We start from the raw sequence: 457,248 nt of genomic DNA, 5'->3' as shown, positions 1-457,248 counted from the left end.
TAGCCGGCGCGCAGGGCATCGCAAAGAGCGACGCCAAGAAGATTGTCGATGGCGTACTGTCGGCAATCAGCGACGCGGCGGTCAAGGGAGAGGAAATCTCTCTGGCCGGATTTGGCAAGTTCAAGGTCAAGGACAGCCCGGCCCGTGAAGGCCGCAATCCTTCGACCGGCGCGACCATTGCGATCGCGGCGTCCAAGAAGCTGGCCTTCACGCCCGCCAAGGCGCTCAAGGACAAGCTGAACGGCTAAACAAATCGCGGCGGCCCGAACCGGTCGAACCGGCATCAGGCGTCGAACACACTTTAAAGGCCGTCCCCAAGGGGGCGGCCTTTTTTGCAGCAGGCGACGCCAGACATGATGCACGCCGGCGCAGCCGCGCAGGAAGGCGCCGCATCCATCCGCCCGCAGGCGAGTATTAAAGCGAGATGGAAATGGTAGCGGAGGAGGGACTTGAACCCCCGACACGCGGATTATGATTCCGCTGCTCTAACCAGCTGAGCTACTCCGCCCCAAGAGGCCACCGGGGACTTCCGCAGAGAAGCAATCTCGGTGAGGCGCGCCCTATACGAAGGCTTTTTGGACTGGTCAACCAGTGGTTTGAACCCAGATCAGCCGACCGCCTCTTGCCATGTCGGGCAAAGCAGGCCAAGGCGCGAAAAAGCGGGAATATATGGAGGGTGTACGGGCAATGAGCTATTATGACGTCCTGATCGTCGGCGCGGGTCATGCGGGCGCACAGGCGGCAATCCAGTTACGCCAGATGGGCTTCGAAGGCAGCGTCGCCATGCTCGGCGACGAGCGCGAAGTCCCGTATGAGCGGCCTCCCCTCTCCAAGGAATATCTTTCGGGCGACAAGACGTTCGAGCGCATATTGATCCGTCCCGTCGCCTTCTGGACCGAGCGCAATATTGAAATGCTGCTCGGCAAGCGCGTGAAGGCCGTCGATCCCGTCGGCAAATTCGTCACGCTGACCGACGATAGCGAAGTAAGCTATGGCAAGATGATCTGGTGCACGGGCGGCACGCCGCGCATGCTGTCCTGCCCCGGAGCGGAAGCCAAGGGCATTCACGGCGTGCGCCGACGCGATGACGTGGACGCCATCATGGCGCGGCTCGATGAGATCAATCAGGTTGTGGTGATCGGCGGCGGCTATATCGGCCTTGAGGCGGCGGCTGTCCTGCGCAAGTTCGACAAGAAGGTGGTGCTGCTGGAGGCGCTCGACCGGGTGCTGGCGCGCGTCGCCGGGGAAGAATTGTCCCGCTTCTACGAGGCGGACCACCGGGCGCATGGCGTCGATCTGCGCCTGCGCGCGATGGTCGAGAAGATCGAGGCGACCGATGGCCATGTCAGCGCCGTCATCCTGGCGGACGGAGAGCGCATTCCCGCCGATCTGGTCATTGTCGGCATCGGCATCATTCCGGAGACCGCCCCGCTGATCGCAGCAGGCGCAACCGGCGGCAATGGCGTCGATGTCGACGCCTATTGCCGCACCAGCCTGCCGGACATTTATGCGGTCGGCGACTGCGCTGCGCACGCCAATGGCTATGCGCGAGGGGCGCAGATTCGCCTTGAATCCGTCCAGAACGCCAATGATCAGGCAAAGGTCGCGGTCCAGCATATCATGGGCCAGGAAACCGAATATGATGCGGTGCCCTGGTTCTGGTCCAACCAATATGATCTGAAGCTGCAGACCGTTGGCCTGTCGACCGGCTTCGATCAGACCATTTTGCGCGGCGACCCGGCCACGCGCAGTTTCTCCGTCCTGTATATGAAGGCCGGGAAGCTGATCGCGCTCGACTGCGTCAATATGGTCAAGGACTATGTTCAGGGCCGCGCCCATGTGATTTCCGGCGCCGTGCTGGATCAGGCGCAACTGGCGGACGCATCACGGCCGCTCAAGGAAGTGGACCTGGCCTAACCCCTGAACGGCATGGCGCGGATCGGCTCCCAGGGGCCGCCCATATAGCGCCATGCCGCCAGTCCGGAAATCACAAGCGGTCGCGGCCGGAAGCTGGCGTTCAGTTCATTGAACACTAGTCTGGCGCGGTCGCTGCTGACCTTATTCTGCACCGTGATGTGGAAGCGCGGCTTCGCCTGATCCTGCGGTGTCAGCAAACCCTGAAACATGTCGGCCAGTTCGGCGCGTATGGCGTCCAGACCCGCGCTCTCGATCCGGAAAGCCACGCCATTTCCCAGGTTGAGCAATCTCGCCAGCCGCGCTTCCGGCGCTTTCCCCCTGCAAATCACGGCCATACGATCCATCAACTCCCTTTGCAGGCCAGGCGGCAGGTGATGGAAAAGGGTGATATGCGCGGGCACCTTGTTGCGCTCGGCAGGAAAATGGGCGCGGCGCAGCGTGTCCGCCCAGGCAAAGTCCGCCGCCCCCATCGTTGCCGTCAGGATGATAGGCGCGGCGTTCCCGATCATGCCCTGGGATGCGCCTTCACCCAGTCCAGAGCGGGTTCCGGCCGCGTTTCCTCATAGGGGTCCTCGTCCGACCCGACATCATTGATGCCCGGCTCCTCGAACCAGGCGACGATCCTGCCGTCATCAACAACCATTGCATAGCGCCAGCTACGGTCGCCAAAGCCAAGATGATTCTTCTTGATCAGCATGCCCATGCGGCGCGTGAAATCGCCCGATCCATCCGGCAACAGCTTTACCTTGGATATACCGAGATGCTTGCCCCACTGATACATGACGAACGCGTCGTTGACCGAGATGCAATAGACCTCATCCACGCCTGCGGCTTTGAAATCCTCGTGAAAGCGCTCAAATGCCGGGCATTGCTCGGTTGAGCAGGTCGGCGTGAACGCGCCAGGCAGCGAGAACACGACATTGCGCTTGCCCCGGAAAAGGTCGCCGGTCTGCACATCCTGCCAGCGGAAGGGATTGGGGCCGCCGACGCTTTCGTCTCGTACGCGGGTCTTCAATGTTACGTCAGGTATCGGACGTCCGATCATACAGGCTCCTTTTTTGGTGGCCGTCACGCAGCGCGAACAGCTTTCATAGCGCCCTATGGCGGGGATGCGGATGTTGGAGTAGGATATGCCTTAATAGGGAGAGGTGGCAACGTACCGGAGAGGTCGATCGTGAAAGTAGCGGGATCCTTCATCGTCATCGGCATCATATTCCTGGCATGGAATCTGATGGGCTGCGCAGCCTATCTGATGCAGGTCACCATGGACCTGTCGGAACTGGCCAAGACCGACCCCTATATGGCCCGCACATTCGCCCAAATGCCGCAATGGGCCTGGTCGGCTTATGCCGTCGCCGTGTGGGGCGCGACCATAGCCACGATCCTGCTGCTGATGAAACGGAGGCTTGCCGTGCCTCTGTACGCGATCTCGCTCGCCGCTGTCGTCATCCAGTTTGGCTATAGCTTTCTGGGCACGGACCTGCTGGCGGTGAAAGGCGTCATGGCGGCCGCTTTTCCGCTTTTCATCTTCATTATGGGTGTGGTCCAGTTGCTCTACGCCCGGTCGCTCGCCAACAAGGGCATCATCAGATAGCGGCTAAAGTTCACCGCGCTGACGCCTGATCTCAAACCATTTGCGTACATTCTCATTATGCTGCTGCAGCGTGTCAGCGAAGATGTGGCCGCCTTTCCCGTCAGCAACGAAATAGAGCGCACGGGTCTGCGCAGGCTGCAGGACCGCCAATATGGACAGCCGCCCGGGATTGGCGATCGGCCCCTTGGGCAGACCGGTCATGGCATAGGTATTATAGTCATTGACCGCCGCGATTTCTGATTTGCGGATGCGCCGCCCAAGCGGCTTGCCCTTGGTGATCGGGTAGATGATCGTCGGATCGGCCTGCAGCATCATGCCGGTGCGCAAGCGGTTTGAATAGACGCCCGCGACCGTCGGCCGTTCGGTAGGAACGCCCGTTTCCTTTTCCACGATGCTGGCGAGGATGATCGCCTGTTCCGGCGTCTTGACGACTGTCGTGGGGCTGCGCTGCGCCCAAAGCTCCGCCAGCGCCTTGGTCATGGCGGCCTGCATGCGCTTGACAAGTGCGGCGCGAGTCTCGCCTTTGTCGAAAGCATAGCTGTCGGGCAGGATGCTGCCCTCTGCCGGTATGGGGATTGATCCGGTGAGTTCCTTCTGCGCCATCAGCCGCTCATGAACCAGGATCGACGGCATGCCCTCCGGTATCGTCACCATCCGGGCGACGGCTTTACCGCCCTGCAATATAGCGAGAATATCGGCGTTGCTCGCCCCTTTAGGGATCAGATATTCACCGGCCTTGATGGGATCGGACGATCCGAACAGCTTGGCGCGCGCCAGAAAGGCATCGGCCGAACGGATGACGCCCGCTTCTTTCAGCGCGACTGCTGCGCTGGTGAGCGTTGCGCCCTCCGCAACAACAAAGGTGCGGTTAGCGGTTGTTGGCCCCTCGCCCGTCCAGCCATGAACGAAGCGGAAAGCAAAAAACGCCGCGATCGCCAGTCCGATGATGAGGATCAGGCAACCGGCGCGCCGCATAGCGTCAGCCTCAGACCGCTTTCATGACGAGGCTGGCGTTCGTGCCGCCAAAGCCGAAGCTGTTGTTCAGAACGGCCTTCACGCTCCGCTGTTTCGCGACATGAGGGACCAGGTCCACCCCGGCGCAATTTTCCGAAGGATTGTCGAGATTGAGGGTCGGCGGAACGATCTGGTCGCGCAGGGCGAGAATGCAGAAGATGCTCTCCACGGCGCCCGCGCCGCCCAGAAGGTGGCCGATGGCCGATTTGGTCGACGACATGGAAAGCCCGCCAATCGCATCGCCGAACAGACGGCGCACAGCGCCCAGCTCCAGTTCGTCACCCAGCGGCGTCGACGTGCCATGCGCGTTGATATAGTCGATGTCCGACAGCGAAAGCCCCGATTTCCGCATCGCCATTTCCATCGAGCGGAACGCGCCGGAGCCTTCAGGATGCGGGGCGGTCACATGATAGGCGTCGCCAGACAGGCCATAGCCGATCACCTCGGCATAGATTTTCGCACCGCGCGCTTTCGCATGCTCATATTCCTCAAGGCATACGACGCCTGCGCCCTCGCCCATGACGAAGCCGTCACGGTCGATGTCATAGGGGCGGCTGCCCTTTTCCGGCGCATCCTTGAACGCGGTGGAAAGCGCGCGCGCCTGAGCGAAGCCAGCGATGCCAATGGGGCAGATCGCGCTTTCCGCGCCGCCCGCAAGCATCACATCGGCGTCATCCATCGCAATCATCCGCGCGGCGTCGCCTATGCTGTGCGCACCGGTCGAGCAGGCTGTGACGACTGCGTGATTGGGGCCCATGAGGCCATATTTGATCGAAACCTGTCCGGAGATGAGATTGATCAGGCGGCCATGGACGAAATGCGGCGATACGCGGCGCGGCCCCTTATGCTCCAGCACCAGCGATTCGCTCTCGATGCCGGGAAGGCCGCCAATGCCCGAACCGATCGAACAGCCCGCGCGATAGCGTTCGGCTTCGCTCATATCGGTAAGGCCGGCGTCTTCCAGCGCCTGTCCGGCGGCGTCGATGCCGTAGATGATGAAGGGATCGACCTGCCGCTGGACCTTATGATCCACGCGCTTGTTGGGGTCGAAACCATATTCGTGGTCGGCGGGCTTTACCTCGCACGCATAGGTGCAGGCATAGTCGGTCGCGTCGAAACGGGTGATAGTTGCAGCACCCGATTTGCTGGCGATGATGTTTTTCCAGGCAGTTTCCACGTCCGCGCCCAGCGGCGTAACCATGCCCAGGCCCGTCACGACCACACGACGCATATTCCCAGCTCCGTCCAACTTTTCCGATAATCTTCAAATGGAAGCGGCTCTCCTTCCGCCGGACGTACCGGGGCCGGAGAGCCGTTTCCCTTATTCCTGGTCCATTCCCACCGGCCGGGCCGGCGGGCGGATCGGCTCCTTACTGCTTGGAGTCGATGTAATCGATGGCGTCCTTGACCGTGCCGATCTTCTCGGCGGCGTCATCAGGAATCTCAACGCCGAATTCCTCTTCGAACGCCATAACCAGCTCAACGATGTCGAGGCTGTCAGCGCCCAGATCGTCGATGAAGCTGGCATCTTCCGTGACCTTTTCGGCCTCGACGCCCAGATGCTCCACGACAATTTTTTTTACGCGATCCGCGGTCTCACTCATGGGTGGTCCTTCTGCTTGGGTAGATGCGGGTATGAATATCCGTTCAGGCACTTGCCCTAGTGCGAAGCTGCGAGGGAGGCAAGAGGCAAGGCATATTGCGGCGCAGCGATCGGCCTGCCGCGAAAACCTGCATCAATCCCCCCCACAAACTGGGTCAGATCATGGCCATTCCGCCATTCACATGCAAGGTCTGACCGGTCACATATCCGGCTTCCTTGCTGGCGAGATAGACGACGGCGGCGCCGATATCCTCTCCCTCACCCAGCGTTCCGGCGGGAATCCGGCCAGTGATCGCGCCCTTCTGCGCGTCGTTCAGCGTATCAGTCATTGCGGACCGGATGAAGCCGGGCGCAACGCAATTGACGGTGATATTGCGGCTGGCCAATTCCTGTCCCAGCGCCTTCGACATGCCGATAATTCCGGCCTTCGACGCGGCGTAGTTCGCCTGTCCGGGATTGCCGGTCACTCCCACGACCGATGTGATCGAGATGATGCGGCCGAAACGCGCCTTCATCATTGGCTTGGCGGCGGCGCGGGCAAGGCGGAAGGCGGCCTCCAGATTGACCGAAATGACATCGGCCCATTCCTCGTCCTTCATGCGCATGATGAGGTTATCGCGCGTGATCCCGGCATTATTGACCAGGATATCGAGCTTCCCGCCCAGCGCCTCGACGGCCTGCGGAACAAGCGCGTCGACGGCCGCCGCGTCCGAAAGGTTGCATGGCAGGATAACGTGATCACCGGAAAACTGCGCCGCAAAATCCCTGAGCTTCGCTTCATTGCTGCCGGAAAAGGCAAGGCGCGCGCCTTGCCCCGCCAGCGCCTTCGCAATGGCCGAGCCGATACCGCCCGAAGCGCCGGTCACCAGTGCAGTCATCCCGCTGAGATCGAACATGGTCATGTCTTTTCCTTTCAGAGCGCGCCGAGCGCCGCTTCGATATCGTCCATCGTGACAATACTGGTCACTGTTGCGTCCGGGGCGATGCGCTTGACCATCGGTCCAAGCACCTTGCCACCCACTTCCACGAAATCGGTGACGCCCGCGGCGAACATCGCGGCGACGGACTCGCGCCAGCGCACGCGGCCAGTGACCTGCTCCACAAGGCGTTGCCGGATGTCATCCGGCGCGGCGATCGGCGCGGCCAGCACATTGGCATAGACCGGGACCAGCGGCGCACGGATATCCGCCTCGCCAAGCGCGTCAGCCATCGCGTCGGCCGCAGGCTGCATCAGCGGGCAGTGGAAGGGCGCGGACACCGGCAGCAGCACGCCGCGCTTGATGCTATGATCCTTCACCATCGCTACCGCGCGCTCAACGGCGCCGCGATGGCCGGAGATCACGACCTGGGTCGGATCATTGTCGTTGGCGACAGCGCACACCTCGCCCTCCGCCGCTGCATCGGCCAGAGCCTGCGCCTTATCGATATCTGCGCCGAGCAGTGCGGCCATGGCCCCCTCGCCCACCGGCACGGCGGCCTGCATCGCCCTGCCGCGTAGCTTCAACAGACGCGCCGTAGTCGACAGGTCGATCGCACCGGCGGCGCACAGCGCGGTATATTCGCCAAGCGAGTGGCCAGCGACAAAATCCGCCTTCTCGGAAAGCCGCAGCCCGCCTTCTTTCTCCATCACCTTCAGCGTGGCCAACGCATTGGCCATGATCGCAGGCTGGGCATTTTCGGTCAGGGTCAGATCGGCGTCCGGTCCCTCGACCATGATGCGGAACAGATTCTGCGACAGCGCGTCATCGACTTCCTGAAACAGCTCTTTTGCAGCCGGGCTGGCTTCGGCCAGCGCCTTGCCCATACCGACCGATTGGCTCCCCTGACCGGGAAACAGGAATGCCCTCATGGCGAAACCCTCTCGAAAAGCGCGATTTCCAGCGCATTACATGGTTGATACACTTTGAGACAGAAAAGCCGTTGAGCCTCCGCCCCAATTTCGGCAGGACCTAGACAGGCATTCAGCCGCGCGCAAGTTCCCCCTGCGCATGTTGATGCAAGTCCTGATCAAGACAGGAGCCTCGATCCAAAGTGCGTTATCCCGCTACATTGATATTGGGAGCGGCCACCGTCCTTTCCGCCTGCGCGGCGGGGCCGGACTATCGCGCACCGCAAACGGCTTCGCTTGGGGTGCCTGCTACTTATTATGGCGAGGCGGCGGGAGCCAAGCCCGCGCCGAGCCCCGCGCCGAGCGATGCCGATCTGGCGCAATGGTGGACCCGGCTGAACGATCCTACGCTCGATGGCCTCATACAGAAGGCCGTCGCCAATAATCTGGACATTGCACAGGCGCAGGCCAGACTCCGGCAAGCGCGCGAGGCGCTGGTGCAGGCCAATGCCGCCTTCTTCCCACAGATCAACGCCTCTGGCAGCGCGGGCAAGAATTACCGCAGCGGCACAAGCGGCTTCCAGCTCGACAGCAATGGCAATGTGATCGGTTCTTCCGCCAACCGGTGGAGCAGCGCCTATTCGGCGGGCGCCGACGCAAGCTGGGAAGTCGATCTGTTCGGCGGCATCCGGCGCTCCTCCGAAGCGGCGCGTGCCGACTATACAGCCAGCGGCTTCGACCTCGCCAGTACGAGAACAGCCATTATTTCCGAGCTGGTGTCCAACTATGTGCAAGCGCGACTGGGCCAGGAGCAGTTGCGCATCGCAAAGGAAACCCTCGCCAACCAACAGGATAATTATGACATCGCCCGCTGGCGGCTGCAGGCTGGCCTTGTCTCCTCGCTGGATCAGGAACAGGCCCGCGCACAACTGGCGCAGACGACCGCGACCGTCCCTCAGATTGAAAACAGCGTGAGGGCAGCCCTTAATCGCATTGCCGTGCTGACCGGTGAAGCGCCGGGCGAAGCGACGCGCGCGCTGGAACAGGCAAAGCCCATCCCCGCCGCGCAGAATGATATCGCCATAGGCATTCCTGCCGATACGTTGCGCCAGCGGCCGGACGTAAGGGCCGCCGAACGCACTCTGGCCGCCGCCACCGCGCGGATCGGCGTGGCGCAGGCGGCGCTCTACCCCTCGCTCAGCATCAGCGGGAATATCGGCACCAGCGCCACGGCTTTCCGCGACCTGACCGATATCGTGACGGGCGGCGTATTCGGCCGGATCGCGCAAACGATCTTCGACGGCGGCCGCCTGCGCGCGCAGGTGCGTTCACAAAGGGCGGCCACCGACGCCGCCTTCGCCGCCTATAAGAGCACGGTGCTGACTTCGCTGGAAGATGTGGAAAATGGCATGGCGGCGCTCAGCGCTGCGCAACAACGCGCGGAGCAGTTCGCCATCGCCTATGAAGCGTCGAACAACAGCGCCATTCTGGCCCGCAGCCAATATCAGGCGGGGCTTACCGATTTCCAGACGCTGCTCACCGCAGAGCAGACGCTCCTTTCCGCGCGCAACAGCCTGGCTGGCGCACAATCAGATCAGGTTCTGGCCGTCTCGCAGCTTTACAGCGCGCTTGGCGGCGGATGGCAGACTATGGATGGACGGCCGCAATGACCGACGAGACGACCCCCGGCAACAGCGACAATCTGGACGACTTCCTTGGCGTTCAGCCAGCAAAGCCCTGGCGCAAATGGGTCATCCGTGGCGCAATCGGTCTTGCCCTGTTGATCCTGATCCTGCTGCTTGGCCGCTGCTTCTCCGGCAGCGACGAGCCGAATTACTCAACACGCACCGTCCGCACGGGCGACCTGACCGTCACCGTATCCGCCACCGGCAACCTGAAGCCGGTCAATCAGGTCGATGTGGGATCGGAACAATCGGGCAAGATCACGCAGGTCTTTGTCGATGTGAACGACCGCGTGACCAAAGGACAGAAGCTGGCCGAACTGGACACAAGGCGCCTGGTGGACTCAATCGCCCAGAACCGGTCTCAGGTGGCGGCGGCCAGAGCCGGCGTCGCCCAGGCCCAGGCCCAGGCCGCCCTCGCCAAGGCGACGCTGGACCGGCAGGAGTCGGTCTACAAGCTTTCCGGCGGCCGCGTGCCCGCCAAGACGGAACTCGACAGCGCCCGCGCGACCTATGAGCAGGCGATTGCGTCCGTGCAATCCGCCCGCGCGCAGGTGGAGGTCGCCAACGCCCAGCTTTCCACCGCCCAGACCAACCTGTCGATCGCGCAGATCGTCTCGCCCGTGAATGGCGTGGTCCTGTCCCGCGATATCGAGCCGGGTCAGACCGTTGCCGCCTCCCTCAACGCGCCTGTGCTGTTCACGCTCGCCGAGGACCTGACGCGCATGGAGGTGGAGGTCTCGGTTGATGAGGCCGATGTCGGGCAGGTGAAGGACGGCCAGTCGGCCACCTTCACAGTCGACGCATTTCCAGGGCAGAATTTCCCGGCGCATATCACGCGGGTCAATGTCGGCTCCAATAGCGCCTCGACGTCCTCCTCATCATCCTCAACCGCAACCAGCACCAGCACAGGCACCGTGGTCGCCTATACCGCAGTGCTGGCCGTGGATAATCCTGACGAGATTCTGCGGCCGGGCATGACGGCGACTGCCTCCATCGTCACAAAACGGCTTCAAAATGCGCTGCTCGTCCCCAACGCGGCCCTGCGGTTCAACCCTTCGGCCGGTTCGGGCAAGGGCGGCGGCATCACCAGCCAGATCGTGCCTGGCCCCCGCCGCTTCGGCAATCGCGCGACCCGGTCAGTCACTTTCGGCGCCGGCAGCAGCCAGACGGTCTATGTCGTGGATGAGGATGGAAAGCCGAAAGCGATCCAGGTGGTCATTGGCGACAGCGACGGCGCCCGCACCGCGATTGTCAGCGGCGGCCTGAAAGAAGGCATGAAGGTCATCACCGGTCAACTCGCCGCGGGTCAGGAACAACCGGAGGAGCGCGATGACGGCGGATCCGGTAAGGGTGGCCAAGGCAAGGGTAGCGATCGCCAGGACGACCGGCAACAGGGACCGGCCCCTGCGGCGGCCAGCGACAGGCGCGACGCCCACCAGCAAGCGCCGGCAGCGGCCAGCAATGCCCACTGATCCGATCATCAGCCTGCGCGGCGTGACCAAGGTCTATGGCAGCGGACCGACAGCGTTTCAGGCGTTGAAGGGCGTCGACCTCGACATTGCGCGGGGGGATTTTGTCGCGGTCATGGGGCCTTCGGGATCGGGCAAGTCGACGACGATGAACATATTAGGCTGCCTGGACGTACCCAGCGCCGGAAGCTTCCTGTTCAAGGGGCATCATGTCGAAACGCTCGACCGCGACCAGCGGGCGTTACTGCGGCGCAAATATCTCGGCTTCGTATTTCAGGGGTTCAATCTCCTCTCCCGCACCACGGCATTGGAAAATGTCGAGCTGCCGCTGCTGTATCGGGGTGAGGACAGGAAAACCCGGCAGGAACAGGGTATGGCGGCGCTGGATAAAGTCGGCCTGAAGCCCTGGTGGGACCATACGCCTGCGGAATTGTCGGGCGGCCAGCAACAGCGCGTGGCGATCGCGCGCGCCATCGTCACCCAACCTGACGTGCTTCTGGCCGACGAACCCACAGGCAATCTCGATTCCGAACGCTCGGTCGAGATCATGGAGCTGTTGACCGACCTCAACAAGAATAGCGGCATCACCGTGCTGATGGTGACGCATGAGCCGGAAATGGCGGCGTTCGCCAGGACCATCGTCACGTTCAAGGATGGACTGGTCGAGGGCATCAGGAAGGGTGAGGGCAACTGATGCTGGGCACCACCATCACCCTCGCCTTCCGGGCGATCATGCGCCACAAGCTGCGTTCCTTCCTTACGACGCTGGGCATCATCATCGGCGTGGCCGCCGTGGTGACAATGGTCACGCTGGGCAATGGCGCGACGGCCGCCGTGCGCGAGCAGATATCCTCGCTGGGCGCGAATATCCTCCAGCTCCGGCCGGGCCAGGGGTTCGGCAGGGGTGGCGGCGGCCCGCGCCCGCCCAACTTCAAGCCGCAGGATGTGACCGCCATAGAGAATCAGTTGACCGGCGTCCGCGCCGTCGCCCCGCAGGCGCAGACTAGCGCCACGGCGATCTACGAAGGCAGCAACTGGTCAACAACCGTTAACGGCACAACCGCCGCCTTTTTCGAGGCGCAGCAGTGGAAGCTCGACTCCGGCCGCCTGTTTATGCCGGAGGAGGAGGAAGCAGGCAAAGCCGTGTGCATCATCGGCAATACAGTGCGGCAGAACCTGTTCCGGAACATGAACCCGGTGGGTAAGCAGTTCCGGATCAAGGGCGTTTCCTGCCAGGTTATCGGCGTGCTCACAACGCGCGGCCAGGGCGGCTTTCAGGATCAGGACGATACCGTCGTCATGCCGATCAAGTTCGTGCAGCGCCGTTTCACCGGCGACCGCGACATCAGCATGATCCTGGTGGCGGTCGACGACGCCTATGAGACATCGGCGGTGCAGGCCAGCCTGGAACAATTGATGCGGGAGCGCCGGAAGATAAAGGAAGGCGATCAGGATAATTTCAACGTGTTCGACACCAAGCAGATATCCGACACGCTGACGGGCACGACGACCATCCTGACGCAGATCGTGGCGGCGGTGGCGGCGATTTCCCTGCTGGTCGGCGGCATCGGCATCATGAACATCATGCTGGTGTCGGTAACGGAGCGCACGCGGGAGATAGGCATACGCCTCGCCATTGGCGCAGTGGCCAGCGAGGTGCTGATGCAGTTTCTGGTCGAGGCGATTGTCCTGTCCTGCCTTGGTGGGCTGATTGGCCTGTTCCTCGCCCTTATCGCGTCGATCGCCATCGCGCCGCTGATGCAGGTGCCCTTCATCTTCGACGTCAGGGTCAATTTGATCGCCTTCCTGTTTTCGGCGGCGATCGGCGTCGTGTTCGGCTATTTCCCGGCGCGCCGGGCGGCGGCGCTCAACCCCATCGATGCGCTGCGCCACGAATAACGATGTAACATTGGCGTAGCGGAAAAGTCATGAGGACGTAGCCAAGCTGCATCATTGGGCCGGTTCATGATCCAGCCGATGATGATGCGCCGATGACCATCAGCCGCCGACAATTCGCCATGGGCGGCGCGAGTCTGGCCGCCTTTGCCGGCCTATCCCGCTTCGCCAGCGTAGCCGCCGCGACCAGCTATCATAATCAGGTGCCGGGCTACGGACCGCTGCGTGACGACCCGGCCGGGCTGATCGACCTGCCCCACGGCTTTTCCTATCGCGTCATTTCCAGCGCCGGGGATATGATGGACGACGGGCTGACGGTGCCCTGCTGCCACGACGGGATGGGCTGCTTTGCCCTTGATGCCGACCGGGTCGTGCTGGTGCGCAATCACGAGTTATTGCCCGACCAGCGCGCACGCGGCGCGAAGGGCCTGATTTCCCTTGCTTATGACCGGTATGCGGACGGCGGCGCCCTGCCGGGCGGAACAAGCAATATCGTCTATAATCTGCGCAGCGGGCGGGTCGAGCGGCAGCATCTGAGCCTCGCGGGCACCATCCGCAACTGCTCCGGCGGCGTCATGCCCTGGGGTAGCTGGCTGTCCTGCGAGGAGATACTGACCCGCGCAGGCGAGGATGGGATCGCCAGGGACCATGGTCTGGCGTTCGAGGTGCCCGCAAACGCAAGGGGCCTGGTCGAACCAGCGCCAATCCACGCGCTCGGCCGCTTCAACCATGAAGGCGCGGTCATCGATCCGCGTACCGGCATTCTCTATCTGACGGAGGACGAGAAGGACTCGCTCTTTTATCGCTTCCTGCCCGACCGGCCGGGCGCTCTACATCAGGGTGGGCGGCTGCAGGCGCTGGGCTTTATCGAACAGCCCGAGGGCGGCGACAGCCGGAACTGGAAACGGCGCGACATGGCGGTCGGCGATATGCGCCTTACCCGCTGGATTGACCTGCACGGTGTCGATAATCCCCATAACGACCTCAAGAACCGCGGCCACGCCGATGGCGCGGCGATCTTTGCACGCGGCGAAGGCATATATTTCGGCGACGGGCAGGTGCATTTCATGTGCACCTCCGGCGGCGCAGCCGGACTGGGCCAGATATTCCGCTACATCCCCTCCCCGTTCGAAGGACAGGCGCGCGAGAAGGACGAACCCGGCCGCCTGAGCCTGTTCGTCGAGTCCGACGACCGGCAGGTGCTGAACTATGGCGACAATATCACCGTCGCGCCCTGGGGCCATCTGATCATCTGCGAGGACAACAAGACGCCGTTTGCGGACAATATGTTGCGAGGCGTGACGCAGGGCGGCAGGGTCTACACGCTCGGCAGGATAAGGGGCGGCACGGAGCCGACCGGCGCATGCTTCTCCCCCGATGGCCGGGTGCTTTTCCTCAATATCTACGCTCCGGGCAAAACGCTGGCGGTATCTGGCCCCTGGGAGAGGGTCGTGCAGGCGGGTTCGCCAGATTTCGCGGCCTGAACACCGTTACACTTTTCGACAATTCCCCAGCCTCTTTGGCACAGTCCCGCGACAGTTGCCGCCTATCTCCATGATCAGACGCCGACCGAAAGGCGCCTTTGAACAAGGAGCAAAGCCATGAAGTCCTTTTTGATCAAGCTGGCCACTGGCGCCATGATCACTGCCACCGTGTTGAGCCCGCTGGCCGAAGCGCAAGCGGCCCAACCCCGCCGCGTTGTGCACGAGACAGTACGCGAAGGGCCGCGCGGCAATGTCAGCGTTCACCGCACGACCGTCGTCCGCAAGGATTACCGCAACGATTATCGTAGCTGGCGCAAGGGCGAGCGGTTCGACCGCCGCTATGCCAGCGGTTACACGGTGATCAACAATCCGCGCGCCTATCGCCTCTATAATGCGCCGCGCGGCTATCATTGGGTGCGGTCGGGGAATGACGCGGTGCTGGTGGCGATCGCCAGCGGCATCATCGGCGCGGTTATCGGAAACGCCCTGCGCTGATTGGTCCACCGGCAATGCCATGCGCCTCCGGGATTATCCCCGGAGGCGCTTGCATTTGGAGGCAAGATCAGCCATAGGCGCGCCTTCGCGCACGGCGGGGAGACTTGCCGGACGTGAAAATATGAGACGATAGCCGGAGGGGCGTTCGCATCGGGCGGCGTCAGCGATCGGCCAAGATGAAGGAAAGCAGCATGGCTCTGTACGAGCACGTGTTCCTTGCGCGCCAGGATCTGGCACAGGCGCAGGTGGACGCGCTGGCGGAAACCGCCACCAAGATCATCGAAGATAACAACGGCAAGGTCACCAAGACCGAGACCTGGGGCCTGCGCAGCCTAGCGTACAAGATCGCCAAGAATCGCAAGGCGCACTATGTGATGCTCAACATCGACGCGCCCGCAGGCGTCGTCGCTGAGCTGGAACGCCAGACCCAGATCAACGAAGACATCATCCGCTACATGACCGTAAAGGTCGACGAGCTGGAAACCGGCCCGTCCGCCATGATGCGCAAGCAGGAACGCAGCGAGCGTGGCGACCGCGGAGATCGTGGCGACCGCGGCCCGCGCGGCCCGCGCGAAGATCGTGGCGATCGCCCCCGCCGCGACCGTGACGAAATCGGCGAATAAGGAGTAGAGAGACAATGGCACGCCCCTTTTTCCGCCGCCGCAAGAGCTGCCCCTTCGCCGCGAAGGATGCGCCCAAGATCGACTATAAGGACGTTCGTCTGCTCCAGGGCTTCGTGTCCGAGCGTGGCAAGATCGTTCCCAGCCGCATCACCGCCGTCAGCACCAAGAAGCAACGCGAACTCGCTCAGGCGATCAAGCGCGCCCGGCATCTCGGCCTGCTGCCCTACATCGTGAAGTGAGGGAGTAGACCCCATGGAAATCATTCTGCTCGAAAGGATCGAGAAGCTCGGCGCCATTGGCGACATCGTGACCGTCAAGGACGGTTACGCCCGCAACTTCCTGCTCCCCAACAAGAAGGCCCTCCGGTCGAACAACGCCAACAAGAAGGTGTTCGAGGCCAACCGGGCGAAGATCGAAGCCGACAATGCTGCCCGCCGTTCCGACGCCGAAGCAGCGGCCAAGGGCGTCGATGGCAAGCAGGTCGTACTGATCCGCCAGTCGTCCAACGCCGGCGCGCTTTACGGCTCCGTTTCGGTTCGCGACATCATCGAAGCGCTTGACGCCGAAGGCATCAAGATCGTGACCAAGGCGATGATCGTGCTGGAGCGCCCGATCAAGACTCTCGGCCTGTTCGACGTCAAGGTCGCGCTGCACCCGGAAGTCGCCGTCACCATCCAGGTGAACGTCGCGCGGTCGCCGGAAGAAGCCGAGTTGCAGAAGGACGGCGTGGACGTGATGGCCAGCCTGTTCGAAAAGGACGAGTCGGGCTTCACCGAGGATTATGATCCCAACGCCGAGCCAGGCGAGATCGCCTCTGCCCGCGCCGACGAGGAAGAAGGTTCGGAAGAGGAAGCCTGAGCGCTTCATCGACCATAAAAGAATTGAGGCCGTCCGGGAAACCGGGCGGCCTTTTTCTTTGCCATATCCCTCTATCGCCGCTTCGTGCCGAACCAGATGACGTGACGCGGACCTTTGCCATTGCTGCGCGCGCGGACGCCGACTTTCTCGACGGCCAGACCCGCATTTGCGAGACGCCGCGCAAAGGCGTTGTCGGGCGCGGCCGACCAGATCGCCAGCACGCCGCCCGGCCTTAGCGCCGCTATGGCAGCCGAAAGCCCCTGCGCCGAATAAAGCCGGTCATTGCCCTGCCGCGTCAGGCCATCCGGGCCATTGTCGACATCCAGCAGAATCGCGTCATAGATCGCACGCCCGGCCGCGATCACTTCCGCCACGTCATCCTGAACGATGCGGACGCGGGGATCATCGAGGCAGCCTGCGGCCAGTTCCGCCATCGGTCCCCGCGCCCATTGGAGGATTTCGGGGACCAGCTCCGCTACCGTGACTTGCGCTCCGCCGTCCAATCTGGCGAGCGCGGCGCGCAGGGTGAAGCCCATGCCATATCCGCCGATCAGCCAATGGGTCGCCTTGCGCCCCGCCAGCCGGTCAAAGGTCATGTCGGCCAGCGCCTCCTCCGACCCGCTCATCCGGCTGCTCATCAACTCGTTGCGGTCGAGCACGATCATGAAGTCCCTGCCCCGCCGGTAGAGTCTCAATTCCTCTCCGCCGGGGACCTGGGCCGATCCAATCAATTCACGGGGTTGCATGACGGCGGGACTTTCATTGAAGGAATGGGACGCAAGGCTGCTAGCGCCTCGAAGGACATCGCCAAAGCAATTTAGGCGCGTCGATCCCGGCACCGGGCGATGAAGGGTTTACGGTCGCGGCGGGCGTCTCCATAGCGGCGGGCATGCGATATTTCCTTGATACAGAGTTTAACGGTTTTGGCGGCGAACTGATCAGCCTGGCTCTGGTGCCCGAATATGGCGACCAGGAATTCTACACCTCGCTTCCCCTGCCCAACAAAATCCATAGCTGGGTCGAGCGGAACGTCATCCCCTATCTGCGGTTCGTGCCCCCCGGCGTCGACCACCAGCTAAGCCGGGTGGAAGCAGCGCAATATATCGAGACCTATCTGGCCAATGATCCCGACCCGGTGATCGTCGCGGACTGGCCGGACGATCTGGGCTATTTCTGTCACCTTCTGGTCATGAGCCCGGCCAATATGATCACGATCAACGGCCTGCGGCTGGAGTTGATCAATGCGGCCGGGTTCAGCGCATCTGTGAACAGCAAGACGCCGCATAACGCCCTGCATGATGCGCGGGCGCTCAAGGATTTCTGCCTGAGCTGACCTCAATCCGGGGAAAGCCGGGATCGTGAAGGCGACTCCGAGCCGGTGCAAAGGCATGCAATCCCCCAACAGGCCAGTGGACACCCAAGACGCCCCCGGAGCAGCATGATCCTCCTAAGTTGCGGAAGTTGCGGGTTGCCCTCGTATCCGGGCCGGCTGCCGCAAAGCTCCCTGCCCGGCCGCCCCTCTCTCATTTCCAAATTTCAGTAAAATCATGCCATTAGAGGCAGTTTCAAGACTATTTATGGTGGATATTTTCACCATATTCACCCCAATATCGCTTTAATCGACGCACCGTAACATATGCGGGCCATGGTAGGACATGCATGCCTTTCCATGCATTTAGCGTCATGCAAAATCCGGTCAGCAATTCGATAATGCATGCAATCCCGATATTCCCGCTGGACTTGTTGGATCATTTTGTTTAGTCATGACTGAACAATATTGCCGGTTCGCGGTGGAGAGAGGATCAGGATGTTGAACCAAGTCGCCGTCAGCGCCGCAATTCCCGATCATGTCCCGGACAGGCTAGTGATCGATTTCGACATGGCGCGATGCGACCGGCCGGATGGCGACATTCACCGTTACTGGAAGGAAAACGCGCAGGACGGCCGCCCTGCGATTTTCTGGACGCCGCGGCATGGCGGTCATTGGGTCGTCACCCGCCTGGAGGACCTGATCGCCATCCAGGCGGACAGCGCGCATTTTTCCAATGCGGAGTTCGTCATCCCGCGCGGCGTTGTTCCGCGCCTGATCCCGCTGCAGCTCGATCCGCCCGAACATACGCCATACCGCCGCCTGATGATGCCGTTCTTCATACCCCGCGCGCTGGCCGAGATCGAGGCGAAGGCGCGGGCGGTGGCGATCGACCTTATCGAAGGGGTGAAGCCGCAGGGCGGCTGCGAGTTTGTGAAGGATTTCGCAGGAACCATGCCGATCATCGCATTCCTGACGATGATGCGGTTGCCGGAAGATGATCTGGAAATGCTGCGCAGTCACGCCGTACTGGCGTCAAAACCCCATTATCCGGGCAGCGCGGAAGCGTGGGAGGCGCTGTCCAGCTATATCCGCCACTGGATCGCCGAGCGACGGGTCCGGCCGGGCGACGACCCACTGAGCGCGACGATCCACGGCCGGGTTGGGGATGCCCCCCTTTCGGATGAGGATGTGTTCAGCATGTGCCTGCTGCTGCTGACCGGCGGCCTTGATACGGTGGCGTCCATGATGGCGTTCATCGCGCATTTTCTGGCCACCCATCCCGACCACCGCCGCCAGTTGCGCGATCAGCCGGACTTGATCCCCAACGCCGTCCAGGAACTGGCAAGGCGGTTTGGGATCAGCAATATCGCCCGGATCGTGAAACAGGATGTCGCCTATGGCGGCGTCACTTTCCGCAAGGATGACATGGTGTTGCTGCCCATGGCGCTTGGCGGGTTGGACGACTATGCGACGGAACGTCCGCTCGATGTCGATTTCGCCCGCGCCTCGCCGCGCCATACCGCCTGGGGTACGGGCATTCATGCCTGTCCGGGCCGCGTGCTGTCTCAGCGAGAGATTGCGATATTCCTGCAGGAATGGCTGACCCGCATTCCTGAATTCACGCTCGATCCAGACAATCCGCCCGTCTTTACGACCAGCCTCATCAACTCCTGCGAGTCCCTGCCCCTGCGCTGGGCGGTGTGATGGGATCGCCGGCGGCCATCTCATCGCGAAATGCCCGGAGATGCTTCACCCATTTTTCGTAGAAAATCTCGATGGCCTGCATTTTCCCCAGGATTTCGGGCGACAGGTCCTGGCCTCCGGTCCTCATTTCAGCGCTGGCGGCCCGGATCATATCCAAAGCCGTCTCGGTTCTCTGAAGATGATATTCCGCCGTCCGCGCGCCCGCATTCGGCGCGGCGCGGAAATAATGGCCGCGAGCGCCCTCCACCTCGACCCGTTCGATCGTGCCCAGTTCCTCCAACAGTCGCGTGTTCGTGCTGATTGAGCCGCGGCTTACGCCCAGTTCCCGCTCCAGCGCGCCGAAGCTGATGGGACCGTCACTGACATAAAGGAGGGCCGCGATGCGTCCGGCAATGGCGGGAAGATAGTCACGGGCCGCAACGTCCCCGAAGGTCTGGATATAGCGGTCGCGCGCCTGACCCGATGTTTCGTTCGCATTCATCCATCTTTATTGTCGCCATGGCTCCACACACGCAACCGCCATATGCGTTATGCCCCTTTCGGTAGGGGATCTGCCCGTGTGAGCGGGAGCCTTGGTGGATATGGCCTAGACCAGCGCCTTGACCGGCAGATGCTCCATGCCGGGCGCTTCATCGGGCACAGCGACCTCTATCCAGCCATCCTCCGTTTCCCGCCAGGGGAAGATTTTCAACGGCTTGTAATTGACGCCACCAAGGCATTCCCCGCTATCCAGCTTGAACCGCGCGCCGTGCAGCGGGCACATGACTGATCCCCGGCGGACGCGGCCGGCCGGCGCCAGTTCGGCGGCGGCATGGGTGCAGCGATTGATGATCGCGTGGATCGTCCCTTCCTCGCGGCACAGAAATACCGGCCAGCGATTGACGATGAAGGGCAGCATCGCCTTCTCCTCGACAGCCGAAGCTTCGATAACCCTGTGATATGTCTCGCTCATAGCCTGCTACGCAATCCGCCTTCCATTCTTGTCATCGCTGTGGCCGCCAGCGCCGCTGTCCACAATTGATGCTTCTCATAGCTGTCTTGGCGCGCCGGACCAACCATGGTGGAATCAAGACAACCCATGACGACCACAAGAGGATGAACCTTTGGGCATGAACCGTTTCTGGCAGCTTACTGCCTATCCGCAGGGGACCGATTTCGCTTCCGGCATCACTTTGCAGGAGGAGGCGATGCCGGAGATTGGCGAGAACCAGCTTCTCGTCGAGAATCTGTGGCTTTCCCTCGATGCGGGTACGCGGATGTGGCTGACCCCGCGCACGGACAGTTACATGGACCCCACGCCGCTGGGCAGCAAGATCATCGGTTTCGTCCTCAGCCGGGTCGTTCAGTCGCGCCATGCGGGGTTCAAGGAGGGCGACATCGTGCGCGCCTATGGCCAATGGGCGGACTATTCCGTGCTCTATCCCGACATGGGCGACATCTGGGTGGTCGAGGACATAGGCGACATGCGGCAGCATTTCGCCGTGCTCGGCCCGAACGGATGGACCGCCTATGTCGGCCTGACCGAATATGGGAAGGTGCGGCCGGGCGAAACCGTGCTGGTATCCGCCGCCGCCGGCGCGACCGGCCTGCTGGCGGCGCAGTTCGCCAAGGCGATGGGATGCCGGGTCATCGGCATTGCGGGCGGACCGGACAAGGCGGCGCTGCTCACCGGAACATGGGGGCTGGACGCGGCGATTGATTATAAGGCGCAGGATGTGGGGGGCGCGCTGGCGCAGATCGCGCCGGGCGGGATCGACTGCTATTTCGATTGCGTGGGCGGGCCGATCCTGGACGCTGTGCTGCCGAACATGGCGATGAACGGGCGGGTGGCGGTCTGCGGCCTCATTTCCACCTATGACAAGGAGGAGCGCGAAGGACCGCGCAATTTCGACCTGATCCTGATGAAGCGGTTGACCATTGCGGGCTTCTTCTCACCCGATTTCTATTTCCGGGGCGGAGAGATCAACCGGCTGACCCGGCCCTGGCTGGAGGCTGGAAAGGTCGGCATGGCGTTCGACACGACCCAGGGGCTGGAAAATACGCTGACCGCCTATGGCAAGCTGTTTTCCGGCGGCAATGTCGGCAAGGTGATGGTGAAGCTGACGGATTGAGAGGCTATGGCCGGACCGGGCGTTATGCCCGGCCGGTCAGCGCGAGATAGCGGCGCTGTTCCCAATCGCTGTCGCCGAACAGGGAGGTCAGCATCAGCACACGCTTGAATGCTTGCCCGACCATCAATTCCTCGGTGGTGCCGATGCCGCCATGCAATTGCACCGCATCCTCGCCCAGCGACAGGGCGTTGGCGCTGATATAGGATTTGGCCCCAGCTATGGCCGCTTCGCGGGCGGGATCGGATGCGTCGAGCGCGGCGGCGCGATAAAGCTGCGACCGGGCAAGCTCCAGCCGGGCGTAATTGTCGGCCATGCGGTGCTGGATCGCCTGGAAATGGCCGATCGGTTGCCCGAATTGCTGGCGCGTCTTCACATAGTCCAGGGTGGCGTCGAACATCATCCCCATCAGGCCGACAAGTTCGGCGCAAACGGCAAGACGCCCGTCGCCCAGCGTCGCCGCAATAGCCGCCATGTCCCCGGCCATCGGCTCGGCCCTCACATGTACGAAGCTGATGTCGCTGGCGACGGACCCATCGGAAAGGCGATAGTCCCGGCGGCGCAGGCCCTCCGCATCGCCGCGCACGAGATAAAGCGCGACATTGCCCGATGCATCGACTGCGGAGACCAGCAATATCTGGGCGAAAGCGCCGCCCAGAACGACATGTTTCGCGCCATTCAGGATCACCCCGCCGCCGCCATTGGTCATGACGCGCACCGTCACCCGGTCCTGATTGAAACGCGCGCTGTGCTCGCCATGCGCGAATGCCGCCGAAATCTCGCCAGAGATCAGGCGCGGGAGCCATTCGGCTTTCTGTTCCTCTGTGCCCGCCCGTTCCAGCAGTCCGCCGCCAAGGATGACGACCGGCAACAGCGGCTCGACCGCGACCGCCCGGCCCATCGCCTCCATGATGGTGATCAGTTCGACGCCGCCGCCGCCAAATCCGCCCAGCTCCTCGCCAAAGGGAAAGGCGAGAACGCCCATGTCGGCGAGGGTGGCCCATCCTGCCGGATCGAAGCCCGAAGGTTCGCGGACATAGGCCAGGCGGCGGACCGGATCATAACGATCGCCGGCGAACTTCTCGATCAGATCGCGCAGCAGCCCCTGCTCTTCGCTGAGATCGAAATTCAACTTCCTGTTCCCCTCACAGCATTGCGGCGGTCGCCAATGGGCGCTGCCGCATCGTTCCTGTGAATGGATAAGCATGCTCGCCGGCGTCGGCGTCCTGCATTTTCCGATAGTTTGCGCATCGGTCAGCCGAAAAACCTAGCACTAGTCCGAGGTTTTGGATGACTTGATACGTTAACCGGTCAGGCGTATCTTAATCCACATGGAGAGTTCAGGCGATACACTCACCGCCTGCATGGACGGAAGTGCGACACAGGCCAAAGCCGGCGCCGATATCCCTTCCAGCAGGCATGTCCCCACCGCTATTGCGACGCCGGCCGATATACGGCCCGCCGCGGAGGCCCTGCGCGACATAGCGCGCGACATAGGGAACTTCCAGGTCGCGGCCTGCGCCAATATCGCCTCCAAGATGCCGATGTGCGACGCGGACGGCAATGTGCTGGCGCACAGCATATTCGGATGGCCGACATCCAAGGAGCAATGGTGGAAGAAGCCGCTGCTGGCGCTCAGTTCTCCCCTGCCCTTCGCATGCCGTTATGAAAGCGATCCCTTCTGGGTGAATGCCGCAGGTATCTACACCCGCGCGCCCAATCCGCTGCTCGACCAGATCGACCTGTCGCATTTCGACGAACTGGTGAATGCGCAGTCGGTTATCGTGGTGCCGATCCACCTGCCCTTCGGCCAGATTGGCGTGGTCAGCTTCTCCCCGCTCGACAATGGCCGTAAGGACCTGTCCCGCGAGTTTGAGCTTTATGCCGACCAGTTGGAATATCACAGTCGGCGTTTCATAGGCGGATATTCGCGGGTGACGAGCCATCGTCCCTGGATTCCCAAAAATTGCCGCCTTTCCAAGCGCGAGGTCGAATGCCTGCGCTGGGCGGCGGTCGGCAAGACCGATGTCGAGATCGCGATGATCCTCGGCCGGAGCTGCGCCACGGTGCGGTTCCACATCCACAACGCCGCGACCAAGCTGGAAGCGGTGAACCGCAGCCAGACCGTGTTCAAGGCGACGCAGCTTGGCTATCTGGGCAGTGTGGCGGCGGTCATGACCGGCGGCCATGGCGAACATCATGACGGGGCCATGATCGACTGATCCGTTTCGTCAGAATGAAAAGATAAGGATCGCGCATGGGGCAACCCGTGCGCGTTCTTTTTTGGCGCGCTTCCATGCCGCGCCTTGCAATCCCGCCCTCCCCAGGGCCAGCCGGTTCCTGAACCTGCGAGTATCGATAACCTATGCTTTCTTACAGAAGCATTTGCCGCTGCGCATTTTCATAACTGCAAGGGACAGAGAAACGCAGGAGCAGGTTCCATTTCCGACATGATCGCCATAGCCGAAGGTCTTTTCACCGAGGGCGCGCAGCCGCGCCTGATCGGCGGCCGTCACGGCGAGACCGGGCGGCTCGTCTTTCCCTGCCCCGCCGGCGACCCGCGCTATACACCGGAGCCGCTGCCGCCCAGGGGAACCGTCTGGTCCTGGACGATCCAGCGTTTCCGGCCGAAATCACCGCCCTATACCGGGCCGGAAGCGTTTCAGCCCTTCGCCATCGCCTATGTCGAACTGCCCGGAGCGGTGATCGTCGAGGGACCGATGGTCAATGTCGCATTCGACGCCATCGCGATCGGCATGGAGGTGGAAACGGTCATCGTCCCCCACGCCACCGATGCGCAGGGCCGCACCGTGACAAGCTATGCCTTCACTCCGGTAACAGGAGGCTCCGGTCATGACTGATGTCTATATTGTCGGGGTAGGCATCCATCCGTTCGGACGGACGGACGGGCTTTCCGGCCTGCAGCAAGGGGCCTATGCCGTGCGCCAGGCGCTGTCGGACGCCGGGCTTGACTGGAAAGACATGCAGTTCGGCTTTGGCGGGTCGGACGCTTCGGGCAACGCCGATGCCATCGTCAATGAGCTTGGCCTGACGGGGCTTCCCATCATTAACGTCAAGAATGGCTGCGCCACTGGCGGATCGGCGATGATCGGCACATGGCAGGGCATTGCGTCGGGACAATATGATGTCGGCGTCGCCCTGGGCTTCGACAAGCATCCGCGTGGCGCGTTCAACGCCATGCCCGCCGAATACAGCCTGCCCGACTGGTATGGCGAGGTCGGCATGATGGTGACGACGCAGTTTTTCGCCATGAAGCTGCAGCGCTACATGGCTGCGCACGGCATCAGCAGCACGACATTGGGCCGGGTCGCCGAAAAGGCGTTCCAGAACGCCGTCCATGCCGATCATGCCTGGCGGCGGGCGCCGGTCGACATCGACACGATCCTGAACAGCCAGATGATCAACGATCCGCTGACCAAATATATGTTCTGCTCCCCCGGAGAAGGCGGCGTCGCCCTGATCCTGGCCAATGAGAAGAAGGCGCGCGAATTGGGCCGGACGGCGGTGCGCATAAAGGCGGCCGCAGTTCGCACCCGGCCGCCGGGATCTTTCGAGGTATTCGCCCCCTGCATCGACATCGCGCGCGGTGGCGCACCGACATTGCTTGCGTCCAAGGCGGCATTCGAGATGGCCGGGCTTGGCCCCAGCGATATCGACGTTGCGCAATTGCAGGATACCGAATCCGGCGCCGAGATCATGCATATGGCCGAGAACGGCTTCTGCGCCGATGGCGAGCAGGAAAAATGGCTGGCCGAGGGCTGGACGCGGATCGGCGGCAAGCTGCCGGTCAATACCGATGGCGGCTGCCTCGCCTGCGGTGAGCCGATCGGCGCATCCGGACTGCGCCAGGTCTATGAGAATGTCATCCAGCTTCGCGGGCTTGGCGGCGGACGGCAAGTCCCCGGCGACCCCAAGACCGCCTACTCCCACGTCTATGGCGCGCCCGGCATTTCCGGCGTCACTATCCTCCAACGCTAAAGCACCGCTCATGCATCTGCATTTTTCCCCCGAAGACGAAGCTTTCCGCCAGGAAGTGCGCGCTTTCCTGGAGGCCAATCTTCCCGAACATCTGCGCGCCGGCATGCGAGCGACGCCATCGGTGTTCGTCGAGCCGGATATCGGCCGCGAATGGCAGGCGATCCTGCATGCGAAGGGCTGGCTGGCCTATAACTGGCCGGTCGATTGCGGCGGCACCGGCTGGACCACGGTGCAGCGCTATATCTTCGAGAAGGAATGCGCGCTGGCCGATGCGCCGAGCCTGCCCGTGCTGAGCCTCAAGCTGCTTGGCCCGGTCATCTGCAAGTTCGGCACGCCCGAACAGAAGGCGACGATCCTGCCCCGCATCCTCGACGGCACGGATTACTGGTGTCAGGGCTTTTCCGAACCCGGCTCCGGCTCCGACCTCGCCAGCCTGAAAAGCCGGGCGGAACGCAAGGACGATCACTGGCTGATCAATGGGCGCAAGCTGTGGACGACGCATGCGCATCATGCGACGCACATCTTCTGCCTGCTGCGCACCGACCCCAAGGTGAAGCCGCAGAAAGGCATCAGCTTCATTCTGGTCGACATGAACCAGCCAGGTGTCGAAGTCCGTCCGATCATGGGTCTGGCCGGCGACCATGAAGTGAACGAGGTCTATCTGGACGATGTGACCGCGCCCCTGGACAATCTGGTCGGCGAGGAAGGCGGCGGGTGGACCATCGCGAAATTCCTGCTGGAAAATGAGCGCGGCGGGGCATGCCATGCGCCCAAATTGCTGTCCGATCTGAATAAGATCCGCGCGGCGGCGAAGGATGAGCCGGATGGCCTGGGTGGATCGATGGCCGGGGATCAGGCGTTCATGGCGGCGCTGGCCAAGGTCGAACTGGAGGCGCAGGCGCTGGAGATGACGGAGCTGCGCATCCTCGCAGAAATGGCCAAGGGCCTGCCGCCGGGGCCGCAAACTTCGCTCTGCAAGATGGTCGCATCCACACTGCGTCAGGAGGTCGATCATCTAGCCGTGCGGCTTTACGGCTATGCGGGTCTGGCGCTGGAGGAACAGCGGCCGCTCTATGGCAATGGCGCGCCCGAACCGCTGCACAACAAGGCGGCGCAGGTCGCAGCCCCCCGTTACCTGAACAGTCGGGCGTGGACCATCTTCGGCGGGACGAACGAGGTCCAGAAGACTATCATTGCGAAAACGGTGCTGGGCCTCTGACCCCCGCGCGAGACGAATTTTGAACGGAGACGGACGACATGCAGCATAGCCGCGAAGCGCTGATACAGGCCTATCGCCAGATGAAAACGATCCGGGCGTTCGAGGAGCGTCTGCATGACGACATCGCGCTTGGCGAGATCGCGGGATTCACGCATCTCTATGCTGGCCAGGAAGCCTGCGCCGTGGGCGTTTGCGAGCATCTCGGCCCGGCCGACTATATCATCTCCACCCATCGCGGCCACGGCCACTGCATCGCCAAAGGGTGCGATGTGGTGGGCATGATAAAGGAGATTTACGGCTCCAGCGACGGCCTGTGCAAGGGCAAGGGCGGCTCCATGCACATTGCCGACATCAACAAGGGCATGCTGGGCGCGAACGGGATCGTCGGCGCGGGCGCGCCGATCGCGGTGGGCGCTGGCATCACGGCCAAGAGCACCGGCAACGTCTCAATCGCTTTCTCCGGCGATGGGGCATGCAACCAGGGCACGACGTTCGAGGCGATGAACATGGCCGTGGTGTTGAAGCTGCCGGTCATCTTCGTGTTCGAGAACAATCATTATTCGGAACATACCGGCGAGGCCTATGCCGTCGGCGCGGAGAGCATGACCGTCCGGGCCGCAGCCTTCGGCATGAAGGCGATCAAGGCCAACGGCATCGACTTCTTCTCCGTATACGACGCAATGCGGGAGCTGATCGATTACTGCAAGGCGGGCAACGGCCCGGCGTCGATCGAACTGGATACCGAGCGCTTCTACGGCCATTTCGAGGGCGATCCGCAGCGCTATCGCGGCAAGGGCGAACTGGACCGGTTGCGCGAGGAGCGCGACTGCCTGAAGGTGTTCCGGACCAAGGTCACCGAGGCCAAACTACTGGAAGGCAAGGACATCGATGCGATCGACGAAGAGGTCGAAGCGCTGATCGAACGTGCTGTCGCGGAATCCAAGTCCGCGCCGCGCCCCACCGCCGCACACGTCCTTGAAGACGTCTACATCAGCTACTGATCGCAGGGATCGAGAACATCATGGCAAGAAAAATGATCCGCGACGTCATTCGCGACACGATCGACGAGGAAATGGCGCGTGACGAGAGCGTCATCATGCTGGGCGAGGATATTGTCGGCGGCATGGGTTCCGCCGGTGGGCCTGAGGCGATCGGCGGCATCTGGGGCACGTCCGGCGGCCTTTGGGCCAAATATGGATCGGACCGGGTGATCGACACGCCGATTTCCGAAAGCGCGATCATCGGCGCGGCCGCAGGCGCATCGCTGACCGGTAAGCGCGCCATTGCCGAAATCATGTTCGCCGACTTCATCGGCGTGTGCATGGACCAGATCTGGAACCAGGTGGCCAAGTTCCGCTACATGTTCGGCGGCAAGTCCAAATGCCCGATCGTGATCCGCATGCCCTATGGCGCAGGATATAACGCAGCGCCGCAGCACAGCCAATCGATCCACGCGATGGTCACGGCGATGCCGGGCCTGAAGGTCGTGATGCCCACCACGGCGGCGGACACCAAGGGCCTGCTGACCAGCGCGATCCGCGATGATGACCCCGTCATCTTCCTGGAGCACAAGGCGCTGTACGGCGTGAAGGGCGAAGTGCCGGACGGCGAATATCTGATCCCCTTCGGCCATGCGCGGCAGGTCACCCAGGGCGACGACGTCACGATCCTGGCCACCGGCATGATGGTCGGTTTTGCCGAGAAGGCAGCGGCGCAATTGGCGCAGGACGGCATCGGATGCGACCTGCTCGACCTGCGCACGACCAGCCCGCTGGACGAGGAAGCGATCATGGACAGCGTGGAGCGCACCGGCCGCCTGCTGATCGTGGACGAGGCGCCGCCCCGGTGCAGCTTCGCGACCGATCTGTCGGCGCTGGTCGCCAATAAGGCTTTCGCGTCGCTGAAGGCGCCGATCGAGATGGTGACGGGACCGCACAGCCCGGTGCCGTTCGCCCGCGAACTTGAGTCCGCCTATGTCCCCTCCCCCGACAAGATCGTGGCGGCGGCGGTCAAGGCCATGTCCTACAGGCGGGGTTGAGCGAATGGCTAATCTGCGCGCATTCGCCATGCCCAAATGGGGCATAGAGATGACCGAGGGCGTCGTCGCCGAATGGATGGTCAAGGAAGGCGTCCCCTTCAAGAAGGGCGACATCATCGCCCTGATCGAAACCGACAAGATCACCAATGAGGTCGAGGCGGAAGCCGACGGCATGTTCCCGAAGCTGGTCGCGGAGACCGGCGGCACCTATCAGGTGGGCGAGCTGATCGCCGTGCTGGCGGGCGCGGAGGAGACGCCCTCGGCTGACGAGGTTTCGGCCTTCATAAGCGGGTTCAAGCCCGCCGATACTGCCGTTGCGTCCAAGGCTGGCGGATCGCCTCCTCCGCCTCCAGCCGCACCGAAGGCAGAGCCTGCGCCGGAGCTGGTTAAGACGGTCACCATCGCAGCCGATGCGAACATCAGCCCGGCGGCCCGCGCGTTGGCCGAGGAAAAAGGCATCGACATTGCGGGTATCGCAGGGTCCGGCGAAGGCGGGCGCATCACGTTCCAGGACGTGCTGCAAGCCAGCCTGCCGCCGGTGAGCGTTGGCGGATCGCCCGTCGACATCGCGCCGGTTGGAGAGACGCTGGGCGAAGTATTCGCCAGTCCGCTCGCCAAGCGGCTGGCGGTACAGCATGGCGTCGCCTTGGCTTCGCTGTCGGGAACTGGCCCCAAGGGCCGCATCTGCAAGGCGGACGTGCTGGCGAAGGTCAAGCCTGAGCCGGTTGCGGAAGCCGCGCCTGTCGCCCCGGCGGCGGCTGCGCCCATGGCCTTTGCCCGGCCCGCGCCCGGCACGGCCGAGATCGTCAAGATGTCGTCAATGCGCAAGGCCATTGCCAAGGCGCTGAGCCATAGCAAGTCGACCATCCCGCATTTCTACCTGCGCTCAAAGGTGCGGATCGACGCGATCCTGGGCCTGCGCGCGCAAGCGAAGGCGGCGACGGGCGAAGCGCCCAGCATCAACGATTATATCGTGCGGGCCTGCGGCCTGGCGCTGGCGCGGCATCCCGACGTCAATGTTCAGGTGCATGGCGACGAGATTCATCGGTTCGGCAGCGCCGACATCTCGGTAGCGGTCGCGACCGACAAGGGCCTGATCACGCCGATTGTGAAGGGTGCGGATACGCTGTCCGTCGCCGCCATCTCCCGCGAGGTAAAGGCGCTAGCGGAGAAGGCGCGCAACGGCAAGCTGCAGCCCGACGAGTTTCAGGGCGGCAGCTTCTCGATCAGCAATCTCGGCATGTTCGGCATTGATCAGTTCGACGCGATCATCAATCCGCCGCAGGGCGCGATCCTGGCGGTCGGAGCTGGCGTGCGGCAACCGATCGAGATCGGCAATGCGCTGGCCTTCGCGACCATCGTGGAAATGTCTTTGTCCTGCGATCACCGCGCAATCGACGGCGCAGTGGGCGCTGAGTTCATACGGACGCTGAAAGGGTTGATCGAGGAACCGAAGCTGCTGGTGGGATAAGGCGCTACCCCAAATTCCGTTCGTGCTGAGCTTGTCGAAGCACTGTCCTTACTCACTTAGAGAAGTGCAGTCCCCTTCGGCTGCCTGCAAGGCAGACGCTCAGGACAGGCTCAGGGCGAACGGCGATTCAGTGTGCGCATGTCATAATCCCCCTCCGTTCGCTTCGAGCGTAGTCGAGAGGCCGATGCGCGAGGCTTCTCAACTACGCTCGAAGCGAACGGAGATTTAGATACTTATAAAAAATGGACGGCCTGATCAGGCCGCTCCTTTATTGCGCCAACCACGCGCGGGAGGTTCGGGCCAGTTCGGCGGCGCGGGCTTTCAGGTCGGGGAAATCCTCCCGGAGACGCAGGGATCGTTCCTCGACAGCCACGGGGATGCCCTCCGGCATCAGGCTCATGATCCCATGCAGATCAAGGCCGCCATGGCCCATCGGCATGCGGCCATCGAGCGCCTCAACCAATATCGCATCCGGATCGGCCGGGTCAGCACCGACAGCGGGCGCGTCGCAGAGCTGGATATAGCTCAGCCACTTTTCCGGCACGGCGGCGACCTCCTCCAATGTGCCGCCATGGCGGGTCCAGTGCAGCGCATCGATAAGCAGGCCAGCGGAGGGCGAGTCGATCTCGCCCAGCATCCGGCAAGCCTCGCCAATCGTCCTGATCTCGCTGAACAGGCCGAATTCCAGATTGACGCGGATGCCGCCAGCCGCGCCATGTTCCATGAGCAGGGCGAGCTTGTCGCGCGTAGCCCCCATGTCCGGGTCGCTGCTGACGCAGAGCACATTGAGCGCGCCAAGCTCCATGCCGATGTCGATCAGGCGCAGATGGTCGGGATTGGGCGGTCCCGGCTGTATCCAGACAACCTCGATATCGAGCAATGGCACGCCGGTCGCGGCGATGGCCGCCTTTACCTCGCGGGTGGTCGCGGCGGTCCACTGGTCCGGTTCGAACCACATGCCGCTATAATCGAAGCCCCCATAAGCAGCAGACTCGACGAGCTGGACAGGCGTCGCCTCCGGCATGATGCCGGCGCACATCGACAGGGGATTGGCGCGCGCCATGTCAGACGGCCGCCATGGCGGCGACTACCGATGCCTCTATATCCGCCTTCGACGGATTGGCGCGCAGGGTGAGGCCGCCATTCACCTGAAGGTTCTGACCGGTCATGAAACATTCGTCGCTGGCCAGCCAGACGCAGCCCGCGGCGATATCCTCCGATGTGCCGTAACGGCCGAGCGGATAACCCTTCACGAAGGCGTTCATGACGCCGGGAACCGCCGCCGCGTCCGCCGTCATCGGCGTTTCGGTGACGCCAGGCGAGATGCTGTTCACGCGGATGCCCTTTTCGCCGAACTGATTGGCGACGCTGCGCACCAGATGATCCGTGCCCGCCTTGGTGGCCATATAGGCGTCATGATCGTGGAACAGGATCGTCGCGGTGGCCGAACTGATCTGGATGATAGAGCCGCCCGTGTCCTCCATCGCCGGGATCAGCGCCTGCAGGAACTGAAACGGACCACGCAACTGGAGGGCGTAGATCTTGTCAATCTCCTCCTCGGTCGTTTCGAGGAAAGGCTTGAGCAGGCCCCAGCCCGTCGCATTGACGGCAATGTCCAGGCCATCCAGCGACGCCCTGGCGGCGTCCACCATCGCGAAGATGCTGGCCCGCTTCGAAAAGTCGCATTCGATCGCGACACCGCCAATCTCATCCGCCAGCGCATCGAGAATAGCGCGGTTGCGACCAGCCACGGCCACTCTCGCGCCCTCCGCTGTAAAACGGCGGGCGATGACCTGCCCCATATTGCCCGCGCCCGCAGCGCCAACGACCAGCGCCTTGCGCCCCTCCAGCCGCCCGGCCATCAGGCGAACTCGTCCATGCGCGGCGTGCGGCGCAGCGCCTGGCCTGCCGTCACGTCGATCCGCTGACCGGTGACGAACGCCTCGTCGCTGGCCAGCCAAAGCGCGCAGTCGGCAATGTCGTCCACAGTCGGGAAGCGGCCGAGCGGCATTTCCTTCAGGAAAGCGCGGGTCACGGCCTCCATCGCGAAATAGGCGTCGGTCATGGCGCTCTTCGTGAAGCCCGGCGCGATGCTGTTGACGCGAATGCCCCTTGCGCCAAGCTCATTGGCGGCAACCTTGACCAGCACGTCCGCGCCGCCCTTCGACCCGGCATAGGCCCCCTGCCCCGGCGCCTGCACCAGGACGGTGAGCGAGGAAGCAGTGATGATCGAACCGCCATCCTTCATGGCCAGCGCCATCTGCTTGATGAACAGACCGGTCCCAACGAAGTGGACATCCGCCTGTTGCCGGAACATATCCGCCGTCGTCTCGATGATGGGCGCTCCGCCCTCAATGCCGGCATAGTTGATCGCAATGTCCAGCTTGCCATAGGTATCGACCGCCATCTTCGCGAGGGCGGCCAAGTCGTTCTCGTCAGTGATGTCGCAGGCGACGGCGGTCGCCCCCAGCGGACCGGCGACATCGGCCACGGCGTCCTTGCGGCGGGCGGCCAGCACCAGATCAGCCCCCTCAGCCACGAACCGCCGGGCGGTTGCCGCGCCCATGCTGCGGGGATCGGACGCGCCCAATATGATCGCGACCTTGCCGTCCAGACGTCCCATCATCTTCTCCTGACTTGTCTTAATATTCTTCGCTGTGGAGGATGGAAAAGCGGCGGTAGGAAAACCCCCACGCGCCATCCCGCTTGCGATAGCGATCCTCGTAACAGCCATAGACGCGCAGCTTCTTGCCATCGGCGGTACGGGCGACCTCGCTGCTGTAGGAGCGGCCCGACGCGGTATCCCCATCAATCGCGACCGCGCCCTGCGACACATACATCACAACGAAGGGAAAACCGGCCATTGCTTCGCTCCAGGCGGCTACGATCGCCTCGCGCCCCTTGACCGGATCAGGTCCAAAGAGGAACCACTCGCCCTCCTCGTCCCAGGTCGCCCCCCAGGTGGCGGCATCGCGTTGGTTCACCGCATCGGCATAGCGCGCGAGCACATCATTGATCGCGACGCGATCCTCGAACATGCTCATCAGTCAGCGTCCGCCGGCAAAGCTCCATGAATGCCGCATGCGTCGTTCAGCAGTTCGTGGAACCGCTGGATGCGCTTTTCCTGGCCGGAGATGATCCCGCCCCTATAGCCCATGGAATGCAGGCCCTGCTGCTGGCCGACCGCGACCGACATGTCCTGATCCGCCACATAACCCAGCGTCGCCTCGCCATAGATCACGACTTCGCGCTCCGCATGTTCGAAAGGCACGACGCCGACCGGCGTCACCACCTCGTTACGGCCATCGACCGGCGGCATAAGATACCAGTGATCGAAAATGCATTTTTCCGGATCAGTCGGATGCGGCTCCGACCGCAGGATCTGGAAGCCGTCCGGACTCATGGTGATCGTCGTGTTCGGCCAGAGCGTATAGTGATAATAGTCGGTAAGCTGGCTATCCGTCATCGTATCGAAATGGCGGAAGCCGCGCTCCGGCCCCAGCCTGCGCTTGGCGAGTTGGATCGCGCGGCGGGCCTCCGTCGCCTTGTCGACAAAATCGGCGGGGTCGAGACCCCATTCGCGCAGATTATCCTCGATCAGCGGCTGCATCGCATCGGGATAGTCGAGCCGCTTGGAGGGGTGACACCCCTTCTGCACCATGCGGTTATGGCCGCTGGGATACATTTCGAAGCTGGTGTCGGTATATTCGTCGTCGATGAAGCTCGCCAGCTCCGGATGGAGCGTCGGCAGATGATAGCTCTCGTTGAAATTGTCGCGGATGATCTTCCAGTTACAAGGGATTTCGCAGCGCACGTCGAGCACGCGCGTCATCGTCTCCATCTGATATCCGGCAAGCTGCTCGGTCAGGGGCGCCAGCCATTCGTGGAGCGGCGTCGCGTCCTTGTCCATGTTGAACCAGACGAACGGTCCCCATGTGGCGCAGGCGATCTCGGTCAGATGCGCCTTGCCACATGGGTTCCCCCCGGGGAAATCCTCCGCATCCTGCGCGAACAGCAGCGTGCCATCCTTGCCGAACTGCCAGCCATGATAGGAGCAGGTGATGCGCTCATTGCTGCCCATGTCGGACCAGAGCAGCCGGTTGCCGCGATGGATGCAGGCGTTGAAGAAGGCGCGGACCGAGCCATCCTCCTGCCGGATCATCATCACGCTGTCGCGCATCAGATTATGGGTGATCCAGTCGCCCGGCTCCTCCAGGTCGGCCAGCATGCCGCCGATATGCCAGACCTTCGAAAAGACATGGCGCCATTCGGCGCGCGCCCAGCTCTTCGCATAATAGCGTTCGCCTGTGATGGCGTCCCCGCGCACGGGCGGGTCGAAAGCCTCAAGCGTCCGGCCGAGAAAATGCTCTTTCGTCAATGGTCCATCCTCGCTCGCTGCGTCCTGCCCCGGCTGTCGCCGGGTGCGCTCTTGGCCGACTTTATGCCCCTGCCATGCAGGGCCAACTCGGCTTTCTGCTAGGGTCCGCTGCTTCACCCTCCCCTAAGTGCTAGTCGGGATCGGCGGCATCATGCTCTAGCGGTTTATCAAGACACTATAGTCGTTTGGAGAGCATGACGCCATGAACAGGGTAGCCGGAAAGGTGGCATTGATCACGGGCGGCGCATCCGGGCTGGGCGCGGCCGACGCGAGGCTGCTGGCGGCCGAGGGCGCGAAGGTCGTCATCACCGATGTGCAGGAGACGCTGGGCCAAGAAACGGCAGCCTCCATTCCCGGCGCATTGTTCCTGAAGCATGATGTGCGCGACGAGGCGCAATGGCGGGACGTGGTTGAACAGACGATCGCGCATTTCGGCAAGCTGGACGTGCTGGTGAACAATGCCGGGCTTGTCCGTTTCGGCACGGTCGAGGACGCCTCGCTCGCCGATTTCCGCCTGCAGATGGAGGTGATGGTCGACGGCTGCTTCCTTGGCTGCAAGGCGGCGATCCCATTCATGACCAAGGGCGGCGGCGGATCGATCATCAACGTGGCTTCCGTCGCGGCGTTGAAGGGCCTCAGCAGCATTCCGGCCTATTCCGCGGCCAAGGCGGGCATCATCGCCATGTCGCGCAGCATCGCCGTCCATTGCCAGGAGCAGGGCTATAAAATCCGGGTGAACGCGATCGCGCCGGGCGCGCACGACACGCCGATGACGCAGCAGGCGATAGCGCAGCTTCCCGCCGACACTGCGGGGCTGGACCAAGCCAATGCGCATGGACAGGGCCGACCGGAGGACGTCGCCAACCTCGTCCTGTTCCTGGCGTCGGAGGAATCCCGTCAGATCACTGGCACGCACATCGTCATCGACAATGGAGAAACGATGGCGTGAGCGGCGCAGGCGATCTTTCCGGCGTCGCCGACCTGCAGGCGATCAGGCAGCGGATCGCGCAGCACAGCCGCGGCGTGGACCGGGCGGACGAAGCGCTGCTGGCCGACTGCTATCATAAGGACGCAACAGTCGACTACCGCTTCTTCGCCGGCCCGGCGAAGGAACTCGCGGCGATGTTGACAGCGGCCAATAAGGGGCAGCCCGTGATGCTGCACCGGACCAGCCAGATGTGGGTCCTGCTGGACGGGGAAAGGGCGAAATCAGAAAGCTATATCATCGCCTATGCGCAATCCGCCGATCCCGATGGCGCAATGATGCAGCGGCTGGTGTGCGGCCGGTATCTGGATCGCCATGAGAAACGCGCCGGGGTCTGGCGCCTGTCCCACCGCCAATATGTCATGGACGTCAACGCCAACTGGCCTGGCGCCTATGCGCCGCCCGCCCTCGGTCCGCTTGCCAACCATGTTCCCGCAGGCGCGCAAGGCGCGGCCGATCCGGGCATCGCGCTGCTGGCGTCGGCCGCCGCAAAAAACAGACTGATACAAGAAGGAGACCAGGGCATGAGCAACCCGCCCCCGGACGAAGCGGCCATTGATGCCGTGATTTCGCGGCAAAAGATCGCCGACCTGACCATGGCCTATTGCCGCGGCGTGGACCGGGCGGACGAGGATCTGCTCAAAACCATCTTCCATGACGACAGCATCGTCATCAGCGGCGCGTTCAACGGCGGCGGGCAACAGTTCGCGACGGAAATCTGCCGGATCGTGAAGGCCGTGTTCAACCAGACATTCCATTCGATCGCCAACCAGTGGATCGAGGTCACCGGCAACACGGCCGTTGGCGAAACCTATGTGATCGCCGTGTCGACGATGACCAATGAAGATGGCAGCCAGTCGGAAATGCTCACCGGCGGCCGCTATCTGGACCGGTTCGAACGGCGCGCGGGAATATGGAAGATCTCCGAGCGCAGCTTCGTGTGCGACTGGAACCGGGTGGACGCCACCACGCACAGCAATGACGGCATGTATGCGCCGCTCGACCTGCTGGGCCGGCGGGGGCCGGAAGACCCCGTTTATGCCCTGTGGAACTGAAGCGGCCAGAAAGAAGGACTGACCGGTGAACCTGGAAGCGGAAATACGCGATCTCGCCGCGCGGCGGGACATTCAGCAAGCGATATTCAACTATATGCGCGGGCAGGACCGGCTGGATCATGCGTTGCAGATGACGGCGTTCCACGATGATTCCGATGTCGATTGCGGGCTGCTGCGTGGCGATCCCAAGGCCTATACCGACTTTGCGCAGGGCTTCCTTGCCGGAATGGGCGGCAGCCAGCATCTGATCGGGCAGATGGACCTGACCGTCGATGCCGAAGCGGGCACGGGCAGCGGCGAAGTCTATTTCTTCGCCTGGCACCGCCTGACCGAAGAAGGCGAGGAGGTCGACCTGTTCATGGCCGGGCGCTACATCGACGATTATACTTACAAGAACGGCAAATGGGCGATCCAGCGCCGCCGCGAGCTGATCGACTGGGCGCGCAAGGACAAGGCGAGCGACGGCTTCATGGCCGACATGCCGCTGGTCCACCTGTCCGGCCGCAACGGCGCGGATTTCAGCCAGACGCTCGACTGGGCGTCAGGGACATCGGGACGATAAAATGACCATCAATCGCCGCTTCCTCCTCACCGCCCGGCCGGACGGCACGCCGCAGGCCAGCGACTTCACGCTGGCCGATGCGCCGGTGCCCGCCATCGGCCCGGACGAGATATTGATCCGCAACCATTATGCATCGCTCGATCCCGCCATTCGGGGCTGGCTGGACGATGTGCCGAGCTATCTGCCGCCGGTGGAACTGGGCGACGCCGTGCGCGCGACGACGGTCGGCGTGGTCGAGGCGAGCAATGCCGAGGGCTTCGCGCCGGGCGACTGGGTGATGGGCCTCAACAAGATCGAGCATTATTCGGTGGCGAAATTGGGCGGCTTCACCAGCCGGATCGACGCCGATATCGTCCCCTCCGTCACCAACTATCTGTCGGTTATGGGCGCGGTCGGGCTGACGGCCTGGTTCGGCGTCACGGAGATATTGAAGCCGAAGGCGGGCGAGACCTTCCTGATCAGCGGCGCCGCCGGCGCTGTCGGATCGATGGCCGGGCAGTTGGGCAAGCTGGCGGGCGCACGGGTCGTGGGCATTGCCGGAGGACCCGCCAAGTGCAAGCGGCTGATCGACGATTATGGCTTCGACGCGGCGATCGATTATCGTGGCAAGGATGTGGAGGCGCTGACCCAGGCGATTGGCGAGGCATGCCCGGACGGCATCGACCTGGTATTCGAAAATGTCGGAGGCATCGGGCTGGACGCGACGCTGACGCATATCAATCCCTATGCCCGGATCGGGCTGTGCGGGCTGATCTCCGAATATAATGGCGAGGCCTATGGCACGCGCAATCTGTGGCAGCTAATCGCGCGCATGGCGACGATCCGGGGTTTCCTGATCAGCGAGTTCCTGGACCGTTTCGCTGAGGGCGGCATGGCGATGGCGAAGCTGGTGGCCGAGGGCAAGCTGCGCTTCGATGAGCATATCGATGAGGGGATAGACAATGCCTATCCGGCCTTCCTGCGCCTGTTCGAAGGCAGCAATCAGGGAAAGATGATCCTGAAGCTGGTTTGAGCGGAGAAACCTATCCGCTTTTCCGTTCGCTTCGAGCGTAGTCGAGAAGCCGGCGCACCCACTTCTCGACTACGCTCGAAGCGAACGGAGGTAAGGAGTTCGGCCGAATGGCCAAAGCGTGCGCTAACAGGCAAACAAACACAACGTGCTCCTGCGAAAGCAGGAGCCCAGACCCACGCTCGGAACTGGGCTCCTGCTTTCGCAGGAGCACGCTACACTTCAAACAGAACTAAAGCCGCAGCACCTGTTTGCCCCGGTTCGATCCGTCGAACAGGCGGGCGAGACCGGCGGGAGCGTTTTCCAGACCCTCCAGCACATCGGCCTGCCATTTCAGTTTTCCGGCAAGCACCAGAGCGGCCAGCCGCTCGCGGATAGCGGACCATTCGCTTTCATGGTCAAGCACGATGAAGCCCTCCATCCGGGCGCGGCGGAGGACGAGATTGAAATAATTGGCGGGTCCAGCGATCTTCCCGCCCTGCTCGTAGCGGCTGATGCCGCCGCAGAGCACCACCCGCGCGCCAATCGCGATGCGGGCCAGCATGGCGTCCAATATCTCGCCGCCGACATTGTCATAGATGACGTCTATGCCTTTGGGCGCAAGCGCCTTGAGCTGCTTGGAGACGTCCCCGGCCTTATAGTCGATGGCGGCGTCGAAGCCCGCCTCCTCCACGAGCCAGCGGCATTTTTCCGGACCGCCAGCAATGCCGATCACATAAGCGCCCGCGATCCTGGCAAGCTGGCCAGCCACGGAACCGGTCGCGCCCGCCGCGCCTGAAACAACGACAATATCCCCGGCGACCGGCTTGCCGATCCCATGCATGCCGACCCAGGCGGTAAGGCCCGGAATGCCAAGCACGCCCAGCATCGCCTCTGGCGGCAAGCCCGGATGGCACACGTCGAATCCCGTCCCGTCGCTGACCAGATATTCGGTCCAGCCCGTCATGCCCGTGACCATCGTACCTTCGGGCCATTTGCCGTCGCGGCTTTCGACGACCTCCGCAACGCCCATGCCGCGCATGACGTCGCCAATCTCCATTGGCGCGACATAACCGCCGAAATTCTCCATCCAGCCCTTCTGCGCCGGTTCGAACCCCAGCCAGCGCACGGCCAGCAGCATGTCGCCCGGCCCTACCTCTGGCGTAGGTCCATCGACCATCGCAAAGTCGCTGTGCGCGACGGGCCGCCCAAGGGGGCGGTCCGCCAATGTCATCTGGCGCATGCGGCTTCTCAGGCTTCGATATATTTCATGAGCGTATTCTGGAACTGGCGGATCTGGATTTCCTGATAATTGGCCAGTTGCACCTCGCCATTCGCAGAGCTTTTCAGCCCCTGCTGCACGAAGGGCAGATTTTCCATATCCTGCTCGAACACGTCGCCCAGAATGCCGATCTCGGTCGCGGCCGTCCATTTCTCGTCATCGGTCAGGAAATGCATGGCGGGCGCTTTCGGCGCTTCCTGCCCCGGAGGGACGCGGGTGAGGATGCGGACCTCCATCAAGCAATGGTCGACATCATGCCATGGCCGCCAGCGATAGACGATGTTCGGCTGGAACCCCGCCCAGGGGCTCCAGTTAGGGAAAGCGTTATACAGTAGCGCATCCATCATCTCACTGTCCGACGCGAAGCTGACGTCATGGCCGAACATGCGGGTGGTGGTTTCGCGCAGGCTTTCGCCCAGCGCCGCGCGGGCGGTGACGCCTTCGGGCACCGTGACGGCAAAGCCGCCTGCCGCCGCTTCCTTATCTTCGTAATTGTCAGACGAGCGGCCATTATATTTGACGAACTCGTCGACGATCCATTGCTGCTCCTTGCCCTCCGGGTCGATATGGGGGGACATGGTGCCGAAGGGCGTGACCGTCAGGTTCACATGGTCGCCATAGATATTATACATCGAGTTGGCGTCGCCGGTGAACGGCAGCAGTTGCGGATGGGTGACGACGGTGTGCCAGCTTTCCATGAAAGCCTCCATCACCACCTTCCAGTTGGCCGGGATCACCTTGCCCACCCAGAGGGCAGTGGCGCACTCCTCATGCTTCCACCGCTTGAAATGTTCCGGCATGGGCGCGAGGAATTCCTCGATCGTCGGCCCCTCCTTCGCCTCGCGGATAAAAATATAGCCGCCCCAGCGGCCGACCGAGACCTCCGGCAACTGCATTTTCTGATCCGACAGGTGCGAGAAATCCCAGCGGCACGGAATATTCTTGAGCGACCCGTCATTGTTCCAGGTGAAGCCATGGAAGGGGCATTGCAGCTCCGCCGTCCAGCCGTCCTCCAGCTTCAGCTTGCGGCCGCGATGCAGACAGACATTGTAGAAGGCCTTGATGGAGCCATCCTCCTGCCGCATCAGGATGAAGGACTTGCCGACATTCTCATAAACGACATAGTCGCCCGGTTCCGGCAGTTCCTCCTCACGCGCGGCAAACTGCCACACTTTCGGCCACATCTTCTCCTTCTCAAGTTCAAAGAAAGTGGGATCGGTATAGCGCGTGGCGGGAATGGGCTCAGACCCCAGATTCTCATAGACGTCCTGGTAGAGAAACTCCGGCACCTCATTGGTGTCCGCGAGCGCCAGGTCGCGATAGGAAGTGCCGGGGCAACGCGGCAGCGGTTCGCCAGTGATCTGCGGGGGTGCTTTGATCTTGGGATCGCTCTCGGCCATCTATCGAGTCTCCTATGCCTTTTCGCCATCCTAGCGGAAAGATGATGCCGCCATGACCTATGGATTGCGTCAGGCATTCCAATGGCCCGCGAACCTCACCTAGCGGTAATGACAGGGCGGGCGGATAGGCTCCGTCCCTATCATCCGCGACGGCAAGGGCGGCCAGGTTGGCGCTGTCCGGCGGCATATATACTATCGGAAGCGTCATGGAGAGCATCAACCGCAGGATCATATTGGCGAGAAGGCCATCGGGGTTGCCCGCGCAGGCCGATTTCGCGGAGGATCGCGCGCCCATGCCGACGGTTGGCGAAGGGGAGATGCTCGTGCGCAACCGGGTGTTCGCCATCGATGCGGCAATCCGCGGCTTCCTGGACGACAGGCCAAGCTATCTGCCGCCTGTAGCGCTGGGCGAGGTTGTGCGCGGCATGGCGCTGGGCGAGGTCGTGGAAAGCCGGATAAAGGGCTATGCACCGGGCGACGTGGTGCGGGCGCTTGCCGGATGGGAGGAATATAGCCTGCTCGGCGCGGACGCGCTGGGTCTGGAGAAGTGCGACATCAGCGATCGGTCGCAATTGTCGCTGCATATGGGGACGCTAGGGCCGTCGGGCCTGACCGCTTATGTCGGATTGTTCGCGATCGGCATGATCAAGCCTGGCGAAACGGTAGCGATAAGCGCAGCGGCCGGCGCGGTGGGCAATGTCGCCGGACAGATCGCGCGCCTGATGGGCTGCCGGACGATTGCCATTACCGGGTCGGAGGAGAAGGCGGCGCTGTGCCGCGATCTCGGTTTCGATGCGGTTGTCGATTACAAGGCCCCCGGCAGCCTGGACGAGAAACTGGCGGCCGCCGCGCCCCAAGGCATCGACGTCTATTTCGACAATGTTGGCGGCGAGATACTGGACGCGGTGCTGCCCCATCTGGCCCAGCATGGCCGGGTCGTGGTGTGTGGCATGATCGCCAATTACAATAATGCCGACGAGCAATATCCCATCCGCAACCTGTGGCAGTTGCTGGTCAAGCGGGCAACGATGCGCGGTTTCCTGACCTATGACCATCCGGAGTTTCTGGGCGAGGCGCAGCGGCGTATTGGTGCGTGGGTAGCGGCGGGAGAGCTGCGCCCGCTGGAGAATATCAGCCAGGGCCTGCACTCCGCGCCGGATGCGCTGATCAGGCTGATGAGCGGCAGGACGACAGGCAAGACGGTAGTCTGCCTCTAAGGAAGAGAGCGAGCGAGAGATGGGCTATCACGACACGATCGGCGACGAAGCCGCCAAGATGCTGGAATTCGTCGAGAATGGCACAACCGATTGCGCCGATGGCACGATGGACGTTCCGGCCAGCGCCTATACCGACACCGCCTATTTCGCGCGGGAAATGTCGGAGATATTCCTGAAGCTTCCGTTGCTTGCCGCCCTCACCGCCGAAATGCCCAATCCGGGCGATTACAAGGCGATGGACCTGATGGGCAAACCCATCCTGATCACACGCCGGACCGACGGCAGCGTCACGGCGATGTATAATGTCTGCTCCCATCGCGGCATGATCCTGAAGCCCGAAGGGCATGGCAACGCCAAGCGCTTCTCCTGCCCCTATCATGCCTGGACCTTCGCCAATGATGGCAAGCTGATCGGCGTCGCCGAACCGCGCAAGTTCGGCGAGATCTGCAAGGAGAATTATAATCTCACCCCGCTTCCCTGTGTCGAGGCCGGCGGCATCATCTGGGTGAGCCTGGACCCCGATGCGGACATGGACATCGGCAAGCATCTGGGCGGCATGCTCGACGATCTGGAAGCCTATGAGCTGGACAAATGGCATTATTGCGGGTCGCGGCGCATCTACGGCGCGAACTGGAAGATCGCCTATGACGGCTATTTGGAAGGCTATCACTTCGCGGCCGCGCATCCGGAGACGATCCATCCGCGCACCTTCAGCAATATCATGAGCTTCACGGCCTTTGGCCCGCATCTGCGCGTCGGCTATCCGCAGGTGCGGATCAAGGAAGCGCTGGGCGCCCTCCCGCGCGAGACATGGGGCGAGCATGAGAATGAAGGTTATGATTTCGTCCGCACCATATTTCCCAATGTCAGCATCTTCTTCGCGCCGGAAATCACGCAGGTCGCCCAGCTCATTCCGGGGCCTACGCCCGACAAGAACATGACCAACCTGATCTTCATCCGCCGCAATGGCCCCAAGGACGCGGAGGATGCCCAGGCGATCGAGGGCATGATGGACTGGCTGCGCGATGTCGTGGATGTCGAGGATTATGGCGTCGGGCTGCAGGTGCAGAAAGGCATGGAATCCGGCGCGCGCAATTTCGTCACCTTCGGCCGGAATGAACGGGGAAACCAGTTTTTCCACAAATATGTGGATTATTTCGTGTCCGACGACCCCGGTAAGGCGCCGCCCATTCTGTAGCGGCGGCCCTTCGGCCAGCCAGTCCAAACCGTTCACCGTCCGGCGCATTCGACAGAACGCAGAATCGCACATTTATCGACGCGCCCTATTGTCTATTTCAAAACTAGACATATTATTGCATTCCATCTTTTGAAGAAGGAGTGCCGCCATGACGACTCGCCGTTTCGACACCCGACCTTCCCATCCCACCATCCTGACGCTGGCCGATGCCGATCATGGCAAGCCCGGCGACTGGCTTGCACGCTGGAGCGCGGAACGCGATCATTGCGTTCCCGCCGATCTCGGCCGCACCGATCCGCCAAACCGCAACGCTTGGGCGACATCGCTGGGCGCAGCGATCCGTCAGGCCGATGGGCCGGTCATTCTGGTGGCGCGGGGCCTGTCATGCCTTGCTGTTGCCTGGTGGGCAGCGCTGGAGCGCCCGCTCTATGGCGATCCCGTCGCCGGCGCTTTGCTGGTTGCGCCGCCCAGCGTGGATACAGCCAGTTCAGATTTGCGCATGGTCGGGTTCGGTCCCGCGCCCAAACTGCTGCTGCCCTTCCCGTCCGTAGTCGTCGCAAGCCGCAACGACCCGCTGATGACCTATGCCGGCGCAAAGAGCCTGGCGAGCTTCTGGGGCAGCCATTGCATCGATGGCGGCGAGATTGGCTCGGCCGGAGCGGACGCTGATCTTGGCGAATGGGATCATGGCCAGCATGCCCTTAACTGGCTGCTCAGCACGGCTGATGATCTGCGGCGGCCTGCCGGATCGGCCAGCACAGCCAGCAATGTCGTGGCGCACCCCGCCCTATCCCCCCGCGGATACGACCTTTCGCTCTGATCCCCTCCAGAGCGAACGAGAAGGGCGCCGGAAACAGCTCCCGGCGCCCTTTTTCGTGCTTCTAGCCTTTGAGGCTGAAACTTAGTCCTCGCTGCGGGTGTCGCGGCGCTCGGCGATACGTGCGCGCTTGCCGGTGCGGCCGCGCAGATAATAGAGCTTGGCGCGGCGCACGACGCCCTTGCGGACGACAGTGATGCTGTCGATGTTCGGCGAATAGAGAGGGAACACGCGCTCCACGCCCTCGCCGAAGCTGATCTTGCGCACGGTGAAATTGCTGCCCATGCCCTTGTTGGAGCGCGCGATGCATACGCCCTCATAATTCTGGACACGGCTGCGCTCGCCTTCGACGACCTTCACGCCGACGCGAAGCGTGTCACCGGGGCGAAAGTCCGGGATTTCCTTGGCGAGAGCCGCGATATTCTCGGCCTCGATCTGCTGGATGAGGTTCATTCCCTCTTTTCCTTCTTCTGCCGTTGCGCACCAGAGGGCGACTGTCCCCGAACGTCCCCGTGACGCTCCCAAAGGTCCGGCCGCCTTAGCCGAGTATCGTCTTCCGCCTGACGTTGCCGCCATGCCGCGATTTTCGCATGATCCCCCGATCGCAACACTTCAGGGATCGTGCGCCCTTCCCAAAGATTGGGCCGGGTATAGTGCGGATATTCCAGGAGGCCGCTTTCGAAGCTCTCCACATCCCCACTTGAAGGCGCGCCCATTACACCGGGAAGCAGCCTTATGCAAGCGTCCAGCAGCACGATCGCCGCGGTCTCTCCGCCGGACAGAATATAGTCGCCTATCGACAGCGGAACGACAGGCCGCGCATCGAACAGACGCTCGTCCATGCCTTCAAACCGGCCGCACAGGATCGTGACGCCCGGCCCGGCCACAATGTCGCGGACAAGGGCCTGGGTGAGCGGCCGCCCTCTTGGCGTCATGGCGAACACCGGTGCGCCCGGCTGGGCCGCCATCGCGTGATCCACGGCGGCGGCGAGGATGTCCGCCCGCATCACCATGCCAGCCCCGCCGCCCGCCGGCGTGTCGTCGACGGACTTATGCTTGTCCGTGGCGAAATCGCGGATCTGGATCGGGCTGCAGGACCATTTCCCCTCGGCCAGAGCGCGTCCAGCGAGCGATACGCCCAGAGGCCCCGGAAACATCTCCGGGTAAAGCGTCAGGATTTGTGCGGCGAAAGTCATGCCCGGCGTTGTCGGTTACGCAGATGCGCTGCAACGGCTCCGCCTAGCAGGCACAGGGTGCCCATGACGAGCATGCCTATGCCCGTGGCCATCAGCAGATCGGCGAAATTGCCCGCCGGGTTGCGTAGCGCGGGAAGCACAAACAGCAGCGGTGGCGCGAGGACCATGGCGGCGCCCGACACGATCTTCAGTCCGCGATGCCATTTAATGACGTAAAGCCGCCAGCCAATGATGATGTAGGCCGCCATATAGAGCCAAGGGATAACGCCGGAAAGGCTCATCATCGGGTCCAGTTTTCTGTTCGGAGGCCGGGGATATCGGCGAAATCGGCTTCGTTGTTCGTGACCAGGGTCAGGTCGAGCGACAGGGCGTGGGCGGCGATTAGCCGGTCGAAATTGCCTCGCCGGAAGGGAAGCATAGCATAGTGGCGCGCAGCTTGTTCATCGAATGGGACGACGGCCACCTCCTCCAGAAAACCGGCCATAACATCCGGAGAAGGTGGCTTGCCACGCGCGATGCCCAAGGAAACCTCTGCGAAAGCAATTGCCGACAGGGCAAGATCGCCCTCATTGCAATCCGCGAAACGCGCTAGCACGCGCGGATGACCCGTCAACGCAAAGATGACGGCATTGGCGTCGAGCAGATAGCGCACTTAGGCCTTATCCGCCCATCCTTGCCAATCCGGATCATCCCAGACGCGCGGAGAGTCATCGTCCAGTTCACGCTCCTTGCGCGTCAGCGGCTTAAGCCAAGGCGCCTTCCCCGCGAATTTGCTGACGTCGATCTTGCGCTTAGGCGCGTCGATAGGCTCGAAGATAAATTTGCCGTGATCCTCGCGCACCATCATTTCGGCCCCTTCGTTAAGACCGAGCGCCTTGGGCAAGCGCAAGGCAAGGCTGTTGCCCGACTTGAACACCTTGGCCCGATATTCCTCGCTCATGCGCGCCTCCGTATATACGAGATGTATATACTATGCGATGAACAGAGCGTCAATCACCGCCTGCGCTTCGCCGATTTCCGCCGCCTTGATAGGCGCCATGAAACGCTTGCCGGTGGGCCGTTCGATTTCGATGATGTCGCCCGCGCCGAAATTCTCGACCGCGACGATGGAGCCAAGCGCCTCGCCCTCGCTGGAAACGCAGGGCAGCCCGATCAGGTCGACATGGTAATATTCGCCCTCGGCAAGGGGCGGCAGGGCGCTGCGGAGGACAGTAAGCGTCACGCCGCGCAGCCCCTCGGCAGCCGTGCGATCCTTGATCTCGGCAAAACGCGCCACAGCGCCGTTCGGACCGGGACGGATCGATTTGAGCGTCAACGTACCGCCCGGAATGTCAAGGCTCTTGTAGAGCTTCAGACTTTCCGGGCCATCACCGAACAGTTTGAGCCGGACATCCCCCGCCACGCCGTGCGCGCCGATAATAGCGGCAAGCGTGACAGGAGCGTCGCGCAAGGCTTAGCCCTCGGCCTTCTCGTCAGCCGGCGCTTCTTCAGCCGCGGCTTCTTCGGCGGGCGCTTCGGCAGCGGCCTCAGGCGCAGCTTCCTCAGCTACAGGCTCGGCTTCTTCAACGGCCGGAGCAGCGGCAGCTTCCGCCTCAGCCGCGGCAGCGGCCTTTGCAGCCTCCTCGGCCTCGGCCAGCTTCGTCGCGCGATCTTCGGCGCGATCCTTGGCCTTCTGACCCGGCTCAGCCTTGTTCGGGTTGTTGCGGGCGGCGCGCTCCTTGATTCCGGCGGCGTCCAGAAAGCGGGCGACGCGATCGGTCGGCTGCGCGCCAACGGCGATCCAGTGCTTCGCGCGCTCGACGTCCAGAATGATGCGCTTCTCGTCACCCTTGGCGAGCAGCGGGTTGTAGCTGCCGATACGCTCGATGAACTTGCCGTCGCGGGGCGAGCGGCTGTCGGTCACGACGATCTTGTAATAAGGGCGCTTCTTGGAGCCGCCGCGCGACAGACGAATGGAAGTTGCCATATAACCTAACCTTACCTTTCTTGAACCAATACAATATGTTGAAATCTATTTCTTCATGAATTTCTCAAAACCCGGAGGCAGGTTGGGCATGCCGCCGCCACCGGGAAGTCCCGGAAGGCCGCCGCCCATTCCACCAGCGCCCATGTCGCTGCCTCCGCCCAGAAGGCCGCCCATGCCGCCGCCTCCGAAAAGCTTGCCCAGCCCCTTCAATCCGCCCATCTTGCGAATCTTCTTCATCGCCGTTTCCATTTCCTGGTGCATCTTGAGGAGGCGGTTGACCTCCTGGACCGTGGTGCCGGACCCTTTGGCGATGCGGATTTTCCGCTTGGCGTTAATGAGCGCGGGCCGTTCCCGCTCCTTGGGCGTCATCGACCCGATCATCGCGTCGAGATGGATCAGCGTCTTGTCGTTGGCGCCGCTGGACGCCATCGCCGCCTGCGCTTTCTTGAGGCCAGGGATCATGCCCGCCAGCGCGCCAAGGCCGCCCATCCGGCGCATCTGGGCCAGTTGAGAGCGCAGGTCGTTGAGATCGAACTGCCCCTTCGCCATTTTCTTGGCGAGCTTGTCGGCTTCCTCGGCGTCGATGCTCTCCGCCGCCTTCTCGACCAGGCTGACGACGTCGCCCATGCCAAGGATGCGGTTGGCGACGCGGCCGGGGTGAAACGGCTCGATCGCGTCAAGCTTTTCGCCGACGCCCGCAAATTTAATGGGCTGGCCAGTGACAGCGCGCATCGACAGCGCCGCACCGCCGCGGGCATCGCCGTCCATACGGGTAAGCACAACGCCGGTCAGCGGCACCTGCTCTGTGAAGCTTTTGGCGACATTGACGGCATCCTGGCCGGTCAGCGAGTCGACGACGAGCAGGATTTCATGCGGATTGGCGATCTCCGCCACCGCCTTCATCTCATCCATCAGCGCCTGATCGACATGCAGGCGGCCTGCGGTGTCGAGCATGACGACGTCGAAACCCTGCAGCTTCGCGGACTGAAGCGCGCGGCGGGCGATATCGACCGGCTGCTGGCCCGGCACGATCGGCAGGGTCGCGACATCGGTCTGCGTACCAAGGACGGCAAGCTGTTCCTGCGCAGCCGGGCGCTGGACGTCGAGCGACGCCATCAGCACCTTCTTGCGGCTCTTGTCCTTAAGCCGCTTGGCGATCTTGGCCGTGCTGGTGGTCTTGCCCGAACCCTGCAGGCCGACCATCATGATGACGGCAGGCGGCGCGACATCGATCAGAAGCTCGGACGTTTCCGACCCCAGCACCTCGGTAAGCGTATCGCTGACGATCTTGACGACCTGCTGACCCGGCGTGACCGAGCGCAGGACATTGTGACCCACCGCCTGCTCGGTAGCCTTATCGACAAAGTCCCGAACGACCGGCAGGGCGACGTCCGCCTCCAGCAAGGCGATGCGCACCTCGCGCATCGCGGCGCGGACATCATCCTCCGTGAGCGCGCCGCGCCCCCGGAGTTTTTCGAATACGCCGCCCAGACGATCGCTGAGAGAGTCGAACATCAGCACCTCAAAACGCCGGAAACCCGGCAGAAATCCAAACTTTCCCCTGAACGACAAACGCGCCGGTGGGCGAAACCTCGCCAACCAGCGCCTATCCGAGGACCATATTGCGGCCCGAAGGATGATTCAGGACATCAGCGAACAGGCCGCCAATGATCCCGCGCCCATAGAGCAGACTCCTTTCCAGCGCAAGCACATCGGAAGGAAACGGGGTTTACCGCTTTTCAACCCTTCTTCGCGATAAGGAGGCTCGACAGGGCAGCGAAGAAAGACAGTGCCGGAAAATGGCTGAAAAGCGCCCCTACCTGACTGCGCATAATGATGTGCTGACCGGCGGCATTGTGCTGGCCGCCACGATCCTGTTCGTGTCGACAGGCGGCAGCGCCATTTCCGACGTGATCAAGAGCCTGGCCGGCATGGGCGCCGGGGTTGAGCAGCTTCTGACCACGGCCCTGCTGCTGAACGTAGCGCTGATCCTGTTCGGTTATCGCCGCTATCGCGACCTGAAGATCGAGGTCCGGCACCGCGCGGCAGCCGAAGAACGGGCGCAGCAACTGGCCGGCACCGATCCGCTCACCGGATTCTATAATCGCCGCAAGTTCGAGGAAGAAGGCGCGGCGCTGATCGCCCGCATGCAGATAAAGGGCAAGGCCGTCGCCCTGATGATGCTCGACCTCGACCATTTCAAGACCGTCAACGACATTCATGGCCATGCCGCAGGCGACACCATGCTGAAGGCGGTTGCAGAACGGATCACCGCGCATGTGCCGCCAGAAACCATCTCCGCCCGACTTGGGGGTGACGAGTTCGCCTGCGCCTGCGCCTTCGAACCGGGCGAACCCGGCGAGATGGAGAGTGTGGCCGACGCGCTGGTCAACGCGATCAAGGAGCCGGTCACGCACCAGAATGGCGAATTGAGCGTCAGCACTTCGCTTGGCATCGCCCGGTCGGATCGCGACGGCGATACGATGGACACATTGCTGCGCCGGGCGGACATTGCGATGTATGCGGCCAAGAATGCAGGGCGTAACCGGCATTTCTGGTTTTCCGGCACAATGGAGGATGAGCTTTTCCGCCGGAACGCTGTTGAGGCGGGAATGCGGCAGGGCATCGCAGCGGGCGAGTTCGTTCCCTATTATGAGCAGCAGGTGGACCTGAACACCGGTAAGCTGCTCGGCTTTGAAATGCTCGCCCGGTGGGAAAGCCCCGCGCTGGGCCTTGTCGCCCCAGACGATTTCATTCCGATAGCCGAGGAAACCGGCATGATCGGATCGCTGTCCTTCGCGGTGATGCGCCGCGCCTTTACGGATGCGCGAGACTGGGACCCGTCACTCACATTATCGGTCAATATCTCTCCTTCGCAGCTCCGCGATCCCTGGCTGAGCCAGAAATTGCTGAAATTGCTGACCGAGACCGGTTTCCCGCCGAGCAGGCTGGAGATCGAGATTACCGAAACCTCGCTTTACGACAATCTGGGCCTGGCCCAGACGATCATTGCGAGCCTGAAAAATCAGGGTATTCGCGTGGCGCTCGACGATTTCGGTACGGGGTACAGTTCGCTCGCCCATCTGCGCGCCCTGCCCTTCGACCGGATCAAGATCGACCGCAGCTTCGTCACATCGATGATGGGTAATGCCGAGAGCGCCGCTATCGTGCAGGCGATCACCCGGCTGGGGGACAGCCTTGGCCTGCCGGTCACCGCCGAGGGCATAGAGAGCAAGGATATCGAGCAGCGGCTGCTTTCGCTTGGCCTTGCAAAGGGACAGGGCTGGCATTTCGGCAAGCCGATGACCGTGGAGGCGGCGCGATCGCTACTGGCCGCGCATAAGATGCTGGCGGCGGAAGAAGAAGCCCTGCCGCTGCCTGATGAGGCGGACACGGCGAAAACCGCAGCGCCCGGCCGCTGAAAACAGTGCGGCCGCTGTGGACAGCAAGGCGGCGCACCACTACATCGCGCGGCATGAACGGCCGCTTTTCCAAGATGCATGGGTTGGGCAACGACTTTGTCGTCATCGACGCGCGTGAAGCCCCCCTGCCCATGTCCGCCGGCCGCGCGCAGGCGATTGCCGACCGGCATGCCGGGATCGGGTGCGACCAGCTCATCCTGATCGAGCCATCGGACGCCGCCGACGTGCGGATGCGGATATTCAATGCGGACGGCAGCGAGGTAGAGGCGTGCGGCAACGCCACGCGGTGCATCCCGCTGTTCCTTGGGCAGGATGTCCTGATCGAAACAAAGGCGGGATTGCTCAACGCTCGTCTGGCCGAAGGTGGCGCGGTGGTCGATATGGGCCAGCCGCATTTCGAATGGGACCGGATACCGCTGGCCTATGCGATGGACACGCTGACCATGCCGGTCGGGTGGGAGCATCTGGACGCGCCCTCCGCCGTCAATATCGGCAATCCGCATGTCGTCTTTTTCGGCGGCGCGATAGAAATGGACGAAGCGGCGCGGCTGGGCGCGATGATCGAGACCGACCCGATTTTCCCGGAGCGGGTCAATGTCAATTTCGCGCAAATCCTCTCCCCCTCGCATATCCGCCTGATCGTGTGGGAGCGCGGCGCCGGGTTGACGCGGGCCTGCGGCACCGGCGCATGCGCGACGGCGGTCGCGGCGATCCGCCGGGGGCTGGCCAAGGGGCCGGTGACGGTATCGCTGCCGGGCGGCGACCTGATGATCGACTGGACGCCGGGCGGATCGATCCTGATGACCGGTCCCGCCACCCATGTCTTTGACGGCGAGGCCGACTGGGAGCGGTTCTAGGCGTGGCCGGGCCGGACCTCATCACGCTGGGCTGCCGCCTCAACATCGCCGAAAGCGAGGCGATACGCACGCTTGCCAAGGATCAGGACGATCTGGTCATCATCAATAGCTGCGCTGTGACGGCCGAGGCGGTGCGGCGCACGCGGCAGGCCATCCGGCGGACGCACCGGGCAAGGCCGGACGCGCGGATCGTGGTGACGGGGTGCGCGGCGCAGACCGACCCCGCCATGTTCGCGGCGATGCCGGAGGTCGCGCAGGTGCTGGGCAACCGGGAGAAGATGGAGGCCGAACATTATTTATCATCCCAGCGGAAGCTGGGATCTCCTGCCTCCGGCAGCACCCTGGCTCCTGAGATCCCAACCTTCGCTGGGATGACGGAAAAGGTAAAAGTCTCCGATATCATGGCGGTGCGAGAGACGGCGCCGCAGCTTGCCAGCGCCTTTGCCGAACATGCGCGGGCCTTTGTGGAGGTGCAGAATGGCTGCGATCACCGCTGCACTTTCTGCATCATTCCCTACGGCCGGGGGAACAGCCGCTCTGCGCCTGCGGGGGCCGTGAATGCGACGGTGAATGCGATGGTGTCGCAGGGTTTTCGCGAGATCGTGCTGACCGGCGTGGACGTCACATCCTACGGACCAGATTTGCCCGGAAATCAAAAACTTGGAACCCTTATCCAACGGATTTTCCAACAGGTTCCCAACCTGCCCCGGCTGCGCCTTTCCTCGATCGACAGCGTTGAGATTGACGACACGCTTTTCGACCTGATCTGCAACGAGCCGCGGCTGATGCCGCACCTGCACCTTTCACTGCAGTCGGGCGACGACATGATCCTGAAACGGATGAAGCGCCGCCACAGCCGCGCCGACGCCATCCGCATCGTCGAGACGATCAAGGCGAAGCGGCCGGAGGTGACGATCGGCGCGGACATCATCGCCGGTTTCCCTACCGAAACGGAGGCGATGTTCGAGAACAGCCTGAAGCTAGTCGAGGAATGCGATATCGTCCACGGCCATATCTTCCCCTATTCGCCACGGGAAGGGACGCCCGCCGCGCGCATGCCGCAGGTGGAGCACGCCGCCATCAAGGACCGCGCGAAAAGACTGCGCCTTGCCTGCGAGGCGCGGCGCGAGACGTGGCTGAAAAGCCTGATCGGATCGACGCAGAGCGTGCTGGTGGAGCGCGACGGGCTGAACGGCCATGCGGAGAATTTCGCGCCGGTGCGCTTCCGGTCCCCCATGCGCCCTGCCGAAATCCACAAAGCGGCCATCGTGGCGCTTGAGAATGGCGTGCTGATCGCGCAAGAGGCGGCATGAGTTCCACACCATCCTGGCGCGAACGGCTGTTCGGCGGCCTGAAACGCACGTCGGACCGGCTCGGCGACAATCTGACCGGCCTTTTCACCAAGGCGGCGCTCGACGACCAGACGCTCGACGAGATCGAGGAGGCGCTGATCGTCAGCGACCTTGGACCCGCCATGGCCGTGCGCATCCGCGAGCGGCTGGCCGAGGGCAGGTTCAACAAGGAACTGACCGAGGAATATCTGCGCGAGATCATCGCGGAGGAGATTGAGAAGGTCCTGGCCCCGGTTGCGCGGGAGTTGGAGATCGAGGCATTCCCGCGGCCCCAGGTCATCCTGGTGATCGGCGTCAACGGATCGGGCAAGACGACCACCATCGCCAAGCTCGCCAACCTGTTCCTGGAGCAGGATTATGGCGTGATGCTGGCGGCGGGCGACACGTTCCGCGCCGCCGCCATCGGGCAGCTCAAGATATGGGCCGAGCGGCTGGGCGTGCCGATCGTATCGGGCAAGGAAGGCGGCGACGCGGCGGGCGTGGTGTTCGAGGCCGTGAAGCAGGCGACCGAGACCGGCATCGACGTGCTGATCGTCGACACGGCCGGGCGGCTGCAGAACAAACGCGAGCTGATGGACGAGCTGGACAAGATCCGGCGCGTGCTGGGCCGCCTCAACCCGGCAGCGCCACATGACGTGGTGCTGGTGCTGGACGCCACCACCGGCCAGAATGCGCTGAGCCAGATCGAAGTGTTTCAGGATGTGGCGAAGGTCACCGGCCTGGTCATGACCAAGCTGGACGGCACGGCGCGCGGCGGCATATTGGTGGCGGCGGCGGAGAAATACCGCCTGCCCATCCATGCCATCGGCGTCGGCGAGAAGATCGAGGACCTGCGGCCTTTCGATCCCGGCGACATGGCGAAGGCGATAGCGGGGACGGCCTATGCGCGGTGAATATGGTTATTCCCGCCAGCCTTTAGGGAGGGTGATCATTCAACCTCCGTTCGGGCTGAGCTTATCGAAGCCTTCGCCTGAGCGCAGCGAAGGCTTCACTTCGTTCAGCCGCCCCTTCGACTTCGCTCAGGGCGAACGGAGATAATATGATCGATCCTACGCCACAGTCATCAGCGTCCGCTTCCACAAAACCCGCCCATTCCGGCACGCTGAGCCTGGCGCTCGATTTCGGGCCTTTGCTGGTGTTCTTCGTCGCCTACAAGATGCTGGGCGTCATCATGGGCACGGCCGCATTCATGGCGGCCATCGCGCTGGCCGTGATCGTGTCGATCTGGAAGCTTGGCCGGGTCTCGCCGATGCTTTGGCTGTCTGCGGTCCTCGTCCTGTTCTTCGGGTCGCTCACCATTTATTTCCATGACGAGCGGTTCATCCAGATCAAGCCGACGATCATCTACAGCTTCTTCGCGCTGATGCTGTTTGCGGGGCTGCTGCGCGGCAAGCCGCTGCTGAAATATCTCCTGCAGGCAGCCTATGATGGATTGTCCGAGGAGGGATGGAAAAAGCTGTCGCGCAACTGGGCCTACTTCTTCGTCTTTATGGCGGCACTGAATGAAGCGATGCGGGCGACGCTAAGCTTCGATACATGGCTGTCGCTGAAAGTATGGGGTGTGACGGCGATATCCTTCATATTCGCGGCGTCCAACATCCCGATGCTGATGCGGCACGGCATGAATATTGGCGAGAAGGTGGACACCGATGAGGTCGGGGGCACCGCGCCGCCGCAGGGGTGACGAGAGCCGATCCCAGATAGCGGAAACATTTCCTATCCATATCAATACCCTATCATTTACCCACAGGCAGGCGCGCGAAAGCGGGAACTTTTCGCTGTCAGAACGATTGATCCGCCCAAGGCGCGTGGGGTCCCTGCTTCACAGGCGACGGGTGCTGGGTGGATGATTTCCCGCCTGCCAAGTCCCCTTCTCCATCCGTCTTACGGCCGCCACGGCTGGGCAAAATTGGATTGTTACGGTCGCGTTGCTGGGATTGAGACTGCCGGTCACACACAGGTTCATCACACAAAAGGAGAGTTCAATGTTCCTATCGCTCAAAAAAGTCGCACCGGTCGCTGTGATCCTCATCGGGTCCGTTGGACTGAGTGGCTGCGCAACCAAGGGATATGTGAACGAGCAGATCGCCACGGTTAACCAGCGCATCGACGCGCTCGACACCCGTCTGCAGGGCACGGACGCCACGGCGAAGCAGGCTCTGGCCGAAGCGCAGTCCGCATCCGGCCAGGCCCAGCAGAATTCGGCCCGTCTGGACCAGCTCAATTCCCGCGTAGACGGCGTTGAGCAGCAGCTTCAGCAGAAGCGGAAACCGCGCAACTGATGCCATCGGCCAATAATCCGATACACATCAACAGTCCTTTCCACCGGTCAGGGGATCATTCGGACTCGTGAATCGATGATCTCTGCCCGGTGGGCGCTTGTTGGACTTACCCTGTTCACGCCTGTTTCGATGCAGGCGGCGAACGCCGTTCGTGCGCCGTCAGCCGCCGCAGCCAAACCGGCTGCGAAAAAGGCTGCGGCCACGAATAAGGCTCCGGCGAAAAAACCTCCCGCGAAAAAGGCCGCTCCGAAAAGGCAGGCTGCTGCGGCGCCGGCTGCCGTGAAGGCCGAGCCGTTCGTACCCGATGTCGCGCCATCGGATGCGGTGCTTCGCGTGTCCGACTGGGTTGCCCAGTCCAAGGACAACGGCCCCCTTCCCTACGCCATCATCGACAAGAATGCGGCCCGGCTCTACCTGTTCAACTCGAAGGGCGAGATGCGGGGCGACGCCGCCATATTGCTGGGCATCGCTGCCGGCGACGATGCGTCGCCCGGCGTTGGCGGCAAGACGCTCGCGGCGTTGGGACCAGCGGAGAAAACAACGCCAGCGGGCCGCTTCATTGCCAAATATGGCGTCGCCGCCGGGGGCGTGAAGGTGCTCTGGGTCGATTACAGCACCTCGGTCGCCATCCATCCGCTGGTGAAGGGCACCAAGGCGGAACGGCGGGCGGAGCGGCTCTATTCGCCCGAAACCGACGACAACCGGATCAGCTTCGGATGCATCAACGTGCCGCCGACATTCTATGCCCAGAAGGTCCGGCCGTTTTTCCGGCGAAAGGGCGGCGTCGTCTATATCCTGCCCGACACCAAGACGATGGAGGATGTGTTTCCCCGCCTGCACGTCTTTCCCTTTGTAAGCCGGGCCAATCCCGCCGCGCCCGCGGCGCAGGAGGCTTCCGCTCCATCGGTTCAGCCCTAGGCCACCGCCTGACCCTAAGTTGCGCCTGGCCCTGAGCTACGCCTGAGGCGTGTAGCCGAAAGCCTCCCGCGCGAGCTTCACCACCTCCGGGTCGGCATCCGGCATATCCGTCGGCACAAGCTTTTCCAGCGTTTCGGCGACATAGGTCAGCGCCTCTATCCGCGCGGCCTTGCGATGGTTGCCGTCAATCACCTTCCACGGCGCCCAGCGGGTGTCGGTATGCTTGAACATGGATTTCAGCGCATCGAGATAGTCCGCGCGACGCGACCGGTTGCGGTAATCGTCCTTGCCAGTCTTCCACCGCTTCCACGGAGTGTCGAGGCGTTCGGCAAGCTGCTTGTCCTGCACTTCCTGCGTCACATGGACAAACAGCTTTACGAGGTTGGTGCCCGCATCGATCTGCTGCGCCTCGAACGCGTTGATCTCGTCATAGGCGCGCTTCCATTCCTTCTCGGAACAGAAGCCTTCGACGCGCTCGACCAGAACGCGGCCGTACCAGCTCCGGTCGAACACGGCGATGTCCTGCCCGGCGGGCAGCTTCGTCCAGAAGCGCCAGAGGAAATGGTGATCCAGTTCCTCCTTGGTCGGGGCGGAGATCGGCCACACGTCATAATAGCGCGGGTCCCAGTCAGCGGTCATCCGCTTGATGATGCCGCCCTTGCCCGCCGCGTCCCAGCCTTCGAACAGGATGACGCTGCGCTTGTTGTGGACGATGTGCGCCACCTGGAGCTTGGCGAGGCGCTCCTGAAGCGCGGCAAGATCGGCGTCGTAATCACCGTGATATTTCCTGCCGTCTTCATAATCTTCAAGCTTGATGGTCATCCGGTTCCAGTTCCCCGTTCGGGCTGAGCGAAGTCGAAGCCCTCTACTGAGCGACAGCGAAGTGCCTCACTATGTTCGGCTGAGCCCTTCGACAAGCTCAGGGCGAACGGAGGTAGGTTAACCTTTCGATGGCTCCACGACGCGCATGTGCAGTTCGCGGAGCTGCTTGTGTTCGGCCGGAGACGGCGCGCCCATCAGCAGGTCTTCGGCGCGCTGGTTCATCGGGAACAGCGTCACTTCACGCAGGTTCTGCGCGCCGCAGAGCAGCATGACGATGCGATCGACGCCAGCGGCCATGCCGCCATGCGGCGGGGCGCCATATTGGAATGCGCGGTAAAGGCCGCCGAAGCGCTCCTCCACATCCGCCTTGCTGAGACCGACAAGTTCGAACGCCTTGACCATCAGTTCGGGCGACTGGTTGCGGATGGAGCCTGACGCGATCTCAAAGCCGTTGCAGACCATGTCATATTGGAACGCCTTGATCGCAACGGGATCGGTCCCGTTCAGCGCATCCATGCCCCCCTGCGGCATCGAGAAGGGGTTGTGGGCGAAGTCCAGCTTCTTCTCATCCTCATCCCATTCATAGAAGGGGAAATCGACGATCCAGCACAGGTCGAACCGGTCCTTGTCGATCAGGTCGAGCTGCTCGCCGACGCGGATGCGGGCAAGACCAGCAAGCTTGGCCGCCTGCCCTTCCTTGCCGGCGGCGAAGAACACGCCGTCATTGGGGCCAAGGCCAAGCGCCGCGATCAGCTTCGCCGTGGCCTCCTCGCCATGATTCTTGGCGATGGGGCCGCCGGGGACGCCATCCTTGATGTTGATATAGCCAAGGCCGGAATAGCCCTCACCCCGCGCCCAGTTGTTCATGTCGTCGAAGAATTTGCGGCTGCCCGCGCCCGCGCCGGGTGCCGGGATCGCGCGGATGACACTGCCGCTTTCCACGAGGCTCGCGAAGATGCCGAAGCCGGAGCCGTGGAAATGGTCGGTCACGTCGACAATCTCTATGGGGTTGCGCAGATCGGGCTTGTCGCTGCCATATTTCAGCAGCGCCTCGGCATAGGGGATGCGCGGGAAGCTGCCAGCCGGGGTCACGGGCTTGCCATCGGCGAACGCTTCGAACACCTGGGCGATCACCGGCTCCATCGTGTTCCAGACGTCTTCCTGCGTGACGAAGCTCATTTCCAGGTCAAGCTGGTAGAATTCGCCCGGCAGGCGGTCTGCGCGCGGGTCCTCGTCGCGGAAGCAGGGGGCGATCTGGAAATAGCGGTCGAAACCCGCGACCATCAGCAATTGCTTATATTGCTGCGGCGCCTGCGGCAGAGCGTAGAATTTGCCCGGATGGATGCGGCTGGGCACCAGGAAATCGCGCGCGCCCTCCGGCGAGGAGGCGGTGAGGATCGGCGTCGAATATTCGGTAAAGCCCTGCCCTTCCATGCGACGGCGCATGTCGGAGATGATCTGCGTGCGCTTGACGATATTGGCGTGGAGGGTTTCCCGGCGCAGATCGAGGAAGCGATAGCGCAAGCGGATATCCTCCGGATATTCCTGCTCGCCCGCAACCGGCAGCGGCAGGTCGGCGGCGGCGGAAAGGACCACGGCGTCGTCGGCGCGGATTTCGATCTCGCCGGTGGGAAGGTTGGGGTTCACCGCCTCCTTCGCGCGGGCGACGACGCGGCCGGTGATCGTCACGACGCTTTCGGCGCGGAGGGATTCGATGACCTTGAATACGGGGCCGTCCACCTCCGTCACGATCTGCACCATGCCATAATGATCGCGCAGGTCGATGAATACGAGATCGCCATGATCGCGCTTGCGATGCACCCAGCCGGAGACGCGGACGGTCTCACCGACATTGGCGGTCCGCAGTTCAGCGCATTTATGGGTGCGATAGGCGTGCATGGCGTTCTGTTCTTCCAAACTGCATTTTACGGATAGGACAATCCCCGCTGGCGGGTTATGGGCATCAGGGTCTGCAACGACCAGCCCGCCGGGGAGCGGGCCAGCCCATAATAAGATCGAAGTCCATATGCAAATTCATCCGCTGATTACCGACAGCAAGACACTCGCCGAATTCTGCGCCCGCATCGCCAAGAGCCCCTATATCGCCGTGGACACGGAGTTCATGCGCGAAAACAGCTACTGGCCGGAGCTTTGCCTGGTGCAGGTCGCCGACGCCAATGAGGCCGCCGCGATCGACCCAAAGGCGCCGGGGCTGGACATGGGGCCGCTGCTCGACCTGCTGGTCGATAATGAGGATGTGCTCAAGGTCTTTCATGCCGGCGGGCAGGACATAGAGATTGTCCACAACCTGACCGGCAAGACGCCGCACCCGATGTTCGACACGCAGATCGCGGCGATGGCGCTCGGCCTTGGCGAGCAGATCGGTTACGGCAATCTGGTCGAGGCGTGGCTGGGCATCACGCTGGACAAGGGCGCGCGCTTCACCGACTGGGCGCGGCGGCCGCTGGACAAGCGACAGATCGACTATGCGATCGGCGACGTCACCTATTTGATCCAGATGTTCCCGGTGATGCTGGAAAAGCTGCGCAGTACGGGGCGCGGCGACTGGCTGGACCAGGAGATGGAGCGGATCAGCGATCCGGAAAATTACATCAACCGGCCGGGCGACGCATGGAAGCGGGTCCGCATATCCAGCCGCAAGCCCGATGTGCTGGGCCGGTTGAAGGCGCTGGCCGCGTGGCGCGAGCAGGAGGCGCAGGACAAGAACTTGCCGCGCGGGCGAATCGTCAAGGATGAGACGCTGGCGGACATCGCGTCCCACCCGCCCCGGTCGCAGGACGATCTAGGCAAGGTCCGGGGGCTGTCCGCCGCGTGGCGGGGCAATGATATCGGCGCGCGGATGATGGCGGCTCTGGCCGGTCATGCGCCGCTGTCCAAGGATGAGTTGCCTGAACGCGACCCCAAAAAGCCCGCGCTGGGCAAGGATGGGGCGCTGGTGGCGGATTTGCTCAAGCTGCTGCTGAAAATCCGGTCGCGGGACATCAATGTCGCAGCGCGGCTGCTGGCGCGATCCGACGATCTGGATGCGCTGGCGGCGGGCGTGCGGGACAATCTGCCGATCCTGGAGGGCTGGCGTTACGAACAATTTGGGCGGGACGCGGTTGATCTGGTAGAAGGCCGCATGGCGTTCGCGGTGCGCAACGGGCGGTTGCGGATGACCAGAACGGCAGTGGATGGAACGGAGGCCAAGGCATGAGAGCGATTGCATTGATCGGCATGGCGCTGGCGATGCTGCCCCTGGCGGCTTGTGCAACCACGGGCGAGGGCGGCGCGCCCGGCGCCCCTCCCCCCGCGGCGAGCGGCGAATGCAAGAATGACGGGCTGGAAGCCTTTACCGGCAAAACGGCGACGGCGGAGCTGGGCGCGGAAATGCTGAAGGTTTCCGGCGCAAAGACCTTGCGCTGGGGCGGCCCCGGAACCGCAATGACGATGGACTTCCGGCCGGACCGGCTGACCGTGAGTTATGACGAGAAGATGGCGATCACTTCGGCGCGTTGCGGGTGACGTCAATCGTTGGAGATATGCAGCCGCATTGACCCATCGGCATCGACGCTGACACGCAACCCGTCATAGTCATCAATCCCCGGATGCGCCGTTTCCAGCGGGTGCATATGGGTCGCGCGGATCACCAGGACGGATGCGCCGGCCTGCTCACCTGCGCTTATGCCCGCGGGCGCGTCCTCAAAGACCAGGCAGTCCGACGCATCAAAGCCCAAAGTCTGCGCCGCAAGGCGATAACAGTCCGGATGGGGCTTTCCGTTTGTGACATCATCGGCGGTGATCAGCACGGCGGGCGCTGGCAGGCCGACAGCTTCCAGCCGCCTGCGCGCCAGTGCGCGCGGCGCGGAAGTGACGATTCCCCACCGATTTTCCGGAAGCGAGGACAGGAACGCCTCTGCTCCAGCGATTTGCGCGATGCCGTCGATATCCTCAATCTCGGCGAGGGTCACTTTCGACGCCTCCGCCTCGGCATCGAAGCCTGGCGGGACCCAGCGGCGAACCGTATCGATGGCGCGCACGCCATGAATCGTCGGCAGGAAAGCGTCGATATCCAGACCATGGCCGCTGGCCCACCGCGCCCATACCCTTTCGGCTGCGATGACGGAACTCAGCAGCGTTCCATCCATGTCAAAGAGAAACGCAGAAAAAGCGCGCCCGCCGGACAATATTGCACGATCCATGTGCTGGCGGCCCTTAATCGACGAGCATCTGATATCTGAGACCCATCCCCTGACCAAGCTGGCGCAGGCGGCGTTCCACAGCCTCTCCGTAGAGGTCGGCATGGCGTTCGGGCAGGACGAGGGACAGCATGTCTCCTTCCGCCTCCAGCCGTCCGGCAAGCAATGGCCCTTCGACACCGCCGGAGAGGCGTTGTCCAACGCGGATCGCCAAGCCCCACAGGGCGGCGCGGCGCAGTGCCTCCGCATTGGCGAGGCCCTCCACCTCGGCAGGGACGGTCGTGCCGCCGCCGAAATTGCTGTGCAGAGCCTGGGCGAGCATCGCCCGCCCCTCGACATCAATGCCGACCCAGTTGCCGTGCAGGGCGATCTCGACGCCGCGTTCGGAGCGGAAATCCGGGTTCGCGCGCCAGCCGACATCAGCGAGCAGGCAGGCGGTCTTGCGGATGCGCCGCCAGCGCGCACCATCTTCCAGGAACAGCGGCGCGATCCAGTCCTCGATCAGTTCGCCATGGCCGGGAAAGCGCCCCTGCGCCTCCCCCTCCGCCTGCGCGGCGACTAGCAGCGGATCAAGCGCGCGGATTTCCGGCGGCAATTCCTCGAACAACAGCCCTTCGCGCAGGCCGTAGGCGGAGACGACAAGGCTGGACGAGGCAAGCTGACGGACCATGACCGAGAGCAGCCCGGCTGCCCCCGGCAGGGTCGGGATGCGCGACCCGGTCAGCGCGGGAATGGCCTTCAGCGAGTCCCGGCCCATATGCGAGACGACGCGGGCGAGATGCTGAGCGCGCTCCGGCGGCATTTCATAATGGTGGATCACCGGCAGCGGAAAATGGGTGAGCGTCATGTCCAGCCGCGCGAGCGACCGCCACGAGCCGCCGACCATGTAGAAGGGCAGCCCCTTATGCTGGTCCGACTTCCAGCCGGCCTTGGCCAGCAGCTTCTTCACATAGCGTTCGAAGACATTATTGCCCTTCGCCCGCAATCCGGGCAGGCGCAGCACGCCAAGCGGCAGGGAAATGCGGTCATGCACCTCCCCATCCGCAATCCGCACCAGTTCCAGACTGCCGCCGCCAAGGTCGCCCACAATGCCGTTCGCGCCGGGGATGGCGGACAGCACGCCATAGCCGGAGGCGGTCCCCTCCTGCACGCCGGACAGAAGCTCAATCTCCAGCCCTAGTTCGGCGGCGCGGGACATGAATTCCGGGCCGTTCGACGCCTCCCGCACGGCAGCCGTCGCCACGCAACGGATATGGTCTATCCCCATTTCCACGCAGAGGTGGCGGAAGCGCGCAAGAGCGGTCAGGCCGCGCTCCATGGCCTGCGGTTCGATCATGCCCGTGGTGCCCAGCGACGCGCCAAGCCCGGCCATCACCTTCTCGTTAAACAGGATAAAAGGGATGCGGCGCGGGCCATCATAGACGACCAGGCGGACGCTATTCGATCCAATGTCGATGATAGCGGAACGCGCAGTCTCCAGCGCCGGGTTGGCCTTCCCGCGCTCTGCCACCGACCGGATAAGGGTCATCATGTCCATCCCCCTAGCGCCGCCGGCGCAGGGAAAGCTTTGGCACGGCATCGCTTTTCTGCAGGGCCGCGCCGCGCCCCGACAGGGACGGGTTGGTCATGAAATAGCGATGAAGATTGAAGGGCTTGTCGCCCGGCTCCAGCCGACGATAGCGGCCATCGCAATCCAGTTCCCAGCTTTGTTCATTATCGATGAGGTTGGCGACCATCACCTGATCCAGCACCTGATCATGCACGGTCGCATTCTCGATAGGCAGCATATATTCGACCCGGCGGTCGAAATTGCGCGGCATCCAGTCGGCGGAGCTGATCAGGACCTTCGCGCCATTGTTCGGCAGTTCCTTGCCATTGCCGAAGCAGGCGATGCGACTATGCTCCAGGAAGCGGCCGATGACGGACTTCACCCGGATATTTTCCGACATGCCCTGAACGCCGGGACGCAGGCAGCATATGCCGCGGATGATCAGATCAACCTGAACCCCCGCATTGCTGGCGGCGTAGAGCTTTTCGATGATGGCGGGATCGACGAGCGAGTTCATCTTGGCCCAGATGCTGCCCGGACGCCCGGCGCGCACATGGTCGATCTCCGCATCGATCAGCGCGCTCAACTGGTCACGCAGGTCGCGGGGCGACATGGTGAGCAGTTCCAGATGCTGCGGCTCGACATAGCCGGTGATATAGTTGAACAGCGCGGCGGCATCCCGCCCGATGCGCGGGTCGGCGGTGAAGAAGCTGAGGTCCGTGTAAATGCGCGCAGTGACCGGGTGATAATTGCCGGTGCCGAAATGGCAGTAAGTGCGGAACTGGTCGCTTTCACGCCGGACGACCATCGAAATCTTGGCGTGCGTCTTCCAGTCGATGAAGCCGTAGACCACCTGAACCCCGGCGCGTTCCAGGGCGCTGGCCCAGAGCAGGTTCTGCTCCTCGTCAAACCGGGCCTTCAATTCCACAACTGCGGTGACTGACTTGCCCGCCTCCGCCGCGTCGATAAGCGCGCGGATGACGGCGGATTGCTTGCCCGCGCGATAAAGCGTCTGCTTGATGGCGACGACATCCGGGTCGGCGGCCGCCTGTTTCAGAAAGGCGACGACGACGTCGAAGCTTTCATAGGGGTGATGGACGACGATATCCTTGGCGCGGATCGCCGCAAAGCAATCGCCGCCATATTCGCGGATACGCTCCGGGAAACGGGGGGCGTAGGGTTCGAACTTCAGGTCCGGCCGGTCCTCGTCGACGATTACGGACAGGTCGCCGATGCCGATGAAGCCGTCCACCTCCGCGATGACGGATTCATGCCCCTGCAGCATGTCCTGAAGCATTTCCTCGACCGCTTCGGGAATACCCTGTTCTATTTCCAGCCGGATCACCCGGCCGCGGCGGCGCCGCTTGATGGCGCTGCGGAAATAGCGGACGAGATCCTCCGCCTCCTCCTCGATTTCGATATCGCTGTCGCGGATGACCCGGAATACGCCGCTGTCCTTGACCTTGTAGCCGGGGAACAGCCGGTCGCTGAACCGGCGGATCACCGCCTCCAGCGCCATATAGCGCGCCGGGCTGCCCGGAATCCGCACGAAGCGATTGAGGGTCGCTGGGATCATCACCAGTTCACGGACCGGCTGTTTGTCCGACAGCCGCTCCAGATCGAAAACGATCGAAAGGCCCTGATTGGGGATGAAGGGAAAGGGGTGCGCAGGATCAAGCGCCTGCGGCGTCAGGATTGGGAACACCTGATTGAGAAAGTGATTTTCGAGCCAGTCGTCCGCCTTCGCGCCCATGCTGCCTGAACCGACCACGTCAATGCCCGCTGCGCCGAGGGCGGCGTGGAGCGCGTGCCAGACGAGCTGCTGCGCGCTCATCAACCGGTCGGCCTCGGCCTCTATCGCGGCAAGCTGCTGCCCCGGAGTCATGCCGTCGGCGGAGCGCAGGTCGACATCCTGAAGCTGCTGCCCCTTCAACCCGGCGACGCGGACCATGAAAAATTCATCGAGGTTCGCGCCGGAAATCGAAAGGAAACGCAGCCGTTCCAGCAAGGGATGGGCGGGATTCATCGCTTCTTCCAGCACCCGCTGGTTGAACCCCAACCAGGACAGTTCCCGATTGAAATAGCGTTCGCCGGGCAGGGTCATGCTGGCAGAGGGGTCGGCTTCGGCCACGAAAGCTCCTTATTCGGACGCCGGATCGGAATAGAGTATAGGCAGAAATCCGGCGTTTTGCAGCGTTTCCCGTGCAAATTGCACCGAAATCTTGCGGGACGATGACAGTGAAGCCGCATTGAGGCAATCGATCACCGCCGCAATCGCAGCATAGCTGCGTTCGATCCGCTTGTGCAGCCATTCCGGCAAATCGGAAGCCCATGCCGAACCGGCGCGGGTCAGGCCGCGTTCGATAAGCGCCAGGGCGAGCGCCTCATCCGGCTCCTCTATCCGCACATGCGCGGCGGCGGACAGGCGGGAGCGCAGGTCAGGCAAAGCCACGGTCCAGTGTTGCGGCGCGTGGTCGGCGATGAGGAGCAGCGGGCGCTGATCGAGCTGGGCGCGGTTCCAGGCATGGAAAAGCGGCTCGTCGCCCGCCCCCTCGGCATTGTCGATCACCTCGCCGCCGGAAATGCGGGCAAACAGACGGCCAAGCGTGGATTTGCCCGAACGTGGCGGGCCAGACAGGACACTGGTCTGCACCGGCCAGTCGCGCCACCCCTCCAGATGACGCACGGCAATCGCATTGGCGTCGCTCACCAGGAAGTCCCCGCCTCCCCCCTGGCCCGTCCAGTCGAACGGGAGGCTGATCTGGCTCATTGCCCGGCGGGCGGCGTGGCTGCGCGCCGGGTAACGCGAAGCGTGTTGCCGGAGGACTGGACCGCAAAGCCGCGCTGCTGGAGCGCTGCGCTGAGCGTATCGACCGTACCGGCAAAACTGACCTGCATTACGGAAGTGCCGCCCAGCGCCAGGCTGCTGGTCGAGGCCGAGCGCACGCCGGGGATTCCCCGGATCAGGGACTCACCCTGGCTGACGGAGGCCACATTGGGCGTGTCATATTGCAGCGTGAAGGTGGCGACTCCAGGGATAACCGTGGGCATATCGACCGTTTCGACCATTCCCTCCGTGGCATTCTCCAGCTCCAGCGAATCGGGATCGACTGGTTCCTCTATGACCAACGAGGGGTCAGGACGCAGTACGCCACTAAGCAGAGCTTGCGTGTAAAGCTGATCCACGCGCCTTGCCGCCTGATCCATCATCTCCGGCACGGCATTTTCAGAAGGCGCGCGCAGCGCGAAGGACCCGATCAGCGCATTGTCCGGGCCATAGCGCGCGGCGAATCGTCCGATGACCGGGCCGCCGGGATATTGCCGCTCCAGCCGGGCGATCGGGATCACCACATCAGCCGCGCCATATTGATCGAGCAGCACCCGCCACCAGAGGCGGCCGCGGCGGCCGGTCTGCGCGGCGTTGAGCAGCAAGGGGTCCGCCGCGACGCCGCTGACGCGCACATAGTCAATGGCGCTTTCCCCGGTGCGGAAACGCGCCCAGGCCTTCTGCCACTCATTGATGCTCTCATAGCTGACGGCCGCCCCGCCCTGCCACAAGACAGGGATGACCAGCAGCGGCGGGGACCGGATGGCCGAGCCGCTGACGCCCAGAAGCTGGCCCGTACGGGCGCGATCGAACATGACGCCAAGCGTTGCGATATAACGGGTTGGGCCAGATTGCTCATATTGAATCTCAATCCCGGACACCATCGCCTCAAGCTGCGAATCGGAGAGCACGGGAATGGACGTGCCGCCATTGGTGCGGGTCCAGAGCATGCGCCAGGCCGTGCGTTGCGCCTGCCGCCAGCCGGCATAGCGGGCGGCGTCCGCATTGGGCGCCGCGACATCGACCTTGACCCCGCTCACCTCAAAATCACCGCCGCTGGCGATGGGCGGAACGCCGCGCTCGCCCTCAATCTGGGCGACCAGAGTCGCAGCGGCGGCGAGGCCGAGCAGCAGCAGGATCGCGAGATAGAAAGGACGGATGTCTGGGCGGGTCATGAACACGGGCGCCCTTTTGACGGCATTACTATGGAAATCCAAGTCCGATTTGGCTAGGCGCCATTCATGGACCCCAAGCACAACCAGACCGAACCCTATACCTACGCCAAGGCCGGCGTTTCCATCGACGCCGGAAACGCGCTGGTCAAGGCCATCGCTCCGCTCGCCAAGGCCACCCGCCGCCCCGGCGCGGACGCAGAACTTGGTGGATTCGGCGGATTTTTCGACCTGAAGGCGGCGGGCTATGACGACCCCCTGCTGGTCGCGGCCAATGACGGGGTCGGCACCAAGCTGAAGCTGGCCATCGAGCATGACCGGCATGACGGAGTCGGCATCGACCTGGTGGCGATGTGCGCCAATGACTTGATCGTGCAGGGCGCGGAGCCGCTATTCTTCCTGGACTATTACGCCACGGGGAAGCTGGAGAGCGGTGTCGCCGAGCGGGTGATCGCGGGGATCGCGGACGGATGCCGTCAGGCGGGCTGCGCGCTGATCGGCGGCGAGACAGCGGAGATGCCGGGCATGTATGGCCCCGGAGACTATGATCTGGCCGGTTTCTGCGTCGGCGCGGTGGAGCGCGCGCAGGCGTTGACCGGATCGCGGGTGAAGGCGGGCGATGTGCTGCTGGGCTTGGGATCGTCGGGCGTGCACAGCAATGGCTTCTCGCTGGTCCGGCGGCTGGCGGCGGACAAGGGATGGAAGCTCGACCGCCCCGCCTTGTTCGACAATGAAGTGCTGCTGATCGACGCGCTGATGGCGCCGACGCGCATCTATGTGCGGTCGTTGCTGCCGCTGGTGCGGGCGGGCAAGATCAACGCATTGGCCCATATCACCGGCGGCGGACTGCTGGAGAATATCCCGCGCGTGCTGCCGGATGGGCTGCACGCCGTGGTCGACGCGGATAGCTGGGATCAGCCGCGCCTGATGGCGTTCCTGCAGGCGCAGGGGCATATCGAGCCGGAGGAAATGGCTCGCACCTTCAACTGCGGCGTCGGCATGGTGCTGGCAGTGGACGCCGCAGAGGCGGAGGATGTGCGCGCGGCGCTGATAGCGGCGGGTGAAACCGTGCACGCCATCGGCCATATCGAGGCCGGCGAAAAAGGCTGCACGGTCAAGGGATCGGTCGAGACGTGGAGCGCGATGGCGGACTGGTCAGCAACGCATCTGGGGTGAGAAAACCGTAAAGCCCCGTACCCCCCGTTCGTTTCGAGCGAAGTCGAGAAACGGGGCACGACCTGCGCAGGGTTTCTCGACTTCGCTCGAAACGAACGGATTTTGAGCCATGGCCGTCACGAAGGCAAAAGTCGCAGTCCTGATTTCCGGCCGTGGGTCCAATATGGCGGCGCTGCTCTATGCGGCCAAGGCCGCGGATTGCCCGTTCGAGATCGTGCTTGTGGCGGCGAACGACCCCGGCGCAGCGGGGCTTGTGCTGGCGGCTGCGGAGGGCGTTGCGACCTTCGCGATGAGCCACAAGGGCCTGAAACGCGCCGAGTTCGACAGGATCATCGACGCCGAGATTCGCAAGGCGGGTGCGGAATATGTCGCGCTGGCGGGCTATATGCGCCTCCTCTCCCCCGAATTTGTGGGCAAATGGGAAGGCAGGATGCTGAATATCCACCCCTCCCTCCTGCCCAAATATAAGGGGTTGGACACGCATAAGCGGGCGCTGGAGGCTGGCGACAGCCATGCGGGATGTTCAGTCCATATCGTCACCGCCGAGCTGGATGACGGCCCGGTCTTGGGGCAGACGCCCGTCGCGATCCTGCCTGGCGACACGGAGGATGCGCTGGCCGCGCGCATCCTGATCGCCGAGCATCAGCTTTATTCCCGCGTGCTGGCGGAATATGTCCAGCGGGATTCCCAGCCCGAAGCGATATTGGCGCAGGTGCGCGAGCGGGCGATGGCCCTGCCCCGCGCCGAGGAAACCCTCTCGCACGGCATGCCCTGCTTCGGGATCGAGAAGGGCAAGAAGTTCGCCTATTTCACGAAGGATCATCATGGCGACGGCATCACGGCGCTGATCGTCAAGACCACCGGCGAGGAGGAACAGGCGATGTTGATAGAGGAGGATCCCGACCTTTATTACCGCCCCGCCTATTTCGGTCCCTCGGGCTGGGTCGGCATCCGGCTTGACGGTGGAGCGACCGACTGGGATCATGTGCGCGACCGGCTGGAAACGAGCTGGCGCCTCATTGCTCCCCGGAAGCTGGCCGATGTCTTCTGATTCAACACCTCCCGACCTACCACCCACCAAACAGGCGCAGGAGCGGGCGGAAAAGGCCGAAGCGGCAGCCATACGCCGCCGCTGGATAACGCTGGGCGAAGTTCTGGCGGTGGCGGCTGTCGTAATTTCCGGCCTGACGCTGTGGAACAGTTGGTCGGAACGCGCCGACAGCCGGGCGGAAAAGGCCGCCGATGCAAAACAATCATCCGCCAAGGCGCAGATCCTTGTTTTCAGCACCAAGACATCCGTCGACGGGCGGACGCTGATCCTGACGCCCACGTCCGAGGACCAACTGATCCAGAGCCAGACCGTGCGATTCCCTTCCTCTTTCGGCGCCGATCCGGCGGAAACGACGGGCCAGTCCCGCGTCGAGGTCAGGTGGTTCGAGGTGCCGTTGAAAAAGGCGCGGGAAAATGGGGGCATGCCCGACGATAGCCGGGGTGATGAGCGCGTTCCCGTGGCCATCTCCACCCGGTTCATGGTCGACGGCGTAATCCACGACGATGTGGCGATCTATGATGTCGGCTATACCGTCCGAGGCCGCCTGCTCGGTGGGCATAATGTGACGCTGCGCGGACTATCGCTCGTGTCACGGACCAAGGAGAGCGGCTTGCAGGCCAGGCTGGATGCGCGGTGGAAGGCGATATTCCCGCAACCAGACAAGTGATCCGAGGCTTGAGCCACAGCATGCTGACTGTCCCTTGAGGCATGAGACGCCAGCCTGCGTCGGCATGACCGATGAAAAGGGCATGAAAAAAGCCGCCGGATCGCTCCGGCGGCTTTTTCGTGTCTCGCTGCGATCAAGGATCAGCCGACAATTTCTTCCGGCTTGAAGAAATAGGCGATTTCCGTCGCGGCATTCTCATCGCTGTCCGAACCGTGGACCGAGTTCGCCTCGATCGATTCGGCGTGGACCTTGCGGATCGTGCCCTCATCGGCATTCTCCGGGTTGGTCGCGCCCATGATGTCGCGGTTGCGCTTCACGGCATTCTCGCCTTCCAGAACCTGCACGACGACCGGACCGGAGATCATGAAGGCGACGAGGTCGGCGAAGAAGGGACGCTCCTTGTGCACGGCGTAGAAGCCCTCGGCCTGCTCGCGGCTCATGCGGATGCGCTTGGAGGCGACGACGCGCAGGCCCGCTTCCTCCAGCATCGCGGTGATCGCGCCGGTCAGGTTGCGGCGCGTCGCGTCGGGCTTGATGATGGAAAAGGTGCGATTGGCGGCCATTTTATTGGGAAGCTCCGGTTTCGGGAAATAAGTCGGGCCGCCCTTTAGCTGCGGGAAGGACAGGCCGCAAGACTGTTAAGCATCACCATCAGGCCGCCCTGATCCACCGCCCGCCCTCCTGACGGTGGAAACGGGCTTCAACCCCCTCCAGCTTCGAGACAATGCGCCAGTTCGCACGCGCGGCCTCAATCGTCATCGCGTCAAAGAAATAGAATGCGCGATCGAACGTCAGCGCCTCATCCCGCCACAGGCCGTCGGCCAGGGCGATATACCGCGCGCCATTGGACGGCTCCACCTTGCCGGACAGCAGGATCGGCTGGATTGAGGGATTATCGCCTTGCGCATGGCCGTGCGCAAGGAAGCTGGCGGGCTGATGCGACCAAAGCGACTGGCCGATCTCATCCAGGCGCTCCGGCTCAGCCGCGACCACGAGCAGCCGTCCCCCGCCGGCAAGGATGCGCTGCGCTATGGCGGGCAACACCTTGTCCACGGGATCACGGCTGAGCTGGTAGAAATCGGCCTGCATCGATATCTTTCCGCCGTTTGGGTTGAGCCTGTCGAAGCCCAGCCCTTCTTGAAGAAAAGTGCAGCCCTTCGACAAGCTCAGGGCGAACGGGAAGCGGTTCAATCCGAACGGAGGTTTGATTACCCCTCAAACTTGTCGGAGACGAGCTGGTCCAGCAGGCGCACGCCGAAGCCGGTTGCGCCCTTGTCCCAGGTCGATCCGGGCTTGTCCGCCCACACCATGCCGGCAATGTCGAGATGCGCCCATTTGACGCCCTCATCGACGAACCGCTTGATGAACTGGGCGGCGGTGATCGATCCGGCGCCGCGCGGCCCGACATTCTTGATGTCGGCGATGGGGCTGTCGATCAGCTTGTTGTAGGCGTCGCTCATCGGGAAACGCCACAGCGGATCGCCGGATGTCTTGCCCGCGGAAAGCAGATCATCGGCCAGACCGTCATCATTGGAGAAAAGGCCGCCATTCTGGTCGCCCAGCGAGATAATCATCGCGCCGGTCAGGGTGGCGAGATCGATCAGCACGTCCGGCGCATAGGTTTTTTGCGCCCAGGTGATCGCGTCGCAAAGGACCAGGCGGCCTTCGGCGTCGGTGTTGATCACCTCGATCGTCTGGCCGGACATGGACGTCACCACATCACCGGGCCGCTGGGCGTTGCCGTCCGGCATATTCTCGACAAGGCCGCAAATACCGACGACATGGGCCTTCGCCTTGCGCCCGGCCAGCGCCTTCAGCGTGCCCGCGACCGCGCCCGCGCCGCCCATGTCCCACTTCATATCCTCCATGCCGGCCGCAGGCTTGATGGAGATGCCGCCCGTGTCGAAGGTGACGCCCTTGCCAACGAAAACGACCGGCGTCTTTACCGCGCCGCCCGTGCCGTCCCAGCGCATCGCGAGAATGCGAGGTTTGCGCACCGATCCCTGCGCGACGCCAAGCAGCGCGCCCATGCCGAGGTCCGCCATCTGCTGTTCGTCCAGCACCGTGATTTCGATGCCGAGATCGGCCAGATGACGGCAGCGTTCAACAAAGCTTTCGGGATAGATGATGTTGGCCGGTTCAGCGACGAGTTCGCGGGTGAGCGCAACGCCGTCGGCCAGCGCAGACCGGCGCGCCCATGCGTCGGAGGCTCCGGCATCGACAGTGACCAATGTCACAGTCTCCAGCGTCGGCTTCGACTTTTCGGGGAGGCGCGTGCGGTAGGTATCCATCCGCCAACTGCGCAGCTTTGCGCCAAGCGCCAGTCGCGCGGCGCCCTCCGCCGAAACGCTGACCGGAAACTCCACGGCGGCGTGCTTGGCGCCGGACGTCAGCAATTTCGCCGAGAGCGCGCCACCCGCCTTTTCCAGATCGGCGTCGCTGCCCGAACCGGTGCCGAGCAGGACGATACGCAGCAACGCGCCGCCTTCCTCCGCGAATGTCTCAAAAGTCGATCCTGCGTCGCCCGCGAACCGCGCCGCCTTCGCTCCGGCGAGCACGGTCTGCCCCGCCGCAATGGCCAAGGATCCTGGAAGTTCCTTGGGCAGGGCGATGACCAGAGTGTCGGCGGTGGAAGGGCGTGACGGGCTGATCGTGATTTGCATGAAAGACCTCTGTTTTGCTCTTTTGAATCTGGAAGCGTGAGATAGTGCGCCTTTCCCCTTCTGGCAAAGCGCTTCAACCAATTTCGCACCCTCTTTGGGCCGCAAGGCGATTGCGGCCAGAGCCAAGCGGTGCAATAGGCGGGAAAAGCGCTCCTGGATGCCGTCACTATCGCATGATCCGCCACCACTATTCCTTTCCTCACGGCCTGGCGGCGACCGGCACGGCGATCCTGATGATGTGCGCCAGCGCGCCGCTGATCGCGCAAACCCTGAACAGCCCCGACGCGGCGCTGAGCACGCCGGACGCTCCGGTTCCGGCCAATGATGAGGAAATCGGCTTCGCCGCCGATCAACTGGAATATGACAACAACACCGATGTCGTGACGGCGACGGGCAATGTCCAGATGCTGCGCGAGGGCAACCGGCTGCGCGCCGACAAGGTGGTATGGCATCGCCAGACCGGCCAGGTCGAGGCGTCCGGAAACGTCTCCGTCATCGATGCCGAAGGCAACATCGCCTATGGCGACCAGTTGGAAGTCACAGACACGCTGAAAGACGGGATCGTCCAGAATATGCTGATCGTCCTGCAGCAGGGCGGACGGCTGGCGGCGGAGAAGGGCAACCGCACGAACGGCGTCTATTATCTGGACCATGCCGTCTATTCCGCCTGCAAGGTCGAGGATAGCGAGGGCTGTCCCAAAGAACCGACCTGGCAGATCAAGGCGGTGAAGGTCATCTACAACCCGGATCGGCAGCGCGTGACGTATCGCGGCGCGCGGATCGAGATATTCGGGCTGCCCCTGATTCCCCTGCCCGGCCTGTCCCATCCGGTCGGCGACCAGGGCGGAACGGGTCTGCTGGTTCCCTCCCTGCGCTACGACCGCGTGAACGGGGCGGAGATGTCCCTGCCCTATTATGTGAAGCTGGCGCCGAACAGCGACCTGACCATCACGCCGCATGTCTATTCCGACGCGCTGCCGATGCTGCAGGGCAATTATCGCGCCCTGCACGGCAAGGGCGCCTATCAGATCACCGGATATGCGACCTATGGATCGCGCATTCCGGCGAACGCGGCGGTAGCGCCCGATTCGCAGCGGGACTTCCGCGGATATTTCGACGCCAGCGGCAAATTTCAGCTCGACCCGGAATGGAGCATCAGCTCCTCCATCCGCGTGGCGTCCGACCGCACGTTCATGCGGCGCTACGACATCAGCCGCGAGGATCGGCTGCGCTCCACCATCCAGGCCGAGCGTATTGGCGAGGACAGCTATTTCTCCATCGCCGGATGGGCCGCGCAGACGCTGCGCACCAACGATATTCAGGGGCAGGTGCCGGTCGCCCTGCCCGTCATCGACTATCGCCTGCGGCTGGCCGATCCGGTGCTGGGCGGCCGCATCCAGTTGCAGGCGAACAGCCTGGCGATCACCCGGACCGAAGGACAGGATACACAGCGCGCCTTCGCCGGATTCCAGTGGGACCTGCGCAAGCTGACGGGCATGGGTCAGGAGATCACCTTCACCACCTATCTGCGGGGCGACGTCTATCACACCGACGAGACCGACCTGACCCGCACGGTCATCTATCGCGGCGATGAAGGCTGGCATGCGCGCGGGATCGCCGCCGCCGCAGTGGATGTGCGCTGGCCCTTCATCGGCGAGGCGTTTGGCGGCACCCAGCGGATCACGCCGCGCGTTCAGATCGTCGCTTCGCCCCATCTGGCCAATATGAAGGTGCCGAACGAGGATTCGCGCTCCGTCGATCTGGATGACAGCAATCTTTTCGCGCTCAACCGCTTCTCCGGTTACGACCGGTTCGAGGATTCGACGCGCATCACCTATGGCTTCGAATATCAGGTGGATCGCAAGGACCTGTCCCTCGATGCCGTGGTGGGGCAGAGCTATCGCCTGAACAGCCGGTCGACCATCCTGCCGGAAGGCACGGGCCTCGCATCGCGCACGTCGGACATCGTTGGCCGGACCACGGTCCGCTACAAGGATTTCATCGCGCTGACCCACCGTTACCGGGTGGACAAGGACAATCTGGCCGTCCGCCGCAACGAGATTGACGCCACTGTCGGCACCAAGAAAACCTATGTGATGGCCGGCTATTTGCGGCTCAACCGCAATGCCTCGTCCGACATAGAGGATTTGCGGGATCGCGAGGAAATCCGCCTTGGCGGCCGTCTGCAGGTCACGCGCTTCATATCGGTATTCGGCTCCACGGTCATCAACCTGACCGGGCAGAAGGAGGACCCGCTGACCAGCGCGGACGGATATGAACCGGTCCGTCACCGGCTGGGCGTCGCCTATCAGGACGACTGTCTGGAACTGGGCGTCACCTGGCGCCGCGACTATCAGGCGACGGGCGATGCAAGGCGCGGAAACAGCTTCCTGCTGCGACTCGCTTTTCGCAATCTTGGCATATAAGAGAGTAACCCTGTTCCGCGCCCACGCCTTAACGCCCGCTCAGCGCTGGTTAAGGCGATTGGCGGCAAGAGGGGCGCAGGATCTGTTGGAGAGCATTTGTTGCCGATGAAATCCGTTGTTCGTTCCACCCGGCTCATGAAGTTTCGTGCGCCGGCCGTTGCCGTGATGATGGCATGCCTTGCCTCCTCCACGATCGCCCAGACGGTCGGGGATGATGGCGACATGCCGTCCGCCGCGCTGGACCTGCCGAAGGACATGACCTTCTTCGGCAAGTCGGACCCCAATGTCCGCAAGGCCACGGCCGTCATCAATGGCACGATCATCACCGGCACGGACATCGACCAGCGCCTGGCTCTGATCGTGGCGGCCAATGGCGGCAAGGTCGCCGATGAGGAAAGAGAGCGCCTGCGCCTGCAGGTGCTGCGCAACCTGATCGACGAGACCTTGCAAATCCAGGAAGCCGCCGCCAACGACATCAAGATCGACAAGGCGGAGATCGACGACAGCTACAACCGTGTCGCCGCCAATTTCCGCCAGTCGCCGGAGCAATTCTCCGTCTATCTGCGCCAGCAGGGCAGCTCCCCGGCCAGCATCAAGCGCCAGATCGAGGGTGAGCTTGCCTGGAGCCGCCTGCTCCGCCGCAATGTGCAGCCCTTCGTCAATGTCGGCGAGGAGGAAGTGAAGTCGGTGGTTGACCGGCTGAACGCCGCCAAGGGCACCGACGAGTTCCGCATCGGCGAAATCTACCTCTCAGCCAGCCCGGAGAACGCCCAGCAAATCTCCGCCAATGCGCATAATATCATCGAGCAGATCCAGAAGGGCGGATCGTTCCAGGCCTATGCCCGCCAGTTTTCGGAAGCATCCACGGCGGCCGTTGGCGGCGATCTTGGTTGGGTGCGCCCGGCGCAGTTGCCGGACGAACTGGCGCAGGCGGCAGGCGGCATGCAGGTCGGCCAGATCGCGGGTCCTGTCCCCGTTCCCGGCGGCTTTTCGATCATCTATCTGATGGACAAGCGGCAGGTCCTGACCGCCGATCCGCGCGACGCGCTGATGAGCCTGAAACAGCTTTCGATCAATTTCGCGCCCGGCACGAGCCGAGAGCAGGCGACGACCAAAGCCAGCGCCTTTGCCAACGCGACCCAGCAGATCAAGGGTTGCGGCGCGGCGAACGACGTCGGCAGATCGCTTGGCGCGGATGTCGTCGACAATGACAATGTGAAGGTGCGCGACCTGCCGCCCCAGTTGCAGGAAATGCTCCTGAAGCTGCAGATCGGCGAAGCGACGCCGCCGTTCGGGTCCGTGGCCGAAGGCGTGCGCGTGCTGGTGCTGTGCGGCCGCGACGATCCGCAAAGCGCGGGCACGCCGTCCTTCGAACAAATTCAGGCGCAGATGGAAGACGACCGGGTGAACAAGCGCGCGCGCATCTATCTGCGCGACCTGCGCCGTGACGCGGTTATCGACTATAATTGATGGCCGCTTCGCAACCCGCGAACCCCCTTCCTCCCTTCGCGGTTTCCCTGGGCGATCCAGCCGGCGTCGGGCCGGAAATCGTCGCCAAATCCTGGATGATGCGGGACGCGCGCAGCCTGCCGCCCTTCTTTGCGGTCGGTGACGCGGCATCGATCCGTGCGGTCTGGACCGGGCCGCTGACGATCATATCCGCGCCGGAAGAAGCGGGCGCAGCCTTCAAGGACGCCCTGCCCTGCCTGCAGGTCGCGGAGGCAGGCGACATCATCCCCGGAAAACCGTCTATCGAGGGCGCGCGCACGGCGCTGCATGCGCTGGAGGCGGCCGTGGGCCTCGCGCGGTCCGGCGCGGCCGCCGGGCTGGTCACGGCCCCGGTCGGCAAGGCGCAGCTTTATGAGGTCGGCTTCACCCATCCGGGTCAGACGGAATTTGTGGCCGAGCGGTGCGGGATCGCGCGGGAAAACGCCGTGATGATGCTGGCGGGGCCATCGCTGCGGGTGGTGCCGATCACCATACATGTGGCGCTGGCCGATGTGCCGAAGGTGCTGACCACCGACCTGATCCGCAGCCGCGCCATTACGACCGCAAAGGGACTGCAGCGCAATTTCGGCATCGCCGCGCCGCGCCTTACGGTTGCGGGCCTCAATCCCCATTCCGGCGAGAATGGGACGATCGGGCGGGAGGAGATCGACATCATCATCCCCGCCATCGAGGCGCTGAAGGCGGAGGGGCTGGACATAAGCGGGCCATTCGCCGCCGATGGCCTGTTCCATGCGCGCGCGCGGGAGGGTTATGACGCGGCGCTGTGCATGTATCATGACCAGGCGCTGATCCCCATCAAGACGCTCTATTTCGACGATGGCGTGAATATCACCCTGGGCCTGCCGATCGTCCGCACCTCTCCGGACCACGGCACCGCGTTCGGCATTGCGGGGCAGAATGCCGCAAATCCCGGCGCAATGATCGCGGCGATCCGCATGGCCGCCGAGGCTGCGCGCCACCGGCTCGCCTATAACGGCTGAAGCCGTGGCCAAGCTACCGCCCCTGAGAGAAGTGATCGCCGCCCATGGCCTGCGCGCCAGCAAGGCGCTGGGGCAGAATTTCCTGCTGGACGAGCAATTGCTGGACCGGATCGCAGCCATCCCCGGCGATCTGAGCGGCAAGACAGTGTTCGAGGTCGGTCCCGGCCCCGGCGGCCTGACGCGCGCCCTGCTCCGCGCCGGGGCGAGGGTAGTGGCCGTGGAACGGGACGAGCGATGCCTGCCCGCGCTGGCGGAACTGTCCGCGGCGTTTCCCGGTATGCTGGAGGTGGTATCCGACGACGCCATGGCGGTGGACGCGCACGCGCTGGCGGGTGATGGCGCGCATATCGTGGCGAATCTACCCTATAATGTGGGAACAGCGCTGACCGTCGGCTGGCTTTCGGCCGACTGGATGCCCTGGTGGGCGTCGCTGACGCTGATGTTCCAGCAGGAGGTCGCCGAGCGCATCGTCGCGCCATCCGGCGATGGGCATTATGGCAGGCTGGCGGTGCTGGCCCAATGGCGGGCCAAGGCACGGATCGCCATGAAGGTGCACCGCAGCGCCTTCACACCCCCGCCCAAGGTCATGTCCGCCGTGGTGCATATAGAACCGGTGGAAGCGCCGGAAGATGTGGCATTCAGAACGCTGGAGAAACTAACCGCCGCGGCGTTCGGCCAGCGGCGCAAGATGTTGCGGCAAAGCCTGAAAGGACTTCCCGGCGCGCTGGAGGCGCTGGAGGTGGCAGGAATTGACCCGCAGCGGCGGGCGGAGACGGTGAGCGTGGCCGAGTTTGTCGCGGTGGCGCGGATTATGGGGACGCCTGCAACGGATCGCCCCAAAAGCTGAATGCCCTACCCCCGTTCGCTTCGGGCGCAGTCGAGAAACCAGCGCGAGGCTTCCCGGCTACGGTTGAAGCGAACGGCTATGGGTTCGATCCAACCGGAATAGATGGCAGATAATTTACGGCCGTTCGGTCGGCTGCACCGTCGGCGTCGGGGTCACATCCTTCGCGGTCAGCACGGTCGGTGGCACGCCCCGGTCGATCGCAGCGGAAAGCTGGCTCAGCGGAGCGCAACTATCCTTGCAGATGCGCTGTACGGCGGCGAGATTCTCCTTGGCCTTGGCGATCGCGCCTTTCTCTACCATCGCCTGGCCCTGCCCGGAGAGCGCCTGCACATCATTGGGGTCGAGCAGCAATGCCTCGCCATAAAGGCGGATAGCCTTGCCCTGCAGGCCCTGCGCGCGGGCAACCTGCCCAAGCGCGACATAGACGGCGCGGTTGCGTGGATCGGCGGCCAGCGCGCTTTCATAGGCGTCGTTGGCGGCATGGAGATCGCCAGCCTTCTGCGCCGCTTCGCCAGCCCGCTGCCATTCAATCGAGAGAGGGTCGATCTGCGTATCCGGCCTCTGGCTCAGGCCGACGCTCGACACGGTCGCGAGCACTGCGGCGAGGGCAAGGGAAGCAGGGGTAAAACGCATGAGCAACTCCAGAAGCGATTCTCGCGGATTCTCGTCATTTTTCGACATGATGTCTATCATGCTTTTTTCAATACCACGAAGAAGAAGCCGTCCGTGCCGTCATGGGCGGGTGTCAACAACACGCCATGGCCGCAAGACCTACCGGGCGGAATATGCTGCAAAACCGGGGTCCAGCCGGGGTGCCGGGCAATGAAGGCGTCAATCTGGCCGCTTCCTTCCTGCGTGGTCAACGCACATACGGCATAGACGAGCCGCCCGCCCGGCGCCACCAGCGGTGCGGCGAAATCCAGGATCCGGGCCTGTTCCGAGACGAGCCGTTCCAGCCTTTGCGGGGTGAGCCGCCAGCGCGCCTCCGGGTTGCGCCGCCATGTGCCGGTGCCGGAACAGGGCGCGTCCACCAGCACAATGTCCGCCGATCCCGCCAACGGAGCCAGCTTCTCGATCTCCTTGCCCTGATCGAGCAGCAGCGTTTCGATGAAGTGCGCACCCGCCCGCCCGGCGCGCTCTGGAAGGCGGGAGAGCCGGGAGCGGATGGCGTCGCAGGCGACAAGACGGCCACGCCCCTCCATCGCGGCGGCGAGGGCGAGCGTCTTGCCCCCCGCCCCGGCGCACAGGTCAATGACCGTCATGCCCGGCTGCGCCTCGCAGGCCATGGAAATGATCTGGCTTCCGGCATCCTGCACCTCGACCTGACCGGACTTCCAGGCGTCGGTCTGCTCAACCGGGAAACCTTCCGGCAGACGAAGAGCGTCCGGCAAATGGTCAAGCGGCGTCCCTTCAGGAAATTCGCCAAGGCAGTCGCCAGCCCCAGACTTCAGCGTATTGACGCGCAGGTCCAGCGGCGCACGCTCAAGCAATGCCTGTTGTTCAGCTTCAGTCAGAAGATTGGCCAATAAGGGCTTGATCCACGCTGGAACAATGGATGCTTCCGAGGCTGGATCATCCGGTTTCAAGGGGGCCGGGCCATGGGACGAGCCATCGAACAGGCGTGCGAGTTCGGGCCGTTCCCGCGCAAGCCCCGCCATCGCCGCGCGGCCATCGGCCGGACGGTCGGCCGTGCGGCGTACGGCATCATAGAGAAGATCGCGCACGGCGCGGCGATCCTTCGATCCGGCATAGCGGCGCGCCTTGAAATAGCGGGCGATCAGCGTGTCGGCCGCAGGGCCGCCGTCCCGCGCGGCGGCGATGATCTCATCCAATATATCAATGGCGGCCTGAACGCGGGCGGCGGGCGTCATCGTCTATTGCACCCGAACGGCGGTAAGGTGGCAAGCCGTCCTCTAACCCTTCCCGCGCGCGGGAAGGGAATGTGATCAGCGCGTCGGGTAATTGGGCGCTTCCCGCGTGATGGTGACGTCGTGCACATGGCTTTCGGAAAGACCGGCATTGGTGATCTGAACGAAGCGGGCGCGCTCCTGCAGGTCCTTGATCGTGCGGCTGCCGGTATAGCCCATCGCCGCCTTCACACCGCCGACAAGCTGGTGAATGACATCTGCGGCGGGGCCTTTGAACGGCACCTGCCCCTCAATTCCTTCGGGCACCAGCTTCATCTGGTCCTTGATGTCCTGCTGGAAATAACGGTCCGCAGATCCGCGCGCCATCGCGCCAACGGAACCCATGCCCCGGTAGCTCTTATAGGCGCGACCCTGATAGAGGAAGGTTTCCCCCGGAGCTTCAGCGGTTCCCGCAAGCAGCGATCCCACCATGACGCAGCCCGCGCCGGCCGCCAGCGCCTTGGCCACGTCGCCGCTGGTGCGCAGACCGCCGTCAGCGATAACGGGCACGCCGGACTTCGCGGCTTCCTCGGCCGAATCCATGATCGCGGTGAGTTGCGGGACGCCAATGCCCGCGACAACGCGCGTGGTGCAGATGGAGCCGGGGCCGATGCCGACCTTCACACAGTCCGCACCCGCATCGATCAGCGCGCGGGTCGCCTCGGCCGTGGCGACGTTTCCGGCGACGACCTGCACATGGTTGGACATCTTCTTTACGGCGCTGACGGCCGCCGAAACCATCTTCGAATGGCCATGGGCGGTGTCGATAACGATCAGGTCGCATTCCGCGTCGATCAACGCCTCGGTCCGCTCCAGCCCCTTGTCGCCGACGGTCGTAGCGGCGGCTACGCGCAGGCGGCCAGCGGCGTCCTTGGTTGCCTGCGGGTAATTGACCGCCTTTTCCATATCCTTGACCGTGATCAGGCCAATGCAGCGATAGGCTTCATCGACCACCAGAAGCTTCTCGATACGGCGCTGGTGAAGCATCCGCTTGGCTTCCTCCTGGCTGACGCCCGCGGGCACCACGGCCAGATTTTCCTTCGTCATCAACTCGCTGACAGGCTGCGCGGGATTTTCCGCAAAGCGGGTGTCACGATGGGTGAGGATGCCAACCAGCTTGCCCGAATTTTCGACCACGGGAATGCCGGAGATGCGGTTGCGGGACATCAGCATCTGGGCGTCGGCGAGGGTCGCGTCCGGGGTAATGGTGATGGGATTGACCACCATGCCGCTTTCGTAGCGCTTCACCGCCCGCACCGCTGCTGCCTGCTCCTCGACCGACAGGTTGCGGTGAAGGACGCCGAGGCCGCCGAGTTGCGCCATGACGATCGCCATGTCCGCCTCTGTCACCGTATCCATTGCAGAGGAGAGAATGGGGATGTTGAGGCGGATCGCCTTCGTCACCTGTGTCCCGGTATCGGCCTGGCTGGGCAGCACATCGGATTCGGCCGGCTGGAGCAGGACGTCATCGAATGTGAGGCCGAGGCGGATATCCATAGGGTGTGCCACTTTCTGATGCGCGATGGGGGAATCGTGGCGGCCCATGTAACCATTTGCCCGCCCCACGGCTAGGGTGGATCGACATTCAATCCACGCAGACCGGCCAAGTCCCTGCGCCGGTCCCGCCGACTAGGGGTTTGGAGGCTCGGATTCGCCGGAAATGGCGGGCGCGGCCGGTTCGGCGGGCGGCAGGACCGGCTGCACAAGCGGCCCTGTGCCGGAGGTGACGCCATCCGGCGCGGACATGGCCGGGCGAATGCCGCGCAGTTCATCAATCTCCGCCTGACGGCTCCGCAGATAATTGTCGCGGGACGCCGCATAAGGATCGTCGGACTCCTCGCGAATCCGGCGCAGTTCCGCGTCAAACTCGACGCGATAGTCGATCGTGCCGACCAGCGCGGAGGGGATGGAATAATAGGGCTGATTAAAGGGTTTGCCGATCGCCACCGGCAGCACCAGCTTGTCCAGCGTCAGGCCGATCAGGTCGCGGACCGTGGTTGGCCCGATCAGCGGCAGATACAGGAAAGCCCCTGTCTTGATGCCGTAATAGCCCATGCTGTTCGCAAATCCGTTCCGGCGCAGGGGCAGGTTGAACGGTCGCCGTTTCGCCATGTCGAACAGGCCAGCCCCGCCGATGGTCGTATTGATCGCAAAACGGCCAAGGGTTTCCACCGCCTTGCCCGGCTTGATCTGCAAAAGGAAGTTCAGGAAAACGATCGGCTCTGCAAGATTGTTGAAGAAATTGCGAATGCCGCTGCGGACGGGAGCAGGCAGCGCATCCCGGTACGCCATCGCTGCGGGAGCCACGATGGCCTTGTCGACATCCTGCGTGATCTCATAGGATTGGGCGTTGAAAGACTCCAGTGGATCGCCAGGCGTCGGTTCATGACGCCTGCCTTGCACGACAATCTCATTCTGTTCCATGTCGCTATCGGACGCCAGCGCCATGCTTTCGGCTGGAACAGCCATCTCGCTGACAGCCAAGGCCCCCGCCCCCGGCGCAAAACCGGACAGCGCTTCATCTTCATACAGGCTTTCGACCGAGACCATCGGCAGCACAGGCGCGAGCAGCGGACTATCGGCCGAATTGAGCTGCGCCCCAGCCAGCAGCATAGCCGTCGTAAATACCAGAATGCTCAATCGCGTCTCATTTCACCAATTGGGTCTTTTCAGTCTTTCGGAAGGAAACGGGCGATCCACGGGCTACCGCCCGGCCAAGCGACGCCGGGAACGACAGCGGTCAGTGGATTCAGGCCCCCATTCTCCCCTCGCACCGTGCTGGACGGCGCATCCCATTCTCTTCGTCACCCCCACGCCGTCGGGAGCCATCTCAAAGCCTTACCCGACTCCGCACGTCCCCAGTTCCGGCGGTCCGAGCTTAGACGAAGGACTCCATCAGCCATATGGCGGCGTAAGCGCGGCGACGGCGATTTTGTGCTGAATCGGCACGCCATCCTATGGCTCCGCAACCAGCGCCGTGCCATATGCGGCAATTCCGCGTCACCGGAGAGGAAGTCCATGTCCCTGTCACTTTATGACGTCAGCGTGCCCGTATTTGTCCGGTCCCTGGGGAATCTAGCCGCCATATTGGAAAAGAGCCGCGCCTTCGCCGATGCGCAGGGCATCAGCCATACCGAATTGCTCGACGCCCGGCTGTTCGACGACATGGCCCCGCTGACCGCCCAGATCCAGCGCGCCAGCGACACAGCCCGTTTTACCGCCGCAAGGGTTGGGCAAGTGGAAATGGCCCCGATCGCTGATGATGAGACAAGTTTCGATGACCTGCAGGCCCGGATCGCCGCGACCATCGCCGCGTTAAAGGCCGTACCGGCGACATGCATGGATGGAAGGGAAGATGCCGAGGTCATCCTGAAGACTCCCAAGAAGGACGTCAGCTTCACCGGCAAGACCTATGTCCTGAACTTCGCGGTGCCGAATTTCTTCTTCCACGTCACCACGGCCTACGACATCCTGCGTTACAGGGGCGTTCCGGTCGGAAAGCTTGATTTCCTGGGCGGCATCTGACGGCAAGAAGAAAGGGCGGAGGAGCACCCCCGCCCTTTCGTGAAAATCGGCCGTCATGCCGATCAGGGTACAGCATTCTTTCAAGCCCAAGGGGGGGGCTTCAAAGAATCCCGGTTTTCACCGGGATGACGGCCACGCGCGCGCTCTATCCCACAAAAGCGCGCTCGATCACATAATGTCCCGGGGCCGCGTTCGACCCCTCCACGAAGCCGAGGCCATCGAGATAATGGCCAAGGTCCTTGATCATCGCCATGCTGCCGCACATCATGACCCGGTCGGTCGCCGGATCGAAATGCTGCGGCCCGGTGGTGCGGCCGCCGAACAGGCGTCCATCATCGATCAGCGCATCGATGCGGCCATTGGTGTGGAACGGCTGGCGCGTGACGGTCGGCAGATATTCAAACTGCAGCAGCGCCTGATCCTGACAGAGAGGATCGCCGGCAAGCTGGCTTTCGAGCAGTTCGCGGAACGCCAGGTCGCTGACCTGACGCACGCAATGGACCAGGATGATCTGGCCGAACTGTTCGTAGATATCCGGGTCGCGCGCAAGGCTGAGGAACGGCGCAAGCCCGGTGCCGGTTGACAACATGAACAGCCGGTTGCCCGGCAGCAGTGCGTCCGTAACCAGCGTTCCGGTCGGCTTACGGCCAAGGAAAAGCTGATCGCCGGGCTGGATTTTCTGCAGGCGGGAGGTCAGCGGGCCATCAGGCACCTTGATCGACAGAAATTCCAGCTCCTCGGCGTAAGCGGGGCTGGCGATCGAATAGGCGCGCAGCAGCGGCCGGCCATCTCCCGGAAGGCCGATCATCACAAATTCGCCGGACCGGAAGCGGAAGCTTGCCGGACGGGTGATGGTGAAGCTGAACAGATGCTCGTTCCAGTGCGTGACGGAACGGACCTCCTCAACGGTCAGAGTTGCAGATGGCGCCAGCATCGCGACTTCCTGCGCCCGGTCGCTCATGGTTTTCCTCCAGTGGGCAATGTCAATGGCGCGGGGGCATGGGGGAGAAATGCGACTTCTGCAAGATCGATTGCGAGGGCGGACATCGCGGCGGACAGCGGGTTGACCCATTGTGGTTCAACGGTCAGGGCCAGAGTATTGCGCAGATCGGTCTCGTCATTCTGCCGCATGCGCGACAATATGCCGAGCAGCAGCGCCTCCGCCTCGTGCACGCGGGGGCAGGTCAGCGGCCCAAAACCCATATTGTTCAGCGCATGCCGGTTGAGGATCAGCATCGTCATGTTGAAATGCGGCAGCGCCTCCGCCAGCCCATGGCGCTCAAAAGCCGACGCTATATCCGTGGAGGGACAGCGGCGCTGACCGATCGCGCGCACCCAGAATCGCACCGACCACAACAGGAAGCGCCCGCCCTCATCAAGCTCGCTGACCTGCCTGTCGATGAAATCATACATGCCGCGCGCCCTTTCACCCGCATTGGTAGCCGCCCAATATTGCGACTGACTTGCAATAGCGGATAAATGCTCCACGGACGCGCGTCAATCCGAAAGGAGTTTCGACATGCGATAATCCCGTCAAGCGCCGATATGCGGGCCTTTTCCACAAGCTTCGGTTGGACGGCGATGGCGCATCATGGCCTGGAAACGCGCCATTTTGGTCCCGAACGCGGGCAAGCCAATTGTAAGGCCCAGCCGGATTCGCTAAAATTGCCCATAACGTCGTTTTTCTTCGGGCGATTTTCAGCCTTATGGCCACTGAACGCTTTCGAGGGCTGATCACTATCCAGCATGCCATCGGTGAGGCGCGCGGCGACCTCAAAACCGTCATGCAGGCAATCGTCCAGGAAAGCTCCGTCATGCCGCAATCCAACGGCATCGTCGTGGAGCTGCGCGATGGAGATCAGCTTTATTATGCAGCCGCAAGCGGCAGTTCCGCCGGTCTGATCGGCCTTCGCCTGCCACTCAACGCCAGTCTTTCGGGCCTTTGCATCCTGACCGGGGAGCCGCTGTATTGCGAGGATTCCCATCAGGACCCGCGCGTCAACCGCGCCGCCTGCGACAGAGTGGGCCTGAGGTCGATGATCGTCGTCCCTATCCCCCATCAGGGACAAACGGTCGGCGTCCTGAAATATCATTCCGACATGCCCTCCGCCTTTGACGAGCAGGACATGCTGATTGCCCATCTGCTGGTGGGACCCATCGCGGTGGGTTTCAGCAGCGTGGCGGAGGCCGACGCGATCCGCGCCAAGGTGGACCTTCAGACCGTGGTGACCATGAAGGAGCAGTTCGTTTCCATGGTGAGCCATGAATTGCGAACGCCGGTAACCTCGATCGCGGGGTCGCTCGCCCTTCTTAGCGGGGGCGCTGGAGGGGAATTGTCCGACCGGTCGCTTTCCCTGATCGCGATAGCGTCCCGCAATGCCGACCGGCTTAAGAAGCTTGTCAACGACCTGCTCGACGTCAACAGACTGGAGTCGGGCGGCATGGCCCTGTCATTGGCCGACGTGGATGCGCGCGCCATTCTGGGGGCGGTGGTTGAGGAGAATGGGCCGTTCGTCAGCGAAGCCGGGGTTGTGCTGAAACTGCATGAACCGGCCGCTCCGGTCTATCTGGAAACGGACAAGGATCTGCTGTTTCAGGCTGTCACCAACCTGGTTTCCAACGCCGCGAAATTTTCCGGCGCGGGATCGACGGTGACGATATCGCTGACCACTGCGGGCGACAGCGCCCTTATCCGGGTAAGCGATGAGGGGCCGGGCGTACCGGAAGCATTCCGTTCGCGGCTGTTCGACCGCTTTTCCCAGTCCGAGCATACGCGCGACGCCACGCACTTGCCCGGCAGCGGCCTTGGCCTGGCCATAACGCAGGGCATCGTCCAGCAATTGGGCGGCGCCATCCGTCTGGACGAGGCCGTGAAAACGGGGGCCACCTTCGAAATCGCCCTGCCCCTCTCGACATCGCATTGATCGACGCAAGACGCCGGTCTTCGCCATTGCCGTATCGCCAGTTACTAAAAGGGGCTGGCGCACCCGAAGGCGGCCAGCCCCTTTTCATGATTTTTCCGGCGTAGTTCCGTTCAACTCAGCCGAAAAGGCCCTTCGCCATCGCGCCCAGCTCATTCAGCGGATTGCCGTCGCCGTCCCGGTCCAGGAGGCCGCTGACCTTGGCCATGATGGCGTCCGGTCCGCCGATTCCGGCCAGCATCTCCTGCAGCTTTTCCACAGGCAGGCCATGCTCCTGCGCCAGTTCGGTCAGCGCCGTGACCTGATCCCCGCCTGCGCCGAGCTTACTGCCCAGCGAGTCCGTCAGGCTTTGCACCTGCTCCGCCGGAAGACCGACCTTGGCCGCCAACTCGTCGAGATTGCCCAATATTCCGTCGAACATGCCCATATCTTCATCCTTCCGCTCAGGTGAAATGCGGGCCTATTCTATCATCGATCAAGCATCGGGCAGCATGAAAAAGAAACGGCCGGGCTGCTTGCGCGGCCCGGCCATCCTCCCCTTTTATCTCTTTCGTCGCGAATCTAGCGCCAATCAGGCTGCCGTCAGAGCCGCTCCGCGCACAGATGCATCGACATGCTCCTCAAACTGGGCGAAATTGTCGACGAACTGCTTGACCAGCTTGATCGCGGTCTCGTCATATTCCTCGGCATTGGCCCAGGTCTGGCGCGGATCGAGGATCTTCGAGTCGACGCCCGATACCGCCACCGGCACTTCGAACCCGAAATTGGGGTCGGTGCGGAAAGCGACATTGTTGAGGCTGCCATCCAGCGCCGCGTTCAGCAGGGCGCGTGTGACCTTGATCGGCATGCGGCTGCCCACGCCATGCTTGCCGCCCGTCCAGCCGGTGTTGACCAGCCAGCAGGTGACGCCGCCCTTGGCGATCCGCTCCTTGAGCAGGTTGCCATAGACCGACGGATGGCGCGGCATGAACGGTGCGCCAAAGCAGGTCGAGAAGGTTGCGGTCGGCTCGGTCACGCCAATCTCGGTGCCCGCGACGCGCGCGGTGTAGCCGGACAGGAAGTGATACATCGCCTGATCAGGCGTCAGCCGGGAGATCGGCGGCAGAACGCCATAAGCGTCGGCGGTGAGGAAGATGATATTCTTCGGCACCGGCCCCAGATTGTCCTTCGACGCATTGGGGATGAAGTCGATCGGGTAGGAACCGCGGCTGTTTTCAGCGAGCGAATTGTCGTTGAAATCCAGTTCGCGAGTGACTGGATCGATGACGACATTTTCCAGCACCGTGCCGAAACGCTTCGACGTGGCGAAGATTTCCGGCTCGGCTTCCGGCGAGAGGTTGATCATCTTGGCGTAGCAGCCGCCTTCGAAATTGAAGACCGCCGTGTCCGACCAGCCATGCTCGTCATCGCCGATCAGCGTGCGGCTGGCGTCGGCGCTGAGCGTCGTCTTGCCGGTGCCGGACAGGCCGAAGAATACCGCGGTATCGCCGTTCGGGCCGATATTGGCCGAACAGTGCATGGGCATGACGCCCTTTACCGGCAGCAGATAGTTGAGGATGCCGAATACCGACTTCTTCATCTCACCCGCATAGCGCGTGCCGCCGATCAGGATCAGCTTCTCTGTAAAGTTCACCGCAACGACCGTTTCCGTACGGCATCCGTGACGGGCCGGATCGGCCTGGAATGTCGGCAGGTCGATGATCGTATATTCCGGCGCGAAGTCTGCCAGCTCCTCAGCTTTCGGCCGCACCAGCAGGGTGCGGATGAACTGGTTGTGCCACGCAAATTCGTTGATGACGCGCACGCGGACGCGATATTCGGGCTGCGAACCGCCGAACAGATCGGCGATGTAGAGCTTGTCCTTGTCGCCCAGCGCCTTGAAGAAATCTTCCTTCAGCGCGGCGAAATGCTCCGGCGTCATGGGAACATTGGTGCTGCCCCACCAGACGGTGTTCTCCGTCTCGGCATCCTTGACGATGAACTTGTCCTTGGCCGAGCGGCCGGTATGTTTCCCGGTTGCGACGACCAGAGGGCCGTCCTTGGCGAGAATGCCTTCGCCGTTCGCCAGCGCCGCCTCTACGAGCGGTGCGGTGCCGAGATTCCAATGCTGCTCGGCACGGGTAGTAATGCCCTGATCGGCCAGGGTGTGAGAGGATTTCGCCTGCACGCGGTAGCTCCTAATTTAATACTCTGTAAGACCCTGCACGGTCCCCGCGGTCGCACGCCGGTCATCGGACGCCGTCATGTCGCCGCGGAACGCCTCCGGCATAAGCCCTTGGGGAAGTGGCGTCAAATAAGGAGAGGCATTCGCAGGTTAGCAAGCATGACTAACGGCGCGCATGTCCCAATTTGTGCCATGCCTTGCCGCATGCGCCGGGTTCGTCTACCCCTCTGCCCCAGGTCGCCCCAAGGCCCCGTCAGAAAAGCCGGAACGGACATAATGAGCGCAACAATCGCCCTGGTGGACGATGACAGGAACATATTGACGTCGGTGTCGATCGCCCTGCAGGCGGAGGGCTATATCACGCGGGTCTATTCCGACCCGGAGGCGGCGTTGAAGGCGCTGTTGGAAAATCCCGCCGATCTTGGCGTTTTCGACATCAAGATGCCCAAGATGGACGGGATCGAACTGCTCCGCCGGCTCCGGGAAAAGAGCCAGATGCCGACCATTTTCCTGACCAGCAAGACGGACGAGCTGGACGAGGCGCTTGGCCTGGCGATGGGCGCGGACGATTATATCGCCAAACCCTTTTCCCAACGGCTGCTGATTGCGCGCATCCGCGCGATCCTGCGCCGCGCCGAATATGCGCGCGCGCCGGACTCGGAGCCATCCGAACCTGCCGTGGAGCCGATCGTGAGGGGGCGGCTTGAGATGGACCCGGCGCGGCATCGGGTGAAATGGGCCGGCAATGACGTGACCTTGACGGTGACGGAGTTCCTGATCCTGGAAACGCTGGCGCAGCGCCCCGGAGTCGTGAAGAACCGCAACCAGTTGATGGATGCCGCCTATCAGGATGACGTCTATGTCGATGACAGGACGATAGACAGCCACATCAAACGCCTTCGCCGCAAATTCCGCGAGGTGGATACCGATTTCAACGCAATCGATACGCTTTATGGCGCCGGATACAGATTCTCCGAAGAATGAGCATAGCGACATGGCGCTCCGCTGGTCGGGGCGCGTGTCGCTGACGTGGCGGATTCTCGCCATCAATATCTTTGCGCTCGCGCTGCTTGCGGGCGGATTCTTCTATCTCGACAGTTACCGCACGCGGATCGTCGACGCGCGGCTGGACCAATCGCAGCGCGAGTTGCGGCTGCTGGCCATCGCGCTGGAAAGCACGCCGCCCGCCCAGCACAATGCGTTGATCAGCGCCTTCGCAAAGCAGGGGGACGATCGCATCCGCCGATATGCGCCGGATGGGCGGCTGGTGACCGACAGCTTCCGGCTTGGCGCGTTCCGTTATGAACTGCGCGACCCCGCCGAAGAAGCGTGGAAGCGGCATATAGCGCGCTTTCTGGACAAGGTGGTGGACGGCATTGTGTCGGCCGACCGGCCGCCCAACTTTATCGAGCCGAAGATCGACCGGGCGGAGGCCTGGCCGGAAATTGTCGCGGCCCGCCGCACCGGCCAGGACCAGACCGCAAATCGCTACGCGCCGGATCGAACATCCGTCATATCCGCCGCCGCAGTGATGCAGGACGGCAGCACCCTGCTGGCCACCGAAAATGCGCGCGACATCACCAAGACCGTGCGCGCCGAACGGCTGCGGCTGGGCCTGGTGCTGGCGGCGGCGATACTGGCTTCTGTGCTGCTTTCGCTGTTCCTTGCGCGCACGATCGTATTGCCGTTGCGCCGGCTGGCTATGGCTGCGGTGCGGGTGCGGCTGGGCCGGGCGCGGGAAGTGACGGTGCCCCGCCTGCCGGACCGGCGGGATGAGATCGGCATGCTGGCCCGCGCCCTGTCGGACATGAGCCATGGCCTGCGCAACCGGATCGACGCGACGGACGCCTTTGCCGCAGATGTCAGCCATGAGTTGAAGAACCCGATCGCGTCCCTGCGTTCGGCGCTGGACGGACTGGAATCGGTGGAAAAGCCGGAGTTGCGGGCGCAGCTTCTGGGAATCGCCAAGGACGATGTAAGGCGGTTGGACCGGTTGGTTACCGACATTGCCGAGGCGTCGCGCGTCGACGCGCAGCTTTCGCGAACCCGCTTCGAGCAGGTGGACCTTGGCCCGCTGATCGAGAATCTGGTTGTGGCGCGGGAGGCGCGCGGGGTCGAGCGCAAGGTCCGCCTGGCGTTCGCGCGGCCGCGCAAGGATGTGGCGGTGGTGATGGGCGAACCCCAGCGCCTGTCCCGCGTCATCGAAAACCTGCTCGACAATGCGATCTCCTTCTCACCCGACGGCGGGCTTGTGCAGATCGTCGCCACGGTCGCTGATCAGGAGGTGCTGGTCAGCATGGAGGATGAAGGCCCCGGCGTCCCGCCACAGGAGCGCGAGACCGTATTCCGCCGTTTCCACAGCGTCCGGCCAGAGGGGCAATTCGGCAAGCATAGCGGCCTTGGCCTCGCCATTGCCCGATCCATTGTCGAGGGGCATCAGGGCCGGGTCAGCATCGGCGACCGCGACGACGAGCAGAGCGGCGCGCGCTTCATCGTCCGGCTGCCCATGGCGCAAATCCGCGATCCGGGCATCACGCCCGATTGAGTTGGCGCGCAAAAGCGGCGGCGATAATCAACGGCTTCCATGCGCATGAAAGCCGCCTTCCCTTAACGCACGGGAACCTGATCACGATAACGCCGTCAAAATAGCCCTGTCGGCGCGGACTGACGCACTTGCGTCAGTTCACCACCATTTGTCGGGGCGCGCGGAGAACCCGGCGCGTTCCTCGATCGCCAGACCCGCATTGAGAACGCCCTGCTCGTCCAGCGCCTTGCCGATGATCTGCAGACCGAGCGGCAAACCCTGCGCGTCAAGGCCGCCAGGCACCGACATCGCGGGAAGGCCAGCCAGAGATGCGGGCACGGTGAACACGTCGTTGAGGTACATGGCCAAGGGATCGGCCTGCTTCTCACCCAGCGCGAAAGCAGCGGACGGTGCGGTCGGAGTCAGGAGGAGATCGCAGCTTTCGAAAGCCTTCGCGAAATCACGGGCAATCAGTGTGCGGACCTTCTGCGCCTGCGTGTAATAGGCGTCGTAGAAACCGGCGGAAAGCACATAGGTCCCGATCATGATGCGGCGCTTCACTTCTGGCCCGAAGCCAGCGGCGCGGGTCGCGGCGTACATGTCCTGCAGGTTTGCGCCATCGGGCAGGTCGCGCAGGCCATAACGCACGCCATCATAACGGGCGAGGTTGGATGAAGCCTCCGCAGGCGCGATGATATAGTAAGTGGGCAGCGCATATTTGGTGTGGGGCAGCGACACCTCCACAACCTCCGCTCCTGCATCCTTCAGCAGGGCGATGCCCTTTTCCCAGAGCGCCTCGATCTCGGCGGGCATGCCGTCGACTCGATATTCCTTTGGAATGCCGACCTTCTTGCCGCGTAGATCGCTGGACAAACCCGCTTCCCACTGGGGCACGGGCAGATCGAGCGATGTCGAATCCTTCGGGTCGAACCCGGCCATCGATTCCAGCAGGATGGCATTGTCGCGGATCGTGCGGGCCATCGGGCCTGCCTGATCAAGCGAGGAGGCGAAGGCCACCACGCCCCAGCGCGAGCAGCGGCCATAGGTCGGCTTGATCCCGCTGATGCCCACAAAAGCCGCTGGCTGACGGATCGAACCGCCCGTGTCTGTGCCGGTCGCCGCCGGGCAAAGCCGCGCGGAAATGGCCGACGCGCTGCCGCCGGAGGAACCGCCGGGCGCAAGCGCGGCATTGTCTCCGCCGCCCCGCTTCCATGGTGAGATCACATTGCCGAAATAGCTCGTCTCATTCGACGATCCCATGGCGAACTGGTCAAGGTTGAGCTTGCCCAGCATGCCCGCTCCTGCAGCCCAGAGCTTGCCGGAAACGGTCGATTCATAGGTCGGCTTGAACCCCTCCAACATGTGGCTGGCGGCGGTGGTCTGGACGCCTGCCGTGCAAAACAGGTCCTTCATGCCGATCGGGACGCCGGACAGGGGCAGCAGAGCGCCCTCGCCTCGCGCCTTGTCGGCGGCGTCGGCAGCGGCCAGCGCATGATCGGGCGTTTCGACGATGAAGGCGTTCAGCGCCTTGGCCGCCGCGACATTGGCGTTGAAGCCTTCGGCCACTTCGCGCGCAGTGAAATCGCCTGCGCGGAAGCCGTCGCGAATCTCCGCGACGGTAAGATCGGTCAGGTTCGTCATTATTCGATCACCTTCGGCACCGCGAAGAAGCCATGTTCGGCCTGCGGCGCATTCGCCAGCACCTTGTCGCGCACATCGCCGTCAGTGACGACATCGTCGCGCAGGCGCAGCGTGTTGGGGATGACAGCGGTCATCGGCTCCACGCCGGTCACATCCACCTCGCCAAGCTGTTCCACCCAGCCGATGATGTTGTTGAGTTCCGGCACCAGCGCATCGGCTTCCGCATCCGTGACGGAAATACGGGCAAGGCTGGCGATCTTCTTGACGGTTTGCAGGTCTATGGCCATGCCGCGCCGCTAGCATCGCGCACGGGTTGCATCAAGCGCGATTGCCCCGGACGCGCCAAGACGCTAGGCGCGGATGCAGAAAACGCATCCGCAGGAGCGGCGATTGCGGTTGTCGCAATCGCCAAGCCATGCTGCACTGCAATATGAGAGTGGTCCACTGGCCAGGAAATTTCTCTATGTCATCGCTGGGCTGATCGTGCTGGCACTCGCATCATCCATCGCCTACCGGCTTTGGGGCCAGCAGTTGCTGACTGCGGCGATGGTGCCGTCCGCGCCCTTTATCGAGCCTGCGCCGCTGACGGCGGACGACTATGCGCGAAGGGATTTGTGGCTCGCCCGGCCGGACATCAGCCGGGACAATCCCGGCCTGTGGCTGCCGCCCGGTTACAAGGCCGAAACGGCGGAGAAGAAGGCGGCGGTCTTTTTCGTGCATCCCACATCCTATCTCGCCAGCTTCCGGCCGCGATGGAACATGCCGCTCAACGACCGCGAGTCCCTGACTACGGCCGCGCAATTCCTGCGGGGCCAAGCCAGCGCCTTCAACGCGGCGGGAACCATCTGGGCGCCGAAATACCGGCAGGCGCATTTTGGCGCTTTCCTGACCGAAAGACCGCAGGCCAACAACGCCCTTGCCGCCGCCTATCGCGATGTCGCGGCGGCATTCGAGGCGTTTCTGAAGGCCAATCCGGCGGGTCCGGTCATATTGGCCGGGCACAGCCAGGGCTCGCTGCATCTGATGCGGCTGATGCAGGAGCGGATTGCCGGGAAACCGGTTCAGGACCGTATCGCCGCCGTATATCTGGCGGGCTGGCCGGTGTCGGTGGAAGCCGACCTCCCTGCCCTTGGTCTCCCGGCCTGTTCAAAGCGCGGAGAGGCGGCGTGCATATTGAGCTGGCAGAGCTTTGCCGAACCGGCGGATATGCACGCAGTCACCGACACCTATGACCGAAGCACGGGCCTGACCGGCGCGCCGCGCAAGGACAGCCGGATGCTCTGCATCAATCCGCTGACCGGAGCGCCGGACAGCGCGGCGGCGGAAAGCCGGAATATGGGGACGCTGGTGCTGACCGACCCGCCCGGCGGATCGAAGATCGTGCCGCACGCCGTCCCCGCCCGATGCGATGCGCGCGGTTTCCTGCTGATCGGCAATCCGCCGGCCATGGGGCCATTCGCCCTGCCGGGGAATAATTATCACGTCTACGACTATCAGTTGTTCTGGGCCGATATCCGCCGCGATGCCGGGGAAAGGCTTGCGACATATCTGGCGCGATGATCACGGCCGACAGGACGGCGTTTCGCGACTGGCTGCCCCAGGGAGGGCGGCTGATCGGGCTGGACGTGGGCACCAAGACCATCGGTCTTGCGCTGTGCGACGCGGGATGGAGCATCGCCAGCCCCGCGCACACCATAAATCGGGGCAAATTCACCAGGGACAAGGCCGCGCTGGCCGAGTTTATGGGCCAGCAGCAGGTGAAGGGCATCGTCATCGGCCTGCCGCTCAATTTGGACGGCAGCGAGTCGCCGCGCAGCCAGTCCTCCCGCGCCTTTGCCCGCAACCTCGCCGACATGGGCGCGCCCATATTCCTCTGGGACGAACGCTGGTCGACGCAGGCCGTCACCCGCACGCTGATAGAGGCCGACGCCAGCCGGGCGCGGCGGGGCGAACTGGTCGACAAGCTGGCGGCGAGCTATATCCTGCAAGGGGCTATCGATGCATTGGCGAGTGCAGCCGAAACGGACGCAAATCCGCCAATTTTAGACTAAAGTCTTACGATCATTCGCTCTTTTCGAAAGGTCCTTCCATAACCCATTAACGGCGATCGTAGAGGATGACCGGCATAGATTGTAGAGGATCATATGCTCAGCCGGATCGCCGAGGACAAACGGGACGAAGAACTGGACCTGTTGGAAAGCCTCCGGGAAAAGACCCCGGACGGCCAGATCAGCATTTTGACCGAAGTCCATTCCAATCTGATCCTGATCGTCGGGCGCGGCGTTTGGACGAGCGCGGTCATCGCCGCCCATTTCAGCCAGTTGGAGCATGCTTTACAATCGAAGCGCAGGCAATTCGGCGCCGCCCGGCTGCTTTGCGATGTGCGCGACCGGGGTGAGCAGCCGCCTGACATTGTGGAGGAGATAAGGCTGGGCGCTACGCTCCAGCTCAAGGGTGATGACAGAATGGCGGTGGTGACGAATTCCAGCCTGATGAAAATGCATCTCCGTCAGGAACTCGGACGCGACCGCATGCAGTTTTTCATGTCGATCGAAACGGCAAAAATCTGGCTCGACGCCTATCGTTGAGGCGCTACGCGCATTTGCCGCCTATCCACCGCTTGAGGTTCGCGCGGCGCTGCCCTAAAGCGTCCCCTCATGCCAGAACCGCACCCAGCGCACTCCCTGACCGGTCTCACCGGACGGGATAATTTTCCGCACCGCGACCTTCTTTCCATTTCCGTGCTGAAGCCGTGGGAAATCCGTTTCCTGCTGGATGAGGCCGAACATTGGGTAGCCGTCAACCGGGCGGCCTCGCGCAAGCATGACGACCGGCTGGCAGGGCTGACGCAGATCAACGCCTTTTTCGAGAACAGCACGCGCACGCTGCTGTCCTTCGAGATTGCGGGCAAGCGCCTGGGCGCGGACGTAGTGAACATGCACGCCGCCACATCCAGCGTTAAGAAGGGCGAGACGCTGATCGACACGGCGGTCACGCTGAACGCGATGCGCGCCGACGTGATCGTGATCCGGCATGGCAGTTCGGGCGCGGTGCGCCTGATTGCCGACAAGGTGGACTGCCCGGTGCTTAACGCTGGCGACGGGTGGCATGAACATCCGACGCAAGCTCTGCTGGACGCCCTGACCATCCGGCGGCGCAAGGGCGGCTTCGAGGGGCTGGTGGTCGCGATCTGCGGCGATGTGCTGCATAGCCGCGTCGCGCGGTCGAACATGCTCTGCCTTGCCGCCCTCGGCGCGCAGGTGCGGGCGGTGGCTCCCCCGACCTTGATGCCCGAATGCGTCGAGGCGATGGGGGCCACGCCTTTCACGGATTTCAACGCAGGACTGGATGGCGCGGATGTCGTGATGATGCTGCGCCTGCAGAATGAGCGGATGGACGGGGCATTCATCCCCTCGCCCCGCGAATATCATATGCTCTACGGACTGACGCCGGAGCGGCTGGCGCGGGCGAAGCCGGATGCGCTGGTCATGCACCCCGGCCCGATGAACCGGGGCGTGGAGATCACCAGCGGCATCGCCGACCATCCTGAGCGCTCCGCCATCACCGAACAGGTGGAGATGGGGGTCGCCGTGCGCATGGCGTGCCTGGACGTGCTGACCCGATCAGCGCGCAAGGTGGAGGGATGGGCATGAACCGCCTAGCCATCATCAATGGCCGCCTCGCCGATCCCGCCGGGGGAGCGGTTGCAGAGGGCGTCATCCTGATCGAGGGAGACAGCATTGTCGCGTCGGGCCCGGCCGATGTCCCGGCGGACGCCGACCGGATCGACGCGGCGGGTCTTGTCGTCGCGCCGGGCCTGATCGATCTGGGCGTGTTCAGGACGGACAAGCCTGCCTTCCATTTCGGCGGGATCACGCGCGCGGCGCTGATGCCCGACCAGTCCGCACCGCTCGACGACCCCGGCCTGATCCGGGAAGCGACGCGCGGCGGCAAGCCGGATTTCTGGGTGCATCCGATCGCAGCGGCGACGCGCGGCCTGGAGGGGCGCGAAATGGCCGAGATCGGCATGATGCAGATCGCAGGCGCGAAGGCCGTGGGCACCGGGCGTCAGTGGATTGCCGATTCAGGCGTGATGATGCGGGTGCTTTCCTATGCGGCCGGGCTGGGCCTGACGGTCATCGCGCATGCCGAGGATGGCGGGATCGCAGGCAAGGCGGTGGCGACCACTGGCGAGACGGCGACACGGCTGGGCCTTGCCGCCGCGCCCGCCTGCGCCGAAGCCATGGCCATCGCGCGGGACCTTGCGCTGGTGCGGCATACGGGCGCGTCGATCCATTTCCGGCTGGTGAGCACGAAGGCCGGTTTCGACCTGATCCGCGCCGCCAAGGCGGAAGGATTGAAGGTAAGCTGCGGCATCAGCCCGGCCTATCTGTTCCTGTCCGACCTTGCCGTCACCGATTTCCGCACCTTCGCCCGCCTCTCTCCGCCGCTGCGGTCGGAGGATGACCGGCAGGCCTGCCTGCAGGCGGTGGCCGACGGGACGGTCGACGTCATCACGTCCAGCCACGATCCGCGCGGGCCGGAGGACAAGCGCCTGCCCTTCGCCGACGCCAGCCCCGGCATGGCGGGCGCGGAGACGCTGCTGGCGCTCTCGCTCAACCTGGTGCGCGATGGGCATGTGACAATGAACCGCCTGATGGCGCTGCTCTGCGCCAATCCCGCGCGGATTCTGGGCGTACCGGCGGGCGCCTTCACGCCGGGATCGGCCGCCGACATCATCTTCATCGACCCCGATGCGCCGTGGCAGGTCGATTCAGGCAAGATGGCCGCGGCGGCGGGTAATACGCCGTTCGACCGCCTGCCCGTCCAGGGACGGGTGCGCAAAATCATGAAGGGCGGCCAGTTCCTTTAGGAACGGCCGCCCTTCGGTTTCCCTCTCCGGAACAGAGAATTCAGCGCGAAGCGAACTGCTTGCCGCGAAGGTTTGCGGGGAGCGCAGCCACCTGCTTGGGCTTGCCCTTGGCCGCGGCCCAGCGGTCCGGCTTGGGCGCGACGCCCTCACCCGCCCGCACGAAGCAATTGCCGCCGCGCGCGCGCACGGTCTGGCAGAGACGATCTGCGGCGGCGCGATCGCCAAAGCCGCCCACGGCAAGCCGGTAGAACAGGCGGCCATCGACCGTCGCGGTGCTGTTGACCACCGGGAACGCGCCAAGGGCGGCATTGAATTTCGACATATGCTGCCATTTGTCGGCAGCCACCGCAGCGCTGTCGAACGCGCCGAGCTGCACCACCCAGGGGCTGGCCGAATTGCCGGTAACCGGCTTGATATAGGCGGCCTTGCGGAAGCTGGGCTTCGCTGCCGGCGGAATGGCGACCGTCAGGCGCGGAGCGGCGATCGGCTGGCTGAACGGGGTCATAGACGGCGCAACGGGGATCTGCTGGATCATCGCAGGCTTGGCGTTCGCCACCTTTACCGGCGCGGCTTCCTCCACGGCTGCTACAGCCGGAATATCCTGCACCATGGCCGGGAGCGGCGCGGGCGCGGCTTCGGCCGTCTGGATGACCGGAGCGGCGGGAGCCACTGGCGCGAGCGCAAGACGCACCGGCATTCCGGCATCGGCCTGCGGCACGACGCCCATCAGCGCTGCGACCCGCTGGGCCTCCAGCCCAGGCTGCGCCATTTCGGCCCAGGCCAGGACGCGCTTGGCGGCGACGAGCGGATCGACATCCTGCTCCGCGATCAGGCGCGCTTCGCGCCAGCGTCCGGCCAGCGCATAGGCATAGGCCAGATTCTGCCGGGTCTTGGCGTCGGCGGACGGATCGTGGATCGCCTCGCCAAGGACGCGGACGCCCTCCTCAGGATCGCCGGCCATCGCCATGGCGAGGCCATAATCCGCAGCCGGCACCCGATCCATCTGATCAATCAGCAATTTCCGCGCGCCCTCAGCATCGCCCTGCGCGACATCGATGAGCGCCAGGCTGATCACCGTGCGCGAGTCGACATTGCCGAGCGTCATGGCGTCCCGGAAGGCCGTCTGCGCCGAGGCGAAGCGGCCATTGGCGAGGTAAGCGCGGCCGAGCAGCGTGCGATAGGCGCCGCTATCGGGCTGAGCCTCAACGGCCGCCTCCGCATGCGTCAGCGCCATCGAATATTCCTTCTTCGCCAGCGCGCTTTCGGCCAGCGCCGCGAAATCGGCCTTCTGCTTCGCCTTCGCCCCGGCGAGCGAAGGAGAGGTGCGATAGGCGGCGCCAGTGCAGCCCACCATGGAAACGGCCAGGATCAGCGACGTCGCGCCGACTTTCAGCAAGGCATTGCGGTTCATGAGCGTGGTCCCTCGTTCAATTCTTCTTCGCGCCGCGCGTTACGCGATCGGCAAGCGCATCGATTTCCGGCCGGCTGTCCAGGAACGCATCCAGAGCATCGGTGACGATCTGCTGCGCGGAGCGATTGCCCACCGCGCAGGCAAGACGCAGGCGCAGATGGCGTTCGGGGTCCAGCCGGAGCGTGAAAGCGGCCTTGGCCGCGCGCGCCTTCGCGGGCGAAACCTTTGCGGCCCGGACCGGCTTTGCGGCGGGCGTCGCGATCTTTTCGGCCAGTTCACGGCGCTGTTCGACAACCGGTGGGATCGGCGCGGGCGCATCGGCCTCCGCCGTCTTGAATACGGGTGCGGCGACCTGCGGCATCGGCGTCAGGCCGGTCGCGGCGAGCGACGGGCTTTCATAGCTGTGCCCGTCCCCCATGTCGTTCCAGCCCAGATCGTCATGATTGCCGCTGTCGCCCAGCGCCACCTGACGCCGCATTGCGGGCCGTGCGCCGCCCTTGCGGGCCAGCAGGCTGGAAGTGAGGGAGGCGAAAGCCTTCGGCTCGTTCATCACGCCCATATCCTTATTGCCCTATGACGCGGCGGCCGAAGCCGCCGAGTGGACGGGGCGCGCCGGAATAGCCGGTGCCGTTATTGGGCACGGCGAACACCGTGCGGCGGAAATTCTTCTCCAACCGGTCGGAGATATAGCTCCACAACTGCACCACCTCATTGGCGGAGCGGCCATTGGGATCGACTTCCATCACTGTCCGGCCGTCGATCATCGAGGCGGCGAAGTCGGTGCGGTGATGGAGCGTGATCGGGGCGACCGTGCCGTGCTGCGAAAGCGCCACGGCGGCCTCCGAGGTGATCTTGGCCTTGGGCGTGGCGCCGTTGACGACGAAGATCAGCGGCTTGCCGGAACGCTCGCACAGATCGACGGTCGCGCCAACGGCGCGCAGGTCGTGCGGGCTGGGCCGGGTCGGCACGATGATGAGTTCGGCCACGGAAATGACGCTCTGGATCGCGACGGTGATCGCGGGCGGCGTGTCGATGACCGCCAGCTTGAAGCCTTGCTGACGCAGCGTTTCCAGGTCGGAGGCGAGACGGGAAACGGTTGTCTGGGCGAAAGCGGGATATTCCGCCTCACGCTCATTCCACCAGTCGGCGAGGGAACCCTGCGGATCGATATCGATCAGCACCACGGGACCGGCCCCGGCGCGCTGCGCCTCCACGGCCAGATGCCCCGACAATGTGGTCTTTCCAGAGCCACCCTTTTGCGATGCCAGTGCCAAAACCCGCACGCCATACCCCCCAAGAAATCCGAATTCCGGGGGACGGTGCCACGGCCGCGCCTAAGATTTGGTTAACTTCGCGCATGCCTTTCCTGCCAAAATGGTGGAGACGCGGGCGGCAAGCGCATAAAGTGCGGTTATTGCTAACGCGCTGTTAACCACATCCTGCGTTTATCGCGCGTAAATGCGGGATTCGTTTGGGAGCATATGCGCATGAAAGCTTTTGTCACCGGAGCAGCCCTTGTCGCGGCGCTCGGCCTGGCGGCACCGGGCCTGGCCGACGTGAAGGCGGGATATGACGCCTGGGGCCAGGGCGACTACGCCAAGGCGGTGAAGGAGTGGCAGCCTCTGGCGGAGGCAGGCGACCCCGATGCGCAATATAATATGGGCCAGGCCTATCGCGCCGGTCAGGGCGTCGACAAGGACGAGGCAACAGCGGTCGAATGGTTCCGCAAGGCGGCGGAACAGGGACTGCCCAAGGCCGAGGATACCTATGGCCGGTCGCTGTTCCAGGCGGGCAAGCGCGCCGAAGCAATGCCATGGATTCAGAAGTCGGCCGCGCGCGGCGAACCGCGGGCGCAATATATTCTGGGCACGGCGCTGTTCAATGGCGAGTTCGTGTCCAAGGACTGGGTGCGCGCCTATGCGTTGATGACCCGCGCGTCGGCGGCAGGTTTACAGCCTGCATCGAACAGCCTTTCGCAGATGAACAGCTATATCCCCGTCGAGCAGCGCCAGAAGGGTCTGGCGATGGCGGCGGAGCTGGAAAAATCGGACAAGGCGGCTGCTTTGGCCGCCGCAGAGGTCGACAATAAGGCGACAAAGGCGACGGGGAAAGCGACGGTGGTGAAGCCTACCGCCAAGCCCAAGCCCGTGGAAGTGGCGCAGGCGGAGGCGCCGGCCAAAGTTGCCGCGCCTTCGCCTGAACCCAAGGCCGCGCCGAAGCCGGCCCCGGCCAAGCCCGCGCCCAAGGCTGGGGTCCCCGCGCCACAGCCGGGCGGCGCCTGGCGCGTGCAGATGGGCGCGTTCAGCGAGGACGGCCGCGCGCAGGCCCTGTGGAAATCCCTGTCGGCGAAAGTCGGCGGCCTTTCGGGCTATCAGAGCTTCTATGTGAAGGGCGGACCGGTCACCCGGCTGCAGGCGGGACCGCTCGCCAGTTCGGCGGATGCGGAAAAACTGTGCCGCGCGATCAAGGCTGCGGGCACGGACTGCATTCCCAAGAAGATGTAATGCGCGACCTCCGTTCGGGATGAAACCGAACGGGGAGAGTTTTACGCTTCAACCCAATCCCGGCGCGCAATGCCCTGCGCATAGAGAAGCGCTGACAGGTCGCCATAGCGGATTTCCGCATCGGCCGCCGCACGCGCCTTTTCCTTCGCATGATAGGCGACGCCCAGCGACGCCGCCTCGATCATCGGAATGTCGTTCGCCCCGTCGCCCACCGCCAGCGTCAGCGCCGGGTCGATGCCATGTTCGGCAATGGCGGCGCGCAGTTCCTCCCGTTTGCGGGCGGCATCGACGATCGGCTGGGCGACGGTGCCCGAAAGATGGCCGTCCGCCAACTCCAGCACATTCGCCACAGCCTTCTCGAAACCTATCTCCTCCGCCACCGGGCCGGTGAAGCGCGTAAATCCGCCGGAAACGAGGACGGTGCGCGCGCCACGCGAACGCATGGTGCGCACCAGCGCCTTTGCGCCCGGCATCAGGCGGACACGCTCCGTCCGGCACTGGTCGATCACGGCGTCGGGAAGCCCCTTGAGCAACGCCACGCGGGCGTGGAGCGCCTCGGCAAAGTCCAGCTTGCCCTGCATCGCCTGCTCGGTCACTTCGGCGATCTGCGCCTTGATCCCGGCATAGTCGGCCAGTTCGTCAATGCATTCGACCGTGATCATGGTGGAATCCATGTCGGCGACGAGCAATTTCTTCTCACGGGTCGCGGCGGGCTGCACAAGGATGTCGATGCCCTCGCCCAGATCAGTCAACGCAGCGCGGGCGGCCTTCGGGTCATTCGCAAAAAATATGTCCGCCGCCTTTTCCGGCTCCAGCCAATTGCTGTAGCCGGCCGCACAGCCTGCATCAGAGAGGCGGTCGCTGGCGGCGGAAATATCCCCCTGCCCCAACCTGTCGCTTGCCACTAAAGTTACCAGGAACATGACTGAACCAAATTCTCCAAAAAGCGGCGAATCCGGCAAGCCGCCGGTCGCGCTTATTGCCGGGCCGACCGCCAGCGGCAAGAGCGCCATCGCGATCGCCCTGGCGCGGGCGGCGAACGGCGTGGTGATCAACGCCGACGCCAGCCAGGTCTATGCCGATCTGTCGATCCTTTCCGCCCGGCCGACGGCGGAGGAAATGGGCGACGTCCCCCATATGCTGTTCGGCCATATCGACGGCGCGGACGCCTGTTCCGCCGCGCGCTGGGCCAGTGACGCGCGGGCGGCGATCGCGGCGGCGCATGCCGGGGGCCGCCTTCCCATCGTGGTCGGCGGCACCGGCCTTTATATCCGCACCCTGCTGGACGGCATCGCCCCCGTGCCGGAAATCGACGCCGACGTCCGCGCCAGCGTGCGGGCGATGCCGGTCGAGCAGGCGCATGAGGCGCTGCGGGAGAGGGATGCCGAAGCAGCGGCCCGGCTGGCCCCCGCCGATACGACCCGCGTCGCGCGGGCGCTGGAAGTCATATTGTCGACCGGGCGCTCATTGTCCCACTGGCAGGCGCAAAAGGAGGGCGGGATCGGCGAAGATATCGCCTTGCGTCCCCTGATCCTGTTGCCGCCCCGCCAATGGCTGATCGCGCGCTGCGACCAGCGGTTCGAAACGATGGTGGATCGGGGCGCGGCGGCGGAGGTCGAACGGCTGCTGGCGCGGCGGCTTTCCCCCGAACTGCCCGTGATGCGCGCCATCGGTGTGCGAGAAGTCACCGACTGGATCGTTGGAGATAGTGACCGCGAAACAATGCTGGAAAGGGGAAGGATCGCCACCCGCCAATATGCAAAACGCCAATATACCTGGTTTTCCAACCAGCCTCCGGCGGATTGGCGGCGGGAGGGGAATATCATCGATAACAATTTTATCGCTGATATGGTAATAAAATTACAATCTTAGATATTGACATGCCATTTTATGACAAATAAAGGCGGGCACCTTGCCATGCCGGGCCACCTGGCCCAATGGCGCTGCTTGCATTCGAGGAAGGAATCGACGTGGCCGAAATGAGCGGCGCGGACATATTGTGCCAATGCCTTGTCGATCAGGGCGTCGAAGTCGTGTTCGGCTATCCCGGCGGCGCTGTGCTGCCGATCTATGACATCCTCTACAACCATCCGAAGATCAAACATGTGCTCGTCCGCCATGAACAGGGCGCGACCCATATGGCGGAGGGCTATGCCCGCTCGACCGGCAAGCCCGGCGTCGTTCTGGTCACGTCCGGCCCCGGCGCGACCAATGCGATCACCGGCATCACCGATGCGTTGATGGACTCCATCCCGATGATCGTCATCACCGGGCAGGTCGCCACGCATCTGATTGGTTCCGACGCATTTCAGGAGGCCGACACGGTTGGCCTGACGCGCCACTGCACCAAGCATAATTATCTGGTGAAGTCGCCGGCGAAGTTGGCCCATGTCGTCCATGAGGCATTCCACATCGCCACGTCCGGCCGCCCCGGCCCGGTCGTCATCGACATTCCCAAGGACGTGCAGGTCGCGACCGCGCCCTATTCCAAGCCGGAGATGAACGCGCATCCCAGCTATCGCCCGCAGGTGAAGGCTGATGCGGCGGCGATCTCCACGGCGGTCGAGATGCTGGCTGCGGCCGAACGGCCGATCCTCTACACGGGCGGCGGCGTCATCAATTCCGGGCCGGAAGCCAGCGCGCTGCTGCGCGAACTGGCGGAGCTGACCGGCGCGCCGGTCACGTCGACGCTGATGGGCCTGGGCGCATTCCCGGCATCTTCGCCGCAATGGCTGGGCATGCTGGGCATGCACGGCACCTATGAAGCCAATATGGCGATGAACAAGGCGGACCTGATCGTGTGCCTGGGCGCGCGCTTCGACGACCGGGTTACCGGACGGCTGGATGCGTTCAGCCCGAACAGCCGGAAGATCCATGTCGATATCGACCGCAGCTCGGTCAACAAGACGGTCGAGGTCGAATTGCCGATCATCGCCGATGTCGGCAGCGCCATGGCCGACATGATTGCGGTGTGGAAACAGCGCGGCCATGAGGCCAACGACATGACGGAGTGGACCGCGCGGATCGATGGATGGCGCGCCCGCAAATGCCTGGATTATGTCGAGGACGGCGCGGAGATCATGCCGCAACGGGCGATCGCCGACCTGTTTTCCGCGACCAGGGCGTCAGGCAAGGACGTCATCATCACCACGGAGGTCGGCCAGCACCAGATGTGGGCCGCCCAGCATTATCATTTCGACGAGCCGAACAAATGGCTGACGTCGGGTGGCCTAGGGACGATGGGCTATGGCTTCCCGGCCGCCATCGGCGCGCAGATCGGCAATCCGGACTCGCTGGTCATCTGCGTCGCGGGCGATGCGTCGATCCAGATGAACATCCAGGAGCTTGGCACGGCGATCCAGTACCGCCTGCCGGTCAAGATCTTCATTCTGAACAATGAATATATGGGCATGGTCCGCCAGTGGCAGGAGCTGACCTATGAAAGCCGCTATTCCAACAGCTATTCCGACGCGCTTCCCGATTTCGTGAAGCTGGCGGAGGCCTATGGCTGGACGGGCATACGGATCGAAGGGCCGCAGGAGCTGGAGGCCGGGATCAGGCAGATGATCGAGACGCCGGGACCGGTGATGGTCGATTGCCGGGTCGCGAAGCTAAGCAACTGCTTCCCGATGATCCCGTCGGGCGCGGCGCATACCGACATGCTGCTGGACCCCAGCCAGGTTTCGGGCACAATGAATGATGAGGCCAAGGCATTGGTCTAGAGCATAATCGGGGGGGGCCGCCATGACCGCACATCTCAAGCTTCGTCTGCACATCAGCGAACCCTGGGACTTTGCGCGGCTGACCGGCCTGGAGGAAGTGTTCGGCTGGACCGTGGATCATATCCATGAGGAGGAGCAGGAGCCGAACGAGGAATGGGAAGTGACGCTGGATGAGAGTTTCGAATATCACGACCGCCGCATCCGGCGCCTGCTGGTCAGCCCGCGCTATGTCGGCGAGCACCTGACCCGCATCTTCGACGCGGTGGTGGGCTTTCCGGTGCGGGTCGCCCATCGTCAGGATGGCGGATGGCATTATGCGCTGACCGGCATGCTCTCCATCCGCCCCGAACCAGAAGACGACGAGACAGAAGAAAAGACGGATTGATGCATATCCAGGAAGAAACCAACCAGCGGCACGTCCTGTCGCTGACGGTCGCCAACGAGGCGGGCATTCTCGCGCGGATCGCGGGCATGTTCACCGCGCGCGGCTATAATATCGACAGCCTGACCGTGGCCGACATCACGCCGGATCATGCGATCAGCCGCATCACCATCGTCACCAACGGCCCGCCCAAGGTGATCGACCAGATCATCGCGCAGCTCGACCGCCTGGTGCCTGTGCACAAGGTCACCGACCTTTCCGAAAACGGTCCCTATGTGGAGCGCGAGCTGGCGCTGGTGAAGGTCGCGGGCACCGGCGAGGACCGGATAGAGGCGCTGCGCCTGGCCGATGTGTTCCGGGCCAAGGTGGTGGACACCACCATCGAAAGCTTCATCTTCGAGATTACCGGCCCGTCCGACAAGATCGACACCTTTGTCGGCCTGATGCGGCAGATCGGCCTTGTCGAAGTGGGCCGTACGGGCGTGGTCGGCCTCATTCGAGGCAAGGAGCCAATTTGAGAATAGCCCCTCTCCCGCCGGGAGAGGGAGGGGCCTGTCGCGCAGCGACGGGAGGGTGAGGGCCTGCGAAGCGCCCTGCCCAGAGGTGGTTCCCCCTCACCGACTTCGCCTAGGAGCCTTCGGCCCCAAGGCTTCCTATCCTCTCCCGCAGGGAGGGGGGCAGATTAGAAAAGGGTTTTGAACAATGCGCGTTTATTATGATTCTGATGCGGACATAGGCCTGGTCAAGGGCAAGAAGATCGCCATCGTCGGTTATGGCAGCCAGGGCCACGCCCATGCCCAGAACCTGCGCGATAGCGGCGTCGCCGAAGTCGCCATTGCGCTCCGCCCCGGCAGCGCCACCGCCAAGAAGGCCGAAGGCGCCGGCTTCAAGGTGCTGAGCAATGCAGAAGCCGCAAAATGGGCCGACATCGTAATGATCCTGGCGCCCGACGAGCATCAGGCCGCCATCTACGCCGATGACCTGCACGCAAACATGAAGCAGGGCGCGGCGCTTGCCTTCGCCCATGGCCTGAACGTGCATTTCGGCCTGATCGAGCCGCGCGCCGACCTCGACGTGTTCATGATCGCGCCCAAGGGCCCCGGCCACACCGTACGCAGCGAATATGTGCGCGGCGGCGGCGTTCCCTGCCTGATCGCGATCGCGCAGGATTCGACCGGCAACGCCCATGACGTCGCCCTCTCCTACGCCTCCGCGGTTGGCGGCGGCCGTTCGGGCGTCATCGAAACGACATTCAAGGAAGAATGCGAGACCGACCTGTTCGGCGAGCAGGCGGTTCTGTGCGGCGGCCTGACCCACCTGATCACCGCCGGTTTCGAAACGCTGACCGAGGCGGGCTATGCGCCGGAAATGGCCTATTTCGAGTGCCTGCACGAAGTGAAGCTGATCGTCGATCTGATGTATGAGGGCGGCATCGCCAACATGCGCTATTCGATCAGCAACACCGCCGAATATGGCGACATCCACACCGGTCCGCGCATCATCACCAGCGAGACCAAGGCGGAAATGAAGCGCGTGCTTGAGGATATTCAGGCCGGCCGTTTCGTCAGCCGCTTCGTCCTCGACAACCGCGCCGGCCAACCGGAGCTGAAGGCCGCCCGCAAGCAGGCCGCCGCCCACCCGATCGAGCAGACCGGCGCCAAGCTGCGCGCCATGATGCCGTGGATCGGCGCGAACAAGCTGGTGGACAAGGACAAGAACTGATCCGCCGGCCCCGCCCAACGGACGGGGTTTGCAGAACATAGAGTTTCCGGTTTCGCATCTGGAACAATCGGGGGACGTGGTCTATTTGAGGCCGCGTCCCCTTTTCTTTCCCCCTGGACCTTCAAAAACGGAGACCGATGTCTATGCGCAAGTTCCTCCTCCCCGCCGCCCTCGCCTTCACGCTGCTTGGCGGCGCAGCCGTTGTCGCTCAAGGCATGGGCAAGCCCGGCTCGCCTGACCCGGCGCTGGTGACCGGCGGCAATTATGTCGTCGAGCCGACCCACACGCAGATCTTCTTCGCCTATGACCATATGGGCTTTTCCAACAATATGGGCCTGATCTCGATGCCGACCGGTACGCTGAGCCTGGACCCCAAGAACCCGGCCGCCGCCAAGGTGTCGATCACCGTTCCCATCGACAACCTCAAGACCGGCATTCCCAAGCTGGACGAGCATCTGCTGAAGCCGGACTTTTTCGACAGCGCGAAATTCCCCACCGCGACCTTCGTGTCGACGGGCGTGAAGGTTGACGGCAAGACCGCCGACATCAGCGGCAACCTGACCATCAAGGGCGTGACCAAGCCTGTGGTGCTTGAGGCGACCTTCTACGGCGCGGGCAAGGCTCCGGCGCAAATGGGCGGCAAGGAAAATGTCGGCTTCAACGCTACGACCCTTATCAAGCGCAGCGATTTCGGCATGGGCTATGGCGTGCCGGTCGTCGGTGACGAGATCGAACTGAAGATCACCGCCGCCTTCATGAAGGAATAAGCGGCAACTCGCTATCTCACGCCGTCATTCCCGCGAAGGCGGGAATCCCGCCAAACCTTCCTTGCCGGAAGAAGCGGGCCCCCCGCCTTCGCGGGGGTGACGGGGGTGGGAAACCCTCCAACGTGCGCAAGAGCGCAGTCCGCATGTCATTTGGCATAGCGCGCCGCGCAAAAACGGCTGGACCTTCTTAACCCTTTGCCGTTATAGGCTGGGGCATCATGCAGCGTGCGCTTCTATCCCTGCTACGACTTACACGCCCTTAGGCGTGGTTTTCTCGTGCGCGCCTTGCATGGCGGCACACATCGCCTAAGGGCTTATCCGAACATCTTCAGTCACCGGGCAGAGTGCGCAGCGCGCCCGCCCGAAGCAGGAATGCCGTTACCATGATGCTGAGCGACCCTTCACAGAAATACCGACCGTTCCCGCAGGTGAACCTGCCCGACCGGCAGTGGCCATCACAGACCATCACCAAGGCGCCCCGTTGGCTGTCCACTGACATGCGCGACGGCAACCAGTCGTTGATCGACCCGATGAATGCGGAAAAGAAGCAGCGCTTCTTCGACCTGCTGATCAAGGTCGGCATCAAGGAAATCGAGGTCGGCTTCCCGTCAGCGGGCGCGACCGAGTTCGACTTCATCAGCGGCCTCGTCAAGAATGGCAGCATCCCCGACGATGTGATCGTGCAGGTGCTGACCCAGGCGCGCCCCGAACTGATCGCCACGACCTTCGAAAGCCTGCGCGGCGCGAAGCAGGCCATCGTCCATGTCTATAACGCCGTGTCGCCCGCCTGGCGGCGCATCGTGTTCGGCATGGAGCGGTCGGAAGTCAGGCAGATCGCCATCGACGCCGCCAAGCTGCTGCGCGACCATGCGGCGGCGCAGCCGGACACCGACTGGTTTTTCGAATATAGCCCGGAGACCTTCTCGACCGCAGAGCTGGATTTCAGCCTGGAATGCTGCGAGGCGGTGATGGACATCCTGCTGCCCACGCCGGAAAAGCCGCTGATCCTGAACCTGCCCGCGACGGTCGAGGCGGCCAGCCCCAATATCTATGCCGACCAGATCGAATGGATGTGCCGCAACATCTCGCGCCGCGACAGCGTGGTCATCTCGCTCCACCCGCATAATGACCGGGGCACCGGCGTCGCCGCGGCGGAGCTGGGCCTGATGGCCGGCGCGGACCGGGTCGAGGGCTGCCTGTTCGGCAATGGCGAGCGGACGGGTAACTGCGATCTCGTGACCGTCGCGCTCAACATGTATACGCAGGGCGTGAAGCCGGGCCTGGACTTCTCGGACATTGATGAGGTCATCCAGACCGTCGAATATTGCAACCAGTTGCCCGTCCATCCGCGCCACCCCTATGCGGGGGAACTGGTGTTCACCGCCTTCTCCGGCAGCCATCAGGATGCGATCAAGAAGGGTTTCGCCGCGCAGGAGGCGCGCAACGACCTGATCTGGGATGTCCCCTATCTGCCGATCGATCCCAAGGATCTGGGCCGCGACTATGAAGCCGTGATCCGCGTCAATTCGCAGTCCGGCAAGGGCGGCGTCGCCTGGGTGCTGCAACAGGATAAGGGCCTGAAGCTGCCCAAGCGCATGCAGGCCGATTTCAGCCGCGTCGTGCAGGAACTGGCCGACAGCACCAGCCGGGAACTGGGCGCCGCCGACATCTGGGATGCGTTCGGCAAGCATTATCGCGTGTCGGGCGAGCAGCCCTACACGCTGGTCGATTATCATGAGACCGGCCCTGCGGGCGACCGCGTGTTCGTGGGCAAGATCGGTTTCGAGGGCGGCGAGCGGAGCATTTCCGGGCGTGGCAATGGCCTCATTTCCGGCGTGCTGGCGGCGCTGCGCGACGAGCTGGGAATCGACCTGGAGGTCGCCGATTACAGCGAGCACGCCATCGGCGTGGGCACGGATGTCAACGCGGCGGCCTATGTCGAGTGCCGCACGCCCGACGGCGTGACGATTTTTGGCGTGGGCATGGACTGCGATGTCGCTACGGCATCCGTGCAAGCGGTGCTTTCGGCGGCGAACGGGCTGGCGGCGCGGCGAAAATAGGGGTTGCGGGGCCGGGTCAGGCTGCCCTAGCCCCTCCTCTCCTACCGGAGAGGATATAGAAATGCCCCTGCCCTCGCCCCTGTTCGACCGCCTGCGCCTGCCGGTCATGGGATCGCCCATGTTCCTGGTGTCGGGACCGGAGCTTGTCATCGCGCAGTGCAAGGCGGGGATCGTCGGCAGCTTTCCCGCCCTCAATGCCCGGCCGCAAAGCCAGCTCGACGAATGGCTGCACCAGATCAGCGAGGAGCTGGCGGCGTGGGACCGGGACAATCCCGCCACGCCCGCAGCGCCCTTCGCCGTCAATCAGATCGTCCACAAGTCGAACGGGCGGCTGGATGAGGACATGGCCACCTGCGCCGCGCGCAAGGTGCCGATCCTCATCACCTCTCTGGGCGCGCGCGAGGATGTGAACGATGCGGCGCATGGCTGGGGTGGCATCACATTTCACGACGTCATCAACGACCGTTTCGCCCGCAAGGCGGTTGAGAAGGGCGCGGACGGCCTGATCCCGGTGGCCACCGGCGCGGGCGGCCATGCCGGAACCCTCTCCCCCTTCGCCTTCATGCAGGAGATACGCGCCTGGTTCGATGGACCGGTGGCGCTGTCCGGCGCGATCGCGCATGGCCGGTCGGTCCTGGCGGCGCGCGCGCTGGGCGCGGACCTCGCCTATATCGGCAGCGCCTTCATCGCCACGCAGGAGGCCCGGGCGCAGGAGCAATATAAGCAGGCCATCGTCGAAGGTCAGGCCGCCGACATCGTCTACACCAACCTGTTCACCGGCATTCACGGCAATTATCTTCGCGCCTCGATCGCCGCGTCGGGCCTCGATCCCGACAATCTGCCGGAAAGCGACCCCAGCAAAATGGATTTCGGCTCCGGCGGCAATCAGGCGGCCAAGGCGTGGAAGGATATCTGGGGGTCTGGCCAGGGCATTGGCGCAGTCACCCAAAGCCTGACGGTCGCCCAGTTTGTGGAGCGGCTGGCGACGGAATATGCGGCGGCGAAGGTCGGCATTTGCGGCTGACGCGCGGAGACTAGCCCGCCTTCTCGCCCGGCGCGCGCAGGCCGGCGATCAATATGTCGACCAGCCGCAAGGCGCCTTCCTTCCACTCCGGCCCCGCGCCGACATGCGCAACGCCCGCAAGCGCGCGGAGCAAATCCAGCGGATCGACATTCAGATGGATCTCGCCATTTTCCACGGCCCTGTTCACCAGCATGGCGATCGCTTCCTTCACCTGCACGCCGGACCGCGCGTAAAGATCGGACGTGCCGCCGACGATTGAATTGAGCGCCTCCGCCATCATCTGCTTGGTCGCGAGATGTTCGACGAACAGCCGCAGCCAGGCGCGCAAAGCCTCAACCGGCGCATGGTCCGCCATCAGACGGGGCACCGCCTCCGACAATTGTTCGGCGTCATTCTGGTAAACTGCGGAAACCAGCGCATCGCGCGTGGGAAAGTGCCGGTAGAGCGTGCCGATGCCAACGGCGGCGGCCCGCGCGATTTCATCTAGGCTGGCCTCCGACCCTTTTTGGGAAAAGATGGATTTGGCGGCTGTTATCAATAGCTGCCGGTTGCGCGCCGCGTCAGCGCGCAATTTGCGCTCGCCAGCCGGTTCGCTTTTTTCAACCACGCAAAGACACGCCCCTTGATAAACGGAGGAACCCTCCGTATTTATGAAACGGAGACACCCTCCTCTTATACTTTTACCAGTCAGGCCGCAACGGACTACCCGGAAGCGGCCAGAAATCCGCCCAACCCCAGTAAGGAAATTAGGATGACAACAGCTTTCGGCAACACATCCACGACCGACGATGTTCTTGGCGACATAGACCTCAGCGGCAAGCGGGTCCTCGTCACCGGCGTTTCGGCGGGGCTTGGCGTTGAAACGGCCCGCAGCCTGGCGGCGCGCGGCGCAAAGGTGGTGGGCGCGGCCCGCGACCTGAAAAAAGCCGAACGCGCAACCGCCCAGGTTCTCGCCGACGCCGCGAACGGCGGCGAGCTGGACCTGATAGAGCTGGACCTCGCCTCCCTGGCGAGCGTCCACGCCTGCGCCGACGCCCTGGTCGCGGAGGGCAAGCCTTTCGACCTGGTGATCGCCAATGCCGGCGTGATGGCGTCGCCCTTCGGCCACACAACGGACGGCTTTGAAACCCAGTTCGGCACCAACCATCTCGGCCATTTCGTGCTGGTCAACAGCATCGCCTCGCTGATGGCGCCGGGATCGCGCCTGGTGAATGTCGCGTCTTCAGGCCACAGGTTCGCCGATGTCGACCTGAAGGACCCGAATTTCGAACATACGCCCTATGACCCCTTCGTCGCCTATGGCCGGTCAAAGACCGCCAACATTCTGTTCGCCGTTGAATTTGACCGGCGGCACAAGGATCGCGGCATCCGGGCGACCGCGCTGCATCCGGGCGGCATCCTGACCGAGCTTGGCCGTCATGTCGGCGACAATCAGCTTGAGCAGATGATTCAGCAGATCAATGCGGACCTCGCGGCGGAGGGCAAGCCGCCCTATCGCTGGAAAACCATTCCGCAGGGCGCGGCGACATCGGTCTGGGCCGGCGTGATTGCGCCCGCCGAGGCGGTGGGCGGTCATTATTGCGAGGATTGTCAGGTCTCCGAAGTGACGGACGGGCATATCAGCCCTGTCAGCCCCGGCGTGCGCCCCTATGCGGTCGACCCGGAAAACGCCAAGGCGCTCTGGGCCAAGAGCGAGGAAATGGTCGGCGAGCGCTTCTGATCCCTCCCTCCAACGGTAAAGGGCCGGTAACCGCATAGGGCCGGTAACGAAAAGGGTCCTGTGATGATAAGGGGGTTGCGCCGGACATACCGGCGCCACCCTTTTGTCATGACCAGTCCGGAAGAAGGAGTCGATGCATGCCGCATCGCCGGGACGTCCGGTCCCGCAAGCTGTCGTGGGAGCAGGCGCTTTACCGGTCGGGCCTGATGGACATGCTGGCCGCGTTCGATCCGCATGTCGTTGGCACCCTCCCCCTCGGCGTCTCCGTTCCAGGCAGCGACATCGACATTGTGTGCCATGCGGCCGACCCTGCCGAATTTTCGGCGCTGTTATGGCGAAATCTCCGTCACAGGGCGGCGTTCGGCATGCGCCAGTGGATCGCCGTGCCCAATCCAGTGATCGTCAGCTTCACCTATCTGGGCTGGCCATTCGAAATATATGGCGCGGACCAGCCGGTGCGCGACCAGCCCGGCTGGCGGCACTTCATGGTCGAGAAACGATTGCTGACCCTGGCGGCGGCGTCTTTCAGGGATGCCGTCATGCGCGAACGGCGGAAAGGCGCAAAAACCGAGGCGGCCTTTGCCACCGTCCTGGGCCTGACCGGCGATCCTTATGAAGCGCTATACGGCCTGTCCGCCGCGCCGGACCCGGTACTGATCGATATGCTGATCTCAGCAGGTTACGCCACCGGACATCGCGACATGGCAAATGAGACTGCTACTGATAACGACTTGCAATAGTTTCGGCGATGTTTTAGCCGCTGCCCCAGAAAAACGGGGAGTATCTATATTATGCGCCGGCAGCTTGGCTTTGTTCCTTCCATAATCGCGATGATGGCCGCAGAGTCGGCATTTGCGCAGTCCGCCGATACTGACGCGCCGGGCGATGCGGACGGATCCATCGTCGTCACCGCAGCGCGCACGACCCTGCCCGTCAACGCCCTGCCGCTGACCATCGACATCATCACCAAGGATGCGCTGGACCAGCAGATCGCGATATCCGGTTCGGTCACTGACGCAGTGGCGACCCTCACCCCGTCCTTCTCCCCGACCCGGCAGAAGCTGTCCGGCGCAGGCGAGACCCTGCGCGGCCGATCGCCCCTTTATGCGATCAACGGCATTCCACAATCGACGCCGATGCGCGACGGCAGCCGCGACGGCTTCACCATCGACGGCTTCTTCGTCGACCGGGTGGAGCTGATCTACGGCTCCAACGCGCTGCAGGGCATTGGCGGCACTGGCGGCATCGTCAATCAGGTGACTGTCGGCGCACCGAAGCAGGACGGCATTTCCGGCCGCGTGCTGCTTCAGGGCACGGCGGACAATGATTTCAGCAGCGACGGCATCGGCGGCAAGGCCGCTGGCCTGATCCAGTATAAGGCTGGCCGTTTCGATGCGACCGTGGGCGCCGCTTATGAAAAGCGCGGCGTATTCTATGATGGTGACGGACGGCGCGTCGGCCTCAACCTGACGCAGGGCGAAACGCAGGATTCAAAGACGACCAACCTGTTCGCGCGGCTTGGCTATGCCCTGTCGGATACCGGCAGATTGGACCTGATCGCCAGCCGGTATGAAATGAAGGGCGAAGGCGACTATGTCGCGGTCGCGGGCAGCCGCCTGACCGGCCGGCCTACGAGCGCGATCAAGGGCGATGCGCCGGGCCTATCGGCGGCGAGCCGCACGGAAAGCGTTGCGCTGTCGCTGACCGACACCAACCTTGGCGGCGGCAATTTCGTCAGCCAGATCTTCTTCAACCGCAGCCGCGACACCTTCGGCGGAGAGATTGCGCCGATCGCCACCTTCCAGGATGCGCGGATCGCCCCGGTCGGCACCCTATTCGACCAGTCGCAGAACCGCTCGCGCAAGCTGGGCGCGAAGATCAGCTATGAGCGCGCCATGCCGGGCCTGGAAGCGCTGACCCTGACGGCCGGTTTCGACGCCCTGCTGGACAAGACGGCGCAGTTGCTGATCGCCACCAACCGCGTCTGGGTGCCGCCATCTGACTTCCAGAGCCTCGCGCCGTTCGGTCAGGCCAACCTCAAGCTGTTCGACGGCGTGCTGCGGCTGGCGGGCGGCGTCCGCTGGGAAAATGTGCAGATCAAGATCGATGACTTCACGACACTGGCGTCGTCAAATTCGACCTTCGTTTCGGGCGGCAAGCCGAAATTCTCCGACGTGCTGTTCAATGGCGGCGTGATCATTGAGCCGATGCCGGGCATCCGCGCCTATGCCAGCTATGCCGAGGGCTTCACCGTTCCCGACATCGGCCGCATCACCCGCGCGATCAACCGGCCGGGGCAGGATATCGACACCTTCCTGGACATAAGCCCGATCATCTCCAACAATCGCGAGATTGGCGTGGAGGTGAAGCAGGGTCCGCTGGACGCAAGCGCCACCTATTTCTGGTCATCGAGCGACAAGGGCCAGTTGCTGATCGCCCGTGCGGGCGGCATTTTCGACGTGCAGCGCCAGCGCGTCGAGATTCAGGGCTTGGAAATCAACCTGGGCGTTCAGACGCCGATCAAGGGCCTCAAACTGTCGGCCGGCTATGCCCATATCCTTGGCCGTTACGACGCGAGCACCGTGCCCGATGGCATTGTCGACACTGATCTGGACGGCACCAACATCTCGCCGGACCGCCTGAACCTCGCCGCCAGCTATATCAACGGGCCGCTGTCCGCGCGCATCCAGACCCAATTCTATCTGAGCCGGACCTTCACCGGGCTGGTGCGCGACCCGCGCAACGATTTCGGCGGCTACACGCTGACCGACGCCAGCGTCCGATATAATTTCGGCGGGCTGGGCGCGATCAGCCTGAGCGCGCAGAATATCTTCAACAAGCAGTATATCGACTATAACAGCGATACGCGCCTGCCGACCGACAATCTGGCCTTCTTCGCCGGTCGCGGCCGTACCTTCACTCTGGGTTGGGATTACCACTTCTGAAGCTGCTCGACACGCTCCATCGCTGGACGGGCGGACTCATCGGGCTGATCCTTGCCCTGCTGGGTCTTTCCGGTGCGATCCTGGTGCATCGCGACGCCTGGATCATGCTGCCGCACGCCAGCGATGCGCGAGTCACCGACCCTGCCGCCATCGGCGCTGCGGTGGAGCGGATGATGGCCGACCCAGACCATCTTCCGCGCAGCATCCTGTTCGCTACCGACAGTTTCGGCCTCAATCGCCTGACATTCGGCAAGGGCGCGGGCGCCTATGCCGATCAGGCGGGGGCGATCGTGACGCGCTGGGACAGCCAGTGGCAGCGGCCGGAACTGTGGCTGTTCGATTTCCATCATCACCTGTTCGCGGGGGACACGGGAGAAACGGTGATCGGCGTGGCCGCGCTGTGCGGCCTGTTTTTCGTCATTTCCGGCGTCATCCTGTGGTGGCGCACCCGGCGCACTTTCGAAGTCCGGCTATGGCCCCGGCGGATGAGCCGCCCCGCAATCGTGCGTCATCACCGGGACCTGGGCGTCATCATGACCCCTCTGCTGGCGATGGCGCTGTTCACTGGCGCGGTGTTCGTGTTCCGGCCCGTGGCGTCCCTCCTGCTGGGGCCTGGCACATCGGCCGAGTTGAAGGCCGCATCGAAATCACCCAAGCCCCTTGAGGCGAAGTTGGCGGCGAAGCCCGACTGGCCCGACATGGTCCGGGCGGCCCATGCGCGCTTTCCGGAGGCGGAGCTACGCTCCATTGGCCTGCCGCGGGGGGATAGCGGCCTCATCGCCTTCCGCATGCGCCAGCCGGAGGAATGGCTGCCGAACGGCCGCACCATGGTCTGGTTCGCCGCCGACACGGGTGCTGTCGCCGGCTCGCGGGACTTCCGCGCCATGACGCCCAGGGTCAAGGCGTATAACATGTTCTATCCGCTGCACGCGGCCAAGGTGGGCGGGCTGCCGTACCGCATCGTGATGACGCTGACCGGCCTCGCCCTGGCGATGCTGGGCAGCCTCGCGGTGTGGAGCTTCTGGTTCAGGGGCGGACGGCGATCCACCATGCCCAAACGGGCCGTGTGGCGGTGATGGCGCCAGCCCGGCCTTAAATTCGGCCCTTAGAACAGGCCCGGCACCTCGCGCTGGGCCGTGCCCGGCCGGGCTGGCGTCAGAAGCTCCCTGCGCTGCTGATTGACCGACTGGCTTGAGACTGTGCCGGAGATCGGCGTGCAGGTGGCCCCGGCAAGGAAATCCAGCGCCTGGCGCGTTGACGCCTCCCGCGGGTCTCCAAGTTGATAGCCGATATCGTCCGGCGCCTGGCAGCTCGACCCGACCGAGCTGGCGAGGCCGGTGAAATAGTTGGCGTTGCCCGCGCTGTTCTGCGTGGCGAACGCGACCACCCGCAAACGGTCGTCACAGGCTGACCGGTCAAGCGCCACCTGCCCCACCGGCTTGCCATAGGTATTGGTGCCGATCAGCCCGGCGCGCGCATTCAGATAGGGGATGAAGCTGTTGATCACCAGCTCGCTGGCGGAGGCGGTGCCGCGCGTGCCGATGAAGGCGATGCGCGTCGGCGCGATGGATTGCGGCTGAACCTCGAAATAGCGGGTTTCGTTCTGCGCCGCCTTTTCGGGACGGAAGGTCGTGCGCGTCAATATGTCGGACGAGGACCGTCCGCCGCCAAGCAGGTCGCCGAACAGCTCCGCAATGGAAACCAGCCCGCCGCCATTATAGCGCAGGTCGACGATCACCTCCGTCACGCCCTGGGCCCGGAACTGCGCAAACGCATCGCGCAGGGCGGGTCCGGCGGTCGTGATGAAGGTGCGCAGATTGACGTAACCGACGCGGCGGCCGCTATCGTTCAATATTTGCGCGCCATAGCGGCTTGAGACCGGCGTGATGTCAAACTCCCGCTTCGTGACGCTGACATCGCGCGTGCCGGCCGCATCGTAGACGCGCAGGATGCGCGTGGTGCCAACGGTATCGGGGCCAAGCGCATTTGATACGCCGTCCAGCCCTTCGCTCGCGGTGATGGCGCTGACGGAACGGATATTGGACGAAGTCGTCCCGATCCCGATGATTTCCGCGCCGCGATCGATCCCTGCCGTCAGGCCGGGTCCGCCCTCGAACGCCTCCGTCACGAAAATGCGCCGCTGGGTGGAATCCGTCGCCAGGCGCAGGCCAAGTCCAGCGCTGGAGCCGGAACTATAATAGGCGTTTTCCTCGGCGATCGAGGTTAGATAGGTGAAATAGCGGTCCCTGCCCTGCCCGCGCGCAGTGGCGGTCAGGGCATCGATATAATCGTCCACCGTCGCATAGGGCGACGGGTCCAGGCTGGCGGGCAATGTTTCGGGAAACAGATACCATTCGCGCAGTTGCGCGGCGGCCCAGTTCTGCCGTTCGCGCACCGAACAGGCCGATGACGGGGTGGGCGTGGGGGTGGGCGATGGCGTGGGCGTTGGTCCGCCCACGATGCTGCCGCCAGGCGAATCGCCTCCGCACGCGGAAAGCAGCAAGGCCAGTCCGGTTGTTGCCGACAATAGCCGCGAATGTTTCTTCATTACCCGTTCCCCGAAATGTACGCCGGAACGCTAGAGGAGAAGCGTGAAGAATTTGCATCGGGAAATGCCGCCAAAATGGCCCAAAACCGATGTAAAATGGCGCGCCGCTATATCTCGACCTGGCTACCCAGCTCGACCACCCGGTTGGTGGGCAGGCGGAAGAATTCCATGGCGCTTTCCGCGTTGCGCAGCATCCAGGCGAACAGCTTTTCGCGCCACACGGGCATGCCGGGCCGGGCCGAGGGCAGCAGGGTCTGCCGCGCCAGGAAGAAGCTGGTCTCCATCATCTTGAACGTCTGGCCGCAGCCGGTGACGGTCTTGAGCGCGGCGGGCACGTCCGGCTCCTGCATGAAGCCATAATAGAGGACGAGGCGGAAGAAGCCCCGGCCCAGATCCTCCAGCTTGCAGCGTCCGTCATTCTCCACCACCGGCACGTCCATGATCTTCACGGTCAGCAGGATGACCCGCTCGTGCAGCACCTTGTTATGCTTGAGGTTGTGGAGCAGCGCATGCGGCACGCCGTCCGGCGTCGACGTCATGAACACCGCCGTACCGGGGACACGCACGGCGCTGTTCGCGGCGGAGGCGACGAACACGGGGATCGGCATGGCGGACTCGCGCATCCGCTCGATCATCAGCTTGCGCCCGCGCGACCAGGTGGTGAGCAACGTAAAGACGATGAAGCCGATGAACAGCGGGAACCAGCCGCCATCCGGTATCTTGGTCAGGTTCGCCGCCAGATACAGGCCATCGACGATGTAGAACACGCTGAGCAGCGCCACAGCGCCGGCCCAGTGCCATCTCCACAGCTTGAAGATCAGCACCGTCAGCAGGACATTGTCGATGAACATCGCGCCGGTAACGGCAATGCCATAGGCCGCCGTCAGGTTGGACGAGGTGCGGAAGCTCAGCACCAGCAGGATGACCATCACCATCAGCCCCCAGTTGATCAGGGGGATGTAGATCTGGCCTGCGGTCGATGCGCTGGTATGGGAAATCCGCAGGCGCGGCATGAAGCCGAGCTGGATCGCCTGCTGCGTGACGGAGAAAGCGCCGGATATGACGGCCTGCGACGCAATGATGGCGGCCAGCGTGGCAAGGCCGATCAGGGGAAGCTGAAGCGCCTGTGGGGCAAGGTTGTAGAATGGGCTGTGGAGGGCAGACATGCCCTCGCGGAACAGCAGCGCGCCCTGCCCCAGATAGTTGCACATCAATGCGGGCAGCACGAAGAACAGCCATGACACGCGGATCGGATTACGGCCGAAATGCCCCATATCGGCATAAAGCGCCTCCGCCCCCGTCACCGCCAGCACCACGGAACCAAGCGCCAGGAAAGCGGGCAGCGGGTCAGTAACGAAGAACATCAGTGCCCAATAGGGATTGAACGCCTGCAGGATGCCCGGCGTATGCCATACGCTGATCAGGCCCAGCGCGGCGATGGTGCAGAAATAGAGCAGCATGATCGGGCCGAACATCGTCGCGACCCGGTTAGTCCCCGCGCTCTGAATCCAGAACAGGCCGAAAAGGATCAGTACGGCGGCCGGAAGGATCATCGGCTCCAGCGCAGGATTGTAGACCGCCAGACCTTCGACAGCGGAAAGCACCGACACCGCCGGCGTGATCATGGAGTCGCCGTAGAACAGCGCCGTCGCGAACACGCCGAGCAGGATGATGCCCGATGACCAGCGTTTCGTGCGCGTCTGGCCGCTGATCAGCGCCAGCAGGGCCAGGCTGCCGCCCTCCCCCTTATTGTCCGCGCGCATGATGATGGTGACATATTTCAGCGTGACCACCAGCATCATCGACCAGAACATCAGGCTGATGACGCCAAGGATATGGTCGGGATCGAGCGTCAGTTTGTGATGGCCCGCAAATGTCTCGCGAAAGGCGTAGAGCGGGCTGGTGCCGATATCGCCAAAGACGATGCCGATCGCACCGACCGCCAGCTTCAACGTCGCCTTGCCCTGAGTATGGCCATGCGCATGGCCATGGGCATGCTCATGGTCGCCATCGCCCGACTCCGCCGCCGGGGCGGCCTTATCCGAGTCGGTCATATGCGGACAGAAATGCTGTCATGCTGGTGCTTTACCTGCCTTCACGCCGCGACCGGACCTACCGGCGGACATGCAACCGGTGCGCCCTATCATGGCTAATAGTGCGGTGCAATAAAGCTGAACAACGCATTAAAGACTGTCCGGTTTCGGGAGCCTTTTTGGCGGAGGCTACTGCCCGCCCTGCTGCTGCGCGGCGAGCAGGCGGTCCATGACGATCAGCTTTTCCTCCAGCTCCGTCCGCAGTCCGCTTCCAATGGGCAATTGGGCCGCCAGCGCCGCCCAGACCGGGCGGGCCTCCGCCATCTGGCCCGAACGGATCAGCGCAATCCCGTAGAAATAGGGCGCTGCGGGCTTGGCGGGGTCCAGGGTCATGGCCCGGCGATAGGCGAAATCGGCGGATGGAGAGAGCACGCCATTGCCATGCGCCACGAGCGCATTGCCGAGCGCCGCCCAAAGATTGGGGTCGTTGGGGCTTTGGCGCAGGCCGGAAACCAGGACATTGGCCGCCTCCCGCGTCTTGCCCTGCCGCGCGAGACCGTCGGACAGGATCAGCCACTGCGCCGCATCGCCGAAACGATCCTCCATCGACCGGCGGCGCTCCACCAGCTTTTCGTCGAAGTTCGCCGCCTTCGCCTGCACGGATCGCGGGCTTCCCGCCAGTTTGGGACGGCCCTGCCAGGCATAGCCCGCCAGGCCGAGGATGAGCGCAGCCGCCACCAGCTCCCATGTCGCGCGCGGCAGGCGGCCGATGCCGATGATCCCGGCAAGCGAGACGCCGAGCAGCCCAAGGACGATAGCCCAGCCCATCAGCGCTTCCTGCGCCGGATGCGGCTGCGCACCAGCAGGCCGCCAAGCGCCAGCAGCACCAGCGGCGCGGTCCAGAGCGGCCAGAGGATCGGCGCTGCGGTCGGCGCATAGCTCACCCAGTCGCCATAGCGTTCGATCAACCAGGCGCGGATATGTTCGGGCCGCTCCCCCGCCGCAATGCGCTGGCGGATTTCCGAACGCATGTCGCCGGCCATGCTGGCGTTGCTGTCCGCGATCGACTGGCTCTGGCAGGTGAGGCAGCGGATCGTCACCATCAGGTCGCGCGCCTTCGCCTCCAGCGCCGGATCGTCAAGCTGGCGGTCGGCATAGGGCGCGGGCGGCAGCGCGGTTTGCGCGGCAAGCGGGGCGGAGAAGCAAAGGAGTAGTGCGCCGACCCCCACCCACACGTCATTCCCGCGAAGGCGGGAATCCCGCTTTCTTCTACACCGTATAAAAGAAACGGAATCCCGTCCTTCGCCGGGATGACAGAGGGACTGGCTGATCACTGCGCGTCCCTCACGATCTTCAGGATGCCCGCCACATCGTCCTCGCGAATGTCGCCGACATGCTGATGCAGTATCTTGCCCTTGCCATCGATCACAAAGGTTTCCGGCACGCCGGAGGAGCCGAGCGCCATCTGCACGGCGCTGCGCGCGTCGAGGCCGATGCGGGTATAGGGATTGCCGTACCGCGCGAGGAACCGGTCCACATCCGGCCGCGCGTCGCGGATGGCGATGGCGTCGATCTCCACGCCCGCCTGCTTCAGCGCCATGAGTTGCGGCGCTTCCGCCGCGCAGGGAATGCACCAGCTCGCGAAGATGTTGAGGAGGCGCGGCTTGCCGGTTGCGAACTGCGTGCTTGCCAATGCCGAGCGATCGCTCGCCGCTGCGGGCAGGGAGAAGGCGGGAAGCGGCTGGCCGACGAGGCGGGAGGCGATGATGCGATTGTCAGGCTTCAGCAGTCCACTCGCGAACAGCCCGAAAAAGGCGAGGAACAGGAGCAGCGGGAGCCAGATGAGCGCGCGTTTCATGCCCAGGCGCTCCGTTTGCGTATCTTCATCATCCACCCACGCCTTTCGCGTCCCAGCAGGGCAAGCGCGCCGCCCAGCGCGATCATGATGCCGCCCAGCCAGATCAGCGTCACGAACGGCTTCCACCATATCCGCAACTGCCAGCGGCCCCGCTCCGCCTCCTGTCCCAGCACGACATAAAGCTGGCCGTTCCAGCGCGTCAGCAGCGCAGCCTCCGTCGTGGTGGTTGGGGGATTGGTGAAGAAGCGCGACTGCGGGTGGATGGCGATGGGGGCGCCATTGCCGCGCCATACCGTCATGTCGCCCTGCAACGCGGTCCAATTGTCGCCCGCGACCGGCACGATCCGGTCGAAACGCAGCGTCCACCCGGCGGTGCTGATCGTTTCGCCCGGCTTCGCCGCCACCAGCTTCTCCACCGTGAAGGCTGAATCCGACGCCATGCCCGCCAGGCTGACCGCGCAGCCGAGATGGGCGATCACCATGCCCCAGGTGAACAGCGGCGTGCGGCGCAGGTTGCGTTTCCACAATGGCGCGACGCTGCCGACCGCCACGGCGGCCGCGATGACGAGGCCAAGGAAGGGCAAGACGCCGATCCGTCCCCATGCCAGCGCCGAAACGGCGATCGCCGCCGCCAGCAGGATAATGGCGGGAGCCAGCATCCGCCCGCCGACCGCCTTCGCCCTGTCCTTGCGCCAGCGGGTTAGCGGCCCCGCGGCCATGGCGATGACAAGGACCAGCGTGATCGGCCCGACGATCCGGTCGAAATAGGGCGGCCCGACCGACACCTTATGCCCGAACGCTTCGGTCATCAGCGGATAGAGCGTGCCGATCAGGACCAGCCCCAGGATCACCGTCAGCAGCAGGTTGTTGACGACCAGCATCGTCTCGCGGCTCACCAGTTCGAACTGCGCGCCCTCCCGCACCGTGCCGATGCGGAAACCGAACAGGGCGAGCGCGCCGCCGATATAGAGGGCGAGCAGGCCAAGGATGAAGGTGCCGCGCTGCGGATCGACGGCGAAGGCATGGACGCTGGTCAATATGCCCGACCGGACCAGAAAGGTGCCGACCATCGACATGGAGAAAGCCACTACCGCCAGCATGATCGTCCAGGCGCGGAGCGCATCGCGCGTCGCCAGCACCGTGGCGCTGTGCAGCAGCGCCGTCGCCGCCAGCCAGGGCATCAGCGAGGCATTCTCCACCGGGTCCCAGAACCACCAGCCGCCCCAGCCCAGCTCATAATAGGCCCAGTAGCTGCCCGCCGTAATGCCCAGCGTCAGCATGATCCACGCCGCCAGCACCCAGGGCCGCATCGCCTTGGCGAAGGCCGCGTCCACCCGCCGGGTCAAAAGCGCCCCGACCGCGAAGGAAAAGGCGACCGACAGGCCGACATAGCCAATGTAAAGCGTGGGCGGATGGAAGGCGAGGCCGGGGTCCTGCAGCAGCGGGTTCAGCCCCTGCCCATCCGGCGGCGCGGGATCGAGCCGGGCGAACGGATTGGAGGCGAACAGCAGGAACGCGTAGAAACCCAGGCTGATCGCCGCCTGCGCGCCCAGCGTCGCCATATGCGTGTCCCGCCGCAACGCCCGCTCGAACAAGGCGACGGCGGCGCCCGCGACGCCCATGACCGTGACCCACAGGAGCATCGACCCTTCATGATTGCCCCATGTGCCCGCGACCTTGTAGAGCCAGGGCTTCATCGAATGGCTGTTCGCGGCGACCAGCGCGACCGACATGTCCGACTGCACGAACAGGGTGATGAGCAGCAGGAAGGCGGCGGCGGTCAGCACCCCCTGCGCCACCGCGACCGGGCGCATCGCGGACAACAGATCATCCTTGCCGCCCACCAGCCCGAACCAGGCCAGGGCAAGCTGCAGAAAGGCAAGCGCGGCGGCAAGCCACAGCGCGGCAAGGCCAGCCTCGGCGATCATGCGAAGATCACCGCACCATCATGCGTCATCCCCGCGAAGGCGGGGATCCCGCTGCCCTTTACTTTCGTCCCGAAGAACAAGCGGGATCCCCGCCTTCGCGGGGATGACGAGGGAGAAAAAGATAAAGCGCCGGAAACCCTCACTTCTCCTTCCCCATCTCAGGCCCCATCTCATGCGTGGTCTCATTATACGTCATGCCCTCAAGCTCCCTGGGCATGTACCGCTCATCATGTTTGGCGAGCAGGTTGGTGGCGACGAAGGTGCCGCTGCGATCGAATGCGCCCTCCGCCACAACGCCCGATCCCTCCCGGAACAGGTCCGGGGCGATGCCGGTGAAGGTGGCGGGCACCGTCGCCTTATTGTCCGTCACGTCGAACCGCACCGTCACGCCATCCGCGGCGCGATGCAGGCTGCCCTTCACCACCATGCCGCCCAGACGGATCGCCTTGCCCGGCTCGACGCCCTTGGTCTTGGCGTCGCTGGGCGTGTAGAAATAGGCGGCCTCATCCTTCAGCGCGGACGCCGCCAGCAGGGCCGCGCCGATCAGCGCGGCAAGCGCCACCAGCGCAAGGATCAGGCGTTGATGCTTCGCTTTCATGAAAGGTCAGCCCCGGTCGCGCTTCATCTCGCCGGCGCGGCGTTCGGCCGACCGCATGGCGCGCCAGCTTCCAATGCACAGCGCCGCCGTCCCCAGCAGGGTCAGCGCATAGGCGGCGACGACGAAGGGCCAGGGGTTCATGTCCGTCAGTCCCGCGCCATCCGGCGCAGCCGCGCCTCTATCCGCGTCTCGGCAAGGATCGTCCGCATCCGCATCAGCACGATCGCCCCGAACAGCAGGCTGAAACCCAGCACGGTAAGCCCCAGCGGCCAGAGCATCGACGACGCGATGCTGGATCCGCCCAGGGTGATGCTCGGCCCCTGATGCAGGCTGTTCCACCACACGACGGATCGGTTGATGATCGGAATGTTGATGGCGCCGACCAGCCCGAAGATCGCCGTCACCCGGCTGACCCCGCCCTGCTCACCCGAAGCGGCGCTGGCGTTCGCGAGCGCCATATAGCCCAGATAGAGGAAGAAAAGCACGAGCATGGAGGTCATCCGCCCGTCCCATTCCCACCAGGTTCCCCATGTCGGCCTGCCCCAGATGGATCCGGTGATCAGGCAGATCGCCGTGAACAGCGCGCCCGGCGCGGCGATGGCCCGGCCCGCAATCGCCGCCAGCGGATGCCGCCAGACAAGCTGAACCAGTCCGGCCACCGCTATGCCCGTCCACCCGCTCATCCCCAGCCAGGCGGCGGGAACATGGATGTAGAGGATACGGACGGTTTCCCCCTGCAGATAATCGGCCGGGGTCAGGAACAGCCCGCTCAGGCATCCCGCGACCAGCAGCGCCAGGCCCGGCCAGAACAGCCAGGGCGTCAACGGACGGGCGATGGACAGAAACCGCGCGGGATTGGCGAAAGCATGCATTGATGGCGTCTTTAGCCGGGCCGGAAACCCAAGGCCAGTCATGCTTTATGATGATGGCGTCAAAGGCCGGAAACGCCGCCTGCCGCTTTTTTGTGACAAGAGGGCGACAAATCGGAACGACACGCCTATATGCGCAGCCATCGGCGGCCCCTGCGGCCCCACAGATTGGCAGCGGACCTTTCGACACATGCTCACAACTCATCCGTTCATGTCCTCTGATGATGGGGACAAGTTGCGTGAAGAATGCGGGATTTTCGGGATTTCCAACGTCGAGACCGCTTCGGCGGTCGTCGCGCTGGGGCTTCACGCGCTCCAGCATCGCGGCCAGGAAGCGGCGGGAATCACCAGTTGGGACGGCCATGATTTCCACACCCACCGGGCGATGGGTCATGTGGCGGGCAATTTCGACCGGGACGATGTGATTCGCGCCTTGCCCGGCGAATCGGCCTGCGGCCATGTCCGCTATTCGACGACCGGCGAAACCTCGCTGCGTAATGTCCAGCCGCTCTATGCCGATCTTGCTTCGGGCGGATTCGCCGTCGCGCATAACGGCAATATCTCCAATGCGATGAAGCTGCGCCGGGAACTGGTGCGCCGCGGATCGATCTTTCAGTCGACTTCGGACACGGAAGTCATCATCCATCTGGTCGCGACGTCCAATTACCGGACCTTGCTCGACAAGTTCATCGACGCGCTGAAGCAGGTGGAGGGCGCCTACTCCCTGATCTGCATGACGCCGGAAGGCATGATCGCCTGCCGCGATCCGCTGGGCATTCGTCCGCTGGTGATGGGCAAGCTGGGCGATTCGATGATCTTCGCGTCCGAAACCGTGGCGCTGGACGTGGTCGGCGCGGACTATGTGCGCTCCATCGAACCGGGCGAACTGGTGATCGTCACCAATGGCGGCGAGATGCGCAGCCACCGGCCGTTCGGCGAAACCCACGCCCGCCCCTGCATCTTCGAGCAGGTCTATTTCTCCCGCCCCGATTCGATCATTGAGGGCACCAGCGTCTATTCCGCCCGCAAGGCGATCGGCGCGCAGCTCGCCATCGAAAATCCGGTCGATGCCGATTATGTGATCCCCGTGCCCGACAGCGGCGTCCCCGCCGCCATCGGCTATGCCCAGCAATCGGGCATTCCGTTCGAACTGGGCATCATCCGGTCGCACTATGTCGGCCGCACCTTCATCCAGCCGAGCGACAAGGTCCGCCATCTGGGCGTGAAGCTGAAGCATAACGCCAACCGCGCGCTCATTGAGGGCAAGCGGATCGTGCTGATCGACGACAGCATCGTGCGCGGCACCACCAGCCTCAAGATCGTGCAGATGATGCGCGAGGCGGGCGCGTCGGAGGTCCATATGCGGATCGCCAGCCCGCCGACCAAGCATAGCTGCTTCTACGGCGTCGACACGCCCGAACGCACCAAGCTGCTGGCGCATAAGCTGGACGTGGGCGGCATGCAGGACTTCATCCACGCCGACAGCCTGTCCTTCATCTCGATCGATGGCTTGTATAAGGCGCTGGGCGAGGCGAAGCGCGCCGACATCCGTCCGCAATATTGCGACGCCTGCTTCACCGGCGACTATCCCACCACCCTGACCGATCAGGATGAGGCGGCGGTGCCGAATCAGTTCGAGCTTCTGGCCGAGCGGGTGGTATAGCGTAAGCGCCCACTCCCGTTCGGGCTGAGCTTGTCGAAGTCCTGTCCTTACCCCTCTTGAAATGCAGCCCTTCGACACTGACGCGAGTCACGCGCCTCGTGTCAGCAGGGCGAACGGAAAAAGAATGTCTGACAGCCTCCCCCTCTCCGGCAAACTCGCGCTCGTAACCGGCGCCAGCCGCGGCATCGGCGCCGCCACCGCCCTCGCGCTTGGCAAGGCGGGCGCGCATGTCGTGCTGACGGCGCGGACCAGCGGCGCGCTGGAGGAGATTGAGGAACAGATTCACCAGGCGGGCGGCAGTGCGACGATCGCGCCGCTCGACCTGACCGATGGCGAAAGCATCGGACGGCTGGCCGGCGCGGTGGCGGGCCGGTGGCAGGCGCTCGACTATCTGGTGCTGAACGCCGCGATGCTCGGCACGCTGTCGTCGGTGCCGGCGATCGACGCCAAGGAATTCGCCCGCCTGATGACCCTCAACGTGACCGCGCAACAGGCGCTGATTGCGGCTTTCGATCCTATGCTGCGGTCAAGCCAGGACGCCCGGATTGTGGCGCTCACCTCCACGGTCGGACAGACGCCCCGCGCCTACTGGGCCGCCTATGGCGCATCGAAGGCGGCGCTGGAGATTTTGGTGCAATGCTATGGTGAGGAGATGAAGAATATCTCCAATATCCGCACCCATATCGTGAACCCCGGCGCGACCCGCACGGCCATGCGCGCGAAGGCGTTTCCGGGCGAGGACCCCGCGACGCTGAAAGGCCCGGAGGTGGTTGCCCAGGCGATCCTCGACCTGATCGTGGCGGACACGCCGACCGGCTATAGCGGCGCGCGGATCGAGGGATAAGATCAAGGTTTGCCTATCGACAATTACCCTCCCCGCCGTTCGGGCTGAGCTTGTCGAAGGCTCTCCTGAGCGACTGCTGCAAGCAGTCAGCCGAAGGGCCCCGTCCTTTCTTGAAGTGAAGTACAGCCCTTCGACAAGCTCAGGGCGAACGGAACGGGGCAAGCTCTCAAGAAAGCGAATGAGCCTCGGATCAGGCCATCAAACCCCCTTCACCAGCGTCACCTGCATCACATTGATGCCGCCGCCCCGGAAGCCGCCCTCGCAATACATCAGATAATAGCGCCAGAGCTTTACGAAGGATTCGTCAAAACTGGCGGGAAGTTTGCCCGCGAGCACCACTTCGTCGAACCGCTCGCGCCAGCGGCGCAGGGTCTCCGCATAATGCAGGCCGAAATGATGGGGATCGGTCCATTGCAGCCCCTCCGCCGCAGCCAGCTTGCGGAACCGGCTTTCCGACATCAGCAGGCCGCCGGGAAATATATAGGCCTGAATGAAGTCGGTATTGGCGGCGTAGCGGTCGAAGATCGCATCATCGATGGTGATGAACTGCAGCGCCGCCCGTCCGCCGGGCTTCAGCAGGCCACGTATGGCCGCCAGATAGCTGCGCCAATAGCCCTGCCCCACAGCTTCCACCATCTCCACGCTGGCGATGGCGTCATATTGGCCGCTAATGTCGCGATAGTCGGTCAGGAGTATCTGCGCATCCCCGCGCGGCGACAGCGGCGCAAGGCGCTTCTGCGCATAATTGCGCTGTTCGGCGGACAGGGTCAGGCCGTCATAGCGCAGGTTCATCCGCGACAGCGCGACCTCCGCCAGCGCGCCCCAGCCGCAGCCAATCTCCAACAGGGAGTCGCCATCCTTCAGGTCCAACCGCGCGAGAACGGCGTTGGCCTTGCGCTGCTGCGCCACTTCCAATGGTTCAGACCGGTCCTCAGGATCGACATATAATGCGCTGGAATAATGCATCTTCTCATCCAGCCATAGCTGGTAGAAATCATTGCCCAGATCATAGTGGAAGGCGATGTTCCGGCGGGACCCCTTGCGGCTGTTGCGGCGGAAGGCGTGGACAGCCCATCCTACCCAGCGCGCCGGGCCGCTGGCGCGGGCGACGCCGCCCAGGCTCTTGGCGTTGGCCATGAACAGTTCGAAAACCGCCACCGGATCGGGACTGCCCCACTCGCCGACCGACCAGGCGCGATACCAGCCCGCCGACCCCGACGTCGCCAGCCGGACGAGCGCCCGCCAGCTCCGCAACCGCACTTCGCAGGCCGGTCCGGGCGCGCGGCCGCCCAGCATGCGGAAGCCGCCATCGGGCAGCCACGCCTCCAGCATGCCCTGCTCCAGCCCGGCGTCGATCCGGTCGAGAATCCGGTGGAAACTGCCCGCCCAAAGATGCGCGAAAGTGCCGCCCCCGGTCGCAAACCGGCTCCCGGCCTTCACCAGATGGCGGCCGCGTTTGGGGGGCAATGCATTCATGGCGGCATAGTGCCCCAGAGGGGCGGATTCTACAATCAGCCTTTCATCTTTCGATGGGCCAAAAGCGCTCTTTCCCGCGCCTCGCGATGACCGATGATCGGGGCGGGATATCCGTCCGGGCGGCGGCCCGCCGTTTCGGGATCGTGGATGGCCGCATCGGGCAGCCCGGCAAGCTCCGGGACCCATTCGCGGATATAATCCGCCGCCTCGAATTTCGGCGACTGGGTGAGCGGCGCCATGATGCGCACGAACATGTTCGCATCCACGCCGCTGCCCGCCGTCCATTGCCAGTTGACGCTGTTATTGCCGTAATCGGCATCGACCAGCGTGTCCCAGAACCATTGTTCGCCATGCCGCCAGTCGATCAGCAGATGCTTGATGAGGAAGCTGGCGGCGATCATGCGGACGCGGTTATGCATCCAGCCCGTCGCCCAGAGCTGACGCATGCCCGCATCGACGATCGGATAGCCGGTCCGTCCCTCCTTCCATGCCGCGAAATCGCCCCGCGCCTCGCGCAGATCGCGCCAGGCCATGGTGTCGAACGCCGCTCGGCCATTCTCCCGCCCATAGGCCGGGAACTGGCAAATGATATTCTGGGCATAATCGCGCCAGGCAATTTCTTTCAGGAACACCGTCGCGTTCCCCTTCGCCTTTGCAAGCCGATTCCAGACATAAGCGGGTGATATTTCACCGAAATGCAGGTGCGGCGACAGGCGCGACGTACCCTCGCGTGACGGCAGGTTGCGGGCATGGTCATAGTCGGCGGCTTCGTCGAGAAAATCCGCTACCCGCTCGCGCGCGGCGGCCTCCCCCGGCGTCCAGTCGGCGGAGAAACCCTTTGCCCAGTCCGGCTTCGACGGAAGGAGGTTCCAGCCGCTGAGGTCATCCGATTCCGGCCATTTCCCCGGCGCGGCGATATGGGCCGGCGCGGGCTGCGGCGGCGCGGGCGGCATATGCTCGGACAGCGCCCGCCAGAAGGGCGTGTAGATTTTGTAGAGGCCGCCGCTCCCCGTGCGCAGCGTGCCGGGTGGCAGCAGGTAATTGCCGTCATGCAGGCAAAGGTCGAGGGCATCGGCCACGGCGCGTTCAGCATTGCGCCACCAGGGTTCATAATGATGCAGCGCATGGACCCGGACCGCCCCGGTCTCCTTCGCCAATTCGGTCAGGACCTGCGCACTGTTGCCGCTGCGCAGGATCAGCCGGGACCCCTTCGCCCGCAGGCTGGCGTCCAGGCTGGCGAGGCTGTGATTCAGCCACCAGCGGGAGGCGCCGCCCATTTTGCGATGCTTGGGCGTCTCATCGTCCAGGACATAGACCGGGATCACCGGCCCCTCGCCCGCCGCCGCGATCAGCGCAGCCTGATCGGACAGGCGCAGGTCGCGGCGAAACCAGAGGATCGTGGGAGGAGGCATGGTTCGGGTAATGCCCGTTTTGGGCGATCAGTTCCAACCCAACTTCGTCATCCCGGACTTGATCCGGGACCCATCTCGCCTTCGGCACAGGATAGCCAGAGTGAAACATGGGTTCCGGCTTCCGCCGGAATGACGACAGAGGTGAAAATTACAATTCCGGCCCGCTTTTCCCGACCGTCCAGGTCTGCCCTTGGGAAACCAGCTTCTGCAGGTCCGGCATCTTACCCTTCGCGGCCAGTTCGTTCTGCTGAACGACTGCGCTCTCGAAGGTCGGGACCGGATCGTCGTACAGCACGCCCAGCGCCATCGGGAATGCGCCGAACGGCATTTCGACCAGCATATGCGCGACCGACCGGTTGGTGACATCATGGACGATCACGCCCGCCGCTTCCCAGTCGCCATCGACGACCTCGACGACCTTCAGCGTCAGCTTCTCCTTGTCGAGCGCTATGCCCTTGGTGCCGCCCAGTTTCATATTGCCGAACAGCATCGGCTTGCCATGCTCCAGCCAGAGCTGACCGTCGTCCGCATTCTTCTTCTCGGTGAAGTCGGCGAACACATCCTTGTTATAGACGATGCAGTTCTGGAAAATCTCGACAAAGGCCGCGCCCTTATGCGCATGGGCCGCTTTAAGCACATCCGGCAGGTTCTTCGACACGTCGAAGCCCCGGCCGACAAAGCGCGCGCCCGAACCCAGCGCGAAGGCGGCGGGCTTGGCCGGGTGGTCGACCGATCCAAACGGCGTCGACGGGCTTTTCGTGCCCTCGCGGCTGGTCGGCGAATATTGGCCCTTGGTGAGGCCGTAAATCTCGTTGTTGAACAGCAGGATCTGGCAATCGAGATTACGGCGCAGGATGTGCATCGTGTGGTTGCCGCCGATCGACAGGCCATCGCCGTCGCCGGTCACGATCCACACATCCAGCGCCGGATTGGCGAGCTTGACGCCCGTCGCCACCGCCGGCGCGCGGCCGTGGATCGTGTGGAAGCCATAGCTTTCCACATAATAAGGGAAACGCGAGGAACAGCCGATGCCGCTGACGAATACGGTGTTTTCCGGGGTCGCGCCGATATCGGGCAAGGTGCGCTGGACCGCCTTCAGGATCGCGTAGTCGCCGCAACCGGGGCACCAGCGCACCTCCTGATCCGTCTCCCAGTCCTTGGGCGTCAGCTTCACGGGGGTCATGTCGTTCATCGTCTTCTTCCTTATTCGTCATGCCAGCAAAGGCTGGCATCTCCTGCGGCGCGAGACCCCAGCCTTCGCTGGGGTGACGGGAATTAGGTAAGCTGTTCTTCGATCGCCGCCTCGATCTCCGCAATGCGGAAGGGCTGGCCGGAGACCTTGTTCAGCGGCTTTGCATCGACAAGATATTGGTCGCGCAGCACCGTCTTGAGCTGGCCGGTGTTCATCTCAGGCACCAGAACCTTCTCATAGGATTTCAGGAGATCGCCCAGATTCTTCGGCATCGGCCAGATGTGGCGCAGGTGGATATGGCTGACGTCCAGCCCCTTCGCCCGCGCGCGGCGCACCGCCTGATATATGGGTCCGAAGGTCGATCCCCAGCCGACAATCGCCAGCTTGCCGCCCTTCTGGCCCAGCTCGACATCCTGGTCAGGAATGTCGTTGGCGATGCCCAGCACCTTATCGCGGCGCAGCTCCGTCATCGCCTGGTGGTTGGCGGGCGAATATTCGATATGGCCGGTGTTCAGCGCCTTCTCAATGCCGCCGATGCGATGCATCAGGCCGGGCGTGCCGGGCTTCACCCAGGGGCGCTTCAGCTTCTCGTCGCGGCCATAGGGCAGGAAGCCGCCCTCCTGCGCCTTGTCGAGAAACGTCACGGGGAACGGCGTATAGCCGCTCATGTCCGGCACCTTCCACGGCTCGGCCGCATTGGCGATGTAACCGTCCGTCAGCAGCATGACCGGCGTCATATATTCGACCGCGATCCGCACCGCCTCTATCGCGCAATCGAAGGCGTCGGCGGGCGAACGGGCGGCGATCACCGGCATCGGCGCGTCGCCATTGCGGCCATAGACCGCCTGATAGAGGTCCGACTGCTCGGTCTTGGTGGGAAGGCCGGTTGACGGCCCGCCACGCTGGGAATTGACGATGACCAGCGGCAGTTCGGTCATGATGGCCAGGCCGATCGCCTCGCCCTTCAGCGCGATGCCCGGCCCGGAGGAGGAGGTGATGCCAAGCGACCCGGCATAGCTCGCGCCGATGGCCGACGCGATCGCTGCGATCTCATCCTCCGCCTGGAATGTGGTGACACCATATTCCTTTAGGCGCGAGAGGTGATGCAGGATCGCGGAGGCGGGCGTGATCGGATAGCCGCCGAAGAACATCGGCAGGGAGGCGAGTTGCGCACCCGCGACAAGGCCGAGCGAGATGGACTCAGCGCCGGTGACGGTGCGGTACAGCCCCTCCGGCGCGGGCGCAGCGGCGATGTTGAGCTGCTTGAGGCCCAGCCCAGCCCCGCCAATCTCCGCCGTCTCGCCATAGGCGTGCCCGGCGTTCAGCGCGGCGATATTGGCGTCGGCCAGCACCGGAGCCTTCGCGAACTTGTCCTTCAGCCAGTCGACGATCGGCTGACGGTCACGGTCGAACATCCAGAGCGCCAGACCCAGCGTCCACATATTCTTGCAGCGCAGGGCCTCCTTGTTGCCCAGGCCGAACTCCTTGACGCTTTCCATGGTGAGCTTCGAAATGTCGAAGGACAGGAGCTGCCACTTCGCCAGACTGTCATCCTCCAGCGGGTTGGCGTCATATTTCGCCTTGGCGAGATTGCGGTCGTTAAACTCGCCGCTGTCCGCGATGATCAGGCCGCCGGGCTTCAGGTCCTTGACGTTGGTCTTGAGCGCGGCCGGGTTCATCGCCACCAGCACGTCCGGCGCATCGCCCGCCGTGGTGATGTCGGTCGAACCGAAATTGATCTGGAACGCTGACACGCCGAACAGCGTGCCCTGCGGCGCGCGGATTTCGGCGGGAAAATCGGGGAAGGTCGCCAGATCATTGCCCGCAAGCGCGGTTGAAAGCGTGAACTGCCCGCCGGTAAGCTGCATGCCATCGCCGGAATCGCCTGCGAAACGGACGACAACCGCTTCGGGCGATGCGTCTGTGGTTGCTGATGTTATGGGGTCGAGGGCGGCAGTCGCCATAGGGGGCAATCCTCTGATATTCTCCGGTGAACCGGTTTCAGCCTACTACCCTTCGCGGTCAATCGCTTCAAAGTAGTTTTGTTGCAGTAAGGGCATAGCGAAGTTTTTCCGCCATGTCTTGCATGCACGCCAATCCATGGGGTCATTTCAGGACGCTGGCGCTTCGTCAGACGCTGCGGTCAGCGATAATAGCTCATCGCCATGATGCGGATGGCGTCGGCGTGCCGCCGCGCCACCGCCGCCTGATCCGCGCCATAGCCGCCGCCCAGCACAGAGGCGAGCGGAATGCCCCTGGCCCGCGCGACCGAGGCGACCAGGCTGTCGCGGATATGCAGCCCCTCGTCGCTGAGCGACAGGCGGCCAAGCTTGTCGTCCCGGTGCGGGTCCACACCGGCCTGGTAAAGGATGAGGCCGGGATTGCCGTCATCGATCATCCGCGGAAGATGCTGGTCGAGAATTTCGAGATATTCCTCATCCTCCGTCCCGTCGGGGAGCGCGATATCCAGCGTCGACACCGCCTTGCGCGCCGGGAAATTCCGCTCCGCATGCATGGAAAAGGTCTGCACGCTTTCCCGTCCCGCCAGAAGCGCCGCCGTGCCGTCGCCCTGATGCACGTCCAGATCGACGATCAGGATGCGCCGGACATCGCCTTCCTCGATCAGCCGGTTGGCCGCGACCGCCAGATCGTTGAAAATGCAATAGCCCGCACCCGTGTCGTACAGCGCATGATGGCTGCCCCCGGCTGTATTGGCGGCATAGCCATAGCGCAGCGCCAGCCGCGCCGCTTCCCATGTGCCGCCGGTCGTCCTTTGCGCCCGGCGGCAGAGCGCGCCCGTCACCGGAAAGCCGATGCGCCGCGCCTTGTCCTGCGGCACATCGGCGGCCAGAACCTGCGCGACATAGGCGGGATCATGCACCGCCTCCAGCCACTTGCGCGGCATCAGCGGCGCCTCATGCTCGTCGGGCGCAGGAAGCGCGCCGCGAAGCATGTCCATCACCAGACCATATTTGTCCCACGGGAAGGCAGCGACGCCATCCTGCCGCAGAGTGTAATCCAGATGATGGACGAGGGGGAACATGCGGCCTATCTACAGCCTTGTTGGGGGGCGCGGCAAACCCGATTCCCTCTCGCATGATGATCCGAACCGGACGAGACGAATGCCTAAGCTGGATGACGAACTGCCCTATCGCCCATGTGTCGGCATCATGCTGGTCAACATGGACGGCAAGGTATTCGTTGGGCAGCGGATCGATAACAAGGTCGAGGCATGGCAAATGCCGCAGGGCGGAATTGACGTGGGCGAGGACCCCAAAAAGGCCGCCTTTCGCGAACTTGGCGAGGAAACCGGCATCGACAGGGGGCTGGTGAAGATCATCGCCCAGTCGAAGGAAGAACATTATTACGACCTGCCCCCTGAACTGATGGGACAGATCTGGGGCGGAAAATATCGCGGCCAGCGGCAAATCTGGTATCTGGCGCGCTTCCTGGGCACTGACGACGATATCGATATCCAGACCGCCGAACCGGAATTTCGCGCCTGGAAATGGACGGAGCCCAAGACGCTCCCCAACCTGATCGTGCCGTTCAAGAAGAAGCTTTATCGCGATATATTGAAGGAATTCCGCGATCTTATCTGACAATCCGGCGCGTTTATGCGCCGGACTGCCTTCAAAAATATGGTAAAGACTGTAGGGTGGCGCAGATGCGCAAACGCCTCCTGCTTCTTTCGCCTCTCCTTTTCCTGCCCGCCAACGCCCTCGCGGCCGAACCTGCGCCCCTGCCGCCCGCCGTCCGCGCGATGATCGAGCAGGCGATTGCGGGCGGCAATCAGGGGGACATCGACACTGTGGCGCGCATCGCCCAGAAAACCTACCCCGCTGCGCAGGCCGAGATCGCCGCGATGGTGAACGCCTATGACACCCAGCAGGCGGAGGCGAAGAAAGAGAAGATCGAGCAAGCCGGCATTTTCCAGCTATGGGAAGGCCGCGGCGAAGTCGGCGGTTTCCGCTCCACAGGCTCCACCAGCGAAATCGGGATCAGCGTCGGCCTCAACATCTCGCGCACTGGCCTGCACTGGAGCCACACGCTTTCGGGCAGCGCTGACTATCGCCGGGCGAACGGAGAAACCTCCCGCCAGCGCTTCGTCGCCTCCTACCAGCCGCGATACCAGTTCGACCCCAGCGGTTTCGCCTACGGCCTCGTCCAGTTCGAACGCGATCCGATCATCGGCTTCGACAGCCGCTACACCGGATCGGCGGGTATCGGTTACAAGCTGATCCAGGGGAAGAAGGTGAACTTGTCGGTCGATGCCGGTCCTTCGGTCCGTCATGTCGAATATATCGACGGCACCGGCGAGACCAAGCTTGGCGCGCGTTCGTCACTCGATTTCGGGTGGAAGCTGTCCGACACGCTGACATTCCGGCAGACGGCTTCGGGCTATGCCGAAAATGACGTGCGAAGCCTGATCGCCCAGACGTCGCTCACCACGCGGCTGGTGTCGCGGCTCTCGGCCAATTTTTCCTATAACGTCCAGTATGAAACGCAGACCCGGCTGACCGATGAGCGGCTGGACACGCTGAGCAAGGCGACGCTGGTCTACGATTTCTGAGCCAACCGCCGGGGGTGGAGGAAGCGGTGGCGCTCTGTTATAGTGTTACCGATGAGCGCAATATCCTTATCGGAGAGGGCAGTGCTGGAGGCAGCGGCGGATGCGCCGATGCTGGGACAGGTCGAGCGATGGGCGGCGGTCAACAGCGGCTCCCGCAACCTGCCGGGCCTCGCCGACATGGCCGGGTTGCTGGCCGACGCCTTCGCTGCATTGCCCGGCGACGTCGCCCTGTCCAGTCCCGATGAAGTCGATGCCGTGGACGCGGATGGCACGATCCGCATCATCAATCATGGCCGCCACCTGCATGTAACCGTGCGGCCGGATGCGCCCACCCGGATTTTGCTGACCGGGCACATGGACACCGTATTCGCCGCCAGCGATCCTTTTCAGGACCTGCGCTGGCTGGAGAATGGCGTGCTGAACGGGCCGGGCGTCGCCGACATGAAGGGCGGCGTCGCCCTGATGCTCGCCGCGCTGAAGGCTGTGGAGGCAAGCCCTGTGGCTAGCCGGATCGGCTATGAAGTCGTGATCAACAGCGATGAGGAAGTCGGCAGCGCCTCCTCCGCCGCGCTGATCCGGCAGGCGGCGAAAGGGAAGATCGCTGCGCTGACCTATGAACCCGCCCTGCCCGACGGCACGCTGGCGGGCGCGCGCGCCGGGAGCGGCAATTTCTCGATCATCGTCGCCGGGCGCAGCGCCCATGCCGGGCGAAACCCGGAGGAAGGGCGCAACGCGCTTGTCGCCGCCGCCGACATCGCCCTGCGCCTGAAAAACGCTAGCGGCGCGGGCTTTTCCTGCAATCCGGCGCGGATCGACGGCGGCGGCCCCAATAATGTCGTGCCCGCCCATGCCGTATTGCGGGTCAATTTCCGGCCTAGAACGCCGGAAGATGAAACCGCCGCCGGCGCGCTGCTGGACAAGGTGATCGCCGATGTCGCGCGGGAGCATGATGTGCATATCCACCGGCATGGCGGCTTTGGCCGCCCGCCCAAGCCGATCGACGCAGGCGCCGCCCGCCTGTTCGGCCTGGTCAAGCAGTGCGGCGCTGACCTCGGCCTGCCGATTTCCTGGCGCGACACCGGCGGCGTGTGCGACGGGAACAATATCGCGGCGTGCGGCGTCCCCGTGGTCGACACGATGGGCGCGCGGGGCGGCAGCATCCACAGCGCCGAAGAATTTCTGATCGCTGACAGCCTGCCCGAAAAGGCGCAACTGTCGGCATTGACGATCATGCGGATTGCCGAAAGGGGAATGGTTTGACTTTCTTCATGCGCCCGGCCCGGCCGGACGACCTGCAGACCCTGTACGAAATGGCGAAGCTGACCGGCGGCGGGTTCACCAACCTGCCGCCCGACCGGACGTCGCTGTCCGCCAAGCTGGAGCGGACGGCCGAAGCGTTGTCCCGTACCGACGACAGCATGGAGGATGAACTGATCGTCCTGGTGCTGGAAAATAGCGAAACCGGCCAGGTGCGCGGCACCTGCCAGATATTCAGCAAGGTGGGGCAGAAATGGCCCTTCTATTCCTATCGCCTGGGCGTGCTGACCCAGCATAGCCGCGAACTGGCGCGGACATTCCGTGCGGAAATGCTCTCGCTGACCACCGATCTGGAAGGGTCGACGGAGGTTGGCGGCCTGTTCCTGCATCCGCGCGAACGGGCCGAGGGGCTTGGGCTTCTGCTGGCCCGTAGTCGCTATCTCTATATCCGCCAGCATCGCGCCCGTTTCGGCGAGAAGGTGATCGCCGAGTTGCGGGGTGTGATCGACGAGGCGGGCGGCTCCCCTTTCTGGGATGGCCTTGCGGGTCGCTTCTTCGGCATGAGTTTCCAGGAGGCGGACGAGTTCAATGCCATCAACGGCAATCAGTTCATCGCCGACCTGATGCCCAAGACGCCGATCTACACGGCGATGCTGACCGATCACGCCCGGTCGGTGATCGGCCTCCCCCATCCCAATGGCCGCGCCGCCATGCGGATGCTGGAGGCGGAGGGTTTCGCCAATGCAGGCTATATCGACATATTCGATGGCGGACCGACGATGGTGGGTCAGGTCGATGGGCTGCGCACCGTGTCGGAAGCCCGGGACGTGACCTTCTCCGGCACGCATGACAGCAGCGGCAAGAAGATGCTGGCCGCGCGCGGACGGCTGGCCAATTATCGCTGCGCCTATGCCTTCGTCGCAGAGCAGCCGGACGGAACGGTGAAGCTGGATGCTTCCGGCGCGAAACTGCTTGGCCTTGCCGAAGGCGACACGCTGACCCTGGCGGACCGGTGATGAGCGTCCGCGAAATCAATTTCGACGGTATCATCGGGCCAAGCCATAATTATGCGGGCCTCAGTCCCGGCAATCTGGCGTCCTCCCATAATGCTGGCGCTATCGCCTATCCCCGCGCCGCAGCGCTGCAGGGCATTGGCAAGATGCGGGCGAACATCGCGCTCGGTCTGACCCAGGGCATCTTCCTGCCCCAGCCGCGTCCCGATATTGCATGGCTGGAAAAGCTGGGCACGGACATAGAGCATGCCGAACCGCATATGCGGGCGGCGGCGATGTCCGCTTCCTCCATGTGGGCGGCGAATGCAGCGACAGTGTCGCCCGCCGCGGACACGGCCGATAGCCGATGCCACCTGACCGCCGCCAATCTGGTGACCATGCCCCACCGCAGCCATGAATGGCCGCACACCATCCGCCAGTTGCGCATCGCCTTTGCCGATGCCGGTCATTTTGCCGTTCACGACGCCGTGCCAGCCCCCTTTGGCGACGAGGGCGCGGCCAATCATATGCGGCTGTGCGATCATCATGGCGCGTCGGGGATCGAGGTGTTCGTCTATGGTAAGTCGGGCGGCCCCTTCCCAGCCCGTCAGCATATCGAGGCAAGCAAGGCCATCGCCCGCATCCACGGACTCAACCCGGAACGCACGCTTTTCGTCCAGCAATCGGAGGAAGCGATCGCGGCGGGCGCATTCCACAATGATGTCGTGGCGGTCGCCAACGAACGCATATTGTTCGCCCATGAGCAGGCTTTCGCGGACAAGGCGGCTTTCTTCGATGCGCTGCGGGCAAAGCTGCCCTCGGTCGAGATCGTCGAGGTTCCGGCGAGCGCGGTCAGCCTGGGCGACGCCATAGCCAGCTATCTGTTCAATGCGCAGCTCGTCACTTTGCCGGAGGGCGGGACCGCGCTGATCCTGCCTACGGAAGCGCAGGCCATCCCCTCCGTCTGGAACTGGCTAGAGGCGCATGTCGCGGGCAACGGGCCGATCCGCAGGCTGATCCCGGTCGATGTGCGGCAGTCGATGGCCAATGGCGGCGGTCCCGCCTGCCTGCGCCTGCGAGTCGTGGCCGATCCTGCGACAATCGATCCAAGATTCCTCGTAAATGACGGAAAACTCGATGCAATCGCTGCGGTGATAGAGGCGCACTGGCCGGAAGAAATCGCGGCGAAGGACCTGCAAAGCCCCGCTTTGATACGGCAGATTCAACAATCATGGTTAAGCCTTGTTGACCATTTGGGGCTTTCGCGCGACCTGTCGTGACGCGGCGCGAATGCCGTTCCCCGCGCTGGATGCGATACCCCTCTGGGTCCGCCGCCGGCACGGATGTCCTTCAGGATGACGATGCAACGGATCAAGCGCCTTTTCACGATCAAGACCAAGTTCGAGGCGTTTCTGATTATTTACGCCCTCGGTCTCGGCGCGGTCGAGCGCGGCATCGTCTATATGCAGCAATATCCCGGCTTTGGCGGGCAGCTCCTCGCATTGGCCTGCACCGGCGCCGTATTCATGGCCGGCGGCAAGGTGCTGGACGCCGTGACGTTGCAACGCGACGCTGAATATTGAGGCGTCAGCCCGTCGCGCGTTTGCGGATCAGATAGCGGTATACGCCGAACAGGTTGATCGCGAACAACACGAAATTCTGGGCCGTCAGCGCGCCTTCGCTATCCAGCATGCCGGATATGATCCACGCAATGCTGGAGAAAACGAACAGCACGAAGCCCCCGCCCGTTATCTTCCTGCCGCTGTCGAGCGACACCATGAAGGCCGCGACCATGCCACTAAGGGACGCGGACCATTTGAGGATTTCCAGCATGGGTGTCTCCGGGAGGATGCGCAGGCCCCGTCTAAACCGGCGCCCGCGCGTTTCGCTCCCGGAAATTCGTCACTCGGCCTTGGCGGTAACGACCGATGCGGTCTGCCCGAACAGGATTTTGCGCTCCTCCTCGCTGCGGATCGTGCTCTGGTTGGGGTTGATGCTTTCCACCAGGCCATAGGCGCGCACCGTTGCCGGACGGGCGGCAATGGCCTCGAACCAGCGTTTCAGATGCGGGAAGTCGTTCAGGTCCTGACCCTGATTGGCGTAGGGCACGATCCAGGGATAGCTTGCCATGTCGGCAATGCTATATTCATCCCCGGCAACGAAAGCGCGATCGGCGAGCCGCTTGTTGAGAACGCCGTACAGCCGGTTCGTCTCCTTCACATAGCGCTCAATGGCGTAGGGAATTTTCTCTGGCGCATATTGGCTGAAGTGATGATTCTGCCCCGCCATCGGGCCAAGGCCGCCCATCTGCCAGAACAGCCATTGCAGCACTTCCGCCCGGCCCTGCACGTCAGCAGGAATGAATTTCCCTGTTTTCTCTGCGAGATAAAGGAGGATTGCGCCGGACTCAAAGAGGGAAACCGGCGCACCGCCGCCCGCAGGATCATTGTCGACGATGGCGGGAATGCGGTTATTGGGCGCGATACTCAGAAATTCCGGGGTGAACTGCTCACCCTTCCCGATATTGACGCCATGCACCCGGTAAGGAAGGCCGGTTTCTTCCAGAAAGAGCGTAACCTTATGCCCGTTCGGCGTGGTCCAGTAGTAGAGATCGATCACGTCATGCCTCCTTTGCCGATATTCCCGTTGCGATTGAGAACGGGAATTGGGAGCAAGGCGCAGGATGTTCAACCAAATAAAATCGACCGGCGGCCTATTTTGTTTTGCGCGAGGCCATCCGTCAGCGGCTGCCCTGCACCGCGCTGGTCATGGCGGGCGCCATTTTCGGGCAGACGCTCTTGCGGACAGCATCGGCCATCGATGCGGCCGCGATCGGCTGCGGGTCCGGGTGCGCGGATTCCGCATCCCACAATATCGCGCCCTTGGGCGAAAAGCCCACGGTCGCCCGCACATCCGTTGTGCCCGCCATGCAATCAAACTGCTGCAGGCTGCGCGTGATGCGGGCTTTGGTGGATTTGTCTGAACTATGGTCTTTCGTCACCCAGACCACCGGCCGGAAATTATCCTTGTTCGCCATGTCTCCGGCGCGCACGAACCACACAACGCCGTTGGCGTCCTTGCCCACCAGGATCAGGGCCTTTTCCCATTCGGCATCGGCATGGGGCTGAACGGAGGGCGCTGGCGGTGCTGCCTGCGCGGACGGGGCGGCAGCGGCAAGGAGCAACAATGCGGACGAACCCACCATAACGTCCCCCAGAGAATGCCTGTCCCAGCCGGTCGGCCGGTGTCATGTGATGTCGCAAAATCCCGCGGCAACATTATGAAAAAGGCCGCCCCAGCGACTCGGATGATAGCATATTTCATTAACCTTAAAAACACGGGCGGCGGCAGTCCGCGACGCGGATGTGGCGGTCCGTTGCGCATGCGTCTAACTGCTTGAACAATACCGGAAAGGGGGCGTGGTCATGAGTTTGATCAAACTGGAGAAGCAGGATGGCATAGCCATCATGACGCTGAATGATCCTGAGCGGCGGAACATCCTGACCGTCCCTCTTTGCGAAGCCATTCTGGAAAAGCTCGCAGAAGCCGAGGCCGATGAGGGCATCCATGCCCTGATCGTCACCGGGGAAGGGTCCGCCTTTTGCGCGGGCGCGGATTTCGGCGACCTCCAGGCCGCATCGGAAGGCGACGATGCGGCGGTGACGATGGTCTACCGGTCCTTCATGGCAGTCGCCAACAGCATGTTGCCGACCATAGCGGCCGTGAACGGGCCAGCCGTCGGCGCGGGCTTCAACCTCGCCCTTGCCTGCGACATGCGGGTGGCCTGCCCGGAGGCGCGGTTCGACACACGCTTCCTGAAAATCGGACTGCATCCGGGCGGCGGCCATAGCTGGCTGCTGTTGCGCGCCGTAGGATGGTCGCAGGCATCGCGACTGCTTCTGGCGGGAAAAGCTGTGGACGGCGAAACCGCGCTGTCCATCGGTCTGGCGGACGTACTGAGCGAAGCGTCCGGCCTGCTGGAGACGGCCAAAACCCTTGCCGCGCCGATGGCGAAAACACCGCGCGAACTGCTGCTTCGCACCAAGGCGAGCCTGCGGCTGGCCGGCAGGAGCACGCATGACGAGACGTTCGCGCATGAAACTGCCGAGCAGGCGTGGTCGCTATCGCAACCTGCATTCCGGTCATTGCTGAAACGGTAACGCGTCACCTCCGGCGGAACGCAGGACCGGCTCCATCGGTTGAGAGGCTGTTCAACCATGGAGAAGGACAATGATCCGCCCGAATATCACCACAGCCGCCGGACTGACCCTGGTCGTCATCGGCCTGTGCACCACCAGCCCGGCCCTGGCCGACCGGGGACCCAGCAAGGAGGAAATGCAGGCGATCGCCGCGAAACTCACGGCCGAAGGCTTCAAAAGCTGGAACCGGGTCGAATTTGATGAGGATGGCCCGATCTGGAAAGTCGATGACGCTCGCGCCCTCAATGGCAAGACATATGATCTGCAACTCAGCCCCAATGGCTATGGCATTGTGAAGAAGGACGGCGATTGACCGCTGCAAGCGGGGATGTTCGGCGTTAAGAAGCGGCATGATGATGCAGAGACTCCTTGCCGCCGCCTTCCTCGCCCTTCTGCTTGCCAGCCCCCTGCCCGTCTTGGCGCAAAACGCGCAGCCTGATGCGGCACGTCCCGAAGCGGCCCTCATTCGGGTCGTCCTCCAGACAAGCGAAGGCGCGATTACGCTTGCGCTCGATCCCGTTCGGGCGCCAATCACCACCGCCAATTTCCTGAAATATGTGGACAGCAAGAAGCTGGACGGGATCACTTTCTACCGCGCGATGAAATTCAGTGCCGGAGAAGGTCTCATACAGGGCGGCGCGCGGGGAGACCCCGCCCGGCTGTTCCCTCCCATCGCGCATGAGCCGACCAGCCAAACGGGCATCAGTCATACCGCCGGCGTGATATCGATGGCGCGCTATGCGCCTGGGTCGGCGACATCGGATTTCTTCATCACCGCCAGTCCCATGCCCTCGCTCGACGCCAACCCGTCCGGCGAAGGGGATAATGCCGGTTTCGCCGCCTTCGGCCATGTCGTTGAAGGCATGGACGTCGTGCAGCGGATATTGGACGCGCCGACCTCTCCAACCGAAGGCGAAGGCGTCATGAAGGGCCAAATGCTGGAACCCAAGATCGCCATAGTGGCGGCGCGGCGGGCGAATTGACGCCTCCAACCAGCATTTGTGCGGCGCAACCGAAATGATTGACGGGTCTGCGCCTATCGCCTAATGGCCCCGCTGCGACAGGTTCCCCGGAGACGGGGATGAAAATGGGAACGGGGTTGAAGGCCCCGGCTGCCCCTGCAACTGTAAGCGGCGAGCCACCGGTTCACATGCCATTGGAACATTCGTTCCGAGAAGGCGAACCGGAACGGCGCTGACCCGTGAGCCAGGAGACCTGCCCGTCGCGGTCGTTCTTCGTGCGGACAGGGTGTGCCGGGCGGACGGGGGTCAACCCGCGTAACGACATGATCGGACCGCGCTTTCGCGGGGATGATGCCGTGCGCCCTTATGGTTCCTGCATCGCCCTGCTTTGGCGCGCGGACCATAGTCGGGGCACTATCATGTTGAAAACTCTTTCTCTTTTCTCCGTTCTTCTTTCGACCACCGCCTTCGCGCAGGATGCGCCATTGCCGGATGCCGCGTCGGATGCAGACGCAGGCTCGATCGTCGTTACCGCAACGCGGCTTGCGACGCCGCTGGATCAGGTTCCCGCGTCGATCACTGTGCTCGACAAGGCGGATATCGACCGCGCCCAGGACATGGGCGTGACGGAAATCCTGCTGCGGACGCCAGGCATCAGCATCTCCCGCAACGGCGGATATGGCACGGCGACATCGCTGCGCATCCGCGGCGCGGAAACTGACCAGACGGTGGTGGTGATCGACGGCGTGAAGCTCAACGATCCCTCCTCCACTGGCGGCGGCTATAACTTCGCCAATCTTCTGACCGGCGATATTTCGCGCATAGAGGTGCTGCGCGGCCCCCAGTCGACCCTGTGGGGCAGCCAGGCGATCGGCGGCGTGGTCAACATCGTGACGCCGCTTCCCGAAAAGGATCTCGAAGGCAGCTTTGACGTCGAGGCCGGTTCGCGTCAGACGGTCAGCGGCCGCGCGGCGCTCGGCGGCAAGACCGGTCCTGTGACATGGCGGATCGGCGGTCAGACCTTCACGACCGATGGCATATCCGCCATTGCGCCGGCGGCCGGCGGACAGGAAAAGGACGGCTACACCAACCGCAGCCTGACCGGCCGCGCGGAAATCGCGCTTGCCGAGGGCGTGTCGGTTGACCTGCGCTCCTATTATTCGCGCGGTCGCGTCAACATTGACGGCTTTGCCGGCGACACGCAGGAATATAGCCTCAGCCGCGATTTCGTCGGATATGCGGGGCTGAACGTGGCGCTGTTCGACGGACGGTTCAACAACCGTTTCGGCTTCGGCTATACCGACACCAACCGCGATAATTATGACCCCACCCGCGCACGCGCCAAGACGTTCGACGCGGCGGGCCGGAACCAGCGGCTGGAATATCAGGGCAGTTTCGCGATCAACGAGGGCTGGACCATCCTGTTCGGCGCGGAAAATGAGCGTTCGCGCTTCCGCAGCGTTTCGCCTCCCGCATCCCTGTCGGCGCCGATCCCCGAACCCGGCCGCGGCAAGGCGGAGATCACCAGCTTCTACGGAGAGGTGAAGGCTCAGCCCATTACCGGCCTGACGCTGACCGGCGGCGTGCGGCATGACGATCACAGCCGTTACGGCGGCCGGACGCTGTTCTCCGGCGGCGGCATCTGGGTTCTGCCGACCGGCACGGTGCTGCGCGCCAGCTATGGCGAGGGCTTCAAGGCGCCTTCGCTCTACCAACTGTTCTCGGAATATGGAAACACAGCTCTCAACCCGGAAAAGGCGCGTGGCTGGGAAGCTGGCGTCGAGCAGCGTTTGATGGATGGCGCCCTGAGCTTCGGCGCGGCCTATTTCGAGCGGACCTCGACTGACCAGATCATCTTCGCCAGTTGCGACTTCCCGTCCACCCTGCCGATCTGCTTCATTCCCGGCACGACGATCAGCCGCTTTGGCTATTATGACAATGTCGCCCGGGCAAAGGCGCACGGCATAGAGGCGCACGCGGCGCTGCGCCCGGTCGAGGGACTGACGATCGACGCCAATTATAGCTGGACCGTGGCGGAGGATCGCTCCACCGGAGCAAGCACGTTCGGCAACTGGCTGCCGCGCCGTCCGCGCGACACGGCGAACGGCTCGATCAGCTACGCCTGGCCGTTCGGCCTCACCACGGGTGCGGCGATCCGCTGGTCGGGCAAGAGCTATGACAATGCGTCGAACACCACCCGTCTGGACGACTACACGCTGGTCGATCTGCGGGCTGAATTTGCCGTGTCATCCACTTTCTCGCTGTTTGCGCGGGCCGAAAACCTGTTCGACGAGAAATATATGACCGCCAATCGCTATGGCACGCTGGGCCGCAGCATCTATGCCGGCATCAGGGGCCGCTTCTGATGTCCGCGAAGGAGATGACGGGAGTCCCGCAGCGCGGGGCTTCCACGCTCTGGATCATGCTGCTGACGGCGGCGAGCGCGGTGACGACGCTGGCGCTCGCCTGCGCAACGCCGTTCCCGGCTCTCGCGGCGCTGGCGGCGGTCCACATGCGCAGGCGTGACGGCGTGGCGCTGGTCCTCGCCGCCTGGCTGGCCAGTCAGGTGGTCGGCTTCTGCATCCATGACTATCCGCGCGATCTGGAGACGGCGGGCTGGGCCGTGGGCCTGGCCACCGCCGCTGTCGCTTCAGTGCTTGGGGCCTATGGCGCCATAGCGCGCACGGCACGGCTTCCGGCGTGGCTGAAGCTGGCTGCCGCCTATGTCAGCGCATTCATCGCGTTCAAACTGGCTGTGCTGGTCTGGGCGATATGGCTCGGCGGCGTGGAGATGGCGTTCGCGCCGGGTGTCGTCATGCGCCAGTTTGTGCGGGATGCCGCGATACTGGCGGGCCTGATGATGCTCTATCGCGCGATGACGGCGATAGGCGTGCCCGCCGTGACGTCGAGGACGCGGACGCGGGCAGCCTGAACAATAATCCCCCCGCGCGCTGGCGCGGGGGGACATTATCCGGCAGGAGGCGAAGCGATGCTGACGCAAGTGGATAATGTCCCGGCGGTGGTCGTGTGCAACACCTGCCGCCATAGCCGGGAAGCCCGCGAGGATTCCGAAGGGATTCGCGGCGGAGCCAGGCTGGCGGAGGCGTTGCGTTCGGCGCAGGCTTCCGACCCCGCCTATGCCGCGGTCGCCGTGCAGGAAATGCCCTGTCTTTTCGCCTGCTCGGAATTTTGCGCCGTCCATCTGCGCGCGCCTGGAAAGCTGGGCTATGTGCTTGGGCGCTTCACGCCGGACGCGGACTCGGCGCGGGCCATTCTCGACTATGCGGCGCATTATGCGGAAAGCCCGCACGGCCGCGTCCCCTTCGCCAAATGGCCCGAAGGCGTGAAGGGACATTTCATCGTCCGCACTCCACCCGAAGCGTTTGTGGCGACAGAATGAAACAGTTTCGATCCATTGCCGAATTTAACGCCGCCCTCCGCGATCTTCCCGGTCCGGACAGGCACGCCATTGCCTCGGCGCGCGCGCGGCAGGCGCAACTGACCAAGCCGGCCGGGTCGCTTGGCCGGTTGGAGGAGATCGCCATTTTCCTGGCGGGCTGGCAGGGGCGCGAACGCCCGGAAATCGCCAGGGCGCGTGCTGCGATATTCGCAGGCAATCACGGCGTCACCGTTCACGGCATCAGCGCCTTCCCATCCGAAGTGACTGTTCAGATGGTCCGCAATTTCCAGGCTGGGGGCGCAGCGATCAATGCTCTGGCGACCGCAGCCGGTCTGGAATTGCATGTCGAGGCGCTCGATCTCGATCAGCCGACAAGCGACTTCACTGCTGCGCCCGCGATGAGCGAAGCGGAATGCCTGTCCGCCCTGTCTCGGGGAGCCGCCGCCGTCGATCCCGGCCTTGACCTGCTGGCCGTGGGCGAGATGGGGATCGGCAATTCCACCGTGGCGGCCGCCCTCTGCGCGCGAAGCCTTGGCGGGTCGGCAGCGCACTGGACGGGTCCCGGCACCGGCGTCGACGATGCGGGGATCGCGCGAAAGATTGCGGTGATCGAAAAGGCGCTGGCTTTCCACGCCAACGCGCCGATGACGCCTTTTGAAACCCTGCGCCGGGTCGGCGGGCGCGAAATCGTGGCGATTGCGGGCGCGATCATCGCCGCGCGCCACGCGGGCATTCCCGTGGTGCTGGACGGTTTCATCAGTTGCTCCGCCATCGCACCGGTCGCCGCCGCCTTCCCCGCCATCACCGAACATTGCATCGCAGGGCACCGCTCCGCCGAACCGGGGCATATCCGCCTGCTTGACCGTCTGTGCCTCAGGCCATTGCTCGACCTCGACATGCGCCTTGGCGAAGGCAGCGGAGCGGCCGTCGCCGTTACGGTGATCCGCAGCGCTCTTGCCGCCCATAACGGGATGGCGACCTTCGCGGAAGCAGGCGTTTCGGGCGCCTGATGACGGGTTTCCGCCTGCATCTTCTGCGTCACGGAACGCCCATCGATGCAGGAAAGATGACAGGCTGGACAGACTGCGCCTCTACGCAGGAGGGAATAGCCGCATGCGTGGAGCGCGCCGCGCGGCTGGATGTCGCCGCGATCATTTCGTCCGATCTGCTGCGGGCCAGGGCCGCGGCAGAGGTTATCGCCCTCCGCGCCGCCATGCCTCTGACCACTGATCCGCGCTGGCGGGAACTGGATTTCGGGGCATGGGATGGGCGCGCTGCGACGGATATCGGGACGGACGCCCTCGCCCCGTTCTGGAGCGACCCGGAAGCCAATCCGCCACTGGGCGGCGAACGCTGGTCCAGCATCGTCGCGCGCGTGGGCAAAGCGATTGGCGACATGCGCGCGGCCGACACGCTGGTCGTGACCCACGCCGGCGCAATGCGCGCGGCGCTGGCCCTGCTGTGCGGCCTTGATCATCGTCAGGTGTGGATGTTCGACCTCCCCTATGCGAGCATGCTGTCCCTGCATATCTGGCCGGGCGAAAAGCCCTCCGCCCAGATCATCGGACTGTATCAATGAAGGGATTGATCCTCGCCATCCAGTTTCTGACGCGCCTGCCCATGCCGCGGGTGACGGCGAACGACACCGATTTTGCCGCATCGATGCGCTGGTTTCCGGCGGCGGGGCTGGCCGTCGGCCTGTTCGTTTCCGGCGCGGCGTGGTTGGGCGCGCATATCGATCCCTGGACCGGAGCCTTGGCGGGCCTGGCGATGTGGACGCTCATCACGGGGGGACTTCATCTCGACGGCCTTGCCGATCTCGCCGATGCGGGCGGCGCAGCGCATAAGGACAGGGAAAGACTTCTCGCCGTGCTTGCCGACCCGCATGTCGGCAGCTTTGGCGTCGTGGCGATCGCGTTGCAAATTGTGGCGAAACTGATCCTGCTTCACGGCATGGTTATGGCTGGCCTGTTCCCCGCCCTCATCCTTATCCCCTTCGCCGCCCGGATCGGGCCGTTGGTGTGGACGCTATGGCTGCCGCCGCTGCATGCCGGGCTTGCCGCCCGCTTCAGGGATGCAATCCGCCCCGTGCATATTGCCCTGTGGGGCGCCATCCTGATCGCCGGCGCCTGGGTGTCTCCGGCGCTTCTGCTGGCCTTTCTGATGATCCCTATATGGGCCTGGCATGTCCGGCGCAGGCTTGGCGGCATATCCGGCGATGGGCATGGCGCGGGCATCGAACTGATGGAAACCGGCCTTCTCGCCGCGATCCTTGCAGCCAATGCTTACTGATCAAATGCGCTCTACAGGACGGGTTGTCGTTCCCGTGCCGACTCACTATCGCTATTTTTAAGTCAGTTGTGGGGAAACGGGGTGATGGCGACCGCGATCAGGGATGAAGGCAGGAAAAGGCGATCCATCGTGACCGCCGCGACGCGGATCAAGATCATGGAAGCCGCCGAACGCCTGTTCGCCGATCGCGGCATAGACGGCGTTGCCTTGCGCGAAATCGCCGCCGCCGCAGGCCAAGGCAATAACACCGCCGTCCAATATCATTTCGGGACCAAGGAACGGCTGGTCTACGACATTTTCGACTATCGCACGAACCTGTTCGAACCGCTGCGGCAGAAGATGCTGGATCAGGCGGAGGAAGCCGGACAGCTCAAAAATGCGCGCGTCCTGCTGGAGGTGATGTGCCTCCCTCATCTCAGCATCGCGGATGAAAAGGGCGCCCACCCCTATTCCGCATTTCTTGCGCAATATCTCACCCGCTCGCGCGCGGAGGGTATCAAGCACCCCTATGACGATCCCGAAGTGCCGGTTCCCGCGCTTCGCCGCGTTCGAAGGCTGATCATCGAACGGGTCAGCTATGTTCCGCCCGATGTCCTCCGTCTGCGCGTCGGTCTGTGCAAGTTGATGTTCCTAAACATGCTGATGCGCCGGGACAGTGGTTTCCCCCTGCCCGATCAGGATATTTCGCTGCAGTCGCTGGTCGATGACACGCTGGAGCAGATGTCGGCGGCGCTCACTGCCCCCTATCGCCATGACGGGCTGAAACTGTTCGAGGGGCTGACCCTGCCCGAACTCAGCGGTGCGCCAGAAGCAGCCGATAGGATCTAAGCGCCCGCCACAGGAAAAAGGCGGATAGCAACGCGGCCGCCGCGCAGGTGATCGACAGCGAGTCCCCCACCCGCTTCTCATCGCCGAACACATGATCGGTCAGCAGCGCCACGATTGTCGGAGCAGCGCCAAGGCCCGTCACGCTAACGACAAAGACATAGACGGCCGATGCGATGCCGCGCATCCGGTTCGGCGTCGCCAGTTGCAGCGCTGACGAGGCCAGTGCCTGCGGCATGCTGTAGATGAAGCTGGCCGCCGTCGCCACCGCAAGCGCCGAAGCATAGCTGGTCGTGAAACCGAGCGCGATTGAGATCAGGATCAGGCCCACCGCCGCGCAGAAGGGGAGCAGCATCAGCGACTCCACCCGTCCCCGCTTCTCCAGCATGCGCGCCAGCCATGGTCCGGTCAGCACGCCCAGCGATCCCGTCACCAGAACCAGCGCGCCATATTGGACGCCGACCGTGGAGGCGGCCGCGTCGAACCGCCGGATCAGCACCGTCGGCATCCACGCCGGAAACGCATAGAGACAGACCACCAGCGACGACATGCCCGCATAGAAATTGCCATAGAAACCGCGATGTTGGACAAAGACGCGCCAGACGTCGGCCATCGCCATCTGCCCCTTGTCTTCGGCGATGCGGCTGGCGTGGCGGACTGGTTCGCGCACGAAAAACATCATTGCGACGATCAGCAATCCGGGAAGGCCGGCCGCCAGAAAGACGATCTGCCACGGCTTCATCGCGCCGATCAGGGGCACGGCGGACAGGTCCCAATGCTCCGCGCTTTCCAGCAACAGTCCGCCGAAGATCAACGCCAGACCGCCGCCCAGATACGGCCCCATCATGAAGATGCTGAAGGCGCGCGGGATCATCCGTTCGGGGAAGCTGTCGGCGATGATCGACCAGGCGGCTGGCGTCAGGCACGCCTCCGACCCGCCGACCCCGAACCGCGCCATGAACAACTGCCAATAGGTGCGCGAAAGGCCGCACAGGCTGGTGCCGATGCTCCAGAGCGCAATGCCGAAGATCAGGATTCCGCGCCTGCTCCCGGTATCGGCCAGACGGCCGAACAAGGGGCTGAACAGGATATAGGCGCTGGTGAAGGCGACGCCCTGCAACAGGCTGAGCTTCGTGTCATCCAGTCCGAATTCGGCCTTGAGCGGGCCGACGAGAAGATTGAGCACCTGCCGGTCGATGAAGCTCGCCGTATAGGCCAGCGTCAATACCGCGATCAGATACCATGCGGCGAAACCGGGTTTCGGCTCGGTATCCGCCGGGGCCTTCATGCCCCCTTCCTGGTATAGGCGGCGACGTCGATCTTGCCGGCTGGCTCGAACGTCTGGCGCAGCTCGAACTTCTGCACTTTCGTCGCGCTCATCGGCCAGCTTTCGACAAAGCGGACGTAACGCGGAATCTTGTAGCTGGCGATCGCGCCGACGCAGTGGCGGACGACCTCATCCTCCGTCATCTCCGTATCCGGATTCAGCTCGATATAGGCGGCGGCGACTTCCATCAGCCGGTCGTCGGGCACGCCGATCACCTGCGCCATGCGGATCGCCGGATGGGTCATCAGGAAACTTTCCAGCTCCACCGCAGCGACATTCTCGCCGCCAATCTTCAGCATGTCCTTCAACCGGCCGTCATAAATCAACCGCCCGCCCGGTCCGATACGGCCGAGATCGCCCGTATGCAGCCAGCCCTCCGGCGTCACGGCTGCGGCGGTCGCGTCTGGATCGTCATAATAGCCCGCGAAGATGCCGAAGCCGCGCAGGCATATCTCGCCTGGCGTGCCATGGGGCACCTCCTTGCCATCTTCATCCAGGATACGCGCCTCCATCCCGTCGAACAGCGCTCCGCTGGTTTCATAGAGCAGGTCTTCAGGATCATCGAGCGCGCTGTAGCATGGCACACCTGTCGCTTCCGTCAGGCCGTAACTGTTGACCGCCACCGCGCCGGGAAACAGCGCGCCATAGCGGCGCAGCAGGTCGGTCGGCCCGACCACATGATTGATGCGCAGCCGCGACTGGTCATATTTTGCGAAGTCGGGATGCGTCACCAGCGCGGAGATGATCGTCGGGAATCCAGCATAATGCACCGTGGGCCGCTCAGTGATCAGCAGCGCCATCGCTGTGTCCCCGTCGAAATGGTCCATGCCGATGAAGCATGCCCCGGCCGACCGGCACGCGGCCATCGGCAGCATGGTCGACATGTGGAACAGCGGCAGCGGGTCCCACAGCCGGTCCTGCGGCGTCAGCGCAAAACGCTCGGCCACCGCCGCGCCCATCTGGCTGAGCGATAGGTGGGTCAGCATGCACGCCTTGGGCCGGGATGTGGTGCCGGAACTGAAGATCATCATGCCGATGTCGTCAGGAGATACGGCGCGTGCAGCGGCCAGCACCGCATCGCGCGTCACATTGGCTGCCGCCTGTTCGACGGCGGCGTCTTTGGGCCAGGCGCCTTCGCGCGGATCACCAAGCTCGATCACCTGATGAAGCGCCGGCGCGGCGTCCAGTTGCAGCGGCCCGCCCGTCCAATCCGACAGACCGGGAAACACCCCGGTCAGCATCGGCCGGTAATCGCAATGACGATAGGCCTGCCCGCCGATGAAAAGATGCCGGATATGCGCCTTGGGGATCACATAGGCCAGGTCGTCCGGGCGGTATCGGGCATTGAGCAGCACCGCCCGCGCCCCGATCAGGTTGATCGCGTAATAAAGGATCACATAGTCCCAGCAATTGGGCATCAACACGCCAACATGGTCGCCCGGCTTTACGCCAAGGCCGATCAGCCCGCGCGCCCGGTCAATCGCATGCTCCAGAAGCCCGACATAGCTTGCCTTCCTGCCGCTGTAGATCAGCGCGTCATGATCTGGAAAACGCTTCGCCGCATGAAACAGGGTGCCGCCCACGGTGAAGGGATCGATCTGCTCTGACATGGTCGCATCACTGGGCACGGGCAGTTTCAACTGTCTCTCCGACTATACGGCGTGAAAAATGGGAAATGCATCGGGTCTGATGCGGGTGAGCCATGAATGGCAACCGCCGGCCAGAGGCCAGTGCCTCCGGCCGGCGATGCTCTGTCCCGATCATGCCCAGACAAAGCGGCATCTCAGGGGATGCGCCAGGTAAGCTGCAGCGCAACCGTACGCGGCATCGACACGAAGCCGACCTGATCCGCCGTGCGTCCGGCGGCCGTGCCGGTGCCAGCGCCGGAACCGCTGGCGTCGGTCACGCCGGTCACGACGAACTGGTTGGTCAGGTTCTTGCCCAGCAGGGCGATTTCCCAGCGGTCATCCTCTGCGCGTAAGCGAACCGACGCGTCGAGATTCACATATTTGTTCTGGCGGGAAAGCGGCGTGCCGAAGGAGGAGGTGATATAGCTGGAGCTGTACCGGCTGTCGATCGACAGCCCCATGATCATGCCTTCGCTGACCGGCGTTTCATAGCGGGTGCCGAGCGACAGGGTCCACAGCGGCGCGTCCGAAGTCGGTATGCCGTTCAGATCCTGACCCGGCGTTCCCGCACGGGCCGGGGTCGTGCCGGTCGCCGGAACTGCGGGCACCAGCAGGCCGGGGAAGCAGCCGTTCGCCGGGGTCTGACCGCCATAGCAGGGCGCGATGGACGATCCGTAACGCGCCTTGTTGTAGTTCGCGCTGCCGTTCAGCTCGAAGCCTTCGATGGCGCGAGGCGCATAGGTGAAGTCCATCTCCACGCCCTTGGTCCGCACGCTGCCCGCATTGACCGAATTGTAGGAGAGCGCCGCGGAGTCGAGATAGGTCACCTGCAGATCGGTGAACTTGTAGGAATAGACGCCGACGTTCAGGCGGAGCTGACGGTCGAACAGCGTCGTCTTGACGCCGCCCTCGAAACCCTTGGCGCGCTCCGGATCGAAGGTGAAGAAGTCGGTCGGGGTGGTGGTGGTCAGGATCGAGCTGTTGGAAAAGCCGCCCGACTTATACGCCGTCTTGTACGCGCCATAGACAGTGATGTCGCGGCTCGGCTTCCAGGTCAGCGACGCTTCCGGCGACCAGTTGTTGAAGGTCTGATCGGCGGTGATCGTCTGGTTCACGGCATAGTTGGTGCCTGCAAAACGCGGATTGGCGTAGGGCTGGACGAAATAGCTGTCCTTCGTCTCATGGATGTAGCGAACGCCGCCCGCGGCCTCGATGGTCGGCACGATCTTCCAGATCACCTGGCCGTAGACCGACATGGTTTCGCCATCCGTGCCAGAATCCTTGGCGTAGGTGACATAGCGATAGCCGTCCGGTGCGGCGCTGTTCTCCGACGCATTGTTCAGGACGACCTGCTCGAAGCCGCGCTTGGTCTTTTGGTAATAGCCGCCAAGCAGGAAGTTGACGGGGGAGTCGAACTTGCTGAGCAGGCGCAGTTCGGTCGAGTAAGCATGATATTTGCTGACTTCCGCGCCCCAGATATTGACCGTCGGCGACGACTGATAATCGATGTCGTTCGACCAGTGGTTCTTGTTCCAGTTGTAGTTGCTGACCGACGAAATGGCGAGATTGTCGAGGTCATAGTCCAGCGACAGGGTGGTGCCCCAGGACTTGTAGGTGTTGAAGTTGAGGCCATCCGGACGGGCAAAGCGCGTCTCCGCCGCGATGTCGGCAGGCAGATTATTGACGCGGCCAGCAAAGTCGCGAACGCAGGGCGTGCCGGGCGACGTGGTGCTGGTGCCGCCCTGGCATGCGAACACCGCATAGTTCCAGGTGCCGGGCTGGGTCTTGTTCAGGCCGTAATTCGCCTTCCAGGTCGCCGAGAAATTGTCGGTCGGCTGCCAGTGCAGCGTAGCGCGGGTCAGGATTTCGCGCTCGTTCGGGCCATCGTCCGGGCTGGCGCCAGCGATGTGCGGCGTGTTGGGCGCAACCGTGGCCGCCGTCGGCGTGTCGCGGGTATTGTAGGTGATGGGGCCAGCCAGATTATCGAACAGGCTGCCATAATCCTTCGACGCGCGCACGGCGAGGCGGAAGCCCAGCGTTTCGCTGATCGGGCCAGACACCACGCCTTCAAGCGAAACCTTCTGCGCGTTGAATTCATAACCGCCGCGCAGGCTGGCCGTGAAATGGTCGGTCGGGTTTGCGGTGGTGATCGAGATCACGCCGGCGGTGGCGTTCTTGCCGTAGAATAGCGACTGCGGACCTTTCAGGATTTCAATCCCGCCCAGGTCGAAGAACCCTTCGTTGATGGTGCGGCCCTGGCCATAATAAACGCCATCCACAATGACCGCGATCGACTGCTCCGTGCCGATCGACAATGAGTTGGAGCCGACGCCGCGCAGGGTGAGCTGCGCGCCGGACCCGGTGGCGTTGCGGCCGATCGCGAGCTGCGGCGTCGCGGCGGCCAGGCGCTCCAGCGTGCTGAGATCGCGGTTCTGAATTTCAACGGCCGAAATGGCGGTGACGGATACCGGAACGTCCTGCACCGATTCCTGACGCTTGCGGGCGGTGACAACGATATCCTGCAGGCCGCCTTCTTCGCCCGATGCGGCCGCCGGCTGTGCGGCATCGGCCTGTTCGGCGGGAGCGGTCTGGGCGTGCGCGGTTACGGCCATTCCGGCAAGAATGATCGCGCTGCTGCCCAGCAGCATGCGGGTAAGGACGGTCGAACGGCTTGCGCCGGATTCTCGGAAACTCTGCATCGATAATCCCCTCAACTCTGATCTTTTCTGTCACGCCTGCCGACGCGCACCTTCAGCGGGAGCAACCACCCCAGCCTTCGATAGGCGCAATCTATCCACGTCAATTATTTAAGGCAAGTGACTTTATAATTTTCAGTGGAGCACTCGCAGAATGGCCGAAACGCGGCGAAATCTGACAGTTTTTCACCAAATTCGATGAATCTTGCTGCGTTGCAATAATCGAATCGATTATTTTTTATTCGAGAGTCGCCCATCGCCCTTGCGGACAGACCCATCAATATATTAAGTCATCTGCACCAACAACTGCCCCCATTGGCATCGGCGCCTGTCATCCGCAGCGCCAGCGTCGACAGGCAAGGCCGGGAGAGAAGCATGGACGCCAACAAGAAGCGGCTTGAGGATTTCAGCCTGCTGGACCCGCAGGTTCAGGATGATCCCTTCGGCATGTATGAGGCGATCCAGGCATATCCGGGCATCTACCAGATGCCGGAAACCGGCTTCTTCATTGTCTCCCGCTATGCCGATCTCCGCGCCGTGCTGACCGATCCCGTCACCTTCTCGAACGATGTCGACCGCGCGTCGCTGCAGGGGCCGGAGCTTTCCGACAAGCATCAACATTATCTGAGCGAGCATGGCTGGCCGCATATCCAGACGCTTCAGCGCACCGACGCGCCCGCGCACAGCCGCTATCGCAAACTGGTCGACCGGGTGTTCACTCTGGGCCGGGTCCGCGAGATGACGCACCATATCGAGGAGGTGGCGAACCGGCTGATCGACAGTTTCGCCGGTCGTGGCGAATGCGAGTTCATCTCTGAATTCGCCATGCTGCTGCCCGGCATCATCCTGGCTGAGCAGATGGGCCTCGCCCCGACGGAAGTCGCGACGTTCAAGCGCTGGGCTGACGCCATGCTCGCCCCCGCCTCGCGCCAGATGAATGAGGAGGAGTTGCGCACCGTCGCTGACATAGAGCTTGAGGCCCAGCATCATCTGGCGCGCATGTTCGATGACCGGCGCGCCAATCCGCAGCCCGATCTCATTTCCGGCCTGGTCCACGCCCATGCGGAGGGTGAGGAGCCGTTGTCGATGGCGGAACTGCAAAGCGTGATGAGCCAGCTTATCGGCGGCGGCTTCGAATCGACGATGACGGCGATTGGTCACGCCATGCTGCAACTGATCCGCCATCCGGAGCAGATGCAGGAGCTTCGCGACAATCCCGCGCTCATCAAGGGCTTCGTCGAGGAGGTCATTCGCATCGAAAGCCCGACCCAGGGCCTGCGCCGCCGCGCGACCCGCGATGTGGAATTGAGCGGCACGCTGATCCCCGAAGGATCAGTGGTGGTGGTCCGCTATGGCGCGGCGAACCGCGATCCGGCGAAATTCGTCTGCCCGCACCAGTTCGACATGAAGCGGTCCAATGCAGGGACTCACCTCGCCTTCGGGACGGGCGCGCATTTCTGCGTCGGTGCGGTGCTGGCGCGGCAGGAGATCGCCACCGGCGTCCTGACGATGCTTGCGCGCCTTGACGATATCCAGTTGGCGCGGCCGCTGACCGAGCCGATCCACCGCCCCAACTTCCTGACTCTCCCGCTCCGCGAACTGCCGATACGCTTTAAAGCCAAGGCCTGACGCGAAGCCACTGGCGCGGATTTCTCTCCCCCAGGGGAAATCCGCGCCATTTTTATGCGTCCGGTTTGCCGGGCACCCACCTCCATTCGTTTCAAGCGAAGTGGAGAAGCGGATAACCTCATCTGATCGCAAGCGTGCTCCTGCAAAGGCAGGAGCCCAGTTCAACGCCGGGACTGGGCTCCTGCGTTGGCTTCGCCGCCCTTCGGGTCGCAGGAGCACATTGTATTTTCGGGTAAACGGCACTGCATCGGCCGGACGCGTCCCACCTCCGTTGGGGCTGAGCCTGTCGAAGCCCTGCCTCTTCTGAAAGTTCAGGGCACCCCTCAACGCTAACACGCGACGTACGCGCGTGGCAGCAGGGCGCAACCTCCCCCCGCCCCTAATCCAGACTCGCCAGCAATTCCCGGCTGAACGGCCGCAAATCCGCCTGCCGTCCTGCACGCACCAGGTTCGCCCAGTCGGGGTTGGCGATCATCGCCCGGCCAACGGCGATCATGTCAAACTCGCCATCGGCGATCAGCCGCGCGACGGTGTCGACATCCTTTGATCGGGGCGCGCTATTGGCGATGCCGCCCGCATCCTCGGTCATGCCCTCCTTGAAATCCATCTCCAGCGTCACCGATCCCACCGCAATCACCGGCACGCCGGTCAGCTTTCGCGCCCATCCGGCCAGCGTCATCGGATCGCCGGCGAACCCAGGCTCCCAGAAGCGCCGGGTGGAACAATGAAAGGCGTCGACTCCGGCATGCGCCAGCGGCTTGAGAATGGCCCCCAGTTCATCCGGCGTCTCCGCCAGCCGCGCCGCATAGTCGAAGCTTTTCCATTGCGAGAAGCGCAGGATGAAGGGGAAGTCGCTTCCTCCCGCCGCCTTGCACGCCTTGATCAGTTCGACGACAAAGCGGGTGCGGTCCGCGGCAATGCCATACCCATCCGTCCGCCGGTTAGTGCGCGGCCATAGAAACTGGTCGGGCAGATAGCCATGCGCGCCGTGGACCTCAACACCATCAAAGCCCGCATCCCGCGCCGCGCGTGTGGCGCGCGCGAAATCGGCGATGGTGTCGGCAATGCCTTTCTCGTCAAGCGCGTCGCCGCCCATTTCTCCAGTGCCCAGCAGGCCGGACGGACCGACGCGGCGGGGCTTCTGCTTGACGGTCGAGGGGTTCACCTCGGTCGGCGAGTCCTGCACTCCCACATGCCAGAGCTGCGGCACGATCTTCCCGCCCGCACCATGCACGGCGTCCGCGATCGCGGCCGACGCCTTGATCGTCTCATCCCGGAAGAATAGCGGGATCGGCCCATCATGCGCGCCCGCTGCATTTATGGCCATGCCCTCGGTGATAATGAGTCCGGTGCCGCCTTCCGCGCGCCTGCAGTAATAATCGACCACATCGCCGCCGGGCACTCCTTCGGGCGAGAATTCGCGGGTCATGGGCGCCATGGCGATGCGGTTTGGCACCTCCATCGATCCGATACGTACAGGCTGAAACAATATATCGGACATCAGGCAATCCTTTCTGAAACTTTGGCTCGCGCCCATTGCGCGCCCTCCGGTGACGCCACCCAGCGCAGCGCATTGCCAAGCAGCAGGCGGTAATTGGCGTCCCCATAGGTCGCCGCGCTGTCGCCGGGTTGCAGGTAGACGAGCGGACTGTTGCCTGCCGCCTTCGCCCAGCCGAGCAGCGGATTAAGCGCAGGCCGCACCCAGGGCGCCTCCGCCTCTCCAACCCCACGCACTGCATGCAGGGCGGAATTGAACCGCGCCGGATCAATGGGCGTGTCCAGATAGAGCAGCGGCTCAACACCCGGCTGGTCATGGATTTCGCCCAGATACAGCTCATCCGTCAGGTCGAACCGCTCCAGCACTCCGGCCAGTACGGGGTGATCGCTTTCCGCCCTGCGCGCCGTGTAGCTGACATCGCCCAGATAGCCGGACTCAGGCCGGTCGCGCCCCATGATCTGCGTCGGTTTGTAGAGGAATATGCCGCCCAGCATCTCGTTATAGAGCGGCCAAGCAGGCCAACCCGCAATCGCATGATGCATCATCACCATGCCCTTGCCCTGCTCCAGCAGCGCCTGGAATCCCGCCTTGAACGCCGGTTCCGGCTCCATGAAATGCGGCCGCTCGGCGGCCGGCGCGCGAAAGTCCAGTCCCGGCATGTCATAGAAAAGGATGGCATCGTATCGCGCCATCGCATCGGGGTTCAGCAACGCGGCGGCGGCGGGCTGGTCGACCATCGTCGGCTCCATGCCCATGCCAACGACCATTGCCTCAAATGCGTTGCGGTCGAAGGGGTGCCCCTTCACCACGACGAAAATCTCCAGGCGTTTCTTCTTCGCTTCGGCCATCGGCTGGGTCCTTATCTGCTGCCTGATTTCGCGCTTGGCCCGGCCTCATCGACATAGTCGGAGGCCTTCGCATAATAGCTGGCGTCGAGGCGGCATGCGCTGAGGCCCGCATCCAGCGTCAGCACCTGTCCCGTGATGTTGCGCCCGTCGGCGCTGGCCAGATAGGCGAAGGCGCCCGCCACATCGTCCGCCTCCATCACACGGCGCAGCGGATTGCGGGCAGCGCTCGCCTTGCGCATCTCCTCCTCGCCGCCATAGGCCAGCGCGGTCATCCTGCTCGGCGCATTGCCCGGCGCGACGGCGTTTACGCGAATGCCAGACCCCGCCAGTTCGGACGCCACCGATGTCGTCAGGCCGATCACGCCATGCTTTGCCGCAGTATAGGCATGCGGCCCCAGCGGTGCGATCCCGGCGACGCTTGATGTGGACAGGATGCACCCATCGCCCTGCCCCTTCATCACCCGCCCGGCATGCTTCATGCCGTAGAAGACGCTGCTCATCAGGATGGCGATGGTGCGGTTCCAAGCATCATCGGAAATCTCCGTGATGCTGCCGATCGCCCCCAATTGTCCGGCATTGTTGATCATGCAGTCCAGACGGCCATGCCGGTCGACGGCCAGATCGACCAGAGCGGCAACGTCAGCTTCATCGGTGACGTCGCAGCGCCGGAAATCCGCGCCCAGTTCGGCGGCCAGCGCTTGCCCCTGCTCCTCCTGAATGTCCCCCAGGATCAGCTTCGCTCCACCGGCCGAGAAACGCCGCGCCGTCGCTTCGCCGATTCCGCTGGCGGCTCCAGTGATGACTGTCACCAATCCCTCAACCCCCGCCATCAGCGCGCCTCCACCGGCGCAGGCAACCGCGTCGATCCGCCGTCCGCCAGCCATCCGCCGTCGGCCACCAGTTCCGCGCCAGTCACAAAGCTCGCATCATCGCTGGCCAGAAACACCACGCACGCGGCGATTTCCTGCGCGGTGCCCATCCGTCCGACCGGCTGCAGCAGGTCCATGGACGCCCGCGCCGCGTCCCTGTCCTCCGCGCCCGACAGGCGCGGCTCATGGATCGGCGTATCGATCGCGCCGGGATGCAGGGAGTTGCAGCGGATGCCCCGATATTCCGTCGCGCACCGGACAGCGACCGATTTGGTGAGCAGCCTGACGCCACCCTTCGTCGCATTATAGCCCGGCGCCTGCGCCATGCCGATCATGCCCGCCATCGACGACATGTTGATGATCGACCCGGATGGGCCGCCCGGATTGTCGCGCATGGCGCGCACCCCATGCTTGCACCCCAGCATCGTGCCGGTCAGGTTGATGCCGATCATCCGGTTCCAATCCTCAAGCGAGGCGTCCTCGATAGGCTGGCGAAAGGTGATCCCGGCATTATTGACCAGCACGTCCAGCCGCCCATAGCGCTCCAGCGTGGCGGCGATTGCCGCTATCCACTGATCCTCGTCGGCGACATCATGCTGCAGGCAGAGGGCCGCGTCGGATTGCTCCTCATCCTGGGGCGCGATGTCCGTCGACACCACGAACGCGCCTTCATCCGCCATGCGCGTGACACAGGCCGCGCCGATGCCGGATGCGCCTCCGGTCACCAGAACGACCTTTCCGTTCAGCCGCCCGCCGTCCAACAATCCGCTCACGATCCACTCCTGCCACGCCGACTCTCACGGCCGGCGGGGAGGAGCCTAGCGGATCATTTTTTTAAGGCAAGTGCCTGATTAAAATTCCCGCCGGAGGACATGGCCTCATGCAGCGTCGTTGCGGTCCAGTTCCTCGATCAATTCACGTTGCAGGCGGAATTTCTGAATCTTCGACGTCGACATCGGCCATTGGGTGACCGGCCGCACATGACGGGGGATCTTGAAGCTGGCGAGCTTGCCCTTGCAATGCTGGATCAATTCATGCTCGGTCGCGCTCTGCCCGTCGACAAACTCGACGAATGCGGCCGGCACCTCGACATAGCGATTGTCGGGTATGCCGACGACCTGCGCCAGCTTCACCGCCGGGTGGCTTTGCAGCATCGCCTCGATCTCGGCCGCCGCGACATTCTCGCCACCGACCTTCAACATATCCTTGGTGCGGCCGTGGAACATCACCTGCCCGTCGGCGTCGATCGACCCGATGTCGCCTGTGTGGAACCAGCCGTCGCGAATGACCTCCGCGGTCTTTTCCGGCGCATTATAATAACCGCGCAGCATGTTGGGGCCGCGAATGACGATCTCGCCCCGCGCGTCGACGCCGACATCCTCGCCCGTTTCCGTGTCGACGATCCGGATTTCCCATTCGTCGAGCGCGACGCCGCAACGGCCGGTGCGCTGTTCGAACGTATTGGTCAGCCGGCTGGTCGACACCGTGCCCGCGCCTTCGGTCAGGCCATAGGTGCCGACCTGGGTGGTGTGTGGCATGGCCGCTGTCACCGCCTCCTTGATCCAGGGCGGCTGCACGGCGAAGTTGGAATTCATCACGCGCAGGCTGGACAGGTCCGTATCCTTGAAGGTCGGATGCGTGATCAGGTCCTGCATGATCGTCACGAAACTGGGATAGGCGATCGTCGCCTTTTCCCGGCCCAGCATCTCCAGCGCCACGCCCGCGTCAAAATGCGGCACGGTCATATAGGCGCCGCCCTTGTCCAGGATCATGGTCATCGGCAGGATGCCCGCAATGTGGAAGATCGGTAGCGGAGACCAGACCCGGTCCTGCGCGGTCACTTCATAACGGATGCCCAGATTGCGGCTGTTGCCCACCTGCCCACGGTGGCTGATCAGCGCACCCTTGGGATTGGCGGTGGTGCCGGACGTGTAGAGGATCATCGCGATATCCTCCTTGTCCACGGCGTCGATCCGGGCGTCGACGGCCTCATCGGCCACGTCCCGGCCCAAAGCCAGCGCCTGCGCCGCTTCCATCAGATAGGCGGGCGCTGGCGGATCGAGGCAGATGATCGACCGCAGCATCGGCGCTTCGTCCAGGCTGAGCGCGGACGCATCCTTCTGATCCTTCAGCGACGGCAGGGCAGCGACAAGGCGCTCGCCGAAATCCAGGCTGTCCGCCACCCGGCCCGTGGTGACGAGCAGGACGAGATCGGCGTCCCGCACCAGGAAATTCAGTTCGCTCGCCTGATATCGCGCATTGACCGGCACGGCGATGCCGCCAGCCATTTCGATGCCGTAGAATATCTCGATGAAATCCGGGCGAGTGGTCAGCAATATGCCCACATTCTGTCCCGGCTGAATGCCCATGGCGATGAAGGTCTTGGCCCAGGCGCGGGCCGATTCGTTGAGGTCGCGATAGCTGAGCTGACGGTCGGGGAAGATCAGCGCCGGCGACTGCGCATATAGCGCGGCGGACCTCCGCAACATCGCGCCCATCGTATAAATCGGTTCCGTCACCGCCATTACTCTCTCCCGGTATGCACTGCCAAAGCCGCGCCCGATGCCGCTATTGGCCTATTATCCTCCGGCCACCGGCGCACTTCGAGGGCGAAGCTTATCACCGGCGCTATAAAAAACAATCTTTCATGTCTTTTTTATCTCGCATCATGCGCCGCCTGCGCTATCAGGCGAGCAACAGCGCCAGCGGGCGCAGCATGAGGAGAGTCGGCATGGGCAAGCTAAATGGCAAGGTCGCCGTCGTCATTGGGGCGGCGGGTAAGGATAATATGGGCCAGACCATCGCCCGCCGGCTGGCGTCGGAAGGCGCGAAACTGGTCATCGCCGGGCGGGACACGGACTCGGTCGCCGGCTTCGCGCAGGAACTGGACGGGATCGGCGTCGCTTGCGACATCACCAATGAAGCGGACCTCGCGGCGCTCGCGCAGGCGGCGGTGGATCATTTCGGTGGTCTGGACATCGCTCTCAACGCCACTGGCTGGGGCCTGCTCAAGCCCTTCCTGGAGACGACCAAGGAAGATATTGAGAAGATCACCGCCCTGCAATTCACCGGCGCGATCCTCTTTTATCAGGCGATGCTGCGCGCCATGCGCGACGGCGGATCGCTGATCCAGATTTCGTCGGCGACCGCCTCCATCATGCTGGAGGATCATGCCGCCTATATGGGCACCAAGGCCGGGGCGGATCATGTCATCCGCTGCGTCGCCAATGAATTCGGCCATCGCGGCATCCGCGCCAACTCGATCGCGCCGGGCTTCACCGTCACGCCGATGACGGCAAAGGCCGCGAAGAATCAGGCGATCATTGACGCTTTCTCACGCGAATATCCCCTTGGCCGCGTGGGCACGAGCGACGATATTGCCGAGGCGGCTGTATGGCTGGCGTCCGACGAATGCTTCATGAGCGGCCAGGTATTGCAGGTGAATGGCGGCCTCACCCTGCGCCGCAACCCGACCAATGCGGAAATCGGCGCCGCGGTAAAGGCCGCCCGCGCCGCGCAGGCGGGCTGACAGACTGACGGGGCGCACATCACCCCGATCCGCCACGCCTCCGACCCAATCCGTCACCCCGGGCTTGACCCGGGGTCCCGCTGCCTTTGGCTTCGGCCAACCACAAGAGTAAAGCGGGACCCCGGCTCAAGGCCGGGGTGACGAAGGTTTGTTATGCCCCACTGGCATCCGGCAACGGCGCTTAAGCCAAATTCCTGTCCTACGCTCCGCCATCCATGCTTTGCTGCTCGCATGGAACAGCTCGCGATGCGCAACACCGACAACCCGGCGAACACCCGGCAACGGCCTGGTGCGGGCGCAGCAGCGACTTGCGGGAACTTCAACTGCGACCTGATCGAGACTTAGATGAGACTCGACCGCGACCTACATGCGACGCAAGTGAGACGCACATGCGACGCAGATGGGACTCAAGTGAGACGTAGGTGCGACGTAAGTGAGACGCATGTGAGACGTAAGTGCGACGCACATGAGACCAACATGAGACGCAGGTGCGACGCAGGTGAGACCAACATGAGACGCAGGTACGACGCAGGTGAGACCAACATGCGACTTTTGTGCGACCTACATGCGACTTCCGGGCCAAAATGCGTCACAACCCGCAACTTCCGCAACTTCGTAGGATTTTCCCTTCCTACGCCCCGCCCATATGCCGGGCTGTCACCGCCCGCGTCGCGTCCATCGACCGGCGCGCGCGTTCGAATGCGCTTACCCCCTCCTTCTTCGCCCGATATTGGGGAATCTCCGCCTCGATGATGATCTCGCCGGACAGCGGCGACAGGATGGCGTCCAGCGGGAAAGCCCCCTGCCCCGGCAGCGCCCGCTCCTTGATCGCCTCGCCCCACATCTGGTCGGGATCGATCTGCAGCGGCCCGTCGGAAAGCTGCACGATCGACACCAGATCGGCATTTTCCGCGATGGAATCCACATGGGCGCCGTTGCGCATCAGGTGGAGCACGTCGAGCACCAGCGTCCCACATCCGGCGTCCCGCACGATTGCTGCGGCCGTGCGCAGGTCCTTCACTGCGGAGAAGGCATGAAACTCCAACCCCGGCACCACGCCATATTGCGCCGCCAGCGCGCAGAATCGCCGGAAGCGATCGACCGCGACATCATGATCCTCGACATTGTGCAGGTGAGTCGTCGCCCGCTTCGCCCCGATCATCTGCCCGACTTCAAGGCCATCGATCAGGTGGGCATAGTCGCCATCATCCTCCAGCCCAAAGACCTCCAGATTTCCGACAGTTACGCCTGTGCCCGCCAAAGCTTCAAGGAACGCGCCGACATCTTTACGCTCCAGCAAGGGATAAAGCCCCTTTGCTTCCTCCGGAACATAGGTGAAAATCGTGACATGACTGGCCTGAAGCTCTCCCGCGATCTTCACCAGCGCGACGGGCGGGGTCTCCAGGGCATTGAGCGGATGCAACGAAAAGCGCGGCTGGATCATCTGGCATCTCCTCAATAAAAGACATTCATGATTGTTTTTATCTGCCGCTATGCTAATAGGCGTCAATCAGGAGTGGCACAATGGAATTGAACGCATTCTCGGTTGGGCAGGTCAATGAGACCATGGAATTTGAGCGCTCACGCAAGGCGCCGCCCGAAACTTTCCCGGCCCTGCCCGACATTCCCGGCGTGCGTTATGTCGACAAGGAATTTCTGGCGCTGGAAAAGGAGCGCATGTGGGGCCGCGCCTGGCTTTATGCCGGCCATGTCGATCAGTTGCCCAACAAGGGTAGCTGGTTCCTTACCCGCAATACCGGTTCGCCCATCCTTGTCGTGCGCGATATGCAGGGTGAGGTCCGCGCATTTTACAACACTTGCCAGCATCGCGGCGCGCCGCTTGTAACGGAGGATGCAGGCGAATCCCGCGGCTTCGTCTGCGGCTATCATGGCTGGAGCTACACGCTCGACGGCAAGCTGACGGCTGTGCGCGACAAGCGCGATTTCGTCGATCTGGACTTCTCCTGCCGTTCGCTCGTCTCTGTGCGCTGTGAGCTTCTGGGCAGCCTGATCTTCCTCAATGAGGACGCTGACGCGCAGCCGCTGATGGAGCATCTCGGCCCCATGGCCAGGGAGCTGGAGCAATACCGGCTTGAGGATCTGCGCATGGTGGATTCGCGCAGCTATGATGTCGGCTGCAATGTGAAGATCCTGCTCGACGCTTTCCTTGAAGTGTATCACATCAAGTCGATCCACCAGCACACAGTGGACCGTTTCCTCGATCATCGCGGCATGTTCGTGACGCTCTGGCCCAATGGCCACAGCCGCATGCTGACGCCCAACCGCCGCCCCGACTGGAAAGATCCGGGCACGCTCGGCATGCCGAAGATTCCGACGATTACGGAAGTCCCGGCGAACAATAATGTGAGTTATCACATCTATCCCAATTTCGTGATGCCCGCATCCGACAGCGGCATTCCGCTGCTGCAGTTCTGGCCGACGTCGGATACCACCTGCCGCGTCGTTTCGAGCTGGATCGCGCCGGACTATGACCCGGAGGCGGGCAATACATTATGGTATACCCGCATCAGCAACTGGGAACGCATTCTCTACGAGGATCTGCAGTTCGCCCCGCAGATTCAGGAATCGCTGGAGAGCAAAGGCTTCCGGGGTATGCCGCTCAATTATCAGGAGCGCCGAATCTATCACTGGCATGAGGAACTGGATCGCCGCATCGGTCTCAATCAGGTACCGCCGGAAGCGCGGGTTGAGCAGGTGCTGCATGATCAGGTCGTGCGTGACTGACGGGGAAGCAGTCGCTTTCCCGTCTGCCACCTGACACAGTCCGCTATCTGGCATAGGGCGTCATGGCCGACAGTGAGCAATATGCAAACGACCCCGCCGTCGAACACGAGATGCTATTCGCGTTCGAGGAGGTGGGAACGGACCATTTCCGTGCAGCGCCGATCCCCAGCCGCCTGCTCCGCCTTTATGGCGGCCAGGTGGTGGGGCAAGCGGTGGCGGCGATTCAAAAGACCGCATTGCCCGATCGCGCAATCAATAGCTGCCACGCCTATTTCGTCCGGCCAGGCAGCATCGACCGGCCGATAGATTTCATCGTCAGCCGCGATCGCGACGGCCGCAGTTTCTCCGCCCGTCGCGTTGTGGTCGAACAGGATGGTCAGGTCATCTTCACCATGTCCGCCTTCCTCCATACGCAGGAGGCAGGCGCGCGGCATCAGTTCCCCATGCCCGACGTGCCCGGTCCCGACGGATTGCGGCCGATGAGCGATTATATTGTGGAAATCGGCGACGCCCTGCCGCGGAAACATTGGCCATTCTGGCGGCGTGAGCATCTGTTTGAATGGCGGCCGGTGGAGCGGTTCCGGGTGTTCAACGACGCGCCGGAATCAAGCGTCAGGCACGTCTGGTTCCGCTTCAGGGGGAAACTGGGCGACGATCCGGCGGAGCATCAGCGCTTCTTTGCCTATGTGTCGGACCTGCATATTCTTCACGCGGGCCTTGTTCCCCTGGGCGTGGGATGGGCCGATGATCATCTGCAAACGGCCAGTCTCGATCATGCAATCTGGTTTCATGACTCGTTTCGCGTCGACGAATGGCTGCTCTATGCTTTGGACAGCCCGGCCGCGGCGGGCTCCCGCACCCTGGGCCGTGGCGCGGTCTATACGGCGGACGGCCGCCTGGTCGCTTCGGTTGCGCAGGAAGGGTTGATCCGTATTCTGGCAACGCCGCGCGGCGACATATTGTAACGCATGGAAAAGAGAACAGCTTTTGACTGAGGCAGCCCCTTTCGTTCCCGTAAAACCCTACCGGACTTTTGAGGACCTGACGGTCGGCGAATATCGCAAGTCGCGTGAGAGGCTGGTTACGCAGGAGCAGATTCTCGCCTTCGCCCGCGACTATGACCCGCAATGGTTCCACAGCGATCCGGAACTCGCCAAAGGATCCGTGTTCGGCGAACTGGTCGCCAGCGGCATCCATGTGCTCGCCATGTGGCGGCAGCTCGATCATGAGATAAATTCGGACATCGATTTCGTCTGCGGGATCGGCTGGGACGAACTCCGCCTGCGCCGTGCAATCCGCGCCGGAGACGTTATTCACGTAACGTCGGAGATTATAGAGCTTCGTCCATCGGAAACCCGGACAGACCGGGGCACGGCGCTGACCCGCTACGCAGTCGTGACGCAAACCGGTGAGGAGGCAGTGACCTTCACCAGCATCAATCTGGTCTACACCCGCTCCGGCCGGGAAAGGGCGGCGGTCAACGCATCGGCTTCCTCATAAGCGCGCTGCATTGCGGCCTCGACTTCCTCCGCCATCCCATAAGTCGGCCGGACATCGACAGTCCTAATATCGGTCACGCCGATGAAGTTCAGCCAGGTCCGCATGAAAGCCATCTGATGATCCAATGCCGCCATCGGTCCGTCCGGCCGAATGTCCAGCGCGCCGGACCCGACCAGGATTGCCGTGCGCCCGGAAGCAAGGCCAGTCACGCCCGTCTGATCAACCGTAAAAGTCATGCCCGGATGGGTTATCAGATCGACATAATGTTTCAGCGGATAGGGAATGCCGAAATTCCACATCGGCACGCTGAACAACCAGGCGTCGAAGGAGAGGAAATGGTCGATCCGCGCACGGATCGCTTCCCATTGCGCAGCAACCTCCGGAGAAACCGCCTCCCCGGCGATCAGCGCATAACGCCCTTCCATCACCGCCCCGTCAAAGGGCGGCAGATCCGCATCGAACAGGTTCAGCGTCTCAACCGTATCCGGCGCGATCCGGTCGATCAGCCACCGGGCGACGGCTGAAGACCGGGATCGCGAGCCGCGCGGGCTTGCCTCGACATGGAGCAGCCGGGCGAACCCACTCATCTTATCGCCGCTGGTCGAAGCGGCGGCCGAGCATGGCGCCGGCAATATTGACCTTCTGGATGTCGATCGCGCCGCCAGCGATGCCCCAGCCCCAGCTATCGCGCAATCGGCGCTCCATCGGGAACTCCTTGGAGTAGCCGTAGGCGCCCATCAACTGCATGGCGTCGCCCGTTACCTCGCGGGAGATTGTGTTGGCGAAGCATTTCCCGGTGGAACTGTTGAGTACGGACGGAAGGCCATCCTGCGCGTTGGCGGCGGCGCGCCAGATCAGCAGGCGAGCGGCTTCGCACTTCATGTGCATCTCGGCGAGTTTTATCTGCACCGCCTGGAACTCCGCAATCGGCTTGCCGAACTGCTTGCGCTCCTGGACATAGGCCGACACATCCTCAAGCGCGCCGGACGCCTGCCCCAGCGACATGGTGGCGTTGCCGCACCGCTCCAGATCGAACGCCTCCATCAGCTTTTTGAAGCCGCCTGCGGGCACGATGATATTGTCGACCGGCACTTCACAATCGTCGAAGTTGAGATCCGACGATGGCACGCCGCGGAAACCCATTAGCTGCTCATTGGGACCGAAGCTGAGACCCGGCCGGTCCTTTTCCACCAGCACCGCGCCGATCGCCTTCGCGCCCGGATCGTCGGACAGGCGACAATATACGACATAGGCGTCCGCATGACCGCCACCGGAACACCAGCGCTTGGTGCCGTTGATGACCACCTTGTCGCCTTTTATGACGCCTTTGGTCTTGAGGTCGGTGAGCGCGCTGCCAGCGTCCGGTTCGGACATCGACACCGCAACAACCATGTCGCCGCTACAAACTGCGGGAACGATCCGTTTCTTCAGGCTCTCCGACGCGAAATATTCGATGGCGCGCACCGGCCCGACAGAGGATTCGAAGATCGGGAAAGCCACGGCCGAAGAAATCTTGGCGAATTCCTCCAGCACGATCAGCGCCTCGATATTGCCCAGCCCAAGCCCGCCGAGGTCGGACGACACGTTGATGCCAAGGAAGCCCATCTCGGCATAGCGCTTCACCAGTTCATGACTTGGCGGCTTGTTGTCGCGCTCAAGCTCGGCAGCGATGGCGGACAATTCGGCGCGAGCAAAGTCGCGGGCCGCTGCGCGCAGTTCTTCCTGATCCGGGGTCAACGAGAAATTCACTTCTTCCTCCCTTTGAGCGCATTGCTGTGGGTGCAGAGCGCCACGATAAGTCTAGAGCAGTTCCGGGTGCTCGATCAGATTGGCCAGCGCCGCCATGAAACGTCCACCATCAGCGCCGTCGATGGCGCGATGATCGCAAGACAGTGACAGATGGAACACCGGCACAATGCGAAACGCGCCTTCATCATCGATCGGTTCCGGCCGCGCCGTGCCGACCGCGAGGATCGCGCCCTGTGGCGGATTGATGATTGCGTCGAACTGCTCCACGCCGAACCCACCCAGATTGGACAGCGAGAAACTGCCGCCAGTGAATTCTTCCGGTTTCAGCTTGCCCGACTTTGCCCGCTGGGCAAGGCCAGCCATGACGGCGGAAATATCGACGACGCTCCGGTTGTCAGCACCGGTCACGATCGGCGTGACCAGACCCTTTTCCGTTGCGACAGCGACGGAAATGTCCGCGCCATCGAACTCATGGATGTCGTTCCCATGCACCTGAATATTGACCTGCGGCACTTCCATCAGGGCAAGCGCACACGCCTTGATCAGATAGTCGTTGACGCTCGGCCGCTGTCCCTGAACCGCGGAGCGCAGTGCAAGCAGGCGATCGGCGCGCACCCTGCGTCGCACATAGAAATGCGGAATGGTGCTCTTCGCCTCGGTCAGACGTCGCGCAATTGTGCGGCGCATGGATGACATCGGCTTTATCGTCACGCCGGCAGCGGGAACTGCCGCAGGCGTTGCAACGGGCGCAGGCTGGGGCGCTGGCGTGGCTGGGGCTGGGGCTGGGGCTGGCGCGGAGGGCGCAACGCGCGCCAGCACATCAACCTTGCGAATACGGCCGCGAGGACCGGAACCTTCGACTCCCGCCAGTGGCACATTATGCATAACGGACAACCGCTTCGCCATCGGCGTGGCGTAAGCGCCCAGATCAGGCGTCAGCGCGTAGGCGCCGACCAACCCGGCAGAGGCTTCGGGCCTCGCTGCCTGATCAACATCCTGCGCCGTGATGCGTCCGCCCCTGCCCGATCCGATGAGGTTCGCGACGTCCACGCCCGCTTCAAGCGCGCGACTGCGCGCCACTGGGCTGATCAGCATATCATCCGGAATCGACACTGGAGCGGGTGGAGCAACCGGCGCGGGGGCAGATGCTGGCGCATCGTCCTTCTCGCCAAAACTGGTATCGGCCTGCTTGAACGTGCCGATGATTGCATCGATTTCGGCCGCGCTGGCCTCACCGCCATCACTGAGCACGGCAAGCAAAGCGCCGACTGCGTATGTCCCGCCCGCTTCCGCCAATATCCGCACAAAGCGGCCGGCTGCTTCCGCCTCCACTTCATTGGTGATCTTGTCGGTCTCGATCAGCGCAAGCACCGTCCCCTTCTCGAATGGCGCATTCTCTGCAACCATCCATTCAGCGATCGTGCCTTCGCTCATCTCAATGCCCCATTTGGGCATGGTGAACAGTTTCAGACTGGCCATCGCGCTACCCCTCAGCGAAACGCGAGGACTTGGCGAACCGCGTCCTCGATCTTCTGCGGCGAAGGAACCCACGCCCGCTCCAGTTCGCGCGCAAACGGAATGGGGGAATGCGGGCCGGTGATCATCGCGGGAGGAGCCTTCAGGCTGGTGAAGGCCTTCGACGCGACGATAGCGGAAATGTCGGCAGCCAGGCTGCAGCGCGGCGGGCTTTCATCCACCACGACCAGGCGGCCTGTCGCCTCAACGGAATCCAATATCGCTTCTTCATCCAGCGGGCTGGTGGTGCGCAAATCGATAAGGTCGACGCCGATTCCATCAGCCGCCAGCTTGTCGGCGGCCTTCTCGCCAAAACCGACCATGCGGCCGCACGTGACGACCGTGACGTCGCCCCCCTCGCGCACCATGCGCGCCTCGCCGAAACGCTGGCGATATTCGCCATCGGGCACTTCGCCTTTCACGCCGTAGAGTGCCTTATGTTCGAAGAACATCACCGGATCGTCGCCGCGCAGCGCTTCGGTCAGCAAGCCCTTGGCATCGGCCGGCGTCGCGGGAAGCACTACCTTCAGGCCCGGCATCGACGTCAGCATCGCATAGACCGACTGGCTGTGCTGCGCCGCAGCGTTCATGCCCGCGCCGTAGATCAGGCGAACCACCGCCGGGCATTTCGTCTTGCCGCCGAACATGTAGCGGAACTTCGCCATCTGGTTCCAAAGCTGGTCCAGGCTGACGCCCACGAAATCCGCGAACATCAGTTCCGCGACCGGGCGCTTGCCAGCCAGCGCCGCACCCGCCGCAGCGCCGATGATGGCGCTTTCGGAAATCGGCGTATCGATCACGCGGTCCGCGCCGAACTTGGCGTACAGCCCCGGCGTTGTGCCCCAGATGCCGCCAATGGCCTCCTGCCCGCCGGCCGTTCCCGCGCCGCCAACCACATCTTCTCCAAGCACGATAATATTGGAATCGCGCTCCATCTCATCCATCAGCGTCTTGTTGATCGCCTCGCGGATATTCATGATTGCCATGTGTCCGCTTCCTCTCAATATTCGACGTAAACATCTTCGGCGACATGCGCCGGATCGGGCGGCGGGGCGGCGCGCGCCTCGCTCACCGCTTCCTCGATAAGCTGCGCCACCTCCGCATCGACGTCATCGAGCAGCTTCAGGTCCAGCAGCTTCGCCTCGCTCACCTTCGCGCGGAACGCCTTCAGGCAGTCGCGCTCCTCCCAGAGCCGTTCGAGTTCGCCTTTCCCCCGATAACGCTGCGGATCGCCCTCGAAATGGCCATAGAAACGCTCTGTATCCAGTTCGATCGCCGCCGGTCCGTTACCAGCGCGGACATAGTCCAGCAATTCGCGCATCGTCTCATAGGTGTCGAAATAATCGCAGCCGTTCGCGCGCCACGCCTTCATGCCAAACGCTTCCGCGCGGCTGGCGATGTCCTTGTTCGTGCCCACGGCGTAATCGACGCCGGTATGCTCCGAATAATGGTTGTTCTCGAACACGAAAATCGCGGGTGCCTTGACCACCACGGCCAGATTCATCGCCTCAAATGTCGTGCCCTGATTACACGCGCCGTCGCCGGAGAAGGCGATGGCAACCTTGCCCTTACCGTCCAGCTTCGCCGCGATCGCAGCGCCCACTGCCTGCGGCGCGCCCGCGCCGACGATGCCGTTCGCGCCCAGCATGCCGACCGAGAGATCCGCAATATGCATGGAGCCGCCGCGCCCTTTGCAAAGACCGTCGCGACGTCCGTAAATCTCCTTCATCATGCCTTTCACATCGCATCCCTTGGCGATGCAATGCCCGTGGCCACGATGGGTGGAGACGATAAGATCTTCGGTATCCAAGTGGTCACACACGCCGACGGCGGCCGCTTCCTGACCGCAATAAAGGTGCGTGAAGCCGGCGATCTCGCCGGTCTTGATCTCATCATGCAGGCGCTCTTCAAACTTACGGATGATGGCCATCCGCCGGTAAGCGCCCACAAGATCGTCTCTGGAAAGCTGCATGAACCCGCCTCTCCTCAAAAATTCTCATTCGCCGCCGACATTCAGATGTCGTCCGGCCCCTTGCCATCCGGTCCGTAGATGAAATCGTCGATCACCTTATGGAAATGCCGGATGCGCAACTCCTGGTCGCCGATCCACAAGCCCGGAAAGGCGTCCGAATGCATGCCCTTCTGCACTGTCGGCAGGTTGAAGGCGTCCTGATCGAGCACCTGGCCGATGCTCTTGTCGCCATGCTTGAAGCGCTTGTGTTTTGGCCGCTCCGGCCATTCCTCGCCATCCGGCACCAGTTCGAACATCCAGATGTCGTAGAACATCTTGTTTGGATCGGTCGGGTGCGGCCGCTGGCGGAACATCATGATGTCGTCGGCGTGGACGTTCATCGAGACATTTGGGAAGATCGAATAGTGATAGTCGTCGGTAAGCTGATCGTCATTCAGCTCCGAATAGTCCTTGCCCTGCGCCTTGCCATGCTTGCGTTTGAATATCTGGACGTCGCGGCGGATGTCGCTGACGCGGCCTTCATATTCGGCGGGGTCCATGCCCGCCTTGACCATGATCTCATAAATGGCCGGGGGAATGGCCGAAGGCATCGCCACGCGCGCGCTGATCGTCGCGAATGGAACAAGGTACCGGCTGTGCCGCTCATAGACGTCGATCTGGGCGTTGGTGTCGTCCAGATACCATTGGAGCTGTGGGTGAATGCCCTGCACATGGTAGACTTCGCTGAAGGCATCGACACTAGCCTTCCAGTTGCAGTCCCACTCCACCGTGATATCCCGCGTCCAGGCCATCCGATCCATATGATAGGGACCCAGATGCTCCTGCATCGGTGAGAGATAGTCGGCGAGCGGCCCGACATCCTTGTTGAGCGAGAACCAGACGAAACTGCCCCATTCCTCGCATGGATAACTTGGCAGTGCGGCGCCCGGCGGGCAGCCCTGCGGAAAGGTGTCGAGGTCCGGAATACGAGTGATCGAACCCTGAAGGTCATAGGTCCAGTGATGATACATGCACTGGAAATGCTCGGCATTGCCCAGCCCTTCCGGGCGCAGCTTGTTGCCGCGATGCAGGCACACGTTCGGGAAGGCGCGGACAGACCCGTCCAACTGGCGGACGATCAGCACGGACTCCTTGCCGATCTCCGTGCAGATATAGTCGCCCGGCTCCTTGATATCGTCAGACCGGCCGCCAAGCAGCCAGACTTTCGACCAGATCCGGTCCCACTCCAGCTTCATGAACGCTTCGCCATAATAGCGTTCGGCCGGAATGACGTCATATCCCAGGTCCGGGTCCTCCTCCTTGTGGGTGGGGGTCCCGTTTGGCCAATCCTGCGGATTGACCCGGATGATGTCGACCTTGCGTTTTACGTCCATCGCCGTTTTCCGCTTCGTGCGGACCTCTCGCTAGAAATCAGAAATGGGTGCGGTTGGTGAAGCCGCCGTCGACGACCAGATGCGAACCGTTGCACCAGCTTGCTGCCGGACTGGCGAGGAACACGATGCAGCGGGCCACTTCTTCCGGCGTGCCAAGGCGGCCGGTCGGCTGCTGGCGCAATTGGGAATTGTAGAATTTCTCCATCGTGCCCTTGATCATGTCCCAGTTGCCGCCCTCGAACTCGATGGGGCCTGGCGACACGACATTGACCCGAATGCCGTTCTTTCCGTGGAACAGGGCGAGCTGCTTGCCATAGGTCAGAAGCGAGGCTTTCATGGCGTTGTAAGCCTGCGGGCCGCCCATCGCCTCACCCGTGGATGTGGTGGCGATAAGGATGATCGAACCGGACTGCTTTTCGGTCATGGTCGGGATCACCGCCTCAACCGCGCGCACCGGTCCCATTACGTCCACTTCGAAAGCGTTGGACCAATATTTCTCGCTGCCCATGCCGCCGCCGGCCGAGGTGATCGGGATCATGATGTCGCATCCGCCCAGATCCTCGACGGCCCATTCCAGCCACGCCTTGTAATCGTCGGCCTTCTTGACGTTGACCGGCTTGCCGATGATGCGGGTGCCATATTTGGAAAGTTCCGCCACTGCGTCCTTCACGCTGTCCTCGGACCGCGCGGTGATCGCGAGGTCACAGCCTTCGCGCGCCAAGATTTCCGCAACCGCCATGCCAATACCGCGCGCCGCGCCGACCAGAATGGCTTTCTTGCCCTGTAGTCCGAGATCCACCTGTCCGCTCCTTAAGTTTCAGGCTTGAAGTTCTTCGGCGCGCGGGAGGCGCAGCAATTGCGCCCCGCCACTCACCTGAATGATTTCGCCGGTCGTGTAGCAATCCGGCGCAGCGAGGTAGGACACGGCAGCAGCCACTTCATGCGGCTCCGTCAGCTTCCCCATGGCCGTCTCGCGGCTGTAAAGCTCCTGGAAGCGCCCGTCGCTCAGGAACACCTCGGTCATCGGCGTGCGCGAAAAGCCCGGCGCGACCGCATTCACCCGGATACCCATCGGGCCGAATTCCAGCGCAGCGACCCGCACGACGTGATCAAGGGCAGCCTTTGCGGCGGAATAGGCGACAAGGCCGAAACCCGGCACCTTCGCCACCACCGATGAAAAGAAGATGATGCTGCCGCCCTTGGGCATGATCGCGCCGAAATGCTTCATCAGCAGAATATTCGCCGTGACATGCATATTGAGCTGCGGCTCGATCTCCTCGCGCGTAATCTTTAGAATACGCCGCCCCTGCGTCGTACCGGCCGCATTCACCAGAATGTCCACCGGGCCAACAGCCCGAACGAGGTCGATGATCGATTGCTCGTCCAGCAGATCGCAAGTGTAGGCGGTCGCCCCCATTTCTGCGGCCAGGACATCCAGCCGCTGCCGGTTGCGCCCCGCCAGAAACACGGCGCAACCATCGGCGGCGAGCCGGCGCGCCGTCGCTTCACCCAAGCCGCCTTCGCTGGACGCGCCAATGACAAGAGCCATTCTTTGAACCATGCCCATTCTTTGAACGAGCTTTGGCCCGATCGCAAGCAAGAAACAAGCATGACTGTTTTTTTATGGCGGAGCGATTAAAAACCCTTCGCGAATGCGGAAATTTTTGCCGCGCCACGCTTGACTTTCCGCACAAAAAACAGTCATGCTTGTTTTTTCATCGGTTCTGTATGGAGATTTTATGGCCCTCGCGTCGGCGCGTTCCGCTTCAGCCACCCGCAGCGCGAAGACGCCATCCGCCAATGGCCCGACTCAGCAATCGCTGAAAAGCGCGCAGACCAGAGCCCGCCTAATCGATGCGACGATTCGATGCATCGTAAAATTCGGCTACGCTAATACGACGACGCCGCAAGTGGCTGCTGAAGCCGGCCTTTCCCGTGGTGCCATGCTGCATCATTTCGAAAACGGCTCCGCGCTCATCAAGGCGACGATTGTCGAGTTACATGAAAAGCGCCTCCGGGCGTTCCGCCGTGCAGCGGAAGTGACCGAGCATGAGCCTGCAACCATGGTGAACACTTATTGGCGGCAGTTGCAAAAGCCCGCCTTCGTGGCCTTCCATGAACTGGCTCTCGCCGCGCGGACCAATGCAGACCTCGCGCGTATCCTGCAGCCGCTGCAGATCGAGTTCCGTCAGAAGTTCAATGCGCAGGCCGTCCAGCTTTTCCCTGAATGGCAGGACGATCCGGTCAGCTTCGAACTCGCCATGACCCTGTCGCAGACGATGATCGAGGGCATGGCCATCAATCTTCTGACCAGCGCCATTGACGAGTCGATGGTTGAACCGATGCTGCGCCTGCTTGAGCAGCAGATACGCCTCATGAAGCCTACAAACCGGGATCAGTCCCGGTGAGTGGCTCCCCAGCGAATGCCGCGGCGCAGCAGTTCGTAGAATATGGGGTAGTTCCAGGCGCAGCGCTGCGGATGCGGCCAGAAGTCCGCAACCGGGCGCAAGTCGTAATGCCCGCGGCAATGACCGAGGGTGAGGTAGAGGATGCCCCCCTTCCCTACCTTGCGTTCATACAGGACCGGCATTTCCGGCGCGTCCCACTCCGCCTCGCGAAATTCGTCGCAACGGCCTGTGAAGCTGGTGTGCATCAGCACATCGATGTCGGCAGTGCGGTGGGTAAGGTACAGTTCGTCCTCGACCCGGAAATCGCGCAGACCGCTCGTCATCTCATGGTCGCTGCGCGTCACAAATACCTTGTACGGCGCAATCGGCGGGTGACCGGCAAAACGCGTGCCCAGCAGTCCGGTAAATTCCGGCGCTTCGTCCGGCGTGTCGACAACACCGTCATCGCCGAAGCGCAGGATCGCATTGGTGCCGTGCAAAGCTAACCAGCGGCCGCCCTGTTCCAGCCAGCCCTTCAGGACTTCGGTCTGTTCAGGCGTGGGGATGAGGTCGCAAGTATAGGTAATCAATAATCCGGCCGCCGCGATGCTGCCGGTATCGGCATAGTCCGAGGAGACGGAGGTACGGATTTCAGGATGTTCAGCCAGCAATTTCAGCAGTTCGAGCCGTGCGAAGTCAATGTCGTGGAATTTCCCTGCGGCCACCAGATGCGCCTTCATGATCGTCCCTCTCTCACGTGTGTACGCGCAAGGGTAAGCGGGAGCTTTATCTTGGCAAGCCGGGAGAATGAGGCATGAGCGGGCGGGGACAAGGCCCGCTTGCGGGCGTGCGCGTGCTCGACCTGACGAGCGTTCTCATGGGTCCCTATGCGACCCAGATCTTCGCTGATCTTGGCGCAGACGTGATCAAGGTGGAGAGCCCGGACGGCGACACCACCCGCTACCTGCCGCCCGGTAACGATCCTGCGCGGGGCGGGATGTTCATGAATGTGAATCGCGGCAAGCGCAGCATCGTGCTCGACCTGAAGCAACCCTCCGCCAAGGAGGCTTTGCTGAAGCTCGCTGAAACCGCGGACGTGTTCATCCATTCGATGCGCGCGCAGGCGATTGGGCGGCTTGGCCTGGACTATCCAGCGCTTCAGGCGGTCAATCCGCGCATCCTTTACGCCAACCTCTACGGCTTCGCCCGGTCCGGCCCCTATCGCGATTACCCCGCCTATGACGATATCGTTCAGGCGGCATCCGGCATCGTTGACCTGCAGGCGCGCCTGTCCAAAGGGGAGCCGACCTACCTCGCAACGGTTGTCGCGGACAAGGTTGCGGGCCTCACCGGAGCATATGCAGTGATGGCTGCGCTCTACGCCCGCGAGCGCACCGGACTAGGCCAGGAAATCGAAGTGCCGATGTTCGAGACGCTGGTATCCTTCGCGACCGTCGAACATCTGTGCGGATCGCTGTTCGTGCCGCCGCTTGGCCCGCCCGAATATCCCCGCGCCACGTCGGAGGCGCGGCGGCCCTATAAGACGGCGGACGGCTATATCGGCGTGATGATCTACAACGACAAGCATTGGCGCGCCTTCTTCCACGCCATCGGCGACCCGGAATGGTCCAAGGACCCGATGTTCGCTTCCATGCGCACCCGCACTCAGAATATCGGGAAGGTGCTTGCGCAGGTCGCTGCGGTGATGGAGCAGCGGACCACAGACGAATGGATGGCCTTACTGCGCGAGGCCCAGATTCCCGCGATGGCCATCGCAAGCCTTACCGACCTGCTGCATGATCCCCATCTGGTGGAAACCGGCTTCTGGCAGGAGCGCGAAACGGAAGAAGGCGTACTGCGCTTCCCCGGCATCCCAACCGGCTTTTCGGCAACGCCCGGCGCGATCGGGGAACCCGGACCAGCGCTTGGCGCTGACAGCCGCGCGATATTGGACGAGGCGGGTTTCGGCAGTGCGGAAATCGATGCGCTGATCGGCACTGGGGCGGTGCGGCTGGCCGAACCGGCCTGAAGGAGAGGATGATGGACGGGATGACGGGCGGGCCGGAAGCGCGATGGCGCGCGGCCCTGGCGGACGGCAGGTTCCTGCTGCAACGCGCAATATCTTCGGGAACCGTGTTTTTCCCTCCGCGCGTCATGGAACCGGGCACCGGAGAAACCGATCTGGAATGGGTCGAAGCTTCGGGTCTTGGCCACATTTATTCGCTGACCTGGGTGTCGCAAAAGCCCCCCGTCCCTCCCTATAATGTGGTGATCGTCCGGCTCGACGAAGGAGCGCAACTCATGAGCCGGATCGAGGGCGCAGACCCCGAAACCCTCCGCATCGGTCAGCGCGTCCGGGCAAAGATCGGCACGCAGGATGATGGCGCGCCTATCCTTCTGTTTGAGCCGGCGGGACACTGAGATGGGTGGCGATTTCCCCCGCGGAAGATCGGCGATTGCCGGCCTTGCGACCTTCGGCGTTGGCGAAGCGCCTGGTTTTTCGTCCATGGAGCTGACGGCGCGCGCGGCGGTCCTGGCTGTGGCGGATGCGGGCCTGCGCATCGACGCCATCGACGCACTCTTTATCTGCCAGCCCGATGATTTCTTCGCGGGCTTGAGCTTCGCCGAATATCTCGGCCTCAGTCCGCGCTTCACTGACAATAACCGCACTGGCGGATCGGCCTTCATGAGCCACGTCATCACTGCGGTCATGATGCTGGAGGCGGGCTATATCGACACCGCCCTTATCGCCTATGGGTCGAACCAGCGCACCAATGGCGGCAAGCTTGCCACTTCGATCAAGCCCAACAGTTGGGATGCGCCGTACCGGCCGCTATTCCCTCTCTCCTCCTATGCGCTGGCAGCGGCGCGCCACATGCATGAATATGGCACCACGCGCGAACAACTGGCGGAGGTGGCGGTCGCGGCCCGCCAGTGGGCGAACACCAACCCGGAGGCCTTTGCCAAAGGCCCTCTCAGCATAGAGGAGTGCCTGGCTTCCCGGATCATCAGTTCGCCAATCTCCGTACGCGACTGCTGCCTGGTGACCGATGGCGCAGCGGCGATCGTGCTCACCCGCACGGATCGCGCTCGTGACATGCCCCGTCCCGCCGTGCCGGTGCTTGGCGCGGCGGCAGCGACATGGTGGAACTCGATCGCCCAGGCGTCGGACGTGACGACGACCGCAGCCGCAGAGTCCGGTCCGCGCGCCTATCATGCCGCGGGCATCGGTCCTGCCGATGTGCAGACGGTGCAGCTCTATGATGCGTTCACGATCAACACCGTTCTTTTCCTTGAGGATCTCGGCTTCTGTCCGAAGGGAGAAGGCGGCCGCTTCGTATCGGGCGGCACGATAGCGCCGGGGGGAACGCTGCCGGTAAATACGAATGGCGGCGGCATGTCCTACTGCCATCCTGGTATGTACGGGCTGTTTGCGATTGTTGAGGCGGCTCGGCAGATCCGTGGCGAGGCGGCGAACCAGTTGGGAAAGATTGACGTTGCGCTTGCTCATGGCAATGGCGGAACCCTGTCCAGTCAGGCAACAGTGATCCTGGGAAGCGCCGACACTCTCTGATCGTCAGGTCATGTAAAATCCGCCATTGATGTCCAGCACGGTGCCGGTGACAAAACCCGCGCCGTCGGACACCAGATATTCCACGCCCGCCGCTATATCGGGGACTGTCAGGATTTCCGTGTGTGGGCGGGCATAATGGGCAAGAAGGAGTCCCACTATGTCCCGACGCAAGGAGCCGGTAATTCCGGCTGATTTACTGGATCAACTTCTGGCTGGCGGCGATGCCACGGCAGCCCTTCAGCAGGGTGGCCTTCTGGATTCGCTGAAGAAGGCGCTGGCCGAACGCGCCCTCAATGCTGAGATGGATCATCATCTTGGGCACGGCGACCAGGCCGGCAACAACCGTAATGGCTATGGCCGCAAGACGGTGGTCACGGACACCGGCAAGATCGAGATCGAGGTACCCCGCGATCGGCAGGGCAGCTTTGATCCGCAACTGATCGCCAAGTACCAGCGCCGGTTCCCCGGCTTCGACGACAAGATCGTGTCGATGTACGCGCGCGGCATGAGCACGCGGGAGATCACCGGGCATCTGCGCGAGCTATACGGCATCGACGTTTCGCCGGACCTCATATCGACCGTCACCGACGCCGTGCTCGAGGAGGTCGCCGCCTGGCAGGCCCGCCCGCTCGATCCGGCCTATCCGCTGGTTTTCTTCGACGCCATTCGGGTCAAGATCCGCGATGAGGGCATGGTCCGCAACAAGGCGATCCACATCGCGCTGGGTGTGCTGGCCGATGGCACCAAGGTCGTTCTGGGCCTGTGGATCGAGCAGAACGAAGGCGCCAAATTCTGGCTGCGCGTCATGAACGAGCTGAAGAACCGTGGCGTCGAGGACATCATGCTGGCCGTTGTCGATGGCCTCAAGGGCTTCCCTGACGCAATCACCGCCGTGTTCCCAGAAGCCGTGGTCCAAACGTGCATCGTCCATCTGCTGCGCAACTCAATGGACTTCGTCTCCTGGAAGGACCGCAAGCCGCTGGCCACGGCACTGAAGGGCATTTACCGCGCCGTCGACGCCAAGGCCGCCGAGGAAGCACTCACGGCCTTCGAGGACAGCGAATGGGGGCGGCGCTACCCTGCAATCGGCCAGAGCTGGCGGCGGGCGTGGAGTGAAGTTATTCCCTTCTTCGCCTTCCCCGACGAGGTCCGCAGGATCGTCTACACCACGAATGCCATTGAGGCCCTGAATGCCCAGCTCCGGCGGGCGGTCAGAGCCAGAGGACACTTTCCCAACGACGAGGCCGCGACCAAGTTGCTCTATCTGATCTTGAACAGATCCGAGAAAGAGTGGAAAATGCCGCCGCGTGAGTGGTCCATGGCCAAGGCCCAGTTCGCCGTCCTGTTCGGCGAACGCTTCATCAAGGCCATGGCGGCGTAATGTTTAACCGCCCGCCCACACACGGAAATCCTGACAGTCCCCTATATCGGCGGCCTCGCCAAACCGCCCGACGGGGAGTTGCTTGAGGTAGGTATCGGTGTCGCCGAAACTGCGGCTCTGCTCCGTATCGATCCGCCCCGGCGCGATGCAGTTGGCAGTGATGCCATGTCCGCCAACCTGCCCCGCCAGGACGCGGGTAAAGCCGATCAAGCCAGCCTTGGTCGCAGCATAATGTGCGCCCGAAAGGAGCGAACGCATCCGTCCGCCCTGCGACGAGAAATTGACGATCCGCCCCCACTTCCTTGCTTTCATCAGCGGCAGGGCATGGCGGCACATGTAGAATGTGCCGGTCAGATTCACCGCGAGAACACGATCCCATTCCTCCAGGGGCACATCCTCGACGAGCTGCGAATATCCGCCATGACTGGGGCTGATCCCCGCATTGTTGATAAGGATATCCAGCCGCCCGAAGCGCTTTTCGACCAAGGCAATGGCCTCTTTCGCAGAAGCATCGGATGCGACATCGCCTTCCAGCGCAGACACGTCCAACCCCTCACCACGCAATGCCTGCTCGGCTTGAGTCAACAGCGCAGCGTCGCGATCGAACAGCGCAACATGATGGCCCAGCGCGCCCAGACGCTGCGCCACGCCATAACCGATGCCCTGCGCCGCCCCAGTCACCAACGCCACGCGCTGTCCCGTCATTTGCATTCTCTCCCATCCGAAGGCGATTTCTATCGTCCTCCCAAGCCTAAAGATGATTATTTTTCAGTCAATCGACTTATTTAATGATCGCGATGCTGTTGCAAATAAAGACATTCTTGTTTGTTTTTTATTTTGGCCTTGCTACTCCTCTTTACAGATAGAAGAAGGAGCGGATTCGCGGGCAGCCGCGACGATCGCCCATGAGAGGACGAAGAGTATGACGGCACCCAAAATCTTCCGGCCGGACCTTAACGATCCGACCAGGCCAAAGCGTGGCCTGACGGAACAGGATCTCGCGGAAAAAGCCACGGTGTACCGCCCCGATCTGCTCGATGGGCAGACTTTGCTCATCACCGGCGGCGGCAGCGGAATGGGCAAGGCCGCCGCCTTTCTGGCCGTACGCCTTGGCGCCAATGTCGCTATCTGCGGCCGCGATGTCGAGAAACTGGAACGTACGCGCGATGTGATCGCCAAGGAGACTGGCAAGGAAATTTTCATCCAGACCACGACCATCCGGGACCCGGAAGCGGTCGAGGAACTGATTGGCTCGGTGCATGACAAGTTTGGCGGCATCAATACTGTCGTGAACAATGCCGGCGGTCAGTTTCCCCAGGACGCCATCGATTTCACGCGCAAGGGCTGGCTGGCCGTCATAGACACCAATCTCAACGGCACCTGGTGGATGATGCAGGAAGCCGCCAAGCGCTGGCGCACCGATGGCAAGCCGGGCAACATCATCAACATCGTCGCCAATGTCGAACGCGGCATGCCGCAAGCCGCGCATACATGCGCGGCGCGGGCGGGCGTCATCTATCTGTCGAAAACGCTCGCGACCGAATGGGCGCCGTTCAACATCCGCATCAATTGCATCGGCCCCGGCGTCATCGAGACGGAAGGGTTCGCCATGTATCCCGAGGAAGCCCTCGCCCGCTTCCATCAGGCGAACCCCATGAAGATGCGCGGCGACGCCTGGGACGTGGCCGAAGCCATCGCTTATTTTGCTTCCCCAGCCGCCCGCTTCATCAATGGCGACCTCATGATATTGGATGGCGGCCAGGCGCAGTGGGGCGTCATCTGGCCGGGCGGCATGCCCGATTATTTCAACGAAGGCGGCGCGGCGTAATCCAACGACCGGCATCCGGCAGAGATTCTGCCGTATGGCCGGGCTTTATAAGGCGGACTGTCGCGCGCCCAGATATGGAAAGGGGTGATCCTGCGCGATCACTTCCAGAAGCTCAACGACATTCCCGTCGCAATCACGTCCATAGGTTGCGAGCATCGTGCCCGCCCCGCCCGGCTCGCAATGGAATTCCATACCCAGCGCGGAAAGCCGCTCATATTCCGCCCAAGCGTCATCCACATACAGGCAGATATGGATCAAGCCGGGATCGCACATTCTGCGTTCGAGCCGTTCACCTTGCGGTTCAAGATACTGGAAAACCTCAATATAAAAATCATTCAGGCGGATCATGGCATAGCGCGCCGCTGAACCGGGCAGTTGCACCATCCGCCCTACCCGCTCATTGTCGCTCTGCCATCCGCCATCCGCGACACGCTGGAAGCCGTACCAGCGTTCATAATGGTCGATGAACCGGTCAATATCCGGCGTGGATATAGCCACATGGTGCATGCCCAGAATCATCGTCTCTCCTTTCGCGGCGCGCAGATGCCCCGTTCGCCGCATATTTTCCGTCAATAACAAAACAAACTTGACTGTTTTTTTCAACCCTCCTTTGATGGCCATGTCAGCAGTGGCCAAAAAGAGCGCGAGCCGAACGCGCGATGCAAGCACAGGCAATCAGCGGAATGCCGCTATGGACGGAGAGCGAATGGCATGACCGACTATGACGTCATCATAGTGGGCGCGGGCGGCGCGGGCCTCGCCGCAGCTTCAGCGGCTTCCGAAAATGGTGCGAGCGTATTGATCGTGGAGGCGGCGGCGCGCGCCGGTGGATCGACAGCGCTGTCCGGTGGGGTCTTTTACGCCGCCGGAACTTCTCTCCAGCGCGAGGCCGGGATCGAAGGAGACGCCCCAGACGCTGTCTTTCAATATTATATGACGCTCAACCAATATAAGTTGGAGGCCTCGCTGGTCCGCAAACTGTGCGATGACTCGCCTGCAGCCTTCGAATGGCTGCGATCGATTGGCGTCGAATTCCGGGCGGAAGACCTATACATGTCCGGGGTCGACAAGGTTCGCCGTGGGCATAGGGCTGCGGGAGGCGGGGCCGCCATTGCGGAGGCACTGGAAGGCTCCTTCGCGGGAAGATCCGTGGATGTCGCCCTGGAAACCCGTGTGGAAACGCTTCTGATCGAAGAAGGCCGGATATGCGGCGTAATCGTTGACGGGCAACCGGTACGCAGCAGCGCCACGATAATTACGACGGGTGGCTTCGGCGCCAATCCGGCGATGCTGGCGCAATTATATCCTGACGCCGCCATCCATGGGGACCAGCATTGGTATATCGGCGCGCCGACCTGCCGCGGGGACGGCATTCTCATGGCGCAGGCCGCAGGCGGCCAGATCAGCGCGGCCAATCGGGGATTGCTCCTTTTGACGCCTGGTTTTGCGAAAGAGTTGGAAAGCTATGTTCCCGGCTGGCTGATGATGGTCAATCGCGAGGGCCGGCGCTTTGTCGATGAAAGCATCGAATATTCGGTGATGGCGGCCGTCCTTGGCGAACAGGAGGATCGCATCGCCTTTGGCATTTTCGACGAAGCGTCGCGGATGGCCTCCAAGACAACGTCTTACCGGCCGGCTCCCAACTGGACAGCAGACCGGCTCGACGAATTTGTCGCTGCCGGAACTTTGGAAAAGGCCGACAGCATAGCGGGACTGGCCGAACGTATCGGCATATCCCCGGACGTGCTGCACACCACCGTCAATCGCTATAACGACCATGTGTCCGACAAAGCGGATGGCGGCTTCTTCAAGCCTGCATCGTTCCTGCGCCCGATTACCTCGCCACCCTTTTATGCTGCACGAATTTGCGCAGCAATCATCTGCTGGACGGGGACAGGACTGCGGATCGACACACGGGCGCAGGTATTGGACGCGGCGGACAGGCCGATCCCCGGTCTCTATGCAGCGGGAGAGACGACCGGTGGCATGTTCGGCGAATGCTACGCGTCGGGTGGAGCATCCATCGGCAATGCGATCATATTCGGGCTGACTGCCGGGCGGGAGGCGGCTGCGCTGGCGCGGCTGCATGCGCCCCTGGCCGCCACATCATAATTCACCGACAACAGCATTTGCAGGAGACAGGATCATGAGCAGCTTGGAAGACCGCATCGCACGCCTGGAGGCGGAATCGCAGATCCGTCAGCTTGTTGCGCGATACTGCTTCTATCTGGACGACCGGCTGATCGATGAGGCCTATACGCTTTTCGCTGACGATGCAGTGCTGCGCTCAGCGGACGGCGTTATGAACGCTACCGGCGTGGAAGCGATCATCCAGCAATTTCATGGCCGCTTCGACGTGCTTGGCCCCGGCCATCATTTCATGCACGATATCCAGATCGATTTCGTGGGCGATGGAAAAGAGGAGGCGACCGGAAGGGTCATCGGGCACGCCGAACTGTGGCGGAATGGCAAGATGATGGTGACCGCCATTCGCTATGATGATGTTTATCGCAATACCGACAAGGGCTGGCGCTTCGCCCGAAGGACCATCAACTTCCTCTATTATGTCCCTGTGTCGGAATATCCCGACATCCTGAGCGGCCCAAATCGCAATCATGCCTATGCAGAACCCAAGCCCGCCGATTTCCCGGAACGGCTGCCAAGCTGGATTGCTTATGAAAAATCCAGGGGCCGGGAGGCATGAGCGGCCTGATTGTCGAGAGGCACGGCCCGGTGCTTCTGCTGATCATAGACCGGGAGGAGCGCCGTAACGCCATCGATTCGGAAACATCCGCCGCGATAGACAGCCATATCGGATTGGCCGAAAGCAACGACAGCATAGGCGCGATCATTATCACCGGAAGCGGTGAGCGCGCCTTCTGCGCCGGTATGGACATGAAGGAAGCTGCAGAAATCGGGGTCGGCCATGGCCTGATCCCCGGACGCGGCTTTGCCGGCATTACCGAGCGCAGGCGTACAAAGCCGCTTATTGCGGCCGTCAACGGCATGGCGGTTGCGGGCGGGTTTGAGATCGCTCTTGCCTGCGACATCGTGATCGCCGCCGATCACGCGATGTTCGGCTTGAGTGAGGTGAAGCGCGGCCTCTTTGCCTTTGCGGGCGGCGTGCAGCGCTTGGCGCGACAGGTGCCGCGCTCGACGGCGCTGTCCATGATTTTAACGGGCGAGCCGCTTTCCGCCACCCGGATGTATGGGCTTGGCGTCATCAGCGAAATCGTGCCTTCCGCCCAGTTGCGTCAACGCGCGCTCGATGTCGCGCACGCCATGCTGCAAAATAGCTGGGAGGCCATCCGCAACGGCAAGCTGCTTTACGAGATGGCGGCCGATATGCCGATAGATCAGAGTCTGCGTTTCGGCCGCGCATTTGGGGAGGCGACATTGAAATCGGCTGACAGCCAGGAAGGCGTTGCCGCATTCAGCCAAGGCCGGGACGCCACCTTCTGCCGCTTTCAGAGCTGATCTTCCCGCGCGGCGAGGCGCGCGGAAAAGCCATCAGCGCCGGGCCATCGCCCGGCTCAGCGCATCGTCGCTGTTCCATTTGAACGCTTTGGACACTGCGGCATCGGCCGCCATGTCAAATCCGTGAAAGGCGCCGGGATAGACATGCAGTTCCACGGGGACGCCCGCCCGCGTCAAACGTCGCGCAAACTCCAGATTTTCTTCCATGAAAAGGTCGATCGCGCCCACCGCGATGAATGCGGGAGGCAGTCCGCTCAAATCATCCGAGCGGGCCGCTGCGGCGTAGGGCCTGGCTTCAGCTCCCGGCGCATGCCCCAAATAGGCGCTCCAGCCGAAGCGGTTCTGGTCCGGCGTCCAGATAAATTCGCCGCAATGGGGATGCGGCTCAGCCATGGTGCAGGTGCGGTCGTCGAGCATCGGATAAATCAGGTGCTGAAAGGCGATGGGGAATTCGCCCTTATCCCGCGCCATCACCGCCAGCGCGGCGGCAAGCCCGCCCCCTGCGCTTTCACCGGTAACGCCGATCCGCTTGCTGTCCACGTTCAGCGCACCCGCATTCCCATGGAGATAGCGCAGCGCCGCATAGCAATCCTCGATCGGACCGGGATGGGCCGTTTCAGGCGCCAAACGATAGTCGACTGAGACAATAACGCATCCCATCTCCGCCGCCCGCGCGCGATTTGCGGCTTCGGTCATGGCCGCCGATCCAATCACATAGCCGCCGCCATGGATGTGCAGCAGCGCCGGGAAAGGAGCCTCGCCAGCCGTCGGCGTGTAGATCATGATGCCGACATCCGGCGCGCCATTTTCACCAGGCACGCTCTTGCGCTCCACCGATACCGGCAGACCTTCCGGCATCGGCATGTCCGCGAACATCTGGTCCATGGCCGCGCGAAGCGGCGGAAGATCCACGGTGGCGAAATCGATGACGGGCAATGCCTCCAGCGTCGCGATCAAGTCTGTTTCGATCAGATGTCTGCTGCTCATATGTCTCTCCGGAATCTCAGAAGCTGGCCATTGCGCCGCCGCAGATGCGGATACCCGCACCCGTGATGAACCGCGCTTCGTCGGTGGCCAGGAAAAGTGCGGGCGCCGCCACTTCCTCCGGCTCGCCAAGCCTGCCAACCGGCGTCTTGGTGTTCCAGTAATCGAGGAAAGACTGATCCTCCATGAAGGGCTTGGACATGCCGGTCCAGATTGATCCGGGCTGCAGATAGTTGGCGGTGATCCCATATTTGCCAAGGTCGACTGCCAGCGATTTGGTGAAGCCCGCCATCGCATGTTTGGACATGCCATAGGCGCAAAGGAACGGTCCGCCGAAATCCGACATGATCGATCCCAGATTGATGATCCTGCCCCAGCCCTTCTCCTTCATATGGGGCAGCGCAGCCTGGGTCAGCCGGAAAGGCGCCGTGACGTTGATGGCCAGCGTTTTTTCCCAGCTTGCAAGGCTCTGGTCCTCGATCGATCCGGGAAGGCATATGCCGGCATTGTTGACGAGAATGTCGAGACCGCCAAACGCCTCTATCGCCGCTTTCACAATCTTGTCCGGCGCGTCCTCCGCGGTAACGTCGGCAACCAGGGTCACGATCCGGTCACTGCCGGCAAGTTCGGGAAATTCCGGCAGGTTGAGATCCGCCGCCAGAATCCTGGCTCCGGCTCCGTGATAGGCTTCCACAATCGCCTTGCCGATACCGCTGGCGGCTCCGGTGACGATCGCGATCCTGTTGGCGAGTGCGCCTTCGCTCATATCTTCCTCATCCTCTTTCGATTATCGGGCCAGCCGCTCAACGCAGGTCGAAATCCGCGAGATCGGGCTGCTTTATCCAGTGATAATATTGGTCGGGCTTCCACGGCATATTGGCGCTCGTCCGGCCGAACTTATTGAGATAATAGGATTTCTGACCCGGAATGTCCCAGATGCACTGCGTCATCGCCTCGTCCATTCTGGCGTTATATTCGTCAAAGACGGACTGGCGGCATTCCATCACATGCGCGCCCGCTTCGATCATATGCACAATAGAATGGACGGCGTACCGCACCCATATCTCGATCCAGGGAAACAGGCCGCCCGCGCGCGCCTGGCCGTTCGGACCATATACGACGAACAGGTTTGGAAACTGCGGCATCGTCATGCCCAGATAGGACCGCGCGCCATCTTTCGCCCATGCCTGTTCCAGCGTCACGCCATTCACACCTGAATAGCGCACGGGCCAGAGATAATCCTCCGTCTTGAATCCCGCGCTCAGGACCAGCAGATCGACCGGATGTTTGGTTCCGTCCGCCGTCACTACGGCGTCGGACGTGATATGGTCGATGCCATCGGTCACCAGATCGACATTGCTCCGGCGCAGCGCGTCGAACCATCCATTGTCGATGACCGTGCGCTTGGTGAAGGGCGGAAAATCGGGAATGAGCTTGGCGATCAGGTCAGGCCTGTCCGCCAGCTTGCTCCTGATATTCTCCGTCAGATAGGCGCGCAGATTGTCGTTGCGTTCGCTTATGATGCCGCCTTTGGCCTGCCATGCCGGGTCAGCATTTTGCAGCCCCTCAACATCCCCGAACATCGCGTGAAACAGGGCGAAACAATACCAGTTCCAATAATTGGGTACCGTGTCGAACAGCCATTGGGTTTCGACCGACACCTCGGACTTGTACCCGTCCACGGTGGCTACCCATTGCGGCGACCGTTGAAACACGGACACATGCGCCGCATCCTGGGCAACGCGCGGCATGATCTGGGCGCCGGTTGATCCGACGCCGACGATACCGACCCGCTTGCCGCGATAATCGACGCCATGGTCCCATTCCGTCGAGTGGAACCACGGCCCCTCAAAATTCTCCAGGCCGGCAATGTCCGGCTTGTTCGGGCGGTTGAACAGACCGGCAGCGCTTATGATCGCGCTGGTCCGCAATTCGGGCGCGCCCTCCCCTTCCAGCGTCAGCCGCCACTGGCCGCGACCCTCGTCCCATTCCGCATCGGTCAATTTGGTATTCAGGCGGATATTGGGGATCAGGTCATGGTCGCGCGCAGCCTGCTCAATATATTTCTGCACCTCGCCTGCGGGGGCGAAATTATGCTTCCACGGATAGTTCTGCATGAAGGAATATTGGAAATGATGGCTGGCAATATCGACACGGGCGTCAGGATAGTCATTCTTCCACCATGTGCCGCCAATGCCATCATTCTCGTCGATGATGGTGAAGGGAATGCCCAGGCGCTTCAGTTGGATTCCAGCGGCCACGCCTCCAATCCCCGCGCCGATCACGGTGACGTGATAATCGCGCTTCACTTCCTTCGATGGCTCACGGGTCCATTCGACCCCGCGCGGATAGGGATCGAAGGACAGTTCCTCCCGTCCCATTTCCACCATGAAGTCAGAAACCGGCCCACCGGAAAAGGTCTCGATCAGATTGCGCAATTCCTGATTGGACGGGGCCTGAGGTTGGCTTGCGTTTTCTGCATTCGAGGCCAGAAACGCGCGGGCCTTCTCCTTGACCTTCTCGCTATCCTGTTCGGACAGAACCGCAACCTGGAATACGCCGCCCCACCAGGGCACTGACCCGACATCCATGCCGGCCAGTTCTTCGTCGCCGGTCGCCTGATAGAGCGCCAGCCGCAGAGCGTTCAGATTTGCCTGGTCCAATGCGCGGGCGACAAAGGCGGAGTCGACCGGGCTTTCCTTCATATCCACCGCTGACTGCCTGTTCACCGTCACGATCCTCTCCTCATCTCTCCATCGGGCGGTAACGGCGTGCGCGCGTGCCGCTCAATGTATCGGGGCATGGAATGGGAGGATCGGAAGGGCTGAAGGCGGGCATGCGCCTCGCAGAAACTTCCCTATCCTCTCCCGAAACTCCGCCCCGGAATTGCCGCTACGAATCTTCTGACGAGACCTCGAACAGCATATTTTGAACATGCATGTTCATTTTATAAAAGCAAATGCTTTATCCTTTTTTGAGTAGGGAAAATGCGGGCCGTCATGGCGCAAAAACCATCAACAGATTGCCTGCCATATGGCTGTACATGCCATAGCCGGAATTCACGATGACATGGCCATGCGCCACGGCCGCGCCTGGGCCGCTCATCGCCCCGCCCTTCCCTTCGACGCCGGTGATCGTCTTTACCGGTTTCGTCGTATCGACTTCCCAGATGATCTTTCCGCTATCGCTGTCATAGGCGCGGAAACGGCCATCCAGATGTCCGGCGAACACTACGCCAGGCATAGCGGTGATCGCAGCGGACACGCCCGGATCGCAGAACTTCGCGCCGCCACACAAATCCGGCGCACGCGCGTTCCAGACAACCTTGCCGGTGGCGGCATCAATCGCATGCAGACCCGAACCCCGGATGCTGGCGTCATAGACGCGGGCGTCACCGGTGTCCGCCATATCGTTGATCGGCACAAAGACGCGCGCGCCCTCTGCCGCCATGCCGAAATGGACGCCGCCCTGCGTGCCGCCATGGCCGAGACGGCGGGTCCAGAGGATTTTGCCAGTGTCCGGATCAAGACCCCAGGCTTCACCGGATTTCTGCCCGGCAACCAGCATCTGCTTTCCATCGGCAAGAGGGATCAACAGGGTGGATGCGGCGACGTCATGGTCGGGACCTTTTTCTTTCGGGCAACTATCGCTGCCCAGCATACAGCCGACATTCCAGGCGTCGCCCTTGGTCAATTGCGTGTGCCAGATGCGTTTACCGGTTTCTGCATCAACGGCGAAAACGGCATCGGAATTGTCGTCGGCGGGGGAGGAATAATTTTCCCCGGAGCCGAAATAGATCCGCTTGCGTGCGGCATCATAGGTGGGGCTGTTCCAGACCGGCGCGCCAGACGGGCCAAGCAGCATCGTCCCCTCCGCATTTTTGCCCTGTGGCGCAGGCTCGTCCTGCACAGTGTAGGCACGCCAGCGCACCTCGCCCGTCGCCAGGTCAAGCGCGGCCACCGATCCCCGGAAGGAACAACAGGGATATTTGGGATCGGCCGCCTGTCCAACCTCCAATGATGATACTGGTACGAACAGCGATCCGCCCGCCAGCGCAGGCGTGCCGGTGATCGTGGCATCCGCATGATCGTCCATCTTTGTGGACCATAATTCCTTGCCCGTCATGGCGTCGACGGCATGGGCACGGCCAAGCAGATCACCGAAATACAGACGTTTCGTCGCGGCGTCGGGAACAATGGCCGTGCGGACTTCAGCCGACACTCTCTGCTTCCATTTGACGCAGCCCGTGTCGAGATCGAAAGCATAGACGGTGCCGTCCTGGCTGCCGACGAACAGCGCGCCCCACGCCACTGTGGGCTGTGACCTCGCGCGCAGCGCATCGGGAAATGCGAAGGCCCATTTCAGCTTCAGCTTGGGAACCTGGGTCTTTTCCAGTCCGGCCAGCGCGGAAGGCACGAAACGGCGATTGTCCAAGCCCCAGCCAACCGGCTGTGGCTCGTCCTGCATATCGAAGGCCAGCTTCGCTCCCGTGCACATGGGCGGTGGCGAAGCGGGCTTATAGGAACTCAACTTGCGCCGTGTCAGATATTCGGCAAGCTCGCTGCGTTCTTCCGCCTTCAGCGCCGATCCCTGTATCTTCATCACGCCGTCCGTCAGCGCCCCGATAATCGCGTCCGGCGACATCATGCCCAGAAATGCCGGAGAAGGCGCCTTGGGCACGCCGCCCTCATGGCACATGGCGCAATGGGTCGCGAACAGCGCCTTGCCTGGATGCGTTTTCGGATCGATGCGGAAGCCATCATCGGCCTGAAAATCGTCAGTCGAGCGGATGCGCGACAAGCCTTGCGAACCCGGCTGAGACTGATCCAACCCGGTTGGCGCATCGGCCGCCAGACGCCCCGCACCGAACATCGCCGTGCCCAGAACCAACAGGCTGGCCGCCAGAAATGCGCCTCTAAAATCCTTCATCATCACCCTCTCACCGGCGTTGTCGACACGCCTGCTCTTATTTTATTATGTCCCGTCGCTGGGCTGGGGCCCGCCTGCCCATGCTTCATGCGCCCGCCAGCTCCGGTGCTTCTGCAACGAACAACTCCAGCGGCGCATGATACATTGGCTCCGGCGCGCCGGATGTGATCGCATAGACATTTTCCATGTGGCAGGGCCCCGGCGTCCCGCCGAAATAGAGGCAGTCCAGGCTGATCAGCATGTCCTCCGCCATTTCGAAACCCGCAACGCCGGCCAAACCATGCGACGGGAAAGGAACGGGAATTTCCAGCGGCATATAACCAATGCCATGGGCCACCAGTAACAGCTTGTCCGGAGCGGCGACGCCATTCTGCACCAGATGATCGCGCGCGATTTTGGCCAGTTCTCCGGTGTGCACGCCCGGCCGCAGATGATCGACCGTCTTTAGAAACGCATCGCGCAGAATATCGTGCAGGCGGAGATACTCCGCGGAAGGCGGGCCGACGACCGCCGTTCTGTTGATGTCGATCCAGAAACCCTCATGCACACCCTGCGTTTCCAGGATGATGATGTCCCCGGATTGCAAGGGCCGGTCGACGGGCGTCCTGAACAGATCCGGTATAAAATCGCCATCATATCCGCCGCCAAAGAGCACCGCGCCTTCATCCACCGGGACGACCTCGTTCCTCACCATGAACTCGGCGATGCGCGCCTGCACTTCGCTCCAGCTCCGGCCATGGACAACCTCGCGCCCGGCCTGCGCGATCACGGCATCGGCCAGTTTTCCGACCTTGCGATATCGCGCAATCTCGCCCGGCGTTTTCACGACCCGCACGCGCATGAGGAAATCCAGCGCGTCGAACAGGTCGACCTGCATTCCCTGCGTCGCGCGATGTCCAATGCGCCAGTCATCGCAACCGATCCTGCCCCTCCTATCCAGTCCATTCGCCTTCAATCCTTGGGACAGGGCCGCTAACAAGTCCGGCTGGCACGCTCCCCTTATCTTCTCGCTGGCGATGCCCAGCGCAGCCCTCGCCAGTTCGGAACGCCGCGCGCCGGGGTCGTCCGCCCGCGCCACCTGACAGAAATTCAGCATGTCGAACGTGCGGATCTCATCGCAGAAAATGCGCTGCTCCCGTTCATTGCCTACTGCGATGACACCGATGCTTGCTTCGGGGATCAGCAGCGTGACCGGCTTGCTGGCATCGCGCGGAACAATCGCCCCGCAAAGCGGCTCCTGCTGGGTCCAGCGCTCAAGCACGCTGTGATATCCCGTCGCATAACGCACATCATGTGGATGAGAGAGGATGACGGCGTCGATATCTTCCCGCGCCATCATCGCGCGGAGCCGGGCAATGGTCTCTGCCGACATCTCTATGACGCCAATTCCGCTCGATACGCCTTTCGGCATGTCTTGCCAGCCGATATCGTCATCGTAATCCTCCTCCGTTCAGCTATGACGGCAGGCAGTTTTTTACACTGCTTCTGCGCCTCCCTTCTTTTGTTTTCGGAAAGCGTCCGTCAGAATCCGAGGGAAGAATAAAACATACATGTTTGTTTTTGACAAGCTGTTCCGCATGCCATTTTCCGGCACTCGCTCTCCAGAAATCTATCGTTTCATTGCCGGTTGCTTCTGTTAGGAAGACTATATGGCGATCGAACCTGATGAGGATGAGGACGACGAGGATCGGCATGGCCGGTCCTATTCCAGTCCCATCATGATCGGGCGGCGCAAGCGCATCACGCAGGAAGCGCGCGCCATTCTCGCCGACGGTGGCGTGAAGGCGCTGACGATCAACCGCCTGTGCGAACAGGCCGACGTCGCGGTCCGCACCATATACCGCGCATTCGGCGACAAGGATGGCGTCATCCTTGCCGCGATCAACGAGCATATGGATTCGATCCGGGATTTTCTCGCGATCAATCCGGGGCGCGGGGACGTCGATTCCGTGTTCAGGGAACTGGACTGGCTGGTGGCGGAGCTTTTCCGTTCAGCGGCATTCGGCCTCGTCGCAATTGGCTTCTATTTCTCCCAGACGCCTAGGGTGGAAGCAGTAACGGCGTTGCGGTCCGTCCCCAATGACCGCGCCTGGCGTTGGCTCGATCTCTGCCGGCGGCAGGGCTTTTTGATCAGCGGGCTGGATCAGGAACGGGTGGCCCGGCACTTTGCCGACGCCGAATACCTCATGTATCATCGCTGGGCCGTGGGAGAAATTCCCAACGATATGCTGGCCGACGAGTTGAAGGCGAACTTCCTGCTCAACGCGATTGGCGTCGTGAGTGAGCCGGAACGCGGACGGTTGATCGATATGCTGACCTCCATCTACGCCCGGCTCGGCGCGGTGAAAAAGGGCTGACCGGATCAGCGCCCCGAGGGATGGGCAAGGGCTTCAAATTTCCGCTCCGGCCACAAGAAATGAAGGCGGGTCCGGGCAATCCGCCATTTGCCCGCCTCGCGCCGGTAATCATCCTCATAGATACCCAGATATAGTAGCGGATTGTTATGCCCGCCCTGCGTGTGAAGGCCGGTCACGGGCATTTGCCTCGTCAAGCAATCAAGCAGATACCAGCGCCCATGCGCCGTGTCCGGCCCGGTCAGGGTGATCCAGGGATTGGTGACGACATGGATCGCATCGAACGCGCCGCCCGCCGACAGCATGACATCCTCATAGCGTTCCCGGATTTGCGCGCGCCCCACCCAATCGCCGCCATATTCCGGCCCGAACTCGCAAACCGCATCTTCGGTAAACAAATCCATGAAGGAATCATAATCCCGCGCATCGAGATGCGCTGCATAACCAAGCCGCAAATCCATGATTTCATGTTTTGCCAGCAACGTCTCGATATCCATGCTTTTACTCCACTGTAATTGTGATACGGATGTTCATATTACCCCTCGCATCAGAAGGGGTCGGAAGGAGAGGCAGGACGATGGACAAGGCGCTCGAAAACCGTCTCACGCGGCTGGAAGATATTGAAATCATTCGCGAACAACTCGAACGCTACGGGCATGCGCTCGATTGGCACGACGGCGATCTCCTTGACAGCGTGATCTTTGACGACGCTGACGTCGACTATGGCATCTTCAAACTCGATGGCCGTGGCGCCAAAGACAAGCTCATGGAAATCGAGGCGGCCTTCCCGCGGCGTTGGCATTTCACAGCCTCCCCCACCATCGCATTCCTCGACGCATTTACAGCGGAGACGGTGAGTTATCAGATCGCTGTATCCTCGACGGAGGCCGATCCCGGCAACGGTCTCACCCAATATTTCGGCTGGTATCTGGACCGTTTCGAAAAACGGGACGGCCATTGGGGCATCGCCGCGCGCAAGCACGTCCTGCTCGGCTTTGGCGACATTGCGGAACAGCGGCTGCCCGAAATCATGCAGGGGCTGAACCGGCTCACCAACGCAAGTCCGGCGCATCCCGATTATCGCAAGCCGGGCCAAAGCCGCGTCGCCATGGGTCAGCAATGACCCGGCGACGCCGGAAAAGCGCACGGCCGGGCGCACCTCAATGGATGTTGTAATCGCCATCGACCACAAGCACCGGCGGGGGCATGAGTCCGGTCGCCTGCGCATTGCGGCCGGGAAGATCGGCAATCACCATCCTACTCCTTCTGATTGTAACGGATCGAAAAGAGGGAACTGCGTGTGATGCCCGCCGGGCAAACAGAGATTTCCGCGCTTCTCGCAAGGGCGGCGGAGACGGCGCAGGGACCAACGCCGGGGGCGGCGCGAACAATATTGGATGCCCTGTTCGCCAAAGCTCCGGGACATCCGGATGGCTTCACCGTCCTTGGCATCGTCGAACAGCGTTGCGGCCATAATGAAGCCGCCTGTGACGCCTTTGCCCGTGCTGTTGCGGCCGATCCGAACGCGCCGGCCAAGCTCGCCAACTATGGAGCCGCGCTCAAAAATACGGGACGCCTCGATGAAGCCATCACAGTCCTCGAACGCGCCGTGGCAATCCAACCCGACGCCCCCGGCGCGCGCAATAATCTGGGTTCCGCTCTGCTCGCCGCCGACCGTCCCGATGAAGCGATCCCGCATCTTCGCCATGCCGTCGCGATCCGCACGGCCTATCCGGAGGCCTGGAACAATCTGGGCGTCGCCTTCTCCCGCATGGCCCGGAATGACGAGGCGATCCGGGCGTATGACATCGCCCTGACGCATCGCCCCGGATATGCGGAGGCTGGCGTAAGCCGCGCCCTCGCGCTGGAGGCCGCTGGCGATCCAGCCGCAGCTCTCAACCAACTGGATCAAACGCTGGCATCGCGCCCCACGCATTGGCCAGCCTTCGCCAACAAGGCCTTGCTGCTGGAAAAGCTTGGCCGCCACGACGAGGCCGCCGCCAGCCATCGGCAGGCGATCATTCTCGCGCCAGATCAGCAGATGCTGTATGTAAATTTCGCCACGATGCTGTTGAAAGCTGGCGATCCGCAGGCAGCGCTCACCATATGCGAGGATGCGGGGCGCAGACCCAATCCGGGCACCAGCGCTCTTGCGCTCAGGACGCTTGCGCTGGGTCAATTGGACCGACAGGCGGAACGCGACCATTTGCTGGGCATCGACCGTTTCGTTCGTATCCTGGATCATGAAACCGCTCCAGGCGGCGGGGACCTGGCTCCTTTCGGGCGGGCGCTTTGCAACGCTCTGCGCCATCACGCCTCGCTCACCTTCGAACCAGAGGGGCTGGTCACGCGGGCCGGACACCAGAGCAGCGAACTTGCCGGAGAAAGCGGTCCGCTCGGTCAGCTCGCCCAGATGGCCCGGACCGCTGTCATTACCTATATGGCCGATCTTCCGGCCGGGGATCATCCCTTTATCGCCGCGCAACCAAAGGAGTGGACGATTACCCTGTGGGGTACGGCTCTGCAGCCTGGCGGCGAAGTCGGTCCCCACATTCATGCGCCGAACTGGCTGTCCGGCGTCTATTATCCCGATGAGGATGCGGTCAATCCGGCCGAAGCGCCTGCGGGCTGGTTCGAGATTGGAAAAGCCCCCGATGGTCTTGGACCGAGCGAAGGGCTTCACCGGATCGCCCCGGCCGCCGGGCGAATGATCCTGTTCCCATCCTATTATTACCACCGCACCCTGCCCTTTGGCGGAACACGCCCGCGCATCAGCTTTGCGTTCGATGTGGTGCCGGCCGGGCACGGCCGCCCTCACCGCTTGGCCGTGGGCAAGGCATAGGCAATGAGTGAATCTCCGGCGGGGGTCTGGAACCACATATGCTGGCCGGTCGCCATCACCACGAACTGCCGCCCGCCCGCCATATAGGTCATCGGCGTGGACTGGCTGCCCGCGGGCAGCTTCGCCTTCCACAGTTCCGCGCCCGTCTTCATGTTAAAGGCGCGCAGATAGCGATCCATCGTCGCTGCGACGAACAGCACCCCGCCGCGCGTGACGATGGTCCCACCGATATTGGGCGTACCAAGCTTCCAGTTCAGCGCGGGCTTGAACGGCAGCTTATCGTCGATCGTGCCCAGCGGCACATCCCACAGGGTCTTGCCGCTCTTGAGGTCGATTGCGGTCAGGCCACCCCAGGGAGGAGGCGTGCAGGGCGCCCCCCAGGGCGAGAGCAGAAATTCGCGCTTAACCTCATAGGGCGTGCCGTCCATTGGCGACACGTCCGCTATCGCGCTCAACTCGACCGAACTGCCCGCCGACTTGCGGCGCGGAATGAGCGTGATCAACGACGCTACCCGGCTCGAATTGACAAACATGATCTGATTGCCAGGGTCGACCGAGGCGGAACCCCAGTTCGCGCCGCCCGATGCCGCCGGATAGGTGATCGTGCCCTGCGTACTGGGGGGCGTGAACAGCCCTTCGTAACGATGCTTGGCGATCAGGTCGCGGCACTTGCCGCGATCCCAGAAGGTAAAGCCATAGGCGTCCTCAGGCCGAAGCCTTGTATTGAACAGCGGCTTGGGCAAGCGGGGGACCGGCTGCGTCTTGGAAAGCCACTCACCCTCCACCGCACCCTGCGGCACCGGAACTTCGTCGATGGGGAACAGCGGCGTGCCGTTGCGCCGGTCAAAGACGAAGATGAAACCCTGCTTGGTCGGCTGGATGACGGCGGGCACGCTCGCCCCGTTCCGCGTCACATCGACCAGCACTGGTTGTGACGGCGTGTCATAATCCCAGATGTCGTGATGCACGAGTTGCTGGTGCCACACGACCTTTCCTGTCTTGCCGTCCAGCGCGACGATGGAATTGGCGTAGCGATTATCGCCCGGACGCAGGCCGCCATAATAGTCTGGCGAGGCGCTGGATGTCGGCACGAACACCAGATTGCGCTCACTGTCCACCGACATCACCGACCACATGTTGGCCGCGCCCGCATGATGCCGGGCGTCGCCTATCCAATCCTTGTCCGTCGGCCCCTTATCCTGCGGGATCGGCTCGAACGACCATAGCAGCGCGCCGGTCCGCACGTCATAACCGTTGATGGTCCCGCGCGGCGCGGCAGCCCGCACATTGTCGAGCACCATCGATCCGACAACGGCCACGTCGCCGACAATCGCGGGCGGCGACGCCAGCTTGAGTTCCCCCAGGTGGCGTGGCGGCACGGCCTCCACCACCTTGATCGACCCATCCTTGCCGAACCCGGCGCAGCTTCTCCCATTTGTGGCGTCGATGGCGATCATGCGCAGGTCCACAGTCGCGGCGATGATGCGATGTCGGCAAGGCGCGCCGGCGGGAACTGCATTATCGATCCACTGCGACACGCCGCGGCAGATATATTGGTTGGGAATGACGAAGTTCGGATCGATCTTGCTGTCATGCACCCATTTTTCGCGCCCGGTTGCCGGGTCAAGCGCAACTATCCGGCCGAAAGGCGTGCAAGTTATCAGCGATCCTGCCGCCAGGATCGGCGTCGTCTCGACCGTGCTGTTGGTCAGCATCGCGGCGCTGCGCCGCTTCATCTCGCCGCTGCTATAGGTCCAGGCGACCTGCAGATGCATGACGTTGCCGGGACGGATCTGGCCGATGGGCGCATAACGGTCGCCGCCGCGCGACCCGCCCCAATCATCCCAACTTGAGCTTTGCGGCTCTCCCGATGGAATGACTAGCGGCGGCAGGGGGCGCGGCATCCACAGGTAGAGCGCAAGCAGCGCAAGGATCATCATAAGGACCGCCGGGATCAGGAACCGCTTCCTGCGGAACCATCTGCGGGATTGGGCCGGCGCGCGCATTTGCATCTCTTATCCTCAATAGCCTGTGCCGCAGCGGAGCGGGTCAGTTCTCCAGCCGTGCGATCACAGCGCGCACATCCACTGTCTCGCCTTCCTGCGCGACGATCTCGACCAGCTTCCCACTGGCCGGGGACGGCACTTCCACAGTGGTCTTCGCCGCCTCCACTTCGACCAGCAACTCACCAGCTTCGACCATGTCGCCCACCGACTTCAGCCATCGGATAATCTCGCCATCCTGCATGCCCATCCCAAACTGGGGCAGCAGCACATCCACCGTCGCCATCATATTCTCCTTGCTTCAGGCAGGCACCGGCAAGCCGACGACCTTGCGCACAGCCGCCACGATCCGTTCCTTGTTGGGGTAAAGTGCTTTCTCGATCACTGGACTGAACGGCATATGCGTGTCCGGCGTGGTCACGCGCACGATCGGCGCGCGCAACGTATCGAAGGCATCCTCCACCACGATAGCGGAAATCTCGCTCGCGGCACTGCAAGTCAGATGCGCCGGGTCGACCGCAACAACACGCCCAGTCTTGCGCGCGGACTTCAGGATCGCCTCCCGGTCCAGCGGCGACAAAGTGCGGGGGTCAACGACTTCCGCCGATATGCTTTCGTCCGCCAGTATCTTCGCCGCAGCCATCGCCATGGGAACCGCGCCACCAATGGCGAAGATACTGACGTCCGTTCCTTCGCGCTTCACCTCGGCCTTGCCGATCGGCACGATGAAGTCGGGGTCGTCCGGCACCTCTTCCTTGCCGGACCAAAGGGTTGCATCCTCAAAACAGAAGACGGGATCATTGTCGCGGATCGCCGCCTTCAGCATGCCCTTCATGTCGCGTGGGCCGGAGGGCACAATGATCTTCAGCCCCGGCACGCCCATCAGCATGGGATAGGGCCGGTCGGAATGCTGTGCGGCGTTGGAATTGCCGTAGAACATGCAACTGCGCACCACCAGCGGCAGGCTGGCCTGCCCGCCATAGATATAGCGCGATTTTGCGATGATGCTGACGATCTGGTCCATCGCCGGATAGAGGAAGGAGGACAGCGTGACATCGACGATCGGGCGCATGCCGACCATCGCCGCGCCCGCCCCCGCGCCGACAAAACCATTTTCGGAAATGGGCGTATCCCGCACCCGCTCCAACCCGAAATTCTCGACAAAATCCGTCGTGGTGCCAAAGACGTTGCAGACAATATCCTCACCCATGATGAAGACCTTGTCATCGCGCTGCATCTCTTCGAGCTGGGCTGCGCGGATCGCCTCCAGAAATGTTATTCGTGCCATCGGGTCTCTCCTCTCAATGGCGTCAGGCGGTCAGGAAGGCGGGAATGGGCAGGCGCTCTGACAAGACATCGTCGAACGCTTCCTCCTGTGTCGGATATGGGCTTTCGCGGCCAAACGTGATTGCGTCCTCGACCTCGGCAACCACCTCCGTCTCAATCGTATCGAGCGTCGCTTCGGCAACGCCACCCTCAAGCAGGCGTTTGCGATATTTCGTGATGGGGTCGCGGGAACGCCATTCGTCCACCTCGCCACCACGGTCCAGCAGGACACGGCCCATATTTACGGCATGCTCTGCATAGCGATATGTCTTTGTCTCGATGAAGGTCGGGCCGCCGCCGGTCCGTGCGCGCGTCACCGCCTCAGTCACGGCTTCGAACACGGCTTCGACATCCTGCCCATCAACGATGGCGGATGGCATGGAATAGGCCTTGGCGCGTTCGGCCACATCCTTGACTGACACCATCGCCGACGCCGGAGTGGACACGGCATAGCCATTATTCTCGCAGAGGAAGATCACGGGCAGCTTCCACACCGCCGCAAGGTTGCACGCTTCATGGAACGCGCCTTCGTTCGACGCGCCGTCACCGAAGAAGCAGAGCGAGACCCGGTCATTGCCCTGCAGCTTGGAACCCAGACCAGCGCCAACCGCGACGGGAAGCCCCGACCCCACAATGCTCGTCTCGCCCAGGCTGCCGACCTTGAAGTCGGACAGGTGCATCGACCCGCCCTTCCCCTTGCAGATGCCGGTGGCCTTAGCCAACAGTTCCGCCATCAAAGGACGAAGCGCCGCCCCCTTGGCTATCGGATGCCCGTGAGAACGATGCGTCCCGACCATATAGTCGTCGTCGCGCAGCGCCATGCAGGCGCCGACGCCCGACGCTTCCTGACCGGCATAGGTGTGCAGCGAACCGGGAATTTCCCCGGCCGCATGCATCGCCTCCGCACGGTCTTCAAAGTGGCGGATGCGCAGCATCCGCCTGTAGGATTCCAGCGACCTGTCATTGGCCTTGTCAGGCATAGAGGGCTCCTTGCTTGGCCATCAGAACTTCACCCCCAACTCCACGCCAAAGGAGCGCGGCGGCGCATAGTTGGTGAAGTTGAAAAGACCGGCGACAGAGTTGCCATTGACGCGGTAAATCTCATTGAGAAGGTTCGCGCCATAGAGCGAGACGCGATACCGTTCGCTCTCGTCAGTCCAGTTGATGCTCGCGCCGACCAGCGTGCGCGCCTCGCCCTGCGTGAACTCAGCGTTCAGCGTCGTCGCTTCATATTCGGCCTGATAATTGACCGTGCCGGTGAACGACACCTTCCCGATCGGCACGAACACATCATAGGTCGCCGTGGCGTTCAACGTCCATTTCGGCAGGTTGCGCAGCTTCAGGTAGGACGCGTCATCGTTGACGCCATCGCCGTTCACATCGGTAATGAACTCATTATATTTGCCGTCCTGCCAACCGGCGCTGAGCGACACGGTCAGATTTTCGACAGGAACGGCGCTGGCCTCCGCCTCGATGCCCCACACTTCTGCGGCGCCGGCATTGGTCGTACGCGTTTCCTGACCGGGCAGCCCCGTGATGGGATCGGTGAAGGGCACCACGGCGTCACGCTGAAGATTGTCATACTTCACATAGAAGCCAGCTATGTTGAAGCGCACGCGCTTGTCTGACGTCTCTGTCTTGAAGCCGAGTTCGAAGGAGTCCGCCGTCTCCTCCTTGAACGGCAGGGCGGACGTTGCGGACATTGCCTGTTCGTTGAAACCGCCCGATTTATAACCCTGGCTGTAGGTGAAATAGTTGTTGATGTTGTCGTTGATTTCCCAGCGATAGCCAGCGCGGAAAGTCGGACGGGAGAAGCTGGCGCTGGAAGCGTATTCCGGCCAGAAACCAGTCGCGATGGTCGAGCGGCGAACCTGCGGCCTTACACGGAAGCTCTTGTCCTCCTTGGTGTAACGTCCGCCCAGGATCAGTGCGAGCTTGTCGACGACCTTGAATTCGCCTTCACCAAAGACCGAATAGCTGTTGACGGTGTAATACATGTCCGACTGGTTCGGATCGGTCGTCGCTGTCGGATCACCCAGGAAGCGCAGGAAACCGAGGAAGGAGGTGGCGTTCGCCGCTAGCCTCTGGCCCCAATACATACCGCCGACAGTGAATTTCAGCCGGTCGCTGAAGTCAGAGGTGAAGCGGCCTTCGACACTATATTGTTTCCGGGTGTCATCGCGGGTCGAATAGAAGATCTTCGCATCTTCGCCCGAATATTCGCTCGGCAGGATCGCCTTCGTCCGGCGGTATCCGCCAACGACGATGAAGCTGCCGATATCGGGCAGGTCCTTCTGAGCGCGCAGATAGACGCCATCGACATCCAGTTGATGGCCATTGAGCGTGCCGATGCAATTGGGATCGGTGGCGTTGCCCTCGCACAGCGTCAGGCTGGTGTTGAGCGGCTTCTTGCCGGTGACCTGGATACCGGGATAGCCGACCTGCGCGAGCAGGAAGGATGCCGGCGTCTCGTTCACCGAAGGCGGACTATCGCTACGGTCACGCATAATTTCATAGGTGAGCATGATGTCGGTGGTCGAATCCGGCGTCCAGCGCAGCTTCGCACGGGCATTGAACACATCCGAACCGCCGATGCGGCCGCCGCCATGGCTGGTGTCGTGATAATAGCCGCCGCTCTTGTGATAGGCGCCCGCGACGCGCAGGGCTAACGTCTCGTCGACCAGCGGAATGTTGATCGCGGCCTTCACGTCCTTCGTATTGAAGCTGGAATATCCCAGACGCAGTTCGCCACCCAGTTCATTTTCCGGCCGCTTGGTGATGATGTTGACGACGCCGCCAACCGTGTTCTTGCCGAACAACGTGCCCTGCGGGCCGCGCAGCACCTCGATCCGTTGCGTGTCGAACAGGTCAAACAATTGGCTCTGCACGTTCGCGAGCACAAAATCGTCGACGATCACGCCAACTGCCGGCTCGAAAGTCAGGATGATGTCCGCCGTGGACTGACCGCGAATGCCGATGGCGGCGGCATTGAAGCCCGGCACATTCGTAATGACGACGTTCGGGATTTGACCGGCAAGGCCGCGGATATCCGTTACGAACTGACGATCAATCGCCGCTGCAGAAAAGGACGAAACGGCGATAGGCGCATCCTGCAGCGATTCCTCGCGCCGGCGGGCCGTCACCACGATTTCTTCAAGGGAAGTGATGCGCCCCTGTTCTGCATCGGCGCTGGTGGCTTGTTCAGGACTGGACTGCGCCAGCGCCGTACCGCTGACAGTGCTGAGCAGAAGTGCGGGAAGGCCGCATAGCGCCAGCCTTTGAAGACGCACACCGTCTTTGGGAAAAATAAACATTATCCATCTCCTCTCCTAAAACGTCACAATTTCTGCAATCGTCTTGATTATTATCGGAATAATTTAGGTAATCATGAAAATATTTTTGCTTATAGAAATCCCCTTTTGAAAACTTATGTTTTCAAAATTTATCTATATTATTTAAACTGATTCGGGCTATATTATAAAATCTACTGTAATATCTGTAATTCATACATCAATAGGAAAATTGATGTTCGTTTTGATGCCATATCTCATGCGGCGACGATCTCAACGGATTCCGGGAGAATATTGCCGTAAACGGGATCCCCATGCCCCCACTCCCCTCTGGGCCGCATGGTCTTGAACAGGCCTTCATCCAGGATTTGATTGGATGGATTGCTATCGTTCCAATCCATCACCACCTGGCGCTTTGCGATCCGCCATTCTCCGTTCCGGCGCTCAAGCCTGTCCAGATAGCGTCCCGCCATCACAAACTGCTCATTCCCGGCGTCGAGGCCGCGCCCGCCACGCATCTTGAAATAGCGCGATCCAAACATGGCCTCGGTCATGTTTTCCCGAACCCGGCAGGCGGAGTAGAGATAGCTTTCCGAACATGCGACATCGCCATCAACCTTGATGTCGACGTTAAGCAGGCAATGGGTGCCCATTTCGAAATATTGGGTAATTTCGCTGATGATGAATTCGACAAATTCTGCGGCATTACCGCTATAAATGCCGTGAATATCGACCCCGTCCGGCCAATAAACGGTGCGCATCAACTCTACATCGGCCCGATCCAGCGCCCGGCAATAGCGGGTCAGCACAGCATAAACATCCCGCCGCGCCACCAGATCCTCCAGTTCCGCGCGGCGGCTCATGGCACATTTGCAAAGACGAGATCGCCCTGCCCTCTTTCTCCGCGCGGCTCCAGCGTAGCGAACATCCCCTGATCAAGGATTTCGCCGGACGGACGGTTATCGTTCCAGTCCATCACCACTTGGCGTTTCAGGATACGCCATTCCCCATTGCGCCGCTCGAACCTGTCAAGATAACGGCCGCCGAAATAGAAATGATGGTGATTGGGATCGAGGCCCTTGCCATCGAACATCGCCATGTAGCGCGATCCGAAAATCTCATGCGCCTTGTCCTGCCGGACCTTGTGATAGGCGAACAGATAGGTTTCGGTGGAGGCGAAGTCGCCAGCGACTTCCATATGCACGTTCATCAGACCGTGCATCGTCACTTCGAACCAATTCTGGATCTCGCGAACGATAAATTCGGCGAACTCCGCTGCGTTGCCGTTGAATACGCCGTGATTGTCGACGCCATCCGGCCAGTAGACCGTCTTCATCAGTTCTACATCGGCGCGGTCCAACGCGCGGGAATAGCGGGTGAGGACATCATATATGTCTCGCCGCGCAATCAGGTCTTCAATATCCTCGTCCGTCACGGCCACTATGTCTCTCCTCTTTTATGTCAGCGAGCGGTAGAAGGCGATCTTCATCTCCTCGGCCAGGCATTCGACGATCGGCGGCACGAGCCGGTCGTGAAAATCGATATGCATATGATGTTCAAAGGCTGCATCATCGCGGAACGTGGCGACGATCTGGAACAGGTCAGGGTCATCGTCGGACTGGAAAAGTTCGTAAACGAGCGCATCCGGCTCCTGCGCATGCACCAGGTCACGCAGCTCTTTCTGAAGATCGATAAGTTCCTGCCGCTTTTCAGGCTTGGTCCTGAGCTGGGCGATAAAACTCTTGCCGCTCATTACGCAGAAACCCCGCCGTCCGGCACCAGGTCAAACAGCAGTTCGCGCTCATAACCGCCAGCCATGCAGCCAATCATCTTTTCGATCAGCGGCTTGCCATGCTCGGTTTCCATGTGCGCTTTGTCGGCGGCTTCATCGACGAAGGATTCAAACACGGCGAACATGCCCGGTTCGCCCAAGCGGAAAAACTGGAACTGCAAGGTGCCCGGCTCCCTGTCCACAAGGGACTCCATCTGCTTTGCAAGGCGGACAAATTCCTCCTCCTGCTCAGACTTCACGCGGAATCGAGAAAGAAAGCTGTAGGCCACAGGCGCTCCTCATCCTGATGTCAGGGATTTTTCCCTCTGCCGTATTAAAAACAATCATGAATGCTTTTTCAAGTCCATAAGCAAGCGGAAATCGCTTTTGCTGCATTGCAAAATCAAACTCTGTGGCATTTTCGCCAGTCTCTAAAAAAAACATTCATGCATGATTGCATTTTATATTCGGCGAATTAGGATCGCGGCATCTGGAGAACGAGGTCACTGAAACTTCGACGCAGGAGAGGAGACTAGGAATGATCAGAAGATCCCAATTGATTGGCGTAGCTTGCGGCGCACTTGCGGCAAGCATGGCAGTAGCTCCCGTATCAGCGCAGACCGCCGCGGATCAGACGTCGCCACAAGCCGATCCACAGGAAAGCGTCGGCCTTCAGGACATTGTTGTCACGGCAACCCGCCGCGCCAGCAATCTGCAGGACACGCCGATCGCCGTCAGCGCGATCGATTCCAGTCTCATCGAGCAGGCAAGTCCCCGTGATATCGGCGAACTGGCGGCTTTTGTACCCAACTTCTCTGCAGCAACCATTGCCAACTTCAACGCGGCGTCCTTCGCGATGCGCGGCGTCGGCCAGAACACGATCATCGTCTATTTTGAGCCGCCGGTCGCGGTTCTCGTAGACGACTTCGTGGTGCCGTCGGTTCAGACACAGTTGCTAGACACGTTTGACATCTCGCAGGTCGAAGTGCTTCGCGGCCCGCAAGGCACTCTGTTCGGCAAGAACACCACCGGCGGCGCCGTCACCGTGCGCACGAAGCGTCCGGAAATGAACGTGATCGGTGTCGAAGCTCGCGCGCAATATGGCAGCTACGGCACGAAACGCATTCAAGCCGCCATGAACGTCCCCCTGATCGAGGACGTACTGGCCCTCCGCCTTGTCGGCGGTTATGAAAAGAGCGACGGCTACTATCGCAACGGCGCCTGCTATGGCCCGGTTACCGGATTTGCTCCTAGCAAATTCGAAGGCGTTCAGGGCTGCCTCGACAACCGCCGCCTTGGCGGCAAGGATGTGTGGCAGGCCCGCGCTAAGCTGCTATTCGAGCCGACCGACAAGATTAGCGCCCTGCTCCAGTATGAGTGGATTCGCGACAAGTCGGACGCCGTCCCCTCCGTCAATGAGAACGGCCTTTTCGAAGGACCAGGCGGCGCCAACTCCTTCTTGACGTCGATCCTGGGTACGATCGTTCCCAATCCCAACAGCAATGATCCGTTGAAGAATGCGGCGACGACCAATCGCTACGCCGGATTCATCAGCATGCCGCTCGGCCAGCGGATCAATGTCGATGGCGTCTATCTGAACGTCGATTTTGATCTTGGCTTCGGCACTCTTACATCGGTTTCGGGCTATCGTTTCCAGCGGTCCCGCCTGCCCAACAGCTATGCTGGCGCGGTGGCTATCGCGCCCGATGGCGAGCCGCTGTCCTTCTTCGACGCCAATCGCGACGACAATCGCAAGACCTATCAGCAGGAAATCCGCTTCGCGTCCGACTTTGGCGGCGCATTCGACATTGTTGCAGGCGGTTTCTATCAGAAGGACAAGACCGAATTCTGCGTTGCCCAACTCTTGGGCTTCCTCGACCTGACAGGCGGCACCACCCCTTACGGTCCATGGAATACAACGCCTTACACGCTGTGCAATGCACAACATGCGACGTCGAAAGCGCTGTTTGCGGAAGGCACGTTCAAGTTCACCGAGGAATTGAAGCTAACCGCGGGCGCCCGTTATAGCTGGGATGATAAGACCTGGTGGGGCCGCCAGCAGACCTTCATCCCCGATCTCGGCACGCCGGTTCGTCCGATCACCATCGAAGATCCGTTGGACATGAGCGTGTTCAACTTCCCGGACAATGTCGTCAGCGTCGAAGCGCATGACCGTAAGCTCACCTACCGCGGCAGCCTCGGCTGGCAGGCGACGCCGACCCTGTTCGTCTATGCAACGGTGTCGCGCGGCTACAAGGGTGGCGGTTTCAACGACCAGACTGGCAACTTCGCCCTGTTCGGGACCGACCTCAACGCCTTCCGCATCGCTGCGGCGGCGACCCGGCCAGAAGTGGCCGACAGCTATGAAGCCGGTTTTAAGAGCGAGTTCCTGAACCGCCGGGTCCGCCTGAACGTCACTGGCTTCCATGTGAAGTACAAGGATCTTCAGAAGAACATCAACGTGCCCATCGTCGTGAATGGTCAGTCGAATCAGTTCACTCAGTTTCAGAACGCCGCCAGCGCGACGGTCAACGGCGTTGAGGCGGAAGCGTCGGCGATCCTTTTCCAGGGCTTCACGCTTCGCGGCGTGCTTGGCTATCAGGACGCCAAATATGGCGACTATGACGCGCCGGGTTCGGGATATGATCTGTCGACCGCGCCTCTGGACCGCGCGCCCAAGTGGCAGTGGACGGCTGATGCGACCTATGAGGTTCCTATCGGCTCAGACTGGAAGATCGTGGCGAACGGCAATGCCGCCTATACCGGCCGCAACCTGTCCACGCAGGCGATCGATACGCCGTTCGGCAACACCTACCTGAACGCGCGCACGCTGCTCAACGCGTCGATCACTCTCTCGGAAGCTGAGGACAAATATTATATCCGTCTGATCGGACGTAACCTCAGCGATAAGCGTTACCGGATCGCATCCCAGAATGTCGCCGGTCTGTGGCTCAACACCCAGTTCGGCCCACCCCGCTTCTATGGCGTGGAGATCGGGGCGAAGTTCGGCAGCAAGCGGTGACGCCGCCTGCCGACGGGCAGGCAGGTGTGGCGGCGGGGGCCCCCTTCCCCGCCGCCTCCAACTTACGCTGCGGGCTGCAGCATGTCGGTCATGCAGACCGAATCCAGACCAAGCGCATGGGTGAAGCGGCCCATCGCCATCCAACAACCGATAGCCAGGGTCAGTTCGGTGATCTCGGAATCGCTGAACGCCTCACGCATTTCATTCCAGAAATCGGCATCATAAGACAGATCGCGGGGATTCTCCGCGAGGCGCTCGGAATAATCCATCGCCAGCCGCTCCTGCGTATTGAACAGGCTGGAATTTTTCCAGTCGCTCACCGCCTGGTAAAACGCCTCATCCGGCTTCTGCCCGCCGCGTGCGACCAGCGAGGACGCCGTGTCACCGCCAATCGACTCCAGATAACCGTCGAGATGGTCGCCAGCGCGAAAATCCTGACAAACCAGGCATCCGTTGATCTGCGCCGTACGATATCGGGCCGCTTCTGCAACGCGCAACGGCAAGCGAAGCGACTGATATACGGAGCGGACGAAATTGCCCGCGGCCGACCCGATTTCCGGGGCGTATTGCCCCAGCACGAAGCCCAGCGGGTCAGCTCCATTCTGAGGTGGAACGTCTACATTCGGCATATCCATTCTCCTTACATAAATTATGGAATCGAAAAACGAGTCCAAATTGCGCGATATCACAAATATAAATTCCAAAAAATGCGATTCTTTTTGTAATATTATTCCACTTCTGGAGAGTAATAATGTCAGATATACTTGACCGAGATTGCAGAGATACGTGGATTATAAATCCAGATGCTCCAGAGGATAGCTTTGAAGCTAAGGCTCCTTATGTCGACAATGGCACGTCTCCCATTTCTGCCGAGAGATATTACAGTCTCGACTATATGGAGAAGGAACGGACCCATCTTTGGGCCAAGGTCTGGAACTGGGCTGCGCGCGAGGAGGATATCCCCGATGCCGGCGATTATGTCGTGTTCGAGCTTGGCCGCGAAAGCTTCATCATTACTCGCGATGATGACGATCGTATTCGCGCCTATTTCAACGTCTGCCCGCATCGTGGGAACCGGCTCGTGTCGGACGAAGGCGGGTCGCGTCCTGGCGGCTTCACCTGCCCGTTCCACAATTGGCGTTTCGACCTGGACGGCAAGATCGACCATGTGACCGACCGGGAAACCTTCCGGCCGGAGGCGCTTTGCCGCGATATGGACTTGACCGAAGTCCGCTGCGAAAGCTGGGAAGGCTTTGTGTTCATCAACATGGACAAGAATGCCAAGCCGCTCATCGAGCATCTTGGCCCGCTCCCCGCCCATGCGGTGCCCTATCGCCTTAAGGATATGCGGATCATGCGCCGCGTCCGGGCGGTCTGGGAATCCAACTGGAAGGTCGGAGTAGACGGTTTCAACGAGGCTTATCACGTCCACGCCATCCACCCGCAAATCCTGCCGGTATTTAACGACTATCATGCGCAGGTGGACCTCTATCCCAATGGGATGAGCCGTATGGTGACCAAGTTTGCCTATGAAAGCCCTCGGATGGATGTCGACGGCCTTAATCCCGGACTGCGCGCCACCATGAAGGAGGTTGGCATTGATCCCGACAGTTTCGAAGGACCCAAGGATACAGTGCGCCCCGCCGTTCAGGCCGCCAAGCGCGAACGGGCGGACCGTCTCGGCCTCGACTATTCCGGTTTCCTCGACAACCAGCTTACGGACGACTGGAACTATGACATCTTCCCGAACATTCAGGTGGGCATCCATCCTGAGGGTGTGAGCATGCTCTACTTCCGCCCGCACGCCACCGACCCGCGCAAGTTTGTGTTCGACGTGATCGTGATGATGCACCCGCAAGAAAATCCCGAAATCCTGCCGCCTGCCTATATGGGCTTGCCCGAAGGCTGGGACATCAGTGGCAAGGAACCTGCCGAGGTTCAGTATATTGACTGGCGGGAAGGCGGCCTTGGCGAAGTATTCGATCAGGACAGCAGCCTGTTCGCTGAAGTCCAGCGCGGCATTGAAAGCCTAGGGTTCCGGGGGTCAATCCTCTCCGAACAAGAACAGCGCATCGGCCATTTCCATGCGGAGTTGGATCGCTACATGAACGCCGCCCGATAATATTGCTCTGTTGCTGGATGTCTGACTGATGCTTTTCCTTTCCCGCCGTGCCGCGCTCACGGCTGTTTCAATCGTGGCGTTGTCGCTTGCCGGCTGCACCTCCGGTCCAGCGCCGGAAAACAAGACGGATGTGGCCGACATTGGCCCGGCGGGATGGCTCGCGCAATTGGCGGACGGCAGCGACGGAAGGGACTGGCCAGCTTTCGGGCGAACATATGGAGAGCAACATTATAGTCCGTTGGATCAGGTCAATGCAGAGACGGTGAAACGGCTCGGCCTTGCCTGGTCCTTTGATCTTCCTGCCGGAAATCCGGCAACGGGACCGATCGAGATTGACGGCGTCATCTATTTCGCTTCGGGATATAGTGTTGCCCGCGCGCTCGATGTGCGCACAGGCAAACTATTATGGTCCTACGATCCCAAAGCGCCAGAAGCCGCCGGGCACAAGCTGCGTCAGGGTTGGGGCAGCCGCGGCATCGCCTATTGGAATGGCAAGGTCTATATCGGAACGCAGGACGGCCGCCTGATCGCCATCGATGCCAAGACAGGCAAACCCGTATGGTCGACGATGACGATGGGCAAGGATGATCTGCGCTTCATCAGCGGACCGCCTCGCGCCTTTGACGGCATGGTCGTCATTGGCAATGGCGGCGCGGATGAGGCTGCTATCCGGGGCTATGCCACCGCCTATGATGCGGAAACGGGTCAGCAGAAATGGCGTTTCTATACCGTTCCCGGTAATCCGGCCGACGGTTTCGAAAACAAGGCCATGGAGATGGCGGCCGAAACCTGGTCCGGCGATTGGTGGAAATATGGCGGCGGCGGGACGGTCTGGAACGCAATCACCTACGACAAAGAAAGCGACACCATCTATCTCGGCACCGGCAACGGGTCGCCATGGAACCGCAAGATCAGGAGCGAGGGCAAGGGCGACAATCTGTTCCTTTGCTCCATCGTAGCGGTGAACGCTAAGACCGGGGCGTATAAATGGCATTACCAGATCAATCCCGGCGAGAGCTGGGACTATAACGCCGCCATGGACATGCAATTGGCGGACCTGTCCATCGACGGCAAGCCGCGCAAGGTGCTGATGACTGCGCCGAAGAACGGCTTTTTCTACGTTATTGACCGCACGAACGGAAAGCTGATCTCCGCAAAGCCGTTCGTCACGACGACTTGGGCGAAAAGCATCGACCTCAAGACCGGCCGCCCGGTTGAGGAGCCGAATATCCGCTATGAGGACGGCCCGGTAACCTTCAAACCCAGTCCAGCCGGAGCGCATAGCTGGACGCCGATGGCCTTCAGCCCGAAGCATGGCCTGGTCTATATTCCGGCTATCGACCTTCAGGTCACTTATGACGATACCGGCATCACGCGCGAGAATTGGAAGCGGAAGCCGGGCATGGCGCTGGATTATGGCGTGAACGCCAATGTGCAGCCCTCGCCGGGCGCGAAAGTGCTAAGCTATCTTGTCGCATGGGATCCGGTAACGCAAAAAGAAGCGTGGCGCCTGCCTACGCCGGGCCATTTCAACGGCGGCGTGATGGCCACGGGAGGCGGCCTGGTGTTCCAGGGCCATCCCGATTCCAGCTTCACAGCCTATGACGCAAAAACGGGCGGGACATTGTGGAACTTCGATGCGAAAGCGCCTGTCGTCGCGCCGCCGATCACCTATTCGGTCGATGGCAAGCAGTATGTGACGGTCATCGCAGGCATGGGAACCAGCGCTGGACTATTCGGCCCGCTGCTCCAGCAATTCGGCATCGATTACCGTGCACAGTCTCGTCGCGTCCTGACCTTCGTGCTGGATGGGAAGGCAACGCTCCCGGCGAAGGTCCCCTACAAACCACAGGCGGTCGACGACCCCGATTTCAAGCCCAATGCCGCGGCGGCAAAAGCGGGCGAGGATATTTTCAACGTCCGCTGCGCCGTATGCCATGGCGGCGGCGCGATCGCGGGCGGTACGGCGCCGGACCTGCGCACGTCGGGTGCGATCTTGTCGCCGGAAGCGATCACCTCGATCGTGCAGGACGGCGCACTGGTACCGAACGGCATGCCCCGGTTCGAAGAATTGAGCGCAGAGGACCGGGAAAATATCCGGCAGTATCTGCGCACCCGTTCCGATGATCTCCGCAAAGGGAGGCCTTAAAGAGCGCGCCCTCTCACTTGCTAAATGAGAGGGGGGGTCTAGAAATCACGCCATCTCGCGTTCACCCTGGGCTTATCGAAGCCCGTCCTGAGCGCCTGCCTTGCGGGCGGTCAAAGAGAGCCGCCCCCCTTACCGAAAGAGAGTGCAAGGCGTCGACAGGCTCAGCCCGAACGGCTTGAGAGATTTCGCGTTCAAAATCACGTCCCTCACATCCACCGCACCGGATCCTTGCCGTCCCAGTTGCGCGCCGTTTCCTTGATGCCGTCGAACAGCTCTTTCATCGCCGGAGTCATCTCGATCAGTTCGACCATCGTGCCGGGGAACAGCACATCGGTATCGAGGTAGGAAAAGCGCGAAATCGGCAGCACGCCTTCTGCGGCAACGCCGATTCCCGCCGCTCGCGCTGCCGCCATCTGCGCATCATAGTCGCTGGCGACAGTGCCCAGATGATGCACGCCCTTCCTCCCGGAATCCAGAAATTCGCGGTAAGTGGACGGGTCTTTACCGGGCTGGATGATCTCGATCATCGTGTCGCCGCTGTAGGACAGAGCGGCCGCTCCCAGAAAATCATAATCCGGCGCGACCCGTTCGCCGCGCACCTCCAGCCACTCCGCCTGCAACGGCACAGGGAACATGAAGAAGGGGCCAACCCCCATCGTCTTCACCATATGGTCGATCGCCGACTCCACGTCCTCGACCACATAAGCAATCTGGAAAACCGGTCCGAATAGCTGACTCATTGCCTGATCCTCTCCTGCAGACCTGTTTTTCGCGCTGTCCACGGCGGATCGTGCGAATCTGCTTGCAAAACAATCATGCATGTTTTTTTATTGGTGTCGATCCGCGCAAAGACGGAATTTTTCATCCGAAGGATGAGCATCAGGAGAGCTGGAGATGAAGTTCGACTTCAACCTGTGGGATATCCACATCGGCACGCCGCACCCGTTCAACGATCGCGCGCCTGTCATCGACAATGGCACTGCCCGCCCCACCGGGGCGCGATATCATGACAAGGCCTTTGCCGCCGCCGAGTGGGAGAAGGTGTTCGCGCGTAGCTGGCTGGTTGCCTGTCCCGTATCCGACGTGCGCGAGCCGGGCGACTTCGCCAAGTTCGACATCGGCCCGGAGAGCTTCATCATCGTCCACGGCGACGATGGCCAGATCCATGCCCATTACAATGTCTGCCCCCATCGCGGCAGCCAGCTTATCCTGTCTGACACTGGCTGCATCGGCCAGTTCACCTGCCCTTTCCATAGCTGGCAGTTCAGCCTGGAGGGTGAGAACCTTGCCGTCACGGACCCGGAAACTTTCCGGCCCGAAGTGCTGTGCCATGACCATAATATGACCTCCGTCCGTTGCGAGGTTGCCGCTGGTCTGGTGTTCATCTCGATGGACCCGCATATTGAGCCGCTGAAACAGTGGCTGGCGCCCATTCTTCCCCATCTCGAACTGTACGACATCGACAAGATGCATGTGGTGCAGCACCGCAAGTCCGACTGGGGGGCGAACTGGAAAGGCGGCGTCGACGCCTTCGCGGAAATCTACCACCTTCACGCCGTGCATCCCCAGACCCAGTGCCTGATGGACGATCGCACGCAGATCGATCTCTACCCCGGCGGTCTTAGCCGGCAGTTTGTGCCGTTCGCCCAACCGAGCCGGCGTTTCGAGGATCAGGAAAGCGTCAATCCCGGCATCGCCATGATGCTGCAGGATGCGGGCATCGATCCGGCAAGCTATAACGGCACCGCCCATGAGACACGCGCCGCCGTCCAACAGGCCAAGCGCAAACGGTCCGAACAATTCGGCCTGGGTTACGAGAAATTCAGCGACACACAGCTCAGCGACTCCACAGTCTACGGCCTGTTCCCCAACGCCCAGATCGGATGTCATCCAGAGGCTGTGTTCCTGCACCGGTTCATCCCGCATGCGACCGATCCCAACCAGTTCACCTACGACACCTGTATTCTTTACCGGCATATCGATGCGCCCGGTTATTGCGCGCCCGCGTGGATGGGACTTGGCGACGACATCGACATGACCGGCGCCACCCGGCCGGAAATCGTGCATACCGGCCTTGGCGAGCCTCCGGGGCTGGGCGAGGTGCTGGATCAAGACAGCGACCTGTTGCCCATCGTGCAGGCCGGCGCGCGGTCGCGCGGTTTCCGCGGTCCGCTCTGGAGCGAGCAGGAGGCGCGCCTGCGGCATTTCCATGTCGAGTTGGACAAGCGGATGAAGCAGGGGAACGACGCATGAACTATGATCCGCGAAGCTGGGCCGTTCACAAGGACAGCAAGCATCCGTTCGATGAGCCGGCCCCTTATATCGACAACGGATCTGCCCGTCCCGATCCCGCCCGCTATGTCGACCCCGGTTTCGCCGAAGCGGAATGGGAGAAGGTTTTCACCAAGACCTGGCTGCTCGCCGGTCCTTCCAGTGATGTCCGGGAGGCCGGGGACTGGATGCGCTTCGACATCGGCGTCGAATCCTTCATCATCGTGCGGAAGGATGATGGGCAGCTTGCCGCCCACTATAATGTCTGCCCCCATCGCGGCAGCCAGCTCGTCATGGGCGATGTCGGATCGCAGGGCAGCTTCTCCTGCCCGTTCCATAGCTGGAAGTTCGCGCTCGACGGCAGCAATCTGGCCGTGACAGACCCCGAAACCTTCCGCCCGGAAGTGCTCTGCCACGATATCGACCTTTCGTCGGTCCGGGTGGAGGAGGAAGCCGGTCTGGTTTTCATCTCCATGACCGACGACGTGCCGCCGCTCAGCGAATATCTCGGCACGATCCTGCCGATGATCGAGACCTATGAAATCGACAAGATGCATGTCGTGCAGCATCGCCGGTCCGACTGGGCGGCGAACTGGAAAGGCGGCATCGATGCGTTCTACGAAAGCTACCACCTCCACGCGATCCATCCGCAGACGATGGGCATGCTGGATGACCGCACCCATATCGACCTGTTCGACAATGGCATGAGCCGCCAGTTCGTCCCCTTCGGCCAGCCCAACTCCCACTTCCCCGACCAGCAGGGCATTAATCCGGGGATTGCGGTGATGCTTGAGGATGCCGGGCTGGACGCAAAGACCTTCCAGGGAACCGCCTATGAAAGCCGGTCGGCGATCGCGATGGCGAAGCGCGACCGCGCGGCGAAGCTGGGCCTTGATTATGACAAGTTCAGCGACGCGCAGTTGACGGACGCGACCATATTCGGCGTGTTTCCCAACGCGCAGATTGGCTGCCACCCCGAAGCCGTGTTTCTGCACCGGTTCAAGCCCCATGCGGACGATCCCAACCAGTTCACCTATGAAACGACGATCATGTACCGGCATATCGATGTGCCGGGTTATGGCGCGCCGCTCTGGATGGGGCTGGGTGATGAAGTCGACCTGACGGGTGAAACCCGGCCCGACGTCGTCCATACCAGCCTTGGCGAGCCGCCGGGCATGGGCGAGGTGCTGGACCAGGACAGCGACCTGCTGCCCATCGTGCAGGCCGGCGCCCGTTCGCGCGGTTTCCGTGGCCCTTTGTGGGGTGAGCAGGAAGCGCGCCTGCGCCACTTCCACGTCCATCTCGACAAGTGGATGGCCGAAGCGAAATAGGGCATCCCCGCGATCGGACAAAAGGCTGCCGCGAGACATCCCGGCAGCCTTTTTTTGCCGTTGGGCGGGGTTACAAACCATGTGGCGAATTGGGGCCAGGGGTGTCCGCGCCCACCCTTTTTTCGGGGCCGGACGGCGGTGCTGCCGCTCCGATGGCAAGGCAGAATACAGGCAGAAGCCCCGAACACGTCCTCATTGAAATATAAGGGATATTTGACCTAAGTTGCGGAAGTTGCGGGTTGCCATTGCATCCCGCAACTTTGCCCGATGGAAGGCCCTGCCTTCGCGAGATAGAGCGTCCGATGGCCATGCCGCGGCGAAGCGAAAACGTCTTCCTGATATCCCACATTTTCACATGCTCCCCACGACCGGCAAACCGTGGGGACCTATCATGGGCGAGAACATGTAGGACAGGAATGCGCGGGGACGCCCCCGCCGGACGCCATCAGAACGGCCGGATCGTCACTCCATTGTCGACCACCATTTCTGCCCCGGTGATGAAGCGTGATTCATCGGAGGCGAGGAACAGGATCATCGCCGCCACATCTTCCGGCGCACCGGCAGTGCCCGGCTTCAGCACACCCGATGGGATCACATTGGGTTTGCCCGGCCGTCCCTCGGCCAATTGGACCATCGGCGTTTCAATCGATCCGGGATGCACGGAGTTGCAGCGGATCTTATATCCTTTCTCCTGGCACATGACCGCGACCGATTTGGTCATCGACCGCACAGCGCCCTTGGCCGCAGAATAAGCGAAGAAGATCGGATAGCCCAGCAGGGCGCCGGTCGACGACATGTTGATGATGGAACCGCCGTCATTCTTGTTCATCAGCGGAATGGCGTATTTGCAGCCGAGAAACACGCCGTCACTCATGATCGCATTGACCCAGCGATATTGTTCCAGCGTCGTATCCTCGACGTCCGCGTTCAACACCACCCCGGCATTGTTGACCAGAATATCCAGACGGCCGAATTTCTCGTCGATGGCCTTCATGGTGTCGATCCACGCCTGTTCGGAGGCGACATCCAGAGCAAGCGCGATGGCGCCATTGCCGATCTGGTCGGCGACCTTCTGCGCCGTCTCCACCTTGACGTCAGTGACGACGACCTTCGCGCCCTCCCTGGCCAAGGCGACGCAATCGGCCGCGCCCAGCCCGGAGCCTCCGCCCGTCACAAGGGCTACCTTGCCTGCCACTCGTCCCATCCTGATCTCCTTTTTTCCGTCCGGTCGTCTCTCACGCCGGGACTGTTCGCATCGCAGCCTTTGGGCCTTCGCGCACCCTATCCCAAAGGCCGCCACAGTCCATATATAAAACATGCACGATTGTTTTTATTTTCGGGAGCGCTAGGAGGACTCCTTGGCAACAACGGGAGAGATCGCCGTGAACAGACCTTCCATCATCGGGACGAACCGCCGATGACCGCACATCTGGTAACCCCTCTTTCCGACCTGCCCGAAACCGGCAGCAAGGCCTTTGCCATAGCGGGCCGCTCAGTCCTGCTCTGCCGCTCGGCCGTCGGACTGTTCGCCACCGAAAATATGTGCAGCCACGCCTACGCCTTGCTGGAGGGCGGCAAGGTGAAGGGACATTATGTGTTCTGCCCCCTGCATGGCGTCCGGTTCGACCTGCGCGACGGCAGCCCAAGCGGCAACCTCACCAAAAAGCCGATCACCATCTATCCGGTCCATGTGTCCGATGATCAGGTCTATGTTGATCTGCCGGACAATTGATCCGTATCGGCGCATTTTCTTCGGCTACCCCTCCCCTTAATCGCCGATGAATGGAGTTAGGATCATAAAGTCCCTGATTATCCGGCGATATAAAATATCCTTCAACAACATCGCGAAATTATAAACAAATATAGGCGATGTTATTGAGAGTTATTATTATAAATTACTGTAATTTATCATTTTTATTAGTTTAATTTGTTTCACGGTTTCGCCATCTACGCGCCGTCAATGACAATGCTGACGCAAGTCAGTCCGGGATCGTTCGACTGGCGCGGGTCGCAAAGTGACGCTGGAGGACGGTCCCGGTTATATTGGCCCGGTTATACTGGCGCGGCTATATAGCTCCACCTGTCCGCGCCCCGCCCTCTAGCGGCAGGCTCGCCAGCCCATCTCTCCCCGTTCCGCCTGATCCAGATGCAGATGATCCCTGTGCGCGGCATTATAGTCCGGCGACAGAACCGTGGAGAACAGGCGGCACGCGCCATCCCGCACATCGTGAAGAAACAAGCCGCCGGGATCGTCGCCCGCCCAATCCCTTACTACGGTAATCCTGCGGCCGTCAGCCAGGACGAAACCGGATATGTCGATGGCGTCCGCCGTGGCATGTTCGCTGAAGTCGCCGGACGATCGCCCGTACATCCGGCGACAGCTATAGCTGCTGAAATGGGTGATGCGGACGACCGGCTGTCCGAACCGGCGTTGCGCGGCCGGTTGCACGACATGCCATTCCCACAGCTTCAGGGCGGCAACTACCGGGCAGGATGGCGCGACATCGACGGGGTCCAGGGCGATCGCGCCCTTGGCGGCCTGCGGACGTATCGCATCGGCATAGGCGCACTGCCCTTCTCCGCCAGGTTTCATCGCCACGAAGGGCACGCCCGCCTTGGCGAGCAGTTCCTGGCATGTCCGGGGATGGGCGGTCAGTCCGGCGAGCTTGCGTCCGGTGAACTGGCCGACGGGCTGGGCGAGATCGAGCGCCGTCCAGGGCAGATCCTGCGGCCGCCCTTTCAGCAAGGCATAAGCCGTCAGGGCCAATGCCATGGCGACGGCCATCCATATCGCCCACCGCATTACCCGGATCAGTCGCCTCAAGCCGCCTCGCCCAGTTCAGTAATTAAGCTTGGGATACCAGTCCGCAGGCCGTCCGCTAGGCGTCAGGTCCAGTATCGACCAGAGCGCCGCAATGTCCGGCGCATCGCGCGGGTCCTGACCGGGATCGGCCATCTCGCCCGTCATCTCGCTTGCCCAGAACAGCCGCACCGCATCGCCATCGCGTTGGAACACCACCAGCGCTGGATTCTCGCTGCCATCAGCATTGATAAGGCCAAGGTCGCGGGCATAATCGTCCCCGACCGTCTGAATGAAATTCAGGTCGCGCCAGCCGCGCTCCTGCGCGAACAGGAACTGCCGATCGACAGAGCTTCGCCCCAATATCTTCAGCGCCACCTGCTGCTTTATGTCGGCCGCATTGCCGTTCACCGCGCCAAGCCAGTTGGTGCACATCGGGCACGGACGCTCACGCTGCGGCCCGTACATCCAGAAATAGGTGACGAGCGTATCCTTGTCCCCGAACAGGTCCGGCAGCCCCACCTCGAACCCGTTTTCGTCCTTGAACCGATAATCCCTGGTTATGGCGGGTCCGGGCGGGAGCGCGCGCCGCTGTTCGACCAACCGGGTCATATGGCGGCGAAATTCGATCTCCTCAGCGAGCAGGGCTTGCCGCGCCTGCCTGTAGGCGTCGCTCTCACCCGGAAAAGGCGTTCTGGCCTTTGCGGCGAGTTGCTGTGCTGGAATCAATTCGGGGTTCGCCACGGCATGCCTCCCGGCTTCGGTCAGGATTTCACACCGCGCTGCGCTTCATGGGGCAAGGCGAAGGCGGCCCCTCCATAATACGCGGCGCAGCATTCCTGTTCCGAGGGGCCTTCGATCTGCCCCCGCAATTAGGGCGATGTCATGCGGGAAAAAGATACCGCCCCAGCTCAGTCAGACGCCGGCATAGAGCAGCGCCGCCCTACTTCTTCTTGCCGTCCTTCTTCGGCTTGCAGGTCGACGGGAACATCAGACATTTATATTTCGCGTCAGCCTCCGCCTTTTCCTTGATGGCGGCCTTTTCCGCAGGCGTAGGCGGCTTCCCGCCACCGGTCTGGCCGAAGGCAGGCGTGGCGAGCGCCAGCGTCATAACCCAGAGCATAGAGCGCATAAGACATCCCTTTCGATCGCGATCGATGGCGCGTTGATAGGCGATCTTCTCTCTCGCTCAGGTTAATGTAAATCCATGCCCGGATGATCCCCCGGCAATTTATGTCAAATAGGGCCAGGATATCCTGGCCGCCGCCAGTCACAGGCGAAAAGGCCACCGATATGGCGACACATCTATTCGGAAAAGGGATGGAAACCCTGGCGCACTCGGAGCGATTCGAACGCCCGACCCTCAGATTCGTAGTCTGATGCTCTATCCAGCTGAGCTACGAGTGCGCAAGGGAAGTGCGCAGATAGAAGGGGGAAACGGTTCTGGCAACCCCTTTTCCGTCGAATATCTGACAGCCCTTTGACGCTCCCTTGCCGCCGCCGCAACCAAACGCCCCATCGCCGGTTCTATGGGGACAGGATGCAGGAGGTTGGTGCAATGGTTATCACGGCGAATCTGTGGGTCATGCTGGGCATTACGCTGCTGATCGGCTTCATCTTCGGCCTGTTCGTCAGCAATGCCGGCAAGCACAAACGGCGCTGGCGGGAGGAAGCGCGGTTGCGCGAACGCCTGGAAAAAGAGCGGGCGGCCCTGATCCGGGATCGCGACAGCGCGCTGGCGCATCGCGACGCGCGCATAGCGGAGCTGGAGCGGAAGGATGCAACGCCAGCGCCAGTCAATCCAGCACCGGTCAATATCGCAGGCGGAACCGCGGCCGATGGCCGTGACAGACTGTCAGTGATCGCCGGGATCGATCCGCAGGACGAAATCCGCCTGAATGAAGCAGGCTATTATCGTTACGATCAAATCGCCCGCCTGGGATCATCGGATGAACGCGCGCTGGAAGATCAGATGCAACGGGGACGCGGGTCCATTCGCGACGAACATTGGCGCGAACAGGCAAAGTTGCTTGCCGACGGCAAGACCGACGAGCATCTGACGCGATACGGGGCGTCACACCGGGTGGTGTAACGCCCCGCACATTCTCTGCCTTAAGGGTCAGCCCTTCTTGAGCGCAGCCTGCGCCGCCGCCAACCGCGCGATAGGCACGCGATAGGGGGATGCCGATACATAATCGAGGCCGGTCTGCTCACAGAAGGCGATCGAGGCCGGATCGCCGCCATGCTCACCGCAAATGCCAAGCTTGATGCCGGGGCGCGTCTTGCGGCCACGCTCTGCGGCCAGCTCGATCAGCTCGCCCACACCTTCGACGTCGATGCTGACGAACGGATCGCGCGGGAAGATGCCCTTGTCGACATAGCTGCCCAGGAAACGGCCCGCGTCGTCGCGGCTGATGCCGATGGTGGTCTGGGTGAGGTCGTTGGTGCCGAACGAGAAGAATTCGCCCACCTCGGCAATCTCGCCCGCCTTCAGCGCGGCGCGCGGCAGCTCAATCATCGTGCCGGTCAGATATTCGACACTATCGGCCTGCTCCGCGAACACCTCCTGCGCGACGCGGTCGACGATAGCCTTCATCAGCTCCAGCTCACGCCTAGTGGCGACGAGCGGGATCATGACTTCAGGGATCGGCGCAGCGCCCGAACGCTTCTTGACGATCAGCGCCGCCTCAAAGATCGCCCGCGCCTGCATCTCGTAGATTTCGGGATAGGTCACGCCCAGGCGGCAACCGCGATGGCCCAGCATCGGATTGAATTCGTGCAGTTCCGATGCGCGGCGGCGCAGCTCATCGACGCCCACGCCCGCAGCCTTGGCCACTTCGGCAAACTCGGCTTCCTCATGCGGCAGGAATTCGTGCAGCGGCGGATCAAGCAGACGAATGGTCACTGGCAGGCCGGCCATCACCATGAAGATCTGCGCAAAGTCATCCCGCTGTTCAGGCAGCAGCTTCTCCAGCGCGTCGCGGCGGCCCTTCTCGCTGTCGGCCAGGATCATCTGGCGGACGGCGGTGATGCGCGCCGCGTCGAAGAACATATGTTCGGTGCGGCACAGGCCCACGCCCTCCGCGCCGAATTCCCGCGCGGTCTTGCAGTCCTGCGGCGTTTCCGCATTGGCGCGCACGCGCAGGCGGCGGACCTTGTCGGCCCATACCATCAGCGTGCCGAAATCGCCCGCCAGCTCCGGCTGCACGGTCGGGACCTCGCCCGCCATCACTTCGCCGGTCGATCCGTCGATGGTGACGATATCGCCTTCGGTCAGTTCGCGGCCGCCGATGCGCAGCGTTTTCGCCTTGGCGTCGATCGACATGCTGCCCGCGCCGGACACGCAGGGACGGCCCATGCCGCGGGCCACCACGGCGGCGTGGCTGGTCATGCCGCCGCGCGCGGTCAGGATGCCCTTGGCCGCATGCATGCCGTGAATATCCTCCGGCGATGTCTCGGTGCGGACCAGGATGACGGCGTCGCCCAGTTCATTGCGCCGCTCGGCCGTGTCTGCGTCGAACACGACGATGCCCGATGCCGCGCCCGGCGAGGCCGGAAGCCCCTTGGTCAGCACGTCGCGCGGCGCCTTGGGATCGAGCGTCGGGTGCAGAAGCTGGTCGAGCGCGGCCGGGTCGACACGGGCGACGGCCTCCTCCTGCGTGATCAGCCCCTCGCCCGCCATATCCACGGCGATCTTCAGCGCAGCCTTGGCGGTGCGCTTGCCGGACCGGGTCTGCAGCATCCACAGCTTGCCCTGCTGCACGGTGAACTCGATGTCCTGCATGTCGCGGTAATGGGTTTCGAGGATGTTGAAGACCTTCGCCAGCTCGGCATAGGTTTCCGGCATCGCTTCTTCCATCGACAGCGGCTTGGCGCCCGCCCGCTCACGCGCGGCGGTGGTCAGATATTGCGGCGTGCGGATGCCCGCGACGACATCCTCGCCCTGCGCATTGATCAGGAACTCGCCATAATAGACATTCTCGCCGGTCGCCGGATCGCGGGTGAACGCCACGCCGGTCGCGGAGGTGTCGCCCATATTGCCGAACACCATCGCCTGCACATTGACGGCTGTGCCCCAGTCGCCCGGAATGTCGTTCAGGCGGCGATAGACCTTCGCGCGGTCGGCCTGCCAGCTTCCGAACACGGCGCTGATCGCGCCCCAGAGCTGGTCATTCACGTCCTGCGGGAAGGGCTTGCCCCACTGCTTCTCGACAATCGTCTTATATTCGGCGACCAGCCCCTTCCAGTCGTCGGCGGTCATCTCCGTATCGAGCGTATAGCCCTGATCTTCCTTGGCGATCTCCAGCGCTTCCTCGAACGCGCCATGGTCCAGCTCCAGCACGACGTCGGAATACATCTGGATGAAACGGCGATAGCTGTCCCAGGCGAAACGCTCGTCGCCCGAAGCCGAGGCGAGGCCGATAACGGTGCGGTCGTTGAGGCCCAGGTTCAGAACCGTGTCCATCATGCCCGGCATCGACACGCGCGCGCCGGAACGGACGGACACCAGCAGCGGATCGGCCTGGTCACCGAAGCGCTTGCCGGTGACGCCCTCAATATGGGCGATGCCGCCCGCCACTTCCGCATTCAGGCTATCTGGATACACTTCTCCGTCAACATAGTAACGGGTGCACATTTCGGTGGTGATGGTGAAGCCCGGAGGAACCGGCAGGCCGATGGACGCCATGCCATCCAGATTGGCGCCTTTGCCGCCCAGCAAATTCTTGTTGCCATTCCCGCCGTCATTCACGCCGCCCCCAAAGCGGTAGACGTAGCGGGTGTCAGTCGTCGCAGTCTTCAGGCTTTCAGCTTCCATCACTTCCACCATTTCCGGCCCTTTATTCGGAACGTCACGGGCCATGTTGTGCATTGCAGCAAGGATTCGATCAAGTGTCGCGCGACCAGTTGAGGCTTTAGTCCCGTTACGGGGCAGCATTGTTAACGCCGTTGACGCGGACGAACCTCTATTTTCTCAAAAGTCTATACAGTTTTCCCGTCCACTTCCAACGCCCTGTTTTCAGGGACTCGGAACGAACGCCTATCCTTCTATCCGGGAGAAATCCGCAACGCCATGCACCGCGTCACGCATCCGCGCGAGCAGATCGAGCCGGGCGTGACGCTTGACCGGATCAGCGTCGTTGACGGTCACGGCATCGAAAAAGGCGTCGATCGGCGCGCGAAGTGTGGCCAGCGCGGCCATTGCCCCTTCGAAATCCTCGTGCGCCACCGCCGCGGCCGCCCGCGGCTGCGCGGCGTCGAGCGCGGCGATCAGCGCCGCCTCGGCAGGTTCGGGTGTGTAGGACAGCGCGCCCGCTGGATCGGCATGGCCCAGCTTCGCCACCGCGTCCGCCACATCGGGCTGCCCGACCATGACGAAGGGGTCCTCCTCGCCTGTCTGCGGAATCCCCTGCTCCGCCTCATCCGCCATGACGGTTTCCGGCTCGCCCCAATTTTCTTTTTTGAGGATATTGGCCGCGCGCTTGTACCCGGCGAGGAGATTTGTCCCGTCCTCGGTGGAGATGAAGGATTGCAGCGCAAAAGCCCGATTGGCCACCCGATCTAATCTGCCATCGTCACGAGCGTCCCAACGACGAGATGCTTCCACAAAATCATGCCGGATGCCCCTCTCTCGCAATTGTACAGACAAACGATCCAACAAGAAATCTGGAATGCTCGTTAAAAGCTTTCTGCGGTTAATATCGCGATCCGACAGAATTGCGCGGGGATCAGTCTGCCCAAGCCAAAATTCTATCGGCGCATCAGTGTGTATCTGTAGTCCGTTATCTAAAATAATCCGGATAGATGCCAATGCGGCCCTGCGAAGTGCAAAGGGATCCTTAGACCCGGTGGGATACTCTTTAATATCAAAGAAACTTAATAGCGTATCCAGCTTGTCCGCCAGCGACACAGCCACAGTCACCGGCGCGGTCGGCACTTCGTCGCCCTGCCCGACCGGCTTGTAATGGTCGCGGATCGCGTCGGCCACGGCGTCCGGCAGGCCCTCGGCGCGGGCGTAATAGCCGCCCATGACGCCCTGCAACTCCGGGAATTCCCCGACCATCTCGGTGACGAGATCGGCCTTGGCCAGCCGCGCCGCCTGTTCGGCGAGGTCCGCCAATTCTTCCTTTGTCACCCCTGCGGAGGCAAGGGTCCCGCTGCCTTGATCGATCGCTGGCGAAGTAAGCGGGATCCCTGCCTTCGCGGGGATGACGGATGTGGCTCCCCGAGTAGGATTCGAACCTACGGCCGAAACAATCCCCCCCTCCACCAGCCACCGGGCCAGCTTCGCTACCCGCTCCACCTTGTCGGCGACAGTGCCCAGCTTCTCGTGGAAGGTGATCCGCTCCAGCTTCTTCGCCTGCTCGGCGAGCGGCGTCTTGCGGTCCTGTTCCCAGAAGAAGCGCGCATCGGAAAGCCGCGCGGCAAGCACCTTGCGGTTGCCCGCGACGATTGCCGCGCCGCCATCCTTCGCCTCGATATTCGCCGTGCAGATGAAGGCGGGCGCGAGTTTCCCGTCCGCTTCCTGAACCACGAAATATTTCTGGTTCACGCGCAGAGTGAGCTGGATGACCTCCGGCGGCACCTCAAGAAAAGCTGGGTCGAAATCGCCGATCAGCGGCACCGGCCATTCGGTGAGGCCCGCATTCTCTGCGACAAGCCCCTTGTCCTCGACCAGCGCATAGCCTTGGGACTCGGCAGCCTCTGCAGCCTTCGCGGCGATGATCTCCTGCCGCTCCTGATGGCTGACGATCACATGGCAGGCGCGCAGCTTCTCTGCATAATCACCCGCCCCGCCGATCGTAATCTCGCCTGCATGATGAAAGCGATGCCCAAGCGTCGTGAAGCCGGAGCGAACCCCGTCAATCTCCATCTCGACCAGATCATCGCCCAGTATCGCAACGATGCCCTGCAACGGACGGACCCAGCGCAGGCTCTCGGTCGTCTGGCTTGCTTTCCCCCAGCGCATCGATTTGGGCCAAGGGAAGGCGCGCACGATCGCCGGAATCGCTTCGGCCAGCACATCGCTGGTGGCGCGGCCCGGCTTCTCGATCACCGCGAACAAGATGGCGTTGCCCTTCGCGTCCGCCCGCTCGACAAGCTGCTCGCGCGACAGACCGGTGGAGCGCAGGAAGCCCTCCAGCGCCTGCGCCGGAGCGTCAGCGCGCGGTCCCTTGCGCTCCTCGCTCACCGGCTCGGTTTGCAGCGGCAGGCCGCGCGCGATCAAAGCAAGGCGGCGCGGCGTGACGAAGGAGTCGATGACGTCCGGCTTCAAGCCGGCCTTCGCCAGCTCCTCAGTGAACAGGCGCGCCAGATCCTCCGACGCCTTCAACTGCATGCGCGCGGGGATTTCCTCACAGCGCAGTTCGAGCAGGAAATCGGTCATCACGCCGCGCCCCATTGATCCGTTCGCCCTGAGCGAAGTCGAAGGGCTGGCCTGAACGAAGTGAAGGCGCCTCGCTGCGCTCGGCGGCACCCTTCGACAAGCTCAAGGCGAACGGTTGGAGTGAACCCTCCCATCACGCCGCCCACCCGTTCGTCTTCATCCACGCCTCGCAACTGCCTTTCGCCAGATCGCGCACCCGTGCGATATAGCTGGCGCGCTCCTGCACGGAGATGACGCCCCGCGCCTGCAACAGGTTGAACACATGGCTGGCCTTGATCGCCTGGTCATAGGCAGCGAGCGGCACATCCTCGGCGATACATTTCTGGCATTCCGCCTCCGCATCCTTGAACCAGCGGAACAGCTTCTCGGTATCGGCGATTTCGAAGTTCCACTTCGACATCTGCTTCTCATTTTCCAGGAAGACGTCGCCGTAAGTGACTCCGGCGTCATTGAATTTCAGGTCGTATACGCTGTCGACGCCCTGGATATACATGGCCAGCCGCTCCAGCCCGTAGGTCAGCTCGCCCGCCACGGGCTTGCAGTCGAAACCGCCCATCTGCTGGAAATAGGTGAACTGCGTCACCTCCATGCCATCGCACCACACTTCCCAGCCAAGGCCCCAGGCGCCCAGCGTCGGGCTTTCCCAGTCGTCCTCGACAAAGCGGATGTCGTGCACCAACGGATCGATGCCGATCTCCGCAAGGCTGCCCAGGTACAGCTCCTGCAGGTTCGCAGGGCTAGGCTTCATGATCACCTGATACTGGTAATAATGCTGCAACCGGTTGGGATTTTCGCCATAGCGGCCGTCCGTCGGGCGGCGGCTCGGCTGGACATAGGCGGCATTCCACGGATTTGGGCCAAGGCTGCGCAGGGTGGTCGCGGGATGGAAAGTGCCCGCGCCAACCTCCATGTCATAGGGCTGCAGGATGACGCAGCCCTGCTTGCTCCAATAGGCATGGAGGGTCAGGATCAGGTCCTGGAAAGAAAGGGGTTCGCCTTCGCGCACGCTGTCTGGGGCTTTCTACAGGCCAATATATAGGGGCCGTGCCTTGGCGCATGGGGCGCGTAGGGTCAAGACGGCAGGGTTAAGAGGCCGGACTTTGTGTTGCACAAACGCAGGCGTGCTACTGCGAAAGCAGGAGCCCAGCTCAAACGTCAGGACTCGGCTCCTGCTTTCGCTGGAGCGGGCCAAATTTATGGGTAATCGGGCCACGCGTCCCACCCCATCACCGGTAACCTCCCATACACGCCTTCACACATAGAACGCACTTGCCCCGGCCCCGCCCGGACCGCATGGAGACGATATGACCAGACTGTTTTCCCTGTTCGCCGGCATCGCCCTGCTGCTCGCTCCCTTCCCCGCGCTGGCGAAGGCGCCGGAAAGCGCAAGTCCGGCCCTGTGGGTGGTGAAGGATGCGGACACGACCATCTATCTTTTCGGGTCCGTGCATGTGTTGAAGCCCGGCACGCTCTGGTTCGACGATGAAGTCAAAGCCGCCTTCGACGCGTCGGACGAGCTGGTCCTGGAAATGGTCGAACCGCCAGCGCCGGAAATGGCGAAGGTCATGGGCGAACTCGGCATGGCGACGGACGGCAAGCCGCTTTCGGAAAAGCTCGATGCTACGGCGCGCGCGAAATATCTGGCGGCGATGGCGGATGCGGGCATCCCCTGGCAGGGTTTCGAGCGGTTCCAGCCCTGGATGCCGGGGGTGATGCTTTCCGTCATGCCGCTGGTGAAGGGCGGCTATCTGGCGGAGGAAGGCGTTGAGAAAATCTTGAGCGCCGCCGCTGCAACGGCGGGGAAACCTGTTATCGGCCTTGAAACCGCGTCGGAGCAGCTCGGCTACTTCGCTGGTCTCCCGGAAGCGCAGCAGATCGCCTTCCTCAATGAAACCGTCAACGGCCTGCCGAAAGCCGACGCCGAATTTGCCAACCTTATCAAAGCGTGGAAGGCCGGAAAGCCAGACAGCCTGGGGCGGCAGATGAACCGTTCTCTGGAGGCGACGCCGGAACTGGCGCAAGTGCTGCTGTTCGGCCGCAATGCGAAATGGGCGGACTGGATCGCCAACCGGCTCGAAAAGCCCGGAACGCTGTTCATCGCGGTCGGCGCTGGGCATCTGGCGGGTCCCCGGAGCGTGATCGCCGACCTGAGCGACAGGAAAATCGCAGTGAAGCGTGTGACCGCGCGGGACTTCAAGCAGAAATAACCTGCCCCTTCGCCGCGGTTCATTGACCGGCAGGTCCGGCATCCTAAATCTGCGATGATGCGCAAGTCCTTCGTCACCGTCATCGGCCTCGCCCTGCTGCTGCTCACTGCCTGCGGGTCCGAGCGGCCGCTGCGGGACACCCGCGAAGGTCCAGCGCTATGGAAAGCGCAGAGAGGCGAGACGACCGCCTATATCTTCGGGACGATCCATGTCCTGCCCAAGGGGCTTGCCTGGGAAACGCAGACGCTGCGCGATGCGATAGCCGGATCCGACCGGCTGGTGCTGGAGGCCGCAGGGCTGGACGATACGGCCGGATCGCATGAGATTTTCGCACGCCTTGGCCAAAGTCCCGGCCTTCCTGCTATCACCGACCGCGTGCCGCCGGACAAACGCCCAGCGCTGGAGGCGCTGATCCAGCGCGGCGGCATGAGCGCGCAGATGCTCTCCTCCTATGAAAGCTGGGCGGCGGCGATGCTGGTTTCGACGGTCAGCCAGCAAGACCTGAAACTTTCCGGCGAACAGGGCGTGGAGACGATATTGACGGCCGATTTCCGGGACGCCGGCAAACCGGTCGAGGGACTGGAGACAATTGAGCAGCAGCTTGGCGTGTTCGACCGCATGTCCGAACAGACCCAGCGCAAATTCCTCGCCGAAACCATCGGCCAGTCGCAGGATGTCGCGGCGCAGTTTGCGCGGATGAAATCGGCCTGGCTCTCCGGCGACATGGACGCCATCGCCCGCGACTTCGTGGCGGAAATCGCGCCGGAGCCGGAACTGATCGGGCCGCTGTTGACGGATCGCAACCGGGCCTGGGCCGCCAAGGTCGCCGTGATGCGCGGCCGCCCCTTCATCGCCGTCGGCGCTGCGCATCTGGCCGGGCCGGACAATCTGATCGCGCTATTGGAACGCGAGGGATTCAGGGTGAGCCGGGTTCAGTGACTGTAATTTACCCAAACAAATCATCCTGACCCGTTCGGGCTGAGCGAAGTCGAAGCCTTCTACTGAGCAAAGCGAAGTGCCTCACTTCGTTCGGCTGAGGGCTTCGACTTCGCTCAGCCTGAACGGTTTCATAGATCGACCAACTCACCGCTTCACCGCCTCCGCCCGCGCGATCAACGCCCTGGCCGCTTCGACATGCATCGCCTCGATCATCGCGCCTTCATGCCGTTCCGCCCCGCCGGTCGCGGCATCGATCAATCGCCGGGCTTCGGCCAGCGCTACCTCGTCCGGACCGAACACCGCATTGGCCGCCTCCACCTGATTGGGGTGGATCAGCGTCTTGCCGTCAAAGCCAAACGCATGCCCTTCCCGGCATTCCGCCTCAAAACCCGCGCTGTCGTCCAGCTTGTTATACACGCCGTCAAACACCGCCTTGCCCGATGCGCGCGCCGCCAGCACTACGGATTGCAGCGCGAAGGAAAGCCCGGCGCGCCCCGCCCCCGCCGGTATGCCCAGATCCCGGCGCAGATCATTATTCCCCATGAACAGCCCGGCCACACCGGCAAAGCCGCCAATGGCCACGGCCTGCGTCACGCCCAGCGCGCTCTCGATCATCGCGATCACCGGCTTGGCGCACACGCCATAGACATCATGAACCTGCTTTGCATTCTCCACCTTGGGCAGCACCACAAAGTCGGCCGCGCTGTTCTTGACCGCGATCATATCCGCGCCATGCCACGGCGTTCCGGCCATATTGATGCGGATGCCGACCAGCTTGCCCGCATAGTGGGCGGCCGCTGCGGTTGCGCCGTCCCGCGCCTCATCCTTGCGATCGTCGGGCACCGCATCCTCAAGGTCCAGTATCACCATGTCGCAGTCCAAACCCCGCGCCTTCTCCACCGCGCGCGCATTGGACGCGGGCAGGAACAGCAGCGAGCGGGCATGGTGAAGCTGGAAATTATGGTTGAGCATGGGCCTGAAACATCCTTCCGCATGGGAAACATCTTTCCCCCTCTCCCTTTTGGCGGCATAGTCAAGCCGGTAACCGGGGGAGGTCCTTTGATGGTCACGACTTTTGCACTGACGGTCGCGCTGCTCGTCATCATCTATCTTGCAAGCAGCCTGAAGGTCGTCCGGCAGGGCTATCAATATACGATTGAGCGGTTCGGCCGCTTTACCGAAGTGGCGCGTCCGGGCCTCAATTTCTACCCCGCCTTCTTCTATTCCGTTGGCCGCAAGATCAACATGATGGAGCAGGTTGTTGATATTCCGGGGCAGGAGATCATCACCAAGGACAATGCGATGGTGTCGGTCGACGGTGTCGTATTCTTCCAGGTGCTGGACGCCGCCAAGGCCGCCTATGAAGTCTCCGAGCTATATGTCGCAATCATGCAGCTTGCGACCACGAACCTGCGCACCGTCATGGGATCGATGGACCTTGATGAAACCCTGTCGAAGCGCGACGAGATCAACGCCCGGCTGCTGTCGGTGGTCGATCACGCCACCAATGCATGGGGCATCAAGATCACCCGCGTTGAGCTGAAGGACATCCGTCCGCCTGCCGATATCGTCAACGCCATGGGCCGCCAGATGAAGGCCGAGCGTGAGAAGCGCGCCAACATCCTGGAGGCGGAGGGCCTGAAAAGCTCCGAAATCCTGCGCGCCGAGGGCCAGAAGCAGGCGCAGATTCTGGAGGCCGAGGGCCGCCGCGAAGCCGCCTTCCGCGACGCAGAGGCGCGTGAGCGCGAGGCGGAGGCCGAGGCCAAGGCGACGCAAATGGTGTCAGACGCCATTGCACAGGGCAATCCGCAGGCGCTCAATTACTTCATCGCGCAGAAATATACCGACGCGGTGAGCCAGTTCGCCAACTCCACCAACGCCAAGACCATATTGTTCCCGGTCGAGGCGACGCAGCTTATCGGCACGCTCGGCGGCATCGGCGCGCTCGCCAAGGAAGCGCTGGGCGACAATGCCACGCCGCCCGCCCCGCCTGCGCCGCGTCCGCGCCCCGGCCCGTTCGAACAGGGCGGCCGCTGATGGAGCTGCTGTCCGGCATCGATTTCCACGACCATTGGTGGTGGATGATCCTGGCCGTGCTGCTGGGCATTGGCGAGATCATCATTCCCGGCGTGTTTCTGATCTGGGTGGCGATCGCCGCCGCCCTGACCGGCGGGATCGCGATGGCGACGGGGATCGGCCTTGCGAGCCAGATCGTGCTGTTTGCCGTGCTCTGCCTTGTCGCCACCTGGGCCGGGCGGCGCTGGTATGCGGGGAACCCCGTCGACTCCCAGGACCCCATGCTCAACGACCGTGTGGCGCGGCTGATCGGGGAAACGGTGATCGTGGTCGAGCCGATCACGGCCGGGCAAGGCAGGGTGAAGATTGGCGACAGCGTATGGAACGCCCGCGGCCCCGACGCCGCCGCCGGCGTATGGGTGCGCATCGTTGGCGCTGACGGCGCGACCGTGAAGGTGGAACTGGCCTGAGGGCGCTACGCGCCCTTTCCTGACCGTCCTTGTCGTCATCCCGGACTTGATCCGGGACACGCAAACGACAAGCCAATGAATCCCGCATCAAGTGCGGGATGACGCAAGGTATAATAGACGCCATTACCACCGCCTGTGTTGCCAAGGCGAAACACCAGGCCCATAACCCCGGCAAAGATAAAGCCGGAGACCTCCCCCAATGCCCTCCCCCATAACCACCAGCCGCCGCGATTTCCTGATCGCATCGGGCGCGACCCTTGCCCTGTCCACCTTCCCGGCAAACGCTGCCCAGTCGAGCGACGCCAAGGCGGAAGCAACTCTGTCCGACATGGCGGAGCAGATGCTCGCCGATTATCCGGAAAGCGCGACCAGCCTGGGCATAGACAAGGATGCGCGCGCGCCGCTCAAGTCGCGCCTGTTTGACCGCACGCCCGCCGGTATCGAAGCAGCGAAGAACCACGCCCTGTCGCGCCTGAAGAAGCTCAAGGCCATCGACCTCAAGGCTCTCTCCGCCGGAACCGCCACGGATGTCGATGTCGTGCGCACGGCGCATGAAACCGCGCTGGAGGGTTTCGCCTTTCCCTTTGGCGACATGGCCGCGATCAACAGCAACTGGTCCTACCGCAATTCGCCCTATGTCGTGGCGCAGAATACCGGCGCGTTCGTCGAAACCCCGGATTTCTTGGATAGCGGCCACCAGATCGCCTCCCCGGCCGATGCCGACGCCTATCTCGCCCGGCTGGAAAGCTATGCCCGAAATCTGGACGGGGAAACGCAGCGGCTGAAGGCGGATGCGGCGCGGGGCGTGATCCTGCCCTCCTTCCTGCTCGACAAGACATTGAAGCAACAGCAGGGCGCACTCGCCCAGCCGCTCGACCAGTGGGTCCCGGTCACCTCGATCGCGAAACGCGCGAAGGATTATCCCGGCGACTATGGCGCGAAGGCGCTCAAGATCATCACGGACAAGGTCGCGCCCGCCCTTAACCGGCAGGTCGCCGAACTGACCGCCCATCGCGCAAAGGCGACCGATGACGCAGGCGTATGGAAGCTGAAGGATGGCGAAGCCTATTATGCCTGGGCGCTGAAGGCCGGAACGACGACCACCATGTCGCCGGATGAAGTGCATGCGATGGGCCTGGACCAGCTCAAGGCGCTCCAGTCGGAGATGGATACGCTGCTCAAGAGTCTCGGCATGACCCAGGGCACGGTCGGCGAGCGTATGACAGCGCTGGGCAATGATCCCAAATATCTGTTCCCGAACACCGATGCCGGGCGGCAGCAAATTCTGGATTATATCAACGGCCGGATCGCCGACATCCGCACCCGCCTGCCCCGCGCCTTCGCCACGCTGGTCCCCGGACGGTTGATCGTGAAGCGCGTCCCTGTGGAGATCGAGGCGGGCGCGCCGGGCGGCTATGCCGGGCCGGGCACGATGGATGGATCGGTGCCGGGCAATTATTACATCAACCTGCGCGACACGAGCATGTGGCCGCGCCAGTCGCTGCCGACCCTCAGCTATCATGAGGGCATTCCCGGCCATATCTGGCAGGGCGAATATACTTTCAAGCTGCCGCTGGTCCGTTCCCTCCTCGCCTTCAACGCCTATTCTGAAGGGTGGGCGCTCTATGCCGAGCAGCTTGCCGACGAGCTTGGCGTCTATGAAGGCGATACGGTCGGCAAGCTCGGTTACCTCCAGTCCATCTCCTTCCGCGCCTGCCGCCTTGTCGTCGACACCGGCCTGCATGCCAAGAAATGGACAAGGCAGCAGGCGATCGACTGGTTCGCCAGCACCAACGGCTCCACGGTCGAGGAGGTTCAGGGCGAGGTGGACCGCTATTGCGCCTGGCCGGGGCAGGCCTGCGGATACAAGGTCGGGCACAGCGAGATCGTCCGCCTGCGCGAGAAAGCAAAGGCGGAACTGGGCGGCAAATATGATCTGCGCCTGTTTGATGATGCAGTCGTCAAGGGCGGCAATGTGCCGATGACCGTGCTGGGCCGGAACATCGACGCGCATATCGCGGAGCGGGCGAAGGCGTAGGTTGGACATCAACCTCCGTTCGCCCTGAGTGAAGTCGAAGGGTTCCACTGAGCACAGCGAAGTGTGCCTTCACTGCGTTCAGGCGAAGGCTTCGACTTCGCTCAGCCCGAACGGAGGTGGGAGGCTGTTCCCGCCTCCCACTCCTCACCCCTTGCTTTTCCCGCCATCCGCCGCTATTGGCGCCGCGTCCCGGCATGGTCATCCCTGGAGGCGTGACGGGCATGTATACTCAAACAGCTTTTGGAGACATGCAATGAGCGATCAGCTTACGCTGTCGGCCGAGGCACGCGATCGGGCAGGCAAGGGAGCCTCCCGCGCTCTCCGCCGCGAGGGCCGCGTACCCGCCGTCATTTATGGCAATAATGAAGAACCGACCATCGTCCACGTCGAGGAAAAGGCGCTGGTGAAGCTCCTTGGAACCGGCCACTTCTTCAACTCGGTGGTGATGGTGAACGGCGTTCGCACCCTGCCGAAGGACGTTGCCTTCCACCCGGTTACCGATCGCCCGCTGCATGTCGATTTCCTGCGCGTGTCCGAACATGCGACCGTGCACGTCAACGTGCCTGTCCTGTTCAAGAATGAAGAAGCCTCGCCCGGTCTGAAGCGCGGCGGCGTGCTGAACATCGTTCGCCACGAAGTCGAACTGATCGTCGATGCGGCCGAAATTCCCGATGATGTGGTCGTCGACCTGACCGGCTTCGATGTCGGCGATTCGATCCACATCAGCGCCGTCACGCTGCCCAAGGGCGCGAAGTCGGCCATTGAGGACCGCGACTTCACCATCGCGACCATCGTCGCCCCGTCCGCGCTCAAGAGCCAGGAAGGCGACAATGAGACCGCGGCGGAGGGTGAAGCAGAGGCGTAAGCCTTTCTTTCTCGCACCGCTTATCCCCGTTCGGGCTGAGCCTGTCGAAGCCCTGTTCTTCCTTGAAGATCAGGCATTCCTTCGACAAGCTCAGGACGAACGGGGTTTATTTTTGGGGAATATGCCGTGCAACTCTGGGTCGGCCTTGGCAATCCGGGTCCGCAATATGCCCTCAACCGGCATAATGTCGGCTTCATGGCCGCCGATGTTCTGGCGGAGATGTATGGCTTTTCCGCGCCGAAACGCCAGTTTCAGGGCTGGTTTTCCGAAGGCCGCATCGGCCCGGAAAAGATCGCGCTCCTGAAGCCCGCCACCTTCATGAACGAAAGCGGCCGCGCCGTTGGCGAAGCCATGCGCTTCTACAAGCTCGCCGCCGAGGACGTCACCGTCTTTCACGATGAACTGGACCTTGCGCCCATGAAGGTGAAGGTGAAGCGCGGCGGCGGCACCGCCGGGCATAACGGTCTGCGCTCGACGGAGGCGCATATCGGCAACCCGTTCCGCCGGGTGCGTATCGGCATCGGCCATCCGGGTCACAAGGACCGCGTGCATGGTTATGTGCTCGGCAATTACGCAAAGGTTGAGATGGACCCGCTATCCGACATGCTTGCCGCCATCGGCGCGGAAGCGGAATGGCTGGCGAAGAATGATGATGTCCGCTTTATGAGCGATGTGGCGGGGCGATTGGCGGACTAAAATAAGGCCCGCACCGATAATCTGAAATACAACGTGCTCCTGCGAAAGCAGGAGCCCAGTTGAGACCTCAGGACTGGGCTCCTGTCTTCGCAGGAGCACGCCATCAATCAAAACAAACTAATGCCGCACCCACAGGCTGATCGCGGCGGCATGGTTCATCCGGCTACGCCCGGCGCCCTGGTCGATCCACTGGTTCAGATACCCCGCCTCGATCGTCGTGGCTCCCTTTACCGGAATCTCCAGCCCCACAAAGTTGCGGATCTGGTCGAATCCGCCCCGCGCGCCCCAATCCGTATCGTTCAGCGCGACGAACAGTTCGGAATATATCAATGCGCTTGGCCCCTGAACGCCCGGTTTCAGCGGCTTTTCGTACCTTAACATCTCCCGCGCGCGCCACCCCGTATCGCGTCCGTCGGATCGCCAGCGCTGCTCCAGCCGCGTCCGGGACGACAGCTCCCCGCCCCAAGGCTTGCCGATGTTCCAGCTTATCTGCTGGAAACTGCGTTCCTCATTGACGTCCCGGCCGCCATCGACCGGCTGCACGACATGGGCATAGCCCTGATACAGAGTGACGGCCGGGCTGAACCGCCAGCCGATCGCCCCGCGCATGATCGCCGCCTCCGTCCGCGACACGCCATCGCCAAAACGCGGCTGCAACTCGCCGAAATAGACCAGATCGCCGGATATCGGCCCCATCACGGTCAGGTTGATCCACAGTTGTTCGTCATGCCGGGTTTCGGCCTGCGCCATCGTGGGAAGCAGGGCAAGGGCGGCGGCCATCAGGGCCGGAAGCAATTTTCGCATGGGATCGGGCCGATAATGACCCTGCATTTTCGAGAGATGTCCGCGAGGTTACATTTTGTCGCTGGCGCGTTTCCCGCTGCATCGCCCCAAGCCACTGGCAAATCCGCGCCTAAGCCTGTATCGGGCGCTACTTTCAGGATTACAGGCCGGATTGCGGGCCAGCATACAGGATAGTCTCATGGGTTTTCGTTGCGGTATCGTCGGCCTCCCCAATGTCGGCAAGTCGACCCTGTTCAATGCGCTGACGGAAACGCAGGCGGCGCAGGCGGCCAACTATCCCTTCTGCACGATCGAACCGAATGAGGGCCGGGTCGCCGTGCCCGACGACCGGCTGCAGCAGATCGCGAAGATCGGCGGATCGGCCAAGATCATAGAGACGCAACTCGCCTTCGTCGATATCGCCGGCCTCGTGCGCGGCGCGTCGAAGGGCGAGGGCCTTGGCAACCAGTTCCTTGCCAACATCCGCGAGACCGACGCCATCGTCCATGTCCTGCGCTGTTTCGAGGATGACGACATCACCCATGTCGAGGGTAAGGTTGATCCAATTGCCGATGCGGAGACGGTCGAAACCGAACTGATGCTCGCGGACCTCGAAAGCCTGGAAAAGCGCGTTCCCAACCTTTTGAAAAAAGGGCAGCAGGGCGACAAGGAGGCCAAGGCGGCGGCCGCCGTGCTCGGCCAGGCTCTCGACCTGCTGCGCGAGGGCAAGCCCGCCCGCCTGACCCAGCCCAAGGATGTGGAGGAAGCCCGCCTGTTCGAGCAGGCGCAGTTGCTGACCGCCAAGCCCGTGCTCTACGTGTGCAATGTCGAGGAAGCCGCAGCGTCGGAAGGCAATGCCTATTCCGCCCGCGTGTTCGAAAAGGCGGCGGCCGAGGGCGCGAAGGCGGTCATCGTTTCCGCCGCGATCGAAGCGGAGCTGATCACCATGCCCGCTGAGGAGCGCGGCGAATATCTGGAGGCTCTGGGCCTGACCGAGGCCGGTCTCGCCCGTATCATCCGCGCGGGCTATGAACTGCTCGGCCTGATCACCTTCTTCACCGTCGGCCCAAAGGAAGCCCGCGCCTGGACAGTGACGCGCGGTTCGAAGGCCCCGCAGGCGGCCGGCGCGATCCACAGCGATTTTGAGAAGGGCTTCATCCGCGCCGAGACCATGGCCTATGCCGACTATGTCCAATATAATGGCGAGGCGGGAGCCAAGGAGGCGGGCAAGTGGCGCGCGGAAGGCAAGGAGTATGTCACCCAGGACGGAGACATCATGCTTTTCCGGTTCAACGTGTAGGCTAGTTTGCCTTGATCGCCGTTGGCCCTGAGCTTGTCGAAGGGCTGCACTTTCTTTCGAAGAAGGACAGGGCTTCGACAAGCTCAGCCCGAACGGAGGGTGGGTTTGAACACATGACCCTCAAATCCGCCTTCCTGCCGAGTGTCGATGCGCAGACCCGCGTACTGATCCTCGGCAGCCTTCCCGGCGAACGCTCGCTGGCGGCGAATGAATATTACGCCCATCCGACCAACGCCTTCTGGTGGCTGGTCGGCGAAGTCATTGGCGAACCGCTGCCAGCCCTGCCCTATGCCCAACGCCTGGCCCGGCTGAAAGCGCGCCACATCGGCCTGTGGGACGTCATCGCCACGGCGCGGCGGCATGGCAGCTTGGACGGCGCGATCCGCGACGCCACCCATCGCGATCTCGCCGGACTTGCAACGACACTGCCGGACCTGCGCGCCATCGCCTTTAACGGCGGCGAAGCGGCCCGGCGCGGACGCAAACAGTTGGCGGACGTTGATCGCTATGCGCTGATCGACCTTCCCTCCTCCAGCGCCGCCTATGCTGGCCTCCCCCGCGATGGGAAATTGGCGGCTTGGCGCGAAATTACGCCATTTCTGTTGTGACGGGTGGCTAGGGCGGCGCCAATCCTGTATCAGCGCCCCACATGCGTCTGCTCATCGCCCTTCTGATCGCCTGTCTGACGGCTCCCGCGCTGGCCGCTGCGCATTGCGCCGAGCCTGCGCCTGCCCAGGAGCCTGCCGTCTCGCATCATGGACATGAAGGGCATGCGCCGTCATCCCCAGACCCCATGCCCGCCAAAGCGATGGCCGCGCATGAATGCATAGGCTGCATTCCGCCGACCCACGGCCTTGCGCGTTTCGCAGCTTCGGTCCGCCACGTCCTTGCTTTGCGGCATGATCGCACGGCCCCTTCCCTGCGCCTGGCGTCAGCGCCCGCGCCGGAAACGCCCCCTCCCAAACGCCTCGTCTGAACCATCGGAAGACCCTCGACTTCCTAATTGCGTTTACAGACAGGATACTCACAATGAACAGACGATATTGGCGCGTCGTGGCTCCGGCTGCGGCGGCGATTGCAATGCCTGCGGCGGGGATTTCCATACCCGCAATGGCGCAGGATATGGATCACAGCATGATGGACCACGGCCATACTGAACATGGCCAAGGAGATCATGGCCAGATGGATCATGGCAATACCATCGACCATTATACCGAAGGATCGGTACTGGATGATGGAACCATGATCTTGCCGGCGGCCCCAAAACGGAACCGCGCCAGCATAGGCTCCGGCACCGCCCGCATACCGGGTGCGGACGGCAGCATGAACGGCCTCCACGTCATGACCGGCGACTGGATGCTGATGGCGCATGGATATGCCTGGGGCGTCTATACCGATCAGGGCGGCGCGCGCGGCGATGACAAGGCCTATGTCCAGTCGATGCTGATGGCGACCGCCGAACGTCCGCTGGGCGATGGCGCGCGGCTGACACTCAAATCCATGTTCAGCCTGGAACCGCTGATGTCGGCGCGCGGCTACCCCAATCTTTTCGCGACCGGAGAGACGGCGAACGGCATCGCCCTGATCGACCGGCAGCACCCCCATGACCTGTTCATGGAACTGGCGGCGCGGATCGATGTCGATATCGCCCCCGGAGCCACCGCCTTCCTCTATGGCGGCCCGGTCGGCGAACCCGCATTGGGGCCAAGCGCCTTCATGATGCGCCGTTCCTCCCGCTACAATGCGGAAGCGCCAATCACCCATCATTGGTTCGACAGCACCCATATCACCTATGGCGTGGTGACGGCGGGCGTTTCCGCCAGCGCGTTCCAGATCGAGGCGTCGGCCTTCCGCGGCCGGGAACCGGACGAGGAACGATGGGGCATCGAAACGCCAAAGCTCGATAGCTGGTCCGTACGCGGAACGTGGAGTCCTTCGCCCAACTGGGCGGCGCAAGTCAGCTATGGCCGGATCAAAAACCCGGAAGCCCTGCATGACGATGAGGATGAAGGGCGGTTGACGGCCAGTGTCAGTTATGGCGATGACCGGCTGTCCGTAACCGGCGCCTTCTCGGCCAAGAACCGCCTTCCAGGCCCGGTGCTGACCGCCTGGCTGCTGGAGGCGAACTGGAATCCGGCCGGCGGACACAATCTGTTCGGCCGGATCGAGAATGTGGAGAATGACGAACTGTTCCCAGAAGGCGACCCGCTGCATGGCGCGGCGTTCCGGGTGACGAAGATGCAGGCGGGCTATGCCTATCGCATCCCTCTCGGCAAGATGTTCGGCCTCGCTCTAGGCGGATCGGCGGCCATCTATGACAAGCCCCGCGCGCTGGACGCAGCCTATGGCAAAAATCCGGTCGGCTTGACCGCATTCGCCAAACTCTCGCTCGGCGATTGATCCAAGGAGACCCGGTGGCGTCATGGTTCCGTCACCGGGTCTCTGATAGGGGGGAGGATAGACGAACGGGATTCGCTGATGCCGCTGTTTCTGCGTGTTGTTTTCCTCTCTTTCCTGCTCATCGCCACCGCCTGCGCGCCGGTGCGGGAGCGGCCCGCAATGCCGGCCGGGCAGGATGTGCGGCCGCCCGTCACCATTCTCATCTCGATAGACGGTTTCCGGCCCGACTATCTGGATCGGGGCGTGACGCCCCATCTCTCAAGGCTGGCGGCCGAGGGCGTCAGCGCGTCCATGCGCCCCTCCTTCCCGTCAAAGACTTTCCCCAATCACTGGGCCATCGTCACCGGCAGGCGGCCCGACCATAATGGCATCGTCGCCAACAGCATGGAGGATGCGAGCCGTCCGGGCGAGACGTTCACCATGGCGAGCGATGATCCCTTCTGGTGGAATGAGGCTGAACCCATCTGGGTCGCCGCCGAAAAGGCGGGAGTGCGAACGGCGACGATGTTCTGGCCTGGATCGAACGTCGCCTGGGGCGGCATTCGCGATCCCAAATGGCCGAACCCGATCGCCGGGGGCACGCGCCCGTCAAACTGGCTGCAGTTCAACCAGGCAATCACCGGGGACCAGCGCGTCGATGCCGTGATCGACTGGCTCCGCCGCCCGGCCGGTACCCGTCCCGTTTTCCTGACGCTCTATTTCGATACGGTGGACACCGCCGGTCATCAGTCCGGGCCGGATGCGGCACAGACCCGCGACGCCATCGCGCAGGTGGACCGGAGCATCGGCAGGCTGACCAACGGCCTGGCTATGCTGGGCCAGACAGCAAATCTTGTTATCGTGTCCGATCATGGCATGGCGGCGACATCCACCGATCGCTGGATCGCTCTCGACACGCTTGCCGATCCGGCCGACTATCGCGTGCTGGAGACTGGCCCCTTCGCCAGCATCTACCCCGTTCCCGGTCATGAGAAGAAGCTGGAGGCGGCGCTGCTTAAACCGCATGCCCATCTGAATTGCTGGCGGAAGGCGGATATTCCGGCGCGCCTCCATTACGGCGCCAATCCGCGCGTCCCGCCTTATTTCTGCCTCGCGGAAAACGGCTGGCTGATCGAAAAGACAGCGCCGAAAGAAGCGTCGGCCGGCGGCACGCACGGTTATGACAATGCAGCGCCGGATATGGCGGCGCTGTTCATCGCAAACGGTCCCGCGATCCGCAGGGGCGCTCCGGTCAAACCCGGCTTCGACAATGTCGACGTCTACCCCCTGCTGGCCCGGCTTATCGGTGTCGCGCCACAGCCGGGCGATGGCGATCCGGCAACGCTTGACCGGCTCTCCGCCACGCCATAGTCGATCGGTCATGACAGCATGGTTTGAAGATATTGAGGTCGGCGCGAAAGACAGTTTCGGCCGTTATGAGGTGACGCGCGAAGAAGTGATCGGTTTCGCGTCGAAATATGACGCCCAGCCCTTTCACCTGTCCGACGAGGGAGCCGCCCCCACCCATTTCCGCCGGCTGGCGGCGAGCGGGTGGCACACTGGTTCCATGATGATGGCGATGACCGTCGCCCGCATGCAGGAAAGGCCCGGCGTTCAGGAATCCAGCCTAGGAGCGATAGGGATCGACGAGCTTCGCTGGCTGCGCCCGGTCTATCCCGGCGACATATTGCGCTGCGAATCGGAAGTGCTGGAAAAAATCCCGTCCCGCAGCAAGCCGGACCGGGGCGTCGTCCGCGTGCTTACGACAGTCATTAATCAGGATGATGCGCCGGTAATGACCATGATCGCGATCCTGATCATCCGCACCCGGCCAGACGATCCAGCATAGGCGGCCTTTCCCTACCCTGGCAAAACATGTCTTGATTGACCACCCCGCTATCCCGCATGGAACCGCCGACCCTAGGGGGACCGCCATGCCGACGCTCGCCAATCTCGCCGCCTTCGCCCTGATCGCACTGGGCATGGTGCTGACGCCCGGCCCGAACATGCTCTACCTCATTTCGCGATCCATCTGTCAGGGGCGGCGCGCTGGCCTGATCTCGCTGGGCGGCGTGGCGGCAGGCTTCCTGTTTTACATGCTCTGCGCCGCTCTTGGCATCACCGCGCTGCTGATGGCGGTGCCGTTCGCCTATGATGCGCTTCGCTTCGCTGGGGCGCTGTACCTGCTCTGGCTGGCATGGCAGGCGATCCGTCCCGGCGGCCGATCGCCCTTCCAGGTCCGGGATCTTCAGCCGGATTCCCCGCGACGGCTGTTCGTCATGGGCTTCATGACCAACCTGCTCAATCCCAAGGTGGCGGTAATCTACCTGTCGCTGCTGCCCCAATTTATAGATCCGGCGCGCGGCCATGTTCTTGGCCAGTCGCTCATTCTGGGCGGCACGCAGATCGCGATCAGCGTCGCGGTCAATGCCCTGATCGCCATGACGGCAGGCTCCATCGCCACCCTGCTCGTGCAGCGTCCAAGCTGGGCGACCATTCAGCGCTGGCTGATGGCGACGGTGTTGGGCGGGCTGGCGGTGCGGATGGCAACGGAAGCGGGACGGTAGGAAAGCCCCGCCCTCGGATCATTTCCGCCCGAACAGCTTCTCTATATCGGCGTGACCCAGCTTCACCCATGTCGGGCGGCCGTGATTGCATTGGCCGCTGCGAGGTGTGACCTCCATCTCACGGAGCAGGGCGTTCATTTCAGTGACTGACAGGACACGCCCGGCCCTGACCGACCCGTGGCAGGCCATCGTCGCCGCCACATGGTCTAGCCGCTCCTTCAGGCTCAGCGCGGAGTCGTAGGCGGCAAGGTCATCGGCGAGGTCATTGACCAGCCCCTGCACATCGCCCGCCCCCAGCATGGCTGGCGTGGCCCTAACGAGCATGGCCGCGGGGCCGAAGCGTTCCAGTTCCAGCCCGAATTCCGACAATTCGGCAATGCGCGCCTCCAGCCGGTCGCAGGCGGGTTCGTCCAGTTCCACCACCTCCGGCAGAAGCAGCGCCTGCGAGGGCACGCCTGCCCCATCCATTGCCCACCGCATCCGCTCCAGCACCAGCCGCTCATGCGCCGCATGCTGGTCGACCAGCACCAGCCCGTCCTCTGCCTCCGCGACAATATAGGTCTTGGCCACCTGCCCACGCGCAACGCCCAGCGGGAAGCTCTGCGCCTTTGGCGGCGCCTGCTCCGCCGTCTCCGCTCGCGCCATCGGCAGCGGCGCCAGGAAGGATGGACGGCGGTCAGCGACGGATTGATAGTTCGGCGCGCGGTCCAGCAGGGTCGCCGCCTGCCCGACCGCATCGAAAATGGGCATCGTCCCAATAGGCGTCGGGGAAACAGGCTCGGCGCGCCATGCTCCCAGTCCCGCCGGGTCCGCCCGCTGCACGGATCGAAAACCGGCATCATCGAGCGCACGGCGAATGCCGCTGACGATCATGCCGCGGATCAACGCGGGTTCACGGAACCGCACTTCGGTCTTGGCCGGATGCACATTCACATCGACCTCGCCGGGCGGCATATCCAGAAACAGCGCGACGACGGGATGCCTGTCCCGCGCCAGCATGTCGGCATAGGCGGCGCGGACGGCGCCGACGAGCAGCCGGTCCCGCACCGGGCGGCCGTTGACGAACAGAAACTGATGGTCGGCCACACCGCGATTATAGGTGGGGAGGCCCGCAACACCCGTCAGCGCAATGCCATCCCGGACAAGATCGATGATGACGTGATTGTCGGCCAGCGCCCGGTCGGTCAGCGCCGCGACTCGGTCCTCACGCCCTTCGTCAGCCTGCACGCCCAGAGCGCGACGGCCATCATGTTCCAGGGAGAAGGCGATGTCGGGCCGCGCCATCGCCAGACGTTTTACGACATCCAGACAGGCGGCATATTCCGATCGCGCGGAACGCAGGAATTTCCGGCGCGCAGGCACACGCGCAAAAAGCTGCTCCACCTTGATCCGCGTGCCGCGCGGGATGGCGGCCGGCCCTTCGGAAAGCAAGGCTCCATTATCGACGACTCGCTGCCATCCTTCGGCCCCATCCGGCCGGCTTTCTATGGACATGCGCGCGACGCTGGCGATGGAGGGCAGCGCTTCGCCGCGGAAACCCAGCGTTGAGACCATTTCTATAGCATCGTTGGGAAGCTTTGATGTGGCGTGCCGTTCCAAGGCAAGGGCCATGTCGGCGCGGCTCATGCCGCACCCATCGTCGCTAACCTCTATCCCGTCCAGCCCGCCATTGGACAGCCGGACAGCGATTCGCCGGGCACCAGCGTCGACGGCGTTTTCAACCAATTCCTTGAGCGCGCTGGCCGGTCTCTCCACCACTTCGCCCGCGGCGATGCGATTGACCAGATGCTCGGGCAGGCGGCGTATTGACATATGTCAGGGACTAGCCCAAGCGAACGCTTTCCGCGACCCGCCGCCCGACAAATATTTCGCCCGTTCAGGCCGTGCTATGCGGAAAACAGATGAATATTGCGCGGTGTCCCTGAGCGCTCCGGGGCCTTCGCACGGGACAGGAAACAGCATGTCGGTCTTCTCGCGTTTGTTCAAATTCTCCTCTCAGGACATGGCCATCGACCTCGGAACCGCCAACACCGTGGTCTATGTGCGCGGACGCGGCATCGTCCTCAACGAACCGTCTGTGGTGGCGGTGGAGACGTTGAACGGCATCAAGCGGGTGAAGGCGGTCGGCGACGACGCCAAGCTGATGATGGGCAAGACGCCCGATTCGATTGAGGCGATCCGGCCGCTGCGCGACGGCGTCATCGCCGACATCGACGTCGCCGAGCAGATGATCAAGCACTTCATCACGAAGGTGCATGGCGGCAAGGCGCGTCCTTGGCGCTTCCCCGAAATCGTGATCTGCGTCCCCTCCGGCTCCACCAGCGTCGAGCGCCGCGCTATCCGCGACGCGGCCAGCAATGCCGGCGCAAGCCAGGTGTTCCTGATCGAGGAGCCGATGGCCGCCGCGATCGGCGCTGACATGCCCGTGACCGAGCCGATCGGTTCGATGGTCGTCGATATCGGCGGCGGCACGACCGAAGTCGCCGTGCTCTCGCTGCGCGGCCTGGCCTACACCACGTCCGTCCGCGTGGGCGGCGACAAGATGGACGAGGCCATCGTCTCCTACGTCCGCCGTCACCACAACCTGCTGATCGGCGAAGCGACGGCCGAGCGGATCAAGAAGCAATATGGCGTGGCGCAGGCGCCCAGCGACGGCGTAGGCGAGACGATCCACATCAAGGGCCGCGACCTCGTAAACGGCGTTCCGAAGGAAATCTCGATCAATCAGGGCCAGATTGCCGACGCGCTGGCCGAACCGATCAGCACCATCGTCGAGGGCGTGCGCATCGCGCTGGAGAATACCGCGCCGGAACTGGCGGCGGATATCGTCGATCAGGGCATCGTGCTCACTGGCGGCGGCGCGCTGCTCAAGGGTCTGGATGACGAACTGCGCGACGAGACCGGCCTGCCTGTCACCGTCGCAGAGGATCCATTGACCTGCGTCGCGATCGGCACCGGCCGCGCGATGGAAGATCCGATGTTCCGGGGCGTGTTGCAGACCGCTTAGGCGTAAAAGGGGATAAAAGATGGCGCGGCCGCCCAGCCGGCGCCCCGGCCAGAACCGGAAGGCGCAATATAGCCTCTTTGCAAGCTATGTCGTTGCCGTCACCGGAGCGCTGGCCGGCCTGCTGCTGATCATCATAGCCATGTTCGACCCGACCGGTTTCGCCGCGATCCGTTCCGCAGGCGCGGAAATCACGCGTCCGGCGTCTTCCGGCCTTAAGGAACTTGTCAGCGGAATCGGCACCGTCGACGAACGGATCGCCGCCTTTTACCGGGCAGGCTCCCAGAATGTGTCCCTGCGCCGCCAGGTGGACATAAACCGCACCCGCCTGATCGAAGCAGCCGCCATTGAGCAGGAGAATGTCCGGCTCAAGAAACTGCTCAAACTGGTGGAGGAGGAAAAGGATGAGGTAGCAACCGCTCGCCTGATCAGTTCTTCGTCGTCCAGCACGCGGCGGCTGGCGCGTCTCAACGCAGGCCGGTCGCAAGGGGCCTATCCCGGCATGCCCGTGCGTGCGCCGGAAGGACTTATCGGCCGCATCTACACGGCCGGTTCAAACACATCCGATGTGCTGCTTCTTACCGACAGCAGCAATGTAGTGCCTGTCCGCCGCTCGACCGACAATATCGCGGGCATATCCACCGGCGCGGATGACGGATCGCTACAGATCAAATCCCTGAGCGCGGGGCGCAACCCGTTCAAGCCCGGCGACATATTGGTCACGTCCGGAACCGGCGGCCTGTACCAGCCGAACATTCCGGTAGCGATCGTGGTGCGGATCGCCGGGGACGACGCCGTTGCGGTGCCGCTTGCCAGCCCCGCGCGCGTCGAGATGGTGATGGTGCAGCGCCCGTTCGAGGAAAGCCTGGCCAGATCGCCGGGCACGAGCAAGCAGCAAAGCGCGGGCCAGCAACGCGCCGCCCCTGTCGCACTTCCTCCAGCGACCGCTCCAAACTCGGCCAATATTGCGCCCGCTACATCGGCGGACAACGCCGCGAGCGTGGCGCAATGATCCCGCAAGGCCCGAAACTCGGCAATCACCCTTCCCGCTTCCGGCTGGAGGGGACGCCGGTGATTACGGTCATGCTTGGTTCCATGGCGACGGCTTTGCCCGTCGTGGTGTCCTCGCCGGTCATGCCGCCGTTCGGTCTGCTGCTGCTGCTGTCGTGGCGACTGTTGCGGCCAGAGCTGTGGCAGGCGTGGATCGCCCTGCCCCTCGGCCTGTTCGATGACGTGATGAGCGGCCAGCCGCTGGGCAGCGCCATGTTCCTGTGGACTATCACCCTGATCGGTATCGATTCCACGGAGCGGCAACTCTATTGGAGGGATTATTGGCAGGACTGGCTTATCGCCGCCGCTGCGATTATCTTCTGCCTTTCAGGGGGTCTCTTGTTCGCGCGCCTTACCGGCGGCGGGGGAACGATGATGCTGATTGCGCCGCAGATTCTGTGGTCCGTACTGCTTTACCCGTTCGTCGCGCGTCAGTGTGCGTGGCTTGATCGCTGGCGCATCATGGCATGAAATTCGGCAAGTCCAGCGGCAAGATCGTTACCCAGGCAAGCCAGTCCTTCTCCTTCACGCGCCGCGCCATGGTTCTGGGCGGCATACAGGGGGGCGTCGGCCTGCTTCTGGCCGGGCGGATGGCCTGGATCAGCGTCGCGGAAAATGAGAAATATCAGCTTCTTTCCGAAAGCAACCGCGTCAACCTGACCCTCATCCCGCCCCGGCGCGGATGGATCGTTGATCGTCACGGCCGCCCGCTCGCCAACAACCGCACCGATTTCCGCGTCGACATCATTCCGGACAGGTTGCGGGACAAGGATGCGACCATCGCCAGCCTCGCGCGGATTCTGGCCATCCAGCCGGATGAGGTGGAGCGCATCCATGAGGATCTGGAAAAGGCCGCCGGTTTCCAGCCGGTGGAGGTCGCCGCCAATCTCGATTACGAACAATATGCCGCCGTAAGCGTCCGCCTGCCCGATTTGCCCGGCGTCGCGCCCGCTCAGGGTTTTTCCCGGCATTATCCGGCCGGGGCCGCCGTCGGCCATCTCATCGGCTATGTCGGTACGGCGTCGGCCAAGGATTATGAGACGCGGCGCGACCCCTTGCTCATCACGCCGGGATTCAAGATCGGCAAAGACGGCCTGGAAAGCAGCCTGGAACGCGAACTGACCGGGAAACCGGGCGCAAAGCGGGTGGAAGTCACCGCTCGCGGGAAGATCGTACGGGAATTGACCACGCGTCCCGACACGCCGGGCAAGACGATCCGCATGACGATCGACGCGGGATTGCAGGAATATGCCGGCCGGCGCCTTGGCACGCAATCTGGGTCAGTGGTGGTCATCGATTGTCACAGCGGGGACCTGCTGGCGATGGCATCAATGCCCAGCTACGATCCGAACAGCTTCTCGGACGGCATTTCCCACGCGGAATGGGATATGTTGTCGCAGGATGACCATGTTCCCCTGCGCAACAAGACGCTCAAGGGCCTCTATCCCCCCGGTTCGACCGTCAAGCCAATGGCTGCCCTGGCCTTTCTGGAGGCTGGCCTGCGCCCGGAGGAAACGGTGAATTGCTCCGGAGCCATCCGCGTCGGCAACGCCCTGTTCCACTGCTGGAGCCGTCGCGGCCATGGCGCCGTCAACATGCATCGGGGGATCGCGCAAAGCTGCGACATCTATTTCTATGTGATGGCGCAACGCATGGGCATGCAGGTGATCGCCGATATGGCCCGGCGGCTGGGCATGGGCCAGAAATTCCCCTTGCCCTATCCCAGTCAAAGCTATGGCACCGTACCCGACCCGGCATGGAAGCTGCGCAAATATCAGCAGGATTGGCAGATTTACGACACGGTAAACGCCACAATCGGGCAAGGCTATATGCTCATTAACCCGACCCAGCTTGCTGTCATGGCCTCGCGCATCGCTTCGGGCAAGGAGTTGATGCCGCAATTGATGTATAAGGCGAACCGCCAGCCTCCCAAGGCTCTGGGCGTGTCGCAGGAGCATCTTTCGGTCATCCACAACGCCATGAGCGCGGTCGTGAACGGTGGCGGCACCGGGGGCGCCGCCCGCCTTCCGGTGCCTGACGTGCTGATGGCGGGCAAGACCGGCACGGCGCAGGTGCGGCGCATCACCATGGCGGAACGCGCAGGCGGCGTGCGGGGCAATGCCTCCCTGCCATTCAAGCTGCGCGACCATGCGCTGTTTCAGGGGTTCGCGCCCTATGACAATCCCCGCTACGCCGTCGGCACGATCATCGAGCATGGCGGCCATGTCAGCCGGATACAGGATGCGCCAATGATATCGGCCGATGTCATCAGCTATTTGTTCGATCCAGCCAAAGCGGTGGAACGGCTGGAAAAATATGAGAAGGACTGGGGCGGTCCTCCGGCCACCCGGCTGGCGGCGCAGATGGCCGAATATCGCCGGGCCAAGGGTCTGGCCGCCGTGCCAGGCGATGCCGCGCCGCCGACGGACGCCAATGCGGCGAATGTCGCGAACGCGGCCGACGATGCTGCCCAGCCCCCTTCCAACGCCGCGCATGACGGGGATGTGCCCGAATGAGCAGCCTGGTCCCCGCCCCCATAGCCAGCCTGCCATGGCGGCTGCTCATCCTGCTCACCTGCATCGCCAGCTTTGGAACGGTGGTGCTCTACAGCGCGGCGGGGGGGAGCCTTACGCCCTGGGCGATAAACCAGGGCGCTCGCTTCTGCATATTCCTGGCCATGGCGCTCACCCTGTCCCGCCTGCCGGTCTCCCTTTTCTCGAAAATCGCGCTTCCCGGCTATGCCTGTGTTCTTGTCGCTCTAGTGCTTGTGGAACTGATCGGCGGCGTTGCCGGCGGCAGTCAGCGGTGGATAAATCTGGGCTTCATGCAATTGCAGCCGTCGGAATTCATGAAGCCGATGATCGTTCTGGCCGTTGCCCAATTTTATGCGCGGCTTCCGGTCGGGGAATTGCGGCGTTGGGCCGCGATATGGCCCGCGCTTACCCTGATCGGCTTTCCCGCCGTTCTGGTGCTTATCCAGCCCGACCTAGGCACATCCACCATGATCGTGGCCGGGGGCGTTACCGTGATGTTTCTTGCCGGCTTGCCGCTACGCCTGTTCATCGGGTCCGGCCTGGCGGTCGCCGCCGCCATCCCGGTCGCCTTCAGCTTCCTGCATGACTATCAGCAGAAACGGGTGCTCATCTTCCTCGATCCCGAAAGCGATCCGCTTGGCGCGGGATATCATATCAGCCAGTCGAAGATCGCCATCGGCTCCGGCGGCATTTTCGGCAAGGGCTTCCTCAACGGCACGCAAAGCCACCTCGACTATCTGCCGGAAGGACATACCGACTTCGTATTCGCAACGATGGCGGAGGAATGGGGATTGGTGGGCGGCATCGCCCTGATCGTGGCGTTCGGGCTGCTGTTCCGCTGGGGCATCAGAGTAGCGCTCAGAACCCAGGACAAATTCTCCCGGCTTGCCGCCGCCGGACTCACCACCACCATATTCTTCTACGTCGCGATCAATACGTTGATGGTCATGGGCCTTGCCCCGGTCGTCGGCATTCCCCTGCCCTTCATGTCCTATGGCGGGTCATCAATGCTCACGGTGATGCTGTGCATTGGCGTCATCATGGCCATAGACCGGGACAAAAAGTCCCCCGGCAGTTGGACCTGATGCGCGGCACCACGAAAAATCGGCCAGCCTTCCGCATTTGATGTTTGCAAAGGCGGAAGATCATGCTAACCGCCGCGCCTCACCGGGAAAACCAGCCCGGCACGCGGCCCTGGCAGCCACGTTGGACGCATAGCTCAGTTGGTAGAGCAGCTGACTCTTAATCAGCGGGTCCTAGGTTCGAGCCCTAGTGCGTCCACCATAATTTCCTAGCAAATACAGTAACTTACACTGCTCAGCGGTTCGGTCTTACACCGTGCTGCGGCGGTCGTGTAAGAGCTATGTAAGAGTGCGGGGTGAATCGCCCCGCTCATAACAGCGCCCCACACCGCTAGGTGCAGGGCGCTGGCAGCGTCAGGCAGGAGAAGAACCCGTCCCCGCTGCTGGACCCGATGTTATGGCTCGGGGGTCGGTGTCCTTAACCCCGGCGCGGTGAGCAAGATGGCACTCCCGCGCTAACTGAACCTGTCCTCGTCGCCTCTGCATCCCTGTGCGCCATCGCACAGGCGCAGGCGCAGAATGTCCTCCGAGAAAAATGGGCGACGGCACTTCATGCACCGCTGCCAGCCAATCTTCCTGACCACGCGGGGCGGGTTGGCGTCGGCGTCCATTACCGCTTCGCGGCGCACGCATCCGTCATATGCCCAGCGCTTGGGGACAATCATGCCCTGCCAGTCCACGCCCTTCTTGGCGGGGAAGCTGAACGTGTCGTGCGGGGCATAGACCTTGGAGGGCGGCGACGATGGCTGCTGATGGTCCCGGTCGCGCCATGCTACCATCCACGCGGGTTCACCGTCAGCCTGCATATGCCTGCCCCCATGTCCCGTCCGTCTCCCAGCGCCGCAGGCACGCCACAAGGTCAACCATGTCGTCGGCAGCCAACGCCCCGCTCTCCACCCCCGGCAGAACCGCCTGCTCAACCCAAGCGTCAAACGAGCCAAACCAGACTGCGATTAGCGACGGCTTGGGCTTCCCTGCATCCTCCAACCGCGCCAACCGCTTCTGCAATGCTCGGACGCCCGCCATTGTGGTTATCGCAGTCCCAGCCGCTCGCGCATGTCAAACGGCACGTCCGGCGCACTGGCACGGACCGGCAGCGGCACAGGCGCAGGTGCAGGTGCGACGGGTTCAGGCTGGTCAATGACCACAGGGGCTGGCACCGGCACCGAGCCGCAACCCATGCCCGCCAGAATGGCACGGATGCGCGGTGCAGCTTCAAAGGCATGGGCGACCCAGTAGTAGGCGATTGCCTGTTCCTCCAACATCGCAGCGAAGTGACGGGGTGCCAGTGCAGCGCGAATCTCCGCCCACTGGTCGCGCTCCATGCGGCGGCGCTCCGCCAGCGATATGTCAGCTTTCATATGTCACCTTGAGTTGGCGCAGGACGTGGAACATGTCGGCGCGGATTTCCGGGTCGTCGCTGTCACGCATGACTTCAGCGGCGGTCGTTACGATCATGCGGCGCAGTTCCCCGCGCTCCTGATGGTCCATGCCAGCGATTGCTTCGCGGTAGGGGTCCCATCGCTTGGTGCGGAAAATGTCGTTGTGGTTGAGCGGCACGACATAGACCGGGCGCGCCATCTGGTCCGCGATAGCCACAGCCCAATCCAAGCATTCCTGATAATGCTTGATTGGCAGATGCCGCAGCTTCCGCGCGCATACCGTTCCGGGCGTGTCGCCTTCACCGAACAGGATCACCTCGACCATTACGTCATCCGGTTCCGGTGCCTCGGTGATGACAGTGTTCCGTTGTGTGGTTATCGTCGTCATGGCCGTCCCCCTACGATGGGATTTTCGGTGTTGCCGTTCGCTCTCGGCCTTTTTGCAAACGACGCCCATTTTGCTGTTTGCGCGTTCACCCTTGCTTCTCCTCAAGGGCGGAGATTCTCGCCTCCAACTCTTCGCTGGCGCGCACGTCCGCGAGCGACTTGATGCTGTCGATGATGAGCCGCCCCACATCGGGCGCGACAGCACCCGCTGCGATGGCATCCAGCACTTGAGCGACCTGCTCACTAATCGGTGCAGTGCTGTCGAACTCGAAGTTGACCTTCTCGGCCTGCGCCTTGACCGAAGGCAGCACCTTGGACAGCACAATGGACGCGGCGTTCGTGTCGCCCTCAAGGGCGCGACCGACCAGCATCGCCACAATATTCCTCATTTCGTCCAAGGCGGCCTGCGTGGCGAGTAGCCGCTTGTCGGGCAGACCAGCGGGTCGCCCCTTCGGGTTGGGCGATGGGCATCCCGGCTTCCATGTGGGGTTGCCCGCACTACGCACCGGCTTTTCCGCAGGGGGCGCAGGCTTCCAGTCACTGCCCCAAGGGGGCTGAATTGCGGTTGTCATCGAACTATCCCGATTTGATTGGATCAAGCGATGAAGGACTTCTCAGCCTTCGCCTTGGCAGCACGAAGCTGCTGGACCTTGGTAGCGGGAGCGCCGACGCCTTTTTCCATTTCCTTGAAAAGTAGCGGTGCGCGTTCCCCGAGCAGTTCAAGTCCAGCCTTCGCCGCTCGCAGTTGCTTGGCGGCACGGGGGTTCGTCTTTTCGTGATACAGGCGGAGCAACATGGTCTGCATTTCCGGGGTGATCCCGCACAGGTAGGCAGGCCCGCCGATGCAGGCTCCGACCGTCCGTTCGTCGCCCGCCTCAATCGCCTTCTGGATGAACCCCATGCGCTGCCCTTCGGGCAGGCTGTGGACATACGAGCGAATCTCGCCCGACATGGCTCCGACGCCGCGCCCCTCAAGGGGTTGGGACAGATCGCGCTCCAGCCCCTCGACCACGCGGGTCAGGTTCGCCGTGGCGCTGTCGAACCGCTTGGCAAGCTGCGTGGTCAGCTTGTCGGCAAGGTCTTGCGTGGCAATGACCTGTTGCGCCTCGTTCCAAGTCGGGTTCGTCTTGGCAGCTTCGCGCGCATCGTGGACGCGCCCGACACCAATATAGGCTTCGGTGAAAGCCGACTGGACACCGGCAAGAATGCTGGCACTATCGTCGTCGTATCCATCAAGCGCTTGCACGGTATCAGGATGAAAAGATGGGGTTACACGGGTGTCGATGTTATCGGACATTTGGGATTTCACTTTCGGATGAAAGATACACTGCCCTTACACGGTAGCTATTCGTGTTGTAGTTCCGCAATATGTTCGCAGCAAAAACAAATAGTTCCATAGTTAATTAGTTCTTGGAACGCCTTACTGCACATTTTAGGCTCGGCGATTTGGGCGCGATGACCACGCTGGCGCGGTGCGCTGTAAGGCACGCTGGGGCGCGGCAGGGGTGCAGCGCCACCCTAGCGAGGGTAAGCACGGTTTCGCGCCCCTAGCCCCCCGGCGCAACCGGCTGTGCTATGCGCCCTGTTTCAACCGCAGCGGGTAATACTGGCCTGCCCGACGCCGCTTCTTACCAAACAGCGATCCCATCATCTTGCCCCAAGCGGTCTCGGTCGCCAATTCCTCTTTCGCCAGCCGCTTGGCAGGGCGGTTCGCGCCATACTTACGGGCATGGCGGAGGTAGCTGTCGTAAAGCAGCGCCGCACGGGTCCACTCACGCGGCTCCCCAGCAGTCTCGGTGCAGCGGCGAACCCAATCATCGAAAGCGTCGGTGCGCAGCACGGCGCTGTATTCCTCAACCTTCTTGCGGGCAGCTTTCAGCTTCTTGAGGTTGGTTGTGCTCGGCTTGGCTGGAGAGGGCGGCAAAGGCTCGTCCCACTCCTCGTCACCCTCAATCCAAGGGGGTGGCGCATCCCATGCAGCGGTGATTATAGCTCGGGCGTTATCGCCTAGACCTTCCAGCGGATCGACCTTCTTCTTTCTCAGTGCTAGCGATCCGGGTTTGGGCTTAGGACGCGGCGGGATGGGAAACTCAATATCGCTCATAGACCGATGTATGGTGTGTATAGTTTAACGAGACGTTTCAGCGGTTCCGAACCATACATACTATACATCATTGCGCTGCCGTTCCGGCTTGCCTTGTGTGCGTCTAGTTGGCAGCATGAGGCATGGCAGGTGAACCGACATTTCTAGGGATCGTGGCTGGCGACTGGTTGCAAGCTGGCGCGACCATATTTGCAGTCGTAGGAACGATCCTCGGGACGCTGCACATTGAGCGCAAGAACCGTGAGGCAGCCAACCAAGAGGATGTCAATCGTGTCACAGAGGTTGTGACCGCCATGCAGGTTGCAGCGGCAGCCATCCGCGCGGGCCTGCCCGAAGATGCAACCAATTATGACCACTACGCCAAATCGCTCTCCATGCAGACAGCTCTCAAGACAGCACTCGATATGTATCACTTCGTTCGTGCTGACACGAAGGTCAAAGACCTCAAGTTATGGCGTGCATTGAAGTCGCTGGACGAAGTGTTGACCACACATGGTAAGACCGTCGAGAATGAACTGCGCATCTTCAACACAGACGGGAACCATACCGCCGTGTTCGACATCAACCGCCAAAAGGTAATGGCCGCTTCGGTGCCAATCGACACCGCAGCGCAGGACGTGCTGGCAGCGACCCCTGATTGACCACACTGGCGCACGCGGGCGCGCATGTAACGAAACCCCGCAAGGTGGGGTAAGTGGGGGCGGTGGGGAAAGTGGGGGTGGAGTGAGTAAAACCAAGCACTTAGCCACCACCCTCCCCAGTTTCCCCAGTTTGCAACCACACCCCCCACTTTCCCCACCTAACTCACTCTTTAGCCGGGACAGCTTGCTTCGGTCGGCACATCCACACGCCGTTGACGTTCTCCTTCTGCATGTGGTCACCGCTATGCTTGTCCCACCAGCTTGCCGAGACGACCTTCTCTTGCAAGGCGACCTGTTTCACCGTGCTGACCGGCAGCCACTCGTGGTTAGGGTAGATCAGGTAGAAGCCCTGAAACCACATGGCGAATTGCGGTTCATACTGGCTCTTCGGTCCGCGTGATTTGCCCACGGTGCTGTTCGGGGTCAGCCCCGCGTCCAGTTCGTCCCACGCCGGGCGCGTGGCGTAGATCGGCTTGCCGTTTCTGTGGTCAACGCCAACCTCGACACGCTCGGTATGGAATTTCCACGCGCCACCGGGATGCTCAGGGAGGTTCATCTTCACCTGCATGAACACCTTGGCGTGCGGATCTGGCTCCTCTTCTTCCGTGCGGGGCTGCTCCATCACGGCGCACAGGCTACGGCAGGTCTGAACAAACGCGCTGGAGCCGAGGACGCGGTGAAGCATGGAACGGTTTGTGTCCTTCGCAAAGTGCGTCACGCAGATAATGGCAATGTTGTAAGTCTGCGCGAGGATCAGCCAAGGTTCCAAGACCGTGCGAAGCTGCCCAGCGTCATTGAGGTCGACCTTCCGCAGCTTCTGCCCCGGCAGGTAGCTGGTCACCGGGTCAATGATGAGCATGGCGAACGGGTTGCCCATATCGCGTGCCTCCGCCAAGCCTTTGCTCACCGCCTCCAAATCGTCCTGCATGGAGAAGGTGTTGCGTTTGCCCTCCTGCATGACGCCCTGAATCTCAACCACGTTCGCAAGGTTGGCACCGCACGCGGTGAGCCTTGGCACCGTCATTTCTTCAATGCTGTCCTCGCTGCCAAGCCACAGCACCCGTTCAGGCTTCCGCCATGCGTTCGGGCAGTCGTATTCACCCGGCCAAGGCGCACCTGTGGTCACTCGCGACGTTAGGTCACCAATGATGGTGGACTTGCCCGCGCCCGTCTCGCCAGCCATCAGCGTGATGTATCCCTTCGGAATCCACCCCGTCCAAACCCATTCAATGGCGTGCATCTGCACCCCGCCGAGCGACCGAAAGACAAGTTCGCGGGGAGCATCGGATGCGTCCGCTGGAATCCCGCGCCGCATTCGCTCCCGCTTTGTCTTTGCCTCTTCGGCGCGCGCATTTTGCTCCGCCAGTTTCACGCGGCTCTGTTCCCACTCAACCTTCTCCTTCCAGTTCAGATGGAAACCAAGTTCAGGGTCGCGCGGCGGAAGTGTCTCATCAACCTTGGTCCAATCAATATGCCCATTGGCATCGACAGGCGGCTTCCAGACCTTGGACAGATCAACCATGACGCGCCTCCCCGCCGGTGGGGGTAGTAAGGGATTTCTGCCCTTCGCCGTCTGCATCCCAACAATTTTTAGCGCTGCACGAAAATTGCCAATAATGTTCGGGGCATGATGTTTGCGACCTATCGCCGCTTTCGGTTACATTGGTGCTGTTCACTTTGATACTCCGGGCGGTGGGGGTGGCACCCTGCCGCCTATTCATGAATGGGGTCATGCGTTGCCGGGGTGGCTGACGGTCGCGGCGCTGGTGCTGGTGAAGGTGCGCGCTGCCTTCCACGCCTCGATCTCGGCGGGGTCGTATGCGACACCGGCCTGCTTGGACTCGCCCAGCTTAATGAAGCGCGGCCCCTTGCCCTTGCACCGCCAGATTTTCAGGGTGACGGGCGAAATGCCCAGCGCGGAGGCAGCGGCGTTGCTGTTCAGAAGTGTGGTCACTCATCGGCTCCATCCGCTGTAACCAAGCGTCAGGGTGAACGCTCCACCATGGAGCCGATAGGATTACTGGATGCCCCAAGTATCTAGGCAGTGCAGTAGCAACAGTATATATAAGTATGCTGGGAAAGTGTTTGATAATCTGCGTAGGTCCGGCAAGTTTTTACTTGCGGCATCTGGCTACACATTGATGTAGGGTGTGTATGGTTTGAAGGTCCGCCCGAAGGGTGCAAAACTATACACACCATACATCACACCCGCGCCGCTTATCGGCAAAGATCGGGCCGACAGATTTTTGTTTCGTAAACCGATCAGGGGGCGATTTGGTGGGGACTGGCTGCGACCGATTTTGCCCGATTGTGCGATTTTGGCTGGCTGGGCCGACCTTCGCTACGGGGCCGCGTGGGGCGCGATCGCCGCGCTGCCGCCCCTAACCCTGCGGCGCGCTACCGTCGCCCCTGTGCGCTCGGCTGTGCGCTCCCCGCCGTGCATCACGCTCGCTTGGGCAGCGCGACCACGTTGCCAGCGGCGGCAATCAACCCCTGCTGCTCAATCCAATCACCGATTTGCTGGACCTCCTTGTGAAGCCATTGCAGGTTCGTCAGGTCGAAATAATTGTTCGATGTGGTGTCGTTCTTGGGCGGTTTGTGGCCGGTGAGCAGATCAGTCTCGAACTTGCCAACTCGGCATTCGCGTATGCAGATGTTGGTGAACGTGCGGCGGAGGTCGTGGAGCGACAGGTGCTGACCGGCTATCTCGCCCACGGTTTCCATCGTGGCACGCGCGTCCATAATCCGCCCGGTCTTGCCCCATGACGGGAACACAAACGGACTTTCCGTGCCGTCCTCCAGCGTGCGGCGCGGGCGGGACTTGAGCAGCGCAACGGCCTGACTGCTGAGCGGGAGCCAGATGGGCTTGCCACGCTTGCGGTTTATCAGATGCCAGCGGCTCTCGGACGGGTTGTGGTCATCAATAACCACGCGGTCCCATGTCAGCGCCGCAGCTTCGTCACGACGCGCGCCGGTCAGCAGAAGGAAGATCGTGAGGTCGATACCAGCAAGCGCATCCCGGCTACGCGGGTCCGCGCGATCTTCTTGTAGCTTGTTCCACACCGCGCCCACCTTCGCCTTGTCGATATAGCGCTCGGTGCGGTCGCCTGTCTCCGCCCAATGATTTTTGAGCGCGGTCACAGGGTTACGCTCAATGACTGGCTCCCCGTCAGCGCGGACGTATTCGTCCATTGCATACCGAAACAGGATGCGGAGCGTGACGAACGCGGCGTTGGCGCTGGCGGGCGCTGCCTTCTTCCCTTCGAGACCCTTTTCAGCAATCTCCCGGTGGCGGTCCTGCACCATATCGCGCGTGATGCTGGCGATGGGCTTGTCCTTCCAAGACGCGAACACCTTCTCGACGTGACGGCGATACTCCGCTGCCGTGCTGGCTTTCAGCTTACCCGGTCGGGCCACATACGATTCCAAAACTTCCTGAAGCGACACTGCCAGAAGTTCGTCCTCTGCCCGCTTCGCAATTTCCGCCTTTTTCACCTCGATGGGGTCGATGCCCATTTTCATCGTGCGAATGTATTCCTCCGCGACCGTTCGCGCCTGATCGACGGTGAACACACCATACTCGCCAATGGTTATGCGCCGCTCTTTGCTCTGCCCCGCGATCATGCGCTGGACAATGAAGCTGGCTGCACCGGAGGCGGTGACGCGCAAACCGAACCCCTTAGTCTCGGTGTCCACATAGATGACCGTGCCGGTGCCAGGTTTCCGCACCCGGTCGATATTCGTTTTGGTGAGCTTCATTTTTGGCATAGCGTGCCTCGTGTAAGAACAGTGTAAGAGCGCTGCATATACTTACGCTAACTTGCACATACCGTCCACGGGCTAATTTCCGTTTAATATCAAGATACTTACATACCTGCGCATACCTCTGCAAACTTGCGCAAACCTCGTAGCAGTCAAACTCTTAATCAGCGGGTCCTAGGTTCGAGCCCTAGTGCGTCCACCAAATTTCCAAATACTTACAGATAGTTAGACTATCTCCGGGATTGGGAATTCCATCCTCTTGAGTGGCTAGGTAGCTCTCTAGGTAGCGCGCTCCTGGAAACAGATTTTCTGAGCGAAAGTGCAAGAGAGCCGTAACGCTGGTTGTTTTCCGGCCCAGATCAAGCTCGCTTTCCAAGGCTGGCACGAATCGGCATTCTCAAAGTCGTCAGGCCTGCGGCTTATATTTGAGTTCCGCGATCCCATCCCTGCGGTACGAGGTGACCAAATGACCAATTCGGGTGCGATGATCGTGATCTGCCCGTCGTGCTCGACTGCAAATCGGGTGCCGAAGGATAAGCTTCTCGCGGGAGGCAAGTGCGGCCGATGCGGATCGCTGCTATTCCTAAAGCAGCCCTTGGTTCTCACCGCAGCCAACTTTGGTGCACACGCTACCAAAAGCGACATTCCGCTGCTCGTTGATTTCTGGGCAACCTGGTGCGGTCCTTGCCAGCAGATGGCTCCCGCCTTCACTGCGGCCGCCGGCCAACTCGAACCCAGAGTGCGTCTAGGAATGCTGGACACGGAAGCCGATCAGGCCGTTGCTGCCCGCTATGGAATCCGCTCGATCCCGACCCTGATCCTATTTTCAAAGGGGCGTGAGGTTGCCCGCCAATCTGGCGCGATGTCAGCTACTGCCATTGTCACCTGGGTGCGGCAGGCCCTTCCTGCATAGAATATGGTGCTAAATGCGGCGTCCGTATGCGAGAAGCTGGCGCTGCCAGCGGCACCGTCTCTGGCATGGGACCGAGACATTATTCAGATGCGCCTTGACGCAAAAGTTCGATAACCCGCGAGAGCTTGTCACGAACTACCTGCGCAGCCTTCGTCAATTCTGGATTATCGATTGCCTGCATTGAGACCACCGGATCAATCGCGGCAACTTCGACCTCGCCGGAGCCGTACTGTTGGACAATGACATTACAGGGCAGCATCAGCCCGACCTTGTCTTCCACCTGCAACGCCTCATGGGCCAGGCCTGGATTGCACGCCCCAAGAATTGTGTAAGGCCGGAAATCGACGTCGATCTTCGACTTGAGTGTCTGCTGGATATCGATCCGGCTGATGACACCAAACCCTTCGGTTTTAAGGGCAGCTTCGGTGCGCGCAATGGCATCATCGAACGGACCCTGAAGCTTGGCGGCCATATAGTACGTCATCTTTGATCCTCTCAAATTCAGCAGTTCGGCCAAATCAGCCTATCACGCCGACTCGCCAGCTGTTTGCGGCAATCAAACCACCGCACGCGCAGTGACTGATTGGCGTTCCATCGAGTGTGCGCTTCACAGCTTCAAGGTGCCAACAAGAACTGCTGTCAAACTGCACCCGAATGCAGTCGTCTGCGTTGTTCATCGTCAGCACCTTGATGCCGTGCGTCATCCCCCGCTGGCCGGTTGAGGCTCCATTGGTCCCACGTCCGTGAGATTTTCTTCGTCCTTTTTCCGATGAACCAGAGCATAGAGCGCTGGAAGAACGAGCAATGTGAGTATCGTCGAGGAAATGATCCCGCCGATCACGACAGTCGCGAGCGGCCGCTGCACTTCGGAACCGGCACCGACGTTCAGCGCCATCGGTACGAAGCCGAGCGATGCCACGAGAGCCGTCATCATCACCGGGCGCAGGCGTGTCAGCGCGCCCTCGCGCACCGCCTCTAGTGCTCCCAGGCCGCGTTCGCGCAGGTCGCGTATGAAGGACAGCATGACGACACCGTTGAGCACCGCAACACCCGACAAGGCGATGAACCCGATCCCGGCGGAGATCGACATCGGGATCCCGCGCAATGCCAGGGCCGCCACCCCGCCAGTCAATGCGAGCGGCACGCCCGAGAAGACGATAGCCGCATCCTTCGTCGATCCGAACAGCGTGAACAGCAGCCCGAAGATCAACAGCAGCACAAGCGGCACGACCACCTGCAGCCGGGTCTTGGCCGACTGGAGCTGTTCGAACGTGCCGCCGTATTCAACGTAGTAGCCGGTCGGCAGTTCGACTTCGGCGCCGACCTTCTCCCGCAGTTCGGTGATGAAGGATCCCAGATCCCGGCCGCGCACGTTGGCGGTGATCACGGCGCGGCGCTTGCCGTTCTCACGGCTGATCTGATTGGGTCCGGCCGAGAGTGAGATGTCAGCCAGTTGTGACAGCGGTACTGTCCCGCCGGCTGCAAGCCGAACGGGCAGATTGCCGAGTGCCGGTAAGTCCGTCCGCAGCGCTTCGGGCAGGCGCACGACGACGGCAAAGCGCCGGTCGCCCTCGAACACCTCGCCCGCCTTGCGGCCGCCAGTTGCCGTGGCCACGGCATCCTGAACCTCGGCCATGCTGATGCCATAGCGTGCGAGCATGTCACGGCGCGGTGTGACCGAGAGCATCGGCAGGCCCGTGACCTGCTCGAGCTTCACATCCTCAGCCCCGGGGATAGACGCCGCCACGTCGTTGATGGCATCGCCGCTCTTTAGCAGCTGCTCGAGGTCGTCGCCGAACAGCTTGATCGCCACATCGGCGCGCACGCCCGCGATCAACTCGTTCATGCGCATCTGCACCGGCTGGGTGAACTCGTAGTTGTTCCCGGGAATCTCCGACACCGCCTTGTTCAGTTCGGCCACAAGCTGGTCACGCGGCTTGCGCGGGTCGGGCCATTCGCTCCTGTCCTTGAGCATGATGAAATTGTCCGCGACCGATGGTGGCATGGGGTCGGTCGCGACATCGGCCGTACCGATCTTCGCAAAGACGCGCTCCACCTCCGGGAACTGCCGGATACGTTTCTCCAGTGACTCCTGCATCTGCACTGCCTGGCCAAGACTGGTGCCCGGAATACGCAGCGCGTGCATCGCGATGTCGCCTTCATCGAGGTTGGGGATGAACTCCGACCCTAACCGTGTTGCTCCCGCAGCGCTGAGGGTGACAAGCAGGACGGCAAAGGCAACAGCGAGCTTCGGCCGAGCCAAGGCCTTGTCGAGGAGCGGCGCGTACCGCTCGCTCATCCAGCGCATGACGCGGTTTTCCTTTTCCTCCACCTTGCCGGTGACGAAGAGGGCAACGGCAGCGGGCACAAGCGTCAGCGAGAGGATCAGCGCCGCCGTCAAGGCCAGCACGACGGTGGTCGCCATGGGATGGAAGGTTTTGCCCTCAATGCCTTCAAGCGCGAAAATCGGCAGATACACCGCGGTAATGATGACGATGCCGAAGATCGAGGGGCGGATGACTTCGGCGCTCGCCTTGGCCACGAGGCCAAACCGCTCGTCGCGATCGAGCAAGCGGCCCATTCGATGCTGGGCTTCGCCCAATCGTCGCAGGCAGTTCTCGACGATGATGACCGCTCCGTCGACGATCAGGCCGAAATCGAGCGCACCCAGGCTCATCAGGTTCGCAGAGGTTCGGGTCGCCAGCATGCCGGTCAGCGTCATGAGCATGGCGATCGGGATCACCGCAGCCGTGATCAGAGCCGCCCGGAAATTGCCGAGCAGCAGGAACAGGACCACAATCACGAGCAATGCCCCCTCGGCGAGGTTCTTCTCGACAGTGGCGATCGTGCGGTCGACCAGTTCGGTACGGTCATAGAGCGGGTGCGCCACCACGCCTGCGGGTAGCGAAGCTGTCGCCTGCTTGAGCTTCTCCGCAGCAGCCTGGGCAACAATCCGGGGGTTTTCGCCAGTCCGCATGAAGATGGTTCCGAGCACGATCTCCTTCGCATTTTCGGTTGCGGCACCTGTGCGCAGTTCGGACCCGATCACAACTTCGGCCACGTCACCGACGCGGATCGGCACGCCGCCGCGCGTCGCAACGAGGATCTGCGAGAGGTCTGCTTCATTGGCCGCCTGCCCGGGAACGCGGATCAGGATCTGCTCGCCGCCGCGCTCGACATAGCCCGCGCCGCGATTGGCGTTGTTGCGTTCCAGTGCCTCGACAAGATCGTTCAGCGACAGATTGAGCGCGGCCAACTGCGCCGGGTTGGGCGTGACATGGTATTGCCGTTCGTAGCCGCCGATGGTGTTCACCTCGGCCACGCCGGGAATGGTGCGCATCTGCGGCCGCACCACCCAATCGGACAGGGTCCTGAGATCGGTTGCCGTCCAGGGACTGCCATCGGGTTTGGTTGCGCCGGGCTTTGGTTCGATCGCGAACATGAAGATTTCGCCGAGCCCGGTGGCGATCGGCCCCATTTCCGGCTCGATCCCGGCCGGCAGTTGCGACCTGACCGCTTGCAGGCGCTCGTTGACCTGCTGGCGGGCGAAATAGGTGTCGGTGCCGTCCTCGAACACCACCGTGACCTGGCTCAGGCCATAGCGCGAGATCGAGCGCGTGTAGGAAAGACCCGGAACGCCGGCGATCGCCGTCTCGATGGGAAATGTGATGCGCTGCTCGGATTCGAGCGGGGAATAGCCTTCGGCCTCCGTGTTGATCTGGACCTGTACGTTAGTGATGTCGGGTACGGCGTCGATGGGCAGCTTGGTCGCGCTCCACACGCCGATGGCAGATAAAAGGGCGACAACCGCGAGGACGAACCAGCGCTGGCGAATGGAAAAGCCGATGATGCGGGCAAGCATGGCGCTATCTCTCCCGCTCAATGATCATGGCTCGCGCCCGACTTCTCGATGTCGGCGCGGATGAGGAAGGAGCCCTTGGCGGCATAAGGCGTGCCCGGCTTGATGCCGCTCAGCACTTCGGTCCACTCGGGCGATGAGCGCCCCAGCTCGAGCATGCGAACTTCGTAGTCCTGGCCGAAATTGGCAAAGACGACCTTGAAGTCGCGGAACGGCTGGATGGCTTCGGTCCGCACGGCCAGTGGCACGGTGACGGCATTCACCACCACCTTGCCGCGCAATGCCATGCCGGCACGGAGCCGCCCCCCCCGATTGGGGACAGAGGTTCGCACCAGCGCCGTTCCGGCCTCGGCATTACCTTCGGGCAAATAGCCCCCGAGCTGGCTGGCCGCGACGGGCGTGCCGTCCATGGCTTCGATTTCTACCCGCATGCCGGGCTGGATCGCCGCCAGATCCTTGGGGAAGATGTTGAAGACGACCGAGGTCTGGGCGGGGTCGGTGATGACATAGAGCGCGCGATCACCGGTCACGTTACCGGGGTTGCCGTTACGCTCGGCGACCACGCCGCTGACGGTCGCATAGACCGGATAGACTTGCAGGCTCTCGCTCGACTCGATGCGCGCCAGCAATTGCCCCCGCTGGACATAGTCGCCCACGGCCTTGGTCACGCTGACGACGCGGCCCGGAAACTGGCCACGGATTTCCGAACGGGCAGATGGGTCGAGTGCGACAGTGCCGAAGAGTTCGCGTGTCTCGCCGATTAACGCCGGACCTGCGGTCAGTATCTCGATGCCGCCCGCCTTGGCCGCCTCTGCCGTGATATGCGTGCGGCCTTCGGGACTGGCGTATTTCCAGACGTGCCGCTTGCCGTTTTCGACCGCGACCACCTCGACGTCGAAGCTGTGGGGTTCCTCGACCACGCCCTGACCGGCAAGGAACTTGCCTTCGGGCTTGAAAGCAAAAGTGTTGACCTCGCCCCCCAGTCGCCGGAGCGTCATGGTCAGCTGCACGGACCCCGGATCGACCGGTTGGCCACCTCGGCTGGCATAGACCCTGAACTGCGGTTCCTGCCCGGTTTCGAACACTGTGACCTCAACGGCAAAATCGCCATCCTTCAGGAGACGCCCGCCGTTGGGGCCTTGCTCGGCTTCGGCCCCCTCCTCGCCATGTTCCGCGGGTGCCGGACCGGAACCACAGGCGGCAAGCGGGAGGGCAAGAGCGAGTGCCGCGATAGCGGCGGTGAAACGGATGTTTTTCATTGTACTTCCTCCCCGGCGACGACGTCGAAGCGTCCGGTCAGCCGGTCGATCTGGGACAGGATGTCGCGGTAGCGGGTCATTGCTTCGACCCACTGCGACTGAACCTCGATGATGGCGTCGGCACCGTCCTGCACATCGCTGAAACGGAAACCGCCGCGATTGTAGCCTTCGCGGACCTGCTGGAGTGTGCGGACCGCCTTGGGATAGACATCCTGCATGATCCCGTCGGCGCGCATCCGGGCGGCATCAGCCTCGGCCCTGAGCGAGGCCAACTGGCGCAGACGGTCAAGGCGGGCCGCTTCGGCCAGCAGTTCGATCCGTTGCCGCTCGGCCTGCGCGCGCTCGATGTTGCCCCGATTGCGGTCGAAACGGCCCAGCGGGATCGAGATCCCGGCCACCAGTGCGACATCGCCCGTCTCGCGCAGATGCCGCACGCCGCCGCTCACCGTGTAATCCTGCACGCCGCGCGTCTGTTCGACCACGACCGCCGCCTGCGCCCGTTCCACCGTGGCAGATGCAAGCGCACTGTCGGCAGCGGCCAACTGGTGCAGGTGATCGTCCGGCTTCTCGATCCCGCGCGGCACCTCGACATCTTCTGCCTTGCCGCCCCAGAACGAGGCCAGCCTCGCGCGGGCGGCATTGCGGCGTGACCGGGCCTCGTCGAGCGCAAGCCGTGCCTGGGCTACGCGAGCTTCGGCGCGGGTTTCGACGAAGAGCGGATCCTTGTAGCCGCGTACCCGGCGCAGCGCTTCGGTCTGCATGGCGCGCTCGGTTTCGAGGCGTCGTTCGGCAAGCCAGACAACTTCTTCGGCGAACTGCAGGTCGATGAATGTGCGTTGCACTGCTTCGGCGAGGTCGAGCCGGGTGAGGCGCGCCGAAGCCTCCGCGACACCGATGTCACGTTCGGCATAGGCGATCCGCGCATCGCGCTTGCCCCCGCGTTCGATGGTCTGGGCATAAGTGACGGTCGTCTCGGCCTGCCGATAGACGTCATAGGCGCCGGTGCCGGCGATGTTTTCGGCTTCGACTGACAGGACGGGATTGGGACGAACATCGGCCTGGCTGCGCCCCGCCCTTGCAGACCGGATGCCTGCCTCCTGGGCCTGGATCGCGGGCGATGCCGCAATGGCGCGGCGGACGGCCTCGTCCAGACTTACGGGTTCCGCACTTGCCGCTATGGGCAAGGCCAGCGCCAAGCCGGCCAATAGGCCGGCGCGCAATGTCAAAGTCATGGGAACACTCCTGAAACGCTTTCAGTTTGCTCGCGCGTGTCTTCGACACGCGGGGCATTCAGGGCACGTCGGGAAAGCCAGCCAATCAGGGAAACCTCGGCACCCCCGACCGGCAAATCACTCATTCGAATGGTTGAAGCCATCAACAATCGGGATGCCATCTTATGCACCGCCGGCATGATGTTCGGTGTCTACAGTCGATCCCGGGCAGACTGTCATGGATATCGGGGTGCTGTCGGGCACCCGTTCATGGTCAACGTGCGAGATTTGGACACTATCGATTGTAGAGGCGGCAATCTGCACCGAACTTGTGAAACGCCACTGCCCCCGGGAACGATATCGGTACTTCTTCCAGTCGCTTTCCTGACAGGCGACCTGCTGGCCTTGCCTCATGAACGCGATGTGAAGATGGCCGCGGCTTCGGGCGAACCAGCGCTTTTGGCGAACGTAGCCACTGACAATCGTGTGGTCGCCTTCAGCCTTTACTTTGACCCAAAGCACATAGACCGATGAATTCGGGTCAATCTGAATGGGGATATCAACACGGGCCGGGCGCGCATCGACGGGGGTAGCGGCCATGAGCGCCGCAGGCGCAATTGCGCCCATAAGCAAGTATCGCATGTGGAAATAATCCTGAAAATACCAGATTCAACGCCGGGCTGCCCGGCGCGCGCAAAGCTGGGATCTCAGGCTGCTGGGGGCTCGGTTGGCGGAGTTGGCATCAGCGAGGCGAGCGCCGCAGCCTTGCTCGGCCAGAGCAACTCTTTGTTTGCGAAGGCCAGCATCGCGCCGTCGCTGCCATCAAATACCGTCGTCATGGGGCAATGGTGATGATGATAGAGTTCCTGCGAGGGATCCGAGGAAGAATCGTCGGAGAAATCTTCGTGGGCGTCAGCATGGTGCGCATCAGCCACAAGAACTGTGGCCTGACCGTGGTCGTCATGGGCAGCGGCAGGCGCATGAAAACCGGCGCAAAGCACCGAGAACAGAATCAGGAACTGGAGAACAATGCCCCTCATCGTTTCCACCTAGCAGAGCAATACAGCAGCAGCAAACGCATCACTTGCACTGTTCCTGGCCCAGAACATGACGAAGCTCCTCTGGGATCGACATGGGCACGAAGGCGCTGACCGATGCTCGACCAGTGTTCCCCAGAGGAATGCGGCCCAGCAGCGCGCCGAGGGGTGCAAGCATCAGACGCAGAACTTGTCCGCGCGCTTCGCGCCATTCGCGCCGGGAAATGGCAAAGATGAGCATGACGGCATGGGCATGGAGGTGGAGCCGCAGGATCTGCTGAGAAAGGATATGCGCGCGTTCCAGATAGTGCCAGGCATCGGCCGCGTCCTGGCCAGCCCTCGCTTGCCGGAAAGCACCGATCTCCGCCCAATATGCGGTTTCGAGCTGCTTCATACCGGAACCCCTCTTGCCGCAAGTTCATATCGAGCCTGCCGAACCACCTGCCATCCACCTTGAAGCCCGAGAAGCGCCATGATGAGCGCGACGACGAGGTCGGGGAGGCCGCTGCCCGTCCACAGCACCACGAAGCCCGCGCCAATCACCAGCAGGTTGTTGATCGCATCGTTGCGCGAGCAGACCCAGACTGATCGCATGTTGGCGTCACCCGACCGGAAACGATAGAGCAGGAGCGCCACCGAGATGTTCGTCACCAGCGCGAAAGCGCCGATGCCTGTCATCGCCCAAGGATCGGGCTGGGTTCCAGCAACAAGGCCCCAGACCGCCGAGACCATCACCCCGAGTGCAAAGGCCAGAATGGTCAGCCCTTTGACCAGCGCGGTCCGCGCCCGCCAGACAAGCGCCATTCCGGCGACGCCAAGGCTGATCGCGTAGTTTGCGGCATCGCCCAGAAAATCGAGCGCGTCAGCCTGTAGCGAGCGGGATCCCGATGCGGCACCCGCGATGATCTCGACGAAAAACATCACGGCATTGACGACGAGCGCGATCCACAACGCCCTGCGCCACGCAGGATCATTGCGCGCGGTGTCGTCACTGCAGGAACTGGCGCAGCAACTGTCCGCCATGGCCGAAACTCCTTGGTTCGTTCGAGTCGGCCCTCTATATGCACCCTGTAGCAACTACAGGGTCAAGCGATGAAAATCGGCGAACTGTCCAGGGCGACCGGCACCAACATCGAGACGATCCGCTATTACGAGCGGATCGGTTTGTTGCCCGAACCGGCCCGGACTGCGGGCAATTATCGCTCCTATGGCGAAGCGCATCGCACGCGGCTCGCTTTCGTCCGTCATTCACGCGAGTTGGGCTTCACCATCGAGGAAGTGCGCTCGCTGCTCGATCTGGCCGACCATCCCGAGCGCGAGTGCTGCGAGGCCGACCGGATCGCCACCCGGCATCTGGCGCAGGTCGAAGAGAAGATCGGCCAACTCGTTACCCTGCGCGACGAACTATCGCGCATTATCGGTCGCTGCCGGGGCGGACTTGCCGCCGATTGTCGCGTGATCGAGGCGCTGGGGGATCACACCATGTGCAACGGAGACCACGAATGATCTATCTGGTCGTCAAAACCGCTATCTCGGCGATCATCATTGTTGTGGTTTCCGAAGTCGCCCGCCGGAGCGCTGGACTTGGCGCATTGCTGGCATCGCTCCCGCTTGTCGCCGTGCTCAGCATGATCTGGCTCTGGCGCGACACTGGCGACGCAGCGCGTACGGCCAGCTATTCGCAAGCCACGTTCTGGTACGTTCTTCCGAGCCTGCCGATCTTCCTGCTGATCCCGGTTCTGCTCAAGCGCGGCTTCGCGTTCTGGCCCGCACTCGCGGCCGGCTGCGCTCTCACCATCGTCCTGTACGTCGGCATGGCGGCGCTACTCGCTCGTTGGGATGTTCGGCTGTGAAAGCGCCTCTCCGAATTGCGTGGTACGTCCGAGCGGGCTGGCTTGGGCGAAGGACGACTGCAGGCGCGGCCTTCATCGCGATCAAGGCGAAAACGCCCCCGCTCCAAACGTAACACAACTCGCGGAAGCATCTTGCCCCGCTCTCATTCGATTTGCCCGGATGTGCTCCGGGTTTCGCGGGAGCGGAGATTAAGACGCTCGCTTTTAATGCGACGACTAATGCTGTGCGTATACGCTGGTGCGCGCGGCCCCGAAGGCAATGACGTTATACCGTTGCGCGCGAACACCCGGCACCTCCATGCCCGGCGATCCGATGGGCATTCCCGCAACTGCAAGCCCACGAACACCTTTCGGGCGGCTCGCCAGTACGCGGCGCATGTCCGCAATAGGAACGTGTCCCTCGAAGGCGATCCCGTCCACGATCGCGGTGTGGCATGACACCAGGTTTGCGGGAAGACCCACCTGCCGCTGGAACGCGGTACGGTTCGCGTCATCGACGATTCGCACATTTCTGCCGAAGGCCTGCCGAACCCGCGCAGCCCATTGTTCGCAGCAGCCACACCCCGGATCGCGATGCATCAGGATGTCGCCTGCCGCTAGCGCGGGGGTCGAAAACAGCGCCAGTGCCAAAACGAGCTTTCGCATATGTGATCTCCTTATCCGCGGGTGGCCGCTGAACCGCTCCGGTGTAAACTAAGGTCCAGTCCGCATTTGCCAGTACTCACATGGCAATACGCGGAGGGTAGCGGACCACCCTCCGCGCACCATTGCTTACTTGTGATCCATGCCGCTCATGTCGTGACCAGCATGCTCACCAGCCTGCTCGCCATGCTCCTTGCAGCAGGCCATTTGGCCGAGCTCGTCCTTCTTGCAGCAACAGCACGACTTCTCTGGCGTCGGTCCAGGCTCGGCTGCAAACGCGGCTGTAGAAAGCGAGAGCACCAGGGCGCCCAGAAGATACTTGGATTTCATGTGTATTCTCCAGATAAGATTGAAACGGATCGGGAAACCGGCTGGCGCGGGGGCGGTGTCGGTGGCTCGGACTTCAATCCGGACAGGCTTTGGGGCGCCCGGATCTCCGGGCCGATCCAGTCCCATCGTATGGCATTCAGATTGGTGCCGATGGCAGGCGCAGCAAAGAGGCACGCATGACAGACCCGCGCCACGTCCGGTGCGCCATGATGATGTGAGCGGTCGCCGCTTCCCGGCATGTCGCCGCATTCCATGTTAGCAGTCTGCATCGAAGCCGCTGCCGGGGCGGCACAAAGCGGTCCTGCGCCGAACGCCAATGCTAGCGCAACAATGAGAGCGACGACCGATTTCATAGCATCAAGTCCTGCTCCCTTGCGACCCGTCGGTCCAGCCAAAGTCTTTGTGCATTGCCATCAGAATCAGAACCAGACCCTGACGCCAGCGACAAAACTGACCGCATCTGGATCTTCTCCTGCGAGCCGTGCCAAACGCGCGGTGTCACCCGCCTTCCGGCTCCATTCCACGCCAACATAGGGCGCGAGCTCGCGTCGGATCTCATAGCGCAAGCGCGCACCCAGTTCGAAGTCGGTGAGTCCCGATCCCACCCCGATCACGGGCATGTCCTGAGCGGAGAAATTAAGTTCCGCTCGAGGCTGGAAGATCAGGCGCTGGGTGATCCGCTCATCGTAGCTTCCCTCAAGGCGAGCCCGGATGTCACCCTTGTCGGAGAGGAACATCTGCCCCGTCAAATGGAACCAGTAAGGCGCGATTCCCTCTACCCCGAGCACGGCATAAGTCCGCGAGGGATTGGGCACTATATCGTGCCGCAAGCCGACATGGGCATTCCAGAACGGCGAGATGGCACGTGAATAGAGTGCCTGGATTTCCAGATCCTCGATCGGCTCGCCGAATGCGCCCTCGCCCTCTGTTTTGATCAGGAGGCGCTCGACGTCACCGCCGAACCAGGCCTCGCCTGCCCAACGATAACCGTCCCTACCCTTGCGCGCCTGGAATTCGGCGAGATCGAAGAGCACCATCGACCCGCTGAAGGCTCCATTCTCTCGCCGTAAAGCTTCGCGCGCGCGCGCCATCTCAGCGGGATCGAACACGGTATCCGCGGCATGGTCGCCTGGCGGCGCAGGGGCGGGAGCAGTTCCGATAGCCGGATCACCCTCGGACATGCCCGTCATGGCATTCATATCATGGCCGGAGTGATCGATGGCTTCAGGCCGTGGCGGACCGGCTGGCTTAGGCTCGGCAGCGTGTCCGGCATGGGGATCGACTGCGACAGGCGCGGGAACTGCAGCTTCGGGCTGACTATGGCCGGAATGGTCCATTGCAGCCGGCGCTACCTCGCCTCGAGCAACTGTGCCGGGCGCATCCTTCATTTCCATGCCTGGCATGGAGGATTGGGCCACCGCAAAGCCGGGCGTTGCCAACAAGACAGCAGCGCTGATGAGAAGGGTCGCCTTCATGCCGCGTCCTCCTCATGGCGCACGGTCACGACCCGGAACATCCCCGACATCATATGCAGCAGCATGTGACAGTGGAATGCCCAGTCGCCGAGCTCATCGGCAGTCAGATCGAACGAGACCCTGCCGCCGGGCAGGACGTTGACCGTGTGTTTCAGCGGATGATGGCCGGGACTCCCAGTAACCAGTTCGAAGAAGTGTCCGTGCAAGTGAATCGGATGGGGCATCATGGTGTCGTTAATGAGATTGATGCGCACCCGCTCCATGTGGCGGAACGGGATTGGCTCCGTATTTTCGCTGAACTTCTCGCCGTCGAAGGACCACATGTAGCGCTCCATGTTGGCGGTCAGGTGCAGATCGATCTCGCGTGACGGCGTGCGCTTGTCTGGATTGGGCGCGAGCGATTTGAGGTCGCGGTAGGTCAGCACCCGGTGCCCGACCTTCTCAAGACCGGTCGGACGTTCGCCCGTGCGGTCCATGGGCATTGGCGAAAGCGTCGCAACGCCTGGTCCCATTTTGACCTGCGGCGCGACCGCGGGATCGCGCATCTTCATCGAGCCGTGATCCATCCCGGGCATGGCGTGGCCCATGGCTGCGTGATCAGCTGTACTCGCATCGGCACCGGGTGCAGCCATATCGCCCATGCCCATGTCCTTCATGGTGAGCAGCGGACGTTCGCGGATTGGCGGAATCGGCGCGACCATGCCGAGGCGCGGAGCAAGCGTCGCGCGCACCTGACCGGAGCGATCGATGGCCTCGGCAATGAAGCCATAGGCCTCGTCGGCCCTGGGTTCGACGATCACGTCATAGGTCTCCGCGATGCCGATCTGGAATTCGTCGGTCTCGACCGGCTGCACGTTTTGCCCATCTGCGGCGACCACCGTCATCGCGAGACCCGGAATCCGGACATTGAAATTCGTCATAGCGGCTGCATTGATGATGCGCAGGCGCACCCGCTCGCCAGGTGCGAACAGTCCGGTCCAGTTCGCGGCACTGTCATGGCCGTTGACCATGAAATGATAGGTTGCGCCGGTGACGTCGGAAATGTCGGTCGGGTCCATCCGCATCCCGGCCCATATGCGGCGTTCGGAGGCCGACTGGTCCTTGCCCGCGAGCAGGCCTGAAAGGGTCTGCTTCTGCATGTTGAAGTAGCCAGGCTGCGCCTTCAGCTTCCGCAGCTGGGTATGCGGATGCATGAAGCTCCAGTCGGCGAGCATGATTACATGTTCACGGTCATAGGCGACCGGATCGGGCGCGGCGGGATCGATGACGATCGCGCCATACATGCCCATCGCTTCCTGCATGCCGGAGTGGCTGTGATACCAATAGGTGCCAGACTGCTTGACGGGGAACTCGTACACGAAGGTCTGGCCGACCTTGATCCCCGGAAAGCTCACCCCCGGCACGCCGTCCATCTGGAAGGGCACGAGCAGCCCGTGCCAATGAATTGAGGTTTCCTCGTTCAGCGTGTTGTTCACCGCGAGGCGAACCTTCTGGCCCTCCTTTAACCGGATGACCGGGCCCGGTGTCGCACCGTTGATGCCGATGGCATGCCCATCACGTCCGCCGACCCGGAGCGAGGCATGACCGATGGATAGTGCGATTTGCTCCCCGGACACCACGGACATCGGGCCTGCGAGGCCAGGAGTTCCACTGCGCGCCCACGCGGGGAGCGCTGCCGAAAGCGCGAGGCCCCCGCCCCCCAAAGCAGCCGAACGAATGAGGGTACGGCGATCGAGCGCAAAAGAATGCATGAGTGGTATCCGGTAAGATTGACGGCTTCATCGTCCTTTACGCAGCCGCTTTCCCTAGCCCTCAGATCTGGTCGCCAATCATCGCCTTTAATTTCGCCCTGGCCCGGTAGAGGCGGGTCTCGACCGTCTTCTCGCTGACACCGAGCACCTCGGCAGCTTCGGCCTGGCCGAGGCCATCGATCGTGCGGAGGACCAGGGCCTCGCGCAGACGGGATGGCAAGCGGGATATGGCAGTGGTCACGCGCGCCAGCTCGGCCCGGTCTGCCGCTTGCACATCGGCGGGAATGGCATCGTCTGAAACATCGAAAGCCATCTCGAGCGGCACTGCGCGCGTGAAGAAGGCGCGCACCTTGCGCCTTCGTCCCCAGTCCCGGCACTTGTTGAGCGCAATGTGCTTGAGCCATGCCAGAAACGGTCGCCCATGGTCGTAACGCCCAAGGGCCGAGAACGCGGCAATGAAGGTTTCCTGGGTGACGTCGATGGCCTCGTGCGGATCGCCGACTGACGCTCGCACCAAGCGAAACACAGCGTCACGGTGGCGCGCCAGCAATTCGCGATAAGCGTCCTGCCGGCCCGCGAGCGCCAGAGCCGCGAGCTCGCCGTCGCTCCCCTCGGACAGCGGAAGGCTCACCGCACTTCTGGGGTAAGGGCTCTGGTAACCGACCTGTCGAATTTGGCCGCCTGATCAGGCCTCAGGACGGCGCGCATGGCAAAGAGATGCTCAAGCGTTTCCTTCTGCATTTCACCCATGACCTTGTGGGTGTGGTCGATGGCGGTGGTGACTTGCGGACCATAGCCGTGCTCCAATTCCATCGCTTCGGCCAGATGGGCATTGGCGGCCCGCATCTCGAGTTCGAGCGCCTTGCGGCGTGTGGCAAAACGCTGCTCGATTGCCTCGATCTTTGCTTCCTGTGCGGCATCGAGTTCGAGCTCGCTGTGCAGCAAGGCGTGGAGTTCGGTCTCGCTCTGCCTTTCCGGTGCGAACAGGACGCGGCCAGCATAAGTGCCGCCCAGCGCCGCTGCAAATGCGACAAGCGCGATCAGGATCAGCCGCGTGGTCCAATTCACGGGTGGACATCCAGCAAGGTCGAAGGTGCGAGGGGATTGTCAGGCGCAAAGGGAGAGATGGGCTGAGCCGTGGCGGGTTCGCTGCCCGCTAGTCCGCCACCGGCTACGCCGACCACCAGCGCCAGGGCTGCGGCAAAACCCATCAGCCGCGACCCAGCCGCAGCCTCACGGCGGCTCGCAGCCAGTCCGGCAAGCACAGCATCGTCGATAGTCGCCAGCCCCGAAGGAGCCGGAAGTGTGCCCAGGCGGCGGAGCGCCTGATCAAGGTCGGACATGGTGGGTCTCCCGAGGTCTTGTGATCCTATACGCAGCCATATCCCCGATCCCTCAGAAAAATTGAACCAGCCCAATTTGAGGGATGCTGTTCCGGGCCGCGTATCTCAACCTGATAGCCATTTCCAAGGAGATAACTGATGCGTTTGCCCAGCCTTGCCTTTGCCGTTGCGACTCTGGGGCTCATCGTGCCGCAGGTTGCCAGCGCGCATACGCAACTCGTGTCTTCGACCCCGACAGCCAATGCCACGGTCGCAGCGCCGACAAAGGTCGAACTGCGCTTCAATGAGGCCGTGATCGGCGCAACGGCAAGGGCCGAGATCGCAATGACCGGAATGCCGGGTATGGCAAACCATGCGCCGATGCCGATCACGGGTTTCACCGCCCGGCTCGGCAATGACAGGAAATCGATGACTTTGCTGCTCCGTCGGCCGCTGGCCAGCGGGACTTACCGCGTGACCTGGAGCGCGGCCGGAGCCGACACACATCGCATGGGCGGCAACTTCAGCTTCACCGTGCGCTGAAGACATGGACAACCTGCCTGTCATCGCCATCCGGTTCGCGCTTTACGCCGATCTGATGGTGCTGGCAGGTGTGACGGCCTTCACGCTTTACGCGCTGAAACCCGAGGAGCGAGGCACTGCCTTGCTGCCGCTGGCCAAACCTGCCCTCATCCTTTCGCTGCTCGGACTGCTGCTGTCTGGCGCCGGCATGATTGCGCTTGTCGCAGCCATGATGGGGACAAGCCTCTGGGCAGCCGATGCCTCGGTCATCGGGGAAATCGTCACACAGAGCGCCATTGGCAGCGCCTGGGTCGTGCGTATGGTGGCAGTTGCAATTGCCTTGGTTGCCGCCCTCGCGCTTGGCCGAAGCCCACACCTTGCAAGATACTGGCTGCTTGCTTCGACGGCGGTGGCTATCGCCACGCTGGTCTGGACGGGCCATGCCGGCGCAACCGAAGGGTGGACCGGAACTCTCCACCGGCTGAGCGACATCGTCCACATGCTGGCGGCGGCTGTTTGGATCGGCGGAATTGCCGCGTTCGCCTGGCTGCTCTTTCAGCCAATGGCGCACCAATCCGATGCGCAGATCAGGATAGCGCATCGGGCTCTTGAACAATTTTCGCGGGTTGGGACGCTTGCGGTCGGGTTGATCGTTCTCACGGGCCTCATCAACAGCCTGAGCCTGATGGGCTTGCCTCATCCGGACACCTTGTTCGCTTCGCGCTACGGAAAACTCCTGCTCATCAAGCTCGGACTGTTCGCTGCCATGCTGGTGTTGGCGAGTGCCAACTGTTGGCGCCTAACGCCCACACTAGGTGCAGCAATCGAACAAGACGACCTCGCCCACGCGTTACGCGGTCTTCGGCAAAGCCTGGTTCTGGAGTCGTCTGCTGCCCTTACGATCCTCGCCTTGGTGGCCTGGCTGGGTACGCTGGAGCTTGCCATCGCGAAAGGATGAATTACTGCTTGACCCTGACATGATGTCAGGGTTGATGAAGCTGGCGACCAGAGGAGCATGAGGCATGACCGAGTCGCAACACAACCACGCGCATTGCGCCCATTCCGGACCGGAAACCCCGGGAACGGCTATCGACCCCGTTTGCGGAATGAGCGTCGACCCGGCGACCACGCCGCATGTCACGACCCACGGCGGCGTCCATCACTACTTTTGCAGCGCTGCCTGTCTAACCAAGTTCAGGGCTGATCCAGAGCGCTATATGAGCGATGCGCCGCGCCCGACAGAACCGGTGCCAGAAGGCGCGATCTGGACCTGCCCGATGCATCCGGAGGTCCAGCAGTCCGGGCCGGGAAGCTGCCCGATCTGCGGCATGGCCTTGGAACCGATGACGCCGACGCTCAACGATGGACCGTCGCCCGAATATGCCGACATGAAGCGGCGCTTTGTAATCGGCCTCATCCTCGCTTTGCCGGTGGTTGCACTCGAAATGGGCGGGCATCTGACTGGACTGCGCCATTATCTGGATGGAAACATCGCCAACCTGATCCAGATGGTTCTGGCGACGCCGGTGGTCCTGTGGGCGGGTTGGCCATTTTTCGAACGCGGCTGGGCCTCGGTGAAAAGCGGTCACCTCAACATGTTCACCCTGATCGCAATGGGAACGGGCGTCGCCTGGATCTACAGCATGGCGGCGACGCTCGCGCCCGGCATTTTCCCGGCCGCGTTTCGCGCAATAGACGGCTCAGTCGCGGTCTATTTCGAGGCAGCGGCGGTCATTACCGTGCTGGTCTTGCTTGGCCAACTGCTTGAACTGCGTGCCCGGGAAACAACCAGCGGTGCGATCCGCGCATTGCTCGACCTTTCGCCCAAGCTCGCCCGCCGGGTTCGTCCCGATGGTAGTGACGAGGAGATCACACTCGACCAGGTTCTGGTCGGCGACACGCTACGCGTTCGCCCTGGCGAGAAAGTTCCGGTTGATGGCGTGGTGCTGGAGGGCCGCGGCACCGTCGATGAATCGATGGTGACTGGCGAGTCCATGCCGGTGACCAAGGAGGCATCGTCGAAGCTGATCGGTGGCACGATAAACCAGACCGGCGGCCTCGTGATGCGCGCCGAGAAGATCGGGCGCGATACCATGCTGGCGCGCATCGTCCAGATGGTAGCAGAAGCCCAGCGCAGTCGTGCGCCGATCCAGCGGCTTGCCGACACCGTGTCGGGCTGGTTCGTGCCGGCGGTGATCGCGGTCTCAGCGATCGCGTTCGTCGTCTGGTCCCTGGTCGGCCCATCGCCGGCAATGGGCTATGGCCTGATTGCCGCGGTGGCCGTGCTGATCATCGCCTGCCCCTGTGCGCTTGGCCTCGCAACCCCGATGTCGATCATGGTGGGGGTCGGACGCGGTGCCCAGGCCGGTATTCTCATCAAGAATGCCGAGGCGCTCGAACGCATGGAGAAGGTCGATACGCTTGTCGTGGACAAGACCGGCACGCTTACGGAAGGCAAGCCTGCGGTGGTCGCCATTGAGACGGCCGAGGGGTTCGACAGCCGCGAGGTGTTGCGCCTTGCCGCCAGCCTCGAACGCAGCAGCGAGCATCCGCTGGCTCTCGCCATTGTCAGGGATGCCGAAGCCAAAGGACTGGCAATCAGCGAACCGGGCGACGTCGATCAGCCAGTCGGCAAAGGCATCACCGGAATCGTCGATGGACATCGGCTTGTTGCTGGCAATGCCCGCTTTCTTGAGGAGCAAGGGATCTCGACTGCCCAACTGGCGCAACGTGCCGACGCCCTGCGCGCTGACGGGGCGACCGCAATTTTCCTTGGCATCGATGGCCGTGTTGCGGGTGCTATCGGCATTGCCGATCCGGTTAAGCAGACTACGCCTGGCGCGCTCAAGGCACTGGCCGAAGCGGGCATCCATGTCATCATGTTGACCGGAGACAACCGCGTCACGGCAGACGCCATCGCCCGGCGCCTTGGTATCGACGACATCGAAGCCGATGTCCTGCCCGACCAGAAGAGCGCGATCGTGAAGCGCTTGAGGGACGAAGGCAGGATCGTGGCGATGGCAGGCGACGGTGTGAACGACGCCCCTGCGCTTGCCGCTGCCGATGTCGGCATCGCCATGGGCACCGGCACAGACGTTGCGATTGAAAGCGCAGGGATCACCCTGCTCAAGGGCGATTTGACGGGGATAGCGCGTGCCCGGCACCTCAGTCATGCAACCATGACCAACATCCGGCAGAACCTGTTCTTCGCCTTTGCCTACAACGTCGCTGGTATCCCGGTGGCTGCAGGCGCGCTCTACCCACTGTTCGGCATCATGCTTTCACCGATCATCGCAGCGGCGGCAATGGCGCTTTCCTCGGTCAGCGTCATCGGTAATTCGCTGCGTCTCAGGAGGATTGCGCTATGAGCCTTTCCAGCAAGCGCGCGTGGTTGCTGGCCGCGGCATCGGGCGCGCTGATCGCCGCTTTCCTGCTCTATCCGGAACACCGGCAGCACTTCTTCGGGCTGATCCCTTACGCATTCCTGTTCGCCTGCCCGCTGCTGCACTTCTTCCATGGCGGCCACCACCAAGGACGCTACCCGAAGTTCGGCGAACAGCGGCCATGAACATCGGACAGGCATCGAAGACCACTGGCGTGTCGGAGCGGATGATCCGGCACTATGAGCGCGTAGGGTTGATGCCGCCCCCTGACCGACGCGACAATGGTTACAGGGATTATTCGCCGCAATCGATCGAGCGCCTGCGCTTCATTGCCAACGCCCGCGGCCTTGGCTTCTCGCTTGAGGAGATCACCACTCTCCTCGGCCTATGGGACAACCGCGAGCGGACGAGCAGTGAAGTGAAGGCCGTTGCCCTGGCACATGCCGATGACCTTGGTCGCAAGGCCGCAGCACTTGAAGCCATGCGGCGCGCCTTGCTGGAACTGGCCGAAGGGTGCAGCGGCGACAGCAGACCCGATTGTCCGATCCTCGACGGGATCGCAGTCAGTTGACCAGATCCTCTGGACACCTGCACATCGATGCGGTCGCTCGCGAACACATCCGGACGGAAAGATTGCTCTTAATCAGCGGGTCCTTGGTTCGAGCCCAAGTGCGTCCACCATTTTCACCCACATTTTCAATTAGATAGTACTCTCGCCGCAAGGCGGGCGCCTGTTAGCTTTGCGCGCTAGGTAGCTCTCTAGGTAGCAGCAAAAATTACGCGCATTGTCTGCCGGGCGTACGCTTATGCGATAGCTTGTCGGATAACCTTGGCGTGGGGACGCCAATGGGATCATGCGGGCGGTAGTGGAGGAGGGATCTATCTAGCTCACGTACTTATCTGATTATATGTCATTTTATTGTTTGAATCTCGAAAAATACCCCCAACGGTACCCCTTATTTTCATTGCGATGAAGCGCCTCAAAATGAAGGCGAATTGAGCATCTGAGCCTGTCTTTTGCCGAAAATTACCCTCCGCCGACGGGTAAGTCTCTGATTTAAGTCATCGACGCTTTTGCAAGTCGACAAGATGATCGAAATTGCAGAAATCTCGCTCTTGGCGGAGAACCTGTTCCTGAAGCTCGTCGAGTAGTATCGCGACGATCTGCTCCCATACAACTAGGTCGATACAAACGCCGGGCAAACCGTGTTCGAAATGAGCAACATCGCCAGCGCGGCTTCATCTGACGTGACCCCCTGATTTTCCTCCACGAGCGATTAGAGTCTGGCCTTGAAGGAAGGACAGACAATGAAGCGAACGAGGTTTTCAGAAGAGCAGATTATCGGGGTTCTGAAGGAAGCGGAGGCGGGTGCGAAGACCGCCGACCTTGCCCGGCGACATGGAGTGTCGGAAGCGACGATCTACAACTGGAAGTCGAAGTATGGGGGGCTGGAGGTGTCCGAGGCCCGGCGGCTGAAGGAGCTAGAGAGCGAGAACGCGAAGCTCAAGCGGCTGCTGGCCGATGCGATGCTCGACCAGGCCGCATTGAAGGATCTCTTGGCAAAAAAGTTCTGACGCCCGCCGCGCAGCGGGAAGCTGTGGCTCATCTCCAGGCTTGCCACGAGATGAGCGAGCGGCGGGCGTGCCGTGTCATCGATGCCGATCGCAAGAGCGTGCGTTACCGTTCCACGCGGGACGATGATGCCGGTCTGCGTGAGAAGCTGCGCGAGCTGGCGAACCGGCGTCGCCGGTTCGGCTATCGCCGTTTGCATATCCTGCTGCGCCGGGAGGGCGTGATGATCAACCGCAAAAAGACCCAGCGGCTTTACCAGGAGGAAGGACTGGCAGTCAGGCGACGACGCAGCCGCAGGAGAGCCGTGGGGACCAGAGCGCCTGCTCCGGTGCTGGCGTTGCCGAACCAGCGCTGGAGCCTGGACTTCGTGCACGACCAGATGGCGTCGGGTCGCCGCTTCCGTGTGCTCAATGTGGTCGATGACGTGACGCGGGAGTGCCTGGCAGCGGTGCCCGATACCTCGATCTCGGGCCGCCGTTGTCAACGGGCACCGAAGATTCCGCAAAAGTGGGCATCTAAAATTCCCTAGTTTGGCGGGAGGGTTGGTGTCGGTGATCAGCCGTGATGGAGATCGGGCTTTTCCTTTGCTGGCGGGCGGCCGCGCCGTTTCGGCAAGGGCGGTGGGTTGATGGACGGTGCCATGCGCGCATGCTCGGGCAGCAGGTCGGCGTGCTGTCGCATGCGATAGCTGGAGCCCTCGATCTGGACGACCACAGCGTGGTGAAGAAGGCGGTCGAGCAGCGCGGTGGCCACCACCGGATCGCCAAAGACATCACCCCATTCGGCGAAGCCGCGGTTGGATGTCAGGATCATGGCACCCTTTTCGTATCGGGCGTTGACGAGCTGGAAGAAGAGATTGCCGCCGCCGGGCGTGACGGGAAGATACCCGATCTCGTCGACGACGAGCAGGGAGGATCGGCATAGGAAGCGGATCTTCTCGCGCAACGTGCCCTCGCGTTCAGCCTTGGTCAGTGAAGCGATCAGATCGGCGAGCGGGATGAAGTAGACGCTCTTGCCCGCCTTCACGGCCTCGACGGCAAGGGCCGTGGCGATATGGCTTTTCCCGGTACCGGGCGGGCCCAGCAGATGCACCACCTCGGCCCGGTTGATGAAGTCCAGGCCAGCGAGCGCCAGGATGCGGTTCCGGTCGAGCGATGGCTGGAAGGAGAAGTCATATCCGTCCAGCGTCTTGATGATCGGCAGCCTTGCCATGCGCAGGGCTGCCTTGATCCTGCGGTTCTCCCGGAGCGACAGTTCTTCGTTCAGCAATATGTCGATGGCCTCGATGCCATCGATTTTGCCCTGCTCTATGCCGCGCAGGGTGGCGTCGAGCATCTCCAGGGCGCGTGGCATTTTGAGATGGACCAGGCTGCGGCGGATATTATCGACGCGGGATGCGGCACCCCCATGGTTCATGGCCGTTCTCCCCGCGCCAGTTGGCTGCCGATCGCTTGATAGATGGCCAGGGAGCGCACGGTGACATGCTCGCCTACACGACCGATGGCGATTACCTCTTTGCCATGGATACGGCGCTTGGCGCCGCTGCTGCCTGTCCGGTGCGCAGGATCGATCCTGTACTGCCGGCGCCCCTCAAGAACCGGGTGCTCGGCAATGACCTGGCCCAGGTCTACGATCCGGATCTTGTCGGGCAACTGCTGGATTTCGACGACGCGCCGGGTGCGATCGGGAACGCTGTAGTAATTGCCGCCGACCGAGACCATCCCATCGTGGCTGACGCGGCGCTCCAGCTTCAGAACAGCGTCAAAGCGGCCCGCCGGGAGCAGCTGCAACTCAGGCTGCTCGGCGGCGAAGGCTTCAGCAATAATCCGCTGCGTCGTGCCGTGGACACGGACGTTGGCGACGGTATCGAGCCAGTCGATCAGCTGGACATTGAGATCGTCCAGATTGCGGAAGCTCCGGCCCAGGAAGAAGTCCTTGCGGATATAGCTGAATGGCCGCTCGACCTTTCCCTTGGTCTTGGCCCGATAGGGACGGCAGGCGCGCGGCACGAAGCGATAATGCCCGGCCAGAGCCAGCAATGATCGATTGTAGATGATGTGGCCCTGATCATCTTCCCCGGTCACAGCGGTTTTCATGCGATCGTAGAGGATCTCGATCGGGACGCCGCCGAGCGCTTCAAAGGCCTGCATATGACAGCGCAACAGGCTTTGGAGATCCTGATGCATGACGTAGCGCGCAAACAGGAAGCGCGAATGTCCCAGCACCAGGCTGAACAGCCAGACGATCCGGCTGACGCCGGGCTCATCGGTAAATTCGACGACGAACCGGGCAAAGTCGACCTGTGCCTGCACGCCAGGCGGCGTCTCGAACCGAACCTCAAAGGGCTTAGGCCCGTTTTCCGGCCGGATCGCTGCCAGGAACCGCTTTACCGCGGTATAGGCGCCCATATATCCCAGCTCACGGATTTCCCGCGTCAGGCGCGCCGCAGTCAGATCGGGAAAGGCCGTCACTCGCTCACGCAAAAATTCCAGATAGGGTGCCAGTTTGTTCGGTCGACCCAGCATGCGAGGGCCGTAAACCGGGGCCTCGATGCCCCGTTCGATATATTTTCGGATGGTCTTGGGATCGCGACCAGTGCGTCGGGCAATGGCGGATATCGATACACCCTGCCGATGTAGTTCGAGGATCATCATCAATTCTCCAAGTCGGATCATCGGCCCCGTCTCCGCGTCTGCAAAGGAGATGAGGACAATGTCGGCTCATCTCATTCTGCCGGGGCTAGCCCCGGCAGAATGAGATGAAGGGGCCACCAACTAGGGAATTTTCAAAGCCCACTTTTGCGGAGAATTGCACGACCGATGACAGCCGTGTCGTGCGTGAACTCACCGCTCTGATCGAACGACGCGGCAAGCCCGGTATGATCGTCAGCGACAACGTCCTAGGTCGGGAAGCAGCTGTGGGACAAGGCCAGCAGGTCTCGTTGCGCCGATCATGACCGGCGCAAATGTCTTTTTGATCCAGATGGCTTCCATCGTCAAGGAATGCGCTCTCGGCCATAGCAAACACAGGATCCAGCGGCCGCATCGGTCGTGGTCCTAACCGTCCTTAAAATGAGATGCGGATGCCAGATGGAAGGCCCGAACATTATCTACAGGGTCGCAGTTGCGCCCTCACGGCACAGCAGAGAGGGGTCCTTCCATCTGGTGTCCGCCCGTTCGAGGAACGGGCGGTACTCGGTTCCCGTCTTGATGACGGCGTGCGCGACGCGCGCCATCTTGGCGGTGAGTGCAGTCATTGCCTTGCGGCGGCGATCGGGGTCGTTGGCGTGTCCTTCCATGTATCGGCCCAGCTTATCGCGAAAGCTGTTGTCGCGTTGGCGAGCGGCGACTTGTGCGGCCATCCAGAAAGTGCGGCGCAACCGAGCATTACCATACTTGGAAAGCTTGGTCCGACCGCGGAATGTGCCGGACTGGCAGGTGGCCAGATCGAGCCCGCAGAACTTGAGGAACTGGCGATGGTGGGCAAACCGTCGAAGGTCCCCGGCCTCGGCGAGGATGGTCAGCGCGTTGATCGGGCCGATGCCAGGGATCATACGAAGCAGCTGGTAGTCACGGTTCTCGCTGAGCATGGCATGGGCGGCTCGCTCGATCTCGTCACGTTGGCGGATCAGACTGCGCGCTTGCGCGATGACCATGCGAAACATGGCAATCGCCACAGAATCCTCATCGACCGGCAGTGCGACGGATGCGCAGGCGGTCTCGTAAATATCGTTGATTAATCGAGCCTTGGAGACCTTGCGACCGACCAGTGACCACGCCTCGCGCGTGAATGCTTCCTGGCCAAGCGCTGTCATGCTCCCGGGCGTCGGAAACCGCTCGAGCAAGGCAAGAAACCAATCAGACCTGCTGTTGCCGGCGAAGCGCTCGATCTCTGGGAAGTAGAGCGGCAGGTAATGGGTCAGGATCCGGTGCCAGGTCTGGGTCTTGGCTTTGGAGATGGCCTCGTGTGTCTTCGACATCTCCTGCAGATCGTTAATCCCGGCGGCAAGCGGATCGACGTAGCGCTGGGTGGCGCCAATCCGCAGCATATGCAGGATCACCTGCGCGTCCTTGGAGTCGTTCTTGTCCCAGCCATTATGTAGAGCCTCTCGGGTCCGGGCCAAGGCTACGGACGAGATCAGGCGCAGCTCGAAACCTGCTGTGAGCAAGCGGTGCGCCAAGGTGCGGTGATAGTTACCGGTCGCCTCGAAGCCGACGACAATCGGTCTGCCAATATCAGCCAGAACGGACGCAAGGCGGTCGTAATCGGTCTTCGTCGCCATCACTGTCATACGCCGTCGCCGCCCGCCCTCCGGGCGTTCGATGAGGACCTCCTGGCGGTGCTTGGACATATCGATGGCTACCAGCACGGCATCGGCGGGTGTAGAACTGAGCTTGGTCATGGTCGGTCTGCCTCCAAAGTGTTGAGTCGACAACTTCACTTTAGAGACCTGATGACCGGTCATGACCGCCTTGATGAAGCCTGCGGGCGCTACGCGCCCTTGTCTCCATCAAGGCGAGCGCTGCCTTCGAGAGGCAGCTTCCCAATGTGCTATGGCACCGAGCTCACCAGCAACGCGGTGCTGGCATGGTGCGGAGAGCTCGGCGTGGAGTGGCATTACATTGCGCCGGGGCGGCCGATGCAGAACGGCTATGCCGAGAGCTTCAACGGACGCATGCGCGACGAGCTGCTCAACGAGACGTTGTTCATGAGCCTGGCCCATGCCCGGGTCGAGATCGCGACCTGGGTGGAGGACTACAACCGCGAGAGGCCGCACTCATCCCTTGGATACGCGACACCAGCGGCGTTCGCCGCCGAACTGGATAAGCAATGGCCTACTTCGCTGCGCCCTACGGGCTCCGCTACGCAGCCCATTGCTTCAACCGCGCTGATGCGCAAAACAACCGCCGGGCTCTAATCCCAGCTGGAGGAAAGCTGGGGGTCACGTCACATCGCCGAAATTACATCGCCAAACCCACCACGGCTGCTCCACCGCTACGTGGGGATTTTTACCGCTTACTGCTTAGCGTCACTTTTTGCAAGAAAGGTACGAGGATCCCGGCCTGCAGTTCGCCGTGGCGATCCTGGTGGTGCTGGTGCCCGACAGCTACAATCGGGCTGAGTTTCGCCCGGCGGGTCAGCATCCTGATTGGGATGGCGCTACTGGAGTCGGTGCTGCTGGCCTGGCACGCGATCACACCGCGACGCCCCCCGCTGGCAGGGGCGTCGACAGGGGGAACTTATCCGAACCGATCAGGCAGGTACCGCTGCGGATCAACATCATCCGCGCCTGCCCCGAGCAGCAGCTTCGCTCCGAGGGCGGCAGCAGCAGGAGCGGTCTGGATGCCGAAGCCGCCTTGTCCGGCAAACCAGAAGAAGCCGGTCTGCCGCAGATCGAAGCCGTAGACCGGCAGACGGTCGGGCGCGAAACTGCGCAAGCCGGCCCAGCGGTGCTCGACCCGTTCGACCGTCCAGTCCACCACGTCGCCCAGACGTTCGAGGGCCAAGGCGACGTCGAGCTCCTCAGGCACCACGTCACAGGGCAGGCTCGGCGTCTCGTCGTGCGGGCTGAGCCACAGCCGTCCGGCATCGGGCTTAAAGTAGAACCGCTCCGCCACGTCGAGCACCAGCGGTAGCGCGGCCGGCACCACGGGTGCGACCCGCACTTGCGCGATCGTGCGGCGCAGCGGAGCGATGCCGAGCGGCGCTGCGCCGGCCAGCAGCGCGATCGGATCGGCCCACGCGCCAGCCGCATTCACCAGCACGTCGCAGCGCACTGTGCGACCATCCTCCAGTGTCAATCGCCAGTTGGCTTCCACGCGATGCGCGGCAGCCAAGCGCGCATCGCACCACAGCTGCGCGCCGTCCGATCGCATCTGTGCCAAATAGTGCTGGTGGAGCCCAGCAACGTCGATGTCGCAGCAACTCGGCTCCAGCGCTCCGAGCGTCCAACAGGGTTTCAGACCGGGGACCTGCGCCTCCAGCCCGCCGCGATCGAGCAATCGCATCTCGATGCCCAGCGCAGAATACGTCTGCGCGAAAGCCTCGACCTCGCGCGCCTGGTTTGCGGTGCCGATGGTGAGCGCCATGCGCGACGTCAAGAAGCCCAACGCCGCCAGCGTCGGCCCCGAGGCGCTGGTGAGCGGCTGGGCATCCGGCCCACCATAGCTCTCGGTCCAGAATGCGGCCGAGCGACCGGTGGTGTGGTAACCGGGACGATCCTCCGCCTCCAGCACCAGCACCCGTGCTTGTCCCGCCAGCGCCGCCGCGAGCGAGGCACCGGCCATCCCTGCCCCGACCACGACGATGTCGAACGTTTCGTGCGCAGCGCTCATCGGGTGACGCTATCGACGAACCGCGCGATCGCCGTCATCGCCCGCTCGCGCACCTCCGTGGATTCCCGCAGGCTCTCATGCCGAGCCTCCTCGCCAAAACGACCAGCTCAGCATGCGGGATGCGCTCGGCGGCGCCGCGGATCGCGCGCCAGGAGACCAGCCGATCGGCGCTGGTGCCCAGGATCCGCCCGGGCAAGTCGAGGCTCTCGCGATCGCCACCGTTAGCTGGCGGATGGCCGCCGTTGTGCTTCGAATGCTCGAATCAATATGAAACAGTTTCACAGACTGATCTTGCAGAAATGTCGCGGGAGCGATCAACTTTCGACCCACCTGAAATCCCCTTAGTGCACCATATCCAGATCGATTTTTGCAGTTTCCGGCGCCACCAGCCACCAAATCAACGTAGCGATCAAGGCGAGCACTGCGAAAATGACGAAAACGATATGGATCGAACCGGTCAACGCAAGAAGCCCTCCTACCGCCAGCGGCGTGAGGAGCGCCGCTGCCCGACCGAGTGAACTGGCCCAGCCCATTGCCGTTGCGCGAACGGATGTTGGATAGTTCTCCGCCGTATACGGCCACAAGATCACCGACACGCCTGCGGTAAAGAACTGGCCAATCATCACCATCGCAACGATCGCCCCAATACCAGGCGCAATTTGGGATGCCAGAGCGGCAAATGCGAGGGCGCTCATCAGCGAGCCCGTAATCGCAATCTGCCGCCGTCCCACCCGATCGATGATCAACGCAACAGCTGGAATAACCATTACGAAAATCAACGTCCCCACTGCGCTGTAGCGCAGCGATTCACCGATCTCCATGTGGAACTTCGTGACGTAGATTGAGGGAATCCATGTGATAATTCCGAAGCTCACATACGATGTCACGAACCACAGCAGCGACAGAGTAACCGTGCGCCGCACGAAAATGGGCTGGAACAACTCACCAAACGGGCTCGGTTTGGCCGAGGGGGAGACCGTTTGAACCGTGCCTGCGGCTGCGTTAACCGTAATGGCCTGACCGCCGAGCTTTACCAATGCCTTGTTCGTCTGCGCAATGCGCCCCCGACTTGCGAGCCACCGTGGCGATTCCGGTAAAAGGAGCCCGACGAACGGTATCAGGAGCAGCGGCAAGGCACCCAGCGCGAACATGGGCCGCCAGCCGAACGCTGGAATGATTGCCGCGCTCGCTGCTGCCGTGACGGCATACCCTGAAATCGTAATAAACTGGAACGCTGCGAAGTAGCGGCCCCTGATTGCCTTCGGCGCCAGCTCATTGATGTAGGTGATGCTCACTGGCAGCGCCCCGCCAATGGCAATGCCTTGGATGAAACGGGAGATGAGCAAAGAGTTATAACCCGGGCATACAGAGCTTACCAAGGCAAACACGCTCATGACGAGGACAGCGGCCTTGAACACGGGCATCCGACCAAAACGCTCGGCCAGCCGGCCGAGGAGGATTGCGCCGATAAACTGGCCTGCATAACCGCTAGACATGAGCAACCCGGCGGCCGCCGGACCGATACCCCACTCCTTCATGAGCGACGGCAGGACATAGGCTATGACGACGCTATCCCAGGAATCGAACAGCATGATGAAGCCGAGCAGCAAGGGCGCATGAACCCGCAGTCTCGCTGACCGCAGCCCATCGATCGCGGATCCGACCGCAAGGCCGAAGTCCCCGCTCGGGCCTTCGGCTTCGGAACCACTAGGGGTGTGGGGCGGGGATCGGCCGCCTGTTGTCATTTCGCTAGGCTCAGAACTCACAAACCGATCCCCTCACTCATTTTTTCGCTTGTTAGAAACGCTTGGTTATATCGACGCCAAACGTTCTGGGCGCACCGAGCTGCCCGGTGTTGATCAGCCCGAGCACGCTCGTGCCAATCTGCTGACCCGAGTAATAGTCTTTGTTGGTCAGATTTCGTACATAGCCTGCAATCGAAAAGCCGGAGTCGGGCCTTTCGAACCGGACCCCCAGATTGACCAGTGTGTATGCAGCCTGCGAAACATTCGGCAGATTGAACTGCGAAAACTGCACGCGTGACGTATAGTTCACCTCCATCCATGGTACAAAATCGCCGACGGCCGCATGCACGATATATTCGGCGCGGCCACTCGCCTTGTACTTGGGCGCATAAGTCAGCTGATTCCCATCGAGATTTAAGGGGCCCAACGCGGCGCGGGACGGGTCAACACTTATGAAGTCCTTATAACGCCCATCGAGATAGGAGAAGTTTGCACTCAGGGTCAGATCCCGCACGGGGAGTGCAGTAAGCTCAAGCTCGCCGCCATCGATCGTTGCCGAACTCGCATTCTCTGTCAGGAGGAGCGTGCCGCGCGCGATGTTTACCTGTAGGTTGGTATAATCATAATGGAAGGCTGCAATATTGGCGCGCAGCTTCCTGTCAAATAGGTCCGCCTTGAGGCCGACTTCGTAGTTGCGGAGCTTTTCCGGCGCAAAGGGCGGCTGAACGCTGCCGATGTTGAACCCGCCGCTCTTGAAACCCTGCGAGAAGGTCGCATAGGCGAATATGTTGTTAGGGAATTGATAGTGCAGCGTCGCCGTCGGATCTACAGACGTCCACCGGCTACTCCGATTCGCACTTGAACGGGGGATGAGCGGATTGGAGGGATCGTAGAGCCGCCGAAAATCGAACTGGTTCGTCTCGTTGATGGATTTTTTCTCATCGCTGTACCGGATCCCAACATCAAGGCCTAGGCGGTCAGTCGCATGGATGGTCGCACGTGCGAAACCGGCAAAAGCATTGGTGCGGACCGTGCCACGTGCATCCGAGCCTTGGAACAGGGCCTGATTGCCAGGGATGCCCAACGCCACGCCCGCAAGCGGAATCGTGTTCTGGGCGTAGTTCTTCTCATGGAAATAATAGCCGCCGAGAATGAAGTCGACGATGCCGAGCGTCGCTTGTAGCCGCAATTCCTCACTCGCGCTTGTCGAGCGCTCGCGCAGAAACTGACGGCTAAAGCCTGACGTCGTCTGATCGATATTGGTATCGAGCGAAGCCGTCAGGTGCCGGAGGGCGCTGACGGAAACCAGTTGGATATCATCGCTAAGTTTCCATGTCAGCTGCGCAGTCGTGCCATAGGTTTCGATCCGGTTTTGCGGACCAAGGCCAGCGGCGTCACGCGGGTCTGAAGGCGCGACATACCCAAATGCGAAGGGCAGCGGCGTAACGGCGGGATTGCCCCGGCCGACGAAACGACGCCCGTAGCGATGGTCCTTTTCCCAGGAATAGTCTCCTTCGATCCGGACGGTGACGTTGCCCACGTCCTGCATCAGCGTTCCGCGAATCGACCGGATGTGCCCATCATCCACGTCTTCCCCGGTATCGATATTCTTGCCGTACCCCGACTGGTCGAGCGTTTGAAAGGCGAGGCGGCCGCGCAGATCGCCGGCTATCGTTCCACTGACCGCGCCCTCGGTCCTGATAAGGCCATAATTGCCCACGCCCAATGTCGCATAGCCGCTGAGTTCGCGGGTCGGATCATTGGTCAGAATGTTGATGGCACCGGCAGTGGCGTTGCGCCCATAGAGTGTACCTTGTGGACCGCGCAGCACTTCGACGCGATTGACGTCGAACATGCCAAGCAGAACGCTTTGCGATCGCGGCAAATACGCGCCGTCACTATAAACGGCGACCCGTGTTTCACCACCAGGGGCGACACTGTCATAGCCAACACCCCGGATGAAGATCTTGGCGTCGCCTGTGTTGCGGGCGAACTGAACATTGGCAAGGCTCTCTGTCATGCCTTCGATATTGACGACATGGTTTGCCGCGAGGGCGTCGCCGCCGATGGCGGAAATGGAAATCGGCGTGCTCTGCACGCTCGCCGATTTCCGTTCTGCCGTGACGATGATCTCTTCAAGCCCGGCAGGATTGGCGCTGTCATCTGTTTGCGCCGCGCCCTCTGCCGCCTGGGTGTCACCTTGGGCCAGCGCCAACGAAGGCATGAACCCCATGGTTCCGACTGCAGCGTACAGCAGCGATGAGCGAATACTGTTGCTCTTAATCACAATTCCCCTCCTATGGATTACTATTATTCACGCATTGCTCACAGATTTACGCAAAAATGCGGTAGTCACTTTGGAATCGAATAGCTCCGTTCGTCTGCAAGTTGTCGCAGTGAGGCCTCATCATTTCCCGTAAGCTCAGCAATGAAATCGAGCGGAATATGAGTGCCATTGTCACCGGCGGTCTTCATGATCCGAAGTGCGTTCATCGGGGTCACCTGAAAGTGCCGCCTGATTTCTGGTCCGATCTCATCGAGGCCGCGGGACCACATGTCGCCTGACTTCAAGCGCAACCATGCCTGCGAGTAGTCGACCCCGTCGCAGTCTGCGACCACGTTGACGACGGCCGGCTTACCGCTTTCAAAAGCGCGACGCATCGCTGGCGCCAGGTCTTCGGATTTCTCGACGAATTCGCCATGAGCCCCAAACGCCTGGAATGCGAGATCCCAGCGATTGTTCTTGCCCACCGACCAGTCGATATTCGGATGAATGTCATCTCCTTGGAGGGAATTGCCGCCCCAGGAACTATTGTTCAGCACCACCACCGTCGCTGGCAAATTATAGTGGATCATCGTCTCGATATCCGGCGCCGCGATGCCCATGCCGCCGTCACCGACCAGCGTGACGACCTGCTTGCCCGGTCGTGCGACCGCAGCGCCGATCGACATGCCGATGCCTTGGCCGAGCGCCACACGCGGACCGGCATCGAGAATCTGACCCGCAAACCTCGCCCGCACGGCATCGGTCAGGTAGAGAGAACCCGAATAGGAGTCGTAGATGATCGAAGCGTCGTCATCGACAACGTTCGCCAGAACATCAGTGAGCTCATATGTGTGGATCGGAGTCTGGCCTCCGAACTTAGCCAGCAGCTTCGCGCGATTGGCGATGTTCTGTTCGCGCAGGTTTGAAAGATGGGCCAGCCAATCATCGCGTGCGATCTTCTTCGAACCCAGTCCGTCGATGCAGTAAGATGTCAGCTGTTCAATGACTATGCGGCTCGCGCCGACGACCATCTCTTCGGTAGGCAAGGCGTACCAGAGATCCTGTGCGGTCTCGTTGATCTGGACATATTTGACGTTGCCGCGCGGCCAATCCGGCGCCTCGAACCAGGATTCCAGTTCGCCCGCGCGCATGCCGACGAGGACGATCAGGTCTGCCTTGGCAAGCATCGCACCCCGCAGCGCCGAAGGGACGCTGAGTGGATCCAGCTCTGACACCGCGCCGCGCGCCGTACGACGACAGTTGACCGGGATTTGCATCAGGTCAGCAAAATGCTGCAACGCTGCCATGCCATCTGACCAGTAGATACCGTCGCCGACTACGATAATGGGGCGTTTCGCGCCGAGGATGAGGTCTGTGACTTTCTGAACCCGCGTCGGATCACCGGCCGCCAATATCGGTCTTGGCACTTCGCCAGAAGGCAGATATTTTCGCTGCGGGGCCGAACCGAAATTCCACTGATTGTTCAGTGGAACCTCAAGGCAGACTGGCCCGGGGGGGGTAGCCGATGGTATCCCGGATCGCCTTTTGCGTCCAATAAGAATTCAGCTCCCAGTCGGTGAGGCGCTTAGTCCACTTCGTTACCGTCTTGAAGCACTCCGCAGCGTAGCCCTCTTGAAGGACTTCGAGGCCATCGCCTGCGGTTCCGTGTTGCCCAACAAGAAGCAGCATCGGGCTGAGTGCGCCGATGCCCTGTGAAAGCGGGGCCAAATAGTTCGACATGCCACCAGATGAGGAAGCATAGCAGACACCAGTCTGGCGCTTCAAACGGCCATAGGCGTCGGCGGCGAAGCCGGCGGACTGCTCGTGCCGGAAATGGTAGTTGTTGATGCCGAGGCGAAAGGCCTCCTCCAGCACGTTGTTGATATAACCGTGCACGCCGAACATGTCGGTAACGCCATTTTCGACCAGTGTGCGAGCAATCGCACGCCCACCCGTTAGTCGCAGGTCGTTGCTATCGTCACCCAACACTCCATCTCCTCCTGAATTATAACCCGACTCGCTTGGCATAACGCTCGTTACGAATGTGCATAAATCAAACTAGCCCGCCTCTGTCAAGCTGCTGCATGCTTCGACGCGGCGAAGCCCCAAAAAAGGATAAACAATCGTAGCGCATGAAATTTGCTAGTCGCCGAGAATTGGCGCAGTTGCTAGATGCGGGTACTGAAAATGCTACGGATCGCTGCGAAAAAGGCCGATAAAATATCGGCCGCACCTTCCCTCAGAGGCCCGGCGCAACGTAGAAAAACACACCACGGCGTCCATCTTAGCGGGGAGCGGCCCTTCCGATTGATAACGAGCGTTATTCATGTTAGAGGCGCGGGCATGACCAGTGGAGCGTCAGGTTCAGGATCGAAGGAGAGGCAGATGGTTGAGGTAGTGTTGGCCCAGGGCGCGCGCACGCCGTTTGGCGATTTTGGAAAGTCACTGCGGGATACGCCCCTCACGGATCTGGGCGTCCATGCGACGACCGCGGCCATCCATCGCGCTGGAATTTCGCCTACCCGCATCGATCATCTGGCTTTCGGCAACGTCCTTCCGGTCGACGGCGATGGCCACTTCATTAGCCGGCGCGTTGCCCTGGGCGCCGGTCTGCCGGTCGACTCGAGCGCGGTCACCGTCAACCGCGCCTGCGCCTCGGGATCCGAAGCCATCGCGACGATCGCCCGGCTGATCATGGCGGGGTCATCACGGATCGGCATTGCCGGAGGAGGTGAAAACTTCAGTCGCGCGCCTTTCGTCCTGCGCAGTTCGCGCTGGACGCCGAAGCGAGGCCCACAGACCTTGGAAGACAGCCTCGACAACGTCTATCGCTGTTCCTTCGGAGGGGAGTTCATGGGCGAGACGGCCGAATTGCTCGCCGAGGAAAATGGCTACACACGTCCTGCGATGGACGTGTGGGCGCTCGAGAGCCAGATGCGCGCACGCAAGGCCGTCGAAAGCGGCTTCCTCGCTCGTCAGATAGAGCCGATCCTGATCAAGGAGAAAGCAGGTGAGCGATTGTTCGCGCAGGACGAATATATTCGGTTCGACGCAACGGCGGATAAGCTCGCGAAACTTCGGCCTGTCTTCAAGGCTGGCGGCCACGTCACGGCCGGAAACGCAAGCGGGGTAACCGACGGCGCTGCTGCGATCATAGTTGCCAGCAGTGACGCCGCTGAGGCGGAAGGCCTGCGACCGCTCGCCCGTATCGTGGCGATGGAAACGGTTGGCGTACCGCCTGAACTCATGGGTGCTGGCCCGGTTCCCGCTATTGCCAAGCTGTTGGAGCGCCAGTCCCTGACGGTGGGCGACATTGACTATTGGGAAATCAACGAGGCGTTTGCAGTCGTCAACATTCACGCTGAGATTCAGCTTGGGATCCCGCACGAAAAAACAAATCTTTATGGCGGCGGCATGTCCATCGGGCATCCACCTGGCGCGACCGGCATCCGCATGACTCTGACCGCAATCGACCATCTGCAGGACAGCGGCGGCCGCTTTGCCATCATCAGCATGTGCATCGGCGGCGGCCAGGGCATGGCCACGCTGATCGAGCGCCTCTAATGTCGGGCATCGACAATAGTCCTGCCGCGGAGAGCGCGCGTACGGTCTACGAGATGTTTGCGGCAGCCGCGGCGACCTCGCCCGATCGTCCCTTCCTCGTCGTACCGAGTTGCTCGGAGCGGGCGTATCTGCAGGATGGCGCAGAATTCACCTACGCGCAGGCCTTGGCCGAAATCAACGCGGTCGCTGCGCTCTACCGGCAGGCCGGATATGGGCCGCGCCACCGGGTCGCATTGGTTGTCGGCAACCGGCCCGAGCATTTCTGGCACTTTCTCGCACTAAACGCGCTGGGAGCCTGTGCAGTCCCGCTTAACCCCGACTACCTCCCGCATGAGTTCGCGCATGGGCTGCGTCAGGCCAGCGTCTCACTGGTGATTATGGCAGGTGAAGCCGGCTCGCGCGTGCGTGCGGGCGCTGCGGAACTGTCCCCCGCTCCTGCGGTCGTCGATCTGGACGCAGGCGAATTTGTCATCCCTGCCCCGTCTTGCCCTGCGGTGCCGGCGGTCGACGATGCCGAAGAGCGTGCTGCGCTGATCATTTACACCTCGGGCACCACCAGCCGTCCGAAGGGCTGCATGATCAGCAACAGCTCATGTCTCGCATCTGGGCGCAGCTATGTCGATGTCGGCGGCCTGTTGACATTGGAACCCGACGTGGAGCGCCTCTACGTTCCGCTGCCGACTTTCCATATGAACGCATGTGTCTTGGCGCTAAACGCAATGTTGCGGCAACGAGGATGTCTGATCGTGACGGATCGCTTTCGCGCCTCGCGCTGGTGGGCAGAAATTCGCGAGACACGTGCCACCGGCGTGCACTATCTCGGTCTCATTCCGCCCATCCTGTTGAAAATGCCGCATGCCGAGAATGAAGGCGCGCCGACCGTGAAGTTCGGGCTGGGTGCCGGCGTTGATCCGGTCTTACATGCGCCGTTTGAAGAACGCTTTGGCTTTCCCCTGATCGAGGTCTGGGGCATGACTGAAACCTCCCGGCTGATTGCCAACGCCTCGGAACCCAGGCGCACCGACACACGCGCTTTCGGCAAGCCCCACGCTCCCTTGGAGGTGCTTGTCGCTGACGACGATGATCGGCCCGTTGCGGTAGGACAGAGCGGGCAGTTACTCGTACGATGCGCCGGGTCCGATCCCCGATCCGGCTTCTTCTCCGGCTATGTCAACGATGCGGCTGCCACCGAGGAAGCCTGGCAGAACGGATGGTTTCATACCGGCGATGTCGTTCGCCAGGACGACGACGGCATGCTCTACTTCGTCGAGCGGCGAAAAAATATCATTCGACGTAGCGGGGAAAATATTGCCGCAGCCGAAATCGAGGAAGCGCTTATCGGCGATCCGTTCATCAACGGCGTCGTTGTGCTGGCCGTCGTAGACCCAATTCGTGACGAGGAGCCCTTGGCTTGTGTTGTGCTCAGCGAGGGACGGACGCCGTGTCTGGATGAAGCCAAGCGTATTTTCGATGAAAGCAAAGCTACTCTAGCCTCACACAAGCTGCCCGGATGGATCCAGTTTATTCAGGACATTCCTGTGACCGCGACTCAAAAGGTCCGGAAGGATGTGCTGCTGGCGAGTTTTGATCCGTCGAATCCCAATGCCTTTGACATGCGTCCGTTTAAGACGCGAAAGAACACTTCGAATCAGGCATGAATTTCTTGCGAGGACGAGTGTGTTGGCGAAAAATGGGCAGGCATCGGCATCAAAGGGAAGTGGCAGGAAGATCGATGGATCCGCGCGCATGCGCCTGATTGAGGCTGCTGCAGCTTTGTTCCGGGCGCGAGGCTACGCTGCGGTCTCCCTACGGGAAATCGCCGCTGCGGCAGGGGTAACAACCGGGACCGTCTATCATTATTTCGGATCAAAGGACGACACAGTCGAAGAGGTGCTGCAGCTCGCGCACCGTCACATCCTTGAGTGTGTCAGGAACAGCGTCGACAGCCTGCCGGCCGACGCTCCTCCTATCGACCGGCTTAGGGCGGCCATCAACGCTCATATTGCCGCCCTCTTCGGGGAGAATAGCCTGCCAGTTGCAACCACGCGTATCTTTTCGCAGGTGCCACGCTTCGTGCGGACGGCAGCGTTGCCAGCGCGTCACGAATATGAGGATTATTGGTTCGCGTTACTGTTGGAGTGCCAGAAGGACGGGGTGATCGACGCACGATCCCAGATCGAGCTTGTGACGCCTCTCCTCTTCGGTGCCATGAATTGGCTGCTGGAATGGTACAAACCTGCGCGGTTCAGCAACCAGGCAATCACGGATCAATTGATTCAGATGCTTCGCTGATCCTTTCCGAAGCAGGACACGGTGCGCCGAGCGACAAAATCAATGTCAGAGCGCGGGAAAAGCGCCTTCTCGGCCGTCAATGAAATGGTCTGGTACAAGGATATCAGCTTTCGAGGGTATGGATCGGATTTTCGAGTACTCCGATACCCGTGATCGAAATCACAACAGGTTTTGTCGCGCCGTTTAAATTAGCTTTGAGGACCGCTGGAATACCGGCCGCTGCGCGCTCGGCGGAATTACCGGTTGCTGTCCCCATCGCGACAACGTCGCCAGGATATAAGGTTGTTGTTCGGCTGATATGGGACAGCGCCGCTGCAACTGACCAGATGTAATTTTTCAGTGGGTCGGCAGCGATCAGCTCGTCACCGACCATGCACCGTATCGCGAGTTGAGAGGGATCCGGAATTTCGTCGCGCGTTACAAGCACAGGGCCCATCGGAGCAAAAGTGTCGGCGCCTTTGTACCGTCCCGCGTAGCTCGTGTGCACCAAGGTCGGTTGGGGCTCTGCATGCCCTTCTGTAGGTATGAACACCTGCAGGGAGAAGGAATCTTCCTCTCTCAGACCAACCGACGTCACGTCGTTGACAATGGAATAGCCGAACACAGCGGCGGCAGCCTCTTGCTCGGAAGCGCCCTTGATCGTTTTCCCAATTACGACCGCCAGTTCGGGCTCAGGGTGGGTCAAGCCATAGCTCTTGTGAATCTCAATCGGCTGGAGGTGGCCGATGAGCGCGGAACTTGGCTTGATGAAGAACGCTGGATGGTCGGTCGGGGCGCGAACCTTGATAGCATCGAGAGCGCGGTTGTTAGTGACAACACAGACGATCTTGGACGGCCGGCGCACGGGTGGAAGCCACTCGATGCCGGCAATTGAGACTGCACGTTCACTGAGCAGCGCGCCGTCGATGGTGGAAAGCGCCTGGCGCAGTGCCTCCCATGTTCCATCTCCTGCCTCAATCAGCCGCATCATATCTCCTGCAACATCCGCAGGGAGCTCGACTCCGGGAACGTCCCGCAGATCAAGTACTCTGTCGTCGTCGAGAAGAGCGCCGACGCGTCCCTCGCCGTCGGCCATATAACTCAATAGTTTCATCGGTGAATCTCCTTATCGAGACTGGGATCTGGTGAGGTCGCGAACCTCGAAAGACCATCGACCCGGCGCAAGCGTGCGCCGAAGTCAAAGCAAATGCCCATCAGTGTCAGTGCACTCATGCAAAGCGCTGGCACGATCAGGCGAGCGACGGGGCTGCGACGGAAGGGCCGGCAGGGGCCGCGCCGGAGCAGATGCATAGCACTCGGTCCTTCCTGCCATTAGCAGCTCCATTGGTACTAAATCTCGCCTAGAAGCATCGTCGTGAATCAGCATGTTATTTGCTTGTGCCCATGCAACTAACATACTTGCGAGGTGCGTTGCAAGTGAAGGATTCAGATCCTAGTATGGGTCATGGCACCAATATCCCTTAAGGCTGCAATCGAGAGCCCTGTGCGGCGGACGCAGGCGCAACGGCGTGCACTGTCTGCGGACGCAGTAATTTTGGCCGCGACCAAGCTCTTTGCCGAGCAAGGCTATACGCGCACGTCACTCGCTGAAATCGGCCAAGCAGCCGGATACAGCCGCGGCATCGTTCGCGAGCGCTTTGGGACGAAAGAGCGGCTGTTCGAACTGGTATTGGAAAGCATACGCGATGTTTTCAACGGTTTCCTATCCCCTGCGCTGGAGGGACGCGCCGGAGTTGAAAAGATATTAGCTTTCGCAGAAAGCTATCTGGCAGCCATCGAACACATTCCGGCAGAAATGAGCGCGATCTACAGGCTTCGTGCCGAGGCGGCGGTGGGCGAAGTCCAGTTCAGGAAGCGGTTTCAGGAGATCGACGAGTGGTTCCGGTCCATCGTTCGGGGTGGTCTAGAAGAGGGGATTGCAGCTGGAGATGTGAGCTCTTTGCTCGACGCCAATCACGCAGCCACGTTGATTGTCGGTATGCTGCGCGGCACTGTGTTGCAGTGGTTGATGTCGCCAGCCGAGGTAAATCCCGCTGCGATGCACGACTCAACGCGGAGCATAATTCTCAAAATTATGGGACTGTCAGGATTTCCGTGTGTGGGCGGGCGGTTAAACATTACGCCGCCATGGCCTTGATGAAGCGTTCGCCGAACAGGACGGCGAACTGGGCCTTGGCCATGGACCACTCACGCGGCGGCATTTTCCACTCTTTCTCGGATCTGTTCAAGATCAGATAGAGCAACTTGGTCGCGGCCTCGTCGTTGGGAAAGTGTCCTCTGGCTCTGACCGCCCGCCGGAGCTGGGCATTCAGGGCCTCAATGGCATTCGTGGTGTAGACGATCCTGCGGACCTCGTCGGGGAAGGCGAAGAAGGGAATAACTTCACTCCACGCCCGCCGCCAGCTCTGGCCGATTGCAGGGTAGCGCCGCCCCCATTCGCTGTCCTCGAAGGCCGTGAGTGCTTCCTCGGCGGCCTTGGCGTCGACGGCGCGGTAAATGCCCTTCAGTGCCGTGGCCAGCGGCTTGCGGTCCTTCCAGGAGACGAAGTCCATTGAGTTGCGCAGCAGATGGACGATGCACGTTTGGACCACGGCTTCTGGGAACACGGCGGTGATTGCGTCAGGGAAGCCCTTGAGGCCATCGACAACGGCCAGCATGATGTCCTCGACGCCACGGTTCTTCAGCTCGTTCATGACGCGCAGCCAGAATTTGGCGCCTTCGTTCTGCTCGATCCACAGGCCCAGAACGACCTTGGTGCCATCGGCCAGCACACCCAGCGCGATGTGGATCGCCTTGTTGCGGACCATGCCCTCATCGCGGATCTTGACCCGAATGGCGTCGAAGAAAACCAGCGGATAGGCCGGATCGAGCGGGCGGGCCTGCCAGGCGGCGACCTCCTCGAGCACGGCGTCGGTGACGGTCGATATGAGGTCCGGCGAAACGTCGATGCCGTATAGCTCGCGCAGATGCCCGGTGATCTCCCGCGTGCTCATGCCGCGCGCGTACATCGACACGATCTTGTCGTCGAAGCCGGGGAACCGGCGCTGGTACTTGGCGATCAGTTGCGGATCAAAGCTGCCCTGCCGATCGCGGGGTACCTCGATCTCGATCTTGCCGGTGTCCGTGACCACCGTCTTGCGGCCATAGCCATTACGGTTGTTGCCGGCCTGGTCGCCGTGCCCAAGATGATGATCCATCTCAGCATTGAGGGCGCGTTCGGCCAGCGCCTTCTTCAGCGAATCCAGAAGGCCACCCTGCTGAAGGGCTGCCGTGGCATCGCCGCCAGCCAGAAGTTGATCCAGTAAATCAGCCGGAATTACCGGCTCCTTGCGTCGGGACATAGTGGGACTCCTTCTTGCCCATTATGCCCGCCCACACACGGAAATCCTGACAGTCCCAAAATTATTCGCCCCTGACGACAAGACATCGGCGCGACCGGCCTGATGATGGAATATCTGCCTCAGCGAGAGATAGTGCTAGAGACTAATTCGAAATTATCTATCGAAATTTCAAAGCCTTGAGGTGCGGCGCGTGAGGAGCTGGATCGAGCCAACAAACAGCCATGCAGTGGCCGAGGCGATGGTCTGCTCGAAGTCCTTGGGGAGCTGGCGGTTGCGATTGAGACAGGCGAGGGTCCGCTCGCCTAGCCCGCCTTCCTGCAGGCCTGCTCAAGCGTCGCCACAACGTCCTCTCCGCGGTAGCTGAACCGTGCGTCGATCACCGGCGAGAACCGGCCGAACGTGTCGACCACCGTCAGGATCCGCAGCTTGCGACCCGTTGCGAGCTGGTTGTGGACGAAGTCCATCGCCCATACATCGTTCGGCCGGACCGCCGGCGCACGATCCTCCCGTAGCTTTGCCTTCACCCGTCGCTTGGGCGTCTTGTTGCGCAGCTGCAGACCCAACTCCCTGTAAGGCCGATAAACCTTCTTCGCGTTTACGACCCAGCCCTCTCGGCGAAGCATGTAGTACACGCGGCGGTAGCCGTAGCGGACATGCGTCTCGCAGATGACCTTGAGGCGCTTCTTGATCGCGGCCGGATCGGTGCGGCGGGACTTGTAATGGTAGCTCGAGGTGTCGAACGGCAGGACCTTGCAAGCCCTGCGGATCGGTCCGTCAGCATCCCGCCGAACAGCTCGCGCTTCCGATCCGGCCTCAGAGCGTTGGCCGCGCTTCGCTTGGCCGCCTGCGGCTTCGGCGGACGATATCCTGAAGCATCTCCCGATCGAGCGTCAGGTCGGCGACGATCTTCTTGAGGCGGCCGTTCTCCTCCTCGAACTCACGCAGCCGCCGCATCTCCGTTGGCAGCAGCCCCGCGTACTTCTTCTTCCAGTTGAAGTACGTCGCCTGGCTGATCCCCGCCTTGCGGCAGACCTCCGCCACCGGCGTCCCTTCCTCACCCTGCTTGATCACGAACGCCTTCTGCGCATCCGAAAACTTCGATGCCTTCATGCCACGCCTCCTTGCCCAGCCAAGGAAATCTGAGGCCGAAAACTCTAACTCAAAACGATCCAATTTTCAGGTGGCAGAGCACCACCTACATGCGCCGTGTCTAGCTGGTGGCCTAATCAACCAGCTGTCGCGCGCCGACGCGCTTGCGCTTCACGGTTGTCTATGATAGTTGCTATCGCGCAAGCATGTTAAATGAAGGCCGACGGTCAACCTGCAGTTGGGCCGCGAAAGATGCGCATCGACGATCAAAGCTCCGGGTGAAGCAATGAATGAAGACATAAACTGGTGGCAGATTCTGCAACTCAATACTGAATTCGCCTGGCGAATCGACCATGACGGCGGATCAGGCGTGGCCGAGCTATTTGCTGCCAATGGTAGCTATCATATTGAATCTGCTAGGGGACGCCTTGAGCTCGATGGCAGAGATCGGATCGAGGCATTTTATGAGGCTCGCCGGATGCGCGGCCATCGCATTTCGCGGCACCTCTTCTCGAACCTCAGACTTGCATCTCTAACTTCGGAAAGCGCGGTCGGAATCATCGTTCTTCAGCTTTATGCGGCTGACGGAACGGCGACGTCTTCGGCTGCGCCTGTTCTGATAGCAGATTTCCACGACCAATATGTCCGTCACGATGGTACCTGGAAATTCAAGTCGCGCTTGGCGCAGGTTGTGTTCGGTACCATTCCAGATCTCGCATCGCCGGGCGCTGTTCCAGCCCCAAATCCGAGCCATTCGTAGAAGCATATTGGAAAGGCCTATTCTCATGGTGAGTATTTCAATTGCTGTCGATATCGGAGGAACGTTCACGGATGTCGTTCTAATCAATGGCAATACCTCGTTCGTCGAAAAGACGCTCACGACACCGGACGACCTTCTTGAGGGCTTTTTCAGAGGAATTACCGGCGTCTTGACGAAAGCCGGCCTGGCGCCGGCCGATGTTAACGACAGGATAGTGCACGCCACCACCACCGTTACCAACGCCTTGATCGAGCGGCGTGGCGCCAAATCTGCGATGTTATTCACCGATGGTTTCGCAGACACTTTGCGCATTCGTCGGGAAGACCGCTTCGATATCTATGATACGCAGATTGAAGCACCCGAACCTATCATAGATCAAACCTTCACGATCGATGAGCGGGTTTATGCCGATGGCACAAACGGCAAGGCACCCTCAGAAGCCGAAATCAATGCGCTTGCTGCAACTCTGGCAGAGCATAGAGTGCAATCGATCGGCATCTGTTTCATGCACAGCTACATTAATCCGACCAACGAGAGGTTCGTCGCGGAGCGCTTGAAAAAGCTTTTGCCAGAACTTGAAATCTCGCTGTCATCAGAGGTTTCGCCTCAGATCCGCGAGTATGTGCGTGCCTCCACAACGGCGGTAAACGCTTATGCCGTCCCCGTGACAAAGCCATATTTGGACGAACTTGAGCGCAAACTTACGGAAGAGGGGTTCCGTCCCGAGCCGTTGATGGTGCTTAGCTCAGGCGGCCTTGTAGCGGTGGAAACGGCCGCGCGCTTCCCTGTGCGAATGATTGAGAGCGGCCCCGCCGCAGGCGCCCTCGCAACAGCATTTTTTGCTAAGTCTCTCAATGCCCCCGAGATTCTTGGCTTCGACATGGGCGGAACAACCGCAAAAGTCTGCCTTATACAGAATTACGAACCGCTCGTAGCCGCTGAATTCGAGGTTGATCGGGCGTATCAGCTCAAAGAGGGCAGCGGCTTCCCGGTAAATGTGCCGACGGTCGACCTCATCGAAATCGGCGCGGGCGGCGGAAGCATTGCCCACATAAACGACATGGGATTGCTCAAGGTCGGCCCGCGAAGCGCCGGCGCGAGTCCGGGTCCTGCCTGCTACGCGCGCGGCGGGACCAATGCGACGGTAACCGATGCTGCGGTTCATCTTGGCCTTCTTGACCCGAATAACTTCCTGGGTGGCGAGATGAAACTCGACGCCCGCGCTGCTGCTAATGCGCTTGCGGTGGTGGGAGAGAAGCTCGGAATCGGCTCGGTTGAAGTGGCACGTGGCGTCTATGACATTGTTTGTGAGGCGATGGCCGGTGCAGTTCGAACACACGCGGCTGAACGCGGCGTTGACTATCGCGGGGTGCCGCTGCTCGCATTTGGTGGGTCTGGTCCAGTCTATGCCTGCCAGGTCGCCGACCTTCTTAACAGTAGCAAGGTCATATACCCGCCACTCGCAAGCGTCTTCTCCGCTTTCGGTGCCCTCGTCACTCCCGTCCGCTTCGATCTGACGCAGAGCGCTTTGATGCGACTCGAGGATATGGATTGGCCAATGGTTCACGAACTCCTCGGGCACATCGAGGCCGAAAGCCGTAAGGCCCTCAATGTGGCTTGCGTGCAAGATGGCGATGTCGAACTCAAATTCAGCGCTGATATGCGCTACTATGGCCAGCATTACGAAGTTCCGGTGACGTTCCCCGAGCGTCCCTCGCCCGCGACACCTTTGCGGGAACTGTTCGAAGCGGAATTGCGCCGCCGGCACTCTGTATGCCAGCCTCAGCTAGACGTCGAAATCGTCAATTGGCGCATTGCCGCCAGCGGGCCTGCAAGCGCGGCTCCTGCCTTTTCACATGCGGGAGAGAGGCTTGCAGAGGAGAAGATACGTCCGGTGCACGCCTGGGGATCGCACGACGTGAAGGTGGTCCAGCGACGGAGTTTGGATGTTGAGACACGCATCAAGGGTCCGCTGCTTATTGAAGAGCGGGAAACAACATTAGTAATTTGCCCGGGCTGGACCGTTCGCGCCGGTCCACTCGGATGCGTCGTGGCCGAACGAGAGGATTGAAGTCATGAGTCCATTGGAACTGGAACAATACTGGACGAACCTGCGTAGTCTTGTGTCAGAACGGGCGAAGGTGATGCAACGCTCGGCTTTCGCCGCTGTTGTGCGTGAGGCAGGCGATCTAGCCTATGCGGTATTCGACGCAGAGGGCAACATGGTTGCGCAAGCCGAAACGGGCACGCCTGGTCATGTAAATTGCCTGGAGGCCTGCGGCAAGTTTCTGATCGAGAAGTTCGCCGGGAACATTGCGGAAGGCGACGTCCTTATCACCAATGACCCCTGGCTCGGTGCAGGTCACTATTTCGATATCACGATCCTGGCTCCGGTGTTTCGCAATGGCAAGATTATCGCCTATCTCGGCTCGACCAACCATCACGCCGACATTGGAGGGCTGGGCATGTCGTCGATGGCGATCGATGTACACCAGGAAGGACTTTCGATTCCGCCAATGAAATTGGTCGAGGCGGGAGAACCCAACGCGGTACTCTACGACATAATCCGGTCGAACGTCCGTGTACCTGATGTCGTGGTCGGCGATCTTGCAGCGCAAATTTCCAGCGCCCTGAGCGGCGGCGTGGCCATCAACGAGATGTGCGATCGCCATGGTCTCGACGATATAGAGGAGCTTTCGTCCGAAATCATACAACGATCAGAAGACGCGATGCGCGCGGCAATCCGCGGCTGCCCTGCGGGAACCTGGGCCAGCCGATGCGAATTCGAACTGACGGCCGACACGTCGATCCATCTCGACCTCAGATTGACAATCGACAATGAGCGCGGCGAGGTGAACCTCGATTTCACTGGCAGTTCCGATCAGCTGAACATCGGCGTCAATGTTGTTGAAAACTACGCTCGCGCCTACGCCACTTTCGCGGTGCGGTCATGTCTCGCTGCAGAACTTCCTAACAATACCGGTAGCTTGCGTCCCATCAAGTTTTCGGCACCCGCAGGGAGCATCATCAACTGCACCTATCCCGCGCCAGTCGCATCGCGCCACGTTGTGGGCATGTATGTTCCGATGCCCATCCTCGACGCTCTGTTCAATGCCGTTCCCGATCGTGTGCTAGCGAACGGCCCCGGTTGCCCAAGCACCGCGGTGGTGTCGGGGCTCGATGACGCCGGAAAGCACTACAATATCTTCTTCACCGTAGCCGGCGGCATGGGCGCTCGCCGCCTCAAGCCCGGTATGGATGCGACGAACTATCCCACGGGTGTGCGGTCAACGCCGGTTGAAATGTTGGAGCGTGAGGCACCGATCGTCTTCATCAAGAAGGAGCTTCGTCGTGGTTCTGGTGGCACGGGCCGCCAGCATGGTGGCGATGGCCAGGTCGTTGAATTTCGCGTCCGCAGTGACAAGGAATGGCTGTTGAGCGCGCAATGCACAGCTTTGCATAACCCACCCAATGGCATGGACGGCGGCGATCCGGGCGAGCTCAGCCGCTTTTTAATCAACGGAAAAACGGCCGTCCCACAGTTTCAACAGCGTATGTCCAGAACCGATACCGTACGGATCGAAACAGCGGGAGGGGCAGGATTTGGTGCTGTCGAACAACAATATGACGTTAAAAAGCAGAGCTAGGGGCTTGCGATAGCCGGCTGCGCGACTTCACTTCCAAGCGGAACGGGGTTGCGCAGGATTCTACTTACGCGACTCGGTGGAGACAGTAGAGGTGGCCTGACGTGGCCGGGAAGGGCTTAACAGTGCCATCGCAACGCTAAACTCGCACGCCGCCGATATCGGGCGGTCTGACTGTGATCCCTGAAGTTTGGCGCGCCTCTTTTTAGCGCGCAGCCACCGAATTGACCCAATCATCGATTTCGGCCTCAACCCAAACCGTGCACTTGCCGCCAAGCGACCGCGACTTAGGAAACCGGCCCTCACTCATGCGCTGGTAGATTGCGGACCGCTTCAGTCCGACACGGGACATCACTTCGGGCAGGCGAATTAGCCTCGGCGCCGGCGGAGCCGGGGTGACGTCAGCGCGTGCAAGCAAGGCAGACGATTCAGTTTTCAATTGAGCGGGGGCCATGAGAAAATCCTTGGACAAAGCAATTGTCGGGTTCCCCTCCGATCATTGCTTCCCCCTCACCTACCGATCGCGAGCGACATGTCGCGAGCGGCAAATTCATCGATGTGCTTGGACAGCATACGGGCAACCAGTCGCGACGTGCCGATCGCCCAGCGCGGGCGCAAATCACCAATCCTGTCGCCCAGCGCCTCGTTCAATTCTCCGGGCAGCGCGGAGAATGTCAACGGGCACCGAAGATTCCGCAAAAGTGGGCATCTAAAATTCCCTAGTTTGGCGGGAGGGTTGGTGTCGGTGATCAGCCGTGATGGAGATCGGGCTTTTCCTTTGCTGGCGGGCGGCCGCGCCGTTTCGGCAAGGGCGGTGGGTTGATGGACGGTGCCATGCGCGCATGCTCGGGCAGCAGGTCGGCGTGCTGTCGCATGCGATAGCTGGAGCCCTCGATCTGGACGACCACAGCGTGGTGAAGAAGGCGGTCGAGCAGCGCGGTGGCCACCACCGGATCGCCAAAGACATCACCCCATTCGGCGAAGCCGCGGTTGGATGTCAGGATCATGGCACCCTTTTCGTATCGGGCGTTGACGAGCTGGAAGAAGAGATTGCCGCCGCCGGGCGTGACGGGAAGATACCCGATCTCGTCGACGACGAGCAGGGAGGATCGGCATAGGAAGCGGATCTTCTCGCGCAACGTGCCCTCGCGTTCAGCCTTGGTCAGTGAAGCGATCAGATCGGCGAGCGGGATGAAGTAGACGCTCTTGCCCGCCTTCACGGCCTCGACGGCAAGGGCCGTGGCGATATGGCTTTTCCCGGTACCGGGCGGGCCCAGCAGATGCACCACCTCGGCCCGGTTGATGAAGTCCAGGCCAGCGAGCGCCAGGATGCGGTTCCGGTCGAGCGATGGCTGGAAGGAGAAGTCATATCCGTCCAGCGTCTTGATGATCGGCAGCCTTGCCATGCGCAGGGCTGCCTTGATCCTGCGGTTCTCCCGGAGCGACAGTTCTTCGTTCAGCAATATGTCGATGGCCTCGATGCCATCGATTTTGCCCTGCTCTATGCCGCGCAGGGTGGCGTCGAGCATCTCCAGGGCGCGTGGCATTTTGAGATGGACCAGGCTGCGGCGGATATTATCGACGCGGGATGCGGCACCCCCATGGTTCATGGCCGTTCTCCCCGCGCCAGTTGGCTGCCGATCGCTTGATAGATGGCCAGGGAGCGCACGGTGACATGCTCGCCTACACGACCGATGGCGATTACCTCTTTGCCATGGATACGGCGCTTGGCGCCGCTGCTGCCTGTCCGGTGCGCAGGATCGATCCTGTACTGCCGGCGCCCCTCAAGAACCGGGTGCTCGGCAATGACCTGGCCCAGGTCTACGATCCGGATCTTGTCGGGCAACTGCTGGATTTCGACGACGCGCCGGGTGCGATCGGGAACGCTGTAGTAATTGCCGCCGACCGAGACCATCCCATCGTGGCTGACGCGGCGCTCCAGCTTCAGAACAGCGTCAAAGCGGCCCGCCGGGAGCAGCTGCAACTCAGGCTGCTCGGCGGCGAAGGCTTCAGCAATAATCCGCTGCGTCGTGCCGTGGACACGGACGTTGGCGACGGTATCGAGCCAGTCGATCAGCTGGACATTGAGATCGTCCAGATTGCGGAAGCTCCGGCCCAGGAAGAAGTCCTTGCGGATATAGCTGAATGGCCGCTCGACCTTTCCCTTGGTCTTGGCCCGATAGGGACGGCAGGCGCGCGGCACGAAGCGATAATGCCCGGCCAGAGCCAGCAATGATCGATTGTAGATGATGTGGCCCTGATCATCTTCCCCGGTCACAGCGGTTTTCATGCGATCGTAGAGGATCTCGATCGGGACGCCGCCGAGCGCTTCAAAGGCCTGCATATGACAGCGCAACAGGCTTTGGAGATCCTGATGCATGACGTAGCGCGCAAACAGGAAGCGCGAATGTCCCAGCACCAGGCTGAACAGCCAGACGATCCGGCTGACGCCGGGCTCATCGGTAAATTCGACGACGAACCGGGCAAAGTCGACCTGTGCCTGCACGCCAGGCGGCGTCTCGAACCGAACCTCAAAGGGCTTAGGCCCGTTTTCCGGCCGGATCGCTGCCAGGAACCGCTTTACCGCGGTATAGGCGCCCATATATCCCAGCTCACGGATTTCCCGCGTCAGGCGCGCCGCAGTCAGATCGGGAAAGGCCGTCACTCGCTCACGCAAAAATTCCAGATAGGGTGCCAGTTTGTTCGGTCGACCCAGCATGCGAGGGCCGTAAACCGGGGCCTCGATGCCCCGTTCGATATATTTTCGGATGGTCTTGGGATCGCGACCAGTGCGTCGGGCAATGGCGGATATCGATACACCCTGCCGATGTAGTTCGAGGATCATCATCAATTCTCCAAGTCGGATCATCGGCCCCGTCTCCGCGTCTGCAAAGGAGATGAGGACAATGTCGGCTCATCTCATTCTGCCGGGGCTAGCCCCGGCAGAATGAGATGAAGGGGCCACCAACTAGGGAATTTTCAAAGCCCACTTTTGCGGAGAATTGCACGACCGATGACAGAGAAGAACTCGTCGAGGAATGCACCCATCTCATGGTGCATCCACTGCGCGGCAAGCGCTTCATGTCCGGCGAGCACCAGCGCCAGAGTGGCGCGTACAGGCGCGCCGCAGGCCTCGAGGATCCGAGCCGCCTCGCCCAGCGTAATCGGGCGTTCGCCGCGGATGACGCGCAGCAGCGTATCCTTGTGCATACCGGCTTCGCGGGCAATCTGGTGACGCGGCTTGCCCGCTCCATCCACTGCGCAGCACAGCGTGCGTGCAAGGCGCTCATTGGCCGCGTCGGGCGTGGCAGGCTGGTCGGGCATCGTCGCGTCACTCCATCACGATCACATGATTCGCAGGCATATCGCAGCGCTCTATCTGTAGGAAACAGAAAAGAACAATAAAAGAACATCTCGTTTCTAGGTGATTCGATGCGAGGCATTGAGGCGCCGTGAATCTCCGTCCTGCTCCGCCGATTCCCGCGTCGATATATCAGCAATAATGCGGCCATTAAGCCGCTTAGAGCCACCTCCCCCTACTCCCAGATGTCCGTATGCATCCACATTCCAGCCCGATCACGCATTCTCACTTTCCTACGATCATTTCCTAGAGTCATGAAGAACACACAGCGAACGCAAAGCGCTGTGTCCAACCCTCCAAACGGAGCTTTCTTCATGCCTGCACTTGCCCTTACCCGGCGCCTCGGCGCCCCTCGTCTCACCCACGCAGCCAGCCTCGTTCTCCCGGTCGCGGTTGCCGCGCTCGCAGCAAGCGCTGCCTATGCCGGCGCGGACACCACCTTCGCCCCGGCATTGAGCAAATTCACCTACATGCAATGTTCTATATATGTTCCACCCCGATTCGGCCATAGAAGGAATCGGGAAATGAGACTGAGATGGGCAATGATCGCAGCGGCGGTGACGGGATGGGCGTTCGTCGTCCCGGCTCACGCGCAAGGGGAGGCTGCCCCTGAGGGTGCTGCACCAGAGATCAGACCTGACGGTTTCCGTGTGGCCGAGGGGGCGAACGGTTTCCAACTGGTCGAACATGGGATCTGGCGACAGTCCCTGGCAGCTTCGTCCGGCGCTCCGGTTCTCGAAGCGGGCAGGACCTACCTCCCCTATCGTTATGCGAAGCCCGAAGGCACCGGCCCATCGGGCTTTCGACGGGCAAGCTACCTTCCCCATGTCTATGCAGCGGAGGCTCAATACTCGCTGCCAATTGGCCTTCTCGACGCCCTGGTATGGACGGAGTCCCGGTATAACCCCCTGGCGATCAGCAAGGCTGGTGCCGCTGGCCTGGGTCAGTTGATGCCGGGGACCGCGCGCGACCTTGGCGTGCCAAATCGCTTCGATCCCGCAGCGAACCTCTTCGGCGCGGCGAAGTATCTGCGTCAGATGCTCGACAAGTTCGGGGTAGTGCATCTGGCCCTCGCCGCTTACAATGCAGGCCCTGGCGCCGTCGAGCGAGCGGGCGGTATCCCACGCAATGGCGAGACACCGGCCTATGTGCGCGATGTGCTGCGTCATTGGCGCTTCTGAACAGGGGGGTAGTGGTGAGTTCCGGTCGAATACGCGTGTCAGGAATGCTGAGCCGCGGCAGGCGTGGGATGATCCTGACCACGAAAACAGACGAGGTCTGGATTGTCGAAAGCGAGGAAGTTGCCGACGATCTTATCGGCTCGAAGGTGATCGTCGAAGGCGTCGTTGCAGGGATGGATCGCCTACGCGCCGACTGGATTGGCGCGGACAGTCATCCTTCCTGATTCTCCTGCGGCGGATATCTCGCCACGAGTTGGAGAACTTCCCTACCCCATAGCGCATCCGAACGACCTGCATTCGCTGGCGGTCCTGCAATAGGCATGAGTCAGCTAGCAATCGGGGCCTCCGCCGTTCCGGGCGCGCGCGGCGTCACCGAAACCTCCACCCGGACATCCCAGTCCAGCCGGTCGAGAATCCGCAGCAGCCGGTCGACGGTGAAGCGGTCGAGCTTGACCTGGCGAATGCGCGAGAAATCCGCCGCCGCCACGCCGGTCCGCGCCCCGGCATCGCGCACACTCAACCCTTCGGCATCGAGCGCCTTGATGATTTCAGCGGCAAGCGTGGCGCGCAGCTGGCGCAGGCCCGCATCGGGCGCGCCGAAATCGGCGAAGACATTGCCCGAGCCGCGCACCAGGTCGCATGAATTGTCTGGGCCAGCCATCGCGGCAATCTGTAGTCAAATATGACAACAGATCAAGCCGGACCATGTCACGCTACCGCCGCGAGCGGAACCTTGCGGTCGACACTTCGACCGCCTTCAGCTTGTGTCCGGGCGCGAGGTGGGCATAGCGCAGCATCATCGCATATACTCCGAAGCCGAAAACAGAGGAGGCCGGAGGGCGCTGACGCGCGCCCCGCCCCTGCCCGTTTGCGGCGAATATCAGCCCTATTCACCGCATAATGTGCGGTTAATAGGGCTGATAGGTTTATGGATTGCATGAAACGCCAAGTACGGCTTTGCAAAAACTGGAATTTATAAACTCGACATCGGTTTACGAATCAGGCAAAATGCTAAGTATGGCTATGCGTTCTGACCATAAGTTAAACCGCCTCCAGCAGGAACTCCCCGAGGGACTCCTTGCCGATGCGGCATGGATGGAAGCCCACGGTTATTCATCATCTCTGCGCAGCCAGTACGTTCGCGCCGGTTGGCTCACTAGTCCGGCGCGGCGCGTCTATCGCCGTGCGCGCACCCCGCTGACATGGCAGCAGACCGTTGTCTCGCTCCAGACCGTGCTCGACCTGCCCCTGACCGTTGGCGGGCGCACCGCGCTCGAACAGCAGGGCTACGCCCATTACCTGTCGGCTTCGGTGCGTGAGGTTCACCTCTACGGGCCGAAGCGCCCGCCGACCTGGCTTGCCTGCTTGCCGCTCGATGTTGCTTTCCGCTGGCACAACAGTCTGCGACTGTTTCCCGGCGATGCCGATGCGCCGCCCGAGCCAAGCCCTGTCATGGCCGGCGCCGCTGGCCAGACCTTGCCTCTGCGCTATTCCAGCAAGGAGCGCGCCGTTCTCGAATTGCTCGACGAACTCCCCGGGCACGAGAGTTTCCATCAGGTCGATGCCCTGATGGAAGGCATGAGCGACTTGAGTCCGCGCCGCCTGCAAACGCTTCTTGAATCCTGCGCCAGCGTCAAGGTGAAGCGGCTCTTCCTGTTCTTTGCCGACCGCCACCGCCATGCGTGGCGCTCGCGTCTCGATACCTCGCGCGTCGATCTCGGCGCGGGCAAGCGCGTCCTTGTCAAAGACGGCAGGCTGGACTCGCGCTACCAGATCACCGTTCCCGCCGATCTCGAGGCGCATTGATCGCCATGGCATTTCTCGACACCTACCGGCAACAGGTCGCCCTTCTCATCCGCGTTCTCCCGTTCGTTGCTGAGGAAAGAGTCTTTGCCCTCAAGGGCGGCACGGCGATCAACCTGTTCGTGCGCGACCTGCCGCGCCTCTCGGTCGACATCGACCTCACCTATCTGCCGGTCGAGGATCGCGCCGCCTCGCTCGCCGCGATCGACGCCGCCATGCTGCGCATCGCGAAGCGGATCGAGAAGGGCATACGCGGTGCGCGGGTCCATGCCTCGCGCTCGGCCGGCGAGAACATCGTCACCAAGCTGATCGTCCGTGCGGACGAGGTGCAAATCAAGATCGAGGAGACCCCCGTACTGCGCGGCACCGTTTATGATCCCGTCGTCACCGGCGTGACGCCCGCCGTCGAAGATGCCTTCGGCTTCGCCGAGATTCAGGTCGTGTCCTTCGCCGACCTCTACGCGGGCAAGATCGTGGCGGCGCTCGACCGCCAGCATCCCCGCGATCTTTTCGATGTGCGCGAGCTCCTGGCCAACGAAGGTGTCACGGACGCGCTGCGCCGCGCTTTCCTTGTCTACCTCGCCAGCCACAACCGCCCGATGGCGGAAATCCTCGCCCCGGCGCGCAAGCCGTTGCACGACGAGTTCGCGCGTGGCTTTGCCGGAATGACGCAGGAGCCGGTCAAGCTTGCCGAGCTTGAAGCCGCGCGCGACGCGATCATCACCGCGATGGTCGCCAACATGCCTGACGGACACCGGCGCTTTCTAATCGACTTCAAACGGGGAGAGCCGGACTGGGAGCTGCTTGGCATCGCCGAAGTGCAGAACCTGCCCGCCGTCCTGTGGAAACAGCGCAACCTCGACAGCCTCTCCGCCGGCAGGCGGCGCGAACTGGCCGAGGCGCTGGAAAAGGTGCTGTTTCCGTAAGTAACACGTTTGCCGGAAGGACGCGAAACAGGCGTCAGGCGACCGCAACCGTCAGGACCGCCTCGGCGGTATCCTCGACCTCTTCCACATCCTCGCCTTCTTCGGACACATTGCCGCCAGAGGCGGCCTTGCGCATCGCCTGGCTGGGCGCAGACTGGATCGGCATGGCAAATCAGCCATCCTGATCCTGTTGCGGAGGGTATCTGGCGACGATCTGAAAAACCTCCCTGCCCCATAGCGCAAGCGCCTCGCGCTTTTCGTTGGTGTACTGGTGCCGATGGTAGACTCCCGCCACACCAGCCATAGCCGATCCAGACTGGTGGTTGAGGACGGCTTCAGAAACCACCAGAGGGATCCCGAGACGCTGAAGGCCAGTTGCCACCGTCCGGCGAATATCGTGCATGGTGAAATGACCGGCCTCATAGCCGAGCTTCTCGTCCACGCTTGCCCTAACCCGCTTCCAGGCCTTTGACAGTCCGCTAACACTGTTCGTGTTGGTGACCTTGGATGCCAACAGAATTTGGGATTGCTTGTGAGCGTCGTCAGGTGCGATCCCCGCGGCCGCGAAGATGTCGGTGACGACTGCGAGGGCCTGCGCGGATAGCGGCACCACATTCGCCTTGCCGTTTTTCGCTCTGTCTCCCGGGACGGTCCAAACCTTCGCCTTGAAATCGAACTCGTCGCAAGTGGCGTCGAGCACCTCTCCCCGGCGCTGGGCTGTGAGAACAAGCATTTGCACAAGATGACCAAACGGATAGCCATCCTCGACAGCGGCTTGCCACAGGGCCGCGAGCTCTCGATCGCTGAGTACGCGGTCGCGAGGCTCACTTCGCTTCGGACGCCATGCATCCCGGCAAGGATTGGCTGGCAAATGCTCGAGTCTGGTGAGTGCCCAAGTGTAGAAAGTCGAAAGATGGCGATACACGATGCGCGCCATCGTCAGGGTTTCCTTGCCCCGCTCGAATGCGATCTTCTCGACAAAGCGGCTCACGTCGCTTCGAGTGATGGAATCCGCGAGACGGTCACCCAGCTCGGGTTCGATGTACTTCCGGAAAACCCGGTCGAACTCCTTCGCGCTCCGCTTTTTGCCCTCGATCTGCTGAGACAGATAAATCTCGTAGAGCTCAGCGACCGTCCCGACGCCCTTCGATCCCTTCCTCTTCGCGCCTGGCTTTCTGGCGATGTTCTTGCCCTGCTCAACATCGACCAGGAGATCCCGCGCCTTACGCCGAGCATTGGCAAGGGTGAAGCTCGGGCCATGTCGCCCGATCGTGACGTTCAACCATTTGCCTTGAACGCGCTTACGCAGAATATAGGTCTTGATGCCGCTCGCACCCATTCGAAGCCGGAGCCCGGTCACGATGCGGTCAGCAAGCTCAATTTGTCCGGTGGCAGGAGCCTTCAAGCCTGCAATCCGAGCGTCCGTTAAACCAACTTTGTTCGCCATATGCACCTGCTACCTTAGGTAGCTTTTTGTACTGGATACTGGCGAACATATCAAGAACAATACGGACTATAAATCGCAGATTTCCGCCATTTTTGGACCCATGCGGACGCGCCAGGACCCTCTGATTGCAGCTCTTAATCAGCGGGTCCTAGGTTCGAGCCCTAGTGCGTCCACCACCACTTTATCAATAATTTTAGGTACTTATAATAGCAATCTAAGATCGATTTTCGATCAAGATTCCGCTTGTGTGCAGCAAACTGTGCAGCAGATTTGACGTGATGCGAGGCTCCCAGAGGTTCGAGAATGTTCCTGCGAGTGACGCGTTGTTCGCGTGCACCGACCAAAAAATCTGCCATGCAAGACCCGACTTGAGGCATCCAGCCCCGGCTTGGGAACGAGCCTTATGCTCCTCACGGAAAGCCGATTCGCAAGCGACGTCCGGGGTGAAGGCTTTGCCTGCAACCGTTCGGAACTAGCGGACGCTCGGTCTGCTATCGTTAAAATTGGCTATGAGTTTCCCGGCCGCGATGCCAAAGCCTCATCCCGGGCGGCCTTTCGCTGAGCCAACCAGTCATCGATTTCGGAAGCTATCCAACGGTTCGTGCCTACGCCCAGTTTGATCGGTGCGGGAAAGCGCCCCTGCTTGATCAAGCGTGCCACATGCTGGCGGGTGAAAGGAATGTCCTTCGCCTTCAGATCGGAGAATGCCAGCAGGTTAGGCATCGCAACGTTCGATCGCGCCGCCTGCCGACTGCAGTGCTGTGGTTGAGGGAGTGGCGCCTTCAGTTGTCTGTCCGCCGCTTCCGCTTCCTTCCCTCTCCCTTCCCTTCCGGCCGATTTGGAACGATTGAATCGCTATCGGGCCATTACGCGAACGCGTTCGCCGAAGCTGATCGTATGAGTCCGCATGGGAATAGCGCATGGATTGCTACCCTGTGGGCAACGCAGGCAGGCCATGACGCGCAGGCAATCTAGCATTTCCGGATCGGTGTCCAAAGGATCAAGATCGCACTTTAAGGCGGGGAGATGCCGCATCCTGCTTTTTTGCCTATGCGCGGCTGTGCCCGCTGCTGTCGGTCGGCAAGGCGCGCGCCGGTAAGGCGAAGTGCGAGCTGCATTGGATGACCTGGCCGATTGGGGCGAAGGGCTGATCGCCATGCTGGCGCCCGACGACGCCGGTGACCTGGGCGCGCTGCGCCTGCGGCAGCTCGCTGGCCTGTTCCCGGGCCGCTGCTATATCGCGTTGACCCTGCGGCGGCCGCCGCGCGCTTTCCTGCGGCTGCACGATCTGATCAACACGGCGGCGCAGGTCGGCGTCCCGACCGTCGCCCTCAATGACGTGCTGTTCCACCATCCCGACCGCCGGATGCTTCAGGATGTCATGACCTGCATCCGCGAGGGCGGTCTAGCGCGAGGGCGACGTGATCCATTTGATTTGCGCGCGCCTGTTCGACCTTACGCCGATGCTTTCCAGCCTGGGCGAGCGCGACGGCGCGTTCCCGAAGCCCGGTGGACGTGGCGATGGCGCCCGGTTCGGCGCGACGGATGATCCGTGGGACCGCCGGCCGCGCATGGCCGGTGTGCGCGGACCGGATTGGCATGAAGGCGCGCTCAAGCTGAGATCGCGAAATTTCCATTAGGGCGATGGCTGGCCGAGCGACGCAATAAGCATTCTTGAAATGTGCGTGAACTATGCGTATAAAGTGCGAGCAGTTTGAACCACGATAGGATGGAATGATGGGTTCAATGGGTTTTACCGACGTGCTGGCATCATCGCGTGAGCCTGGAACGTCGCGTCTGTCGGCCGTCAACATCGCCAAGGTGCTGGGGCTGCAATTCCAAGACATGGCAGAGCTCACGGGCGTGCATCGAAACACCTTACGCACCCACCCTGAATCGCCCCGGCTTCAGTCCGCGCTGCGCGATCTGTTGCGCCTGCTCTCGGCGGCCGTGGCGGTGCAGCCGGATACCGAGCGTGCCTTCTTCATGGTCAAGAATGAGCCCATTCCCGCCTTCCGTCATAAGACGCTCCTGCAATTGGCGCAGGAAGGTCGCACCGAGGATGCCATAGACTATCTGGAATCGATCAGCGCCGGCTTTGCCGGATGATTCTGTGGGACTTGCCGCAGGGCACCACATTGTATCGCGCGCATACGCCGCAATGGGCGAGCAGGCCGCTGAGCGGAGCCGGCGCCGCGGCAAAGGGCGGGCGGTTCAACAGGGCAGGCGTGGAAGCTCTCTATCTCTCCCTCGACGAAGTGACGGCGCTGCGTGAGTATCAGCAGACATCGCCGTTTCTGCCGCCCTGCACGATGACCTCATATAGCGCGACCCTCTCGCGCCTCGTCGATCTGAGGCAACTGGGCCAAGGTAAGCCTTGGGACGATCTCTGGCATGATTGGCGCGAGGACTGGCGCCATCTGAAGTTCGATCTGCACATCGAGCCGCCAAGCTGGGTTCTGGGCGATCTGGTGCTCGAAGCGGGCCTTCCCGGAATCGTCTTTCCAAGCCTGACGCAGGAAAACGGCGTCAATGTCGTTCTCTATGTAGCGGCGCTGCCTGACAGCAACTGCATCGAGGTCAACGACCCGGATGGACGGCTGCCAAGGGATCAATCCAGCTGGAGCAACTGACGCTCGCTTGTATCGCTTCACGGCTGACCGATCTCATCGCCCTGCCGCCATTTGGTGACAGGTCCCGCTTCAGCGCGGTGATGCGATCTCGCGGCCGCAATCATAAACTCACGATGAATCCCCATGGTCCTAAAGTCGGTTGCGGATGGTTTGCGCCATCGTACTCATGCTTGTTCCGAAATCCTTTGCCAGTTGGCGCACGCTCGCTCCGGCGCGCCTGCGCTTTATGATCTCGTCTGCATGGGGATGCCTCGTGATGTAGCGCTTAGATCCCGCGTTCTGGCGCCTGTTGTTCTCCCACTCATGGAGAACGACGATCACATCGGGCCGGCTATATCCTCGCTCGCGATAAGAGCCCAGGTTCGATTCCGCGGGCCAGGGCACGGATCCCGCTTTCAACAAACCGAATTCCTTCTGGTTCGGCAACAGGAACAGGTTCGCGGGTGCATGATTGTCGTTGTTGCCATCCAGGCAAATCACGACCTCGTTCCGTTTGAGCCTTCGACCGATCGTGCGTTCAGCGACAAGCCGATGCTCACCATCATATTTCGCGGCATAGCCCTTGCGGTCGATCCTGCGAAACGTCCGCCCGTTCTGCTTCACGACGCCGCCTTGCCAACCCGGCGACCGATCGCGGACATAATAGGCCGTCGAACATGCGCGTGAACACAACATCTCGTCGCAGCGCGCACGCGACACAGTGAACGGCTCGCCGCAATTGAGGCATGTCTTGGTGACGCGTCGCGATCTGCGATGCCCATACAGGCAGGCAGTAGAGCAGAACCGCAGTGCTGCATCTTTAGCGGGAGCGTCAAACGGCTTTCCACAGTTGGCGCAGGATACACGCCTTGCCTGTGACCACCCGTGTTGGGCCCGGACGCATTCACGCGAACAATATTTCGCAGCGTGGCTTCCACTCGCATTTTGCCCGGCAGGGATTTCGAATGTCTTACCACAATGAGGGCAGGACTTTTCCCTGAGAGATGTTGGCAAACGCCGGGCCAGCCCCGCGCATTTTCGGGAGCAGAATTTCTGGTTTATCCTTTGCGCTGTGTACTGCTTTTCGCAGACCTGACAGGTCTGGCCTGGAATAGACGGCATCCAGTGACCACCTGGTGAATAATGCGGACGGCTCATGAGCTTTCCATTTCTTCCTGCCTGCGTTGGCGGGACGATGGATTGCCAGGATGCGGCGCGTCGCACTTTGGGCCGCCTGCGGGTTTCATATCTGGCCGCTCTCATCGCCGCGCCGCCATTCGGGTGAGAGATCCTGCTTGAGCGCGGTGAGCACCGAGTCCGATATCATCTCGATGCATTTGCGCTCGATGGCGGGCAGATCGCCGTAGATCAGCTGTCGCGGGAACCGCATGCGTTGCCCCGCAAAGAGGATCGGGAAGGTGATATGTCCCGTCGGCATGCCGAGGCTGAGCGCGGCCTTCAGATGATCCTCCAGCTTCGTGCCCGGCGCTCCGGCCTCGATCTCGCGCATCCAGCGCGGACTGCCGCCCATGTTGGTGGCAAGCTCCAATTGCGTGATGCCCCGCAGGTTCCGCTCGTGCCTGATCCGCTCGCCGGAGATCAGCTTGATCTCCCTGAAGATCGACGTGTCGGCGGCGGCAAATTTATCGTCGGGCTCCATGCTCTCGTCCTCCGCGGCAACGCCTCCTGGCGCGATGGATCACCCGAAAGATCTAAGTGGCCGCGATAGTCGTGAGCAATAATAGATTCCGTTGATTTTAGAGGAAGGCATCTGCCGAATAGGAACGAATATGTGAGTATGAGTGCCGATTACCGAACAATCGGCACCTCATTGCCTGAGTCATCCGAATTGGACTGATTGGGAACTCTCTTGCCGATAGCGCAACCGACCGGCGCGAGTGCTCCCGGACAGGCCGGATTAGAACTAATTTCGCGCAATTCCGGCTAATTTCGTTGGTGGCGGCAGGCCGCTGCCGGGGCCTGTTGCAATCCTCTTCGATTCCAATCAGTCAGGCTTCGTTCCGAACAACGCAGGTCGAATCGGACCTGATACTTCGGATCGTTAAGTAATCTTAACCAAGGGCGCGAGGCGCCGATTGGAGTCGTGCATGAAGCCGATTACCAAAGCGATGACGGCTGCCCTGAGCGCCCTGATCGCCACGACGACGGCATGCGCCGCGCCCGGCGAGCGTCCCCAGCGGGGAAGCAACGCGCCGAACCTGCAGCGGCCACGCGCCATCGCTGCAACAGCGGACGGCTTCGTCATCCGCGCTGTGGTCTCCGACATGATGGACGCCACCCCCGCCCCAGTCACTCGCCGCCACGTCCCGGTGGGATCGGGCACGCACCTCGATGCGCGCCTGCTTTCCGGTTCTGCCAGCGCCTTTCAGGAGACCTCCCATGCGCATCCGTAAGCTCGGGGCGGCCGCCCTCGCCCTGCCCCTCCTCCTCGCCGTTCAAAGCGCGGCATCGGCACAGCAGGCCGATCCGCTTGTCGCGGCGGCGCGTGAGGCCGAGAGCGAACTGCGGCAGACCTTCACCAATCTCCAGTTCGAGGATTTCGGGCCGGCGCCGGTCAAGGGACCGATCTATCAGGCATCGGCGGGCGGCCGCATCATATACTATGCGCCCGAGAGCGAGCACCTGCTGTTCGCGGAAGTCTACGACCGCAACGGGCATAACCTGACCGCACTGGCGCAGAATACCGCTGCGGCCAAGAAGCTCGCCGCGATCGATACCGGCAAGGCCCTTGCCATCGGCCCTGCGGACGCTCCGGTCGTCATCGAGTTCACCGATCCCGATTGCTCCTATTGCCGCGCGCTCGATCGCTTCTGGGCGGCGAAGGCAGCCGAGGGCAAACCGGTACGGCGGCTGATCTTCTTTGTCTCCGGCATTCACCCGGAAGCAGCCGCCAAGGCCGAGCATATCCTGTGCTCGCCCGACAAGGAGGCGGCGTTCAAGGCGATCTATGCCGGCGCTGCGCCGAAACCGTTGCTCAGTTGTGCGGACGGCCAGGCCAGGGTCAAGTCCGATGCCGGGATCGTTCGGAACATCGGCATCACCGGCACGCCCACGCTGATCGCGGACGGCAAGATCATCTCAGGCTTCCGGCAGGCCGAGATCGAGGAATTTCTCGCCGGGAACAAGGCGCTCGCAGATGCCGACCGCTGACGTTTCCCGGCCGCCCACACGGCGAACGCGCGGTGCATCACCGCGCAGGCCCCAATGCCGGCGACGAGACCCGAACAGGGCCGTCCAGCCTCGCCGCCGGCCGACAGCGATCCCCATCGATGCCGGCAAGCAGATCCCGGAGCGGCCCATCTTCGCAGGAGCAAGTGCATGTTGAGGACCATCGGCAGACAGACCGTCTCGCTCGCCAATGTTGGCATCCCTTTGACGGCGCTCGCGCTGCTCGGCGCCGGAGGGGCACACGCCTTCTCCGCGCCGGCCGCGGGCGACCTTGGCTACGACATCTACGATATCGTCGTGAACCAGGGCGTAAAAGGCCCGCTCGGCTTCGTCGGCGGGGTCGCCGCCTTCCTGTTCGGCGTGAGCAGGCTCTTTTCCAACATCATGATCGGCATTCCGACCATCGTCGCGGCGGTCTGCCTGATCAAGGCAGACTCGATCCTCCAGACTTTCGGAATGGTGATCTGACGGCTCGGTCCGCCGCCCAGGCATGGCCGCCGGCGGACCTCAACGGGCCAGCGCGCGCAGGCGCGATGGCGAGACAGCCCACGAAGTTCAACCGGCTTCGCAGGGAGGTCACGACGCAAGGAGGAGAAGGCTCGTGAACGAGCGGCTACCCCAATATCTGCACAAACCGGTCCAGATCCTGTGGTTTGGTTCGGACGAATTCGTGCTGGTGATCACCGTCATCTTCGTCGCCGTAATCCTCGGCGGGATGCTCGGTTGGGGGCTCGTCGCGGGTCTTCTCCTTTTCGTTCCCTGGCTCCGCACCAAGCCGCGCGGCTTCATCCCGCACATGGCCTGGCGCTGGGGGCTGGTCGGCTTCCGCCACTATCCGGGTCCGACGCAGACCCGCTTCTTCGAGTGAGGACAAGCGATGTTCGGACGCAAATCCCCCGATGCGCCTCCACGCGATCCGCTGCTCGGCAAGCCCGCGAGCTTCGGCCTGCACCGCTATCTCCAGGGTTCGAGCAACCTGTTCGAGGAGAACCGGCTGCTGAAGCTCGCCGTGGTCGGCCTGTTCGGGATCACGGCCGTGCTCGGCACGCTCATCTACACCTCGAACCAGAACACCCGCACCGTCGTTGTGCCCTTCGGCGCGGGCGGCGATCTCTATGTGACCGGCAGCGAGCCGTCCGAGGCATACCTCCGCACCATCACGCGCAACGTGGTTTCGCTGTCGGGCACCTATTCGGCCTATTCGGCGGACCGGCAGTTTCAGGAACTGCTCTCGATCGTTCACCCGTCGACCTACAACAGCCTGCGCGACAGCCTCAACCGCCTGCTCGACGAGTTGGCGAACAATCCAACGCTCTCGATCGCGACCTACATTCGCCCCGACCAGCCCGTGACCTGGACCCGGACCGAGATCCTCGTCCCCGTCGAAAAGGTGCGCGTGATCGGCGGCGTGATCCGCAAGTTCCGGGGCAATCTGCGGATTCGCTACGTGATCGACAACGGCCGCTTCTGGCTCACCGCCCTTACCGAGGAGAACTTTGATGCACAGCTCCGCTAGGCGGCTGCTGGCGCTCGGCCTCGTCCTGATGCCGCTGCCGGCCATGGCGCAGACCATCGTCGCGCTGCCCGACCAGACCAGCACCATCCGCCTGTCCAACCGCGACATCAACCATGTCATCTGCGCGGGCGGCGAGATCGAGGACGTCAAGTTCTCCGCCGAGAAGGCGATCGCCGTCGAGCGCGCCGGGTCCGACGCCTGGATCAAGTTCCTCGTGCGCGAGATCGACGACGCCGGCGCGGTGACGCGGACCTATGTGACGGTCCCCTCCGAATTTTTCATCACCTGCAACGGCGCGGTCTATGCGCTCTACGCCGAACCGTCGGACATCCAGGCGCAGACCGTGATGCTCCAGCCCGGCGGCGTCCAGCGCGCGAAGGCCAACGAAGAGCTGCTCGGGCCGCTGGTCGAGGAGGAGCGCGCGGTCTCGATCACGCTTTCGATGCTCCAGGACCGGATACCGGCAAGCTTCACCAGCGTAGCGCCGCGTTCGGGTCCGCTACGCCTGGGACTGCTCCCCGATGCCAGCATCGAGGAGCGCCGCCGCATCGAGGTCGACGGTTCCAGCCTCTCGGCGTCGGAATATCTGGTGTCGGTAGCGAGCGATACGCTGCTCGATGAACGCAGCTTCCTCGACAGCGCGCTCGGCGCCAACATCTTCGCGGTCACGATCGACCGCGGCACTCTCTCGGCGGGCGAGACCGCGCGGCTGATCGTCGTGCGCCGGGGAGCCGGGCAATGAGCCCCGCCGGTCCCAATGATCGCAGCCCAAGCAATCGCGGCGGCCGCGACGATCGCATGCCCCAGGGCCGTGACGGCGAGCTCGACCTCGACGGCTTTCAGGAAGAGCGTGCGCGACCCGAAATTTCCCTGCGCGGCCCCGCACTACTCGACCTCAAGGCGCGGTGGCAGACGCTGAGTGCGCGCCAGCAGCTGCGTCTGAAGCAGCTCGGTGTCGCCGGGGTGATCGGAGCGCTGGGGCTCGGCCTCTACTCGGCGAGCGGCGAAGGCACGAAGGAAGCGGTTGTCCCTCCGAGTTCGCATCTCGACATGGGCGCCGGACTTCGCGGCGATAGCCTCGAGATCAAGCTGCGCGGCGACCTGAAGAAGATCCTCGACGGCCAGACGCTGCTCGGCGAGCGTGTCACTGCGATCGAAGAAGGGAAGATAGTGCCGGGGGCCGGCACGGCGGGCGCGATCGACGGCGACCTGCCGCCGGCGATCCCCGGCGACGTTCCGGCCTTTCCAGAGCCGCCCGCGAACGGCGATATCGATCCGTCGGCTTCCGCGCCTCCGTCGCCTCCGACCGCGCCGCCTGCGCCTCCGGCTCCGCCCGTCGAGAAGACGGTGGGCGCGATCGGCGCGGCGACCACGCCGGTCGGTAGCGGCGGGGATGCGGCATCGGGCGCTAAAAAAAAGACCCGGACGATCTATTTGCCGCCTGGTTTCATGAAAGCGCGGCTGCTGACCGGGATCGACGCGCTGGCGAGCCGGGACGCGACCAACAATCCCGAGCCGCTGATCGCGAGAGTGCAAGCTCCGGCGGTCTTGCCAAATGATGTCAAAGCCAATCTCTCCGGCTGCTTTGTGATCGGCAATGCCACGGGGTCGCTTGCCAAGGAACGGGTCGAAGTCCAGCTGGTCAGCCTCTCCTGCGTCGATTTCGACGAACGCTCGGTAGTCGATCAGCCGATCAAGGGCTTCTTCGTCGACGCGGATGGGAAAAAGGGTCTTTCCGGCAAGGTGGTAACGCGCGCCGGCGCGGCGCTCGCTCGCTCCTTCATTGCAGGAACCATCACCGGCGTTGCGCAGACCTTCGAGAACACGGTCGGAAATGTCTCGACCTCGGCGCTCGGCTCGGTCCGCACGCTCGATGCGGGCGATGCCGCACAGGCCGGGATCGCCGGCGGCCTCTCGCGCTCGTCGGACAAGCTCACCGATTTCTACTTGGATCTCGCCAGGCAAGCCGGCCCCATCGTCGAGGTGGGCGCGGCCAAGGATGTCGTCGTCGTCATCCAGGAAGGCGTGAGCCTCGAAATCAAGCCGACCGCCGGGAGCAAATTCTGATGCGCTTGGCTCAAATCCAAAAGGGAGTTCATGTCATGCGGACACTACCGCCCTCGCGCCTGTCGCGCGCTGCGTCCCTCGTCCTGCCGTTCTCGGCGCTGTTGGCGCTCGGCGGCTGCGCGACGCTCGGCTCGGTCATGTCGCCCTACAGCGAGAAATTCTCCTGCAAGAACGACGATCACGGCCAGTGCATCCATCCCGACAAGGCCTATGCCGACGCGGTGGCGGGCGTGGCGTCGAAGTCCGATCCCGCCGTCACCAGGGACAAGAAGCTGCTGCGCGATAGCAAGCCAGCGCGCGGTTCCGGTAAGGCGGCATCTGGCGCGTTCGAAGGCTATCGCGATAGCGTCTATCGCGAATTGCAGGGGCTGATCGAGCAGCCGGTCACGCCGATGCTCAAGCCACCGCGCACGGTGCGCACGCTGATCCTGCCCTATGCCGACCGGCAGCGCCCCGACCGGCTCTATATGCCGCGCTACGTCCATTCGCTGGTCGAGCGGCCGCAATGGGTAGTCGGCGACTATCTGGTCACCCCGGTGTCGCCGGCGGCCCGCGCGAACGTTCTCGAACAGGTCAAGGACCGTCCCGGCGATGCCCAGAACGAGATGGGACCCCGGCCATGAGCAGCTATCAGGCCGGCATTACGCTGGCACGGCTGCACCGGAGCGTGGAGCGCGACAGCTATTCCGATTTCCTGCCGCTCGCCGCCTGGGTCGAGGAAGAGCAGGCCTTCCTCACCATCGACGATGGCTGGGGCTACGCATGGGAACTGGTTCCCGCCGCCTATTTGTTCGCGCATGTGCATGAGGCGCTGCTCGGGCTGCTCAATGTCAACTTTCCCGAAGGGACGATCCTTCAGCTTCAGAGCTTCGCCGATCCGCTGGTCGAGGGCGCGCTCGACGCGTTCCTCGATTTGAAGATCCGGCCCGATCCGCTAATCCAGGCATCGGCGCGGCGGACCTTCGACTATCTGCAAGGCGGCACGATGGGCCTGAAGGCGCTCCACGGCATCCCCGTCCGCAATTTCCGCACCTTCCTCTCGGTCAAGACCAGGGCGCCGATGGACAGCGATCTGCGGCGCCAGATCGAGGAGCAGCTCTCCAAGCTCGGCATCCGTCCGATGGCGGCGGGCGAGATCGTCAGCTTCTACCGGCGCATCTTCAATGGCGTGCATGCTTCGGCGCCGGGCGTCTTCACCCAGAGCGCCGACGTGCCACTGCGGCGGCAGATCATCGACGCGGGACCGGCGCTCCGCTTCGATGGGCCGGAGGTGTTTCTGGGTAACCAGGTTGCGCGGTGCCTGACGCCCAAGTCGCCGCCCAAGCGGATCACCGCCGAGCGCGCCAATCGCCTGACCGGCGGCATGCGCGGGTCGGCCGAGGACAGCGACCAGATCGGCGGGCCATTCCTGTTCACGCTCAACGTGCTGTTCGATCACTCCCAGTTCGAGATCCATAAGCGTGCTCAAATTTTGAGCGCGCAGAAAGCGGCGGGCAGCTTCGCGGTCGAGGTTGGCAAGCAGATCGAGGAGATCTCGTGGATTTTGGACGAAGTCGGCAACAGCCGCTTCGTTTCGGTCATCCCGACGCTGTGGGTGTTCGGCCGCGACCGTCACCAGGCACGCGAGATGGCGGCCCGCGCCAAGCGGCTGTGGGAATCGGAGCCCTTGCCGTGGATGGTGCAGGAGGAATCCTACCTCAATCCGATCTTGCTGGCCGCGAGCCTGCCATTCGGCCTTTATCCCGAGCGCCGGACGATCCGCATGCTGCAACGCGATTTTCGCGTGCCCGTGCGCGCGGGCGTGCTGATGTCGCCGATCCAGACCGATTTCAGGGGCGGCGGCCGCCCGGCGCTGCTCTATACCGGGCGCAAGGGTCAGCTCATCACGCTCGATCTCTTCGATCCGCGGATCAACAACTATAATTTTATCGTCTCGGCCGAATCGGGCGCGGGCAAGAGCTTCCTGCTCAACAACCTGTGTCAGCAATATTTCGCGCAGAACGCGCTCATCCGCATCATCGACATCGGCGGGAGCTATCGCAAACTCTGCACGTTGTGTTCGGGCCGCTATATCGACCTCGGCGAAGAGCATCTCGTCCTCAATCCCTTCGATCTCGGCTTGGCTCTCGATGGCGACGATCGCGAATCCGCGATCTCCATGGCCGTGTCGATCGTCGCGGAAATGGCGAACGCCGCCACCCGCAAGGCCGTTACGACGTCGGAATGGAACCTGCTGAAGTCCGCCGTCCAATGGGCGATCGACAGCGGCCGCGCCGAAGCCGGGATCGACGCGGTTCGCGAATGGCTCGGCGCCTATCCCGCCAACACCGCATCCGATCTCGACCGGGTGGACCATCTCGTGCCGACCGCGCGCGAACTCGCGTTCAACCTGCGCGATTTCGGGTCGGAGGGGGCTTACGGCCATTATTTTAACGGCCCTTCCACCTTCGACATATCGGCCGACGAATTCGTGGTGCTGGAGCTGGAACGGCTCAAGGCCATGCCCGACCTGTTCAACGTCGTGATCATGGTGGTGGTGAACGCGGTCACCCAGGAACTCTACCTGTCCGCCCGCGACCGCCCGCGCTTCGTGCTCTGCGACGAAGCCGCGCAGTTCATGACGCGCGGCGACGGTCAGGACCTCTCGCGCTTGGCCGAAGCCTTCAGCCAGGGCTATCGTCGTGCCCGCAAATATCGGGGCAGCTTCGGGATCGTGCTCCAGAGCATGAACGACCTGCTGCTGTTCGGCGGCACGGGTCAGGTCATCCTTGAAAATGCCGCTACCCGATTCCTGCTCCAGGGTTCGACTTACGACAAGGCGGTCGAGAACAAGATCCTCGATTACTCGGGCTTCGTTCTCGACCTGCTGAAATCGGTCCGGAACAACAAGCCCAACTATAGCGAGGTGTTCATCGACAGCCCGCTCGGGCTCGGCATTGCCCGGCTCGTCGTCGATCCCTTCTCCTACTGGATCAACACCTCCGCCCCCGAGGACGTTGCCGCGTTCGAGGCGCTGGTGCGCGCAGGCCGCTCGCCGCTCGAAGCGGTCTGCGATCTCGCCGGGGTCAATCCCGCGGAAATCCTCACCCCTCAGGGAGGCTATGATGCTCAAGCGTAAGTCGCATTCCAACCAACTCGCGCTCGAGCTTTCGCCGGGCGACGATCTTGAATCCTATGTCGAGGCGCGCGTCGCCGCGCGGGCCGAGGCCGATGCGCTGCGCTGGCGGTTCCGGCTCGTCGTCATCGAATCGGTGATGATCGCGTCGCTGGTACTCGCGGCCGGCGTGGTTCTCGATCAGCCGATCGGTCTCGTCCTGCGCGGCGCGGGCGTCGTCGGAGCCGGCTGCTTCGTGACCGGGCTCATCCTGATCGGCCTCACCGGCGCTGCGGGTCGCCTGCTCGCCCGCTTCAGGAGGCCGCGATGATCTCCGTGTCACTCAACCGCGACGGCAATGGTCATCTCATCCCGGCCTACACCGAGCGCAGGCCCGGTGAAACGCTCTACGACTTCTTGCTCCGCTCGCGACAAGAGATGGCTCTCCATATCCGAATGCTCGAAGCGACCAGCGACGCGCAGACCGAATTGTTCGAGTCCGAACGCACCCGCTCGCGCCGCACCATGATCTCGCTTGCGTTCGGTGGATCAGGCTTCGCGGCAGCGACCTATCTCATGCTCGCCCACGAGGGGCTTGCAGGCAGCGGGCCTGCGCCGCTCCTCGCCGCGATAATCGGCGGATGCGCGCTGGCTGGCGCCGCGGTGCCTCTCGGCATTGCATCCATACTGGGCCGCGTTCCATCCTGGACATTGGCATCGGAGGATCTTGCACGGCGGCTTCTGCGCCGACCCCGGCGGATCACCCAGCCATGTGCCACCGTCCACACCTTGGTGAGCGCCGGCGAGGCTCAGCCACCAGTCCTTGCATCAGAACCAATGCCGGAGACCGAGATTCTCGCATGTGATCTCGACCGCGATCCCGACATCACGGTGCTCATTGAGGATCTTACCGTCGATCGGCTGGAGACACGCACCTTTCTCTGGGGCCTCGGTCTTCCGGTCTTCCAGGCCGCGATCATCACCATAACGCTCAGCGCCATGCGGGCCCGGTTTGGCGTACCGCTCGGCACCGTGATGACCGATGCACCGCTTGTCCTTGTCGTGTGCCTAGTCGGCTTCTTCTTCCTTCTCGGCTTCTCCGATCTTGCCAACACCGGCCTAGCGCGGCTGACGCTGTGGTGGAGGCGGCGATGAACGGCATCTTCTCCACCTCGCCTTGCCCGCCATCGATCCGCCTGCTGGTCGGCACTCATCTGCTGCTGATCGTGCAGTCGGGGCTGGTGCTGTGGTCGGCCCCGGACCTCGGCGGCAACCAGGCGCTCATCTGGCTGACCCTCGTGCTCGGCCTGTCGGCGTTCATCTGCGCGGTTTGCGGCGAAAGCCGGACGCCGCCTGTTCCATGGAGGGAGCGCCACCGTGGCCGATGAATCCGACCGCACGGGCTGGCCGATCGTCGTCTTCCAGTCCGCCTTGATCGCAGGGCTGATCGCCGGATCTCTGCTGCTTGCGTCCGCCGCTCGCGCCGAGACCTCGACCATCGGGCGCACCTGGCCGATCGCCGAGCCCGATGCGATGGCCGAAATCGAGGCCCGTGCGGCGCAGCATCCCCCGAATATGGCTGAGAAGTTCGGGCCACGCTCTGGCTGGAGCGCGCTCAAGGGCGCGACCCTCGCCACGACGCGCGAGGATCGGGTCCGGCATGTCGTGCCTTTCTACACGCTCGATACCGAGATTCGGCTCCCGGACGGCAAGCTGCTCTATCCAAAGGGCTTCACCTTCAATCCGCTCACCTATGTGTCGCTCCCGCAAAAGCTGGTGGTCGTCCATCCGCGCGATATCGGCTGGGCACTCAAGACCGCTGCGCTGACCGACTGGATCATCGTGACCGGCGGTGGTGATCCAAGCGACGACGCCCTGTCGCTGGGCGAGCGCCATGGCCGTGCGCTGTTCATGCTCGAAGAGCGGGTGAAGGACCGGCTCGGTCTCACCGTCGCGCCGGTGATTATCCGTCAGATCGGCCAGAAACTCGAACTGACCGAAGTGCGGCCCGACCGCGCCCAATCCCGAAAGGCAAATCCATGAGCCGGGTAGCTTCCATGTTGCGGACCGGCGCGGCGGCTATTGCGCTGTCGCTGCTGGCGCCTGCCACTCCTGCGCACGCCTCCAAATGCCCCAGCGATACGGTGTTCAACCCGATCACAAAGGTGCGCTGGAACTGCATCTTTCCGATTACCATCGGCGGCGTGCGCGTCGGCAGCTACGACAAACTCGACAAGGCGCTCGACGCGCAATCGGCGTCGAAGCCGCTCTGTGCCTGCCGCAAGGGCGCGACCTTCTGGTTTGGGGTCAAAGTGTCGTTCTGGACGCCCAATCGCATGATCGATGTGGTGACGGAACCGGGCTGCATGATGGCTTTGGGTGTCGATCTAATGCCAACCGGCGGCAAGCTGCAGGGCAGCCAGTCGTCGATCGCGGACGGCACGAACACGACGAAGCTGTTCGCGCAAATGCACTATTACATCGCGCCGGTCTGGAAGATGCTCGACATGTTCACCGACCTGCCGTGCATCGAGGATGACGGCTTCGACGTCGCGATGATCACCGAGGTGCTGCCGACCTGGCAGTCGGGCACGCTGGGCGCGATCATCCAGCCCGAGGGAATCCTCTTCGGCAATCCCGCCGCTGGTCTTGCCTGCATGGCCGACAGCGCCGCGGCCGCCGCGGGCAAGACCATCGATCCCTTGTTTTGGTGCATGGGCAGCTGGGGCAGCACCTATCCGGTCGCGGGCGACATCCATATGGGCGATAGGGTCGAAGCCTGGGCGGGCCTCGCCGCGCGCGGCACCTTCATGATGGGCCGCCTCGGCGCGCTCACGATCCATTCGGAAGACGGCTGTTCGTTCAAGCCGCAGCCGATCTGGACGAAGAGCCGCTACAAATTCCAGATCATGGAGCCCGTCAAAGGCGGGAAATGCGTCAACATCGGACGTCCCGGCGCACTGTGGACATCTGGCAAGCACGCACCAGGCAAAGACAACGCCCAATTCATGCTCTTCGAAAAAGCGATCTGCTGCGCCGGGATTTCGACGCCATGACCAGGTCGCTTCCCCCAACCCGCGCTCCCGGCACGGGCGGTTGTCCCGCTCGTCACGGAACGCTCCCCACCGTGGGCGGGTGCGCGGAAGGAGCGGCGGCGGTGCCCCCTGCCACCGTCGCTCCACCCCCGGTCAGCGCGGCCGAAAGCCCCCCATCGCGGCAGGCAAGCCCCCCTATTGCCACGCCTTCGGTGGCGGCCGCGCTGACCATCTTCGAAGGACAGGCCGTCTATAGGGTACTCTCGCCCGGATCCGCCGCGTTCTGGGCGGGAGACGTGCTGCGCTTCGCCTACGGGTCGCGCAGTACGCGTGCGAGGCAGCCATGAAACGGTGCAGCCTGGCTCTTCTGACAGCCGCCTTTGCGATGCCGCTCCCCGCGTCGGCGCAGACCATAGAGGAACGCGCCCGCGCCGCCGCCGAAGCCTCGCGCGAGAAGACATCCGACAGCGAGGCGATCCAGGAGAATTACCTGACGCCGGGCCTTGCCGGACAGGCGATCTCGACCGTCGACAACAGCCAGACATTCAATCCCAATATCGCCTGCCAGAAGACGGCCACCCTGCTCGAGCTGATCGCGCAGCCCGCATCGACGGGCGATATCGGCACGCTCCGCATCAGCCGCGACAAGAATCTCGACGGTGCGGTCGATCAGACGTTGACCTTGCCGGTGCCGGTATCGGGCATCTGCGCCAATGGCGTCGTCTCCTGTCAGCCCGGCACATGGAACCTGTGCAAGAGCTTCAAATGGGACGTGGCTTCCGGCGGCGATCTCAAGCTCACCGAAGTCGGCCTCACCGATCTCGCCGGCTGCTACTGCGTCAACAACAGCTGCGGGTCGAACCTCGTCTGGGGCAATATGGCCTCAGTGCTGAAGGATCTGGGCGGCGGCGTGATCGGTGCGCTCACCACCGCTGATCCGCGTGTCGGGGTTGCGCAGGCGGTGATCGATGGCCCGGCGATCCGCTATACCGGCGCACAGAGCACTGCCTGTTCGACCGACCCCTCGCTGCCCCAGACCGCCTATCGGGCGAGCCCGGCTGCGATCCAGGGCGATGCGGCGAGTGCGGCCGCTTCGAACAGCGTGTTCCAGGCATTGAAGGGCTCGCCCGCCGGGATGGGAAAGGCCGAGCAAGTCCGCTCCTGCACCATCACGCGCGAAGTGTCGTTGAATGCCACCAAGGCGGAGGACGTAATCGCACATGTCGGCGGAGCCTATGCGACCTACGCGCCGTCGCCCGACCGGCTGACCTTCCAGATGGGCTCGCCACGTGACGATAGTCTGCGGGGCGGAAGCTGCCGCATCTTCGAGTTCCAAATGCGACTGCGCGTCGATGATCCCGACCGGCTCTTGCAGTTCCGCCTCTCGCAATATTTCTTCGACGACTGGATTCAGCTTCGCATCGATGGTGAACTCGTCCTCTCCAATCCCGCGAACTGGACCGGGAGCGGTCTGCCGCCGGCAAAATGTGAGCGGGGCCGGACATGGTACGCCTATCCCAATCTCGATCTCAAGCCGTGGCTGACCGAGGGCGAGCACGTCATATCGATGCGTGTGGCGGTCGGCGGTGAGGGAGAAGCCTTCGCGCAGTTCGACGCGCTGCTCGACATGAGCTGCAATCCGACCGAGCGCATCGTCGACCTGTGTGCGGGCTATGCCGGCGACGCCAACTGCACGCTCCATGACGAAACGGTCGATGGCGTAGAGATCTTCCGTAACGGTGTCGCGACCGGCCTCACACCTCTGCCGCAGACCCGCCTGTTCGAAGGCGGCGCCTGTTCGCTCAGCCTCACCCGCGACTGGTTCGGACGCCAGCGACGCTATCGCTGCATGGTCGACACCGGATCGATGCCGGAGCCCGATCTCAGCCGCGGCGCCTATATCATCGACCATTCGACCGAGACCATGCTCGCCGACCGCGTGAAGACGGCCGATGGGGGCCATGCCACGTCCTCGCGTCCCTTTGCGCTGCCCGATCGCGGCTCGGTCCCGGCCTGCGAGCCGGTCTGCAAGACGCGCGCGCCGACCCGGAACACGGCGGCGGCGCTCGATGGCGTGGTCGGCGCGAAGCAGAACGCGCCCACCGGCTGGGACACCTTCTATCACGCTTGCAAGACCGGCAGCGCGGGCGGCGACATCTGCCCCGCCGGCCCCGGCGAGGAGATCGTCTCGGCCTGCGGCTGTCTCGACGATTTTCCCGAAGCGGTCGTGATGATGCAGACCGTCCGCCTCGGCGGCGCCGATCTCGTCTGCACCGGAGAAGTGCGATGATCTGGCGTCCTCTCTTCTGGCCGACGCGTGTTGCCCTGATTGCGCTCGCCGTTGTGGGCTTCCTGCTTGCAGGGCAATTCAGCCCGGCGCAGGCGCAGCAGCCGATCTGCGCGGCCGATCTCAACGGCAATGGCGATGCCGGCGATCCCGGCGAGGTCGCGAGCTGCTCCGCGATGGCGGACGATGCCTGGCTCTGCCCGATCCAGCAGACGATGTGCGTCGCCGATGCGCAGGGCCAGTATAGCTGCCCGCTGGGATCGCAACATCAATGCCTGACGCCCGCAAGTGGCGGCACGCCGATGTGCTCGCCCAACGCCTGCACGGGGAGCGACGGCGCCGGCATCGAGGACGATCCGGTGATCGACGATCCGGGCGCGCCGGCAGATGGCGCTGTCGATGCCGAGGGCCATTGCCTTGGCAATATCGAGATCTTCGCTGGTCGCGCGGTGCGTTGCCGTCCGGCAGGCCTTCGCACCACGTTCCAGAATTGCTGCAAGGATAAGGGCAAGATCGTCAAGGACGGCATGGGTTCGTCCATCACCTCTATCCAGACCAAGATCGCTGTTGCCAAGGGCGTCTATACCGGCATGAGCGCCGCCTACACTGCGTTCAGGGCGGGCGCGACGGCGGGACAAGCCGCGACCTCGGGTGCAAACGCCATCATCGCGGGTATTGATCCGACCTCGATCGCGATCAGCCTTGCGATCAACTTCATGATGGATTTTCTGCTGTCGGGTTGCGACCAGCAGGACATGGAAGTGGGCATGCTCAAGGGATCGGGCATGTGCCACGAAGTCGGCAGCTATTGCTCCTCGCGTATTCTCGGCATCTGTGTCCAGCGATCGCGCGGCCACTGCTGCTTCAACACCAAGCTTGGCCGCATCATCCAGGAGCAGGGCCGCCCGCAGCTTAAGAGCTTCAACGGGGTCGGCTGGGGTACGGCGAAGAACCCCTATTGCCGGGGGTTCAGCCCGGAAGAATTCCAGGCGCTCGACTTCAGCAAGATGGACCTCTCCGAATATTATTCCGAGATCGAGGCCCGCGCCCAGGCCGACATCCAGATCGACATGAAGGACAAGATCGATGCCCACATGCAGGTTATCGGCCAGTAGCGCGCGTCGCCTAGCCGCCGCGATGGCGATGCTCGTCTCAGCGTCCGCGCTGGCCCAGGATAGCGTGGCGCCGGAGAACGCGCGCGATCGAACGGCCGCCGAGGGTGAGGCCGCGCTCGACCGGCTCGAGCGCGCCGCGGCCGCGCGGAAGAAGGAAGCGGAGGTCAGGGGCCCCACGGCGCTGCCCACGCCGTCCGAAGAAACCCGTCGCCGCACATTCGAGGGTCTGCGCAACCGCGCGCCGTCTTCCGCGATGGACGCACGCGCCAGAGCCGCGCTCGACAAGGGCAAGGACGCCTTGGCCGCCGAGCGCGAGGCCATGGCGCATCGGCTCGGCCAGGCGCTCGGCCTCGAAGCACCCGACATGGAAGCGGTCGCGGGCGTCGCCGCGCCGCCGACCACCAAGGGCTGGGTGCCGGTGCTGTTCGTGTCTTCGTCCATGCCCGTGACGACACTGCGCACCTATGCCGGACAACTAGAACGGGTCGGCGGCGTGCTGGCCTTTCGCGGCATGCCCGGCGGCCTGACAAAGGTCGCACCGATGGCGAAGCTCTCGGCCGAGATTCTGCGCCACGATCCGGGCTGCGAAGGTCCGGCCTGCGCGATGCGCGATGTGCAACTGATCGTCGATCCGCTGATCTTCCGCCAGCATGGCGTATCGCGCGTCCCTGCGCTCGCGATGGTGCCCGGCGATCCGGCGCTTCCCTATTGCGAGCGCGAGGATGACAGCCCGCGCGCGAGCCATGTCATCTATGGCGACGCGGCGCTCTCCGGACTTCTCGAAGAATATGCCCGCCTCGGCGGCAAGAAGGAGGTCAGCGATGCTCAGGCTCGCCTTCAGGGCCGCTAGATCCGGCTGGGCCGAACTGAAGCTGCTGCCGCTAAAAGCCGCGGTGGCGCTCGGCAGTTCCGGCCTTGGCCAACCACCGCGTCCCAAGCAATTGTGGAAGGCTTTTGGGATCGTGCTGCCGGTCGGTCTCCTGACCTGGTGGGCCATTCCCCAGGCAACGATCGTGATGAGCCCGTCGATCGATGCCTGGCTGGTCCGCAAGGCGCCCGGACCGATCGTGCGCGGCGATTTCGTTTCCTTCACGCTCTCACACCCACTCGCCGGCCCTAAGCCGGTCGCGGTGACGAAGATGGCGCTGTGCCTGCCCGGCGATCGCATCGACTGGATCGAGAAGCCGTCGCCGATGCGGCCCGACGAATGGGATGGCTGGTATTATTGCAACGAGACGCTGCTCGGGATCAGCAAGGCCTACGGGCACAACGGCCAGAAGCTCGAGCACTGGCGCCCGATGTATGGGACCATCCCGCCGGGCATGATCTATGTCGGCTCGTCGCACGCGAGCGGGTTCGACAGCCGCTACTACGGCCCGGTCGCGATTGACCGGCTCGAACGCATGGAGAAGCTGCTGTGAGCCGGCGCTGCCTTGCCGGTGCCGCGGCATTGCTGCTCTGCGCACCGGTCGCCTTCGCGCAAGCGCCCGGCGACGCCCGGACGGGCTATTGGTGGTATCAGGCGCCGCCGAAGCCGGCAGAGGAAGAGCCCGATCCTGACGCGCTGGTTAAGCCGGCCATCCCGCCGATGGCGGAGCTTGCCACCTGGACGCCACCGAAGATCAGGAAGCTGATCGAGCAGCAGCGCGATTACGCGGCGACCGTGCTGACGGTCGATGCGGTCGCGGATTTCTGGCGCTTGCAGGATTTCGCGAGGCGCAAGGCGCGCGCCTTCGCGGGCGTCACCCAGATCGCGATGTTGCAGCACCCGGAACTCAACGCCAAGGCCGCCAATCCGATGGTCGGCGAGGCCCGCGACCAGCTTTCCGCGCAGAAGGATCAGGTCCGCCGCCAATATCTGCGCGGCCGCGCCAATGAATTCGCGCTGGTCATGTTCTCGCGTTCGACCTGCGGATATTGCCGCGTCCAGTGGCCGATCGTCCAGCGCTTCCAGGAGGAGATGGGCTGGCAGGTCACGCTGATGGACATTGACCGCAGGCCCGAACTGGCCCAGCGGTTCGGGGTCGAGATCACGCCGACGACGATGGTCATCCGGCGGGGCAGCCAGCAGCGCATGGTGATCGCCAGCGGCGTCGAGGCTTATCCCAATCTCATCCAGACGGCCTATCAGGCGGTGCGGCTGCTTGCGGGCGATATCCGGCCCGAACAGTTCCTGACCGGGGCCGGCGAAGAGGACGGCTTTTTCGATGCCCTCTCGGCCGGGCCGGTGTCCGCCACCGATCCCCGCGCGCTGGGCGGCGATCTGGTCGGCGCGAGCCTGGAGCCGCAGCAGTGAAGCAGCTCGTGGCCTGGGTGCTGGTCGGCCTGCTCGTGGGCGGCGTCCCGGCGTCGGCGCAGGCTCCGACCCGCGAGCAGGCGATGCGCGCAGCGATCCATCCGGTCGCGACCGAGGCCGAGATGCGAAAATGGCTCGCCCGCGTGCCGGTGACGCGCGACTGGCCGCCCGATTTCGCGGAAACCATGAAGGGCCAGGGACCGGCCTTCATCGTCGAGATGAGCACGGCGTCCGGTTGCATTCCCTGCGCGGACCTGTGGACTAGGCTCGGCACGCTCGGTCACCGTTATGGATGGAAGGTCCGCACCATCGGCGCGCAGGAAGCGATGCTGCGGTCGGGACGGCTCGACCTGCCGTGGGTCGGGCATCCTGTCGCCTGGGTACGCCCGGTCTCTGACGCCAATCGCACCGTTCCGGTCGCGATCGGCACGGATCATGCCCCCAATCTCGCGCGCAATCTTTATCTCGCCGCCAAGATGCTGACCGGCGTGAAGCCGGCTGTCGGCGTGCGCGGCATGTCCAAGTTCACTGGGATCGTGGCCACACCGCCACGCCCCTCCTCCAACCGGGTGAGGAACTGACATGGGGAGCCAAATCCTCGCCCTATCCCAAGAAAGCTGCCCGCCATGGCTTCCTTCCGCCGACTGACACTCCGCGTCCTGCCCCTGCTCGCTGCCTGCGGCTTTGCCACGCCCGCTTCCGCGCAGAGCTGGGCCGAAAGCTGGTTCGACAATGTCACCTACACGTCGCCGGGCAGCTTTGAGGACCAGACCCGTGGCTACATCACCGCGGGCGGAATGTCGGGCCGGGTCGACGTTCACAACGATTACCTCATGAGCGTGACGCTACCGAAGATCCGCGCGGGCTGTGGTGGCATCGACATGTTTCTGGGCGGCATGAGTTTCCTCGATCCCGACTATTTGGTCCAGAAGCTCGAAAGCATCCTGCAGGCCGCTCCCGCTGTTGCCTTCCAGTATCTGCTCGAGACCCTCGATGAGAAGATGGGCAACATCATCTCGAAAATGGAGGCCGCCACCAATTTCCTTAACAGTATCCAGGTCAACGACTGCCGGCTTGCCAATCGCATGGTCCAGATCGCCAAGGGCGACGACAATATGTCGGGCATCATGGAGGAAATGACCGGCTACAAGTCGGTGCGCGAGGGCTTCTCCAAGAGCTATCAGCAGAGCCGCGAGAAGATCCAGGCCAACCAGGGCAATCCGACCGAGGACCTCAAGGACGCGCTCGAAAACTGTCCCGCCGAGGTCACCGAGATTTTCAGGACGGGCTCGCTGCTGGCGCATGCCGCCGCGCGGGTTGGCGCTTCGGAATGGGCGGGCGTCATGCGCGCGCGGGTCGGCGACGTCTATATGCGCTGGGATCAGGCCGACCGCGTGCCGCTGTTCAGCGCTATTCCCGCCTGTCCCCGTCAGGATACCGAGAGCGTCGACGATTTCCTGACCGGCAAAGTCCAGACGCGGGCGATCGCCGTGCCGCCAACCTCCGCCGATTGCTCGGTGGACGGCAGCGGCCAAGGCGCGCTGATCCTTGCGCGCGGCCGGATGGAATCGATCGCGGTGAAGATTCGCACGCGCGCAGCCCTGACGCCGGAAGAGCGGCAGTTCGTCGCCAATGTGCGTACGCTGCCGGTCTATCGGCTCCTCGAATGGGGTGTGCGCCAGGGCATGGTCGAGAGCGTGATCGGCGATACCGATGAGCTGGTCGCGCTCACGCTCGCCTATCAGATGCTCAACGACCTGACCCGTTCCATAGATTTCGCCGTGTCCAATGCCGAGCGCGGCGCAACCGCGGCAGGAGCCAGCGACGCGGGCAACGCCAAGGTCTGCCAAACGCGCATCCTCACCAAGGGGATCGAGCAGCTGAGCGGGTTGCGCGATGAAGTGCTGCGCCAGCGCGCGCAGATGCGTCAGTCCTATATGGCGGCGCTGAACCAGGCGAACCTCTCGGCCAACTACGCCGGGGTGGTGCGCCAGCGCGACCGCGACGCGCGCGATGCCGCCGGCGCCGCCGCCAACCGCAACCGCTGAGCGAGGGCCACGCCATGATCCGCATCCTTCGCGCCCTGTCAGTCCTGATCGCTCTATTCGCGGCAACGCCCGCGCTGGCGATCGACACCAGCTTCCATACCTATGACGGCTTTGCCGAGACCGTGGACGCCTTTCGCTTGGTGTCGATGATCTTCGGCGACCCGCGCTACGAGACGCTGGTTCTGATCGTCGCCGTAGTCGGCATCGGCCTCGGCGTCCTGCTCGCCAGTATCCGTGGTTCAGGCATGGGGCTGGTCGGGTTCGGCTTCCAGATGCTGATCGGGGTCGGCCTGTTCGTCGGAATGGTCGCGACGACGGGCACGGTCCATGTCTATGACCGCGTGCGCAACGCCTATCAGCCTGTCGGCGATGTCCCCAATCTCATCGTGCTTGTCGCGGGCATGACCAACATGATGGAGCGCGCGCTCGCCGAGGTGATCGACGACAATACGACCGATCCCCATGCCAAGCTCGAGTTCGGCGCGGGCGGCCATAGCTTCGATCTGTTCCTCAATGCCGCCTCTCCCCGCGGGCCGATGACCGACACCTTCCTCGACTCGACGATCAAGGATTATGTCCGCCAATGCTATCCGGTCGCGCGCGTCTCGCCCGCCTATGGCGTCGACGACGACATGCTGTTCCGCACGGCGACCGATCTGCCTGCCGCTTTCGCCGGCATGGCGGGGCCCGCGACCTTCAGCACAGTGTTCACCTCGACCGACAAGGGCGGCACGACGGTCAGCTGCAACGAAGCGTGGGAGCATATCTCGACACGCCTCTCCGAACCCGCCCTGTTCGACAACTATGTCGCGCAGGTCTGCACGCGCACAGGCTATGACATCTCCAATGCGACCCAGCTTCAGCGCTGCCGGTCCAACATCGGCGAGCTTGGCCAGATGATGATGGACACCCCGCAGTCGCTCCAGCAGTTCCTCACCAATGTCATGCTGGGAAGCACGGTGGGCGACGTGCTCTTCGAAGACAGTCCGGCAACGGCAGCGCGGGTCATGGCCAATCGTGCTGTCGTCTCGTCCGGCCTTGCGACCATGTCGACAGCCAACGAATGGATGCCGACCATCAGGGCCACGGTTTTCGGAATCATGCTGTTCATGATGCCGATCGCGCTCCTGTTCATCCTGACCCCGATCAACCTGCGAGTTGCCAGCTTCGCGCTCGGCCTGTTCGTGTTCGTGGCGCTATGGGGCGTGATCGACGCCGGGATCTATCAGCTCACTCTCGGCCGGGCGACCGATGTGCTCGCCGAGATGCGCTCGAATAATGTCGCGGCCAATGCCTGGATGCTGGCGCCATCCTCGGCGATGAAGGCGCTGGCGATCTTCGGCAGCTTCCGCACGGCCGCTGCAGGACTTGCAGGTGCGTTCGTGTTCACCGTGTTCCGCTTCTCGGGTAATGTCTTCACCTCGTTCACCTCCGGCGCGCTTGGCGTCCAGGGCCAGGGCACGGCAGCGGCCGCGCCGCTTGCGACCAGCGAAGGCTATGCCGGCGCACTCGAGGCGCAGGCAACGGCGGCGGGCACCATGGCGCGGCGTGGTGCTGCTTCAAACTTCGGCGATTTCGGGGAGCGCTCGACCTTCGGCGCCAATCGGGCATTCGGTTCAGCGAGCCGCGTGTTGGCCGAGCATGGTGGTGGGGCAAACGGCACGGCCGCCTTCGGTATGGGCAAGCTCGACGCCGCGCGCGAGCTGGGCGGCCTGTCACCTGCACTCACCGGACGCAGCCTCAGCGATCCGGCGACCGTTCGCACGGTGCGCGACAACGCCGCCACCAGCGCAATCCACAATTTTGCGGAGAAGGATGCGCTGCGGGCGCTCGGCACCGGGTATTTCGGGCAAGGACAGGCTGGCGAAAGTGCCTTTGCCGCCTTCGCGCAGAGGATGGTCCAGTGGCGCGCGTTCGGTGATCAACGTGCCTACGACATGATGCAGTCGGGCGCGCAGCGGCATTTCGAGCGGAACGGCTATGATCAGAAGGACGCGACGCTCAAGGCTTCGACCGTGATCGCGCAGGCATCGGCCGATCCGACGTTCGCCAAGCTCGTCGCCAACACCTATGATCAGGAGCAGATGCTGAGAAACGATCTCACTGCCGCGCAGGTCCAGGTTGGCGCGATGGAGGGCCGGCGGGATTTCGCGGGCGACAATGTAGCTCGCATCGAGCGCGGCAATGTCGCGACCGAGCAGGCGCACCGCACCGGCAGCAACGAAGGTCAGCGCAACGCTTCCGCCATGCTCGGCCTCTCCGTTCAGGAAACCTCGCGTCGCATCGCCTTCATCAATGCGCTCTCCGGCGAAGCCCGCTCCTCCGCCATCACCCAGCTCTCCCGCGCCACCGGTCGCAACGAGGCGCAAGTCATGCGGGCACTGGAAACCTACAATGCCGCCGTGCAGGTCGGCACCGCCGATGGCGCGACGGCCGAGGCGGCGCGCGAGGGCACCAGCGTCTATGCCCGCACGCGCGAGGCGGCGGGCTATGACTTTGCCGAGCGGTCGGGAAAGCTCGACGCGCAGCGCGAGGTCGGCCACGATGGCACGCGCTCGGCGGCGCGGATCGGGGAGCAGCGGCGGCAGGCTGATAATGCCGGGTTCGCCGAGGGCGCGGCCGCGGCAGGCATGTCCGTGCGGCAGGCCGCCCACCTGGATAGCTTCATCCGCACATTGAGCCAGGGCGCCGGCAACCAGGTCGACATGGCTGAGGGTGGCGCGGAGGGTATCGCCGATCGCGCCCGCAACGAGCGGTTAGGCCGCATCGTCGAGAATGAGCGGCTCACGCGTATGCAGCAACTGCTGGGCGAGCACGGCGTGCAGATGTCGACGCGTCAGATCGCCATGGCGCAGAATGGCGATCTGAGCCTCAATCTGACCCCTGAGACCGCGGTGCAAATGTGGCGCGGCGGTCTCATCAATGAAAGCCAGCTCGGCGCGATCGCCAATGGCGGCCGTGCCCGGTTCAGCTTCGCGGACAACGATGTGCTGGTCTCGAGTTCGGTCGGGTTCCAGCAATCGGCGCGTAACGACACCAGCACGCGCTTCGAGGCGGGCAAGCAGGCAGGTCCCGATACGATCGAGCATTTCCTGAGTGGTGGCGAACAGGGACAGGCGATGATGCAGAACTGGCTGCGGGGCGGGTTCGAGATTGACCGACACGGCAACTGGCGTCTCAATCCGCAGGTTGCGGATACGCTGACCAGGGATGTGCAGGCGATCATCACGCAGACCGGCTGGCAGCGCGGGCTGTCACGATCCACACAGGATCAGGCATCAATGGGCACGTCGGTCGGTGCTCACATCGGCGGGAGTGTCGACACCCAAGAATCGGAAGCGATAGGAGGTCGCGGACAACCTGCCGGTAAAGGGCAACAATCGAGCCAAAGCCCGACCACCCAAAAGGGCCGGGCCACATCGGGGCGCGTCGGCGGGAGTCTTGGTTTCGAGAGTCGCGATATTGGAAGTACAACGGAGAATGCTCAGTCGAGCCTGGATATCGTGAACTACGATGTTCGTGATGCAATTGCTGCCGCCGAACGCGCCGCTGCCCGGTCGAGCGATCCAGCTGCAACCTTCTCACGCGAGTTGTCCGATCGTATCCTTGGCCCGGACGGCATGCGCAATCGCTACCTGCAGGATGCGGACTCTGGACGGGCCACATTCGATATCACAGGCCCTCTCACGTCGATCGAACAAAACTCCGTGCTGAAAAACGGAAGATTCTCGACTGACATCGATGGGAGCGCCGGCGACGGCGATAGCAGCTTCAAAAAACGCTGATCCGAGCCCCGTTGTTGGGGCTTATCGGGTTGCCAATCCATAACGTGCCTGATCTGGGATCGAACATATCAGTGCCAGCGCGAAGGTCTTTCATCGCCCGATCATGCTCCTCCCACACATTGGCGATTGTGACCGGTGCCTCATCGCATAGCGGACCGCCCTCGCCCTTCGATGCAAATCCGGCCAGCCAGTGCTGCGCGCGGCCGACACCCAACACCATCAGCGCGGTCATCGGGAAGAACAGGACATTGAGAAAACCGGCGGGCGCGTTGTCGTAGAAGGCCTCCAGCGGCGCGACCTTGGTGGACGCCGCCATGCCGATCCACCAGACCGGAATCGCGGCCCACCACGCCTTGGCATACCAGGGACGCCACAGCCAAACGGCTGCTTTCAGCTGGGGCGCTGCGAGTTCGGTTGCCTGCATGTCGACTGCGGTATTCATCGATAGTCCTCGCAGGCGATTATCGCACAGATCTTGTCATTGTTCCATCATGCATAGTCGGTTTAGTGCGGCAAATCGCACCGAAACACTGGTTTGATCCCGCTGATTCTGTTCTCTGCAAGCTGATCTGGAGCGAGCCTCTGCCTTGGGGGTTCGATGTAGGATATGGTCGCGCGAGCGCCCCCGGTATGGAGCTCACGTCGAACGCGAACGACGTTGCATGGCGCATCGCGCCCTAAACGCCTAGAATTGGCCTGCAGCTCTCAATTCACGTTCGAGTGTCGCAAAAGGCAATATGAGTGTCAGCGGTTTGTCGTGCAGCGGAATAGCGCCGCAGCTGGCATACCAGTCGGCAGCGCGCTCGTTTTTGGCGTCGATGATTAGGATAACCCCGCCGATCTCGGCCGCGACGCGAATGCATCTGCGCCCGATCGCGCCCAGGAGCTGACCCCCGAGTCCTTTCCCCTGCACACGCACATCCGTCGCAAGCCGCGCGAGCCGGAAGCCCGGCACCTCATGCCTGGCGAGTCCTCGCCTCGTCAGTTCTGGCGTATCCGCATGATCCATGCTGCCCGGAGCGATGCTGTAAAAGCCGAGAACCGTCTTGTTGTCGGTGTCGTCGATGGCGAGGAACGTCTTCGCCCCGCCTGCCTCATGGCTTTGCCGCGCATAGCGCTGCAAGTAGACGTTCAGATCATTGTCGCCGCAGTCGAATGAAGCCCGGTCATGCGCTTTCGAAATCGCTTCCTCGTGCCACGAAGGAAGGGTCATGCCAATTTTGGCATCGCGGCGATGGCAGCGCGCAGTTTCGCATTCGCCGGCGGCGGGTTCTCGAGCAGATCAAGAACGAGCAGGCTGTCTCTCTCGCTCAGCTTCGTCCGCTCCGCCTCTTCGATCACGTTCTCGGCCTCACGCAGCGCCGAACGTGTTACAAAGGTCGTGAGATCGGTGTGCTTGAGCGCAGCCGCCCGGGCGAGCAAAGCCTTTTGCTCCGGCCGAATGCGCAGGCTCATGCGTCTGTTGTCTTCCACTACTGCTCGCGGCATTGCGTGTCTCCACTCGTACAGCTTCAATTGGTACACCGTTCCGCTGCAGTTCGTCAAGCAATGTACGTCTTGAAAGAGCACGTCGGGTACGCTTGGGGGCCTCAACACGCTTCCCCACTCCCCACCTTTCCGATTCTACTACCCCGTCTCAACCAACCTCCACCCTTCCGCGCTGCTCGCCGAAAAAGGTCCAGGCCGTATGTGGGCAACGGTTCGCTCCCGCCACACTAGGGAGAGCACCCTGGCGCCTATTCACGCTCCGGCCTGTCGCCGGCGCTCTCGGGCATCTTGTCCTGTCCATCACGGATGAGCTGAGCATCGACGATCGCGCGCGCAACCAGCTCCGAGCGCCTGAAGACGCCATAGCGTTGCTTGGCTCGCGAAATGAAATACCGGACGGTGGTCTGGGCGATGCCGAGGATCTGGCCGATCTCCCAGTCGGTCTTGCCGAGTGCGATCAGCGCCGTGCATTCGGACTCGCGGCGCGTGAGCCGGGGAACATCGCGGCCGTGCATGGCGTGATGAAGATAAAGGGCCGCCTTGAAAGCAAAGCTCGCAACGATCTGGAGCACGGCCATCAGCGACGGCGTGATTTCGATCGGCTCCGGACGGGCGAAGGTGCAGGACGCATAGGATTCGCTGGGTATGTGCAGCGGCACGGTGATGCCGTGAACGATCCCGTAGCGCCGTGCTTCTCCGAACAGGGCCTGTTGGTGGTCGGCAAGCTCGACGAAGCTGGTGATCTCCTCCCAGCTGAATGGCCGGTCGAGCAGTTGGCTCACTTCATAGACTGGGTCGATGACAAAGCAGTGGTTCTCGATGTACGACCGGACGAACTCCGCCGGATAGTTTGTGACGACCATCGACCGCTCGATTAGCCGTGGAAGACCGCCGTGCTGGACCAGCGCGACATAGGGAAAGCTCATTTGCTGGGCAGTGCCGGCTAGTCCGTCGCGCAGCTCCTCGGTTGAAGATACAGTGCCGATCCGGGCGAGCGCCTCGCGTAGGCGGGGTCCGACATACATTGACATCCTCCTCGCGGGTGCGCGGATCTTCGCATCCGCTCCACCGTTCATAAATCAGTCGGGCATGCCGCTCTCCAGTTCGGCACGACCACGATGGGAATGAGCGAAGACTTCACGCTCGTAAGCGGAAAAACCAGCAGCGTCAGACCGACTCAAGACATCGAGCATTCTGACGCGACCAACGCGGCACCATCATTAGTTGGCGTCGGAAGCAAACTTGCTCATGCTTCCATGCGCTCGTAACTCCGAGCGCCAGCTACGCGAAGATGCACTCTTCGTTGAGGTGAAGCCGGATAAGCGCGAACAAGCCATAACAGAGCAGCAAAATAGCAATTCAATAGACTGCCTCAAAGGACCATCGGCGCTTATGGACATACCACTGCAGAATAATGATCTTTCGGTTATTCGCCCAATAGTGCCCCCGCTGCCAATATCCGCTGCGACGATCCCATAAACATTGAGCTGAATGGATGTGACCGGGCCATCGATGCGTCGCGATAAAGTCTGGTCAACCGTGAATTGCGCGTCAGGTCCCTTGGCCCCACGGTCGGTAGAAGGATTTCAGAAATGGCTCCCCAGCAAATCCTGGCCACTTCGCCCGAAAGTGCCGAGATGCGGGCATCGGTGTCCATGGAGAAATCCGCCGTTCCTGCCATGTTTTCTCGGGCCGCGTGCATCCATTGCTGAGCCGCGCCTCGAACCAACGTTTCCGCCACATGCAAACGATGGAGCAGCTCGCCATAATAGCGCTGGAAATCCTCATTCGCGGCGCGCGGCATGTTGGGCGGCAAAATGGTGTTCCGGGATTTCATGAGATCGCCATAGAGCGACGTGGCTGCCCGCAGCATGCCCACATATATAGCGCTGGCCTCAAAACTATAGGCACTGCCCTGACGGCCCGCGTAAAGAGGATTGTCGTGCAATGTCGATCCCGTCGTGCCACCCGTCACAGCAGCGCTGACAGCGTGAATGTGCGGCAGGACATGGCTGGCCGGAACGATGCCGTTCGTGAATCGAACGGAATGGGAACCGCTTCCACGCAGGCCGAGCGTATTCCCCCAATCATCAAGCAACTCCCAGCTTGAGCGCGGAGCGACATAGGTCATCGGAAGCGTTTTGGTTGGGTCGGCGCCTTCTTCAATCGCATAGCCGAGAAAATGCGTTGAATAGGGGCTGCCGGAAGCGAAGTTCGCGGTTCCATTCAGGATCCAGTTGCCGTCTGCCGATCGCCCTGCGATCACAGTTGGCTTTACGGTCGAAGCAGCGACGAAGTGCCCGTCTCCAAAAATCTCTGCTTGAGCCTCGGCCGGATAAAAGGTGGCGACAGTAATGGCATGACCGGCGCCGAGGCAGAGCTGCCATGCAGTCGATGAACAGCCTGTCGCAATCCAACTCATGATCTCTACATACGTCGGGAGATCGAAGCCGTATCCGCCAAAACGCTTTGGCACGCAGCAACGATAAAACCCGGCATCCTGGAAAAGTCTGTGCGTATCCTCTGCGTAATAGCCCCGTTCTTCCGTCTCTGCCTGGCGCTCAACGAGCATCGCTGAGATGTCTTTCGCCCGGGAAATCATATCCGCGGGAGTCAGATGGGATTCTGGCGCGCTGGCCATAAGATTGGGAGTTTTGGTCATGGTCAATGACATAGTTTTCCTCTTCAGATCTCTGCTCGACTTATCAAGGGCAACTAAGCAGGAGAGCCATCCTACGACGACCTGCCGGGCTGGTTTGTGGTCGCCGCCGTTACCCGAGGGCCTGTCTGACGGATAAATGAAAGCTGCTCGTGCGGTTGTATATCCCATAGCATTGGGACAGCTCTTTGATTTAATCCAAGTCGCGAACCATCAAGCCCCGCCATATTGTGGCGATTTGATGCGGTATTCCGTTTTGATCCGATCGGCTTCAAGCACGCCTGTCGCGTTTGACATAGGAACGTCAGCGTCAGATGCGCCAGACTCATGTCCATTTCGGCATGCCCGACAGCGCAGGAATGGCCGCACAACGCGGGTCGAATGTGATGTGTCAGGCGCGCGCCTACGCCGAGCAGGATCACGACAAGGACGGCGGGCAAGCCTGAGCTTGGGCTCAATCACAATGAAACCCACTGCTGACATAGCTATGTGTCGCTCGTCATGGTGGCGGTGATCCGACACCGGGCAAGAGACCCCCAAGAAAGCCGAGCCTTCGCTCACGCAGAGCCGAGCGGCGCAATGATGTCGGCTTGCATGTCAGGTGTTGTCCCGTGCAAAAGGATATAGTCTACCCCCGCATCGACATATTCCTGGAGCCGTCCGATACAGTGCGCGACACTACCCGTTGCAGCGCCGGTTTCGAGCCATTCCTGAGGCAACATGCCAGCCACCTCGGCCATGGCACGGCGCTTCTCCTGCGGATTACCCGTTCCATATTCTAGCCGTGCCAGCCCCGTCGCCGCGATCTCATGCATCGGCGCCTCACTCCAGCCGTTGGCAGCCACGACGGGCGCACCCACTTCGGGATGCATGAAGTAGGAGACGGCGCGTGCTTCCAGCATGTCGATCCGCATGTCTTCGGGAAATGAGTCCGGGACCGTGATGACGGTCGCGTAGATTTTCACGGCCGCAGGATCTCGTCGAGCGGCCACAGCGGCGTCGCGCACGATCTTGATCGATCGGGCAACACCTTGGGTGGTGAGAAATGGATGCAACACGACGCCGTCAAAATGCTGGCCGGCAAGCGCCAAGGTCTTCGGGCCGATCGTGCCGATGATGATCGGCGGCGGATTTTCACACCCCAACGGTAGTTGGAGTTCCGGATACTCGCCTGCCGGACCGCTGTACCGGACCGTCTCACCCGCCCACAGCTTGCGTAGGATCATGACATAATCCGCCATGCCCTGAAGATTTGGTATCGGAATGCCGAGTTTCTTGAAATGCGATGGCACGCCTCTTCCATAGCCAAGCACGTAACGCCCGCCGCTTAGCATCTGCAAGGTCTGCGCCATTCCTGCCTGCACGACAGGGTGGCGCGTTCCGAAATGCGTGAGTCCGGCGACCAGCATAAGTGATCGCGTCGATCGTGACAGGGCGCCCATCGTCGCACCTAGCTCCTTGCTCTCCCAGCGCTCGGACAGGAAGATGCCGCCCAAGCCGAGCGCTTCCGCTGCTTCGGCCTGCCCGAACACGACATCGGGGCTCGATACCTGCCCGGGCAGGACATAGGAATAGATACGATCGCGGGACAGCGCCATCATCAGGACTCCGAGCGAGAATTGAGATCGATAACATTGCTATAGAACCGCTATGGCACGTCCAGAATCGCCTCGATTTTTGGGAGGACCGAGGGATCAAGTTCGAAGCCGGAATTGACGCACCACGCCCGCGCCATGTCTGTCTGCGGCTTTGATGCAGCAACGATCGCGCGCGCCATTGCGCGCCGCGCGTCGGGTCGCCTTTCGTGCGAGAAGAGCGCGGTCACCCGCGACAGTAAGTCCTGCCGGATGACGTCAAGGTCCTCATTGTCGAGAGCAGGATCCAACAAGGCAGCGCGCGCGCGCGTCACCTGCGGGTCGAGGGGATTGGACTCGTCCAACTCGCTGATCCGTTCCGCCATTTCGATCGTGTCGGCCAGCGCCCTACGGACGCATTTGCGAACAAGGGGCAGCCGATCAATCACCATGTTCAGTGTTGCGATCGAAAGCTGCAACTGCTCCACCGCCATCTTGTTGCCCGGATCTACGGCGGGCCCAACCGCGTCGCGCAACGCCTTCATGACGACGTTGAGTTGAAGATTGATGTCGAGAACCATCAGAGCAACTCCTCCAGCCTGTCCCGCAAATTACCCAGGATGACTTGTCCCAACATACTCAGCCAAGCCACCACCACATCCTGGTGGGTTTTGCCATGACGGGCGACCCGCCACGCCGCGCCGAGCATGGTGACCACTCCTTGGAAGTCGTTGAATATCCGGAAGAACTGAAGCTTCTTCGGATCCACAGTCAGGCCCGACAATTGCTCATAACGTGGCAAGAACTCGTCGACGGGCATTAGTCCGCAGGCGAGGAAAGTCTTTCCGTCTTCGGCGTAATGTCCAAAATGGCTGCCAGTTACCCAGGAAAGATCCTGATGGCGATCACCGAGTGCCGCCAGTTCCCAGTCGAGCCATGCCGTGATCTTCTCGCTCGTTTCGGAGAACAAGAAATTGCCAGTGCGGAAGTCGCCATGGACGAGTGAAACGCGGTCGAGCGTCGGTGCATTCTCGATCAGCCATTCTGCGATGACCTCAATCAAGGGGGAGTCCTCGAACCGATCCTCTTCCCATATTCGCCGCCATCCGTTGATCTGGCGGATAATCGCCGAGTTGGATCCCACCTCGGCCGCGTCGAAATGTTGCAATTGCGCGAGGCGCGCCTCGTCGATGGTGTGAACGGCGACCAGGTTGGCGACAAATTGCTCGGCGAGGACAGCGCGCAGTTCGGGTCCGAAGTTCGTCCCGATCCCCGAGACTGTCTGCGAAATGCGCGCTGTCGGCTTGGTTGTACCCTCGACGAAACCATATATGAGAGCAGGAAAAGGCAGGTGGCTACCCTCGATGTCCACCCAGAAACAGGGAGGAACGGGGACGGCGTCCTTGACCAGTTGAAGCACTTCGAATTCGCGGGCGCGACTCGTCTCGACGATGGAGGCAGGCGGCTCCATACGGAGGACCATCCGCGTAACCTGTCGGTCGCGCGCGCCCGGCGGTTGCCAATCGAGGTCGAACGCCATCTGCAGCTTGGATGCGCCGCCTTGCAACCATCGCGGGTTGAGTAGCGCGAAATCATCTCCGATCTCCGAGCGGATCAAGGAAGCCGTGCCTTGGGCGAGGTCCTCGAGCGGCAACGCCCTATAGCCTGGGCTGCTACGCAATCTCATCTTGCGAGTGAGGACGCGATCAAGCTCCCGTTCGACCGGATAACGCCCTCGAATTTTCGTAATGAGGGCTTCGTCGGGCTCCGCTCGCGGATCGGATCGCGCCTCACGCTGTCGCTGTTCAGTCATCAATGCACATTTCCAACGACCTTCCGATTCTTAGTTTTTATTTCGATGCATCAGTCCGGTTGCCGCATTCGCAGAGCGTGGTTTCGCTTGAGCAGCTTCTGCATCGTTTTGCGCGCAAGACTCGCCACTTTGTCGCCCTCGCTCGTGCGCTTGTATATCCCATGGCATTGGGACAGCGCTATTGTGCCGAATTGATGCGGCATTCAGTTTTGCTCCGTCCGACTTCAGGCGGGCCTATCGTGTTTGACATAGATCAATGAAATCCTCTCCCTAACCTGATCTAGTGGTCAGGTTAGGGAGAGGATTTGCAAATGCCCCGGTTAAACATACAGCTTGGCTATGCCGGTTTTGCGGGCGACATGTCCGCCTGGCTGGATTTCGGATGCGGAATATACGGGCTACAAGCGCTTCCGGGCGAAAATGAGTTACGCTTCCGTATCGATGACCGGGCGTGGCGCATTGCCATCCGCCAAAGCGACACGCCCGGCGTCGATTATATCGGCCTCGAAGTGGGCACGCTGAGGGACTTGCAGGCTATAGCTGGACGGCTCCGTCAGTTTGGACATCAAGCCACGGAAAACCGCGACCTAGCCAAGACCCGGAATGTATTTCATCTAATTGAAACCGAAGCGCCGGATGGAACCCGTATCGAGCTCTTCGTGGGAGGACTCACCCTTTCGGAAGCTTTTGTTTCGCCCACCGGCGCCCGGTTCGTCACAGGCAGCGCAGGGCTGGGTCATGTTTTGCTGCTTGTCCCCGATATCGAGGCCGCGCTGGCCTTCTTCGTCGACGTGATCGGTCTTCGGCGGACAGACTCCATCGAAGTCGTTCCCGGCTCCGATGGCCATTTTCTGAATGGCGGTAAGCGCCATCACGTGGTTGCGCTGGCCCACATTCCTGGCGTCACTGGATTCGATCATATCTATTTGGAAGTCGACCGCATGAGCACCGTCGGCCGTGCATGGGACAAGGTTTCCGGCGGCGCGGCGCCTGTCGCCAGATCACTTGGGCAACATGCCAACGACCCCGCGCTGTCCTTTTATGCGCAATCGCCATCCGGCTTCCTGTTTGAATATGGCTTCGCCTCGACCTTGATCGATGACCCGGAAAGCTGGACCGAGACACGGTGGGAATCCGCCTATCTCTGGGGCGGCACCTTCGGCAGCCATGCGGTCGGCTGAGTCCGGCCGCCTCCAGTTCCGAAACACTATCGCGCAAACCTGAAAGGCGACATCATGTCTCAACCGATCGAAGTGCCTGTTCTCATTGTCGGCGGCGGCCCCGTCGGCCTGACGATGGCGGCCGAGCTGTCGCATTATGGCGTCTCCTCCCTTCTGGTGGAGCGCAATCCTTCGACCACGCGTCATCCGAAAATGGACCTTACCAATGGGCGAGCGATGGACCTGTTCCGCCGGATCGGGCTGGCGGATAAGCTGCGTGCGGCGGGAGTGTCCCAAGACAGCAATTACGACATTATCTGGGCGACGGATCTCAAGCCCGGCTCTCATGAGTTGCACCGCTTCTGCTATCCCTCCAACCGAATCGAATATTGGCGCCGGCGTAACCAGAATGATGGCGCCCTCTCGCTCGAACCACCTCTACGGGTCAGCCAGATACTGATCGAGCCGCTGATCCGCGAATTTGCCGAGAGCAAGCCCGGTGTCCAGACCCGCTTCTCATGCCGCCTCGAGAGTTTCACTGAGGATCCAGATGGCATCATTGCCACAATCGTCGATGAGCACAGCGGCGAAACCCAGCAGGTGCGGGCCAAATATCTGGCAGCCTGCGACGGCGGCAACAGTACGGTCCGACAGCAGCTCGGCATCGAGAGCGAAGGCAATCTCGGCGCAGCCCACATGTATTTGGTGCATTTCCGCTCTCGGGATTACGCATTGTTGCACCAGTTCGGTCAGGGCTGGCATTACCAGACCGCCTGGGGGCAGATCGTCGCACAGGACGACAAGGAGGAATGGACCCTTCACTCGCTCGTCCCGCCAGACGCCGGCTTTGAATCGATCGATCCACGCAAGCTGGTGACCCAACTAATGGGAACGGATTTCGATTTCGAGGTGCTTGTCGCCAATCCGGTGACGCTGAACTACCAAGTCGCCCATCAATATCGCGTCGGCCGGGCGTTCCTCGTCGGCGATGCGGCGCATCAGTTCGTCCCGACCGGCGGCTACGGAATGAATACCGGCATCCCGGAAGTTTCGAATCTCTCGTGGAAACTTGCCGCCGCATTGAACGGCTGGGGTGGCGACAGGCTGCTTAGCTCCTACCATGACGAGCGCCAGCCGATCGCCCGCATCTCGAAATCCACGTCGGAGCGCCACCTTGGCATCCGTGCAGCAATCTACCGTCTTTACGAGCAGGCCGGCGAGATCGTCGGGGACAGCGCCGAGGCCAAGGCCGCACGGATGAAAATGGGACGGAAGATCGCAAGGCTGGGCAATATTGAAAATGAAGCTTGGGGAACCGAACAGGGGTATCGCTACTATTCCTCCCCCGTGATCGTAGACGAACCCGGTTACCCGCCCGTCTTCGACATGCTGTCGGTGACGCCGTCGACCTGGCCAGGTTCGATATTGCCGCATATGTTCCTGGCCGATGGGACCGCTGTTTACGATCACCTAGGCAAATGGTTTACGTTGCTCGTGCTGGAAGATTGCGACACCGCACATCTCGAAGCGGCGGCAAATGGGGCCGGTGTTCCGCTTGACATCGTCCATCTGCGTGATGCCGATGTCCGTCAGGTTTATGAAAAGCCTCTAATCTTGGTCAGACCCGATCAGCACGTCGCGTGGCGTGGCGATACTTTACCCGCGGTTGCAGCCGCAGGTGCATGGCGCAAAGGCGAAATCATCGAAACGTGCGAGGATTTGATCGCCAAGATTAGGGGAGAATAGGGGCTGCGAAAGCAAATGGGTCGGGACAGCGTACATCGCGCTGTCCGGTTCATCCTTGCAGCCGCGCGGCATGCCAGCCGACATGCTCGGCCATGAACGTCGAAATGAAGTAATAGGAATGATCGTAGCCGCCCTGCATGCGGATGGTTGCGGGCATGCCGGCACGGGCCACTGCTTCTTCCAGCAGGTACGTCTTCAACTGTTCAGCCAGAAAATTGTCCGCCGTCCCCTGATCGACCAGCAGATCGGGCAGGCGCGCGCCATCGTCGATCATGGCGCAAGCGTCATATTGCCGCCAGTGGGCCCGGTCAGCCCCGATATAGCCCGTCAGCGCCTTCTCGCCCCACGGACAATGCAGCGGGCTGACGATCGGGGCGAAGGCGCTGACCGAACGGAACCGACCCGGATTGCGCAAGGCGATAGTCAGCGCGCCGTGGCCGCCCATCGAATGGCCGGTGATACCCTGCCGCGCCATATTGACCGGGAAATGCTGCGCCACCAGCGCGGGCAGTTCTTGCTCGATATAGCGGCGCATCCTGAAATGCGCCGCCCAAGGCGCTTCCGTCGCATCGACGTAGAATCCGGCCCCCTTGCCGAAATCATAGGCTTCGTCATCCGGCACATCGTCGCCGCGCGGGCTGGTATCGGGGGCCATGAACACGATCCCGTATTCGGCGCAGGCTGCGCGATATGCGCCCTTTTCGGTGACATTGGCATGGGTGCAGGTCAGGCCCGAAAGATACCACAGCACCGGCAGCACGGCCCCCGGCGCGTGATCGGGCACGAAGACCGAAAAAGTCATCGGCGTGCCCGTGGCGACGGAAGCGTGGGTATAGACGCCCTGTATGCCGCCATGGGCCCGGTTGGTGGAGACGGTCTCCAAAGCACTCACAACCGGTGCAGGCCACACAGCTTGTTGCCGTCAGGATCACGCAGCTTGAAGCGATGGTCGGCCTTGCGCAGCAGCGACCACGCCGTGTTGGGCCTGTAGCTTCCCTCGGCCAATGACCATTGACCTTGCGACTCAGCGATTTGGTGGATACTATGGCTCATCATTTAATTAATCTCCACAATTACCCTACCCAGTCCCCCATGCGCTTCTCGGCGGCGCAAGGCTTCCCAATCTGCTCAAACGAGAAAATCTTATCTATGGGCATGTTATAGATGCCTTCTTCCATGCCCGTTACCCAAGTTTGCATTTCATTCTTCCCTGGCCAAAGACCGGTGCGAGTAGTCAATCGAACTGAATGCGGGATATAGGAGATTGGATGAGGAGATATGAGTGCACCTGAGTGCACATCGCTGTATTCTCCAAGAACCCCTACTAGACAGGTGACTCCAAGCGGCGCCATCGATCCCAGCGTATCCGCAAGATTTGAAAATCCAGTAACCTGAAGAGCGACATTGACCCTGCCCCCTATTTTCCTGGCAAGTTCGCCATCATCCAATAGGGCTTCGTCCACGCCATGATCTTCCAAGCCCTGGATCTTGGAAATGTTGCGAGTGGTGCTGATGACCGTCATGCCCGCCGCCTTTGCCAACGTTGCAGCCGCTAGTCCCACACCCGAAGTGCCGCCCCGCACAAGAAGGGTCTGGCCGCCCTGCGCCCCACAAACATTAAACAAGGCGTCAAAGGCCGTCGCAAAAGCACCGGGGATTTTCGCTAAGCTAGTCTGTCAACGGCGGCGTAAAAGTCGTCCATTGGGCGGAGCAAAACCAGGCCACTTGATCCGGGTGTTGGCGAGCGCCGGGAGGGCGTAGCCCGAGCGGGGGTCGCCAACACCCGGATTGCCGTTTCTGTCAGGGGTTGGGACGTGCTTTGCGTGCCTGGCTCTGGGCCAGGCGATAGCTCTCGCCGTTCATCTCGAGGATGCTGACGTGGTGGGTGAGCCGGTCGAGGAGCGCGCCTGTCAGGCGCTCGGAACCGAACGTCTCGGTCCATTCGTCGAACGGCAGGTTGCTGGTGATCAGCGTCGAGCCGCGTTCGTAGCGCTGTGAGATCAGCTCGAACAGCAGTTCCGCGCCGGTTTTGGAGAGGGGCACGAACCCCAGCTCATCGATGATGAGAAGCTTATAGCCGGTCATCTGCTTGTGTAAGCGCAGTAGGCGGCGTTCGTCGCGTGCCTCCATCATCTCGCTGACCAGCGCGGAAGCAGTGATGAACCCGACCGTCAGGCCCTTCTGGCAGGCCGCCAGGCCAAGACCGATCGCGACATGGGTCTTGCCGGTCCCCGACGGGCCAAGGGCGATGACGTTCTCGCGACGGGTAATCCAGTCACAACGCGCCAGTTCGAGCACCTGCATCTTGTTGAGCTTCGGAATGGCGGCAAAGTCGAAGCTGTCGAGGCTCTTGGCGGCCGGGAACCGCGCGGCCTTGATCCGGCGCTCGACCATCCGGCGTTCCCGGTCGATCAGTTCCAGTTCGACAAGCCGAGCAAGGTAGCGGACATGATCTACGCCCTCTGCTGCGCATTGCCGGGCCAGCTTGTCATGCTCGCGCAGGAAGGTTGGCAGCTTGAGCGCCTTGAGGTGGCTGGCGAGCAGCAGTTCGGGAGCTTGGCTGCTCATGCCGCTGCTCCGCCGGTCAACAGCCGCATGTACGAGCGCGCCGATGTTGTCTCCACTCTGGCCCTGGGCAGGTAGGGATAGATCGCCATGTCCAGTCGGGGCGGGCGGCGCTCCACCCGGCATAACAGGAGATGCTTCACCGCATCGAAGCCGATCGCGCCCATATCAAGGGCCTGCTTCACCGCGCCATGCAGATCGGCCAGAGCGAAGCTCTCCAGCAGGCGCAGTACCTGCACATATTCGCGCCGGCCATGCTTGCCCATGCGCGTCTCCATCAGCCGGCGCAGCGTTGTAAATACCTCGGGCAGGTCCCAGCCCTGCAATGGTGCGGCCTGATCGAGGGCATTGATCTTCTGTTCGATCAGGGGAAGGTAATGGATCGGATCGAAGATCACATCCTCGCGCTCGTAGCTGCGCACATGGCGGGCAATGATCTCGCCCCGGCAACCGATCACCACCTCGTCGACATAGCCCCTGATCCACACCTCCTGGTGGCCGAAGCGCACCGGCACCGAGTAATCGTTGGTCCGGTAACGCACCAGCGCCTGCGATGAGACCTGGCCGCTGGTCTGGTCACAGGCCTCGAAGGGGGAAGCCGGCAGTTCCTGCTGTCATCGGTCGTGCAATTCTCCGCAAAAGTGGGCTTTGAAAATTCCCTAGTTGGTGGCCCCTTCATCTCATTCTGCCGGGGCTAGCCCCGGCAGAATGAGATGAGCCGACATTGTCCTCATCTCCTTTGCAGACGCGGAGACGGGGCCGATGATCCGACTTGGAGAATTGATGATGATCCTCGAACTACATCGGCAGGGTGTATCGATATCCGCCATTGCCCGACGCACTGGTCGCGATCCCAAGACCATCCGAAAATATATCGAACGGGGCATCGAGGCCCCGGTTTACGGCCCTCGCATGCTGGGTCGACCGAACAAACTGGCACCCTATCTGGAATTTTTGCGTGAGCGAGTGACGGCCTTTCCCGATCTGACTGCGGCGCGCCTGACGCGGGAAATCCGTGAGCTGGGATATATGGGCGCCTATACCGCGGTAAAGCGGTTCCTGGCAGCGATCCGGCCGGAAAACGGGCCTAAGCCCTTTGAGGTTCGGTTCGAGACGCCGCCTGGCGTGCAGGCACAGGTCGACTTTGCCCGGTTCGTCGTCGAATTTACCGATGAGCCCGGCGTCAGCCGGATCGTCTGGCTGTTCAGCCTGGTGCTGGGACATTCGCGCTTCCTGTTTGCGCGCTACGTCATGCATCAGGATCTCCAAAGCCTGTTGCGCTGTCATATGCAGGCCTTTGAAGCGCTCGGCGGCGTCCCGATCGAGATCCTCTACGATCGCATGAAAACCGCTGTGACCGGGGAAGATGATCAGGGCCACATCATCTACAATCGATCATTGCTGGCTCTGGCCGGGCATTATCGCTTCGTGCCGCGCGCCTGCCGTCCCTATCGGGCCAAGACCAAGGGAAAGGTCGAGCGGCCATTCAGCTATATCCGCAAGGACTTCTTCCTGGGCCGGAGCTTCCGCAATCTGGACGATCTCAATGTCCAGCTGATCGACTGGCTCGATACCGTCGCCAACGTCCGTGTCCACGGCACGACGCAGCGGATTATTGCTGAAGCCTTCGCCGCCGAGCAGCCTGAGTTGCAGCTGCTCCCGGCGGGCCGCTTTGACGCTGTTCTGAAGCTGGAGCGCCGCGTCAGCCACGATGGGATGGTCTCGGTCGGCGGCAATTACTACAGCGTTCCCGATCGCACCCGGCGCGTCGTCGAAATCCAGCAGTTGCCCGACAAGATCCGGATCGTAGACCTGGGCCAGGTCATTGCCGAGCACCCGGTTCTTGAGGGGCGCCGGCAGTACAGGATCGATCCTGCGCACCGGACAGGCAGCAGCGGCGCCAAGCGCCGTATCCATGGCAAAGAGGTAATCGCCATCGGTCGTGTAGGCGAGCATGTCACCGTGCGCTCCCTGGCCATCTATCAAGCGATCGGCAGCCAACTGGCGCGGGGAGAACGGCCATGAACCATGGGGGTGCCGCATCCCGCGTCGATAATATCCGCCGCAGCCTGGTCCATCTCAAAATGCCACGCGCCCTGGAGATGCTCGACGCCACCCTGCGCGGCATAGAGCAGGGCAAAATCGATGGCATCGAGGCCATCGACATATTGCTGAACGAAGAACTGTCGCTCCGGGAGAACCGCAGGATCAAGGCAGCCCTGCGCATGGCAAGGCTGCCGATCATCAAGACGCTGGACGGATATGACTTCTCCTTCCAGCCATCGCTCGACCGGAACCGCATCCTGGCGCTCGCTGGCCTGGACTTCATCAACCGGGCCGAGGTGGTGCATCTGCTGGGCCCGCCCGGTACCGGGAAAAGCCATATCGCCACGGCCCTTGCCGTCGAGGCCGTGAAGGCGGGCAAGAGCGTCTACTTCATCCCGCTCGCCGATCTGATCGCTTCACTGACCAAGGCTGAACGCGAGGGCACGTTGCGCGAGAAGATCCGCTTCCTATGCCGATCCTCCCTGCTCGTCGTCGACGAGATCGGGTATCTTCCCGTCACGCCCGGCGGCGGCAATCTCTTCTTCCAGCTCGTCAACGCCCGATACGAAAAGGGTGCCATGATCCTGACATCCAACCGCGGCTTCGCCGAATGGGGTGATGTCTTTGGCGATCCGGTGGTGGCCACCGCGCTGCTCGACCGCCTTCTTCACCACGCTGTGGTCGTCCAGATCGAGGGCTCCAGCTATCGCATGCGACAGCACGCCGACCTGCTGCCCGAGCATGCGCGCATGGCACCGTCCATCAACCCACCGCCCTTGCCGAAACGGCGCGGCCGCCCGCCAGCAAAGGAAAAGCCCGATCTCCATCACGGCTGATCACCGACACCAACCCTCCCGCCAAACTAGGGAATTTTAGATGCCCACTTTTGCGGAATCTTCGGTGCCCGTTGACACCTGCATCGCCGCCAGATCGCGCCGCAGCCTCTCGCCAATCGTCTCACTCTCGCCCCGCAGCCGGTCGTTCTGCCGTTTGCGGCATTGCTCCTCGAGCCACAGGTTGAACGCCTCCCATGTCGGGAACCGGGGGATCGGCACCATGAAGTTGCGCCGGCAATAGCCGACAAGACCTTCAACGCCGCCCTTATCGTTACCCTTGCCGGGGCGGCCGTAACGATCACGGATCAGGTAGTGCGACAGGAAGGCGCTGAACAGCCTCGCGCGCAGCCGCGTCCCGTCAGGCAGGATCTTCGAGACCAGGCAGCGGTCGTTGTCGTAGACGATCGACAGCGGCACCGCGCCGAAGAACGCAAAGGCGTGGACATGGCCGTCCATCCAGGCCTCGGCAACGGCAGCCGGATAGGCGCGTACGTAGCAGGCGTCGCTGTGCGGCAGATCGAGCACGAAGAAGTGCGCCTTCTGCTCCACCCCGCCGATCTCGACCAGAGCTTCTCCAAAATCTGCCTGCCCATGGCCGGGTGCGTGTGCCAGCGGCACGAACATCTCCCGGCTGCGCTGATCCCGATCCCGGATGTAATCCTTGATGATCGTGTAGCCTCCGGTGAAGCCATGCTCTTCGCGAAGGCGATCGAACACACGCTTCGCCGTATGGCGCTGCTTGCGCGGGACCGACCGGTCCCCATCCAGCCAGCCGTCGATGATCGGTATGAACGCTTCCAGCTTCGGTCGCCGCACCGGGGCGCTGCGACGGTAACCGGGCGGCTCGGAATACGACAGCATCTTGCGGACCGTGTCGCGCGATATGTTGAAATGCTTCGCTGCCGCCCGGGCGCTCATGCCGCCCGCGCAGGCAAGACGAACCTTCAGGTAAAGTTCCACGGTGTAAATCCCTCATCCCTCCTCGCCAGCATCGCGAAAAGGGAAAAAGTGGACGACTTTTACGCCGCCCGCAGCAGCACTTCGCCGCCGCTACCGTGGTCTAATTTTGCACCGCCGTTCTCAATTATCCCAGGGCCGTTTCGCCGTTACCCCTACGGTAGGCTGGCAGGAGGAGGAATATCGCGCGCTTGGTGTTCCTTTTGAAAAGCGCGGCAAATTGCTGGATGAGCACCTTGAAATCTGGCACAAGGTTTGGGCGGAAACTGGAAGTTCCTATTCGGGCGACCATTACAGCTTCGACGAGATCTATTTCGAACCCAAGCCGTGGACTCCAATGGGGCCTGAAATCTGGATCGCAGGTGATAAGCTGCACCCCGCAGCCCTCCGCCGCATTGCCAAATATGGCAACGCATTCGCACCGCTCAGCATGCTTTCAAATGACGATATGGCTCGGATCAACGAAGCCATGACAGAAGCGGGCCGCGACCCTACAACGCTGAGTTTTGTGGGCTTTATCCAAGGTGAATTCAAATCCCCCACTGGGCCGGCCGACATCGATCAAGCGTTGAAATCGGTGCCAAAACAGGTTGAACATGGCTCGACGACATTCCTGTTCAAGCCCGACCAGTTTGTAAATTCACCGGACGAACTGGAAGATTTGTGCAAATATGTGGTGTCTAGTTTGAAAGCTATAGGTTGAACGCCAAATTTTCGGTGCTGTCGTTTAATCGTGGCCCGTGACGTGACCCCCTGATTTTCCTCCAAGTTCGATTAGAGTCCGGCCCTGATAGAAGGACGGACGAGATGAAGAGAACGAGGTTTACCGAGGAACAGATCATCGGGATACTGAAGGAGGCGGAGGCCGGCGCGAAGACCGCTGACCTGGCCCGGAGATACGGGGTTTCCGAAGCGACGATCTACAACTGGAAGTCGAAGTACGGCGGGCTGGAAGTGTCCGAGGCCCGGCGACTGAAGGATCTTGAGGGCGAGAACGCGAAGCTCAAGCGGCTGCTGGCCGACACGATGCTGGACAACGTTGCGCTGAAGGATCTTCTGGCAAAAAAGTTCTGACGCCCGCTGCGCAGCGGGAAGCTGTGTCTCATCTCCAGGCTTGTTACGGGATGAGCGAACGGCGGGCGTGCCGTGTCATCGGTGCCGATCGGGGGAGCGTGCGTTACCGTTCCACGCGGGACGATGATGCCGATCTGCGTGAGAAGCTGCGCGAGCTGGCCAACCAGCGTCGCCGGTTCGGCTATCGCCGTCTGCATATCCTGCTGCGCCGGGAGGGCGTGATGATCAACCGCAAGAAGACCCAGCGCCTCTACCAGGAGGAAGGGCTGGCGGTCAGGCGTCGCCGTAGTCGCAAGCGTGCCGTTGGAACGAGGGCGCCGGCTCCGGTGCTTGCTCTCCCGAACCAGCGGTGGAGCCTGGACTTTGTGCACGATCAGATGGCGTCTGGGAGACGGTTCCGGGTGCTCAACATCGTCGACGACGTGACCCGGGAGTGCCTGGCAGCGGTGCCGGACACCTCGATCTCGGGCCGCCGTGTCGTGCGCGAACTGACGGAGCTGATTGCCCAGCGCGGCAAGCCGGGGATGATCGTCAGCGACAACGTCCTAGGTCGGGAAGCAGCTGTGGGACAAGGCCAGCAGGTCTCGTTGCGCCGATCATGACCGGCGCAAATGTCTTTTTGATCCAGATGGCTTCCATCGTCAAGGAATGCGCTCTCGGCCATAGCAAACACAGGATCCAGCGGCCGCATCGGTCGTGGTCCTAACCGTCCTTAAAATGAGATGCGGATGCCAGATGGAAGGCCCGAACATTATCTACAGGGTCGCAGTTGCGCCCTCACGGCACAGCAGAGAGGGGTCCTTCCATCTGGTGTCCGCCCGTTCGAGGAACGGGCGGTACTCGGTTCCCGTCTTGATGACGGCGTGCGCGACGCGCGCCATCTTGGCGGTGAGTGCAGTCATTGCCTTGCGGCGGCGATCGGGGTCGTTGGCGTGTCCTTCCATGTATCGGCCCAGCTTATCGCGAAAGCTGTTGTCGCGTTGGCGAGCGGCGACTTGTGCGGCCATCCAGAAAGTGCGGCGCAACCGAGCATTACCATACTTGGAAAGCTTGGTCCGACCGCGGAATGTGCCGGACTGGCAGGTGGCCAGATCGAGCCCGCAGAACTTGAGGAACTGGCGATGGTGGGCAAACCGTCGAAGGTCCCCGGCCTCGGCGAGGATGGTCAGCGCGTTGATCGGGCCGATGCCAGGGATCATACGAAGCAGCTGGTAGTCACGGTTCTCGCTGAGCATGGCATGGGCGGCTCGCTCGATCTCGTCACGTTGGCGGATCAGACTGCGCGCTTGCGCGATGACCATGCGAAACATGGCAATCGCCACAGAATCCTCATCGACCGGCAGTGCGACGGATGCGCAGGCGGTCTCGTAAATATCGTTGATTAATCGAGCCTTGGAGACCTTGCGACCGACCAGTGACCACGCCTCGCGCGTGAATGCTTCCTGGCCAAGCGCTGTCATGCTCCCGGGCGTCGGAAACCGCTCGAGCAAGGCAAGAAACCAATCAGACCTGCTGTTGCCGGCGAAGCGCTCGATCTCTGGGAAGTAGAGCGGCAGGTAATGGGTCAGGATCCGGTGCCAGGTCTGGGTCTTGGCTTTGGAGATGGCCTCGTGTGTCTTCGACATCTCCTGCAGATCGTTAATCCCGGCGGCAAGCGGATCGACGTAGCGCTGGGTGGCGCCAATCCGCAGCATATGCAGGATCACCTGCGCGTCCTTGGAGTCGTTCTTGTCCCAGCCATTATGTAGAGCCTCTCGGGTCCGGGCCAAGGCTACGGACGAGATCAGGCGCAGCTCGAAACCTGCTGTGAGCAAGCGGTGCGCCAAGGTGCGGTGATAGTTACCGGTCGCCTCGAAGCCGACGACAATCGGTCTGCCAATATCAGCCAGAACGGACGCAAGGCGGTCGTAATCGGTCTTCGTCGCCATCACTGTCATACGCCGTCGCCGCCCGCCCTCCGGGCGTTCGATGAGGACCTCCTGGCGGTGCTTGGACATATCGATGGCTACCAGCACGGCATCGGCGGGTGTAGAACTGAGCTTGGTCATGGTCGGTCTGCCTCCAAAGTGTTGAGTCGACAACTTCACTTTAGAGACCTGATGACCGGTCATGACCGCCTTGATGAAGCCTGCGGGCGCTACGCGCCCTTGTCTCCATCAAGGCGAGCGCTGCCTTCGAGAGGCAGCTTCCCAATGTGCTATGGCACCGAACTGACCAGCAATGCGGTGCTGGCATGGTGCGGGGAGATGGGCGTAGAATGGCATTACATCGCGCCGGGCAAGCCGATGCAGAACGGCTTCTGCGAAAGCTTCAACGGCCGGATGCGCGATGAACTGCTAAACGAGACGCTGTTCCTCAGCCTGGCGCATGCCCGCGTCGAGATCGCCGCCTGGGTGGAAGATTACAACCGGGAGAGACCGCACTCCGCTCTTGGCTACGCAACCCCGGCGGCATTCGCCGCCGAACTGAATAAGCAATGGCCTGCTTCGCTACGCCCTACGGGCTCCGCTACGCAGGCCATTGCTTCAACCGCGCTCATGCGCAAAAAGACGGCTCGACTCTAATCCCAGCTGGAGGAAAGCTCGGGGTCACGTCAGCTCCTCTCCGCTGACAGCGGCGATCGCAATTGGAACTTCCTGGACATTTTCAGCGCGCTTCTGCGCCGTGACGACGATTTCATCCAAGGCAAGGCCGCCGCTGGATTCTGACTCGGTCTGAGCCAATGCGGGCGAGGACAATGCCATGATCGACACGCCCATCAAAAGTGTGAAAGCTCTCATAACAATGCCCCTCCTTTTTTGCTCGCCCGAATCATATTCAGAGCGATTTCAATCTGACCACTAGGTCAGTATAAATAGCGTCAAATGTCAATACCCGCGCTGAAACTCTTGACACGAAAGCTCCGCGAATTTTCGTTCAGCCCGGCATGTTGCAAAAGGCGCGCCGCCCTATTGAGCCTTATCCGCCTCTTGTCTGATCGCAGGGCGATGATTGTGCGGCCAAGGTCAGAAACTTACCTTGTCTCCGCCCTTCAACTCGAGGATTTCGCGCGCGTCGTCCGGCGTTGCAATCTCCAGTCCCAGGCCTTCTATAATCTGGCGCACCTTGCTTACCTGCGCCGCATTGGTTTCGGCCAGCTCACCATGACCAAGCCAGAGCGAATCTTCCAATCCCACGCGGACGTGGCCGCCCATGGACGCCGCCATCGCGGCCACGCGCATCTGGTTTGCGCCCGCGGCAAGAACCGACCATCTGTAATCGTCACCGAACAGGCGGTCCGCCGTTCGCTTCATATGCATCACGTCTTCGGAATGCGCACCGATACCGCCCAGCAACCCGAAGCAGGTCTGGATAAAGAGTGGCGCCTTGACCAAGCCTTCCTTCCAGAAATAATGGAGATTATAGAGATGACTGGTGTCGTAGCACTCGAATTCGTAACGCGTGCCGGTCGCGTTCAGGGTCTCCAGCGCGTAGCGAATATCGTTGAAGCTGTTGCGGAAAACGAGGTCGTGGGAACCCTCCAGCATCTCCGGTTCCCACTCATATTTGAAGTCCTTGTAGCGCTTCAGCATGGGGAAAAGACCGAAATTCATCGAGCCCATGTTGAGGCTGGCAACTTCGGGCTTCCACACTTCGGCGGGCTTCACGCGGTATTCCACCGGCATATAGGGTGATGCGCCGGTGGTGAGGTTCACGACCACGTTGGAACTTTGCTTGATCACCTTCAGGAAAGGTTCGAAATCCTCGGGTGTGTGCACCGGCTTGCCGTTTTGCGGATCGCGCGCGTGAAGGTGGACGATCGCCGCCCCCGCATCGGCAGCGCCCAATGCGCTCTCCGCGATTTCAGCGGGCGTCACCGGAAGATGCGGCGACATGGACGGGGTATGGATGGACCCCGTGATCGCACAACTGATAATGACCTTATTGCTCGCCATATAGCGCATCCTTCCCTAAATCTTCGCATCTGCCGGCACGATTATCCGGCGATGAAATGGTTCTTTCGGCGGCAGCTCCGCTTGACCCAACATGAATCTGGCGGCCGGATAGCTTATGCCCCCTGTGTGCCCATTGCCGGGTCGGGCTACCAGCATGCTGAAAACCGAATCGGGACCATCTTCGTCGGCTTTTCAGAACTGAGCCCGGATGAATGCGGGATTCACGATCCTCTCCGCGATCTTCCATGAGCCTTCCCGCTGCGACCAACGCTCCCGGACATCCGCTACGAAGGCGGGTTTGCTGTCCCTGGAATCATCATCGGACCGGAACAGCACAAGCAGATAGCGGACACTGACACCCTTCGCATTTTCCGCATCGAACATGATGTTACTGACGACGTGCCGGGTAAAGGCGCTTGCCTGCTTCTCCCGCGCAGCCATTGCCGTCGCAATCGCCTCGCCCGTAATGGTGCCTGGATTAGGAGAACCCGGGCCGAAGGTCAGGGAAGCGTCGGCAGTAAAAAGCGTCGCAGTCCTCGAAGCCTGCCCATGATCAACCAGGTCGAAAAAGAGGTGAATGCCATCCGTGACTGCATGGCGAATATCGCTCGAAACCGCATTCATCATCCTGTCACCTCAGCTTTACGTCGGATAGGCCGCGAGACCCGATATCAGGGCGCCGTTTCAGATCAGCCTCCGGTTCGCCAGCGCGCAGTCGGCGCAGAAGATCCTCGGGATCGAACTCGACGCCGATAGGATTTTCCGCGAATTGGGGAGTGAAGAAGAATTTTCCCGACTCCTCGACGGTGTCGAAATTCTCGACCTGGAATTCGAGCTGATTGCCATCTGGATCGGCATAGTAGAGCGACGTCGTGGGACCATGATTGATGACATAGACCGGCGTTATGCCAAGCACTTTCAGCCGTTCGTAATTTTCCAGCAGATCCTTCAGCGACGCATAGGTGAAGGCGATGTGATGGACGCCGGCTAGGCCTTCCGTCTGATCCCTCAATCCGGGAATGTGCAGAATAGCCACCCGATGGTGCTCATCGTCATAGCTGAGAAAGCTCAGTTGCTCGCTTTCGAATGCGCCCTTTGCATCCAGGGCGGTCTTATACCAATCCACCACCTCCTTATAACGGCTTGTGCGGACCACAAAATGCGCCAGCTTTGACGGCGGCACAACCTTCCCAAGACTACCCATTGGCTCTCTCCACAAACGCACTTATCCTGTAGCGCCAGCGCTCCGGTCAGATTTAGGCATACTGAACCATTCGGTCAATATACTTCCTGCAAACCGCAGCCCGGAGCAGTCCCGCTGGATTCGCCGAGCGCGGCGCAGGGTGCGATAAACCGGGCGTCCGTTGCCACCTCACTCAGCACGCCACCGACCTCACTGCAAACTGTGCGTTGCGACCAATTTTCTATAAACATGCCTTTGCCGGTTTTGATTCTCACTATTTGCCCCCTACTTCGCACGTATGGAAGGGAAAGACCGTCCTTGAATGACTGGATTGACCAGATGGTGCATTTCTATAAAATAAGTCGCTTGTTGTGAGATGGAGTCTCGTTGGAACGAGCGTGAAGGCGATGCCCTATCTAAAGCCAGCGCCATCCTGCTAGTCCAGTCGGACTGATCGCGATCGAGGGGGGGCGCGCTATTGGATGCTTCAACGCAGTCGTTGGTCAATCCTTCATTGGCAGTGCTCTATCTCATATCCGTTTGGAGGCCAAATGCTGGCGCATCATTTTTCAACACGGCGTATCCAGGCTGATCGCAGACTTGAGGCGTGGAACGAGCGGGCTTGTCAGGCCTTTACATCCTGTACGGTGGACGCCGAAAAAGATTATCTTGCATCGCTCCGCTCGCTCAGTCTCGGATCGATTCAAATCGCGGCCTCTGCCGGCGACGCCGCGAGAATGTCCGTGCGTCCCTTTCGCGATCATCTTGATAAATGCACCCTCATCGCCCAGCGTTCCATGGAGAGTGTCGGCAAAGTGGACGATCGGTCCGTTCACATAAACGCGGGTCAATTGATGCTTGTCGATCTGTCGATGGCTTTCCACCTGGATAGCCCGGCCGACAAGGAAATCGTGTGTCTGTGTTTCAACAGATCCGAATTCCAGTCGCGTGCGCTGGATGTCGAAGCATCCATCGGCAGACCTGTGTCGCTCTGCTCGGGAGCAGGTGCGATGTTCGCCGCGCTTCTGGATTCGATCTGGCGGAACGCAAGCGAGAGTGATGGCGCGCTGCTGGGTGACACCCTGCTCAATCTGGCGGCGCTGGCGCTTGAAAAAGAGATCGGGTATTCCAGTTCGTCCGGCAGAATTCTTGAAAAAGCCAAGGAGGAAATCGCCCGGCGTTTTCGGGAGCCGGAATTGAAAACCGCAAGCGTTGCTGCGTCTTTGGGTATATCGGAACGTTACCTGCAGCAATTATTCGCATCGGCAGGCACGACCCCCGGCATCTATATCCGTGATCGTCGTCTCGAATCGATTGCCGCGACTTTGAGCCGAAACGCCCATCGCGGCAACATCGCCCAGCTCGCCTTCGACGCGGGCTTCAATGATCTCAGCCAGTTTGGCCGGGCTTTCCGAATGCGTTATGGGATGACGCCGTCCCAGTTCCGGTTGCGCCATAGCTAAGCGCGTTCGGGGTGTGCATCTCCGCTATCTACGTAGCGAGCTATCAAATCGACGTCCCTCCCGGCGTTGAACCGTCCTGTTCGCTCAACGCTCATCCAGAGTTCGTTGGAATCCGAGACAGGGGCGCCGCATGTCGGCATTTCCGTTCGAAATAAAGGCAACAATAGGGGAGAAGTCATGAAATATCTCGCGGGAGCCTGTCTCTCAAGTCTCTCATCGATCCTGGCACTGAGCACGGCCGCTTTTGCCCAGATGGCGCCCGCAAATAGCGAGCGCGAGGTTCAGCCCGCGTCCGCATCAGATGGCGAGATCGTCGTTACGGCCCAGCGGCGCAGTCAGCGGCTCCAGGATGTCCCCGTTTCGGTTTCTGTCGCAACAGGTGCGACGCTCGAGCGGGCGAATATCACGAACCTCGAAGGCGTGGCGATCCGGACGCCCAATGTCCGCATTTCCTCGGCACCCGTCTCCGACTTTATAAATATTCGCGGCATCGGATCATCGCTCAATCTGGGTTTCGAACAATCGGTCGCCACCTTTGTCGACGGCGTCTATCGCGCCCGTTCGCGTGCTTCGCGCGCGGCACTGTTCGATATCGAGCAGGTTGAGGTGCTTAAGGGGCCCCAAACCACATTCTTTGGCAACAACGCCATTGCAGGCGCTCTCAACATCACGACGCGCAAGCCGTCGAATAGCCCGCAGGCCAACGCCAGCGCATTTTATGCGCCCGCGACGCATGAATATACACTCGAAGCCGGAGTATCCGGCCCGATCACCGACACCCTTTGACTGCGAGTTGCCGGGCGCGCCAGCGGCATGGACGGCTACATAAAAAATGTAAATCTCGATGAAACCGGTCCTCATAACAGAGAGGCGATCGGGCGCGTCTCGCTGACATGGGAACCGAGCGACGTAGTGAAAACAAATGCCCGCCTGGATCTGGGGCGCATGCGCAATGACGGTATCTTCTCGACGGAGATGCTGAATTGCCCGCCCGATGCCGCATTCGGCCCGGCGCGCGGCGCCTGCGCGCGTTACCTCGCCGCATCGGGCGGGGAGGTCGATGATCGTATCAATGGTATATCGGCCGCAAATCCTTCATTCTTCAACTATAACTACCTTGAAGCCGCGCAAAGCACGACCATCGGGATCGGGTCCCACAATCTTGTCCTGACCACCGGCTATTTCGACCATGACTATGACCTGTTGAACGACGTTATGCCCGTACCTACCGCCATGGGAGGCAGCGTTGTAGGCACAACGCAGGGCGCTGCCGCCCGCTTCCAGGAAAATTATCACCAGTTCAGCCAGGAGCTGCGTATCCAGTCACCGACCGGCGGAACGCTCGAATATTTGATCGGCGGCTATTTCGCTCACAGCAAGCTCGGCATCGAATCGTATCTCGGCAGCTACTTCGCTCCCCTCGGCGCGGCCGCCACCGGCGTCTATACGGCCACGACACCTGTGGCGTCGCACGTCATCAATAGCGAAAAAGCCAGGACCTTGTCCGCGTTCGCATCGGCGACGATCCGTCCTTTCGAGGCGTTGCGGATCAATTTGGGGCTGCGTTATTCAACCGTCCGCAAGACGGCGCACCGCCTTGCCGAAGCCGGAACCGCCGAATCGGTTCCCGGTCCCGACAACTTCAGTGCCGCCCCCTCGTCCGTTCAGACAATTTTGATGGACGCTCTCGCGGTCGATATCGGCGAATTTGCGAGGACCCGCAGGACCGACGACAAGCTGATGCCGACCATCGGCCTCCAATATGACCTCGCACCGGATATAATGGCCTATGCGACTTATACCAAAGGCTTCAAGGCAGGTGGATTTTCTGCCTTCGTAAGCAAATCTATCTTTGATCCAGAGACTGTCGACGCATATGAAGTCGGCCTGAAATCGAGCTTTTTCGATCGAAGGCTTACGCTTAACCTCGCGGCGTTTCTGAGTGATTATCAGAATCTCCAGGAAACGACGACCATACTCACTTCTACGGGCGCGTCACGGCAGATCGTCGGGAATATCGCGGATTCACGCTCGAAAGGTATCGAGTTCGGATCGGTCTTGCGGGTCGCGGATGGCGTTACCTTAACGGCTGACCTGGCCTGGCTGGATGCGCGCTACCGGAATTACCACGACGCACCTTGCACAGGTCTCCAATCGCTGGCGGCGCCGGTCTGCACGCAGGACCTGTCCGGCAAGCGCCGCGCTTTCGCTCCCAAATGGTCAGGCAATATCGGCGCCTCGCTCGAACAGCCAGTAAGTAGCGATATCTATGCGAGGCTGGACGCCAACATCTACTTCACCTCCAGCTACTTCCAGCAGCCGCCCGCGGATCCCTATCTCAGCCAGTCGAGCAATGAAGATCGACGCCCGCATCGGCCTGGGTCCGAAGGACCGGCATTGGGACCTCGCTGTCGTCGGCAAGAATCTGACCAACCGCCGAACCGGCAGTTACCGCCAACCGGTCGGCAGTTCACCGGGCACGTTCCAGGTGCTCGAAGATCCCACCCGGTCGATCGGCTTTCAGCTTTCGTGGAAGATGTAGGAGCAGCATAATGAGGTTTATCCGCCGAACGTCCACAGCGCTAAGCGCGGCGTGGCTTTTGATAGCTTTGGCACCAGGAAGTGCTTCCGCGCGCAGCGAGCCCGACACACGCCCCAACGTGCTGCTGATCGTCGCGGACGATATGGGCTATTCCGATCTGGGCGCATTCGGCGGGGAGATCGAGACACCCAATCTTGATGCCCTAGCGCGCAGAGGCGTGCGTTTTACCGGCTTTCACACGACATCGGCCTGCTCTCCTACCCGGGCCATGCTGTTGACCGGGTCGGATCATCATCGTATCGGGCTTGGAACCATGGCGGAATTGCTGACGCCTGCGCAGCGCGGCGCCGATGGCTATGAAGGATATGTCTCCAGCCGGGCAGCGACATTGGCGGAGCGATTGAGCGCCGTGGGTTATCAAACGCTGATGTCGGGCAAGTGGCATCTTGGCCAGGCGCACGGTCAAACGCCCGCCGATCGCGGATTCGCGCACTCTTTTGCGCTTTTGCAGGGTGCCGCAAACCACTTCGGCGCCGATCAGTCCGAAGCATATCGCACGGCGTCGGCGGCTCCAGACTATCAGCGTGACGGCAAGGCTGTCGCCTTTCCCACGGGAGCCTATTCTTCCGACTATTTTACTGAACAAATGCTGGGTCTTCTGCAGAAAACGGAAAAGGCGAAGCCTTTCTTTGCCTATCTGGCGTTCACCGCTCCGCATTGGCCCTTGCAGGCGCCGCCGGACATCATCGCGAAATACAAAAGCCGCTATGACGCCGGACCCGCGGCGCTTCAGGCAGAACGCCTCGAACGGATGTCGAAGCTCGGAATTATCGGCCCGCACGTCACCCCTTTCCCGATCGAAACGAGCGAATGGGATAATGCGACGCCTTCGGAACGGGAAATCCTGGCGCGAAAGATGGCCATTTATGCCGCGATGGTAGACCGGCTCGATCAGAATGTCGGCCGCGTCCTTGAACTTCTGCGCTCGCAGGGACGACTTGAAAATACCTTGGTGATCTTCATGTCCGACAATGGGCCGGAGGGTCTGCGCTTCGATCGACCGATCAATCCGGCCGCGCCTCTGGAACCCATCGCCGCGCCCTTGGATAACAGTCTCGACAATCTGGGTAGCGCGACATCTTTCGCCACCTACGGCCCGATGTGGGCGCAGGTTGGGTCGACCCCCTATCGCGGCACGAAGGAGGACATGAGCGAAGGTGGCATCCATTCGCCCGCGATCGTTGCGGGCCCGGGCGTCGAACGCGGCATGCTGTCCAGCGCCTTCCTGCATGTCACCGACGTCGTACCTACCATATTGGACATTTCGGGCACGCAGACGTCCCCGACCATCGCCGGCAGGGCGGTATTGGCACCTGAAGGACGTTCCTGGAGCAACCTCCTGAAGGGAGAGGTCGCAGGCTTGCGCACGGCCACGGACGCGCAGGGATGGGAGCTTTTCTTTCGCCGCGCCATTCGGCAGGGCAATATGAAGGCGATCTTCCAGCCAACGCTCATTCCGATACTGGGACAGGTGAAACCGCTCTCTACCACACGCTGGGAATTATATGATCTCGCAACCGACCCGGGCGAAACCCGCGATCTCGCCAGTGAGCGGCCAGACGATCTCAAGCGTCTGATAGCATTGTGGGAAGACTATGCGGCACGCAACGGTGTCGTTCTGCCTGAGGCAGGGGCGCAGGACGGGACCGCGCGATGATCAGGTCACGCACTGCGGTATCGGCTGGCTTGGCGGGGATTTGGGCGGCGTTGCTTTCGGCGGCGCCGCCCGCCTCCCCGGTGCAACGGGCGCAGTGCGTTACAGATCCGTTGGTCGTCGCCATTCATATGCCTGGGCCTTCGCTGGCAGGGGGCGACACGAAGGCCCGCGGCATATCGTTCGACATCGACCGGGAAGAGGTCACCGTGCGACAATTCGCCCGGTTCGTGGCTGCGACCGGCTATCGCACGGAAGCCGAGCGCGTCGGTGAGTCTGCGGTGTTCATGCCATCCGCAAGCGGCCGCGATTCTGGGAAATGGTGGGCCTTAATTCAGGGAGCCAACTGGAAATATCCCGAAGGTCCTCGACGTCCCGCTGCGAACCCGAATGAACCCGTCGTGCATGTTACTATTATCGATGCACAGGCCTTCGCTCGTTGGGCGGGCAGGACGCTCCCCACAGAAGCCATGTGGGAATATGCGGCTGCCGGAGGAAGGGACGACAAACAGCGCGCAATCGCGTGGGCCTATGGTAAGAATGGTGCGTCGATTGCCAATATCTGGCAAGGGGCGTTTCCCTATGAAAACCTCGCTTCCGATGGATTTCTTGGCATCGCGCCCGTAGGTTGTTTCCCGCCAAACGGATACGGTTTGCACGATATGATCGGCAATGTCTGGGAACTAACGACCTTCCCAGGATCTGACGGGTCCGTCATCCGCGGCGGTTCGTTTTTATGCTCGCTAAATTTTTGCGCAAACTTTTCGCCCCTCGGAAGAACCGTTCAGGAGGCGCATGTCAGTACCTCGCACATCGGGTTCCGAACGTCGTCGATTCCCACGCGTGATTGAGACAGCTAACCTCGCCTTCACAGCGAATTGGGAAGCGAGATTCAAGTGGCATCACGACCCGCGCCATGCGGGCGACAGACCATCTTCGGCTCCGGCGCACCGCTTCTCGTTGGCAAGAGCCGAGAATGTGACAAACCCGAACGGTGGGACCCCGCCTCATCCCGAAGCGGGCATCAGCGCCAAGCCGGAGGGATTTCCGGCTGGGGCAATCCCTGCTGTCGCCTCGGCCTAATCAACGACGCGCTGGCCCTGCAGCGGCCGTGAAACGGTCAGCGCGAGAGCAATGTCAAGGGCACTCGGCTAAATGCAGAACACGCAGATTGAACTTGCAATCAACGGTATCAAATAAACACCAGCTCATATAGAAACGCGATGTTTCTTAGTATCTCCGGCTCAGAGAATACATCACGCCCGGTTATCGCCCCATACTCTGTGGACAGCGTAAAAGGCGTTCCACCGGCGCCAATTATGAAATAATAAAGCCTGGAGGCATCGCAATCCCTAACAGAGCCTTCTTCTTGCCCTTTTTTGATAAGATCCTTTACCCTGCTAAAATGGTCCCGAAGATAGCGATTTATCACCCATTCAAGGCGGTCGGTATCCTGATTCCCTTCCATCGTCATTATTCTATGGATTTGCGGCATATCCGCAGAAAGCCGCACGAACTGTTCAATAAAGACTCCCAGGCGCTCCGCTGCCGATTTGCCAGAGCGGTCATCAAGATTCTCCGCCAACACCGCGCTGTAGGTGCCCAAGGCATCTTCCATCATCGCAAGCCATAGGTCGTCCTTCGAATTGAAATAATAAAGGACGAGTGTATGTGTCACGCCCGCGCGCTGGGCGACCGTACGTGTAGAAGTTCCTTCGAAACCATAGGCCCCGAAACAATCCAGTGCGGCTTTCAATATCCGTTTGCGGGCCTCGATCGCCCGTTTTTGGGGGGCTCGCTTCTTTGCTGTGACAGGGTGGTCCGAGGTCTTCGCCTTTCGGACCTTTCTTTTGGGGGAAGCATCGGCCGAAACTTGGCGGACCTCGTCGCCTAAATATCCGGATGGATCCTCGACCTGATGAGCGATCTTTGCATGATGGTCAATATTCATAGCCGTCCTTGTCTCTGACCGTTCTGGAAAATGCAACATGAGGTTGACGCTGCCGCTTGGGCGTGCCCACCGTTCGCGCTGTCGTGGACGTTCCATGACTAACACATAGGCACTTATGGATGAATGCCCTGCCCGCCTCACTGTCTCAGGACGCAATCGGCAGAGCGGTGCGATAGACAATCGGCCGTAGCGCAAAACTGGACGTGACTTGCGACACACCGGATATACGCGTCAGCTTATGGCGTAGAAAATCCTCGAAATTTCCCAGCGATGACACCAGCACGCGCAATTGGTAATCCGCCTCGCCCGACATCAGGTAACATTCCATGACTTCCGGAAACTCCGCGACCGCATTCTCGAATTCAGCCAGATGCCGGTCGTCCTGACCGCTCAGCCTGACGCGCACGAACGCCGAAACCGACAGACCCAGCACCTCTGGATCCACTAAGGCGACATAGCGCTGAATGGCGCCCTGCTTTTCCAGCGCCTTGATCCGCCGCAAGCAGGGACTGGGGGAAAGCCCGACGCGCTCCGATATCTCGTGATTGGTCGCCCGGCCGTTGGCCTGCAATTCTATCAAGATGCGTCTGTCCATGAGATCCAGATGCTGATTTGGCATATTCTGCCCTTTCCTCTCCTTGGATTGGCATATTTCACCAAATCAGTACCGCGTGCACATCCAGAACGCAATTCCAATCCTGACCATATGGTGTATATGGTGCATTCGAGTGAGGGATGCATCATGGCTACAAAAAAATTGGAAACGCACGACGAAGGTCGGCAGAACATCGTCAGCGCGATCGAGGCGCTGGATACCCGTTTGCGCTGGCTTTCGTCCTGGACGATCCACAACGCCAACAACATCCGGCCCAAGCGTGACGGATTGAAGGTCGGCGGCCATCAGGCGAGCTGCTCTTCGATGACGGCTATCATGGCGGCACTCTATTTTTACGGCTTGCGCCCCAACGACAAGGTGGCGGTCAAGCCTCATGCCGGTCCGGTTCTACATGCAATCCATTATCTTCTGGGCAACCAGAGCCTCGACAAGCTGCAGCGCTTTCGCGGCCTAGGTGGGGTGCAGAGCTATCCGTCGCGGACCAAGGACAGCATTCCCGTCGATTTCTCGACCGGATCGGTCGGGCTGGGTGTGGCAGTCACAGCCTTCAGTAGCTTGGTGCAGGATTATCTGATCGCCCATGGCCAGCTGGCCGAGCAGGACGGCGGACGGATGATCGCGCTGATGGGCGATGCCGAACTGGATGAAGGCAATATCTATGAGTGCCTGATCGAAGGCTACAAGCACGATATCCGCAATTGTTGGTGGATCGTTGATTATAACCGCCAATCGCTCGATCATACGACGGCCGACCGCATGTTCAACCGGTTCGACGATATATTCGCCACCTGCGGCTGGCGCGTGCTGAGTCTCAAATATGGCAAGCGGCAGCTGGCCGCTTTCAAACGCCCCGGCGGCAAGGCGCTGCAGGAATGGATCGACAATTGCCCCAATGCGGAATTTGCCGCGCTAACTTATCAGGGCGGGTCGGCGTGGCGCGACCGGTTGCTCGCCGATATCGGCGACAAGGCGGGCGTGCGCAAGCTGATCGACAGCTTCGACGACGCGGCGCTTGCGGACCTGATGACCAATTTGGGCGGACATTGCGTCGAAACGCTGATGGACGCGTTCGACAGCGCGCAGGACGATCGGCCGACGATCTTCATCGCATACACGGTAAAGGGCCACGGCCTTCCGCTTGCCGGACATAAAGACAATCATTCCGGCATGATGAACGGCACGCAGATCGAAGGTTTGCGGGAAACGCTGGGCATCGCCGCGGGCGCGGAATGGGAGCCGTGGGGCGGCCTGGGCGAAAATATGGCGGCTCGGCTTAAGGCCTTCGTCGAGGATTCGCCGCTTGCACGGCGCAAGCAGGAACCGACCGTTCCCGCAATCGTGACGCCCGACCACCTGCCGGTTCCCGATGGAGCCGAACAGTCCACCCAAGCCGCTTTCGGCCGCATCCTGCTCGATCTCGCGAAATCGGGCGAGCAGATTGCCGATCATATCGTCACGACCGCGCCCGACGTGACCCAGACCACCAATCTGGGCGCATTCGTCAACCAACGCGGACTGTTCCGGCGGCAGGAACTGGTCGATGTGTTCCAGAAAGCGAAAATCCCGTCGGCCCAGAAATGGGCGGGGCATCAAGCGGGCCAGCATATCGAACTGGGGATCGCCGAAAACAACTTCTTCCTGATGCTGGCGGCGCTGGGCCTGGCTGCACCTCATTTCGGAACGCGCCTGATTCCGATCGGTACGGTCTATGATCCATTTATCGCGCGCGGTCTCGATGCACTGAACTATGGCTGCTATATGGACTCGCGCTTCCTGCTGGTCGGGACGCCTTCTGGACTCACGCTGGCGGCGGAGGGCGGCGCACATCAGTCGATCAACACGCCGCTGATCGGCATGGGTCAGCCCAACCTCGATTATTATGAACCGGCCTATGCCGACGAAGTGGCATTGATGATGGGTCACGCCTTTCGTCATATACAGGCCCCTGATGGCGCATCGGTCTATTTGCGGCTCACCACCCGATCCATTTCGCAGATCGGACGGTCCGATAATGCATGGGAAGCCGACGCCCTCAAGGGCGGTTATTGGCTGCGCGAACCGGCGCAGGGGGCGGAAGCAGCCATTGCCTTTACTGGAGCGGTCGCGCCTGAGGCGCTCGCTGCCTATGAGATTGTGGCAGAAGACATTCCCGGGCTGGGGCTGCTGAACGTCACGTCTCCCGATCTGCTCCATCGCGGCTGGTCGGCGCGCCGTGCCGCCCGGTGGGAGGGCAAGCGGGCGGCGCCATGCCATGTCGAAACGCTGCTTTCGCGTCTTTCGCCCTCCGCCGGCCTGGTGACGGTGCTGGATGGCTCGCCGGGCGCCCTGTCCTGGCTGGGTGGAGTGCAAGGCATGCGGGTCAGTCCGCTTGGCACGGACCGGTTCGGCCAGACAGGCGATCTGCCCGATCTCTATCAAACCTACCGGCTGGATACGGACGCCATCATCGATGCCGCCGCCGAACTGTTTCTGGGAAACTGACATGACCATTGACCTTAAAATGCCCGCGCTTTCCCCCACCATGGAAAAAGGGACACTGGCCAAATGGCTGGTCAAGAAGGGCGACAGCATCCGCTCCGGCGACCTGATCGCCGAGATCGAAACCGACAAGGCGACGATGGAATTCGAAGCTATCGATGAAGGCACCGTTGCCGAGCTTCTGGTGGCAGAGGGCACCGACGACGTCGCGGTCGGCACCGTCATAGCTCGCCTCGCCGAAGAAGGTGAGACTGTCGATGCGTCCGCTGAGCGAACCGATTCGCTAAGCCCCGCTCCGGCAGCGGCGGCGAAGCCCGTGCCCGCCGCTCCGATCGCGGCGCCCACCCCTATTTCGGCTCCGGAGAAGAATTCCATCGCGCCCGCGCCCATCGTCATCGACGAGGCTATCAAGGCGTCTCCGCTGGCAAAGCGCATCGCGGCTGCCGAGGGCATCTCCCTGGCCGAGATCAAGGGCAGCGGCTCAAATGGCCGCATTATCAAGGCTGACCTGGGACTGGCGACACCGGCGGCGGCGGTCATGGCTCCAGCATCCCCCCCATCGGCAAACACTGCGCCTATTTATGATCCGCCCGCCGACGTGCCGCATGAGGCGGTCAAGCTTTCCTCAATGCGCAAGACTATTGCGCGGCGTCTGACCGAATCCAAGCAGAACGTCCCGCATTTCTATCTGACCGCCCGCTGCCGCCTTGACGCATTGCTGAAACAGCGCGGCGAATTGAACGAGGGGCTGGCATCGCGCGGCGTAAAGCTGTCGGTCAATGACATCCTCATCAAGGCCCTTGCGCTCGCCATGACAGAGGTTCCCGATGTCAATGTTCAGTTCGGCGGAGAGCAGCTTTACCGCTTCGATCGCGCGGACATTTCGATGGCGGTGGCAGTCGAGGGCGGACTGATCACACCGGTCATCCGCGATGCAGGAGGTCTGTCGCTGTCAGCTATCGCGACTCTGAGCAAGTCCCTTGCCGAAAAGGCGCGTGCCGGCAAGCTGGTGCCCGAAGACTATCAGGGGGGGACCGCCAGCATTTCCAACCTCGGCATGTTCGGCATCGATGAAATGTTCCCCGTCATCAACCCGCCCCAGGCACTTATCTTGGGCATCGGGTCAGGAATCGAACAGCCCTGGAGGGTCGATGACGAAATCGGGTTTGCGACGATCATGGCGGCGACTGCGAGCTTCGATCATCGGGCGATCGATGGAGCGACGGCCGCCCAATTCATGGCGGCTTTCCGGGACCTGGTTGAAAATCCGGTGCGGATACTGGTGTAATGGCTGACATTTACGACCTGATCGTCCTCGGCTCCGGGCCCGGTGGTTATGTCGCGGCCATCCGCGCCGCGCAGCTCGGCTTGAAAACCGCCATCGTCGAGCGAGAGAAGCTGGGCGGAGTCTGCCTCAATTGGGGGTGTATTCCGACCAAGGCGCTGCTGCGCTCCGCCGAAATCTATCATTATATGCAGCATGCCGAGGATTATGGTCTCGCAGCTGAAAATGTCAGCGCCGATATCGAGGCTGTGGTCAAGCGTTCGCGCAGCGTCGCAGGGCAACTCAATCAGGGCGTCGGCCACCTGATGAAGAAGAACAAGATCACGGTTCATATGGGTGATGGCAAGCTGCTTGGCGACGGAAAATTGAGCGTCACGAAGGATGGCAAAACCGAACAATTGACGGCCAGGCATATCATCGTCGCCACCGGAGCCCGGGCATGCGAACTGCCTTTCGCCAAGGCGGACGGCAACCGCATCTGGACCTATCGCCATGCAATGCTTCCATCGGAAATGCCGAGCCGGCTTCTCGTTGTCGGTTCAGGCGCGATTGGCATAGAATTCGCGAGCTTCTACAACGATATGGGCGCCGAGGTGACGGTCGTCGAGATGATGGACCGCGTGGTGCCAGTCGAGGATGCCGAAATCTCCGCCTTTCTCGAGAAGTCCCTCGTCAGGCAAGGCATGACGATCATGACCGGCGCGGGGGTCAGCGAGATCGAAGTTGGCAGCGCCGGCGTCAAGGCTACGATCAGGGACCGACAGGGTAACGAGGCGGTTCAGGATTATAGCCATGTCATAGTCGCCATCGGCATCGTGCCCAATGTCGAGGATATCGGATTGGAAGATGTGGGTATCGAGTGTGATGAGCGCTCCCACATCAGGACAGACGGCCTGTGTCGCACGAACGTCCCGGGCGTCTGGGCGATCGGCGATATCACCGCGCCGCCCTGGCTGGCGCACAAGGCGAGCCATGAAGGCGTGATCGCGGCAGAAGCCATTGCGCAGACGCTTGGCAACGCCGACGTCCATCCGCACGAAATCGATCCTCTCGCCATTCCGGGCTGCACTTACTGCCGTCCCCAAATCGCTTCGGTCGGACTGACCGAGGCGAAGGCGAGAGAGGCTGGCCATAACATCCAGGTGGGCAAATTTCCCTTCATAGGTAACGGCAAGGCGATCGCGCTCGGCGAGGCTGAAGGGTTCATCAAAACGATATTCGATGCTGGAACCGGCGAATTGCTGGGCGCGCATATGATCGGCGCCGAAGTGACCGAGCTGATTCAGGGTTATACTATTGGAAAGACGCTGGAGACGACCGAGCGTGAATTGATCGGCACGGTCTTTCCGCATCCGACCCTTAGCGAGATGATGCATGAATCGGTGCTCGCGGCCTTCGATCGTGCCGTGCACATCTAGGGGATCGTGGTCGATTGTGTGGTCACGGCACGCCATTGCGAAACTGTGAAAATCCAGACGGCGACAACCAGCGCGGTGACGGTGATGCGCGTGCCCCGATAGTCCGCGATCAGGCTCACCCGGCTCCGCACAATGCCCATATCCGCATTGGCATGCACCAGATGGTGGTCTGTTCCGTCCATTTCACGATATGTGAGATTGCCACTGGCGAGCAGCTGCAAATAATCGTCCCGACCATCGATCCGCCCATTGGAATGGATGAACATGAAGTCATCATGAAGAAGCTGTGCCAGCGCCGCAATGTCACCCGCCCGCGCCGCCGCGAGCCGTCGACGCTCAAGCTCGAAGAAAATCGTTTGCGGCGTCTCAACTGCAGACATCCAATCACTCCGGTCGTTATGCTGGGGGCACACCTCTCGTCGGCATCAAAAGTGGCGGTTGGCCTTCGACCTGGTCGCTCCATTTCTTAATCGGCGGACTCAGTCGCGCACCGGACGCAACAGGCTTTCCCCTTTGTTTCACTTTCAACATCGCTTGCCAAGTGGTCAGTTTCTATGCGAATAAGCGCGCTAGTGCTATCCGCTAGAATACGAACCGGATGAGGAGGCTTCAAACATGAAGATTGCACGTTTCGAAGGAGGAGCAGGTCCGCAGATCGGGATCGTCAAGGGCGATAAAATCGTCGCCCTTTCGGAACTGGGTATCAAGGTTTCGGACATGATCGAACTGATTGAGGCGGGGCCGCCGCTCCTGGCGGAGATCACCGAAAATCTCGACCATTGCGAAGCCGAAGCGGGCCAACCTCTTTCTGCTGTGCGTTTGCTGGCCCCGCTGCGCCCGCGAAAATTTCTCGGCCTCGGCATGAATTACAAGCGCCATGCCGACGAAGCGCGGCGGCTCGGGATCGCGGTTCCGGATAATCAACTCTGGTTCAACAAGCAAACCAGCTGCATCAATGACCCGTTCGGAGAGATCGAACCGGGCGTCACGGAAAGGCTCGACTATGAGGTGGAACTGGGTGTCGTGATCGGCCCGTCGGCAAAGTCGGTGAAGGCGGCAGACGCCCACAGCCATATTTTTGGTTACATTGTCGTAAATGACGTATCGGCTCGCGATTGGCAATTCCACACGACGACCATCACCATGGGCAAGTCATTCGATACCCACGGGCCGATCGGTCCATGGATCGTCACCGCTGATGAAATAGAAGACCCCGAAACTCTCGGTATTCGCTGTTTCGTCAACGGAGAGAAGCGCCAGGACAGCAACACGCGCGATTTCATTCATCCGATCGCCGCACAGATCGAATATCTTTCCACGGCCTTCACGCTCGAACCGGGCGACATCCTCGCGACGGGAACGCCCGAAGGTGTCGGCGTTGCCATGCAGCCACCGGTCTTTCTCCAGCCCGGCGATATCGTGCGCTGCGAGATTGACCGGATTGGGACGATCGAGAACAAAGTCGCTAGAAGATAGAGAAATCGCGCTGCTCGTGGTTCGCTCAACTGCCGTCGCCTGACCTATTCATCTGGTCACGATTATTGGCACAATCTTCGCCCCCGTCAGCGAATCGCGCGATAGGCGCAGCACCGCGATTCCTCGGCTTTGGAGAACAAGGATGACGCAGGAATTTCTCTAGCCACCTTGCTTGACAACTTTGCGGAAATCTCGCAGTTTTACCTGACCACATGGTTCAAACAACTAAGCGAGGGGCATGGATTGTCCGCTGGTTGGCGCGGGCGATATTGGATGCCGTAAGAGAGGATATAACGTGGAAGAGACTCCTGTCCTGATAGCAGGTGGCGGCCCGGTGGGAATGACGCTGGCATTGAATCTTGCGCGATATGGCGTTCGTTCGCTGCTGGTCGAGCGGAACCCGACAACCACGCGCCACCCCAAGATGGATCTGACCAACGGCCGCAGCATGGAGCTTTTCCACCGCCTTGGTATTGACGAGAAACTCCGCGACGCGGGCGTGCCGCGCGAGAATGCCTTCGATATCTTATGGGTGACGAACATGGTGGGGCACGATCTTCACCGGTTCCACTACCCTTCCGCTACGGAGAAGACGCAGATCATCCGCGCTGAGAATGACGGCAGCCACGGCGCCCAGGCGCCGCTTCGGGTCAGCCAGATCGAGATCGAGCCTGTGCTGAAGCGCGCGATCGACGAAAATCCCCTGATCGATGTGCGCTTTGGCCATCGCTTCGAGGCTTTTGTCGAAAATGGGCCGGACGGGGTGATCGCGCAGATCGCCGATTCCGAAACGGATGAAATCAGTGAGGTGCGTTGCCGCTTTCTGGCCGGCTGCGACGGTGGCGGGAGTCGCGTGCGCCGTCGGCTCGCTATCGAACTGGAAGGCGAGGAGAATGTTGCCGGCGCCTATATGGTTCATTTCCGGACCGATGATCGGGACCTCCTCCAGCGCTGGGGACCGATCTTTCATCTGCAGAATGGCGCCGGCACGATCATCGCGCAGAACGACCGGGATATCTACACATTACAGGCCTGGCTTCTGCCCGGAATGAACCCCGACGAGATGACGCCCGAAGGCGTGCTCGAAGGCTGGGTCGGCACGCATTTCGACTATGAGATATTACAGGCTAATCCGTGGTTCGCCCATTTTGTGGTGGCTGAACGCTATCGCGAGAAAAGCGCCCTGCTGGCTGGCGACGCCGCGCATCAATATATCCCCACCGGCGGCTATGGCATGAACAGCGGCATTGCCGATGCTGCCGCCCTTTCATGGGTATTGGCGGCACGCGTTCAGGGCTGGGGCGGCGACGGGTTGCTCGATGCCTATGATGCGGAACGTCGTAATACCGCCTGGTGGCACTTGGAAGCCTCTCGCCGCCATATGGGAGTGCGCATCCAGATTGGCGAACTCTACGCAAGTGCCGGCGATCTTCTGGACGAAGGGATCGCGGGTGAAACCCGCCGTAGGGAACTAGCCGACAAAATCGCCACCCTTGGTAATGCGGAGAATGAGAGCTGGGGCGTGGAATTTGGCTATCGCTATGACCAGTCCCCGGTGATCAAGCATGAACCAGACGCACCGGCGGTCGATCCCTTGATCTACCGCGGCAACACCTGGCCGGGCGCGCGCCTGCCGCATGTGTTCCTGGCCGATGGGGAATCAATCCATGACAAGCTGGGGCTGTTTTTCACCCTGGTAGCACTGGACGATACCGACACGAGCGCGCTCGAAGGGGCGGCCGTCGACATCGGTGTTCCGGTCGATGTCTTGCGGCTGCGGCGGCCGGACCTGAAAACTATCTATGAACGCAACCTGATCCTGGTTCGTCCCGACCAGCATGTCGCCTGGCGCGGAGACCAATTACCAGATGATTGTCAGGCACTGCTGAAATTGGTGACGGGATGCACCCTGCCAAGTCAGGCGGGATAAGGCGACGTCGGTGCAACATCTGCTGCCTGCTTGGCGGAAGGTCTTCGAAGAAGCCCCTGCTACGATAAGAACGAGCCCTATGGCACCCATTGGCTTTGGCTCGTTCAGTGAGAAAAACGATGAAAAAACTTTATTCTGATGCATCCGCGGCGCTAGAAGGACTGCTGCATGACGGGATGCATCTGTGCGTGGGGGGCTTTGGGCTGTGCGGGGTGCCCGATCGGCTGATCGACGCGATCCGGGACAGCGGCGTCAAGGATCTGACCATCGCCTCGAACAATGCTGGCATCGACGGCGAGGGGCTGGGCAAGCTGCTGCGCACGCGCCAGGTCAGCAAGATGATCTCCTCCTATGTCGGCGAGAATAAGGAGTTCGAGCGGCAATATCTTAGCGGTGAGCTGGAGGTGGAGTTCTGCCCCCAGGGCACGCTGGCCGAGCGCTGCCGCGCGGGCGGCGCGGGCATTCCGGGCTTCTACACCAGGACCGGCGTCGGCACGGCGGTGGCCAAGGACAAGGAGGTCAAGAGCTTCGACGGGCAGGACTATATCCTCGAACGCGGCATCTTCGCCGATGTCGCCATCATCAAGGGCTGGAAGGCGGACGAGAGCGGCAACCTCATCTTCCGCAAGACCGCGCGCAACTTCAACCAGCCGATGGCGACCGCCGCCAGGGTCTGCGTCGCCGAAGTCGAGGAAGTGGTGCCTGTGGGCAGCCTCGATCCCGACTGCATCCATCTGCCCGGCATCTACGTCAAGCGCATGATCGTGGGCACGCCCTATGACAAGAAGATCGAATTCCGCACCGTTCGCCAGAGGGAGGTTGTCTGATGTCCTGGACCCGCGATGAAATGGCCGCCCGCGCGGCGAAGGAACTCAAGGACGGTTTCTATGTGAACCTGGGCATCGGCATCCCGACGCTGGTGGCGAACCATATCCCGACAGGCGTGGAAGTGACGCTCCAGTCGGAGAACGGCATGCTGGGCATCGGCCCCTTCCCCTATGAGGGGGAGGAGGATGCCGACCTCATCAATGCGGGCAAGCAGACGATCAGCGAGCTGCCCAATTCGGTCTTTTTCTCCAGCGCCGACAGCTTCGCGATGATCCGCGGCGGGCATATCGACCTCACCGTGCTGGGGGCGATGGAGGTCGCGGAAAATGGCGACATCGCCAACTGGATGATCCCCGGCAAGATGATAAAGGGGATGGGCGGGGCGATGGACCTAGTCGCGGGTGTCAAGAAGATCATCGTCGTCATGGAGCACACCTCCAAGAACGGCTCTCCCAAATTCATCCCCGCCTGCACCCTGCCGCTCACCGGCCGCAATGTGGTCGACATGATCGTCACCGACCTCGCCGTCTTCCAGCGCCCCGATCATGACAGCCCCTTCAGGCTGGTCGAACTCGCCCCGGGCGTGACGGCGGAGGAAGTCGCATCCAAAACGTCCGCTGATTATATCATATGATGAGCTTCCCATCATAACGGACTGCGCGCGATTACTTTCCCAATCTGACGAAATACACCTATGACACCTCCTGATATCAATAGCGCTACCTTTCGGCATGTCCTTGGACATTACGCAACTGGTGTCTGTGTAGTGACAGCTCTGGAGGAAGATCAAACACCCATCGGGATGGTTGTGGGATCTTTTACTTCAGTTTCGCTCAACCCGCCGCTCATCGCCTTTTTTCCCGACCAAAAATCAACGAGCTGGCCCCGCATCGAAAAGGCGGGAAAATTTTGTGTGAACGTACTTGCGGGAGATCAGCATTTGCTGTGCCGGCAATTCGCGACGGCCGGTTCCGAAAAGTTCACCGGCGTTGCTCACCGAATTTCAAATAACGGCGCACCGATCCTGGATGATGCTCTTGCATGGATCGATTGTTCACTCGATGACGTTCACGAATTTGGTGATCATTATATGGCTTTGGGCCGCGTCGATAGTCTGGGAGTGGGACGCTCCTGCAGCCCGCTGCTCTTCTTTCAAGGCGGGTATGGCGAGTTCACGTTGCATAGCTGAAATCTGGAGATTTGCTCTGCCCGCCAGCGGTCAAATCCCTCTCACAGAGAAGCTTCAGGGGGACCGCATGATAGCTTACGGCTCCCCTCCACTTCGCCGTCATTGTGACCTCGGTGGCGCCCCCTGCCCTATGAACTACAATGTCGCTCAACACTCAATTGATGCTAAAATGAGCGGACCCTTTTAATCTCTCAACGGCGACAATCAGCCGATGCCAAGCGAATTGGCGCGAAAAACGGTGTGACCCGCTATCGCTACCCCTCATCGTTTCCGAGAGACAGATCGGCCAGTTCCCTGATCGTGGCATCGACCCGGGTATTGAAACCATGCGTGCGGACCGTGCACATGTCCCGGAATATCCTCTGCATCCGCTGCCCGTCGAAGACTGTGCTCGTACCCGACGTACGGAAGCAATATTGCTGCATCACGTTCCAGTTCATTTCAGCTATTTCAAAGGACATGGCTGAAATCCGGGTGCTCTCCAGATTGCTGAACTCCTCCTCTCCGTCTCTGTGGCGGCGCGCGGCCTCGGTCCATTGGTCGCACATTTGCAACAAGGCCGCTTCCGCCATGGCTACCTTCGCCAAGGCCGAGCCATACCATTGCCGATAATCCCAATTTTCCGAACGCATCGTTACGGGCGGATTGAACGTCTTCTTGGTGCGCATATACTCGCCGTAAAGCTCGAGCGCGCCTTTCACCATTCCGAGCGATAGCGCCGCTGGCTGCAACGATATGAAGCTGACGATGTGCCCGTAATATAATGGGGCGTCGCCCTTCGCCTGCGCACCGGACGAATCGAACTGAGGAGGGCGGAAGAGTTCGAGAGCATCCTTGTCGGCGATAGCAAAGTCTCGCGGAACATAGCCGTCGGTGACTTGTATGCTGTGGGATCCGCTGCCCTTCAGCCCCATCGACCCTCTCCAGTCGTCGAGGCGCGTCCACTCCGACCTAGGAATGACGACCAGCAGCGGAGCCACCTCGCCGTCGGGCCGCTTGTGCAAGGTCAGTCCCATGCAATGGGTCGCATAAGGTGATCCCGAGCAATATTGAAAGGTAGCGTTAACCTTCCAGCCGCCATCTTCGGTCTGCTCGGCGAAACCCGTCGGCAACGGACGAAAGGGGCTGATAAAATGGCCGTCGCCGAATATCCGAGCCTGGGTTTCCTGGCTGAAGAGCGTTCCGACGATTTTCGCCTGAGATGCACCGAAGCATAATTGCCAACTCGTGGAGGGACAGCCGCTCGCGATGACCGTCATCACCCGGTAGAATGACTTCAGATCCATTTCATAGCCGCCAAACCGTTTCGGCACGAGCATCCTGTAGAATCCCGCCTCGATGAAGGCTTCGTGCATCTGCTCGGAGTAGAAGCTGCGTTCCTCGGTCTGAATCTGGTCAGCGATCAGCTGTGGAACGAGCGCCCTTGCCCGCTCCACCATCTCATCGGACGTTGGATAGGACGAAGGCGCGGACCCGTTGTTTGCGTCGATTCGCGATTGATTGTTCGGCATGCTTGAAACCTCTGGTTTTCGCGAAGCCGGAAGCAAGCCATGGCGTCCCGGCTATAGGACGCCATGACCGATGCCGGCCGTGCAATGTTTTGCGCCGCGGCTGGCGCGCTGCGGAGCGCCGGTTAGAAGTCGAACCTCAGCTTCGCACCGATGCGGCGGAAGGAATCAGGCCCGAAGCTTTGAAGGGGTGCGTTCTCGCCCCAAGGCCGAGGCTGATCGTTGATATTGGTGACGAACCGCTTGTCCAGCAGATTGACCGCATAGACGGACAGTGACCAGCCTGCCTGGGGGTCCGAAATTCCGATCTCGCCGCCCAGAATGCCATAGGAAGGCTGGGTCGCCAACGGAGAGCCATTAGCCTGAAACGGCACATCATCGCGCCAATCCCAGCTAACCGAGGCCGAACCCGTGAGACCGCCGATCAGATTCGGCTGGCTATAATTCGCCGATAGCTGATAGGCGAACTTGGGCGAGTAGATGAGTTGGTTGCCCGCGCCGTTTATCAGCGCCCCAGGGGTCAGACAGGCGGTCGGAACCGTTTGTCCGGGGTAGCATTGCAGGCCCGGATAGTCGTCATATTTGGCATCGATATAAGCGCCCGATAGGCGCACGCTCAGGCTTCGGGTCAGCGCCGCCTGCAGGTCGAATTCGACACCCTTCGTCGTCAGGTCGGCGCTCTGCAGAACCTGCGCGTTGGGGGCGCCCACCGGCGTGAAGAATGCAGCGGCCTGATAATTCTTATATTTCGTGTGGAAGAAATCCACGCCGACCTGGACCCGACCGTTCCACAGCCGTGCTTTCATGCCGACTTCATAGCTCGTCGGAATTTCTTCCTTCAGAACGAGATTCGCGGTTGGATCGAACGAACCGGGGCCCGCTGGATTGTAGATGGTGACCGCGTTGAATCCCGGCGCCTTGTATCCACGCGCGACTGACGCATAGACGAATATGTCGTCGGAAATCTCATATTGCGGTCCGATCCGCCATGAGAATGCGCTGTTCTTATAGGATTGCGGTTCGACTGCGGCGCAGGGATTGAGCGCGCAATAGGGAAACAGATCGAACGGCGCCGGCAGCCCTGTCGGCGCCGCCAGCGGGTCAGCAGTCTGGCTGAACTCCTTCAACTTCCCGGTGTCCCTTGTAAACCGAAGGCCGGCGACAAGGTTCAGACGGTCGGTCAAATGCCAGTTTGCCTGACCAAATGCCGCTATGCTTTCAATCTCGCTCCGGCGCCGCGTCGTGAAGACCGCAGGCGGCAGAGTACCAGGGGGCAGGCCGAGGCCCACCGGCGGCGGCGCTCCGACAGCCGCGTCGATGAGGCTCTGGCCAAAGCGCAGATCGGTCGAGCCGGTGACATCGGCATGATAAAAATAGAGCCCGGCGACAAAATCGATCGCGCCACCCGTCGGCGAAGCGACGCGCAGTTCCTGCGAATAATTCTCATATTTGCTCACGGGGCTTCCGACACTCGCGAAATCACCGCTCACAGTGTCGAGATCGATGAAGAAATTCTGCCGCGAACGCGAGTAGCCGGTGATCGACGTGAACTTCCAGCCATTCGCATCATAGTTAAGTGCCAGCGACCCATTCAGAAAATCGCCCGATCCTTGCGGCAAAAACGTAAACGCCGCCTCGGTATTCCTGGGTCCTGGGACAATGCCATATTGGATAATATCGCCGTTCGCCGTGCCGGGTACGGGCGGGAAATTCGGGTCGGCGGCCCGTGCCGACGTGGCGCCGCAACACCAGCGGTCGCGCTTGGAGTAATCGACCGAAAGTAGGGCGCTAAAGTTAGCGCTTGGCTCCCACAGCAGTTTCCCGCGGACACCCCAGATGTTGGTCGGGTCGATATCCTTACCCGTGACTACGTCGGTAATGGTTCCTTTCAGATGCTTGTAGCCGCCCGACACCCGCAGCGCGATCGTATCGCCAACCGGAACGTTGAGAGCACCATTGAGATAGGCGTCCTCGCGCTCGCCGTAGGAAGCGATCACATGGCCCTCGAACTCGCCCAGCTTGGGCGCGCGTGTCGTGACCGAGACAACCCCGGACGATGCATTCTTGCCGAACAACGTGCCCTGCGGGCCTCGGAGGATTTCGACGCGCTCCACGTCTCCGAGGATTTCCAGTGCCGTCGCATTGCCGATCGTCACGCCGTCAAGAACGAGCGCCACGCTTTGATCAATGGTCGAGGTAACGGTTGAGCTTCCCACGCCTCGCAGCGAAATCGACGCCTGGCTCGGGTCGTAGTTGGGCGCGAACTTCAGGCTCGGATCGATCTTCTGCAAGTCGCCCAGACCGCTGATATTCTTGCGTTCCAGATCGGCTCCCGACACGGCCGTGATCGCCACCGGGGCTATCAGAATGCTTTGTTCGCGCTTCTGAGCCGTCACCACAATATCTTCCAAAGCGACGGCACCGCTTTGAGGGGCGTTATCCTGGGCATAGGCCGACGAAGGAAGCATCGGCATCGCCATAGCCGAGACAAGCAGAAGACCTCTTATTTTACGCATCAACCCCTCCTAAATATTTATATTCTCAAACACTTGCTTTTACGATGTTTCTGTAGCCGGCTCTGCCGCCCTCACCATTTGAATGAAATTCCGCCCGCCTCGACTAACTCACTTTGAGTTCTTCATTCTGCCAGGCAAGCGGGAACAGATCGCCTGACAGCGGTTCCCCCGTCTTGAGCGCGGGCTGCTCTGGAAAGGCGAGGCTGAGGACATGCATGCCTTCAATGAAACGAGCATCGTCCCCGACATACCGGGCCGCAATCGCTCGTCGCGGCCGGTCCTTTCTCAAATTGGCGCCAGAGCCGTGCAGCGTCTTTCCTGTGAAGACCAGCACGTCGCCGGGCATCATATCCCAGGTCACAAGGTCGGCGTCAGGCACCTGGAACAGATCAGGCGCTGTCGGAAGATCGCAGTTCATGAGGGAATCGAAGGGTTGGCCTGACGGCACCGTCGGACGATAGCGTTCAGGCCACAGATGAGAGCCCCGCGCGTAATGTACGGGGGCGCTGTCGGGCGTGACCTCATCAAGCGCCACCCAGACGCTGCATACCTGATCGCCAGATACCGGCCAGAAGGGTTGATCGTGATGCCAGGACACCGGGACCGGCGATCCCGGCTCCTTCACGAGAGTCTGGTCGTAAAGCACCCGCGCCGACGTCGATCGCATCAGTTCCGCTGCAACTCTCGGCACTGCGCTGTCTATAAGCAGGGCACGATATTCCTCATCCTGCTGCCACCCATTCATGGCCTGCCGGAACTTCGCGATGCCGCTGTTCGGATCAACGGGGCGCCCTTCCTCCACTGCGGCGTCCGCGTCCATCGCGGTCGGACCCGACAGGACGCGCTTGACCGCTTCGCGCAAGCGTTCCACGCGCTCCATATCGATGACGTTGCGGACGCAGATCACGCCATTACGGTCATATTCTTCGACCATTTCCGGCGAAATTACGGGGCCGATCATTGGTATCTCTCCTCGTCAAAGTCACGTTTGGACCATAAGTCCGAGGAACCGGCCGTTCGATCAATCCCACGCGATAGGGACAGCCTTCATCATCGCAGCGGCTCCTCGATCGACAACCGATCCGGCGGCCATACTGCCACTAAAAGTCCGCCGTCCCATCAGCATGGGATATACAGGCTTATGGACGGCAACCATGAGAACTCTGGAGACGCGTGAGGGGTCTATGCAGCTAGTTTCATGTCAGGGAGAGGATCGGAGATCGCTCTGTTTTGTCGCGACCATAAGCATGAGATCCGGTTATCCCCTTTTTGTGTAACGAACGCATGAATTGTGCGCTGGACATTCGGTTGATCCTGAATGATCTGCTGTCGGAAACCGAGGAGTGCTTTGACAAACCTCTTAATCAAAAGGCTATTCCATGAAGCTTCTACATATCGATTCCAGCATTCTGGCGGAGCAGTCGGTAAGCCGGCAACTCAGCGCCGCGATCGTCGACAAGATCAAAACGCAAATTCCGGACCTCGAAATAGTCTATCGCGACCTTGCAAGCCGGCCTCTGGACCATTTTACCATCGCCGGGGTTCCGCCGTCCGACCCGCATGCCGATCTTCTCCCAGGAGATAATAGCGAACCCAGTGCAATCGCGGAGACGGAGACGATTCTCGCGGAATTCCTGAGCGCGGACATGATCGTGATCGGCGCTCCTATGTATAATTTCACCGTGCCGACCCAGCTCAAGGCCTGGATCGATCGTATTCTCATCGCTGGACGGACCTTTCGCTATACGGCAGAAGGTCCGCTCAGCCTCGTCGGGGCAAAATCCGTTATCCTGGCTCTGTCCCGCGGCGGCCTGTATGGAGAGGGAAGCCCTGCGGCATCGTTCGAACATCTGGAATCTTATCTTCGGTCTGTCTTTGGCTTCCTTGACATTCAGCCCCAGACTGTTCTTGCCGAAGGAGTCGCGATTAGTCCGGAACAGCGACAAGCCGCCATGGCCGGCGCGCGCGAGCGTATTGCCGACATTTTGATCGACTAGCTCCAAACTCATCCTGTGGGACGAAATCGCTACAGGTCGGGCCGTATCGCATAGGTGCTTCCTGGAGATAACTCTTGGCCACCACCAGTCGGTGCCGGTCAAAAAACCATTTGTTCGCCCATGCTGCGGACCGGAAGGAGGCGCTCATCGATGCTGACCAGTCCCGAACCCACGCGCCTGCGCCATAATTTCCTGACATCTCCCGAGGAGCTGATTGAAGAGGCGCGCAACGGACGCATGTTCATCCTGGTCGACGATGAAGATCGGGAAAGGCGACTTGGTGATTCCCGCCCAGATGGCGACCCCGGACGCGATCAACTTCATGGCGATGCATGGACGGGGCCTCATTTGTCTGGCGCTTGCCAAGGAACGGATCGATCAACACGGCCTTGACCTTATGAGCAGCAATAATGGCACACGCCACGAGACAGCATTCACAGTTTCTATTGAGGCACGCGAAGGCGTTACGACAGGCATATCTGCGGCAGATCGAGCGCGCACCATCGCAGTCGCGATCGATGCCGCGAAGGGACCCGATCAAATCGTTACACCAGGTCATGTCTTTCCGCTGGTCGCGCGTCCCGGCGGCGTACTCGTGCGAGCCGGCCATACCGAAGCAGCAGTGGATATAGCCAGGCTGGCGGGCCTTAATCCCTCGGGCGTGATCTGCGAGATCATGAACGATGACGGGACGATGGCGAGGCTCGACAACCTCATTCCTTTCGCTGAGTTGCATCATCTGAAGTCGGCACCATCCGTGATCTGATCGCCTACTGCCATCGGCACGATCATCTCGTCAGGAAAGTGGCGGATGTGCCCTTCACCTCCGATTATGGCGGCGACTGGCGGCTGCTCACTTATCGCAACACGGTGGATGGCTCCGAAAGTTTCGTCCTCCAGAAAGGGAAAGTGGTAACGGGGAAACCGACGCTGGCTCCGGTGCACACTGGTTCGCTCTATTCCGACATGCTGGGTCAGCCAGGGCCGCGCAAGCGTGCCCTCCAGCGCGCCATGGTCGAGATCGGGCGGGCTGGAGCTGGCGTAATCGTGTTGCTCGTCATGCCTGCCAGTGAGCGCGCGCATGCTTCTGGCGCCGACGGCGAAGATGCTGAACTGGAGTTGAGGAGCTACGGCATTGGCGCGCAGATCCTGGCCGATCTTGGCGTACAGGAGATGATCCTGCTGACCAATGCCCACCGCAACATCATCGCCCTGAAGGGCTATGGTATCAATGTCATCGGCGAGAGGGCGATTCCCCCGGAAGAAAGCTGATCCCCGATTTCCCTGGTTGAGATTTGCTTTTGCAGAGTTTCGACGAGACGCATCCCATAGACTCAATCGAATGTACGCCACCAATTCAGTTGAGCCGGCGCCTCTCGATGGAGACGGTTGGAAGCTGCTCTGACAACCGAAATCGCAGCGTCGGGAGCCAGGCCCAATGATTTGAGAATCATGGTCGCCATTGCTTCGATATACCTGCGCGATCCTCCGCCGTTGATAAGGTGACGGACGCCTTCGATCTTTGCGCCAATCACAAGATCGAGCGCCACATCCATGTCATCGATGCTGAATATGCTGGCCGCCAGCCCGGCGTCGAGATCCATTCTGATCCGCCGCAGCATACCCGCATTGCGATTGAGATGATTGAGATGACAGACGAACGAACCCCAGCGCGAGTCTAGATACGCCCGCGCTAGAAAAAGCTGAAATCCGGTTGCAGCCCTGATCGCCGGGTCATCGACATTGGCATACATAGAAGAATAGGCCTCGGCGAGTTCATCAGCAAACTTGCTCCCAAGTTCTGCGACCGCCTCTTCAAGCGACCTGAAATATTTATAGAAGCTGCCGCGTGAAACTCCTGCATGGCGAATGACGTCATCGATAACCGCCGGAGCCGACGGATCCTCTCCCGGATAAACAGCCAGAACAGCTTCCAGAAGCTGGGTGCGCATGCGCTCGCGCCGGCGCCGCGCATTGCGGATACGGTGATCCTCCGCAGGCTGTTTATCGGGAAAACTTTCTCTTCTCACGGGCAAAACCATATCCATGACCGCATCGTTATCGCAAGCTACCATTCCATCATAATGACATTATTATTCATCTTGACAGATATGTCTATTATTAGGATGCTTGCCGCGTCAACATGACGTACCCGGGGAGAGAGGAGAGCATGTCGTCCTCGCCGATCACATTAACCGATCGAGGTTCTAAATTGCGAACGGCACCTCTCGCCGATGGCTCGTGCCCAAAATCCGCTGCGTAGTCACATCTGGATGAACGACAGCGTGCCGACATTCCCATAATCTTGACCAGTTTGTCCGTCCCGGCGTCACGACTTTTTGCTCCCTACATGGAGATAGAAATGAACAGCGATAAATCCATCGTCATAGTCGGGGCAGGTCCTACGGGGCTGACGGCCGCCATTCTGCTATGCCTGCGCGGCTATGATCCGGTCGTGCTCGATCGACGTCCGAACCTCGTCGGGTATCCGGCCGCTCATGTCGCCAATACCCGAAGCATGGAGGTTTTCGCCGAGATAGGCGTCGCCGACCGGGTCCTCGAGCAAGGCGACGGTTCGGCATTGAGCGGCCTGGTTGTCTGGGTGGAAAGCCTCGCCGGACGGGAATATGGCAAATTGACGATCCAAGGTGCGGCGCTCGACGACCGTGGCCCCTTGAGCGCGTACCAATCGGTAAACATCCCGCAAACTAATCTTGAAGCGATCCTTTCGGATCGACTGGTTGAGCTTGGCGGCACGGTTAGGTTCGGTCAGGAGGTTATCGCGGCCCGCAATATTTCGGGCGGAGCAACGGTGGAAGTCAGGGCGGTAGCCGACGATGCCCTTACGACTATGAAGTGCGACTGGGTGCTCGGTTGCGATGGCGCTGGCAGCGCCGTGCGTCGATCGATGGGAATTGAAATGGAGGGGCCTCAAACGATCGCCCGCTTCATGACGATCTATTTCGATGCTGACCTTGACCTGTTCAGGAAAGGGCGGCGCGGCATTCTTTACTGGATTGGCGGACCGGAAGTCCGCGGCGTCTTCATCAGCTTCGACAAGATCGGGAGAAGCTGGGCGATGCTGGTTCCGGTCGGCGATCTTGCCGTAGAGGCGTTCAGCGATGCCGCAGCCGTGAATATCGTCAAAAAAGCTATTGGAAGCGATGACGTGGTGATCGAGCTGCAAGGAGTAAGTAGCTGGAACATGAGCGCGCAGGTCGCTACCGCCTACCGGCACGGCCGCATCCTGCTGGCAGGCGATGCATGTCATCGTTTCCCTCCCACCGGCGGGCTGGGCATGAACACCGGCATCCAGGATGCGCACAATCTGATCTGGAAGCTCTGCGCGGTACTTGAAGGCGGAGCGGACGATACCCTCCTGAATACATATGAAGAAGAACGGAGGCCGATTGCCCGGCGAAACACAGATCAGAGTGTCAATAACCTTATGAAAATGGCCATGATCGACGAAGCACTGGGCATTCAAACTCTCGCACCGATAGCGCAGGACGCGGCCGAAGGACCGATCGCGACGTGGCCGGATGAGGTGCTGGGAATTGACGGAAATAACAGCGAAGCAGCCACGAAGCGATCAGCGGTGCAGCATGCGATCGACGAACAGGCTGAACATTTTGCCCAGGGCGCCGGTGTAGATCTGGGGTTCACTTATACAACCGGAGTGCTTGTGCCCGATGGATCGGAACCGCCATCATCGGAGCCGTGCGACTATCATCCAGACGCCCATCCCGGATCTCGCCTGCCATTTTCCTCGATCGATGGGCGATTCGAAGCATCCACACTGGACCGCGTGGCCCCACAAGGGGTGACACTGTTTGCGCTCGCTCCGGCATGGGGGTCAAGAGCGGCAGCGGCATCACGCGAGACCGGCGTCGCGGTCTCCGTTGTCATCTTCGGCCCTGCCGGTGTGGACCTCGGGGCAAACGCCGCGGTGCTGCTGGGCATTAGCGAGGACGGCGCTGTCGCGGTTCGGCCCGATGGGCATGTTCTATGGCGGACACAGGCACACGATGCCGGAAGTGAAATTGAGCTGGTGCGAGCCTTTCGCCTCTGTGGAAGAAAACCGCGATCCGAACGATCACACCTTGCCAACGGTTAACCTTGAAGCGCTAATTGCTTGGCACTAACTGTTCCAAATGGTAAGCATTAGAAAAGCGACAACAGGACCTCCGGATGAGAGATCCACGATGCGATGAGGATGCGCTAGGTGCTCTATGCGACGTTTCAATCCGGGGTGGACTTGCAACCCGGCCTGATTACCCAGAAAATGGGGGGAGCCTCCGTTCCTGCCTATCTGCAGGATCAACCCTCCTCCAATCCTTTCCCGGCGCTGATCGACGCGATCGGATGCGACGAATTCGCCGCGCGTATGATGGTGTCGCTCTATCGATTGTGCGGAGCCAGCAGCTTCAGCCTGCACACCTATCGGGAAGGCCGTCAATACGCTCGCTACTTCATTAATCTTGAAGGTAGCGATCTTTTTCTGCGCGAATTGTTGAAGCTCGATCCCGACGTATGGCGCTGTGACGCTATGTTTCTGGAGCGCTGTAACGGGCTTGGTCGCCAAGGCGAGCGGGAAATCCGGATTTCTTGCAAAACGTCATACCAGGATTCAGCCCTCCAGGCGTTTTACGGGCGCACCAAAGTACAAGAGCGACTGTTGATCTGTAGCGGCAATCAAGCCGATATCTTGAACGTGCTGCATATCCAGCGCCCCGATTCTATCAGCCCTTTGTCGCGTGGAGAATATAATCGGCTGAGATCCGCAGCGCAGCTTCTCTTTTCCGCCTTGGTCAAACACGACGAAATCAGCAGCGCGCGGTCAACCGCATCCAGTCCCCTTACCAGTCACGAAGAAGTAGTCGAGCTGATTGCGAATTCGGGGACCGACCTCACGCGGCGCGAGATGGAAGTTTGCGCCGGTATCCTTTTGGGCATCACGTCGCTTGGTATTGCATTGAAATTAGAGATCGGCGAACAAACCGTTCTAACCTATCGCAAACGCCTCTACCAACGCCTCGGAATCAGCAGCCAGCGCGAATTGATGCTATGGTATATGGGCTTGTCTTAATCTCCCGCTCCTAGTCGGGACCACGTAGCTTTCGGTTCGGCCAGAAGCGCATCGCGTAATAAGATTTTACGAATCCTACTGATGGACCCAGCCAATACCGAGTTCTTGGCGAGCGACAGGTCCTCTCGACGGGGAAATATGGCGTGGCCACCATTGGTAAGCTGCGTGAGATTCTTCGCATCGTCGCTATCCAGCCTCTTGAGATTGCCTGAAACCGGCGCCATCACATGATATCATTGGTCCAGCCGCACGCATCTACGAATTGAAGATCCTCTTGAGTATCGACATCGTGCGCGAGGCCGACGCGTCGCACTATACCGTAATCCGAGGCTTGCTTTAGGTGCGTTCGGAAGCTGTCTGGGCCAAACTTGAACCGGAAATCCCGCATATCAGCTATGGCGACCGCGTTCGTGCCGACTCCATGGCGATCGGGCGCCAATGCCACGCCGTGACGCTCCGCGACCCACAGCAGTACATCCATATCCTCCACCACGAGCAAAGGCAGATCGGCATGCACGACTAGCGTCGCATGTCCTGTCGCCATCCTTGCCGCATCCAGTTCCTCGTTCAGCCCCCTCCCGTCGTCAGCGAGCCAGCCGCCATCCCAGCCATCTGTCGGCTCGCATGCGAGCAGGACGATGCGACCGATCCGGGGATGATCGCGCAGTACCGCAACTACATGATTGAACATGCGCAAACTCAGCATCGACCGCGCTTCGGGGCGAAGCATGCCCGCCAGCCGAGTTTTCCGCTGTCCGTCAGCCTTGAGCGGGACAATGGCAGTCCAGCGCATCATCGCAGCGCATCCGCCAGATCGAGCGCGGCGCGCGCGACGCAGATGCGATCGTCGAGGTTCGTCATCAGCGTATCGGCGCATGCCGAGGGAATATCGAGCCGCACCGGCATGTCGCGCTCGTCGACCAGCAATCCGTCGATAACACCCTCATAATGGTGCACGATCGCCGTCGGGCCGATGTCGAGCCCTAGCTCGCGCATGATTTTCGCGGTGGGACCTTTGACGGCGTTTCCACCGACGATCGGCGAAACGGCTATCACCGGCGCGCGGGCGGCCGCCAAGGCCGCACGGATCTGCGGCACAGCGAGGATAGGATCGATGCTGAGATAAGGATTGGACGGCGCGATCAGAATCGCCCGACATCCGTTGTTCATGATGGCGTCGACGACGCCCGGCGCAGCACTGGCGACCGGCGCGCCGTCGAAGCGGATCGCGCGCACCGCGGGCTCGCAGCGCCGCCGCACGAAATAATCCTGAAAATCCAGCAGGCCGGCGTCCGTATCTATCCGCGTCGCAACCCGCTGGTCGGTCATAGGCAGGATGATGGCGCCGATACCCCATGCGCTCGCGAAATCAGTGATGATCGTCGAGAGCGGTTCGCCCCGGCCAAGACGCTGCGTGCGCAGCACATGCAGCGCAAGATCGCCATCCCCGAGCCGGAACCAGTGCTCCCCGCCCAAAGAGGACAGTGCTTCCATGAAGCGCCAGCCTTCATCCGCGCGTCCCCAGCCCTGGTGGGTGTTCGCCTTGCCTGAGAGGGTGTAGAGAAGCGTATCGATGTCCGGCGAAACCGCAAGCCCGAGATGCGTGAAGTCGTCTCCGGTGTTGACGATCACGGTAACATCGCTCTCGGCCACGAGATTGCACAGGCCAAGGACCAGCTTGGCGCCACCGACCCCGCCTGTCAGGACGACGACCCGGCCGCTCACCGGAACAGATCCTGCTCGACCGGCCTTATGAGCGCCGAAGCCGGCTGACTCGCGGCAGTCCAATGAAGGCCCCGCACCAGGGCCGCTGGCATACCCTCGGCACCCTCCCCTGTCACAAGGCCTGCGGCCGTCGCGACCATGTCCGCAACTGCGATCTGCGTCACTTCCAATGTTCGGCCGTCGCGATCGCATTCGCCCCTGCGATCGACCAGCGAAGGCAGGCCGCTCGCACCCAATGCGACACAGGTTACGCCATGCCGCCACGGCCTTCCGAAGCTATCCATGATCAGTACTGCGGGCGGCGTTGGCCACAGCGTGGCGAACGTTTGGCGGAGCCTCTCGGCAGAGGCATCGGAATCGACCGGAAGAAGCAGAACGCGTTCGCCGCTTCCCGGTCCGATATTGGACTGATCGATTCCTGCATTCGCCATGGCATGACCCGAACGGTGGCGCGTGATCAAGATATGCGGCACCGCTCTTATGACATGGCTTGATTCAGCCAGTATCAACTCGACCAGCCGCGGATCCTTCCGCGTCAGGCCAGCAAGCCTCATAGCCTCGGGCCCGGGGCGCACCGTCGCCAGATCGACGAAACGCCCTTCAGCCTTCGAAACGATCTTCTGGGTGACAGCCAGAACGTCGAAGCTGCCGGGCACGATCGCGGCCGCTTCGATGGCATCGGCCAGAAGCCGCGCAAGATCGTCACTTGGCCTAACTTCGGGGATGGAGCCCAGGGGATGGATCTGGATCATCGGATGGGTCAGGCGTCCGGCTCGATCAACTCTCCGGTGATCTGGATGCCGGCGCCGTCGCTCCGGTATGTCTTGTTGATGAAGATCAGCAGCGATGTCATCGCTTCGGCAGCGGCCGAGTTGACGAGCGGGCCGCCATGGATGCCGCGTAGCCCTGCCTGTCCGGCAAGCTCCACGACCGCGGCGCGCGCCTGCTTGTCGTCGCCGAACACAAGCACGTCGCAGGCAACATTCTCGTCGGTCGCAAGCTTGTGCGCGGCGACATTATGGAAACCGGAAACGACGGTCACGCCGACCCCGAGCAGGTGCTGCGTCCGCAGCGCCGCGCTACCTTCCGGCGGCAACTGCACCCGCATCACCTTGGGCGGCACGAGCGGGACCGTCGTATCGACCACGATCTTGCCCCCGACATGGGGCCTGATCTCGGCAAGCGTTGCTTCCTGGCCGGCGAAGGGCACAGTGACGAACACGATACTGGCCTCCCGGGCGGCATCCGCATTGCCCATGCCGCGCAGCCCAAAGCCCAGTGCCGCGGCCATCTGTTGCGCGGATTCGGCCGAACGTGAACCGATGATGACGGATCGACCCGTCTTCGCCAATCGCCGCGCGAGCGCCGCGCCCAATTTGCCCGTGCCGCCGACCACGGCGATAACCCTGCTGTCCATTATGTCGTCCTTAACTATTCGGCGGCGATCGCTTGTTCTTCGACAGGCTGGTAAAGTGTCGTCCGCTGCCGCGCATGACGATGCGCGGCCTGCGCAATCGTTGCCATCCGCCCCACGTCCCACATCTGGCCGTTCGTCCCTCCGGCTGCGCGCGTGATGGACTCGTCCATCAGCACGCCGCCCAGGTCATTGGCCCCGGTCCGGAGCATCGCGATCACCCCATCCTCCCCTAACTTGACCCAGCTCGCCTGGATGTTCGGGATCAGCGGATGCAGCAGCAATCGAGCCACTGCATGCATTAGCAGCGTCTCACGCGCACTCGGACCCGAGCGAGCCTGTCCACGCCGCCATATCGGCGCTTCCATGTGAACGAAGGGCAACGGCACAAACTCGGTAAAGCCGCCGGTCTCCACCTGAAGATCACGGATCGTCAGGAGATGGCGCGCCCAGTTCTCATATCGGTCGACATGACCGAACATGATCGTTGCCGTCGTTCGAAGCCCGATTCGGTGCGCGGCGCGCATCACCTCGACCCATTCGCGCGTATCGATCTTGTCGGGGCAGATGATCGCGCGAACCTCGTCGTCGAGGATTTCCGCCGCCGTTCCCGGCAGGGTGGAGAGGCCGGCGTCCTTAAGCCGCTCAAGGAAATCGTAAAGCGACAGCCCCAGAGTGCGCGCGCCATGCGTCACCTCGAGCGGCGAGAAGGCGTGGATATGGATCGACGGAGCCGCCTCGCGCACCGCCTTCAACACGCCCAGATAGGTATTGCCGTCATACTCGGGATGGATGCCGCCCTGCAGGCAGACCTCGGTTCCGCCGCGTTCCGCCGCCTCGGCCGCGCGCCGTCCGATCTCCTCGAAGTCGAGGCGATAGGCGGGGCCGCGCAGTTCCTTCGCGGTGCCCTTCGAAAAAGCGCAGAACCCGCATTTGTAGAGGCAGATATTGGTGTAGTTGATGTTGCGGTTGATCACATAGGTCACCGCGTCGCCCGCCATGCGCTGGCGAAGCTCGTCCGCAGCCCGCGCGACGAGGCCGACATCGGGGCCGTCCGCCTCGAACAGCCGGACGATTTCCGCCGTATTGAGGCGCGTGCCAGCGAGCGCTCGGTCGACAATTCCTGCGATGATCGCCGAACGCGCCGTCGTTCCCGATCGCGTCTCGACGGGCATCGGGACGGCGGTGCCCGGATGCCAGCCGTCGGTGATCGGCAGGCCCCGCGCATCGACCGATCGGCGGACGATCTTCGCCAGCGCCGGCTCCATCCAGGCTTCGGGGCGTTGCGCATAGGACGGCCCGATCGCCAGCCGCTCGCGCAAAACCCGCCCCCCCGCCGCGGTCGCCTGGTCGAGCAGGTCGAGATGCGGCCACGGTCGTTCCGGATTGACATGGTCCGGCGTGACCGGCGAAACGCCGCCCCAGTCGTTGACACCGGCGCGCAGTACCGCAGCCAGCTCATCCGGGGCACGCAGGTTGGGCGGGGCCTGGATCGTCATCTCGGGACCCAGGATCAGCCGCGCGACGGCGATGGTCCACAGGTGCTCGTCGAACGACGGTTCGGGATGATGCGCCATGCGCGTGCCGGGCTTCGCCCGGAAATTCTGAATGATGACTTCCTGGATATGGTCGTGCCGGCGATGACTTTCGCGAATCGCAATCAGTGCGTCGATTCGCTCCGCGCGTGTTTCTCCGATGCCTATCAGCAGCCCTGTGGTGAAAGGAACACGCGCACGGCCGGCGGCTTCGATTGCCTCAAGGCAGCGCGCAGGCAGCTTGTCCGGCGAACCGTAATGCGGGCCGCCTTTCTCCGACAATCGATTCGATGCGGTTTCCAGCATTAGGCCCATCGAGGCCGCGACCGGCCGAAGTGCGGCATAGTCGGCCGCATTCATCAGCCCGGCATTGAGGTGCGGCAGCAGGCTGGTATCCTCAAGCACCAGCGCAGCTGCCTCGGCAAGATAGGAAAGCGTGGTGGCATGCCCCATTGCCGACAAGGCTTCGCGTGAAGCGTCATAGCGCGCCTCCGGCTGGTCGCCGAGCGTGAAGAGAGCCTCCCGGCACCCCGCCCGCATGCCGTCGCGCGCAATCGCCAGGACTTGCTCGGGCGTCAGGAAGGCGGCAGCGGCGCGATGCGGTGTCTTGGCGAAAGTACAATAATGGCAGACATTCCTGCAGAGCGGGGTCAGCGGGATGAACACCTTTCGGGAATAGGTAACAACGGACCCGAACGCCGCAAGCGTCAGGCGCTCGCTTTCCTCCAGCAGGTCAGCCAAGGACCGCTTGAGAAGCCGATGCTCGTCGAGTACCTCACCAAAATTCTCATTCATGGCATCGCTTCCCATTTGCCCATCTCTCTCATTCGCGCCGTGCAAATCCACCGCGCGCCCGACCACCGCTCTGGCCGGGCGGCGCCACACCGCTCGTTCGCGGTAGGTTCAGGCCTGCTTTTCCTTATGCCACAGCTTATGACGATTGGGGTCAGGGAGCGGGCTTGCCCGCTCGCCATCTTCTGTCAAACTGACCACCAGTGCCCGGCCGTCAAGCAGGAAGTGGTGAATATGATCAATTTCGATGAACATGTTCACCCGCTCTTCCACGCCCATAATCTCCTCATGGGTCACTTCCGGGCCGTCTTCGGCGGCCTTGACATCGGCAGCGCCTTTCTCGGATTCGAGCGCCTGCTTGGACTCGTCATCGAGCTTTGGCATCATCCCGAGTCGGGAAGACTTGATCATCGTCCGGTTCAGGCCCTCCAGGCCTTTCTCCCCACCTTCCACTTTCACGACGCGGCCCCGCATAAGCATGTAAGACCAGAAACTTGAGGGATGCGGTGCGTGGATCGAGATGGCGACGCGCGGATCCCGCTCCACGTTGCGCACCTTGAGCGTACCCGCCGCGGAATTGACCAGAAGAAGGTCCCCTTCCCGATCGAGTCCCACTGGTGAAACCTGCGGCGACCCGTCCTTCATCAGTGTCGAAAAATGCACGAACATCTGGGAATCGATGAAATCGCGCACCTCATCATTTTCACTTATCTTGATAGCCATTGTCTTTCTCCACTTCACTACAATCTGCTCGTCGCGATATTTGCTTTTTCAATTGGCTGTTTGAGACCGCACTCCGATGCACCGTTACTTATTTTCCGTCGGGCGGCGGCGGCAGGTCACGCCGTGGCACAGTTTTGAGGAAAGCCGGATCGTCGGTGTCATCCGGCCCTCGCGGATCGGGCGTTCGATTGTGGACTGCCGGGATACTCTTCAGATAGGCCGCGACCGCTAGGGCGTCCTCCCTCGTGAAGTGGGAATAAAGAGGCTCCCACGGCATGGCCGGCGAGAGAATCCGCCCATCCGGCCGCAAGCCCTTCTGGATCGCATCGGCGATCTGCTCCTCGGTCCACCCTCCAAGTCCGGTCTCTCGGTCGGGGGTGATATTGGGCGGAACGAACACGCCCAGACCTTTTATGTGCAGTTCCGAGTCAGATCCTGCGAGATTGGGGCGCGCGGCGCTGCCGATCGGCTCCGTGCCTCGCACCGTATGGCAGTCATGACATCCGGAGATGGAGACCAGATATTGGCCGCGCTCGACGGGTGTTTGTGATGCATCCGACTGACCCTCGGACGACGTGGTCGGCCCGCAAGCCGACAATATCAGTGCGGGGACCGCCAGTAAAGAGGCCGCGATACGAAACAATCTTATCTCTCCATTCGGTGGATCTGGCTTTCGCCATGTAGATATTTGTTGCGTCCGTCTTGGTGGAAGCGCTCGGGTGCATGCGTGACTGATGACTTTCCTGAGTCCAACGCATCTCATCAAAAAACGGATTTCATGACAGCGCAGGCGCGCTCATTTGTTCCTACGGGCTAGCCCATTTTTTTGTAAATCCCGCGAACCGCGTTGGGCAGATCAAGCGCAGGCGATGTGCTGATCGTCCCGGCGGCGGCAGCCGCCTCAATCCGGCCGATCAATCCCGGCAGATCATCGGTTTCCATATGGTAAACAACCACATATTCCCAACCGCCATTGTCATCCAGGTCGATCGCGCGTTTATAGCGAATGGCCGCCTTCATGCCCTCGACCGTCAGAATGCTGGGGATATGCTCTTCGTCATACCATCGATTGAATTCCTGCTCCTGCCCGGAAATCGGATTGCTAAGTACAAGAAATTGATATTCTGCCACGGCCCTCTCCTGTCGTTTATTAGATCATTAGCATCGCATGCTTTGCGCATATTCTCTGCGCCACAAGGTCTCAGAACCGCACACTCGCCTTGACGCCGTAGCGACGGAACGAGTCGGAACTGAAATTCTGGAACAATCCCTGCGGTCCGCCGAGCAGTTGAACGAAAAAGACGTTTGTGACGAAGCGCTTATCGAACAGATTCTGCCCATAGATCGAGAAGTTCCAACGGCCGTCGGCGGGACCGATGCCGACGGATGCGTCGAAGATTCCGTAACTGGGCTGGATCGCGTTGGGATCCCCGTTTTGCGTAAGGGGAACCTGGGCGCCTCCATTTACCCGGCGGATTTGACGGTGCGGGCGTTGTGAACGCCTGATGCGCGAGGTCGGGCTCAGAGATTGCCGGATCTCCGGTCATTTCGGCCGCTTGGCTTTGGATGGCATGGCGCTTTCGCGCCATCCAGGCGCACCTATCCCTCCGCCGCACGAGTTTCGTGGAAGATCAGCCGGTGCATGTTGAACGCCAGGTTGGCGAGCGTGATCTTGGCCTCGGCGCGGGCAATGCCGATGGTGCGAATGAACAGACCCATCTTCGCCTTCTGATGAGCAAAGACATGCTCGACGCGGGCGCGGACCTTTGACTTGGTGGCATTGCCGCGCCGGACATGTTCGGGCATCGGCCTGCCCTTAGGCTTGCGGCGGTGGATGCGGCTGACCCGGCCTTGCGCCTTGAGCCATTTCTCGTTCGCCTGACTGCGGTAGGCAGTGTCGGCCCAAACGTCGGAGGCGGTGTTGTCGCCCGTCACCACGTCCCGGAGCATGCGCCCGTCGTAGCGCGCGCCATCGGTAGTCTTGCCCTTGCGGATGAAGCCGAAGGCGCGGCAGATCGACACGCTGCTCTTGTAGCCGAAGCTCGGGATCGCGATGTCCGGCTGCGGCCTGCCGTCGGCAGTCGGGCGCGCCTTGGCGAACTTCAACGTCCAGCGGGCGTCGGTATCCTTCTGGCGCGCCTTGGCGGGCTCGTCCGGCCAGATCTCGGCCGCGCTCTTGCCTTCCTTCACCGCCGCCTTCTCAGCCTCGGTGTTCCTCTGCTTCGGTGCCGCCACCAGCGTCGCATCGACGATCTGCCCACCCATCGGCAGATAGCCGCGCTCCTTCAACTGCCGGTCAAAGTCGGCGAATACGGTGTCGAGTGCACCGTCGGCGGTAAGCCGCTCCCGGAACACGCGGATAGTGTTGGCGTCGGGTGTCGGCGCGCCAAGGTCAAAGCCCAGGAAACGCAACCAGCTCAGCCGGTCGCGGATCAGATACTCCATGCGCGCGTCGCTGACGTTGTTCTGCGCCGCGAGCACCAGAACCTTCAGCATCGTCACCGGGTCATAGGGCGGACGACCGCCCTTGGCACCATCCGAATAGGCCAGCGCCGCCACCAGCGTCGGTCGAAACGCCTCGAAGTCCACTACCTGCGCCAGCACTTCCAGCGGATCGCCAAAGGCTGACAGCCGCTTCAAGTGGTCGGATAGTCCAAAAAGGCCAGCTTGCCGCATCTTCGCTCCCGCTCGTCAGGAACAATGAATCATACAGCAGCCGCTATGGCGAGGGGTAATTGGAGGCGCCCACCTCGCTATTCCACCGCCAGTTCAGCGAGGCCGTACCGGTTAGATCTGAGATGAAACCCGGCCGCTCATAGTCGGCCGACAGCGAATAGGACCATCTGGGTGAGCCGAACAAAGGATGTCCCTTTGCATTATAGACGTTCCCCGGGAGGGCGCAGGACGGATCGGTCTGTCCAAAGTAGCAAACCACCCCCGGCAGATCATTATAATAGGTATCGATATAACTTGCGTTCGCACCCAGCCGCAGCCCCTGCGCGACTTCCGCCAGAATGGAGAGTTCCGCACCTTTGGTCGTCAACTCGCCATTGGTAAGTCCTTGTCCATAGAGGCCAGAAGGCAGAAGTTCAGTGACCTGCGCTTGATATCCCTTATATTTCGTGTGGAACAAGTCGAAAACGACCTGAATACGGTTATCAAGGAACCTTGCCTTCACGCCGACCTCCATGGCCAGCGGCTTCTCAGGCATCACGACGACATCCTGATCTACGGTGTTTACAGTAGCCGTATTAAAACACGGGCCTTTATATCCACGTGCGATACTGGCGTATATCATAACTGTCGGCGTGATGTTGAACTGGGGGGTGATGCGCCATGAAATATTATTCCGCTTCGCCCTTTCGCGTGGTCTCACGAAGCATCCGTAGAGCGTGCCGCAATAGGGAAATACCGGATCGACCGTCGCGTTGATGTCCAGCCGATCGCTGTCATGGGTGAAGCGGGCGCCCGCTGTAAAGGTGAACTTGTCCGTCAGGTGCAGATTTCCTTCGAAAAATCCCGCCACACTCGTAAGTTGGACCTTCGGAGAGAGATAATAGACGAATGGAGGAAAGAAGCCTGGTGGCAAACCGGCCTGTGTTTCCAGAAGGCCACGCAGAAACGGTCCGAAGGATTGTTGATAGGGCCTTGAAAGATCAGCGTGGTAATAATATCCTCCTAGGATGAAATCGAACCGGCCGCCGACGGGCGAAGATAACCGAAGTTCCTGCGAGAAGCTTCGCGACTGTTCATCTTTAAAGGCGATCGGCTGACCGGCATCGAACGCGGTTCCGTCGACATCGATCGTGAAATCATTTCGGGTTCGTTCATAGCCGGAAATGGAGGTCAGCTTATATCCGCCCAGATCATAGTTCATCAGGAGAGATGCGTTCAGCGTATCACCAGATGCAGTCGGCAGATAATCGACACTGCTCTTGGTGTTGTTGGGTCCGGGGACGATCCCATATGCTTGGGAGTCGATGTCCGCGGGAGACCCGGGCGTGAGGAAACGCCACGAATTGGCCGAACAGCAATAATGCGTATACTTGCTATAGCTGACGCCCAAGGTCATATCGAGAGCGTCGGTGGGCTGTAAACGCAGCTTCCCTCGCACCGCCCAGCTATTTTCTTCATCGATCGATTTACCATCCTGCGCCCGGTCGATAGCTCCGTCCAAGTGGCGATATCCCGCAGTGAGCCGGATGGCTGCGGAGTCGGAAATTGGGATGTTGAGTGCGCTGTTAATCGTTCGCTCGTCGCGCGACCCCAAAGTGCTGTTGACGAAACCCTCGAACTTACCGAATTGTGGCGCGCGCGTGTTGATGCTAATCACACCGGCGGATGCGTTCTTTCCGAACAACATTCCCTGCGGACCTTTCAGAATTTCGATGCTCTCAAGATCGCCCAAAAGACTGATCGCCGACGGGTTGGAGAGCGTGACACCGTCAACCACAGTCGCGACACTCTGCTCAACGATAGAAAAGGTTTGCGTGGACCCTACGCCTCGAATTGAGGCGCCCGATGTCTGAGATGTAAAATAGGGCACGAAAGTTTAGCTGGGATCGATCTTTCGAAGTTCCTCGAGCGAACCCACGTGCCGGGCCTCGAGTTGTTCGCCAGTCACCGCTGTGATCGCGGCAGGAACCTTAAGAACGTTTTCAGATCGCTTCTGGGCGGTAACAATGATGTCGGCCAATCCAGAATCCACAGCTTGTGGCGTTTGTGCGAACGCGGCACTGCTTGCCATTACCGTTATAACGGAACACGTCGAAACGAGTGCTACTCTCTGCTTCATTGCCCCTCTCCATATTACCGTTTTCTTATATTATTTCATCATCAATTATTATATTTTAGAATCATTATAGTATTTCTGAATTACGAGACCCCAAAACGCCTGCTGCTGCTCAAGAGCAGAGCTATACAGCTCCTCAGTCCCCTTGAAGCGGGAACCGATGACAATGCCGCGCATGGCCGCGAGCATGAGCGCCAAACTGGGCATCAACGCTTCTGGTTTGCTGATGCCTGCCTGCGAGGCGACCTCGGCCAATTCGGAAAATATGCGTGGCAGGAATGTGCTCGTAAGCGGGTTGATGATGCGCCCAAGATCCTCATCCCAGTGCGCGGCATCCTGGATTTCAGAAACAGCCAAACCAGCTTCGCTGTTCGATACTTCCCACAAAATATTAAACAGCGCTCCCAGCCGATCTCTGGGAGCTGGATACCGTGCGATCTGCTTCCGCAGATGCCCTAGCATCTCCTGCGTTCCATACTCAAATACCCCCGCCATTAAGTCGAGTCGGGTCGGAAATTGGTGCAAGATGGAGCCGCGCGCTACGCCCGACATGTCCGAAACAAGCTGCGTATTAGTGGCCGCAGAGCCTCTCGCCCCTAGCAGGGCGATCGCCGTTCTAAGAATGCGGGCCCGCGTTGCGGTTCCGCGCTGGGTGGCGCCCCGAATGCCAACGATCGTGCGCTTTCCTACGTGATCGAGATCATCGGGAATCCTCTCCTTTGACCTGGCCTTCACCGCCCGCTTTGCCATCTCCACACCTTGGTCAATCTTTGCTCTTTCTGCGCCATAACTAGTCATCATTGACTAGTCAATCATGACTAGTTATGGCGGATAGGAACAGCTCGATGAAATCGCCCAATGGCCGGTATCAGCCGCGTATGAACACAAGCACCGAGCAAACCACCAGGCGGAGCCGCCCCTTGCGGTCATACGGTGGCGCATCGCCAAGCCGTGGTGATGTGGGCCTGTAGAGTTGAATGGCTTGAAGCCTATTGATGGAGGCAAAATGATGACGTCCAGACCTGATCAAATCGCTGTCATGACCGGTGGGACCGCCGGACTCGGCGCGCATGCGCTGGCTAGGATCGCGTCGGCCTCAGGACGTGTCATTGTGGGCGCGCGCGATATGGCATGGCGCGGTCCAATCGGCACTGAGGCGGTTCCCCTCGATCTCTCTTCGCTCGCCAGCGTCCGCACGTTTGCCAGTGAGGTGAAGCGGCAACTCGGCGGCAAGCAGATCGACATGCTGTTGCTCAATGGCGCCATCATGCCATCCGCCAAGATCCCAAAAAGCGCTGACGGCTTTGAGACGACCTTCGCGGTCAATCATCTCGCGCATTATCTGCTGGCGCGCCTATTGCTGCCGTCTATGGCGCCTGGCAGCCGTCTGGTGATCACCACGAGCGATACGCACGATCCAGCGATCACGCGATTGGCCCCGACAATGCTTGAGCCGCAGATGCTGGCATATCCAAAGGCGAACGGCGCGACGGACTTTCGCGCTTATCCTGCGTCCAAGCTTTGCAATCTTCTAACGGCGCGATCCATCGTAGCGCTCGATGACGTCAAAAAGCGCTCCATCCATGTGATCGCCTACAATCCTGGCCTCACCATCGGCACGTCGCTCAGTCGCAGCTTGCCCACCTGGACTCAGCGCGCGATGGCGAGTTTGCCGGTGCACGGGCTGTTGCGTCTGCTCAGCAACTTTCGCAGTCAATATTATCCAGGGACACCAGAAAGAGCCGGAGAAATATTGGCTCAACTAGCGCTTGGCGGCATTTCGATGCCCCCCGATCGCCTTTATGCTTCGCTCGTCCGCGGCCAGCTCACCTTTCCCGATCCCTCGGAGCTTGCACGAAGCATAGAAGCACGAGATCGCCTATGGCGAGAAAGCGCCGCCATGGTCGGTCTAGCAGCGACTATGTGATCCCTCAGCGCAATGGCCCTCCTGCCATTACAGGGGGCAGTTTGGTTCCAAACCCAATTGAACGCGACCGAGGTTTTCGGTTGCCGTTTCCGTGTCGAGGAAGCCGTGAACGCGCAACACATTCATGTCCCGAAGAAATCGCTGCATGGGTGAGCTGTTCCGATAGGCGCCGCCACCGGCCCCCAGCATCATCTCGTTGATTCCCTTGTACACATAGTCGGCAATCATGCCCACGCGCGCGCGAACTTCCGCGCGTCGTTCAATGGCCTGTATTTCACTCGGCTCGATTGTATCCAGGAAACGGACATAATCCTGCAATAACGTCTCTGCGATTGCGGCGCCGGCCTGGCCATGGCCAATTCGCATCTGTGCCGTCTGCTTGTTTTGAACCTTAGCCGAGGTGAAGGTTGAATAGCGGTCTTCGGTTAGCCTCTTGAACACATCCGCAGCGCCTCGATAGGCACCCACCATTACCGGCAACGTCTCACCCAGCACGAAAGGCAGAATCGGCAACGAGTAGATACGGTTGCTGTGAATCTTCGATCCGGGCGATTGCCCGTTCAGCAGGTCCGCCACCTCAACCACGCGATGTTGCGGGACAAACACATCGTTCAGCCTCGCGTCACCGCTAGACGTGCCCCGCATACCCGCCATGTCCCAATTGTCAATGATCTCCACCTCGGCCGCCGGAACCATGAAGGCCAATGCCCGCTGCGGTTTGCCATCGATCATGACCAAGCCACTGTTGAGGAACCAATCGGCGCGTGAGCTGCCTGAATTCCACTGGCTGAGGCCGCTGGCGATATAGCCCCCGTCGACCGGCTTCAGGCGAAAGTTCGGCGCAATTGTTCCCGGCGTCAGCCCGCAGGGGCCGTTGGCAAAGACCTCATCCTGGAACTGTTTGGGCCATAGGGCGTGGATGTAATTGTGGCCGATATAGAAGGAAATCACCCAAGCGGTCGAAGTGCAATAGCGGCCGAATTCATAAACCACCGCAGCCATGGTGGCGTAATCCAGTTCATGCCCGCCATACATCTTGGGAACCAGGATCTGCATCAGCCCGGCATCGCAACAAGCGTCGATTACCGCATCGCTCAATTTGCGGTTTCGGTCTGTGTTGTAGGCCTCTTTCTCGACCATGGGAGCGATATCTCGCGCGCTCGCGATAAGCTTTTCTGAAAGGCTCATATGTCTTCCTCTCCAGCAACAGCCCGATCAGGCCGATCCGTTTCTCGCACCAATCTTAGGCGCTACGGTATAATCAATAAAACAAATTAATCGGATGGATATCATCATTCATGGTGATATGCTCCCCGCCATGCACGCGGTGGAAGGAGAGCGGGGATGAGAAATTTGAGGGATCCCGGAAAATCGCTGCGGGCAATCAATCTTAACCTTTTGCCGGTGCTGGGCGAGCTACTTCGACAGCGAAGCGTAACCAAGGCCGCCGAAAGCCTGAACCTCACACAATCAGGTGTCAGCGAGGCTCTAGGGAGGTTGCGGACTCAGTTCCATGACGAACTGCTAGTGCGAGTGGGCCGAAAAATGGTTCCAACAGCGCTCGCGCTTGCACTCGCTCCGCGCCTTGATGAGCTTCTTGGAGATTTGGACAAGCTTCTCCGCCCAGCAACGTTCGAACCGGCCGCAGTGGAGCGCGAATTCGTCATAGCCACCGGCGATACCATCATTCTGGCGCTGGGCGACCAGCTGATCACGCGGCTATCCACATTGGCCCCCCGCACGACGATCCAGTTCATCAGTATCCAGTATGTGACCAGGCGCGATCTCGAGGAAGGGAAAGTCGATTTCATTATCATTCCCCGGGGCGTCATTCCCCCTTCGGCCTTTGATGAGGAAGGCCTGGACTGGATGAAAATTTACAGAGAGGAATGGGTCTGCATTACAAAGCGCGATCACCCCCGGCTCAAGGGCGAATTGTCGCTAGAATCATTGAATAGTCTTCCGTCGATTGCGTGCCGCTTCGACGACAGCAGCTATCTTCATGGCGCGCTGCCAGGTCGGACCAATCCCGATCAGCTTCGTGTATCGCAATTTACCTTGTTGCCTTTGCTGGTTGCACAATCAGACGCGGTTGCGTTGGTGCAGCGCCACGTTGCGAAGTGGTTCGCCGACCATATCCCTATCGACGTTTTCGAACTCCCCATTCCTTTTCCACAACTCGATGTCTGCGCGTTCTGGTCTGCGGTCCAGCGCAACGACCCAATGCATCAATGGTTAAGAGAGCAAGTTGCCGAAATCGTGCAGACTGGAGACAGCCCGTGGCTTCCTTCGGTGGCAATTCCTACGGCTGGTGTTTCACACACAGAATGATGGGAACATCACTCGCTGCTGCGAGATAACAGAAATCCCGCAAGCTCGTCGCAATCGGCGAATCGAGTTTTTGTTGCTATCGACTCCTCGCTGTGAAAACATCCGGGCCGAACTTGGCGCGCATATGGGTCGCAACCTTTGCGGCATAGGTACGCTGCCGCCAAGCGGTGGGGCTGTGATAGACGCCGACCGCTTTCCAATAGTCGTCAGTCGACTCCAGGCCCGACAGGAAAATCCAGCGCGCGGCTTCAGCATTGAAGCAGGCATCGTATCGCAGCCAGTGCCGAACCTGATGTTCGGGCCTGTTGATCAGACGCGCGACGCGCGGCACCCACCATGTGTTGATCTGGAGCGGCCCCAGGTCGTGCGTGCCGTTGGTGTTGGCGATCTGCGCCCCGATCCAGCCTGCTTCCTGCTCGCGCAGGCCCCAAAGAGTTTTCTCGAGCCAGCTATGCCCGCGCGCAGCGATGCGAATGCAGCGGGCGATCTCCGCCGCCTCGCCGGGCGCGGCACGCTTCGCCACAGCGGGCGTCGACGTCAGCGCAGCGGACAGAATCGCGATACCCGCGAGCATTCTCCTAGCGATCGGTAAGCGAGCGCACCGTGATCGATCCACGCTCATTGCGGCGCTCGATCGCCATGGCCGGAACGGCCCGAACCAACAGGAAAGCGTTGCGGCGGCGGTTCCGGGTAGAACGGCGCTCCGGTCAGCAGGGCGAGAAGCCGCTGTCCCGACACAATCTCGATGCCGGTGGCGCGATCGACGACTGCGCGGCTCATCCCGCCGGTGCGGCCGGTATGAATGAACAAGCCGCGCCGCCGGCGGGTCGCGCAAAGCTGCGCGAAGTTCCACACATGCTCGGGCTTGATGGCGTCCCGATAGCGTTTTGCCTGGATCAGCCAGTGTTCGCCGTCGATGATGACCTCGCCATCGACGCCGCCATCGCCAGTATAGCGGCGATTGCGGATGACCCGATAGCCGCGCCGCTCGAAAGCCTCCAACAGCAGTTCTTCGAATGCAAGCGGGTCCATGGCGCGCAGGCGCGCATAATGGATTCCGGCAGGCTGGTCGCGGTCGCGTCCGCGCAGTTGCTCGCACATCGTGCGCGCCTGCCGCCGTCGCCAGCGATGGCGGATCGGGATGCGATAGTGGCGGAAGACTAGCGCCAGGAACGCTGCACCGAGGATTAGAAGCAAAACAAGATTCAGATTCATGAGGGACTCTCCTATCGGTCGTGTCCGCCGCCATGACCGCCGTGGTCATGCTGCGGTTGGGGCTCAGGCTGGTGGACGGGCTCGGGGGCGTCGGTGCGGTCGGGAGTGTGCGCCGCGCGGGCACGATCGCGCTCTATGGTGCCGCGCAGGAAGCGGTCGACCAGCGAAGCGGCCCCCTGCGCGCGGCCCGCAAGGATCTCCGCAAAGCCACGCGGACGTTCTTCGCGCTCCTGGCGCTCCTGTTCGCGCTGCTCCCGCTCGACCTTGCGGGCGTCCCGCTCGCGCGCATTGGCCTCACGGGAGCGGTCGTGTCGGTCCTTGTGCCGCGCGCCGCGAACCTTGTGGCTGTCAGCCTTGATCTGGCCGAGGCCTTCGAGCGAGGAAGTCTTCTCGCCCGAGCGCGAAGCGAGCTTGGCCGCGAGGCGCTCCTGGTTCTCGGTCCAGAGCTTCACGCCATAGGCGGCGCGGGTGATCGCTGTGTAATAGTTCTGGCCGTTGACCAGACCGGATTCCACCGGGGCGAGTACATAGACGCGGGCATAGGTCTTGGACTGCGCCGAATAGACGGTCTCGGCATAGCCATGATCCCAGGTCCGGTGAACCGAGAGGTCGACCTGCTGGACGCGCTCGCCCCGGTCCCATTTGATGGTCGCGACATTGCCGTCGAGGGCCAGCACGGTGCCGCGCTCGGCGTTCTTGACGTCGATCTCCTTGTTGAGGAGCCGCCACTGGATACGGTCGCCCTGGGCGATCTGGCGGTTCTCGGTCAGGAACACGTTGACATGGGCCGCCTTGCCGAGCCCCGGCCGCCATTCGACGATGCGGCCATGCTCGTCGGCCAGCCGCACGACCTGGCGGCCCTGGTTGTTCCGGCCGATTCCCACGACGCGATAATCGACGTCGCGCGCGATCCCCAGCCCCGGATTTTCGCGTGAAAACTTGAGCACCTGGCCTTCGCGGTAGAAGCGCGCCATCTGCTTTTCCTGATCGGTCATCCCGGCCGGCGTCAGCACTTCGAGCCGATGCTCTTCCGCCGCGACCGTGCCCTCGCGCCTCAGCACCTCGCGGATATGGCTGTTGACGGTCAGCCGGGTCGCATTGTCGAGAACGAGGATATTGGTGTCGGCCCGCATCTCCGGTTTGAGGCGGGTCCATTCGGCGACCATGCTCTTGGCGAGTTCCTCCGCGCTGGCGCCCGTCGTCACGCGGTCGAGGGCGGCAAGCGAGGCGGCATAGTCACCCTTGCGCGCGAGGTCGGCGGCCTCCTGCGTGGAGCCGGTTTTCTGGCGCATAGCTTCCTTGAGCTGACTGGTCGGCAGGCCCAGTTGCTGGAGTAGCCAATATGCCTTGCCCTGTTCGATGGCGCCGGTCTGCTTGTTGTCGCCGAGAAATATGAGGCGCGCGCCGGTGGCGCGGCTGATCTCCAGCACGCGCAGCGCCTGCCGGTTACCAAGCTGGCCCGCCTCGTCCAACACGAGAATGTGCCTGTCGGTGATGCCATGCCCGCCGCTCGCAAGAAGCGAGGCGAGTGTGCGCGATTCGATCCCTGCCTTGCGTCCGAGTTCGGCTGCCGCCGAGGAAGTCGGCGCAAGCGCGATGGCGATATGATCGTCGCGTGTCGCCTCGACCAGCGCGCGGACCAGGGTCGATTTGCCGACGCCGCCAGCGCCATGGACGCCGACCGCCCGGTTGATGCCGCTGCCGATCGCGATCAGCGCCGCGGTTTGTTCGGCGTTGAGGCCCTGCGCCGCGGCGACTTCGGCGAGACGCTCGCGGCTCGCGGCCGGAGAGGCATCGCGCATCGCGAGCGAAATATGTTCGGACATCGCCAGTTCGAGTTTGGCGGTCCGGCGCGAGGTCCGTCCGCGCGGGAGCGGCTGATCGCCCGTCTGCCGGAGGGTGACGAACAGCTTTCGGTTGGCTTCCTGCGTGTCGAACAGCGGCCGCACGTCGCCGAAGCGGACCTCGCCGACATGCGATGCAAGCGCGATTCGATAGAGCCGTCCGATATTGTTGACCGCTTCGCGCGTCTCGCTCTGCCGGATGCCGAATAGCGCGGCGCGGCGGGCAACACGCGGGTCGGTCTCGATCGTCTGTTCACCGCGCTCCCGGGCGACAGCCTGGAGCTTGTCGAGGTCCTCGCGATACGGCTCGGCCCGGGCCCGCCATTGGGCGTGCAAGTCGTCTAGCCCGACCTTCTCCTTAGCCTTGCGCGTCGCAAAGAAAGAGACGCGGCGCATCGCCTGTCCCTCGTAGCCATGTTCCGCGGCATGGGCGTTGATCTGCTCGGCGCGCTGCGAATAGTCGTGGATGAGCTGGCCGGGGATGCCCTCGACCTCGAACAGTCCCTTGCGCGGATCGAAAATGATCTCGTGACCCATCTCGCGCACATCACGGGCAATCTCGTTGCGATAGATCTGGCCCATGACGATCTGCTCGGCATACATCGAGCGCGTCTCGAGGCTCGACATGCGGTCGCCATTGAGATGATTGGTCATGTTGAGGACGACGACATGAGTATGCAGGTGCGGGTCGCCCTCGCGGCTCGCATGCTCGGTAAAGCGCGCGAACAGCAGCCGGCCTGTCGTCTCATGGACGATCTCGCCCTCTACGCGGCGGCGGAGTTCGGCATGTTCCTCGGCATAGGCGAGCGCAACACCGACCGCCCGTTCATGCGCGGCAAGAATCCGCTCCTCGCCCGTCACCAGCGCCAGGATCGAGATCGACTTGGGGGCGCTGATCGTGAAGTCCCAGCCCGGATGGTGCTGAATGCCTTCCTTGCGGCGGCGGCCGAGCTGCTGGTCGCCGACCTTCCCGCCGAGCAGTTCCTCGAACTGCTTGGGGTCGACAGGTCCCGACAGGCCGAGGCTGGGGGCAAGCTTGCCACCCCATTCGGACGGCTCGTTGCCGCCCTTGGTATAATAATCTCCGATTGTATAGTATCGGGCGATATTGGCGGGCGTACCCTTGAGGCGGCGGGGATGGATCATGCCGGCTTGGCCTTCTCGCGCGGGCCTTCGGCCCGGCCATGGCTGGCAAGCGATACGCGGATAGTGCCGCGCGTCGCACCCAGCAGGGTGACGGGCGTTGCGACCACATTCTCCTCGTCTCCGGGATCGGCGACCGGCGAAACATCATCCGCCATGTCGGGCTCGACGTGCTCCGGCGGCACGAACGCCTCTTCCTGCGGCGCGGCCTCTTCGGGACGGGGAACGCCGACCGCCTCGTCGGAGGCAGGGGGCCTCTTCGGGTGGGAGAAAAGATCGCCCTGCGGTTTCTCGGGGGATGGCGACGCGCCCGGCACGGCAGGTGGAACGGGAGCCTGCCCTTGCCGTGCCGCCGCCTGCTGCGCCTGGATCGCGCGGCGCCGTGCCCATGCCTGGGAGATAATGGCCTTGCCGAGCGGCAGGCGCTTGGGGGGATCGGTCCGCTCGACGAAAGCGGGCGCGACGCTGGGGAGCGGATTGAAGCGATCGGTGAAGCGGACGACGGGGAGATTGCGGCCGAACCGGAGGAAGCCTGACAGGTTGGGCAAATGGTTGACCTCGGTGTCCATCACCAGCGGACGGGTCACCTGCATGCGCGACAGGTTCACGCCATCGCGCATGTCGTTCACGCCATAGGACATGCCCTCGTTCGCCTCGACCTGCTCAACCCGGCCGAGATTCTTGGAGACCAGCTCCGCCGTGTCGGTATCGTTCGCGCGGAGCGCCACCCAGGTCGAGCAGTAGCCGGTGATCGCGGCTGCATCCTCCTTGCCATAGGTCGCGTTGAGCTGGGGATAGGACTGGAAGCCCAATATGCCGCAGCCGCCATATTTGCGCGCGCGGGCAAGGAAGTCGGAGAGGCTGGGGAGCTTCTGGAGCGTGGGCAGCTCGTCGATCACGCAATAGAGCCGCCGCTCACGATCGGGCGTCAGGCTCATGATCGCGCTGATCGCGATGTCGAGCCAAACCGTTATCAGGGGACGCAGCGAGGGAAGCTGGTCGGCCTTGACGGTGACGAACAGCCAGCTGTCGTCCTTCTCGTTCTCGACCCATTTGCGAATCGAGAAGCCGTCCTCGGTATCGTCGAGATAGGCGAAGCTGCGCATGACCGAGGCAAGCTCAGCCTGGACGCCGGCCGAGGTGCGTTCCCCTTCGGCGGAGATGAAGGCGGCGGCATCGGTGCCCTTCACATAGGCGGCGAGATCCGCGAGCGGGGAGCGCAACACCCGGTCGAGCAGAACCGAGATCAGGGTGTGCTTCTGCCGGGCGAGCTTGCGCAGGACCGCAACCAGTGTGCCTCGCGCCGCTTTCGACCAGAAGGGATCGCCGAGCTTGTCAGGGATCGTCGATTCCGCGATCTGGTCGTAGTGATATTCCTGCGGGACATCGACCCAGGGGCTCCAGATGTCGGTGCGCCGGTCGAGGGGATTGAGCAGGATGTCCGTGCCGGGCCGATAGAACTTCTCGACGAAGCTCCCGGCGGTGTCATAGACGATCGCCCGTTTTCCCGCCTTACGAACACCTTCGAGCATGGTGGTGATGAGGTTGGTCTTGCCCGTTCCGGGAGCGCCGACCAGCAGGATATGCTCCGGTTCGAAGGCATCGGGCACGGCGATACCGCCGATGGTGAGAGAGCCCTTCTTCTGCCCCCGGAGCGCACGGCGGACTTCGGAAATCGTCCCGAAGCGGGCGCCGCGCAGATATTCGTTGGACCCGAGGCCCCGCCCTGTGCGGGTAAAATAGAACCAGGCGAATACGAGCGCCGCCAGGGCGCCGAGACCGGCGATGGCAGCCCCGTGGATGAGGTCTTTTTCCAGCTTGAGGAGCGACTGCTTGCCGATGTTGGATTCGAGCAGGGCGTCGGCGGAGGTCCAGTATTGCAGGCCGTCAGGGGTACGGAACAGCAGCGGGTCGCTGGTCCCCCGCGCCGTATCGGCCTTGAAGCTGGCTTCTGCCATCTTGACCAGCACGAAGCGCTGATACTCGTTCGACTTCTCGAAGGCATACCAGCCGGTGCCCATCGCCCACAGCACGATCCCGGCGATCACCGTCTGGAAAAAGACCTGGGTGGTCATCCTCACATTGTGGACGATGGCCTGGCCGCCGCGCGTCCAGCTACCAAGGGTATCGTTGCGGAAGATGCTCATGGCCGGGCGCTCCCCCGATCAGGGTGAGATACGGCCGAACGGACTCCAGGAAGGGGGGACCGGGACGCACGCCGCACGCTCGCGACGGGGGGATTGCCGCGCCGATTCATGGTTGCTGCTCCGGCCCGAGCAGGCCCTTCGCTTCGAGCAGCGCCTTGGCGTCGGCCATGCCCTGCTCGAGCGTTTCGGGCGAACGGCGCCGCACCGATGCGGCGACGATCGAGAGCGTCTGCAGGACGCAGGAAAGGATTTCGTCCTGCGTCGTATAAACGTAGCCGCTGCGGGGATCAGCTGCCTGGTCGATCGCGGGACGGAGGAGTTCGGCGACGCTGACGCCAACTTTACGAGCGCGACGTTGCAGCCGCTCGTAAAGGGCATCGTCGATCCGGATTGTGACCCTTGCCAAGGCGATGCTCCAATGGAGCTTCGCAAGGAGGTCACGACGCGCGGACAATATAGCGCGGACGGGCGGGAATCACAATAAAATCGGCGTGGCAGACGTGTCTGCCAGCCGAAAGCCGCGGAAATGCTGGGGTTTCGAGAGGAGATTTTCTGAGGTGGCAGACGCGTCAGCCAAATAAAGTGCATTCTGGCTGACGCGTCTGCCAACGGAAGCATTTGATTTCAGGGCCGTTTCTGGCCACAGCACCCGTGCGTACGGTGCAATACAAACCGCGAAGCGAGTGCGTCGCTTGCCTCGCAGCGACGGCGTCGCTGCGTCTTCTCTACCGCTGCCGGGCGCACCCTATGCGGTGTCGGTCGATGTGGGGGAGTTTGGCCGCGCTTGGCGGCGGGGTCGCTTGTGGCGCGGGTGCGCCTGTGCGACAAGGCGGGCGTGACGAGCGGGCCAGCCTGAACAAGGAAACTGGTCATGCCGAAAATGTCTGAACGCGATAAGCTCGCCGATCTGGTCGAGCGCGAGAAAAAGCTTGCCGGTGAGATCGCCGCAACGCGCAAGCGGCTGCGTGATCGCTATGCGGCGATCGTCACGGCGCTGCCGGTCGAGGATTTGCAGGTAACCGAACGCGAGTTTCGCGATCTGGTCGGCCATGTGCTGCGGCTCGGCGGCGCTGCCGCGCTGGCTGCGCTCAAGGGGGCGTCGGCTGTGTCCGATGCCGCCCGCTCGGGGAAATCGCCAGCCGCGTCATTGCCTGCGAAGGGGGATGGCGGCGCGGCTGTCGGTTCCTCCGTGGGGGCGTGAGGCTGTCGGCGCCTCCCTCCTGTTCGGGTTCCCCCGCCGCCGCGCCGTCAGGCGCGGCGGCGGCCGGGGGCACGAAAAAAGGCCAGCGCGCTGGAAAGCGCGCCAGCCTTGGCGGGTCTGCTGTGATGGGTGGCGCGGCGCTTGGGGGAAGCGCCGCGCCGTCTCGTGTCAGGCGTAGCGCCGCGCTCGCCTGAAGGAATATTCGCCAGATGCCTCCGGCTTGCGCGGCTTGGGGGCATCGGCGGGCTTGCGGAAGGCGTGAATAGGAACGCCTTTCTTGCGGAGCATCTGATAGAGGTTCGCCTGTATGCCCGATCCTTCGCCTAGCACGGCTTCGGAAATGTCGAGTTCGCCAATCTTGCGGTTGCGGGCGAACGCTGCCTTGCCACGTCCGGTTAGAGCATAGGCGACCAAGGGCACGCCTTCACGCGCGCACCATGCCGCAACGATGGCATCCCATCCCGTGCGCTGTCCCGTGGTGACGACAACCATTCGCGGCGTCCGCTGCTTGATTGCGCTCATCGTGGTCCAGATCGGTTGCCAGTCGTCCCAGATAGCGGGGCCGGAAGACACGACGACTAGGCCGTCGGGCTGGTATTTCTCGCGCTTGGCAAGGGCGCGTTCGCGCAGGAAGTCAACCGCGCTGATATAGCTTGCGGTCGTGACGGATGACGCCTTGCTGCCCTTGCTAGGGGACCAAGCCTTGCGCCAGCAAGCGCGATACATGGCGGCGGCATAGTCGCGCATGGTTTCCACGGCGGCGCGCTGTTCAATGACGGATTGGCATTGAAGCTGCAAATCCTCCAGTTCCTTGTTGAATACCTCGCCCGGTTCCATGCGCCGCGTCATGTCGCGGATTTTATCGGCCAAGCTATCCTCGCGCCGTTGCAGTGTTCCGGCGACAAAGTGGAAGGAATTGACGATGCCCCAAGCAATATCCGGGGCGAGCGGGTCAAGCCGCGTGTCCGTCAAGAGGAGATAGAGCGAGGTCATAAGCTCGCCGCAAGTCTTCTGCGCGGCGAACGGTTCGGGCATGTCATGTTCGCCCGGTTCGTCGCCGTGCTCGATGATCGAAAGCGGCATCGGGTCTCCGAACGACGCTTCAAATTCGGGCGTTGCGGTTTCCTCCGCGATAAGTTCCGGCAAGTCGGCAAATGTGCTAACGGCCTTTCTAGCTGATTTCTTGCTCATGGGTGTGACTCCTGATGCTCGATGATCGGTCAGGGTCCGGGGAAGCGTTCCAGCGCCCCCCCGGCCCGTCTTGGCCTAGCGCCTAGAACTGGACTTCATCGTCCAGATCGGCGGCGGCGCTTTGGCTGGACAGTTCGCCGTTTTCATTGGCTGTGCTGTCCCCGAAGCCGTAATCGTCGCCACGGCTGGGACCGGAAGGCGCATCGTTGCGCGACGTGCGGACGGCAGGTCCAAAATCGTCGCGTTCCTGCCTGCGCCATGCCACGCGGAAGCCTTCCTCAATCGAGCCGAAAAGCGCGATAGGCAGTGCTTCGGGCATGGAAGGATCATCGACATTGCCTTGATAGAAGACTTCGCCGGTCCGCTTGGCGACGGCTTCCCAGAGCGCGCCGACTTGCACGACGCGGCCGCCGACATTGGGAGCGATGATCTCATAAGCGGGGGCCAGTTCGTTTTCGCTTTCCACCGGACGCAAGGCCAGCTTGGGCAGGTCGATTGCGCGGGTAGCAATCCACCCGACGACACGGCCCTTCTTCAAGTTAAACTCACCGATATTCATTGCCTTTACTCCTATAAGTGCGTCCGGGGCCAATCCCCATCTGCACTTATACTTATACCCCCTCCCCTTTATTGAGTATATCGCATTGTTTTCTTGACAGAATTTCATCCTATTTGGTGAGCCAGAGCCAAGAAAATGGCCGCGGTAGCGGCCCGAACAAAGAAAAGCATGGCGAAGCCATTCCTTCCTGATCAGCGGAGGACGCGACGGGGCCTGTCTGTCATCCCATCCGGAGCCGCCGTCGCCGGGGCTCAAGGGTCAGGGCTGGTCCGGGCAAGCAAGGGACGTCGCGCTGCGCCCTAGTGGAGGTTGAAGAAAATGGGCCTGCCGACCCCTTTGGATCAGATAATCCTGTCGGCAGGCCCATTTTCTTCTACCGGAGCTTGGGTGGAGGCAGCCCTTGCTTGCCCGGACCAGCCCTGGCACGCCGAGACCCTGCGAGGGCGGCGCAGGATGGGATGACAGACCTCGTCCGACGCTGATTGCGGGCCGAGGCGTCCTCGCCGAGGTCCGCTGGCCCTCGCCACAAACGCGACGCCGGAGGGGTAGAACGCAGCGCGCCGCTGGGACCGCTACGCTGGCCCGAGCCAGAGAACGTCGAGGAGGCTGCTGCTGGCCTTGCGTGCCTCGACGATGACGGCGGTGTCCAGAAGCGGCGGGAAATCCTGCGCGCCCTTGAGCCGCCAGACGTGGCCGTCGTCCATTTCGAGGAGGAACCCGCGCGCGTTGCGGCGCAGATGGCCATGGAGGCGTAGGGGCGCGGCCGCCATGATCACGGCGCGGGATGACGGCCGGTGCGGGCGGCCCATGCGGAAGAAGAAAGCATGATGATAGTCCTGTCGTACCTCAAGAGGTTTGGGGCTTGAATACGTTCCTCCTATGTTCTAGTAAATGGGAGAAAGGATATCTCCCCATGATCGCGGACTATCTCGCCGGTTTCGATTTCAATCTGCCTTTGATCGATGCGGTCAATGATCCCGATCTTCCGGGCGTGCGCAGCCAGATCGCGGCCATCGCCCTTGGGGAAGGTCTGGATTCGGGCTACTACGAAGTCCAGGAGCTGGCCGAAACCTTTCTCGAGGCGGCTCGCGAAGACAATGCGGACATCACCGATCCGGACAGTCCCGCGCGCGAGCGTCTCGCCGGGATCCTAGATCGTGCCTCGCCCTACCAGCGCGGTCTGTTCCATGCGGTGGCCGAGCTGCCTCTGGCTGATGCCGCAAGCGACCTCGTCTGGCTCACCGGCCTGATGCGCAATCGCGCGGACATGTATCGTCCGGTCGAAGCGGCACGTCTGTCGACGCGCTGAACCCGCACACCTGATCTCGACCTCCGGCAATTTCGCAACGAACCGATTGGCAGCTGCTGCCTGATCGGGCTAGAGGATGTGCGTCCGCCGGTGGCGGGCCGGAGCGTCGAAACTCCGAACAATAGAGTCGGCTGCATGCCTTTGCGGCCGGATGGCCTGTATTATGTCCAGGCTCCGGCTAAAGATCAGGCACGCGTCCTATTGTTCGCGTTTTCGACTCGTCCGGCTCAGGGGCCGGCATCCTCCTTATGGAGGGTGCCAGCCGACTGAGCGCGGTTTAGCGGAGAGCAATCATGACGGACGAAGAACCTCGATTGGAAAACGCCATCAAGCACATGGAGGCAGCGCTCGAGTGCCTCGTCGATCCGAAGGACCAGGTGGTGGCATTCCGCCTGTCGCATGCGCTCGATCTGGCGCGAGAGCGGCTTCTCGAAGGGACCTGAGTGTTAGCAGGCCGTGCTGATCAGCAGGCAATCACGTCGATGTGCCCCTGTGCGGCATAGTCGATGATCTTGCCGTCCCGCGTAACGACCGGAATCTGATGATGACGGGCTGTCGCGATGATGAACCTGTCGGCTGGATCGCCATGTAGCGGCTCGGGCAGATGCGAAGATGCGATGGCGATCTCGGGAAGAAGCGGCGCTTCTCTGATCCCCGGCCCGCCCATGAAGCGGGCGAACCAGCTCTGAGGGTCGGGCAGGAAAGAGACGGCAGGCTGCTTCTCGCCGCGGGCGCGGCTCAACAATCCGACCTCCCACGCGGACGCGGGAGAGACGAATACGCCGTCCGCGAGCGCCGCATGCGAGATCGCCGCCAGAACATCGGCGGGCATCGGATCGCCGTTGGCGAGCCAGATGACCGCGCATGTATCCAGCAGCACGGCGCTGGGCGCCGGCCCGGCCTTCTTCCGCTTCGTCACTGGTGCAGCTTGCCGTCGCTGGCGCTCAGCGGCTCGTCGAGAATGGGCGAAAGCAGATCCACCCCTTCGGGAACCGCAACGGAGCCGCGCATGAAGCCATGCAGCATTTCGACCGCCTCGGCCGAGCTGGGTGGCGGCGTCAGCACCGCAACGGTGCGGCCGCGCTTGGTGATCGTCACCTGATCGAGATCGCGGCGTGCAAGGCGGTCCAGGATCGCGAGGCAGTTGGTCTTGAAATCGGCTGCGCCGTAAGTTTCAGCACGCATGGGGCGGGCCTTTCTGGTCATGTTTTCTGACTGGTCATATAGGATGACCATATTAGAAAGTCCATAGTTGGATGTCCGGCGGCACAATCATGCTCGCCCGGCTGTGCCGGGCAGTGGTGGAATGATCTTGACGCTCGCCAGGTCGCCGAACACAGCAATGTGCGCTTTCAACGCCGATTGCAGGCTATCCCGATCCTCAAACGCCTCCATCGAATAGGCGTCGCGCGCGAGAGCATCGGGGTCGGCGCCAAACAGCTGTGCAAAGCGCCGCGGCCAGTGGCAAAGCAGGATCCATGGCCAGCCCGGTTCGGGAGGCGCGAACTCGAAGAAGCCGATCGCTCTGGCTTCGCGGCAACTGGGTTTGCGATCGAGGAGATCGGGCAATCGCAGGGCGTCCCGGTCGGCGGTGAGGAATGCTTCGAACGCAGCAAGTTCTTCGTTGGTCTCGATCATGACGATATAGTAGCGATCGAGCGCGAGGCCCTGTCCGGCAAGGTGCGGAGGAATGTCGATAACCATCACCGCCGGGGCCGTGACCAGCGGCATGGCATAGAGGCGGCGTCTAGCGGCAAGGTCATCTGATAGGCGCATGGCGAGGTTCCCGAAGATGTGGTTGCTGCCGCGATCGCGGTCATAGTACTGGATCGGCGGACGATCAGCCTACAGGTCGGCCCGGCGCCAGACATGCTTTGCGCTGTCGGCATGAACGGCTGCGAGACCTTGAGCGTCGAGTTCGGCCTGGACGCAGCAGACAAGATCGCCGGTCTCGCCGATGCCGGGTCGCTCGTAGATATAGAGATCGAACAGCACCCGGCCGTTTACAAGCTCATGGCGCTCGCGGATGCGCGACCAGGGATGGGTCGTATAGAGGTCGGTGTCCTCCCAATCCGGATCGTCGCTGATCGCGAGGATATTGAGGGCGGCATTGCCCGTTGTGAGGTTGACGCGCTCGGCGATCTCGATCGCAAAGCGAGTGGCAGAACTGTGGCGGCGGGCGATGCCCTCGGCGACCTCGCGCAGTTGTCGGACATCGCCGGCGGACAATCGGATGGCTCCGGTCATTGGTGCTGTTCCTGTCATGGGCGATCGAAGCTCGCGGCGGCTATGCAAAACCGACGAAGTTGCGTCATGCTGCGACGATGTCAGCCGAGGCGGCCGGATGTCAGAAACGCCATCCGCTCCGTATCGGTGCCACGGTGACGAAGCGATCCATGGGGCGAAGATACACGAGGACATGACGTCCGCGTTCGCACAAGCGCCGGATGTTGGCACGGCTGCCCTGGCTGACACCGTCCCAGACGACGATACCTGCGCCTGCGAGACGGGTCATTTCCCGATCCTTGGCGCTATGGAAGGCGCGCGTGCCCGGAGCAGCGTCGGCCAGGATCTGCCGGACGGGCCATGCGCCGATATTGTGCCGGGGGATCGTGTCGCCGCAAAAGACGGTGACGTGACGCACACCGCAATCGGCGAGGAACTGCTGGACGGCAGCGTCCGCGCCCGGTGCATCGCCGATTACGACCGGCAGCTCCTGGTCGATGATGACGCCGAGCTGCTTCATTACGCAAGCAGGAAGCTGCCGGATGGAAAGCGATCCGGAGATGAACACAGGCGGCGTAGGCGGCCGATGGTACGTGGTAGAGCCGGTAGCGGTCATGGCAAACTCCCAGATAAATGCACCACCAGCCCTCCTCCTCTCCTCCATGTCGGGCACTTCTTAGTATCTCGGCAATTGCGGTTCTGGTTGAGGACATGTCCGGGGAACGCGCCCGCCTTGCTGGCGCGGGATCGTCATTCCTGATATTTGGCGATGATCCGGCGTGCGAGCTGCTCGATTTCCAGGCGATCGTTCGTCTCGGTGCAATCGCCCGGAAAGATCGTGAAGTCGTCCGACGCCGCGCTGCCCTTGCTGATGAAGATTCGCCAGACGTTCCGGCGAATCTCGCCTTGCTCCCTCGGTTCGGTCCCCGGCAAGAACATGTCTGGACTTGTAACGGTTTTGCGCCGGTCACCTGAGCGATTAGAGCTCGCAACAGGAGACCGACGAGATGATCAAGCATACAGAAGAGTTCAAGCAAGAGGCGGTACGGATCGCGCTGACCAGCGGGTTGCCGCGCGATCGGGTTGCATCGGATTTGGGGATAGGGAAGTCGACGCTGGGCAAGTGGGTATCGCAGTATCGGCCCAGTGATCTGGTTTCAGCGCCGCAGGCAGATCTGGCGCGTGAGAATGAACGCCTTCGCCTTGAGAACCGTGTGCTGCGGGAGGAGAGGGAAGTGCTAAAAAAGGCCACGCAGTTCTTCGCGAGCCAAAGGCCGTGAAGTTCGCATTTGTGCATAGCTGGCGGCACCGGTGGCCGTTGAACTGCTCTGCCGTGTCATGGATGTCAGTGAACGCGGCTATCGTTCCTGGCGCTCGCGCCCGATCAGCAGGCGGGAGCGGACAGATATGAAAGTGCTGGCCCATATCCGGGAACAGTACAGGCTGAGCCTTGGCAGCTACGGCCGTCCTCGCATGACGATGGAGTTGAGGAGGTAGGGCTCGATGTTGGCGAGCGCCGGGTCGGGCGGCTGATGAAGATCAACGGGATCAAGCCAGTCCGCACGCGCAAGCACAAGGTTACGACTGACAGCCACCATCGCCTGGGTGTCGCAGCGAACTGGCTGGACGGCGATTTTGCCGCAGATGCGCCCAACCGTAAATGGGCCGGCGACATCACCTATATCTGGACGTCCGAAGGCGGCTCTACCTTGCCGTCATTCTCGATCTGCATAGCCGTCGCGTCGTTGGGCTGGGCAGTCAGCGACAGGATGAAGAAAGACCTGGCGATCAGGGCGCTGGATATGGCGGTGCGCCTGCGCAGCCTCCCGAGGGCTGCCTTTTCATTCGGATCGCGGTAGCAATATTGCTCCTACGACTATCAGAAAAAGCTGCAGGCCTATGGCCTGCGTCCATCAATGAGCGGCAAGGGAAATTGCTACGACAATGCGTCCGTCGAGACCTTCTTCAAATCCCTGAAGGCGGAACTCATCTGGCGGCAGAGCTGGCCGACGCGGCGTCAGGCAGAAGCCGCCATCTTTCAGTACATCAATGGCTTCTACAACACCCGTCGCCGCCATTCATATCTAGGCGGCATCAGCCCGCTCGCGTTCGAAGCCAAGGTGGCATAATGAGATAGGTGACCGGCACAAAACCGTTACAAGTCCAGACTGACGGCGGCGAGGACAGTGGTTCCATGGCCATGGCCGATCGTGGCGAGATAGACGGGGATGGACCAGGGAACCGGGGTCCGGTCGATACGTTCGATCGCGGCGTCGAGATCGGCTATGATCTCCGCCCGGTCGGCGGGCGCTTCGCAATCGGCCGCAAGGGCCGCTCTGGCGCGCTCGAGCAGCGCGCGATGCGCGGTTCGCGTATGATCTGTCATGGCAATATCCTTCAATGTGCGGGCGGAAGGCGGCGGTCGTGGATCGGCTGCGCGGCGCAGTGCGGATGGGCTCAGGCCGCTTGCGGCACCGGCGTGCCGTCGTGGTTTTCGGATTCCGCCGAGGACGCCGCATCGTCGTTCCCCGGTTCGAATTCCCCCTTGGTATTCGCAAGCTCGGCCTCAAGTTCAGCGAGTTCATCGAGCTTTTCATCGAGCAAGGCCGCGTCGGGAAATGCCTGCCCCAGGCGCGCCTCGAAGGCTGGCAGACGTCGTTGGTTAGCTTCGAGACTGGTTCTGACGGCGGCGAGCTCGGCATCGAGATCGCGGATGGAAGACTCTATCCGGCCGATCGCTGTGCTCGGCCGCGTCTTGTCGGTAACCTCGAATTCGGGGCGCTCGCCGTGGTGCTGCATCGCGATCACGGTGCAGAGATAGCGCCTTCCATCGGTGTTGAGGGCCTCGTAGCCCGAGAGTTCCAGGCCAATGCCGTTGAAGGTGCCCAGCGTCCAGCGAGCCTCCGTGCGACCTTTCCGCATCCGGTTCGCATATCCGATGAGCCGTTCGCCGGCGGCTTTGCGATCGGTGATCATCGCGCCGTCGCAATCGAACAGGATCTCGTCAACCTTCGCGGGAACACGACGCGCAATATCGGCCTCCAGCCTGGCGATCTGCTTGTGGCAGTCCTCGATCTCGCGCGTCGTTCGCGTGATGGTCCGACGAATATTATACTGGTCGTCGGTATGGGCATCGCGCAGGCGCAGGAGCCGTGCAACCTCGGCGTCGAGCCCGGCCTTTTTCATCAACCGGTCGTCTCCGGATGCGAGGGCCTTGGCCAGCGCGAACTGATTGACGTTGGAGCTGACGTCCTCGATCCGCCGGATGGAGCGGTCGCCCGACATCGCCATGTTGATGAAGCGTGCCTTGCGCTCGAGCATCTGCCAGTTGGTCGCGTCCATCGAGCCGCTGGTCGCGTAGCCGTAAAGCTCGATCTCGTCGTTCTGGTTGCCCTGGCGTTCGATGCGCCCTTCCCGCTGCTCGATATCCGACGGCAGCCAGGGAACATCCAGATGATGCAGGGCTTTGAGGCGCTGCTGCGCGTTGACCCCGGTTCCCATGGTCGCCGTGGATCCCAGAACGAGCCGCTTGCGTCCCTGGTTGAGATCATTGAACAGCCGCTGCTTCGCGCTGTTCTTCTTGTAATGCTGCATGAACGCGATCTGCTCGGCGGGAACGCCCATCGCGACGAGGCGATCGCGGATCCAGATATAGGCGGAAAAGTCCCGCGTTTCGAGCGCGGCCTCGGTGCCGAGATCGGAGAAGATCATCTGCACCGCGCCTGGGAGCGGATAGGGTTTCCCGGTCTCGGGGTCGATGTAGCGATGGTCGGCCGTCGCTTCCCAGATGCGGTAGGCGTTCTCGATCAGGAGATTGAGCTTGTTGCCCTCTTCGTTGTCCATCATCGGGTCGACGAAACGCAGGTCGATCGCCGAGTGGCGGCCATCGGTGATCACCGACAGGAGGATGTCGTCGCCCTTTTGCGGCCGCCCGCTGCGGTTCTCGATGGCTTTGATGCGCTGGGCGAGCACCCTCTGATAGGCTTTGAAAGGCGCACCCGACTTCGCGACGACGATCTGCCGTTTCCCGCCCTTGAGGGTGGGGAGCTTGACGTACTGGCGCAGATCGTCCTTCAGCACGACATCCGCGACGGAGCGATACATCGCCATCAGATCGGCGACGTTAACGAATTCGCAGAAGCGGGTGACCGGCTTGTAGCTGCCGCTCGGCTGGAGTTCGAGCTCGGTGCGCGTGTCCCCGAAGTTCGCCGCCCAGGCGTCAAACTCGTGCAGGCCCTTGGCGTAAAGCTCGTCGGGCTGCATGAAGCGTTGCAGCGTATACATTTCGCCGAGCGTGTTCGTGATGGGCGTGCCCGACGAAAGGATCAGTTCGCGTCCGGGATTGGTCCCGGCGAGATATCGGCTCTTCACGAAGAGGTCCCAGGCACGCTGCGAGCCGACCGGATCGACGCCCTTCAAGTCGCCGAGATTGGTGGCAAAGGTCAGCTTGCGGAACTGCTGGGCCTCGTCGACGACAATCTGGTCGATGCCGATCTCGCCGATGTGGACGAGGTCGTCCTTGCGGGACTGGAGGTTCTCCAGCCTTTGCTTGAGTCCTTCTTTCAGGCGTTCGACGCGTTTGCGCGAGACGCGGTCCTGGCTGTCGATGCCGGTGATCAGCACCTCGTAGCTGTCGAGCTGATGCTCGATCAGCTGCTTCTCGAACGATGACGGCGTGGGCACGAACTTGAACGCATCGTGCGTGATGATGATCGCATCCCAATTGCCCGTGGTTGCCCGCTGTCATCGGTCGTGCAATTCTCCGCAAAAGTGGGCTTTGAAAATTCCCTAGTTGGTGGCCCCTTCATCTCATTCTGCCGGGGCTAGCCCCGGCAGAATGAGATGAGCCGACATTGTCCTCATCTCCTTTGCAGACGCGGAGACGGGGCCGATGATCCGACTTGGAGAATTGATGATGATCCTCGAACTACATCGGCAGGGTGTATCGATATCCGCCATTGCCCGACGCACTGGTCGCGATCCCAAGACCATCCGAAAATATATCGAACGGGGCATCGAGGCCCCGGTTTACGGCCCTCGCATGCTGGGTCGACCGAACAAACTGGCACCCTATCTGGAATTTTTGCGTGAGCGAGTGACGGCCTTTCCCGATCTGACTGCGGCGCGCCTGACGCGGGAAATCCGTGAGCTGGGATATATGGGCGCCTATACCGCGGTAAAGCGGTTCCTGGCAGCGATCCGGCCGGAAAACGGGCCTAAGCCCTTTGAGGTTCGGTTCGAGACGCCGCCTGGCGTGCAGGCACAGGTCGACTTTGCCCGGTTCGTCGTCGAATTTACCGATGAGCCCGGCGTCAGCCGGATCGTCTGGCTGTTCAGCCTGGTGCTGGGACATTCGCGCTTCCTGTTTGCGCGCTACGTCATGCATCAGGATCTCCAAAGCCTGTTGCGCTGTCATATGCAGGCCTTTGAAGCGCTCGGCGGCGTCCCGATCGAGATCCTCTACGATCGCATGAAAACCGCTGTGACCGGGGAAGATGATCAGGGCCACATCATCTACAATCGATCATTGCTGGCTCTGGCCGGGCATTATCGCTTCGTGCCGCGCGCCTGCCGTCCCTATCGGGCCAAGACCAAGGGAAAGGTCGAGCGGCCATTCAGCTATATCCGCAAGGACTTCTTCCTGGGCCGGAGCTTCCGCAATCTGGACGATCTCAATGTCCAGCTGATCGACTGGCTCGATACCGTCGCCAACGTCCGTGTCCACGGCACGACGCAGCGGATTATTGCTGAAGCCTTCGCCGCCGAGCAGCCTGAGTTGCAGCTGCTCCCGGCGGGCCGCTTTGACGCTGTTCTGAAGCTGGAGCGCCGCGTCAGCCACGATGGGATGGTCTCGGTCGGCGGCAATTACTACAGCGTTCCCGATCGCACCCGGCGCGTCGTCGAAATCCAGCAGTTGCCCGACAAGATCCGGATCGTAGACCTGGGCCAGGTCATTGCCGAGCACCCGGTTCTTGAGGGGCGCCGGCAGTACAGGATCGATCCTGCGCACCGGACAGGCAGCAGCGGCGCCAAGCGCCGTATCCATGGCAAAGAGGTAATCGCCATCGGTCGTGTAGGCGAGCATGTCACCGTGCGCTCCCTGGCCATCTATCAAGCGATCGGCAGCCAACTGGCGCGGGGAGAACGGCCATGAACCATGGGGGTGCCGCATCCCGCGTCGATAATATCCGCCGCAGCCTGGTCCATCTCAAAATGCCACGCGCCCTGGAGATGCTCGACGCCACCCTGCGCGGCATAGAGCAGGGCAAAATCGATGGCATCGAGGCCATCGACATATTGCTGAACGAAGAACTGTCGCTCCGGGAGAACCGCAGGATCAAGGCAGCCCTGCGCATGGCAAGGCTGCCGATCATCAAGACGCTGGACGGATATGACTTCTCCTTCCAGCCATCGCTCGACCGGAACCGCATCCTGGCGCTCGCTGGCCTGGACTTCATCAACCGGGCCGAGGTGGTGCATCTGCTGGGCCCGCCCGGTACCGGGAAAAGCCATATCGCCACGGCCCTTGCCGTCGAGGCCGTGAAGGCGGGCAAGAGCGTCTACTTCATCCCGCTCGCCGATCTGATCGCTTCACTGACCAAGGCTGAACGCGAGGGCACGTTGCGCGAGAAGATCCGCTTCCTATGCCGATCCTCCCTGCTCGTCGTCGACGAGATCGGGTATCTTCCCGTCACGCCCGGCGGCGGCAATCTCTTCTTCCAGCTCGTCAACGCCCGATACGAAAAGGGTGCCATGATCCTGACATCCAACCGCGGCTTCGCCGAATGGGGTGATGTCTTTGGCGATCCGGTGGTGGCCACCGCGCTGCTCGACCGCCTTCTTCACCACGCTGTGGTCGTCCAGATCGAGGGCTCCAGCTATCGCATGCGACAGCACGCCGACCTGCTGCCCGAGCATGCGCGCATGGCACCGTCCATCAACCCACCGCCCTTGCCGAAACGGCGCGGCCGCCCGCCAGCAAAGGAAAAGCCCGATCTCCATCACGGCTGATCACCGACACCAACCCTCCCGCCAAACTAGGGAATTTTAGATGCCCACTTTTGCGGAATCTTCGGTGCCCGTTGACACCCGCGCCAGGAACCGCTGTCGCTTTTCCTTCACGAAGTTCGTGTCGTCGGCGACCAGGATGCGCGCGGTGGGATAAAGCATCAGGAACTCGCGCGCGATCTGTGCGAGACAATGGTTGGGCACCGTGATCATCGGCTTGTTGGCGAGGCCGAGACGGCGCTGCTCCATCACGGCGGCGCAGAGGCTGAAGGTTTTGCCCGCGCCGACACTATGGGCGACATAGGTCGAACCCGAAGCGATGATCCGCCAGACGACGCGCTTCTGGTGATCGCGCATCCGGATCGTGGTCGACGCGCCCGGCAGCTTCAGGTGCTGGCCGCTGAAGCTCCGGGGCACGAGATTGTTGTAGGCATCGTTGTAGATACGCACGAGCAGGTCGGCGCGTTCGCTCTCCTGCCAGACCCAGGTCTCGAAGGTCGACTTGATCTTCGCAAGCTTCTCTTTCGCGGCTTCGGTGTCGATGACGTTGAGCTCGCGGCGCTCCGAACCGTCCGGTTCGCGGTGTACGTCGTAGATCTTGGGGATATGAGAATTGAGCGCGTCTTCGAGCAGGTCCGCGGCGCCGCGGCGCGCCGTGCCCCAGGTTGAGGTCGAACTGACGTGCCCCGCGAACGGAGCCTTGTCGACTGGACTTGTAACGGTTTTGTGCCGGTCACCTATCTCATTATGCCACCTTGGCTTCGAACGCGAGCGGGCTGATGCCGCCTAGATATGAATGGCGGCGACGGGTGTTGTAGAAGCCATTGATGTACTGAAAGATGGCGGCTTCTGCCTGACGCCGCGTCGGCCAGCTCTGCCGCCAGATGAGTTCCGCCTTCAGGGATTTGAAGAAGGTCTCGACGGACGCATTGTCGTAGCAATTTCCCTTGCCGCTCATTGATGGACGCAGGCCATAGGCCTGCAGCTTTTTCTGATAGTCGTAGGAGCAATATTGGCTACCGCGATCCGAATGGAAAAGGCAGCCCTCGGGAGGCTGGCGCAGGCGCACCGCCATATCCAGCGCCCTGATCGCCAGGTCTTTCTTCATCCTGTCGCTGACTGCCCAGCCTACGACGCGACGGCTATGCAGATCGAGAATGACGGCAAGGTAGAGCCAGCCTTCGGACGTCCAGATATAGGTGATGTCGCCGGCCCATTTACGGTTGGGCGCATCTGCGGCAAAATCGCCGTCCAGCCAGTTCGCTGCGACACCCAGGCGATGGTGGCTGTCAGTCGTAACCTTGTGCTTGCGCGTGCGGACTGGCTTGATCCCGTTGATCTTCATCAGCCGCCCGACCCGGCGCTCGCCAACATCGAGCCCTACCTCCTTCAACTCCATCGTCATGCGAGGACGGCCGTAGCTGCCAAGGCTCAGCCTGTACTGTTCCCGGATATGGGCCAGCACTTTCATATCTGTCCGCTCCCGCCTGCTGATCGGGCGCGAGCGCCAGGAACGATAGCCGCGTTCACTGACATCCATGACACGGCAGAGCAGTTCAACGGGCCACCGGTGCCGCCAGCTATGCACAAATGCGAACTTCACGGCCTTTGGCTCGCGAAGAACTGCGTGGCCTTTTTTAGCACTTCCCTCTCCTCCCGCAGCACACGGTTCTCAAGGCGAAGGCGTTCATTCTCACGCGCCAGATCTGCCTGCGGCGCTGAAACCAGATCACTGGGCCGATACTGCGATACCCACTTGCCCAGCGTCGACTTCCCTATCCCCAAATCCGATGCAACCCGATCGCGCGGCAACCCGCTGGTCAGCGCGATCCGTACCGCCTCTTGCTTGAACTCTTCTGTATGCTTGATCATCTCGTCGGTCTCCTGTTGCGAGCTCTAATCGCTCAGGTGACCGGCGCAAAACCGTTACAAGTCCAGACGGTCCAGCTCGCAAGCTCGACGGTATGCAGGATTCGGGTCTGGACCTCCATGATTTCGAGGATGAACGCCTCGATGACGTCCACCGGAATCCAGGGCGCGCCGAGACGCGCCGTGATCTCGCTGGGTTTGAGATCGACCGGCTGGACAGCCTCGAGCGCGGCTGCGACAGCAAGGAAGCGGGGATCGGTCTCAGCCTTCTCGCGCGCCAGGGCGAGCTTGGTGCGAACCGGCCCGGAAAGAACTTCGTCGGCCGTGACCCAGTGATCGAAATGCGATATGCTGCGGACGGGGTCGAGATAGATGTCACCCGCGAGATCGGCGAGCGCCTCGGCCTCGGTGACACCGAGCATGCCGGCGATCAGGGAGACGTCGACGCGGCCGCGCTCATGGAGTGAGAGCGCGAGGGCGTCCTGCGCCGAGTGGATTTCATGGGTTACCGGCGGCTTGACGACGCGTTCGGTGAAGATCGGACCGGGCGTGCCGGTGTCGCTTGCCTCGTCACAAGTCTCGATCGACGCGACCAGCCACACATCGGGGTCATCGAGGAAGGGCTGCAAATTGGGTCGGCGCTGATATTCCTTCTCGGCCCCTGTCTCCGGATCGGTGCGAATGCTGGTGATGGTGCGGTTGATCGGCCCGTATTTCTTCGCGAACTGCCGGTAGTGGGTAAGCAGCGTCTCCTGAAGGGCGGCATAGGGCCGGTCATTGAGCTGTGCGCGCAAGATCGCGCGAACGGTATCGCGGATTGGGATGAGGGCCTTGATGATGGCGGCGTGCTTGGGAAACAGGCCGGCGCCACCGCGTCCGGATTTCACGCCTACGATGGCCGGGACGCCGCCCACGATCTGGTGCAGGACGCCGCCAGAAACGAGATAGCTGCCTTCCTTGAACTCGGCTTCGTCGGCGGCGGTGCCGACTTGCACATCCAGCGTGACGCCCGGCGTATCGCGCAGCGAGGTCGTGCGCTTGATCGGCTTGCAGGCGCCTGCGTGCTTCGATGCTATCGTAGACAGGGCGGCGGCGAGCGTCTCACCGACGTCGACGCCGGACTCGGCCGCGCAGTGATAGTCCATGCCGAACTGGCCGCTTCGCCATTCGTGGCGCCCCAGCACATGATTGGGATGGTCGAGGAAGTAGCGGTTGATCCGAAGCGGCCCGAAACCTTCGTCGCTGTCGGGGATTTCGGCCAGCTCGATCCAGTTCTGTGTGCGCGGAAGGGCATCGGGGGTGTGCTTCTGGAAGAGCAGGATATCGACGACGACATCTGTGCCCGCCTCTTGTCGCATCGCCTTGCCCGGAAGGCGCACCGCGCCGAGGAAATCGGCAATGCCGTCGATATGGTGGCGGGCCCTGGGATCGCTCTTGTCGAGCGAATAGCGTGAGGTCACGAACAAGGCGATGCCGCCGGGGCGCAGATGCTCGAGCGATCTGGCGATGAAATAATCGTGAAGCGATAGGCCAAGCTTCCCGAGCTCGGTCCGGTTCTGGATGGTGAGGTTCGAGAAGGGCGGATTGCCGATTGCGAGGTCGAAGTCGTCCGGCAGCGATGCCTTGTCGAAATCGACGCAGCGGATGACCTGGTTTGGATAAAGCGCGCTTGCGACCCGCGCGGTGACGGGATCGTTCTCGATGCCCACGAACACCGTGTCCTCGGACAGCGCATCCGGCCGGAGCCCCATAAAGAGGCCGCTGCCGCATCCCGGTTCCAGAACCTGCCCGCCGGCAAAGCCGAGGGTCCGGGTAGCGTCCCACATGGCCCGGATGATGTATTCGGGGGTGTAATGCGCATATTGCGTCGCGCGTTTGAGCGACTGGAGTTCGACATCGGTCGTCTCGGCGACCAGGGACTGCCCCAGTTCCTCCCAACCCTCGCGGAACTCATGCTCGCGACGGGCAAACATGTTGTTGGCAAGTTCCGACGCGCCGAAGCCGATGAACCTGGAAATCGCTTCCTGCTCGGCCGGCGATGCAGACCGCTGCTCTCGATCGAGCAGGTTCAGCAGCCTGATCGCCTCGACATTGTCGCGTGCGCGTTCCTTCCATGAGGGCGCCAGGGTCCGTCCCGCGGCTAAGGAGAAGTCGATAGCTGCCTCGACCGAAGGTCGGGCGGTATCGACGATGGTTGCCGTAAAGAGTGTCGGCTCCGGATCCACGGGTCCGACTGGCTTGGCTGGTGCGACCGGCTGGTCGAAGTCGAGGCACAGCTGGAGAGCCAGCGCGGATGCACTGTTTCGCATGGAATGCTTCCTTTTCGGTGGTCTTGCGGGCACGGCGCGGCGGCCCGGTCGGATGTCAGGCGGGTCGGGTGTCAGGGCGTGGCGCGGAGCCTCGCGCCGGGCGTCGGGTCCGGCGTTGGTTCAGCCCAGACGAAGCGACGCGGCATATTGGCGCAACAGGTCGGCCATCGCGGTTCGCGTATGCGCTTTGTTGCCGATCACGATCTCGGGATGGAGTTCCTGGCCGACCGGGGTGCGATAGCCACGCGCGAGGTCGCCGCTTGCGTCCTCGACGACGATGCGGTGGCCGCGGGGGCTAGCCGGCCCCGCATAGCGGGCGGTGAAATCGCCGAGGCGTCCCGAGAGCCCGGCGGCCATTTTGCTCCATCGGATGTGGCCGGCAGCGAATTGTTCATCGGGTGCACGGCCGCGGGCAAGCCAGAGGCGGAACTGCGCCCGCTGCTGGAGCACCGAATTGCGGGTTCGCTCCATCGTTCGCGCGAGTGGCAGGATATCGGCGTCGGCATCGAGCCGGGCGAGCTCCGCGTGGTCGGCGACGATCAGGATATCGGTATAGTCGCCCTGGCGCAGGATCTGGCGGAGCGCGGCGTCATCGCCGGGCGGCGGGGCCGGCAAACCCGATGGCGGATGCAGCCCGGTTTCGGCGTCGACCACAAACAGCGCCGCAGCCTCATGTCCAGGCCGTTCGCGCAGCATTGCGAGGATTCCAATCGTCCCTGCCTCGCGTTCCGAAGCGCCGAGCAGGAGCAGGCGCCGCTGCCATGATACGGGCGCGGGCATGTCGGTCGGGCTTGGCCACTGGCTGGGAAGCGGCCGTGCGACGCGCGGGTTGTCAGGACGGTCGATCTCGGACGGCGTGGCGGCGAAAGATCGTCGCGCGACGTCGAAGATGTCATCGGGCTGGCCGCCGCCATCGAGAAATCCCTGTTGGTATGCCGGCGGGCGAACATCCTGTTGCTCAGCGCGGGACGGCGACGGTGGGCGCGCTGGCCAGCCCGCGACGGCTGCATATTATCGCGAGGTTGTAATAATGCGAAGGAGCGCGGGACATAAGTGCAAAACCGCCATATTTTGCCACGCTCCTTCGCATTAATTTACAGGGTGTCCAGCCACTCCATCAAACTGGCCTCTCGTTTCCACGAAGGAGTAGCGGTGCCTGTTACTGGAACGCCAACCCGCTCCAGCGCCTTGCGCTTCGTTTCCAAATCGGCCTGGGCGTAGTGGTTAGTCGTGTCGAGGCTGACGTGGCCAAGCCAACTGCGGATGACAGTGATATCGACCCCGGCAGCAACAAGATGAACTGCCGTCGCGTGCCGAAAACTGTGCGGGGTTATATGCTTCGATCGCAGGGTCGGTACGGTTTTCGCTGCTTCCTTCACATAGGCGGCGAGCTTGAACCGCACCCCTGAGGCGCCCAAGGGCTCGCCATAGCGGTTGACGAAGATACGTTCATGGGGCGCTCGAGGCTGCCTTGCCAGCAGCGTTTCGAGCAGCATGACCGTTTCCGGCCAAAGCGGGCAGATGCGTTCCTTCTGGCCCTTCCCATAGAGCCGCACGAAATTAGGGGCGTCCAACCGGATTGCGTCTGGGCATAGGTCCAGCGCCTCCTGGATACGCGCTCCCGTGTTATAAAGAAACGAAAGCAGCACATGGTCGCGAAGCCCCGCGAGAGTTGACCGGTCAGGCTGTGCAAGAATGGCCTCGACCTCGTTAGGTTCGAGGTAGAACGGGGCAGAGGTGGGTTCCCGTTTCACCGGCACCGCAAGAACTTCCGCACAATGAACAATCAACTCGGGGTCCTTGCCCGATACGAAGCTGAAAAAGCTACGGATTGCGGAGAGCCGGCAATTGCGTGTGCCGATCGTGCCTTTGCGTTCATTCTCGGCATGATTGAGAAACGCCCGCACCTCGCTGGCTGAAATATCAGCCAAGGTCAGCCGCGCGACCACGCTCTTCTTTCGTTCTGCAACGAATCGGAGCAACAGCCTCCAGGTATCCCGATAAGACCGGATCGTGTGGATCGATGCGTTGCGTTGCTCAGCCAGCCACTCCTGGAAGAACGCTCGCAACAACGTCGGAAAGGGATCGCCCTTTTTCATGACGCCACCTCCAGGTTAAGGCATCGGATGCCAATGGCGCGGAAGCGCTCGTTCGCTTCGTGCAGGAGATCGCGCGTGACGGTTATGTAGACCAGCGTGGAATTGATGTCGCGGTGGCCCATATAGGTGGAAAGGAAGCGCAGCCTTTCCTGAGGATTTACGCCGGTTCTGTACCATTCGAGAATCCGGTTCACGACCATTGAGTGCCGAAGATCATGAACGCGTGGCCCCGCCCTCCCAGAAAGAGGTTTAAGCCCGGCTTGGCGCATGACTTCGGTGATCATTTTGGAGACCATATACGAGCTGTGGCGGCCACTCGGATGATCATGCCAGAACAGCGCAGACTGCGGATCTTGCGAGGCGCCGGCGCCTCGTCTCGCGTCGACAAAAGCGCCCAGCTCGCTCAAGGCGCTGTCGGACAAAGGTAGAATTCTGGTCTTGTAGAACTTCGTGTCCCGGATCGTGATCGTCCCGGAATTGAAGTCCACGTCGCCGAGATTCAGCCTGGCAATCTCCCCGCGGCGCAATCCAGCACAATAGGCCAGAATTATCATGTGCCGCGCACATAGCGGACGGTAGGAAAACGTCCGCGTCGAGTAGGAGCGTGACACGTCGAGCATCAACCGTACGTCACCAGGGCTGAGAATATGAGGTTTCCGATAAATCCGCGCGACCTGTTGCCCAACTCGCGGATCGCACGGTCTTGGGAGCATCTTTGCATCGATGCGATATCGGGCCTTGGTGAGCATCCGCTCCGCTTTTTGGCATTGTGCAGCGTGATGCGGTGTGCGCTTGGCGGCCGCCCATGCGGCTACCATCTTCTCAATACTCTCTCCCGCCAAATGCGGACTAGCCTGAAGAAAGCGATCAAATCTGAGCAGAAGGTCCGCCTCTGTCGTGTATTTGTAACCACGATTGCGCATCAGCGTCACATGGTTCTGCATAAAATCGCCCAAGAAGCTCCCGAAGGGAGCCGGCCGACGAAGCGCCACGAGGGCATCATCCGGATTTGGAGACGCAATAGCCCGCCACACTGGTCTATTGCCCCTTGCACCATGTTTTAACCGAAGGTCAGCAATGGGATTTTTGTCAATCAGGCCACGTTTAAGCAGATAATCGATGAAGTCGTCGACGATATGTATTTCCTGTACCTGGGACGACTTCGGCCAAAAGTTTACCTTACGCTCCCTCATCCATTCGGAGAGCATCTCGCGGCTTAACGCCTGATGCCTTTGAGATACTCGCTCAAAGCTGCGGATAACGGACCGATAAGCTCTGAAGCGCTTCTCCGTCAATTTGCGCGTCTTCAGAAATTCCTCGGCCACTGTATCGTCGGTATCCAGCCACGCGCTCATGACCGCACCCCCGATCCCGGTACTTCAAGCGCCACCCCCCTGAGATCCTCAGTCGCAAGCTTGAGGTAGGTATTTGAGGATTCGACCGACCGATGCCCAAGCAGATCCCCAATGATCTTTTGCGGAACCGAAGCGCGAAGCAACTCGGTCGCGCGCGCGTGCCGAAAGACATGCGGCCCTCGCCTGCCGGGCAGATGGACGCCTGCCGCCGCCAATCGCCTCGACGCCACGTTGTAAACAGTCGTCATCGGGGTGTAGGGCGCCAACGCCAGAACAAATATATTGCGTGATTCTACTTGCGGGCGTCCATGCCGCAGATATTCGATTAAAGCCTCTCCGACCGCATCGGATAGTGGGAGAATAGAAAATGTTCCTGTTTTCCGGTGGCTAACGCGCAATGTCGCCGCTCGCCAATCCAAGTCATCTATTGAGATTCTAACAATTTCACGATCCCTGAGCCCATATGTGGCCAGGATTTGGAGTATGGCATAATCGCGCAAACCCCGGGGCGACTTGTCCTTCGCAGTTTCTTCCAGGACGGCCCTGATCTGGGTGCTATCGATTATCGAAGGTACGCCCTCATAGGCATAGATGCTCGGCCCGATGACAAGGGGAGCAAGATCGGTCAAAACAAGCCTTGCTTGATACAGGTATCGGAGCAACGAGCGGAGCCGCGCCGCAATTCCTGAAATCGATTTACGGCTCATATTGGAGCTACGCATGTCCATATATGCGTCTATGTCACTTACACTCAACGATAAGACGCTATTATCCGACCCCCGGTCCAATTGCCATTTAAGGAAGGTTCTTGCTTCCCACATATTTCCTCGAACGGTTTGATCGGTAAATCCTCGTTCGTCTTCCATCCATCTTCTGTAGCCATTAGCTAAATCACCGTGCAGCTTGGCGGACTCCTCCGCAACTTCTGACTGCGGCGGCCATTGCCCCTGTGCAAGGCTGAGGATTTTACAAATCGCTGTTCGGGGAAGCCTATCCCATCGTGGCGAAGGATACCGACCATATTTGGCTTCGAAGCACTCAGTCGCATACCGAATATACTGATCGACATGTGACGGGGTCACAACCTCAATCGGCAGATCAATCTCCGAAAGATAAATCAGAAATTCGGACGCGTAGAGAACATTGTTCTGGGCAGCCACTGGATTGTAGCGCTTCTCGGTCAAAGATCTGGACAGGTCAGCGATCAGCTCATCATGGATATTCAGCACGTTTGTCTCCTCGGTCGTTTCAGACACCGGAGACGTTCGCAACAAAAATAATGCGCAGCAACGCGGTTAGAAAACGGCGTAATTCTCGTGCATAGCTGACTTCCTTCGCATTATTCCAACCTCGCGATAATACGCTTTATGCGCAGCTGGGCATAATGCATACTTCCCATCGGCATAGGCAACCGCAGCGTCCCAACCATAGCCATGAACGTCGCGGGCATGAAGAATGGCGGGATTGCGGCTGTCAGTGCTGCCCTGCGCGATCTGGCATTCGATGCAGGCGAAGTTCGCGGCCGTGCGCTGGCGCTCGGTTTCCAGTCGGATCGCCTCGTTGAGCGGGCGAAGCGCCTGGACACGCTCGCGGGCACGCGCCATGCGCTCGTCGAGCGGCGCGTCGTTCGGCAGATCGGGGAAGCGGCGCCAGGCGTCGGCGAGCGCATGCGCCTGGTGGGCCGGACGGCCGTGCGCCATCCAGCATCCCGCATCGGCGGGATCGAAGCTGTCGGTCATGGCGATCTCCGATCCGGCGTGTCAGCGGCTGGCGAGCAGCACGGCCAGGGCGCGCGCGAACACATCGTCGCCGGCGTCGTTGACGATGACGGCATCGGGATTGGTGGCGCGCACGGCGCGGGCAACGATCGCGAGTGGCCGCTTGCGCAGCGGATATTGCAGTATCTGATCACGCTCAATCGTGACCAGATTAGTGCGGAGCAGACGCTTCAGGCGGCGGCCCTCGACGGCGCGAAGGAGAAGATCGCTCACCTCGATCTCGAGATCATGATCGCAGGCGATATCGCCGAGGCAGCGCGGCGGTCGGTTGGCCGTGAGCCAGGCATCGACGTCGGTTTCTGTCCACCGGCCGACCTGATGATAGAAGTCCGCCCCGCCCGATCCCTGGTTGCGCGCATGGAAAGCAAGCTCGCCGTCTATCCAGACCTCTGCGGTAAAAGCAGCGGTTTCCTGCGATAGCGCGGCACTATAGGAGATGCGCCGAAGTTCGATTTGCATGGGGGTTCTCCAGATTGCTCCATCACGCGGAGCACCTCCCCCATCCCCTCTCCCCTTCCTCAGGGGCAGCCCGAACTGTCGTCCGCGCCGCAAGGACGGTATTCGGCATCGTAGGAGCGACTGTTCTCGAATTCGGGATCGTCCGTTTCGTCGACCAGATAGCCGGTGACCTCCTCGGCTGGCTCCGCGTACAGCACGGCAGCGACATTCGGAAACAGACGAACAGGGAAAATCCCGCACCCGACAATAGCGTCAGCCTGCCGCATGGCGTCCGCATGATCCTCGGCGGTCACCGCAACCTTGACCCTGATCGTCGTATAGACATGGACATGATAGCCTCTCACGCCGGTATCTCCGACCAGCCACCGGCGGCGCTGATCCAGACCATCCCCAATGCGCGGAGTGGCATTTCCATGCCATCACTGGACTCGGCGAGCGGATCACGCACGAGCACGCTGCCGCGGTCGTTGGCGCGCTGCGGGGCGCGCCCGCCGAGCACCATCAAATCGCCGCGCCCGCCCGGCATTTGAACGATATCACCCGGCCTCACCTTGGCGGCCAGCACGCGGCCAATAGTATAGTGCAGGCTCCAGCCATTTTCCTGAACTGAAGCCATATATGGTCTCCTTTGTGTGGGTTTTTGGGGGCAAAATTCTTCCGTCGCTCCGCCGGATTGACGTGCGGTTTCGGCCGGCATGGGACCGGCTTGCACAGGGTGATGCAGGTAGTCTCAGTCGCCGCGCGGAAGCGGGATCGGGACGGCCTGACCGCTCGCGAGATTGATGAAGGCGCCGGCGTGGCCGATCGAACCGCGGCCAAGCAGATCGAACAACAGCGCGAGGGAGTGGCTCGCCATGACGCGGTTGACGAACAGCGACTGGCGTTCGAGCGCCTCCGCGACCGAGCAAGATGGGGCATCATCGTCGGGCACGCTGTCGTCGGCGAGTTCGGGGAAATATTCGAGCACCGTTGGGAGGCGGCGGCGATCCTTGGCCGCGGCCCGGCCCGGACAACCGATCAGATATTGACCGTCGCTCGCGCGATTACCGAGGTCCATCCAGTAGATGGGAATGTTCCTTTCCTCGGCAAGCGCCGCTCCGATCATCCGGCGAGCCGAGGCGGTGTCGACGCAGGTGATGAGGATATCGGCGCCTTCGACGCCGATCTTGCCGGGCACGCGTCCGTGAACCGCCTTCCAGGCGAGGCCATGCGCGAGGTTGATCCGCTCGGTGAGCGTGTGTGCCTTCGAGTTCCCGAGATCGCAGCGATAGAAAGGCTGACGGCCGAGGTTGGCCTCGGTGACGATGTCGTCGTCGACCACGGTGACATGAAGCGATCGCGAGGAGATCGCGCGCAGCGCCGTGTCGAGCGAGGCGAGCCCCATGAGCATCTGCGCGCCGTTGCCACCGCAGCCTACGAGCAGAACCTTGAGCGTGCGGTCGCCGAATGCGGCGGGAAGATAGTGGCGGTCGCTGGTATCAGGCGGCATGATGGTCTCCTGCGAATGGGCTGCGCGGCAGCGGAAGGAACATGCCGCCCGCGCAGAGGCGCGACGCTCTCGTCGGACCGTCGGGCTGGTCCAACCGGCCGAAGACCAGCGATATCTTCGTCGCATGTGCGTCGTCGGCATCATCGGTGGCGCTGAAGAAGGCCGATCCGGTGCCATGGCTATGGATGTCGCAGACCATATGCCAGTCCGGCTGCAGGACCGGGATGCGGTAGACCAGGCGCGAGGGGGTGGCTTCGTCGATGACGGGAAATTCCACGGCGAACTCCCGCGTCGCCTCGTTCCAGAGAACGAATGCCGCCGCCTCATTCGGCAGGGCAGCGCGTAGAACATCGAGGATCGACCCGAGATGTTCGCTGGGGATGAACCCACAGCGCAGATCTGCCTTGGGGCCGCCGACGCTGCCATAAGGAAGGTGCGCGGCGATCGGCGGCGCGACAGGGATGTCGAGTGCGAGCCATGGGCGGCGCAGGATCAGCAGCACGCCGTCCTTTCCCACGGCGAGGCCATGCCCGACACGAGCCGCGCGAAGTGCGTCGAGGGCGGGCGATCCTCCCTGGAGCGGGACCGGATAGCAGGGCACATCGGCAAGCAGCGCGGCCGCGGTGGGATCATCGGCGATCAAGGCGGTCATTTCGCGCCTCCGATGAGAAGTCCGACCGTGATCGGCTCAGTCGATGTGCGCCGGTCCTGCCGCCGGGCGCCGACGCCGAAGGGCTTGAGACGCTTGATCGGAAAGCGCTTCGCGCGGCGGGCGGCAAGATCGTCCCAGAGCCGGACGAGGCCGCCCTTGCCGGTGACGGTGAATTCCTGTCCCGGATTGGGGTGCGTCGACCAGCTGTCGAACACTGCCCGTTCGAACTCGGGGATGGACGAAATGGTGAGCGCGCGCGGTATCGGGATATTGCCCCAGCAAAGTGAGCCGTTGACGAAGACATTGAGGATCGGTGAGTGCAGCACGCGGGTGTCGGCGGTGGGGCGCTCGTTTACAGGGAGCGCATAGACGCCGAGACGCGACCGGGTGGCGATGAACAGGTGTGCGGGATATGGGACCGGCACCACCGTTCGTTCCGTCAGGACCCGAAGCCCCGCCAAACGCGTCGACAGGTCGAAATAGGCCGGGCGCACCTGTTCCGGCACCCACCAGGCGACCATGTCGGGGTGAGCGACCAGCACGTTTTCGGGCAAGAGTTCCGGCCGGACTGTCCGCCCGAGGGCTTCGGTCCATTGCCGCAGATGCGCGCGCGACAACGGGACGCCCGCGGCGATCGTCGGCCGGCCCTTCTCGTCGGGCTCGACGGCGTGCATGCTGGCGAACGCCGCCGCATCCCCGCGATGGGGGCCGTAGGAACTGACATTGCGCGGCCCCTCGCTGCGGTAGAGCAGGATGGCGCCTCTGAGGACCAGGCCGCCGCCAGCGGCTTCGAACTGGGTTGAATGCTCGGACATGGGACACCTCAAAATTGGGCTGGATCGAGCTGGATTAGCTCTTGCGCTGCGAGCAGGAATTCCGCGCCGAGCCGCAGCGACGCGAACCAGTCGTCGATGTGGTTTGCTTGCCGAAGTGGGCAGAGCCCGGCGAGGTCCATGAAGCCCATCTCCATGCCGTTGCGGCCGACGTCATCCAGTTCGCGCGCGAAGTGGTCGAAGGGAACGAGCGTGAGTGGTGGGAGGGACGAGCATTCCTCGATGCCGGGGATATAGTCGTAAGCGACCTGCAAATCGAAGTCCCAGGCGTTGCGTTCGGGCCGGAGAGAGCCGACGGCTTTATGCGCCGTGCGCAATCTCGCCAGCTTCTGCCGCAGACCGGCTGGGAGGCGCGCCGGTGGCGCCGCGTTTGCCTCGATCATCCATTCGGGCCGACGCGCGTTCATCTCGGACGGCAGCGTGAGTTCATCGAGCTCGTCCGCGTCCGCCCCGTGATAGGCTATCAGGCTTTGACGCGCGCCTTCGTCGTCGATCTCGCCATCCCAATAGTACATCGAGATTTCGTTGAAGAGATCCTGGTAGCCGAACACCGGAAGTACGCGGCCGAGGCACTGCTCGAGCGTCCCGTATGCAGCGGCGCGCCAGGGAATGGGCGCATCGCCGGTTTCGATCCACCCGAGGTCGATCTGGCCCAGGCTCTGACAGATCACGGCAATCGCCAGCGTGCCGTCCTCCTCGTTGAGAATGACGGCGACCCTGAAGTCGGCAATTTCGATGGGATCGAGGATCTGGAGCACGGCGGCGTTGAAAACGCCTTCGATATGCCGACGGGCTGCCGCGCGCGTGTACAGTCCCGACGACGTTTCCCGTGCCGCGACCCAGCGGCCGATCAGCTTGTGATGTGGCGGCAGGGGCGCATCGAAAATAGCGGGGATATCGGCTGAGATCGCGACAACCCGCCCCGCAAGGTCAGCCGAGCGGCGGGAGGCGCAAGCCGGACGGGGATGCAAGCGGCTCGCGGGTTTCGCCTCGGCCGTCACCGGGGTCGGAAAGGATTCGCGCATGGAGCGCCTGGGCCTGCCTGCTACAGGCAGGCTGGGAGATATCGGCCGGGTTGCCATCGTGCTCGATCCATTCGATGAGGCTTTTGCGGGGTGCGGCCGGGATGGCCGCGCGTTTGCGGTGCGGCATGGATCAGCCCTTGGTGCCGACCGCGCGGCGATATTCGGTGACGTGCGCGCCGCCGGTCACGCCAGCGTCAATCATCTCGGCGTTGAGGATCGCCGGGTAGAGGGTGGCGTGATAGGCGCGCAGGGCTTCGGGATCGCCCGCGAGGTGCGGTGGCACGGGAAGATCGATGCCGTCATAGCGATACGCGCGCGTGAGATGATTGATCTGCATAAGAAACCTCCGGGTTGGCGATGATGGTGCGGTGCGAGCGGCGTCGCTCAGAACAGGGTGGCGGGCTCATCCGGCTTGGCGTCGGTCGGCGGGCTGGTCGGCGTCTGGATCTTCGGAGGGCTGGTCGGCGTTGGTGGCTTGGCCGCAGCAGCCTTCGCGGCCTTTGCCTTCGCGGCTTCCGCGGCGGCGGCCTTCGCGTCCTCGTCAGCCTGCCGCTGCTCCGCGATCTGGTCGGCGAGCGTCCTGCGCGTGGCGATAAGTTGGCCCAGCGCGCCATCCGAGCCACGGGCAAGTTCCGCATCAATCTCCGCCGAGCTGGCCGTGATCGAGATCGGCCGGGTCTCGCTGGCTTCGAGCGCAGGAGACTTGGGGTCCGCCTTGCGCGGAATGATCGTCAGGGTGACGGTCTTGTCGGGTCCGGCAAGCAGGTCGAAGCCGAGCGAATAGCGAGCGAGCAGCGGGAGCAGGCTTGTAACAAGCATGTCGGTAGTCCTTTGTCTGGGAGTGTGGGGAAGCGGGTCAGGCGGCGAGTTCGGGGATCGGCGCTTCGGCTTGCGCGGCAACGCGGTCCGGGGGCGGGCCATAGGTGCCGTCGAGGGTCATCGCGCTCGGCAGGCGCCCCGCCCAATCGAAACCGATGCGATTGAGCATGTCGGTGACTAGCTCGGCCTTCTTCGATGCGAGCATCTTGGCGAAACGCTTTTCGCCCACATGCGCGATGAGGCCGCATTCTCGGCCAATGAATTTGAGCTCGTCCTTGGTGTATCGCTCGAGGAACGGCTGATCGACCTTCCAGGTATCGCGCAGGTCGACCTGGAATATGCTCGCGAGATCGGCGACATGAGCGAAGCTGACCACATCCTTGGCGTAGGCGGCGCCGATGACGGACAGCACGTTCACCGCGCGGGCGTCGGGCAGCGCGCGGATCGCCGCGATCTGGGCGCTGTAGTCGAGGTCCGGAAACGAGGGGCCGACCAGCAGGCCGGCACGCGACGTCAGCGTATCGGCCTTGATCTGCGAGAGCGTGCCGGACATTGCCGCGACAAGGATGGTCGTGCGAGCGTGTTCGGCATTGCCCGCCAGTGCCCTGGCCAGTGCGGTTCGCCACGTCGCCTCGCGAAGCTCGGTGGTGCGATTTGCGATCGATTTGGCGGTGACGGCCGGTTTGTGCGCGGCACTGGCGCTGGTCACCGGCTTGACCGGGGCAGCGGGCGTCGGCGCGTCCGTCCCGATGCTGTCCAGATCCAAGGTCGTATCTTCCGAGCGCGGCTGAGAGTCGGTCGATGATACGGTTTCGTCGATCACATTATCGTTTTCGTCATCTTCGACCGTCTCGACGTGGGGCGGAGCTGCGGCCCGTGCTGCCTTCGCCGCGCGCTCCTCTTGTTCGAAACGGATCACCTCTGCGGCTTCCGTCTTCAGATCGAAGCACGCTGCGTTGGTGCAATAGCCGTCGTCGACATGGGTTTCGAAAAGCGCGCGCTGCGTGCCCGAGTTGAACGGGCAGGTCGTGCATTCGCTCTTGTCGAAGCACGCGCTGCCAAGGTGCTGCGTGACGCGCATCAGCAGTTCGCGCGTCTTGTTGACGTCGAGACCGGCTTTCAGGATCGTTTCGAGGGCCTTGTCCTGCTTGTCGCCGGGAACCGCAGCGAGCAGTTCGGCGTGGCCGAGCTTGATCCGGCGTTCGTCGAGCGCGCACTTTACGGTGTCCGAAAGCTCGGCGAGCGCCAGACGGCGATCGAACTTGTCGCGGGACCAACCGAGCCGCAGTATGGCTTCGGCCCGGTCGCCCTGGCATGCCGCGAGATAGCGGACGGCGGCATCCGCCTGCTCGGTCTCCGAAGGGTCGTCACGGTCGTCGTTCTCGGCGATCGCGGCTTCGAGTGCTTCCTGGTCCGTCATCTCGCGGATGATGACCGGCACGTCGCCGTCGGGGCCGTATACCTCCAGCCCCGCCCGGTAACGGCGCTCGCCGGCGATGATGGCGAAGACGTCGCCTCTCGGACGAAGCAATATCGGCTGGATTATGCCGCGCAGCCGGATCGAGGCCACCATTTCGTCGTGCTTTTTCCGGTCGAAATAGCGGCGGGGATTGTCGCCCTTCACGATCCTGGAGAGCGGCAGCGTGGCGGGATAGCTCGGTTGTGGCGGGGTCAAGGCTCGTCTCCTTGTAGAATGTGGCGGGCTGATCAGGGCCGCTTCGGCGTCTATTCCGCCGCGCATGCCTGAATGTGCGGACCGCAGCTGCCCCTCAGGCTGCCTGCCCCAACCACCTCCCCCCTTCCCTCTCTCCCTTCTGTGCGATGCCGGTCGTTCCAGTCGTTGAAGCAGCCGCCGGGGAATCTCGTCTCGATCACGAGGCCGGGCCGCGCATGCGCATGACGAGCCCGCCGCGCACATCGTCGGCCGGGCGGATCGTCGTCGGGGAGCAGAATGAGATGCTGGACCCGCTCGGGAATGGTGACGAACGGCAAGCGATCGGACCCAAGCGCGGCCCAGACCGGAATGCCCAGCAGAAAATGCGCGGACCATGCGGTCTCCCAGCCCTCCGCAAGGCCGAGCAAATCGGTCGCCGCGCCAAAACGAACTGCGCCGCCAAGAGGGCGGCCCAGAAGCCGTTTCGGGGGATCGAGATCAGTGACTGGCAGACCAGTGCAAGAATCGAGGAATAGCCGCTCAAGGGCTATGACGCCGGTATCGCACTCCACGGCGGCAAGCAGCGCGGGGCGGAAACGGACGGTCTCTCCGCGCCCGTAAGGAACCCGATCATGATAGCGGATCGAGGGATGCGGACCAGCCAGTCTGCGTAATGCAAGATAGGCTTCGGCCGGCGTATCGCTGACTGGGGAAGCCTCCTTCCAGAGAGAGCGTATCCGCCCCGACAGCTGACGCTTCCGTCCATCGGGCATGGTGCAGCCGCCTTCGCTCGAAGGGATGCTGCGCCGATCACCGCGAAGTGCGCGAATGACTTCGAGCGTTGAGCAGCCCGCGAAACATTTTAACAGGATGCCGCGTTCACCGACCCGAACGGAAAGGCTTGGGCGATGGTCGTCATGAGCAGGGCAACGGCACATTGCACCCGAGGGCTTCCATTCGCCGCCCAGGGATTTAACGATGCTGGCGGCGGCGGCGTGCAAGCGGGGATCGGCGCTGGTCCGCGAAAGGGCCATGAGAAATTCTCCAGCTGAAGGCTATCCTCCAGCCCAAGCCCCTCTTCCCTCCCGCAACGGCGACGCGACGTGAGATCACGAGGACTATGATGGAGTATGGAGAGAACCTTCCGCGCACGCGGCATCTCTCCTCCGATCCGCATTGACGATGACCGGCGGTTCAATGGTAATACCGCGGAAGGAAGTCCGATGGAGTTCGCCGCAGCCAAGCCTTGTCCGCCTGGTATGCCCGTGCGAATATTTCGACATGCCCTGAGTAAGCGATCCGGAGTAATCTATGCCCGATCTGGAAAGAAAGCTGACGCCGAAAATGCAACAGACGATTGCTGAGCCAAATCCTATGGTTGTGGCCATAGAAAAGCTGATCGATGACGCAAAAGGTGATGAGCGAGCGATTGAGACAATCGTACGCGGATATATCCGCAATGCGATATACGTCTTTCAACGCCATATGGTGATGTGTGCCCTTCGTGATCTCGACCTGAAGAAGGATGATCTGAGTGAGGAGCTAGTGGCGCAGATTGTCGCTGATACGGGAGAACATATGGGAAAGTTTCGAGATTGGTTTCTCCTCGAACTGAACCGCGCCAACGTTAAGCCAAAGTCGACAAACTAGCGCGTGCTCCGCACTCGAAGGAGAGGCAAGGTGAAGAAGCCGAAGATCGAACTGGATCCTGAGGTTGCGGACGAAGTGCCCTGGTCCGACAACATCACGCCCTATGACGATCAGCATACCATCACCTATTTGCGGCTGCTCGATGCTGACGCCGAAGGCGCAGACTGGCAGGAGGTTGCCCGGATCGTGCTGCACCGCGACCCACTCGCCGAGCCCGAGCGCACGCGGCATTGCTGGGAGGATCATCTGCGCCGCGCCAGATGGATGACCGAAACCGGCTACCGCCGGATTCTCACGCAGCAATGGGATACGTTGCAATGACGCTCCGCAACGGGAAGCGGAGATCATCTGCGCTGGATGTTGTCGAGGCCTTTGCTAAAAGTCGCCCCCGCGTCGCGCCAAGCCAATTGGCGCGGCTATTACTCCCGGCGGCAACACCGTTGTCGTCGGGAGACCAGCGCCGAGGTGCCCCGCTCGATCGGGAAGCGTATCGGCATTGATCCTGATCGGCTTTCCCGAGCAATGGCGTGATGCTGAGTCAGGCGGTTACTTCATTGCCTTCGACCTGTGGAGGCGACGGATAGGTCGCCAAGCAAGGCACAAAAGGGTACGCTGTTCCAAAGGCTGGCACAGCCATCTGACGACGGCCCATCATGGCAATTGCGCGCGCAGTCCTGACAGGTCTCTGCGTAGCCGACGAGAAGGGCGCTGAAGCAGTCGTCCATCTTCTTGCGGCCCTCCGCCGTGAACCGCACGTTGGTGCGGCGTCCATCGGAAGGATCGGGCATTCGCTCGACAATTCCTTGCTCCTCCATCGCCGCCAGGCAGCGGCGGGCCGTCATCTCCGACGCTTTCGAGGCGAGCCACATGCTTGTCAGGGATGTCTTCAGTCCTTGGCTTTCGCGCCAATAGAGGTCGAGAAGCATCTCGCCCCCCGGATCGGAACAGACAGATCCAAACGCCGCTGTCGACATCGCTCTTGCGTTGATGATCGACTTGCAAAGAGGCGCGAAAACGGCTGGGCGGCCGTGCACGTCCAGCATGGGTTGAATATGAGCATCCTGTTTCATGGGCATCGCTCTCCGTCCCACTTGGGCGTCATCGGCATACCGCGCCGATGCCCCGCTCTTGCTCCCCCCTGGTCGGAACGGAATGTTCCGAGCGCATCATGCCTGAAATCCCTCGTTCGGCAATTCGCCGTTATGAGGGGAACCGACACGCAGAAGTGGTTAACAAGATGGTATATTTTGGCCGCCCGTACCGATGCTCACGCTTCCTGATATACGACGATCCAGAGGGCGTCGCTCGACAGCTATTTCGAGCTCGGCGGGTTGACTGTTCACGGCATAATGGTAGTGAGCCACTTGTCACTGTAGGTGGCCCAATCAGGTGGCCCATTTAGGGCATTGGAGGGTATTCGAGGGTAATCGGATTGTTGAAAAACAGCGGTTTATTTCCCCTCTGATACCCTGTAGTGCCCTGAAAATCCGGTTCGATTCCCGTAGGGCAGCTAAATAGCAACAGCCTTCTTCGGATCAGCCTTCGATCCCTTTTCGGTGCGCGATCTGGATCGCCGCTGCGGCTTCATCGAAATGACATTGCCTTTGGGATCGAGGATCCGCGCCACCAGCGTCGCTAGTTTTCGAAGGGCAGCCGTTTTCTCGGCTAGGTAATCGTACTGATCATAGACCCCTTCTACTCCGGGAATCACATGCCCCATCACCCGCTCAGAGACGTGCGGCGAAACACCCGCCCGGATCATCAGTGTTTTTCCGGTGCGGCGCAGATCGTGCAAAACCCAGTGCGGGATCGGATGGCCAGCGATCTCCTCCATCTTTGCATCGAGCGCCGCCTTGTCCTTCGTGAAGCCGTTGATCGGACCTTTCAGGCGTCCTTGAAATATGTAGGGAGCACTCTCGCTCGTGGGCTGCTTGCGAACGATCTGCATAACCATGGGAGATAAGCGGATATATTCGGCGTTACCCTTCTCCCGATCTTCGGTCGGAATCGTCCACAAGCCATCGGACGTAAGGAAATCTCGATGCATCAATCTCAGTTTCTCACGCCGTTGGACCGTCAGGAGCAATGATTGGCAGAATGCCCCGAAGGTGCCTTGAGTCTCACAAGCTCGCCAGAAAATCTGGATTTCCTCATCGCTGAGTATACGTTTGCGCTTGCGCTCGGAAGATTTGGTGCGCTTCATTCCGCGCACGATCGGGGACACGAAATCGTCGCCTCGCGCGGCATGCCAGTTGAACATCGCGCTGAGTTGGGCAAGCACCGCGTCCGATTGGGTCGCGCCGCTCGCATCTTGAATCGTGTCGAGCAGTTCTGTCACATCACGCCGGGAAATGGACGTGATCAGACGGTCGCGCCACCGCTCATTGCCATCGAGATCGGCGAAGATGTAGTGGTCGAATATCCGTTGGATCTCGCTGGCAGACCGCAGCGGCGCGAGTGGCTTGCCGCGACCGTCTTTCTGCCCCTCTTTCATAACGTGGCGCTTGAAATACTCGGCGAACACCGACGCGATGGTGTCTGATTCAACTTCCGGCTCAGCCCCAGGGTCAGGCTTGCCGGGATCCGTTCCCTCGGCGATCATCGCTTTCCATTCCCGCGCCTTCTGGCGGGCAGCGTCTAGTGTAAGACGAGAAACACCCTTAGCGACGACGTACACGCGGTCCTTCGCGTCAGCCGGGCAGTAGTCTCCGAGAACACGCCGGCTGGCGTGCCCAGTTGTGCCATCACCTCCTGGAAATCGCGCCATGAGAAGAAACGACACCCGGCGCTTCGGGTTGATGCGAACGATCAACCCCGCCTCGATTTCGTCCATCCACTCGTCGCGGGTCCCAGGTTCAGCAGCTTTCAGCCCTCGGAGCCACGGATCAGAGAATTTTTTGGTAGCCATAGCAGCCTCAAGTGTGCAGCAAACTGTGCAGCAAATCGAGACTGATGCCCGATTTGAGCTTGCTCAGGATGCTGGCGGAGAAATGTGTAAAAATAAAGAGAAATCATATACTTCATGGGTAACGCGATGTACCTCTAGGTTACCCCATGTTCCGCCGTGAGACGTCCAATCCAATTTCTCTTAATCAGCGGGTCCTAGGTTCGAGCCCTAGTGCGTCCACCAAACCTCCATAGCAAATACAGCAATTTACCCCGCGCCGGGTCAGCTCCAAAAGCCGCTTACGATTTGCTTTCTAGCGTATTTATAGCCCCTCTAAGGCTAAAGTCTGCGACTTCCGCGATCATTCCAATCGTGCCATAGTCGTCACATGAGCAGGCTCGATTGGTCAAAAGTTGAATATCGCTTGGCGGACCCCGGTCGCGTAACAAATGTAGATGACTAGGGCATACTGTCTGACCGTCGCGCTGGGCGCAAAGGCACTCCCGTGCACAAAGTTATTAAGGCATCTCCTGCATCGCCTAAAAAGGCCGAAAAGCAGCTCAAGAGAGAAGCAGCACGCGCTGCACACAAAGAACAGCTAGCCAAGAGAAAGGCGTTGAAGGCGGTCAGCCCTCAACGTCAGTTCCCGGAGGTCATCGCGAAACGGCTAAATCAGCGCATGTCCGGCGTCGAAGTATATGTCCGGAAGTGGACAGGCGAAATCATTCGCTCAGATCCAAAAGGAAATTGATGCGGCTGTTTAGCGCGCCACGAAGCCACTGACGGTCGTACTCGCGCCATTCTAACAGCCGCATGGAATGATCGTCCGCGAGCATGTGCGCCGCTCCATGTCCCGTCCGCTTCCCAGCGCCGCAGGGCAGCGACGACCGCCACCATGTCATCCGCCGCCAGCATCCCCAACCCTCGACACCGGACAGAACCTCGCGCTCAACCGATGCGTCGAATGGCCCGAAACACTGCACGAACGGCGATGGCGTCAGCATGTCTGCCTTCCCAGCTTCGCCGCCTGCTTCTGCAAAACCTGGATGCCCGCCATTTTTGTTATGAAGTCCGAGGCGTTAGTGCAGCGGGTCTTAGTAATCCGCGCATCTCCGATATCAGCCCGGCATAAGGATGCGAACTGGGCATCAATCAATCGCCATGTGTAATATGGCGGCCTGTCCTTGCGCCGCAGGAATGTTTTAGGACCATCCAGTGCAATCAGGCGTGATTTCTCATGCGCGGGGGTCGGCTTGGGCAGTGATGACCATTGAACGGACAAAGAGTTTGGCCATCCGGCATGATATATTCGACGCCGAATATCGGGATTGCCCGTTTAGGCAAGCGCATGGCTCCGAATGCCTGGAAGTTTTTCCGATAGCCCACCCCCGTCCCTTCTGGTCTAATCCGCGCGTGAATGCTTTTACTGGAGTTATGATTTGACGCTGGAAGCACAGGCGAGAGCGGCTCTGCGGCGTGGCGATCTGCCTGCCGCTGCTGCCGCCGCCAAGGCGCTTGCCCTTGCCAGCCCGGACGAGCCGGCGGGCTTTTTCCTCCTTGGCATGGCAGCGGCTGAGGCAGGCCAGATCGCCAAGGCGGTTCCGCTGATCGAGGCAGCCGTAGAACGGGGACCGGAAGCGGAACATCTGGCCCAGTTGGCGAGGCTCCTGATCCTGCTGCGGCGGGACGGGGAAGCCGCCAACGCCGCGCAGGCGGCCATGACATTGGCGCCTGGCGACGCGCTGACGCTCGACACTATCGGGTGCGTGCTGGCCCGGCTTGGGGACCATGAGGGGTCGCTCACACCGTTTGCGGCGGCGGTAAAGGCTCAGCCGGGCAATCTGGACTATCGCTATAATCTCGCGGCGGCCAGCGGCTTTACCGGCCGGGTGGATGATGCGCGCGCGCATTATGAAACGATCTTGGCCAAAGATCCCGGCGATGCGCGCGCCCATTATGCACTCGCCATTCTATCGCGTCAGACAGCGCAGGCCAATCATGTGGCTAGGCTGCAAAGCGCGCTGGCCAAGGCCAGCAAGCCGGACGATGCGCTGCGCATTCGGTATGCGCTGGCGAAGGAGCTGGAAGATATCGGGAATAGCGGGGATGCCTTTCAGCACCTTTCCGCCGCCAATGCCGCGCATAAGCGCGCGATCCAGTATGATTTCGGCCAGGATGCCGCGATATTCGATGCGGTCGAAGCGCTGTTTATCGATGGCGCGCATTCGCTTGCGGCCGGGCAAGGCAATGCGGATCTGGCCCCCATATTTGTGGTGGGCATGCCGCGTACCGGAACTACGCTGGTTGACCGAATCCTGTCTTCGCACCGGGATGTTGGATCGGCAGGCGAGCTTCAGGCCATGCCGCTCGCCGTCAAGCGGCTGACGGGCACGTCATCCCGCGTCGTAATCGATCCTGAAACCGTATTGGCGAGCGGCGGCATCAATCCCACCGAGATCGGTGACGCCTATATGGAACGGGCGGGCCATCACAGGCCCAGGGGCGTAGCGCGATTTACGGACAAGCTGCCCGCCAATTTTCTCTATATCGGCCATATTGCGCGCGCTCTGCCAAATGCCCGGATTGTTTGCCTGCGCCGCAATCCGATGGATACTGTCTGGAGCAACTACAAGAATCTGTTCGCCAGCCAGTCCGCCTATTACGCCTATTCCTATGACCTGATGGATACGGCGCGATATTATATGCGCTTCGACAGGCTGATGGCGATGTGGGAACGCCTCTACCCTGATCGGGTGCTGCAACTATCCTATGAGGCGCTGGTCGCCGACCAGGAGGGGCAGACACGCCGCCTGCTGGACCATTGCCGTCTGGAATGGGATGAAGCCTGCTTGTCATTCCATGAGAATAGAGCAGCAGTGGCTACGCCAAGCGCGGCACAGGTGCGCCGTCCAATCAATGCCGATGCCGTGGGGAAATGGCGATCCTATGCAGATGCCCTGGAACCGGCGAGGGCCTGGCTGGAGGCTCAGGGCATCAAGATCATATAGCCGGCGCTATCGCCGTCCAACGCCTGCAGCTTGTTGCGGACGGAAAACAGAACAGGGGTGCTCTCCATTTCTGGAGAGCGCCCCTGTCCCTTTACAGCAATCAATATTTGACGCGCGCTTCGATGCCGAAGGTGCGTGGGTTCGCAATTGCGTGCTTGTAATAGCGCAGAAGGACACCGTCATTGAGGCCGACGCGAGACCTGTCATTCTGGACGGAGACAACGGCGAATTTGTCGAAGATGTTGTTGGCAAACAGGCTGACGCTGTATTTATCACGCTCATAAGTCAGCGACGCCCGATGCATCACATAGCTGGGGAGCTTATCGCCATAGGCGCGATCCCAACCAAGTCGCGTTACGACATTGCCGCGGTACGTTGCCGTCCAGTTGGCGATAAGGCTGCCGTCCATGACAGGCATTGTATAGGTTGCGCCCAAACTGCCGCTGTTCTTAGCGGAGCCGGGCAGGCGATCACCCGAAAGTGCGGCTAGTGTGATGGGCGCGCTGGGATAGGAACCAGCCGGATCGTTGATCGGGATGATGCCAGGTACATCCTCGGTCAGCTTGGCGTCGGTATAGGAATAGGTGCCCTGGATCGAGAATCCGGGGAACGGCCTTACCTGGAACGAGGTTTCGAAACCTTCAGACTTAGCTCCACCGCCATTGACCGTAATGCCAGTAATTCCGTTCAAGGTAGCGGAGTCGACCTGAAGCCCCTGCCATTTGATCTGATATACGTTGAAGTTGAACGTCAGCTTCCTGTCGAAAAGCTGGGTGCGAACACCGACTTCGATATTTTTGGTGGTATCCGGGCCGAACTGGATTTCGTTGGGCAGGGCGCAGATGATCTGGGTGTTATTAACATTGTCGCCGTCAGGATCGTTGGGCAACGGATTGGGGCAAGGCGCTACGCTGTTCGGGCCGCCGATGCGATAGCCCTTGCTGTAGGTTGCATAGGCCATCAGGTTCTCGGAGAAATTGTACGAGCTGTTGAACTTCCACACCCATCCGCTTTTACCGGCCTCCCCGCCTCGCGCGGTCAGCTCATAGGGGCTGAGTGGGTCGCCCAGGATCGGCAGCGTCTGCGCGCCAGCGATATTCGACGTGTACTTGAAGTAGCGGGCACCGGCAGTAACCTGCCAATCCGGTGTGATCTTGAACGACCCTTCGCCAAAAAACGCCGTCTCAGTCACCTTCGACCGGATGTAGCTCACATATTCAAGATATTCGGGATTGGTGACGGGATCGGCCCAGGGATGGTTCGGAATATGCTCGGCATAGTCGCTGCCATAGCGGTTCTCGTTGTAGAAGCCGCCGAGCACCCAACTGAACGGCCCGCCATGCCTGGAGACGAGGCGGATTTCCTGGTTATATTGCTTACGCTTGGTGTGCGATTCATTCCAACTGGTGAAGGCCGGGAACAATTCATAATCATAGTCGAGATCGAGCAGCAGATCCGTATTGTCTCTCTGCGCGTCGGACTTGACTTCGGTATAGGCGGTCGTCGCCACCAGATCAGCGATATCAAATATGTTGGCGTTAACTTCCAGGCTGAGAAGGTGCGCCCGGCGATTTACCGGCTCGGCATAGCGGCTCGCATTCTCATATTTTCCAGTACCCAGAACGCCGACGCTGTTGGATTGGGAGCCGCCGGTTTTGGTCCGCTGGAATGCGTAAGTGATGTTGGCGGAGAAATCCTCGTCAATGTAGAACAACAGTTGGTTGCGTGTCGTGAAGGTTTTCTCGAAATTCAGATCCTTGCGGCCCGTCAGGTTTGCCGCATAGCCAGCGTCAGAAACGCCGTCCGGGCCGTCCGGTTGTGGCAGCGACACGCCCGGCGTCTGGATCAGCAGCGGATAGTCGATAAAGCCGGGATCGTAATAATAGCCCGTGGTCGACCGGAAAGCGATATAGTCCCGGACAATCGGGATATTGAGGACGGCATCGCCCTGATATCCGGGCTTGCTGCCGTGGCTCTTGCCATAAAAGCTGCCATGGACTTCGCCGGAGAAATTGCTGACGTCCGGACGATTTGGGATGTAGCGGATGGCGCCCGCCAGCGTGCCGAGACCATAGAGCGTGCCCTGCGGCCCAAGCAGCGTTTCCACCCGGTTGATGTCGAGCAGCTTGAAGTCGTAATAAAGCGGAACCTCACCCAGATACACGCCGAGAGAATCGTCGTAGTTCGCGCCAGT

Annotated in this window: 442 protein-coding genes, 3 tRNA genes, 12 pseudogenes and 1 riboswitch (2 of these 458 only partly in view); of the genes and pseudogenes, 212 read left to right on the top strand and 245 right to left on the bottom strand. The window is 62.0% G+C overall.

Annotated features, from left to right (window positions below; translation table 11 throughout):
• A protein-coding gene (locus tag KFK14_RS09065; RefSeq protein ID WP_070151108.1) for an HU family DNA-binding protein crosses the window boundary here: on the top strand, positions 1-248 show its 3' portion. 28 nt of this gene lie to the left of the window's left edge; only the last 248 of its 276 coding nucleotides appear in the window; the start codon falls outside the window, past its left edge; it ends in the stop codon at positions 246-248.
• A 183-nt stretch (positions 249-431) separates the two neighbouring features.
• On the opposite strand, the gene KFK14_RS09060 is transcribed toward KFK14_RS09065, so the two are convergent.
• Positions 432-508: transfer RNA gene (locus tag KFK14_RS09060), tRNA-Met, on the bottom strand.
• Between the two features lie 179 nt (positions 509-687).
• On the opposite strand from KFK14_RS09060, the gene KFK14_RS09055 reads away from it, so the two are divergent.
• Entirely contained in the window at positions 688-1,917 is a 1,230-nt protein-coding gene (locus KFK14_RS09055; RefSeq protein WP_212610651.1) for an NAD(P)/FAD-dependent oxidoreductase, read from the top strand.
• On the opposite strand, the gene KFK14_RS09050 is transcribed toward KFK14_RS09055, so the two are convergent.
• The gene (locus KFK14_RS09050) at positions 1,914-2,426 is read right to left on the bottom strand and encodes a 2'-5' RNA ligase family protein (protein ID WP_212610650.1); all 513 of its coding nucleotides are present in this window, start codon (positions 2,424-2,426) and stop codon (positions 1,914-1,916) included. The genes KFK14_RS09055 and KFK14_RS09050 overlap by 4 nt on opposite strands.
• Positions 2,423-2,962: a peroxiredoxin gene (locus KFK14_RS09045; RefSeq protein WP_212610649.1), complete on the bottom strand. Its 540-nt coding sequence runs from the start codon at positions 2,960-2,962 to the stop codon at positions 2,423-2,425. Before KFK14_RS09045 ends, KFK14_RS09050 begins: the two co-directional genes overlap by 4 nt.
• Positions 2,963-3,091: 129 nt before the next feature.
• Between KFK14_RS09045 and KFK14_RS09040 the strand changes: the two genes are divergently transcribed.
• Complete coding sequence (locus tag KFK14_RS09040; RefSeq protein ID WP_212610648.1) at positions 3,092-3,511, top strand: sugar transporter; 420 nt, start codon at positions 3,092-3,094, stop codon at positions 3,509-3,511.
• A gap of 3 nt (positions 3,512-3,514) precedes the next feature.
• On the opposite strand, the gene mltG is transcribed toward KFK14_RS09040, so the two are convergent.
• From mltG to fabD, 5 genes are all read right to left on the bottom strand, one after another.
• Entirely contained in the window at positions 3,515-4,486 is a 972-nt protein-coding gene (mltG, locus tag KFK14_RS09035; protein ID WP_212610647.1) for an endolytic transglycosylase MltG, read from the bottom strand.
• Positions 4,487-4,496: 10 nt separating this feature from the next.
• Positions 4,497-5,756, bottom strand: coding sequence for a beta-ketoacyl-ACP synthase II (gene fabF / locus KFK14_RS09030; RefSeq protein ID WP_070151048.1), 1,260 nt, complete (start codon positions 5,754-5,756; stop codon positions 4,497-4,499).
• Positions 5,757-5,895: 139 nt separating this feature from the next.
• Positions 5,896-6,129: an acyl carrier protein gene (locus KFK14_RS09025; protein ID WP_006950224.1), complete on the bottom strand. Its 234-nt coding sequence runs from the start codon at positions 6,127-6,129 to the stop codon at positions 5,896-5,898.
• A 154-nt stretch (positions 6,130-6,283) separates the two neighbouring features.
• A complete protein-coding gene (fabG, locus tag KFK14_RS09020) occupies positions 6,284-7,024 on the bottom strand; it encodes a 3-oxoacyl-[acyl-carrier-protein] reductase (protein WP_212611103.1) in 741 nt (246 codons plus the stop codon).
• A 17-nt stretch (positions 7,025-7,041) separates the two neighbouring features.
• Entirely contained in the window at positions 7,042-7,977 is a 936-nt protein-coding gene (gene fabD / locus KFK14_RS09015; RefSeq protein ID WP_212610646.1) for an ACP S-malonyltransferase, read from the bottom strand.
• A gap of 182 nt (positions 7,978-8,159) precedes the next feature.
• Here fabD and KFK14_RS09010 point away from each other — a divergent pair, with 182 nt between their 5' ends.
• The 9 genes from KFK14_RS09010 (at position 8,160) to rplI (ending at position 16,466) form a co-directional block, all read left to right on the top strand.
• Positions 8,160-9,626 carry an efflux transporter outer membrane subunit gene (locus tag KFK14_RS09010; RefSeq protein ID WP_212610645.1) on the top strand — a complete coding sequence of 489 codons (1,467 nt, stop codon included), beginning with the start codon at positions 8,160-8,162 and terminating at the stop codon, positions 9,624-9,626.
• Positions 9,623-11,113 carry an efflux RND transporter periplasmic adaptor subunit gene (locus KFK14_RS09005; protein WP_212610644.1) on the top strand — a complete coding sequence of 497 codons (1,491 nt, stop codon included), beginning with the start codon at positions 9,623-9,625 and terminating at the stop codon, positions 11,111-11,113. Before KFK14_RS09010 ends, KFK14_RS09005 begins: the two co-directional genes overlap by 4 nt.
• Positions 11,103-11,804, top strand: coding sequence for an ABC transporter ATP-binding protein (locus KFK14_RS09000; protein WP_070151391.1), 702 nt, complete (start codon positions 11,103-11,105; stop codon positions 11,802-11,804). The genes KFK14_RS09005 and KFK14_RS09000 overlap by 11 nt, the downstream gene beginning before the upstream one ends.
• A complete protein-coding gene (locus tag KFK14_RS08995; protein ID WP_212610643.1) occupies positions 11,804-13,009 on the top strand; it encodes an ABC transporter permease in 1,206 nt (401 codons plus the stop codon). Before KFK14_RS09000 ends, KFK14_RS08995 begins: the two co-directional genes overlap by 1 nt.
• Before the next feature lie 92 nt (positions 13,010-13,101).
• A complete protein-coding gene (locus KFK14_RS08990; RefSeq protein WP_212610642.1) occupies positions 13,102-14,490 on the top strand; it encodes an alkaline phosphatase PhoX in 1,389 nt (462 codons plus the stop codon).
• A gap of 117 nt (positions 14,491-14,607) precedes the next feature.
• Positions 14,608-14,985 (top strand): RcnB family protein, encoded by a 378-nt coding sequence (locus KFK14_RS08985; protein ID WP_212610641.1) that lies wholly within the window; start codon positions 14,608-14,610, stop codon positions 14,983-14,985.
• A 191-nt stretch (positions 14,986-15,176) separates the two neighbouring features.
• Positions 15,177-15,608: a 30S ribosomal protein S6 gene (rpsF, locus tag KFK14_RS08980; protein ID WP_070151037.1), complete on the top strand. Its 432-nt coding sequence runs from the start codon at positions 15,177-15,179 to the stop codon at positions 15,606-15,608.
• Between the two features lie 14 nt (positions 15,609-15,622).
• The gene (rpsR, locus tag KFK14_RS08975) at positions 15,623-15,847 is read left to right on the top strand and encodes a 30S ribosomal protein S18 (RefSeq protein ID WP_070151035.1); all 225 of its coding nucleotides are present in this window, start codon (positions 15,623-15,625) and stop codon (positions 15,845-15,847) included.
• Between the two features lie 13 nt (positions 15,848-15,860).
• The gene (gene rplI / locus KFK14_RS08970) at positions 15,861-16,466 is read left to right on the top strand and encodes a 50S ribosomal protein L9 (RefSeq protein ID WP_212610640.1); all 606 of its coding nucleotides are present in this window, start codon (positions 15,861-15,863) and stop codon (positions 16,464-16,466) included.
• A 71-nt stretch (positions 16,467-16,537) separates the two neighbouring features.
• Here rplI and KFK14_RS08965 read toward each other — a convergent pair whose 3' ends face one another.
• Positions 16,538-17,212, bottom strand: coding sequence for a spermidine synthase (locus KFK14_RS08965; protein ID WP_212610639.1), 675 nt, complete (start codon positions 17,210-17,212; stop codon positions 16,538-16,540).
• Positions 17,213-17,355: 143 nt separating this feature from the next.
• Here KFK14_RS08965 and KFK14_RS08960 point away from each other — a divergent pair, with 143 nt between their 5' ends.
• Together KFK14_RS08960 and KFK14_RS08955 are read left to right on the top strand one after the other, a co-directional pair.
• Entirely contained in the window at positions 17,356-17,799 is a 444-nt protein-coding gene (locus tag KFK14_RS08960) for a 3'-5' exoribonuclease (RefSeq protein ID WP_212610638.1), read from the top strand.
• A 474-nt stretch (positions 17,800-18,273) separates the two neighbouring features.
• Positions 18,274-19,482 (top strand): cytochrome P450, encoded by a 1,209-nt coding sequence (locus KFK14_RS08955; RefSeq protein ID WP_212610637.1) that lies wholly within the window; start codon positions 18,274-18,276, stop codon positions 19,480-19,482.
• Here the strand turns inward: KFK14_RS08955 and KFK14_RS08950 are convergent.
• Together KFK14_RS08950 and KFK14_RS08945 are read right to left on the bottom strand one after the other, a co-directional pair.
• The gene (locus tag KFK14_RS08950) at positions 19,442-19,963 is read right to left on the bottom strand and encodes a GbsR/MarR family transcriptional regulator (protein WP_212610636.1); all 522 of its coding nucleotides are present in this window, start codon (positions 19,961-19,963) and stop codon (positions 19,442-19,444) included. The two genes, KFK14_RS08955 and KFK14_RS08950, sit on opposite strands and share 41 nt — an antisense overlap.
• A 105-nt stretch (positions 19,964-20,068) precedes the next feature.
• Entirely contained in the window at positions 20,069-20,434 is a 366-nt protein-coding gene (locus KFK14_RS08945; protein WP_070151023.1) for a Rieske (2Fe-2S) protein, read from the bottom strand.
• Positions 20,435-20,591: 157 nt separating this feature from the next.
• On the opposite strand from KFK14_RS08945, the gene KFK14_RS08940 reads away from it, so the two are divergent.
• Positions 20,592-21,593 (top strand): NADP-dependent oxidoreductase, encoded by a 1,002-nt coding sequence (locus KFK14_RS08940; protein WP_212610635.1) that lies wholly within the window; start codon positions 20,592-20,594, stop codon positions 21,591-21,593.
• Positions 21,594-21,615: 22 nt separating this feature from the next.
• Here KFK14_RS08940 and KFK14_RS08935 read toward each other — a convergent pair whose 3' ends face one another.
• Positions 21,616-22,722 carry an acyl-CoA dehydrogenase family protein gene (locus tag KFK14_RS08935; RefSeq protein ID WP_212610634.1) on the bottom strand — a complete coding sequence of 369 codons (1,107 nt, stop codon included), beginning with the start codon at positions 22,720-22,722 and terminating at the stop codon, positions 21,616-21,618.
• Positions 22,723-22,921: 199 nt separating this feature from the next.
• On the opposite strand from KFK14_RS08935, the gene KFK14_RS08930 reads away from it, so the two are divergent.
• From KFK14_RS08930 to KFK14_RS08900, 7 genes are all read left to right on the top strand, one after another.
• Complete coding sequence (locus tag KFK14_RS08930) at positions 22,922-23,812, top strand: helix-turn-helix transcriptional regulator (protein WP_246524976.1); 891 nt, start codon at positions 22,922-22,924, stop codon at positions 23,810-23,812.
• A gap of 228 nt (positions 23,813-24,040) precedes the next feature.
• On the top strand, positions 24,041-24,451 hold the full coding sequence (locus tag KFK14_RS08925; protein WP_212610633.1) for a Zn-ribbon domain-containing OB-fold protein: 411 nt from the start codon (positions 24,041-24,043) through the stop codon (positions 24,449-24,451).
• Positions 24,444-25,589: a thiolase family protein gene (locus KFK14_RS08920; protein ID WP_212610632.1), complete on the top strand. Its 1,146-nt coding sequence runs from the start codon at positions 24,444-24,446 to the stop codon at positions 25,587-25,589. The genes KFK14_RS08925 and KFK14_RS08920 overlap by 8 nt, the downstream gene beginning before the upstream one ends.
• Positions 25,590-25,599: 10 nt before the next feature.
• The gene (locus KFK14_RS08915; RefSeq protein WP_212610631.1) at positions 25,600-26,808 is read left to right on the top strand and encodes an acyl-CoA dehydrogenase family protein; all 1,209 of its coding nucleotides are present in this window, start codon (positions 25,600-25,602) and stop codon (positions 26,806-26,808) included.
• A gap of 38 nt (positions 26,809-26,846) precedes the next feature.
• Positions 26,847-27,809 carry a thiamine pyrophosphate-dependent dehydrogenase E1 component subunit alpha gene (locus KFK14_RS08910; protein ID WP_212610630.1) on the top strand — a complete coding sequence of 321 codons (963 nt, stop codon included), beginning with the start codon at positions 26,847-26,849 and terminating at the stop codon, positions 27,807-27,809.
• Between the two features lie 20 nt (positions 27,810-27,829).
• Positions 27,830-28,846 carry an alpha-ketoacid dehydrogenase subunit beta gene (locus KFK14_RS08905; protein ID WP_212610629.1) on the top strand — a complete coding sequence of 339 codons (1,017 nt, stop codon included), beginning with the start codon at positions 27,830-27,832 and terminating at the stop codon, positions 28,844-28,846.
• 4 nt (positions 28,847-28,850) lie between these two features.
• Positions 28,851-30,317 carry a dihydrolipoamide acetyltransferase family protein gene (locus KFK14_RS08900; RefSeq protein WP_212610628.1) on the top strand — a complete coding sequence of 489 codons (1,467 nt, stop codon included), beginning with the start codon at positions 28,851-28,853 and terminating at the stop codon, positions 30,315-30,317.
• Between the two features lie 268 nt (positions 30,318-30,585).
• Here KFK14_RS08900 and KFK14_RS08895 read toward each other — a convergent pair whose 3' ends face one another.
• The 5 genes from KFK14_RS08895 to KFK14_RS08875 are packed head-to-tail and all read right to left on the bottom strand — an operon-like array spanning position 30,586 to position 34,695.
• Complete coding sequence (locus KFK14_RS08895; RefSeq protein ID WP_212610627.1) at positions 30,586-31,380, bottom strand: sugar phosphate isomerase/epimerase family protein; 795 nt, start codon at positions 31,378-31,380, stop codon at positions 30,586-30,588.
• Position 31,381: 1 nt separating this feature from the next.
• A complete protein-coding gene (locus KFK14_RS08890; protein ID WP_212610626.1) occupies positions 31,382-32,179 on the bottom strand; it encodes an SDR family oxidoreductase in 798 nt (265 codons plus the stop codon).
• Entirely contained in the window at positions 32,179-32,943 is a 765-nt protein-coding gene (locus KFK14_RS08885; RefSeq protein WP_083276592.1) for an SDR family NAD(P)-dependent oxidoreductase, read from the bottom strand. Before KFK14_RS08885 ends, KFK14_RS08890 begins: the two co-directional genes overlap by 1 nt.
• Before the next feature lie 16 nt (positions 32,944-32,959).
• Positions 32,960-33,361, bottom strand: coding sequence for a nuclear transport factor 2 family protein (locus KFK14_RS08880; RefSeq protein ID WP_212610625.1), 402 nt, complete (start codon positions 33,359-33,361; stop codon positions 32,960-32,962).
• Complete coding sequence (locus tag KFK14_RS08875) at positions 33,361-34,695, bottom strand: aromatic ring-hydroxylating oxygenase subunit alpha (RefSeq protein ID WP_212610624.1); 1,335 nt, start codon at positions 34,693-34,695, stop codon at positions 33,361-33,363. The genes KFK14_RS08880 and KFK14_RS08875 overlap by 1 nt, the downstream gene beginning before the upstream one ends.
• A gap of 202 nt (positions 34,696-34,897) precedes the next feature.
• Between KFK14_RS08875 and KFK14_RS08870 the strand changes: the two genes are divergently transcribed.
• The 4 genes from KFK14_RS08870 to KFK14_RS08855 are packed head-to-tail and all read left to right on the top strand — an operon-like array spanning position 34,898 to position 38,309.
• Positions 34,898-35,644, top strand: coding sequence for an SDR family oxidoreductase (locus tag KFK14_RS08870; RefSeq protein WP_212610623.1), 747 nt, complete (start codon positions 34,898-34,900; stop codon positions 35,642-35,644).
• The gene (locus tag KFK14_RS08865) at positions 35,641-36,735 is read left to right on the top strand and encodes a nuclear transport factor 2 family protein (protein WP_212610622.1); all 1,095 of its coding nucleotides are present in this window, start codon (positions 35,641-35,643) and stop codon (positions 36,733-36,735) included. Before KFK14_RS08870 ends, KFK14_RS08865 begins: the two co-directional genes overlap by 4 nt.
• 25 nt (positions 36,736-36,760) lie before the next feature.
• Positions 36,761-37,297, top strand: a complete 537-nt coding sequence (locus KFK14_RS08860) for a nuclear transport factor 2 family protein (RefSeq protein WP_246524975.1) — start codon at positions 36,761-36,763, stop codon at positions 37,295-37,297.
• 1 nt (position 37,298) lies between these two features.
• Positions 37,299-38,309 carry an NADP-dependent oxidoreductase gene (locus KFK14_RS08855; protein ID WP_212610621.1) on the top strand — a complete coding sequence of 337 codons (1,011 nt, stop codon included), beginning with the start codon at positions 37,299-37,301 and terminating at the stop codon, positions 38,307-38,309.
• Positions 38,310-38,538: 229 nt separating this feature from the next.
• Here KFK14_RS08855 and KFK14_RS08850 read toward each other — a convergent pair whose 3' ends face one another.
• Both KFK14_RS08850 and KFK14_RS08845 read right to left on the bottom strand, forming a co-directional pair.
• A complete protein-coding gene (locus KFK14_RS08850; RefSeq protein ID WP_212610620.1) occupies positions 38,539-39,528 on the bottom strand; it encodes an NADP-dependent oxidoreductase in 990 nt (329 codons plus the stop codon).
• 8 nt (positions 39,529-39,536) lie between these two features.
• A complete protein-coding gene (locus KFK14_RS08845; protein WP_212610619.1) occupies positions 39,537-40,967 on the bottom strand; it encodes an aromatic ring-hydroxylating oxygenase subunit alpha in 1,431 nt (476 codons plus the stop codon).
• A gap of 206 nt (positions 40,968-41,173) precedes the next feature.
• On the opposite strand from KFK14_RS08845, the gene KFK14_RS08840 reads away from it, so the two are divergent.
• The 3 genes from KFK14_RS08840 to KFK14_RS08830 all read left to right on the top strand — a co-directional run bounded on the left by KFK14_RS08840 (position 41,174) and on the right by KFK14_RS08830 (position 44,202).
• Positions 41,174-42,184, top strand: coding sequence for an NADP-dependent oxidoreductase (locus KFK14_RS08840; RefSeq protein WP_212610618.1), 1,011 nt, complete (start codon positions 41,174-41,176; stop codon positions 42,182-42,184).
• A 19-nt stretch (positions 42,185-42,203) separates the two neighbouring features.
• Positions 42,204-43,382, top strand: coding sequence for an aromatic ring-hydroxylating oxygenase subunit alpha (locus KFK14_RS08835; protein ID WP_212610617.1), 1,179 nt, complete (start codon positions 42,204-42,206; stop codon positions 43,380-43,382).
• A 148-nt stretch (positions 43,383-43,530) separates the two neighbouring features.
• Positions 43,531-44,202: an RBBP9/YdeN family alpha/beta hydrolase gene (locus tag KFK14_RS08830; protein ID WP_212610616.1), complete on the top strand. Its 672-nt coding sequence runs from the start codon at positions 43,531-43,533 to the stop codon at positions 44,200-44,202.
• Positions 44,203-44,283: 81 nt separating this feature from the next.
• On the opposite strand, the gene rplS is transcribed toward KFK14_RS08830, so the two are convergent.
• From rplS to ffh, 8 genes are read right to left on the bottom strand one after another with little or no spacing between them, the layout of a single operon-like run.
• A complete protein-coding gene (gene rplS / locus KFK14_RS08825; RefSeq protein WP_070150973.1) occupies positions 44,284-44,652 on the bottom strand; it encodes a 50S ribosomal protein L19 in 369 nt (122 codons plus the stop codon).
• Positions 44,649-45,395, bottom strand: coding sequence for a tRNA (guanosine(37)-N1)-methyltransferase TrmD (gene trmD / locus KFK14_RS08820; protein WP_212610615.1), 747 nt, complete (start codon positions 45,393-45,395; stop codon positions 44,649-44,651). Before trmD ends, rplS begins: the two co-directional genes overlap by 4 nt.
• Positions 45,392-45,679 carry a hypothetical protein gene (locus KFK14_RS08815; protein WP_212610614.1) on the bottom strand — a complete coding sequence of 96 codons (288 nt, stop codon included), beginning with the start codon at positions 45,677-45,679 and terminating at the stop codon, positions 45,392-45,394. Before KFK14_RS08815 ends, trmD begins: the two co-directional genes overlap by 4 nt.
• Positions 45,676-46,047: a type II toxin-antitoxin system VapC family toxin gene (locus KFK14_RS08810; protein WP_212610613.1), complete on the bottom strand. Its 372-nt coding sequence runs from the start codon at positions 46,045-46,047 to the stop codon at positions 45,676-45,678. The genes KFK14_RS08815 and KFK14_RS08810 overlap by 4 nt, the downstream gene beginning before the upstream one ends.
• The gene (locus tag KFK14_RS08805) at positions 46,048-46,335 is read right to left on the bottom strand and encodes an AbrB/MazE/SpoVT family DNA-binding domain-containing protein (RefSeq protein WP_212610612.1); all 288 of its coding nucleotides are present in this window, start codon (positions 46,333-46,335) and stop codon (positions 46,048-46,050) included.
• A 30-nt stretch (positions 46,336-46,365) separates the two neighbouring features.
• Complete coding sequence (gene rimM / locus KFK14_RS08800) at positions 46,366-46,845, bottom strand: ribosome maturation factor RimM (RefSeq protein ID WP_212610611.1); 480 nt, start codon at positions 46,843-46,845, stop codon at positions 46,366-46,368.
• Positions 46,846-46,848: 3 nt separating this feature from the next.
• Positions 46,849-47,361 carry a 30S ribosomal protein S16 gene (gene rpsP / locus KFK14_RS08795; protein WP_070150963.1) on the bottom strand — a complete coding sequence of 171 codons (513 nt, stop codon included), beginning with the start codon at positions 47,359-47,361 and terminating at the stop codon, positions 46,849-46,851.
• Between the two features lie 45 nt (positions 47,362-47,406).
• Positions 47,407-48,876, bottom strand: coding sequence for a signal recognition particle protein (ffh, locus tag KFK14_RS08790; RefSeq protein ID WP_212610610.1), 1,470 nt, complete (start codon positions 48,874-48,876; stop codon positions 47,407-47,409).
• Positions 48,877-49,160: 284 nt separating this feature from the next.
• Here ffh and KFK14_RS08785 point away from each other — a divergent pair, with 284 nt between their 5' ends.
• The 7 genes from KFK14_RS08785 (at position 49,161) to KFK14_RS08755 (ending at position 56,192) form a co-directional block, all read left to right on the top strand.
• Complete coding sequence (locus KFK14_RS08785; protein ID WP_212610609.1) at positions 49,161-50,783, top strand: putative bifunctional diguanylate cyclase/phosphodiesterase; 1,623 nt, start codon at positions 49,161-49,163, stop codon at positions 50,781-50,783.
• A gap of 53 nt (positions 50,784-50,836) precedes the next feature.
• Positions 50,837-51,640 carry a diaminopimelate epimerase gene (gene dapF, locus KFK14_RS08780; protein WP_212610608.1) on the top strand — a complete coding sequence of 268 codons (804 nt, stop codon included), beginning with the start codon at positions 50,837-50,839 and terminating at the stop codon, positions 51,638-51,640.
• Positions 51,641-51,642: 2 nt separating this feature from the next.
• Positions 51,643-52,953 carry a tRNA (N(6)-L-threonylcarbamoyladenosine(37)-C(2))-methylthiotransferase MtaB gene (gene mtaB / locus KFK14_RS08775; RefSeq protein ID WP_212610607.1) on the top strand — a complete coding sequence of 437 codons (1,311 nt, stop codon included), beginning with the start codon at positions 51,643-51,645 and terminating at the stop codon, positions 52,951-52,953.
• Positions 52,950-53,885, top strand: coding sequence for a signal recognition particle-docking protein FtsY (gene ftsY / locus KFK14_RS08770; protein WP_212610606.1), 936 nt, complete (start codon positions 52,950-52,952; stop codon positions 53,883-53,885). Before mtaB ends, ftsY begins: the two co-directional genes overlap by 4 nt.
• 146 nt (positions 53,886-54,031) lie before the next feature.
• Positions 54,032-54,676: a septation protein IspZ gene (gene ispZ / locus KFK14_RS08765; RefSeq protein WP_212610605.1), complete on the top strand. Its 645-nt coding sequence runs from the start codon at positions 54,032-54,034 to the stop codon at positions 54,674-54,676.
• Positions 54,677-54,977: 301 nt separating this feature from the next.
• Positions 54,978-55,274: a hypothetical protein gene (locus tag KFK14_RS08760; RefSeq protein WP_212610604.1), complete on the top strand. Its 297-nt coding sequence runs from the start codon at positions 54,978-54,980 to the stop codon at positions 55,272-55,274.
• A 75-nt stretch (positions 55,275-55,349) separates the two neighbouring features.
• Positions 55,350-56,192 (top strand): hypothetical protein, encoded by an 843-nt coding sequence (locus KFK14_RS08755; protein WP_212610603.1) that lies wholly within the window; start codon positions 55,350-55,352, stop codon positions 56,190-56,192.
• A 36-nt stretch (positions 56,193-56,228) separates the two neighbouring features.
• Here the strand turns inward: KFK14_RS08755 and KFK14_RS08750 are convergent, their stop codons facing one another.
• Together KFK14_RS08750 and aspS are read right to left on the bottom strand one after the other, a co-directional pair.
• Positions 56,229-57,014 carry a polyphosphate kinase 2 family protein gene (locus KFK14_RS08750; protein ID WP_212610602.1) on the bottom strand — a complete coding sequence of 262 codons (786 nt, stop codon included), beginning with the start codon at positions 57,012-57,014 and terminating at the stop codon, positions 56,229-56,231.
• 117 nt (positions 57,015-57,131) lie between these two features.
• On the bottom strand, positions 57,132-58,913 hold the full coding sequence (gene aspS / locus KFK14_RS08745; protein WP_212610601.1) for an aspartate--tRNA ligase: 1,782 nt from the start codon (positions 58,911-58,913) through the stop codon (positions 57,132-57,134).
• A gap of 127 nt (positions 58,914-59,040) precedes the next feature.
• On the opposite strand from aspS, the gene rnd reads away from it, so the two are divergent.
• On the top strand, positions 59,041-60,231 hold the full coding sequence (gene rnd, locus KFK14_RS08740; RefSeq protein ID WP_212610600.1) for a ribonuclease D: 1,191 nt from the start codon (positions 59,041-59,043) through the stop codon (positions 60,229-60,231).
• The gene (locus KFK14_RS08735; protein ID WP_212610599.1) at positions 60,228-60,539 is read left to right on the top strand and encodes an I78 family peptidase inhibitor; all 312 of its coding nucleotides are present in this window, start codon (positions 60,228-60,230) and stop codon (positions 60,537-60,539) included. The genes rnd and KFK14_RS08735 overlap by 4 nt, the downstream gene beginning before the upstream one ends.
• Positions 60,540-60,541: 2 nt before the next feature.
• Here KFK14_RS08735 and KFK14_RS08730 read toward each other — a convergent pair whose 3' ends face one another.
• The 5 genes from KFK14_RS08730 to KFK14_RS08710 are packed head-to-tail and all read right to left on the bottom strand — an operon-like array spanning position 60,542 to position 66,764.
• Positions 60,542-61,216: an HAD family hydrolase gene (locus KFK14_RS08730; RefSeq protein ID WP_212610598.1), complete on the bottom strand. Its 675-nt coding sequence runs from the start codon at positions 61,214-61,216 to the stop codon at positions 60,542-60,544.
• A 13-nt stretch (positions 61,217-61,229) separates the two neighbouring features.
• Complete coding sequence (locus KFK14_RS08725) at positions 61,230-62,744, bottom strand: Ppx/GppA family phosphatase (RefSeq protein ID WP_212610597.1); 1,515 nt, start codon at positions 62,742-62,744, stop codon at positions 61,230-61,232.
• A 10-nt stretch (positions 62,745-62,754) separates the two neighbouring features.
• Entirely contained in the window at positions 62,755-64,893 is a 2,139-nt protein-coding gene (locus KFK14_RS08720) for an RNA degradosome polyphosphate kinase (protein WP_070150936.1), read from the bottom strand.
• Between the two features lie 9 nt (positions 64,894-64,902).
• Positions 64,903-65,532, bottom strand: a complete 630-nt coding sequence (locus KFK14_RS08715) for a P-loop NTPase family protein (RefSeq protein ID WP_212610596.1) — start codon at positions 65,530-65,532, stop codon at positions 64,903-64,905.
• Entirely contained in the window at positions 65,529-66,764 is a 1,236-nt protein-coding gene (locus KFK14_RS08710; protein ID WP_212610595.1) for a heavy-metal-associated domain-containing protein, read from the bottom strand. Before KFK14_RS08710 ends, KFK14_RS08715 begins: the two co-directional genes overlap by 4 nt.
• A gap of 66 nt (positions 66,765-66,830) precedes the next feature.
• On the opposite strand from KFK14_RS08710, the gene purM reads away from it, so the two are divergent.
• The 3 genes from purM to KFK14_RS08695 all read left to right on the top strand — a co-directional run bounded on the left by purM (position 66,831) and on the right by KFK14_RS08695 (position 69,655).
• Positions 66,831-67,937 (top strand): phosphoribosylformylglycinamidine cyclo-ligase, encoded by a 1,107-nt coding sequence (gene purM, locus KFK14_RS08705; protein WP_070150932.1) that lies wholly within the window; start codon positions 66,831-66,833, stop codon positions 67,935-67,937.
• A gap of 109 nt (positions 67,938-68,046) precedes the next feature.
• Positions 68,047-68,988 (top strand): phosphoribosylglycinamide formyltransferase, encoded by a 942-nt coding sequence (purN, locus tag KFK14_RS08700; protein WP_212610594.1) that lies wholly within the window; start codon positions 68,047-68,049, stop codon positions 68,986-68,988.
• The gene (locus KFK14_RS08695; protein ID WP_246524973.1) at positions 68,978-69,655 is read left to right on the top strand and encodes a hypothetical protein; all 678 of its coding nucleotides are present in this window, start codon (positions 68,978-68,980) and stop codon (positions 69,653-69,655) included. Before purN ends, KFK14_RS08695 begins: the two co-directional genes overlap by 11 nt.
• 140 nt (positions 69,656-69,795) lie before the next feature.
• Here the strand turns inward: KFK14_RS08695 and ndk are convergent, their stop codons facing one another.
• The 3 genes from ndk to KFK14_RS08680 all read right to left on the bottom strand — a co-directional run bounded on the left by ndk (position 69,796) and on the right by KFK14_RS08680 (position 72,318).
• Positions 69,796-70,218, bottom strand: a complete 423-nt coding sequence (gene ndk, locus KFK14_RS08690) for a nucleoside-diphosphate kinase (RefSeq protein ID WP_070150928.1) — start codon at positions 70,216-70,218, stop codon at positions 69,796-69,798.
• Positions 70,219-70,306: 88 nt separating this feature from the next.
• Positions 70,307-70,744 (bottom strand): DNA polymerase III subunit chi, encoded by a 438-nt coding sequence (locus tag KFK14_RS08685; protein ID WP_212610593.1) that lies wholly within the window; start codon positions 70,742-70,744, stop codon positions 70,307-70,309.
• Between the two features lie 119 nt (positions 70,745-70,863).
• Positions 70,864-72,318: a leucyl aminopeptidase gene (locus KFK14_RS08680; protein WP_212610592.1), complete on the bottom strand. Its 1,455-nt coding sequence runs from the start codon at positions 72,316-72,318 to the stop codon at positions 70,864-70,866.
• Positions 72,319-72,551: 233 nt separating this feature from the next.
• Here KFK14_RS08680 and KFK14_RS08675 point away from each other — a divergent pair, with 233 nt between their 5' ends.
• From KFK14_RS08675 to rsmA, 4 genes are all read left to right on the top strand, one after another.
• Positions 72,552-74,744 (top strand): LPS-assembly protein LptD, encoded by a 2,193-nt coding sequence (locus tag KFK14_RS08675; protein ID WP_246525034.1) that lies wholly within the window; start codon positions 72,552-72,554, stop codon positions 74,742-74,744.
• A gap of 135 nt (positions 74,745-74,879) precedes the next feature.
• On the top strand, positions 74,880-76,214 hold the full coding sequence (locus KFK14_RS08670) for a peptidylprolyl isomerase (protein ID WP_425516682.1): 1,335 nt from the start codon (positions 74,880-74,882) through the stop codon (positions 76,212-76,214).
• Positions 76,214-77,233, top strand: a complete 1,020-nt coding sequence (pdxA, locus tag KFK14_RS08665) for a 4-hydroxythreonine-4-phosphate dehydrogenase PdxA (protein WP_212610589.1) — start codon at positions 76,214-76,216, stop codon at positions 77,231-77,233. The genes KFK14_RS08670 and pdxA overlap by 1 nt, the downstream gene beginning before the upstream one ends.
• Before the next feature lie 4 nt (positions 77,234-77,237).
• Complete coding sequence (gene rsmA / locus KFK14_RS08660; RefSeq protein ID WP_425516665.1) at positions 77,238-78,080, top strand: 16S rRNA (adenine(1518)-N(6)/adenine(1519)-N(6))-dimethyltransferase RsmA; 843 nt, start codon at positions 77,238-77,240, stop codon at positions 78,078-78,080.
• Between the two features lie 114 nt (positions 78,081-78,194).
• Here rsmA and KFK14_RS08655 read toward each other — a convergent pair whose 3' ends face one another.
• From KFK14_RS08655 to KFK14_RS08640, 4 genes are all read right to left on the bottom strand, one after another.
• The gene (locus KFK14_RS08655; RefSeq protein ID WP_070151376.1) at positions 78,195-78,713 is read right to left on the bottom strand and encodes a tetratricopeptide repeat protein; all 519 of its coding nucleotides are present in this window, start codon (positions 78,711-78,713) and stop codon (positions 78,195-78,197) included.
• 56 nt (positions 78,714-78,769) lie between these two features.
• Entirely contained in the window at positions 78,770-79,951 is a 1,182-nt protein-coding gene (locus KFK14_RS08650) for an RsmB/NOP family class I SAM-dependent RNA methyltransferase (protein WP_212610588.1), read from the bottom strand.
• A gap of 75 nt (positions 79,952-80,026) precedes the next feature.
• Entirely contained in the window at positions 80,027-81,484 is a 1,458-nt protein-coding gene (gene guaB, locus KFK14_RS08645; protein WP_212610587.1) for an IMP dehydrogenase, read from the bottom strand.
• Between the two features lie 132 nt (positions 81,485-81,616).
• A complete protein-coding gene (locus KFK14_RS08640; protein ID WP_246524972.1) occupies positions 81,617-82,627 on the bottom strand; it encodes an MlaA family lipoprotein in 1,011 nt (336 codons plus the stop codon).
• Between the two features lie 378 nt (positions 82,628-83,005).
• Here KFK14_RS08640 and KFK14_RS08635 point away from each other — a divergent pair, with 378 nt between their 5' ends.
• Positions 83,006-83,512 (top strand): DUF1993 domain-containing protein, encoded by a 507-nt coding sequence (locus KFK14_RS08635; protein ID WP_212610586.1) that lies wholly within the window; start codon positions 83,006-83,008, stop codon positions 83,510-83,512.
• 145 nt (positions 83,513-83,657) lie between these two features.
• Here the strand turns inward: KFK14_RS08635 and KFK14_RS08630 are convergent, their stop codons facing one another.
• Together KFK14_RS08630 and KFK14_RS08625 are read right to left on the bottom strand one after the other, a co-directional pair.
• Positions 83,658-84,473 (bottom strand): ferredoxin--NADP reductase, encoded by an 816-nt coding sequence (locus KFK14_RS08630; protein WP_070150908.1) that lies wholly within the window; start codon positions 84,471-84,473, stop codon positions 83,658-83,660.
• Positions 84,470-84,925 (bottom strand): hypothetical protein, encoded by a 456-nt coding sequence (locus KFK14_RS08625; protein WP_212610585.1) that lies wholly within the window; start codon positions 84,923-84,925, stop codon positions 84,470-84,472. Before KFK14_RS08625 ends, KFK14_RS08630 begins: the two co-directional genes overlap by 4 nt.
• Before the next feature lie 293 nt (positions 84,926-85,218).
• Between KFK14_RS08625 and KFK14_RS08620 the strand changes: the two genes are divergently transcribed.
• A complete protein-coding gene (locus KFK14_RS08620) occupies positions 85,219-86,436 on the top strand; it encodes a sensor histidine kinase (protein WP_070150904.1) in 1,218 nt (405 codons plus the stop codon).
• Between the two features lie 115 nt (positions 86,437-86,551).
• Here the strand turns inward: KFK14_RS08620 and KFK14_RS08615 are convergent, their stop codons facing one another.
• Positions 86,552-86,860, bottom strand: a complete 309-nt coding sequence (locus KFK14_RS08615; protein WP_070150902.1) for a hypothetical protein — start codon at positions 86,858-86,860, stop codon at positions 86,552-86,554.
• Positions 86,861-87,004: 144 nt separating this feature from the next.
• Complete coding sequence (locus tag KFK14_RS08610) at positions 87,005-88,600, bottom strand: phosphoenolpyruvate carboxykinase (RefSeq protein ID WP_070150900.1); 1,596 nt, start codon at positions 88,598-88,600, stop codon at positions 87,005-87,007.
• A 273-nt stretch (positions 88,601-88,873) separates the two neighbouring features.
• Here KFK14_RS08610 and KFK14_RS08605 point away from each other — a divergent pair, with 273 nt between their 5' ends.
• Together KFK14_RS08605 and KFK14_RS08600 are read left to right on the top strand one after the other, a co-directional pair.
• Positions 88,874-89,581: a response regulator transcription factor gene (locus tag KFK14_RS08605; RefSeq protein WP_070150897.1), complete on the top strand. Its 708-nt coding sequence runs from the start codon at positions 88,874-88,876 to the stop codon at positions 89,579-89,581.
• Positions 89,550-91,142 (top strand): sensor histidine kinase, encoded by a 1,593-nt coding sequence (locus KFK14_RS08600; RefSeq protein WP_070150895.1) that lies wholly within the window; start codon positions 89,550-89,552, stop codon positions 91,140-91,142. Before KFK14_RS08605 ends, KFK14_RS08600 begins: the two co-directional genes overlap by 32 nt.
• A gap of 138 nt (positions 91,143-91,280) precedes the next feature.
• Here KFK14_RS08600 and gatA read toward each other — a convergent pair whose 3' ends face one another.
• Both gatA and gatC read right to left on the bottom strand, forming a co-directional pair.
• On the bottom strand, positions 91,281-92,762 hold the full coding sequence (gatA, locus tag KFK14_RS08595) for an Asp-tRNA(Asn)/Glu-tRNA(Gln) amidotransferase subunit GatA (RefSeq protein ID WP_212610584.1): 1,482 nt from the start codon (positions 92,760-92,762) through the stop codon (positions 91,281-91,283).
• Positions 92,762-93,049, bottom strand: coding sequence for an Asp-tRNA(Asn)/Glu-tRNA(Gln) amidotransferase subunit GatC (gatC, locus tag KFK14_RS08590; RefSeq protein ID WP_070150892.1), 288 nt, complete (start codon positions 93,047-93,049; stop codon positions 92,762-92,764). The genes gatA and gatC overlap by 1 nt, the downstream gene beginning before the upstream one ends.
• 157 nt (positions 93,050-93,206) lie before the next feature.
• Here gatC and KFK14_RS08585 point away from each other — a divergent pair, with 157 nt between their 5' ends.
• From KFK14_RS08585 to KFK14_RS08565, 5 genes are all read left to right on the top strand, one after another.
• Positions 93,207-94,322, top strand: a complete 1,116-nt coding sequence (locus KFK14_RS08585) for a DUF3089 domain-containing protein (RefSeq protein WP_212611098.1) — start codon at positions 93,207-93,209, stop codon at positions 94,320-94,322.
• Positions 94,319-94,813, top strand: a complete 495-nt coding sequence (gene ruvX / locus KFK14_RS08580; protein WP_212610583.1) for a Holliday junction resolvase RuvX — start codon at positions 94,319-94,321, stop codon at positions 94,811-94,813. The genes KFK14_RS08585 and ruvX overlap by 4 nt, the downstream gene beginning before the upstream one ends.
• Before the next feature lie 93 nt (positions 94,814-94,906).
• Positions 94,907-95,350 carry a SpoIIAA family protein gene (locus tag KFK14_RS08575; RefSeq protein ID WP_212610582.1) on the top strand — a complete coding sequence of 148 codons (444 nt, stop codon included), beginning with the start codon at positions 94,907-94,909 and terminating at the stop codon, positions 95,348-95,350.
• 69 nt (positions 95,351-95,419) lie between these two features.
• Complete coding sequence (locus KFK14_RS08570) at positions 95,420-96,415, top strand: aspartate carbamoyltransferase catalytic subunit (RefSeq protein WP_212610581.1); 996 nt, start codon at positions 95,420-95,422, stop codon at positions 96,413-96,415.
• Entirely contained in the window at positions 96,412-97,635 is a 1,224-nt protein-coding gene (locus KFK14_RS08565; protein ID WP_212610580.1) for a dihydroorotase, read from the top strand. The genes KFK14_RS08570 and KFK14_RS08565 overlap by 4 nt, the downstream gene beginning before the upstream one ends.
• Before the next feature lie 40 nt (positions 97,636-97,675).
• Here the strand turns inward: KFK14_RS08565 and KFK14_RS08560 are convergent, their stop codons facing one another.
• The 3 genes from KFK14_RS08560 to KFK14_RS08550 are packed head-to-tail and all read right to left on the bottom strand — an operon-like array spanning position 97,676 to position 100,329.
• Positions 97,676-99,046: an SPOR domain-containing protein gene (locus KFK14_RS08560; RefSeq protein WP_212610579.1), complete on the bottom strand. Its 1,371-nt coding sequence runs from the start codon at positions 99,044-99,046 to the stop codon at positions 97,676-97,678.
• Positions 99,047-99,062: 16 nt separating this feature from the next.
• Positions 99,063-99,596 carry a hypothetical protein gene (locus tag KFK14_RS08555; RefSeq protein ID WP_070151370.1) on the bottom strand — a complete coding sequence of 178 codons (534 nt, stop codon included), beginning with the start codon at positions 99,594-99,596 and terminating at the stop codon, positions 99,063-99,065.
• Positions 99,597-99,609: 13 nt separating this feature from the next.
• Positions 99,610-100,329: a ParA family protein gene (locus tag KFK14_RS08550; protein ID WP_070150879.1), complete on the bottom strand. Its 720-nt coding sequence runs from the start codon at positions 100,327-100,329 to the stop codon at positions 99,610-99,612.
• A 198-nt stretch (positions 100,330-100,527) separates the two neighbouring features.
• Between KFK14_RS08550 and KFK14_RS08545 the strand changes: the two genes are divergently transcribed.
• Positions 100,528-101,550: an SPOR domain-containing protein gene (locus KFK14_RS08545; RefSeq protein ID WP_425516664.1), complete on the top strand. Its 1,023-nt coding sequence runs from the start codon at positions 100,528-100,530 to the stop codon at positions 101,548-101,550.
• 41 nt (positions 101,551-101,591) lie between these two features.
• Here the strand turns inward: KFK14_RS08545 and serB are convergent, their stop codons facing one another.
• Complete coding sequence (serB, locus tag KFK14_RS08540) at positions 101,592-102,473, bottom strand: phosphoserine phosphatase SerB (protein WP_212610577.1); 882 nt, start codon at positions 102,471-102,473, stop codon at positions 101,592-101,594.
• Between serB and miaA the strand changes: the two genes are divergently transcribed.
• From miaA to KFK14_RS08500, 8 genes are all read left to right on the top strand, one after another.
• Positions 102,472-103,422, top strand: a complete 951-nt coding sequence (gene miaA, locus KFK14_RS08535; RefSeq protein WP_212610576.1) for a tRNA (adenosine(37)-N6)-dimethylallyltransferase MiaA — start codon at positions 102,472-102,474, stop codon at positions 103,420-103,422. The two genes, serB and miaA, sit on opposite strands and share 2 nt — an antisense overlap.
• Before the next feature lie 98 nt (positions 103,423-103,520).
• Positions 103,521-105,272, top strand: a complete 1,752-nt coding sequence (locus tag KFK14_RS08530) for an acetolactate synthase 3 large subunit (RefSeq protein WP_212611097.1) — start codon at positions 103,521-103,523, stop codon at positions 105,270-105,272.
• 22 nt (positions 105,273-105,294) lie between these two features.
• Positions 105,295-105,657 carry a hypothetical protein gene (locus KFK14_RS08525; RefSeq protein WP_070152267.1) on the top strand — a complete coding sequence of 121 codons (363 nt, stop codon included), beginning with the start codon at positions 105,295-105,297 and terminating at the stop codon, positions 105,655-105,657.
• Positions 105,657-106,172: an acetolactate synthase small subunit gene (gene ilvN / locus KFK14_RS08520; RefSeq protein WP_212610575.1), complete on the top strand. Its 516-nt coding sequence runs from the start codon at positions 105,657-105,659 to the stop codon at positions 106,170-106,172. Before KFK14_RS08525 ends, ilvN begins: the two co-directional genes overlap by 1 nt.
• 184 nt (positions 106,173-106,356) lie before the next feature.
• Positions 106,357-107,376, top strand: a complete 1,020-nt coding sequence (gene ilvC / locus KFK14_RS08515; protein WP_070152274.1) for a ketol-acid reductoisomerase — start codon at positions 106,357-106,359, stop codon at positions 107,374-107,376.
• Between the two features lie 143 nt (positions 107,377-107,519).
• Entirely contained in the window at positions 107,520-108,143 is a 624-nt protein-coding gene (locus tag KFK14_RS08510; RefSeq protein ID WP_212611096.1) for a YceI family protein, read from the top strand.
• 383 nt (positions 108,144-108,526) lie between these two features.
• Positions 108,527-110,203, top strand: a complete 1,677-nt coding sequence (leuA, locus tag KFK14_RS08505; protein WP_212610574.1) for a 2-isopropylmalate synthase — start codon at positions 108,527-108,529, stop codon at positions 110,201-110,203.
• A gap of 61 nt (positions 110,204-110,264) precedes the next feature.
• Entirely contained in the window at positions 110,265-111,227 is a 963-nt protein-coding gene (locus tag KFK14_RS08500) for an NAD(P)H-dependent flavin oxidoreductase (protein ID WP_212610573.1), read from the top strand.
• Positions 111,228-111,237: 10 nt separating this feature from the next.
• Here KFK14_RS08500 and KFK14_RS08495 read toward each other — a convergent pair whose 3' ends face one another.
• Entirely contained in the window at positions 111,238-111,834 is a 597-nt protein-coding gene (locus KFK14_RS08495; protein ID WP_212610572.1) for a TetR/AcrR family transcriptional regulator, read from the bottom strand.
• 144 nt (positions 111,835-111,978) lie between these two features.
• Between KFK14_RS08495 and KFK14_RS08490 the strand changes: the two genes are divergently transcribed.
• The 4 genes from KFK14_RS08490 to KFK14_RS08475 all read left to right on the top strand — a co-directional run bounded on the left by KFK14_RS08490 (position 111,979) and on the right by KFK14_RS08475 (position 116,968).
• Positions 111,979-112,947 (top strand): SDR family NAD(P)-dependent oxidoreductase, encoded by a 969-nt coding sequence (locus tag KFK14_RS08490; protein WP_070152288.1) that lies wholly within the window; start codon positions 111,979-111,981, stop codon positions 112,945-112,947.
• A gap of 137 nt (positions 112,948-113,084) precedes the next feature.
• Positions 113,085-113,687 carry a DUF4269 domain-containing protein gene (locus tag KFK14_RS08485; RefSeq protein WP_212610571.1) on the top strand — a complete coding sequence of 201 codons (603 nt, stop codon included), beginning with the start codon at positions 113,085-113,087 and terminating at the stop codon, positions 113,685-113,687.
• Between the two features lie 51 nt (positions 113,688-113,738).
• Positions 113,739-115,892, top strand: coding sequence for a TonB-dependent receptor (locus KFK14_RS08480; RefSeq protein ID WP_212610570.1), 2,154 nt, complete (start codon positions 113,739-113,741; stop codon positions 115,890-115,892).
• Positions 115,889-116,968 (top strand): PepSY-associated TM helix domain-containing protein, encoded by a 1,080-nt coding sequence (locus tag KFK14_RS08475; RefSeq protein WP_212611095.1) that lies wholly within the window; start codon positions 115,889-115,891, stop codon positions 116,966-116,968. The genes KFK14_RS08480 and KFK14_RS08475 overlap by 4 nt, the downstream gene beginning before the upstream one ends.
• 29 nt (positions 116,969-116,997) lie before the next feature.
• On the opposite strand, the gene KFK14_RS08470 is transcribed toward KFK14_RS08475, so the two are convergent.
• The 9 genes from KFK14_RS08470 to ccmC all read right to left on the bottom strand — a co-directional run bounded on the left by KFK14_RS08470 (position 116,998) and on the right by ccmC (position 125,729).
• Positions 116,998-118,440: a S41 family peptidase gene (locus KFK14_RS08470; protein WP_212610569.1), complete on the bottom strand. Its 1,443-nt coding sequence runs from the start codon at positions 118,438-118,440 to the stop codon at positions 116,998-117,000.
• 107 nt (positions 118,441-118,547) lie between these two features.
• The gene (locus tag KFK14_RS08465; protein WP_212610568.1) at positions 118,548-120,494 is read right to left on the bottom strand and encodes a potassium transporter Kup; all 1,947 of its coding nucleotides are present in this window, start codon (positions 120,492-120,494) and stop codon (positions 118,548-118,550) included.
• A 168-nt stretch (positions 120,495-120,662) separates the two neighbouring features.
• Positions 120,663-121,304: a tetratricopeptide repeat protein gene (locus KFK14_RS08460; protein WP_425516681.1), complete on the bottom strand. Its 642-nt coding sequence runs from the start codon at positions 121,302-121,304 to the stop codon at positions 120,663-120,665.
• Positions 121,301-121,702, bottom strand: coding sequence for a cytochrome c-type biogenesis protein (locus KFK14_RS08455; protein ID WP_212611094.1), 402 nt, complete (start codon positions 121,700-121,702; stop codon positions 121,301-121,303). Before KFK14_RS08455 ends, KFK14_RS08460 begins: the two co-directional genes overlap by 4 nt.
• A 101-nt stretch (positions 121,703-121,803) precedes the next feature.
• The gene (locus KFK14_RS08450; RefSeq protein WP_212610566.1) at positions 121,804-122,331 is read right to left on the bottom strand and encodes a DsbE family thiol:disulfide interchange protein; all 528 of its coding nucleotides are present in this window, start codon (positions 122,329-122,331) and stop codon (positions 121,804-121,806) included.
• Positions 122,328-124,259 (bottom strand): heme lyase CcmF/NrfE family subunit, encoded by a 1,932-nt coding sequence (locus KFK14_RS08445; protein ID WP_212610565.1) that lies wholly within the window; start codon positions 124,257-124,259, stop codon positions 122,328-122,330. Before KFK14_RS08445 ends, KFK14_RS08450 begins: the two co-directional genes overlap by 4 nt.
• Before the next feature lie 139 nt (positions 124,260-124,398).
• Positions 124,399-124,857 carry a cytochrome c maturation protein CcmE gene (ccmE, locus tag KFK14_RS08440; protein ID WP_070152312.1) on the bottom strand — a complete coding sequence of 153 codons (459 nt, stop codon included), beginning with the start codon at positions 124,855-124,857 and terminating at the stop codon, positions 124,399-124,401.
• 6 nt (positions 124,858-124,863) lie between these two features.
• Positions 124,864-124,998 carry a hypothetical protein gene (locus KFK14_RS24205; RefSeq protein WP_281417180.1) on the bottom strand — a complete coding sequence of 45 codons (135 nt, stop codon included), beginning with the start codon at positions 124,996-124,998 and terminating at the stop codon, positions 124,864-124,866.
• 5 nt (positions 124,999-125,003) lie between these two features.
• The gene (gene ccmC, locus KFK14_RS08435; protein ID WP_212611093.1) at positions 125,004-125,729 is read right to left on the bottom strand and encodes a heme ABC transporter permease CcmC; all 726 of its coding nucleotides are present in this window, start codon (positions 125,727-125,729) and stop codon (positions 125,004-125,006) included.
• A 187-nt stretch (positions 125,730-125,916) separates the two neighbouring features.
• Here ccmC and purF point away from each other — a divergent pair, with 187 nt between their 5' ends.
• Positions 125,917-127,389 carry an amidophosphoribosyltransferase gene (purF, locus tag KFK14_RS08430; RefSeq protein ID WP_212610564.1) on the top strand — a complete coding sequence of 491 codons (1,473 nt, stop codon included), beginning with the start codon at positions 125,917-125,919 and terminating at the stop codon, positions 127,387-127,389.
• A gap of 124 nt (positions 127,390-127,513) precedes the next feature.
• A complete protein-coding gene (locus KFK14_RS08425) occupies positions 127,514-128,233 on the top strand; it encodes an SDR family NAD(P)-dependent oxidoreductase (protein ID WP_212610563.1) in 720 nt (239 codons plus the stop codon).
• A 198-nt stretch (positions 128,234-128,431) separates the two neighbouring features.
• Here the strand turns inward: KFK14_RS08425 and KFK14_RS08420 are convergent, their stop codons facing one another.
• The 5 genes from KFK14_RS08420 to KFK14_RS08400 all read right to left on the bottom strand — a co-directional run bounded on the left by KFK14_RS08420 (position 128,432) and on the right by KFK14_RS08400 (position 135,356).
• A complete protein-coding gene (locus tag KFK14_RS08420) occupies positions 128,432-129,709 on the bottom strand; it encodes an SAM-dependent methyltransferase (RefSeq protein WP_212610562.1) in 1,278 nt (425 codons plus the stop codon).
• A gap of 35 nt (positions 129,710-129,744) precedes the next feature.
• Positions 129,745-131,121, bottom strand: a complete 1,377-nt coding sequence (locus KFK14_RS08415) for a cryptochrome/photolyase family protein (protein ID WP_212610561.1) — start codon at positions 131,119-131,121, stop codon at positions 129,745-129,747.
• Positions 131,122-131,269: 148 nt separating this feature from the next.
• Positions 131,270-132,313, bottom strand: a complete 1,044-nt coding sequence (locus KFK14_RS08410) for a 2-oxoacid:ferredoxin oxidoreductase subunit beta (protein ID WP_212610560.1) — start codon at positions 132,311-132,313, stop codon at positions 131,270-131,272.
• Positions 132,314-132,396: 83 nt separating this feature from the next.
• Positions 132,397-134,277, bottom strand: coding sequence for a 2-oxoacid:acceptor oxidoreductase subunit alpha (locus KFK14_RS08405; protein WP_212610559.1), 1,881 nt, complete (start codon positions 134,275-134,277; stop codon positions 132,397-132,399).
• Between the two features lie 179 nt (positions 134,278-134,456).
• On the bottom strand, positions 134,457-135,356 hold the full coding sequence (locus tag KFK14_RS08400) for a histone deacetylase family protein (RefSeq protein WP_212610558.1): 900 nt from the start codon (positions 135,354-135,356) through the stop codon (positions 134,457-134,459).
• Positions 135,357-135,435: 79 nt separating this feature from the next.
• On the opposite strand from KFK14_RS08400, the gene KFK14_RS08395 reads away from it, so the two are divergent.
• From KFK14_RS08395 to KFK14_RS08370, 6 genes are all read left to right on the top strand, one after another.
• The gene (locus KFK14_RS08395; protein WP_212610557.1) at positions 135,436-135,915 is read left to right on the top strand and encodes an RNA pyrophosphohydrolase; all 480 of its coding nucleotides are present in this window, start codon (positions 135,436-135,438) and stop codon (positions 135,913-135,915) included.
• 65 nt (positions 135,916-135,980) lie between these two features.
• Positions 135,981-136,886 carry a DUF481 domain-containing protein gene (locus KFK14_RS08390; protein WP_212610556.1) on the top strand — a complete coding sequence of 302 codons (906 nt, stop codon included), beginning with the start codon at positions 135,981-135,983 and terminating at the stop codon, positions 136,884-136,886.
• Between the two features lie 51 nt (positions 136,887-136,937).
• Positions 136,938-138,146, top strand: coding sequence for a hydrolase (locus KFK14_RS08385; RefSeq protein ID WP_212610555.1), 1,209 nt, complete (start codon positions 136,938-136,940; stop codon positions 138,144-138,146).
• Positions 138,143-139,159, top strand: a complete 1,017-nt coding sequence (locus tag KFK14_RS08380; protein WP_212610554.1) for an arginine N-succinyltransferase — start codon at positions 138,143-138,145, stop codon at positions 139,157-139,159. The genes KFK14_RS08385 and KFK14_RS08380 overlap by 4 nt, the downstream gene beginning before the upstream one ends.
• Positions 139,159-140,415 (top strand): N-succinylarginine dihydrolase, encoded by a 1,257-nt coding sequence (locus tag KFK14_RS08375; protein WP_212610553.1) that lies wholly within the window; start codon positions 139,159-139,161, stop codon positions 140,413-140,415. Before KFK14_RS08380 ends, KFK14_RS08375 begins: the two co-directional genes overlap by 1 nt.
• 81 nt (positions 140,416-140,496) lie before the next feature.
• Positions 140,497-140,718: a hypothetical protein gene (locus tag KFK14_RS08370; protein WP_070152682.1), complete on the top strand. Its 222-nt coding sequence runs from the start codon at positions 140,497-140,499 to the stop codon at positions 140,716-140,718.
• A 4-nt stretch (positions 140,719-140,722) separates the two neighbouring features.
• On the opposite strand, the gene KFK14_RS08365 is transcribed toward KFK14_RS08370, so the two are convergent.
• The 3 genes from KFK14_RS08365 to KFK14_RS08355 form a co-directional block, all read right to left on the bottom strand.
• Positions 140,723-140,968: a hypothetical protein gene (locus KFK14_RS08365; protein WP_212610552.1), complete on the bottom strand. Its 246-nt coding sequence runs from the start codon at positions 140,966-140,968 to the stop codon at positions 140,723-140,725.
• A gap of 69 nt (positions 140,969-141,037) precedes the next feature.
• The gene (locus KFK14_RS08360; RefSeq protein ID WP_212610551.1) at positions 141,038-141,754 is read right to left on the bottom strand and encodes a glutathione binding-like protein; all 717 of its coding nucleotides are present in this window, start codon (positions 141,752-141,754) and stop codon (positions 141,038-141,040) included.
• 121 nt (positions 141,755-141,875) lie between these two features.
• Positions 141,876-142,340, bottom strand: a complete 465-nt coding sequence (locus tag KFK14_RS08355) for a hypothetical protein (protein ID WP_212610550.1) — start codon at positions 142,338-142,340, stop codon at positions 141,876-141,878.
• Between the two features lie 220 nt (positions 142,341-142,560).
• On the opposite strand from KFK14_RS08355, the gene KFK14_RS08350 reads away from it, so the two are divergent.
• The 10 genes from KFK14_RS08350 (at position 142,561) to KFK14_RS08305 (ending at position 150,816) form a co-directional block, all read left to right on the top strand.
• A complete protein-coding gene (locus KFK14_RS08350) occupies positions 142,561-143,295 on the top strand; it encodes an enoyl-CoA hydratase (RefSeq protein ID WP_212610549.1) in 735 nt (244 codons plus the stop codon).
• A 70-nt stretch (positions 143,296-143,365) separates the two neighbouring features.
• Complete coding sequence (locus KFK14_RS08345) at positions 143,366-143,647, top strand: PepSY domain-containing protein (RefSeq protein ID WP_083276671.1); 282 nt, start codon at positions 143,366-143,368, stop codon at positions 143,645-143,647.
• A 37-nt stretch (positions 143,648-143,684) separates the two neighbouring features.
• Positions 143,685-144,317: a peptidylprolyl isomerase gene (locus KFK14_RS08340; RefSeq protein ID WP_425516663.1), complete on the top strand. Its 633-nt coding sequence runs from the start codon at positions 143,685-143,687 to the stop codon at positions 144,315-144,317.
• A gap of 62 nt (positions 144,318-144,379) precedes the next feature.
• A riboswitch (cobalamin riboswitch) is annotated at positions 144,380-144,571 on the top strand.
• A 144-nt stretch (positions 144,572-144,715) separates the two neighbouring features.
• Positions 144,716-146,662 carry a TonB-dependent receptor plug domain-containing protein gene (locus tag KFK14_RS08335; RefSeq protein WP_212610548.1) on the top strand — a complete coding sequence of 649 codons (1,947 nt, stop codon included), beginning with the start codon at positions 144,716-144,718 and terminating at the stop codon, positions 146,660-146,662.
• Positions 146,662-147,228 (top strand): hypothetical protein, encoded by a 567-nt coding sequence (locus KFK14_RS08330; protein ID WP_212610547.1) that lies wholly within the window; start codon positions 146,662-146,664, stop codon positions 147,226-147,228. Before KFK14_RS08335 ends, KFK14_RS08330 begins: the two co-directional genes overlap by 1 nt.
• Positions 147,229-147,285: 57 nt before the next feature.
• The gene (locus tag KFK14_RS08325) at positions 147,286-147,696 is read left to right on the top strand and encodes a DUF1636 domain-containing protein (protein ID WP_212610546.1); all 411 of its coding nucleotides are present in this window, start codon (positions 147,286-147,288) and stop codon (positions 147,694-147,696) included.
• Complete coding sequence (gene cobT, locus KFK14_RS08320; RefSeq protein WP_212610545.1) at positions 147,693-148,706, top strand: nicotinate-nucleotide--dimethylbenzimidazole phosphoribosyltransferase; 1,014 nt, start codon at positions 147,693-147,695, stop codon at positions 148,704-148,706. Before KFK14_RS08325 ends, cobT begins: the two co-directional genes overlap by 4 nt.
• Positions 148,706-149,275: a histidine phosphatase family protein gene (locus KFK14_RS08315; protein ID WP_212610544.1), complete on the top strand. Its 570-nt coding sequence runs from the start codon at positions 148,706-148,708 to the stop codon at positions 149,273-149,275. The genes cobT and KFK14_RS08315 overlap by 1 nt, the downstream gene beginning before the upstream one ends.
• The gene (locus KFK14_RS08310; protein ID WP_212610543.1) at positions 149,272-149,988 is read left to right on the top strand and encodes an adenosylcobinamide-GDP ribazoletransferase; all 717 of its coding nucleotides are present in this window, start codon (positions 149,272-149,274) and stop codon (positions 149,986-149,988) included. Before KFK14_RS08315 ends, KFK14_RS08310 begins: the two co-directional genes overlap by 4 nt.
• An 84-nt stretch (positions 149,989-150,072) precedes the next feature.
• A complete protein-coding gene (locus tag KFK14_RS08305) occupies positions 150,073-150,816 on the top strand; it encodes a TetR/AcrR family transcriptional regulator (RefSeq protein WP_070152373.1) in 744 nt (247 codons plus the stop codon).
• Here KFK14_RS08305 and KFK14_RS08300 read toward each other — a convergent pair.
• The 3 genes from KFK14_RS08300 to KFK14_RS08290 all read right to left on the bottom strand — a co-directional run bounded on the left by KFK14_RS08300 (position 150,782) and on the right by KFK14_RS08290 (position 156,467).
• Positions 150,782-152,101 carry an MFS transporter gene (locus KFK14_RS08300; RefSeq protein ID WP_212610542.1) on the bottom strand — a complete coding sequence of 440 codons (1,320 nt, stop codon included), beginning with the start codon at positions 152,099-152,101 and terminating at the stop codon, positions 150,782-150,784. The two genes, KFK14_RS08305 and KFK14_RS08300, sit on opposite strands and share 35 nt — an antisense overlap.
• Positions 152,098-153,780 (bottom strand): AMP-binding protein, encoded by a 1,683-nt coding sequence (locus tag KFK14_RS08295; RefSeq protein ID WP_212610541.1) that lies wholly within the window; start codon positions 153,778-153,780, stop codon positions 152,098-152,100. The genes KFK14_RS08300 and KFK14_RS08295 overlap by 4 nt, the downstream gene beginning before the upstream one ends.
• Before the next feature lie 143 nt (positions 153,781-153,923).
• Positions 153,924-156,467, bottom strand: a complete 2,544-nt coding sequence (locus tag KFK14_RS08290; RefSeq protein WP_246524970.1) for a TonB-dependent receptor — start codon at positions 156,465-156,467, stop codon at positions 153,924-153,926.
• Positions 156,468-156,839: 372 nt separating this feature from the next.
• Between KFK14_RS08290 and KFK14_RS08285 the strand changes: the two genes are divergently transcribed.
• Entirely contained in the window at positions 156,840-158,093 is a 1,254-nt protein-coding gene (locus KFK14_RS08285; protein WP_212610540.1) for a cytochrome P450, read from the top strand.
• Between the two features lie 379 nt (positions 158,094-158,472).
• Here the strand turns inward: KFK14_RS08285 and KFK14_RS08280 are convergent, their stop codons facing one another.
• The 5 genes from KFK14_RS08280 to KFK14_RS08260 form a co-directional block, all read right to left on the bottom strand.
• Positions 158,473-159,594: an oxidoreductase gene (locus KFK14_RS08280; RefSeq protein ID WP_212610539.1), complete on the bottom strand. Its 1,122-nt coding sequence runs from the start codon at positions 159,592-159,594 to the stop codon at positions 158,473-158,475.
• Positions 159,594-160,439 (bottom strand): ThuA domain-containing protein, encoded by an 846-nt coding sequence (locus tag KFK14_RS08275; RefSeq protein ID WP_212610538.1) that lies wholly within the window; start codon positions 160,437-160,439, stop codon positions 159,594-159,596. The genes KFK14_RS08280 and KFK14_RS08275 overlap by 1 nt, the downstream gene beginning before the upstream one ends.
• A gap of 11 nt (positions 160,440-160,450) precedes the next feature.
• The gene (locus KFK14_RS08270; RefSeq protein WP_246524969.1) at positions 160,451-161,323 is read right to left on the bottom strand and encodes an SDR family oxidoreductase; all 873 of its coding nucleotides are present in this window, start codon (positions 161,321-161,323) and stop codon (positions 160,451-160,453) included.
• Entirely contained in the window at positions 161,269-162,081 is an 813-nt protein-coding gene (locus tag KFK14_RS08265) for an SDR family oxidoreductase (protein ID WP_246524968.1), read from the bottom strand. Before KFK14_RS08265 ends, KFK14_RS08270 begins: the two co-directional genes overlap by 55 nt.
• Positions 162,082-162,186: 105 nt before the next feature.
• Complete coding sequence (locus KFK14_RS08260) at positions 162,187-163,833, bottom strand: class I adenylate-forming enzyme family protein (RefSeq protein WP_212610537.1); 1,647 nt, start codon at positions 163,831-163,833, stop codon at positions 162,187-162,189.
• A 206-nt stretch (positions 163,834-164,039) separates the two neighbouring features.
• Here KFK14_RS08260 and KFK14_RS08255 point away from each other — a divergent pair, with 206 nt between their 5' ends.
• On the top strand, positions 164,040-164,837 hold the full coding sequence (locus tag KFK14_RS08255) for an SDR family oxidoreductase (protein WP_212610536.1): 798 nt from the start codon (positions 164,040-164,042) through the stop codon (positions 164,835-164,837).
• A gap of 631 nt (positions 164,838-165,468) precedes the next feature.
• On the opposite strand, the gene KFK14_RS08250 is transcribed toward KFK14_RS08255, so the two are convergent.
• Complete coding sequence (locus tag KFK14_RS08250; RefSeq protein ID WP_212610535.1) at positions 165,469-166,281, bottom strand: sugar phosphate isomerase/epimerase family protein; 813 nt, start codon at positions 166,279-166,281, stop codon at positions 165,469-165,471.
• Positions 166,282-166,361: 80 nt separating this feature from the next.
• Here KFK14_RS08250 and KFK14_RS08245 point away from each other — a divergent pair, with 80 nt between their 5' ends.
• From KFK14_RS08245 to KFK14_RS08235, 3 genes are all read left to right on the top strand, one after another.
• Positions 166,362-167,582: an aromatic ring-hydroxylating oxygenase subunit alpha gene (locus tag KFK14_RS08245; protein WP_212610534.1), complete on the top strand. Its 1,221-nt coding sequence runs from the start codon at positions 166,362-166,364 to the stop codon at positions 167,580-167,582.
• A 62-nt stretch (positions 167,583-167,644) separates the two neighbouring features.
• Positions 167,645-168,547, top strand: a complete 903-nt coding sequence (locus KFK14_RS08240) for an acyl-CoA thioesterase (RefSeq protein ID WP_212610533.1) — start codon at positions 167,645-167,647, stop codon at positions 168,545-168,547.
• Positions 168,548-168,569: 22 nt separating this feature from the next.
• Complete coding sequence (locus tag KFK14_RS08235; RefSeq protein WP_212610532.1) at positions 168,570-169,082, top strand: MaoC/PaaZ C-terminal domain-containing protein; 513 nt, start codon at positions 168,570-168,572, stop codon at positions 169,080-169,082.
• On the opposite strand, the gene KFK14_RS08230 is transcribed toward KFK14_RS08235, so the two are convergent.
• Genes KFK14_RS08230 through KFK14_RS08195 form a run of 8 tightly spaced genes read right to left on the bottom strand, consistent with a single transcriptional unit; the run spans position 169,028 to position 177,240 of the window.
• Positions 169,028-169,669, bottom strand: a complete 642-nt coding sequence (locus KFK14_RS08230; protein ID WP_212610531.1) for an FMN-dependent NADH-azoreductase — start codon at positions 169,667-169,669, stop codon at positions 169,028-169,030. The two genes, KFK14_RS08235 and KFK14_RS08230, sit on opposite strands and share 55 nt — an antisense overlap.
• 1 nt (position 169,670) lies before the next feature.
• Positions 169,671-170,831 carry an acyl-CoA dehydrogenase family protein gene (locus KFK14_RS08225; protein WP_212610530.1) on the bottom strand — a complete coding sequence of 387 codons (1,161 nt, stop codon included), beginning with the start codon at positions 170,829-170,831 and terminating at the stop codon, positions 169,671-169,673.
• A gap of 51 nt (positions 170,832-170,882) precedes the next feature.
• Positions 170,883-172,310 (bottom strand): 2-oxo acid dehydrogenase subunit E2, encoded by a 1,428-nt coding sequence (locus KFK14_RS08220; protein ID WP_212610529.1) that lies wholly within the window; start codon positions 172,308-172,310, stop codon positions 170,883-170,885.
• 11 nt (positions 172,311-172,321) lie between these two features.
• The gene (locus KFK14_RS08215) at positions 172,322-173,332 is read right to left on the bottom strand and encodes an alpha-ketoacid dehydrogenase subunit beta (RefSeq protein ID WP_212610528.1); all 1,011 of its coding nucleotides are present in this window, start codon (positions 173,330-173,332) and stop codon (positions 172,322-172,324) included.
• 14 nt (positions 173,333-173,346) lie between these two features.
• Complete coding sequence (locus KFK14_RS08210) at positions 173,347-174,318, bottom strand: thiamine pyrophosphate-dependent dehydrogenase E1 component subunit alpha (RefSeq protein WP_212610527.1); 972 nt, start codon at positions 174,316-174,318, stop codon at positions 173,347-173,349.
• A gap of 41 nt (positions 174,319-174,359) precedes the next feature.
• Positions 174,360-175,691, bottom strand: a complete 1,332-nt coding sequence (locus tag KFK14_RS08205) for an aromatic ring-hydroxylating oxygenase subunit alpha (RefSeq protein WP_212610526.1) — start codon at positions 175,689-175,691, stop codon at positions 174,360-174,362.
• A 37-nt stretch (positions 175,692-175,728) separates the two neighbouring features.
• Complete coding sequence (locus KFK14_RS08200) at positions 175,729-176,490, bottom strand: SDR family NAD(P)-dependent oxidoreductase (RefSeq protein WP_070152425.1); 762 nt, start codon at positions 176,488-176,490, stop codon at positions 175,729-175,731.
• A gap of 18 nt (positions 176,491-176,508) precedes the next feature.
• On the bottom strand, positions 176,509-177,240 hold the full coding sequence (locus KFK14_RS08195; protein ID WP_212610525.1) for an SDR family NAD(P)-dependent oxidoreductase: 732 nt from the start codon (positions 177,238-177,240) through the stop codon (positions 176,509-176,511).
• A 190-nt stretch (positions 177,241-177,430) separates the two neighbouring features.
• Between KFK14_RS08195 and KFK14_RS08190 the strand changes: the two genes are divergently transcribed.
• Complete coding sequence (locus KFK14_RS08190; protein ID WP_070152428.1) at positions 177,431-178,099, top strand: TetR/AcrR family transcriptional regulator; 669 nt, start codon at positions 177,431-177,433, stop codon at positions 178,097-178,099.
• Here the strand turns inward: KFK14_RS08190 and KFK14_RS08185 are convergent.
• Positions 178,087-178,818: a ThuA domain-containing protein gene (locus KFK14_RS08185; RefSeq protein ID WP_070152431.1), complete on the bottom strand. Its 732-nt coding sequence runs from the start codon at positions 178,816-178,818 to the stop codon at positions 178,087-178,089. The genes KFK14_RS08190 and KFK14_RS08185 overlap by 13 nt on opposite strands.
• A gap of 74 nt (positions 178,819-178,892) precedes the next feature.
• Between KFK14_RS08185 and KFK14_RS08180 the strand changes: the two genes are divergently transcribed.
• Genes KFK14_RS08180 through KFK14_RS08170 form a run of 3 tightly spaced genes read left to right on the top strand, consistent with a single transcriptional unit; the run spans position 178,893 to position 181,652 of the window.
• Positions 178,893-180,107, top strand: coding sequence for a CaiB/BaiF CoA transferase family protein (locus KFK14_RS08180; protein ID WP_212610524.1), 1,215 nt, complete (start codon positions 178,893-178,895; stop codon positions 180,105-180,107).
• Positions 180,108-180,115: 8 nt separating this feature from the next.
• On the top strand, positions 180,116-180,499 hold the full coding sequence (locus tag KFK14_RS08175; RefSeq protein ID WP_246524967.1) for a Zn-ribbon domain-containing OB-fold protein: 384 nt from the start codon (positions 180,116-180,118) through the stop codon (positions 180,497-180,499).
• A 1-nt stretch (position 180,500) separates the two neighbouring features.
• Complete coding sequence (locus tag KFK14_RS08170; RefSeq protein ID WP_212610523.1) at positions 180,501-181,652, top strand: thiolase; 1,152 nt, start codon at positions 180,501-180,503, stop codon at positions 181,650-181,652.
• 3 nt (positions 181,653-181,655) lie between these two features.
• Here the strand turns inward: KFK14_RS08170 and KFK14_RS08165 are convergent, their stop codons facing one another.
• Positions 181,656-181,808 carry a hypothetical protein gene (locus KFK14_RS08165; RefSeq protein WP_212610522.1) on the bottom strand — a complete coding sequence of 51 codons (153 nt, stop codon included), beginning with the start codon at positions 181,806-181,808 and terminating at the stop codon, positions 181,656-181,658.
• Position 181,809: 1 nt separating this feature from the next.
• Here KFK14_RS08165 and KFK14_RS08160 point away from each other — a divergent pair, with 1 nt between their 5' ends.
• The gene (locus KFK14_RS08160; RefSeq protein WP_066768497.1) at positions 181,810-183,033 is read left to right on the top strand and encodes an IS256 family transposase; all 1,224 of its coding nucleotides are present in this window, start codon (positions 181,810-181,812) and stop codon (positions 183,031-183,033) included.
• Between the two features lie 3 nt (positions 183,034-183,036).
• Here the strand turns inward: KFK14_RS08160 and KFK14_RS08155 are convergent, their stop codons facing one another.
• Entirely contained in the window at positions 183,037-183,738 is a 702-nt protein-coding gene (locus KFK14_RS08155) for an SDR family NAD(P)-dependent oxidoreductase (protein ID WP_212610521.1), read from the bottom strand.
• 217 nt (positions 183,739-183,955) lie between these two features.
• Here KFK14_RS08155 and KFK14_RS08150 point away from each other — a divergent pair, with 217 nt between their 5' ends.
• On the top strand, positions 183,956-184,861 hold the full coding sequence (locus KFK14_RS08150) for an SDR family oxidoreductase (protein WP_212610520.1): 906 nt from the start codon (positions 183,956-183,958) through the stop codon (positions 184,859-184,861).
• 45 nt (positions 184,862-184,906) lie between these two features.
• Here KFK14_RS08150 and KFK14_RS08145 read toward each other — a convergent pair whose 3' ends face one another.
• Positions 184,907-185,482, bottom strand: a complete 576-nt coding sequence (locus KFK14_RS08145) for a VOC family protein (RefSeq protein ID WP_246524966.1) — start codon at positions 185,480-185,482, stop codon at positions 184,907-184,909.
• 90 nt (positions 185,483-185,572) lie between these two features.
• Between KFK14_RS08145 and KFK14_RS08140 the strand changes: the two genes are divergently transcribed.
• The 3 genes from KFK14_RS08140 to KFK14_RS08130 are packed head-to-tail and all read left to right on the top strand — an operon-like array spanning position 185,573 to position 188,338.
• The gene (locus KFK14_RS08140) at positions 185,573-186,973 is read left to right on the top strand and encodes an FAD-dependent oxidoreductase (protein ID WP_212610519.1); all 1,401 of its coding nucleotides are present in this window, start codon (positions 185,573-185,575) and stop codon (positions 186,971-186,973) included.
• A gap of 34 nt (positions 186,974-187,007) precedes the next feature.
• A complete protein-coding gene (locus KFK14_RS08135) occupies positions 187,008-187,565 on the top strand; it encodes a nuclear transport factor 2 family protein (RefSeq protein WP_070152451.1) in 558 nt (185 codons plus the stop codon).
• Complete coding sequence (locus KFK14_RS08130) at positions 187,562-188,338, top strand: enoyl-CoA hydratase/isomerase family protein (RefSeq protein WP_212610518.1); 777 nt, start codon at positions 187,562-187,564, stop codon at positions 188,336-188,338. Before KFK14_RS08135 ends, KFK14_RS08130 begins: the two co-directional genes overlap by 4 nt.
• A 33-nt stretch (positions 188,339-188,371) precedes the next feature.
• Here KFK14_RS08130 and KFK14_RS08125 read toward each other — a convergent pair whose 3' ends face one another.
• The 5 genes from KFK14_RS08125 to KFK14_RS08105 all read right to left on the bottom strand — a co-directional run bounded on the left by KFK14_RS08125 (position 188,372) and on the right by KFK14_RS08105 (position 195,623).
• Positions 188,372-189,325: an alpha/beta hydrolase gene (locus KFK14_RS08125; RefSeq protein WP_212610517.1), complete on the bottom strand. Its 954-nt coding sequence runs from the start codon at positions 189,323-189,325 to the stop codon at positions 188,372-188,374.
• Between the two features lie 16 nt (positions 189,326-189,341).
• Positions 189,342-190,088, bottom strand: coding sequence for an SDR family NAD(P)-dependent oxidoreductase (locus KFK14_RS08120; RefSeq protein WP_212610516.1), 747 nt, complete (start codon positions 190,086-190,088; stop codon positions 189,342-189,344).
• Positions 190,089-190,125: 37 nt separating this feature from the next.
• Entirely contained in the window at positions 190,126-192,057 is a 1,932-nt protein-coding gene (locus tag KFK14_RS08115; protein ID WP_212610515.1) for a flavin-containing monooxygenase, read from the bottom strand.
• 262 nt (positions 192,058-192,319) lie between these two features.
• Positions 192,320-194,254, bottom strand: coding sequence for an outer membrane protein assembly factor BamB family protein (locus KFK14_RS08110; protein ID WP_246524965.1), 1,935 nt, complete (start codon positions 194,252-194,254; stop codon positions 192,320-192,322).
• 82 nt (positions 194,255-194,336) lie between these two features.
• Complete coding sequence (locus KFK14_RS08105; protein ID WP_212610514.1) at positions 194,337-195,623, bottom strand: M24 family metallopeptidase; 1,287 nt, start codon at positions 195,621-195,623, stop codon at positions 194,337-194,339.
• 277 nt (positions 195,624-195,900) lie between these two features.
• Between KFK14_RS08105 and KFK14_RS08100 the strand changes: the two genes are divergently transcribed.
• A complete protein-coding gene (locus tag KFK14_RS08100) occupies positions 195,901-196,608 on the top strand; it encodes a TetR/AcrR family transcriptional regulator (RefSeq protein WP_212610513.1) in 708 nt (235 codons plus the stop codon).
• A gap of 5 nt (positions 196,609-196,613) precedes the next feature.
• On the opposite strand, the gene KFK14_RS08095 is transcribed toward KFK14_RS08100, so the two are convergent.
• Positions 196,614-197,102 carry a nuclear transport factor 2 family protein gene (locus KFK14_RS08095; RefSeq protein WP_212610512.1) on the bottom strand — a complete coding sequence of 163 codons (489 nt, stop codon included), beginning with the start codon at positions 197,100-197,102 and terminating at the stop codon, positions 196,614-196,616.
• An 80-nt stretch (positions 197,103-197,182) separates the two neighbouring features.
• Between KFK14_RS08095 and KFK14_RS08090 the strand changes: the two genes are divergently transcribed.
• Both KFK14_RS08090 and KFK14_RS08085 read left to right on the top strand, forming a co-directional pair.
• Positions 197,183-197,728, top strand: a complete 546-nt coding sequence (locus tag KFK14_RS08090) for a nuclear transport factor 2 family protein (protein WP_212610511.1) — start codon at positions 197,183-197,185, stop codon at positions 197,726-197,728.
• Between the two features lie 180 nt (positions 197,729-197,908).
• Positions 197,909-199,447, top strand: coding sequence for a tetratricopeptide repeat protein (locus KFK14_RS08085; RefSeq protein ID WP_212610510.1), 1,539 nt, complete (start codon positions 197,909-197,911; stop codon positions 199,445-199,447).
• On the opposite strand, the gene KFK14_RS08080 is transcribed toward KFK14_RS08085, so the two are convergent.
• The 9 genes from KFK14_RS08080 to KFK14_RS08040 all read right to left on the bottom strand — a co-directional run bounded on the left by KFK14_RS08080 (position 199,420) and on the right by KFK14_RS08040 (position 208,127).
• Entirely contained in the window at positions 199,420-201,387 is a 1,968-nt protein-coding gene (locus KFK14_RS08080) for a pyrroloquinoline quinone-dependent dehydrogenase (protein ID WP_212610509.1), read from the bottom strand. The two genes, KFK14_RS08085 and KFK14_RS08080, sit on opposite strands and share 28 nt — an antisense overlap.
• A gap of 109 nt (positions 201,388-201,496) precedes the next feature.
• Positions 201,497-201,739: a biotin/lipoyl-containing protein gene (locus KFK14_RS08075; RefSeq protein ID WP_246524964.1), complete on the bottom strand. Its 243-nt coding sequence runs from the start codon at positions 201,737-201,739 to the stop codon at positions 201,497-201,499.
• Between the two features lie 12 nt (positions 201,740-201,751).
• Positions 201,752-202,738, bottom strand: a complete 987-nt coding sequence (locus tag KFK14_RS08070) for an alpha-ketoacid dehydrogenase subunit beta (RefSeq protein ID WP_212610508.1) — start codon at positions 202,736-202,738, stop codon at positions 201,752-201,754.
• 22 nt (positions 202,739-202,760) lie between these two features.
• A complete protein-coding gene (locus tag KFK14_RS08065; RefSeq protein WP_212610507.1) occupies positions 202,761-203,756 on the bottom strand; it encodes a thiamine pyrophosphate-dependent dehydrogenase E1 component subunit alpha in 996 nt (331 codons plus the stop codon).
• 21 nt (positions 203,757-203,777) lie between these two features.
• Positions 203,778-206,090, bottom strand: a complete 2,313-nt coding sequence (locus KFK14_RS08060; protein ID WP_212610506.1) for a TonB-dependent receptor — start codon at positions 206,088-206,090, stop codon at positions 203,778-203,780.
• Positions 206,091-206,323: 233 nt separating this feature from the next.
• Positions 206,324-206,929 carry a nuclear transport factor 2 family protein gene (locus tag KFK14_RS08055; RefSeq protein ID WP_212610505.1) on the bottom strand — a complete coding sequence of 202 codons (606 nt, stop codon included), beginning with the start codon at positions 206,927-206,929 and terminating at the stop codon, positions 206,324-206,326.
• The gene (locus KFK14_RS08050; RefSeq protein ID WP_246524963.1) at positions 206,926-207,507 is read right to left on the bottom strand and encodes a nuclear transport factor 2 family protein; all 582 of its coding nucleotides are present in this window, start codon (positions 207,505-207,507) and stop codon (positions 206,926-206,928) included. Before KFK14_RS08050 ends, KFK14_RS08055 begins: the two co-directional genes overlap by 4 nt.
• 15 nt (positions 207,508-207,522) lie before the next feature.
• The gene (locus KFK14_RS08045) at positions 207,523-207,819 is read right to left on the bottom strand and encodes a putative quinol monooxygenase (RefSeq protein ID WP_212610504.1); all 297 of its coding nucleotides are present in this window, start codon (positions 207,817-207,819) and stop codon (positions 207,523-207,525) included.
• The gene (locus KFK14_RS08040; protein ID WP_212610503.1) at positions 207,819-208,127 is read right to left on the bottom strand and encodes a putative quinol monooxygenase; all 309 of its coding nucleotides are present in this window, start codon (positions 208,125-208,127) and stop codon (positions 207,819-207,821) included. The genes KFK14_RS08045 and KFK14_RS08040 overlap by 1 nt, the downstream gene beginning before the upstream one ends.
• 248 nt (positions 208,128-208,375) lie before the next feature.
• Here KFK14_RS08040 and KFK14_RS08035 point away from each other — a divergent pair, with 248 nt between their 5' ends.
• Positions 208,376-210,859, top strand: a complete 2,484-nt coding sequence (locus KFK14_RS08035) for a TonB-dependent receptor (protein ID WP_212610502.1) — start codon at positions 208,376-208,378, stop codon at positions 210,857-210,859.
• Between the two features lie 62 nt (positions 210,860-210,921).
• Here KFK14_RS08035 and KFK14_RS08030 read toward each other — a convergent pair whose 3' ends face one another.
• Entirely contained in the window at positions 210,922-211,488 is a 567-nt protein-coding gene (locus tag KFK14_RS08030) for a carboxymuconolactone decarboxylase family protein (RefSeq protein WP_212610501.1), read from the bottom strand.
• A 266-nt stretch (positions 211,489-211,754) separates the two neighbouring features.
• Here KFK14_RS08030 and KFK14_RS08025 point away from each other — a divergent pair, with 266 nt between their 5' ends.
• The gene (locus tag KFK14_RS08025; RefSeq protein ID WP_212610500.1) at positions 211,755-212,981 is read left to right on the top strand and encodes an aromatic ring-hydroxylating dioxygenase subunit alpha; all 1,227 of its coding nucleotides are present in this window, start codon (positions 211,755-211,757) and stop codon (positions 212,979-212,981) included.
• A 28-nt stretch (positions 212,982-213,009) separates the two neighbouring features.
• Positions 213,010-215,130, top strand: coding sequence for a PQQ-dependent dehydrogenase, methanol/ethanol family (locus KFK14_RS08020; protein WP_212610499.1), 2,121 nt, complete (start codon positions 213,010-213,012; stop codon positions 215,128-215,130).
• A gap of 206 nt (positions 215,131-215,336) precedes the next feature.
• On the opposite strand, the gene KFK14_RS08015 is transcribed toward KFK14_RS08020, so the two are convergent.
• Entirely contained in the window at positions 215,337-215,870 is a 534-nt protein-coding gene (locus tag KFK14_RS08015) for a VOC family protein (protein WP_070152519.1), read from the bottom strand.
• A 154-nt stretch (positions 215,871-216,024) separates the two neighbouring features.
• Here KFK14_RS08015 and KFK14_RS08010 point away from each other — a divergent pair, with 154 nt between their 5' ends.
• Both KFK14_RS08010 and KFK14_RS08005 read left to right on the top strand, forming a co-directional pair.
• Positions 216,025-217,383, top strand: coding sequence for an aromatic ring-hydroxylating oxygenase subunit alpha (locus KFK14_RS08010; RefSeq protein WP_070152522.1), 1,359 nt, complete (start codon positions 216,025-216,027; stop codon positions 217,381-217,383).
• On the top strand, positions 217,380-218,732 hold the full coding sequence (locus KFK14_RS08005) for an aromatic ring-hydroxylating oxygenase subunit alpha (RefSeq protein ID WP_212610498.1): 1,353 nt from the start codon (positions 217,380-217,382) through the stop codon (positions 218,730-218,732). The genes KFK14_RS08010 and KFK14_RS08005 overlap by 4 nt, the downstream gene beginning before the upstream one ends.
• A 445-nt stretch (positions 218,733-219,177) precedes the next feature.
• Here the strand turns inward: KFK14_RS08005 and KFK14_RS08000 are convergent, their stop codons facing one another.
• On the bottom strand, positions 219,178-219,936 hold the full coding sequence (locus tag KFK14_RS08000; protein ID WP_212610497.1) for an SDR family oxidoreductase: 759 nt from the start codon (positions 219,934-219,936) through the stop codon (positions 219,178-219,180).
• Between the two features lie 213 nt (positions 219,937-220,149).
• Here KFK14_RS08000 and KFK14_RS07995 point away from each other — a divergent pair, with 213 nt between their 5' ends.
• Entirely contained in the window at positions 220,150-220,464 is a 315-nt protein-coding gene (locus tag KFK14_RS07995) for a Rieske (2Fe-2S) protein (protein ID WP_212610496.1), read from the top strand.
• A gap of 366 nt (positions 220,465-220,830) precedes the next feature.
• On the opposite strand, the gene KFK14_RS07990 is transcribed toward KFK14_RS07995, so the two are convergent.
• The 4 genes from KFK14_RS07990 to KFK14_RS07975 form a co-directional block, all read right to left on the bottom strand.
• Positions 220,831-221,517, bottom strand: coding sequence for an extensin-like domain-containing protein (locus KFK14_RS07990; RefSeq protein ID WP_246524962.1), 687 nt, complete (start codon positions 221,515-221,517; stop codon positions 220,831-220,833).
• Between the two features lie 54 nt (positions 221,518-221,571).
• A complete protein-coding gene (locus tag KFK14_RS07985) occupies positions 221,572-222,276 on the bottom strand; it encodes a DUF899 family protein (protein WP_212610495.1) in 705 nt (234 codons plus the stop codon).
• Positions 222,277-222,475: 199 nt separating this feature from the next.
• Positions 222,476-222,664 (bottom strand): hypothetical protein, encoded by a 189-nt coding sequence (locus tag KFK14_RS07980; RefSeq protein WP_139139169.1) that lies wholly within the window; start codon positions 222,662-222,664, stop codon positions 222,476-222,478.
• Positions 222,665-222,862: 198 nt separating this feature from the next.
• Positions 222,863-222,939: transfer RNA gene (locus tag KFK14_RS07975), tRNA-Arg, on the bottom strand.
• Between the two features lie 151 nt (positions 222,940-223,090).
• On the opposite strand from KFK14_RS07975, the gene KFK14_RS07970 reads away from it, so the two are divergent.
• Positions 223,091-223,624, top strand: a complete 534-nt coding sequence (locus KFK14_RS07970; protein WP_212610494.1) for a hypothetical protein — start codon at positions 223,091-223,093, stop codon at positions 223,622-223,624.
• Positions 223,625-223,651: 27 nt separating this feature from the next.
• On the opposite strand, the gene ppdK is transcribed toward KFK14_RS07970, so the two are convergent.
• The 3 genes from ppdK to KFK14_RS07955 all read right to left on the bottom strand — a co-directional run bounded on the left by ppdK (position 223,652) and on the right by KFK14_RS07955 (position 229,922).
• The gene (gene ppdK / locus KFK14_RS07965; RefSeq protein ID WP_212611082.1) at positions 223,652-226,348 is read right to left on the bottom strand and encodes a pyruvate, phosphate dikinase; all 2,697 of its coding nucleotides are present in this window, start codon (positions 226,346-226,348) and stop codon (positions 223,652-223,654) included.
• A 222-nt stretch (positions 226,349-226,570) separates the two neighbouring features.
• Positions 226,571-228,916: a glycine--tRNA ligase subunit beta gene (gene glyS, locus KFK14_RS07960; RefSeq protein ID WP_212610493.1), complete on the bottom strand. Its 2,346-nt coding sequence runs from the start codon at positions 228,914-228,916 to the stop codon at positions 226,571-226,573.
• A 133-nt stretch (positions 228,917-229,049) separates the two neighbouring features.
• Positions 229,050-229,922: a glycine--tRNA ligase subunit alpha gene (locus tag KFK14_RS07955; protein WP_070152652.1), complete on the bottom strand. Its 873-nt coding sequence runs from the start codon at positions 229,920-229,922 to the stop codon at positions 229,050-229,052.
• A gap of 298 nt (positions 229,923-230,220) precedes the next feature.
• On the opposite strand from KFK14_RS07955, the gene KFK14_RS07950 reads away from it, so the two are divergent.
• Positions 230,221-231,123: a TraB/GumN family protein gene (locus KFK14_RS07950; protein WP_212610492.1), complete on the top strand. Its 903-nt coding sequence runs from the start codon at positions 230,221-230,223 to the stop codon at positions 231,121-231,123.
• Between the two features lie 54 nt (positions 231,124-231,177).
• On the top strand, positions 231,178-232,062 hold the full coding sequence (locus KFK14_RS07945) for a TraB/GumN family protein (RefSeq protein WP_212610491.1): 885 nt from the start codon (positions 231,178-231,180) through the stop codon (positions 232,060-232,062).
• A 144-nt stretch (positions 232,063-232,206) separates the two neighbouring features.
• On the opposite strand, the gene KFK14_RS07940 is transcribed toward KFK14_RS07945, so the two are convergent.
• The gene (locus tag KFK14_RS07940) at positions 232,207-233,034 is read right to left on the bottom strand and encodes an HpcH/HpaI aldolase/citrate lyase family protein (RefSeq protein ID WP_212610490.1); all 828 of its coding nucleotides are present in this window, start codon (positions 233,032-233,034) and stop codon (positions 232,207-232,209) included.
• 90 nt (positions 233,035-233,124) lie between these two features.
• On the opposite strand from KFK14_RS07940, the gene KFK14_RS07935 reads away from it, so the two are divergent.
• From KFK14_RS07935 to pth, 5 genes are all read left to right on the top strand, one after another.
• Complete coding sequence (locus KFK14_RS07935) at positions 233,125-234,099, top strand: SPFH domain-containing protein (protein ID WP_070152661.1); 975 nt, start codon at positions 233,125-233,127, stop codon at positions 234,097-234,099.
• Positions 234,099-234,548 carry an NfeD family protein gene (locus tag KFK14_RS07930; protein ID WP_212610489.1) on the top strand — a complete coding sequence of 150 codons (450 nt, stop codon included), beginning with the start codon at positions 234,099-234,101 and terminating at the stop codon, positions 234,546-234,548. The genes KFK14_RS07935 and KFK14_RS07930 overlap by 1 nt, the downstream gene beginning before the upstream one ends.
• 211 nt (positions 234,549-234,759) lie before the next feature.
• Positions 234,760-236,586, top strand: a complete 1,827-nt coding sequence (locus KFK14_RS07925) for a DUF885 domain-containing protein (RefSeq protein ID WP_212611081.1) — start codon at positions 234,760-234,762, stop codon at positions 236,584-236,586.
• 253 nt (positions 236,587-236,839) lie between these two features.
• A complete protein-coding gene (locus tag KFK14_RS07920) occupies positions 236,840-237,451 on the top strand; it encodes a 50S ribosomal protein L25/general stress protein Ctc (RefSeq protein WP_212610488.1) in 612 nt (203 codons plus the stop codon).
• A 126-nt stretch (positions 237,452-237,577) separates the two neighbouring features.
• A complete protein-coding gene (gene pth / locus KFK14_RS07915; RefSeq protein WP_212610487.1) occupies positions 237,578-238,147 on the top strand; it encodes an aminoacyl-tRNA hydrolase in 570 nt (189 codons plus the stop codon).
• 117 nt (positions 238,148-238,264) lie between these two features.
• Here pth and KFK14_RS07910 read toward each other — a convergent pair whose 3' ends face one another.
• Positions 238,265-238,951: a DUF2490 domain-containing protein gene (locus KFK14_RS07910; protein WP_212610486.1), complete on the bottom strand. Its 687-nt coding sequence runs from the start codon at positions 238,949-238,951 to the stop codon at positions 238,265-238,267.
• A 178-nt stretch (positions 238,952-239,129) separates the two neighbouring features.
• On the opposite strand from KFK14_RS07910, the gene ychF reads away from it, so the two are divergent.
• From ychF to KFK14_RS07875, 7 genes are all read left to right on the top strand, one after another.
• Complete coding sequence (gene ychF, locus KFK14_RS07905) at positions 239,130-240,230, top strand: redox-regulated ATPase YchF (protein ID WP_212610485.1); 1,101 nt, start codon at positions 239,130-239,132, stop codon at positions 240,228-240,230.
• 113 nt (positions 240,231-240,343) lie between these two features.
• Positions 240,344-240,838, top strand: coding sequence for a DNA-deoxyinosine glycosylase (locus KFK14_RS07900; protein WP_212610484.1), 495 nt, complete (start codon positions 240,344-240,346; stop codon positions 240,836-240,838).
• Positions 240,839-240,879: 41 nt separating this feature from the next.
• Entirely contained in the window at positions 240,880-241,206 is a 327-nt protein-coding gene (locus KFK14_RS07895) for a hypothetical protein (protein ID WP_212610483.1), read from the top strand.
• Between the two features lie 53 nt (positions 241,207-241,259).
• Positions 241,260-242,630, top strand: a complete 1,371-nt coding sequence (locus KFK14_RS07890; protein ID WP_246524961.1) for a hypothetical protein — start codon at positions 241,260-241,262, stop codon at positions 242,628-242,630.
• 78 nt (positions 242,631-242,708) lie between these two features.
• Positions 242,709-243,980, top strand: coding sequence for an alkaline phosphatase family protein (locus tag KFK14_RS07885; protein ID WP_212610482.1), 1,272 nt, complete (start codon positions 242,709-242,711; stop codon positions 243,978-243,980).
• 10 nt (positions 243,981-243,990) lie between these two features.
• Positions 243,991-244,458, top strand: coding sequence for a MaoC family dehydratase (locus KFK14_RS07880; protein ID WP_070151768.1), 468 nt, complete (start codon positions 243,991-243,993; stop codon positions 244,456-244,458).
• An 85-nt stretch (positions 244,459-244,543) separates the two neighbouring features.
• The gene (locus KFK14_RS07875) at positions 244,544-245,176 is read left to right on the top strand and encodes a LysE family translocator (RefSeq protein WP_212610481.1); all 633 of its coding nucleotides are present in this window, start codon (positions 244,544-244,546) and stop codon (positions 245,174-245,176) included.
• Between the two features lie 18 nt (positions 245,177-245,194).
• On the opposite strand, the gene mutL is transcribed toward KFK14_RS07875, so the two are convergent.
• The gene (gene mutL, locus KFK14_RS07870) at positions 245,195-246,988 is read right to left on the bottom strand and encodes a DNA mismatch repair endonuclease MutL (protein ID WP_212610480.1); all 1,794 of its coding nucleotides are present in this window, start codon (positions 246,986-246,988) and stop codon (positions 245,195-245,197) included.
• A 148-nt stretch (positions 246,989-247,136) separates the two neighbouring features.
• On the opposite strand from mutL, the gene KFK14_RS07865 reads away from it, so the two are divergent.
• The 6 genes from KFK14_RS07865 to KFK14_RS07840 all read left to right on the top strand — a co-directional run bounded on the left by KFK14_RS07865 (position 247,137) and on the right by KFK14_RS07840 (position 253,048).
• Positions 247,137-248,183 carry a rod shape-determining protein gene (locus KFK14_RS07865; RefSeq protein ID WP_070151762.1) on the top strand — a complete coding sequence of 349 codons (1,047 nt, stop codon included), beginning with the start codon at positions 247,137-247,139 and terminating at the stop codon, positions 248,181-248,183.
• Between the two features lie 19 nt (positions 248,184-248,202).
• A complete protein-coding gene (gene mreC, locus KFK14_RS07860; protein ID WP_212610479.1) occupies positions 248,203-249,192 on the top strand; it encodes a rod shape-determining protein MreC in 990 nt (329 codons plus the stop codon).
• Positions 249,189-249,701 (top strand): rod shape-determining protein MreD, encoded by a 513-nt coding sequence (mreD, locus tag KFK14_RS07855; RefSeq protein WP_070151760.1) that lies wholly within the window; start codon positions 249,189-249,191, stop codon positions 249,699-249,701. The genes mreC and mreD overlap by 4 nt, the downstream gene beginning before the upstream one ends.
• Positions 249,698-251,746 carry a penicillin-binding protein 2 gene (mrdA, locus tag KFK14_RS07850; RefSeq protein WP_212610478.1) on the top strand — a complete coding sequence of 683 codons (2,049 nt, stop codon included), beginning with the start codon at positions 249,698-249,700 and terminating at the stop codon, positions 251,744-251,746. The genes mreD and mrdA overlap by 4 nt, the downstream gene beginning before the upstream one ends.
• A complete protein-coding gene (rodA, locus tag KFK14_RS07845) occupies positions 251,743-252,849 on the top strand; it encodes a rod shape-determining protein RodA (protein ID WP_212610477.1) in 1,107 nt (368 codons plus the stop codon). Before mrdA ends, rodA begins: the two co-directional genes overlap by 4 nt.
• Before the next feature lie 123 nt (positions 252,850-252,972).
• Positions 252,973-253,048 (top strand) — tRNA-Lys (locus KFK14_RS07840).
• Between the two features lie 253 nt (positions 253,049-253,301).
• Here KFK14_RS07840 and KFK14_RS07835 read toward each other — a convergent pair.
• From KFK14_RS07835 to KFK14_RS07805, 7 genes are all read right to left on the bottom strand, one after another.
• Entirely contained in the window at positions 253,302-253,652 is a 351-nt protein-coding gene (locus tag KFK14_RS07835) for a hypothetical protein (protein ID WP_212610476.1), read from the bottom strand.
• A complete protein-coding gene (locus tag KFK14_RS07830) occupies positions 253,642-253,872 on the bottom strand; it encodes a hypothetical protein (RefSeq protein ID WP_212610475.1) in 231 nt (76 codons plus the stop codon). The genes KFK14_RS07835 and KFK14_RS07830 overlap by 11 nt, the downstream gene beginning before the upstream one ends.
• A gap of 5 nt (positions 253,873-253,877) precedes the next feature.
• Positions 253,878-254,207, bottom strand: a complete 330-nt coding sequence (locus KFK14_RS07825) for a hypothetical protein (protein WP_212610474.1) — start codon at positions 254,205-254,207, stop codon at positions 253,878-253,880.
• Complete coding sequence (locus KFK14_RS07820; protein WP_212610473.1) at positions 254,197-254,616, bottom strand: hypothetical protein; 420 nt, start codon at positions 254,614-254,616, stop codon at positions 254,197-254,199. Before KFK14_RS07820 ends, KFK14_RS07825 begins: the two co-directional genes overlap by 11 nt.
• Before the next feature lie 85 nt (positions 254,617-254,701).
• Positions 254,702-255,187, bottom strand: coding sequence for a DUF5681 domain-containing protein (locus tag KFK14_RS24015; protein ID WP_246524960.1), 486 nt, complete (start codon positions 255,185-255,187; stop codon positions 254,702-254,704).
• Positions 255,188-255,210: 23 nt separating this feature from the next.
• Positions 255,211-255,912, bottom strand: a complete 702-nt coding sequence (locus tag KFK14_RS07810) for a hypothetical protein (RefSeq protein ID WP_212610472.1) — start codon at positions 255,910-255,912, stop codon at positions 255,211-255,213.
• A gap of 276 nt (positions 255,913-256,188) precedes the next feature.
• Positions 256,189-256,719 carry a hypothetical protein gene (locus KFK14_RS07805; protein WP_212610471.1) on the bottom strand — a complete coding sequence of 177 codons (531 nt, stop codon included), beginning with the start codon at positions 256,717-256,719 and terminating at the stop codon, positions 256,189-256,191.
• A gap of 122 nt (positions 256,720-256,841) precedes the next feature.
• Here KFK14_RS07805 and KFK14_RS07800 point away from each other — a divergent pair, with 122 nt between their 5' ends.
• Positions 256,842-257,360 (top strand): hypothetical protein, encoded by a 519-nt coding sequence (locus KFK14_RS07800; protein WP_212610470.1) that lies wholly within the window; start codon positions 256,842-256,844, stop codon positions 257,358-257,360.
• Positions 257,361-257,523: 163 nt separating this feature from the next.
• Here the strand turns inward: KFK14_RS07800 and KFK14_RS07795 are convergent, their stop codons facing one another.
• The 3 genes from KFK14_RS07795 to KFK14_RS07785 all read right to left on the bottom strand — a co-directional run bounded on the left by KFK14_RS07795 (position 257,524) and on the right by KFK14_RS07785 (position 261,128).
• Complete coding sequence (locus tag KFK14_RS07795) at positions 257,524-258,882, bottom strand: AAA family ATPase (RefSeq protein ID WP_212610469.1); 1,359 nt, start codon at positions 258,880-258,882, stop codon at positions 257,524-257,526.
• A gap of 207 nt (positions 258,883-259,089) precedes the next feature.
• A complete protein-coding gene (locus KFK14_RS07790) occupies positions 259,090-259,314 on the bottom strand; it encodes a helix-turn-helix transcriptional regulator (protein WP_043151338.1) in 225 nt (74 codons plus the stop codon).
• Positions 259,315-259,802: 488 nt separating this feature from the next.
• A complete protein-coding gene (locus KFK14_RS07785; protein ID WP_212610468.1) occupies positions 259,803-261,128 on the bottom strand; it encodes a tyrosine-type recombinase/integrase in 1,326 nt (441 codons plus the stop codon).
• A gap of 460 nt (positions 261,129-261,588) precedes the next feature.
• On the opposite strand from KFK14_RS07785, the gene trxC reads away from it, so the two are divergent.
• Entirely contained in the window at positions 261,589-262,035 is a 447-nt protein-coding gene (gene trxC / locus KFK14_RS07780) for a thioredoxin TrxC (protein ID WP_066557096.1), read from the top strand.
• 79 nt (positions 262,036-262,114) lie between these two features.
• On the opposite strand, the gene KFK14_RS07775 is transcribed toward trxC, so the two are convergent.
• From KFK14_RS07775 to KFK14_RS07740, 8 genes are all read right to left on the bottom strand, one after another.
• Positions 262,115-262,519 carry a DUF302 domain-containing protein gene (locus KFK14_RS07775; RefSeq protein ID WP_212610467.1) on the bottom strand — a complete coding sequence of 135 codons (405 nt, stop codon included), beginning with the start codon at positions 262,517-262,519 and terminating at the stop codon, positions 262,115-262,117.
• A 216-nt stretch (positions 262,520-262,735) separates the two neighbouring features.
• Positions 262,736-265,897 (bottom strand): efflux RND transporter permease subunit, encoded by a 3,162-nt coding sequence (locus KFK14_RS07770; RefSeq protein WP_066556667.1) that lies wholly within the window; start codon positions 265,895-265,897, stop codon positions 262,736-262,738.
• A gap of 17 nt (positions 265,898-265,914) precedes the next feature.
• Complete coding sequence (locus KFK14_RS07765; RefSeq protein ID WP_212610466.1) at positions 265,915-267,153, bottom strand: efflux RND transporter periplasmic adaptor subunit; 1,239 nt, start codon at positions 267,151-267,153, stop codon at positions 265,915-265,917.
• Complete coding sequence (locus KFK14_RS07760; RefSeq protein WP_212610465.1) at positions 267,150-268,385, bottom strand: TolC family protein; 1,236 nt, start codon at positions 268,383-268,385, stop codon at positions 267,150-267,152. Before KFK14_RS07760 ends, KFK14_RS07765 begins: the two co-directional genes overlap by 4 nt.
• A 162-nt stretch (positions 268,386-268,547) precedes the next feature.
• Entirely contained in the window at positions 268,548-269,006 is a 459-nt protein-coding gene (locus KFK14_RS07755) for a hypothetical protein (RefSeq protein ID WP_144901090.1), read from the bottom strand.
• A 65-nt stretch (positions 269,007-269,071) separates the two neighbouring features.
• A complete protein-coding gene (locus tag KFK14_RS07750) occupies positions 269,072-269,404 on the bottom strand; it encodes a hypothetical protein (RefSeq protein ID WP_066556655.1) in 333 nt (110 codons plus the stop codon).
• A gap of 40 nt (positions 269,405-269,444) precedes the next feature.
• Positions 269,445-269,795 (bottom strand): DUF3703 domain-containing protein, encoded by a 351-nt coding sequence (locus tag KFK14_RS07745; protein WP_066556653.1) that lies wholly within the window; start codon positions 269,793-269,795, stop codon positions 269,445-269,447.
• Positions 269,792-270,424, bottom strand: a complete 633-nt coding sequence (locus KFK14_RS07740; RefSeq protein WP_212610464.1) for a cation efflux transmembrane domain-containing protein — start codon at positions 270,422-270,424, stop codon at positions 269,792-269,794. The genes KFK14_RS07745 and KFK14_RS07740 overlap by 4 nt, the downstream gene beginning before the upstream one ends.
• Positions 270,425-270,493: 69 nt before the next feature.
• Between KFK14_RS07740 and KFK14_RS07735 the strand changes: the two genes are divergently transcribed.
• Positions 270,494-270,907 (top strand): MerR family transcriptional regulator, encoded by a 414-nt coding sequence (locus KFK14_RS07735; RefSeq protein ID WP_066556650.1) that lies wholly within the window; start codon positions 270,494-270,496, stop codon positions 270,905-270,907.
• Positions 270,904-271,254: a DUF3147 family protein gene (locus KFK14_RS07730; RefSeq protein WP_066556635.1), complete on the top strand. Its 351-nt coding sequence runs from the start codon at positions 270,904-270,906 to the stop codon at positions 271,252-271,254. The genes KFK14_RS07735 and KFK14_RS07730 overlap by 4 nt, the downstream gene beginning before the upstream one ends.
• A 216-nt stretch (positions 271,255-271,470) precedes the next feature.
• Here KFK14_RS07730 and KFK14_RS07725 read toward each other — a convergent pair whose 3' ends face one another.
• From KFK14_RS07725 to KFK14_RS07690, 8 genes are all read right to left on the bottom strand, one after another.
• The gene (locus KFK14_RS07725) at positions 271,471-271,899 is read right to left on the bottom strand and encodes a DUF411 domain-containing protein (protein ID WP_066556631.1); all 429 of its coding nucleotides are present in this window, start codon (positions 271,897-271,899) and stop codon (positions 271,471-271,473) included.
• Between the two features lie 126 nt (positions 271,900-272,025).
• The gene (locus tag KFK14_RS07720) at positions 272,026-272,226 is read right to left on the bottom strand and encodes a hypothetical protein (protein ID WP_212610463.1); all 201 of its coding nucleotides are present in this window, start codon (positions 272,224-272,226) and stop codon (positions 272,026-272,028) included.
• Positions 272,223-272,579, bottom strand: coding sequence for a hypothetical protein (locus KFK14_RS07715; protein ID WP_144901092.1), 357 nt, complete (start codon positions 272,577-272,579; stop codon positions 272,223-272,225). The genes KFK14_RS07720 and KFK14_RS07715 overlap by 4 nt, the downstream gene beginning before the upstream one ends.
• Before the next feature lie 66 nt (positions 272,580-272,645).
• Positions 272,646-273,701, bottom strand: coding sequence for a copper resistance protein B (locus KFK14_RS07710; protein WP_212610462.1), 1,056 nt, complete (start codon positions 273,699-273,701; stop codon positions 272,646-272,648).
• Positions 273,698-275,452 (bottom strand): copper resistance system multicopper oxidase, encoded by a 1,755-nt coding sequence (locus KFK14_RS07705; RefSeq protein WP_066556623.1) that lies wholly within the window; start codon positions 275,450-275,452, stop codon positions 273,698-273,700. The genes KFK14_RS07710 and KFK14_RS07705 overlap by 4 nt, the downstream gene beginning before the upstream one ends.
• A 61-nt stretch (positions 275,453-275,513) precedes the next feature.
• Complete coding sequence (locus KFK14_RS07700; protein ID WP_066556621.1) at positions 275,514-276,083, bottom strand: RNA polymerase sigma factor; 570 nt, start codon at positions 276,081-276,083, stop codon at positions 275,514-275,516.
• Positions 276,080-276,520, bottom strand: coding sequence for a periplasmic heavy metal sensor (locus tag KFK14_RS07695; protein WP_066556618.1), 441 nt, complete (start codon positions 276,518-276,520; stop codon positions 276,080-276,082). Before KFK14_RS07695 ends, KFK14_RS07700 begins: the two co-directional genes overlap by 4 nt.
• Complete coding sequence (locus KFK14_RS07690) at positions 276,517-276,795, bottom strand: hypothetical protein (RefSeq protein WP_212610461.1); 279 nt, start codon at positions 276,793-276,795, stop codon at positions 276,517-276,519. Before KFK14_RS07690 ends, KFK14_RS07695 begins: the two co-directional genes overlap by 4 nt.
• 138 nt (positions 276,796-276,933) lie before the next feature.
• On the opposite strand from KFK14_RS07690, the gene copC reads away from it, so the two are divergent.
• The 6 genes and pseudogenes from copC to KFK14_RS07660 form a co-directional block, all read left to right on the top strand.
• Positions 276,934-277,317, top strand: coding sequence for a copper homeostasis periplasmic binding protein CopC (gene copC, locus KFK14_RS07685; RefSeq protein WP_212610460.1), 384 nt, complete (start codon positions 276,934-276,936; stop codon positions 277,315-277,317).
• A 4-nt stretch (positions 277,318-277,321) separates the two neighbouring features.
• A complete protein-coding gene (gene copD / locus KFK14_RS07680) occupies positions 277,322-278,254 on the top strand; it encodes a copper homeostasis membrane protein CopD (RefSeq protein ID WP_066556613.1) in 933 nt (310 codons plus the stop codon).
• Between the two features lie 64 nt (positions 278,255-278,318).
• Positions 278,319-280,664: a heavy metal translocating P-type ATPase gene (locus tag KFK14_RS07675; protein ID WP_066556612.1), complete on the top strand. Its 2,346-nt coding sequence runs from the start codon at positions 278,319-278,321 to the stop codon at positions 280,662-280,664.
• Entirely contained in the window at positions 280,661-280,864 is a 204-nt protein-coding gene (locus KFK14_RS07670) for a DUF2933 domain-containing protein (RefSeq protein ID WP_066556611.1), read from the top strand. Before KFK14_RS07675 ends, KFK14_RS07670 begins: the two co-directional genes overlap by 4 nt.
• A complete protein-coding gene (gene cueR / locus KFK14_RS07665; RefSeq protein ID WP_011445792.1) occupies positions 280,861-281,250 on the top strand; it encodes a Cu(I)-responsive transcriptional regulator in 390 nt (129 codons plus the stop codon). Before KFK14_RS07670 ends, cueR begins: the two co-directional genes overlap by 4 nt.
• Before the next feature lie 737 nt (positions 281,251-281,987).
• A pseudogene (locus tag KFK14_RS07660) lies at positions 281,988-282,739 on the top strand (IS3 family transposase); the annotation flags it as partial.
• A gap of 68 nt (positions 282,740-282,807) precedes the next feature.
• On the opposite strand, the gene istB (KFK14_RS07655) reads toward KFK14_RS07660, so the two are convergent.
• The 3 genes and pseudogenes from istB (KFK14_RS07655) to KFK14_RS07645 all read right to left on the bottom strand — a co-directional run bounded on the left by istB (KFK14_RS07655) (position 282,808) and on the right by KFK14_RS07645 (position 286,654).
• Entirely contained in the window at positions 282,808-283,668 is an 861-nt protein-coding gene (istB, locus tag KFK14_RS07655; RefSeq protein ID WP_212608798.1) for an IS21-like element helper ATPase IstB, read from the bottom strand.
• Entirely contained in the window at positions 283,665-284,927 is a 1,263-nt protein-coding gene (istA, locus tag KFK14_RS07650) for an IS21 family transposase (protein ID WP_127692189.1), read from the bottom strand. The genes istB (KFK14_RS07655) and istA (KFK14_RS07650) overlap by 4 nt, the downstream gene beginning before the upstream one ends.
• A gap of 430 nt (positions 284,928-285,357) precedes the next feature.
• Positions 285,358-286,654, bottom strand: a pseudogene (locus tag KFK14_RS07645) (IS110 family RNA-guided transposase).
• A 153-nt stretch (positions 286,655-286,807) separates the two neighbouring features.
• Here KFK14_RS07645 and KFK14_RS07640 point away from each other — a divergent pair.
• Positions 286,808-287,170: pseudogene (locus tag KFK14_RS07640) on the top strand (integrase core domain-containing protein); the annotation flags it as partial.
• Positions 287,171-287,492: 322 nt separating this feature from the next.
• Here KFK14_RS07640 and KFK14_RS07635 read toward each other — a convergent pair.
• The 5 genes from KFK14_RS07635 to KFK14_RS07615 all read right to left on the bottom strand — a co-directional run bounded on the left by KFK14_RS07635 (position 287,493) and on the right by KFK14_RS07615 (position 294,584).
• A complete protein-coding gene (locus KFK14_RS07635; RefSeq protein WP_212610459.1) occupies positions 287,493-288,587 on the bottom strand; it encodes an NAD(P)/FAD-dependent oxidoreductase in 1,095 nt (364 codons plus the stop codon).
• Between the two features lie 341 nt (positions 288,588-288,928).
• Positions 288,929-290,197 (bottom strand): MFS transporter, encoded by a 1,269-nt coding sequence (locus tag KFK14_RS07630; RefSeq protein WP_246524959.1) that lies wholly within the window; start codon positions 290,195-290,197, stop codon positions 288,929-288,931.
• Between the two features lie 187 nt (positions 290,198-290,384).
• A complete protein-coding gene (locus tag KFK14_RS07625) occupies positions 290,385-292,619 on the bottom strand; it encodes a TonB-dependent receptor (RefSeq protein WP_212610457.1) in 2,235 nt (744 codons plus the stop codon).
• A gap of 65 nt (positions 292,620-292,684) precedes the next feature.
• Entirely contained in the window at positions 292,685-294,010 is a 1,326-nt protein-coding gene (locus KFK14_RS07620; RefSeq protein ID WP_212610456.1) for a thiamine pyrophosphate-dependent enzyme, read from the bottom strand.
• 82 nt (positions 294,011-294,092) lie between these two features.
• Positions 294,093-294,584, bottom strand: coding sequence for a thiamine pyrophosphate-binding protein (locus KFK14_RS07615; RefSeq protein WP_212610455.1), 492 nt, complete (start codon positions 294,582-294,584; stop codon positions 294,093-294,095).
• Between the two features lie 414 nt (positions 294,585-294,998).
• Here KFK14_RS07615 and KFK14_RS07610 point away from each other — a divergent pair, with 414 nt between their 5' ends.
• The 3 genes from KFK14_RS07610 (at position 294,999) to KFK14_RS07600 (ending at position 298,454) form a co-directional block, all read left to right on the top strand.
• On the top strand, positions 294,999-296,162 hold the full coding sequence (locus KFK14_RS07610) for a thiolase family protein (protein WP_212610454.1): 1,164 nt from the start codon (positions 294,999-295,001) through the stop codon (positions 296,160-296,162).
• Positions 296,162-297,820 (top strand): AMP-binding protein, encoded by a 1,659-nt coding sequence (locus tag KFK14_RS07605; RefSeq protein ID WP_099185937.1) that lies wholly within the window; start codon positions 296,162-296,164, stop codon positions 297,818-297,820. Before KFK14_RS07610 ends, KFK14_RS07605 begins: the two co-directional genes overlap by 1 nt.
• A gap of 88 nt (positions 297,821-297,908) precedes the next feature.
• Positions 297,909-298,454, top strand: a complete 546-nt coding sequence (locus tag KFK14_RS07600; protein WP_212610453.1) for a TetR/AcrR family transcriptional regulator — start codon at positions 297,909-297,911, stop codon at positions 298,452-298,454.
• Between the two features lie 103 nt (positions 298,455-298,557).
• On the opposite strand, the gene KFK14_RS07595 is transcribed toward KFK14_RS07600, so the two are convergent.
• Complete coding sequence (locus KFK14_RS07595; RefSeq protein ID WP_099185940.1) at positions 298,558-299,547, bottom strand: fumarylacetoacetate hydrolase family protein; 990 nt, start codon at positions 299,545-299,547, stop codon at positions 298,558-298,560.
• 441 nt (positions 299,548-299,988) lie between these two features.
• Here KFK14_RS07595 and KFK14_RS07590 point away from each other — a divergent pair, with 441 nt between their 5' ends.
• Positions 299,989-300,591: a TetR/AcrR family transcriptional regulator gene (locus KFK14_RS07590; protein WP_212610452.1), complete on the top strand. Its 603-nt coding sequence runs from the start codon at positions 299,989-299,991 to the stop codon at positions 300,589-300,591.
• Here the strand turns inward: KFK14_RS07590 and KFK14_RS07585 are convergent.
• The 3 genes and pseudogenes from KFK14_RS07585 to KFK14_RS07575 all read right to left on the bottom strand — a co-directional run.
• Positions 300,572-301,795, bottom strand: coding sequence for an IS256 family transposase (locus tag KFK14_RS07585; protein WP_066768497.1), 1,224 nt, complete (start codon positions 301,793-301,795; stop codon positions 300,572-300,574). The two genes, KFK14_RS07590 and KFK14_RS07585, sit on opposite strands and share 20 nt — an antisense overlap.
• A 168-nt stretch (positions 301,796-301,963) precedes the next feature.
• Positions 301,964-302,095 (bottom strand): annotated as a pseudogene (locus tag KFK14_RS07580) (IS5/IS1182 family transposase); the annotation flags it as partial.
• A 5-nt stretch (positions 302,096-302,100) separates the two neighbouring features.
• Positions 302,101-302,905 (bottom strand): annotated as a pseudogene (locus KFK14_RS07575) (IS3 family transposase); the annotation flags it as partial.
• A 265-nt stretch (positions 302,906-303,170) separates the two neighbouring features.
• On the opposite strand from KFK14_RS07575, the gene KFK14_RS07570 reads away from it, so the two are divergent.
• From KFK14_RS07570 to KFK14_RS07560, 3 genes are read left to right on the top strand one after another with little or no spacing between them, the layout of a single operon-like run.
• Complete coding sequence (locus KFK14_RS07570; protein WP_212610451.1) at positions 303,171-303,644, top strand: nuclear transport factor 2 family protein; 474 nt, start codon at positions 303,171-303,173, stop codon at positions 303,642-303,644.
• A gap of 25 nt (positions 303,645-303,669) precedes the next feature.
• Complete coding sequence (locus tag KFK14_RS07565; protein WP_212610450.1) at positions 303,670-305,715, top strand: hydantoinase/oxoprolinase family protein; 2,046 nt, start codon at positions 303,670-303,672, stop codon at positions 305,713-305,715.
• A 4-nt stretch (positions 305,716-305,719) separates the two neighbouring features.
• The gene (locus KFK14_RS07560; protein ID WP_212610449.1) at positions 305,720-307,291 is read left to right on the top strand and encodes a hydantoinase B/oxoprolinase family protein; all 1,572 of its coding nucleotides are present in this window, start codon (positions 305,720-305,722) and stop codon (positions 307,289-307,291) included.
• A gap of 202 nt (positions 307,292-307,493) precedes the next feature.
• On the opposite strand, the gene KFK14_RS07555 is transcribed toward KFK14_RS07560, so the two are convergent.
• From KFK14_RS07555 to KFK14_RS07535, 5 genes are all read right to left on the bottom strand, one after another.
• Complete coding sequence (locus tag KFK14_RS07555; RefSeq protein ID WP_425516680.1) at positions 307,494-307,706, bottom strand: AlpA family transcriptional regulator; 213 nt, start codon at positions 307,704-307,706, stop codon at positions 307,494-307,496.
• A 92-nt stretch (positions 307,707-307,798) separates the two neighbouring features.
• Positions 307,799-307,939, bottom strand: coding sequence for a hypothetical protein (locus KFK14_RS07550; protein WP_212610447.1), 141 nt, complete (start codon positions 307,937-307,939; stop codon positions 307,799-307,801).
• Between the two features lie 98 nt (positions 307,940-308,037).
• Positions 308,038-308,898: an IS21-like element helper ATPase IstB gene (gene istB, locus KFK14_RS07545; RefSeq protein ID WP_212608798.1), complete on the bottom strand. Its 861-nt coding sequence runs from the start codon at positions 308,896-308,898 to the stop codon at positions 308,038-308,040.
• Positions 308,895-310,157: an IS21 family transposase gene (gene istA, locus KFK14_RS07540; RefSeq protein WP_127692189.1), complete on the bottom strand. Its 1,263-nt coding sequence runs from the start codon at positions 310,155-310,157 to the stop codon at positions 308,895-308,897. Before istA (KFK14_RS07540) ends, istB (KFK14_RS07545) begins: the two co-directional genes overlap by 4 nt.
• A 110-nt stretch (positions 310,158-310,267) precedes the next feature.
• Positions 310,268-310,612 carry a helix-turn-helix domain-containing protein gene (locus tag KFK14_RS07535; protein ID WP_212610446.1) on the bottom strand — a complete coding sequence of 115 codons (345 nt, stop codon included), beginning with the start codon at positions 310,610-310,612 and terminating at the stop codon, positions 310,268-310,270.
• Between the two features lie 561 nt (positions 310,613-311,173).
• Here KFK14_RS07535 and KFK14_RS07530 point away from each other — a divergent pair.
• Complete coding sequence (locus tag KFK14_RS07530; protein ID WP_212610445.1) at positions 311,174-311,830, top strand: lytic transglycosylase domain-containing protein; 657 nt, start codon at positions 311,174-311,176, stop codon at positions 311,828-311,830.
• Positions 311,831-311,874: 44 nt separating this feature from the next.
• On the top strand, positions 311,875-312,054 hold the full coding sequence (locus tag KFK14_RS07525; protein ID WP_274378208.1) for a DUF5818 domain-containing protein: 180 nt from the start codon (positions 311,875-311,877) through the stop codon (positions 312,052-312,054).
• A gap of 101 nt (positions 312,055-312,155) precedes the next feature.
• Here the strand turns inward: KFK14_RS07525 and KFK14_RS07520 are convergent, their stop codons facing one another.
• Complete coding sequence (locus KFK14_RS07520) at positions 312,156-312,491, bottom strand: helix-turn-helix domain-containing protein (protein ID WP_246524958.1); 336 nt, start codon at positions 312,489-312,491, stop codon at positions 312,156-312,158.
• A 356-nt stretch (positions 312,492-312,847) separates the two neighbouring features.
• Here KFK14_RS07520 and KFK14_RS07515 point away from each other — a divergent pair, with 356 nt between their 5' ends.
• Together KFK14_RS07515 and KFK14_RS07510 are read left to right on the top strand one after the other, a co-directional pair.
• The gene (locus tag KFK14_RS07515) at positions 312,848-313,636 is read left to right on the top strand and encodes a type IV toxin-antitoxin system AbiEi family antitoxin (RefSeq protein ID WP_212610444.1); all 789 of its coding nucleotides are present in this window, start codon (positions 312,848-312,850) and stop codon (positions 313,634-313,636) included.
• 5 nt (positions 313,637-313,641) lie between these two features.
• The gene (locus tag KFK14_RS07510) at positions 313,642-314,559 is read left to right on the top strand and encodes a nucleotidyl transferase AbiEii/AbiGii toxin family protein (RefSeq protein WP_212610443.1); all 918 of its coding nucleotides are present in this window, start codon (positions 313,642-313,644) and stop codon (positions 314,557-314,559) included.
• A gap of 34 nt (positions 314,560-314,593) precedes the next feature.
• Here KFK14_RS07510 and KFK14_RS24200 read toward each other — a convergent pair whose 3' ends face one another.
• The 3 genes from KFK14_RS24200 to KFK14_RS07500 all read right to left on the bottom strand — a co-directional run bounded on the left by KFK14_RS24200 (position 314,594) and on the right by KFK14_RS07500 (position 316,729).
• On the bottom strand, positions 314,594-314,725 hold the full coding sequence (locus KFK14_RS24200) for a hypothetical protein (protein ID WP_281417179.1): 132 nt from the start codon (positions 314,723-314,725) through the stop codon (positions 314,594-314,596).
• Between the two features lie 6 nt (positions 314,726-314,731).
• On the bottom strand, positions 314,732-316,006 hold the full coding sequence (locus KFK14_RS07505; RefSeq protein ID WP_212610442.1) for a tyrosine-type recombinase/integrase: 1,275 nt from the start codon (positions 316,004-316,006) through the stop codon (positions 314,732-314,734).
• Between the two features lie 507 nt (positions 316,007-316,513).
• Entirely contained in the window at positions 316,514-316,729 is a 216-nt protein-coding gene (locus KFK14_RS07500) for a helix-turn-helix transcriptional regulator (protein ID WP_212610441.1), read from the bottom strand.
• Between the two features lie 394 nt (positions 316,730-317,123).
• Here KFK14_RS07500 and KFK14_RS07495 point away from each other — a divergent pair, with 394 nt between their 5' ends.
• The 3 genes from KFK14_RS07495 to KFK14_RS07485 all read left to right on the top strand — a co-directional run bounded on the left by KFK14_RS07495 (position 317,124) and on the right by KFK14_RS07485 (position 318,639).
• Positions 317,124-317,555, top strand: a complete 432-nt coding sequence (locus KFK14_RS07495; protein WP_212610440.1) for a PHP domain-containing protein — start codon at positions 317,124-317,126, stop codon at positions 317,553-317,555.
• Positions 317,556-317,752: 197 nt separating this feature from the next.
• Positions 317,753-318,115, top strand: coding sequence for a nucleoside/nucleotide kinase family protein (locus KFK14_RS07490; RefSeq protein WP_212610439.1), 363 nt, complete (start codon positions 317,753-317,755; stop codon positions 318,113-318,115).
• A complete protein-coding gene (locus KFK14_RS07485) occupies positions 318,112-318,639 on the top strand; it encodes an RES family NAD+ phosphorylase (RefSeq protein WP_212610438.1) in 528 nt (175 codons plus the stop codon). The genes KFK14_RS07490 and KFK14_RS07485 overlap by 4 nt, the downstream gene beginning before the upstream one ends.
• A 129-nt stretch (positions 318,640-318,768) precedes the next feature.
• On the opposite strand, the gene KFK14_RS07480 is transcribed toward KFK14_RS07485, so the two are convergent.
• The gene (locus KFK14_RS07480) at positions 318,769-319,242 is read right to left on the bottom strand and encodes a helix-turn-helix domain-containing protein (RefSeq protein ID WP_212610437.1); all 474 of its coding nucleotides are present in this window, start codon (positions 319,240-319,242) and stop codon (positions 318,769-318,771) included.
• A 619-nt stretch (positions 319,243-319,861) separates the two neighbouring features.
• Positions 319,862-320,278, bottom strand: coding sequence for a helix-turn-helix domain-containing protein (locus KFK14_RS07475; protein ID WP_212610436.1), 417 nt, complete (start codon positions 320,276-320,278; stop codon positions 319,862-319,864).
• Positions 320,279-320,726: 448 nt separating this feature from the next.
• Here KFK14_RS07475 and KFK14_RS07470 point away from each other — a divergent pair, with 448 nt between their 5' ends.
• The 22 genes from KFK14_RS07470 to KFK14_RS07365 all read left to right on the top strand — a co-directional run bounded on the left by KFK14_RS07470 (position 320,727) and on the right by KFK14_RS07365 (position 343,050).
• On the top strand, positions 320,727-321,032 hold the full coding sequence (locus KFK14_RS07470; protein ID WP_212610435.1) for a hypothetical protein: 306 nt from the start codon (positions 320,727-320,729) through the stop codon (positions 321,030-321,032).
• Positions 321,019-321,789 (top strand): DsbC family protein, encoded by a 771-nt coding sequence (locus KFK14_RS07465; RefSeq protein WP_212610434.1) that lies wholly within the window; start codon positions 321,019-321,021, stop codon positions 321,787-321,789. The genes KFK14_RS07470 and KFK14_RS07465 overlap by 14 nt, the downstream gene beginning before the upstream one ends.
• Positions 321,790-321,957: 168 nt before the next feature.
• The gene (locus tag KFK14_RS07460; RefSeq protein WP_086485627.1) at positions 321,958-322,275 is read left to right on the top strand and encodes a hypothetical protein; all 318 of its coding nucleotides are present in this window, start codon (positions 321,958-321,960) and stop codon (positions 322,273-322,275) included.
• A 133-nt stretch (positions 322,276-322,408) separates the two neighbouring features.
• Positions 322,409-322,675, top strand: coding sequence for a type IV conjugative transfer system protein TraL (locus KFK14_RS07455; protein WP_212610433.1), 267 nt, complete (start codon positions 322,409-322,411; stop codon positions 322,673-322,675).
• Between the two features lie 9 nt (positions 322,676-322,684).
• Positions 322,685-323,323: a TraE/TraK family type IV conjugative transfer system protein gene (locus KFK14_RS07450; protein ID WP_212610432.1), complete on the top strand. Its 639-nt coding sequence runs from the start codon at positions 322,685-322,687 to the stop codon at positions 323,321-323,323.
• Positions 323,307-324,065 carry a type-F conjugative transfer system secretin TraK gene (locus KFK14_RS07445; protein WP_212610431.1) on the top strand — a complete coding sequence of 253 codons (759 nt, stop codon included), beginning with the start codon at positions 323,307-323,309 and terminating at the stop codon, positions 324,063-324,065. Before KFK14_RS07450 ends, KFK14_RS07445 begins: the two co-directional genes overlap by 17 nt.
• Entirely contained in the window at positions 324,062-325,390 is a 1,329-nt protein-coding gene (locus KFK14_RS07440; protein WP_246524957.1) for a TraB/VirB10 family protein, read from the top strand. The genes KFK14_RS07445 and KFK14_RS07440 overlap by 4 nt, the downstream gene beginning before the upstream one ends.
• 35 nt (positions 325,391-325,425) lie before the next feature.
• Entirely contained in the window at positions 325,426-326,013 is a 588-nt protein-coding gene (locus KFK14_RS07435; RefSeq protein WP_212610430.1) for a TraV family lipoprotein, read from the top strand.
• A complete protein-coding gene (locus tag KFK14_RS07430; RefSeq protein WP_212610429.1) occupies positions 326,010-328,508 on the top strand; it encodes a TraC family protein in 2,499 nt (832 codons plus the stop codon). Before KFK14_RS07435 ends, KFK14_RS07430 begins: the two co-directional genes overlap by 4 nt.
• Positions 328,492-328,815, top strand: a complete 324-nt coding sequence (locus KFK14_RS07425; protein ID WP_306304822.1) for a hypothetical protein — start codon at positions 328,492-328,494, stop codon at positions 328,813-328,815. Before KFK14_RS07430 ends, KFK14_RS07425 begins: the two co-directional genes overlap by 17 nt.
• Positions 328,812-329,639, top strand: coding sequence for a hypothetical protein (locus tag KFK14_RS07420; protein ID WP_066516501.1), 828 nt, complete (start codon positions 328,812-328,814; stop codon positions 329,637-329,639). Before KFK14_RS07425 ends, KFK14_RS07420 begins: the two co-directional genes overlap by 4 nt.
• A complete protein-coding gene (locus KFK14_RS07415; protein WP_066516585.1) occupies positions 329,636-329,872 on the top strand; it encodes a hypothetical protein in 237 nt (78 codons plus the stop codon). The genes KFK14_RS07420 and KFK14_RS07415 overlap by 4 nt, the downstream gene beginning before the upstream one ends.
• Positions 329,862-330,527 (top strand): conjugal transfer protein TraW, encoded by a 666-nt coding sequence (locus KFK14_RS07410; RefSeq protein WP_066516500.1) that lies wholly within the window; start codon positions 329,862-329,864, stop codon positions 330,525-330,527. The genes KFK14_RS07415 and KFK14_RS07410 overlap by 11 nt, the downstream gene beginning before the upstream one ends.
• A gap of 14 nt (positions 330,528-330,541) precedes the next feature.
• On the top strand, positions 330,542-331,540 hold the full coding sequence (locus tag KFK14_RS07405; RefSeq protein ID WP_407695337.1) for a TraU family protein: 999 nt from the start codon (positions 330,542-330,544) through the stop codon (positions 331,538-331,540).
• Between the two features lie 322 nt (positions 331,541-331,862).
• Entirely contained in the window at positions 331,863-333,809 is a 1,947-nt protein-coding gene (locus tag KFK14_RS07400) for a hypothetical protein (protein WP_066516497.1), read from the top strand.
• On the top strand, positions 333,806-334,921 hold the full coding sequence (gene traN, locus KFK14_RS07395; protein WP_212610428.1) for a conjugal transfer protein TraN: 1,116 nt from the start codon (positions 333,806-333,808) through the stop codon (positions 334,919-334,921). Before KFK14_RS07400 ends, traN begins: the two co-directional genes overlap by 4 nt.
• A 22-nt stretch (positions 334,922-334,943) precedes the next feature.
• On the top strand, positions 334,944-335,771 hold the full coding sequence (locus KFK14_RS07390) for a type-F conjugative transfer system pilin assembly protein TrbC (protein WP_246524956.1): 828 nt from the start codon (positions 334,944-334,946) through the stop codon (positions 335,769-335,771).
• Complete coding sequence (locus KFK14_RS07385; protein ID WP_212610426.1) at positions 335,743-336,342, top strand: S26 family signal peptidase; 600 nt, start codon at positions 335,743-335,745, stop codon at positions 336,340-336,342. The genes KFK14_RS07390 and KFK14_RS07385 overlap by 29 nt, the downstream gene beginning before the upstream one ends.
• Positions 336,339-337,217 carry a conjugal transfer protein TraF gene (locus tag KFK14_RS07380; RefSeq protein ID WP_212610425.1) on the top strand — a complete coding sequence of 293 codons (879 nt, stop codon included), beginning with the start codon at positions 336,339-336,341 and terminating at the stop codon, positions 337,215-337,217. The genes KFK14_RS07385 and KFK14_RS07380 overlap by 4 nt, the downstream gene beginning before the upstream one ends.
• A complete protein-coding gene (locus tag KFK14_RS07375) occupies positions 337,214-337,798 on the top strand; it encodes a hypothetical protein (RefSeq protein ID WP_021244028.1) in 585 nt (194 codons plus the stop codon). Before KFK14_RS07380 ends, KFK14_RS07375 begins: the two co-directional genes overlap by 4 nt.
• Before the next feature lie 45 nt (positions 337,799-337,843).
• Positions 337,844-339,265, top strand: coding sequence for a conjugal transfer protein TraH (locus KFK14_RS07370; RefSeq protein ID WP_212610424.1), 1,422 nt, complete (start codon positions 337,844-337,846; stop codon positions 339,263-339,265).
• Positions 339,266-339,279: 14 nt separating this feature from the next.
• Positions 339,280-343,050 (top strand): conjugal transfer protein TraG N-terminal domain-containing protein, encoded by a 3,771-nt coding sequence (locus KFK14_RS07365; protein ID WP_212610423.1) that lies wholly within the window; start codon positions 339,280-339,282, stop codon positions 343,048-343,050.
• Here the strand turns inward: KFK14_RS07365 and KFK14_RS07360 are convergent.
• From KFK14_RS07360 to KFK14_RS07340, 5 genes are all read right to left on the bottom strand, one after another.
• The gene (locus tag KFK14_RS07360) at positions 343,037-343,492 is read right to left on the bottom strand and encodes a hypothetical protein (RefSeq protein ID WP_212610422.1); all 456 of its coding nucleotides are present in this window, start codon (positions 343,490-343,492) and stop codon (positions 343,037-343,039) included. The two genes, KFK14_RS07365 and KFK14_RS07360, sit on opposite strands and share 14 nt — an antisense overlap.
• A 243-nt stretch (positions 343,493-343,735) precedes the next feature.
• Positions 343,736-344,263: a GNAT family N-acetyltransferase gene (locus KFK14_RS07355; protein ID WP_212610421.1), complete on the bottom strand. Its 528-nt coding sequence runs from the start codon at positions 344,261-344,263 to the stop codon at positions 343,736-343,738.
• Positions 344,260-344,505 (bottom strand): type II toxin-antitoxin system TacA family antitoxin, encoded by a 246-nt coding sequence (locus KFK14_RS07350; protein ID WP_021244025.1) that lies wholly within the window; start codon positions 344,503-344,505, stop codon positions 344,260-344,262. Before KFK14_RS07350 ends, KFK14_RS07355 begins: the two co-directional genes overlap by 4 nt.
• A 281-nt stretch (positions 344,506-344,786) precedes the next feature.
• On the bottom strand, positions 344,787-345,563 hold the full coding sequence (locus KFK14_RS07345; protein ID WP_212610420.1) for a LuxR family transcriptional regulator: 777 nt from the start codon (positions 345,561-345,563) through the stop codon (positions 344,787-344,789).
• A 401-nt stretch (positions 345,564-345,964) separates the two neighbouring features.
• Positions 345,965-347,212, bottom strand: coding sequence for an acyl-CoA dehydrogenase family protein (locus KFK14_RS07340; protein WP_212610419.1), 1,248 nt, complete (start codon positions 347,210-347,212; stop codon positions 345,965-345,967).
• A 299-nt stretch (positions 347,213-347,511) separates the two neighbouring features.
• Here KFK14_RS07340 and KFK14_RS24195 point away from each other — a divergent pair, with 299 nt between their 5' ends.
• Positions 347,512-347,643 carry a hypothetical protein gene (locus KFK14_RS24195; RefSeq protein ID WP_281417178.1) on the top strand — a complete coding sequence of 44 codons (132 nt, stop codon included), beginning with the start codon at positions 347,512-347,514 and terminating at the stop codon, positions 347,641-347,643.
• 111 nt (positions 347,644-347,754) lie between these two features.
• Here the strand turns inward: KFK14_RS24195 and KFK14_RS07335 are convergent, their stop codons facing one another.
• The 3 genes from KFK14_RS07335 to KFK14_RS07325 are packed head-to-tail and all read right to left on the bottom strand — an operon-like array spanning position 347,755 to position 350,584.
• Positions 347,755-348,798 carry a TIGR03857 family LLM class F420-dependent oxidoreductase gene (locus KFK14_RS07335; protein ID WP_212610418.1) on the bottom strand — a complete coding sequence of 348 codons (1,044 nt, stop codon included), beginning with the start codon at positions 348,796-348,798 and terminating at the stop codon, positions 347,755-347,757.
• Positions 348,799-348,845: 47 nt separating this feature from the next.
• On the bottom strand, positions 348,846-349,352 hold the full coding sequence (locus tag KFK14_RS07330) for an aldehyde dehydrogenase family protein (RefSeq protein ID WP_212610417.1): 507 nt from the start codon (positions 349,350-349,352) through the stop codon (positions 348,846-348,848).
• A complete protein-coding gene (locus tag KFK14_RS07325) occupies positions 349,352-350,584 on the bottom strand; it encodes a phosphotransferase family protein (protein ID WP_246525031.1) in 1,233 nt (410 codons plus the stop codon). The genes KFK14_RS07330 and KFK14_RS07325 overlap by 1 nt, the downstream gene beginning before the upstream one ends.
• Positions 350,585-350,895: 311 nt before the next feature.
• Here KFK14_RS07325 and KFK14_RS07320 point away from each other — a divergent pair, with 311 nt between their 5' ends.
• Positions 350,896-351,765 (top strand): VOC family protein, encoded by an 870-nt coding sequence (locus KFK14_RS07320; RefSeq protein ID WP_212610415.1) that lies wholly within the window; start codon positions 350,896-350,898, stop codon positions 351,763-351,765.
• A 54-nt stretch (positions 351,766-351,819) separates the two neighbouring features.
• Positions 351,820-353,490, top strand: a complete 1,671-nt coding sequence (locus KFK14_RS07315; RefSeq protein ID WP_212610414.1) for an FAD-dependent monooxygenase — start codon at positions 351,820-351,822, stop codon at positions 353,488-353,490.
• A gap of 49 nt (positions 353,491-353,539) precedes the next feature.
• Here KFK14_RS07315 and fghA read toward each other — a convergent pair whose 3' ends face one another.
• The 5 genes and pseudogenes from fghA to KFK14_RS07290 form a co-directional block, all read right to left on the bottom strand.
• A complete protein-coding gene (fghA, locus tag KFK14_RS07310) occupies positions 353,540-354,373 on the bottom strand; it encodes an S-formylglutathione hydrolase (protein WP_212611076.1) in 834 nt (277 codons plus the stop codon).
• A 5-nt stretch (positions 354,374-354,378) separates the two neighbouring features.
• On the bottom strand, positions 354,379-354,546 hold the full coding sequence (locus KFK14_RS07305; protein ID WP_212610413.1) for a hypothetical protein: 168 nt from the start codon (positions 354,544-354,546) through the stop codon (positions 354,379-354,381).
• Between the two features lie 17 nt (positions 354,547-354,563).
• Positions 354,564-355,052 carry a zinc-binding dehydrogenase gene (locus tag KFK14_RS07300; RefSeq protein ID WP_281417187.1) on the bottom strand — a complete coding sequence of 163 codons (489 nt, stop codon included), beginning with the start codon at positions 355,050-355,052 and terminating at the stop codon, positions 354,564-354,566.
• A gap of 238 nt (positions 355,053-355,290) precedes the next feature.
• Positions 355,291-356,058 (bottom strand): IS21-like element helper ATPase IstB, encoded by a 768-nt coding sequence (istB, locus tag KFK14_RS07295; protein WP_212609136.1) that lies wholly within the window; start codon positions 356,056-356,058, stop codon positions 355,291-355,293.
• Positions 356,055-356,666, bottom strand: a pseudogene (locus KFK14_RS07290) (Mu transposase domain-containing protein); the annotation flags it as partial. The pseudogene KFK14_RS07290 and the gene istB (KFK14_RS07295), both read right to left, overlap by 4 nt.
• A gap of 151 nt (positions 356,667-356,817) precedes the next feature.
• Here KFK14_RS07290 and istA (KFK14_RS07285) point away from each other — a divergent pair.
• Entirely contained in the window at positions 356,818-358,080 is a 1,263-nt protein-coding gene (gene istA, locus KFK14_RS07285; protein WP_127692189.1) for an IS21 family transposase, read from the top strand.
• A complete protein-coding gene (gene istB / locus KFK14_RS07280; protein WP_212608798.1) occupies positions 358,077-358,937 on the top strand; it encodes an IS21-like element helper ATPase IstB in 861 nt (286 codons plus the stop codon). Before istA (KFK14_RS07285) ends, istB (KFK14_RS07280) begins: the two co-directional genes overlap by 4 nt.
• Positions 358,938-359,015: 78 nt before the next feature.
• Here istB (KFK14_RS07280) and istA (KFK14_RS07275) read toward each other — a convergent pair.
• A pseudogene (istA, locus tag KFK14_RS07275) lies at positions 359,016-359,897 on the bottom strand (IS21 family transposase); the annotation flags it as partial.
• A 106-nt stretch (positions 359,898-360,003) separates the two neighbouring features.
• Between istA (KFK14_RS07275) and KFK14_RS07270 the strand changes: the two are divergent.
• The gene (locus tag KFK14_RS07270; RefSeq protein WP_212610411.1) at positions 360,004-360,597 is read left to right on the top strand and encodes an LLM class flavin-dependent oxidoreductase; all 594 of its coding nucleotides are present in this window, start codon (positions 360,004-360,006) and stop codon (positions 360,595-360,597) included.
• A 104-nt stretch (positions 360,598-360,701) separates the two neighbouring features.
• Positions 360,702-361,510: pseudogene (locus tag KFK14_RS07265) on the top strand (IS3 family transposase); the annotation flags it as partial.
• A 209-nt stretch (positions 361,511-361,719) separates the two neighbouring features.
• On the opposite strand, the pseudogene KFK14_RS07260 reads toward KFK14_RS07265, so the two are convergent.
• Positions 361,720-363,016 (bottom strand): annotated as a pseudogene (locus tag KFK14_RS07260) (IS110 family RNA-guided transposase).
• Between the two features lie 153 nt (positions 363,017-363,169).
• Between KFK14_RS07260 and KFK14_RS07255 the strand changes: the two are divergent.
• Positions 363,170-363,532: pseudogene (locus KFK14_RS07255) on the top strand (integrase core domain-containing protein); the annotation flags it as partial.
• Between the two features lie 24 nt (positions 363,533-363,556).
• On the opposite strand, the gene KFK14_RS07250 reads toward KFK14_RS07255, so the two are convergent.
• The 4 genes from KFK14_RS07250 to KFK14_RS07235 form a co-directional block, all read right to left on the bottom strand.
• Positions 363,557-363,727, bottom strand: coding sequence for a hypothetical protein (locus KFK14_RS07250; protein WP_212610410.1), 171 nt, complete (start codon positions 363,725-363,727; stop codon positions 363,557-363,559).
• Positions 363,728-363,973: 246 nt separating this feature from the next.
• Positions 363,974-364,903 (bottom strand): 3,5-dioxohexanoate:acetyl-CoA acetone transferase, encoded by a 930-nt coding sequence (gene kce, locus KFK14_RS07245; protein WP_212610409.1) that lies wholly within the window; start codon positions 364,901-364,903, stop codon positions 363,974-363,976.
• A gap of 192 nt (positions 364,904-365,095) precedes the next feature.
• Complete coding sequence (locus KFK14_RS07240) at positions 365,096-365,530, bottom strand: nuclear transport factor 2 family protein (protein ID WP_212610408.1); 435 nt, start codon at positions 365,528-365,530, stop codon at positions 365,096-365,098.
• Between the two features lie 4 nt (positions 365,531-365,534).
• Positions 365,535-366,107, bottom strand: coding sequence for a VOC family protein (locus KFK14_RS07235; RefSeq protein WP_212610407.1), 573 nt, complete (start codon positions 366,105-366,107; stop codon positions 365,535-365,537).
• A 530-nt stretch (positions 366,108-366,637) separates the two neighbouring features.
• On the opposite strand from KFK14_RS07235, the gene KFK14_RS07230 reads away from it, so the two are divergent.
• From KFK14_RS07230 to KFK14_RS07215, 5 genes are all read left to right on the top strand, one after another.
• Positions 366,638-367,549, top strand: coding sequence for a helix-turn-helix domain-containing protein (locus KFK14_RS07230; RefSeq protein WP_212610406.1), 912 nt, complete (start codon positions 366,638-366,640; stop codon positions 367,547-367,549).
• 66 nt (positions 367,550-367,615) lie between these two features.
• Complete coding sequence (locus KFK14_RS24010; RefSeq protein ID WP_246524953.1) at positions 367,616-368,335, top strand: TonB-dependent receptor plug domain-containing protein; 720 nt, start codon at positions 367,616-367,618, stop codon at positions 368,333-368,335.
• Positions 368,336-368,362: 27 nt separating this feature from the next.
• On the top strand, positions 368,363-370,102 hold the full coding sequence (locus KFK14_RS07225) for a TonB-dependent receptor (protein ID WP_246524952.1): 1,740 nt from the start codon (positions 368,363-368,365) through the stop codon (positions 370,100-370,102).
• The gene (locus KFK14_RS07220) at positions 370,102-371,808 is read left to right on the top strand and encodes an arylsulfatase (RefSeq protein ID WP_212610405.1); all 1,707 of its coding nucleotides are present in this window, start codon (positions 370,102-370,104) and stop codon (positions 371,806-371,808) included. The genes KFK14_RS07225 and KFK14_RS07220 overlap by 1 nt, the downstream gene beginning before the upstream one ends.
• Positions 371,805-372,656, top strand: a complete 852-nt coding sequence (locus tag KFK14_RS07215) for an SUMF1/EgtB/PvdO family nonheme iron enzyme (protein WP_212610404.1) — start codon at positions 371,805-371,807, stop codon at positions 372,654-372,656. Before KFK14_RS07220 ends, KFK14_RS07215 begins: the two co-directional genes overlap by 4 nt.
• 341 nt (positions 372,657-372,997) lie before the next feature.
• Here the strand turns inward: KFK14_RS07215 and KFK14_RS07210 are convergent, their stop codons facing one another.
• Together KFK14_RS07210 and KFK14_RS07205 are read right to left on the bottom strand one after the other, a co-directional pair.
• Positions 372,998-373,756, bottom strand: a complete 759-nt coding sequence (locus KFK14_RS07210; protein WP_212610403.1) for a TetR/AcrR family transcriptional regulator — start codon at positions 373,754-373,756, stop codon at positions 372,998-373,000.
• Between the two features lie 145 nt (positions 373,757-373,901).
• A complete protein-coding gene (locus KFK14_RS07205) occupies positions 373,902-374,351 on the bottom strand; it encodes an Lrp/AsnC family transcriptional regulator (RefSeq protein ID WP_246524950.1) in 450 nt (149 codons plus the stop codon).
• Between the two features lie 147 nt (positions 374,352-374,498).
• Here KFK14_RS07205 and KFK14_RS07200 point away from each other — a divergent pair, with 147 nt between their 5' ends.
• The 3 genes from KFK14_RS07200 to lpdA are packed head-to-tail and all read left to right on the top strand — an operon-like array spanning position 374,499 to position 379,553.
• Positions 374,499-376,853 (top strand): transketolase, encoded by a 2,355-nt coding sequence (locus tag KFK14_RS07200; protein ID WP_212610401.1) that lies wholly within the window; start codon positions 374,499-374,501, stop codon positions 376,851-376,853.
• Between the two features lies 1 nt (position 376,854).
• Positions 376,855-378,138, top strand: a complete 1,284-nt coding sequence (locus tag KFK14_RS07195) for a pyruvate dehydrogenase complex dihydrolipoamide acetyltransferase (RefSeq protein WP_212610400.1) — start codon at positions 376,855-376,857, stop codon at positions 378,136-378,138.
• Positions 378,138-379,553, top strand: a complete 1,416-nt coding sequence (gene lpdA, locus KFK14_RS07190; protein ID WP_212610399.1) for a dihydrolipoyl dehydrogenase — start codon at positions 378,138-378,140, stop codon at positions 379,551-379,553. The genes KFK14_RS07195 and lpdA overlap by 1 nt, the downstream gene beginning before the upstream one ends.
• Here lpdA and KFK14_RS07185 read toward each other — a convergent pair.
• Entirely contained in the window at positions 379,550-379,933 is a 384-nt protein-coding gene (locus KFK14_RS07185) for a nuclear transport factor 2 family protein (protein WP_212610398.1), read from the bottom strand. The genes lpdA and KFK14_RS07185 overlap by 4 nt on opposite strands.
• A 235-nt stretch (positions 379,934-380,168) precedes the next feature.
• Between KFK14_RS07185 and KFK14_RS07180 the strand changes: the two genes are divergently transcribed.
• The 5 genes from KFK14_RS07180 to KFK14_RS07160 all read left to right on the top strand — a co-directional run bounded on the left by KFK14_RS07180 (position 380,169) and on the right by KFK14_RS07160 (position 384,976).
• Positions 380,169-381,029 (top strand): fumarylacetoacetate hydrolase family protein, encoded by an 861-nt coding sequence (locus KFK14_RS07180; RefSeq protein ID WP_212610397.1) that lies wholly within the window; start codon positions 380,169-380,171, stop codon positions 381,027-381,029.
• A gap of 295 nt (positions 381,030-381,324) precedes the next feature.
• Positions 381,325-382,959: an FAD-dependent monooxygenase gene (locus tag KFK14_RS07175; RefSeq protein WP_246524949.1), complete on the top strand. Its 1,635-nt coding sequence runs from the start codon at positions 381,325-381,327 to the stop codon at positions 382,957-382,959.
• A 119-nt stretch (positions 382,960-383,078) separates the two neighbouring features.
• On the top strand, positions 383,079-383,786 hold the full coding sequence (locus KFK14_RS07170) for a CoA transferase subunit A (RefSeq protein ID WP_212610395.1): 708 nt from the start codon (positions 383,079-383,081) through the stop codon (positions 383,784-383,786).
• Positions 383,786-384,421, top strand: a complete 636-nt coding sequence (locus KFK14_RS07165) for a CoA transferase subunit B (RefSeq protein WP_212610394.1) — start codon at positions 383,786-383,788, stop codon at positions 384,419-384,421. The genes KFK14_RS07170 and KFK14_RS07165 overlap by 1 nt, the downstream gene beginning before the upstream one ends.
• Positions 384,422-384,481: 60 nt before the next feature.
• Positions 384,482-384,976 carry a flavin reductase family protein gene (locus KFK14_RS07160; protein WP_212610393.1) on the top strand — a complete coding sequence of 165 codons (495 nt, stop codon included), beginning with the start codon at positions 384,482-384,484 and terminating at the stop codon, positions 384,974-384,976.
• A gap of 254 nt (positions 384,977-385,230) precedes the next feature.
• On the opposite strand, the gene KFK14_RS07155 is transcribed toward KFK14_RS07160, so the two are convergent.
• From KFK14_RS07155 to KFK14_RS07145, 3 genes are all read right to left on the bottom strand, one after another.
• Positions 385,231-386,487, bottom strand: coding sequence for an acyl-CoA dehydrogenase family protein (locus KFK14_RS07155; RefSeq protein WP_212610392.1), 1,257 nt, complete (start codon positions 386,485-386,487; stop codon positions 385,231-385,233).
• Positions 386,488-386,609: 122 nt separating this feature from the next.
• Positions 386,610-389,000 carry a TonB-dependent receptor gene (locus tag KFK14_RS07150; RefSeq protein WP_212610391.1) on the bottom strand — a complete coding sequence of 797 codons (2,391 nt, stop codon included), beginning with the start codon at positions 388,998-389,000 and terminating at the stop codon, positions 386,610-386,612.
• A gap of 103 nt (positions 389,001-389,103) precedes the next feature.
• Positions 389,104-389,961 (bottom strand): phytanoyl-CoA dioxygenase family protein, encoded by an 858-nt coding sequence (locus KFK14_RS07145; RefSeq protein ID WP_212610390.1) that lies wholly within the window; start codon positions 389,959-389,961, stop codon positions 389,104-389,106.
• 418 nt (positions 389,962-390,379) lie between these two features.
• On the opposite strand from KFK14_RS07145, the gene KFK14_RS07140 reads away from it, so the two are divergent.
• A complete protein-coding gene (locus tag KFK14_RS07140) occupies positions 390,380-390,997 on the top strand; it encodes an FMN-dependent NADH-azoreductase (protein ID WP_212610389.1) in 618 nt (205 codons plus the stop codon).
• 150 nt (positions 390,998-391,147) lie between these two features.
• Positions 391,148-392,269 (top strand): annotated as a pseudogene (ribB, locus tag KFK14_RS07135) (3,4-dihydroxy-2-butanone-4-phosphate synthase).
• A gap of 62 nt (positions 392,270-392,331) precedes the next feature.
• Here the strand turns inward: ribB and KFK14_RS07130 are convergent.
• On the bottom strand, positions 392,332-393,045 hold the full coding sequence (locus KFK14_RS07130; RefSeq protein WP_212610388.1) for a TetR/AcrR family transcriptional regulator: 714 nt from the start codon (positions 393,043-393,045) through the stop codon (positions 392,332-392,334).
• Positions 393,046-393,359: 314 nt separating this feature from the next.
• Between KFK14_RS07130 and KFK14_RS07125 the strand changes: the two genes are divergently transcribed.
• Positions 393,360-395,114, top strand: coding sequence for an FAD-dependent monooxygenase (locus KFK14_RS07125; RefSeq protein ID WP_212610387.1), 1,755 nt, complete (start codon positions 393,360-393,362; stop codon positions 395,112-395,114).
• A gap of 108 nt (positions 395,115-395,222) precedes the next feature.
• The gene (locus tag KFK14_RS07120) at positions 395,223-396,086 is read left to right on the top strand and encodes a helix-turn-helix transcriptional regulator (protein WP_212610386.1); all 864 of its coding nucleotides are present in this window, start codon (positions 395,223-395,225) and stop codon (positions 396,084-396,086) included.
• Between the two features lie 223 nt (positions 396,087-396,309).
• Here KFK14_RS07120 and cofC read toward each other — a convergent pair whose 3' ends face one another.
• The 12 genes from cofC to KFK14_RS07055 all read right to left on the bottom strand — a co-directional run bounded on the left by cofC (position 396,310) and on the right by KFK14_RS07055 (position 407,868).
• Complete coding sequence (gene cofC / locus KFK14_RS07115; RefSeq protein ID WP_212610385.1) at positions 396,310-396,882, bottom strand: 2-phospho-L-lactate guanylyltransferase; 573 nt, start codon at positions 396,880-396,882, stop codon at positions 396,310-396,312.
• On the bottom strand, positions 396,879-397,811 hold the full coding sequence (gene cofD / locus KFK14_RS07110; RefSeq protein ID WP_212610384.1) for a 2-phospho-L-lactate transferase: 933 nt from the start codon (positions 397,809-397,811) through the stop codon (positions 396,879-396,881). The genes cofC and cofD overlap by 4 nt, the downstream gene beginning before the upstream one ends.
• Complete coding sequence (gene cofE / locus KFK14_RS07105) at positions 397,808-398,563, bottom strand: coenzyme F420-0:L-glutamate ligase (RefSeq protein ID WP_212610383.1); 756 nt, start codon at positions 398,561-398,563, stop codon at positions 397,808-397,810. The genes cofD and cofE overlap by 4 nt, the downstream gene beginning before the upstream one ends.
• An 8-nt stretch (positions 398,564-398,571) precedes the next feature.
• Positions 398,572-399,228 (bottom strand): NADPH-dependent F420 reductase, encoded by a 657-nt coding sequence (npdG, locus tag KFK14_RS07100; RefSeq protein ID WP_212610382.1) that lies wholly within the window; start codon positions 399,226-399,228, stop codon positions 398,572-398,574.
• A gap of 14 nt (positions 399,229-399,242) precedes the next feature.
• Complete coding sequence (gene cofH, locus KFK14_RS07095) at positions 399,243-401,555, bottom strand: 5-amino-6-(D-ribitylamino)uracil--L-tyrosine 4-hydroxyphenyl transferase CofH (protein ID WP_212610381.1); 2,313 nt, start codon at positions 401,553-401,555, stop codon at positions 399,243-399,245.
• Between the two features lie 108 nt (positions 401,556-401,663).
• Positions 401,664-402,275: a pyridoxamine 5'-phosphate oxidase family protein gene (locus KFK14_RS07090; protein ID WP_212610380.1), complete on the bottom strand. Its 612-nt coding sequence runs from the start codon at positions 402,273-402,275 to the stop codon at positions 401,664-401,666.
• 88 nt (positions 402,276-402,363) lie between these two features.
• The gene (locus tag KFK14_RS07085) at positions 402,364-402,918 is read right to left on the bottom strand and encodes a c-type cytochrome (RefSeq protein WP_212610379.1); all 555 of its coding nucleotides are present in this window, start codon (positions 402,916-402,918) and stop codon (positions 402,364-402,366) included.
• Positions 402,919-403,088: 170 nt separating this feature from the next.
• The gene (locus KFK14_RS07080; protein ID WP_212610378.1) at positions 403,089-403,406 is read right to left on the bottom strand and encodes a DUF4286 family protein; all 318 of its coding nucleotides are present in this window, start codon (positions 403,404-403,406) and stop codon (positions 403,089-403,091) included.
• A 468-nt stretch (positions 403,407-403,874) separates the two neighbouring features.
• Positions 403,875-404,951 (bottom strand): IS5 family transposase, encoded by a 1,077-nt coding sequence (locus KFK14_RS07070; protein WP_212610377.1) that lies wholly within the window; start codon positions 404,949-404,951, stop codon positions 403,875-403,877.
• A 43-nt stretch (positions 404,952-404,994) separates the two neighbouring features.
• Entirely contained in the window at positions 404,995-406,821 is a 1,827-nt protein-coding gene (locus KFK14_RS07065) for a TonB-dependent receptor (protein ID WP_212610376.1), read from the bottom strand.
• Positions 406,822-406,827: 6 nt separating this feature from the next.
• Entirely contained in the window at positions 406,828-407,070 is a 243-nt protein-coding gene (locus KFK14_RS07060; protein ID WP_212610375.1) for a hypothetical protein, read from the bottom strand.
• Between the two features lie 48 nt (positions 407,071-407,118).
• Positions 407,119-407,868: a TetR/AcrR family transcriptional regulator gene (locus KFK14_RS07055; RefSeq protein WP_212610374.1), complete on the bottom strand. Its 750-nt coding sequence runs from the start codon at positions 407,866-407,868 to the stop codon at positions 407,119-407,121.
• 205 nt (positions 407,869-408,073) lie between these two features.
• Between KFK14_RS07055 and KFK14_RS07050 the strand changes: the two genes are divergently transcribed.
• Positions 408,074-408,994, top strand: coding sequence for an SDR family NAD(P)-dependent oxidoreductase (locus KFK14_RS07050; RefSeq protein ID WP_212610373.1), 921 nt, complete (start codon positions 408,074-408,076; stop codon positions 408,992-408,994).
• A gap of 27 nt (positions 408,995-409,021) precedes the next feature.
• Here the strand turns inward: KFK14_RS07050 and KFK14_RS07045 are convergent, their stop codons facing one another.
• Positions 409,022-410,182, bottom strand: a complete 1,161-nt coding sequence (locus tag KFK14_RS07045) for an acyl-CoA dehydrogenase family protein (RefSeq protein ID WP_212610372.1) — start codon at positions 410,180-410,182, stop codon at positions 409,022-409,024.
• 156 nt (positions 410,183-410,338) lie between these two features.
• Between KFK14_RS07045 and KFK14_RS07040 the strand changes: the two genes are divergently transcribed.
• The gene (locus KFK14_RS07040; RefSeq protein ID WP_212610371.1) at positions 410,339-411,325 is read left to right on the top strand and encodes a LysR family transcriptional regulator; all 987 of its coding nucleotides are present in this window, start codon (positions 410,339-410,341) and stop codon (positions 411,323-411,325) included.
• Between the two features lie 76 nt (positions 411,326-411,401).
• On the opposite strand, the gene KFK14_RS07035 is transcribed toward KFK14_RS07040, so the two are convergent.
• From KFK14_RS07035 to KFK14_RS07015, 5 genes are all read right to left on the bottom strand, one after another.
• Positions 411,402-411,899 (bottom strand): lytic transglycosylase domain-containing protein, encoded by a 498-nt coding sequence (locus KFK14_RS07035; RefSeq protein ID WP_246524948.1) that lies wholly within the window; start codon positions 411,897-411,899, stop codon positions 411,402-411,404.
• Between the two features lie 44 nt (positions 411,900-411,943).
• Positions 411,944-412,540 (bottom strand): restriction endonuclease, encoded by a 597-nt coding sequence (locus KFK14_RS07030; RefSeq protein WP_246524947.1) that lies wholly within the window; start codon positions 412,538-412,540, stop codon positions 411,944-411,946.
• Between the two features lie 11 nt (positions 412,541-412,551).
• Positions 412,552-415,530 (bottom strand): MobF family relaxase, encoded by a 2,979-nt coding sequence (gene mobF / locus KFK14_RS07025; protein ID WP_212610369.1) that lies wholly within the window; start codon positions 415,528-415,530, stop codon positions 412,552-412,554.
• Positions 415,527-417,674, bottom strand: a complete 2,148-nt coding sequence (locus tag KFK14_RS07020) for a type IV secretion system DNA-binding domain-containing protein (RefSeq protein ID WP_059140293.1) — start codon at positions 417,672-417,674, stop codon at positions 415,527-415,529. Before KFK14_RS07020 ends, mobF begins: the two co-directional genes overlap by 4 nt.
• Before the next feature lie 106 nt (positions 417,675-417,780).
• Positions 417,781-418,080, bottom strand: a complete 300-nt coding sequence (locus KFK14_RS07015; protein WP_021243952.1) for a ribbon-helix-helix domain-containing protein — start codon at positions 418,078-418,080, stop codon at positions 417,781-417,783.
• Positions 418,081-418,545: 465 nt separating this feature from the next.
• Here KFK14_RS07015 and KFK14_RS07010 point away from each other — a divergent pair, with 465 nt between their 5' ends.
• Positions 418,546-418,875 (top strand): hypothetical protein, encoded by a 330-nt coding sequence (locus KFK14_RS07010; RefSeq protein WP_212610368.1) that lies wholly within the window; start codon positions 418,546-418,548, stop codon positions 418,873-418,875.
• A 168-nt stretch (positions 418,876-419,043) separates the two neighbouring features.
• Here KFK14_RS07010 and KFK14_RS07005 read toward each other — a convergent pair whose 3' ends face one another.
• From KFK14_RS07005 to KFK14_RS06995, 3 genes are all read right to left on the bottom strand, one after another.
• Positions 419,044-420,066: an SLOG family protein gene (locus KFK14_RS07005; protein ID WP_031290669.1), complete on the bottom strand. Its 1,023-nt coding sequence runs from the start codon at positions 420,064-420,066 to the stop codon at positions 419,044-419,046.
• Positions 420,067-420,148: 82 nt separating this feature from the next.
• A complete protein-coding gene (locus KFK14_RS07000) occupies positions 420,149-420,625 on the bottom strand; it encodes a DUF736 domain-containing protein (RefSeq protein ID WP_212610367.1) in 477 nt (158 codons plus the stop codon).
• Between the two features lie 572 nt (positions 420,626-421,197).
• On the bottom strand, positions 421,198-421,395 hold the full coding sequence (locus KFK14_RS06995) for a DUF5818 domain-containing protein (RefSeq protein WP_142634077.1): 198 nt from the start codon (positions 421,393-421,395) through the stop codon (positions 421,198-421,200).
• A 143-nt stretch (positions 421,396-421,538) separates the two neighbouring features.
• Here KFK14_RS06995 and KFK14_RS06990 point away from each other — a divergent pair, with 143 nt between their 5' ends.
• Together KFK14_RS06990 and KFK14_RS06985 are read left to right on the top strand one after the other, a co-directional pair.
• On the top strand, positions 421,539-421,934 hold the full coding sequence (locus KFK14_RS06990; protein WP_021243947.1) for a hypothetical protein: 396 nt from the start codon (positions 421,539-421,541) through the stop codon (positions 421,932-421,934).
• A gap of 293 nt (positions 421,935-422,227) precedes the next feature.
• On the top strand, positions 422,228-422,377 hold the full coding sequence (locus tag KFK14_RS06985) for a hypothetical protein (protein WP_021243946.1): 150 nt from the start codon (positions 422,228-422,230) through the stop codon (positions 422,375-422,377).
• Between the two features lie 20 nt (positions 422,378-422,397).
• Here KFK14_RS06985 and KFK14_RS06980 read toward each other — a convergent pair whose 3' ends face one another.
• The 6 genes from KFK14_RS06980 to KFK14_RS06955 form a co-directional block, all read right to left on the bottom strand.
• Positions 422,398-422,853 (bottom strand): type II toxin-antitoxin system VapC family toxin, encoded by a 456-nt coding sequence (locus KFK14_RS06980; protein WP_021243945.1) that lies wholly within the window; start codon positions 422,851-422,853, stop codon positions 422,398-422,400.
• The gene (locus KFK14_RS06975) at positions 422,850-423,119 is read right to left on the bottom strand and encodes a type II toxin-antitoxin system Phd/YefM family antitoxin (protein WP_051187071.1); all 270 of its coding nucleotides are present in this window, start codon (positions 423,117-423,119) and stop codon (positions 422,850-422,852) included. The genes KFK14_RS06980 and KFK14_RS06975 overlap by 4 nt, the downstream gene beginning before the upstream one ends.
• An 87-nt stretch (positions 423,120-423,206) precedes the next feature.
• Complete coding sequence (locus KFK14_RS06970) at positions 423,207-423,665, bottom strand: hypothetical protein (protein ID WP_021243943.1); 459 nt, start codon at positions 423,663-423,665, stop codon at positions 423,207-423,209.
• Positions 423,666-423,779: 114 nt separating this feature from the next.
• Complete coding sequence (locus tag KFK14_RS06965; RefSeq protein ID WP_021243942.1) at positions 423,780-424,181, bottom strand: hypothetical protein; 402 nt, start codon at positions 424,179-424,181, stop codon at positions 423,780-423,782.
• 100 nt (positions 424,182-424,281) lie between these two features.
• Positions 424,282-424,776, bottom strand: a complete 495-nt coding sequence (locus tag KFK14_RS06960; RefSeq protein ID WP_142634079.1) for a hypothetical protein — start codon at positions 424,774-424,776, stop codon at positions 424,282-424,284.
• Positions 424,777-424,910: 134 nt separating this feature from the next.
• Positions 424,911-425,093, bottom strand: coding sequence for a hypothetical protein (locus tag KFK14_RS06955; protein WP_212610366.1), 183 nt, complete (start codon positions 425,091-425,093; stop codon positions 424,911-424,913).
• A 74-nt stretch (positions 425,094-425,167) separates the two neighbouring features.
• Between KFK14_RS06955 and KFK14_RS06950 the strand changes: the two are divergent.
• A pseudogene (locus tag KFK14_RS06950) lies at positions 425,168-426,289 on the top strand (IS3 family transposase).
• A 26-nt stretch (positions 426,290-426,315) separates the two neighbouring features.
• Here KFK14_RS06950 and KFK14_RS06945 read toward each other — a convergent pair.
• Entirely contained in the window at positions 426,316-426,546 is a 231-nt protein-coding gene (locus KFK14_RS06945; RefSeq protein ID WP_212610365.1) for a hypothetical protein, read from the bottom strand.
• Between the two features lie 71 nt (positions 426,547-426,617).
• The gene (locus KFK14_RS06940) at positions 426,618-428,843 is read right to left on the bottom strand and encodes a helicase-related protein (protein WP_246524946.1); all 2,226 of its coding nucleotides are present in this window, start codon (positions 428,841-428,843) and stop codon (positions 426,618-426,620) included.
• Between the two features lie 208 nt (positions 428,844-429,051).
• Between KFK14_RS06940 and istA (KFK14_RS06935) the strand changes: the two genes are divergently transcribed.
• Together istA (KFK14_RS06935) and istB (KFK14_RS06930) are read left to right on the top strand one after the other, a co-directional pair.
• The gene (gene istA, locus KFK14_RS06935; RefSeq protein WP_127692189.1) at positions 429,052-430,314 is read left to right on the top strand and encodes an IS21 family transposase; all 1,263 of its coding nucleotides are present in this window, start codon (positions 429,052-429,054) and stop codon (positions 430,312-430,314) included.
• Positions 430,311-431,171 carry an IS21-like element helper ATPase IstB gene (istB, locus tag KFK14_RS06930; RefSeq protein WP_212608798.1) on the top strand — a complete coding sequence of 287 codons (861 nt, stop codon included), beginning with the start codon at positions 430,311-430,313 and terminating at the stop codon, positions 431,169-431,171. Before istA (KFK14_RS06935) ends, istB (KFK14_RS06930) begins: the two co-directional genes overlap by 4 nt.
• A gap of 36 nt (positions 431,172-431,207) precedes the next feature.
• Here istB (KFK14_RS06930) and KFK14_RS24005 read toward each other — a convergent pair whose 3' ends face one another.
• The 19 genes from KFK14_RS24005 to KFK14_RS06835 all read right to left on the bottom strand — a co-directional run bounded on the left by KFK14_RS24005 (position 431,208) and on the right by KFK14_RS06835 (position 448,543).
• The gene (locus tag KFK14_RS24005) at positions 431,208-431,618 is read right to left on the bottom strand and encodes a hypothetical protein (RefSeq protein WP_246524945.1); all 411 of its coding nucleotides are present in this window, start codon (positions 431,616-431,618) and stop codon (positions 431,208-431,210) included.
• Positions 431,619-431,913: 295 nt separating this feature from the next.
• Positions 431,914-433,040, bottom strand: a protein-coding gene (locus tag KFK14_RS06920; protein ID WP_115288562.1) for an IS3 family transposase whose coding sequence is annotated in 2 segments (ribosomal slippage) — positions 431,914-432,809 and positions 432,809-433,040 — 1,128 coding nt in all. Because the reading frame shifts where the segments join, the coding sequence is not laid out codon by codon here.
• Positions 433,041-433,072: 32 nt separating this feature from the next.
• On the bottom strand, positions 433,073-435,262 hold the full coding sequence (locus KFK14_RS06915; protein ID WP_246524944.1) for a hypothetical protein: 2,190 nt from the start codon (positions 435,260-435,262) through the stop codon (positions 433,073-433,075).
• 204 nt (positions 435,263-435,466) lie between these two features.
• Complete coding sequence (locus tag KFK14_RS06910; RefSeq protein WP_212610364.1) at positions 435,467-436,042, bottom strand: hypothetical protein; 576 nt, start codon at positions 436,040-436,042, stop codon at positions 435,467-435,469.
• 398 nt (positions 436,043-436,440) lie between these two features.
• Complete coding sequence (locus tag KFK14_RS06905; RefSeq protein ID WP_048578765.1) at positions 436,441-437,445, bottom strand: tyrosine-type recombinase/integrase; 1,005 nt, start codon at positions 437,443-437,445, stop codon at positions 436,441-436,443.
• The gene (locus tag KFK14_RS06900; protein ID WP_048578766.1) at positions 437,442-438,800 is read right to left on the bottom strand and encodes a tyrosine-type recombinase/integrase; all 1,359 of its coding nucleotides are present in this window, start codon (positions 438,798-438,800) and stop codon (positions 437,442-437,444) included. The genes KFK14_RS06905 and KFK14_RS06900 overlap by 4 nt, the downstream gene beginning before the upstream one ends.
• Positions 438,797-440,029: a site-specific integrase gene (locus KFK14_RS06895; RefSeq protein ID WP_048578767.1), complete on the bottom strand. Its 1,233-nt coding sequence runs from the start codon at positions 440,027-440,029 to the stop codon at positions 438,797-438,799. Before KFK14_RS06895 ends, KFK14_RS06900 begins: the two co-directional genes overlap by 4 nt.
• Before the next feature lie 66 nt (positions 440,030-440,095).
• On the bottom strand, positions 440,096-440,539 hold the full coding sequence (locus KFK14_RS06890) for a hypothetical protein (RefSeq protein ID WP_212610363.1): 444 nt from the start codon (positions 440,537-440,539) through the stop codon (positions 440,096-440,098).
• Between the two features lie 21 nt (positions 440,540-440,560).
• Complete coding sequence (locus KFK14_RS06885; protein WP_142634085.1) at positions 440,561-441,037, bottom strand: hypothetical protein; 477 nt, start codon at positions 441,035-441,037, stop codon at positions 440,561-440,563.
• Positions 441,038-441,096: 59 nt separating this feature from the next.
• On the bottom strand, positions 441,097-441,381 hold the full coding sequence (locus tag KFK14_RS06880) for a hypothetical protein (protein ID WP_212610362.1): 285 nt from the start codon (positions 441,379-441,381) through the stop codon (positions 441,097-441,099).
• On the bottom strand, positions 441,378-441,653 hold the full coding sequence (locus KFK14_RS06875) for a hypothetical protein (protein ID WP_212610361.1): 276 nt from the start codon (positions 441,651-441,653) through the stop codon (positions 441,378-441,380). Before KFK14_RS06875 ends, KFK14_RS06880 begins: the two co-directional genes overlap by 4 nt.
• A 114-nt stretch (positions 441,654-441,767) precedes the next feature.
• Complete coding sequence (locus KFK14_RS06870; RefSeq protein ID WP_212610360.1) at positions 441,768-442,526, bottom strand: PRTRC system ThiF family protein; 759 nt, start codon at positions 442,524-442,526, stop codon at positions 441,768-441,770.
• Positions 442,516-443,178 (bottom strand): PRTRC system protein A, encoded by a 663-nt coding sequence (locus KFK14_RS06865; RefSeq protein WP_212610359.1) that lies wholly within the window; start codon positions 443,176-443,178, stop codon positions 442,516-442,518. Before KFK14_RS06865 ends, KFK14_RS06870 begins: the two co-directional genes overlap by 11 nt.
• On the bottom strand, positions 443,175-443,993 hold the full coding sequence (locus tag KFK14_RS06860; RefSeq protein ID WP_212610358.1) for a PRTRC system protein B: 819 nt from the start codon (positions 443,991-443,993) through the stop codon (positions 443,175-443,177). The genes KFK14_RS06865 and KFK14_RS06860 overlap by 4 nt, the downstream gene beginning before the upstream one ends.
• 8 nt (positions 443,994-444,001) lie before the next feature.
• Positions 444,002-445,036 (bottom strand): hypothetical protein, encoded by a 1,035-nt coding sequence (locus tag KFK14_RS06855; protein WP_246524943.1) that lies wholly within the window; start codon positions 445,034-445,036, stop codon positions 444,002-444,004.
• A gap of 130 nt (positions 445,037-445,166) precedes the next feature.
• Positions 445,167-445,373, bottom strand: a complete 207-nt coding sequence (locus tag KFK14_RS06850) for a PRTRC system protein C (protein WP_212610356.1) — start codon at positions 445,371-445,373, stop codon at positions 445,167-445,169.
• A gap of 47 nt (positions 445,374-445,420) precedes the next feature.
• On the bottom strand, positions 445,421-445,855 hold the full coding sequence (locus tag KFK14_RS06845) for a PRTRC system protein E (protein ID WP_212610355.1): 435 nt from the start codon (positions 445,853-445,855) through the stop codon (positions 445,421-445,423).
• A 37-nt stretch (positions 445,856-445,892) separates the two neighbouring features.
• Complete coding sequence (locus tag KFK14_RS06840) at positions 445,893-447,530, bottom strand: PRTRC system ParB family protein (protein ID WP_212610354.1); 1,638 nt, start codon at positions 447,528-447,530, stop codon at positions 445,893-445,895.
• Positions 447,531-447,580: 50 nt separating this feature from the next.
• Positions 447,581-448,543: a DUF7146 domain-containing protein gene (locus tag KFK14_RS06835; protein WP_212610353.1), complete on the bottom strand. Its 963-nt coding sequence runs from the start codon at positions 448,541-448,543 to the stop codon at positions 447,581-447,583.
• Positions 448,544-448,820: 277 nt separating this feature from the next.
• Here KFK14_RS06835 and KFK14_RS06830 point away from each other — a divergent pair, with 277 nt between their 5' ends.
• Positions 448,821-449,159, top strand: coding sequence for a hypothetical protein (locus tag KFK14_RS06830; protein WP_212610352.1), 339 nt, complete (start codon positions 448,821-448,823; stop codon positions 449,157-449,159).
• A gap of 30 nt (positions 449,160-449,189) precedes the next feature.
• Positions 449,190-449,480, top strand: a complete 291-nt coding sequence (locus KFK14_RS06825) for a DNA -binding domain-containing protein (protein WP_246524942.1) — start codon at positions 449,190-449,192, stop codon at positions 449,478-449,480.
• 230 nt (positions 449,481-449,710) lie between these two features.
• Here the strand turns inward: KFK14_RS06825 and KFK14_RS06820 are convergent, their stop codons facing one another.
• The 3 genes from KFK14_RS06820 to KFK14_RS06810 all read right to left on the bottom strand — a co-directional run bounded on the left by KFK14_RS06820 (position 449,711) and on the right by KFK14_RS06810 (position 453,050).
• Positions 449,711-450,229: a winged helix DNA-binding protein gene (locus KFK14_RS06820; RefSeq protein ID WP_212610351.1), complete on the bottom strand. Its 519-nt coding sequence runs from the start codon at positions 450,227-450,229 to the stop codon at positions 449,711-449,713.
• A gap of 440 nt (positions 450,230-450,669) precedes the next feature.
• On the bottom strand, positions 450,670-452,067 hold the full coding sequence (locus KFK14_RS06815; protein ID WP_212610350.1) for an integrase family protein: 1,398 nt from the start codon (positions 452,065-452,067) through the stop codon (positions 450,670-450,672).
• Between the two features lie 701 nt (positions 452,068-452,768).
• Complete coding sequence (locus KFK14_RS06810; RefSeq protein ID WP_212610349.1) at positions 452,769-453,050, bottom strand: hypothetical protein; 282 nt, start codon at positions 453,048-453,050, stop codon at positions 452,769-452,771.
• 435 nt (positions 453,051-453,485) lie between these two features.
• Between KFK14_RS06810 and KFK14_RS06805 the strand changes: the two genes are divergently transcribed.
• On the top strand, positions 453,486-455,054 hold the full coding sequence (locus KFK14_RS06805) for a tetratricopeptide repeat-containing sulfotransferase family protein (RefSeq protein WP_212610348.1): 1,569 nt from the start codon (positions 453,486-453,488) through the stop codon (positions 455,052-455,054).
• A gap of 100 nt (positions 455,055-455,154) precedes the next feature.
• On the opposite strand, the gene KFK14_RS06800 is transcribed toward KFK14_RS06805, so the two are convergent.
• Positions 455,155-457,248, bottom strand: partial view of a TonB-dependent receptor gene (locus KFK14_RS06800; RefSeq protein ID WP_212610347.1) — the 3' portion only. It continues 333 nt past the right edge of the window; only the last 2,094 of its 2,427 coding nucleotides appear in the window; its start codon lies beyond the right edge, outside the window; it ends in the stop codon at positions 455,155-455,157.

The sequence above is a fragment of the Sphingobium phenoxybenzoativorans genome, assembly GCF_018286635.1.
GTDB classification, from domain to species: domain Bacteria; phylum Pseudomonadota; class Alphaproteobacteria; order Sphingomonadales; family Sphingomonadaceae; genus Sphingobium; species Sphingobium phenoxybenzoativorans.
The sequence above is the reverse complement of the archived record's forward strand: the minus strand, read 5'-3'. Positions and strand labels throughout refer to the sequence as shown.

Coding starts and splice junctions, on each gene's coding strand:
- KFK14_RS09055 (WP_212610651.1), top strand. CDS start 688: ATGAGCTATTATGACGTCCTGATCGTCGGCGCGGGTCATGCGGGCGCA.
- KFK14_RS09050 (WP_212610650.1), bottom strand. CDS start 2,426: ATGATCGGGAACGCCGCGCCTATCATCCTGACGGCAACGATGGGGGCG.
- KFK14_RS09045 (WP_212610649.1), bottom strand. CDS start 2,962: ATGATCGGACGTCCGATACCTGACGTAACATTGAAGACCCGCGTACGA.
- mltG (WP_212610647.1), bottom strand. CDS start 4,486: ATGCGGCGCGCCGGTTGCCTGATCCTCATCATCGGACTGGCGATCGCG.
- fabF (WP_070151048.1), bottom strand. CDS start 5,756: ATGCGTCGTGTGGTCGTGACGGGCCTGGGCATGGTTACGCCGCTGGGC.
- KFK14_RS09025 (WP_006950224.1), bottom strand. CDS start 6,129: ATGAGTGAGACCGCGGATCGCGTAAAAAAAATTGTCGTGGAGCATCTG.
- fabG (WP_212611103.1), bottom strand. CDS start 7,024: ATGTTCGATCTCAGCGGGATGACTGCACTGGTGACCGGCGCTTCGGGC.
- fabD (WP_212610646.1), bottom strand. CDS start 7,977: ATGAGGGCATTCCTGTTTCCCGGTCAGGGGAGCCAATCGGTCGGTATG.
- KFK14_RS09005 (WP_212610644.1), top strand. CDS start 9,623: ATGACCGACGAGACGACCCCCGGCAACAGCGACAATCTGGACGACTTC.
- KFK14_RS09000 (WP_070151391.1), top strand. CDS start 11,103: ATGCCCACTGATCCGATCATCAGCCTGCGCGGCGTGACCAAGGTCTAT.
- KFK14_RS08995 (WP_212610643.1), top strand. CDS start 11,804: ATGCTGGGCACCACCATCACCCTCGCCTTCCGGGCGATCATGCGCCAC.
- KFK14_RS08990 (WP_212610642.1), top strand. CDS start 13,102: ATGACCATCAGCCGCCGACAATTCGCCATGGGCGGCGCGAGTCTGGCC.
- KFK14_RS08985 (WP_212610641.1), top strand. CDS start 14,608: ATGAAGTCCTTTTTGATCAAGCTGGCCACTGGCGCCATGATCACTGCC.
- rpsF (WP_070151037.1), top strand. CDS start 15,177: ATGGCTCTGTACGAGCACGTGTTCCTTGCGCGCCAGGATCTGGCACAG.
- rpsR (WP_070151035.1), top strand. CDS start 15,623: ATGGCACGCCCCTTTTTCCGCCGCCGCAAGAGCTGCCCCTTCGCCGCG.
- rplI (WP_212610640.1), top strand. CDS start 15,861: ATGGAAATCATTCTGCTCGAAAGGATCGAGAAGCTCGGCGCCATTGGC.
- KFK14_RS08965 (WP_212610639.1), bottom strand. CDS start 17,212: ATGCAACCCCGTGAATTGATTGGATCGGCCCAGGTCCCCGGCGGAGAG.
- KFK14_RS08960 (WP_212610638.1), top strand. CDS start 17,356: ATGCGATATTTCCTTGATACAGAGTTTAACGGTTTTGGCGGCGAACTG.
- KFK14_RS08955 (WP_212610637.1), top strand. CDS start 18,274: ATGTTGAACCAAGTCGCCGTCAGCGCCGCAATTCCCGATCATGTCCCG.
- KFK14_RS08950 (WP_212610636.1), bottom strand. CDS start 19,963: ATGAATGCGAACGAAACATCGGGTCAGGCGCGCGACCGCTATATCCAG.
- KFK14_RS08945 (WP_070151023.1), bottom strand. CDS start 20,434: ATGAGCGAGACATATCACAGGGTTATCGAAGCTTCGGCTGTCGAGGAG.
- KFK14_RS08940 (WP_212610635.1), top strand. CDS start 20,592: ATGAACCGTTTCTGGCAGCTTACTGCCTATCCGCAGGGGACCGATTTC.
- KFK14_RS08930 (WP_246524976.1), top strand. CDS start 22,922: ATGGAGAGTTCAGGCGATACACTCACCGCCTGCATGGACGGAAGTGCG.
- KFK14_RS08925 (WP_212610633.1), top strand. CDS start 24,041: ATGATCGCCATAGCCGAAGGTCTTTTCACCGAGGGCGCGCAGCCGCGC.
- KFK14_RS08920 (WP_212610632.1), top strand. CDS start 24,444: ATGACTGATGTCTATATTGTCGGGGTAGGCATCCATCCGTTCGGACGG.
- KFK14_RS08915 (WP_212610631.1), top strand. CDS start 25,600: ATGCATCTGCATTTTTCCCCCGAAGACGAAGCTTTCCGCCAGGAAGTG.
- KFK14_RS08910 (WP_212610630.1), top strand. CDS start 26,847: ATGCAGCATAGCCGCGAAGCGCTGATACAGGCCTATCGCCAGATGAAA.
- KFK14_RS08905 (WP_212610629.1), top strand. CDS start 27,830: ATGGCAAGAAAAATGATCCGCGACGTCATTCGCGACACGATCGACGAG.
- KFK14_RS08900 (WP_212610628.1), top strand. CDS start 28,851: ATGGCTAATCTGCGCGCATTCGCCATGCCCAAATGGGGCATAGAGATG.
- KFK14_RS08895 (WP_212610627.1), bottom strand. CDS start 31,380: ATGGCGCGCGCCAATCCCCTGTCGATGTGCGCCGGCATCATGCCGGAG.
- KFK14_RS08890 (WP_212610626.1), bottom strand. CDS start 32,179: ATGGCCGGGCGGCTGGAGGGGCGCAAGGCGCTGGTCGTTGGCGCTGCG.
- KFK14_RS08885 (WP_083276592.1), bottom strand. CDS start 32,943: ATGATGGGACGTCTGGACGGCAAGGTCGCGATCATATTGGGCGCGTCC.
- KFK14_RS08880 (WP_212610625.1), bottom strand. CDS start 33,361: ATGAGCATGTTCGAGGATCGCGTCGCGATCAATGATGTGCTCGCGCGC.
- KFK14_RS08870 (WP_212610623.1), top strand. CDS start 34,898: ATGAACAGGGTAGCCGGAAAGGTGGCATTGATCACGGGCGGCGCATCC.
- KFK14_RS08855 (WP_212610621.1), top strand. CDS start 37,299: ATGACCATCAATCGCCGCTTCCTCCTCACCGCCCGGCCGGACGGCACG.
- KFK14_RS08850 (WP_212610620.1), bottom strand. CDS start 39,528: ATGCGCCAGATGACATTGGCGGACCGCCCCCTTGGGCGGCCCGTCGCG.
- KFK14_RS08845 (WP_212610619.1), bottom strand. CDS start 40,967: ATGGCCGAGAGCGATCCCAAGATCAAAGCACCCCCGCAGATCACTGGC.
- KFK14_RS08840 (WP_212610618.1), top strand. CDS start 41,174: ATGGAGAGCATCAACCGCAGGATCATATTGGCGAGAAGGCCATCGGGG.
- KFK14_RS08835 (WP_212610617.1), top strand. CDS start 42,204: ATGGGCTATCACGACACGATCGGCGACGAAGCCGCCAAGATGCTGGAA.
- KFK14_RS08830 (WP_212610616.1), top strand. CDS start 43,531: ATGACGACTCGCCGTTTCGACACCCGACCTTCCCATCCCACCATCCTG.
- rplS (WP_070150973.1), bottom strand. CDS start 44,652: ATGAACCTCATCCAGCAGATCGAGGCCGAGAATATCGCGGCTCTCGCC.
- trmD (WP_212610615.1), bottom strand. CDS start 45,395: ATGACTTTCGCCGCACAAATCCTGACGCTTTACCCGGAGATGTTTCCG.
- KFK14_RS08815 (WP_212610614.1), bottom strand. CDS start 45,679: ATGATGAGCCTTTCCGGCGTTATCCCTTGGCTCTATATGGCGGCCTAC.
- KFK14_RS08805 (WP_212610612.1), bottom strand. CDS start 46,335: ATGAGCGAGGAATATCGGGCCAAGGTGTTCAAGTCGGGCAACAGCCTT.
- rpsP (WP_070150963.1), bottom strand. CDS start 47,361: ATGGCAACTTCCATTCGTCTGTCGCGCGGCGGCTCCAAGAAGCGCCCT.
- ffh (WP_212610610.1), bottom strand. CDS start 48,876: ATGTTCGACTCTCTCAGCGATCGTCTGGGCGGCGTATTCGAAAAACTC.
- KFK14_RS08785 (WP_212610609.1), top strand. CDS start 49,161: ATGGCTGAAAAGCGCCCCTACCTGACTGCGCATAATGATGTGCTGACC.
- dapF (WP_212610608.1), top strand. CDS start 50,837: ATGAACGGCCGCTTTTCCAAGATGCATGGGTTGGGCAACGACTTTGTC.
- ftsY (WP_212610606.1), top strand. CDS start 52,950: ATGAGTTCCACACCATCCTGGCGCGAACGGCTGTTCGGCGGCCTGAAA.
- ispZ (WP_212610605.1), top strand. CDS start 54,032: ATGATCGATCCTACGCCACAGTCATCAGCGTCCGCTTCCACAAAACCC.
- KFK14_RS08760 (WP_212610604.1), top strand. CDS start 54,978: ATGTTCCTATCGCTCAAAAAAGTCGCACCGGTCGCTGTGATCCTCATC.
- KFK14_RS08755 (WP_212610603.1), top strand. CDS start 55,350: ATGATCTCTGCCCGGTGGGCGCTTGTTGGACTTACCCTGTTCACGCCT.
- KFK14_RS08750 (WP_212610602.1), bottom strand. CDS start 57,014: ATGACCATCAAGCTTGAAGATTATGAAGACGGCAGGAAATATCACGGT.
- aspS (WP_212610601.1), bottom strand. CDS start 58,913: ATGCACGCCTATCGCACCCATAAATGCGCTGAACTGCGGACCGCCAAT.
- rnd (WP_212610600.1), top strand. CDS start 59,041: ATGCAAATTCATCCGCTGATTACCGACAGCAAGACACTCGCCGAATTC.
- KFK14_RS08735 (WP_212610599.1), top strand. CDS start 60,228: ATGAGAGCGATTGCATTGATCGGCATGGCGCTGGCGATGCTGCCCCTG.
- KFK14_RS08730 (WP_212610598.1), bottom strand. CDS start 61,216: ATGGATCGTGCAATATTGTCCGGCGGGCGCGCTTTTTCTGCGTTTCTC.
- KFK14_RS08725 (WP_212610597.1), bottom strand. CDS start 62,744: ATGATGACCCTTATCCGGTCGGTGGCAGAGCGCGGGAAGGCCAACCCG.
- KFK14_RS08715 (WP_212610596.1), bottom strand. CDS start 65,532: ATGAGCCAGATCAGCCTCCCGTTCGACTGGACGGGCCAGGGGGGAGGC.
- KFK14_RS08710 (WP_212610595.1), bottom strand. CDS start 66,764: ATGACCCGCCCAGACATCCGTCCTTTCTATCTCGCGATCCTGCTGCTG.
- purM (WP_070150932.1), top strand. CDS start 66,831: ATGGACCCCAAGCACAACCAGACCGAACCCTATACCTACGCCAAGGCC.
- purN (WP_212610594.1), top strand. CDS start 68,047: ATGGCCGTCACGAAGGCAAAAGTCGCAGTCCTGATTTCCGGCCGTGGG.
- KFK14_RS08695 (WP_246524973.1), top strand. CDS start 68,978: ATGTCTTCTGATTCAACACCTCCCGACCTACCACCCACCAAACAGGCG.
- ndk (WP_070150928.1), bottom strand. CDS start 70,218: ATGGCCGCCAATCGCACCTTTTCCATCATCAAGCCCGACGCGACGCGC.
- KFK14_RS08685 (WP_212610593.1), bottom strand. CDS start 70,744: ATGCAGGCCGATTTCTACCAGCTCAGCCGTGATCCCGTGGACAAGGTG.
- KFK14_RS08680 (WP_212610592.1), bottom strand. CDS start 72,318: ATGCAAATCACGATCAGCCCGTCACGCCCTTCCACCGCCGACACTCTG.
- KFK14_RS08675 (WP_246525034.1), top strand. CDS start 72,552: ATGATGTGCGCCAGCGCGCCGCTGATCGCGCAAACCCTGAACAGCCCC.
- KFK14_RS08670 (WP_425516682.1), top strand. CDS start 74,880: ATGAAGTTTCGTGCGCCGGCCGTTGCCGTGATGATGGCATGCCTTGCC.
- pdxA (WP_212610589.1), top strand. CDS start 76,214: ATGGCCGCTTCGCAACCCGCGAACCCCCTTCCTCCCTTCGCGGTTTCC.
- KFK14_RS08655 (WP_070151376.1), bottom strand. CDS start 78,713: ATGCGTTTTACCCCTGCTTCCCTTGCCCTCGCCGCAGTGCTCGCGACC.
- KFK14_RS08650 (WP_212610588.1), bottom strand. CDS start 79,951: ATGACGCCCGCCGCCCGCGTTCAGGCCGCCATTGATATATTGGATGAG.
- guaB (WP_212610587.1), bottom strand. CDS start 81,484: ATGGATATCCGCCTCGGCCTCACATTCGATGACGTCCTGCTCCAGCCG.
- KFK14_RS08635 (WP_212610586.1), top strand. CDS start 83,006: ATGTCCCTGTCACTTTATGACGTCAGCGTGCCCGTATTTGTCCGGTCC.
- KFK14_RS08630 (WP_070150908.1), bottom strand. CDS start 84,473: ATGAGCGACCGGGCGCAGGAAGTCGCGATGCTGGCGCCATCTGCAACT.
- KFK14_RS08625 (WP_212610585.1), bottom strand. CDS start 84,925: ATGTATGATTTCATCGACAGGCAGGTCAGCGAGCTTGATGAGGGCGGG.
- KFK14_RS08620 (WP_070150904.1), top strand. CDS start 85,219: ATGGCCACTGAACGCTTTCGAGGGCTGATCACTATCCAGCATGCCATC.
- KFK14_RS08615 (WP_070150902.1), bottom strand. CDS start 86,860: ATGGGCATGTTCGACGGAATATTGGGCAATCTCGACGAGTTGGCGGCC.
- KFK14_RS08605 (WP_070150897.1), top strand. CDS start 88,874: ATGAGCGCAACAATCGCCCTGGTGGACGATGACAGGAACATATTGACG.
- KFK14_RS08600 (WP_070150895.1), top strand. CDS start 89,550: ATGGCGCCGGATACAGATTCTCCGAAGAATGAGCATAGCGACATGGCG.
- gatA (WP_212610584.1), bottom strand. CDS start 92,762: ATGACGAACCTGACCGATCTTACCGTCGCGGAGATTCGCGACGGCTTC.
- gatC (WP_070150892.1), bottom strand. CDS start 93,049: ATGGCCATAGACCTGCAAACCGTCAAGAAGATCGCCAGCCTTGCCCGT.
- ruvX (WP_212610583.1), top strand. CDS start 94,319: ATGATCACGGCCGACAGGACGGCGTTTCGCGACTGGCTGCCCCAGGGA.
- KFK14_RS08575 (WP_212610582.1), top strand. CDS start 94,907: ATGCTCAGCCGGATCGCCGAGGACAAACGGGACGAAGAACTGGACCTG.
- KFK14_RS08570 (WP_212610581.1), top strand. CDS start 95,420: ATGCCAGAACCGCACCCAGCGCACTCCCTGACCGGTCTCACCGGACGG.
- KFK14_RS08565 (WP_212610580.1), top strand. CDS start 96,412: ATGAACCGCCTAGCCATCATCAATGGCCGCCTCGCCGATCCCGCCGGG.
- KFK14_RS08560 (WP_212610579.1), bottom strand. CDS start 99,046: ATGAACCGCAATGCCTTGCTGAAAGTCGGCGCGACGTCGCTGATCCTG.
- KFK14_RS08555 (WP_070151370.1), bottom strand. CDS start 99,596: ATGAACGAGCCGAAGGCTTTCGCCTCCCTCACTTCCAGCCTGCTGGCC.
- KFK14_RS08545 (WP_425516664.1), top strand. CDS start 100,528: ATGCGCATGAAAGCTTTTGTCACCGGAGCAGCCCTTGTCGCGGCGCTC.
- miaA (WP_212610576.1), top strand. CDS start 102,472: ATGACTGAACCAAATTCTCCAAAAAGCGGCGAATCCGGCAAGCCGCCG.
- serB (WP_212610577.1), bottom strand. CDS start 102,473: ATGTTCCTGGTAACTTTAGTGGCAAGCGACAGGTTGGGGCAGGGGGAT.
- KFK14_RS08525 (WP_070152267.1), top strand. CDS start 105,295: ATGACCGCACATCTCAAGCTTCGTCTGCACATCAGCGAACCCTGGGAC.
- ilvN (WP_212610575.1), top strand. CDS start 105,657: ATGCATATCCAGGAAGAAACCAACCAGCGGCACGTCCTGTCGCTGACG.
- ilvC (WP_070152274.1), top strand. CDS start 106,357: ATGCGCGTTTATTATGATTCTGATGCGGACATAGGCCTGGTCAAGGGC.
- KFK14_RS08510 (WP_212611096.1), top strand. CDS start 107,520: ATGCGCAAGTTCCTCCTCCCCGCCGCCCTCGCCTTCACGCTGCTTGGC.
- leuA (WP_212610574.1), top strand. CDS start 108,527: ATGATGCTGAGCGACCCTTCACAGAAATACCGACCGTTCCCGCAGGTG.
- KFK14_RS08500 (WP_212610573.1), top strand. CDS start 110,265: ATGCCCCTGCCCTCGCCCCTGTTCGACCGCCTGCGCCTGCCGGTCATG.
- KFK14_RS08490 (WP_070152288.1), top strand. CDS start 111,979: ATGACAACAGCTTTCGGCAACACATCCACGACCGACGATGTTCTTGGC.
- KFK14_RS08485 (WP_212610571.1), top strand. CDS start 113,085: ATGCCGCATCGCCGGGACGTCCGGTCCCGCAAGCTGTCGTGGGAGCAG.
- KFK14_RS08480 (WP_212610570.1), top strand. CDS start 113,739: ATGCGCCGGCAGCTTGGCTTTGTTCCTTCCATAATCGCGATGATGGCC.
- KFK14_RS08470 (WP_212610569.1), bottom strand. CDS start 118,440: ATGAAGAAACATTCGCGGCTATTGTCGGCAACAACCGGACTGGCCTTG.
- KFK14_RS08465 (WP_212610568.1), bottom strand. CDS start 120,494: ATGACCGACTCGGATAAGGCCGCCCCGGCGGCGGAGTCGGGCGATGGC.
- KFK14_RS08450 (WP_212610566.1), bottom strand. CDS start 122,331: ATGAAACGCGCGCTCATCTGGCTCCCGCTGCTCCTGTTCCTCGCCTTT.
- KFK14_RS08445 (WP_212610565.1), bottom strand. CDS start 124,259: ATGATCGCCGAGGCTGGCCTTGCCGCGCTGTGGCTTGCCGCCGCGCTT.
- ccmE (WP_070152312.1), bottom strand. CDS start 124,857: ATGAAAGCGAAGCATCAACGCCTGATCCTTGCGCTGGTGGCGCTTGCC.
- KFK14_RS24205 (WP_281417180.1), bottom strand. CDS start 124,998: ATGAACCCCTGGCCCTTCGTCGTCGCCGCCTATGCGCTGACCCTGCTG.
- ccmC (WP_212611093.1), bottom strand. CDS start 125,729: ATGCATGCTTTCGCCAATCCCGCGCGGTTTCTGTCCATCGCCCGTCCG.
- purF (WP_212610564.1), top strand. CDS start 125,917: ATGCTCACAACTCATCCGTTCATGTCCTCTGATGATGGGGACAAGTTG.
- KFK14_RS08425 (WP_212610563.1), top strand. CDS start 127,514: ATGTCTGACAGCCTCCCCCTCTCCGGCAAACTCGCGCTCGTAACCGGC.
- KFK14_RS08420 (WP_212610562.1), bottom strand. CDS start 129,709: ATGAATGCATTGCCCCCCAAACGCGGCCGCCATCTGGTGAAGGCCGGG.
- KFK14_RS08415 (WP_212610561.1), bottom strand. CDS start 131,121: ATGCCTCCTCCCACGATCCTCTGGTTTCGCCGCGACCTGCGCCTGTCC.
- KFK14_RS08410 (WP_212610560.1), bottom strand. CDS start 132,313: ATGAACGACATGACCCCCGTGAAGCTGACGCCCAAGGACTGGGAGACG.
- KFK14_RS08405 (WP_212610559.1), bottom strand. CDS start 134,277: ATGGCGACTGCCGCCCTCGACCCCATAACATCAGCAACCACAGACGCA.
- KFK14_RS08400 (WP_212610558.1), bottom strand. CDS start 135,356: ATGTTCCCCCTCGTCCATCATCTGGATTACACTCTGCGGCAGGATGGC.
- KFK14_RS08395 (WP_212610557.1), top strand. CDS start 135,436: ATGCCTAAGCTGGATGACGAACTGCCCTATCGCCCATGTGTCGGCATC.
- KFK14_RS08390 (WP_212610556.1), top strand. CDS start 135,981: ATGCGCAAACGCCTCCTGCTTCTTTCGCCTCTCCTTTTCCTGCCCGCC.
- KFK14_RS08385 (WP_212610555.1), top strand. CDS start 136,938: ATGAGCGCAATATCCTTATCGGAGAGGGCAGTGCTGGAGGCAGCGGCG.
- KFK14_RS08375 (WP_212610553.1), top strand. CDS start 139,159: ATGAGCGTCCGCGAAATCAATTTCGACGGTATCATCGGGCCAAGCCAT.
- KFK14_RS08370 (WP_070152682.1), top strand. CDS start 140,497: ATGCAACGGATCAAGCGCCTTTTCACGATCAAGACCAAGTTCGAGGCG.
- KFK14_RS08365 (WP_212610552.1), bottom strand. CDS start 140,968: ATGCTGGAAATCCTCAAATGGTCCGCGTCCCTTAGTGGCATGGTCGCG.
- KFK14_RS08355 (WP_212610550.1), bottom strand. CDS start 142,340: ATGGTGGGTTCGTCCGCATTGTTGCTCCTTGCCGCTGCCGCCCCGTCC.
- KFK14_RS08350 (WP_212610549.1), top strand. CDS start 142,561: ATGAGTTTGATCAAACTGGAGAAGCAGGATGGCATAGCCATCATGACG.
- KFK14_RS08345 (WP_083276671.1), top strand. CDS start 143,366: ATGATCCGCCCGAATATCACCACAGCCGCCGGACTGACCCTGGTCGTC.
- KFK14_RS08340 (WP_425516663.1), top strand. CDS start 143,685: ATGATGATGCAGAGACTCCTTGCCGCCGCCTTCCTCGCCCTTCTGCTT.
- KFK14_RS08335 (WP_212610548.1), top strand. CDS start 144,716: ATGTTGAAAACTCTTTCTCTTTTCTCCGTTCTTCTTTCGACCACCGCC.
- KFK14_RS08330 (WP_212610547.1), top strand. CDS start 146,662: ATGTCCGCGAAGGAGATGACGGGAGTCCCGCAGCGCGGGGCTTCCACG.
- KFK14_RS08325 (WP_212610546.1), top strand. CDS start 147,286: ATGCTGACGCAAGTGGATAATGTCCCGGCGGTGGTCGTGTGCAACACC.
- cobT (WP_212610545.1), top strand. CDS start 147,693: ATGAAACAGTTTCGATCCATTGCCGAATTTAACGCCGCCCTCCGCGAT.
- KFK14_RS08315 (WP_212610544.1), top strand. CDS start 148,706: ATGACGGGTTTCCGCCTGCATCTTCTGCGTCACGGAACGCCCATCGAT.
- KFK14_RS08310 (WP_212610543.1), top strand. CDS start 149,272: ATGAAGGGATTGATCCTCGCCATCCAGTTTCTGACGCGCCTGCCCATG.
- KFK14_RS08305 (WP_070152373.1), top strand. CDS start 150,073: ATGGCGACCGCGATCAGGGATGAAGGCAGGAAAAGGCGATCCATCGTG.
- KFK14_RS08300 (WP_212610542.1), bottom strand. CDS start 152,101: ATGAAGGCCCCGGCGGATACCGAGCCGAAACCCGGTTTCGCCGCATGG.
- KFK14_RS08290 (WP_246524970.1), bottom strand. CDS start 156,467: ATGCAGAGTTTCCGAGAATCCGGCGCAAGCCGTTCGACCGTCCTTACC.
- KFK14_RS08285 (WP_212610540.1), top strand. CDS start 156,840: ATGGACGCCAACAAGAAGCGGCTTGAGGATTTCAGCCTGCTGGACCCG.
- KFK14_RS08280 (WP_212610539.1), bottom strand. CDS start 159,594: ATGTCCGATATATTGTTTCAGCCTGTACGTATCGGATCGATGGAGGTG.
- KFK14_RS08275 (WP_212610538.1), bottom strand. CDS start 160,439: ATGGCCGAAGCGAAGAAGAAACGCCTGGAGATTTTCGTCGTGGTGAAG.
- KFK14_RS08270 (WP_246524969.1), bottom strand. CDS start 161,323: ATGGCTGGCGGACGGCGGATCGACGCGGTTGCCTGCGCCGGTGGAGGC.
- KFK14_RS08260 (WP_212610537.1), bottom strand. CDS start 163,833: ATGGCGGTGACGGAACCGATTTATACGATGGGCGCGATGTTGCGGAGG.
- KFK14_RS08255 (WP_212610536.1), top strand. CDS start 164,040: ATGGGCAAGCTAAATGGCAAGGTCGCCGTCGTCATTGGGGCGGCGGGT.
- KFK14_RS08250 (WP_212610535.1), bottom strand. CDS start 166,281: ATGATCCAGCCGCGCTTTTCGTTGCATCCGCTCAATGCCCTGGAGACC.
- KFK14_RS08245 (WP_212610534.1), top strand. CDS start 166,362: ATGGAATTGAACGCATTCTCGGTTGGGCAGGTCAATGAGACCATGGAA.
- KFK14_RS08240 (WP_212610533.1), top strand. CDS start 167,645: ATGGCCGACAGTGAGCAATATGCAAACGACCCCGCCGTCGAACACGAG.
- KFK14_RS08230 (WP_212610531.1), bottom strand. CDS start 169,669: ATGAGTGGGTTCGCCCGGCTGCTCCATGTCGAGGCAAGCCCGCGCGGC.
- KFK14_RS08220 (WP_212610529.1), bottom strand. CDS start 172,310: ATGGCCAGTCTGAAACTGTTCACCATGCCCAAATGGGGCATTGAGATG.
- KFK14_RS08215 (WP_212610528.1), bottom strand. CDS start 173,332: ATGGCAATCATGAATATCCGCGAGGCGATCAACAAGACGCTGATGGAT.
- KFK14_RS08210 (WP_212610527.1), bottom strand. CDS start 174,318: ATGCAGCTTTCCAGAGACGATCTTGTGGGCGCTTACCGGCGGATGGCC.
- KFK14_RS08205 (WP_212610526.1), bottom strand. CDS start 175,691: ATGGACGTAAAACGCAAGGTCGACATCATCCGGGTCAATCCGCAGGAT.
- KFK14_RS08195 (WP_212610525.1), bottom strand. CDS start 177,240: ATGGCTCTTGTCATTGGCGCGTCCAGCGAAGGCGGCTTGGGTGAAGCG.
- KFK14_RS08190 (WP_070152428.1), top strand. CDS start 177,431: ATGGCCCTCGCGTCGGCGCGTTCCGCTTCAGCCACCCGCAGCGCGAAG.
- KFK14_RS08185 (WP_070152431.1), bottom strand. CDS start 178,818: ATGAAGGCGCATCTGGTGGCCGCAGGGAAATTCCACGACATTGACTTC.
- KFK14_RS08180 (WP_212610524.1), top strand. CDS start 178,893: ATGAGCGGGCGGGGACAAGGCCCGCTTGCGGGCGTGCGCGTGCTCGAC.
- KFK14_RS08175 (WP_246524967.1), top strand. CDS start 180,116: ATGATGGACGGGATGACGGGCGGGCCGGAAGCGCGATGGCGCGCGGCC.
- KFK14_RS08170 (WP_212610523.1), top strand. CDS start 180,501: ATGGGTGGCGATTTCCCCCGCGGAAGATCGGCGATTGCCGGCCTTGCG.
- KFK14_RS08160 (WP_066768497.1), top strand. CDS start 181,810: ATGTCCCGACGCAAGGAGCCGGTAATTCCGGCTGATTTACTGGATCAA.
- KFK14_RS08155 (WP_212610521.1), bottom strand. CDS start 183,738: ATGACGGGACAGCGCGTGGCGTTGGTGACTGGGGCGGCGCAGGGCATC.
- KFK14_RS08150 (WP_212610520.1), top strand. CDS start 183,956: ATGACGGCACCCAAAATCTTCCGGCCGGACCTTAACGATCCGACCAGG.
- KFK14_RS08145 (WP_246524966.1), bottom strand. CDS start 185,482: ATGGCCATCAAAGGAGGGTTGAAAAAAACAGTCAAGTTTGTTTTGTTA.
- KFK14_RS08140 (WP_212610519.1), top strand. CDS start 185,573: ATGACCGACTATGACGTCATCATAGTGGGCGCGGGCGGCGCGGGCCTC.
- KFK14_RS08135 (WP_070152451.1), top strand. CDS start 187,008: ATGAGCAGCTTGGAAGACCGCATCGCACGCCTGGAGGCGGAATCGCAG.
- KFK14_RS08130 (WP_212610518.1), top strand. CDS start 187,562: ATGAGCGGCCTGATTGTCGAGAGGCACGGCCCGGTGCTTCTGCTGATC.
- KFK14_RS08125 (WP_212610517.1), bottom strand. CDS start 189,325: ATGAGCAGCAGACATCTGATCGAAACAGACTTGATCGCGACGCTGGAG.
- KFK14_RS08120 (WP_212610516.1), bottom strand. CDS start 190,088: ATGAGCGAAGGCGCACTCGCCAACAGGATCGCGATCGTCACCGGAGCC.
- KFK14_RS08110 (WP_246524965.1), bottom strand. CDS start 194,254: ATGATGAAGGATTTTAGAGGCGCATTTCTGGCGGCCAGCCTGTTGGTT.
- KFK14_RS08105 (WP_212610514.1), bottom strand. CDS start 195,623: ATGTCGGCAGAGACCATTGCCCGGCTCCGCGCGATGATGGCGCGGGAA.
- KFK14_RS08100 (WP_212610513.1), top strand. CDS start 195,901: ATGGCGATCGAACCTGATGAGGATGAGGACGACGAGGATCGGCATGGC.
- KFK14_RS08095 (WP_212610512.1), bottom strand. CDS start 197,102: ATGGATATCGAGACGTTGCTGGCAAAACATGAAATCATGGATTTGCGG.
- KFK14_RS08090 (WP_212610511.1), top strand. CDS start 197,183: ATGGACAAGGCGCTCGAAAACCGTCTCACGCGGCTGGAAGATATTGAA.
- KFK14_RS08085 (WP_212610510.1), top strand. CDS start 197,909: ATGCCCGCCGGGCAAACAGAGATTTCCGCGCTTCTCGCAAGGGCGGCG.
- KFK14_RS08080 (WP_212610509.1), bottom strand. CDS start 201,387: ATGATGATCCTTGCGCTGCTTGCGCTCTACCTGTGGATGCCGCGCCCC.
- KFK14_RS08075 (WP_246524964.1), bottom strand. CDS start 201,739: ATGATGGCGACGGTGGATGTGCTGCTGCCCCAGTTTGGGATGGGCATG.
- KFK14_RS08070 (WP_212610508.1), bottom strand. CDS start 202,738: ATGGCACGAATAACATTTCTGGAGGCGATCCGCGCAGCCCAGCTCGAA.
- KFK14_RS08065 (WP_212610507.1), bottom strand. CDS start 203,756: ATGCCTGACAAGGCCAATGACAGGTCGCTGGAATCCTACAGGCGGATG.
- KFK14_RS08060 (WP_212610506.1), bottom strand. CDS start 206,090: ATGTTTATTTTTCCCAAAGACGGTGTGCGTCTTCAAAGGCTGGCGCTA.
- KFK14_RS08055 (WP_212610505.1), bottom strand. CDS start 206,929: ATGAGCCGCCGCGCGGAACTGGAGGATCTGGTGGCGCGGCGGGATGTT.
- KFK14_RS08045 (WP_212610504.1), bottom strand. CDS start 207,819: ATGAGCGGCAAGAGTTTTATCGCCCAGCTCAGGACCAAGCCTGAAAAG.
- KFK14_RS08035 (WP_212610502.1), top strand. CDS start 208,376: ATGATCAGAAGATCCCAATTGATTGGCGTAGCTTGCGGCGCACTTGCG.
- KFK14_RS08030 (WP_212610501.1), bottom strand. CDS start 211,488: ATGCCGAATGTAGACGTTCCACCTCAGAATGGAGCTGACCCGCTGGGC.
- KFK14_RS08025 (WP_212610500.1), top strand. CDS start 211,755: ATGGAGAAGGAACGGACCCATCTTTGGGCCAAGGTCTGGAACTGGGCT.
- KFK14_RS08020 (WP_212610499.1), top strand. CDS start 213,010: ATGCTTTTCCTTTCCCGCCGTGCCGCGCTCACGGCTGTTTCAATCGTG.
- KFK14_RS08015 (WP_070152519.1), bottom strand. CDS start 215,870: ATGAGTCAGCTATTCGGACCGGTTTTCCAGATTGCTTATGTGGTCGAG.
- KFK14_RS08010 (WP_070152522.1), top strand. CDS start 216,025: ATGAAGTTCGACTTCAACCTGTGGGATATCCACATCGGCACGCCGCAC.
- KFK14_RS08005 (WP_212610498.1), top strand. CDS start 217,380: ATGAACTATGATCCGCGAAGCTGGGCCGTTCACAAGGACAGCAAGCAT.
- KFK14_RS08000 (WP_212610497.1), bottom strand. CDS start 219,936: ATGGGACGAGTGGCAGGCAAGGTAGCCCTTGTGACGGGCGGAGGCTCC.
- KFK14_RS07995 (WP_212610496.1), top strand. CDS start 220,150: ATGACCGCACATCTGGTAACCCCTCTTTCCGACCTGCCCGAAACCGGC.
- KFK14_RS07990 (WP_246524962.1), bottom strand. CDS start 221,517: ATGGCCGTCGCCATGGCATTGGCCCTGACGGCTTATGCCTTGCTGAAA.
- KFK14_RS07980 (WP_139139169.1), bottom strand. CDS start 222,664: ATGCGCTCTATGCTCTGGGTTATGACGCTGGCGCTCGCCACGCCTGCC.
- KFK14_RS07970 (WP_212610494.1), top strand. CDS start 223,091: ATGGTTATCACGGCGAATCTGTGGGTCATGCTGGGCATTACGCTGCTG.
- ppdK (WP_212611082.1), bottom strand. CDS start 226,348: ATGGAAGCTGAAAGCCTGAAGACTGCGACGACTGACACCCGCTACGTC.
- glyS (WP_212610493.1), bottom strand. CDS start 228,916: ATGACCGATTTCCTGCTCGAACTGCGCTGTGAGGAAATCCCCGCGCGC.
- KFK14_RS07950 (WP_212610492.1), top strand. CDS start 230,221: ATGACCAGACTGTTTTCCCTGTTCGCCGGCATCGCCCTGCTGCTCGCT.
- KFK14_RS07945 (WP_212610491.1), top strand. CDS start 231,178: ATGATGCGCAAGTCCTTCGTCACCGTCATCGGCCTCGCCCTGCTGCTG.
- KFK14_RS07940 (WP_212610490.1), bottom strand. CDS start 233,034: ATGCTCAACCATAATTTCCAGCTTCACCATGCCCGCTCGCTGCTGTTC.
- KFK14_RS07935 (WP_070152661.1), top strand. CDS start 233,125: ATGGTCACGACTTTTGCACTGACGGTCGCGCTGCTCGTCATCATCTAT.
- KFK14_RS07930 (WP_212610489.1), top strand. CDS start 234,099: ATGGAGCTGCTGTCCGGCATCGATTTCCACGACCATTGGTGGTGGATG.
- KFK14_RS07920 (WP_212610488.1), top strand. CDS start 236,840: ATGAGCGATCAGCTTACGCTGTCGGCCGAGGCACGCGATCGGGCAGGC.
- KFK14_RS07910 (WP_212610486.1), bottom strand. CDS start 238,951: ATGCGAAAATTGCTTCCGGCCCTGATGGCCGCCGCCCTTGCCCTGCTT.
- ychF (WP_212610485.1), top strand. CDS start 239,130: ATGGGTTTTCGTTGCGGTATCGTCGGCCTCCCCAATGTCGGCAAGTCG.
- KFK14_RS07900 (WP_212610484.1), top strand. CDS start 240,344: ATGACCCTCAAATCCGCCTTCCTGCCGAGTGTCGATGCGCAGACCCGC.
- KFK14_RS07895 (WP_212610483.1), top strand. CDS start 240,880: ATGCGTCTGCTCATCGCCCTTCTGATCGCCTGTCTGACGGCTCCCGCG.
- KFK14_RS07890 (WP_246524961.1), top strand. CDS start 241,260: ATGAACAGACGATATTGGCGCGTCGTGGCTCCGGCTGCGGCGGCGATT.
- KFK14_RS07885 (WP_212610482.1), top strand. CDS start 242,709: ATGCCGCTGTTTCTGCGTGTTGTTTTCCTCTCTTTCCTGCTCATCGCC.
- KFK14_RS07880 (WP_070151768.1), top strand. CDS start 243,991: ATGACAGCATGGTTTGAAGATATTGAGGTCGGCGCGAAAGACAGTTTC.
- KFK14_RS07875 (WP_212610481.1), top strand. CDS start 244,544: ATGCCGACGCTCGCCAATCTCGCCGCCTTCGCCCTGATCGCACTGGGC.
- mutL (WP_212610480.1), bottom strand. CDS start 246,988: ATGTCAATACGCCGCCTGCCCGAGCATCTGGTCAATCGCATCGCCGCG.
- KFK14_RS07865 (WP_070151762.1), top strand. CDS start 247,137: ATGTCGGTCTTCTCGCGTTTGTTCAAATTCTCCTCTCAGGACATGGCC.
- mreC (WP_212610479.1), top strand. CDS start 248,203: ATGGCGCGGCCGCCCAGCCGGCGCCCCGGCCAGAACCGGAAGGCGCAA.
- mreD (WP_070151760.1), top strand. CDS start 249,189: ATGATCCCGCAAGGCCCGAAACTCGGCAATCACCCTTCCCGCTTCCGG.
- mrdA (WP_212610478.1), top strand. CDS start 249,698: ATGAAATTCGGCAAGTCCAGCGGCAAGATCGTTACCCAGGCAAGCCAG.
- rodA (WP_212610477.1), top strand. CDS start 251,743: ATGAGCAGCCTGGTCCCCGCCCCCATAGCCAGCCTGCCATGGCGGCTG.
- KFK14_RS07835 (WP_212610476.1), bottom strand. CDS start 253,652: ATGCAGGCTGACGGTGAACCCGCGTGGATGGTAGCATGGCGCGACCGG.
- KFK14_RS07830 (WP_212610475.1), bottom strand. CDS start 253,872: ATGGCGGGCGTCCGAGCATTGCAGAAGCGGTTGGCGCGGTTGGAGGAT.
- KFK14_RS07825 (WP_212610474.1), bottom strand. CDS start 254,207: ATGAAAGCTGACATATCGCTGGCGGAGCGCCGCCGCATGGAGCGCGAC.
- KFK14_RS07820 (WP_212610473.1), bottom strand. CDS start 254,616: ATGACGACGATAACCACACAACGGAACACTGTCATCACCGAGGCACCG.
- KFK14_RS24015 (WP_246524960.1), bottom strand. CDS start 255,187: ATGACAACCGCAATTCAGCCCCCTTGGGGCAGTGACTGGAAGCCTGCG.
- KFK14_RS07810 (WP_212610472.1), bottom strand. CDS start 255,912: ATGTCCGATAACATCGACACCCGTGTAACCCCATCTTTTCATCCTGAT.
- KFK14_RS07805 (WP_212610471.1), bottom strand. CDS start 256,719: ATGAGCGATATTGAGTTTCCCATCCCGCCGCGTCCTAAGCCCAAACCC.
- KFK14_RS07800 (WP_212610470.1), top strand. CDS start 256,842: ATGGCAGGTGAACCGACATTTCTAGGGATCGTGGCTGGCGACTGGTTG.
- KFK14_RS07795 (WP_212610469.1), bottom strand. CDS start 258,882: ATGGTTGATCTGTCCAAGGTCTGGAAGCCGCCTGTCGATGCCAATGGG.
- KFK14_RS07785 (WP_212610468.1), bottom strand. CDS start 261,128: ATGCCAAAAATGAAGCTCACCAAAACGAATATCGACCGGGTGCGGAAA.
- trxC (WP_066557096.1), top strand. CDS start 261,589: ATGACCAATTCGGGTGCGATGATCGTGATCTGCCCGTCGTGCTCGACT.
- KFK14_RS07775 (WP_212610467.1), bottom strand. CDS start 262,519: ATGACGTACTATATGGCCGCCAAGCTTCAGGGTCCGTTCGATGATGCC.
- KFK14_RS07770 (WP_066556667.1), bottom strand. CDS start 265,897: ATGCTTGCCCGCATCATCGGCTTTTCCATTCGCCAGCGCTGGTTCGTC.
- KFK14_RS07765 (WP_212610466.1), bottom strand. CDS start 267,153: ATGAAAAACATCCGTTTCACCGCCGCTATCGCGGCACTCGCTCTTGCC.
- KFK14_RS07760 (WP_212610465.1), bottom strand. CDS start 268,385: ATGACTTTGACATTGCGCGCCGGCCTATTGGCCGGCTTGGCGCTGGCC.
- KFK14_RS07755 (WP_144901090.1), bottom strand. CDS start 269,006: ATGCGATACTTGCTTATGGGCGCAATTGCGCCTGCGGCGCTCATGGCC.
- KFK14_RS07750 (WP_066556655.1), bottom strand. CDS start 269,404: ATGAGGGGCATTGTTCTCCAGTTCCTGATTCTGTTCTCGGTGCTTTGC.
- KFK14_RS07745 (WP_066556653.1), bottom strand. CDS start 269,795: ATGAAGCAGCTCGAAACCGCATATTGGGCGGAGATCGGTGCTTTCCGG.
- KFK14_RS07740 (WP_212610464.1), bottom strand. CDS start 270,424: ATGGCGGACAGTTGCTGCGCCAGTTCCTGCAGTGACGACACCGCGCGC.
- KFK14_RS07735 (WP_066556650.1), top strand. CDS start 270,494: ATGAAAATCGGCGAACTGTCCAGGGCGACCGGCACCAACATCGAGACG.
- KFK14_RS07730 (WP_066556635.1), top strand. CDS start 270,904: ATGATCTATCTGGTCGTCAAAACCGCTATCTCGGCGATCATCATTGTT.
- KFK14_RS07725 (WP_066556631.1), bottom strand. CDS start 271,899: ATGCGAAAGCTCGTTTTGGCACTGGCGCTGTTTTCGACCCCCGCGCTA.
- KFK14_RS07720 (WP_212610463.1), bottom strand. CDS start 272,226: ATGAAATCCAAGTATCTTCTGGGCGCCCTGGTGCTCTCGCTTTCTACA.
- KFK14_RS07715 (WP_144901092.1), bottom strand. CDS start 272,579: ATGAAATCGGTCGTCGCTCTCATTGTTGCGCTAGCATTGGCGTTCGGC.
- KFK14_RS07710 (WP_212610462.1), bottom strand. CDS start 273,701: ATGAAGGCGACCCTTCTCATCAGCGCTGCTGTCTTGTTGGCAACGCCC.
- KFK14_RS07705 (WP_066556623.1), bottom strand. CDS start 275,452: ATGCATTCTTTTGCGCTCGATCGCCGTACCCTCATTCGTTCGGCTGCT.
- KFK14_RS07690 (WP_212610461.1), bottom strand. CDS start 276,795: ATGTCCGACCTTGATCAGGCGCTCCGCCGCCTGGGCACACTTCCGGCT.
- copC (WP_212610460.1), top strand. CDS start 276,934: ATGCGTTTGCCCAGCCTTGCCTTTGCCGTTGCGACTCTGGGGCTCATC.
- copD (WP_066556613.1), top strand. CDS start 277,322: ATGGACAACCTGCCTGTCATCGCCATCCGGTTCGCGCTTTACGCCGAT.
- KFK14_RS07675 (WP_066556612.1), top strand. CDS start 278,319: ATGACCGAGTCGCAACACAACCACGCGCATTGCGCCCATTCCGGACCG.
- KFK14_RS07670 (WP_066556611.1), top strand. CDS start 280,661: ATGAGCCTTTCCAGCAAGCGCGCGTGGTTGCTGGCCGCGGCATCGGGC.
- cueR (WP_011445792.1), top strand. CDS start 280,861: ATGAACATCGGACAGGCATCGAAGACCACTGGCGTGTCGGAGCGGATG.
- istB (WP_212608798.1), bottom strand. CDS start 283,668: ATGAACCATGGGGGTGCCGCATCCCGCGTCGATAATATCCGCCGCAGC.
- istA (WP_127692189.1), bottom strand. CDS start 284,927: ATGATCCGACTTGGAGAATTGATGATGATCCTCGAACTACATCGGCAG.
- KFK14_RS07635 (WP_212610459.1), bottom strand. CDS start 288,587: ATGAGCGCTGCGCACGAAACGTTCGACATCGTCGTGGTCGGGGCAGGG.
- KFK14_RS07605 (WP_099185937.1), top strand. CDS start 296,162: ATGTCGGGCATCGACAATAGTCCTGCCGCGGAGAGCGCGCGTACGGTC.
- KFK14_RS07600 (WP_212610453.1), top strand. CDS start 297,909: ATGCGCCTGATTGAGGCTGCTGCAGCTTTGTTCCGGGCGCGAGGCTAC.
- KFK14_RS07595 (WP_099185940.1), bottom strand. CDS start 299,547: ATGAAACTATTGAGTTATATGGCCGACGGCGAGGGACGCGTCGGCGCT.
- KFK14_RS07585 (WP_066768497.1), bottom strand. CDS start 301,795: ATGTCCCGACGCAAGGAGCCGGTAATTCCGGCTGATTTACTGGATCAA.
- KFK14_RS07570 (WP_212610451.1), top strand. CDS start 303,171: ATGAATGAAGACATAAACTGGTGGCAGATTCTGCAACTCAATACTGAA.
- KFK14_RS07565 (WP_212610450.1), top strand. CDS start 303,670: ATGGTGAGTATTTCAATTGCTGTCGATATCGGAGGAACGTTCACGGAT.
- KFK14_RS07560 (WP_212610449.1), top strand. CDS start 305,720: ATGAGTCCATTGGAACTGGAACAATACTGGACGAACCTGCGTAGTCTT.
- istB (WP_212608798.1), bottom strand. CDS start 308,898: ATGAACCATGGGGGTGCCGCATCCCGCGTCGATAATATCCGCCGCAGC.
- istA (WP_127692189.1), bottom strand. CDS start 310,157: ATGATCCGACTTGGAGAATTGATGATGATCCTCGAACTACATCGGCAG.
- KFK14_RS07535 (WP_212610446.1), bottom strand. CDS start 310,612: ATGCCCGACCAGCCTGCCACGCCCGACGCGGCCAATGAGCGCCTTGCA.
- KFK14_RS07530 (WP_212610445.1), top strand. CDS start 311,174: ATGAGACTGAGATGGGCAATGATCGCAGCGGCGGTGACGGGATGGGCG.
- KFK14_RS07525 (WP_274378208.1), top strand. CDS start 311,875: ATGCTGAGCCGCGGCAGGCGTGGGATGATCCTGACCACGAAAACAGAC.
- KFK14_RS07520 (WP_246524958.1), bottom strand. CDS start 312,491: ATGGCTGGCCCAGACAATTCATGCGACCTGGTGCGCGGCTCGGGCAAT.
- KFK14_RS07515 (WP_212610444.1), top strand. CDS start 312,848: ATGGCTATGCGTTCTGACCATAAGTTAAACCGCCTCCAGCAGGAACTC.
- KFK14_RS07510 (WP_212610443.1), top strand. CDS start 313,642: ATGGCATTTCTCGACACCTACCGGCAACAGGTCGCCCTTCTCATCCGC.
- KFK14_RS24200 (WP_281417179.1), bottom strand. CDS start 314,725: ATGCCGATCCAGTCTGCGCCCAGCCAGGCGATGCGCAAGGCCGCCTCT.
- KFK14_RS07505 (WP_212610442.1), bottom strand. CDS start 316,006: ATGGCGAACAAAGTTGGTTTAACGGACGCTCGGATTGCAGGCTTGAAG.
- KFK14_RS07500 (WP_212610441.1), bottom strand. CDS start 316,729: ATGCCTAACCTGCTGGCATTCTCCGATCTGAAGGCGAAGGACATTCCT.
- KFK14_RS07490 (WP_212610439.1), top strand. CDS start 317,753: ATGGGTTTTACCGACGTGCTGGCATCATCGCGTGAGCCTGGAACGTCG.
- KFK14_RS07485 (WP_212610438.1), top strand. CDS start 318,112: ATGATTCTGTGGGACTTGCCGCAGGGCACCACATTGTATCGCGCGCAT.
- KFK14_RS07475 (WP_212610436.1), bottom strand. CDS start 320,278: ATGGAGCCCGACGATAAATTTGCCGCCGCCGACACGTCGATCTTCAGG.
- KFK14_RS07470 (WP_212610435.1), top strand. CDS start 320,727: ATGAAGCCGATTACCAAAGCGATGACGGCTGCCCTGAGCGCCCTGATC.
- KFK14_RS07465 (WP_212610434.1), top strand. CDS start 321,019: ATGCGCATCCGTAAGCTCGGGGCGGCCGCCCTCGCCCTGCCCCTCCTC.
- KFK14_RS07460 (WP_086485627.1), top strand. CDS start 321,958: ATGTTGAGGACCATCGGCAGACAGACCGTCTCGCTCGCCAATGTTGGC.
- KFK14_RS07450 (WP_212610432.1), top strand. CDS start 322,685: ATGTTCGGACGCAAATCCCCCGATGCGCCTCCACGCGATCCGCTGCTC.
- KFK14_RS07445 (WP_212610431.1), top strand. CDS start 323,307: ATGCACAGCTCCGCTAGGCGGCTGCTGGCGCTCGGCCTCGTCCTGATG.
- KFK14_RS07440 (WP_246524957.1), top strand. CDS start 324,062: ATGAGCCCCGCCGGTCCCAATGATCGCAGCCCAAGCAATCGCGGCGGC.
- KFK14_RS07435 (WP_212610430.1), top strand. CDS start 325,426: ATGCGGACACTACCGCCCTCGCGCCTGTCGCGCGCTGCGTCCCTCGTC.
- KFK14_RS07430 (WP_212610429.1), top strand. CDS start 326,010: ATGAGCAGCTATCAGGCCGGCATTACGCTGGCACGGCTGCACCGGAGC.
- KFK14_RS07425 (WP_306304822.1), top strand. CDS start 328,492: ATGATGCTCAAGCGTAAGTCGCATTCCAACCAACTCGCGCTCGAGCTT.
- KFK14_RS07420 (WP_066516501.1), top strand. CDS start 328,812: ATGATCTCCGTGTCACTCAACCGCGACGGCAATGGTCATCTCATCCCG.
- KFK14_RS07415 (WP_066516585.1), top strand. CDS start 329,636: ATGAACGGCATCTTCTCCACCTCGCCTTGCCCGCCATCGATCCGCCTG.
- KFK14_RS07405 (WP_407695337.1), top strand. CDS start 330,542: ATGTTGCGGACCGGCGCGGCGGCTATTGCGCTGTCGCTGCTGGCGCCT.
- KFK14_RS07400 (WP_066516497.1), top strand. CDS start 331,863: ATGAAACGGTGCAGCCTGGCTCTTCTGACAGCCGCCTTTGCGATGCCG.
- traN (WP_212610428.1), top strand. CDS start 333,806: ATGATCTGGCGTCCTCTCTTCTGGCCGACGCGTGTTGCCCTGATTGCG.
- KFK14_RS07390 (WP_246524956.1), top strand. CDS start 334,944: ATGGCGATGCTCGTCTCAGCGTCCGCGCTGGCCCAGGATAGCGTGGCG.
- KFK14_RS07385 (WP_212610426.1), top strand. CDS start 335,743: ATGCTCAGGCTCGCCTTCAGGGCCGCTAGATCCGGCTGGGCCGAACTG.
- KFK14_RS07370 (WP_212610424.1), top strand. CDS start 337,844: ATGGCTTCCTTCCGCCGACTGACACTCCGCGTCCTGCCCCTGCTCGCT.
- KFK14_RS07365 (WP_212610423.1), top strand. CDS start 339,280: ATGATCCGCATCCTTCGCGCCCTGTCAGTCCTGATCGCTCTATTCGCG.
- KFK14_RS07360 (WP_212610422.1), bottom strand. CDS start 343,492: ATGAATACCGCAGTCGACATGCAGGCAACCGAACTCGCAGCGCCCCAG.
- KFK14_RS07355 (WP_212610421.1), bottom strand. CDS start 344,263: ATGACCCTTCCTTCGTGGCACGAGGAAGCGATTTCGAAAGCGCATGAC.
- KFK14_RS07350 (WP_021244025.1), bottom strand. CDS start 344,505: ATGAGCCTGCGCATTCGGCCGGAGCAAAAGGCTTTGCTCGCCCGGGCG.
- KFK14_RS07345 (WP_212610420.1), bottom strand. CDS start 345,563: ATGTATGTCGGACCCCGCCTACGCGAGGCGCTCGCCCGGATCGGCACT.
- KFK14_RS07340 (WP_212610419.1), bottom strand. CDS start 347,212: ATGTCATTGACCATGACCAAAACTCCCAATCTTATGGCCAGCGCGCCA.
- KFK14_RS24195 (WP_281417178.1), top strand. CDS start 347,512: ATGCGCCAGACTCATGTCCATTTCGGCATGCCCGACAGCGCAGGAATG.
- KFK14_RS07335 (WP_212610418.1), bottom strand. CDS start 348,798: ATGATGGCGCTGTCCCGCGATCGTATCTATTCCTATGTCCTGCCCGGG.
- KFK14_RS07330 (WP_212610417.1), bottom strand. CDS start 349,352: ATGGTTCTCGACATCAATCTTCAACTCAACGTCGTCATGAAGGCGTTG.
- KFK14_RS07325 (WP_246525031.1), bottom strand. CDS start 350,584: ATGACTGAACAGCGACAGCGTGAGGCGCGATCCGATCCGCGAGCGGAG.
- KFK14_RS07320 (WP_212610415.1), top strand. CDS start 350,896: ATGCCCCGGTTAAACATACAGCTTGGCTATGCCGGTTTTGCGGGCGAC.
- KFK14_RS07315 (WP_212610414.1), top strand. CDS start 351,820: ATGTCTCAACCGATCGAAGTGCCTGTTCTCATTGTCGGCGGCGGCCCC.
- KFK14_RS07305 (WP_212610413.1), bottom strand. CDS start 354,546: ATGATGAGCCATAGTATCCACCAAATCGCTGAGTCGCAAGGTCAATGG.
- istB (WP_212609136.1), bottom strand. CDS start 356,058: ATGAGCAGCCAAGCTCCCGAACTGCTGCTCGCCAGCCACCTCAAGGCG.
- istA (WP_127692189.1), top strand. CDS start 356,818: ATGATCCGACTTGGAGAATTGATGATGATCCTCGAACTACATCGGCAG.
- istB (WP_212608798.1), top strand. CDS start 358,077: ATGAACCATGGGGGTGCCGCATCCCGCGTCGATAATATCCGCCGCAGC.
- KFK14_RS07250 (WP_212610410.1), bottom strand. CDS start 363,727: ATGGGCGTGTCGATCATGGCATTGTCCTCGCCCGCATTGGCTCAGACC.
- kce (WP_212610409.1), bottom strand. CDS start 364,903: ATGGCGAGCAATAAGGTCATTATCAGTTGTGCGATCACGGGGTCCATC.
- KFK14_RS07240 (WP_212610408.1), bottom strand. CDS start 365,530: ATGATGAATGCGGTTTCGAGCGATATTCGCCATGCAGTCACGGATGGC.
- KFK14_RS07235 (WP_212610407.1), bottom strand. CDS start 366,107: ATGGGTAGTCTTGGGAAGGTTGTGCCGCCGTCAAAGCTGGCGCATTTT.
- KFK14_RS07230 (WP_212610406.1), top strand. CDS start 366,638: ATGCTGGCGCATCATTTTTCAACACGGCGTATCCAGGCTGATCGCAGA.
- KFK14_RS07225 (WP_246524952.1), top strand. CDS start 368,363: ATGGACGGCTACATAAAAAATGTAAATCTCGATGAAACCGGTCCTCAT.
- KFK14_RS07220 (WP_212610405.1), top strand. CDS start 370,102: ATGAGGTTTATCCGCCGAACGTCCACAGCGCTAAGCGCGGCGTGGCTT.
- KFK14_RS07215 (WP_212610404.1), top strand. CDS start 371,805: ATGATCAGGTCACGCACTGCGGTATCGGCTGGCTTGGCGGGGATTTGG.
- KFK14_RS07210 (WP_212610403.1), bottom strand. CDS start 373,756: ATGAATATTGACCATCATGCAAAGATCGCTCATCAGGTCGAGGATCCA.
- KFK14_RS07205 (WP_246524950.1), bottom strand. CDS start 374,351: ATGGACAGACGCATCTTGATAGAATTGCAGGCCAACGGCCGGGCGACC.
- KFK14_RS07200 (WP_212610401.1), top strand. CDS start 374,499: ATGGCTACAAAAAAATTGGAAACGCACGACGAAGGTCGGCAGAACATC.
- KFK14_RS07195 (WP_212610400.1), top strand. CDS start 376,855: ATGACCATTGACCTTAAAATGCCCGCGCTTTCCCCCACCATGGAAAAA.
- lpdA (WP_212610399.1), top strand. CDS start 378,138: ATGGCTGACATTTACGACCTGATCGTCCTCGGCTCCGGGCCCGGTGGT.
- KFK14_RS07185 (WP_212610398.1), bottom strand. CDS start 379,933: ATGTCTGCAGTTGAGACGCCGCAAACGATTTTCTTCGAGCTTGAGCGT.
- KFK14_RS07180 (WP_212610397.1), top strand. CDS start 380,169: ATGAAGATTGCACGTTTCGAAGGAGGAGCAGGTCCGCAGATCGGGATC.
- KFK14_RS07170 (WP_212610395.1), top strand. CDS start 383,079: ATGAAAAAACTTTATTCTGATGCATCCGCGGCGCTAGAAGGACTGCTG.
- KFK14_RS07165 (WP_212610394.1), top strand. CDS start 383,786: ATGTCCTGGACCCGCGATGAAATGGCCGCCCGCGCGGCGAAGGAACTC.
- KFK14_RS07160 (WP_212610393.1), top strand. CDS start 384,482: ATGACACCTCCTGATATCAATAGCGCTACCTTTCGGCATGTCCTTGGA.
- KFK14_RS07155 (WP_212610392.1), bottom strand. CDS start 386,487: ATGCCGAACAATCAATCGCGAATCGACGCAAACAACGGGTCCGCGCCT.
- KFK14_RS07150 (WP_212610391.1), bottom strand. CDS start 389,000: ATGCGTAAAATAAGAGGTCTTCTGCTTGTCTCGGCTATGGCGATGCCG.
- KFK14_RS07145 (WP_212610390.1), bottom strand. CDS start 389,961: ATGATCGGCCCCGTAATTTCGCCGGAAATGGTCGAAGAATATGACCGT.
- KFK14_RS07140 (WP_212610389.1), top strand. CDS start 390,380: ATGAAGCTTCTACATATCGATTCCAGCATTCTGGCGGAGCAGTCGGTA.
- KFK14_RS07130 (WP_212610388.1), bottom strand. CDS start 393,045: ATGGATATGGTTTTGCCCGTGAGAAGAGAAAGTTTTCCCGATAAACAG.
- KFK14_RS07125 (WP_212610387.1), top strand. CDS start 393,360: ATGAACAGCGATAAATCCATCGTCATAGTCGGGGCAGGTCCTACGGGG.
- cofC (WP_212610385.1), bottom strand. CDS start 396,882: ATGATGCGCTGGACTGCCATTGTCCCGCTCAAGGCTGACGGACAGCGG.
- cofE (WP_212610383.1), bottom strand. CDS start 398,563: ATGATCCAGATCCATCCCCTGGGCTCCATCCCCGAAGTTAGGCCAAGT.
- npdG (WP_212610382.1), bottom strand. CDS start 399,228: ATGGACAGCAGGGTTATCGCCGTGGTCGGCGGCACGGGCAAATTGGGC.
- cofH (WP_212610381.1), bottom strand. CDS start 401,555: ATGAATGAGAATTTTGGTGAGGTACTCGACGAGCATCGGCTTCTCAAG.
- KFK14_RS07090 (WP_212610380.1), bottom strand. CDS start 402,275: ATGGCTATCAAGATAAGTGAAAATGATGAGGTGCGCGATTTCATCGAT.
- KFK14_RS07070 (WP_212610377.1), bottom strand. CDS start 404,951: ATGCGGCAAGCTGGCCTTTTTGGACTATCCGACCACTTGAAGCGGCTG.
- KFK14_RS07060 (WP_212610375.1), bottom strand. CDS start 407,070: ATGAAGCAGAGAGTAGCACTCGTTTCGACGTGTTCCGTTATAACGGTA.
- KFK14_RS07055 (WP_212610374.1), bottom strand. CDS start 407,868: ATGATGACTAGTTATGGCGCAGAAAGAGCAAAGATTGACCAAGGTGTG.
- KFK14_RS07050 (WP_212610373.1), top strand. CDS start 408,074: ATGATGACGTCCAGACCTGATCAAATCGCTGTCATGACCGGTGGGACC.
- KFK14_RS07045 (WP_212610372.1), bottom strand. CDS start 410,182: ATGAGCCTTTCAGAAAAGCTTATCGCGAGCGCGCGAGATATCGCTCCC.
- KFK14_RS07040 (WP_212610371.1), top strand. CDS start 410,339: ATGAGAAATTTGAGGGATCCCGGAAAATCGCTGCGGGCAATCAATCTT.
- KFK14_RS07035 (WP_246524948.1), bottom strand. CDS start 411,899: ATGCTCGCGGGTATCGCGATTCTGTCCGCTGCGCTGACGTCGACGCCC.
- KFK14_RS07030 (WP_246524947.1), bottom strand. CDS start 412,540: ATGAATCTGAATCTTGTTTTGCTTCTAATCCTCGGTGCAGCGTTCCTG.
- mobF (WP_212610369.1), bottom strand. CDS start 415,530: ATGATCCATCCCCGCCGCCTCAAGGGTACGCCCGCCAATATCGCCCGA.
- KFK14_RS07020 (WP_059140293.1), bottom strand. CDS start 417,674: ATGAGCATCTTCCGCAACGATACCCTTGGTAGCTGGACGCGCGGCGGC.
- KFK14_RS07010 (WP_212610368.1), top strand. CDS start 418,546: ATGCCGAAAATGTCTGAACGCGATAAGCTCGCCGATCTGGTCGAGCGC.
- KFK14_RS07005 (WP_031290669.1), bottom strand. CDS start 420,066: ATGAGCAAGAAATCAGCTAGAAAGGCCGTTAGCACATTTGCCGACTTG.
- KFK14_RS07000 (WP_212610367.1), bottom strand. CDS start 420,625: ATGAATATCGGTGAGTTTAACTTGAAGAAGGGCCGTGTCGTCGGGTGG.
- KFK14_RS06995 (WP_142634077.1), bottom strand. CDS start 421,395: ATGGCGGCCGCGCCCCTACGCCTCCATGGCCATCTGCGCCGCAACGCG.
- KFK14_RS06990 (WP_021243947.1), top strand. CDS start 421,539: ATGATCGCGGACTATCTCGCCGGTTTCGATTTCAATCTGCCTTTGATC.
- KFK14_RS06985 (WP_021243946.1), top strand. CDS start 422,228: ATGACGGACGAAGAACCTCGATTGGAAAACGCCATCAAGCACATGGAG.
- KFK14_RS06975 (WP_051187071.1), bottom strand. CDS start 423,119: ATGCGTGCTGAAACTTACGGCGCAGCCGATTTCAAGACCAACTGCCTC.
- KFK14_RS06970 (WP_021243943.1), bottom strand. CDS start 423,665: ATGCCGCTGGTCACGGCCCCGGCGGTGATGGTTATCGACATTCCTCCG.
- KFK14_RS06965 (WP_021243942.1), bottom strand. CDS start 424,181: ATGACCGGAGCCATCCGATTGTCCGCCGGCGATGTCCGACAACTGCGC.
- KFK14_RS06960 (WP_142634079.1), bottom strand. CDS start 424,776: ATGACCGCTACCGGCTCTACCACGTACCATCGGCCGCCTACGCCGCCT.
- KFK14_RS06945 (WP_212610365.1), bottom strand. CDS start 426,546: ATGACAGATCATACGCGAACCGCGCATCGCGCGCTGCTCGAGCGCGCC.
- istA (WP_127692189.1), top strand. CDS start 429,052: ATGATCCGACTTGGAGAATTGATGATGATCCTCGAACTACATCGGCAG.
- istB (WP_212608798.1), top strand. CDS start 430,311: ATGAACCATGGGGGTGCCGCATCCCGCGTCGATAATATCCGCCGCAGC.
- KFK14_RS06910 (WP_212610364.1), bottom strand. CDS start 436,042: ATGCTGCGCGAACGGCCTGGACATGAGGCTGCGGCGCTGTTTGTGGTC.
- KFK14_RS06905 (WP_048578765.1), bottom strand. CDS start 437,445: ATGAAAAAGGGCGATCCCTTTCCGACGTTGTTGCGAGCGTTCTTCCAG.
- KFK14_RS06900 (WP_048578766.1), bottom strand. CDS start 438,800: ATGAGCGCGTGGCTGGATACCGACGATACAGTGGCCGAGGAATTTCTG.
- KFK14_RS06890 (WP_212610363.1), bottom strand. CDS start 440,539: ATGACCGACAGCTTCGATCCCGCCGATGCGGGATGCTGGATGGCGCAC.
- KFK14_RS06885 (WP_142634085.1), bottom strand. CDS start 441,037: ATGCAAATCGAACTTCGGCGCATCTCCTATAGTGCCGCGCTATCGCAG.
- KFK14_RS06875 (WP_212610361.1), bottom strand. CDS start 441,653: ATGGCTTCAGTTCAGGAAAATGGCTGGAGCCTGCACTATACTATTGGC.
- KFK14_RS06870 (WP_212610360.1), bottom strand. CDS start 442,526: ATGCCGCCTGATACCAGCGACCGCCACTATCTTCCCGCCGCATTCGGC.
- KFK14_RS06865 (WP_212610359.1), bottom strand. CDS start 443,178: ATGACCGCCTTGATCGCCGATGATCCCACCGCGGCCGCGCTGCTTGCC.
- KFK14_RS06860 (WP_212610358.1), bottom strand. CDS start 443,993: ATGTCCGAGCATTCAACCCAGTTCGAAGCCGCTGGCGGCGGCCTGGTC.
- KFK14_RS06855 (WP_246524943.1), bottom strand. CDS start 445,036: ATGCGCGAATCCTTTCCGACCCCGGTGACGGCCGAGGCGAAACCCGCG.
- KFK14_RS06850 (WP_212610356.1), bottom strand. CDS start 445,373: ATGCAGATCAATCATCTCACGCGCGCGTATCGCTATGACGGCATCGAT.
- KFK14_RS06845 (WP_212610355.1), bottom strand. CDS start 445,855: ATGCTTGTTACAAGCCTGCTCCCGCTGCTCGCTCGCTATTCGCTCGGC.
- KFK14_RS06835 (WP_212610353.1), bottom strand. CDS start 448,543: ATGGCCCTTTCGCGGACCAGCGCCGATCCCCGCTTGCACGCCGCCGCC.
- KFK14_RS06830 (WP_212610352.1), top strand. CDS start 448,821: ATGCCCGATCTGGAAAGAAAGCTGACGCCGAAAATGCAACAGACGATT.
- KFK14_RS06820 (WP_212610351.1), bottom strand. CDS start 450,229: ATGAAACAGGATGCTCATATTCAACCCATGCTGGACGTGCACGGCCGC.
- KFK14_RS06815 (WP_212610350.1), bottom strand. CDS start 452,067: ATGGCTACCAAAAAATTCTCTGATCCGTGGCTCCGAGGGCTGAAAGCT.
- KFK14_RS06810 (WP_212610349.1), bottom strand. CDS start 453,050: ATGCTGACGCCATCGCCGTTCGTGCAGTGTTTCGGGCCATTCGACGCA.